General features: G+C 65.6%; 455 protein-coding genes, 3 tRNA genes and 1 riboswitch (1 of these 459 running past the window's edge). Of the genes, 223 read left to right on the forward strand and 235 right to left on the reverse strand.

All coding sequences use genetic code 11. From position 1 onward, the window contains the following. Positions 1-3: 3 nt before the first annotated feature. The 4 genes from leuD to ASC89_RS00850 all read right to left on the reverse strand — a co-directional run bounded on the left by leuD (position 4) and on the right by ASC89_RS00850 (position 2773). Positions 4-609 carry a 3-isopropylmalate dehydratase small subunit gene (leuD, locus tag ASC89_RS00835; RefSeq protein ID WP_055993893.1) on the reverse strand — a complete coding sequence of 202 codons (606 nt, stop codon included), beginning with the start codon at positions 607-609 and terminating at the stop codon, positions 4-6. 162 nt (positions 610-771) lie between these two features. Continuing rightward, entirely contained in the window at positions 772-975 is a 204-nt protein-coding gene (locus ASC89_RS00840; RefSeq protein WP_055993896.1) for a Trm112 family protein, read from the reverse strand. Between the two features lie 41 nt (positions 976-1016). Then, positions 1017-1682: an LON peptidase substrate-binding domain-containing protein gene (locus ASC89_RS00845; RefSeq protein WP_244488368.1), complete on the reverse strand. Its 666-nt coding sequence runs from the start codon at positions 1680-1682 to the stop codon at positions 1017-1019. A 143-nt stretch (positions 1683-1825) separates the two neighbouring features. Next, positions 1826-2773, reverse strand: a complete 948-nt coding sequence (locus ASC89_RS00850) for a co-chaperone YbbN (protein WP_055993902.1) — start codon at positions 2771-2773, stop codon at positions 1826-1828. 211 nt (positions 2774-2984) lie between these two features. Here ASC89_RS00850 and ASC89_RS00855 point away from each other — a divergent pair. The 8 genes from ASC89_RS00855 (at position 2985) to ASC89_RS00885 (ending at position 15020) form a co-directional block, all read left to right on the forward strand. Next, a tRNA-Gly gene (locus ASC89_RS00855) sits at positions 2985-3059 on the forward strand. 187 nt (positions 3060-3246) lie between these two features. After that, positions 3247-5922 carry an AAA family ATPase gene (locus ASC89_RS00860; RefSeq protein WP_055993904.1) on the forward strand — a complete coding sequence of 892 codons (2676 nt, stop codon included), beginning with the start codon at positions 3247-3249 and terminating at the stop codon, positions 5920-5922. A gap of 173 nt (positions 5923-6095) precedes the next feature. Further along, a complete protein-coding gene (locus tag ASC89_RS00865) occupies positions 6096-6791 on the forward strand; it encodes a hypothetical protein (protein WP_055875164.1) in 696 nt (231 codons plus the stop codon). Positions 6792-6801: 10 nt separating this feature from the next. Next, positions 6802-7008: a hypothetical protein gene (locus tag ASC89_RS28665; RefSeq protein WP_162247883.1), complete on the forward strand. Its 207-nt coding sequence runs from the start codon at positions 6802-6804 to the stop codon at positions 7006-7008. Further along, positions 6998-8173: a histidine decarboxylase gene (locus tag ASC89_RS00870; protein WP_200940395.1), complete on the forward strand. Its 1176-nt coding sequence runs from the start codon at positions 6998-7000 to the stop codon at positions 8171-8173. Before ASC89_RS28665 ends, ASC89_RS00870 begins: the two co-directional genes overlap by 11 nt. Before the next feature lie 185 nt (positions 8174-8358). Then, a complete protein-coding gene (locus tag ASC89_RS00875) occupies positions 8359-9126 on the forward strand; it encodes a helix-turn-helix transcriptional regulator (RefSeq protein ID WP_156384446.1) in 768 nt (255 codons plus the stop codon). Between the two features lie 103 nt (positions 9127-9229). Beyond that, positions 9230-11812 (forward strand): autotransporter domain-containing protein, encoded by a 2583-nt coding sequence (locus tag ASC89_RS00880; RefSeq protein ID WP_274532680.1) that lies wholly within the window; start codon positions 9230-9232, stop codon positions 11810-11812. A 103-nt stretch (positions 11813-11915) separates the two neighbouring features. After that, positions 11916-15020 carry an autotransporter domain-containing protein gene (locus ASC89_RS00885; RefSeq protein ID WP_055993908.1) on the forward strand — a complete coding sequence of 1035 codons (3105 nt, stop codon included), beginning with the start codon at positions 11916-11918 and terminating at the stop codon, positions 15018-15020. A 127-nt stretch (positions 15021-15147) separates the two neighbouring features. Here the strand turns inward: ASC89_RS00885 and ASC89_RS00890 are convergent, their stop codons facing one another. The 3 genes from ASC89_RS00890 to ASC89_RS00900 are packed head-to-tail and all read right to left on the reverse strand — an operon-like array spanning position 15148 to position 18678. Then, on the reverse strand, positions 15148-16098 hold the full coding sequence (locus tag ASC89_RS00890; protein ID WP_055993910.1) for a substrate-binding domain-containing protein: 951 nt from the start codon (positions 16096-16098) through the stop codon (positions 15148-15150). A gap of 53 nt (positions 16099-16151) precedes the next feature. Further along, a complete protein-coding gene (locus ASC89_RS00895) occupies positions 16152-17156 on the reverse strand; it encodes an ABC transporter permease (RefSeq protein WP_200940408.1) in 1005 nt (334 codons plus the stop codon). Further along, a complete protein-coding gene (locus tag ASC89_RS00900) occupies positions 17137-18678 on the reverse strand; it encodes a sugar ABC transporter ATP-binding protein (RefSeq protein WP_055993914.1) in 1542 nt (513 codons plus the stop codon). The genes ASC89_RS00895 and ASC89_RS00900 overlap by 20 nt, the downstream gene beginning before the upstream one ends. A gap of 204 nt (positions 18679-18882) precedes the next feature. Here ASC89_RS00900 and ASC89_RS00905 point away from each other — a divergent pair, with 204 nt between their 5' ends. Next, positions 18883-19914, forward strand: coding sequence for a LacI family DNA-binding transcriptional regulator (locus tag ASC89_RS00905; RefSeq protein ID WP_055993916.1), 1032 nt, complete (start codon positions 18883-18885; stop codon positions 19912-19914). A gap of 161 nt (positions 19915-20075) precedes the next feature. Here ASC89_RS00905 and ASC89_RS00910 read toward each other — a convergent pair whose 3' ends face one another. Then, positions 20076-20798: a cytochrome c biogenesis CcdA family protein gene (locus ASC89_RS00910; protein WP_055993918.1), complete on the reverse strand. Its 723-nt coding sequence runs from the start codon at positions 20796-20798 to the stop codon at positions 20076-20078. Between the two features lie 6 nt (positions 20799-20804). Further along, on the reverse strand, positions 20805-21221 hold the full coding sequence (locus ASC89_RS00915; RefSeq protein ID WP_055993920.1) for a thioredoxin family protein: 417 nt from the start codon (positions 21219-21221) through the stop codon (positions 20805-20807). 222 nt (positions 21222-21443) lie between these two features. Here ASC89_RS00915 and ASC89_RS00920 point away from each other — a divergent pair, with 222 nt between their 5' ends. The 4 genes from ASC89_RS00920 (at position 21444) to ASC89_RS00935 (ending at position 25274) form a co-directional block, all read left to right on the forward strand. Next, positions 21444-22367, forward strand: coding sequence for a sulfurtransferase (locus ASC89_RS00920; RefSeq protein ID WP_055993922.1), 924 nt, complete (start codon positions 21444-21446; stop codon positions 22365-22367). Positions 22368-22682: 315 nt separating this feature from the next. Then, positions 22683-23894 (forward strand): YeeE/YedE family protein, encoded by a 1212-nt coding sequence (locus ASC89_RS00925; protein ID WP_055993924.1) that lies wholly within the window; start codon positions 22683-22685, stop codon positions 23892-23894. A gap of 352 nt (positions 23895-24246) precedes the next feature. Beyond that, positions 24247-24855, forward strand: a complete 609-nt coding sequence (locus tag ASC89_RS00930; protein ID WP_055993926.1) for a DUF6969 family protein — start codon at positions 24247-24249, stop codon at positions 24853-24855. Beyond that, positions 24852-25274 carry a GNAT family N-acetyltransferase gene (locus ASC89_RS00935; RefSeq protein WP_055993928.1) on the forward strand — a complete coding sequence of 141 codons (423 nt, stop codon included), beginning with the start codon at positions 24852-24854 and terminating at the stop codon, positions 25272-25274. Before ASC89_RS00930 ends, ASC89_RS00935 begins: the two co-directional genes overlap by 4 nt. A 160-nt stretch (positions 25275-25434) precedes the next feature. Here the strand turns inward: ASC89_RS00935 and ASC89_RS00940 are convergent, their stop codons facing one another. The 7 genes from ASC89_RS00940 to murQ all read right to left on the reverse strand — a co-directional run bounded on the left by ASC89_RS00940 (position 25435) and on the right by murQ (position 33736). Continuing rightward, entirely contained in the window at positions 25435-26553 is a 1119-nt protein-coding gene (locus ASC89_RS00940; RefSeq protein ID WP_055993930.1) for an anhydro-N-acetylmuramic acid kinase, read from the reverse strand. A gap of 11 nt (positions 26554-26564) precedes the next feature. Beyond that, the gene (locus tag ASC89_RS00945) at positions 26565-27569 is read right to left on the reverse strand and encodes a serine hydrolase (protein ID WP_055875123.1); all 1005 of its coding nucleotides are present in this window, start codon (positions 27567-27569) and stop codon (positions 26565-26567) included. Next, the gene (locus tag ASC89_RS00950; RefSeq protein ID WP_055993932.1) at positions 27566-29293 is read right to left on the reverse strand and encodes an ABC transporter ATP-binding protein; all 1728 of its coding nucleotides are present in this window, start codon (positions 29291-29293) and stop codon (positions 27566-27568) included. The genes ASC89_RS00945 and ASC89_RS00950 overlap by 4 nt, the downstream gene beginning before the upstream one ends. Beyond that, complete coding sequence (locus tag ASC89_RS00955; RefSeq protein ID WP_055875117.1) at positions 29290-30129, reverse strand: ABC transporter permease; 840 nt, start codon at positions 30127-30129, stop codon at positions 29290-29292. The genes ASC89_RS00950 and ASC89_RS00955 overlap by 4 nt, the downstream gene beginning before the upstream one ends. Then, a complete protein-coding gene (locus ASC89_RS00960) occupies positions 30129-31088 on the reverse strand; it encodes an ABC transporter permease (protein ID WP_055875114.1) in 960 nt (319 codons plus the stop codon). Before ASC89_RS00960 ends, ASC89_RS00955 begins: the two co-directional genes overlap by 1 nt. 113 nt (positions 31089-31201) lie before the next feature. Beyond that, entirely contained in the window at positions 31202-32722 is a 1521-nt protein-coding gene (locus ASC89_RS00965) for an ABC transporter substrate-binding protein (RefSeq protein WP_055993934.1), read from the reverse strand. Positions 32723-32800: 78 nt separating this feature from the next. Next, the gene (gene murQ / locus ASC89_RS00970) at positions 32801-33736 is read right to left on the reverse strand and encodes an N-acetylmuramic acid 6-phosphate etherase (RefSeq protein WP_055993936.1); all 936 of its coding nucleotides are present in this window, start codon (positions 33734-33736) and stop codon (positions 32801-32803) included. 158 nt (positions 33737-33894) lie between these two features. Between murQ and ASC89_RS00975 the strand changes: the two genes are divergently transcribed. From ASC89_RS00975 to ASC89_RS01005, 7 genes are all read left to right on the forward strand, one after another. Next, positions 33895-34755 carry a MurR/RpiR family transcriptional regulator gene (locus ASC89_RS00975; RefSeq protein ID WP_055994873.1) on the forward strand — a complete coding sequence of 287 codons (861 nt, stop codon included), beginning with the start codon at positions 33895-33897 and terminating at the stop codon, positions 34753-34755. Next, positions 34752-35780 (forward strand): glycoside hydrolase family 3 N-terminal domain-containing protein, encoded by a 1029-nt coding sequence (locus ASC89_RS00980; protein WP_055993938.1) that lies wholly within the window; start codon positions 34752-34754, stop codon positions 35778-35780. Before ASC89_RS00975 ends, ASC89_RS00980 begins: the two co-directional genes overlap by 4 nt. Positions 35781-35855: 75 nt before the next feature. Then, positions 35856-37466, forward strand: a complete 1611-nt coding sequence (locus ASC89_RS00985; protein WP_156384490.1) for an ABC transporter substrate-binding protein — start codon at positions 35856-35858, stop codon at positions 37464-37466. 59 nt (positions 37467-37525) lie between these two features. After that, positions 37526-38503 carry an ABC transporter permease gene (locus tag ASC89_RS00990; RefSeq protein ID WP_055875101.1) on the forward strand — a complete coding sequence of 326 codons (978 nt, stop codon included), beginning with the start codon at positions 37526-37528 and terminating at the stop codon, positions 38501-38503. Between the two features lie 3 nt (positions 38504-38506). Then, positions 38507-39394, forward strand: a complete 888-nt coding sequence (locus ASC89_RS00995) for an ABC transporter permease (RefSeq protein WP_055875098.1) — start codon at positions 38507-38509, stop codon at positions 39392-39394. Continuing rightward, positions 39391-40206, forward strand: coding sequence for an ABC transporter ATP-binding protein (locus tag ASC89_RS01000; RefSeq protein ID WP_055875096.1), 816 nt, complete (start codon positions 39391-39393; stop codon positions 40204-40206). Before ASC89_RS00995 ends, ASC89_RS01000 begins: the two co-directional genes overlap by 4 nt. Then, on the forward strand, positions 40203-41114 hold the full coding sequence (locus tag ASC89_RS01005; protein WP_055993942.1) for an ABC transporter ATP-binding protein: 912 nt from the start codon (positions 40203-40205) through the stop codon (positions 41112-41114). Before ASC89_RS01000 ends, ASC89_RS01005 begins: the two co-directional genes overlap by 4 nt. A gap of 173 nt (positions 41115-41287) precedes the next feature. On the opposite strand, the gene ASC89_RS01010 is transcribed toward ASC89_RS01005, so the two are convergent. The 3 genes from ASC89_RS01010 to ASC89_RS01020 all read right to left on the reverse strand — a co-directional run bounded on the left by ASC89_RS01010 (position 41288) and on the right by ASC89_RS01020 (position 44046). Further along, on the reverse strand, positions 41288-42115 hold the full coding sequence (locus tag ASC89_RS01010; RefSeq protein WP_244488369.1) for an NlpC/P60 family protein: 828 nt from the start codon (positions 42113-42115) through the stop codon (positions 41288-41290). A 61-nt stretch (positions 42116-42176) separates the two neighbouring features. Then, positions 42177-43313: an NAD(P)/FAD-dependent oxidoreductase gene (locus tag ASC89_RS01015; protein WP_055993945.1), complete on the reverse strand. Its 1137-nt coding sequence runs from the start codon at positions 43311-43313 to the stop codon at positions 42177-42179. Positions 43314-43380: 67 nt separating this feature from the next. Beyond that, a complete protein-coding gene (locus tag ASC89_RS01020) occupies positions 43381-44046 on the reverse strand; it encodes a peroxiredoxin (RefSeq protein ID WP_055993947.1) in 666 nt (221 codons plus the stop codon). Positions 44047-44181: 135 nt separating this feature from the next. Here ASC89_RS01020 and ASC89_RS01025 point away from each other — a divergent pair, with 135 nt between their 5' ends. Then, on the forward strand, positions 44182-45885 hold the full coding sequence (locus ASC89_RS01025) for a BTAD domain-containing putative transcriptional regulator (protein WP_055993949.1): 1704 nt from the start codon (positions 44182-44184) through the stop codon (positions 45883-45885). 77 nt (positions 45886-45962) lie between these two features. Here the strand turns inward: ASC89_RS01025 and ASC89_RS28340 are convergent, their stop codons facing one another. Together ASC89_RS28340 and ASC89_RS01030 are read right to left on the reverse strand one after the other, a co-directional pair. Then, complete coding sequence (locus tag ASC89_RS28340) at positions 45963-46136, reverse strand: hypothetical protein (RefSeq protein WP_156384448.1); 174 nt, start codon at positions 46134-46136, stop codon at positions 45963-45965. Between the two features lie 194 nt (positions 46137-46330). After that, positions 46331-47317 (reverse strand): SDR family oxidoreductase, encoded by a 987-nt coding sequence (locus tag ASC89_RS01030; protein WP_055993951.1) that lies wholly within the window; start codon positions 47315-47317, stop codon positions 46331-46333. 182 nt (positions 47318-47499) lie between these two features. Here ASC89_RS01030 and ASC89_RS01035 point away from each other — a divergent pair, with 182 nt between their 5' ends. Both ASC89_RS01035 and ASC89_RS01040 read left to right on the forward strand, forming a co-directional pair. Continuing rightward, a complete protein-coding gene (locus tag ASC89_RS01035; RefSeq protein ID WP_055993953.1) occupies positions 47500-48261 on the forward strand; it encodes a sugar phosphate nucleotidyltransferase in 762 nt (253 codons plus the stop codon). A 5-nt stretch (positions 48262-48266) separates the two neighbouring features. Beyond that, positions 48267-49004, forward strand: a complete 738-nt coding sequence (locus tag ASC89_RS01040; RefSeq protein WP_055993955.1) for a LicD family protein — start codon at positions 48267-48269, stop codon at positions 49002-49004. Here the strand turns inward: ASC89_RS01040 and ASC89_RS01045 are convergent. From ASC89_RS01045 to ASC89_RS01080, 8 genes are all read right to left on the reverse strand, one after another. After that, on the reverse strand, positions 48983-49921 hold the full coding sequence (locus tag ASC89_RS01045; protein WP_055993957.1) for an ABC transporter permease: 939 nt from the start codon (positions 49919-49921) through the stop codon (positions 48983-48985). The two genes, ASC89_RS01040 and ASC89_RS01045, sit on opposite strands and share 22 nt — an antisense overlap. A gap of 3 nt (positions 49922-49924) precedes the next feature. Further along, a complete protein-coding gene (locus ASC89_RS01050) occupies positions 49925-51004 on the reverse strand; it encodes an ABC transporter permease (RefSeq protein ID WP_055993959.1) in 1080 nt (359 codons plus the stop codon). After that, positions 51001-52524 (reverse strand): ABC transporter ATP-binding protein, encoded by a 1524-nt coding sequence (locus ASC89_RS01055; RefSeq protein WP_055993961.1) that lies wholly within the window; start codon positions 52522-52524, stop codon positions 51001-51003. The genes ASC89_RS01050 and ASC89_RS01055 overlap by 4 nt, the downstream gene beginning before the upstream one ends. A gap of 7 nt (positions 52525-52531) precedes the next feature. After that, complete coding sequence (locus ASC89_RS01060) at positions 52532-53521, reverse strand: BMP family protein (RefSeq protein WP_055993963.1); 990 nt, start codon at positions 53519-53521, stop codon at positions 52532-52534. 358 nt (positions 53522-53879) lie between these two features. Beyond that, positions 53880-54692, reverse strand: coding sequence for an ABC transporter permease (locus ASC89_RS01065; protein WP_055993965.1), 813 nt, complete (start codon positions 54690-54692; stop codon positions 53880-53882). Beyond that, positions 54683-55858, reverse strand: coding sequence for a hypothetical protein (locus tag ASC89_RS01070; RefSeq protein ID WP_082533114.1), 1176 nt, complete (start codon positions 55856-55858; stop codon positions 54683-54685). Before ASC89_RS01070 ends, ASC89_RS01065 begins: the two co-directional genes overlap by 10 nt. A gap of 199 nt (positions 55859-56057) precedes the next feature. Next, positions 56058-57047, reverse strand: a complete 990-nt coding sequence (locus ASC89_RS01075) for a PQQ-dependent catabolism-associated beta-propeller protein (RefSeq protein ID WP_055993967.1) — start codon at positions 57045-57047, stop codon at positions 56058-56060. Further along, positions 57044-57457, reverse strand: a complete 414-nt coding sequence (locus ASC89_RS01080; protein WP_055875042.1) for a hypothetical protein — start codon at positions 57455-57457, stop codon at positions 57044-57046. Before ASC89_RS01080 ends, ASC89_RS01075 begins: the two co-directional genes overlap by 4 nt. 171 nt (positions 57458-57628) lie before the next feature. Here ASC89_RS01080 and ASC89_RS01085 point away from each other — a divergent pair, with 171 nt between their 5' ends. The 4 genes from ASC89_RS01085 (at position 57629) to ASC89_RS01100 (ending at position 60916) form a co-directional block, all read left to right on the forward strand. Then, the gene (locus ASC89_RS01085) at positions 57629-58624 is read left to right on the forward strand and encodes an ABC transporter substrate-binding protein (protein WP_055993968.1); all 996 of its coding nucleotides are present in this window, start codon (positions 57629-57631) and stop codon (positions 58622-58624) included. A gap of 104 nt (positions 58625-58728) precedes the next feature. Continuing rightward, a complete protein-coding gene (locus tag ASC89_RS01090) occupies positions 58729-59436 on the forward strand; it encodes an ABC transporter permease (protein ID WP_200940396.1) in 708 nt (235 codons plus the stop codon). Continuing rightward, positions 59433-60170, forward strand: coding sequence for an ABC transporter ATP-binding protein (locus tag ASC89_RS01095; RefSeq protein ID WP_156384450.1), 738 nt, complete (start codon positions 59433-59435; stop codon positions 60168-60170). The genes ASC89_RS01090 and ASC89_RS01095 overlap by 4 nt, the downstream gene beginning before the upstream one ends. Further along, entirely contained in the window at positions 60167-60916 is a 750-nt protein-coding gene (locus tag ASC89_RS01100; protein WP_055993972.1) for an ATP-binding cassette domain-containing protein, read from the forward strand. Before ASC89_RS01095 ends, ASC89_RS01100 begins: the two co-directional genes overlap by 4 nt. Before the next feature lie 155 nt (positions 60917-61071). Here the strand turns inward: ASC89_RS01100 and ASC89_RS01105 are convergent, their stop codons facing one another. From ASC89_RS01105 to ASC89_RS01140, 8 genes are all read right to left on the reverse strand, one after another. Next, entirely contained in the window at positions 61072-61575 is a 504-nt protein-coding gene (locus ASC89_RS01105) for a thermonuclease family protein (RefSeq protein WP_055993974.1), read from the reverse strand. Then, a complete protein-coding gene (locus ASC89_RS01110) occupies positions 61572-62327 on the reverse strand; it encodes a pentapeptide repeat-containing protein (RefSeq protein WP_055993976.1) in 756 nt (251 codons plus the stop codon). Before ASC89_RS01110 ends, ASC89_RS01105 begins: the two co-directional genes overlap by 4 nt. 11 nt (positions 62328-62338) lie before the next feature. Beyond that, the gene (locus ASC89_RS01115; protein WP_055993978.1) at positions 62339-63091 is read right to left on the reverse strand and encodes a hypothetical protein; all 753 of its coding nucleotides are present in this window, start codon (positions 63089-63091) and stop codon (positions 62339-62341) included. A gap of 3 nt (positions 63092-63094) precedes the next feature. Further along, the gene (locus ASC89_RS01120) at positions 63095-63703 is read right to left on the reverse strand and encodes a c-type cytochrome (protein ID WP_055993980.1); all 609 of its coding nucleotides are present in this window, start codon (positions 63701-63703) and stop codon (positions 63095-63097) included. A gap of 88 nt (positions 63704-63791) precedes the next feature. Further along, entirely contained in the window at positions 63792-65540 is a 1749-nt protein-coding gene (locus tag ASC89_RS01125; protein ID WP_055875020.1) for a PQQ-binding-like beta-propeller repeat protein, read from the reverse strand. 82 nt (positions 65541-65622) lie between these two features. Further along, complete coding sequence (locus ASC89_RS01130) at positions 65623-66672, reverse strand: LysR family transcriptional regulator (protein WP_055993982.1); 1050 nt, start codon at positions 66670-66672, stop codon at positions 65623-65625. Positions 66673-66819: 147 nt separating this feature from the next. Then, on the reverse strand, positions 66820-67251 hold the full coding sequence (locus ASC89_RS01135) for a cytochrome c family protein (RefSeq protein ID WP_055875014.1): 432 nt from the start codon (positions 67249-67251) through the stop codon (positions 66820-66822). 210 nt (positions 67252-67461) lie between these two features. Next, positions 67462-68709, reverse strand: coding sequence for a DUF3422 family protein (locus ASC89_RS01140; protein WP_055993984.1), 1248 nt, complete (start codon positions 68707-68709; stop codon positions 67462-67464). A 211-nt stretch (positions 68710-68920) separates the two neighbouring features. Here ASC89_RS01140 and ASC89_RS01145 point away from each other — a divergent pair, with 211 nt between their 5' ends. Genes ASC89_RS01145 through ASC89_RS01155 form a run of 3 tightly spaced genes read left to right on the forward strand, consistent with a single transcriptional unit; the run spans position 68921 to position 70933 of the window. Next, positions 68921-69706 carry a hypothetical protein gene (locus tag ASC89_RS01145; protein WP_055993986.1) on the forward strand — a complete coding sequence of 262 codons (786 nt, stop codon included), beginning with the start codon at positions 68921-68923 and terminating at the stop codon, positions 69704-69706. Then, the gene (locus tag ASC89_RS01150) at positions 69693-70316 is read left to right on the forward strand and encodes a hypothetical protein (protein ID WP_055875004.1); all 624 of its coding nucleotides are present in this window, start codon (positions 69693-69695) and stop codon (positions 70314-70316) included. Before ASC89_RS01145 ends, ASC89_RS01150 begins: the two co-directional genes overlap by 14 nt. Next, the gene (locus ASC89_RS01155; RefSeq protein WP_055993988.1) at positions 70313-70933 is read left to right on the forward strand and encodes a hypothetical protein; all 621 of its coding nucleotides are present in this window, start codon (positions 70313-70315) and stop codon (positions 70931-70933) included. The genes ASC89_RS01150 and ASC89_RS01155 overlap by 4 nt, the downstream gene beginning before the upstream one ends. A gap of 232 nt (positions 70934-71165) precedes the next feature. Here ASC89_RS01155 and ASC89_RS01160 read toward each other — a convergent pair whose 3' ends face one another. Both ASC89_RS01160 and ASC89_RS01165 read right to left on the reverse strand, forming a co-directional pair. Further along, the gene (locus tag ASC89_RS01160) at positions 71166-71492 is read right to left on the reverse strand and encodes a hypothetical protein (protein ID WP_055874998.1); all 327 of its coding nucleotides are present in this window, start codon (positions 71490-71492) and stop codon (positions 71166-71168) included. A 74-nt stretch (positions 71493-71566) separates the two neighbouring features. Next, positions 71567-72931: an FAD-containing oxidoreductase gene (locus tag ASC89_RS01165; RefSeq protein WP_055874995.1), complete on the reverse strand. Its 1365-nt coding sequence runs from the start codon at positions 72929-72931 to the stop codon at positions 71567-71569. Between the two features lie 219 nt (positions 72932-73150). On the opposite strand from ASC89_RS01165, the gene ASC89_RS01170 reads away from it, so the two are divergent. Beyond that, on the forward strand, positions 73151-73504 hold the full coding sequence (locus tag ASC89_RS01170; RefSeq protein WP_055874992.1) for a DUF2934 domain-containing protein: 354 nt from the start codon (positions 73151-73153) through the stop codon (positions 73502-73504). A 189-nt stretch (positions 73505-73693) separates the two neighbouring features. On the opposite strand, the gene ASC89_RS01175 is transcribed toward ASC89_RS01170, so the two are convergent. Both ASC89_RS01175 and ASC89_RS01180 read right to left on the reverse strand, forming a co-directional pair. After that, positions 73694-74044 (reverse strand): RidA family protein, encoded by a 351-nt coding sequence (locus ASC89_RS01175; RefSeq protein WP_055874989.1) that lies wholly within the window; start codon positions 74042-74044, stop codon positions 73694-73696. Between the two features lie 86 nt (positions 74045-74130). Next, positions 74131-74949, reverse strand: coding sequence for an alpha/beta fold hydrolase (locus ASC89_RS01180; RefSeq protein WP_055874986.1), 819 nt, complete (start codon positions 74947-74949; stop codon positions 74131-74133). A gap of 118 nt (positions 74950-75067) precedes the next feature. On the opposite strand from ASC89_RS01180, the gene ASC89_RS01185 reads away from it, so the two are divergent. Both ASC89_RS01185 and ASC89_RS01190 read left to right on the forward strand, forming a co-directional pair. Beyond that, positions 75068-76207 (forward strand): PAS domain-containing protein, encoded by a 1140-nt coding sequence (locus tag ASC89_RS01185; protein WP_055993992.1) that lies wholly within the window; start codon positions 75068-75070, stop codon positions 76205-76207. Positions 76208-76283: 76 nt separating this feature from the next. Next, a complete protein-coding gene (locus ASC89_RS01190; protein WP_156384452.1) occupies positions 76284-76856 on the forward strand; it encodes a hypothetical protein in 573 nt (190 codons plus the stop codon). A gap of 18 nt (positions 76857-76874) precedes the next feature. Here ASC89_RS01190 and ASC89_RS01195 read toward each other — a convergent pair whose 3' ends face one another. Further along, positions 76875-78329: an MFS transporter gene (locus ASC89_RS01195; RefSeq protein WP_055874976.1), complete on the reverse strand. Its 1455-nt coding sequence runs from the start codon at positions 78327-78329 to the stop codon at positions 76875-76877. Positions 78330-78477: 148 nt separating this feature from the next. Here ASC89_RS01195 and ASC89_RS01200 point away from each other — a divergent pair, with 148 nt between their 5' ends. Continuing rightward, positions 78478-79044: a TetR/AcrR family transcriptional regulator gene (locus ASC89_RS01200; protein ID WP_055874973.1), complete on the forward strand. Its 567-nt coding sequence runs from the start codon at positions 78478-78480 to the stop codon at positions 79042-79044. On the opposite strand, the gene ASC89_RS01205 is transcribed toward ASC89_RS01200, so the two are convergent. Next, complete coding sequence (locus tag ASC89_RS01205) at positions 79041-79904, reverse strand: sigma-70 family RNA polymerase sigma factor (RefSeq protein WP_055993996.1); 864 nt, start codon at positions 79902-79904, stop codon at positions 79041-79043. The two genes, ASC89_RS01200 and ASC89_RS01205, sit on opposite strands and share 4 nt — an antisense overlap. A 110-nt stretch (positions 79905-80014) precedes the next feature. Here ASC89_RS01205 and ASC89_RS01210 point away from each other — a divergent pair, with 110 nt between their 5' ends. Then, complete coding sequence (locus ASC89_RS01210) at positions 80015-80482, forward strand: carboxymuconolactone decarboxylase family protein (protein ID WP_055993998.1); 468 nt, start codon at positions 80015-80017, stop codon at positions 80480-80482. A gap of 165 nt (positions 80483-80647) precedes the next feature. Beyond that, on the forward strand, positions 80648-81115 hold the full coding sequence (locus ASC89_RS01215) for a carboxymuconolactone decarboxylase family protein (RefSeq protein WP_055874967.1): 468 nt from the start codon (positions 80648-80650) through the stop codon (positions 81113-81115). 559 nt (positions 81116-81674) lie between these two features. Here the strand turns inward: ASC89_RS01215 and ASC89_RS01220 are convergent. Together ASC89_RS01220 and ASC89_RS01225 are read right to left on the reverse strand one after the other, a co-directional pair. Continuing rightward, positions 81675-82706, reverse strand: a complete 1032-nt coding sequence (locus ASC89_RS01220) for a MerR family transcriptional regulator (RefSeq protein WP_055874965.1) — start codon at positions 82704-82706, stop codon at positions 81675-81677. A 71-nt stretch (positions 82707-82777) separates the two neighbouring features. After that, on the reverse strand, positions 82778-83461 hold the full coding sequence (locus ASC89_RS01225) for a type 1 glutamine amidotransferase domain-containing protein (RefSeq protein ID WP_055994000.1): 684 nt from the start codon (positions 83459-83461) through the stop codon (positions 82778-82780). A 91-nt stretch (positions 83462-83552) separates the two neighbouring features. Between ASC89_RS01225 and ASC89_RS01230 the strand changes: the two genes are divergently transcribed. Next, positions 83553-84458, forward strand: a complete 906-nt coding sequence (locus tag ASC89_RS01230; RefSeq protein WP_055994002.1) for a LysR family transcriptional regulator — start codon at positions 83553-83555, stop codon at positions 84456-84458. Here ASC89_RS01230 and ASC89_RS01235 read toward each other — a convergent pair. Beyond that, a complete protein-coding gene (locus ASC89_RS01235) occupies positions 84455-85225 on the reverse strand; it encodes a DUF4239 domain-containing protein (protein ID WP_055874956.1) in 771 nt (256 codons plus the stop codon). The genes ASC89_RS01230 and ASC89_RS01235 overlap by 4 nt on opposite strands. A 143-nt stretch (positions 85226-85368) precedes the next feature. Here ASC89_RS01235 and ASC89_RS01240 point away from each other — a divergent pair, with 143 nt between their 5' ends. The 5 genes from ASC89_RS01240 to ASC89_RS01260 are packed head-to-tail and all read left to right on the forward strand — an operon-like array spanning position 85369 to position 88967. Then, positions 85369-86703, forward strand: coding sequence for an MFS transporter (locus tag ASC89_RS01240; protein WP_055994004.1), 1335 nt, complete (start codon positions 85369-85371; stop codon positions 86701-86703). Positions 86704-86736: 33 nt separating this feature from the next. Further along, positions 86737-87522, forward strand: a complete 786-nt coding sequence (locus ASC89_RS01245) for an orotidine 5'-phosphate decarboxylase / HUMPS family protein (RefSeq protein WP_055994006.1) — start codon at positions 86737-86739, stop codon at positions 87520-87522. Next, on the forward strand, positions 87519-88289 hold the full coding sequence (locus tag ASC89_RS01250) for a dienelactone hydrolase family protein (RefSeq protein ID WP_244488370.1): 771 nt from the start codon (positions 87519-87521) through the stop codon (positions 88287-88289). The genes ASC89_RS01245 and ASC89_RS01250 overlap by 4 nt, the downstream gene beginning before the upstream one ends. Positions 88290-88312: 23 nt before the next feature. Next, the gene (locus ASC89_RS01255) at positions 88313-88519 is read left to right on the forward strand and encodes a hypothetical protein (protein WP_055994008.1); all 207 of its coding nucleotides are present in this window, start codon (positions 88313-88315) and stop codon (positions 88517-88519) included. 43 nt (positions 88520-88562) lie between these two features. After that, positions 88563-88967, forward strand: a complete 405-nt coding sequence (locus ASC89_RS01260) for a cupin domain-containing protein (RefSeq protein ID WP_055994010.1) — start codon at positions 88563-88565, stop codon at positions 88965-88967. 38 nt (positions 88968-89005) lie between these two features. Here the strand turns inward: ASC89_RS01260 and ASC89_RS01265 are convergent, their stop codons facing one another. Further along, the gene (locus ASC89_RS01265; protein ID WP_055874942.1) at positions 89006-89758 is read right to left on the reverse strand and encodes an SDR family oxidoreductase; all 753 of its coding nucleotides are present in this window, start codon (positions 89756-89758) and stop codon (positions 89006-89008) included. Positions 89759-89866: 108 nt separating this feature from the next. Here ASC89_RS01265 and ASC89_RS01270 point away from each other — a divergent pair, with 108 nt between their 5' ends. The 5 genes from ASC89_RS01270 (at position 89867) to ASC89_RS01290 (ending at position 96011) form a co-directional block, all read left to right on the forward strand. Beyond that, positions 89867-90877 carry a phosphotransferase family protein gene (locus ASC89_RS01270; RefSeq protein ID WP_082533117.1) on the forward strand — a complete coding sequence of 337 codons (1011 nt, stop codon included), beginning with the start codon at positions 89867-89869 and terminating at the stop codon, positions 90875-90877. A gap of 9 nt (positions 90878-90886) precedes the next feature. Further along, a complete protein-coding gene (eno, locus tag ASC89_RS01275) occupies positions 90887-92173 on the forward strand; it encodes a phosphopyruvate hydratase (RefSeq protein ID WP_055994013.1) in 1287 nt (428 codons plus the stop codon). Positions 92174-92203: 30 nt separating this feature from the next. Then, on the forward strand, positions 92204-93229 hold the full coding sequence (locus tag ASC89_RS01280; RefSeq protein WP_055994015.1) for a LacI family DNA-binding transcriptional regulator: 1026 nt from the start codon (positions 92204-92206) through the stop codon (positions 93227-93229). A 358-nt stretch (positions 93230-93587) separates the two neighbouring features. Next, the gene (locus ASC89_RS01285) at positions 93588-95399 is read left to right on the forward strand and encodes an IlvD/Edd family dehydratase (RefSeq protein WP_055874931.1); all 1812 of its coding nucleotides are present in this window, start codon (positions 93588-93590) and stop codon (positions 95397-95399) included. Positions 95400-95540: 141 nt separating this feature from the next. Beyond that, on the forward strand, positions 95541-96011 hold the full coding sequence (locus tag ASC89_RS01290; protein ID WP_055874928.1) for a Crp/Fnr family transcriptional regulator: 471 nt from the start codon (positions 95541-95543) through the stop codon (positions 96009-96011). Positions 96012-96365: 354 nt separating this feature from the next. On the opposite strand, the gene ASC89_RS01295 is transcribed toward ASC89_RS01290, so the two are convergent. Beyond that, complete coding sequence (locus tag ASC89_RS01295) at positions 96366-96752, reverse strand: DUF3307 domain-containing protein (RefSeq protein ID WP_055994017.1); 387 nt, start codon at positions 96750-96752, stop codon at positions 96366-96368. Between the two features lie 187 nt (positions 96753-96939). Between ASC89_RS01295 and ASC89_RS01300 the strand changes: the two genes are divergently transcribed. Beyond that, entirely contained in the window at positions 96940-97716 is a 777-nt protein-coding gene (locus ASC89_RS01300) for a FecR domain-containing protein (RefSeq protein ID WP_055994020.1), read from the forward strand. 24 nt (positions 97717-97740) lie between these two features. Continuing rightward, on the forward strand, positions 97741-99906 hold the full coding sequence (locus tag ASC89_RS01305; protein ID WP_055994021.1) for a CHASE2 domain-containing protein: 2166 nt from the start codon (positions 97741-97743) through the stop codon (positions 99904-99906). 103 nt (positions 99907-100009) lie between these two features. Here the strand turns inward: ASC89_RS01305 and ASC89_RS01310 are convergent, their stop codons facing one another. The 8 genes from ASC89_RS01310 to ASC89_RS01345 form a co-directional block, all read right to left on the reverse strand. Further along, a complete protein-coding gene (locus ASC89_RS01310; RefSeq protein ID WP_055994887.1) occupies positions 100010-101425 on the reverse strand; it encodes a protein adenylyltransferase SelO family protein in 1416 nt (471 codons plus the stop codon). Positions 101426-101573: 148 nt separating this feature from the next. Then, positions 101574-102767, reverse strand: a complete 1194-nt coding sequence (locus ASC89_RS01315) for a class I SAM-dependent RNA methyltransferase (protein WP_055994023.1) — start codon at positions 102765-102767, stop codon at positions 101574-101576. A gap of 217 nt (positions 102768-102984) precedes the next feature. Then, complete coding sequence (locus ASC89_RS01320) at positions 102985-105843, reverse strand: FAD-binding and (Fe-S)-binding domain-containing protein (protein WP_055994891.1); 2859 nt, start codon at positions 105841-105843, stop codon at positions 102985-102987. A 241-nt stretch (positions 105844-106084) separates the two neighbouring features. Beyond that, positions 106085-106930, reverse strand: coding sequence for a PadR family transcriptional regulator (locus tag ASC89_RS29200; protein WP_082533120.1), 846 nt, complete (start codon positions 106928-106930; stop codon positions 106085-106087). 185 nt (positions 106931-107115) lie between these two features. After that, positions 107116-107922, reverse strand: coding sequence for a hypothetical protein (locus tag ASC89_RS01330; protein WP_055994026.1), 807 nt, complete (start codon positions 107920-107922; stop codon positions 107116-107118). 240 nt (positions 107923-108162) lie between these two features. Beyond that, positions 108163-108777, reverse strand: coding sequence for a hypothetical protein (locus tag ASC89_RS01335; RefSeq protein WP_055994028.1), 615 nt, complete (start codon positions 108775-108777; stop codon positions 108163-108165). Positions 108778-108989: 212 nt separating this feature from the next. Further along, positions 108990-109532 (reverse strand): 50S ribosomal protein L19, encoded by a 543-nt coding sequence (gene rplS / locus ASC89_RS01340; protein ID WP_055874904.1) that lies wholly within the window; start codon positions 109530-109532, stop codon positions 108990-108992. A 293-nt stretch (positions 109533-109825) separates the two neighbouring features. Beyond that, a complete protein-coding gene (locus tag ASC89_RS01345) occupies positions 109826-110410 on the reverse strand; it encodes a HupE/UreJ family protein (RefSeq protein ID WP_244488371.1) in 585 nt (194 codons plus the stop codon). 59 nt (positions 110411-110469) lie between these two features. Beyond that, a riboswitch (cobalamin riboswitch) is annotated at positions 110470-110673 on the reverse strand. 101 nt (positions 110674-110774) lie between these two features. Between ASC89_RS01345 and ASC89_RS01350 the strand changes: the two genes are divergently transcribed. From ASC89_RS01350 to ASC89_RS01360, 3 genes are all read left to right on the forward strand, one after another. Further along, positions 110775-111122 (forward strand): hypothetical protein, encoded by a 348-nt coding sequence (locus tag ASC89_RS01350; protein ID WP_156384453.1) that lies wholly within the window; start codon positions 110775-110777, stop codon positions 111120-111122. A gap of 66 nt (positions 111123-111188) precedes the next feature. Further along, complete coding sequence (locus ASC89_RS01355) at positions 111189-112172, forward strand: DUF1775 domain-containing protein (RefSeq protein WP_055994032.1); 984 nt, start codon at positions 111189-111191, stop codon at positions 112170-112172. Positions 112173-112174: 2 nt separating this feature from the next. Beyond that, positions 112175-112774, forward strand: coding sequence for an SCO family protein (locus ASC89_RS01360; protein WP_055994034.1), 600 nt, complete (start codon positions 112175-112177; stop codon positions 112772-112774). Here ASC89_RS01360 and trmD read toward each other — a convergent pair whose 3' ends face one another. From trmD to ASC89_RS01385, 5 genes are all read right to left on the reverse strand, one after another. Continuing rightward, positions 112775-113455, reverse strand: coding sequence for a tRNA (guanosine(37)-N1)-methyltransferase TrmD (gene trmD, locus ASC89_RS01365; RefSeq protein ID WP_055994036.1), 681 nt, complete (start codon positions 113453-113455; stop codon positions 112775-112777). It abuts the gene before it with no gap. After that, positions 113452-113988, reverse strand: coding sequence for a ribosome maturation factor RimM (gene rimM, locus ASC89_RS01370; RefSeq protein WP_244488372.1), 537 nt, complete (start codon positions 113986-113988; stop codon positions 113452-113454). The genes trmD and rimM overlap by 4 nt, the downstream gene beginning before the upstream one ends. 3 nt (positions 113989-113991) lie before the next feature. Next, positions 113992-114387: a 30S ribosomal protein S16 gene (gene rpsP / locus ASC89_RS01375; protein ID WP_055874891.1), complete on the reverse strand. Its 396-nt coding sequence runs from the start codon at positions 114385-114387 to the stop codon at positions 113992-113994. A 92-nt stretch (positions 114388-114479) separates the two neighbouring features. Next, the gene (ffh, locus tag ASC89_RS01380; RefSeq protein ID WP_055994038.1) at positions 114480-116084 is read right to left on the reverse strand and encodes a signal recognition particle protein; all 1605 of its coding nucleotides are present in this window, start codon (positions 116082-116084) and stop codon (positions 114480-114482) included. Between the two features lie 236 nt (positions 116085-116320). Continuing rightward, positions 116321-116806: a class I SAM-dependent methyltransferase gene (locus ASC89_RS01385; RefSeq protein WP_162247889.1), complete on the reverse strand. Its 486-nt coding sequence runs from the start codon at positions 116804-116806 to the stop codon at positions 116321-116323. A gap of 245 nt (positions 116807-117051) precedes the next feature. Here ASC89_RS01385 and ASC89_RS01390 point away from each other — a divergent pair, with 245 nt between their 5' ends. The 6 genes from ASC89_RS01390 to ASC89_RS28345 all read left to right on the forward strand — a co-directional run bounded on the left by ASC89_RS01390 (position 117052) and on the right by ASC89_RS28345 (position 123066). Continuing rightward, positions 117052-117597: a DUF2087 domain-containing protein gene (locus tag ASC89_RS01390; protein WP_055994041.1), complete on the forward strand. Its 546-nt coding sequence runs from the start codon at positions 117052-117054 to the stop codon at positions 117595-117597. A 270-nt stretch (positions 117598-117867) separates the two neighbouring features. Beyond that, complete coding sequence (gene dapF / locus ASC89_RS01395; protein WP_055994043.1) at positions 117868-118770, forward strand: diaminopimelate epimerase; 903 nt, start codon at positions 117868-117870, stop codon at positions 118768-118770. Next, complete coding sequence (gene mtaB, locus ASC89_RS01400) at positions 118770-120035, forward strand: tRNA (N(6)-L-threonylcarbamoyladenosine(37)-C(2))-methylthiotransferase MtaB (protein ID WP_055994045.1); 1266 nt, start codon at positions 118770-118772, stop codon at positions 120033-120035. The genes dapF and mtaB overlap by 1 nt, the downstream gene beginning before the upstream one ends. Continuing rightward, a complete protein-coding gene (gene ftsY / locus ASC89_RS01405; protein WP_082533122.1) occupies positions 120035-121672 on the forward strand; it encodes a signal recognition particle-docking protein FtsY in 1638 nt (545 codons plus the stop codon). Before mtaB ends, ftsY begins: the two co-directional genes overlap by 1 nt. After that, positions 121669-122370 carry a septation protein A gene (locus tag ASC89_RS01410; protein ID WP_055874870.1) on the forward strand — a complete coding sequence of 234 codons (702 nt, stop codon included), beginning with the start codon at positions 121669-121671 and terminating at the stop codon, positions 122368-122370. Before ftsY ends, ASC89_RS01410 begins: the two co-directional genes overlap by 4 nt. 282 nt (positions 122371-122652) lie before the next feature. Then, on the forward strand, positions 122653-123066 hold the full coding sequence (locus ASC89_RS28345; RefSeq protein WP_156384454.1) for a hypothetical protein: 414 nt from the start codon (positions 122653-122655) through the stop codon (positions 123064-123066). An 8-nt stretch (positions 123067-123074) separates the two neighbouring features. On the opposite strand, the gene ASC89_RS01415 is transcribed toward ASC89_RS28345, so the two are convergent. From ASC89_RS01415 to ccmA, 5 genes are read right to left on the reverse strand one after another with little or no spacing between them, the layout of a single operon-like run. Continuing rightward, complete coding sequence (locus tag ASC89_RS01415; RefSeq protein ID WP_055994048.1) at positions 123075-123614, reverse strand: DsbE family thiol:disulfide interchange protein; 540 nt, start codon at positions 123612-123614, stop codon at positions 123075-123077. Further along, positions 123611-123784: a heme exporter protein CcmD gene (locus tag ASC89_RS28350; RefSeq protein ID WP_156384455.1), complete on the reverse strand. Its 174-nt coding sequence runs from the start codon at positions 123782-123784 to the stop codon at positions 123611-123613. The genes ASC89_RS01415 and ASC89_RS28350 overlap by 4 nt, the downstream gene beginning before the upstream one ends. Then, entirely contained in the window at positions 123781-124545 is a 765-nt protein-coding gene (locus ASC89_RS01420; protein WP_055994050.1) for a heme ABC transporter permease, read from the reverse strand. The genes ASC89_RS28350 and ASC89_RS01420 overlap by 4 nt, the downstream gene beginning before the upstream one ends. A 10-nt stretch (positions 124546-124555) precedes the next feature. Further along, on the reverse strand, positions 124556-125209 hold the full coding sequence (gene ccmB, locus ASC89_RS01425) for a heme exporter protein CcmB (protein ID WP_055994052.1): 654 nt from the start codon (positions 125207-125209) through the stop codon (positions 124556-124558). Further along, entirely contained in the window at positions 125206-125844 is a 639-nt protein-coding gene (ccmA, locus tag ASC89_RS01430) for a heme ABC exporter ATP-binding protein CcmA (RefSeq protein ID WP_244488373.1), read from the reverse strand. The genes ccmB and ccmA overlap by 4 nt, the downstream gene beginning before the upstream one ends. A gap of 172 nt (positions 125845-126016) precedes the next feature. Here ccmA and acnA point away from each other — a divergent pair, with 172 nt between their 5' ends. Together acnA and ASC89_RS01440 are read left to right on the forward strand one after the other, a co-directional pair. Next, positions 126017-128782 (forward strand): aconitate hydratase AcnA, encoded by a 2766-nt coding sequence (gene acnA, locus ASC89_RS01435; RefSeq protein WP_055994054.1) that lies wholly within the window; start codon positions 126017-126019, stop codon positions 128780-128782. Positions 128783-129100: 318 nt separating this feature from the next. After that, the gene (locus tag ASC89_RS01440) at positions 129101-129832 is read left to right on the forward strand and encodes a thioredoxin family protein (RefSeq protein ID WP_055874856.1); all 732 of its coding nucleotides are present in this window, start codon (positions 129101-129103) and stop codon (positions 129830-129832) included. On the opposite strand, the gene ASC89_RS01445 is transcribed toward ASC89_RS01440, so the two are convergent. Further along, a complete protein-coding gene (locus ASC89_RS01445) occupies positions 129833-130183 on the reverse strand; it encodes a hypothetical protein (protein ID WP_156384456.1) in 351 nt (116 codons plus the stop codon). It abuts the gene before it with no gap. A gap of 386 nt (positions 130184-130569) precedes the next feature. On the opposite strand from ASC89_RS01445, the gene ASC89_RS01450 reads away from it, so the two are divergent. Continuing rightward, complete coding sequence (locus ASC89_RS01450; protein ID WP_082527857.1) at positions 130570-130968, forward strand: DUF2794 domain-containing protein; 399 nt, start codon at positions 130570-130572, stop codon at positions 130966-130968. Continuing rightward, the gene (locus ASC89_RS01455; protein WP_156384457.1) at positions 130965-131429 is read left to right on the forward strand and encodes a GNAT family N-acetyltransferase; all 465 of its coding nucleotides are present in this window, start codon (positions 130965-130967) and stop codon (positions 131427-131429) included. The genes ASC89_RS01450 and ASC89_RS01455 overlap by 4 nt, the downstream gene beginning before the upstream one ends. Before the next feature lie 61 nt (positions 131430-131490). Here the strand turns inward: ASC89_RS01455 and ASC89_RS01460 are convergent, their stop codons facing one another. The 3 genes from ASC89_RS01460 to ASC89_RS01470 all read right to left on the reverse strand — a co-directional run bounded on the left by ASC89_RS01460 (position 131491) and on the right by ASC89_RS01470 (position 133391). Further along, positions 131491-131970 carry a hypothetical protein gene (locus ASC89_RS01460; protein ID WP_055994056.1) on the reverse strand — a complete coding sequence of 160 codons (480 nt, stop codon included), beginning with the start codon at positions 131968-131970 and terminating at the stop codon, positions 131491-131493. Positions 131971-131976: 6 nt separating this feature from the next. Beyond that, positions 131977-132474 carry a GNAT family N-acetyltransferase gene (locus ASC89_RS01465; protein WP_055994058.1) on the reverse strand — a complete coding sequence of 166 codons (498 nt, stop codon included), beginning with the start codon at positions 132472-132474 and terminating at the stop codon, positions 131977-131979. A gap of 143 nt (positions 132475-132617) precedes the next feature. Further along, the gene (locus tag ASC89_RS01470; protein ID WP_055994060.1) at positions 132618-133391 is read right to left on the reverse strand and encodes a Bax inhibitor-1/YccA family protein; all 774 of its coding nucleotides are present in this window, start codon (positions 133389-133391) and stop codon (positions 132618-132620) included. 285 nt (positions 133392-133676) lie between these two features. On the opposite strand from ASC89_RS01470, the gene thpR reads away from it, so the two are divergent. From thpR to ASC89_RS01500, 6 genes are all read left to right on the forward strand, one after another. After that, positions 133677-134216 (forward strand): RNA 2',3'-cyclic phosphodiesterase, encoded by a 540-nt coding sequence (gene thpR, locus ASC89_RS01475; RefSeq protein ID WP_055874840.1) that lies wholly within the window; start codon positions 133677-133679, stop codon positions 134214-134216. 198 nt (positions 134217-134414) lie between these two features. After that, positions 134415-134954, forward strand: coding sequence for an invasion associated locus B family protein (locus ASC89_RS01480; protein WP_156384458.1), 540 nt, complete (start codon positions 134415-134417; stop codon positions 134952-134954). Between the two features lie 107 nt (positions 134955-135061). Continuing rightward, a complete protein-coding gene (locus tag ASC89_RS01485) occupies positions 135062-135571 on the forward strand; it encodes a hypothetical protein (protein WP_055874834.1) in 510 nt (169 codons plus the stop codon). 404 nt (positions 135572-135975) lie between these two features. Then, positions 135976-137202 (forward strand): 23S rRNA (adenine(2503)-C(2))-methyltransferase RlmN, encoded by a 1227-nt coding sequence (rlmN, locus tag ASC89_RS01490; protein ID WP_055875970.1) that lies wholly within the window; start codon positions 135976-135978, stop codon positions 137200-137202. Positions 137203-137332: 130 nt separating this feature from the next. Next, positions 137333-137752 (forward strand): GNAT family N-acetyltransferase, encoded by a 420-nt coding sequence (locus tag ASC89_RS01495; RefSeq protein ID WP_055874831.1) that lies wholly within the window; start codon positions 137333-137335, stop codon positions 137750-137752. Positions 137753-137795: 43 nt separating this feature from the next. Further along, the gene (locus ASC89_RS01500; protein WP_055874828.1) at positions 137796-138086 is read left to right on the forward strand and encodes a hypothetical protein; all 291 of its coding nucleotides are present in this window, start codon (positions 137796-137798) and stop codon (positions 138084-138086) included. Here the strand turns inward: ASC89_RS01500 and ASC89_RS01505 are convergent, their stop codons facing one another. From ASC89_RS01505 to ASC89_RS01515, 3 genes are read right to left on the reverse strand one after another with little or no spacing between them, the layout of a single operon-like run. Then, the gene (locus ASC89_RS01505; RefSeq protein ID WP_055874824.1) at positions 138087-138938 is read right to left on the reverse strand and encodes a 23S rRNA (adenine(2030)-N(6))-methyltransferase RlmJ; all 852 of its coding nucleotides are present in this window, start codon (positions 138936-138938) and stop codon (positions 138087-138089) included. Between the two features lie 9 nt (positions 138939-138947). Next, positions 138948-139505, reverse strand: a complete 558-nt coding sequence (locus tag ASC89_RS01510; RefSeq protein ID WP_055874821.1) for a hypothetical protein — start codon at positions 139503-139505, stop codon at positions 138948-138950. Continuing rightward, the gene (locus ASC89_RS01515; RefSeq protein WP_055874818.1) at positions 139506-140153 is read right to left on the reverse strand and encodes a LysE family translocator; all 648 of its coding nucleotides are present in this window, start codon (positions 140151-140153) and stop codon (positions 139506-139508) included. An 83-nt stretch (positions 140154-140236) separates the two neighbouring features. Here ASC89_RS01515 and ASC89_RS01520 point away from each other — a divergent pair, with 83 nt between their 5' ends. From ASC89_RS01520 to ASC89_RS01615, 20 genes are all read left to right on the forward strand, one after another. Beyond that, positions 140237-140809, forward strand: a complete 573-nt coding sequence (locus tag ASC89_RS01520) for a demethoxyubiquinone hydroxylase family protein (protein ID WP_055874815.1) — start codon at positions 140237-140239, stop codon at positions 140807-140809. Positions 140810-140849: 40 nt separating this feature from the next. Beyond that, complete coding sequence (locus ASC89_RS01525) at positions 140850-141338, forward strand: N-acetyltransferase (RefSeq protein ID WP_055874813.1); 489 nt, start codon at positions 140850-140852, stop codon at positions 141336-141338. Positions 141339-141723: 385 nt separating this feature from the next. Further along, positions 141724-142215: a hypothetical protein gene (locus tag ASC89_RS01530; RefSeq protein WP_055874810.1), complete on the forward strand. Its 492-nt coding sequence runs from the start codon at positions 141724-141726 to the stop codon at positions 142213-142215. Continuing rightward, the gene (locus tag ASC89_RS01535) at positions 142191-142661 is read left to right on the forward strand and encodes a hypothetical protein (protein ID WP_156384459.1); all 471 of its coding nucleotides are present in this window, start codon (positions 142191-142193) and stop codon (positions 142659-142661) included. The genes ASC89_RS01530 and ASC89_RS01535 overlap by 25 nt, the downstream gene beginning before the upstream one ends. Then, entirely contained in the window at positions 142649-143065 is a 417-nt protein-coding gene (locus ASC89_RS01540) for a hypothetical protein (RefSeq protein WP_055874804.1), read from the forward strand. The genes ASC89_RS01535 and ASC89_RS01540 overlap by 13 nt, the downstream gene beginning before the upstream one ends. A gap of 7 nt (positions 143066-143072) precedes the next feature. Further along, positions 143073-143393 carry a hypothetical protein gene (locus ASC89_RS01545; protein ID WP_156384460.1) on the forward strand — a complete coding sequence of 107 codons (321 nt, stop codon included), beginning with the start codon at positions 143073-143075 and terminating at the stop codon, positions 143391-143393. An 84-nt stretch (positions 143394-143477) separates the two neighbouring features. After that, complete coding sequence (locus ASC89_RS01550) at positions 143478-145607, forward strand: EAL domain-containing protein (RefSeq protein WP_055874798.1); 2130 nt, start codon at positions 143478-143480, stop codon at positions 145605-145607. Between the two features lie 9 nt (positions 145608-145616). Further along, on the forward strand, positions 145617-146204 hold the full coding sequence (locus ASC89_RS01555; RefSeq protein ID WP_055874795.1) for an RNA polymerase sigma factor: 588 nt from the start codon (positions 145617-145619) through the stop codon (positions 146202-146204). An 85-nt stretch (positions 146205-146289) separates the two neighbouring features. Further along, positions 146290-146676, forward strand: coding sequence for a VOC family protein (locus ASC89_RS01560; RefSeq protein WP_055874791.1), 387 nt, complete (start codon positions 146290-146292; stop codon positions 146674-146676). Positions 146677-146877: 201 nt separating this feature from the next. Further along, entirely contained in the window at positions 146878-148692 is a 1815-nt protein-coding gene (typA, locus tag ASC89_RS01565) for a translational GTPase TypA (RefSeq protein ID WP_055874787.1), read from the forward strand. An 88-nt stretch (positions 148693-148780) separates the two neighbouring features. Next, positions 148781-149116, forward strand: coding sequence for a hypothetical protein (locus tag ASC89_RS01570; protein ID WP_055874784.1), 336 nt, complete (start codon positions 148781-148783; stop codon positions 149114-149116). A 23-nt stretch (positions 149117-149139) separates the two neighbouring features. Next, positions 149140-149754 carry a DedA family protein gene (locus tag ASC89_RS01575; protein ID WP_055874781.1) on the forward strand — a complete coding sequence of 205 codons (615 nt, stop codon included), beginning with the start codon at positions 149140-149142 and terminating at the stop codon, positions 149752-149754. Between the two features lie 101 nt (positions 149755-149855). Beyond that, positions 149856-150281 carry a carboxymuconolactone decarboxylase family protein gene (locus ASC89_RS01580; RefSeq protein WP_407065053.1) on the forward strand — a complete coding sequence of 142 codons (426 nt, stop codon included), beginning with the start codon at positions 149856-149858 and terminating at the stop codon, positions 150279-150281. A gap of 1 nt (position 150282) precedes the next feature. Next, entirely contained in the window at positions 150283-151158 is an 876-nt protein-coding gene (locus tag ASC89_RS01585) for a sigma-70 family RNA polymerase sigma factor (RefSeq protein ID WP_055874775.1), read from the forward strand. 96 nt (positions 151159-151254) lie between these two features. Continuing rightward, a complete protein-coding gene (locus ASC89_RS01590) occupies positions 151255-151557 on the forward strand; it encodes a YggT family protein (RefSeq protein ID WP_055874772.1) in 303 nt (100 codons plus the stop codon). 10 nt (positions 151558-151567) lie between these two features. Then, complete coding sequence (locus ASC89_RS01595; RefSeq protein ID WP_055874770.1) at positions 151568-152005, forward strand: GNAT family N-acetyltransferase; 438 nt, start codon at positions 151568-151570, stop codon at positions 152003-152005. Further along, positions 152002-152310 carry a DUF167 family protein gene (locus ASC89_RS01600; protein ID WP_055874766.1) on the forward strand — a complete coding sequence of 103 codons (309 nt, stop codon included), beginning with the start codon at positions 152002-152004 and terminating at the stop codon, positions 152308-152310. The genes ASC89_RS01595 and ASC89_RS01600 overlap by 4 nt, the downstream gene beginning before the upstream one ends. Before the next feature lie 39 nt (positions 152311-152349). Continuing rightward, entirely contained in the window at positions 152350-152910 is a 561-nt protein-coding gene (locus ASC89_RS01605) for a TetR/AcrR family transcriptional regulator (protein ID WP_055874764.1), read from the forward strand. 70 nt (positions 152911-152980) lie between these two features. After that, positions 152981-153757, forward strand: a complete 777-nt coding sequence (locus tag ASC89_RS01610; protein WP_055874761.1) for an SDR family oxidoreductase — start codon at positions 152981-152983, stop codon at positions 153755-153757. Between the two features lie 313 nt (positions 153758-154070). Next, a complete protein-coding gene (locus tag ASC89_RS01615; RefSeq protein ID WP_055994062.1) occupies positions 154071-156227 on the forward strand; it encodes a sodium-translocating pyrophosphatase in 2157 nt (718 codons plus the stop codon). A 45-nt stretch (positions 156228-156272) separates the two neighbouring features. On the opposite strand, the gene ASC89_RS01620 is transcribed toward ASC89_RS01615, so the two are convergent. Together ASC89_RS01620 and ASC89_RS01625 are read right to left on the reverse strand one after the other, a co-directional pair. Continuing rightward, positions 156273-157196 (reverse strand): DUF3445 domain-containing protein, encoded by a 924-nt coding sequence (locus tag ASC89_RS01620; RefSeq protein WP_055994064.1) that lies wholly within the window; start codon positions 157194-157196, stop codon positions 156273-156275. Positions 157197-157229: 33 nt separating this feature from the next. Next, positions 157230-157622, reverse strand: coding sequence for a metalloregulator ArsR/SmtB family transcription factor (locus tag ASC89_RS01625; RefSeq protein ID WP_082533163.1), 393 nt, complete (start codon positions 157620-157622; stop codon positions 157230-157232). A gap of 127 nt (positions 157623-157749) precedes the next feature. Here ASC89_RS01625 and ASC89_RS01630 point away from each other — a divergent pair, with 127 nt between their 5' ends. Next, positions 157750-158733: an acyl-CoA desaturase gene (locus ASC89_RS01630; RefSeq protein WP_244488374.1), complete on the forward strand. Its 984-nt coding sequence runs from the start codon at positions 157750-157752 to the stop codon at positions 158731-158733. 13 nt (positions 158734-158746) lie between these two features. On the opposite strand, the gene ASC89_RS01635 is transcribed toward ASC89_RS01630, so the two are convergent. From ASC89_RS01635 to ASC89_RS01645, 3 genes are all read right to left on the reverse strand, one after another. After that, the gene (locus ASC89_RS01635) at positions 158747-159133 is read right to left on the reverse strand and encodes a YciI family protein (protein ID WP_055994066.1); all 387 of its coding nucleotides are present in this window, start codon (positions 159131-159133) and stop codon (positions 158747-158749) included. Positions 159134-159324: 191 nt separating this feature from the next. Then, entirely contained in the window at positions 159325-160158 is an 834-nt protein-coding gene (locus ASC89_RS01640) for a polysaccharide deacetylase family protein (protein ID WP_055994068.1), read from the reverse strand. A 63-nt stretch (positions 160159-160221) separates the two neighbouring features. Further along, entirely contained in the window at positions 160222-161025 is an 804-nt protein-coding gene (locus ASC89_RS01645; RefSeq protein WP_200940398.1) for an SDR family NAD(P)-dependent oxidoreductase, read from the reverse strand. 84 nt (positions 161026-161109) lie between these two features. Here ASC89_RS01645 and ASC89_RS01650 point away from each other — a divergent pair, with 84 nt between their 5' ends. The 3 genes from ASC89_RS01650 to ASC89_RS01660 are packed head-to-tail and all read left to right on the forward strand — an operon-like array spanning position 161110 to position 162939. Further along, positions 161110-161544 (forward strand): MarR family winged helix-turn-helix transcriptional regulator, encoded by a 435-nt coding sequence (locus tag ASC89_RS01650; protein WP_055994072.1) that lies wholly within the window; start codon positions 161110-161112, stop codon positions 161542-161544. Between the two features lie 4 nt (positions 161545-161548). Further along, positions 161549-162199 (forward strand): NAD(P)-dependent oxidoreductase, encoded by a 651-nt coding sequence (locus tag ASC89_RS01655; protein WP_055994074.1) that lies wholly within the window; start codon positions 161549-161551, stop codon positions 162197-162199. After that, positions 162199-162939, forward strand: coding sequence for an aminoglycoside phosphotransferase family protein (locus ASC89_RS01660; RefSeq protein WP_055994076.1), 741 nt, complete (start codon positions 162199-162201; stop codon positions 162937-162939). Before ASC89_RS01655 ends, ASC89_RS01660 begins: the two co-directional genes overlap by 1 nt. Before the next feature lie 154 nt (positions 162940-163093). On the opposite strand, the gene ASC89_RS01665 is transcribed toward ASC89_RS01660, so the two are convergent. Next, complete coding sequence (locus tag ASC89_RS01665) at positions 163094-164059, reverse strand: NAD(P)-dependent alcohol dehydrogenase (RefSeq protein WP_055994078.1); 966 nt, start codon at positions 164057-164059, stop codon at positions 163094-163096. A gap of 105 nt (positions 164060-164164) precedes the next feature. Here ASC89_RS01665 and dinB point away from each other — a divergent pair, with 105 nt between their 5' ends. Then, entirely contained in the window at positions 164165-165412 is a 1248-nt protein-coding gene (gene dinB / locus ASC89_RS01670) for a DNA polymerase IV (protein WP_055994080.1), read from the forward strand. A 233-nt stretch (positions 165413-165645) separates the two neighbouring features. On the opposite strand, the gene ASC89_RS01675 is transcribed toward dinB, so the two are convergent. Next, positions 165646-166212, reverse strand: coding sequence for a dihydrofolate reductase family protein (locus ASC89_RS01675; protein WP_055994082.1), 567 nt, complete (start codon positions 166210-166212; stop codon positions 165646-165648). A gap of 141 nt (positions 166213-166353) precedes the next feature. On the opposite strand from ASC89_RS01675, the gene ASC89_RS01680 reads away from it, so the two are divergent. After that, a complete protein-coding gene (locus ASC89_RS01680; protein WP_055994084.1) occupies positions 166354-167505 on the forward strand; it encodes a serine hydrolase in 1152 nt (383 codons plus the stop codon). Positions 167506-167676: 171 nt separating this feature from the next. Here the strand turns inward: ASC89_RS01680 and ASC89_RS01685 are convergent, their stop codons facing one another. Genes ASC89_RS01685 through ASC89_RS01695 form a run of 3 tightly spaced genes read right to left on the reverse strand, consistent with a single transcriptional unit; the run spans position 167677 to position 169335 of the window. After that, positions 167677-168372 (reverse strand): RNA polymerase sigma factor, encoded by a 696-nt coding sequence (locus tag ASC89_RS01685; RefSeq protein ID WP_055994086.1) that lies wholly within the window; start codon positions 168370-168372, stop codon positions 167677-167679. Positions 168373-168385: 13 nt separating this feature from the next. Next, positions 168386-168916 (reverse strand): plastocyanin/azurin family copper-binding protein, encoded by a 531-nt coding sequence (locus ASC89_RS01690; protein WP_055994087.1) that lies wholly within the window; start codon positions 168914-168916, stop codon positions 168386-168388. Continuing rightward, complete coding sequence (locus ASC89_RS01695; protein WP_055994908.1) at positions 168913-169335, reverse strand: DUF5602 domain-containing protein; 423 nt, start codon at positions 169333-169335, stop codon at positions 168913-168915. The genes ASC89_RS01690 and ASC89_RS01695 overlap by 4 nt, the downstream gene beginning before the upstream one ends. Positions 169336-169842: 507 nt before the next feature. Here ASC89_RS01695 and ASC89_RS01700 point away from each other — a divergent pair. Then, positions 169843-171327 (forward strand): MDR family MFS transporter, encoded by a 1485-nt coding sequence (locus tag ASC89_RS01700; protein WP_055994089.1) that lies wholly within the window; start codon positions 169843-169845, stop codon positions 171325-171327. Positions 171328-171462: 135 nt separating this feature from the next. Continuing rightward, a complete protein-coding gene (locus ASC89_RS01705; protein WP_055994091.1) occupies positions 171463-172296 on the forward strand; it encodes an SMP-30/gluconolactonase/LRE family protein in 834 nt (277 codons plus the stop codon). A 156-nt stretch (positions 172297-172452) separates the two neighbouring features. Here ASC89_RS01705 and ASC89_RS01710 read toward each other — a convergent pair whose 3' ends face one another. The 4 genes from ASC89_RS01710 to ppa form a co-directional block, all read right to left on the reverse strand. Beyond that, the gene (locus ASC89_RS01710; RefSeq protein ID WP_055994093.1) at positions 172453-173058 is read right to left on the reverse strand and encodes a chloramphenicol phosphotransferase CPT family protein; all 606 of its coding nucleotides are present in this window, start codon (positions 173056-173058) and stop codon (positions 172453-172455) included. 153 nt (positions 173059-173211) lie between these two features. Continuing rightward, on the reverse strand, positions 173212-174324 hold the full coding sequence (locus ASC89_RS01715; RefSeq protein ID WP_055994095.1) for a serine hydrolase: 1113 nt from the start codon (positions 174322-174324) through the stop codon (positions 173212-173214). Continuing rightward, positions 174236-174586 (reverse strand): hypothetical protein, encoded by a 351-nt coding sequence (locus ASC89_RS28355; protein ID WP_156384462.1) that lies wholly within the window; start codon positions 174584-174586, stop codon positions 174236-174238. Before ASC89_RS28355 ends, ASC89_RS01715 begins: the two co-directional genes overlap by 89 nt. Positions 174587-174767: 181 nt before the next feature. After that, positions 174768-175301, reverse strand: coding sequence for an inorganic diphosphatase (gene ppa, locus ASC89_RS01725; RefSeq protein WP_055874708.1), 534 nt, complete (start codon positions 175299-175301; stop codon positions 174768-174770). A gap of 108 nt (positions 175302-175409) precedes the next feature. On the opposite strand from ppa, the gene ASC89_RS01730 reads away from it, so the two are divergent. Continuing rightward, positions 175410-175979 carry a hypothetical protein gene (locus ASC89_RS01730; protein WP_055994099.1) on the forward strand — a complete coding sequence of 190 codons (570 nt, stop codon included), beginning with the start codon at positions 175410-175412 and terminating at the stop codon, positions 175977-175979. 189 nt (positions 175980-176168) lie between these two features. On the opposite strand, the gene ASC89_RS01735 is transcribed toward ASC89_RS01730, so the two are convergent. Beyond that, positions 176169-176486 (reverse strand): heavy metal-binding domain-containing protein, encoded by a 318-nt coding sequence (locus ASC89_RS01735; protein ID WP_055994911.1) that lies wholly within the window; start codon positions 176484-176486, stop codon positions 176169-176171. A gap of 7 nt (positions 176487-176493) precedes the next feature. Then, positions 176494-176925: a TerB family tellurite resistance protein gene (locus ASC89_RS01740; RefSeq protein WP_055994915.1), complete on the reverse strand. Its 432-nt coding sequence runs from the start codon at positions 176923-176925 to the stop codon at positions 176494-176496. A 178-nt stretch (positions 176926-177103) separates the two neighbouring features. On the opposite strand from ASC89_RS01740, the gene ASC89_RS28360 reads away from it, so the two are divergent. The 3 genes from ASC89_RS28360 to ASC89_RS01750 are packed head-to-tail and all read left to right on the forward strand — an operon-like array spanning position 177104 to position 182896. Next, positions 177104-177961 carry an ImuA family protein gene (locus ASC89_RS28360; protein WP_156384463.1) on the forward strand — a complete coding sequence of 286 codons (858 nt, stop codon included), beginning with the start codon at positions 177104-177106 and terminating at the stop codon, positions 177959-177961. Further along, entirely contained in the window at positions 177846-179561 is a 1716-nt protein-coding gene (locus ASC89_RS01745; RefSeq protein WP_055994101.1) for a DNA polymerase Y family protein, read from the forward strand. The genes ASC89_RS28360 and ASC89_RS01745 overlap by 116 nt, the downstream gene beginning before the upstream one ends. Further along, positions 179558-182896: an error-prone DNA polymerase gene (locus tag ASC89_RS01750; RefSeq protein WP_055994103.1), complete on the forward strand. Its 3339-nt coding sequence runs from the start codon at positions 179558-179560 to the stop codon at positions 182894-182896. Before ASC89_RS01745 ends, ASC89_RS01750 begins: the two co-directional genes overlap by 4 nt. Positions 182897-183009: 113 nt before the next feature. Here the strand turns inward: ASC89_RS01750 and ASC89_RS01755 are convergent, their stop codons facing one another. From ASC89_RS01755 to ASC89_RS01775, 5 genes are all read right to left on the reverse strand, one after another. After that, a complete protein-coding gene (locus ASC89_RS01755; protein ID WP_055874692.1) occupies positions 183010-183495 on the reverse strand; it encodes a chemotaxis protein CheW in 486 nt (161 codons plus the stop codon). 61 nt (positions 183496-183556) lie between these two features. Beyond that, on the reverse strand, positions 183557-185833 hold the full coding sequence (locus tag ASC89_RS01760; protein WP_055994105.1) for a chemotaxis protein CheA: 2277 nt from the start codon (positions 185831-185833) through the stop codon (positions 183557-183559). A gap of 54 nt (positions 185834-185887) precedes the next feature. After that, positions 185888-186247 carry a response regulator gene (locus ASC89_RS01765; protein ID WP_055874686.1) on the reverse strand — a complete coding sequence of 120 codons (360 nt, stop codon included), beginning with the start codon at positions 186245-186247 and terminating at the stop codon, positions 185888-185890. Positions 186248-186250: 3 nt separating this feature from the next. Further along, positions 186251-186541, reverse strand: a complete 291-nt coding sequence (locus ASC89_RS01770) for an STAS domain-containing protein (protein WP_055874681.1) — start codon at positions 186539-186541, stop codon at positions 186251-186253. 88 nt (positions 186542-186629) lie between these two features. Continuing rightward, the gene (locus ASC89_RS01775; protein WP_055994107.1) at positions 186630-187646 is read right to left on the reverse strand and encodes an enoyl-CoA hydratase/isomerase family protein; all 1017 of its coding nucleotides are present in this window, start codon (positions 187644-187646) and stop codon (positions 186630-186632) included. 44 nt (positions 187647-187690) lie between these two features. Here ASC89_RS01775 and ASC89_RS01780 point away from each other — a divergent pair, with 44 nt between their 5' ends. Together ASC89_RS01780 and ASC89_RS28895 are read left to right on the forward strand one after the other, a co-directional pair. Next, positions 187691-189034: an NAD(P)H-dependent oxidoreductase gene (locus ASC89_RS01780; RefSeq protein WP_055994109.1), complete on the forward strand. Its 1344-nt coding sequence runs from the start codon at positions 187691-187693 to the stop codon at positions 189032-189034. Positions 189035-189097: 63 nt separating this feature from the next. Next, entirely contained in the window at positions 189098-190060 is a 963-nt protein-coding gene (locus tag ASC89_RS28895) for a cupin domain-containing protein (protein ID WP_244488375.1), read from the forward strand. Between the two features lie 9 nt (positions 190061-190069). Here the strand turns inward: ASC89_RS28895 and ASC89_RS01795 are convergent, their stop codons facing one another. The 6 genes from ASC89_RS01795 to ASC89_RS01820 are packed head-to-tail and all read right to left on the reverse strand — an operon-like array spanning position 190070 to position 195276. Continuing rightward, positions 190070-191047, reverse strand: a complete 978-nt coding sequence (locus ASC89_RS01795) for a zinc-binding dehydrogenase (RefSeq protein WP_055994111.1) — start codon at positions 191045-191047, stop codon at positions 190070-190072. Between the two features lie 51 nt (positions 191048-191098). Further along, on the reverse strand, positions 191099-192232 hold the full coding sequence (locus ASC89_RS01800; RefSeq protein WP_055994112.1) for an ABC transporter permease: 1134 nt from the start codon (positions 192230-192232) through the stop codon (positions 191099-191101). Continuing rightward, entirely contained in the window at positions 192229-193197 is a 969-nt protein-coding gene (locus ASC89_RS01805) for an ABC transporter ATP-binding protein (protein ID WP_055994113.1), read from the reverse strand. The genes ASC89_RS01800 and ASC89_RS01805 overlap by 4 nt, the downstream gene beginning before the upstream one ends. Further along, positions 193194-194141, reverse strand: coding sequence for an HlyD family secretion protein (locus ASC89_RS01810; RefSeq protein WP_055994115.1), 948 nt, complete (start codon positions 194139-194141; stop codon positions 193194-193196). Before ASC89_RS01810 ends, ASC89_RS01805 begins: the two co-directional genes overlap by 4 nt. Further along, positions 194141-194626: a hypothetical protein gene (locus ASC89_RS01815; protein WP_055994117.1), complete on the reverse strand. Its 486-nt coding sequence runs from the start codon at positions 194624-194626 to the stop codon at positions 194141-194143. The genes ASC89_RS01810 and ASC89_RS01815 overlap by 1 nt, the downstream gene beginning before the upstream one ends. Further along, a complete protein-coding gene (locus ASC89_RS01820) occupies positions 194611-195276 on the reverse strand; it encodes a TetR/AcrR family transcriptional regulator (protein ID WP_055994120.1) in 666 nt (221 codons plus the stop codon). Before ASC89_RS01820 ends, ASC89_RS01815 begins: the two co-directional genes overlap by 16 nt. Before the next feature lie 608 nt (positions 195277-195884). On the opposite strand from ASC89_RS01820, the gene ASC89_RS01825 reads away from it, so the two are divergent. The 6 genes from ASC89_RS01825 (at position 195885) to ASC89_RS01850 (ending at position 201859) form a co-directional block, all read left to right on the forward strand. After that, complete coding sequence (locus tag ASC89_RS01825) at positions 195885-198551, forward strand: DNA translocase FtsK (protein ID WP_082533125.1); 2667 nt, start codon at positions 195885-195887, stop codon at positions 198549-198551. Between the two features lie 243 nt (positions 198552-198794). After that, positions 198795-199442, forward strand: coding sequence for an SRPBCC family protein (locus tag ASC89_RS01830; RefSeq protein ID WP_055994122.1), 648 nt, complete (start codon positions 198795-198797; stop codon positions 199440-199442). After that, positions 199442-199786, forward strand: coding sequence for a helix-turn-helix transcriptional regulator (locus tag ASC89_RS01835; protein WP_055994124.1), 345 nt, complete (start codon positions 199442-199444; stop codon positions 199784-199786). The genes ASC89_RS01830 and ASC89_RS01835 overlap by 1 nt, the downstream gene beginning before the upstream one ends. Before the next feature lie 129 nt (positions 199787-199915). Beyond that, positions 199916-200545: an outer-membrane lipoprotein carrier protein LolA gene (locus tag ASC89_RS01840; protein WP_055874649.1), complete on the forward strand. Its 630-nt coding sequence runs from the start codon at positions 199916-199918 to the stop codon at positions 200543-200545. 82 nt (positions 200546-200627) lie between these two features. Next, a complete protein-coding gene (gene xth / locus ASC89_RS01845) occupies positions 200628-201446 on the forward strand; it encodes an exodeoxyribonuclease III (RefSeq protein ID WP_055994126.1) in 819 nt (272 codons plus the stop codon). A gap of 23 nt (positions 201447-201469) precedes the next feature. Further along, positions 201470-201859 (forward strand): RidA family protein, encoded by a 390-nt coding sequence (locus ASC89_RS01850; RefSeq protein ID WP_055994128.1) that lies wholly within the window; start codon positions 201470-201472, stop codon positions 201857-201859. 244 nt (positions 201860-202103) lie between these two features. Here ASC89_RS01850 and ASC89_RS01855 read toward each other — a convergent pair whose 3' ends face one another. Both ASC89_RS01855 and ASC89_RS01860 read right to left on the reverse strand, forming a co-directional pair. Further along, on the reverse strand, positions 202104-202559 hold the full coding sequence (locus ASC89_RS01855) for a cyclic nucleotide-binding domain-containing protein (protein ID WP_055994130.1): 456 nt from the start codon (positions 202557-202559) through the stop codon (positions 202104-202106). Positions 202560-202722: 163 nt separating this feature from the next. Then, positions 202723-203406, reverse strand: coding sequence for a response regulator transcription factor (locus ASC89_RS01860; protein WP_055047030.1), 684 nt, complete (start codon positions 203404-203406; stop codon positions 202723-202725). Positions 203407-203838: 432 nt separating this feature from the next. Between ASC89_RS01860 and ASC89_RS01865 the strand changes: the two genes are divergently transcribed. The 5 genes from ASC89_RS01865 (at position 203839) to ASC89_RS01885 (ending at position 211321) form a co-directional block, all read left to right on the forward strand. Further along, positions 203839-204861, forward strand: coding sequence for a LacI family DNA-binding transcriptional regulator (locus ASC89_RS01865; RefSeq protein WP_055994132.1), 1023 nt, complete (start codon positions 203839-203841; stop codon positions 204859-204861). Next, positions 204858-205742, forward strand: a complete 885-nt coding sequence (locus ASC89_RS01870; RefSeq protein WP_055874634.1) for a carbohydrate ABC transporter permease — start codon at positions 204858-204860, stop codon at positions 205740-205742. Before ASC89_RS01865 ends, ASC89_RS01870 begins: the two co-directional genes overlap by 4 nt. A 157-nt stretch (positions 205743-205899) precedes the next feature. Further along, positions 205900-206712, forward strand: coding sequence for a carbohydrate ABC transporter permease (locus ASC89_RS01875; protein ID WP_200940400.1), 813 nt, complete (start codon positions 205900-205902; stop codon positions 206710-206712). Positions 206713-206756: 44 nt separating this feature from the next. After that, on the forward strand, positions 206757-207989 hold the full coding sequence (locus ASC89_RS01880) for a sugar ABC transporter substrate-binding protein (RefSeq protein WP_055994136.1): 1233 nt from the start codon (positions 206757-206759) through the stop codon (positions 207987-207989). A gap of 221 nt (positions 207990-208210) precedes the next feature. Next, positions 208211-211321 (forward strand): TIM-barrel domain-containing protein, encoded by a 3111-nt coding sequence (locus tag ASC89_RS01885; protein WP_055994138.1) that lies wholly within the window; start codon positions 208211-208213, stop codon positions 211319-211321. Positions 211322-211381: 60 nt separating this feature from the next. Here the strand turns inward: ASC89_RS01885 and ASC89_RS01890 are convergent, their stop codons facing one another. Continuing rightward, positions 211382-211789, reverse strand: a complete 408-nt coding sequence (locus tag ASC89_RS01890; RefSeq protein WP_055994140.1) for a DUF2000 family protein — start codon at positions 211787-211789, stop codon at positions 211382-211384. Positions 211790-211817: 28 nt separating this feature from the next. Between ASC89_RS01890 and ASC89_RS01895 the strand changes: the two genes are divergently transcribed. Then, the gene (locus tag ASC89_RS01895) at positions 211818-212672 is read left to right on the forward strand and encodes an AraC family transcriptional regulator (RefSeq protein WP_055994142.1); all 855 of its coding nucleotides are present in this window, start codon (positions 211818-211820) and stop codon (positions 212670-212672) included. A gap of 54 nt (positions 212673-212726) precedes the next feature. Here the strand turns inward: ASC89_RS01895 and ASC89_RS01900 are convergent, their stop codons facing one another. The 3 genes from ASC89_RS01900 to ASC89_RS01910 form a co-directional block, all read right to left on the reverse strand. Continuing rightward, entirely contained in the window at positions 212727-214433 is a 1707-nt protein-coding gene (locus ASC89_RS01900) for a phospholipase D-like domain-containing protein (RefSeq protein WP_055994144.1), read from the reverse strand. A 253-nt stretch (positions 214434-214686) separates the two neighbouring features. Continuing rightward, entirely contained in the window at positions 214687-215214 is a 528-nt protein-coding gene (locus ASC89_RS01905; RefSeq protein WP_055994146.1) for an HD domain-containing protein, read from the reverse strand. Continuing rightward, positions 215211-215876 (reverse strand): YggS family pyridoxal phosphate-dependent enzyme, encoded by a 666-nt coding sequence (locus tag ASC89_RS01910; RefSeq protein ID WP_055874609.1) that lies wholly within the window; start codon positions 215874-215876, stop codon positions 215211-215213. Before ASC89_RS01910 ends, ASC89_RS01905 begins: the two co-directional genes overlap by 4 nt. A gap of 100 nt (positions 215877-215976) precedes the next feature. On the opposite strand from ASC89_RS01910, the gene leuS reads away from it, so the two are divergent. From leuS to holA, 3 genes are read left to right on the forward strand one after another with little or no spacing between them, the layout of a single operon-like run. Then, positions 215977-218610 carry a leucine--tRNA ligase gene (gene leuS / locus ASC89_RS01915; protein ID WP_055874606.1) on the forward strand — a complete coding sequence of 878 codons (2634 nt, stop codon included), beginning with the start codon at positions 215977-215979 and terminating at the stop codon, positions 218608-218610. Beyond that, positions 218597-219109 (forward strand): LPS assembly lipoprotein LptE, encoded by a 513-nt coding sequence (gene lptE / locus ASC89_RS01920; RefSeq protein ID WP_082527849.1) that lies wholly within the window; start codon positions 218597-218599, stop codon positions 219107-219109. Before leuS ends, lptE begins: the two co-directional genes overlap by 14 nt. Continuing rightward, positions 219109-220128, forward strand: coding sequence for a DNA polymerase III subunit delta (gene holA / locus ASC89_RS01925; RefSeq protein ID WP_055994148.1), 1020 nt, complete (start codon positions 219109-219111; stop codon positions 220126-220128). Before lptE ends, holA begins: the two co-directional genes overlap by 1 nt. A gap of 258 nt (positions 220129-220386) precedes the next feature. On the opposite strand, the gene ASC89_RS01930 is transcribed toward holA, so the two are convergent. From ASC89_RS01930 to hemE, 8 genes are all read right to left on the reverse strand, one after another. Beyond that, complete coding sequence (locus ASC89_RS01930) at positions 220387-221259, reverse strand: ParB/RepB/Spo0J family partition protein (protein ID WP_055874597.1); 873 nt, start codon at positions 221257-221259, stop codon at positions 220387-220389. A 10-nt stretch (positions 221260-221269) separates the two neighbouring features. Beyond that, complete coding sequence (locus tag ASC89_RS01935) at positions 221270-222070, reverse strand: ParA family protein (RefSeq protein ID WP_055994150.1); 801 nt, start codon at positions 222068-222070, stop codon at positions 221270-221272. 23 nt (positions 222071-222093) lie between these two features. Beyond that, positions 222094-222744 carry a 16S rRNA (guanine(527)-N(7))-methyltransferase RsmG gene (rsmG, locus tag ASC89_RS01940; protein WP_055994152.1) on the reverse strand — a complete coding sequence of 217 codons (651 nt, stop codon included), beginning with the start codon at positions 222742-222744 and terminating at the stop codon, positions 222094-222096. Then, positions 222744-224606, reverse strand: a complete 1863-nt coding sequence (mnmG, locus tag ASC89_RS01945) for a tRNA uridine-5-carboxymethylaminomethyl(34) synthesis enzyme MnmG (protein WP_055874588.1) — start codon at positions 224604-224606, stop codon at positions 222744-222746. Before mnmG ends, rsmG begins: the two co-directional genes overlap by 1 nt. An 85-nt stretch (positions 224607-224691) precedes the next feature. Beyond that, on the reverse strand, positions 224692-226014 hold the full coding sequence (gene mnmE, locus ASC89_RS01950; protein WP_082533128.1) for a tRNA uridine-5-carboxymethylaminomethyl(34) synthesis GTPase MnmE: 1323 nt from the start codon (positions 226012-226014) through the stop codon (positions 224692-224694). A 12-nt stretch (positions 226015-226026) separates the two neighbouring features. After that, positions 226027-227292 carry a transcription termination factor Rho gene (gene rho / locus ASC89_RS01955; RefSeq protein WP_055874583.1) on the reverse strand — a complete coding sequence of 422 codons (1266 nt, stop codon included), beginning with the start codon at positions 227290-227292 and terminating at the stop codon, positions 226027-226029. A gap of 177 nt (positions 227293-227469) precedes the next feature. Continuing rightward, positions 227470-227895, reverse strand: coding sequence for a protoporphyrinogen oxidase HemJ (hemJ, locus tag ASC89_RS01960; RefSeq protein WP_055874578.1), 426 nt, complete (start codon positions 227893-227895; stop codon positions 227470-227472). A gap of 3 nt (positions 227896-227898) precedes the next feature. After that, positions 227899-228933, reverse strand: coding sequence for a uroporphyrinogen decarboxylase (gene hemE, locus ASC89_RS01965; protein WP_197421025.1), 1035 nt, complete (start codon positions 228931-228933; stop codon positions 227899-227901). A 422-nt stretch (positions 228934-229355) separates the two neighbouring features. Between hemE and ASC89_RS01970 the strand changes: the two genes are divergently transcribed. From ASC89_RS01970 to dnaQ, 4 genes are read left to right on the forward strand one after another with little or no spacing between them, the layout of a single operon-like run. After that, positions 229356-229949, forward strand: coding sequence for a nucleoside triphosphate pyrophosphatase (locus ASC89_RS01970; protein WP_055994155.1), 594 nt, complete (start codon positions 229356-229358; stop codon positions 229947-229949). A gap of 5 nt (positions 229950-229954) precedes the next feature. Beyond that, the gene (locus ASC89_RS01975) at positions 229955-230779 is read left to right on the forward strand and encodes a shikimate dehydrogenase (protein ID WP_055994924.1); all 825 of its coding nucleotides are present in this window, start codon (positions 229955-229957) and stop codon (positions 230777-230779) included. After that, a complete protein-coding gene (gene coaE, locus ASC89_RS01980) occupies positions 230779-231375 on the forward strand; it encodes a dephospho-CoA kinase (protein WP_055994157.1) in 597 nt (198 codons plus the stop codon). The genes ASC89_RS01975 and coaE overlap by 1 nt, the downstream gene beginning before the upstream one ends. After that, positions 231372-232082, forward strand: a complete 711-nt coding sequence (dnaQ, locus tag ASC89_RS01985; protein WP_055994159.1) for a DNA polymerase III subunit epsilon — start codon at positions 231372-231374, stop codon at positions 232080-232082. Before coaE ends, dnaQ begins: the two co-directional genes overlap by 4 nt. 213 nt (positions 232083-232295) lie before the next feature. Here dnaQ and secB read toward each other — a convergent pair whose 3' ends face one another. After that, complete coding sequence (secB, locus tag ASC89_RS01990; protein ID WP_055874567.1) at positions 232296-232793, reverse strand: protein-export chaperone SecB; 498 nt, start codon at positions 232791-232793, stop codon at positions 232296-232298. 73 nt (positions 232794-232866) lie between these two features. Next, positions 232867-233316 (reverse strand): FxsA family protein, encoded by a 450-nt coding sequence (locus ASC89_RS01995; RefSeq protein WP_156384465.1) that lies wholly within the window; start codon positions 233314-233316, stop codon positions 232867-232869. A 159-nt stretch (positions 233317-233475) separates the two neighbouring features. Between ASC89_RS01995 and ASC89_RS02000 the strand changes: the two genes are divergently transcribed. The 11 genes from ASC89_RS02000 (at position 233476) to ASC89_RS02050 (ending at position 243427) form a co-directional block, all read left to right on the forward strand. Continuing rightward, on the forward strand, positions 233476-234183 hold the full coding sequence (locus ASC89_RS02000; protein WP_055874565.1) for a Tim44/TimA family putative adaptor protein: 708 nt from the start codon (positions 233476-233478) through the stop codon (positions 234181-234183). A gap of 24 nt (positions 234184-234207) precedes the next feature. After that, a complete protein-coding gene (locus tag ASC89_RS02005) occupies positions 234208-234789 on the forward strand; it encodes a Smr/MutS family protein (RefSeq protein ID WP_055994161.1) in 582 nt (193 codons plus the stop codon). Next, the gene (locus tag ASC89_RS02010; RefSeq protein ID WP_055874547.1) at positions 234786-235145 is read left to right on the forward strand and encodes a helix-turn-helix domain-containing protein; all 360 of its coding nucleotides are present in this window, start codon (positions 234786-234788) and stop codon (positions 235143-235145) included. Before ASC89_RS02005 ends, ASC89_RS02010 begins: the two co-directional genes overlap by 4 nt. Positions 235146-235381: 236 nt before the next feature. Beyond that, positions 235382-235455 (forward strand) — tRNA-OTHER (locus ASC89_RS02015). Between the two features lies 1 nt (position 235456). Then, a tRNA-Thr gene (locus ASC89_RS02020) sits at positions 235457-235524 on the forward strand. A 451-nt stretch (positions 235525-235975) separates the two neighbouring features. Beyond that, the gene (locus tag ASC89_RS02025; protein ID WP_320410452.1) at positions 235976-237124 is read left to right on the forward strand and encodes a slipin family protein; all 1149 of its coding nucleotides are present in this window, start codon (positions 235976-235978) and stop codon (positions 237122-237124) included. Between the two features lie 82 nt (positions 237125-237206). After that, entirely contained in the window at positions 237207-237908 is a 702-nt protein-coding gene (locus ASC89_RS02030; protein WP_082533129.1) for an alpha/beta fold hydrolase, read from the forward strand. Next, positions 237905-238228 (forward strand): low molecular weight protein tyrosine phosphatase family protein, encoded by a 324-nt coding sequence (locus ASC89_RS02035; RefSeq protein ID WP_055994166.1) that lies wholly within the window; start codon positions 237905-237907, stop codon positions 238226-238228. Before ASC89_RS02030 ends, ASC89_RS02035 begins: the two co-directional genes overlap by 4 nt. A 227-nt stretch (positions 238229-238455) precedes the next feature. Continuing rightward, positions 238456-239607 (forward strand): FIST signal transduction protein, encoded by a 1152-nt coding sequence (locus ASC89_RS02040; protein ID WP_055994168.1) that lies wholly within the window; start codon positions 238456-238458, stop codon positions 239605-239607. 3 nt (positions 239608-239610) lie between these two features. Further along, positions 239611-241569 (forward strand): bifunctional diguanylate cyclase/phosphodiesterase, encoded by a 1959-nt coding sequence (locus tag ASC89_RS02045; protein WP_055994170.1) that lies wholly within the window; start codon positions 239611-239613, stop codon positions 241567-241569. Positions 241570-241687: 118 nt separating this feature from the next. Then, a complete protein-coding gene (locus tag ASC89_RS02050; RefSeq protein ID WP_055994172.1) occupies positions 241688-243427 on the forward strand; it encodes an ABC transporter ATP-binding protein in 1740 nt (579 codons plus the stop codon). A 219-nt stretch (positions 243428-243646) separates the two neighbouring features. Here ASC89_RS02050 and ASC89_RS02055 read toward each other — a convergent pair whose 3' ends face one another. From ASC89_RS02055 to hslV, 5 genes are all read right to left on the reverse strand, one after another. Beyond that, the gene (locus ASC89_RS02055; protein WP_055994174.1) at positions 243647-244816 is read right to left on the reverse strand and encodes a pyridoxal phosphate-dependent aminotransferase; all 1170 of its coding nucleotides are present in this window, start codon (positions 244814-244816) and stop codon (positions 243647-243649) included. Positions 244817-245028: 212 nt separating this feature from the next. Next, positions 245029-246339, reverse strand: coding sequence for an ATP-dependent protease ATPase subunit HslU (gene hslU / locus ASC89_RS02060; RefSeq protein ID WP_055994176.1), 1311 nt, complete (start codon positions 246337-246339; stop codon positions 245029-245031). A gap of 6 nt (positions 246340-246345) precedes the next feature. Then, complete coding sequence (locus ASC89_RS02065) at positions 246346-246855, reverse strand: GNAT family N-acetyltransferase (RefSeq protein ID WP_055994178.1); 510 nt, start codon at positions 246853-246855, stop codon at positions 246346-246348. Beyond that, on the reverse strand, positions 246852-247370 hold the full coding sequence (locus ASC89_RS02070) for a GNAT family N-acetyltransferase (protein WP_055994180.1): 519 nt from the start codon (positions 247368-247370) through the stop codon (positions 246852-246854). The genes ASC89_RS02065 and ASC89_RS02070 overlap by 4 nt, the downstream gene beginning before the upstream one ends. Then, a complete protein-coding gene (hslV, locus tag ASC89_RS02075; protein ID WP_055994182.1) occupies positions 247357-247917 on the reverse strand; it encodes an ATP-dependent protease subunit HslV in 561 nt (186 codons plus the stop codon). Before hslV ends, ASC89_RS02070 begins: the two co-directional genes overlap by 14 nt. Before the next feature lie 178 nt (positions 247918-248095). On the opposite strand from hslV, the gene hisB reads away from it, so the two are divergent. Then, the gene (gene hisB, locus ASC89_RS02080) at positions 248096-248683 is read left to right on the forward strand and encodes an imidazoleglycerol-phosphate dehydratase HisB (RefSeq protein WP_055994184.1); all 588 of its coding nucleotides are present in this window, start codon (positions 248096-248098) and stop codon (positions 248681-248683) included. Here the strand turns inward: hisB and ASC89_RS02085 are convergent. Beyond that, on the reverse strand, positions 248680-249063 hold the full coding sequence (locus tag ASC89_RS02085; protein WP_055994186.1) for a hypothetical protein: 384 nt from the start codon (positions 249061-249063) through the stop codon (positions 248680-248682). The genes hisB and ASC89_RS02085 overlap by 4 nt on opposite strands. 100 nt (positions 249064-249163) lie before the next feature. Next, on the reverse strand, positions 249164-249322 hold the full coding sequence (locus ASC89_RS28365; RefSeq protein ID WP_156384466.1) for a hypothetical protein: 159 nt from the start codon (positions 249320-249322) through the stop codon (positions 249164-249166). A gap of 122 nt (positions 249323-249444) precedes the next feature. Here ASC89_RS28365 and ASC89_RS02090 point away from each other — a divergent pair, with 122 nt between their 5' ends. The 7 genes from ASC89_RS02090 to coaA all read left to right on the forward strand — a co-directional run bounded on the left by ASC89_RS02090 (position 249445) and on the right by coaA (position 253658). After that, entirely contained in the window at positions 249445-249795 is a 351-nt protein-coding gene (locus tag ASC89_RS02090) for a DUF2628 domain-containing protein (protein ID WP_055994188.1), read from the forward strand. Beyond that, complete coding sequence (gene hisH, locus ASC89_RS02095; RefSeq protein ID WP_055994190.1) at positions 249792-250442, forward strand: imidazole glycerol phosphate synthase subunit HisH; 651 nt, start codon at positions 249792-249794, stop codon at positions 250440-250442. Before ASC89_RS02090 ends, hisH begins: the two co-directional genes overlap by 4 nt. 178 nt (positions 250443-250620) lie before the next feature. Continuing rightward, positions 250621-251355, forward strand: coding sequence for a 1-(5-phosphoribosyl)-5-[(5-phosphoribosylamino)methylideneamino]imidazole-4-carboxamide isomerase (gene hisA / locus ASC89_RS02100; RefSeq protein ID WP_055994192.1), 735 nt, complete (start codon positions 250621-250623; stop codon positions 251353-251355). Continuing rightward, on the forward strand, positions 251355-251579 hold the full coding sequence (locus tag ASC89_RS02105) for a hypothetical protein (RefSeq protein ID WP_055874504.1): 225 nt from the start codon (positions 251355-251357) through the stop codon (positions 251577-251579). Before hisA ends, ASC89_RS02105 begins: the two co-directional genes overlap by 1 nt. Continuing rightward, positions 251576-252382 (forward strand): imidazole glycerol phosphate synthase subunit HisF, encoded by an 807-nt coding sequence (gene hisF, locus ASC89_RS02110; RefSeq protein ID WP_055874501.1) that lies wholly within the window; start codon positions 251576-251578, stop codon positions 252380-252382. Before ASC89_RS02105 ends, hisF begins: the two co-directional genes overlap by 4 nt. Continuing rightward, the gene (locus ASC89_RS02115; protein ID WP_055874498.1) at positions 252379-252708 is read left to right on the forward strand and encodes a phosphoribosyl-ATP diphosphatase; all 330 of its coding nucleotides are present in this window, start codon (positions 252379-252381) and stop codon (positions 252706-252708) included. The genes hisF and ASC89_RS02115 overlap by 4 nt, the downstream gene beginning before the upstream one ends. After that, positions 252708-253658: a type I pantothenate kinase gene (gene coaA, locus ASC89_RS02120; protein ID WP_055874495.1), complete on the forward strand. Its 951-nt coding sequence runs from the start codon at positions 252708-252710 to the stop codon at positions 253656-253658. The genes ASC89_RS02115 and coaA overlap by 1 nt, the downstream gene beginning before the upstream one ends. A 137-nt stretch (positions 253659-253795) precedes the next feature. On the opposite strand, the gene ASC89_RS02125 is transcribed toward coaA, so the two are convergent. Together ASC89_RS02125 and ASC89_RS02130 are read right to left on the reverse strand one after the other, a co-directional pair. Continuing rightward, the gene (locus ASC89_RS02125; RefSeq protein WP_055874493.1) at positions 253796-254797 is read right to left on the reverse strand and encodes an adenosine kinase; all 1002 of its coding nucleotides are present in this window, start codon (positions 254795-254797) and stop codon (positions 253796-253798) included. 78 nt (positions 254798-254875) lie between these two features. Continuing rightward, entirely contained in the window at positions 254876-255475 is a 600-nt protein-coding gene (locus tag ASC89_RS02130) for a TetR/AcrR family transcriptional regulator (RefSeq protein ID WP_055994194.1), read from the reverse strand. A gap of 154 nt (positions 255476-255629) precedes the next feature. On the opposite strand from ASC89_RS02130, the gene ASC89_RS02135 reads away from it, so the two are divergent. Next, positions 255630-256079 (forward strand): DUF2214 family protein, encoded by a 450-nt coding sequence (locus ASC89_RS02135; protein ID WP_055994929.1) that lies wholly within the window; start codon positions 255630-255632, stop codon positions 256077-256079. A 33-nt stretch (positions 256080-256112) separates the two neighbouring features. On the opposite strand, the gene nth is transcribed toward ASC89_RS02135, so the two are convergent. After that, on the reverse strand, positions 256113-256784 hold the full coding sequence (nth, locus tag ASC89_RS02140) for an endonuclease III (RefSeq protein WP_244488376.1): 672 nt from the start codon (positions 256782-256784) through the stop codon (positions 256113-256115). A gap of 39 nt (positions 256785-256823) precedes the next feature. Between nth and ASC89_RS02145 the strand changes: the two genes are divergently transcribed. Both ASC89_RS02145 and ASC89_RS02150 read left to right on the forward strand, forming a co-directional pair. Next, complete coding sequence (locus tag ASC89_RS02145; RefSeq protein WP_162247890.1) at positions 256824-257303, forward strand: DUF2244 domain-containing protein; 480 nt, start codon at positions 256824-256826, stop codon at positions 257301-257303. A gap of 215 nt (positions 257304-257518) precedes the next feature. After that, positions 257519-258382, forward strand: a complete 864-nt coding sequence (locus ASC89_RS02150) for a methylated-DNA--[protein]-cysteine S-methyltransferase (RefSeq protein WP_082533164.1) — start codon at positions 257519-257521, stop codon at positions 258380-258382. Between the two features lie 162 nt (positions 258383-258544). On the opposite strand, the gene ASC89_RS02155 is transcribed toward ASC89_RS02150, so the two are convergent. Genes ASC89_RS02155 through pyrF form a run of 3 tightly spaced genes read right to left on the reverse strand, consistent with a single transcriptional unit; the run spans position 258545 to position 260726 of the window. Continuing rightward, on the reverse strand, positions 258545-259159 hold the full coding sequence (locus ASC89_RS02155) for a 2,3-bisphosphoglycerate-dependent phosphoglycerate mutase (RefSeq protein ID WP_055994201.1): 615 nt from the start codon (positions 259157-259159) through the stop codon (positions 258545-258547). 13 nt (positions 259160-259172) lie between these two features. Next, positions 259173-259979 (reverse strand): 4-hydroxy-tetrahydrodipicolinate reductase, encoded by an 807-nt coding sequence (gene dapB / locus ASC89_RS02160; RefSeq protein WP_055994203.1) that lies wholly within the window; start codon positions 259977-259979, stop codon positions 259173-259175. Between the two features lie 48 nt (positions 259980-260027). Beyond that, entirely contained in the window at positions 260028-260726 is a 699-nt protein-coding gene (gene pyrF / locus ASC89_RS02165; protein WP_055994932.1) for an orotidine-5'-phosphate decarboxylase, read from the reverse strand. A 125-nt stretch (positions 260727-260851) separates the two neighbouring features. On the opposite strand from pyrF, the gene ASC89_RS02170 reads away from it, so the two are divergent. Then, the gene (locus tag ASC89_RS02170) at positions 260852-261304 is read left to right on the forward strand and encodes a MarR family transcriptional regulator (RefSeq protein ID WP_055994205.1); all 453 of its coding nucleotides are present in this window, start codon (positions 260852-260854) and stop codon (positions 261302-261304) included. Positions 261305-261505: 201 nt separating this feature from the next. Here ASC89_RS02170 and ASC89_RS02175 read toward each other — a convergent pair whose 3' ends face one another. From ASC89_RS02175 to ASC89_RS02205, 7 genes are all read right to left on the reverse strand, one after another. After that, a complete protein-coding gene (locus tag ASC89_RS02175; RefSeq protein ID WP_055994208.1) occupies positions 261506-262114 on the reverse strand; it encodes a histidine phosphatase family protein in 609 nt (202 codons plus the stop codon). A gap of 1 nt (position 262115) precedes the next feature. Next, positions 262116-262691: an NADPH-dependent FMN reductase gene (locus tag ASC89_RS02180; protein WP_055994210.1), complete on the reverse strand. Its 576-nt coding sequence runs from the start codon at positions 262689-262691 to the stop codon at positions 262116-262118. A gap of 86 nt (positions 262692-262777) precedes the next feature. Further along, positions 262778-263899 (reverse strand): molecular chaperone DnaJ, encoded by a 1122-nt coding sequence (gene dnaJ, locus ASC89_RS02185; RefSeq protein ID WP_055874461.1) that lies wholly within the window; start codon positions 263897-263899, stop codon positions 262778-262780. Between the two features lie 172 nt (positions 263900-264071). Then, complete coding sequence (locus ASC89_RS02190) at positions 264072-265097, reverse strand: alpha/beta hydrolase (protein WP_055994212.1); 1026 nt, start codon at positions 265095-265097, stop codon at positions 264072-264074. A gap of 302 nt (positions 265098-265399) precedes the next feature. Further along, on the reverse strand, positions 265400-265852 hold the full coding sequence (locus tag ASC89_RS02195; protein WP_055874456.1) for a hypothetical protein: 453 nt from the start codon (positions 265850-265852) through the stop codon (positions 265400-265402). A gap of 97 nt (positions 265853-265949) precedes the next feature. Then, entirely contained in the window at positions 265950-267857 is a 1908-nt protein-coding gene (dnaK, locus tag ASC89_RS02200; RefSeq protein ID WP_055874453.1) for a molecular chaperone DnaK, read from the reverse strand. Between the two features lie 269 nt (positions 267858-268126). Beyond that, positions 268127-268459: a hypothetical protein gene (locus tag ASC89_RS02205; protein ID WP_055994214.1), complete on the reverse strand. Its 333-nt coding sequence runs from the start codon at positions 268457-268459 to the stop codon at positions 268127-268129. Positions 268460-268753: 294 nt separating this feature from the next. On the opposite strand from ASC89_RS02205, the gene ASC89_RS02210 reads away from it, so the two are divergent. From ASC89_RS02210 to ASC89_RS02220, 3 genes are read left to right on the forward strand one after another with little or no spacing between them, the layout of a single operon-like run. Continuing rightward, a complete protein-coding gene (locus ASC89_RS02210; protein ID WP_055874448.1) occupies positions 268754-269128 on the forward strand; it encodes a hypothetical protein in 375 nt (124 codons plus the stop codon). A 16-nt stretch (positions 269129-269144) separates the two neighbouring features. Beyond that, positions 269145-269777: a bifunctional nicotinamidase/pyrazinamidase gene (gene pncA, locus ASC89_RS02215; protein WP_055874445.1), complete on the forward strand. Its 633-nt coding sequence runs from the start codon at positions 269145-269147 to the stop codon at positions 269775-269777. Between the two features lie 24 nt (positions 269778-269801). Next, positions 269802-270155 (forward strand): hypothetical protein, encoded by a 354-nt coding sequence (locus tag ASC89_RS02220; RefSeq protein WP_156384469.1) that lies wholly within the window; start codon positions 269802-269804, stop codon positions 270153-270155. A 65-nt stretch (positions 270156-270220) separates the two neighbouring features. On the opposite strand, the gene ASC89_RS02225 is transcribed toward ASC89_RS02220, so the two are convergent. The 3 genes from ASC89_RS02225 to hrcA all read right to left on the reverse strand — a co-directional run bounded on the left by ASC89_RS02225 (position 270221) and on the right by hrcA (position 272899). Beyond that, the gene (locus ASC89_RS02225) at positions 270221-270967 is read right to left on the reverse strand and encodes a class I SAM-dependent methyltransferase (protein WP_055994218.1); all 747 of its coding nucleotides are present in this window, start codon (positions 270965-270967) and stop codon (positions 270221-270223) included. Between the two features lie 116 nt (positions 270968-271083). Beyond that, positions 271084-271707 (reverse strand): nucleotide exchange factor GrpE, encoded by a 624-nt coding sequence (gene grpE / locus ASC89_RS02230; protein WP_055994220.1) that lies wholly within the window; start codon positions 271705-271707, stop codon positions 271084-271086. Between the two features lie 106 nt (positions 271708-271813). Beyond that, positions 271814-272899 (reverse strand): heat-inducible transcriptional repressor HrcA, encoded by a 1086-nt coding sequence (hrcA, locus tag ASC89_RS02235; protein WP_055875946.1) that lies wholly within the window; start codon positions 272897-272899, stop codon positions 271814-271816. A gap of 115 nt (positions 272900-273014) precedes the next feature. Here hrcA and rph point away from each other — a divergent pair, with 115 nt between their 5' ends. The 4 genes from rph to ASC89_RS02255 all read left to right on the forward strand — a co-directional run bounded on the left by rph (position 273015) and on the right by ASC89_RS02255 (position 276669). Beyond that, positions 273015-273728 (forward strand): ribonuclease PH, encoded by a 714-nt coding sequence (rph, locus tag ASC89_RS02240; protein WP_055874434.1) that lies wholly within the window; start codon positions 273015-273017, stop codon positions 273726-273728. Between the two features lie 58 nt (positions 273729-273786). Next, positions 273787-274455, forward strand: coding sequence for a non-canonical purine NTP pyrophosphatase (locus tag ASC89_RS02245; RefSeq protein ID WP_055994222.1), 669 nt, complete (start codon positions 273787-273789; stop codon positions 274453-274455). Further along, positions 274445-275635: a radical SAM family heme chaperone HemW gene (gene hemW, locus ASC89_RS02250; protein ID WP_244488377.1), complete on the forward strand. Its 1191-nt coding sequence runs from the start codon at positions 274445-274447 to the stop codon at positions 275633-275635. Before ASC89_RS02245 ends, hemW begins: the two co-directional genes overlap by 11 nt. A gap of 71 nt (positions 275636-275706) precedes the next feature. Beyond that, positions 275707-276669 carry a cobaltochelatase CobT-related protein gene (locus tag ASC89_RS02255; protein ID WP_156384470.1) on the forward strand — a complete coding sequence of 321 codons (963 nt, stop codon included), beginning with the start codon at positions 275707-275709 and terminating at the stop codon, positions 276667-276669. On the opposite strand, the gene ASC89_RS02260 is transcribed toward ASC89_RS02255, so the two are convergent. Beyond that, positions 276666-277643, reverse strand: a complete 978-nt coding sequence (locus ASC89_RS02260; protein WP_055994228.1) for a ribose-phosphate pyrophosphokinase — start codon at positions 277641-277643, stop codon at positions 276666-276668. The two genes, ASC89_RS02255 and ASC89_RS02260, sit on opposite strands and share 4 nt — an antisense overlap. A 183-nt stretch (positions 277644-277826) precedes the next feature. Here ASC89_RS02260 and ASC89_RS02265 point away from each other — a divergent pair, with 183 nt between their 5' ends. From ASC89_RS02265 to ASC89_RS02275, 3 genes are read left to right on the forward strand one after another with little or no spacing between them, the layout of a single operon-like run. Next, entirely contained in the window at positions 277827-279686 is a 1860-nt protein-coding gene (locus ASC89_RS02265) for an adenine deaminase (RefSeq protein WP_055994230.1), read from the forward strand. Next, positions 279683-281056, forward strand: a complete 1374-nt coding sequence (gene guaD, locus ASC89_RS02270) for a guanine deaminase (RefSeq protein WP_082533133.1) — start codon at positions 279683-279685, stop codon at positions 281054-281056. Before ASC89_RS02265 ends, guaD begins: the two co-directional genes overlap by 4 nt. Before the next feature lie 20 nt (positions 281057-281076). Next, a complete protein-coding gene (locus tag ASC89_RS02275; protein ID WP_055994232.1) occupies positions 281077-281646 on the forward strand; it encodes a nucleoside 2-deoxyribosyltransferase in 570 nt (189 codons plus the stop codon). 159 nt (positions 281647-281805) lie between these two features. Here the strand turns inward: ASC89_RS02275 and fabB are convergent, their stop codons facing one another. Both fabB and fabA read right to left on the reverse strand, forming a co-directional pair. Then, positions 281806-283032 (reverse strand): beta-ketoacyl-ACP synthase I, encoded by a 1227-nt coding sequence (gene fabB / locus ASC89_RS02280; protein WP_055994234.1) that lies wholly within the window; start codon positions 283030-283032, stop codon positions 281806-281808. A gap of 104 nt (positions 283033-283136) precedes the next feature. Then, on the reverse strand, positions 283137-283640 hold the full coding sequence (fabA, locus tag ASC89_RS02285) for a 3-hydroxyacyl-[acyl-carrier-protein] dehydratase FabA (protein ID WP_055874410.1): 504 nt from the start codon (positions 283638-283640) through the stop codon (positions 283137-283139). Between the two features lie 189 nt (positions 283641-283829). Here fabA and irrA point away from each other — a divergent pair, with 189 nt between their 5' ends. Then, positions 283830-284276, forward strand: a complete 447-nt coding sequence (gene irrA / locus ASC89_RS02290; RefSeq protein WP_082527844.1) for an iron response transcriptional regulator IrrA — start codon at positions 283830-283832, stop codon at positions 284274-284276. A 258-nt stretch (positions 284277-284534) separates the two neighbouring features. Here the strand turns inward: irrA and ASC89_RS02295 are convergent, their stop codons facing one another. Next, positions 284535-285107, reverse strand: a complete 573-nt coding sequence (locus tag ASC89_RS02295) for an SH3 domain-containing protein (protein ID WP_082527922.1) — start codon at positions 285105-285107, stop codon at positions 284535-284537. Positions 285108-285261: 154 nt separating this feature from the next. Between ASC89_RS02295 and ASC89_RS02300 the strand changes: the two genes are divergently transcribed. Next, the gene (locus tag ASC89_RS02300) at positions 285262-286215 is read left to right on the forward strand and encodes a D-glycerate dehydrogenase (protein WP_082527921.1); all 954 of its coding nucleotides are present in this window, start codon (positions 285262-285264) and stop codon (positions 286213-286215) included. A gap of 31 nt (positions 286216-286246) precedes the next feature. Here ASC89_RS02300 and ASC89_RS02305 read toward each other — a convergent pair whose 3' ends face one another. Then, positions 286247-287488: an RNA polymerase sigma factor gene (locus ASC89_RS02305; protein ID WP_055994236.1), complete on the reverse strand. Its 1242-nt coding sequence runs from the start codon at positions 287486-287488 to the stop codon at positions 286247-286249. 252 nt (positions 287489-287740) lie between these two features. Here ASC89_RS02305 and ASC89_RS02310 point away from each other — a divergent pair, with 252 nt between their 5' ends. From ASC89_RS02310 to ASC89_RS02320, 3 genes are all read left to right on the forward strand, one after another. Continuing rightward, complete coding sequence (locus ASC89_RS02310; protein WP_244488378.1) at positions 287741-289327, forward strand: NAD(P)/FAD-dependent oxidoreductase; 1587 nt, start codon at positions 287741-287743, stop codon at positions 289325-289327. A gap of 25 nt (positions 289328-289352) precedes the next feature. Further along, on the forward strand, positions 289353-289745 hold the full coding sequence (locus ASC89_RS02315; protein WP_055994239.1) for a cytochrome c: 393 nt from the start codon (positions 289353-289355) through the stop codon (positions 289743-289745). Between the two features lie 84 nt (positions 289746-289829). Continuing rightward, on the forward strand, positions 289830-290330 hold the full coding sequence (locus ASC89_RS02320; protein WP_055874390.1) for a RidA family protein: 501 nt from the start codon (positions 289830-289832) through the stop codon (positions 290328-290330). A gap of 29 nt (positions 290331-290359) precedes the next feature. Here the strand turns inward: ASC89_RS02320 and ASC89_RS02325 are convergent, their stop codons facing one another. Beyond that, positions 290360-290734 carry a YciI family protein gene (locus ASC89_RS02325; protein WP_055994241.1) on the reverse strand — a complete coding sequence of 125 codons (375 nt, stop codon included), beginning with the start codon at positions 290732-290734 and terminating at the stop codon, positions 290360-290362. 202 nt (positions 290735-290936) lie between these two features. On the opposite strand from ASC89_RS02325, the gene ASC89_RS02330 reads away from it, so the two are divergent. Then, positions 290937-292748, forward strand: a complete 1812-nt coding sequence (locus tag ASC89_RS02330; RefSeq protein WP_156384471.1) for a GGDEF domain-containing protein — start codon at positions 290937-290939, stop codon at positions 292746-292748. A gap of 167 nt (positions 292749-292915) precedes the next feature. Here ASC89_RS02330 and ASC89_RS02335 read toward each other — a convergent pair whose 3' ends face one another. Both ASC89_RS02335 and ASC89_RS02340 read right to left on the reverse strand, forming a co-directional pair. Then, complete coding sequence (locus tag ASC89_RS02335; RefSeq protein ID WP_055994245.1) at positions 292916-293200, reverse strand: hypothetical protein; 285 nt, start codon at positions 293198-293200, stop codon at positions 292916-292918. A gap of 36 nt (positions 293201-293236) precedes the next feature. Then, a complete protein-coding gene (locus ASC89_RS02340) occupies positions 293237-294301 on the reverse strand; it encodes a LacI family DNA-binding transcriptional regulator (protein ID WP_055994247.1) in 1065 nt (354 codons plus the stop codon). 213 nt (positions 294302-294514) lie between these two features. Between ASC89_RS02340 and ASC89_RS02345 the strand changes: the two genes are divergently transcribed. Further along, positions 294515-294772: a hypothetical protein gene (locus ASC89_RS02345; RefSeq protein WP_055994249.1), complete on the forward strand. Its 258-nt coding sequence runs from the start codon at positions 294515-294517 to the stop codon at positions 294770-294772. Between the two features lie 4 nt (positions 294773-294776). Here ASC89_RS02345 and ASC89_RS02350 read toward each other — a convergent pair whose 3' ends face one another. The 5 genes from ASC89_RS02350 to ASC89_RS02370 all read right to left on the reverse strand — a co-directional run bounded on the left by ASC89_RS02350 (position 294777) and on the right by ASC89_RS02370 (position 298958). After that, positions 294777-295205: a YciI family protein gene (locus tag ASC89_RS02350; RefSeq protein WP_055994251.1), complete on the reverse strand. Its 429-nt coding sequence runs from the start codon at positions 295203-295205 to the stop codon at positions 294777-294779. A gap of 98 nt (positions 295206-295303) precedes the next feature. Next, positions 295304-295504 carry a hypothetical protein gene (locus ASC89_RS02355; RefSeq protein ID WP_055874368.1) on the reverse strand — a complete coding sequence of 67 codons (201 nt, stop codon included), beginning with the start codon at positions 295502-295504 and terminating at the stop codon, positions 295304-295306. A 92-nt stretch (positions 295505-295596) separates the two neighbouring features. Next, complete coding sequence (locus ASC89_RS02360; RefSeq protein WP_055874365.1) at positions 295597-296268, reverse strand: response regulator transcription factor; 672 nt, start codon at positions 296266-296268, stop codon at positions 295597-295599. Continuing rightward, positions 296265-297698: a sensor histidine kinase KdpD gene (locus ASC89_RS02365; protein WP_055994253.1), complete on the reverse strand. Its 1434-nt coding sequence runs from the start codon at positions 297696-297698 to the stop codon at positions 296265-296267. The genes ASC89_RS02360 and ASC89_RS02365 overlap by 4 nt, the downstream gene beginning before the upstream one ends. Positions 297699-297968: 270 nt before the next feature. Beyond that, positions 297969-298958 (reverse strand): aldo/keto reductase, encoded by a 990-nt coding sequence (locus tag ASC89_RS02370; protein ID WP_055994255.1) that lies wholly within the window; start codon positions 298956-298958, stop codon positions 297969-297971. 425 nt (positions 298959-299383) lie between these two features. On the opposite strand from ASC89_RS02370, the gene ASC89_RS02375 reads away from it, so the two are divergent. Both ASC89_RS02375 and ASC89_RS02380 read left to right on the forward strand, forming a co-directional pair. After that, a complete protein-coding gene (locus tag ASC89_RS02375; protein WP_200940402.1) occupies positions 299384-300958 on the forward strand; it encodes an MFS transporter in 1575 nt (524 codons plus the stop codon). A 123-nt stretch (positions 300959-301081) separates the two neighbouring features. Continuing rightward, a complete protein-coding gene (locus ASC89_RS02380) occupies positions 301082-302053 on the forward strand; it encodes a ketopantoate reductase family protein (protein WP_055874357.1) in 972 nt (323 codons plus the stop codon). A gap of 207 nt (positions 302054-302260) precedes the next feature. On the opposite strand, the gene ASC89_RS02385 is transcribed toward ASC89_RS02380, so the two are convergent. Continuing rightward, entirely contained in the window at positions 302261-303388 is a 1128-nt protein-coding gene (locus tag ASC89_RS02385; protein WP_055994257.1) for an S-(hydroxymethyl)glutathione dehydrogenase/class III alcohol dehydrogenase, read from the reverse strand. 193 nt (positions 303389-303581) lie between these two features. On the opposite strand from ASC89_RS02385, the gene rimP reads away from it, so the two are divergent. From rimP to ASC89_RS02420, 7 genes are all read left to right on the forward strand, one after another. Further along, the gene (gene rimP / locus ASC89_RS02390) at positions 303582-304256 is read left to right on the forward strand and encodes a ribosome maturation factor RimP (RefSeq protein WP_055874352.1); all 675 of its coding nucleotides are present in this window, start codon (positions 303582-303584) and stop codon (positions 304254-304256) included. Further along, complete coding sequence (nusA, locus tag ASC89_RS02395) at positions 304257-305858, forward strand: transcription termination factor NusA (protein ID WP_055874349.1); 1602 nt, start codon at positions 304257-304259, stop codon at positions 305856-305858. Positions 305859-305877: 19 nt separating this feature from the next. Further along, positions 305878-306495, forward strand: a complete 618-nt coding sequence (locus ASC89_RS02400) for an RNA-binding protein (RefSeq protein ID WP_055994259.1) — start codon at positions 305878-305880, stop codon at positions 306493-306495. Positions 306496-306616: 121 nt separating this feature from the next. Next, positions 306617-309313 (forward strand): translation initiation factor IF-2, encoded by a 2697-nt coding sequence (infB, locus tag ASC89_RS02405; RefSeq protein ID WP_055874342.1) that lies wholly within the window; start codon positions 306617-306619, stop codon positions 309311-309313. A gap of 3 nt (positions 309314-309316) precedes the next feature. Then, positions 309317-309796 (forward strand): hypothetical protein, encoded by a 480-nt coding sequence (locus ASC89_RS02410; RefSeq protein ID WP_055994261.1) that lies wholly within the window; start codon positions 309317-309319, stop codon positions 309794-309796. A gap of 105 nt (positions 309797-309901) precedes the next feature. Continuing rightward, positions 309902-310420, forward strand: coding sequence for a hypothetical protein (locus tag ASC89_RS02415; protein ID WP_156384472.1), 519 nt, complete (start codon positions 309902-309904; stop codon positions 310418-310420). A gap of 153 nt (positions 310421-310573) precedes the next feature. Then, on the forward strand, positions 310574-312409 hold the full coding sequence (locus ASC89_RS02420) for an ABC transporter ATP-binding protein (protein ID WP_244488379.1): 1836 nt from the start codon (positions 310574-310576) through the stop codon (positions 312407-312409). Between the two features lie 189 nt (positions 312410-312598). Here ASC89_RS02420 and ASC89_RS02425 read toward each other — a convergent pair whose 3' ends face one another. From ASC89_RS02425 to ASC89_RS02435, 3 genes are read right to left on the reverse strand one after another with little or no spacing between them, the layout of a single operon-like run. Beyond that, a complete protein-coding gene (locus ASC89_RS02425; protein WP_055994265.1) occupies positions 312599-313234 on the reverse strand; it encodes an ATP-dependent Clp protease proteolytic subunit in 636 nt (211 codons plus the stop codon). A 43-nt stretch (positions 313235-313277) separates the two neighbouring features. Next, a complete protein-coding gene (locus ASC89_RS02430) occupies positions 313278-313619 on the reverse strand; it encodes an SRPBCC domain-containing protein (RefSeq protein WP_055994267.1) in 342 nt (113 codons plus the stop codon). Beyond that, positions 313616-313927, reverse strand: a complete 312-nt coding sequence (locus ASC89_RS02435; RefSeq protein WP_055874328.1) for a helix-turn-helix transcriptional regulator — start codon at positions 313925-313927, stop codon at positions 313616-313618. Before ASC89_RS02435 ends, ASC89_RS02430 begins: the two co-directional genes overlap by 4 nt. A 97-nt stretch (positions 313928-314024) precedes the next feature. Here ASC89_RS02435 and ASC89_RS02440 point away from each other — a divergent pair, with 97 nt between their 5' ends. Then, on the forward strand, positions 314025-314672 hold the full coding sequence (locus ASC89_RS02440) for a hypothetical protein (RefSeq protein ID WP_055994269.1): 648 nt from the start codon (positions 314025-314027) through the stop codon (positions 314670-314672). A gap of 150 nt (positions 314673-314822) precedes the next feature. Here ASC89_RS02440 and ASC89_RS02445 read toward each other — a convergent pair whose 3' ends face one another. The 4 genes from ASC89_RS02445 to ASC89_RS02460 form a co-directional block, all read right to left on the reverse strand. Continuing rightward, entirely contained in the window at positions 314823-317066 is a 2244-nt protein-coding gene (locus ASC89_RS02445; protein WP_055994271.1) for an excinuclease ABC subunit UvrA, read from the reverse strand. A 60-nt stretch (positions 317067-317126) separates the two neighbouring features. Then, positions 317127-317339 (reverse strand): hypothetical protein, encoded by a 213-nt coding sequence (locus ASC89_RS02450; protein ID WP_055994273.1) that lies wholly within the window; start codon positions 317337-317339, stop codon positions 317127-317129. A gap of 56 nt (positions 317340-317395) precedes the next feature. After that, a complete protein-coding gene (locus ASC89_RS02455) occupies positions 317396-318145 on the reverse strand; it encodes an ABC transporter permease (RefSeq protein ID WP_055994275.1) in 750 nt (249 codons plus the stop codon). 262 nt (positions 318146-318407) lie between these two features. Next, complete coding sequence (locus ASC89_RS02460) at positions 318408-319355, reverse strand: ATP-binding cassette domain-containing protein (protein WP_055994277.1); 948 nt, start codon at positions 319353-319355, stop codon at positions 318408-318410. A gap of 204 nt (positions 319356-319559) precedes the next feature. Between ASC89_RS02460 and ASC89_RS02465 the strand changes: the two genes are divergently transcribed. The 6 genes from ASC89_RS02465 (at position 319560) to pnp (ending at position 326709) form a co-directional block, all read left to right on the forward strand. Next, the gene (locus tag ASC89_RS02465) at positions 319560-320342 is read left to right on the forward strand and encodes a TetR/AcrR family transcriptional regulator (protein ID WP_055994279.1); all 783 of its coding nucleotides are present in this window, start codon (positions 319560-319562) and stop codon (positions 320340-320342) included. 194 nt (positions 320343-320536) lie between these two features. Then, complete coding sequence (gene rbfA / locus ASC89_RS02470; protein ID WP_055994281.1) at positions 320537-320944, forward strand: 30S ribosome-binding factor RbfA; 408 nt, start codon at positions 320537-320539, stop codon at positions 320942-320944. 44 nt (positions 320945-320988) lie between these two features. After that, positions 320989-322014, forward strand: coding sequence for a tRNA pseudouridine(55) synthase TruB (gene truB, locus ASC89_RS02475; protein WP_082533137.1), 1026 nt, complete (start codon positions 320989-320991; stop codon positions 322012-322014). A 90-nt stretch (positions 322015-322104) separates the two neighbouring features. Then, entirely contained in the window at positions 322105-323829 is a 1725-nt protein-coding gene (locus ASC89_RS02480; protein ID WP_055994285.1) for a sensor histidine kinase, read from the forward strand. 132 nt (positions 323830-323961) lie between these two features. Further along, the gene (gene rpsO / locus ASC89_RS02485; protein ID WP_055874294.1) at positions 323962-324231 is read left to right on the forward strand and encodes a 30S ribosomal protein S15; all 270 of its coding nucleotides are present in this window, start codon (positions 323962-323964) and stop codon (positions 324229-324231) included. 345 nt (positions 324232-324576) lie between these two features. Next, positions 324577-326709, forward strand: coding sequence for a polyribonucleotide nucleotidyltransferase (gene pnp / locus ASC89_RS02490; RefSeq protein ID WP_055874291.1), 2133 nt, complete (start codon positions 324577-324579; stop codon positions 326707-326709). Between the two features lie 202 nt (positions 326710-326911). On the opposite strand, the gene ASC89_RS02495 is transcribed toward pnp, so the two are convergent. Continuing rightward, on the reverse strand, positions 326912-328432 hold the full coding sequence (locus tag ASC89_RS02495; protein ID WP_055994288.1) for an MFS transporter: 1521 nt from the start codon (positions 328430-328432) through the stop codon (positions 326912-326914). Positions 328433-328590: 158 nt separating this feature from the next. On the opposite strand from ASC89_RS02495, the gene ASC89_RS02500 reads away from it, so the two are divergent. Further along, positions 328591-328875 carry a hypothetical protein gene (locus tag ASC89_RS02500; RefSeq protein WP_055874285.1) on the forward strand — a complete coding sequence of 95 codons (285 nt, stop codon included), beginning with the start codon at positions 328591-328593 and terminating at the stop codon, positions 328873-328875. 36 nt (positions 328876-328911) lie between these two features. Here ASC89_RS02500 and ASC89_RS02505 read toward each other — a convergent pair whose 3' ends face one another. Further along, positions 328912-329517 (reverse strand): TetR/AcrR family transcriptional regulator, encoded by a 606-nt coding sequence (locus ASC89_RS02505; protein ID WP_055994291.1) that lies wholly within the window; start codon positions 329515-329517, stop codon positions 328912-328914. 126 nt (positions 329518-329643) lie between these two features. On the opposite strand from ASC89_RS02505, the gene ASC89_RS02510 reads away from it, so the two are divergent. Next, complete coding sequence (locus ASC89_RS02510; protein WP_055874277.1) at positions 329644-330861, forward strand: MFS transporter; 1218 nt, start codon at positions 329644-329646, stop codon at positions 330859-330861. A 213-nt stretch (positions 330862-331074) separates the two neighbouring features. Here ASC89_RS02510 and ASC89_RS02515 read toward each other — a convergent pair whose 3' ends face one another. Beyond that, entirely contained in the window at positions 331075-331752 is a 678-nt protein-coding gene (locus ASC89_RS02515; RefSeq protein WP_055874274.1) for a hypothetical protein, read from the reverse strand. A gap of 293 nt (positions 331753-332045) precedes the next feature. On the opposite strand from ASC89_RS02515, the gene ASC89_RS02520 reads away from it, so the two are divergent. Continuing rightward, positions 332046-332396: a hypothetical protein gene (locus tag ASC89_RS02520; protein WP_055874271.1), complete on the forward strand. Its 351-nt coding sequence runs from the start codon at positions 332046-332048 to the stop codon at positions 332394-332396. Between the two features lie 132 nt (positions 332397-332528). On the opposite strand, the gene ASC89_RS02525 is transcribed toward ASC89_RS02520, so the two are convergent. The 4 genes from ASC89_RS02525 to lnt all read right to left on the reverse strand — a co-directional run bounded on the left by ASC89_RS02525 (position 332529) and on the right by lnt (position 337039). Further along, positions 332529-332936 (reverse strand): helix-turn-helix domain-containing protein, encoded by a 408-nt coding sequence (locus ASC89_RS02525; RefSeq protein WP_055874268.1) that lies wholly within the window; start codon positions 332934-332936, stop codon positions 332529-332531. 274 nt (positions 332937-333210) lie between these two features. Beyond that, positions 333211-333921 (reverse strand): tRNA (guanosine(46)-N(7))-methyltransferase TrmB, encoded by a 711-nt coding sequence (locus ASC89_RS02530; protein ID WP_055874265.1) that lies wholly within the window; start codon positions 333919-333921, stop codon positions 333211-333213. Between the two features lie 106 nt (positions 333922-334027). Continuing rightward, positions 334028-335293, reverse strand: coding sequence for a methionine adenosyltransferase (gene metK, locus ASC89_RS02535; RefSeq protein ID WP_055874262.1), 1266 nt, complete (start codon positions 335291-335293; stop codon positions 334028-334030). Positions 335294-335425: 132 nt separating this feature from the next. Continuing rightward, complete coding sequence (gene lnt, locus ASC89_RS02540) at positions 335426-337039, reverse strand: apolipoprotein N-acyltransferase (RefSeq protein ID WP_055994294.1); 1614 nt, start codon at positions 337037-337039, stop codon at positions 335426-335428. Positions 337040-337193: 154 nt separating this feature from the next. Between lnt and ASC89_RS02545 the strand changes: the two genes are divergently transcribed. After that, on the forward strand, positions 337194-338243 hold the full coding sequence (locus ASC89_RS02545; protein ID WP_055994297.1) for a serine hydrolase: 1050 nt from the start codon (positions 337194-337196) through the stop codon (positions 338241-338243). Positions 338244-338461: 218 nt separating this feature from the next. Here ASC89_RS02545 and ASC89_RS02550 read toward each other — a convergent pair whose 3' ends face one another. The 4 genes from ASC89_RS02550 to miaB form a co-directional block, all read right to left on the reverse strand. Further along, entirely contained in the window at positions 338462-339373 is a 912-nt protein-coding gene (locus tag ASC89_RS02550) for a hemolysin family protein (RefSeq protein ID WP_156384473.1), read from the reverse strand. A 182-nt stretch (positions 339374-339555) separates the two neighbouring features. Then, the gene (ybeY, locus tag ASC89_RS02560; RefSeq protein ID WP_055874250.1) at positions 339556-340029 is read right to left on the reverse strand and encodes an rRNA maturation RNase YbeY; all 474 of its coding nucleotides are present in this window, start codon (positions 340027-340029) and stop codon (positions 339556-339558) included. Continuing rightward, positions 340029-341051 (reverse strand): PhoH family protein, encoded by a 1023-nt coding sequence (locus ASC89_RS02565; RefSeq protein WP_244488381.1) that lies wholly within the window; start codon positions 341049-341051, stop codon positions 340029-340031. The genes ybeY and ASC89_RS02565 overlap by 1 nt, the downstream gene beginning before the upstream one ends. Before the next feature lie 39 nt (positions 341052-341090). Beyond that, the gene (gene miaB / locus ASC89_RS02570; RefSeq protein WP_055994300.1) at positions 341091-342503 is read right to left on the reverse strand and encodes a tRNA (N6-isopentenyl adenosine(37)-C2)-methylthiotransferase MiaB; all 1413 of its coding nucleotides are present in this window, start codon (positions 342501-342503) and stop codon (positions 341091-341093) included. Positions 342504-342741: 238 nt separating this feature from the next. Here miaB and ASC89_RS02575 point away from each other — a divergent pair, with 238 nt between their 5' ends. Then, complete coding sequence (locus ASC89_RS02575) at positions 342742-343929, forward strand: PLP-dependent aspartate aminotransferase family protein (protein WP_055994303.1); 1188 nt, start codon at positions 342742-342744, stop codon at positions 343927-343929. Next, positions 343926-344297 carry a VOC family protein gene (locus tag ASC89_RS02580; RefSeq protein WP_055994306.1) on the forward strand — a complete coding sequence of 124 codons (372 nt, stop codon included), beginning with the start codon at positions 343926-343928 and terminating at the stop codon, positions 344295-344297. The genes ASC89_RS02575 and ASC89_RS02580 overlap by 4 nt, the downstream gene beginning before the upstream one ends. A 14-nt stretch (positions 344298-344311) precedes the next feature. Here ASC89_RS02580 and ASC89_RS02585 read toward each other — a convergent pair whose 3' ends face one another. The 7 genes from ASC89_RS02585 to ASC89_RS02615 form a co-directional block, all read right to left on the reverse strand. After that, positions 344312-345112, reverse strand: coding sequence for a 1-acyl-sn-glycerol-3-phosphate acyltransferase (locus ASC89_RS02585; protein ID WP_055874233.1), 801 nt, complete (start codon positions 345110-345112; stop codon positions 344312-344314). Next, positions 345109-345546, reverse strand: coding sequence for a Fur family transcriptional regulator (locus ASC89_RS02590; RefSeq protein WP_055874230.1), 438 nt, complete (start codon positions 345544-345546; stop codon positions 345109-345111). Before ASC89_RS02590 ends, ASC89_RS02585 begins: the two co-directional genes overlap by 4 nt. An 87-nt stretch (positions 345547-345633) precedes the next feature. After that, the gene (gene rimI / locus ASC89_RS02595; RefSeq protein WP_055994309.1) at positions 345634-346110 is read right to left on the reverse strand and encodes a ribosomal protein S18-alanine N-acetyltransferase; all 477 of its coding nucleotides are present in this window, start codon (positions 346108-346110) and stop codon (positions 345634-345636) included. Continuing rightward, the gene (tsaB, locus tag ASC89_RS02600; protein ID WP_055994312.1) at positions 346107-346712 is read right to left on the reverse strand and encodes a tRNA (adenosine(37)-N6)-threonylcarbamoyltransferase complex dimerization subunit type 1 TsaB; all 606 of its coding nucleotides are present in this window, start codon (positions 346710-346712) and stop codon (positions 346107-346109) included. Before tsaB ends, rimI begins: the two co-directional genes overlap by 4 nt. A 245-nt stretch (positions 346713-346957) precedes the next feature. After that, complete coding sequence (locus tag ASC89_RS02605) at positions 346958-347515, reverse strand: NifU family protein (protein ID WP_055994315.1); 558 nt, start codon at positions 347513-347515, stop codon at positions 346958-346960. A 79-nt stretch (positions 347516-347594) separates the two neighbouring features. Then, positions 347595-348080, reverse strand: coding sequence for a universal stress protein (locus ASC89_RS02610; RefSeq protein ID WP_055874218.1), 486 nt, complete (start codon positions 348078-348080; stop codon positions 347595-347597). Between the two features lie 63 nt (positions 348081-348143). Then, on the reverse strand, positions 348144-349106 hold the full coding sequence (locus tag ASC89_RS02615; RefSeq protein WP_055994317.1) for a helix-turn-helix domain-containing protein: 963 nt from the start codon (positions 349104-349106) through the stop codon (positions 348144-348146). 101 nt (positions 349107-349207) lie between these two features. Here ASC89_RS02615 and ASC89_RS02620 point away from each other — a divergent pair, with 101 nt between their 5' ends. Continuing rightward, the gene (locus tag ASC89_RS02620; protein ID WP_055994320.1) at positions 349208-349855 is read left to right on the forward strand and encodes a cysteine hydrolase family protein; all 648 of its coding nucleotides are present in this window, start codon (positions 349208-349210) and stop codon (positions 349853-349855) included. 129 nt (positions 349856-349984) lie between these two features. On the opposite strand, the gene trpS is transcribed toward ASC89_RS02620, so the two are convergent. From trpS to ASC89_RS02635, 3 genes are all read right to left on the reverse strand, one after another. Next, positions 349985-351028 (reverse strand): tryptophan--tRNA ligase, encoded by a 1044-nt coding sequence (gene trpS / locus ASC89_RS02625; RefSeq protein ID WP_055994323.1) that lies wholly within the window; start codon positions 351026-351028, stop codon positions 349985-349987. A 167-nt stretch (positions 351029-351195) separates the two neighbouring features. After that, positions 351196-352218, reverse strand: a complete 1023-nt coding sequence (gene tdh / locus ASC89_RS02630) for an L-threonine 3-dehydrogenase (RefSeq protein WP_055994332.1) — start codon at positions 352216-352218, stop codon at positions 351196-351198. Next, positions 352218-353402 (reverse strand): glycine C-acetyltransferase, encoded by a 1185-nt coding sequence (locus ASC89_RS02635; protein ID WP_055994335.1) that lies wholly within the window; start codon positions 353400-353402, stop codon positions 352218-352220. Before ASC89_RS02635 ends, tdh begins: the two co-directional genes overlap by 1 nt. Before the next feature lie 105 nt (positions 353403-353507). On the opposite strand from ASC89_RS02635, the gene ASC89_RS02640 reads away from it, so the two are divergent. Next, the gene (locus ASC89_RS02640) at positions 353508-354077 is read left to right on the forward strand and encodes a helix-turn-helix domain-containing protein (protein WP_055875936.1); all 570 of its coding nucleotides are present in this window, start codon (positions 353508-353510) and stop codon (positions 354075-354077) included. 202 nt (positions 354078-354279) lie between these two features. Here the strand turns inward: ASC89_RS02640 and murJ are convergent, their stop codons facing one another. The 9 genes from murJ to ASC89_RS02680 all read right to left on the reverse strand — a co-directional run bounded on the left by murJ (position 354280) and on the right by ASC89_RS02680 (position 368010). Then, positions 354280-355842, reverse strand: coding sequence for a murein biosynthesis integral membrane protein MurJ (gene murJ / locus ASC89_RS02645; protein WP_055994338.1), 1563 nt, complete (start codon positions 355840-355842; stop codon positions 354280-354282). Next, complete coding sequence (locus ASC89_RS28035; protein ID WP_082533139.1) at positions 355839-356498, reverse strand: endonuclease domain-containing protein; 660 nt, start codon at positions 356496-356498, stop codon at positions 355839-355841. Before ASC89_RS28035 ends, murJ begins: the two co-directional genes overlap by 4 nt. Further along, positions 356491-359292, reverse strand: coding sequence for a [protein-PII] uridylyltransferase (locus tag ASC89_RS02650; protein ID WP_055994340.1), 2802 nt, complete (start codon positions 359290-359292; stop codon positions 356491-356493). The genes ASC89_RS28035 and ASC89_RS02650 overlap by 8 nt, the downstream gene beginning before the upstream one ends. Further along, a complete protein-coding gene (gene mutS / locus ASC89_RS02655) occupies positions 359273-361948 on the reverse strand; it encodes a DNA mismatch repair protein MutS (RefSeq protein ID WP_055994343.1) in 2676 nt (891 codons plus the stop codon). Before mutS ends, ASC89_RS02650 begins: the two co-directional genes overlap by 20 nt. 239 nt (positions 361949-362187) lie before the next feature. Then, positions 362188-363816, reverse strand: coding sequence for a glycoside hydrolase family 43 protein (locus ASC89_RS02660; RefSeq protein ID WP_055994347.1), 1629 nt, complete (start codon positions 363814-363816; stop codon positions 362188-362190). A gap of 13 nt (positions 363817-363829) precedes the next feature. Further along, on the reverse strand, positions 363830-364135 hold the full coding sequence (locus ASC89_RS02665) for a hypothetical protein (RefSeq protein WP_055994350.1): 306 nt from the start codon (positions 364133-364135) through the stop codon (positions 363830-363832). A gap of 4 nt (positions 364136-364139) precedes the next feature. Further along, positions 364140-365447, reverse strand: coding sequence for a xylose isomerase (gene xylA / locus ASC89_RS02670; protein ID WP_055994353.1), 1308 nt, complete (start codon positions 365445-365447; stop codon positions 364140-364142). Continuing rightward, positions 365444-366907, reverse strand: coding sequence for a xylulokinase (xylB, locus tag ASC89_RS02675; protein ID WP_055994356.1), 1464 nt, complete (start codon positions 366905-366907; stop codon positions 365444-365446). Before xylB ends, xylA begins: the two co-directional genes overlap by 4 nt. 68 nt (positions 366908-366975) lie before the next feature. Further along, positions 366976-368010 (reverse strand): LacI family DNA-binding transcriptional regulator, encoded by a 1035-nt coding sequence (locus ASC89_RS02680; RefSeq protein WP_055874185.1) that lies wholly within the window; start codon positions 368008-368010, stop codon positions 366976-366978. A gap of 100 nt (positions 368011-368110) precedes the next feature. Here ASC89_RS02680 and ASC89_RS02685 point away from each other — a divergent pair, with 100 nt between their 5' ends. Beyond that, the gene (locus ASC89_RS02685; protein ID WP_055994359.1) at positions 368111-369112 is read left to right on the forward strand and encodes an aldose epimerase family protein; all 1002 of its coding nucleotides are present in this window, start codon (positions 368111-368113) and stop codon (positions 369110-369112) included. Beyond that, complete coding sequence (locus ASC89_RS02690) at positions 369112-369645, forward strand: DUF1697 domain-containing protein (RefSeq protein ID WP_055994361.1); 534 nt, start codon at positions 369112-369114, stop codon at positions 369643-369645. The genes ASC89_RS02685 and ASC89_RS02690 overlap by 1 nt, the downstream gene beginning before the upstream one ends. 2 nt (positions 369646-369647) lie before the next feature. Here the strand turns inward: ASC89_RS02690 and plsY are convergent, their stop codons facing one another. Next, a complete protein-coding gene (gene plsY, locus ASC89_RS02695; protein ID WP_055875933.1) occupies positions 369648-370319 on the reverse strand; it encodes a glycerol-3-phosphate 1-O-acyltransferase PlsY in 672 nt (223 codons plus the stop codon). Positions 370320-370471: 152 nt separating this feature from the next. On the opposite strand from plsY, the gene ASC89_RS02700 reads away from it, so the two are divergent. Continuing rightward, positions 370472-371599 carry an epoxide hydrolase family protein gene (locus ASC89_RS02700; RefSeq protein ID WP_055994364.1) on the forward strand — a complete coding sequence of 376 codons (1128 nt, stop codon included), beginning with the start codon at positions 370472-370474 and terminating at the stop codon, positions 371597-371599. On the opposite strand, the gene ASC89_RS28670 is transcribed toward ASC89_RS02700, so the two are convergent. From ASC89_RS28670 to ASC89_RS02710, 3 genes are read right to left on the reverse strand one after another with little or no spacing between them, the layout of a single operon-like run. Next, positions 371596-371859: a helix-turn-helix transcriptional regulator gene (locus ASC89_RS28670; RefSeq protein WP_055874174.1), complete on the reverse strand. Its 264-nt coding sequence runs from the start codon at positions 371857-371859 to the stop codon at positions 371596-371598. The genes ASC89_RS02700 and ASC89_RS28670 overlap by 4 nt on opposite strands. 29 nt (positions 371860-371888) lie before the next feature. Then, a complete protein-coding gene (locus tag ASC89_RS28675; RefSeq protein ID WP_162247891.1) occupies positions 371889-372029 on the reverse strand; it encodes a VOC family protein in 141 nt (46 codons plus the stop codon). 14 nt (positions 372030-372043) lie between these two features. Next, positions 372044-372238 carry a VOC family protein gene (locus ASC89_RS02710; RefSeq protein ID WP_055994368.1) on the reverse strand — a complete coding sequence of 65 codons (195 nt, stop codon included), beginning with the start codon at positions 372236-372238 and terminating at the stop codon, positions 372044-372046. A 144-nt stretch (positions 372239-372382) separates the two neighbouring features. Between ASC89_RS02710 and ASC89_RS02715 the strand changes: the two genes are divergently transcribed. The 3 genes from ASC89_RS02715 (at position 372383) to ASC89_RS02725 (ending at position 375645) form a co-directional block, all read left to right on the forward strand. Continuing rightward, on the forward strand, positions 372383-373096 hold the full coding sequence (locus tag ASC89_RS02715; RefSeq protein ID WP_055874169.1) for a YafY family protein: 714 nt from the start codon (positions 372383-372385) through the stop codon (positions 373094-373096). 290 nt (positions 373097-373386) lie between these two features. Beyond that, positions 373387-374274 carry a S9 family peptidase gene (locus ASC89_RS02720; protein ID WP_055874167.1) on the forward strand — a complete coding sequence of 296 codons (888 nt, stop codon included), beginning with the start codon at positions 373387-373389 and terminating at the stop codon, positions 374272-374274. A gap of 141 nt (positions 374275-374415) precedes the next feature. After that, positions 374416-375645 carry an epoxide hydrolase family protein gene (locus ASC89_RS02725; protein WP_156384475.1) on the forward strand — a complete coding sequence of 410 codons (1230 nt, stop codon included), beginning with the start codon at positions 374416-374418 and terminating at the stop codon, positions 375643-375645. A gap of 30 nt (positions 375646-375675) precedes the next feature. Here the strand turns inward: ASC89_RS02725 and ASC89_RS02730 are convergent, their stop codons facing one another. From ASC89_RS02730 to ASC89_RS02745, 4 genes are read right to left on the reverse strand one after another with little or no spacing between them, the layout of a single operon-like run. Next, positions 375676-376122, reverse strand: a complete 447-nt coding sequence (locus ASC89_RS02730; RefSeq protein ID WP_055874162.1) for an SRPBCC domain-containing protein — start codon at positions 376120-376122, stop codon at positions 375676-375678. Between the two features lie 58 nt (positions 376123-376180). Further along, the gene (locus ASC89_RS02735) at positions 376181-376810 is read right to left on the reverse strand and encodes a DUF1294 domain-containing protein (protein ID WP_055874159.1); all 630 of its coding nucleotides are present in this window, start codon (positions 376808-376810) and stop codon (positions 376181-376183) included. A 2-nt stretch (positions 376811-376812) separates the two neighbouring features. Beyond that, positions 376813-377370, reverse strand: a complete 558-nt coding sequence (locus tag ASC89_RS02740) for a DinB family protein (protein WP_055874156.1) — start codon at positions 377368-377370, stop codon at positions 376813-376815. Beyond that, a complete protein-coding gene (locus ASC89_RS02745) occupies positions 377367-377807 on the reverse strand; it encodes a MarR family winged helix-turn-helix transcriptional regulator (protein ID WP_055874153.1) in 441 nt (146 codons plus the stop codon). The genes ASC89_RS02740 and ASC89_RS02745 overlap by 4 nt, the downstream gene beginning before the upstream one ends. A gap of 205 nt (positions 377808-378012) precedes the next feature. On the opposite strand from ASC89_RS02745, the gene ASC89_RS02750 reads away from it, so the two are divergent. Both ASC89_RS02750 and ASC89_RS02755 read left to right on the forward strand, forming a co-directional pair. Then, the gene (locus ASC89_RS02750) at positions 378013-378603 is read left to right on the forward strand and encodes a hypothetical protein (protein WP_055874149.1); all 591 of its coding nucleotides are present in this window, start codon (positions 378013-378015) and stop codon (positions 378601-378603) included. A gap of 140 nt (positions 378604-378743) precedes the next feature. Then, entirely contained in the window at positions 378744-379229 is a 486-nt protein-coding gene (locus ASC89_RS02755) for a hypothetical protein (protein WP_055874147.1), read from the forward strand. On the opposite strand, the gene ASC89_RS02760 is transcribed toward ASC89_RS02755, so the two are convergent. Beyond that, entirely contained in the window at positions 379226-380095 is an 870-nt protein-coding gene (locus ASC89_RS02760) for an AraC family transcriptional regulator (RefSeq protein ID WP_055994370.1), read from the reverse strand. The two genes, ASC89_RS02755 and ASC89_RS02760, sit on opposite strands and share 4 nt — an antisense overlap. A 167-nt stretch (positions 380096-380262) precedes the next feature. Here ASC89_RS02760 and ASC89_RS02765 point away from each other — a divergent pair, with 167 nt between their 5' ends. Continuing rightward, positions 380263-381213, forward strand: a complete 951-nt coding sequence (locus ASC89_RS02765) for a phytanoyl-CoA dioxygenase family protein (RefSeq protein WP_055875927.1) — start codon at positions 380263-380265, stop codon at positions 381211-381213. A 51-nt stretch (positions 381214-381264) separates the two neighbouring features. Here ASC89_RS02765 and ASC89_RS02770 read toward each other — a convergent pair whose 3' ends face one another. After that, a complete protein-coding gene (locus ASC89_RS02770; protein ID WP_055994373.1) occupies positions 381265-381648 on the reverse strand; it encodes a hypothetical protein in 384 nt (127 codons plus the stop codon). 111 nt (positions 381649-381759) lie between these two features. On the opposite strand from ASC89_RS02770, the gene ASC89_RS02775 reads away from it, so the two are divergent. The 6 genes from ASC89_RS02775 (at position 381760) to ASC89_RS02800 (ending at position 385942) form a co-directional block, all read left to right on the forward strand. After that, positions 381760-382323, forward strand: coding sequence for a hypothetical protein (locus ASC89_RS02775; protein WP_055994376.1), 564 nt, complete (start codon positions 381760-381762; stop codon positions 382321-382323). Then, on the forward strand, positions 382323-382556 hold the full coding sequence (locus ASC89_RS02780) for a helix-turn-helix transcriptional regulator (protein ID WP_055874135.1): 234 nt from the start codon (positions 382323-382325) through the stop codon (positions 382554-382556). Before ASC89_RS02775 ends, ASC89_RS02780 begins: the two co-directional genes overlap by 1 nt. A 100-nt stretch (positions 382557-382656) precedes the next feature. After that, positions 382657-383571 (forward strand): phosphotriesterase, encoded by a 915-nt coding sequence (locus ASC89_RS02785; protein ID WP_055874132.1) that lies wholly within the window; start codon positions 382657-382659, stop codon positions 383569-383571. A gap of 101 nt (positions 383572-383672) precedes the next feature. Further along, positions 383673-384788, forward strand: a complete 1116-nt coding sequence (gene cfa, locus ASC89_RS02790) for a cyclopropane fatty acyl phospholipid synthase (protein ID WP_055994379.1) — start codon at positions 383673-383675, stop codon at positions 384786-384788. A 70-nt stretch (positions 384789-384858) separates the two neighbouring features. Then, positions 384859-385359: a GNAT family N-acetyltransferase gene (locus tag ASC89_RS02795; protein WP_274532682.1), complete on the forward strand. Its 501-nt coding sequence runs from the start codon at positions 384859-384861 to the stop codon at positions 385357-385359. Positions 385360-385435: 76 nt separating this feature from the next. Then, positions 385436-385942 carry a M48 family metallopeptidase gene (locus ASC89_RS02800; protein ID WP_162247892.1) on the forward strand — a complete coding sequence of 169 codons (507 nt, stop codon included), beginning with the start codon at positions 385436-385438 and terminating at the stop codon, positions 385940-385942. A gap of 67 nt (positions 385943-386009) precedes the next feature. Here ASC89_RS02800 and ASC89_RS02805 read toward each other — a convergent pair whose 3' ends face one another. Then, positions 386010-386750 carry an alpha/beta fold hydrolase gene (locus ASC89_RS02805; protein ID WP_055994387.1) on the reverse strand — a complete coding sequence of 247 codons (741 nt, stop codon included), beginning with the start codon at positions 386748-386750 and terminating at the stop codon, positions 386010-386012. Between the two features lie 378 nt (positions 386751-387128). Here ASC89_RS02805 and ASC89_RS28680 point away from each other — a divergent pair, with 378 nt between their 5' ends. Beyond that, the gene (locus ASC89_RS28680; protein ID WP_162247893.1) at positions 387129-387386 is read left to right on the forward strand and encodes a hypothetical protein; all 258 of its coding nucleotides are present in this window, start codon (positions 387129-387131) and stop codon (positions 387384-387386) included. A gap of 77 nt (positions 387387-387463) precedes the next feature. On the opposite strand, the gene ASC89_RS02810 is transcribed toward ASC89_RS28680, so the two are convergent. The 4 genes from ASC89_RS02810 to ASC89_RS02825 all read right to left on the reverse strand — a co-directional run bounded on the left by ASC89_RS02810 (position 387464) and on the right by ASC89_RS02825 (position 393107). Continuing rightward, positions 387464-388291 carry a carbohydrate ABC transporter permease gene (locus ASC89_RS02810; RefSeq protein WP_055874113.1) on the reverse strand — a complete coding sequence of 276 codons (828 nt, stop codon included), beginning with the start codon at positions 388289-388291 and terminating at the stop codon, positions 387464-387466. Beyond that, complete coding sequence (locus ASC89_RS02815) at positions 388288-389190, reverse strand: carbohydrate ABC transporter permease (RefSeq protein WP_055875924.1); 903 nt, start codon at positions 389188-389190, stop codon at positions 388288-388290. The genes ASC89_RS02810 and ASC89_RS02815 overlap by 4 nt, the downstream gene beginning before the upstream one ends. Positions 389191-389266: 76 nt before the next feature. Beyond that, a complete protein-coding gene (locus tag ASC89_RS02820) occupies positions 389267-390556 on the reverse strand; it encodes an ABC transporter substrate-binding protein (RefSeq protein WP_055994390.1) in 1290 nt (429 codons plus the stop codon). A gap of 187 nt (positions 390557-390743) precedes the next feature. After that, positions 390744-393107, reverse strand: coding sequence for a family 78 glycoside hydrolase catalytic domain (locus ASC89_RS02825; protein ID WP_320410454.1), 2364 nt, complete (start codon positions 393105-393107; stop codon positions 390744-390746). A 204-nt stretch (positions 393108-393311) separates the two neighbouring features. Here ASC89_RS02825 and ASC89_RS02830 point away from each other — a divergent pair, with 204 nt between their 5' ends. Further along, positions 393312-394340, forward strand: a complete 1029-nt coding sequence (locus ASC89_RS02830; protein WP_055994393.1) for a LacI family DNA-binding transcriptional regulator — start codon at positions 393312-393314, stop codon at positions 394338-394340. A gap of 184 nt (positions 394341-394524) precedes the next feature. On the opposite strand, the gene ASC89_RS02835 is transcribed toward ASC89_RS02830, so the two are convergent. Next, complete coding sequence (locus ASC89_RS02835; protein WP_055994396.1) at positions 394525-395583, reverse strand: LacI family DNA-binding transcriptional regulator; 1059 nt, start codon at positions 395581-395583, stop codon at positions 394525-394527. Between the two features lie 172 nt (positions 395584-395755). Between ASC89_RS02835 and ASC89_RS02840 the strand changes: the two genes are divergently transcribed. The 5 genes from ASC89_RS02840 to ASC89_RS02860 all read left to right on the forward strand — a co-directional run bounded on the left by ASC89_RS02840 (position 395756) and on the right by ASC89_RS02860 (position 401870). After that, positions 395756-396997: an ABC transporter substrate-binding protein gene (locus ASC89_RS02840; protein WP_055994399.1), complete on the forward strand. Its 1242-nt coding sequence runs from the start codon at positions 395756-395758 to the stop codon at positions 396995-396997. A gap of 69 nt (positions 396998-397066) precedes the next feature. Continuing rightward, complete coding sequence (locus ASC89_RS02845; RefSeq protein ID WP_055994402.1) at positions 397067-397945, forward strand: carbohydrate ABC transporter permease; 879 nt, start codon at positions 397067-397069, stop codon at positions 397943-397945. Continuing rightward, a complete protein-coding gene (locus ASC89_RS02850; RefSeq protein WP_055994405.1) occupies positions 397938-398774 on the forward strand; it encodes a carbohydrate ABC transporter permease in 837 nt (278 codons plus the stop codon). The genes ASC89_RS02845 and ASC89_RS02850 overlap by 8 nt, the downstream gene beginning before the upstream one ends. Positions 398775-398778: 4 nt before the next feature. Beyond that, a complete protein-coding gene (locus ASC89_RS02855; RefSeq protein ID WP_055994408.1) occupies positions 398779-400200 on the forward strand; it encodes a NosD domain-containing protein in 1422 nt (473 codons plus the stop codon). Further along, on the forward strand, positions 400197-401870 hold the full coding sequence (locus ASC89_RS02860; RefSeq protein ID WP_055994411.1) for a glycoside hydrolase family 32 protein: 1674 nt from the start codon (positions 400197-400199) through the stop codon (positions 401868-401870). The genes ASC89_RS02855 and ASC89_RS02860 overlap by 4 nt, the downstream gene beginning before the upstream one ends. Positions 401871-402032: 162 nt before the next feature. On the opposite strand, the gene ASC89_RS02865 is transcribed toward ASC89_RS02860, so the two are convergent. The 3 genes from ASC89_RS02865 to ASC89_RS02875 form a co-directional block, all read right to left on the reverse strand. Further along, positions 402033-402875, reverse strand: coding sequence for a catalase family protein (locus ASC89_RS02865; RefSeq protein WP_055874083.1), 843 nt, complete (start codon positions 402873-402875; stop codon positions 402033-402035). A 147-nt stretch (positions 402876-403022) separates the two neighbouring features. Further along, the gene (locus ASC89_RS02870) at positions 403023-403802 is read right to left on the reverse strand and encodes an SDR family oxidoreductase (protein ID WP_055874080.1); all 780 of its coding nucleotides are present in this window, start codon (positions 403800-403802) and stop codon (positions 403023-403025) included. Continuing rightward, positions 403799-404131 carry a nuclear transport factor 2 family protein gene (locus ASC89_RS02875; protein WP_055994414.1) on the reverse strand — a complete coding sequence of 111 codons (333 nt, stop codon included), beginning with the start codon at positions 404129-404131 and terminating at the stop codon, positions 403799-403801. The genes ASC89_RS02870 and ASC89_RS02875 overlap by 4 nt, the downstream gene beginning before the upstream one ends. A gap of 141 nt (positions 404132-404272) precedes the next feature. On the opposite strand from ASC89_RS02875, the gene ASC89_RS02880 reads away from it, so the two are divergent. Next, the gene (locus ASC89_RS02880; protein WP_055994417.1) at positions 404273-405175 is read left to right on the forward strand and encodes a LysR substrate-binding domain-containing protein; all 903 of its coding nucleotides are present in this window, start codon (positions 404273-404275) and stop codon (positions 405173-405175) included. 137 nt (positions 405176-405312) lie between these two features. Here the strand turns inward: ASC89_RS02880 and ASC89_RS02885 are convergent, their stop codons facing one another. The 4 genes from ASC89_RS02885 to ASC89_RS02900 form a co-directional block, all read right to left on the reverse strand. Then, positions 405313-406833 carry a YifB family Mg chelatase-like AAA ATPase gene (locus ASC89_RS02885; RefSeq protein ID WP_055994420.1) on the reverse strand — a complete coding sequence of 507 codons (1521 nt, stop codon included), beginning with the start codon at positions 406831-406833 and terminating at the stop codon, positions 405313-405315. Between the two features lie 111 nt (positions 406834-406944). Next, positions 406945-407901, reverse strand: coding sequence for an aldo/keto reductase (locus ASC89_RS02890; protein ID WP_055994422.1), 957 nt, complete (start codon positions 407899-407901; stop codon positions 406945-406947). A 12-nt stretch (positions 407902-407913) separates the two neighbouring features. After that, a complete protein-coding gene (locus ASC89_RS02895) occupies positions 407914-408906 on the reverse strand; it encodes a LacI family DNA-binding transcriptional regulator (RefSeq protein ID WP_244488383.1) in 993 nt (330 codons plus the stop codon). A gap of 132 nt (positions 408907-409038) precedes the next feature. Continuing rightward, positions 409039-409485 (reverse strand): VOC family protein, encoded by a 447-nt coding sequence (locus ASC89_RS02900; RefSeq protein ID WP_055874056.1) that lies wholly within the window; start codon positions 409483-409485, stop codon positions 409039-409041. 413 nt (positions 409486-409898) lie between these two features. On the opposite strand from ASC89_RS02900, the gene ASC89_RS02905 reads away from it, so the two are divergent. The 6 genes from ASC89_RS02905 to ASC89_RS02930 all read left to right on the forward strand — a co-directional run bounded on the left by ASC89_RS02905 (position 409899) and on the right by ASC89_RS02930 (position 416040). Beyond that, positions 409899-410765 (forward strand): carbohydrate ABC transporter permease, encoded by an 867-nt coding sequence (locus ASC89_RS02905; RefSeq protein WP_244488384.1) that lies wholly within the window; start codon positions 409899-409901, stop codon positions 410763-410765. Then, positions 410762-411679, forward strand: coding sequence for a carbohydrate ABC transporter permease (locus tag ASC89_RS02910; RefSeq protein ID WP_055874050.1), 918 nt, complete (start codon positions 410762-410764; stop codon positions 411677-411679). The genes ASC89_RS02905 and ASC89_RS02910 overlap by 4 nt, the downstream gene beginning before the upstream one ends. A gap of 6 nt (positions 411680-411685) precedes the next feature. Further along, complete coding sequence (locus ASC89_RS02915; RefSeq protein ID WP_055874047.1) at positions 411686-412783, forward strand: ABC transporter ATP-binding protein; 1098 nt, start codon at positions 411686-411688, stop codon at positions 412781-412783. 287 nt (positions 412784-413070) lie between these two features. Beyond that, positions 413071-414318, forward strand: coding sequence for an ABC transporter substrate-binding protein (locus ASC89_RS02920; RefSeq protein ID WP_055874044.1), 1248 nt, complete (start codon positions 413071-413073; stop codon positions 414316-414318). A gap of 230 nt (positions 414319-414548) precedes the next feature. Continuing rightward, on the forward strand, positions 414549-415016 hold the full coding sequence (locus ASC89_RS02925; protein ID WP_055874041.1) for a VOC family protein: 468 nt from the start codon (positions 414549-414551) through the stop codon (positions 415014-415016). A 127-nt stretch (positions 415017-415143) separates the two neighbouring features. Then, positions 415144-416040 (forward strand): NAD(P)-dependent oxidoreductase, encoded by an 897-nt coding sequence (locus ASC89_RS02930; protein WP_055875919.1) that lies wholly within the window; start codon positions 415144-415146, stop codon positions 416038-416040. A 290-nt stretch (positions 416041-416330) separates the two neighbouring features. Here ASC89_RS02930 and ASC89_RS02935 read toward each other — a convergent pair whose 3' ends face one another. Further along, on the reverse strand, positions 416331-416993 hold the full coding sequence (locus ASC89_RS02935; RefSeq protein WP_055875916.1) for a glutathione S-transferase family protein: 663 nt from the start codon (positions 416991-416993) through the stop codon (positions 416331-416333). A gap of 147 nt (positions 416994-417140) precedes the next feature. Here ASC89_RS02935 and ASC89_RS02940 point away from each other — a divergent pair, with 147 nt between their 5' ends. From ASC89_RS02940 to ASC89_RS02950, 3 genes are all read left to right on the forward strand, one after another. Continuing rightward, positions 417141-418037, forward strand: a complete 897-nt coding sequence (locus ASC89_RS02940) for a LysR substrate-binding domain-containing protein (protein WP_200940403.1) — start codon at positions 417141-417143, stop codon at positions 418035-418037. 103 nt (positions 418038-418140) lie between these two features. After that, the gene (locus ASC89_RS02945) at positions 418141-418545 is read left to right on the forward strand and encodes a GFA family protein (protein ID WP_055994427.1); all 405 of its coding nucleotides are present in this window, start codon (positions 418141-418143) and stop codon (positions 418543-418545) included. 108 nt (positions 418546-418653) lie between these two features. Further along, entirely contained in the window at positions 418654-419055 is a 402-nt protein-coding gene (locus ASC89_RS02950; RefSeq protein WP_055994430.1) for a helix-turn-helix domain-containing protein, read from the forward strand. On the opposite strand, the gene ASC89_RS02955 is transcribed toward ASC89_RS02950, so the two are convergent. The 3 genes from ASC89_RS02955 to ASC89_RS02965 all read right to left on the reverse strand — a co-directional run bounded on the left by ASC89_RS02955 (position 419009) and on the right by ASC89_RS02965 (position 421235). Then, complete coding sequence (locus tag ASC89_RS02955; RefSeq protein WP_055994433.1) at positions 419009-419521, reverse strand: GNAT family N-acetyltransferase; 513 nt, start codon at positions 419519-419521, stop codon at positions 419009-419011. The genes ASC89_RS02950 and ASC89_RS02955 overlap by 47 nt on opposite strands. An 80-nt stretch (positions 419522-419601) precedes the next feature. Next, positions 419602-420117: a hypothetical protein gene (locus ASC89_RS02960; protein ID WP_055994435.1), complete on the reverse strand. Its 516-nt coding sequence runs from the start codon at positions 420115-420117 to the stop codon at positions 419602-419604. Between the two features lie 149 nt (positions 420118-420266). Continuing rightward, positions 420267-421235, reverse strand: coding sequence for a glycosyltransferase (locus ASC89_RS02965; protein ID WP_055994437.1), 969 nt, complete (start codon positions 421233-421235; stop codon positions 420267-420269). Positions 421236-421401: 166 nt separating this feature from the next. Between ASC89_RS02965 and ASC89_RS02970 the strand changes: the two genes are divergently transcribed. Beyond that, on the forward strand, positions 421402-422232 hold the full coding sequence (locus ASC89_RS02970; RefSeq protein WP_055874025.1) for a GH25 family lysozyme: 831 nt from the start codon (positions 421402-421404) through the stop codon (positions 422230-422232). Positions 422233-422598: 366 nt separating this feature from the next. On the opposite strand, the gene ASC89_RS02975 is transcribed toward ASC89_RS02970, so the two are convergent. After that, entirely contained in the window at positions 422599-423243 is a 645-nt protein-coding gene (locus ASC89_RS02975) for a MarC family protein (RefSeq protein WP_055994440.1), read from the reverse strand. Between the two features lie 114 nt (positions 423244-423357). Here ASC89_RS02975 and ASC89_RS02980 point away from each other — a divergent pair, with 114 nt between their 5' ends. After that, the gene (locus tag ASC89_RS02980) at positions 423358-424053 is read left to right on the forward strand and encodes a DUF930 domain-containing protein (RefSeq protein WP_055994443.1); all 696 of its coding nucleotides are present in this window, start codon (positions 423358-423360) and stop codon (positions 424051-424053) included. On the opposite strand, the gene ASC89_RS02985 is transcribed toward ASC89_RS02980, so the two are convergent. From ASC89_RS02985 to rsmI, 5 genes are all read right to left on the reverse strand, one after another. Continuing rightward, positions 424054-424983: a serine hydrolase gene (locus ASC89_RS02985; protein ID WP_055994446.1), complete on the reverse strand. Its 930-nt coding sequence runs from the start codon at positions 424981-424983 to the stop codon at positions 424054-424056. 5 nt (positions 424984-424988) lie between these two features. Beyond that, on the reverse strand, positions 424989-425933 hold the full coding sequence (gene gshB, locus ASC89_RS02990; RefSeq protein ID WP_055994448.1) for a glutathione synthase: 945 nt from the start codon (positions 425931-425933) through the stop codon (positions 424989-424991). A 142-nt stretch (positions 425934-426075) separates the two neighbouring features. Further along, complete coding sequence (locus ASC89_RS02995; protein ID WP_055994451.1) at positions 426076-426441, reverse strand: YraN family protein; 366 nt, start codon at positions 426439-426441, stop codon at positions 426076-426078. Further along, positions 426431-426790, reverse strand: a complete 360-nt coding sequence (locus ASC89_RS03000) for a hypothetical protein (RefSeq protein WP_055994454.1) — start codon at positions 426788-426790, stop codon at positions 426431-426433. The genes ASC89_RS02995 and ASC89_RS03000 overlap by 11 nt, the downstream gene beginning before the upstream one ends. Beyond that, positions 426791-427675 (reverse strand): 16S rRNA (cytidine(1402)-2'-O)-methyltransferase, encoded by an 885-nt coding sequence (gene rsmI, locus ASC89_RS03005; protein ID WP_082533143.1) that lies wholly within the window; start codon positions 427673-427675, stop codon positions 426791-426793. A 124-nt stretch (positions 427676-427799) separates the two neighbouring features. Here rsmI and ASC89_RS03010 point away from each other — a divergent pair, with 124 nt between their 5' ends. Then, positions 427800-429005, forward strand: a complete 1206-nt coding sequence (locus ASC89_RS03010) for a penicillin-binding protein activator (protein ID WP_162247894.1) — start codon at positions 427800-427802, stop codon at positions 429003-429005. Positions 429006-429156: 151 nt separating this feature from the next. Here ASC89_RS03010 and ASC89_RS03015 read toward each other — a convergent pair whose 3' ends face one another. From ASC89_RS03015 to ASC89_RS03025, 3 genes are all read right to left on the reverse strand, one after another. Continuing rightward, the gene (locus tag ASC89_RS03015; RefSeq protein WP_055994460.1) at positions 429157-429672 is read right to left on the reverse strand and encodes a hypothetical protein; all 516 of its coding nucleotides are present in this window, start codon (positions 429670-429672) and stop codon (positions 429157-429159) included. A gap of 113 nt (positions 429673-429785) precedes the next feature. Beyond that, complete coding sequence (locus ASC89_RS03020; protein ID WP_055875912.1) at positions 429786-430397, reverse strand: HD family hydrolase; 612 nt, start codon at positions 430395-430397, stop codon at positions 429786-429788. A gap of 168 nt (positions 430398-430565) precedes the next feature. Next, entirely contained in the window at positions 430566-431384 is an 819-nt protein-coding gene (locus tag ASC89_RS03025) for a folate-binding protein YgfZ (RefSeq protein ID WP_055994463.1), read from the reverse strand. A gap of 45 nt (positions 431385-431429) precedes the next feature. Here ASC89_RS03025 and ASC89_RS03030 point away from each other — a divergent pair, with 45 nt between their 5' ends. Beyond that, entirely contained in the window at positions 431430-432752 is a 1323-nt protein-coding gene (locus ASC89_RS03030; protein WP_055994466.1) for a dihydroorotase, read from the forward strand. A gap of 165 nt (positions 432753-432917) precedes the next feature. Here the strand turns inward: ASC89_RS03030 and ASC89_RS03035 are convergent, their stop codons facing one another. The 3 genes from ASC89_RS03035 to ASC89_RS03045 all read right to left on the reverse strand — a co-directional run bounded on the left by ASC89_RS03035 (position 432918) and on the right by ASC89_RS03045 (position 434165). Continuing rightward, entirely contained in the window at positions 432918-433199 is a 282-nt protein-coding gene (locus tag ASC89_RS03035) for a hypothetical protein (RefSeq protein ID WP_055873989.1), read from the reverse strand. 157 nt (positions 433200-433356) lie between these two features. Then, entirely contained in the window at positions 433357-433728 is a 372-nt protein-coding gene (locus tag ASC89_RS03040; RefSeq protein WP_055873986.1) for a TIGR02301 family protein, read from the reverse strand. Positions 433729-433760: 32 nt separating this feature from the next. Next, a complete protein-coding gene (locus ASC89_RS03045; protein ID WP_055873983.1) occupies positions 433761-434165 on the reverse strand; it encodes an NUDIX hydrolase in 405 nt (134 codons plus the stop codon). A 67-nt stretch (positions 434166-434232) separates the two neighbouring features. Between ASC89_RS03045 and ASC89_RS03050 the strand changes: the two genes are divergently transcribed. Continuing rightward, the gene (locus ASC89_RS03050; protein WP_055873979.1) at positions 434233-434988 is read left to right on the forward strand and encodes an SOS response-associated peptidase; all 756 of its coding nucleotides are present in this window, start codon (positions 434233-434235) and stop codon (positions 434986-434988) included. Here the strand turns inward: ASC89_RS03050 and ASC89_RS03055 are convergent. From ASC89_RS03055 to ASC89_RS03080, 6 genes are all read right to left on the reverse strand, one after another. After that, a complete protein-coding gene (locus ASC89_RS03055; RefSeq protein ID WP_055873976.1) occupies positions 434985-435542 on the reverse strand; it encodes a hemerythrin domain-containing protein in 558 nt (185 codons plus the stop codon). The genes ASC89_RS03050 and ASC89_RS03055 overlap by 4 nt on opposite strands. A gap of 308 nt (positions 435543-435850) precedes the next feature. Next, complete coding sequence (locus ASC89_RS03060) at positions 435851-437035, reverse strand: succinylglutamate desuccinylase/aspartoacylase family protein (RefSeq protein WP_055873974.1); 1185 nt, start codon at positions 437033-437035, stop codon at positions 435851-435853. A gap of 223 nt (positions 437036-437258) precedes the next feature. Then, positions 437259-438287, reverse strand: a complete 1029-nt coding sequence (locus tag ASC89_RS03065) for a helix-turn-helix domain-containing protein (protein ID WP_156384477.1) — start codon at positions 438285-438287, stop codon at positions 437259-437261. A 317-nt stretch (positions 438288-438604) separates the two neighbouring features. Next, positions 438605-439579 carry an AraC family transcriptional regulator gene (locus ASC89_RS03070; RefSeq protein WP_055873967.1) on the reverse strand — a complete coding sequence of 325 codons (975 nt, stop codon included), beginning with the start codon at positions 439577-439579 and terminating at the stop codon, positions 438605-438607. 215 nt (positions 439580-439794) lie between these two features. Beyond that, positions 439795-440208 carry a hypothetical protein gene (locus tag ASC89_RS03075; protein ID WP_055994472.1) on the reverse strand — a complete coding sequence of 138 codons (414 nt, stop codon included), beginning with the start codon at positions 440206-440208 and terminating at the stop codon, positions 439795-439797. A gap of 103 nt (positions 440209-440311) precedes the next feature. Further along, a complete protein-coding gene (locus tag ASC89_RS03080) occupies positions 440312-440632 on the reverse strand; it encodes a hypothetical protein (protein ID WP_055873961.1) in 321 nt (106 codons plus the stop codon). Between the two features lie 358 nt (positions 440633-440990). On the opposite strand from ASC89_RS03080, the gene ASC89_RS03085 reads away from it, so the two are divergent. Further along, positions 440991-441740 carry the 5' portion of a basic amino acid/polyamine antiporter gene (locus ASC89_RS03085; RefSeq protein WP_055994475.1) on the forward strand. Its footprint extends 678 nt past the window's final position, so 750 of the gene's 1428 nt are visible here — the first part of the coding sequence; it begins with the start codon at positions 440991-440993; its stop codon lies off the right edge, out of view.

Raw genomic sequence — 441740 nt, forward strand, 5'->3', positions numbered from 1 at the left:
GCCTCAGAGCCAGGGCCGGTCCTGACCCATCTTTTTCTCGAACCCGGAGATCGCCGGATCGGCCCTCAGCGTCGTCGCGATGTCGTCGAGCCCTTCGAGCAGCGTCTGCTTGCGCGACGGATCGATATCGAAGTGGAGCGAACCGCCATCCGGCCCTTTGATCGTCTGGCTCTCGAGGTCGACGCTGATCGTGGCGTTGGAGCCGCGCTCGGCATCGTCCATCAGCAGCGCCAGCTGCTCGGGCGTCACCACGATCGGCAGGATGCCGTTCTTGAAGCAGTTATTGTAGAAGATGTCGGCAAAGCTGGTGGAGATCACACAGCGCACGCCGAAATCCAGGAGTGCCCACGGCGCGTGCTCACGCGACGAGCCGCAGCCGAAATTGTCGCCGGCGACGATGATCTTGGCGTGCCGATAGGCCGGCTTGTTGAGCACGAAGCTCTCATTCTCGGTGCCATCTTCATTATAGCGCATCTCGGAGAACAGGGCCGTGCCGAGCCCGGTGCGCTTGATGGTCTTCAGGTACTGCTTGGGAATGATCATGTCCGTGTCGATGTTGATGATCGGCAGCGGCGCGGCGACGCCCGTCAGGCTCGTGAACTTTTCCATGGCAATACCCCTTTCGGTGCCGGCTGTAATGAAGCAAGGAGGGCCGGGAATCAAGTCGTTCGCGACTGGAGCATTTCACGGCTTGGTTGACACACCTGGCCGAGCCCCAAGCTGGATGAGCGTGATCGTGGTTCGCCCGCGTAATCTTCCCCGGTAGCCGCGCTAGCCCAGCCGCGGCAGGTTGCGGCCCATGTCGCCCTGCTCGATCTCCCGCGCCTCATCGAGGCTGAGCATCGGCACGCCATCGCGGATCGGGAAGGCCAGGTGCGCCGCCACCGAGATCAGCTCGGTACCGTCGGCCGAGAGCGTCAGCCGGGTCTTGGTCAGCGGACAGACCAGCATTTCGAGCGTCTTCACATCCACCACATGGCGGAGATTGGTCGCGGCCTCTGCTGGAGTTCCCTCGCTCAATTGAGCGGCGAGGCCCGGTCGTCGCCCTTGGCCATCTCGAACTCGGCCATGGCGATCAGCGTCTCGGCGCGGGTCTCGAGCGTATCGGCCTCGAGCAGCGCCTGCTTTTCGGCCGCCCCATAGGGCGAGACCATGGCGCAGAAATTCACCAGGTCGGCGGTGCCGGTCTTCTCGATCTCGTCCCAGTTGAGGTCGAAATTGCCGAACTCGGCATAGTCGCGCATCATCTTGAGGAAGCGCGGCCGATCCACTGCCTCCTCGCCGAACTCGCGGTCGAAATCCGAGGCGAAGGCGTCGGTCGCAATCAAGCCGCGCCGGAACGGCGTCATGGTCGGCATTTCCTTCAAAAGCTCGAACCGACACAGCCCCTCGAGGATGACGAAGTAGCGGGCTTCCTCGACTTCCTCGAAATGGCTGATCCGCCCCACCGTGCCGATGCGCTGCAGCGGCGCCCGGCCCTTCGGACTTTCCTCGGACGTGTCGCGCGGCTGGATAAGCCCGATCAGCCGGTCGCCCCTCAGCGCATGGTCGATCATTTCGACATAGCGCGGCTCGAAGATATTGAGCGGCCGCCGGGCATAGGGCAGCAGCAGGGCGCCGGTCAGCGGGAACAACGGCACGCTGGCGGGCAAATCGGCGGGAGAATTCGGTCGCTTCAACACGGGCGCCTCCGGGAGCGCAGTCAGGAAAAGTTGTAAGACTTTTCCGGTTCGACCGCGCGACAATCAAAAGCTGGAGCCGGTCCGGCTCCTCGCGCAGTCCAGATAAGCCGGAGCCGTCACGGCTCCGGCTTGGGTCAACTAGCTCAGCTGAACAGCAGCGCCGACAGCAGCCGGCGGCCCTTCAACGTGGCGGGGTCCTTGGGGCCCCAGGCTTCGAACAGTTCGAGCAGCTTCTTGCGCGCCCCGTCCTCGTTCCAGGTGCGGTCGCGGCGCATCAGCGCCACCAGCGCTTCGGCGGCTTCCAGCCGCTTGCCCTCGGCGTTGTACTTCACCGCGAGGTCGAACCGCGCCTGGTGATCGTCAGGGTTGTTTTCGAGCTGTGCCGCGAGCTCATCGGTTTCGCTGAGCTCCGCCGCCTCGCCGAGCAGCTTCAGCGCGGCCAGCGTCGAGGTGTAATCGTCGCCCTTGCGCCCCTCTTCCGGCATGGTGTCGAGCACCGCCTGCGCCTGGTCCGGCTCGCCGGCGGCGAGGAACACCTTGGCCATGCCGACGATTGCCGGAGCATTTTCCGGCTGGTGCTGCAGCACCATGCCATAAACCTGCGCCGCCTGGTTGAGGTCGCCGACCTGCAGCGCCTCGCCGGCGGCGGTCAGCGCATTGGCGATCTCTTCCTCGATCGAGCCGGCCTGCGGCTGGCCTGCGGGCGCCCCCGAGATCACCTTGTCGGCAAAGCGCCGCACTTCGCTTTCGGGGATCGCCCCGAGGAACGCGTCGACCGGCCGGCCGCCGGCAAAGGCAAACACGGCCGGAATCGACTGGATGCCGAGCTGGCCGGCGACACCGGGGTTCTCGTCGATATTGATCTTCACCAGCCGGATCTTGCCGGCCTTTTCGTTGATCACCTTCTCGAGGTTCGGCGTCAGCTGACGGCACGGGCCGCACCACGGCGCCCAGAAATCCACCAGCACCGGGGCCTCCAGCGAGGCATCGATCACATCGGCCTTGAAGGCGCGATCGGTCGAATCCTTGATCAGGGCGCCCGCGGGAGCCGCCGAATTTTGTGGGGCCGGGTTGAGGTCGTTGAAGGACATGCTGTGCTTTTCCTGCCGCGACGGGCCACTGAGAGGCCTGTCTTTCCTTGGTTTTCTTGCGCCCCGATGGGTATCGGACGCAAGCTTTTCCCGGGCGTGATGAGACCAGAATTATGGGTTGCAAACCCGCTTTCGATTGGGCATATAGGCGCGCGGTTCGGCGCTGCCAAGTTTCCCACGGGAACGAAGCATCGTAAAGAGCCGATGGAGTGCGGGTGTAGCTCAGGGGTAGAGCATAACCTTGCCAAGGTTAGGGTCGAGGGTTCGAATCCCTTCGCCCGCTCCAATATCCTCCCTGTACCTCAGGGATGTGACGATAAGGCCGGGCCAACAGCCCGGCCTTCGTTTTTCCGGGACAGCGCCCGTAGAGCCCGCCGACTTAACAGAAATTCGACGCACCCCGGTAACGGTGCCGCATTGCCAACAAAGTTATAGGTCGCACTTGTCGACTTGGGGCGGCGGCGTGGCAAGCAATGAGCAAGTTACTGGAACGGTCGGCCCCGCTTGATGTCTTGAGTGCGGCAAGAGAACGCACTGCGGCCGGGCATGGCGGCACTGTGTTGATCGAGGGCGAGGCGGGAATCGGCAAGACGACGCTGCTGCAAGAGTTCGCGGAACAGCATGCCGGAGAGTTCAAGGTGGCGTGGGGATGGTGCGAAGCGCTGTTCACGCCGCGGCCGCTGGGGCCGCTGCACGACATGGGCCGCTCGATCGGCACCGGTATCGCCGCCCTGCTGGAGCAATCGGCTCCGCCCGATCGCTTGTTCCCGGCCCTGCTCAACAAACTGCAGGATGACGGCGACCCGCTCATCCTGATCTTCGAGGACGTGCACTGGGCCGACAACGCGACCCTCGACCTCGTAAAGTATCTGGGCCGGCGGATTGGCCTGCTGCGGGCCATGGTGGTTCTCACCGCGCGTAGTGACGAGATCGGGCCCACCCATCCGCTGTCCTACGTGCTCGGCGACCTGCCTGCCGCGGCGGTTACCCGGATCAAGCTCGGTCCACTGTCGCCTGCAGCTGTGCATGAACTGGCTATCGATGCCGGGCGATCCAGCGATGACCTCTACCGGGTAACGGCCGGCAATCCTTTCTTCGTGACCGAACTGCTGGCGACCGGAGGGGGCGAGCCAGGCAGCGTCCCCGATTCCATCCGCGATGCGGTGTGGTCGCGCCTGGCGCGCCTCACTCCCGGCGAACGCGACGTGCTCGAGATGATGAGCATCGTCCCCGGGAACATGGAACTGGGCCTGATCAAGGCGCTGCTCGGCGCCGATGCCGAAGATCTGGTCGACATGGCAGTGGGACGTGGCCTGCTTCGGCGCGACCCCCAGGGCGATATCTCGTTTCGACACGAACTGGCGCGGCGAGCGACACTGGATCGCCTGTCATCGAGCCTGCAGCGTTCGCTGCATACCAAGGTGGAAGCCGCGCTGGCGGCCCTTCCCGGGCAGGACAGCATGCTGCATCTGGCGCGCCGTGTGCACCATGCGGCCGGTGCCGAGGACGGGGCCGGGGTGCTGGATCTGGCGCCGCGTGCGGCCGCGCAGGCGTCGCGGCTGGGCGCTCACCAGCAGGCGGCCTCGTTCCTTCAGACGGCTCTCGAGTATGCCGACATCGCCGAGCCGGCAGTTGCCGCGCAGTTGCACGAAAGCTGGGCCTACGAGGCGAGCCTCGGACTGTTCGACTACAATGCGATCATTGCGAGCCACCACCGCGCCATCGCCATCTGGCGCGAACTCGGCAACAGCGCCAAGATCAGTCTCAATTACCGTCTTCTGTCCCGCCTGCACTGGCGACGCGGTGAAGGGGCAGAGGCGCGCAACTTCGCTGACCTCGCGGTGGAAGAAGTCGAAGGCACCGGACCCGGGCCGGAACTGGCGATGGCTTACAGCACGCGCTCGCAGCTCAATATGCTGCACTATCGGTTTGCAGAAGCGATCGACTGGGGGCGCCGGGCCATTCGCCTCGCCGACGAACTCGCCGTTGTCGAGACGCGGGTGCACGCGCTCAACAATGTCGGCACTGCCATGCTGTTCGATACCCGTCCCGGCGGGCGCGAGGTGATGGAGGAAGGTCTGTCCCTGGCGCTGCAGCATGGATTCCATGACCACGCGGCGCGCGCCTACACCAACTTCGCCGAGCACGCAGTAGTGTCGAAAGATTTCGAGCTGGCCGAGCGCCTGCTAGCTGAGGGCATTGCCTTCGCCGCACGGCACGACCTCGATTCATCGACGCAGTATCTGCTCGGCCGGCAGGCGCAGTTGCGCATGGAACAGGGCCGATTGCGCGAGGCCGAGACCATTGCACAGGGCGTTATCGGCATGGAGCGGCTGCCGGTGGTCATGCATCTGCCGGCGCTCACCGTATTGGGCCGCGTGCGTATGCGGATGAACCTGCCCGATGGGGAGCGGGCCTTGCTGCGGGCCCTCGACGAGGGGCTGCCGACGGGCGAGCCGCAACGCATCTTTCCAGTACGCATCGCGCTGGTCGAAGCCGCGTGGCTTAGGGAAGACCTGGATGCGGCGCGCCAGCAGCTCACTGAGCTCACCGCCATCGACCTTAGTGGGCTGAGGGCATGGGACCTGGGCGAACTGGCAGCCTGGTGGCGCCGCTCATCGATGCCAGGCGACGTTCCGGCGCGGGTGGGCGAGCTGCCGGCGCCATGGGCGCTGGAGCTTGCCGGACAACCCGCTCGGGCTGCGGCGGAGTGGACCGGGCTCGGGCTGCCCTACGAAGCCGGTATCGCCTCGATGCAGGTCGCCGGAGTGGATGCGGGTGCGGCGCTTGGCCAGGCGATCGCCATGTTCGAGGCTATCGAGGCGCGTCAGGCGGCGGCTCTGGCGCGCCGGCTGGCGCAGCGGCTGGGTCTGGGTGAGGAGATGCCCAAATCGCGTCGCGGTCCTTATGCCAGTTCGCGGCAGCACCCATTGGGCCTCACGCAGAGCGAGCATCAGGTGCTGCAGCTGATTGCCGACGGCAAGTCCAACAAGGATATCGCCCGACACCTGTCGCGCTCGCCACGCACCATCGAGCACCAGGTCTCGGCAGTGCTGGGCAAGTTCAGCGCCGCCAACCGTATCGAAGTGATGCTGCGATTGCGCACCGAGCCCTGGCTGCTGACGCCGGTCGAGGCCGGGAGGTTGTAGGTAGCGCGGCGGCGGTTAGGCGGAACCACCTATGCCAGACTCGCAAAATCAGGGCGTTGCCGAGGGCAATACTGGGCGCTCGACACTCGTCTCCCTAGGCGGCGTCACCGATTTGGATGCCGGCGCGGCGACTTAGCCTTTCCCTCGCTCGATCAACGAGCAGGGAGAAGATCGTGACTGTTACCCAGGACATCTCCGCGCCCCGCCGCCTGCCGCGGCAAGCGCGCATAATCAGCGCCCTTGCCGCGCGTCTGCAGGGCCCGGGCGGCTACTACAATGTCGGCAACGTGCTCGGACTCGCCACGGCGCTCGGCCTGCAGTTCGCCAGCGCCGCCGGATCATCGAAGACCGGCACAGATCTGTTGTTCAGCTACTTCGTCGGCAGCCCGCAGGCCCTCGCTTTCACCATCGCGACGCTGATCTTCCTCGTCGGCGGAGAGGTCTACTACCGAGCTTGGAAGGATGGCGCCGGGCCGGACCAGCGACTGAACCGTCTCGGCGATCTGCTGTCGGCAGCCGGCGGGACGGCGCTCTCGGTGAGCCTGCTGCTGCTCGGCCAGCCGCTGCTGGCGCTCGCCACCGGCGCGTTCGTCGTCCTTGGCAAGCTCGGCAGTGCCGTGTTCGGGGATGACTCCGTCGCCCCGCCGCTCTGGCCGGAAAGCTGGCCCGACCCGTTCCGCCTCGCCGTGCTGGTTGGCCGTGCCCCTGCCATCAGCGCCGCCGGGCTCGATCTGACCTACCAGATCGGCGGCGGTGCGCCGGTCATCACCCTCATCCAGCCGACGGTGCTGATCGTCTGCCACGTGCTGTGGGTCAAGGCCGACCTGCTGCTGCTCGGCGGCGGCAAACGTGCCGCTGCGGCGAATTGAGGAGGCGGCGATGCGCGGCTTCACCGAGTTCGCCGGCCGCCTGACGCGGCTCGTCTATTCCCGGGAGCGCGGCAGCTTCGTCTCCGAGGTTGTGCCGCACCCCTTCGAGGCCAGCGAAGCCTCACCAGAGCCAATGTCGGAACACCATGCAGCAGCGTCCTGTCCGCAGCACGCCGCGAAGCTTTGCCCAAGCAAAGGAGGAAGCAATGATCGTTGAAGCCATTGCCCAGGATGCCGGAGTGCTGCCTCGCCCGGTCGTGGATCACCTGACGCTGGCGCGCATCGAGAGCCGGCTGAAGACTGCCCATGCCAACCATCTCGGCTACCCTTACAACCTCGCAGGCGATGTGGCCGCGACATCCCGCTTCGCCGGCTACCTGGTCAACAATCTCGGCGATCCCTACGCGGGGTCGCACTACGGCTCAGAGGTCTGCGACCTCGAACGCGAGGTGGTCGACTGGCTGATGGAGCTGTGGCAGTGCGACAATCGCGACGACTACTGGGGCTCAGTCGGCGCCAGCGGCACGGAAGGCAACTTCTGGGCCCTCTACCTGGCGCGCGAAGCCTTCCCGGATGCCATCCTAGTCTATCCGCGGGAAGCCCATTACTCGATCCCCAAGTCGGCCCGCATTCTCAGGATGAGCACGCAGACGGTCGATTGCGAACCATCCGGCGAAGTTTCGTTGCCAGATCTGCGGCGCGTGCTCTCCCGCCTGCGCAGCGCCTCCGTCATCGTGGCACTGACCTGCGGCACGACGGTGAAGGGCGCACATGACGATATCGGTGGCGCGATAGAGGTCCTTGAGGATTGCGGCTTTCCGGCGCAACGGCGTTTCGTTCATGTCGATGGGGCGCTCAACGCCATGGTGCTGCCGTTCCTCGAAGGTGTGCCGGACCGCCTGCAGCCGAGCTTCCGGCAGGGGATCAACTCGCTATCGACGTCCGGCCACAAGATGATCGGCACCACTATGCCGTGCGGCGTTCTGGTGACCCAGCGACGCCATATCGAGCGCGTCGCCTCCGCCGTGGCCTATCTGCGGTCGAATGACACGACCCTTATGGGGTCGCGCAACGGGCACGCGGTACTGGCGCTGTGGGCCCGGCTCTTCGGCCACGGCCGCCTTGGCTTCCAACGCGACGCCGAGCGTTGCGCGGCCCGTGCGACCAGGCTTGCCGAGGAGCTTGGCGACGCCGGCGTCCCGGTGTTGCTCAACCCACACTCGCTGACCGTGCTGTTTCCGCAGCCGAGCGAGGACATCATCGCACGCTACCAACTGGCCTGCACCGGCGACGACGCGCATGCGATCATCATGCCCAATGTCACCGAGCAACTGGCAGCACGGTTCACCGCGGACTACCTGGCGTGGTGGGGTGGAAGGTAACGCGCTGCAGCCCCGACCGTAGCGGCCTGGGCCATCCGTGTCTGGTGAAGGTAGCAAAGGGAAATGACGACGAGGCCGAGCCAACCGCTCGGCCCGCTTTTTTTCTGCCTGATGTCCGCTGCGCGGGTTACTGAGTGCCTCATCTGTGCTTTGTCTGTAGCCCAGCCAGGGAGGAAGCGCGCTTGGTGAACAGCACCCATGCCGAACGGATCCACGCGCTCTGGGATGAGCTGTCGGATTTCGATGTCAGCCAGTCGGAGGCTGCCGCCGCTCACCTGATGCAGAGCCTCGTCGGGCTGGCGGGGGTAGAGAACGCCGCCTGGGCCGGCGCTGTTCGCGTTGGCGGACCGGACGACCCGCTGTTCGGCTGGCGGGTGGCGCCGGTGAAGACCACCGATCCCGACCTCGACCCGGATCAGGCCCATTTCAACGTGCTGCCGGCCTGGGATGAGCGCGATATCGATCCGTGTTTCCTGCTGCCGATGCGCAATGTGGGGGCGTTCCGGACCTATTCGCTGCGCCGCGAATTGCCGGCCGCATGGTTCGAGTCATCCTTCTACCGCCGGCAATATGGCGGCGCCGGCATCTATGACGCCGTATTCGTCGGCTTCCCGCTCAACGAGGACTGCGAGTCGCATTTCGGCTTTTACGCCAGCCAGCCCGTCGCCGACGAAACCATCGAACTGCTCGCCTACGCGCTGCGCGGCATCAAGTGGTTCCACCGCCAGCTGCTGATGAGCCATGGCCTGTTGCTTGCCTCCGCGCCGCTGACCCCCACCGAGCACAAGGTGCTGCAGCTGCTGCTCACTGAAGCCACCGAGAAGCGCGTCGCCCATCAACTCGGCCTCGCCGAATCCACCACGCACCAGCACGTCGTCGCCATTTTCCGCAAGTTCGGCGTACGTAGCCGCGCCGGCTTGATGAGCCTGTGGTTCAACCGTCCTGCGGCCTGACCTCCCCACTGTTTAGTAGGGATGACGCCGTCGCGCTCCGCCTCCTAAATAATCCTGCATCCCGCATCGTGCGACCGATTTGCGGGATGAGGGAGTGGGAACATTGGCTGAATTCCATGCGGTGGCGCAACCGGCCGTTCCCATGCGCGGCAGAGGTGTCGGGCCGCTGCTGCTCTGTACGGCGTCGATTGCCCTTGTGGCGGCGATCGATGCCGCCCCCGCTCTGGCAGCGGACCACACCATCACGACCGCGGTTGCCGGTGGCAATGGCTCCACCGGCAGCGCCGATGCCGGCGGCAGCGGTGGCCTGGCCGGCATGGGCGTGGGACAGGGCGGCACTGGTGGCAACGGGGGCACCGGGCCGAGCGGCACAGCAGGCACAGCAGGCACCGCAGGCACTGGTGGCGGCTCCGGCGGGGGTCACCAAGAAGCTCCGGGAGGTGCTACTGGCGGCGGTGGCGCCGGCGCCGATTCCGGTGCATTCGGCGCCGGAATGGGCGGCGGCGGCGGCGGTGGCAGCGGCATGATCTATGCCGGCAACCAGAATATCACCGTTACCAGCACCGGCAGCGTGTCGGGCGGCGATGGCGGCCTAGGCGGCGTGGGCCATCGCCACAACGCCGGCAGCCCCGGCGGCGGCGGCGACGGCATCACGCTGATCGCCTCGAACAACTCGGTCATCACGGTGGCGGCCGGCGCCACCGTGAAAGGTGGCAAGGGTGTCGGCGGTGTTGGTAACCCTAGTCAGGGCGGCAACGGCATCTCGCTGCAGGGCAACGGGGGCACGATCATCGTCGCTGGGACGGTGGCCGCTGGCGGCCAGGAACTTCGGGGCAATGCTGCCGAGGAAGTGTTCAACAATGCCATTGTGCTGGTCGGCGACTCCAACCGCATCGAGCTTCGCGCCGGCGGTGTCATCACCGGCCACGTCATTGCCGTTGGCGCACAGAACGAACTGACCCTGGGCGGCGATGACGACGCCAGCTTCGATGCGTCGACCCTCGGCACCCAGTTTGAGGGCCTCGACCTGCATAAGGCCGGCGCCAGCACCTGGACGCTGACGGGTGACGGCGCGGCATTTGCCGGCACGACTACCGCCTCGGGCGGCAAGCTCGTGGTGAATGGCCATCTGGGTGGCGCAATCCAAATCGCCAGCGGCGGCCAGTTGGGCGGCACCGGCACGCTCGGCACCGCCGGCTCCACCGTCACCATTGCCGCCGGCGGCGTGCATGCGCCGGGCAACTCCATCGGCACCCAGATCATTGCCGGCAACTACGTCAACCACGGCACCCTCAGCGTCGAGGCCGAGCCAACTGGGGCCGACAAGCTGGTGGTCGCCGACACCGTCGACATCAGCGGCGCCACGCTCGAGCTCCTCCTCTCGCCGGCCACGGCGTCGAGCTGGGACATCTTCAACGGACCCTTCACCCTGATCGACAAGCAGAGCGCTGGCGCCGTCACCGGCATGTTCGGCTCGGTCACCCAGAACCTGTTGTTCCTCGATGCCACCCTCGACTACGCCGGCGGCGACGGCAATGACGTGACGCTGGAGCTGCAGCGCAACGACATCGCCTTTGCCGAACTCGGCAGCACCCCCAACCAGGTCGCGACAGCTGCCGCCATCGATACGCTCGGTGGTGGCAATCCGGTTTGGACCTCGATCGCACTGACCGGCGACGAGGACGTCGTCCGCGCCAGCTTCGACGCGCTGTCGGGCGAACTCCACGCCAGTCTGAAGAGCGCGCTGATCGAGGACAGCCGCTTCGTCCGCGACGCCATGAACGACCGGCTGCGCTCGGCTTTCGATACGGCCGGGGCGAGCTACATCCCTGTGCTGTCCTATGCCGCCGGCGAAACCCCGCTGCTGGTCGAGCCCGACCATTCCGGCCCCACCATCTGGGTCGACGGTTTCGGCGCCTGGGGCAATATCGATGGCGACGGCAACGCAGAGGGGCTCGAACGCTCCACTGGCGGCATGCTGGTCGGCCTCGATGCGCCGGTCGGCGATTGGCGCATCGGCCTTCTCGCCGGCTACGGCCGGTCAGCGTTCTCCACCGCTTCGAGCACCAACTATCACTTCGGCGTCTATGCCGGCGTCGAGTGGGACAAGCTCGCCGTCCGTGGCGGCTTCGCTTACGCACGTCACGACATCGACACCAGCCGTGGTGTGGCAATTCCCGGCATCACCGAAACCTTGACCGCCGGCTACGGCGCCAGCACCGTCCAGGCCTTCGGCGAACTGGCCTACGGCTTCGATGTCGGCGCGACCCGCATCTCGCCCTTCGCCAACCTTGCTTATGTCAGCCTCAATACCGATGGCTTCACCGAAGCCGGCGGCGACGCCGCACTTAACGGTGCGGCCGGCACCACCGCCAGCAGCTTCACCACGCTTGGCCTGCGCCTCGAGCACGGCTTCACCGTCGGCGCCATCGATGGCACGCTCTCCGGCATGCTCGGCTGGCGGCACGCCTTCGGCGACACCACGCCCGAGAGCATTCACGCCTTCACCGGCTCCGACAGCTTCCTCATATCAGGCGTTCCGATCGCGCCCGATACCGCGGTGATCGAAGCCGGCCTCGACCTGAACCTGGCCCCCGGCGCCACGCTTGGTCTCGCCTACGCCGGCCAGATCGCCGCTGACGCCCGCGACCACGCCATCAAAGCCAGCCTCGATGTCGCGTTCTGACCCGCCGCCAATGCAAGAGCCTCTTTGCCGTATGAGCCTCGTTCAAAGGTATGTGAGCCGATTCACTTCGACGCAGGCGTGTCAAACACCACAGGCAGTTCCGATGTCGCAAGCCGAACGCTCACTGCGGTTCCTGCTCAGATCGACCGCTCTCGTGGGGATTGCCGTTTTTCCGTCCATGGCGACGGCGGCTGACTGGACCGGCGCCGTCTCGTCCGACTGGTTCACCGCTGGGAACTGGTCGACGGGCGTTCCGACTGGCGCAGACATCGTGAACATCAACACCGCTACTCCCAACGCGGCGGTGGTCGGCGCGGCCGCGGCGCAGGCGAATAGCCTCCGCATCGGCGATGGCACGCTGACGATCCAGAGCGGCGGCGGGGTGAGCAGCGTCATCGGTTACATAGGTTACGGTTCCGGCACGACCGGCACGGTGACCGTCACCGGCGCCGGCTCGTCCTGGGCCAATTCTGGTGACCTCGACGTCGGCGAGCAAGGCACTGGCACGCTGACGATCCTGAACGGCGGTAAGGTGAGCAACTCGGACGGCTACCTGGGCCGCATCGACGGCTCGACTGGCATTGCGACGGTCGATGGCGCCGGCTCGTCATGGATCAATTCTGGTGATCTCGATATCGGCAGGGGCGGATCCGGCACGCTGACGATCCAGAATGGTGGCATGGTAAGCAACGACTACGCGACCATTGGCGGCGCCGGCACGGTGACCGTCACCGGCGCCGGCTCGTCCTGGACCAGTGCTGGTCTTCTCACTGTCGGCAGGGACCATGCCGGCACCGGCACCGGCACGTTGACGATCCAGAACGGCGGCGCGGTGAGCAGTGACACCGGCCGCATCGGCAAGGATTCCGGCACCACCGGCACGGTTACCGTTGACGGCGCCGGCTCGTCCTGGACCAATTCCGGTACTCTCGAAGTCGGCTATGACGCCACCGGCACGCTGACGATCCAGAATGGCGGCGCGGTCAGCAACGCGATCGGCCACATCGGTTACGAAGCCGACTCGACCGGCACGGTGACGGTCGATGGTGCCGGCTCGTCCTGGACCAATGGAGGTGGTCTCCATGTCGGCAATTCCGGCACCGGCGAGCTGACGATCAGGAAGGGCGGCACGGTCAGCGACTCCAGCGGCTACATCGGTTACAATTCCGGTTCGACCGGCACGGTGACGGTCACCGACGCCGGCTCGTCCTGGGCCAGTTCCAGTCATCTCTTTGCGGGTTATGCAGGCACCGGCACGCTGACGATCGAGAGCGGCGGCGTGGTACGCAATCTCGGCGGCTACATCGGTTTCCAATCCGGATCGTCGGGCACGGTAACGGTCAGCGGCGCCGGCTCGCGGTGGCACAATGCTGCTGATCTCTATATCGGCAATTCCGGCAGCGGCACGTTGACGATCCAGAACGGCGGCACCGTAAAAGTCGTCGGCGCGGTCATCGTGGCCCTCAATGCAGGCTCGACAGGCGTGCTGAATATCGGCGCGGCGTCCGGTCAGGCGGCGGTGGCGCCTGGCACGCTGGATGCCCTAGGGGTCACATTTGCATCTGGCACTGATCGCATTGTCTTCAATCACACCGCATCGGATTACACTTTTGCACCGGGCATTTCGGGCGCAGGGTCGGTGACGGTCGAGGCCGGCACTACCATTTTCACCAACGTCAAGAGCTATAGCGGTCCGACAACGATCAATGGCGGAAAACTTGTCGTCGACGGATTAATTGCGTCGAGCACGACGATCAACGGCGGCACGCTCGCCGGCACCGGCAGCGTCGGGTCGGTGACCGTCAATTCCGGCGGCGTGGTGGCCCCGGGCAACTCGATCGGCACACTGCATGTTCCCGGCAACACCACCTTCAATGTCGGCTCGAACTACGAGGTGGAACTGAATGCCGCCGGCGCCTCCGACCTGATCGATGCGGTCGGGACGGCGACCATCAGCGGCGGCACGGTCCAGGCCATCGCGGCGCCTGGCCAATATGCGGCGTCGACCCAATACACGATCCTGACGGCAGCCGGCGGCGTCAATGGCACCTTTACCGGTGTCACGGTGAACTCGGCCTTCCTCGCGGCCTCGCTCGACTACGTTGGCGACGACGTCCTCCTCTCCCTCGACCGCATCAACGCCGCGATGTTCAACAATGCCGGCGAGACGCCGAACCAGCAGGCCGCCGGCGCTGGCCTCGACAGCGTTGCCGTCGGCAACACCATCGCCGAGAAACTGGCGCTGCAGAGCGACAGCGCCAAGCGCGCCGCACTCGACCAGCTTTCGGGCGAGCTTCATGCCTCGATCAAGACCGCGGGGCTCGAGGATAGCCGCTTCGTGCGCGAGGCGATCACTGATCGCCTGCTTGCGCTGCCTGCTGCTGACGCGCCAAACTTCTGGATCCACGGCTTCGGTGCCGTGGGCACAATCGACAGCGATGGCAACGCAGCGGAGTTCGGTCGCACGACCGGCGGATTGTTCGTCGGCGCCGACGGCGTGATTGCCGACGGCTGGCGGCTTGGCCTGCTCGGCGGCTACAGTATTGGCAACCATGACGTTCCGGGACGTGTCTCGTCGGCGTCGGCCGAGAGCTATGACGCGGCGATCTACACCGGTTTTGAAGCCGGTGGCCTCGGCTTCAAGCTCGGTGCCGACTACGCCGTACACTCGATCGTGACTGACCGGACGATCGCCTTCACCGGCTTCAGCGATGAGAATGTCGCCGCCTATGCCTCCCGGACCGCGCAGGTCTTTGGCGAAATCGGCTACAAGTTCGAAGCCGGCCCGGCCTGGTTCGAACCCTACGCAGCGGCCGCCTATGTCAGCCACTCAACCGACGGCTTCAGTGAGGCAGGCGGGGCGAGTGCGCTGACGGCCGAGGCCGATACACTGGCTGCTACCTTCACCACCCTCGGGTTCCGGGCGGCGACCAGCGTCGATCTTGGCGAGGCGACTGGTACTTTGCGAGGCTCGCTCGGGTGGCGCCACGCCTTTGGCGACACGACGCCGACCTCCACCGTGGCGTTCTCCGGTGGCGAACTCTTCACCGTTGCCGGGGTGCCATGGGCAGCCGATGCGGCGGTTGTCGATCTCGGTTTCGACATCGCCCTGCCCGGCGGCGCTACCTTCGGCGCCTCCTACTCGGGCGTGATCAGCGAAGGCGGCTACGACTACGGCGCCAAGGCGGAGTTGGCCTGGCAGTTCTGAGCTCGGTGTTCTCAGCGCCGACCTCCGCTTGTTGCGTTCGGCGACGGACCATGGGCGTTGATTACTCGCCGGACTTCCAAAAAAAGGGGCGCCGAAGCGCCCCTTCCAACACATCTCAAACGTTCGATCAGAACGGGCTCTCGGCGTCGAGGAACTCGGCGGCGTTGTCCTTGGTGATCAGGGTCGAATCGAGGATGTAGCGGCCGGCGACCTGGATGCCGCCGGTGAAGTGCGAGGTGGTCAGCTCGATCGCCGTGGCGATCATCGCCGGGCTGTAGCTGACATCGACGGGGACCAGCTTGTCGCCCGCCGCCACGCGCTGCAGCATCTGCTGCATGCCGGCGCCGCCGACGATGAACATGTCGTTCTCGCGGCCGGCCTGCTTGATCGCCTCGATGGCGCCCAATGCGATGTCGTCATCCTGCGCCCACACCGCCTTGATGTCGGGGAAGCGGGTCAGGAAGTCCTGCATCACCTTGAAGCCGTCATCGCGGTTCCAGTTGGCGAACTCGTCGTCCAGCACCTTGATGTTGGTGCCTTCGATGCCGGCAACGAACGCATCGAAGCGCTGCTGGTCGATCGGGATCGGCAGGCCGCGGAGGATCACGATGTTGCCGCCTTCCGGCAGCGCCTCTTTGAAGTATGCCGCCGAGTTGGCGCCGAGCCCCGGATTGTCGCCGGCGACATAGAGGTTTTCGACGCCGTTGATCGACAGCTGCCGGTCGACGACAGTGACGAACTTGCCGGCGTCCTTGACCTGCTTGATCGCCGAGGTCATCGCGTCCGGATCACCCGGCAGGATGACCAGCGCGTCGATGTTGCGGGTCGAGACCATATCCTCGATGTCGGCGATCTGCTTGGGCGCGTCGGGCGCCGAAGCGAAGACGAAATCGACATTCGGATAGGTGGTCTTCAGCCGCTCGATCGCCTGCTGCGCGAAGTAGTTGACGCCGCCGGTCCAGCCATGGTCGGCCGCCGGCACCGAGACGCCGATGGTGACCTTGTCCTGGGCCAAAGCGCTGCCGCCGAGAGCGCCGGCGATCACCGCCGCTCCCATGAGGGATTTCAGCAATTTCATGTAGTCCTCCCGTTGCTGCCCGCTCCTTGCGGGCATTGTGAAACCTGTTGGGCCTAGCTGGCGCGGCGACCCCGCTGCAGCAGCACGGCAAGAATGATGATGACGCCCTGGAACGCCCCGTTGAGGTAGGGGCTGATGAAGCTCTGGAGGTTCAGGATGTTGCCGATGAGCCCGAGGATCACCACGCCGACCACGGTGCCCCAGATCCGGCCATAGCCGCCCTTGAGCGTCGTGCCGCCGATGATCACCGCGGCGATCGCCTCGAGCTCCCAGAGCACGCCTGTGGTGCTCGAAGCCGAGCCGAGCCGCGGCACGTAAAGCAGCACCGCGACGCCGACCAGCACGCCCTGCAGGATGTAGGTCAAGAGCCGCACGTTATCGACACTGATCGAGGAATAGCGCGCCACCTGCTCGTTCGAGCCGATCGCCGCGCAGTAGCGCCCGAAAGCGGTGCGGCGCATGACGATCTCGCCGCCGATCGCCACCAGCGCGAAGACGATGATCGGCCATGGCACGCCGAACAACCCGTCGTAATAGACCGGCCGATAGAGGTCGGCGACCTGGAAGTTGAGCGACAGCGTCCCGCCATCGGCAAGGAAGGTGACCAGTGAGCGGAAGATGCCCATGGTGCCGAGCGTCACGATGAACGCCTCGATGCGGCCGCGGGTGATCATCAACCCGTTGCCGATACCGGCCCCGCCGCCGACCACGAGGCCCGCCGCCATGCCGAAAAGGACGACGCCCCAGGTGACGCCCATCGAGGGGATCAGCGAGTTCATCACGATGATCATGATGCCGGCGATCACCGCCGCCATCGAGCCAACCGACAGGTCGAGCCCGCCCGAGGTGATGACGAAGGTCGCGCCGATGGCGATGATGCCGATGAACGACGAACGCGCCAGGACGTTGGTGAGGTTGGAGTAGCTGAGGAAATTCTCGTTGAGCGAGATGCCGAGCAGCACCAGCAGCGCCAGCGCCAGCAGCGGGCCCACGGTCTTCAGGTCGAGGCGAAAGCCGCTTGCCGGCTTTACCGTTGCGTCAGGCGCTGATGCGCTCATCATTCCCACTCTGCTTGATGCCTGCGGCGTACCGCATGATTTCCGCCTCGGTGATCTCGGCGCCTTCCAGGAGGCCGGCCATGCGGCCCTCGCGCATCACCACCACGCGGTGGCTGAGCCCGATCACTTCCTGCATTTCCGACGAGATCACGATGATCGATTTACCCTCGGCGGCCAGCGCCGCGATGATGTGATAGATCTGCTGCTTGGTGCCCACATCGATGCCGCGCGTCGGCTCATCCATGATGATGATGTCGGGCTCCGACTCCATCGTCTTGCCCAGCATCAGCTTCTGCTGGTTGCCGCCCGATAGCCGCCCCACCGCCACCGAGGGGTCGCGCGCCCGGATGTCGAAGCGGCGCACGGCGCGATCGAGCGCCTTCTGCTCGCTGGAAAAATCGAGAAAGCCGGCCTTGAGGTGCTTGCCCAGCGTCAGCAGCGTCAGGTTGGGCCTGAGGCCCATATTGAGCAGCAGGCCTTTGCCCTTCCGATCCTTGGTCATGTAGGCGAGGCCGGCGCTGACCGACTGCGCCACCCGGGTGAAATTGACCGGCTTGCCGTTGACCTGCACTTCGCCGGCGGTGCGGTGCACCAGCCCGACGATCGCCTCGGCCACCGCGGTGCGGCCCGAGCCGATCAGCCCGGCAAAGCCGAGGATTTCGCCGCGCCGCATATCGAACGAGATGTTGCGCACCCCCGGCGCTTCGAGCTTGCGCACCGACAGCACGATGGGCGCATCGACATCCGGCTCGTGCTTAGGCGGATAGAGGTTGGTGAGTTCCCGGCCGACCATCATCTGCGCTGCCGAATCCGGCGTCATCACTTCGGTGCCGACCGTGGCGATCAACTGCCCGTCGCGTAGCACGGTGACGCGCTTGGCCAGCGCCATCACCTCGTCGAGCTTGTGCGAGATGAAGATGATGGCGACGCCGCGTGCCGTGAGCCGGCGGATCTGCTCGAACAGCGTCTGCGTCTCGCCCACCGACAGCACCGCGGTCGGCTCGTCCATGATCAGCACCCGGGCATCGCGGCTGATCGCCTTGGCGATCTCGACCATCTGCTTGTCGGCCACCGACAGCGTGCTGATGCGCGTATCGGGATCGACGTGGACATGCAGCGTTTCGAGGATCGAGCGGGCCTTCGCGCGCATCTGCTCCACATCGAGGAAGCCGAAGCGGCGGATCTCGCGGCCGAGAAAGATCGACTCGGCGACGGTCAGGTGCTCGGCGAGGTTGAGCTCCTGGTGGATCAGGACGATGCCCATCGCCTCGGCTTGGCCGTTGGGCGGCAGCACCATGGGTTTGCCGTCGAACATCACCGTGCCGGAGCTCGGCTGCTCGATGCCGGAAAGGATCTTGATGAGGGTCGATTTGCCCGCGCCATTCTCGCCGATCAGCGCATGCACTTCGCCGCGCCTGACCTCGAAATCGACGCTGAACAGCACCGGGACGTCGTTGAACGACTTCGAAATCCGGCTCGCCGCAAGGATTGGCGGCGCTGACGCGTCAGCGGCGTGCGACATCGATGAGCTCTCCCCCGGGAAGCGGCCGGTTCCTCCTGGCTCTGCTTCCGTGATCGGTGATGTAAAGGTTTTCATGACCTATGTAAAGGTTTACATGACGCATCATTGGTGTAGCCTCGCGACGTGACGACTGGCGGAAGCCGCGCCTTCTGATAAGGGATTCCTGGGGACCACCTCGCCGGATGGCGGTGGACGGAGCAGCGCGTGCAGCAACAGAAACTGGCTACGATTGAAGACGTTGCGGCCATTGCCGGCGTTTCCATCGCTACCGTCAGCCGCGCCATCAACGAACCCACCAAGGTCGCCGACGAGACGCGCCGCCGCGTCAACGAAGCCATCGCCCGCACCGGCTACACCACCAACGCCATGGCCCGCTCGCTGCGCATGCGGCGCTCCAACATGATCCTGATTCTGGCGCCCGATGTCGGCGACCCGAACTTCTCCAACATCCTTGTCGGGCTCGAGACCGAAGCCAGCAAGCGCGGCTATGGCGTGTTGATCGGCAATACCCAGAACGATGCCGAGCGCGAGGCCGACTATCTGCGCTTCATCAGTTCCAACCAGGCCGACGGGATGATCCTGCTCACCGGCCACCTGCCCTACGGCCATGCCCAGCCTGGCCAGGAAACCCGGCTGCCGCCGATGGTCGCGGTCAACGAGCCGGTGCCCGACAGCGACATCCCGTTCGTCGGCGTCGACAATTTCGAGGGTTCGCGGCTCGCTGCCGAACACCTGATTTCGCAGGGCCACCGCCGCATCGCCTTCATCGGCCGCTCCAGCAGCCGGGCGGTGAACAAGCTGCGCGAGCGCGGCTATCGCGCGGCGCTCGAAGCCGCCGGCATCGCCATCGACCCGCTGCTGATCCTCGATGGCGACGGCACCACCGAGAGCGGCCGCCAGGCCACCGAGCACATGTTCGTCCGCGACGTGCTGCCGACGGCGTTTCTGTGCATCAACGACGCCACGGCGCTCGGGGTGATCATCGCCCTCAATGCCCGCCGCTACGACCTGCCGCGCCAGTTCTCGGTGATGGGCTTCGACGACATCTCGTTCGCCAGCTTCGTCACCCCCTCGCTCACCACCATGAAGCAGCCGCGTTTGCGGATCGGCGAGGCCGCCATGGACATGCTGCTCGGCCTGCTCGAAGGCAACCGCCCCGACCGCAACAGTGTGCTGCTGCGATCAGAGCTGATCGTTCGGAATTCGGTGGCGCCGCCACGGTCGTCGCTGCCTTAGGGCTCGAGTTAGGCCACCGCCTCGCCTCCCCCACCGGCTGTCATCCCAGCGAAGGCTGGGACCCAACGCGCCTCAGCACCAGCGGGTAGATGGGTCCCAGCTTTCGCTGGGATGACACCGAGTTGTTGGGACGAACTGTGCTGTCCAATGGCGGAACGGCCTCAGCTCACCGAAACCTGCGGCTCCCAGCTCGTCAGCAACCCTTCCCACCCCGGGAACCATTCGAGCAGCAGAATCTGCACGTTGCGGTCCCAACCGAGCCAGATGGCGAGCGCCGTCAGCAACAGCACGATCCCGAAGATCCGCTGGATGGTGGCGGCATGGCTCTGGAACCAGCCGAGCCGGCGCACCAGTTGCCGGCCGCCCAACAGCACCGCCGCCATCGGCAAGGCGGTGCCGAGCGAGAAGGCGAGCGTCACCGCAACCGCGCCAAAACCCACCGACTGGTTGAGCGCCAGCGTGATCACCGACGCCATGATCGGCCCGACACAGGGGCTCCAGGCGAGGCCGAGCCCCACGCCCACCACCACGCCACCGCCGAAGCCGGTGCTCTGGCTGGCGGGCGCCCGTCCGGCAAGCCCGCTCGCCAGCCGCTCGAACTGCAGCTGCAGCCCGGGGATGACCAGCACCAGGCCGAGAATGGCGAGGACCACGGCACTCAGCGTGCGGTTTATGTCGGGCGGCACACCCAAGAGCCGCACCAGTGCGCTCAGCGCCAGCGTCGCCGCGGTAAAGGCGAGGACGAAGCCGACGATCACCCCGATCGGACGCGCCTTGCCCTCCTGCGTCGCCGTCGCGAGGATCATCGGCAACAGCGGCAGCACGCAGGGGGAGAGGATGGTGATGACGCCCGCGACGAAGGCGAGCGCGATAGTTGCCAGCATCAGCGGTCAGAGCGCGCTGGTATGGGCGTTGAGGCCGTTGACCCCACCGCTGTTCCACAGCTCCACGCCCTTGCCGTCCTGGTCGAGCAGCACGAACGTATCCTGGTAGGTGACGCCGAAGCGGGCCTTCAGCGCCTGCTCTTTGTCATAGTCGGCAATCACCAGTGTCAGGCCCGGGTTGACCTCGTCCCAGCGGGCATTGAGTTCGGTCACCGTGGCCCGGCAGTTCGGGCACCAGGCGGCATAGAAGAACACCACCGTCGTGCCCTTGGCGGCGAGCTCGGCGAGCTGCGCATCCCCCTCGTAGGAGAGCACCTGGGATTGAGGCGCTGCGACAGCCGCATCCTCGGCAATGGCCGGAACGATTGTGGCAGGCAGCAGCAGGAATAGGGAGGTGAGAAGCAGGCGGAGCAATGGGCGCATGAAATGGTTTTCCGGCACGACGAGCCGTCGATTTGATCGGCATTATCGCCTGCACCTGCGCGTATGCCTATGGGTTCACAAGGAAATTGATTGCCGCGAGGCCATCGCATGGCGACGGAAATTCCTGCCTTGCCCTGCAATTTGGAAACCTGTCGGCAGCATCGCACGGGGCGATGCGATTATGATGCCAACAAGTTCATGCTCGAGAGTGAGAATACTTCAATGCGTTTCAACGTCCTCGCTACGGCGCTCGTCCTCGGCCTTGCTGCCGCCGGCAGCGCGCAGGCCGAACGGCTGACCGATCAACCGCTGGTCGATGCCGCCTGGCTCAACAGCCAGCTCGGCAAGCCCGACCTGGTGATCATCGACATCCGCGACACCCCCAAGGATGGCACTGCCCCCTATGCCGCCGGCCACGTGCCGGGCGCTGTGGAAGCGCAGTACGCCGCCTATGGCTGGCGCGCCAAGATCGACGGCGCTCCGGGCCTGCTCCCCAAGCTCGAGGATATTTCGGCCAAGATCGCGGCGCTCGGCGTCAGCGACGACACCCAGGTGGTGATCGTACCGGCCGGCAGCGATGTCGCCGAATTCGGCGGCGCCACCCGCGTCTACTGGACTTTCAAGGTACTCGGCCACGACAATGTCACCGTGCTCGACGGCGGCTACAAGGCCTGGGCCGATGCCGGCCAGGCGGTCTCGACCGACGTCGTCACCCCGGTGGCCGGCAGCTTCACCGCCAAGCCGCGGCCGGAGCTGCGCGCCGAAGTGGCTGAAGTGGAAGAGGCGATCGCCAGCGACACCAACCTGATCGATGCCCGCTCGGTGGCGCAGTTCATCGGCAAGGAAAAGACCAACACGGTGCAGTCGCTCGGCTCCATCCCGACCGCGGTGAACCTCAACTTCGACAAGTTCTGGGACAAGGACGCCGGCAAGTTCGCGTCCAAGGCCTCGATCGATGCGCTGGTGCAGCAGGCCGGCGTCACCGACACCGACGGGCTGATCACCTTCTGCAACACCGGGCACCTCGCCTCGATCGCCTGGTTCGGCCTCTCCGAGGTCGCCGGCCTCAAGGGCGTGCGCCTCTATGACGGCTCGATGTCGCAGTGGACCCTCGACCCGGCCCGCCCCGTGGTGGTGCAGAACTAAGGCGTTCGAACCACCCACGGTGTCACCCGGCCTGCTGCATCTTGTGCGGAGTCGTGCCCACCCACCGGCTGTCATCCCAGCGGAAGCTGGGACCCATCTATCAGCTGGTGCGGGCGGTGAGTTGGGTCCCAGCTTTCGCTGGGATGACACCGAGTCTGGGGTTCTGCCAGAGGCCAAGTTCACCGGTGGGTAGGTCGGAATTCACCAGACCTAACCGCCCCTTCGACCAATCACTTATGGCGCCCGAGATTGCGATCTCGGGCGCTGCGCTTTACCAGAGGTCGTAGACTTTCGACCGTTCAGGATCAGACTTCCGTGACAGACATCAGCGCGTCTCCGGCCCCTTCCTTCAGCTGGCCCAAGCTCGACCGCGGCCCGGTGATCGTGGCCCTCGCCATGTTCGTCATCGGCAGCGTGGTGATCGGCCAGGTGGTCGACCTGCGCCAGACCGTGCTGTTCCTGATCGGCGGCCTGCTCGGCGCGACGCTCTATCACGCCTCGTTCGGCTTCACCGGCGGCTGGCGGCGGCTGGTGGTCGAAAGGCGCGGCGCCGCCGTGCGCGCCCAGATGCTGATGGTCGCCATCGCCACCATCGTCTTCATTCCGCTGCTCGCCGGTGGTTCTGCCTTCGGCCGCCCGCTGGTCGGCGCTGTGGCTCCGGTCGGCGTCTCGGTCGTGATTGGTGCTGCCATTTTCGGGCTCGGCATGCAGTTGGGCGGCGGCTGCGGCTCGGGCACGCTGTTCACCGTCGGCGGCGGCAGCGCTCGCATGCTGGTGACGCTTGCCGCTTTCATCTTCGGCGCACTGCTCGGCACCGCCCACCTCCCGTGGTGGCTGGCGCAGCCATCGCTGCCCAGCATCAGTCTCGGCACCAGCCTTGGCGCGCCGCTGGCCATCATCGTGACGCTTGCCGGCCTCGCTGCCGTCGCCGGCATCACCGTGCTGATCGAACGCCGCGCCCATGGCGGGCTCGAACAGGCATCGAAGCCGAAGACCCGCGGGCTGTCGCGCCTGCTGCAGGGGCCGTGGCCATTGGTCGGCGCCGCGGTGCTCCTGGCGCTGCTCAATATCGCCACGCTGCTGATCGCCGGGCATCCCTGGTCGATCACCTATGGCTTTGGCCTCTGGGGCGCCAAACTCGCCCAGTCGGTCGGCGTGCCGGTCGAAACCTGGGCGTTCTGGACCGCCCCGGCTCAGGCCCAGGCGCTCAGCCGCAGCGTGCTGTTCGACATCACCTCGGTGATGGATTTCGGCATCCTGCTCGGCGCGGCCCTCGGCGCTGGGCTCGCCGGCAAGTTCGCCCCCAAGGCCGACCTGCCGCTCAAATCGGCGCTCGCTGCGGTGATTGGCGGCCTGCTGATGGGCTATGGCGCCCGGCTGTCGTTCGGCTGCAATATCGGCGCGCTGTTCAGCGGCATCGCCTCGGGGAGCCTGCATGGCTGGGTCTGGTTCGCCGCCGCCTTCGCCGGCAGCTTTGTCGGCATCGCGCTGCGTCCGGTGTTCGGTCTCGACGGGTTCAAGAAATGAGCGGTTCGCGTAACACCCTGCTGTTCGGCGCCGCGCTGCTCGCCGCCACTGCGGCCGTCGCCGCCGACCACATCAGCCGCGGCAGCGGCGCCGCGGCCCCCACGGCAGTCACCGCGGGCGCCGATGCGGCCCCCTGTGCCGCGGCCTCACCCTGCGCGGCTGAATCGCCCTGCGCCGCCTCGTCTCCTTGCGCCGCAGCTTCGCCTTGTGCGGCGGCCGCCCCCTGCGCTGCAGCCGCCCCATGTGCCGCAGCGGCTCCCTGCGCTGCAGCCGCTCCTTGTGCCGCAGCTGCTCCCTGCGCTGCGGCAGCTCCTTGCGCCGCGGCCGCGCCCTGTGCGGCAGGCAGCCTCTGATGACCGACGCCGCGGAGCGGCTTCGCGCGGCGCAGGAAGCGCTGTTCTGCGAGGAGGTACTGCGCAAAGGCGGTGATAACGTGCTGCACGCCACCTTGCGTGATGCGCCGGTGATCGCCTGGAGCCACTACCCGCCCGGCGACGTCTACGACCCGGCCTCGGGCGGCCAGTGGTACTATCACTGCCACATCCCGGCAGCCGAAGCCGAGCACGGCCACTTCCATTGCTTCGTCCGCCCCGACGGCAAGGATGGTCCGGTGCATCACCTGATTGCCGTCGGCGTCGATGCGCATGGCCGGCTGCAGCGGCTATTCACCGTCAACCAGTGGGTGGTCGGCGACAGCTGGCTCGATGCCGAACCGAGCATCGCCCTGCTCGATCGCTTCGACATTGAGATGCCGCAGCCCTCCTACCTCACCAACCGCTGGCTGAGCGCCATCCTCCGGCTCTACGCCGACGAGATCGCCACGCTGATCCGGCAGCGCGACGCGACCCTCGCGGCGCGCCAGGCGCCGGGTGGCGCACCGATCCGCGACGATCGCACGCTGGAGGTCACCTCGGAACTGCGCGTCGACCTCGCGTCCACGGTTCGGGCCCTGAGCCAATGAGCTACCTTGCGATCAGCGTCACCGAAACGCCGGCAGCCGAGGACCTCGCACTCATCAGCGGCCAGCTCACCGCCTTCAACGAAGCCGATGTCGGCCCGGCCGACCGCCGTCCGCTGGCCGTGGTCGTTCGCGATGACGCCGGCAGCATCGTCGCCGGCATTTCCGGCTACACCGCCTGGGGCTGGCTCTACGTGCAGTGGCTGTGGGTCGCCGAGGATCAGCGCGGCGCCGGCCTCGCCGGCCGCATGCTGGCGGCGGCGGAGGCCGACGCCAAAGCCCGCGGCTGCCACAGCGCCTATATCGACACCTTCAGCCCGGTGGCGCTGAAGACCTATCAACGGGCGGGGTATCTGCCGTTCGGCGCGCTCGAGGATTTTCCCGAGGGGCGGACACGGACGTTTCTGCAGAAGCGGCTCTAGACTAGCGCCGGTGCGGGCTGACCCCCACCCTTGATCCCTCCCCGCAAGGGGGAGGGAGACGATGGAGCTTCGATGTCAGTGTCTGGGTCTCCCTCCCCCTTGCTTGCGGGGAGGGGACAGGGGTGGGGGTCCACAGCCACCGGCGGCAGCGGCGAGCCGCTCAAGCCGCCAGCCGTCCCCCCAGCAGCGGATGCGGCGCCCCCGTCGTCGTCGGAAAGCTGATCGGCAGGCCGCGCAGCACCCGCACGGCAAGAAACGCAAAGCACTCCGCTTCGATCGCATCGCCGCGCCAGCCGACGGTTTCCGCCGGGGCGGCCTCAACGCCGGCCCGCGCCTTCAGCATCTCCATCATCAGCGGGTTATGCCGCCCGCCACCCGAAACGATGAGCTTGCTCGGCCGGGTCGGCAGGAGGTCGAGCCCCTTGCCGACGGCGGCGGCCGTGAAGGCGGTGAGTGTCGCCGCGCCGGTGGCCGGGTCGAGCCCGTCAGCCATCGCCGAAGTGAAATCGAAGCGGTCGAGCGATTTGGGCGGCGGCGCGCTGAGATAGGGATGCTGCAAGAGCTTTGCGAGCCGCACCTCATCGACCGTACCGCTCCGCGCCAGCGCCCCGTCGCGATCCATCTCGCCCAGCCCATGCGCCTTCATGAAATCGTTGAGCGGCGCGTTGGCCGGGCCGGTATCGAAGGCGACCAGCCGGTCGGCGCCATCCCAATAGGTGACGTTGGCGACGCCGCCGAGGTTGAGCACGGCCGTCTCGCCATGCGTCCCGAGCCCGCGCAGTAGCGCCTGGTGGTAGATCGCAGCGAGCGGCGCGCCCTGCCCGCCGGCCCGCACGTCGGCCGAGCGGAAATCATAGGCGACCTTCACCCCGAGCAGCTGGTGCATCAGTTCGCCATCGCCGAGCTGCCGGGTGGCCCCGATCCGCCCCGGCTGCGGCGCCCGGTGCAGCACTGATTGGCCGTGAAAGCCGACGACGCCGATATCGGCCATGCCGAGCCCGGCGCTCTCCACCAGGTTCTTGACCGCCGCCGACTGCGCCCGGGTCAGCATCTCTTCCGCCTTGGCGAAGATGGCGGGATCCGGACCGTCGAAATTCCATTTGCGCGCCTCGGCCAGCGTCGCTTCGAGCGTATCGCGGATAGCCTGCGGATAAGGTGCCAGGGTATAGGCGCCGAAGCGCTCGATGCTCTCGCCGTCAGTTTTGAGGAGCGCCACGTCGATATTGCCGTCGAGCACGGTGCCGGTCATCAGTCCCACGGCCCAGATCGGTGCTGGCATGGTTCTTCCCCTCAGTTCTCGTTGACCAGGTCGCCCACGGCGCGGCGCAGCGCGATGATGCCGCTGTCAAAATGTCGGGTCGGGTGCACGCGGTTGGTGAGCAGCGTCCAGGCCCGTCCCGTGGCGAAATCGATCCACAGGCCCGTGCCGGTGAAACCGGTATGGCCGATGGTCTCAGCCGAACAGTGATCGCCACCCGACCAGCCTTCATAGGGCCGCTCCCAGCCATGGGTGCGGCGCGGCGACAGCGCAGTGCGCATCAGCGCAATGCTGCCGGGCGCGGCGCCGGTGCCGGAGAGGAGGCCCTGCGCGTAGTCGAGCACCGAGCTGGCCGTGCCGAACAGCCCGGCATGCCCGGAGCCCTGCAGCGCGTAGCAGTTCTCGTCATGTACTTCGCCGACGATGACCCGGCCGCGCCAGGCGTCCCGCTCGGTGGCGGCGCTCAGTTGCGGGTCGGCTGACCAGCCGAAGCCAGGACCCGGGTCCTGCTGCCGGATCAGCTTGCCGCTCAGCCGCTCGAGCGCAATGCCGAGGAGGATAAAGTTGATGTCGGAATAGACCGGCGGCCCCGCCTGCCATTCGTTCTGCAGCACCCAGGCGCGCAGCAGGTTCGGGTCGTTCCCATAGGTGTAGATCGGCACCACCCCGGGGAACGGCGTCTGGTGGCCGAGGCACTGCCGGAAGCTGAGCTTCCGCTCCCAGCTGTTGTCCGGGTTGTACTGCCGGAAGTCGGGGATCACCGAAGTCAGCGGCGCATCGAGATCGATCGTGCCCGCCTCGGCCAGCGCCAGGATGCGCGGCGTGGTGAAGATCACCTTGGTGAGCGAGGCGAGATCGAACCAGGTGTTATCAGTCATCCCCCGCTCCGCCGGCACCAGCTGCGCCGAGCCGATCGAGCGGACGGCACGGTTGCCGTCGCGGTCGACGACACCCAGCACCCCGCCGGGGATCCGCTTCGCTGCTACCGCCGCCTGCAGCGGCGCGAAAGCGCGATCGAGAACAGCGGTAAGACTCATGCAGTTTCCTCCACGCGCACGCGATGATCGTCGCCCGCCTCGCGCCACTTTGCTGCCGGCGGTTCGAACCCTGCTGGACGCACCAGCGAGGGCACCTGGGTCACGTCGACGGCAAAATGCTGGCGCCGCCGTTCGATCGCCGGCACTGCCGCGATCAATCGCTTGGTATAGCTGTGCTGCGGTGCGCCGAGCACTGCCGCCGCCTTGCCGATCTCGACGATCTGGCCGGCATACATCACCGCCACCCGGTGCGCGATGCGCTCCACCACCGCCATATCGTGCGAGATGAAGAGGTAAGCGAGGCCGAACTCGCGCTGCAGGTCGATCAGCAGTTCGAGCACCCGCGCCTGCACGCTGACATCGAGCGCCGACACCGCTTCGTCCAGCACCACCACATCGGGGTTGAGCATCAGCGCCCGGGCGATGCAGAGCCGCTGCCGCTGTCCGCCCGAGAACTGGTGCGGGTAGCGGCTGAGCGCGTCCTTGGTCAGCCCGACCCGCTCGAGCAGGAACACCATGCGCTGGCGCAGCTTGGCGTCGACGCGCTGGCCCGCGGCGATCGCCGGTTCGGCCAGCAGGCCCTCGACATTGAGGCGCGGATTGAGCGAGGCGTAGGGGTCCTGGAACACCATCTGCACCGGCCGGCCGCTGCGGCCGGCCTTGGCTTCGATCCGGCCGCGCGTCGCTTTGACGAGGCCAAGAATGGCCCGCGCCGTGGTGGATTTGCCCGAGCCGCTTTCGCCGACAATGGCCAGCGTCTCACCCGGCCTGAGCTCGAAATCGACGCCGTCGACCGCATGCACCGCGCCGGTCTTGCGCCGGAACAGCCCCTTCAGCACCGGAAAGCGCACGGCGAGGTTATCGACCGTGACGATCGGCGCCGCGTGCGAGCCGCCATCGCTGCGCACCGCACTGCCGGAGGTGAAGTGCGGCACCGCTTTCAGCAAGTGCCGGGTGTAGTCGTGCTGCGGGTTATCGAGCACGCTGTCGAGCTTCCCCTGCTCCACCGCCACGCCGTGCTGCATCACCATGATGTCGTCAGCGATGCCGGCGACGAGCCCGATATCGTGGGTAATAAAGATCATCGCCATGCCAAGCTCTTCCCGGAGCTCGGCCAGCAGCGCCATGATCTGCGCCTGCACCGTCACGTCGAGCGCCGTGGTCGGCTCGTCGGCGATCAGCAGTCGCGGGTTGCTGGCCAGCACCATGGCGATCATCACCCGCTGCCGCATGCCGCCCGACAGCTGGTGCGGGTAGTATCTGAGCCGCTGCGCCGCATCAGGGATGCGCACCCGCTCCAGCGCCTCGCGGGCCGCCCGGGTTGCTGCGGCCCCGACCAGGCCACGATTGAGCCGGAAGGCTTCCTCGATCTGCGCCCCGACGGTGTGCACCGGGTTGAGCGAGGTCATCGGCTCCTGAAAGATCATGCCGATCTCGCGGCCGCGGATGCGCTGCAGCGCCGGCTCGTCCGCCGCGGTGATGTCGATCGCCGCGCCGTCGGCGCGCTGCAGCGTGATCTTGCCCTTGGTGATGCGCCCGCCGCCGAAATCGACCAGCCGGTTGACCGACAGCGCCGTCACCGATTTGCCCGAGCCGCTCTCGCCGACAATGGCGAGCGTCTTGCCGGCCTCGAGCCCGAAGCTCACGCCCTTCACCACCTCGTTGTCCCGGGGTTCACGGCCGAACCCGACATGCAGGTCCCGGACCTCGAGCAATGTGCTCATGCGGCCCTCCCCTGCGTGCGCGGATCGAGGATGTCGCGCAGCGCATCACCGAGGAGGTTAAAGCCGAGGATGGCGAGCATGATGGTGAGGCCGGGGAAAATCATCAGCCAGGGGGCACGCGTCATCATCGACTTGCTCTCGGCCAGCATCACCCCCAGCGATGGGGCCGGCGGCTGCGTGCCGAGGCCGAGGAAGCTGAGGCCGGATTCGGTCAGCAGCGCCCAGGCCAGCGCCAGGGTGATCTGCACCGTCAGCGGCGCGACGAGGTTGAGCAGCAGGTGCCGGGTCAGGATATAGCCCTGCGAACTGCCGAAGGTGCGCGCCGCTTCGACGAACTCGCGTGCCTTCAGCGCCAGCGCCGGCGCCCGCACCACGCGGGCAAAGATCGGCGTATAGACGATACCGATGGCGACAATGCTGGTCACCATGCCCGCCCCCTCGATCGCCACGATCAGCAGCGCGAGGAGGATCGCCGGAAAGGCCAGCAGCACATCCATGGTCCGCATCAGCACCCCATCCCACAGGTGTCCCCACCAGGCGGCGAATAGCCCGATCACCGCCCCGGCACTCGCCGCGACGGCGACCGAGGCGAAGGCGACGATGAACGACTCGCTGATCCCCAGCATCAGCCGGCTGAAATTGTCGCGACCAAGCAGGTCCGTGCCGAACCAGTAGGTAGCGCTCGGCGGCTTCAGCCGATCGACGACGAACTGCTTCAGCGGATCGTGCGGCGTCAGGCCCACCACGCCGAGCCCGGCGAGCACGAGGAAGATGAAAATGATCGCCGCACCGATGCGGCCGCTTGGGTGTCGCCACACCGCCTTGAGCAAGCCCATCACTTGCCCCCGAGCCGGATGCGCGGATCGAGCGCCGCATAGGCGAGATCGACCAGGAGGTTCACGACGAGGAAGTTGAGCGCGATGAACAGCACGGCGCCCTGCACCAGCGGATAGTCACGCTGGCTGATTGCGTCGAGCGTCAGCCGGCCGAGCCCCGGCAGGGCGAAGATCTGCTCGACGATCACTGCGCCACCGAGGAGGTAGCCGAACTCGACGCCCGACAGCGTCACCACCGGGATCAGCGCATTGGGCAGCGCATGCTTCCAGACCACGTCACGCTGCGAGGCACCCTTGCTGCGCGCTGTGCGCACATAATCGTCGCTCAGCACATCGAGCATGGCCGAGCGCGAAATGCGGGTCACCGCGGCTGCGAAGCTGAGGCCCAGCGTGATCGACGGCAGGATCATCTGGCTGAGATTGCCGATCGGGTCGACGAATAACGGGGTGAACGAGCCCATTGCCGGCAGCATGCGGAAGGTCACCGAGAGGAAGTAGATCAGCACCAGCCCGACGACGAAGCTCGGCGTCGATTGCCCGAGCATGGCGAAGAGCCGCACCACCAGGTCGGAGGGCCGATCGACGCGGGTCGCGGCGAACACCCCCGCCGGAATGCCGACAGCCAGCGAGATCAGCATGGAGAGAAGCGACAATTCGAGGGTGAGCGGGAAGCGGGCGAGGATCACCTCGAGCACCGGCTTGCCATAGGTCACCGAGATGCCGAGATTGCCTTCGAACAGCCCGGCGAGCCAGCGGCCATATTGCACGACGATCGGCTGATCGAGGCCGAAATAGGCCGCCAGCGAGGCGCGCTGCGCCTCGGTCAGCAACCCCGCTTCGGTCCCCAGCATGGCGATGATCGCGTCGCCGGGCACCAGCCGGATGGCAAAGAACACCAGCAGCGATACGCCCAGCAACACCAGCGGGAACGTCAGCAGCCGTTGCGTGAGATAGTTCATGTCGGCCGCACCCGCCTGTTGGTGAGGCGGGCCGTGGGGCCCGCCTCCTAGGAGCGCTTTCAGGAAAAGTTGCAGAGTTTTCCGGTTCGAAAGCGCGACAGAAATCTATGCGCTTACTGACCCACGGTCACCTTGCTCAGCGCGAACAGCAGGTTGCTCGGGTTGATCTCGTAGCCCTTCACGCTGTCGAGGTTGGCCGTGTAGGTCACCGTGCTGGAGATCCACACCCACGGGGCCTGCTCAGCCAACCGCGCCTCGAACTGCTGGAAGATCGGCTTGCGCTTCGCCACGTCGGTTTCGACCCGGCCTTCCTGCAGCAGCTTGTCGAGCTCGGGATCGGAGAAGTTCGACACCTTCACCAGGTTGCCGTCCTTGGTGAAGTAGCGGTTGTACATCGGGTACGGATCCGGACGGCCACCGTTCTGCGCCACCGCCATGTCGAAATCGCCCTTCAGCCAGGTGTCGACATAGACCTTGAGATCCATGGTCTTGATGTTGAGCTTGACGCCGATCGCGGCGAGCTGGCTCTGCAGCACCTGCGCCTCGTTGGCGGCATAGGGCGGCTCGCCGGTCGCGGCGATCACATCGACCGAGAAGCCGGCTTCCTGGCCCGCTTCCTTCATCAGCGCCTTGGCCTTGTCGACGTCCTGCGTATAGCAGAACAGCGTCGAGGGGTCGGAGGCGTAGGCTGCCATGGTCAGGGGACCGGTGACCTTGCCCTCGCCGATCAGCGCGGTATCGATGATCTCCTGCCGGTTGACGGCGCACGAGATCGCCTGCCGCACCTTGAGGTTGTCCATCGGCGGCCGCGACGGGTTCATCTGCAGCACGTTATAGGCGAGGCCCGGGATGCGGTTGAGGGTCATGCCCTGCTCGCCCGGAATGAGCGTCGCGATGGTCGGGTCGTTGAACAGCGCGAAATCGATCTGGTTGGCGCGCATCGAGTCGATGATGGCGCTCTCGCTCGGCAGCACCGAGATGGTGATGCCGTCGACGCCGACCTTGCCGCCGGCCCAGTTCGGGTTGGGGCTGAGCACTTCCTTGACGTTCGGATCCCACTGGTCGAGCTTGAACGGGCCCGAGCCGATGGCGGTGGTGCCGATGCTGCCATCGGTCACCGCGCTCGCCGGAACGATCGAGGCATTAGTGCCCGACATGGCGACGAGGATCGGCGCATCGGGCTGGCTCAGGTGGAACACCACCGTCTGCGGGTCGGGCGTGTCGATCGAGGCGATCGAGGTGAAGTTGGCCCGCGCCGCGGCGGCGGTCGCTTCGTCGAGCAGGCGCTCGAACGAGGCCTTCACGTCGGCCGAGGTCACCGCGTCGCCGGTCGAGAATTTGGCGTTCGGGTCGAGCTTGAAGGTGAGGGTCAGTCCGTCGGGCGAGAATTCCCAGCTCGTGGCGATGGCGGGCGACACATTGTAGTTCGCGTCGAGCCGCACCAGCGGCTCGTAGATCAATTCGAGCAGGCGCAGCGACGAGAACGCCGTCTGCTTGTGCGGGTCGAGCCCGGTCGCATCCTGCGACCACGCCATGCGGAGGCTTGCGGCCTGAACCGGCAGGGCGAAGGCGGTGGTCAGCGTTGCCGCGACGGCAAGGCCGGCGAGCAATCGTTTGGTCGTGGTCAAATGCATGGTGTTTCCCTCTCTGTTTTCAGTCTCGGCCGATAACGGCAGCGCCGCTTCGGCAGTCGCTAGATCGTCGTCTACTGCTCACGCACCAGCTTCGAGCGCGCGTCTCAGGAACCCGCCGGCGCCCGCCATGGCGGTGCGCGCCTCGGCCACATCGAGGCCGGTGAGGATGGTCAGGATCGCCAGCTTCACGTCGTTGCCGGTGCGCTCCAGCGCCGCTTCGGCGACCTGCTCGGGGCAGTCGGTCGCCTGCATGACGATGCGCACCGCGCGCGCCAAGAGCTTCTCGTTGCTGGTCCGCACGTCGACCATCAGGTTCTGGTAGGTCTTGCCGATGCGGATCATGCTCGCGGTGGAGAGCATGTTGAGCACCAGCTTCTGCGCCGTGCCCGACTTGAGCCGGGTCGAGCCGGTGACCACCTCGGCGCCGACCAGCGGCGCGATCGAGATGTCGGCGAGGCCGGCAATGGCGGAGTCCGGGTTGCAGGTGAGCCCCACCGTTACCGCGCCGAGCGACTTGGCGTAGTTCAACGCGCCGATCACATACGGAGTGCGGCCGCTGACCGCGATCCCTACCACCACGTCGCGGTTGGTGAGGTCGATGGCCCTGAGGTCCGCAGCGCCGCCTGTGGCGCTGTCCTCTGCCCCTTCGACGGCGCTGACCAGCGCGCCGAGGCCGCCGGCGATCACCCCCACGACCATCGTCGGTGGCACGCCGAAGGTCGGTGGACATTCCGAAGCGTCGAGCACCCCCAGCCGTCCGCTGGTGCCGGCGCCGATATAGATCAGCCGCCCGCCCTTGCCGAACGCCTCGACGATCTTGTCGACCGCCTGCGCCACCTGCGGCAGGGTCTTGCCAACCGCCTCGGGCACCAGCCGGTCCTCGGCATTGATGGTCTTGACGATCTCCGGCGTTGCCATCAGGTCGATGCCCATGGTGCGCGGATTGCGCTCCTCCGAGACGAGCTGTTCGAGCTCGCTCAGCAAGGCCCGGCGATCGCTGACGACGGCGGTCATGGGCGGCTATCCGGGCGAATATCGCTTGGGGATTCGGTGCGTGACATCGGGACTCCTGAACGTCGGTGGAAGGTAGAAACTCCGCGCTTTCGCTGTCAATTGTTTTCATTGCGGACGCACGGATTGCACTTTTGTTTCGCGTGGGTATGAATGGCGCGATGGGGATTCAGTCGAACATCGAGGCGTCCGCCGCGAGCTTCACGCCGACCATGCGGCGGCTCGCCAAGGCCATTCGCGACAACCCGGCGATCGTCCTCGAAAAGACCATCTCGCAGATCGCCGAGGCCTGCGGCACCTCGGTCGCCTCGGTGGTGCGCTTCTGCCGCGCCGTCGGGGTCAGCGGCTATGCCGAGCTGCGCATGTCGCTCGCCACCGAGCTCGGCAAGGAGGCGGCGCAGTTTGGCTCCGGCCTGACGCTGGGCGCCGAAATTGCCCGCACCGATACGCTCGAGGAGATGGCCGCCAAGGTCGCCTCGCTCGAAATGCTGGCCATCGAGGAAACCGTATCGAGCCTCGATTTCAGGACGCTCGAGCGGGTGGTCACGGCGCTCGACCAGGCCGAGCGCATCCTGCTGTTCGGCATCGGCGCCAGCCACTTCGTCGCCCAGGACCTGCACCACAAGCTGTTCCGCGTCGGCCGCAACGTCTTCCTGATGGCCGATGCGCACGAGGCCTGGACCGCGGCGTTGCTGTCGCCGGCCCGCACCGTCGCCATCGGCTTTTCGCATTCCGGCACCACTGCCGACACGGTGCAGTTCCTGAAGCTCGCCAAGGACAACGGCGCCCTCACCGTCGCCATCACCGGCTCGCCGGAATCGCCGCTGGCGCGCGCCGCCGAGGAACGCCTCTTCACCCACGCTCGTGAAAGCACGCTGCGCGCCGGCGCCATGGTCAGCCGCATCGCGCAACTGGCGCTGGTCGATTGCCTGTTCATGGGGGTGGCCCGGCTGCGCTACGAGCAGACCATCGACGCGCTGAAGCGCACCCGCGACATCACCCATCCCGAGCAGGCCGTATGACCACCAACTCCGAACCTTTGGCCCTGTTCGTCGGTGTCTCCGGCTACGAGCTCACCGCCGACGAGACCGCGTTTCTCCGAGAAGCGAACCCCTACGGGCTGTTCCTGTTCCGCCGCAACCTCGACCATCGGGAGCAGGCCAGGCGCGTGTGCGCTCAGTTCCGCGAGGTCGTCGGCCGCCCCGACGCGCCCATCTTCATCGACCAGGAAGGCGGCCGCGTGCAGCGGCTCGACAACGGCAACTGGCCGAGCTTCCGCGGCCTCGGCGCCTTCGGCGCGCTCGCCAGAAAAGATCTCGCGCTGGCCAAACGCGCTTTGCGCCTCTCGACCCAGGCCATGGGCGCCATCATGACCGACCTCACCATCGACAGCGGCACCACGCCGGTGATCGATCTCGCCCGCCCCGGCACCCACGACGTGATCGGCCAGCGCGCCCTCGGTGACGATCCGGAGCTGGTGGTGACCCTCGCCCGCGAAGTGATCGACGGCATGCTCGAGGTCGGCGCGCTGCCGATCATGAAGCACATTCCGGGCTATGGCCGGGTCACCGTCGACCCGCATTTCGATTGCCCGGTGGTCGACGCCGCGCTCGACGATCTGCGCGCCACCGACTTCCAGCCCTTCATCAAGCTCCGCGACACCCCCTGGGCCATGGTCGCCCACCTGATCTTCACCCGGATCGACGCCGAACGGGCCGCCTCGGTTTCGCCCGAGGTCTACCGTCTGATCCGCAACGACATCGGCTATGACGGCGTGCTGATCACCGATTGCCTCAGCATGGAGGCGCTGAAGGGCACGCCGCGAGAGCGCGTCGCCGCCGCCCTCGCTGCCGGATGCGATATCGCGCTGCTGACCCAGGGGGGTCTCGAGGCCAGCATTTCGGCCGCCGAAGGCGCACGCCCGCTAGCTGGGCAAACGATCGAACGAATCACGCGCGCAACGCGCAAACGCGGTAACCTTCGCGTGGATGCCACAGCGCTTCACGCTGAAGTCGAAGGGATTTTTCGGGAGAACGGCCTCGCCTGAGGCGGCGCCACGATAAAGAGGAGACTGGAAGTGTTAAAGAGCAAGCTGATTGCGGCCACCGCCCTGGCGCTCGCGATGACTGCACCTGTGAGTGCGCAGGTCGTCCTGACCGTCAGCTCCGAGCAGACCACGACCTATGTGCGCAACTTCAACCCGTTCAACCAGACGTCGGCGCGCGCCACCACCAAGGATTTCATCTACGAGCCGCTGGCGATCTTCAATCGCCTCGCCGGCGCTAAGTGGGAATACCGGCTGGCCGAGAGTTTCGAGCTGGCCGACGACCTCAAGTCGATCACCTTCGTGCTGCGCGACGGGCTGAAATGGTCGGATGGCCAGCCGCTCACCGCCGATGACGTGGTGTTTACCTACGCCAACCTGACGAAGTTCCCGGCGCTCGATTTCAACTCCGTCAGTAAGCTGATGGCGTCGGTCGAAAAGCTCGACGCGCGCACCGTGCGCTTCAACCTCGCCCAGCCCAACTCGCTGGTCGCCACCACCATCGTCGCCATGCCGATCGTCCCCCAGCACATCTGGAAGGACGTCGCCGATCCGGTGACCTTCACCAACGAGAACCCGGTCGGCTCCGGCCCGCTCACCGAGATCACCCGCTTCACCCCGCAGGTCTATGAGCAGTGCCGCAACCCCAATTACTGGGATGCCGCGAGCCTGCACGTCGATTGCATCCGTATGCCGCAGCTCGCCGACAACCCGCAGGTGCTGGCGGCTTTGGCCGATGGCACGCTCGACTGGGCGACGAGCTTCATCCCCGATATCGACAACACCTTCGTAGCCAAGGACCCCGAGCATAACCACTACTGGTTCCTGCCCTCGAGCCTCGTCGCCTTCACGCTGAACCTCGAAAGCCCCGACGCCAACAACAAGAAGGCGTTCAACGACGTCAACTTCCGCCGCGCCGTCAGCATGCTGATCGACCGCCGGTCGATCATCGATATCGCCGGCTACGGCTATCCGGTGATCAACGAAGATCCGGCCATGCTCGGCTCGTTCTACAAGGCCTTCGGCAACCCCGAGGTGGTCACCCAGTTCGGCCAGTACGGCAAGTTCGACCTCGAAGCCGGGAAGGCTTTGCTCGAGCAATCCGGTTATGTCGACAAGGACGGTGACGGCTTCCGCGACAACCCGGACGGCACGCCGATCGCCATCGACATCGAGATCCCCAACGGCTGGACCGACTGGATCGATGCCGTGCAGATCGCCATCGAGACGCTGAAGCAGGGCGGGCTCAACGTGAAGATGTCGACCCCCGAGGAATCGGTCTGGGCTTCGGATCTGATCGACGCCAAGTACTCGATGTCGCTCAACGCCATCGCTTCGGCGGCCAACCCCTACTTCCCCTATATCCGCTCGTTCAACCCGGCCGATTTCGGCAAGAGCCGTACCTCGGCACAGCGCTGGACCGACCCGGAAGTGGTCGAGATGCTGAACAAGTACACCCAGGTGAAGGACCCGGCCGAACAGAAGTCGATCATGGATGCCATCCAGCTCAAGGTGGCCGCAGCCATGCCGGTGATCCCGGTCTACAACAGCCCGTCCTTCTACCAGTACAGCACCAAGCGCTTTACCGGCTGGGCCAACGCGGAGAACCAGATCACTTCGCCGGTGGTCTCCAACGCCAACCCGGGCCGCCTGATCCAGCTCCTGGCGCTGCGTCCGGTCGCGCAATAATCCGCCACCAGCGAGGGCGCTTCAGGCGCCCTCGCTCCCCCACCTAGCGAAGAGATCCAATGGCCTTTCTGCTCCGCCGGCTGGTGTTCTACCTAGCGGCCTTCATCGCTGCGGCAACCATCAACTTCTTCCTGCCGCGCCTGATGCCGGGCGATCCGATCCAGAAGATGTTCGCCGGCGCCGGATCCGACCTGTCGCTGGAAAACCTCAACGCGCTGAAGCTCACCTTCGGCTTCATCGACGCGCCGATCGGCGAGCAGTATCTCGCTTATTTGAAGAGCGTTTTCACCGGCGATCTCGGCCGCTCCATCCGCTTCTTTCCGCTGCCGGTCACCGAGCTGCTCGGCCGCGCCCTGATCTGGACCGTCGGCCTTGTCGGCACCGCCACCATTATCGGCTTCACCATCGGCACGCTGCTCGGCGTCATGGCCGCCTGGCGCCGCGGCACCCGCTTCGACACCATCATCTCGCTGCTCTCGATCTTTTCGAGTTCGGTGCCGGCAGTGGTGGTCTCGCTGATCACCCTGTTCGCCTTCGGCTATACGCTCGGCTGGTTCCCCAACGGCTATGCCGCCGACCCGATGCTCGATCCATCCTGGGGGTGGGACTATGTCGGGAGCGTCCTCTACCACGGCACCCTGCCGATGCTGACCATGGTGATCGTGTTGACCGGCGGCTTCGCCGTGACCATGCGCAACAACATGATCAACCTGCTCGGCGAGGATTACATCGTCATGGGCCGCGCTAAGGGACTGTCCGACCGCGGCGTCATGCTCTGGTACGCGGCGCGCAACGCGCTGCTCCCCACTGTCTCGGCCCTCGCCATCTCCTTGGGCGCCGTACTCGGCGGCTCGCTGGTGACCGAGGTGGTGTTCAACTATCCCGGCATGGGCAACACGCTCTACCAGGCCATCCTCGCCCGCGATTACCCGGTGATCCAGGGCGCCCTGCTGATCATGACCGCGGCAATGCTGACCGCCAATTTTGTCGTCGATCTCAGCTACGTGCTGCTCGACCCACGCCTGAAGCGGGCCTGACCCATGACCCTCCTCACCCAATTGCTGCGCAACAAGAAGGCCCTGGTTGGGGTGACCATCCTCGCGATCGTTATCCTCGTCGCCATCTTCGCGCCGCTGCTCACCGAATACAGCCCGACCCAGCGCGTCGGCCGGCCGCATCAGGCGCCGTCGGCCGAGCATCTCCTCGGCACCACGCGGCTCGGCCATGACGTCTTCACCCGGCTGCTTTACGGCGCCCGCATCTCGCTCGCCGTCGGCTTCGGCGCCGGGCTGCTGATCACGGTGATCGGCACCGTGCTCGGCATCATTGCCGGCTACAAGGGCGGCGTGGTCGATGAGGTCATCACCTTCCTGACCAATATGGTGCTGGTCATCCCCAACCTGCCGCTGCTCTTGGTGCTCGCCGCCTTCATCGGCCAGGCGAGCCCGCTGGTCATCGCCGTCATCCTCGGCTTCACCTCCTGGGCCTGGGGCGTGCGGGTCACCCGCTCCGAGACCCTGTCGATCCGCCAGCGCGATTTCGTCAAATCCGCCGAGATGCTGGGCGAACCCAGCTGGCGCATCATGGCGTTCGAGATCTTCCCCAACCTGATCTCGATCGTCGGCATTAACTTCATCGGCAGTGTGCTGTTCGCCGTGATCACTGAGGCAACGCTCGAGTTCCTCGGGCTGGGCGACCCCAACACCGTCTCCTGGGGCATCATGCTCTACAACGCCCAGAACGCCTCGGCCCTCTCGGTCGGCGCCTGGTGGGACATTCTCACCCCCTGCTTCGCGCTGGCGGTACTCGGCCTTGGCCTCGCGCTGATCAACTTCGCCATCGACGAGATCGCCAACCCGCGGCTCAGGACCGGCGGCATGCTGGCGCGCTGGACCGGGCTGATCCGCCGTGGGGAGGGCACGCTGTGAACGACCCCGTCCTCTCGATCCGCAACCTCTCTATCGACTACATCGGCGCCACCACCGATTTCCATGCGGTGAAAAATGTCAGCTTCGACATCGGCAAGGGCGAGTTCTTCGGCCTTGCCGGCGAGTCCGGATGCGGCAAGAGCACCATCGCCTTCGCCATCAGCCGCCTGCATCGCCCACCGGCGCTGATCCGCACCGGCAGCCAGATCCTGCTCGATGGGCGCGACGTGCTCACCCTCGACGACCAGGCTTTGAAGCAGCTGCGCTGGCGCGAGGTCGCCATGGTGTTCCAGAGCGCCATGAACTCGCTGAACCCGGTGCTATCAATCGAGCGCCAGTTCTACGATGTGCTCAAAACCCATACCGGCATGTCGCGGCTATCAGCCCGGGCCCGCGCCGCCGAACTCCTCAAGCTCGTCGATATCCCGGCCGACCGGCTCTCGGCCTATCCACACCAGCTCTCGGGCGGCATGCGGCAGCGCGTCGTCATCGCCATCTGCCTCGCGCTCAACCCAAAACTCCTGATCATGGATGAGCCGACCACCGCGCTCGATGTGGTGGTGCAGCGCGAGATCCTCGAGCGCATCCACAAGCTGCGCCAGGAGCTCGGCTTCTCGGTGCTGTTCATCACCCACGACCTGGCGCTGATGGTGCAGGTCTCCGACCGCATCGGCATCATGCTGGAAGGCGAGCTGGTCGAGGTCAACGACGCCCAGGCGATCTACCGCACGCCGCAGCACGGCTATACGCGAAAGCTCTGGGCCTCGATCCCGCGCCTCACCGGCAAGCCGATCGCCGAGGTCACGCCATGACCGACACGGCCCCCATCCTCGCCCTCGACAATGTCTCGAAGGTCTTCAACCGCGGCGGCAGCACCGTGCATGCGGCGCGCGCCGTGTCGTTCGCGCTCCATCCCGGCCGCACCCTGGCGCTGGTCGGCGAATCCGGCTCGGGCAAGACCACCGCCGCCCGCCTGATCATGCGCGAATACCGCCCCGACCAGGGTCGCCTCCTGTTCCGTGGCGAGCCGATCGAGGGCAGTGCGGTGCGCGACATGAAGGCCTATCGCAGCGCCGTGCAGATGGTGTTCCAGGATCCATTCTCCTCGCTCAACCCGGTCCACACCATCCGCTACCACCTGGAGCGGCCGATGCGGCTGCACCAGCCGAGCCTGAAGGGTGCGGCGCGCGACGCCGCCATCGCCGAAGTGCTCACGCGGGTAAAGCTTGACCCGGCGCTGATCCTGCCGAAATACCCGCACGAACTGAGTGGTGGCCAGCGCCAGCGCATCAGCATCGCCCGGGCGCTGGCGGTGAACCCCGAGGTGATCATCGCCGACGAACCGACCTCGATGCTCGACGTCTCGGTGCGGCTCGGCATCCTGAACCTGCTCAACGACATGAAGCGGCAGCTCAAGCTCGCCGTGCTCTACATCACCCACGACATCGCCACCGCCCGCTATGTCGCCGAAGACATCATGGTGATGTATGCCGGCCAGATCGTCGAATGGGGCGAGACCGAAAGCGTGCTCGGCAACCCGCAGCACCCCTATACCCGCCTGCTCCTCTCTGCCGTCCCCGACCCCGACCGCCGCTTCGGCGACACCCGCTTCAGTGACGAGCTCGACCGCATCGACCTGATCCGCCGCCAATCGGCACTGGAGCAGCCGGAAGTGCGGGAGATCGGTCCCAACCACTTCATCCGGCCGATGCCGGTGTAGCTGTCGTCATTTTGCCGGTCGCGGGTTTACCCCCTACCTCGCCCCGCCCACCGGGTGTCATCCCAGCGAAAGCTGGGACCCATCTCACAGCCCGCGCTGGCGGATAGTTGGATCCCGGCTTTTGCGGGGATGACATCGAGTGGGTGGCTACGACAAGGCGGGACGGAAGCCGCTCAGATCCGCCGATACCCCGTCGGCTCGCCGCCTCCCAGGCGGCTGGTCCGTTCCACCACCTCGGCCAGCGGCTCGATCGCTACCGCCATGTGGAAGGAGTTGGCGTGGATGATCTCGCTCGGGCTGGTCAGCATCGCCACGTGCCCACGCCAGAACATCAGGTCGCCGCGCCGCAGTGCCGTGGTCGCGACCGGCTCGCCCATCGCGGCCTGCTGGTCGCTGTCGCGCGCACAGTCACGCCCGGCGGCATACAGCGCCTGCTGCACCAGCCCCGAGCAGTCGAGCCCCAGGCTTTCGCGCCCGCCCCACTGATAGGGCGTCCCGACAAACCGCTCGGCAACCGCCACATAGTCCGGCGCACGGTCGCCAACCGGCGCCAGATGCTCCGCGACGAACCAGCCGCCGGAGGTTTTCACAAACCGTCCCTCGCGTCCCTCCTCGGCCACCAGCGCGTTCAGCGAATAGAGTCCGACCGGCGGGGCCTTGATGCTGGGCGCACTGAACCCATAGGTCCGTAGTGCCCGTATTGTATGGGTCGGCGCGGCGCCGGGCGCCCCCAACGCCGCCGCTGCGACATAGCCGACATAGCCGTCCCGCCGCGCCTGCCCGAAGGCCCAGCCATCGGTCTCGTCCAGCACCTCGAACAGCTCGCCGAACAGCAGCTGATCGAGCTGCTCGGCCTCTGCCGAGGGCGTACGGCGCAGCGCCGCCGAGGGAATTCGTGCCTGCCGTACGCTGGTCTCGACATAACGGCCTGCGGGGACGATCCCCTCGAGCGACCGCGCAGCAATTCCATCACGGGCGAGGGTCAGGCGTGGATCGAGCAAGGTGGGGTGTCCCATGGAAAGTGGCGGCGCAGAGCCCGAAGCTAGCCCGCCATTTCACCCCTCACAACCCGAACCAGCGAGCCCGCCGCGATGCGCCGAAATGCTGCTTGTCGGTGCGGAGGCTCACCGAGGGCTCGTAGTAGTTGCCGGTGGGCTGCGGGCCGGAGAAGAAATCCACCTCGACCTTGCCGATACGGCCGCCGCCAAACTCGATGTAGCAGGTGCCGAACCCGTTGTACGGCACCGCCTCTCCGGTCTGCCTGAGCTTCGCCACCAGCGCGCTCGCTACGGCTTTCGCCGCGCCTTCAGCGAACACCCCAGCCTTCGGCGTGCCGGTCGCCGCCCCATCGCCCACGGCGTAGACATTGTCGTATTTCGTCTCCAGGGTCCGCGGATTGACCGGGATCCAGCCATTCTCGGACATGCCGCTCTCGAGCACCACCGGCGGCACCCGGTGCTTGGGGACGCCGAGGAACAGCTCGAACGGCATTTCCCGCCCGTCGTCCAGCACGGCGACATTGCGCGCATTGTCGACCGAAGCGACGCGCCGGCTCGGGATGAACTCGATGTCGCGTTCGGCGAAGGCGGCGAGCAGCGCCCGCGACGTTTCTGGCGACGGCGGCACCGGGCTACCGAGCGGCAGCACCAGCGAGATCCTGCAGTTCTGCCGCACGCCGCGCTCGACCAGGTAGTCATGCAGCATCAGCGCGCATTCGCTCGGCGCCGGTGGGCATTTGTAGGGCGCGCCGCATACCCCGATGATGGCGTTGCCGCTGCTGAAGTTCGGCAGCAGCTCGCGCAGCCGCTCCGCCCCCGGGATCGAATAGAATTCCGTGGTCCCGGCGAGCCCCGGCGTCGCCTCGAAATCGTACTCCGCTCCCAGCGCCACCACGAGATGGTCCGCTTCGAACACGCCGTTATCGGTGCTGACCCGCCGCGCCACCGGGTCGATCGCCGTGATGGTGCGCTTGAGCAGCTTCACCCCCGGCTTGGCATAGGCGCTGTATGGCATCCGCACCGCCTCGGCTTCGGCATGGCCGAACATCACGTCGAGCTTGGAAAAGCCGAACATGAAGGAATCCGATTTGTCGATCAGCGTCACGTCGATGCTGTCGCCCAGTTGCTCGGACAATAATGTCGTCAGTTCGAGGCCGCCAAAGCCGGCGCCAAGCACCAGGATGCGGGGTTTGCTGCTCATATCAGTCTCGCCGGTTGGTATTGCTGGATGGTGACGGAGGCGCCGGAAGCGCCTCCGCATTGTTGGCTCAGGTGAGCACCGGCTGCGGCACGATCCGGATGTAAGGCTTAGGCTCCTTCCACCCCTGCGGATAGAGCGTCTTGGCCTCGTCGTTCGACACCGAGCCGGCGATGATCACGTCGTCGCCTGGCTTCCAGTTCACCGGCGTCGCCAGGCGATGCTTGGCGGTGAGCTGCAGCGAGTCGATCACCCGCAGCACCTCGTCGAAGTTCCGGCCAGTGGTCATCGGATAGGAGATCACCAGTTTGATCTTCTTGTCCGGCCCGATGATGTAGACGTTGCGCACCGTCTGGTTATCCGCCGCGGTACGCCCATCCGAACTCGAGCCCGCCGAAGCCGGCAGCATGTCGTAGAGCTGGCTGATGGCCAGCGTCGGGTCGCCGATCATCGGGAAGTTCGGTGCCGTGCCCTGCGTCTCCTGGATGTCCATGGCCCAGCCGGCGTGCTTGTCCACCGGGTCGACCGACAGCCCGATCACCTTGACGCCGCGCTTGTCGAATTCCGGCTTCAGCCGCGCCATGTAGCCGAGCTCGGTGGTGCAGACCGGCGTGAAATCCTTGGGGTGAGAGAACATGATCCCCCAGTCATTGCCCAGCCACTGGTGGAACGAGATCCGCCCCATCGTCGTATCGGCGCTGAAGTCGGGAGCCATCACATTGATATTGAGAGTCATTTCGGTGTCCTTTGTCTCTGGAATTCGATTGCCGGGACACCTTAGGAAATCTATGTTCCGCCAGCGTTCCCCGACGGGGAACGCTTGGTGACGGCCCGTCAACTGGGCGCGGCAACAGCTCGGGGCGGTGCTGTCTTGCGTGTTTCGATCACTTTGCTCGGCCGCTTCGGCGTCAGCGTCGATGGCCGTCCGATCCCGACCGCTGACTGGCGGCGCGACCGGGCCGCCGCACTGGTGAAGTTTCTCGCCATCACCCCGGCGCATCGCCTGCATCGCGAACAGCTGATGGAAGCGTTCTGGCCCGAGCTCGATACCGAGGCCGCCGGCGCCAACCTGCGCAAGGCCATCCACTTCGCCCGCCGCACCCTTGGCGCGCACGAACTCATCACCCTTGGCAACGACGTCGTTGCGCTGGCGCCGGAAGCCGAGCTCAGCGTCGACACCGAACAGTTCGAGGCGGCGACCAGGGAGGCGCTGAGATCCCGCGATGCCGCCGAGTTCGAGCGGGCCGCCGACCTCTATCCTGGCCAGCTGCTGCCCGACGACATCTATGTCGATTGGCTCGACGCCCCGCGCACCCAGCTGCAGCAGCGCTACACCGAGCTGCTGCGCGCCGGCGCGCTGTGGCAACGACTTATTGCCCACGACCCCACCGACGAACAGGCGCAATGCGCCCTGATGCAGCGGGCCCTCGATGCCGGTAACCGGGTCGAGGCGATCCGCCAGTTCAACCAGCTGCGCGACAACCTCCACGCCGAGCTCGGCGTCGGCCCCAGCGCCGCGGCGATCGCGCTCTACGAGCAGGCCCTGGCGCTGTCCAGCGCCGAGCAGCCCGACCCATCCGACCGCATCCGCGCCTCGCTCGCCTGGGGCCTGGTGCACCTGCAGAGCGGCGAATTCGACCGGGCCAGCGAGATCGCCCGCGACACCCGCAACCAGGCGCTCGCCGCCAACCTCGCCCGCGAGGTCGGCCAGGCCAGTGCATTGCTCGGCCTCTCGGCCAATATGCAGCAGCGCTGGCCCGAGCTGTTCCGCTCCGAGTTCATCGAATGGGTGCGGGCCCGCCCCACCTTTGTCCGGCACGTCTTCGACGGCCACCTTTGCCTCTCGGAATTCTGCCTCTGCAGCGCGCACGGCCATGCCGGGATCGCCGCGCAGTCGCGCGAGCTGCTGGCTGTCGCCACCGAAGCCGAGTCCGTCGCCGGTCGCGGCCTCGCCAACCTGCTGCTGGGCGAAGTGGCGCTGTTCTCGGGTGAACTCGATGCGGCCGAAGCGCTGCTCGAGGATGCCGAAGACCAGTTGCTGGAAGCCGGCGCCGTCGCCGGCCGCGTCCTGGCGCTGGAACGGTTGGCCGAGATCGCCCTTGAACGCGGCCAGAAATGGCGCGCCAATCGGCTGATCCAGCGCGGGCTCGGCGAGGCCGAAGCCACCTGGCTGTCGCCGCACCTCAACATGCGCATGCAGGCGCTGGCGGTGCGCGCCGCGCCGACCCGCGAGAAGGCTGCGGAAGCCATCCTTGCCGGCGACCGGCTGCTGACCAATGGCGCCTGCCAGCCCTGCTCGATGGCGCTCCGCACTGCCTCAGTCATCGCACTGGTCGAGGCCGGACAGCTGCACGAGGTCGATCGCCGCCTCGCCGATGCCGAACGCATCGCCGGTATGTGGCATGGCGGCCCGTGGGCCGCGGCTTTATGGGAAGCCCGGGGCGTGCAGCGCCGCGCCCAGGGGCACGAGGTCCGGGCGCTCGCTGCCTTCGACGAAGCCGCCTCGCGCTACGCCGAACTCGGCCGCCCCCGCGACGCGGCGCGCTGCCTCGCCCGCATGAAAGACGCCGCCTAAATCACTTCAGCAACGAGCGACCCACATTCCCGCTTTCGCGGGAATGACCCGGTGGCGGCCGCTCGATCGCGAACGTCCTAGTCGTAGGTATCCTCGTCCGCCCTGGCGCTGATGAACCCCGCGGCGCCTGGCATGTCGGGTGCTTCGTCCTTGGCCGCCGGCTTCACCGGCTTGTCCTTGGCCTTCTGCGCCTCTTCATGCCTGCCGTGTCCGGCCGCGTCTTTCTTGTGAGCCTTGTGCTTGTCGCTCATGGCATCCTCCTGTTGCTGTGAAGGAGAACGCGCCAGCCCAGTTTTAGTGCCCCCCCTGCTCCCTCCCCCTTGAGGGTGGGTGGGGGTCCATCGGCGATCACCGCACCACCCCCTCCCTCAATCCCTCCCCTCCTAGCGGACGCGGCAGCGCCGCGGGGAGAGGGAAGCGAGGACTGGAGGATCGCTGCAGCCGCTCACCGCCCTAGCGCTGCCTGCTCCGAGGTGATCCTGTCCATCAGCGGGTCGAGTTCCGTGTTGACCGGCGCGTTCGCTGCCAGCCGCTGCTTCAGGAAGCCGATCGACTCCTCCAGCACTTCGTCGAGGTTCTCCGAGCAGTTAAAGTCGCCCGCGACCCGCTTCACCTTGGAATTGTCGAACAGCGCCGACCAGGTCTTGTCGCCGATCAGCGGCCCTTCCCAGGCCTTGTTGTAGGCGACCAGCGTGTCGGACGGCACATGCACGATATCAGGCGTCAGCCCGACGCCGCGGCCGATGGCATGATAGATGTCGTCCCAGCTATAGCCGCGGTCCGAGGTGATGTGGAAAATCTCGCTCAGCGCCCCGTCCTTGCCGAACAGGTTGACGAACGGCACGGCGAAATCCTTCGAGCGCGTCAGTGTCCAGGGCGAAGTGCCGTCGCCGGCAACGATCACGGGTTTGCCCTGCTGCATGCGGCGGATGACGATATCGCCCTCGCCCATCATTGTCGGCAGCCCGGTGCGCACCGTGTGGCTCGGCCGGACGATGGTCCATGGCAGGTTCTTCGCCTCGGCCAGCAGCTTTTCGCAGGCGATCTTGGCCTGGCTGTAGCCCCAGTAGGGGTTCACCGCCGGGGTCTGTTCGGTGATGATGTAGTGCCGCGCCGGCTTCTCGTAGACCGAAGCCGACGAGATGAAGATGTACTGCTTGGTGTTGCCGGCAAAGGTGGCGATATCCTCGGCCATCTGCTCGGGGGTGAACACCATGAACTGCGCCACCACGTCGAACTTGTGCCCGCCCAGCGCACGGTAGGCCGCCTGGTCCTTCATGTCGCCGACGATCGAGGTCACCCCCTTCGGCAGCGCCGCATCGCGCTGCCCGCGGTTGAACACACTGACCTTGTGCCCTTGGCTGACCGCATATTCGACGCATGGCAGCGAAATCTGCCCGGTACCACCGATGAAAAGTACGCTGAGACTCATGAAATCCTCCTCGAGTATGAGGAGCGTACCTCATAACCGGTCCGCCGCGACTGCAACCTTCGACGCAGCCCGGGGCGCCAAGCCATTCAGCGATTGTGCGCACGCGAACAACCGCCTACCACTTCTTGTCGACGCGCCGGATCTGGGCACGGCAAGTCACCTGATCACCTCGGGACCGTAGCTTGATCAACATCGTCATCCCGATGGCCGGCCGCGGCTCGCGTTTCGAGGGCACCGCCGAACGCGTGCCCAAGCCGCTGATCGAGGTGCAGCCCGGCCGCCGGATGATCGAGTACGTGGTCGATTACCTGCGCCTCGCCGAACCGCACCGCTTTATCTTCGTCTGCCAGGCCGAGCACGCCCGCCGGCACCGGCTGGCCGAACTGTTCGCCACCCTGGCCCCCAGCCATGAACTGGTGCTCACCGACGCGGTGACCCGCGGCCCCGCAGCGACAGCGCTTCTTGCGGCGCCCCTGCTCGGGCCGGATGATGAGTTGCTCGTCGCCTATTGCGATTGCTTTTTCACCATCGATGTCTCGGCCTTTCTCGGCCGCCTGCGCGGTGCATCGGCCGATGGCGGCGTGCTGATCTTCCCCTCGACCCAGCCGAGCGATGCCTATGCCCTTGTCGATCCGCAGGGACGCATCTCGCAGATCGTCGAGAAAGAGGTGATCAGCGGCGACGCCGTGGCCGGGCTGTTCTATTTTCGCCGTGGCGAGGCGTTCGTCGGCGCGGCCGAGGCCGCCATCGCCGCCACCCCGGCTGACCGGGAGGCGTTCGTTTCAAACGTCTGCGACCGCCTGATCGCCGATGGCGGCACCGTTCTCGGCCAACGCATCGATCGCCGCCAGTGGATCGAAATGGGCACCCCGGCTGACCTCGCGCTCTCCCGCCAGTGGCTCGCGACGCATCGGCCGACGGCAATGCCAGGCCGCCGAGGGTGAGGGCGATGAAGCCGCTCAAGCCGCGCTATCGGCGCACCTGGTCGCGCCCCATCGCGACGCTGACCCGGGGGTTCGCCCGCAATCCCAAGCTGGCCTGGCAGCTGGTGCGCAGCGGCATGAACCTTCGCAACACCCAGAACCTGCGCCGCTTCAGCCTCGCCATCCATGGCCGCGACTTCCTGGCCGACATCTACGCGGTGGCGCGCGAGGTCGGCATTCGGCCCTATCTGATGTGGGGCACCCTGCTGGGGGCGGTGCGCGATGGCCGTCCGATCCCGCACGATACCGATATCGACCTCGGCCTCAGCGCCGCCGACTATGCCCATAAGGTCGCCTTCGTTTCCGGCATGGTCGAGCGCGGCTACTTCTTCGTCCTCGACGAGCGCTACAAGTTCCGCCTGCTGCGCCGCGATTACGTGCTGCACGCCGATTTCGACGTCTTCTATCCGGCCGGCGGCGAGATGATCTGCCTGAACCCCCTCGATGGCGTTTACCAGGGCGCCCGTTTTCCACTCCAGAGCTTCGATCGCCTGCGCGAAATCGAAATCCTCGACGGCCTCAAGGTGCTGATCCCGGATCCGCCGGAGCGCCTGCTCGAAATCATCTACGGAGCGGACTGGCGAACCCCCAACCCCGGCTATGTCGGCACCACCGACCTCGCCAACCCACTCCGCATCGCCAAGGGCGAGCCCATTCCGCCGCTGCCGGAGGGGCCCCCAGGTCAGCCGCCGCCCTTCTCATAGGGCTGACCCAAAGCCGCCGGAGCGCCGCTGCGGGTCGCCGACACCGCCAGCACTACGATGGTCAGCACATAGGGCAGCATGATCAGGAACTGCAGCGGCACGCCGCTTGGCAGCAATTGCGCCCTGAGCTGCAGCGCTTCCGCCGCCCCGAACAGCAGCGCCGCGACCAGCACCCCGAACGGGTGCCGGCGTCCGAGGATCAGGATGGCGAGGGCGATATAGCCCCGCCCCGCCGTCATATTGTCGAGGAACACGCCCGTCGCACTGATCGACAGGAACGCGCCGCCGAGCCCGGCCAGCGCCCCGCTCACCGCCACCGCCGCATAGCGGATGGCGATCGGATCGAGCCCCAGCGTCTCCGCCGCCTCCGGATGCTCGCCTACCGCCTTGATCGACAGCCCGATGGTCGAGCGCTGCATCACCAGCCAGCCACCGAGCACCAGCGCCAGTGACAGATAGGTCAGCGGGTCATGCTGGAACAGCAGCGGCCCGAGGATCGGGATCTGCCCCAGCGGCCCGAAATCGATCGGCGCAAACGGCGTGATCCGCGGCGAGGCGGTGCCCGAGCCGAAGGCCAGGCGGAAGAAATACGCCGAAACCCCGAGCATCAGCAGGTTGAAGGCGATCCCCACCACCACCTGGTTGGATCGAAGCGTCACTGCATAGAACGCCAGCCCCAACCCCGCGATGGCGCCGATCAGCACCGCGACGCCCGCGCCGAGCCATAGGTTGCCGCTGAAGTGCACGGTGATGAAGCCGGTAAAGCAGCCGATCAGCATCATGCCCTCGAGCCCGATATTCAGCACTCCGGACTTTTCCGCGAACATCCCGCCCAAAGCCGCGAGGAGGATCGGGATCGACAGCCGGACGCTCGCGGCGATGAACCCGGCGAGGACCGGATCAGCAAGCCACTCCATGGTTCAGCTCCCTGTCACGGCGCGGCGGCGGAACAGCCGCGGCAGGGCGTTCTGGCCGATCAGCAGCAGCACCACCAGGGCCTGGATCACCGTGGTCAGCGCGCTCGGCACTCCGGCCGCCGATTCCATGGTGGTCGAGCCGATCTGCAGCGCCGCGAACAGCACTGCTGCCGCCAGCACCCCGAGCGGATTGGTCTGGCCGAGCAGCGCCACGATGATTGCCGTATAGCCAAAGCCCGGCGACAGGTTCTCGATCATCCGCCGCTGCACCCCGGCGACCTCGGAGAAGCCGGCGAGCCCCGACAGCGCCCCGCAGATCAGGAAGCCGGTCCACAGCGCCGCCTTGACGTTCATTCCGGTATTCTCGGCTGCGCGTGCATTGTGCCCGACGGCCCGCAGGCGAAACCCCGCCACCGAACGCCACAGGAACACCTGCGCGACGATCGCCACGACGACGACGAGCAGCAATCCGGCATGGAGCCGCGTGCCCTCGAGCAGCATCGGCAGCCGCGCCTCGGCCGCGAGCCGCGCCGTGCGCGCCAAGGGCGAGCCCGGATCCTGCAGCGGCCCATGCAGCAGGTAGCCGACGAAGTAGATGGCGATGTAGTTGAGCATGATGGTGGTGATCAGCTCGTCCGCCCGGAACTTCAGCTTCAGTACCCCGGCGATCGCCGACCAGCCCGCCCCGGCGACCGCCGCCGCGAGAGCCATGGCCGGCAGCACCAGCCATTGCGGCTGACCGCCGAGCTGCAGCCCCATCCAGGCCGCCGCGACACCGCCGATGAACAGCTGCCCCTCGGCCCCGACATTGAACACCCCGGCGCGGAAGGCCAGTGCGATGCCGATGCCGCAGAACGCCAGCGGCACCGTGCGGATCGCTGTCTCGGCGAGCCCATTGGTGCTGCCCAGCGAGGCCTCGAACAGGCTGAGATAGGCGAGCACCGGGTCGCGCCCGATCGCCGCGATCAGCAGCGCCCCGATGGCGAAGGCGGCAAGCACGCAGAGCATGCCCGACAGCACCGAGCGTGGCAGCAGCCAGCGTCGGGCGAAACCGATAGCGGCCGCCGATGCACTCTCGCTCATGCCGTTCTCCCGGCCATCAGCAGCCCCAGTTTCTCGACGCTGAAATCGGCTCGCGCCACCACGCCCGTCACCTGTCCCTTGAACAGCACGACGATCCGGTCGGCCAGCGCCAGCACCTCGTCGAGCTCGGTCGAAATCAGCAGCACCGCCGCCCCGGCGGCGCGCCGCTTGAGCAACTGGCTCTGCAGGAACGCCGTCGCCCCGATATCCAGTCCGCGCGTCGGCTGCACCGCAACCACCAGCCGCGGGTCACGGCTCAGCGCCCGCCCCAGCACCACCTTCTGCTGGTTGCCGCCCGAGAGCGAACCGATGGCCTGTTCAACGCTGCCCAGCCGCACATCGTAATCGGCCACCAGTTGCGCCGCAAAAGCCCGCGTCTCGCCCTGCCGCCGCAGGCCCCAGCGGGCAAAGCGCGGCCGCCCGGCTTCTTCAGCCACGGCATTGTCGGTGACTGACAGCTTTTCGAAGATCGCCGTGCGGTGCCGATCTTCCGGGATATGCGCCAGCCCCGCCGCGATCCGCTCGGCTACCGGCCGGTGCGTCATCTCGACCCCGTCGATCAGCACCCGCCCGGTATCGGGCCGCTGCAGTCCGACGATCGCCTCGGCCAGCTCCTGCTGGCCATTGCCGTCGACCCCCGCCACCGCGACGATCTCGCCGGCGCCGACCGAGAGGCTCACCCCCTCGAGCCGCCGCACCCCGCGCGCGTCGGTCAGCCCCAGCCGATCGACCTCCAGCAGCGGCCGTCCGGCAACGGGCATGCCCTCGAGCTGCGGCAGCGTCACCTCGCCGCCCACCATCATGCGGGCAATCTCGCGCGGTTCGGTTTCGGCCGTCCGCAGCGATCCCGCCACCTTGCCGCGCCTGAGCACGGTGATCCGGTCGGTGACCGCCATCACTTCATTGAGCTTGTGCGAGATGAAAACGATCGCCGTCCCGGCGGCTGCCAGCGCGCGCAGCACGGGAAACAACGCCGCCGCCTCCTGCGGCGTCAGCACCGCGGTCGGCTCGTCCAGCACCAGGATTTTTGCGCCGCGATAGAGCGCCTTGACGATCTCCACCCGCTGCTGGCTCGCCACCGACAGCTCGCCGGCCAACGCCCGCGCATCGACCGCTAGGCCGTAGCGAGCGCCCAGCGCGTCGATCTCGTCGGCCAGTTGGTCGAGGCGCGGAAACCAGGTCCGCACCTCCTTGAGCCCCAAGGCGATGTTCTCGGCGACCGTCAGCGTCGGCACCAGCATGAAGTGCTGGTGCACCATGCCGATACCGAGCCGCCGCGCCTCCAGAGGGCCGTCGATCGTGACCGGCTGCCCGCCGATCTCGATCGACCCGGCCTGCGGCTGGATCAGCCCGGCCAGCGCCCGCATCAGCGTGGTCTTGCCGGCGCCGTTCTCGCCGAGCAGCGCGTGAATCTCTCCCGGCTCTACGGCGAAGCTCACATCGTCATTGGCCACCACCGGGCCGAAGGCGACGCGGATGTTCCGCATCGCCACCGCCGCGGCTGCGATCAGTTGTGACACTGCCCGCTTACTGCACTTCGCTGGTATCGAGCGGCACCTCGAACGTGCCGGCCTTGATCGCCGCGATCTTGTCTTCGACCGCCTTCAGCACCGCCGGATCGACATTCTTGTCGAGCCCGTGGAAATCGGCGAGCCCGACCGAGTTGGCGGCAACGCCATACGACCAGTTCTCGCTCTTCCAGGTACCGTCGATCACTGCCTGGCCGACTGCCGTCACCAGCGGCCCGAGGTCCCAGGTGACGCTGGTCAGCACCGCCTCGGGGCCGAGATGGTTCTGGTCGGTCATGGCGCCGAGCGCGAACACCTTCTTGGTGATCGCCGCATCGATCACCCCGACGCCTTGTGCGGAAAGCACGTCGGCGCCCTGCTCGACCTGGGCAATGGCGGCTTCCTTGGCCTTGGGCGGATCGAACCACGAGCCGATGAAGGTATGGAGTACCTTGATCTCGGGTTTCACCTCCTTGGCGCCCGCCTCATAGGCGTGCAGGTTCGCCAGCATATTGGGCGCCGGCATGCCGCCGACCCAGCCGACCGAGCCGGTCTTCGAAGTCCCGGCCGCCAGCATCCCGGCGAGGTAGGCGCCCTGGTAGTCGGGGTTGGAATAGGTGCCGAGGTTCGGCGCCAGTTCCGCTGCCGTGCCGGCCATGAAGGTGGTGTCGGGGAAATCCTCGGCGGCATTGAGCGCCGCATCGCCGAACGAGAAGCTGTGCGCGAAGATCAGCTTGTAGCCGCGCTCGGCGAAATCACGCAGCAGCCGTTCGGCATCGGCGTCGGTGACGTTCTCGACATAGGCGACTTCCGCCCCCAGCGCCTTGCCGGCGGCTTCGAGGCCGTTATAGCCCACCGAGTTCCAGTCATTGTCGGTGATCGGACCGGGCAGGATCATCGCGATCTTGAGATCGGCGGCCAGCACCGGGGTGCTCAGCGCGGTGGTCGCGACGAGCAGCAGCGCCGCCTGCGCAAAGCGCCGGCGTGAGAGTGTCATGAAGGATGTCATCTGTTCTTCTCCTGTATCGCGCACTGCGCGGGAACGATGGGCCCCGCCAGCCCTTCGTCCCGCATTCGGGGTCGCAGTGCGAGACCCGGATGGTAATGCTGCTAACGTTGTCGTCAATTGTCACAAAGACGTGTGGATGACAGGCAGCCCCTGCGTTGGGCGCATGGCGCCTTCGTCCCGCGATCGCTAGTTCGGTGCCGAAAGAGCACCCCCCACCCTGTCCCTCCCCCGCAAGGGGGGAGGAGACCAAAACACTGACGCTGGTGGGAGCGTCTCCCTCCCCCTTGCGGGGAGGGGACAGGGGAGGGGGTGCTCTGTGCGCACCGGCCTGTCCGCCGCGTGTCGCAAGCAGCTAGCCTCAGTCCCGCTTCACCTTGCGGATCGCCCCGGCCTGCGGATCGTAGCCGCGGGCCGCGAGCAAAAACGCCACCGCCGCACACCCCGCCACCACGCCGAACGAGGTGAGATTGAGCTGGCCGTACATGGCGAAGCGGATCAGCTCCACCGCATGGGTGAACGGGTTCACCACGCTCAGCCAGTAAACGATCTCAGCGCCGGACTCCCTGAGTTTCCACAGCGGGTAGAGCGCCGAGCTCAGGAAAAACATCGGGAACACCACGAAGTTCATCATCCCGGCAAAGTTCTCGATCTGCGGCGTGTAGACCGACACCAGCAACCCGATCGAGCCCAGCATCAGCCCGGCAAGGATGATCGCCGGAATGGCGGTCAGGTAGCCCAAATCCGGCACCCCATAGCCGACCAGTTTCGCAACGATGAGGAACGCATAGGCCTGCAGCAGCGCCAGGATCGTGGCGCCGGTGATCTTGGCGAAGAGGAGGAAGCCGCGCGGCAGCGGCGTCACCAGCATCACCCGCATCACCCCGGCCTCGCGGTCATAGACCATCGACAGCGCCGACTGCATGCACTGGAACAGGATGACGATGCCCACCAGCCCCGGCAGGATATATTCCTGGTAGGGCGTATAGGTCTGGTACGGCGGCACGATCGAGACGCCGAGCAGGTCGTGCAGGCCGGTGGCGAAGACGATGAGCCACAAGGCCGGGCGCACCAGCGCCGAGAGCAGCCGCTCGGTCTGGCGCAGGAATTTGGCGATCTCCCGCCAGGTGATGGCGTAGACCCCAAGCCACAGGTGCTGCACGCTTACTGACACTTGTGCTCCGGCTCATCGGTGCCCAGCGTATCGAGCACGTTGGTCTGGTGCAGAAAACCTTCGAGCGGCGCTTCGGCGATGACGGCGTTATGCGTTGCGAGCACGATCGGGAACCGCATCTGCCCGTCCCACGGCCGGAAGTTGAGCTGCACCCCCTTGGCCCCATCGATCTTCAGCCGGTTGCCGCGGATATAGTCGGCGATCTTCTGGTATTCGCCGGTCCGCGCCTTGGCGTAGGCCGTGACGATGGCCTTGGCGGCGATCCAGCTCGACCAGTCCTGCCCGGTCATCCGCCGCCCCTTGGTCAGCGTCTCGAAGCGCGAGGTCACCTGGGTCGAGCCATCGCGGTCCCAGCTCCACTGCCACTCGGCGGCGACCAGCCCGGTCGAGCCCACCACCAGCCGTGGCAGCTGTGTGTCGTAGGGCAGGTAGCGCGAGAACTCGCCCTGGTGGTCGGCGACGAACACCACGTCGTAGTCGGCATTGCCGGTGATCAGCAGCGAGTTGTTCCGCTCGCGATTGGCCGGGTCGGTGGCGAGGGTGAACTCGCGCTCGTCGACGATATTGAAGCGCTGCCGCTCGGCCGAAGCGCGGAACGCCGCCGCCATCGCCTTGTCGCGCGGCTCGGCCCCCACCAGCATCAGCACCTTGGTCCAGTTGCGGGTACGGAGCAGTTGCACCATGGCGTCGGACAGCATGCGGTCCGAGGCGGCAGTGTGGAGGAGGTTCGGATAGCAGCGCTGGCGCAGGTAATCCTCCGGCGCCGTGGCATTGAGCAGCGTCACCGGCCACTCGCGGGTTTGCCCGGCCACCTGGTCCACCAGCTCGGCCGGCAGGTCGAGAATGACGAACTGCTCCCCCGCCTTCACCATCTCGTCGAGCTTGGCCACCAGCGAGGCCGCATCGGTCGCTTCCTGGTGATCCAGCACCACCTGCTGGTCCACCGCGTCCGACACCACCTTCATCTCCTCGACCCCCATCGTCGCCCCGTCGATCGGGTTGCCGCCGGGCGCGATTTCGATGCGCGTATAGACGAGGTCTGGGTGATAGCGCGGATCGTCCTGCAGCCCCAGATAGCCGATCTTCACCTCTGCAGAAAATGCGGCGCCGCTGAAAAGCAGCGACGCCGCCAGGGGGAGGAGGCGGAGAAGCAGTCTTGATTTCACCCGGCTGCGCCCCAGCGTCCCCTCTCCCCGCGGCGCTACCGCGTCCGCTAGGGGGGAGAGGGTCAGGGTGAGGGGGCCTTGCCCCAAGCGCGGTGCGAAGGAAGGCCCCCTCACCCGGCGCTTCGCGCCGACCTCTCCCCCTCGGGGCGCTACCGCGTCCCCAAAGGGAGAGGTGATCCGCGACACCATCCGCGAGACATCAATCATCGATCACCACCGAATGCGGGACGCGTCCCACCGGCACCGACTTGATCGGCTTCATCGAAGCCATGTCGATCACTGTGATGTCGTCCGACAGCCCGTTCGCCACATAGGCCCGGGACTCGTCGCTACTGAGATCCACCGACCAGGCGCGCTTGCCCACCAGCACATATTGCAGCACGTCGTGCGTCTTGCCGTCGATGATGACGATATGGTTGGCGCGCCCCAGGCTGAGCAGGATCTTGCTGCCATCCTTGGTCACCGCCATCCCCACCGGGGTCACGTCTTCCTCGCGGAAGCCGGGCGGCACGAAGATCAGGCTGTCGCCCTTGATCTCGTTGCTGGCCGTATCGATGATGTAGATCTCCGATGACAGCTCGCAGCTGACCCACAGTTCCGTTCCATCCGGTGTCAGGATGAAGCGGCGCGGCCGGGTGCCGACGAGGATGTTCTTGGTCACCGCACCGGTGGTAGTGTCGACCACATGCACCATGTCGGCAACTTCCGAGGTCACGTAGGCGGTCTTGCCATCCGGCATCACCAGCACGCCCTCCGGCTCGGCCCCGGTCGGGATGTCCTGGATGGAGACCCGTGTCTCCATGTCGATCGCCTCGAGCCGCGAGTCCTCTTCATTCGAGACGTAGATCACCTTCTCGTCCGGCGAGAAGGCGAACACTTCCGGCGACGGCCCGGTGGGGATCGAGTCCACCACCTCGAGGCTCGCCACGTCGATCACGTCGATTGCGTCATCGTCACCACAGGCGACGTAGAGCAGCTCCTTGGCCGCATTGAAGTGCATGTCGCGCGGCCGCCGCGAGGTGGCGATGCGTTTCACCACCGCCAGCGACTGGTCGAGCACCACCACTTCGTTGCCCTTCTCGGTGGAGACGAAAATCATCCCCGTACCCTTGGCGACGGCACGCCGCACCGCGCTTGCAGCAAGCAGTGCCGTCGCCGTCGCGACGAATGTGCGTCGGGTGAACCTCATTTGACGATGAACTTCCCCTTGAGGCCGCGGTTCTCGTAGCCCGGCACGTAGATTTCATACTCGCCCGGCCGGATCGGCACGAACGAGATGTTGAAGGTACCGGCATCGTCGAACTCGATAGAGTAGAGGCCCCACACCTTGGTCTCGAGGTCGTTGACGACGATCTGGTTGATCCACGAGTTGCGGAACAGCTCGGGCGCCACTACGGCGATCTCCTCATTGCCATCCGAGGTGATATCGAGCTGGTAGTATTTGCCGGTCTCGAGCTCCCACACCTCCTGCGAAAACTTCAGATCCACCGTGTTGATTTCGAGCGTCAGGTCGGTGCCATTGGCGGCCAGATTACCCTCCGCCTGCGCCCCACCGGTGAACAGCAGAGCAGCAGTCGCGGCGACGAGAAGTTTGTGCATTTGGTGGCCCCCCATAGGCAGTTTCGATCAGCGTTATCGCAATTTACAATCTGCTGTCCCGACACGCACCAGCAACCCGCCAGCCGCAATACATGATATAGCCAAGCCCAATGATCCCGGGTGCTAGCGCTGCACCCACCACTGCTATTCTCGCGTTACCAGGGAGGAACCATGCGCAAAATTCTACAGGCCGCTCTGCTGGGGATGACCCTCGCGATCGGCTTCACCTCCGGTGCCTTCGCCCAGCATGGCGAGCCGGAAAAACTGTCGCTCGGCGTGCAGGCCACCGGCACGGTGAAATGGGAGCTGGCCGCCATGCAGGCGCTCGAGCTCGACAAGAAGCATCACCTGAAACTCGACATCCGCGACGTCGCTGACAGCAAGGCCGGCCAGATCGCCCTGCAGGCCAAAGAGGTCGACGTTATCCTGTCCGATTTCGTCTGGGTCTCGATCCAGCGCCACCAGGGTAACATGGTCACCATGGTGCCGCACTCGCTGACCGTCGGCGGGCTGATGGTCGATCCCGCCGCCGGCATCGCCAGCGTCGCCGATCTCAAGGGCAAGACCCTCGCCGTCTCCGGCAGCCCGGTCGACAAGAGCTATGTCATCCTCGCCGCCTATTACAACAAGCTGACCGGCGGCAACCTCACCGAGGATGCCGATGCCAAGTTCGGCGCTCCGCCGCTGGTCAACGAGCTGATCACCGGCGGCCAGGCCCAGGCGGCGCTCAACCTCTGGAACTGGAACTCGCGCGCCAAGCTGGCGGGGAAGACCGAGCTGATCTCGGTCGCCACGATGCTCGCCGATCTCGGCGTCTCCGAAACCCCGCCGCTGCTCGGCTGGGCCTTCTTCGACGAGACCGGTCGCGACAAGAAGGCCGCCATCAAGGGCTTCCTCGATGCCAGCTTCGAGACCAAGAACGCGCTGCTCACCGACGATGCACTGTGGGACAAGATCCGCGACGTGATGAATGTCGGCGATGACGACAAGCTGTTCGCCCAGCTGCGCGATGACTACCGCGCCGGCATCGTCACCAAATACGCCGCCTCCAGCATGCAGCCGGCCGAAGAATCCTTCGCCGTCATGGCCAAGTTCGGCGGCCCCGACGTCGTCGGTGACTCGACCGAACTGGCCGACGGCACCTTCTGGAAAGGCTATCGCAAATAGCCGTTGAACTGCGCGACGGCAGGACCGCAGCCGTAATCCCTGACAAGCAGCAGCAGCGCGCGGCGAGACGAGGCATCCCCCTCGAGCTCGTCAGCCTGCTACTGTTGCTGGCTGCCTGGCAGATCCTCGCCATGCTGTTCCCGTCGCGCCTGTTCCCCACCCCGATCGACGTCGGCGCCCATGTCTGGACGCTGGCAACGACGGGAAAGCTCCTGCCCGATCTCGGCAAGACCCTGACCCGCGCCGTCATCGCCTTCGTCATCGCGATGGCGCTCGGCACCGCCATCGGCATCGGGCTCGGCCGCTCGCGCGTCGCCGACCGGCTGTTCTCCGCCTGGGTGGTGGTCGGCCTCAACGTCCCGGCGATCGTCATCGCCATCGTGCTCTATATCTGGCTCGGCCTCACCGAGTTCGCGCTGATCCTTGCCGTGGTGCTCAACAAGCTGCCGCTGGTCATTGCCACCATCCGCGAGGGGGTGCGCAGCTTCGATCCCGCCTATGACGATCTCGGCCGCGCCTTCCGCATGCCGTTCCTGCGCCAGTTGCGGTTGATCGCCGTGCCGCAGCTGATGCCGTTCGTCCTCGCCGCGGCGCGCACCGGGCTCAGCCTGATCTGGAAGATCGTCCTCGTCTTCGAGGTGCTGGGCTCCGATGGCGGCGTCGGCTTCCGCATCTCGGTGTTCTTCCAGTTCTTCGACATCAAGGGGATCTTTGCCTACACCACCGCCTTCATCCTGGTGGTCTTCGTCTTCGAGTACCTGATCCTCCGGCCGCTCGAGCGCCGGGTGCTGAAATGGCGGCAGCCGCGATGAGTGGTCCCCGTCTCGATATCGCCATCGCCGGCAAGCGCTTCGATTTCCTGCCCGAGCCGCTGCTCGAGCGCTTCGAGCTCATGGTCGAGCCCTCCTCGGTGGTGGCGCTGGTCGGCCCCTCGGGCGTCGGCAAATCCACCCTGTTGCGCATGGTCGGCGGCATCGACAGGCTGTTCTCGGGCAACATCAGTGTCGACGGGACGCCAGCTGCCGCTGCCCCTCCCGCAGGGTTCGTATTCCAGGATGCCCGTCTCCTCCCCTGGCTCACGGCCAACGACAACATCCGCGCCGTCCGCCCCCAAACCACCGAGGCCGAGGCCATCGAGATGCTCGGCCGGGTCGGCCTCAGCGGTTTCGAGCACTACTTCCCGCACGAGCTGTCGGGCGGCATGCAGCGGCGTGTCGCGCTGGCTCGCGCCTTCTCGGTCAATCCGCGTCTCCTGCTGCTCGACGAGCCCTTCGTCTCGCTCGACCGCACGCTGGTGCGCGAGATGGAGGAGGTGCTGTTCGGGCTGATCGCGGCGAGCCGCCCCACCGTGCTGCTGGTCACCCACCTGCCCGAGGACGCGGCGATGCTCGCCGACCGCGCCATTGTGCTGAGCGGCCGCCCCGCCCGCATCGCCGCCGATTACCGCTTCGATATCCCGCGTGGCCAACGCAGCCGCGAGCAGCGCGAGGCCATCGCCAACCAGATCGCCGCCTCGGTCGGCACCGGGGAGCATCAGCTGCCATGACCGATCCCGTCCTCACCCTGACCGATGTGAGAAAGTCCTATGGCAGCCACGAAGCCCTGAAGGGCGTCTCACTCGACATCGCCCCGGGCGAGATCGTCGGCCTGCTCGGCCCCAACGGCGCCGGCAAATCCACCCTGTTCCAGATCTGCTCGGGCCTGTTCTCCCCCGATGGCGGCGCGGTCAGGCTGTTCGGCATGGGCTACAAGGACAACGCCTCCGAGATCCTCAAGCAGCTGGGCGTGGTGTTCCAGTCGCGTTCGCTCGATCTCGATATGAGCGTTCGCGCCAACCTCAAATTCCACGGCAACCTGTTCGGCCTCTCCGGCAAGCTGCTCAACGAGCGCATCGACAGCGCCGCGGCGTTCTTCGCCGTCACCGAACTGATCGACAAACCGGTCCGCACCCTTTCGGGCGGCAACCAGCGCCGCATCGAGATCGTCCGCGCTACCCTCAACATGCCCTCGCTGCTGCTGATGGACGAGCCCTCGGTCGGCCTCGACCCCAGCACCCGCAAACTGCTCGGCCAGCACATCCGCGGGCTGCGCGATACACACCAGACCTCGATCCTGTGGGCCACCCACCTGGTCGAGGAAGTCGAACACGCCGACCGCATCGCCCTGATCGTTGCCGGCAAGATCATCCGGGTGGGCACACCGGCGGAGATCATCGCCCCGGCAGGGACGGAGACACTGGCGGATGCCTATATCGCGCTGACCGGGGTGAAGCCGGTGGCTGTGGTGGAGTAACTGCTACCGCTGGTGGCTGTGGACCCCCACCCTTAATCCCTCCCCGCAAGGGGGAGGGAGACGCGTGCTGCAATGTCGGTGTGAGGGTCTCCCTCCCCTTGCGGGGAGGGGACAGGGGTGGGGGTCAGCGCGCGCCGGCCCATCATGCGGCAGCCCTACCTATAATTCCGCGGATCGGTCTTCCTGAACTCCCACGGCGCATCGATCTTCGCCCCCGGCTGGAACACCCCAATCGCCGCCGCCTTGGCTTCCGCCTCCTCAGCCAAGTAATCGTCGCCCTGCTCGACGAAGGCTCGCGCCATACCGAGCCGTACCAGCTCGGCGCCGATATCCTTGCCCGCCGATATGCACACTCCGTAACGCCGGTTGAACTTGTCCGGCTCGCCTGGCGTCAGCGTGCAGCTGGCTTCGCCCGAGGCAATCAGCTCGCCCAGCGCCTGCCGCGCCGCGCCATAGCAATCCCACAGGAGGTCTCCGACAAAGCATTTCTGCGGCCGCTCCGGGGCGTCCACCGCCCAGAGGATCACCCGCTGCTTTTCCACCATGACGATATCGGCATCGACCACCTTGGCCGCCCCGCTCACCACTTCCTGCGCCGTAGCACCCGACACCGCCGAGATCAGCGCCAACGCGGCAAGGCTCAGTTTCCCATGCATCATTCCGCCCCCTGCACCCGCCCGTCCGGCAGGATATTGCGTGTGTACGTCGCGTCGGCAAACTGCTCGAGCTTCAGCCTGGCCCGAGTGAAGCGGTTGTCGCTCAGCACCGCGCCGGCAAAATCGGCATTATCGAGCGCCGCGCCGTAAAAGTCGGTCTGCGACACCTTGGCGTCCGCGAAACTGGCTCCCGCCGCCGTCGCCTGCAGGAACCCGGCGCTGGTAATGGTGGCGCCGTCGAATTTCGTCCGGCCGAGACTCGCTTTCTCGAAATTAGTGCGCTCCAGCGAGGCGCCGGTGAGGTCGGCATTGTTGAGCCGCACCTCCTTCATCACCGCCCAGTCGAGATCGGCGCCGCGGAGGTCAGCGCCGGTCAGCCGCGCATGCTGCATGCGCGTGGCGGTGAGGTCGGCCCTCCCAAGCTTGGCGCCGGACAGTTGCGCCTCGTAGAACATCGCGTCCTTGAAATGCCCGCCGCTCAAGTCGGCGCGGCTCAGATCGGCGAGGTTGAAGTTGGCCCCCTCCGCCATTGCCCCGCTGAGCTTGGCGCCCTTGAGGGTGGCGCGGTGAAAGCTGGCATTGCTGAGGTTGGCCCCGCTTAGATCAACGCCGCTGAGGTCGAGCTTCTTGAAGCTTTCATTGCTCAGATCGCACCCGCGACACTCGGTGCGGGCGCCGCTCCGCAGCTCGTCCGCCGGGCTGGCCAAGGCTGCACCCGGCACCAGCACCAGCAACGCCAACAGCCCCATGCGCATCGGGTCTCTCCTCATCGTACTGGCCTCGTATCCGGCTCGTACGGCTTCTGCACCACCTCGAGCCGCGTTGCTGACTGGAAGTAGTTCTTGTTGACCTGCTGGGTCTCGAGGTTGATCGAGGTCTGCCCCTTCTTGCGGAAATAGGTGGCCTCGAGCCGCATCCGTGCGTCTCCCTCCGGGCTGTCCGCCGTGCAGATCTCATGCACGAAGATCTTGCCCACCGGCAGTTGCCCGTCGGCCGGGGGCAGGTCCTCGCAGCTCTGCGCCCAGCGCCCATAACGCGACTTGAGGTTGCGCGACAGCGTCATCGCCACCCGCCGCTCGCGGTCCGCCGCCCGCTCGTCGGTGACGACGCGGATGCCGCGCGCTATCCCCTCGGCGTCGATCAGCACCGAGAACACCACCGGATGGGCATAGATCGAGTTGCCGCCCTGCATGACGCGATACTCGGTCTCCAGCGCCTTGGCGATGTAGTCGGCCTCGTCGTCATTGGTGAAATACACCTCGTGCAGCCCGCTCTGTTCCGCCGGGCACTTCTCGAACTCGGAGAAATCCTTGAGCGGCGTCGAGGGCGGCCCGCCATTGGTGCCGCAGGCGATCTCGGCGATTTCAGCCGGCGGGATCTGGCTGACGGGCAACCCGAACTTGATGTCCCAGATGGTGTATTTCGGCACGAGGTTGGCGTCGAACTGCGCCAGCGCCGGCGGGGTCACCGCCAGCGCGCCGAGCACACCAAGGCAAAGTCGCAGCAGGCCGAGCCGCATCGCTTACTTCTTCAAAAAGGCGCAGGCCTTCTCGGCCGAGGCGCCGAAATAGAAGGCGCAATCCTCGTAGGTCGCCTTGGGCTTTCCCTGGATGTGGGTCTGGATGTAGGCGACGAGGCTGATGATATCTTCCTTCTTCAGCGACTTGCCCTTGTGAGGCATCTGGCCTTCCTCGAAGTCGGCCTTGGTCATGCCGTAGCAGCGGTCGTCCTTATAGGCCGAGGCATCGTGATAGGGCATCGGCGTGCCCGGTATGCCGCAGCTGATGATCTCGATGAAACCCTGCGCATCGAGGCCAGAGTCGCGCAGCAGCGCCGCGGCGCCTTCCGAGCGCGGGTTCTTGCCCAGGCCATTACCGTCCCAGCCATGGCAGGAGACGCAGTTGCCGCCCTTGCTGCCATAAACTACGACGCCGCGGTTGATGTCGGCGCCGGCCAGCAGCGGATCGAGTTCGACCGCCGCGGCATCGGCCGCCGGCGCCTCGGCGGGAGCGGCAGTCTCTGCTGCCGGGGCGTTGGCCGGCGGCTGCGCGGCATGGAGCGCCAACGGGGTGACCGCGATGAGGCCGGCCGCGACGAGCAGCGCCAGGGATTTGCGGTTGAGGAGCGACATCTGAGGAACTCTTCTTTCTTCAATGAGCTGTGCCGGGCGGTAGGAAACCGCCCGGCATCGTTAGCTTGGGGATGGTCGCGGGCCGCTGTCAGAGCGCGAACACGTAGAGCACGTTGGCCGCGGGACGGTTGGCGAGCTCGGGGTAACCGAAGGTGGTCACGGCGCTGCCGCCGGCCGCGATCGCGATATACTCCTTGTCGCCGACCTTGAAGGCGATCGGCGGAGCGCTGAACGTGCCGCCCATGTTGATCGACCACTTCTGCTCGAGCGTCTTGGCGTCATAGGCGCCGAAGGTGCCATCCATCTCGCCGGTCCACACCAGGCCCGGCGTGGTCATCACGCCGGCATAGTTCGGATACGGACGCTCGATCCTGGCGACCTGCTTGCCGGTGGTGACGTCGAAGGCGAAGATCGAACCGGTCTGGGCGCCGGAAGCCGCCGCCGCGCCACCCGCGAAAGTCGTCGCGCCGGGCACCACGTCTTCGGGAGCGCGCACTTCGATGGTCAGGTCGGAACAGCCTTCAATGCCGGCGCCGTAGGCGATGTTGGAGGTCGAGTCGACCGCCGGGGGCCAGAAGTTCATGCCGCCCTGGATGTTCGGGCAGGTATTCACCGTCTCGCCGCCACGACGCATCGTGCCATTGGCATAGACCTGGAGCGGCTTAGACGCATCATACTCAACCGGCTTGCCAGTCTTGGGGTCGATGCCCTTGGTCCAGTTCAGCTTCGACACATAGGGGTTGGCCGCGATGAACGATCCATTGGTGCGATCCAGCGTGTAGAAGATGCCGTTACGGCCGAAATGCGCCAGGACCTTGCGGTCTTCGCCGTCGACTTTGGCGTCGACGAGCAGCTGGGCGCCGACTTCGTCATAGTCCATGTAGTCGCCGGGGGTATACTGGAAGTGCCACTTCAGCTCGCCGGTATCGGCGTCGAGCGCCACGGTCGAGTTGGAATAGAGGTTGTCGCCCGGACGATATTCCGGATCGTACATCGGCACCGGGTTGCCCGTGCCCCAATAGGTCACGTTGCTGGCTTCATCATACGAACCCGTCACCCAGGCCGCCGCGCCGCCGGTCTTCCAGCAGTCCGGGTTGCCCGACTGGTCGCACAACCAGGTTTCGGAGCCGGGCTGGCCGGGCTCGGGAACCGTGTAGAAGCGCCAGACTTCTTCGCCGGTCTTGGCGTCGAGCGCCGCCACCCAGCCGCGGGTCGCCCAGTCGCCATAGGACTGGCCGACGAGGATCTTGTCCTTCACCACCAGCGGCGCATTGGTGAAACCTTCGCCCGGCTCCTTGCCGACCTGCTGGTCCCACACCACGTCGCCGGTCTCGTCGTCGAACGCCATGACGCGACCGTCATTGAGCGCGGTGATCACCAGGTTGTCGACCAGCGCCAGGCCGCGCGAGGCGAGCAGGATGCCGCGGCTCGGGTCCTTGTCGACGCCGGTATCGCCGACCCACACGGTCTTGCCCTGCTTGCCGTCCGAAGCGTCGATCTTGTAGGGCGTGCCCCAGGGGTCGGAGATGTAGAGGAAGCCGTCCTTGGCGAGCGGCGTTGCTTCCATCGAGCCGGCGCCGAACCCGGCCGGCTCCGAGCCGCCGAGCGGCACCGCGAAGGCGAGCTTCAGGCCCGAGACGTTCTCGGGAGTGATTTCGCTGAGCGGTGAATAGCGGTGCGCGTCATAGGTGCGATGCACCATCAGCCAGTTGCCGGCTTCCGCTTCGCTGCCCGCGGCGGAAAGCCGCGCGGCGGTCACATCCGCAGCGAGGGCCAGCCCCGGCAGGACCAGCATACTGCCAGCCAACATGGCGGACATCAGGTGTTTCAGGTGCATTGGTCTCCCCCTTCAGGATCGTTCTTGTTTGGCACACTGGCGCCACATAAGACCGATGCGCGGGGGAGTTTGCCTATGTCATCTATTGGAAATTCTGCTGCACCCCGGCGGTTACCCGCCCGCCCACCAGTTCCTTTTCCAGCCGAGCCCGCTCCGGCGTCGGCAGCTCCAATACGCTGTCCGCAGGGACGTTCTGGGCGTACTCGTGCCGGCAGAAGTCGGTCAGCCGCTTGAAGATATTGGCATAGCCCGGCAGCGTCATCAGGTGCTTGGGCATGGCGAGGACGATCGAGCGGTCCATGCCGCTGAGCGTATAGACCCTGAGCCGCGCCCGCACCGAGTTGGGGAGGCTCGGCAACAGCGACAGCGGCACATGCGTCGTCGCGAGGCCCTCCGCCACGATATCGGTCGCCGCCACATAGGTCATCGCCGAGAAGGCCGGCGTCGCATAGGGCAGGTTCGAGCGATACCAGGCGTCCGACACCGGACGCATCGGCACATTGGCGCTGATCTCGACATAGCGGGTGAGCGAGGCATCGAGCTGCGACGCCTTCACCCCCTTGGTCAGCGCCTTTTCCAGCATGCCGCCCGGCAGGTCCGCCGGCACCAGCAGCACCATCGGATCGCGGAACAGCAAGGCCGTGGCAAAGCTCGAGCGGTCCTCGGCCAGCGCTTCGTCGTTGACGATCACGCAGTTGAGCTGGTGCAGCCGCAACTGCTCCACCAGCTCGCTGCTGGTGGTGGCATAGCTCACCTCGAACTTGGCAAAGCCCTGCTCGTCGCTGGCGATGCGCGCCGCCGCCGACAGGAACCGCCCGCGCAGCGTGGGCGACAGCCCGATCCTGAGGAACACCCGGTTATCGACATAGCGCTTCTCGTGTTCGTCGATCGCCTGGTCGAACTTCCTGAGCACCTCGTCGGAGAACTTGAACCAATACTCGCCCGACGGCGTCAGGCTGACCGTTCCGGTGCGGTTGCGATTGATCAGCTGCGTGCCCAGCCGCTCCTCGAGCTTGGCCAGCTGCTGGCTGATCGAAGGCTGGCTCAGCCCGACGCGCCGCGACGCTTTGGTGATCGATCCTGCGATCACCACGGCGCGGAAGATCTGCATCTGCTTGAGGGTGATATCCATTGTGGCCCTGAATGGTGGGCGCTTATGTCATCACAATACGACACATTCGATAAGGCAATATAAGGTCGCATACCCCCCATTTGCGGGGTGCGCAGAAACGCCCTCCCCGTTTCCGGAGAGGGCGTTGATAACGCTGTCAGATTCGACTTACTGCGCCGCGGGAGCAGCCGGCTCGGCGGGCGCCGCAGCATCGGCCGGAGCGGTCGAGAAGGTCTGCAGGTAGGCCACGATATTATCGAGGTCGGCCTGCTCCTTGAGCCCAGGGAAGCTCATCTTGGTGCCCTTCACGAAGTCCTTGGGCTTGGTGAGGAACTGGTGCAGCGTCTCGGACGACCACACCAAACCACCGGCGCCCGCATCGGTCATCGCCTGGGAATACTTGAAATCAGGGGCGGTGCCGGCGACGCGGCCGAACAGCTCGTTGAGCTCCGGCCCCACCTTGTTCTTGGCGCCTTCGCCCACCGCGTGGCAGGACGCGCACTTCTTGAACACATTGGCGCCGGCCGCCGCATCGCCTTGGGCAAAGGCCGAACCTGTCAGCAGGGCCGATACCACCAAACCAAGAGCCAGGACTTTCATAACGTTCCTCCAAACAGCCGCCGTACGACACGCGGGCTTAGTCACATGGGCAATCTCTGGCGGCCCGTAAGGTTGCAAGTCAAGCGACCGCACGTCGCAGGGGCGGAGTGTACCAGCCGCCGCGACCTCGGTCAGTCCCAGTGGCATGCTGCTTGCTTACCGTGAGGGACCGCAACCATCCCCGCCCACCGGTGGTTTGCCAACCTGGCCTCACGAATGCCGGCTCCGCAACCTCCGGATGCCCAGAAACACCAGCAGCACCACCACCGGCGCCGACACCGCCAGCATCTCGCCCTTGGTGAATGGCAGCACCTCGTGCAGCCCCTCGAAGATATAGCCCAGGATCCCCAGCGCGTAATACGAGATGGCGATGATCGACAGCCCTTCGACCGTCAGCTGCAGCCGGTACTGGCTGCGGCCGGTCTGGCTGATTGCATCGAGCACCGAGCGGTTCTGCGTCTGGATCGACAAGGTGATCCGCGCGTCGAGCAGCGAGATCGAGCGCCGCACCTTCTCGGTCAGGCCGCTCAGCCGCTTCTCCATCGCCTTGCAGGTGGCGAGCGCCGGCTGCACCCGGTTGTTGAGGAACCGCTCGATGGTAGTGAACTCGCCGATGGCGTGTTCACGCAGCCGCGTCAGCCGCTCCGCCAGCACCTCGCCATAGGCCTGCGTCGCGGCGAAGCGAAAGCTCGTCTCCTCGACCGTGCGGCTGATATCGACGCTGAGCTTATGCAGCGCCTCGAGCGACAGCTGGTGGTCCTCGGCGGTATCCCCGCCCTGCCCGACCTGCTGCATGATCGCCGCCAGCTGGTTCTCGTAAGTCGCAACCCGACCGCCCATTTCGCGCGCCAGCGGCAACCCGATCAGCGCCATCGTCCGATAGGTTTCGATCTCCAAAAGCCGCCTGACGATCACCCCGATCCGCAACTCGCCGCTGCGCCCCGCCGCCACCTCGAAGCGGGTGAAGCCGTCCGCGTCGAGATGGAAGTCGGTCGCCGCCTGCGCCCCATCATCGAAGATCGACGAGTAGCAGAGGCTGAGCGGATTGAACCCGGCGAGCGCTGCCGCTTCGATCGTGTCGGTCGGCATCACGTCGATGCGGGTGGCGAACACCAGCAGCAGCTTCTCGTGCAGCTCCAGCCCGATTCCCGTCGGCTTGGCGTCCCAGTCGTCCGCCGCGCCGCTCCAGGTCATGGTGGCGAACTCGTTGTGCAGTTCCCACGTCACCTGCCGCCCATCGCGGCTGAAGGCCAGCTGCCGCGCCCAGGCCGGCCCTTCCGGCGCCACCCCGGCTACCACCGCCATCTGGCCGTGCAGCGCCCTCAGGTCGCTGCCGCCATCGGCGCTCATAAACGCCAGCCGCCGGATGCGGATCGGCGGGGTCATCCCCAGCACCGGCCGCGCATGCGTCTCCGCATCGATCAGCCGCCGATAGCTATGCTCACGCCACTCCGTCACTGCCCGCCACCTCATAGCTTTCGGCCACAGCCTGAACGCAGCCGCGTCGCGCAGCAATCGTCACTTTGTCGCGGCTTCAGCGTCGTTGGCATTTCCAATGCGATGCATAGGCAGAGGCGATTGGCCGGCCATGCTAGCGGTGGCAGCAACCTGAAGCATCGCGCTCCCCGTCCCGAACGAGGCGAGCCGACCGGGTGTGGAGGAACGGGTCTTGGACGACGTAAAGGCGGCGGTCATCGGACCGCCCATCGAGAGGCGTGACTACAACCCGGTGCTGCGCTGGCTGATTGTCAACGTGCTGGTGGCGATTGGCCTCGTGACGCTGTGGCAGCTCGGCTTCCTCGGCTCGGTGCTCGCCTCCGACCACACCCGCATTTCGCTGCTGATCTTCGCCATCTTCCTCATCACCAGCCTCCATTGCCTGGTGCAGGCGATCGACATCAGCCGCGAGCTGATCGCCGCCCGCCGGGCCCGCGCCGTGATCGAAGCCGAGGGCGCCTCGGGCTTCCGCCTCGCCGGCAACAACGTCCTGACCGGCGCCGGCACCCTGCTCGAGCCGGGCGTCCTCACCACCCATGTCGGCAACCTGGTGAAAAAGGCCGAGATCCGCGGCAAGGGCCAGCTCGACCAGACGCTGCTGCTGCGCTCGGTCGCCGATAAACTGCGGGCCCGGGAAAAGCTCGGGCTGTTCGTCTCCGAAGGGTTGCTGCGCCTGGCGCTGCTCGGCACCGCCATCGGCTTCATCCTGATGCTGATCCCGATCGCCGGCCTCACCTCGTTCGAGGCCGACACGCTGCGCGGCGCACTCAGTGGGATGACCGGCGGCATGGCCGTGGCGCTCAACGTCACCGTCGCCGGTATCGCCACCGCGCTGATCCTGAAGTTCCAGTATTTCCAGCTCGATGCCGCCATCGGCGAGCTGTTCTCCGGGATCGCCGAAGTCTCCGAGATCTATGTCGTCCCGGCGATCGAGCGGAGCCACGATGGACGGGCCTAGCCTCTTCACCGGCGCCGAGGGCGACGACGGCACCTTCGTCCCGTTCACCGACATCCTGTTCAACGTGCTGCTCGGCTTCACCATGATGGTGTTCGTCGCCTTCGCGCTGATCCGGCCGGATGCCAAATCGGGCATCATCGACACCAATGCCGAGTTCATCATCACCACCACCTGGCCCGATGATAACGACGACGACATCGACACCTATGTCGAGGACCCGACCGGCAACGTCGTCTGGTACCACTCGATGCAGAAGGGTTTCGTCACTCTCGATCGCGACGATCGCGGCAATTATCTCGACGAAGTCACCGTCAATGGCGTCACCCACCACATCGCGCTGAACCAGGAGACGGTGACCATCCGCGGCATCCTGCCGGGCGATTACACCATCAACGTCTACCACTTCACCAACCCCAGCGCTGCCGCGGTGCCGGTGACGGTGAAGGTCGAAAAGATCAATCCCAAGCTGTCGGTGGTCTACTACGACACGCTGGTCCTCGATCACAAAGGCGACGAGAAGACCGTGGTGCGCTTCAGCCTCGACAAGGACGGCACCGTCAGCGGCATCAACACCGTGCCGGTCTCACTGATCCAGGCGGTCCGCAAATGAGCCCGCTGGTCATTGCCGGTGCAGTCGCGCTGTTCCTCGTCCTGGCACTGCTGCTCCTGAGCCTCAACCTCACCTCGCTGTGGAAATGGTGGATCAAGGCCGGCGCCATCGTCGTGACGCTCGCGGGGGTGATCGTGCTCTACTTCACCATGACCGGGCTCGTCGGCTGGGCCAGCTCGGACGACCTGCCCAAGCGCTTCGGCCTCCTCGCCACCCGCATCGTCGAGCCCGACAAGCTCGGCAACCTGCCCGGCGCCATCTACCTCTGGGTCGAGGAAGTCGACGACCGCCAGATCGTCATCGGCCCGCCCCGCGCTTTTGAGGTGCCCTACAAGGTGGAAATCGCCACCGAGGTCGCCTCCGCGCAGCAGCAGATCGAAGGCGGTGGCAAGGTGCTCGGCCAGTTCGCCGCCACGGGTAATGCCGAGGCCAATGCGGCCCAGACCGCCCAGCAGCAGGGCCAGGGCGCCATCAACACCGACGGCAACGCCAACCGCCAGGCCAGCGGCGGCGGCGAAGGCGCCGAAACCATCGGCGACCCCGGCGCCCTCAGCTTCTCCGAAATGCCCCCGGTCGACCTCCCAGACAAGGCCGCTGTAATTCAGATGGGGCAATGAGACTGCTCCCCCACCCGCGTGGCGGGAGGCGACTGACCGCCGGCAGACGGCCCCCTCCCATCCTCCCCCATGAAGGGGGAGGTGCCCCGCCGGTGTGTTTTGCATGATCGAAGACAGAGCCTCGACTCTTCACCTCCCCCTTCATGGGGGAGGCCGGGAGGGGCCGTCTCTATCAGTCGGGCCTAAGCGCCGACCCGGAGTTGCTGGCTGGGCAGTGGAGCCGCAGCGTGGCCTACTTGCTCAGCGCATCCGCCGCATAGCTCAGCGCGTGCTCGACCGCCCGGATTTCCACCACCAGCGGCGCCACTTTGGGGTCCGACTCCCACGCTGAAAACCCGCGCTGCTTGGCGAGTTCGGTGAGATCGGTGGCCCGCTGCCCGACGATCCCCGCCGCCGTTCGCGCTTCGCCCAGCGCGTCGGCCCGCACCGAGTCCGGCGTCTGCGGGTTGTTGGCGAGGCTCTGCAGCCGCTTGGCGTTGATTTTCCACTGCCGCGCGAACTCTTCCGCCCGCTTGAGGCGGAACGAGATCACCGTATCGCTGAGTGCTGCCTCTCCCATGCCCCCACCATTGATTCGGGTCGTTGAAGAGTCAATTTGGCGCGCCGATTTTGATCGCCAGATGGCAGCCGTCACTAAAGCAGTGGCTTGAGGTCCGCCAGCAGCGTCGGCACCAGCTCGCTCACCGTCGGATGGACGTGCATAGTGCGGATGATGGTGTCGACATCGACGCCGGCCGCCATCGCCTCGAGCAGCGACTGCATTACCTCGTCGCCCTCGATCCCGAGCAGCGCCACGCCGAGGATCTGCCGCGTCTCGGCATCGGCGAACACCTTCATGAACCCCAGGTTCTCCGCCCGTTCATTGGCCCGGCTCACCCGGGTCATCGGCCGCACCGCCACCAGCGCCTTCTTGCCCGAGGCCCGGACCTCGGCCTCGCTCATCCCGGCCCGTCCGAGCGGCGGATCGATATAGAGTGCGTAAGCCGGCACCCGCTCGCTCACCTTGCGGTCGGCGCCATCGAGCAGGTTCTGCGAGACGATCTCGAAGTCGTTGTACGAGGTATGGGTGAAGGCGCCGCGCCCGTTCACATCGCCCAGCGCATAAATATGCGGCTGGTTGGTGCGGAGCTTGTCGTCGACCGCGATATAGCCGTCATCGTCAAGCGCCACACCCGCCTTTTCCAGTTGGAGATCCTCGACATTGGGTACTCGGCCCAGCGCCAGCAGCAGGTGGCTGCCTTCCACCGCCTCGCTGCCGCGGCGGTAGCTGACCGCCACCCCGTCGCCGCGCCGCTCCGCCGCCATGCAGCTGGCACCGGTGATCACCCGGATCCCCTCGGCTTCGAGAATATCGCGGATGGTCGCCGAGACGTCCTCGTCCTCTTTGGCGGTGAGCCGCGAACTGCGGGCCAGCACCGTCACCTCGGCCCCGAACCGCCGATACATCTGGGCGAACTCCAGCGCGATATAGGAGCCGCCGGCAACCAGCAGGTGCTTTGGCAGCGTGTCGAGCTCGAGGATCGAGCTGTTGGTGAGATAGGGCACATCAGCCGCCCAATCAGGCACGACCGGCCGCGCCCCGGTATTGAGGAAGAACTGCTTGCCCGTGAGCACTTCGCCGTTCACCTCGACCGCGTCAGGCGAAACGAACGCCGCAGAACCGCGAAACACTTCCAGCCCCTCGGTCGCGCCCATCCAGTCGTCGAGCCCCTGGCGCGAGGCGAGCACCACCTTGTCCTTGCGCGCTTTCACCGCCGCCATATCGACGCTCACCGGCCCGGTCACCACGCCGAAATCCCTCGCCCGCCGGGCCAGCCACGCCACCCGCGCGCTCGCCACCAGCGTCTTGGTCGGCTGGCAGCCGTCATTGACGCAGGTGCCGCCCATATGCCGCCGCTCGATCAGCGCCACCTGCTGCCCGGCGCCGGCCAGTCGCGCCGCAAGGAACGGCCCCGCCTGCCCACCCCCAATGACGATGGCGTCGAACGATCGGCTCATGGCTGAACTCCGCAAATTTCAGGCCGGACCTTAGCCGCCCGCTCGCGATCTCGGAAGCGGCCCAGCTGGGCCACGTATTGGCAAGTGCGGCGCCAATGTCGTTCATAGCTCACTTGCATCGAGGCCCCTTCGCCTCGTCATGTGTCGCTGCTAGGCTCATCTGGTCTGCATTAGGGTTGGCGCGCCATCCCGGTCGCGCCCCTGGCTCGGGGAATGACAATGCCCGCCAAATCGAAACCAGCCGACTCCGCCGCGATGGTCAGCGAAGACGCCGTCCGCCAGCGCGCCTATTACCTGTGGGAAGCCGACGGGCGCCCCGACGGCAAGCACGACCACTACTGGACGCTGGCCCACCAGGAGGCCACCAAGGCCTTCGCCGAAGCGACCGCCAACGGTGTCGCCAAGGCCGGCAAGGGCAAAAGCCCCGGCGCCATCCCGGCCGCGGTGAAATCGAAACCGCCGAAAGAGGCCAAGCCGGTGAAGGTGAAAGCGGCGAAAGCCGCCGAGGCCAAACCCGCCAAGAAGGCTGCCACCAAGCCGCGCGCCGCGGTGCCTGCCAAGAAGGCGAAGTAGTTTCAGTCGTCTCCCTCCCCCTTGTGGGGAGGGATCAAGGGTGGGGGTGGCCGCACGCTCCGCGCGTGGAATTCCCCCACCAGCTACGCAACGGACTTGGCCGCGCCAAGTCCTGCTTCGCTACCCCGCGGCGAGGGCGGCCCGCCCTCGTCCGGCTCCCCACAAGGGGGAGGGACAAGGCCGCAGCACTCAGTCCTTCGCCGCCACGGCGATGATCTCGACCTTCAGCGACGGGTGCGCCAGGCGCGCTTCGATGGCGGCGCGGGCCGGCGGGTTGGCCGGGTCGATCCAGGCGTCATAGACGGTGTTCATCGCGGCGAAGTCGCCGATATTGTTGAGGATCACCTGGCAGAACAGCACCTTGGACTTGCTGCTGCCGGCTTCGGCCAGGAGCTTATCGATCGCCGCCAGCACTTCGCCGGTCTGCTTCTCGATCGAACCGTTATAGTCGGTCGCCACCTGCCCGGCGAGATAGACGGTGTTGCCGTGGACCACGGCCTGGCTCATGCGCTTGCCGGGCTGGTAACGGGTGATGCTCATCGGATGCTCCTCAAATGAAATACGGAGCCTCTGTAGCGGCTCCGCCATCAGGGAGAAAGCAGAACTTCCGCCCTATTGCGCCCGCCTCAACCGGCGCAGTCGCGAACGAATGCCGCCAACAGATCGTTGAACGCGCCGGGGTGGCTGGCCTGCGGCATGTGTCCTGCGCCGGCGATGCGGAACGCCCGGCCGCGCCACAGCCGGCGATAGGGCGCCGCCTCGACGAACTCCAGGTTGACGGCGCTGTCATCGCCGCCGTTCACCACCGCAATCGGCACGGCAGCGCTCCGCACCAGCTCGCGCTGATCGGCCGCCTGCTCCCCCAGCAGCGCCCCCACCACGGTGGTGCGGCTGCGCCCATCGGCGCGCCGGATCGCCCCGCGCAACCCTTCGGCGAGTTCGGGGCTGTCGATCGCATGGGCCGCAATGAACCTCTCGACGTCAGCCTCACCAAACTCCGCCTTGCCCGACAGTTCGATGGCGGGGCCGGGTAGCCACGCCCCGGTCAGGCTTGCCGTGTCCTTGGCAAAGGGTGGAGCGCCAACCAGCATCAGGCCGCGAGCATCAGGGAGTTGCGCCGCCAGCTCCAGCGCAATGTGACCACCCAGCGAGGTGCCGACCACCACGACCGGTCCGATCCCCATGGCCGCCACCAGTTCGGCCAGGTACTGGGCATGCCCGCCAAGCGTGTAGTCGCGTCCCGGCTCGCTGGCGTCTTCCGATCCACCGTGTCCGATCAGATCCGGCACCACTACGCGATAGTGTGGTGACAGCGCCTCGACCTGTCGCGAGAACACCTCCTTGTGCCCCGAATTTCCGTGCAGCAACAGCACCGCGGGCGCACCCGAACCCGCATCGATAGTCTCCACGACGCCGGCCCGTGTCTTGACCCGTGCAACATTCATGCATCAACTCCGCAGAATCTGTTCGCTCGCAGCAGCTGGATTTGAATACTGCACTTGACCGCCAAATCAAATGGTCGATTGTCAGCAAAGACAGTCACCAGAGGGACAGGATATCCCGTTGCTCGACATTGCCGAAGAAAGTTATGGCGTTCTGGTTCGCCGTGTCTATTCCGCCGGCCTCGATCGCGCCAGATGGTCGGAGTTTCTCGCCGATCTTTCGACCCTGATCGGTCGATCATGGATCGCCTTGCATGGGCACGACACGGCCCGCAACGTCAATCTTGGCTTCCTGACCCACAATTACAGCCCCGATCATCACTCGTCGTATCTGCAGCATTTCGCCGCTCGCAACCCATGGAACGCACAGGCGGCACGCGTCCCGGTCGGGGCGGTGATCCATTCGCAGATCCTCCTGGAGCCGGGCGTGCTGAAGCGCACCGAGTTCTACAATGACTGGATCCGGCCGCAGGACGACATCGGCACCGGCGCCGGCGTTACGCTGTTCCGCGATCGCGAACGCTTCCTGCGCCTCTCATGCAATGTCCGCTTCCGCGATCTCGAGAGCCTGGAGGCCCGGTTGCTCGGCCTGCTCGAAGCCATCGGCCCGCACGTCCAGGCCTCATTCCAGCTGTCGCGCCGCCTCGCCGGCGCCCGCGTCGGCCAGCATTATCAGGATGCCCTGCAACTGGTGCCGGAGGCGGCCCTGCTCCTCGATCCCACCGGTCGCATCACCTTTGCCAACGCCGCGGCAGAGCGGCTGCTGGAGGGCACCAGGGCCATCGCAACCGCCGATGGTCGCATCACCCTGCCCGACCAGTCGGCGCAACAAGCACTCGAGGCCGCGCTGGCCGCCATCACCCACGGAACAACCAGCCCCGGCGCGCCGATCACCATCCGAACCGATACCGCGCCGCTCGTCGCCGAACTCTTCCCGTTCGTTTCCGGCGAGGCGCCGGTCAAGCCGCCTTTGCTTGTTCTGCTCGAAGGCCTGCCGACGGCGATCCTGATGCTGCGCCGCTCCACCTCGCCGCTGGGGGACGCACTGGAAAGCGCCGCGGAGCGCTATGGCTGGTCTCCAGCGGAGACGGCGCTCTGCCGGCACCTGCTCGAGGGCGGCTCGGTGCGCAGCTTCTCCGAGCGGCGCGGTGTCAGCTTTCACACTGCCCGCAACCAGATGCGCGGCGTGCTCGAGAAGGCCGGCGTACAGCGGCAATCGGCGCTGGTCGCCTTAGTGGCAAGCCTCGCCCCGCGCCACTGAAGTAGCGCATCTGCGTCATGCGGACCGCCGCCCCTTCTGCTGCTATGGCGCGGTCCACTTCGGGCACGACGAAACCATGCAACCCCTGCCGGCCCTCGTTCTCTCCCTTCTTACGGCGCTGTCGATCCCCATGGGAGCCGCGCTCCCCGCGCAACTCTCGATCATCGATGTCGACAGGCCCGAGGGCCGGCAGTCCTACCTGGAGCTCTCCGGCGACATCGCGGTCGGCGACTGGTGGAAGTTCGTCAAACTGCTCAAGCAGCACCCGTCGACGACGGGCGTGTGGCTGCGCTCCGCCGGCGGCTCGGCCGACGATGGCCTCGCCATCGCCAAGCACGTCTATGAGCACCGCCTCGACACCATGATCACCGACGCCTGCCACTCGGTCTGCGCCATCATTTTCCTCGCCGGCAGCGAGCGCTACCTCACCGTCGATGCGCGTCTCACCGTGCACAGCGCCGATAAGCAGCTCGCCGACTGGGTCGTCGAGGATCACCTCGCCAACGGTACCGTCGCCTGGTTCATCGGCCACATGGGCTATCCACTGCCGATCGCCAAACTCTGGGTCTCGACCGCCAGCGACGAGATGGCCCCGATCACCCTCGAAATGAACGACAAGCTGAAGCTCGGCTTCACCGTCATCAAGTAGCGCCGGGGCCTCGCCGCCTTATTCCGCCGGCGCCAGCACGGCAGTCGCCTGCTGCCGCTGCGCCCCGGGGATCAGCAGCGACACCACCATGGCGAGCGCCGCGACGCCGGCGAACAGCAGGAAGCCGGTAACGAACCCGGCCTCCTCCGGCACGCCATCGGCCGTATGGTGCGCCGTCACCACGGCCGTCATCACCGCCGTGCCGATCGCCCCGCCAATAGTGCGGATATTGGCGTTCATGCCGATCGCCGTACCGGTCTGGCTGGCCGGCACGTTCTGCACGATCACGCTGGTCAGCGCCGCATAGGCGAGCCCCAGCCCGATGCCGTAGACGCCACTGATCACCGCCACCTCCCAGATGCTGGCATGCAGCATTGCCAGCGCCACGCAGGAGAGCGCGATCACCGCCGAGGCGCCGGCGAGCTGCAGCTTGAACGGCACCACCCGGGCCAGCCGGCCGCTGAACACGCCGGCGACCGCCATCGAAACCAGCATCGGCAGCATCACCCAGCCGGCCTCGCTCACCGTCGCACCAAAGCCGTAGCCGGCCGAACTCGGCACCTGGATCAGCTGCGGCAGGAACACCCATACCGCGAACATCGCCGCGCCGAATAAGAGCGCCACGAGGTTGCTGGTCCACACTGCCGGCAGCCGCATCATCTTCATGTCGATCACCGGGTTGGACGAGCGTACCTCGACCGTCACCCAGGCCGCCGCCAGCACCACTGCCAGTGCGAACAACCCGATCACCGCCGGCGAACCCCATCCCCAGCGTGTCCCAAGGCTCAAAGGCAGCAGCAGTGCGATCAGCCAGGCGGCGAGCAGCGCGGCCGCCAACCAGTTGATCGTGCCGCCGGCCTTGACCGGCGATTCGGGCACGAAGAACTGCGCCAGCGTCGCCGTTATCGCCACCACGGCAAGCGGCACCCAGAACAGCCCGTGCCAGCCGAACAGGTCGACGATCGGCCCGGCGAGAATGGTGCCCACGCCGCTCCCCACCGCGATCACCGCCGAGAGGATCCCCACTGCCGAAGGCACCCGCGCCGGTGGAAACTCGTCGCGGATAATGCCGAACGACAGCGGCACGATGGCGCCACCCAGCCCCTGCACGATGCGTCCGGCGATCACCAACTCGATGCTGGGCGCCAGCGCCGCGATCAGGCTGCCGAGCCCGATGGCGGCCAGCGCCAGCACCAGCGTCTTTGCCTTGCCGATCATGTCGCCGACCTTGCCGAGGATCGGCGTCGCCACCGCCGCCGACAGCAGCCAGGCGATCAGCACCCAGGAAACGGCGCTCTGGCTGGTATTGAGTTCGCTCTGCAGCGTCGGCAGCACCGGCGCCAGCAGCGATTGCAGCATTGCGAACGATGCGGCGCCGACCGCCAGCACCAGGAAGGTGAGGCTCGGCGACGCGGATTTGGGTGACGCAGATCTGCTTGTGGCAGATCTGCTTGTGGATTGGACGTTGGACATAATGATCCTGTCTCGCAAAACGGCAGTTCCGGCTTGGATTGTCCGTTGCGATTGGCTATGTACTGGAGGAAGCCTCCATATAAGTGGAGGGTTCCTCCGTTTAGCGGAATCAGTTTGTGCTGGCAATAGCCCGCCGAAAGAAAGTGCTATGACGACAACCCTCGCGGAACTGGTGCAGCGGCGTCCGAGCCGCGCCGATGCCCGGCGCAACTATGACAGCCTGATCGCCGCGGCGCGTCAGAGCTTTGCCGAAATGGGCACCGAGGCGCCGCTCGAGGAGATCGCGCGTCGCGCCGATGTCGGCATCGCCACGCTCTACCGCAACTTCCCCACCCGCGAGGCGCTGGTCGAAAGCGTCTACCTCGAGGAAGTACAGGCGGTGTGCAATGCCGCCGGCGAAGTCGATCACCTCGAGCCCTGGGAGGCGCTGCTCGCCTGGCTCCGCCGCTTCGTCACCTATGTCGGCACCAAGCGCGTGCTGGTCGAGGGGCTCAACCGCGACAGCAACACTTTTAAGGCCTGCCGCCTCGGGCTCTACGAGGCCGGCGCGCCGCTGCTCAGCCGCGCCCAGGCCGCCGGGCTGGTTCGCCCCGATGTCGCCATCGACGATGTCGTCCGGCTGGTTGCCGGCATTGCCGGCATCGGCTCCACCACCGAAGAGCAGCGCGACCGCATCCTCGGCATCGCCCTCGATGGCCTGAAGCGGGCTGCCTAAGCCGGCACGACCGCGAGCCCGGCCAGCCGGTCGGTATCGGCCAGCACCTCGATCTCGGTCACCCGCTCGCCGCTGACGGTGAAGCGCAGCACGCGGAACGGCGCGCCATCGCGCAGCACCACCACGGCCATCGCGCCATTGACCAGCGCCAGCTGCGCCTCCGGCATGAAGCCGGTGAGCGCGCGGCGCGCCACCACCTCGGCGCCCCGCGCCACCAGCGCCACCCCTGCCGGTACCGCACTGGCATCGGCGCGCAGCACCACCTCGGGGTCGAGCACCGCCAGCAGGGCCGCGAGATCGCCGCTCCGCGAGGCCCTCAGATACGCCTCCACTACCGTGCGATGCCGCTCCCGGCTCGGCTCGATAGTGTCGCTGCCGCCCTTCACCCGTCGCCGCGCCCGGCTGGCCAGCTGCCGCGCCGCATCGGTGGAGCGCCCGACGATCGGCGCAATCTCCTCGAACGGCAGGTCGAACATGTCATGCAGCACGAACGCCACCCGCTCCGGCGGCGGCAGCGTCTCCAGCACCACCAGCAGCGCCACCCCCAGCGAGTCGGCCATCTCAAGCGTACGCTCCGGGTCGTCCGCATCGGCCAGCGCCTCAGCCGCCGGCTGCTCCAGCGGCTCCTCGCGCCGCGCTTTGCGCGCCCGCAGCATGTCGAGGCACACCCGCGCCACCACCGTGGTCAACCAGCCCGAGAGATTGCCGACTGTGCCGGTATCCGACCGGCTGAGCCGCAGCCAGGCTTCCTGCACCGCATCCTCGGCTTCCGTCATCGAGCCGAGCATCCGGTAGGCCACTCGCTTCAGGTGCCTGCGATCCGTCTCGAATCGGCTGGCCAGAATTTTCTCGTCGTCCATCGTCACATTCCCTGATCGCGCTCCGTCATAGCACTGACGAACGACGTCGGCCCGGTGTGACAGCCCGGGCCGGAAATCCTCCGTCAGCACGAAAACCGGAGCACAACAAAATGCAATCGCGTATGACCAACCCCGCCTTCGCCGTCCCCGGCGCCATGTCGGCGCTGCAGGCCATCAGCCAGGCCGCCCAGGCCAACCCTGCCGTCTCGCACCAGTTGCACGCCCTCGTTTACCTGCGCGCCAGCCAGATCAACGGCTGCAGCGTCTGCGTCGATATGCACGCGGCCGACCTGAAAAAGCTCGGCGATACCGACCGCCGCATCATCGCCGTCTCGGCCTGGCGTGAAACCTCGTGGTTCACCGCCCCTGAGCGCGCCGCACTGGCCCTGACCGAAGCCGTCACCCGGCTCAGCGACCGCGCCGATCCGGTGCCCGACGCCATCTGGGACGAAGCCCGCGCCCATTTCGACGACGCGGCTTTGGCCTCGCTCGTCCTCTCGATCGGCATGATCAACATCTGGAACCGCCTCAACGCCGCCACCCGCCAGATCGCCGGCGCCTGGAAAGCCGCTGCCTAGCCAGGCAGCCCTCTTTCTTCACCTCCCCCATTGTGGGGGACTTCGAGCCGTCCCGTAGGGCAAATCGCTCCGGTGGAGCGATTTGAGGTGAGAAGGCCATGAGAGCTACGCTCGAATGGCGAGGGAGGGGCCGTCCGCTTCAGTCATCACCCAAGGAAACCCGAAATGCCCCGCATCGCCCACCCCGCCTTCGCCGTTCCCGGCGCCATGGACAGCCTCGTCGCCCTCAGCAAGGCCAGCAAAGCCGTCCCCGGCCTGCCGCTGGCCCTGCTCGAGCTGATGCATCTGCGCGCCAGCCAGATCAACGGCGACGGCAACAACGTCAACCTCCACCCGCGCCTCGCCCGTGCCGCCGGCGAGACCTCGGAGGATCGCATCATCTCGGTTGCCTCATGGCGCAACACGCCGTGGTTCAGCGAACCCGAGCGGGCCGCCCTGGCGCTGACCGAGGCCGTCACCCGCCTCGACGACCGCGCCGATCCGGTGCCCGACGAGGTCTGGAACGAAGCCCGCCGCCACTATGACGAGCCGGTGCTGGCCGCCATGGTGCTGTCACTCGGCCTCGTCAACCTCTGGAACCGGCTCCACGTCGCCACTGGCCAGGTGGCCGAGCCGGTGAAGCCGGCTGCCTGAACCGCGCCACTCGGCAGTCCTACAGACGGCGCCCCAAACTCGGTGTCATCCCTGCGAAAGCAGGGACCCAAACCCCCGGCGAGGGCTCTGCCCTCGTCCGACATCGCAGCGCAAGTGGGTAGATGGGTCCCTGAGCTTTCGCTGGGATGACAGCCGGTGGATGGGGCACGACCATAACTTAGCGCATACAGGCTGGCGCCCAGGCCAGGCTGTATCTGGCCCGTGATGATCGTTGCGCCCGGCCCCACTTCGCCGTTTGCTGTTGTGCCCTACATCCGGAAATCCGGCGGCAGCCCGATATCGCTTAGCACCCGGGACGACAGCGGGGCGACTCCGCTGCGGCGGTACGGTCGGAGCGTGCGCCGAAGCAGCGCGTCGGCGCGACGCCGCGCGATGAACCAGCGCAACACGCTGAGGAGCCCGCCTTTCTCCTCACCAGGATCGGCGGCCGGCGCGCGGCCCGGGTCTCCGACCAGGCTCGTCTCTAGGACCGGAAATGTCCCGCCCCCCCGATGAGGCCCCCGGAGATAACGGCGTGACCGTCCCATCCTGCCGCATCTCACGCCACCTGCGGCCGCGTGGCGATGATGCCTTCGGTGCGCGCCCGCACTTCGGGCGTCGCAAGGCATGTCGCCACCGCCTCATAGCCGGTCGCCCCGGGATAGGGCGCCACCAGCGTCGGCGGGCTGTGGTTCGCCGGGCAGAGGATGATCGCCTCGTCCGGTCCCACCGCCGCGAGATCGAGGACGGCGTTTGACCGCGTCATCGCAAACACCGGTCGCGCCCCCGGCCCGCGATGTCTCAAATGCGCGACCACCGCCTCCTGCGACGACTGTTCGAGCCCCTGCTCGAGCATGTCGATCACCAGCACCGTCGGCCACGCGGCCTCGAGCCCGGCGACCAGCGCCGTCAGCGCGTCGGACGCCGATGCGCCATCCTCGATCAGCCAGCCGAGCGTCCGCTCGACCCGCTCGCGCAGCGCTGCATCGGCGTCCATCCGCGCCTCCGCCGCCACGCCATCCACCAGCCGGTCGAGACCCAGGAACAGCGCACCCGGCAGTGCTTCGGTGAGCTTCTGCGCCAGCCGCGTCTTGCCGCTGCCCAGCGGTCCGATGATGTAGCTGAGCGGCTTGATCTGCCGCAGTTCGAACGTCTCGCCGCCCCACGGCCACGGCAGTTCGAACGACAGGCTGATCGGCGCCTCGGCCCCGAGCAACTCCGCCAGCGCGCCCGTCCCCGGCACCTCGCCACGCGACAGACTCTCGCGCAGTTGCCGCACCCGGTCGAGCATTCCCGCCAACTGCTGCAGCCGCCCCTCCAGCACGCCCTGATGCGCCGCGAGCGACGCCTCGAGCCCGCGCGGATCGCCCGCCAGCACCCGCTGCACCTGCGCGAGGCTCAGTCCCAGCGCCCGCATCGCCACGATCTCGCCGGCCCGAGCCATTTGCTCGGGCCCGTATGTTCGCCATCCCGCCGCCGTGCGCACCGGCACGATCAGCCCGCGCTGCTCATAGAGCCGCAGCGCCTTGGCGGAAACGCCGAGCCGGCTCGCGGCATCGGATGCGTTCAGAAACTCAGTCGAGGAACCCATGAATCACCCCGTCATTGCTTGACCGCATCCCTTATCGGGGCGGCCCCATGGGCCGAGTCAACAGGGCATGCTCATCCCAGCGCTTCCAGCACCAGCCTGGCCACCAGCGCCGTCGAGGCCGGGTTCTGCCCGGTCACCAGCCGCCCGTCGGCCACTGCGAAGGGCTGGAAATCGGCGCCCTTCTCGTAGCGCCCGCCAAGTTGCTTGAGCCGGCTCTCGAGCAGGAACGGCACCGTCTTGTCGAGCCCGGCCGCCACTTCCTCGCTGTCAGTGAACCCCGCGACGCGCTTGCCTTGAACCAGCGGCGCACCTGAGGGATCGGTGACCGCCACCAGCCCCGCCGGCCCGTGGCACACCGCCGACACCACCTTGCCCGCGGCATAGGCGGCGCTCAGCCCCGTTGCCAGCGCCGCGCTGCCCGGCAGGTCCCACACCGTACCGTGCCCGCCCGGCAGGAACACCGCGTCGTAGCTCGCGACATCGACCGCATCGATCGCCGGGGTCACTGCCACCGCGCGCTGCGCCTCGGGATCGGCGAGGAAGCGCTGCACACTCTGAGGCAACTCGCCGCCTAGGCTCGACGGATCGACCGGCACCTTGCCGCCTTTGATCGAGGCAATGGTCACCTCGGCCCCCGCATCGCGGAACGCATAATAGGGCGTCGCCAGTTCTTCGAGCCACACGCCGGTCGGCTTGCCGGTGCTGCCGATACGGTCGTGCGAGGTGGTGACGATCAGGATGGAACGATTGGGCATCTGAGCCTCCGCTGTTTCAACTGCCAGCTATCTGGGGCTCCATCCGTGCATTGGGAAATTGCATGTTCTTGCCTGAGTGATAAGATTTTTTATGAGTTACCTCGATCACCTGCGCAGCTTCGTGGCTGTCCACCGGCTGGCCTCGGTCACGGCAGCCGCCCGCAGCCTCGGGCTGACCCAGCCGGCGGTCAGCGGCCATCTCAAGGCACTTGAAGCCCGGCTCGGCCGTCCGCTGTTCGAGCGCGCCGGCCGCGGCATCGTGCCGACCGCCAGTGCCGATGCGCTGGCCGCCCGCATCGGCAACCACATCGATGCGCTGGAGACAGTGCTTGATGGCGTCGCCACCCGCGGCAGCGAGCTCACCGGCACCGTCACCATCGGCGGCCCGGCCGAGTTCATGACCGAGCGCGGCCTCCCCGCCCTCGCCCCGCTCGCCAGCCGGCACATCGCCGTGCACGCCCGCTTCGGCCTCGCCCGCGACCTTATCGGCCAGCTCGAGCGCGGTGATTTCGAGCTGGTGGTGGCGGCACAGCGCATCCCCCGCCCCGCCATCGCCTACCAGCAGCTCTTCACCGAACGTTTCCTGCTGGTCGGCGCGCCATCCTTCGGCGACCTGATCCCGGCCACTGCATCGGCCGAAACCATTGCTGCCACCCTGGAAGTCGCGCCCTGGGTCGCCTACGCGGCCGACCTGCCGATGATCCGCCGCTTCTTCCGGGCTGGCCTCGAGCGCGACCTCGCGCCGCCGGAAACCTCGATCGCCCCCGACCTCCGCGCCGTCCGCGCCATGGTCGCGGCAGGTGCCGGCATCAGCGTGCTGCCCGATTATCTGTGCGCCCGCGCCATCGCCATGGGCGAACTCGTCGAGCTGTGGCGTCCCGCCGTCCCGGTCACCAATACCGTCTGGCTCGCGACCGGCAAATCGGGCCGGCACCCGCGCGTCTCGCTGGCCATCGACCTGTTGCGCCAGGCCGCCACCAGCTGGGGCGACGCCTAGCTCTCCGCCAGGAGCTTTGCCGCCAGCGTCTGCAACGGCCCCGGTTGCAGCTCGGCCGGCGGGCTGTAGGGGTTGGAGAAGCCGAAGATCAGGAACAGGATGGCGCCGGTATAGGCGCTGAACAGCCCCAGCAGCACCAGGTTGTGCCGCTCCGGGGTGTAGATGTAGTGCCCGAAGGCGATCAGCACGACGCCGGACAGCGCCGCGATCCAGAAGAAATGCGCCACCGAGGTGATCGCCTCGCTCTGCCGCATGTCGCGCGAGGCGGAGATCGCGTGCAGACTCGCCAGCATGTGGTCGCGCAGGCTGACCTGCCGCGGCGTCTGCGGTATCAGGTCGAGCACCCGGTCGTAGGCCGTCGACCAGATCGCCCAGGCCGCGTCGCTGAGCCCGTTCCCGGCCCCGAGCTGCTCCCACTCGGTGTCGATCACTGCCCGCAGGTACCCGCGCATGTCCTGCTGCAACGGCCCGAGCAGCGTGGCGTCGTAGCGCGCCGCATCGTTGAACACGTCGGCGATGGCGCTCGCCTCGGCCGCGGTCTGGGTTTCGAGCCGCTGGTACGAGGTCATTTCCTGGGCGAACACCAGCGCGATGATCAGCCCGTGCAGCGCGGCGATGCGCGTCACCATCGCCCCGGCCATTTCCTTGTGCCGCTCATACGGCCCGCGCCCGGCGAACCAGCGGGCCAGCATGTAGCTGCCCAGCGACAGCGTGACCGTAGCGATCACGAAAAGCAGCCCGAACGCTATGTCGGTTACGATCCCCACCGGCCGCCCACCCTCGTCGCTGCACCCAGTTCTTCTGCTAGCAAACTTGCGCACGCCCGTCCAAGCAACCACCTCCATCCGACGGCGGTTTCCGTTCGGCGCCGATATGCGTTACCCATTCGCCCCCAACCTCGGATTCCCCCATGAGTCCCTTCCACCAGATCCTCGGCAACACCCTCGTTGCCAACGTCACCAACTTCACCGTCTGGTTCGCGCTCACCTTCTGGGTCTATCTCGAGACCCATTCGGTGTTCGCGACGGGCATGATCGCCGGCGTCTATCTGGTGTTCACCGCCGCCTTCGGCATCTGGTTCGGCTCGATCGTCGATCACAACTCAAAGAAGCTGGCGATGCTCGGCTCGAGCGTCGTCTCCGCCGTCTTCTATGCCCTGGCGCTGGCGGTGCTGCTGCTCTCGCCACCGGAGAGTTTCACCAACCCCTACAATGCCTTCCTCTGGATCTTCGTCTTCCTCGTCATGCTCGGCGTCATCGCCGGCAATATCCGCTCGATCGCGCTGCCCACCCTCGTCACCGTGCTGATCCCCGAGGATCGCCGCGACAAGGCCAACGGCCTCGTCGGCATGGTCAGCGGCATCGGCTTTCTCACCACCTCGGTGATCTCAGGCTTCCTCGTCGCCTGGGGCGGCATGCTGGCGGTGATGGTACTGGCGCTGCTGACGACCGCCCTGGCCTTTGCCCACCTCAGTTTCGTGCAGATCGACGAGGGCCGGGCCGCGCCTGACCCGGAAACCCCGGCCGAGCCTAAGCGCGTCGATCTCAAGGGCACCATCAAGGTGGTCGGCGCCGTCCCGGGCCTGTTCGCGTTGATCCTGTTTGCGGCGCTCAACAACTTCCTCGGCGGCATCTTCATGGCGCTGCTCGATGCCTACGGCCTGTCGCTGGTCTCGGTGGAAGTCTGGGGCCTGTTGTTCGGCGTGCTCTCCACCGCCTTCATCATCTCGGGTCTCGTTATCGCCAAGACCGGGCTGGGCAAGAAGCCGCTCCGCACCCTCTTGCTGGTCAACCTGATCACCTGGGCGGTGTGCTGCATCTTCACCATCCAGTCCTCGATCTGGCTGCTGGCTGCTGGCATGTTCGTCTGGATGCTGCTCGGCCCCTATGCCGAGGCCGCCGAACACACCACGCTGCAGAAGGTGGTGCCGCCGGAGCGGCAGGGCCGCGTCTTCGGCTTCGCCCAGTCGGTCGAGCAGTCCGCCTCGCCGCTTACCGCCTTCCTCATCGGCCCGCTCGCCGAGTTCGTCTTCATCCCGTTCATGACCGCCGGGCTGGGCGCCGAGCTGATCGGCAGCTGGTTCGGCACCGGTCCGGCCCGCGGTATCGCCCTGGTCTTTACCCTCGCCGGCCTGTTCGGCGTGGCGATCACCATCATCGCCTTCCGCTCAAAGTACTATCGCCAGCTTTCCGCCGCCTATGCCCGCCCCAGCGAGGGCCAACCCGAACCCGCGCCAGCCCAGTAGCCCGGCGTCCCCACCACAGGAACCGACAGCGTCATGTCCACGCCCGCCTCCACTCGCGTCATCGACCGCCTGAAGACTGAGTTCAGTTTCCAGATCTCGGTCGATACCGACAGCCTGCCGCTCGGGCTCACGGTCGCCGAGGCCGCCCTCGCCGCCGGCGTCGATCTCGTCGAAATGGGCACCCCGCTGCTGAAGACCGAGGGGGTGAAGCACGTCGTTCCCGCCTTCCGCGCCCGCTTCCCCGATGCGCTGCTGCTCGCCGACATGAAGACCATGGATGGCGGCAGCTTCGAAGCCCGCTCGGTGTTCGAAGGCGGCGGCAACATCATCGATTTCCTCGCCATTGCCGGCGTGCCGAGCGCCAAGGGCATCTGCGGCGTGCGCGACGAATACCGCCGCGCCAACCCGGAACTGCCGCGCCTGGTGTTCGCCGATATCCTGCTGCCGCATCAGGGCCCGGCCGACACCGCCATCGAGGTGGCGCTGCGCATGCTCGACGCCGGCGTCGACGGCATCGGCGCCCACCTGCAGCTCGATGCTCGCCGCGCCGACCCCAGCCTCTTCCACTCGAGCTACCTCGCCGACGTGGTCGGCGCCGTGCACCACCGCGTCGGCGCACTCGCCTCGGTGCAGGTGGTCGGCGGCCTCTATCTCGAGCAGGCCGTCGCGCTCGCCAAGACGGGGCTCCGCGCCTTCGTCATCAGCGGCAATCTCGGCCTCCCCGACGCCCAGGCCCGCTACGGCAACCCGCCCGGCGAAATCCGCGAGCACATCGCCGCCTTCATTGCCGGGGTGTCGCAGACCAGCACCGCGCCGTGAGCAAGCGCAAGGAGCTGCTTCTACCGGTCCTCATCGGATGCTTCCTCGCCTGGCTTGGCTATGCCTCTGCAGCCGAGCGACAGCAGTTCGTCATTCACGCATCAGGCGAGGACATCCTGGTCGAGACCTTCCTGAGCAGGTCCGGCGAGTCGCCTCCGGCAGTCATCGTCCTGAGCGGCAGCAGGGGATTTGCGGCGACGGCCTACGATGAGATCGGAGCGAGCTTTGCCGCGGCGGGCCTCGACACCTTCCTGGTTCACGTCCTCTCCCCGGCTGACCTGAACGCCATCGCCGGCGCCGGAAGCGCCGAGGCTCGCATCCGCTACCACGAACGCCGCCTGACCCAGTGGACGGCGAGCGTTCTGACTGTCGCTGCCCACCTCAACGCCAAGCCCGGCTACAGCGGCCGGATCGGTATCATGGGGATCTCTCTCGGTGCCCAGATCGCCTCGGCCGCCACTGCGAACCGGCAGGACGTGGCCGCGCTGGTGCTCGTCGATGGCGGGCTCCCCAACGGCTACGAGGAACCGCTCGCTTCGCTGCCACCGCTACGCCTGATCTGGGGCGGCGCGGATCGAACCTTTCCTCCGGCCATCGCGCAGGCGCTGCAGAAGACGGTACAAGGCCTGGGCGGATCGGCCGAGCTTGATATCTACCCGGGCGGCGCGCACGACTTCTTCCTGAAGCCAGGATCGCAGCAAGCGACCGAAGCCCGTCGGAGCGCCGCCGATTTCCTTACCGGGCAGTTGCAGTCAACTCACCCCTGATCCGCCCGACTCGGAGCCACCTCTTGTCCAAACGCCTGTCGAAAACCCTCGCCGCTGAGATCGCCACGCGCACCCTCGAAGTCATCAACCCCGCCAACCGCGCCGTGGCGCTGGCCGCGACGCTCCGCCGCCACGGCTTCGACCCGGCTGCCGCCGAACTGCCCGCGGCGCCGGCCGATCGGGCCGATCTGGTGGCGTGGCTGCTCGCTACCTACGCGCCGCGGGAGTAAGCTGCCGGGGTCCGGCCGCTGGGCCGTTGCGAGGAGGATCGCCATGCAGACCCGGCCGTTTCCGCCCGTTCCGCATGGCCGCTCTCCCGCCGGCGCCGAGGTCCGCCTGCTGGTCGACGGGATGACGGGCGGCATGATCCATTCCACCGTTCCGCCCGGTCAGGTGAACCGGGCGACCATCCACGCCACGGTGAGCGAGTTCTGGTTCGTGCTCTCGGGCGAGGGACAGATCTGGCGCCGCGACGACACCGGCGAGCAAACCACCGCGCTGACGCGCGGCGTCTCCATCGACATCCCGGTCGGCACCGCCTTCCAGTATCGCTGCAATGGCGCCGCGCCGCTCGAGTTCATCTGCATCTCCATGCCGCCCTGGCCCGGCAGCCACGAGGCGACGATCATTGCCGGCCCCTGGGAGCCCAACGCCCCCGAGGGTTGGCCGCCGGCGTAGCGAGGCTGGAGGCAGGATGTCGCGTCGGGTTTGCGCCCCTACATGGTGATGCCGCCATCCACCACGAAGTTCGACCCGGTCGCATAGGCGCTCTCGTCGCTCGCGAGATAGACCAGGAGGTGCGCCATTTCTTCGGGCTGCGCCATGCGGCCCATCGGCTGGCGGGCGACGAAGGTCTTCCACACCTCGTCGTGGTCGCCCAGCGCGTGCGCCCGTTCGTGCAATGACGGCGAGTCGACGCTGCCGGGGCAGATGGTGTTGGCCCGGATGCCGTTCTTCATGTAGTCGAACGCCACCGACTTGGTGAAGCCGATCACCGCCGCCTTCGACGACATGTAGCCGACACGGTTCGGCACGCCCTTCATCGACGAAGCGACCGACGCCACGTTGATGATATTGGCGCCGCCCTGCGCAATGAAGGCCGGCAGGAAGGCCTGCGTCAGCACGAACATCGGCGTCACGTTGATATCGAAGCTGAGCTGCCATTCTTCGAGCGTGGTGGTGCCCAGCATGCCCTGATGCACCCAGCCGGCGCCATTGTAGAGCACGTTCACCCCATGATGCCGCGCCGCCGCCTCGCGCAGCGCCAGATGGTCGGTGACATCGAGCGCATAGGTCTCGTGCCCGGGCGAGATCGCCCTGAGCTCCTCGCCCTTGCGCGCAATCCCCTGGGCATCGCGGTCGGTGGCGATCACCCGTGCTCCCTCGCGTGCGAATGCCGTGGCTGCCGCCCCGCCGATCCCCGCCGCTGCCGCGGTCATGAAGATGGTTTTCCCCTCGAGCCGTCCCATTTTCTCCCTTTCCGTCCAGTTCGGTGTTTGACCAAAGGCCAACCCTCTGGTCGTTGTCCCATTTCGCCTGTGTGGTACCATACCAGCCTTGCAAGGGGGACCAGCACTATGGATGAATTGACCTGGGAAGCGCTGCTTCCCCCGATCTTTGCGACTGCCGGCATCGACGCCGGTGGAGCGCTGGAAATCGCCCCGCTCACTGGCGGCGTTTCATCCGATATTGTGCGCATCCGCCTGCCCGATGGCCGCCAATACTGCGCCAAGCGCGCCCTCGGTAAGCTCAAGGTCGCCACCGACTGGCAGGCGCCGCTCGAGCGCAACCAGTATGAGGTGGCCTGGCTGCGCCGCGCCAACGCCATCGTCCCCGGCGCCGCGCCCGAAGTGATCGGCGAGGACCGCGCGCACGGCATCGCGCTGCTCGAATACCTGCCGGCCGAAGACTATTTGCTGTGGAAGGCCGAGCTGCTGGCCGGCCGCGCCGATCCGTCGGTTGCCACCGCCGTCGCCGAGGCGCTCGGGCGCATCCACGCCGCGACGCTCAACGATCCCTCGGCCGCCGCCGAGTTCCCCACCGACCACCTGATCGATGCCCTGCGGCTCGACCCCTATCTGCGCTTCACCGCCGGACGCCACCCGGAGCTTGCCGATCGGATCCTCGCCGTGCTGACGACCACCGCGAACACCAAACTGGCGCTGGTGCACGGCGATGTCAGCCCCAAGAACATCCTCATTGCGAAGCGCGACGGCCACCCGGTGCTGCTCGATGCCGAGTGCGCCTGGTACGGCGATCCGGCCTTCGACGCTGCCTTCTGCCTCAACCACCTGGTGCTGAAGTCCATCCACCTGCCGGCACTGCGCGATGCCCTGCTGGCTCAGGCGTCTGCCTTCGCCGCCACCTGGCTCGGACATTTCCCCGCGCAACTGCGTGCCAGCACCGAGGCACGCGCCGCCGCCCTCCTGCCCTGCCTGATGCTGGCGCGGGTCGATGGCAAATCGCCGGTCGAGTACCTCAGCGAGGCCAGTCGCCAGCTGGTGCGCGATCGGGCCATTCCACATATCCAACACCCGCCAGTAGCCATCGCCGAGCTGCTCGACAGCCTTAGTTCACCTCAGGATTGATAACGCGTTATGTCAGCCATCAAGACCATTCTCGGCCGCCAGGTGTGGGACTCGCGCGGCCGCCCCACCGTCGAAGTCGAGGTCACGCTGGAGAGCGGCGCCAGCGGTCGCGCCATCGCCCCGTCCGGCGCCTCCACCGGCAGCCGCGAGGCGCTCGATAAGCGCGATGGCGGCAAGCGGCTGGGGGGTTTCGGCGTCAACGCCGCGCTGGCCGCGGTGAACGGCGAAATCCAGAACCGGCTCGTTGGCCTCGATGCCCTCGACCAGGTCGCCGCCGATCGCGCCATGATCGAACTCGACGGCACCCCGCAGAAGACCCGGCTGGGCGGCAACGCCATCGTCGCCACGTCCTCCGCCATCGCCTGGGCGGCTGCGACAGAGCAGCGGATCCCGCTCTGGCAACATTTGCGGCGCCTCAGCAACCTCGATCCCGAGGCCCAGCACATCCCCGCCCCGATGATCCAGATTTTCGGCGGCGGCCGCCATGCCGGCAATCGCATCGACATCCAGGATTTTCTCATTCTCGCCGTCGGCGCCCAGAGCTTCGCCGAGGCCACCGAGCAGATCGCCGAAGTCTACATGGCCGCCAGCAAGGCCATGGTCCAAAAGGGCAAGCTCAACGGCGTCGCCGACGAGGGCGGCGTCTGGCCCGATTTCACCGCCAATGAGGACGGGCTCGAACTGCTCACCCGCGCCATCGAGGCGGCCGGGCTTCGCCCCGGCGCCGATATCGGTATCGCGCTCGACGTCGCGGCCACCTCGTTCTACGCCGATGGCGCCTATCGCCTGGCGCTCGAAGGCAGGGCGCTCTCGACGCTCGAGATGATCGAGCAGCTGCAATCCTGGGTCAGCGCCTACCCGATCGTCTCGCTCGAGGACCCCCTTGCGGAGGACGATGACGAAGGCTTTGCCGAGATCACTCGGCGGCTCGGCAAGTCCATTCAGATCGTTGGTGACGATTATCTGACCAGCTCAGAGTCCCGTGTTGCCCTCGCCGCAGCACAGGGATGCTGCAATTCGGTGTTGCTCAAATCGAACCAGTGCGGCACCCTGACCGAACTGATTGCAGCAAGCACGCGCGCCCGCGCCGTCGGCTGGAATACCATCCAGTCCGGCCGCTCCGGCGAAAGTGAAGATGTGACGCTCAGTCATCTGGCGGTCGGCTTGATGTCAGACCAGATCAAAGTCGGCTCGATGACGCGCTCAGAACGGACTGCGAAGTGGAATGAAGTGATCCGCATAGAGGGTTACTACGTAGCGCCGCGCTACTGGCGTTTTACCATTCCGCGGCTGTAGTCGAATGAAGGGCAGTTTGGGGGATTCAGTTTGGGGGACGCAGACAGACGCAGTGGCGCGGGCCGGCCGGTTCGCGTTGAAGATGTAGCACGCGTCGCCGGTGTCTCGCCGATTACCGTCTCGCGCGCCCTGTCCTACCCCGACAAGGTCAAGGATGAGACCCGGGCCCGCATTCTCGAGGCCGTCGCCCAGACCGGCTACGTCGTCAACCGCTTCGCCTCCTCGCTGCGTTCCGGCCGCTCCAACGTTATCACCGTCTTCGTCTCGAGCCTGCTCAATCCGCACTTTGCCACCTCGGTGCAGGGCATCGTCGATTCGGTCGAGGGCAGCGGTTACCATCTGATGTTCGCCCAGACCGGCTATTCCGAGATGCTGGAGATCGACGTCGTCGAATCAGTGCTGCCGTTCCGTCCCGCCGGCGTCGTCTTCACCGGCGTGGTTCGCGCTGACAAGACCCGCCAGGCGCTGCAGAAGCTCGGCATCCCGGTGATGGAAATGTGGGGCAACCGCCCCGATCCGATCGACATGCTGGTCGGCTCGTCGAGCTACGATGCCGGCCGCCTGATGGGCGAGCATTTCGGCGAACGGGGCTTCCGCAAAATCGCCTATAGCGGCCACACCATCGAGCGCACCGCGCAGCGCATCGAGGGCTTCCGCCACGGCCTCGCCAAGCACCGCCTGACGCTGGAGCTGATCCACCCGATGGATGGCACCCGCACCTTCGCCGACGGCATGCATGCCTTCGACGCTATTCTCGAGCAACTGCCCGGCTGCGACGCCATTTTCTTCGGTACCGACGTGCTCGCCGCCGGCGCCATGACCCGGGCGCTCGACCGCGGCATCGCGGTGCCCGGCCAGGTCGCCATCGCCGGCTATGGCGACCTCGAGTTCACCCAGCACGTCCGCCCCTCGCTCACCTCGCTGCAGGTTTCGAGCTACGAGATGGGCCGCGAGGCCGGCCGCATGCTGATCAAGCGGCTCAGTGGCGAAGCCATCGCCAATCCCATCGTACTGCAGCCGATCAGCCTCGAAGCCCGCTCCAGCACTCTGGGTTGAGGCCCCCGGGCCGCTGGTTGGATATCGTGGCAACGCCGCTGACAGGCCGGTGCAGGAAGATACCCCTCCCCTGTCCCCTCCCCGCAAGGGGGAGGGAGACGCTCTCACCAGCGCCAGCGTTTTGGTCTCCTCCCCCCTTGCGGGGGAGGGACAGGGTGGGGGGTACTCTTCCCACACCGGCGGCGGAGGCCACAGTGACTCCGTCGGTGACCTACCCATCCCGCCCATTGCAACCCGACATCCCGATCTCTATCATCGCCTCCGGTACGATCCTCCCTCAATCGAAGGAATGCCTGCCCAGTCCGTCGGGATTGGGCTATGGATCGTCGGGACAGCCTGTTGATTTGAGGAGATCACTATGAGTTCGGGTAAAGGCGAGACCGCGCAGGGCAAGAAGCTCCGGTCGCGCGCCTGGTTCGATAATCCGGAAAACCCGGACATGACTGCGCTCTACCTCGAGCGCTATTTGAACTACGGCATTTCGCGTGAAGAGCTGCAATCCGGTAAGCCGATCATCGGCATCGCTCAGACCGGCTCCGACATCTCGCCCTGTAACCGCCACCACCTCGAGCTGGCCAAGCGCGTGCGCGACGGCATCCGCGATGCCGGCGGCATCGCCATGGAGTTCCCGGTCCACCCGATCCAGGAAACCGGCAAGCGTCCGACTGCCGGCCTCGACCGCAACCTCGCCTATCTCAGCCTTGTCGAAGTGCTGTACGGCTACCCGCTCGATGGCGTGGTGCTGACCATCGGCTGCGACAAGACCACCCCGGCCATGCTGATGGGCGCCGCCACCGTCAATATCCCGGCGATCGCCCTGTCGGTCGGCCCGATGCTCAACGGCTGGTTCCGCGGCGAGCGCACCGGTTCGGGCACCATCGTGTGGAAGGCGCGCCAGATGATGGCCGCCGGCGAAATCGGCTACGAGCAGTTCATCGAGCTGGTGGCGTCCTCCGCCCCCTCGACCGGTTACTGCAACACCATGGGCACCGCCTCGACCATGAACTCGCTGGCCGAGTCGCTCGGCATGCAACTGCCCGGTTCGGCCGCCATCCCGGCGCCCTATCGCGATCGGCAGGAAATGGCCTGGCGCACCGGCATGCGCATCGTCGAGATGGTGCATGAGGACCTGAAGCCCTCCGACATCCTGACCAAGGACAATTTCATCAACACCATCGTCGTGAACTCGGCGATCGGCGGCTCGACCAACGCCCCCATCCACATCAACGCCATCGCCCGCCACATCGGCGTCGAGCTGAACATCGACGATTGGCAGACGCACGGCCACAAGGTGCCGCTGCTGGTCAACATGCAGCCGGCCGGCGAATACCTGGGTGAGGATTATTACCATGCCGGCGGCGTGCCGGCGGTGGTCAACGAGCTGATGAAGCAGGGCCTCATCCGCGAGAATGCCCCGACCGTCAACGGCAAGACCATCGGCGAGAACTGCCGCACCACCACCATCCAGGACGACAAGGTGATCCGGCCGTTCACCAACCCGATGAAGGCCGAAGCCGGCTTCCTGGTGCTGCGCGGCAACCTGTTCGACAACGCCATCATGAAGACCTCGGTGATCTCCGAGGAGTTCCGCCTGCGCTACCTGAACAACCCCAACGACCTGGGCGCCTTCGAGGGCAAGGCCGTGGTGTTCGACGGCCCGGAGGATTACCACCACCGCATCGACGACCCGTCGCTCAATATCGACGAGCACACGCTGCTGTTCATGCGCGGCGCCGGCCCGATCGGCTATCCGGGTGCGGCGGAAGTGGTGAACATGCGGCCGCCTGATTACCTGATCAAGAAGGGCATCACCTCGCTCGCCTGCATCGGCGATGGCCGCCAGTCCGGCACATCCGGCTCGCCGTCCATCCTCAATGCCTCGCCGGAAGCGGCGGCGGGCGGCAACCTCGCCATCCTGAAGACCGGCGACCGCGTCCGCATCGACCTCAACAAGGGCGAGGCCGACATTCTCATCTCCGCCGAGGAGATCGAGCAGCGTCGCGCCGAACTGCATGCCGCCGGCGGCTACAAGTATCCGGCGCATCAGACGCCATGGCAGGAAATCCAGCGCGGTATCGTCGACCAGCTCGGCGCCGGCGGCGTGTTGAAGAACGCCGTCAACTACCAGCGCCTGGCACAGACAGCCGGTCTGCCACGCGACAACCATTGATCAAATCCAAAGGGGCCGGTGTTCACTGGCCCCTTTCTTCTTGCGCCGGTCGCGCCGATGGGCCAACAAGCCGCCGCAATGTTTGACGAACAAGTTAGGCTCAGCGCACTATCGAGGGCGCTTAAGGCGGGTGAGGGCTCGATGTCTGATATTCTGGACTATTGCAAAGGGCGGGAGGCGCAGACCTTCAAGCCCGGCCAGGTGCTGATCCGTGAGGGCGGCCAGGAAGGCCAGTTGTTCGTCCTGATCGACGGCCAGGTCGAAGTGCTCCGCAAGGACACCCAGGTCAGCTACATCGACGAGCCCGGCTCGATATTCGGCGAGATGGCGGTGCTGCTCGACATGCCCTCGAGCGCCACGGTCAAGGCGCTCTCGACGGTCAAGGCCTACGCCATCGCCGACGCCATCAGCTTTCTCGGCGGCAACCCGGAAATCGCGCTCTATGTCGCAACGCTGCTGGCGCGCCGGCTCTACTACACCACCTCTTACCTGGTCGACCTGCAGCAGCAATCCGAAGGCAAGCGCGAAGACCTCGACCTGGTCGACAAGATCCTCGCCCAGCTGATCGAAAAGCCCGACGAAGCCAAGCACGCCAAGCGCACGCGGAAGTAGTTCAAGCCCTCGAGCGTGTGGCACCCTCACCGTGTGGCGGTGCAGTGGCAGCCGAGCCATCGTGCCCTCAAGGACCCCCTCTCTTGCAAAATCTAAGGCTTAGCCAAACGGCTAAACCTAAGATTTTGCTTTCTCCCCCGCCGAGGGGGAGATGATCCGTGCCTTCCACTTGCGCCTGAGTTTCAGTCGGGACTCTCCCCCTTGGCGGGGGAGAAAGCGAAAACTTGGGCTTAGCGCAGCTAAGTCCTTAGTTTTCGCCAGAGAGGGGGTCTTGGGAGCCACCGGCAAGGCGAGGATCAAGGTGGGCGAGCCCACGCTCCAGCGGCTAGTAAGCCAGCTGGCTCACGACAGCCCCTACACCAGCCCCTTGCTCAGCAGCACGGCGTAGATAATCGCGGCATAGGTCAGCTGGTGGGTAATCTGATCGAGCCCGTGCAGGCTCCAGAACCGCCGTGGCTGCGTGTCGACATGGACGCCGCGCGAATAGTGGATCTTCGAATAGTCGAGCAGGTAGTGCACCACGAACTCGGCCACCACGATACCCGCGAGCCATGGGAGCGGCGTGCCCGCCAGCAGCAGCAGCAGCGCCGTCAGCCCGGCATGCACGCCGGCATGCGCATAACCGCCTGGCTGGCGGAAATCGCCCTTACCGCCCAGCATCCATCCCGGCTGCAGAAAGTAATCCGCGATGTAGTGCTTGAGCTCCAGTCCGATGAACAGCAGAAAGAATAGTCCGACCATTCGGTCTTGTCCTTGCGGGGGTGACGCCCCCACGGCCCATCCCCGGGAGCTGATGCTTGCAAGCTCCCGTTGTCTGAGGCAAGCGCAGAGTTTACTCCTGTGTTAGGTTCCCGTCAGCGCCGTTCAGCCGGCGTTCATGGGCGGCGTGGCAGGTGGTCCGCGCCGGACGTCTGTCCTGGAGGTTCCGATGCTGCGGCTGCTTGCCTCGTTCATTCTGCTGCTGTTGGTAGCGCAACCCGCCCTCGCCGCGTCCGGCAAGGCGATGGGCGTTGATCCTGCTGCCCGGCTCGAGGACAAATCCGGGACCAAGACACTGGTGGTCGGCACCGACGTCTTCATCGGTGATCGCGTCGTCACCGATGCCAAGGGCCTCGTCCAGATCCTGTTTTCCGACAGGACCAAGCTGGTGGTCGGCCCGCGATCGGCGCTGGTGATCGAGGATTACCTGCTGCGTGAGGATGGTTCGGGCGGCAAGTTCGCCATCAACGCACTGTCGGGGACGTTCCGCTTCGTCACCGGCGGCGCCCCCAAGGACCGCTACCTGATCACTACCCCCACCGGCACCGTCGGGGTGCGCGGCACCGCCTTCGACCTCAACGTCCATTCCGATCACTATTCCCTGCTGCTGTTCCACGGCGCCGTGGTGATGTGCAACAAGGCCAATAAATGCATCACCGTCGATGATTTCTGCGATGTCGGCATGGCCGACCTGACCGACGCTAAGCTGCTCGGCAACACCGAGGATTTCGTCGGCGCCGAGCGCACCTCGATGCGCGGCATGTTCCCCTGGGCCGTGTCGGAGAGCGACCTGCTCACGCCATTCTGGGTGGCGCAGGCCCGCGAGTGCCTCAACCGGTCCGTGCAGCCCAACGACACCGACGCCGGCGGCGCCAGCCCTGACGGCGAGCCGCCGCGGTCACAACGGTCGCCCGGCAACGGCCTGCAGACGGGCCCCAACGGCTAACCACACCAGGACTCGATCCCGCCGATGCTCCGACGCCTGCTGCCGATCCTCGCTGGCCTCGTCATCGTGATCCTGTTGACGTTCCTGCGCATCGCCGACCCCTTCCCGGTGCAGGTGCTGCGTGAAATCGCCTTCGATTTCTACCAGCGCCTGCATCCCCGCCCGCAGGGGGAGTTCCCGGTCCGCGTCATCGATATCGACGAAGCCGCGCTTGCCGAATTCGGCCAATGGCCGTGGCCGCGCGATCGCCTCGCCGCACTCACCGATCGGCTGACCGAGCTCGGCGCTGCCGCCATCGGCTTCGACGTGCTGTTCCCCGAGGCCGACCGTATGTCGCCGAGCCGCATCGCGGCAGGCCTGCCCGGCGTCGATGCCGCGACGCTCCCCGACTACGACGCCATCTTCGCGGCCTCGCTGTCGCGCGCCCCCTCGATCCTCGGCTTCTCGCGCACCCCCTCCGGCAAGCCGCTGACCGGCAACCCCAAGGGCGGCTACGCCATTTCCGGGCCCGACCCTACCGAGCGCATCCCGTTCCTCACCGGCACCGCCGCGCCGATCCCGATCCTGCGCGATGCAGCACCCGGCCTCGCCGCCCTCAGCCTCAATTCCGAGCTCTCGGCCGGCGCCGTCCGCCGCATCCCCATGCTGTGGACCAATGGCAGCCAGCTGTTCCCCACCCTCTCGGTTGAGGCCCTGCGCCTCGCCATGGGCATCAGCACCGTGGTGGTGTTCGGCGATACCGCCGCCGAGGGCTATGTCGACAGCATCCGGCTCGGCGATTTCACCGTGCCGCTGACCTCCGAGGGCGACCTCTGGCTCTATTACAGCCGCCCCAGCCCGGATCTGCTGGTCTCGGCCGCGGACCTGCTCGGGCCGAATTACCAGCAGCTGAGCGATCGGATCGCCGGCAATATCGTGCTGGTCGGCACGTCTGCGTCGGGCCTGCTCGACCTCCACAACACCACGCTGGGCGACAACGTCGCCGGCGTCACCATCCACGCCCAAGCCATCGAGCAGATCCTCTCGGGCACCTATCTCAGCCGCCCCGACTGGGTGGCGGGGCTCGAGATCGTCGGCTTCCTGGCGCTCGGCGCTTTCATGGTGGTGGTGGTGCTGCTGCTCGGCCCGCTTGTCGGTATTGCTGCCGGTGCGCTCTCGCTCACCGCCGCCATCGGCTTTTCGTGGTGGATGTTCACCACCAGCGGCATCATGCTCGATCCGAGCTACCCGCTGATCGGTCTGACCCTGCTCTACCTGGCGCTGGTGTTCTTCCGCTTCGTGACCACCGAGCGCGCCAAAAAGCAGATCCGCCGTGCCTTCGGCTACTACGTCGCCCCCTCATTGCTGAGCGAGATCGAAAAGAACGGCGACCGGCTGAAGCTCGGTGGCGAAGTGCGCCGCATCACCGTGCTGTTCTCCGATATGCGCGGCTTCACCTCGCTGAGCGAGAAGCTCGAGCCCAGGCGTATTCTCGCCATTCTCAACACCCTGTTCGGCGCCCTGGGCCACGAGATCATCGGCCGCATGGGCACCATCGACAAGTTCATCGGCGACGCCATCATGGCGTTCTGGAACGCGCCCGTCGACGTCCCCGACCATGAACGCAAAGCCCTGCGCTCGGCACTGGGCATGCGCCAGAAGCTCGCCGAACTGAACCATACCGATGCCTTCCACCTCAGGGCGGACAAGGCCGCGGTAGGGGAACTCGGTATCGGCATCGGCATCTCCACCGGCGAAGCGCTGGTGGGCAATATGGGTCTCGAAACCCGCTTCGATTATTCCGCCCTCGGCGACACCGTGAACGTCGCGAGCCGGGTCGAAAGCGCCTGCAAGGAGGTCGGCTACGATATCCTCGTCGCCGATCCGGTCCGCGTCATCGTCTCCGATTTCGCCTTCCTCGAAGCCGGCGCGCTGGCGCTGAAGGGCAAGGCCGAGCGCGTCGTCATCTACCTCCTGGTCGGCGATGCCGAGCTCGCCAAATCCGGCGCGTTCCACCTGCTGCGCGTTACCCACGCCGAAGCGCTCGAAGCGCTCCGCACCGGCCGCGACACCCGCGGCGCCATCGCCGAGTGTATCGCCCTATCGGCCAAGCTCGAGCCCGGCCTCAAGAAATTCTACGAACTGCTCCCCGGCCGCCGCATGGATTTTGTGTCGACCGAGACCGTCGTGCCGATCACCCCGGCGGCGTGATTGGTGCGAAGGGCACACACCCTCCATACCCACCGGCCGTCATCCCTGCGAAAGCAGGGACCCAACTATCCCCTTGGGCGCCTTCGGCTCAAATGAACGCCCCTCACTCCCCCGCATAGGCCTCGCGCATTTCCTCGATCTCGCCCATTGCCTCGTAGAGCGGGCGCCAGTCGTCGCGCTCGGCAATCGGCGCCCACAGCGCCTCCATCTCGTCGATCAGCATGGTCCGCGGCACATCGCGCTTGAAATACGGGTGGTCGAGATTGGCATCCGGCGACGCCGGGTGCGCAGTCAACAGGCCGGCCAGCGTCTCGAAAGCCGAACCGCGATAGTGGTCGGCCGCCGGGCTCCGCATCGCCCGCGCTCCATCGCCACCGCGCCAATCGAAGAAGAACTGCTCGAACGGCATCTGCGTTTCGCGCAGGAAGTTGAACACCTCCTGCACCAGCAGCGCATCCGCTTCCACCCCGAGCGACGCGAGCCCCAGACGCTCCAGCACCGCCGACCACACCGAACGCTGGAACGCCGGCCAGAACTGGTTCAGCGCCGCTTCCATCTCGGCATGCTCACCCAGCGGCAGCAGCACTTCGGCGAGCCGCGTCAGGTTCCAGGCCAGCGTGTCCGGTTGCTTGCCGAAGGCATAAAGCCCCCACTCGTCGAAATAGGCCGCGGTGAAACTCGGATCATAGGTCGGCAGGAACCGCCACGGTCCGTAGTCGAAACTCTCGCCGGTGATGTTGATATTGTCGGTATTGAGCACCCCGTGCACGAACCCCGCCGCGATCCACCGCGCCCCGGTTTCGGCGACATGTTCGCTCACCGCGCCAAGGAACTTTGCTGCCCGGCCGTTATCGCCCTCGACCCACAGCTCGGGGTAATAGGCGCGCACCGAGTGGTCGAGCAGCGCCCGCAGCCGCTCGTCTTCCTTCAAATAGCTCAGCCGCTGGAACGAACCGATCCGCGTGTGCCCGTGCGATAGCCGCACCAGCACCGACGAGCGCGTCGGCGACGGCTCGTCGCCGCGCTGCAGCTCCTCGCCGGTTTCGATCAGCGACAGCGATTTGGAGGTGTTCACCTGAAGCGCCTCGAGCATGGCCGTCGCCAGCACCTCGCGCACTCCACCCTTCAGCGTCAGCCGTCCATCCCCGGCCCGCGACCACGGCGTCCGCCCCGATCCCTTGGTGCCCAGGTCCATCAGCCGGCCGTCATTGAGATCCTCGAGTTGCGCATAGAGAAAGCCGCGCCCGTCGCCGAGATCGGGGTTGTAGGTCTGGAACTGATGCCCGTGATAGCGCAGCGCCAAAGGCTCCGGGAACGACCCCGGCAGCGGCTCGAACTTGCCGAAGTAATTCACCCAGTCGTCGTCGCTGAGCCCATCGAGCCCCACCGACGCCGCCGCCCGCTGGTTGCGATAGCGCAGGGTATGCTCAGGAAACTGTGCCGCCCGAACCTTGTCGAAATAGCCCTCGCCAAGCTCGGCATGGGTGGTGCGGGGTTTGAAGGGATGGGTCATAGCCAGCCGCATCCCCCTCCCCAACCCTCCCCGCAAGGGGGAGGGTGCCGCATCCAGTCCGAGGCGCTATCAAGCCACAGCCACCGGCCGGCACCTCCCCCTAGACGGGGGAGGTTGGGAGGGGGGGCGCCCCATGCGCCAAGGCCAGTAACCCTCACCGCCGAAACACCCCGACCACCTCGACATGCGTCGACCATGCGAACTGATCCACCGGCACCACGCTCTCGAGCCGATATCCGCCGGCGATCAGGATCGCCGCGTCGCGTGCAAAGGTCTTGGGCTCGCAGGATACCGCCACCACAGTCTTCACGGTGCTGCGCGCCAGCTCCTTCGCCTGCGCTTCGGCGCCGGCGCGTGGCGGGTCGAACACCACCGCATCGAACGGGTTGAGCTCGATCGGGGCCAGCGGGTCGCGGAACAGGTCGCGCACTTTCGCCTCGACCGGCTTCAGCCCCTGCACGTGGTTGACTGCCTTGACCAGCGCCGCGATGCCCGCCCGGTCGCTGTCGGCCGCGAACACTCGCGCGCCCTCGGCCAGCCGCAGCGCGAACGGCCCGACGCCCGAGAACAGGTCGGCCACCGACTTCACCTTGCCAACACCTTCGCTGACCAGCCGGGCCAGCGTTTCTTCCGCCGCCGCCGTCGCCTGCAGGAAGCTCGCCGGTGGAATCTCCACCAAGGCCTTACCCATCTTCACCGCCGGCGGGCGCGCCATATAGACCGCATCGCCGTTGAAGGTCAGCCGCGCCAGTTTTTGCGCCCGCGCGAACTCCGCCAACGCCACCGACTTCAGCTTCCGTTCCGACTTGATGCTGAGGTCGATGCCGGTATCGGTGAGGGTAAACGAGACGTCGCAATCGCCGGCCAGCGGCTGCAGCGCCCGGGCGATCCGCGGCGCGTGCTTCGACAGCGTCGGCATCAGGATCGGGCAGGCGTCGATATCGAGCACTTCGTGGCTTTTCGCCCGCATGTAGCCCGCGCCGGTCTTGCGCACATGCAGGGTGGCCCGCCGTCGCCCGGCGCCGGTCGCATCGATCAGCGGCTGCACCACGGTCTCGACCTCGGCATGCTGCAAGGCGATCTCGACCAGGCCGCGCTTGAAGCTCGCGTAGGTCTCACGATTGAGGTGCTGCAGCGAACAGCCGCCGCAGGTACCGAAATACGGGCTGATCGGCTCGGCCCGCTCGGCGCTCGGCGCGATGATGCTGATGAGCGTGCCGCGCTCACCGTCCCGCGCGATCTCCACCCGCTCGCCCGGCAGCGTGAACGGCACAAACACCCGCTCGCCGCCGATCTCGCCGATGCCGTCGCCGTGCTGCCCGATACTGTCGATGGTAACTTCTGTCATGGGGAACGCACTAACAGGCGAGCGGGGCTTTGGCACGCGTTTCCCGACTGATAGAGACGGCCCCCTCCCATCCTCCCCCATAAAGGGGGAGGTGCTCCGCCGGTGTGCTTGGCACGATCGAAGACAGGGCCTCGACTCTTCACCTCCCCCTTTATGGGGGAGGCCGGGAGGGGGCCGTCTGCTTCGGTTCTTGCACCCAGAGACATGGCCCAGTGCCTCAATGCACCGGCTGGCTCACCAATTCCAGCAGGCTGGCAATCGACACGAACGGGATTCCCATCCGCTCGCTGAGCCCGGTGGCGCAGGTCGAGACCGTCGACAGCCCGATCTCACATCCCTCGGGGATCTGGGCCTTGGCAAAGCGCGTCGCATGGGCGTTGAGCTCGGGCACATAGAGCCCCTTGTCGCCGGCATAGCCGCAGCAGGTGATGGCATCGAGCACCACTACCTTCTCGGCAATCACCGCCGCCAGCGCCTCGATGGCGCCCTGCTCCTTCAGCCGCTGCGCCGAGCAGTTGTGATGCACCGCCACGGCCGGCAGCGGCTTGGTAATGGTCAACCGCGGCAGGATTTCCTTGAGCAGGAACTCCGCCGAATCCATCACCGCGGCCTCGCCCGGATGTTCGCGCATGTGCTTGGCACAGGTCGAGGCATCGGTCACCACCGGCAGCGCCCCGGCTCGGCTCAGCCCATCGAGTTCGCGCCGCGTCGACCCGCCGACGCGCTCGGCCTCCTCGGGAAAGCCTTTCGACAGGAACGGCTGGCCGCAGCATTGTCCGTCGAGCTTTTCCGGCACCACCGGGTCGAACCCCGCCCGCCGCATCAGTGCGATCATCGCATCGGTGGTCGGCAGCAACCCGTTCTCGCGCGTCGGCGCCCCGAACATCCGCGTCGCGCAGGATGGGAAATACACCACCTGGCCGTTCGGCGCGTTGCGCGCCGGCACCGGCTTCGGCGCCCCCGGCCCCGGCCGCAGCGCCGGCGATACCCGCGGCACGGCCTTGGGCGCCAGCGCATGCATGGCGCCCGCCACGGCATCCACTACGCCATTGCCGACGATCCGGCGGCCCAGCGCCTGCGCCCCGACTCCCAGCTTCATGCCGGTCTCGAGCGCCGCGGTATGCCCGCTGACCCAATGCGCCACGTTGCGATCGCCATCCGACCGCCGCCTGCCACGTTCGCCGATCACCATGGTGCCGGTTTCGATCCCCACCGGGCAGCGCAGCGAACAGAGATTGCACGCCGCACAGGTATCGAGCCCCACATATTGGAAGCCCTCGTCCATGGCCTTGAGCCGCTCCGGATCTTCGCCGGTTTGCCTGAGCCGCGCCCGCTCGCGCGTCACCGCGATGCGCTGGCGCGGGCTGAGCGTCATGTGATGGCTCGGACAGGCCGGCTCGCAGAAGCCGCACTCGATGCAGAGGTCGACGATCTCGTCGGCCAGCGGCATCAGCTTCAGGTTCTTGATGTGGATGTCGGGATCGGGGTTGAGCAGCACGCCCGGATTGAGCAGCCCCTCCGGGTCGAACAGGTGCTTGATCTCATGCATGATGAGATAGGCCTTGGTGCCCCACTCGGCCTCGACGAACGGCGCGATGGCGCGCCCGGTGCCGTGCTCGGCCTTCAGCGAGCCGCCATAGCGGACCGACACCAGCTCCGACAGTTCCTTCGAAAAGTGATCGAACTTCACCGCCGCATCCGGGTCCATGAAGTTGTCGCTCATCTGGAAATGCAGGTTGCCGGCCAGCGCGTGCCCGAAAATGATCGCATCCTCATAGCCGCAATCGTCGAGCAGCTTCCGCATATCGATGACGAAATCGGCCAGCCGGTCGATCGGCGCCGCCACGTCCTCGGTCAGCATCGAGGTGCCCTTCGGCCGCGCCGCGCCGCCGGTAGCGAAAAAGCCTTTCCGCACGTCCCACAGCCCATGCGAAATGTGCTCGTCGGCCGAGAACGTGATGTCCGTCGCCCCCTCGGAGGCAAGGATCGCCGAGGCCTTCGCGGTCTCCGCCTCGAGCGTCGCCTGGTCGGGCGCCGTCACGTCGATCAGGATCACCGGCGAAGTCTCGGTGAAGAACTTCACATAAGGCTGGATGGCCGGCAGGTGCTCTACCGTCGCCAGGGCTCGCCGCTCGATATACTCGGCGGCGGTAACGCCGGTCGTCACCTGCACCCCGCCATTGGCCAGCTTCGAGATGGCGCGGGCGCAGGAATAGGGATCGGGGAACGGGATCAGCCCAGTCACCTTGTAGGGGTGCTCGGGAATGGTGTTGTAGGTCACCTCGGAGACGAAGCCGAGCGTCCCCTCCGAACCGACGATCAGGTGGATCAGGATGTCGATCGGATCGTGGAAATCGAGCAGCGCATTGATCGAGTAGCCGACGGTGTTCTTGATCCGGTATTTTTTGCGGATCAGCTCGACCAGCGCCGGATCGGCCTTGACCTTCTGGTGCAACGCCTTGAGCTCATCGAGCAGGTGCGCATGCGACGCCCGGAACGCCGCGACCGACGCCGGATCGCCCGAATCGAGCACCGTGCCGTCGACCAGCATCACCCGCAGCCGGTGCATGGTGTGATAGGTGTTGTAGGCGACGCCACAGCACATGCCCGACGAGTTGTTGTTCACCACCCCGCCGATCTTGCAGGTGGCCTGGCTCGCCGGATCCGGCCCCAGCTTGGCCCCGAACGGCTTCAGCGCCTTGTTGGCATTGGCGACGATCACCGCCGGCCCCAGCGTCACCCGCTGCCCGGCCTCGTGGATCTCGAGCTTCTTCCAGCCGTCGCCGAGCACCGCGAGCACCCCGTCGGTGATCGCCTGGCCGGAGAGCGACGTCCCCGCCGCGCGGAAGGTCAACGGCAGCTTTTCGGCGCGGGCGGCTTCGATCACCGCGCGCACTTCGTCCTCGGTATTGACGATCACCACCACTGCCGGGATCAGCCGGTAGGAGCTGGCATCGCCCGAATAGGCATAGGTCATCACCGGGTCGGTCATGATCCGGTCCTTGCGGATCAGATCCTTGAGCCGCGCCACAATCCCTTGCGTCGCCGCAGCCCGGTCCACCCCGATCGGGGCCATCTCGTTCACGTCACTATCCGCCCTTTAGGCCCGGAACGAGAAATCTCGCAGCCGGGCAAGATGTTTGGCAGGCATGTTAGAGACATTCGCAGCTGGGCGGTAGTGAGGCATTGGTCGTGGGCAATCGCCCGACTGATCGCCGGGCCGCCGGTCCCACCGAGACCAGTTTGCCATAATGAAAACTCCCGCCTGCCGGAAAGCAGCCGGCCAGACGGGAGCGCTTGTCACTCAGGCGGGACAATTAGCCGAGATCGACTTCGGTCGTGTCTTCGTCATACCCCTCGCGGATCTCCTGTGCCGCGCGGCGCAGGATTTCCGCCACCCGGCGATCCTCTTCGGGGTCGCGCCGGATCGCTTCCTTGATCGCCTTCTTCAGCGCCTTGCGCGCGTCGTTCACTTCCGGCGCCACGTCGTCGAGATCACGGTCGGGCCGGCCCGAGTAGCGTTCCTGGGGCCGTTCGGGCCGCTCCGGTCGCTCGGGGTGTTCGGGATGATCCGGGTGCGGCGGAGCACCGCCGCGATCACCGAACCAGCCATGCCGGCCAAATTCCCGCCCCATGCCGCGAAATCGCTCGCGGAACTGCTCCGCCTCCCCCGGCGTGAAGGGGAAATCCTGGCTCGCCATCCGCTCCCGCAAATGCTCCATCCCGGAGCCTGCCTTGGCGAGGAAGTCGAGCGTCGACTGGATCGCCTCGCGATTATCGTTGAGGTGCGTCCGGCCTTCCTCGGTGATGGTGTAGAGCTTCTTGTTGCCCTCGGCGGCCGAGGTCACGTAGCCCGCCTCCTCGAGATAGGTCAGCGCCGGATAGACGATGCCCGGGCTCGGCGAATAAAAGCCCTTCGAATGCTCCTCGATCGCCTTGATCAGGTCGTAGCCATGCCGCGGCTGCTGTTCGATCAAGAACAGCGCGACGAGCCGGAGGTCACCCGAGGCCAGCATCCGCCCGATGCGGAAATTGCCCCCGAAACCGCCCCAGTCACCAGGGTTGATGTTGGCTTCGAAGTTGCCGAATTTGCGGAACCCGCGTCGCGCCATGGCTTCCATGCGCCGCCAGTTCCGGTCCCACCTGTGGTCGTGATCGTGCATCTTTCACTCCAAGATATATCTTACGATAGCCGGAAGATATGCCTCGACCATCGAGGCTTCAAGATAGCTCTCAAGATATATCTTAAGTCAGCGATACTGCCTGTTTTTGCGCTCGGAGCTTATGAGGACCCTCGTCGCTGCCCCAAACGCGATGTCATCCCAGCGTAGGGAGAGCTTGGTGGAGACTACCCCGCGATCGCCTTCACATACCGCTCCGCCGAAGCCTCTACCCGCGCCTTGGCGTCATGCGTCATCACCCGGTCCCACCAGCCGGCATAGATCCGGTCGTAGGCGAACGGCGCCACCGCCCCGACGATGCGGTTCACCTCGCGCGCCGGCAGCGGGATCAGGTTGGGATAGGAGTACATGAAGCTCACCCAGCGCGTATCCGGCACCACCATGATGGTATCGCCGGTCATCAGCACGCCCTTATTGTCCTCGCCGGCCCAATGCAGCGCGGTGGAGCCGACAAAATGTCCGCCGCAACGCACCAGCGTTACCCCCTGCCCGAGCTCGAGCGTCTCGCCGCTCCAGTAGTTCACGCGGTCCGACGGCCGCATCACGTACTGCCGGTTGGCCTCGTGGATATGGATCGGCACGCCGCCCAGCGCCTCCGACCAGTCGACCATGGAGGAATAGAAATGCGGATGCGAGATCGCCATCGCCCGCACCCCGCCCAGTTCCTTGATCCGCCTGACCGCCTCGTCGGTAACCAGCGGCGTGCAATCCCACAGCACCCCGCCACCTGCCTGCTGGATCAGCAGCATACGCTGTCCGATGGCGATCGACGGCGCCGACCCGATCCCCACCAGCCCCGGCTCCTGCTCCTTGAACTCGATCGTATGCTTCTGCTGGAGCTCCGCCAGTGTCGTCCAGCGCTGCCCGGCGGCCGTCACATACTGCCGCTCGTCATCACAGATGACGCAGCGCTCGGGCGGCGCCTCGGACGGTGCATGGCCCACGCCACAGGTGACGCAGATAAAGGATTGCATCGAAAGTCTCCGGTCGTTGTGGTGCTGCCGGACGGTAATCTGGCGAATGCGCTGGGAAATGCAACCATGGCACCTGCTGCACACCCCTCCCCAACCCTCCCCGTCGAGGCCGGTGTCTCAGGCACAATCGCGCCACAGCGCAACCTCCCCCTTGACAGGGGAGGCAAGCGCAGCTTGGGAGCAAAGCGACCTAGCGCAGCTCGGAGGGGGTGCGCCACTCGCACAGACCGTCGGGCTTGGCTACTGCGCCACCAGCCCCTTCCACACCTCGAGCTCGTCCAACGTCTCGCCGGCCCCGGCCAGGGCGAACTGGTAGATGTCGAAGCTGCCCACCATCACGCCGTAATAGCCCGGCCGCTCGCGCGCCTCGTGCTTGAGCCTGAGGATCAGGTCGCGGTCGCAGGCCGAGAGATCGGCCCGAAGGTTCGCATCGCGCGCCTGGCGCACCGCGAAATCGAACGGCTCCCAGCCCCAGATGTCGCATTTCCACGGGTTGCCGGCGTAATCCTTGAACTCGATGCCCCAGTAGAGCCCGGCGCCGAGCGGGTGCGGCTCGACATAATCGTTGAGGAAGCTCGCCTTGTGCAGCTGCAGCCCGGCCCGGTCGAACTGGATGGCGATATCGGCGGCGAGCCCGGCCCATTCGGCCCAACGCTCTGCCTCGCACGGCATGTGGATGTCGATATCGCGCCACACCATCAGGTCATAGCCAGCGCTGCCGGTCACCACAGCCTCGCCGAAGCGGGCATTGAGCAGTTCGAGCAGGCCCGTTTCCACCAGCACGGTGCGGGCTTCCTCTCGGAGTTCCGCGGCGACGTGCCGCCTCTCTTCCGCGTCCTGAAGAGCTGCGTCCATTCCAATTTCCCCATAACGAGATCTCCGATCTCGCGTGCATAAAGACCGGAATACGGGGCATCCCAACCCCGGAATCAAAAGCCCGGCTCGTGAGCCGGGCTGAACTCTAGTCGCGCTCGTGCCGAAACTGTGGCACGGCCGGAGCGGGCGCAGGAAAAGTTGTGAGACTTTTCCGTTCGACGCCCGCGACCACTTAACAGCGCTTCAACTGATTACTCGGCCTTGGGCTCGGTCGCGGCGGCTGCCTCGGCAGCAGCAGCGGCGGCCTCAGCGGCGTCCTTCTCGGCGAGCTCCTTGGCCAGCGCCTCGGCGGCGGCGATCTTCTCGGCCTCGCGGGCGTTCTTGGCGTCAAGCGCTGCAACGCGCTCGCCGGCCTCGATCTTCTTGGTGCGGGCGCCGACGTTCTCGAAAATACGGGCGGCCTTACCGCGACGGTCGCGCAGGTAATAGAGCTTGGCGCGGCGGACCTTACCGCGCTTGATCACTTCGACGCGGTCGATATTGGGGGAGAGCACCGGGAACACGCGTTCCACGCCTTCGCCGTACGAAATCTTGCGCACAGTGAAGCTTTCCATGATGCCGGTGCCGGAGCGGGCGATAACCACGCCCTCATAGGCCTGCAGGCGTTCCTTGTCGCCTTCGCGGATCTTCACCCACACCTTGACGGTATCGCCGTGGGTAAATTCCGGATGGGCGCCCTTGGCGAGCAGCTTATCGTGCTGCTCCTGATTGAGCTGTTCGATGATCTTGGACATCTGATGTTCCGTTCGTCTTTTTCAAAGGAGCGTTTCGCCGGCTTCACGCCGACCGCCCGGTCTTGGTTGCACGGATTTTTATGCATTATTGGCCGAGCCGAAGCTCAAGCGAGCGGGGCTATAAATCAAGAATGCCCGGGAGTCTAGGGCTCGGGTCTAGGGTTTGCTCGACATCGCCTAAGCCACCGGGTCATTCCCGCGAAAGCGGGAACCTCCGTTTGCGATGCCGGCCCCAGAAACGGCGATCCCCGCTTTCGCGGGGATGACCAGTTTCCACTCATGCTGCGAGAGGCTTACAGCCAGCCGGCCAGCACCCCGATGCCGCCCAGCGCGAACACGCCACCGGCCACCTGCGCAGCGGTCTTGCCATACTTGCCGACCAGCTTGGTCACGCCCATTGCCGCGCCGATGCCGGCCGCATGCAGCAACGCGGTCGCAACGATGAAGCCCGCCGCATATTCGAAGCCCGAGGCATCGACCGGCATTTCGGCGCCGTGCGCGTGGCCGTGGAAGATCGCGAACACCCCGACCAATGCCGAGGCTGCCACCACCGGCATCGGCCGACCCAGCGCCGCGGCGCCGCCGATCACCACGCTCGAGAGCGCAATGCCCAGTTCAACGAACGGCACGTCGATCTGCCCGACGCCCAGCAGGAACCCGACCGCCATCATGGCGACGAAGCTCAGCGGCACCAGCCACAGTGCCTTGCCGCCCAGCACATAGGCGAACACGCCCACCGCCACCATGGCGAGGATATGGTCGATCCCGCCGACCGGATGCATGAAGCCGTGCAGGAACCCCGAAGTGTCGCCGTGCCCGGTATGGGCAAAGGCCGCCGTCGGAACGGCGATGAGCAGAAGGGCCAGAAGCGCGCGCATAAATATCTCCATCTCGGGACCCGCCGTCCCGTAGCGTTTTTCATGTTCGATGGTCCCGGTTTGGGTCACCACCGGACGGCCGGTCTCCTGGCTCCGGGCACCTCTCACTCCACCTTCCCAGTCGCAAACCAGTGGCACGCTGAGTGAAAAGTCAGGCCCGTTACAGTCGCGGGGGCGGCGCCGGCATCGGCCAATGGCCTACCGGCTTCCCGTTTCACGCGGCCCCGAAAAGCGGGTCGCGCACCGTCGCGCTATCTCTGTCAGGTTCCACCGGTGAGTTCAATCGCCCGCCCGCGCATTTGCCGCATGACGCGGCAGCCCCGGCTGCGCTAAAGGGTCTTGTCGTCCAACGGGGTCGTTGCCGGTGCTCAACGCGCGAAACATGGGAAGAGAGCTGCTGCACGCGCTTGTCGTGCTCGCCCTGGTTTTCCTCAGTTTCGCTCACGCCCCGGTGGCTACCGCATCCGCCGGCCCCGACACCCTCACCGCCGCGCTCGACATGAGCTATTGCGGGGACACCCCGGATGACCCCAAGGCGCACGCCCCCTGCCACGCCTGCCGCATCGGCGGGGCTGACCTGCCGCCGCCCTGCGACATCGCTATCCCGGTGGCGATGCTGGCAGATGTCGCCTATGGCGCGCTTCCCATCCTGCATCTGCCGGCCGAGCCGCTGGGCACTGCCACCGCCCGCGGACCACCCGCCTCCGTCTGATCGATCGTAGCCCATTATCGATTTGCTGCGCGCCCGCTACGGCCGCAGCCAACAGACGAGAGTCAGATGCACACCACATCCCGCATCGCCGCATTGGCGGCTTCTACCCTCATGCTCGCGAGCCCGGCCTTCGCCCATGCCACGCTCACCCCGGCCAGCGCCGCCAACGGCGCGACCGTCAAGGTCGCCATTGCCATCCCGCATGGCTGCGATGGCGCCCCCACCGACACGGTCAGCATCGTGCTGCCCGAAGGTTTCGTATCGGCCAAGCCGATGGTGAAAGCCGGCTGGACCGTCGAGATCACCAAGGGCGACTACCAGAACAGCTACCAGGTGCATGGCCAGCCGGTGACCTCCGGCGCCCTCGCCGTCAGCTGGGCCGGTGGCTCGATCCCCGACGACCAGTTCGACGAATTCGTCGTCCAGGGCTCGCTACAAGGCTTTGACGCCGAAACCAGCCTGCCGTTCGTCGTGACGCAGAAATGCGGCGCCGCCTCGGTGGTCTGGGACCAGATCGCTGCCCCCGGCGAGAACGCCCACGCCCTCGAGCATCCGGCTCCCACCCTCGCCGTCACCACTGCGGCTGCCGGCGAGCATGACCACGGCGCCATGAGCATGGCCGCTCCGGCCGCGGTGAGCATCGGCAATCTCGAGATCAGCGGCGGCTTCTCTCGCGCCACCCTCCCCAATGCGCCGGTTGGCGGCGGCTATCTCACCATCACCAACAAGGGCGGCGAAGCCGATCGCCTGGTCAGCGCTGCCTCGCCGGTCACCGGCGTGGTCCAGATCCATCAGATGAAGATGGAGGGCGACCTGATGAAGATGAACGAGTTGCCCGAGGGCGTCGAAATCCCGGCCGGCGAAACCGTCACCCTGGCGCCGGGCGGCCTCCACATCATGTTCATGCAGCTCGCCCAGCCGCTGGTGGAGGGGACAAAGATCCCGTTGACCCTCAACTTCGAGAAGGCCGGCAGCGTCGAGGTGGAACTCAGCGTCGAGAGCCCGGCCGCCAAGGGTCCGGCTGAAGACCACTCGATGCACGGTGGCTGACCATGAGCGCCATAACCTCGCGCCTCCGCCTCGCGCTCTGGGCTCTGGTCGCGCTGGCGGCAGTGGCGGCAACGCTGCTGTTCTTCGTCACGCGGCCCGCCCCGGAAAGCGGCGGCATCGGCGGCGGCAGCTATGCCCTCGTCGATCAACGCGGCAACCCGGTCGATCAGTCCATGCTGGTCGGCCAGCCCTCGCTGCTGTTCTTCGGCTATACCCATTGCCCCGACGTCTGCCCCACCACCATGGGCGAGATGGCGGGCTGGTTCGCCGACCTCGGCGACGAGGCCGAGAACCTCAAGGCCTTCTTCGTCACGGTCGATCCCGAGCGCGACACCCCCGAAATCCTCAATGGCTATGTCAGCTGGGTGTCCGACCGGGTGACCGGCGTCACCGGCAAGCCCGAGGAGATCGCCAGGATGGTCAAGGCCTGGAAGGTGCTGGGCCAGAAGGTGCCGGGAGAAGGCTCCGATTACACCATGAACCACACCGCTTCGGTGTTCCTCGTCAACGCCCAGGGCGGCTTCGAAGGCACCATCGCCTACCAGGAGGACGCGACCACCGCCCTCGCCAAGATCAGGAAGCTGCTCGGCAAGTCGGCCTGATCAGGTGAGCAAATCCGGCCGGCGCGCCCGTGTGAGCCTCTCGCTCTCGGCGCGCCGCCACTTCTCTACCTTGCCGTGGTCGCCCGAGGTCAGCACCTCAGGGATCTCGCGCCCCTCAAACAGCTGCGGCCGGGTGTATTGCGGGTATTCCAGCAGCCCATTCTCAAAACTCTCGTCGGCATGGCTTTCCGCCGCTCCCAGCACCCCGGGAAGCAGCCGCACCACCGCTTCGAGCAGCACCATGGCGGCGACTTCGCCGCCGGCCAGCACATAGTCGCCGATCGAGATTTCCTCGAGTTGCCTCGCCTCGATCACCCGCTGGTCGATCCCCTCGAACCGCCCGCAGACGATCACCGCCCCCGGTCCCGCCGCCAGCTCGCGTACCTTGGCCTGCGTCAGCGGTGTGCCGCGCGGCGACATCAGCAGCCGCGGCCGCGCGTCGCCTTCCGGCGACACCGCATCGATCGCCTTGGCGAGGATATCCGGTTTCAGCACCATGCCGGCGCCGCCGCCCGATGGGGTATCGTCCACCGTCCGGTGCCGGTCGGTGGCGAAATCCCTGAGCTGGGTGGTCTCGAGGCTCCACCGCCCATCCGCCATGCCACGGCCGATCACCGAGGCGCCGAGCGGGCCTGGGAACAGTTCCGGAAACAGCGTGATGATCGAAGCCGAAAAGCTCAATCGGGTTCTTCTTCGCCCGGCTCCGCCTCGATCGGCGGATCGATCAAGAGGTACCCATCGGCGACCCGCACCTCCGGCACCACGGCCTTCGAGAACGGATAGAGATAGGTATCGCCCGAGCGGGGGTCGCGGATTTCGAGCAGGTCACCGGCGCCGAAATTCGGCACCGCCATCACCTCGCCGATCTCCGAGCCGTCGGCCAGCCGGGCTTTCAGCCCGATCAGGTCGGCATGGTAGAAATCGTCGTCGTCGGTGTCGGGCAGCAGCGCGCGGTCGACATAGAGTTCGACCCCGTTCAGCTTTTCCGCCGCGTTGCGGTCGTTGACCCCCTCGAGCCGCGCCACGAGCACATTGGTCGTGGTGCGAGCCGCGAGGATCTTGATGGTGAGGCCCGGCTTGTTGGTCGAAAGCGGGCCATAGGACGCCAGCGCCAGCGGGTCCTCGGTAAAGGACTGGATGCGCACTTCGCCCTTGATCCCATGGGCCGCGCCGATGCGGCCCATGAGGAGCTTGTTGTCGCCCGCTTGCGCCACGGCTTACTCGGACGCGGCTGCTTCGGCGGCGGCCGGCGCCGGCGCAGCGTCGGCAGCGGCCTTGTCGGCGACAGCCTTGGCCTTGGCTTCGGCGCGCTCGGTCGCCTTCTTGCCCGGCACGGCCTTCTCGGGGTTGTTGCGCGCTTCGCGCTTCAACAGGCCGGCGGCGTCGAAGAAGCGCGCCACGCGGTCGGTCGGCTGGGCGCCGACGCTCAGCCAATGCTGCACGCGCTCGGTCACCAGAGTGACGCGCTTGTCCTTGTCGGCGAGCTTGGGATCGTAGTTGCCGATCTTCTCGATGAAGCGGCCGTCACGCGGCGAACGGGCGTCGGCGACGACGACGTGGTAGTAGGGGCGCTTCTTGGTGCCGGCGCGGGCAAGGCGGAGTTTCAGCGACATTCTTCAGTCCTTCGTATGATCAGTCGTTTCGTTTGGTCGCGCTCTCGAACCGCAAAAGTCTGCAACTTTTGCTGATCACGCTTCCGGTGGGGTTATTTCTTTTTCGGCACGAAGCCGCCGCCGAGGCCGGGAAGGCCAGGGAAGCGCGCCGCGCCGCCAAGCCCGGGAAGTCCCGAGCCGGATTTCAGCAGCTGGCCGACATCGGTCGGCAGCTTGTTCTGGGTGAGCTGTTTCGGCACCTCGGCCTGCTGCGGCATCGATGCGGGGTCGATCCCCATGCGCCGCGCCAGCTGCTCGAGTTCCTTGGGGTCCATGGTCGAGGGGTCGGGCATGTTGCCGAGCCCCGGCATCATGCCGCCCATCTTGCCGCCGAACATGCCGGCGAGCGAGCCCATGCCGCCCTTCGACACCTTCTTCATCATGTCCGCCATCTGGCGGTGCTGCTTCATCAGCTTGTTGACGTCTTCGACCTTGGTGCCCGAGCCATTGGCGATGCGGATGCGCCGCTTGGCGTTCAACAGTTCCGGGTTCGCCCGCTCCGCCTTGGTCATCGAGTTGATGACGGCGATCTGCCGGTCGAACACCTTCTCATCGACATTGGCGCCCGCCATCGCCTTCTTCATCTGGTTCATGCCGGGCATCATGTTCATGAGCGAGCCCATGCCGCCCATCTTCTTCATCTGCAGCAGCTGATTGCGCAGGTCCTCGAGGTCGAAGACGCCCTTCTTGAGCTTCTTGGCCATCTTGGCCGCATCTTCGGCCGTGACGTTCTGCGCCGCCTTCTCGACCAGGCTGACGATGTCGCCCATGCCGAGGATGCGGTCGGCGATACGCGAGGGATGGAAATCCTCGAGCGCATCGAGCTTTTCACCGGTACCGATCAGCTTGATCGGCTTGCCGGTGGCGGCCCGCATCGACAGCGCCGCGCCGCCACGGCCATCGCCGTCGACACGGGTGAGCACGATTCCGGTGATATCGACGCGCGCATCGAACGAGCGCGCCAGGTTCACCGCGTCCTGGCCGGTCAGCGCATCGGCGACGAGCAGGATTTCATGCGGATCGGTCGCGGCCTTCACCGCTGCCGTCTCTTCCATCAGCTCTTCGTCGATATGGGTGCGACCCGCCGTATCGAGGATCAGCACGTCGTAGCCGCCGAGCTTGCCCTCGCGCTGCGCGCGTTTGGCAATATCGACCGGCTTTTCGTTCAACTGGATCGGCAGGGTATCGACGCCGATCTGCTCGCCGAGCACGCGCAGCTGCTCTTTCGCCGCCGGACGGCGATCGTCGAGCGAGGCCATCAGGACCTTCTTGCCCTGCCGCTCCTTCATGCGCTTGGCGAGCTTGGCCGAAAGCGTCGTCTTGCCGGCGCCCTGCAGGCCCACCATCAGCATGGTCATCGGCGGAGTGGTCGAGAAGTCGATCGGCACCTGCGTCTCGCCGAGCACCTTGACCAGCTCGTCGTGGACGATCTTGACCACCTGCTGGCCCGGCGTCACCGAACGGGTGACCTCGGCGCCGACGGCGCGCTCGCGCACCTGCTCGACAAAGGCCTTCACCACCTCGAGCGAAACGTCGGCCTCGAGCAGCGCCCGGCGCACTTCGCGCAGCGCCGCATCCACGTCGCTCTCGTTAAGTGCGCCGCGGCCCCGAAGACCCTCGAAGATTTTCCCAAGCCGGTCGCTAAGGCTTTCGAACATTTTGGTTCCTTTGGTTCCGCAGCATCCCTGCCCCGGACCCGGAGATAGGTAGTCTTGGCCGTTCCTGCCATCCGAAGGTGGCAGCATCCGCGCAAACGCCAAACCCACCCGAGGGCGCATCGCGCTGTCGGGTGTTAGCCTCCGGGATCTCTTTATACCTTTGCGGGTCCCGGTCGGCAGTCAGGCGTTTGAACCTGATGAAGTGCGGCGGTCGATAGAGCGGAAATGCGGCCGAGTCAAGGAACGCGCTCGGCGCGCACCGCCACCATGCCCTGTCCCAGTTCGGTGTCGACGCGGAAGCCGACGCCCGCGAGAGCCGCAGCGGCCGCCATGGCGAAACGGTCTGCCGTGCGGATCGCCGGCGCTTCCAGCACCAGCACCACCCGGCCACCCGGCTTGATCACGTCGCCGAGCTTTCTGGCCCAGCCGCGATCCGCATGGCGCGGAAAATCGACGTTCACTGCGAAGGCCGCATCCAGCGTGCCAAGATCGAGCGTCTCGAAATCGCTCTCGAACGCGGTCAGCCGCCCAACCCCCTCGTTCCGCTTGATGCAGGCCGCCACCATCTTGCCCGACCGGTCGACGGCCACGACATCGGCGCCCGCCGCCAGCACCAGCCCGGTGGCGATGCCGTGCCCGCAGCCGATCTCCAGCACGGCTTCGCCGGCCTTCGGGGCCAGCAGTTCCACCGCCCAGCGATGACGTCTCGCGATTTCCGCCAAGCGACTCCCCCTTCGTACCCGCCCAGAACTAGCCCGCCCGAAGGTGACCTGAACATGGCCGTTGCCGGCTTTCCCCAGCAGCGCTACATCTTGGCCGGGTCCGCAGTTCACCCAGGCGTCGCCGCCCCATCCGGGGAGCTAAACCTGCCTCATAGCCGAGATCAGCACTTATCCCCGTGCCGCCTCGCAAGCCGGCGACCGCGAACCTTCCTCCGGGGAGTTCGGCACGACGAGGATGAGTTGTGATGACCAGAACTGCTGTCCCCCTGCGGGTGGATGACCTCTCCCCCTTCGCCAAGACGCTCCGCCACGCGCTGACCCAGCACGAGGGCGTACCGAGCCATGTCGAACTCCTGAACCTCATCGCCAAGGCGGCGGGGTTCGCCAACTACCAGCACCTGCGCGCCGATGCCGGCACCGCCGGCCGCCTCGCCGCCGCCGCCGAGCCCACGCCGCCGGCCGACCTCAGCCAGGTCGAAAAGGCGGCGCGCCATTTCGATGCCGAGGGCGTGCTGATGAGCTGGCCGGCGCGGCTCAACCTCCAGACCCTCAGCCAATGGGTGTTCTGGTCGCGTATCCCGCCCGAGACGGTGTTTTCCGAGCGCGAGATCAGCGAACTGATCCGCCACTGGCACGATTTCGGCGACCACGCCCTGATCCGCCGCGCCATGGTCGATGCGAAAATGCTCGAACGCACCGTCGATGGCCGCGAATACCGCCGCATCGAACGCGCCCCGCCCCCGGAACTGAAACCGCTGCTGGCGCATCTGGCGGCACGGGTAGGCGCCTGACGCAACCACCGGCGCACGTGGCCCCACCCCACCCTTGATCCCTCCCCATCGAGGGGAGGGAGACGCGCTGGATGGTTTAGTGAACCGGCCCCCTCCCTCCCCTCTGATGGGGAGGGTAGTGCAGCTTGGCGCTCGCAATCGCGAGGGCCTAGCGGAACTGGGTGGGGTGGGGCTGCTTGCACCATATATCCGGGACTCACCCCCGCCACTGGCAATTTCGTGTCAGTTCCGCCATATACAGCCTCAACTGAGACCCAGCAGGTCAGGCCCATGTCCACCGCCCCATTCCTCAAGATGAACGGGCTCGGCAACGAGATCATCGTCGCCGACATGCGCGGCCGTGCCGATCGCATCACCCCGGCGGCTGCCGTCGCCCTCAATGCCGACCCGGCTACCAAGTACGATCAGATCATGGCCATCCATGATCCACGCACCCCCGGCACCGCCCACTATATCGAGATCATCAACTCCGATGGCTCGCTGGCCCAGGCCTGCGGCAACGGCATGCGCTGCGTCGTCCAGGCGCTGAGCGCCGAGACGGGAGAAAAGCACTTCGTCTTCGAGACCCTCGCCGGCATCCTCACCGGTGACGAGCATCCGGATGGCTCAATCACCGTCGATATGGGCAAGCCCCGCTTCGGCTGGGAAGAGATCCCGCTGGCCGAGGAATTCTACGATACCACCGGCATCGAGCTGCAGATCGGACCGATCGATGCGCCGATCCTCCACACCCCGTCGGTCGCCTCGATGGGCAACCCGCACGCCACCTTCTGGGTCGAGGACGATGTCGGCAACTACGCGCTCGATCGCTTCGGCCCGCTGCTCGAGAACCATCCGATCTTCCCCGAGCGCGCCAATATCTCGATCGCCCAGGTGGTGGCGCCCGATCACATTATCCTCAGGACCTGGGAGCGCGGCGCCGGCCTGACCCGGGCCTGCGGCACCGCCGCCTGCGCCGCGCTGGTCAACGGCGCCCGTACCCATCGCACCGGCCGCAAGGCCACGGTGACCCTGCCCGGCGGCGATCTCGTCATCGAATGGCGCGCCGACGACCACGTGCTGCTCACCGGCCCGGCCGAGTTCGAATTCTCCGGCAGCTTCGAGCCGTTCACCGGTAGCTGGCGGCGCGATCAGGACTCCAGCCAGATTTCGACCGCTCAGGTCTCGGCCTGATGTCCATCGAAACCCTGACCTTCGGCTGCCGCCTCAACGCCTATGAAGGCGAAGTGATGAAGGCCGAGGCGGAAAAGGCCGGACTCGACAACACCATCATCATCAACACCTGCGCCGTAACCTCCGAAGCGGTCAGGCAGGCCAAGCAAGCCATCCGCAAGGCCAAGCGCGACAATCCCGAGCGCCGCATCATCGTCACCGGCTGCGCCGCGCAGACCGAGGCCCGCAGCTTCGGCGATATGGCCGAGGTCGACCTGGTCATCGGCAATGCCGACAAGCTGAAGGCGGAAAGCTATGCTCCCATAGCATTCGGCTTGCCGCTCAACGACAAGGTGCAGGTCAACGACATCATGAGCGTGCGCGAAACCGCCGCGCACCTGATCGAGGGCATGGATGGCCGGGCCCGCGCCTTCGTCCAGGTGCAGAACGGCTGCGACCATCGCTGCACCTTCTGCATCATCCCGTTTGGCCGCGGGCCGTCGCGCTCGGTGCCGATGGGTCTCGTGGTCGAGCAGATCAAGAAGCTGGTCGGCAACGGTTATCGCGAGGTCGTGCTCACCGGCGTCGATATCACCTCTTACGGCCCCGACCTGCCGGGCACCCCGACGCTGGGCAAGCTCACCCAGCAGATCCTCCGCCACGTCCCCGACCTGCCGCGGCTGCGCATTTCGTCGATCGATTCGATCGAGGCCGACCCGGCCTTCTATGACGCCATAGCGTCCGACCGCCGACTGATGCCGCATCTGCATCTCAGCCTGCAGTCCGGCGACGACATGATTTTGAAGCGCATGAAGCGCCGCCACTCGCGCAGCGAGGCGCTGGAGGTGGTGGCAAAGCTCCGCTCGCTCCGCCCCGATATCGTCTTCGGCGCCGACATCATCGCCGGCTTCCCCACCGAGACCGACGAGATGTTCGAGAACTCGCTGAGCTTCGTCACCGAGGCCGAACTCACTTACCTGCACGTCTTCCCCTATAGCCCGCGTCCCGGCACGCCTGCGGCGCGCATGCCGCAGGTCGATGGACGGACCGCCAGGGCGCGCGCCGCGCAGCTCCGCGCCGTCGGTGAAACCCAGTACGAGAAGCTGGCGCTGTCCCGCATCGGCATGGTCGAGAACGTGCTGATCGAAAAGGACGGCATCGGCCGGCAGGAGCAGTTCGTCACCTGTTCATTGCCGGGTCATCTGCCGGGAGAAATCGTACCCGCCCGTATTACCCATTTCGCCAATGGCAACCTCGTCGGCGAAGCACTGAGGTCCGCAGCCTGATGGCCGAGCAAAAGAAAAAAGGCTTCTTCCAGCGCCTGTTCGGCGGCGGCGACAAGCCAGCTCCGACCCCGCCGCCGGAGCACAGCGTCGCCGAGGAACTTGAAGCCGACATCGTCCTCGACGAAGTGGTCGAAGCCGCTCCGCTGGTGCTGCCGCCCGATCAGGAGATCGCTCTCGAAGAGGCGATGCACGAGGCCGGCCTGCTGATCACGCCGGACGCGCCGCCGGCGCCGCCGGAGCCGCCTGCCGAGCCCGAGCCCACCGTCGAGGACGAGCTGGTCGCCGACATCATCCTCGACGACATCGTCGAGGCCGCGCCGCTGGTCCTGCCACCCGACCAAGAGATCGCTCTCGAGGAGGCGATGCACGAGGCCGGCGAGCTGGTCACGCCCGAGGCGCCGCCGGCCCCGCCCGAGCCGCCGGCTGAGCCCGAGCCGTCCGTCGAAGACGAACTCGTCGCCGACATCATCCTCGATGACATCGTCGAGGCCGCGCCACTCGTCCTGCCGCCCGATCAGGAGATCGCCCTCGAGGAGGCGCTGCACGAAGCCGGCCAGACCATTGAAGGTCCACCGACCGATACCGGCTCCGAGCCGCCGGCCGGCCCACCTGAGGCCACCCCCGCTTATATCGAAGAGGTCGAGGAGCAGCAGGCGCCCGAACCGGCGCCGGTTCTGCCGGTCCCGGTCCCCGCCGCTCCCGCCGAACCGCCGAAAAAGCAGAATTGGCTGCAGCGCCTCGCCTCCGGGCTGAAGCGTTCCTCCGATCAGCTCACCGGTTCGATCGCCGCGGTCTTCACCAAGAAGAAGCTCGATCAGGCGATGCTCGATGACCTCGAGGACATCCTGATCCAGTCCGATTTCGGCGTCGACATGGCGACCGACGTCACCGAGGCGCTGCGCCGCGACCGCTTCGATCGCGACATCAGTTCCGACGAAGTGCGCGACGTGCTGGCGACTGAGATCGTCAAGGTGCTGGAGCCGGTGGCCCAGCCGCTGCTCATCGATGCCGGCACCAAACCCTACGTCATCCTGATGGTCGGAGTGAACGGCACCGGCAAGACCACCACCATCGGCAAGCTCGCGAGCCTCTATGGCGCGCAAGGCAAGAGGGTGATGCTCGCCGCCGGCGATACCTTCCGCGCCGCGGCCATCGAGCAGCTGCAGGTCTGGGGCGAGCGCACCGGCGCTCCGGTCGTCACCAAGCCCGCCGGCTCCGACGCCTCCGGCCTCGCCTACGAGGCAGTGGAGCGCGCTAAGGCCGAGGGCGCCGACATCCTGATCATCGATACCGCCGGCCGGCTGCAGAACCGCGACGAGCTGATGAGCGAGCTCGAAAAGATCATCCGCGTCATCAAGAAGGTCGAACCGTCGGCGCCGCATGCGACGCTTCTCACCCTCGACGCTACTACCGGCCAGAACGCCCTTAATCAGGTCGAAATCTTCGGCAAACGTGCCGGCGTCACCGGCCTGGTGATGACCAAGCTCGATGGCACGGCGCGCGGCGGCATTCTCGTCGCCATTGCTCGCAAGTTCGCCCTGCCCGTGCACTTCATCGGTGTCGGTGAAGGCGTCGACAATCTAGAGGCGTTCGCAGCGCGCGACTTCGCCGCCGCGATCGCAAGGACCGCAGAATGACCGAAGAGACCAAAGACGCCGAAGTGAACTGGGCGGAGCTGCGTCCGCAGCTGATCCGCATCGGGCTGGAGATCGGCCCGCTGCTGATCTTCTTTATCTGCACCACGTTCGGTGAGAGCTGGCTCGATGCCAGCCCGGCGCTGCGCTCGATGTTTGCGAGCCCGATCATCTTCGCCACCGCGCCGTTCATGGTCGCCATGGTGATCTCGCTGGGGATTTCCTGGCTGGTGTTCAAGCGCGTCGCGGTGATGCCGCTGGTGACGCTGATCGTCGTCCTGATCTTCGGCACGCTGACCCTGCTGCTGCAGGATTCGATGTTCATCAAGATCAAGCCGACCATCGTCAACTCGCTGTTCGGCGCCACCCTGCTCGGCGGGCTGGTGTTCGGCCAGTCGCTGCTGAAATACGTGTTCGGCGAGGTCTACCACCTGCAGCCCAAGGGCTGGCAGGTGATGACCATGCGCTGGGGGCTGTTCTTCTTCCTCCTCGCTGCGCTGAACGAGTTCGCCTGGCGCGGCTCGAGCCTGTTCTTCACCGACCCTGACGCGGCCGACAAGTTCTATGCCGGCTTCAAGCTCTGGGCGGTGATGCCGATCACCATCGTCTTCTCGATGATGCAGCTGCCGCTCCTCACCAAGTATGCCGCCGACCCCAAGCAGCCCATCGAGGTCATCCCCCCGATGGACCCGCTGCCTTGATTTCTCAGACGCCGGTGGCTGTGGCCCCCCACCCTTGATCCCTCCCCGCAAGGGGGAGGGAGGAGTACGATGCATTGCTGAAAGTCGACCCGACCGCTTGCTTCCACTATGCATCAGGCACGCGCTCCTGCTGCGGCTCGGAATCCGCGTCATAGATCGGATCGCCCGACAGCGTGGTGATGCGGGTGATGCCATAGGCCGGGGTCTTGTAGCCGTCTGCTCCGGCATGACGTAGCGATCCGCGGCGAACAGCCCGTCGGCATCGATCCTGACGAAGCCCTGGTGCACCAGGCGGTCGCGGACCTCCTCGGGCACATTGTCGTCGGTGAAGGCTCGAGCGATCACGTCGAACAGCGTATCGTCGGTCCGCCGGCCGGAGGTCCCGCTCGCCTCGACTTCCGGGGTATCGGGATCATCGTCACCGAACTGCACCCAATCGACCTTGCCGATCTCATGGTGCTCGCGGTCGAACACGCGCATGCCCTGCTCGACGAAACGCAGGCTGGAACTGGTTTGCATGGTGTCTCTCCTCAGTTGAGCGCTTTCAGGAAAAGTTGCAGACTTTTCCGGTTCGAAAGCGCGATGAATCAAAGACGTGGAGCGTTTCGTCGTTCACCAGAACGTCGAAATGCTCCTGCGCCGCTTGAGGCGGTAGAGGAAGAATGTGCGTTGGTCGGCGGAAGTTCCCGACCTTAGCCGTTGGTTCAGCCCGCTTTGGCCTTCTCGATCGCCGGGATCACTTCCCTTTCCAGCGAATCCGGCGAGATCGGCCCGACGTGCTTGAAGGTGATCACCCCCGCCGCATTGACGACGAAGGTCTCCGGCACGCCATAGACGCCCCAGTCGATCGACACCCGGTTGTCGGCGTCACCGCCGATCCGCTGGTACGGGTTGCCCAGTTCGGTGAGGAACGCCACCGCGTTTTCCGGCGCATCCTTCTGGTTGATGCCGAAGATGCGCACTCCGGTCTCGGCCTTGAGCCGCTCGAGCAGCGGATGTTCCTCGCGGCACGGAATACACCAGCTGGCGAACACGTTGACCACTGTCACCTCGCCCTCGAGCGTGGCGGTATCGAACCCCTCGACCCCGGTGCCGGCCACCGCCGGCAAGGCAAAGGCCGGCGCTGGCTTGTTGATCAGCACCGAGCGCACCAGGCTGGGGTCGCGATCCATGTTCAGCGCGAACACCGCAACCAATCCCACCAGCAGCAGCAGCGGCAAGACCGCGAGGAGAATACGCTTCAACGCTTGCTCTCGTCCGAACGGCGGCGGATGCCCGCCTTGTCGAGCGCCTTGAGCCGGGCATCGACCCTGACCGAGTCCCAGACCACATAGGCGACCAGCGCCACTGTCAGCACTGCCACCCCGACATAGGCCCAGGCGATGAATTCGATATGCGCGCCATCTCCGATCACTTGGCAACCCCTTGCAAGGCAGCCTGCCGGCTCAACGTCTCGGCCCGGCGGCGCAATATCTCGGTCCGCATCCGCACCACCTGCAAGAGGGCGAACAGCAGCGTGAAGGCCAGCATCATCACCAAGAGCGGCGTCAGGATCGAGCCCGGCATCTTCGGGCCATCCTTGGTGAAGACGCTCGCCGGCTGGTGCAGGGTGTTCCACCAATCGACCGAGAACTTGATCACCGGGATGTTCAGCGCCCCCACCAGCGTCACGATGGCGATGATCCGCCCGGCCTTCAGCTGGTCGTCGAACGCCCGCCACAGCGCGATGATGCCGAGATAGATCAACAGCAGCACCAAGGTCGAGGTCATCCGCCCGTCCCATTCCCAGAACGTGCCCCAGGTCGGCCGGCCCCAGAGCGAGCCGGTGTAGAGCGCCAGTGCGGTAAACACGGCACCAAGCGGCGCCGCCGCCTTGTTGGCGACATCGGCCAGCGGGTGCCGCCACACCAGGGTGCCGAGCGCCGAAACCGCCATCACCCCATAGACCAGCTGGCTCAGCCAGGCGTTCGGCACGTGCACGTACATGACGCGCACCATGTCGCCCATCTGGTAGTCCTCGGGCGAGTTGAAGAAGGCGAACCAGAGGCCGATGGCAAAGCTGAGCCCGGTGGCGATGGCCAACGGCCAGATCAGGTAACGCGACCAGGCGAGAAACTGCCCCGGATGCGCCAGGCGGCTGAACCAGTTGGGTTGTTTGACGGTATCGACAGACATGGCGTTCGCTCTATTCCCCGGCCACGCGCAAGGCAAGCGCAGCCGCGAAAGGTGAGAAGGCCGTCACCACGAGGCTCAAGGCAATGAGGAACAATGTCGCGCCACTGCCGGCGAGCGGATCCATCATCCCCACCCCGAAGATCATGATCGGGATCGACAGCGGCAGGATCAGCACCGGCGCGATCAGCCCGCCGCGCCTCAGCCCCACCGTTACCGCGGCGCCCAGCGCCCCAAAGCTCACCAGCGCCGGCGTGCCGATCAGCAAAGCCAGCACCGTCTGCCCCCATTGCGCCCATGACATCGACAGCAGCAGCGCCAGCACCGGCGTCGCCAAGAGCAGCGGCAGCGCCGTCATCAGCCAATGCGCAATCACTTTTGCGGCAACCACCGCTTCGAGCGGCAGGCCGGCGTGCCGCAGCAGGGTGAGCGAACCATCCTCGTCATCGTTGCGGAACAACCGGTCGAGCCCCAGCAGCATCGAGAGGAACGCCGCGATCCACACGATCCCCGGCGCCAGCCGGGTCAGCTGCGGCCGGTCCGGCCCGATGGCGAACGGCACGATCACCGCCACCATGACGAAGAACAGCACCAGCGTCAGCGCCTCGCCGCCAGCCCGGAACGCCAGCTTGAGGTCGCGCCCGATCAGGGCCCGGAAGGCGCTCATGCCGCGCCTCCGAGGATCAGCGTCTCGACCCCGGCCTGGTCGGTGAGCGGCAGGTCATGGTGGGTTGCGACCACCGCGATGCCGCCACGCCCCCGATGCGCATCGATCAGCCGGCCGAGCAGCGCCTCGCCCTCGGCGTCGAGCGCCGCGCTCGGCTCATCCAGCAACCAGATCGGCCGCGCGCTGACCAAGAGCCGCGCCAGCGCCAGGCGCCTCAGCTGCCCCGATGAGAGGTACCCCGCCTCCAGCACGCCGAGCCCGCCGATGCCGACGGCGTCCAGCGCCGCTGCGACCGTCAGGCCGTTCGCCCCGTTCATCGCCTGCCAGAATTTGAGGTTCTCGCTGACCGTCAGGCGCCCCTTGAGCCCGCTCTGGTAGTTGAGGAGGTGCAACTCGGTGCGCTCCGCCCCGGCGATCGTCCCCGCGTCCGGCCGCACGATTCCGGCCAGCGCCAGCAGCAGTGTCGACTTGCCCACCCCGTTCGGGCCGCGCAGCAGCAGCACCCCGCCGGGCCGAAGCTCGAACTGCAGATCGGCGAACAGCAGCCGCTCGCCACGCCGCACGGTGAGGCCGCTGACGCTCAGCTGCGGGTGAAAGGCCTCGGAAACGGGCAGCGGCTGGTTCATGGCCGCCATGCCTAATGAACCCAAGTGACCACTGGCAAGCGTCATGTAGTTTCTCTATAAGCCAGCGCTAGATTGGAATGCTTCCAGTCAGACGACCTCTGCCCCCGGTCTCCCGGGCCTTTACGGTCCGGCGTCAGGACCGGGCGGCGCCTTGCAACACCAGCGCGTGAAGGCGACACCCGTGACCTCGAAATCCCTCGACAGCTTCAAGTCCAGAACCACGATCACCGTCGGGGACAAGACCTACAGCTACTTCTCCATTCCGCTGGCGGAACAGAACGGTCTGAAGGGTGTCTCGCAGCTGCCGCACTCGATGAAGGTGGTGCTGGAGAACCTGCTCCGCTTCGAGGACGGCGTCACCGTCACCCGCGCCGATATCGAGGCCGTCGCCGACTGGCTGCGCACCCGCATCTCCGAGCACGAAATCTCCTATCGCCCGGCCCGCGTGCTGATGCAGGATTTTACCGGCGTCCCCGCCGTGGTCGATCTCGCCGCCATGCGTGACGCCACCGCCAAGCTCGGCGCCGATCCGCAGAAGATCAACCCGCTGGTGCCGGTCGACCTGGTCATCGACCACTCGGTGATGGTCGACTCGTTCGGCACCCCGCTGAGCTTCCTGCAGAACGTCGACCTCGAATACGAGCGCAACGGCGAGCGCTACGAGTTCCTGCGCTGGGGCCAGAAAGCCTTCGACAACTTCCGCGTCGTGCCGCCCGGCACCGGCATCTGCCACCAGGTGAACCTCGAATACCTGGCCCAGACCGTCTGGACCCGCCAGGACGAGACCTCGGGCGAACTCTACGCCTACCCCGATACGCTCGTCGGCACCGACAGCCACACCACCATGGTCAACGGCCTCGCCGTGCTCGGCTGGGGTGTTGGCGGCATCGAGGCAGAGGCCGCCATGCTCGGCCAGCCCATCACCATGCTGATCCCCGAAGTCATCGGCTTCAAGCTGACCGGCAAGATCAACGAGGGCATCACCGCCACCGACCTGGTGCTCACCGTCACCGAGATGCTGCGCAAGAAAGGCGTGGTCGGCAAGTTCGTCGAGTTCTACGGCCCGGGCCTCGATTACCTCAGCCTCGAAGACCAGGCGACCATCGCCAACATGGCCCCCGAATACGGCGCCACCTGCGGCTTCTTCCCGGTCGACTCGGACACCCTGACCTACCTCGAGACCTCCGGCCGCGATGCCGACCGCGTCGCGCTGGTGAAGGCCTATTCCGAGGCCCAGGGCATGTACCGCACCACCGACAGCGCCGATCCGCTGTTCACCGACACGCTGTCGCTCGACCTCACCACTGTCGTTCCTTCGCTCTCCGGCCCGAAGCGCCCGCAGGACCGCGTCTCGCTGGTCGATGCCGCGCCGAAATTCGCCGAAGCGATGAAAGACCTCGCCGGCGGCCGCAAGGAGCGTACCGCTTTGCCCGAGTCGAAGGGCGAGAGCCGCTTCGTCGATGAAGGCGCTACCGGCGTCGACGACATTCCCGAGGAAGCCGCCTTCCCGGTGCGCGGCGAGAAGTTCAGCATCGACGACGGTCACGTGGTGATCGCCGCCATCACCTCGTGCACCAACACCTCGAACCCCAACGTGCTGATCGCCGCGGGCCTCGTCGCCCGCAAGGCGCGCGCCAGGGGCCTGACGTCGAAGCCGTGGGTCAAGACCTCGCTGGCGCCGGGCTCGCAGGTGGTGACCGACTACCTGAACGCCGCCGGCCTCTCGGCCGATCTCGACGCGCTCGGCTTCAACCTTGTCGGCTATGGCTGCACCACCTGTATCGGCAATTCCGGCCCGCTGCCGGAAGCCATCTCGGAATGCATCAACGCCAACGACCTCGTCGCCGCCTCGGTGCTCTCGGGCAACCGCAACTTCGAAGGCCGGGTGAACCCCGACGTGCGCGCCAACTACCTGGCCTCGCCGCCGCTGGTCGTTGCCTATGCCATCGCCGGTTCGATGAACATCAACGTTGCGACCGAGCCGCTCGGCACCGGTTCGGACGGTCAGCCCGTCTATCTCAAGGACATCTGGCCGACCAACCAGGAGATCTCGGACATCGTTCGCACGGTGATCACCCCAAAGATGTTCCTCGGCCGCTACTCCGACGTGTTCAAGGGCGACGAGAACTGGCAGGGTATCGCCGTCGACGGCGGCGAGACCTATCGCTGGAATTCCAGCTCCACCTATGTGCAGAACCCGCCGTATTTCGAGGGTCTGACCATGGAGCCGGCGCCGGTCACCGACATTCACGAGGCCCGCGTCCTGAGCCTCTTCCTCGACTCGATCACCACCGACCACATCTCGCCCGCCGGTTCGTTCAAGGCCGGCACCCCGGCCGGCAAGTACCTGGTCGAGCGCCAGGTGGCGCCCAAGGACTTCAACTCCTACGGCGCCCGTCGCGGCAACCACGAAGTGATGATGCGCGGCACCTTCGCCAATATCCGCATCAAGAACCAGATGGTGCCGGGCGTCGAAGGCGGCTTCACCAAGGGCCCGACCGGCGAAGTCATGGCGATGTATGACGCCGCCATGGCCTACCAGAAGTCGAACACCCCGCTGGTGATCTTCGCCGGCAAGGAATACGGCACCGGTTCGTCGCGTGACTGGGCCGCCAAGGGCACCCGCCTGCTCGGCGTCCGCGCCGTCATCGCCCAGAGCTTTGAGCGCATCCACCGCTCCAACCTCATCGGCATGGGCGTGTTGCCGCTGCAGTTCGCCGAGGGCGAGAGCTGGCAGACGCTGCACCTCGACGGCACCGAGTCCGTCTCGATCGAGGGCCTCACCACCCTGACCCCGCGCTCCACCGTCAAGGTGAAGATCGTCCGCGCCGACGGCCGTATCGAGGAAATCTCGACCCGCTGCCGCATCGATACGGTCAACGAGCTCGAATACTACCAGCACGGCGGCATCCTGCACTACGTGCTCCGCAACCTCGTCGCGGCGTAAGCAGCGGCGACCACGAACGGCGCCCCATCGTCCCCTCTCCCCTCTGGGGAGAGGGTCAGGGTGAGGGGTAGCCAAGCACACCGGCCTATCCGCTGCTACACCCATCCCAGCGCTTGGCGCCCCTCACCCCGCGGATGAGGCCTTCAGCCTCATCCGCCGCCCTCTCCCCAGAGGGGCGAGGGGGCGATTGGGGCGCGGCCGGTGCATCCACACGCTCGATACGTCCAATCCGCAGCTTATCGCCCCCCTTTTCCCTATCACGGCAAGTCGCGCCGATTTGACTCGCGCGGGACAACCCGCCTGCCTACAAACGTCGCCATGCTTTTTCGTTCGATCCTTTGCGGCGTCTCCCTTTCGTTTGCCCTGATCTCCGCAGCCCTCGCCGGGGAGATCAAGCTTGCGCCCAAAGCCGTGCTCGAGCTGTTCACCTCGCAGGGCTGCAAGTCCTGCCCGAAGGCCGATGCCATGCTCGATGAGATGGGCAAGCGCCCCGATGTCGTCGCGCTCGCCTACCACGTCGACTACTGGGACTATATCGGCTGGGAGGACACTTTCGGCACCAAGGAGAACTCCGACCGGCAGCGCGATTACGCCGAGAGCTGGGGTTCCTCACGCATCTTCACCCCGCAGCTGGTGATCAACGGCAAGGGCGGCCTCGTCGGCTCGAAGCGCGACGCGGTCAACACCGCTCTCGGTGGCGCCAGCCTGCCGCTCGACGTCAAGCTCACCGAGGCGTCCGACGACATGCTGCAGGTGTCGGTGCCGCCAAAGGCCGGCGAGGCCGACGCGATGATCTGGCTCATCACCTTCCTCGATCGGGCCGATGTCACCATCGAGCGCGGCGAGAACGAGGGCAAACAGGTGGCCTACACGCAGATCGTCACCGGTCGCCAGGTGCTGGGGATGTGGAAAGCCGATGCCGGAGCCGAACTCACCCTGCCGCTCGCCGAAGTGCTGACCGGCCGCTCCAACGGCGCCGTCATCCTCATCCAGCAGGATCACGCCGGCCTGCCCGGCCCGATCGTCGGCGCCGCCAGCTTCACCCGCTGATCAGCCCTCGACCTCTTCGGGGTCGAGCAGCGGCGTGAACAGCGCCAGGTCTCTTTCTCGGCTGTCGTCAACCAGCGGACGGAAACGCTCGATGCGGTAGGGCACGACCATGCCGGTCATTCCGCCGGGCTCACGGTTGATTTCCATCAGGTGCACACCGAGGAAATCTCCCACCCATGGCAGGCCCGACACATGCCAGACGACTGACTCGATAGTGTAGATCTGCCCGGTAACGGGGAACGTGCCGCCGACCTCTATTGGCGGCTTGCCGGGAAACACCGACGCCATCGGTCGTGAACCGTCGACGCAGACACACTTCACCCCCGGCCGCGCCCAGACGCTGTCGATCACCAGAGCCTCCCTTGCTGTCCGGCAGCGTAGTTGGGGGGCTTTGCAGCTCCGTTTGCACAATCGATCAAATTGCTCGCCGCCATAACAAAACTCCCGCCAGCTTGCGCAGGCGGGAGGAGAATGACTGTGCATGTAAGAGGCGGCCGGCAAACGAGCATCGTGGTTTGGGGGCTCGGTCAGCCCGCTTGCCGGCCACTGGAGGCAATGGAGCTAAGGTGCCGGGTCAATCTGGCGTCAACTGGGAGGGATTGTGACCGAAATAGGGATTTTGCGTTAATCTCTGCGGCGGATGCCTGGGCCCCCGGTCCGTCGTTGCAATGTATCCGACTGGCTTGCCAAGCGTTGCGAATGACGCGATCATGACAACGAGGTGACGAGGCCGATCAATGGTGGATGAACCCGAGCAGTCTGGATCAGGGCTACTCATCGATTTCGCGGCAGCCGCGAGCCCTGGTCCCGCCGATCTTCAGCCGGCCAATCATAACCGCTTCGTGCCTGCGGTCACCTTCGACCGCAAGGAACTCCAGACCATCCTCAACCTCTATGGCCGCAAGGTCGTCGATGGTGAGTGGCGCGACTATGCGATCGACTTCCTGCGCGACCGCGCGCTGTTCTCGATCTACAAGCGCGCCTCCGAGCGCCCGCTCTACGTGGTCGAGAAGAACCCCAGGCTGCGCCTCAAGCAGGGCCAGTACATGGTATTGAGCCAGGATGGCCGCATCCTGAAGCGCGGCCACGACCTCACGACCGTACTCCGCGTCCTGGAGCTCGCGCTGGTCAAATGATCACCATCCGCCCGGCCGTGCCGGCGGACGCCGCGGCGATGAGCGCCGTGCTCACCGCCTCGATCCGCGACCTCTGCACTGCCGACCACCGCGACGATGCCGAAATCCTCGCCGGGTGGCTCCGCAACAAGACGCCCGAGATGGTGCTGAAAATGCTCGAACGCCCCGGCGCCCGGTTCCTTGTCGCAGAGCGCGATGGCGAGATCGCCGCGGTCGGCTGCTTAACCGGCCCTGATGAGATCGGCCTCAACTACGTCGCCCCGGCCCACCGCTTCCGCGGCGTCAGCAAGGCCCTGCTCGCCGCTCTCGAGGAGCACATCCGCCAATCCGGCGCCAACGTCGCGAGGCTCACCAGCACAGGCACCGCCCACCGCTTCTACCTCGCCAATGGCTGGCAGGATGCCGCCCCGGCGGAAGCCGACCGCGGCATGCTGTGCTACCCGATGGAGAAGCGGCTCTAACCCAGCCGTTATCCGACTAGCCCCGAGCTTCCCCCACCGTGGGTGGGCGGGTGTGGTGCCCTCAAAAAGACCCAGCGGCCCGCGCGGCTACGTCGTAAGAGGCGCTGCCGTAGCGCAAAACATGCAGGTAGCGGCTCAGGCTGCGCAGATGCCCCATCCAGTGGAAGGCGAGCAAATGCAAATGGTAGAGCGCGTCATCCGCCCCCAGCTCGTCGCGGATCCAAAGCAGGTCCTGCATCTGGCCGGCAATATCGACCAGATCGTCGATGCCATCGCCGACCAGTTCGGTGAAGTCGAAATCCATGGGATCTGCGTCGACGTACAGCCCAAGCGAAAATCTCGCAGCGATCGGTTCTCTCAGCTCTTGCGAGGGTCGTTCCGTAGCGTTGTCGGTGAACTCACCCGCCGGCGCGTCTGCGTATGCGACGGCCAGCCGATCCAGCACTTCGGCCAGGTCCTTGAGCGTCGGCGAGGGCTGCTCGAGGATCACCCACAGCACGTCGCGCGCACACTGGAAGATCCGTTCCTCGCCGGTCGTCACGAAGCCTCACAGCGCCTTCTGCAGGTGCACGATATCCAGCCAGCGGTCGAACTTGTAGCCCACCGCCTCGTAGCGCCCGACATGACGGAAGCCGGCTTTCTCGTGCAGGCGCACCGAATTGGCGCGCTCGGCGGTGATCACCGCGATCATCTGCTTGAACCCGGCGGCCCGGCTCTGCGCCATTAGCTCATCCAGCAGCCGCCCACCGATCCCCTGCCCGACCGCATCCTGCCGCAGGTAGATCGAATCCTCGCAGGTGAAGCGGTAAGCCGCCCGCGGCCGGTAGAACGAGGCATAGGCATAGCCCAGCACCTCGCCGGCCCGCTCGGCGACGATCAGCGGGTGACCCAGCGCCTTGAGCTTGCCGAAGCGCTCGGCCATATCGGTCTCTGAGGGCACCTCGGTCTCGAAGGTGATCACTGTCTCCTCGACATAGGGCCGGTAGATGGCGGTGATCTCAGGTACGTCGGACCACGCAAAGGGGCGGAAAACCACGTCGGACATCAGAAGCTCGCTACAAACGAAAGGGCCGCGATCTCTAGTAGATCGCGGCCCCTCAAACTTCCAATCAGACTTGCTGATTCCTTCTATCAGTCACGCTTTCGAACCAGAAAAGTCTCACAACTTTTCCCGAAAGCGCTCGGCGATTACTCCCGGTTACCGAACAGGCGCAGCAGCATCAGGAACAGGTTGATGAAGTCGAGGTAGAGGCTAAGCGCGCCCATCACCGCGGTCTTCTGCAGCACCTCGGCGCCCATACCCTGGTCGTAGCTTTCCTTGACCTTCTGCGTGTCGTAGGCGGTGAGGCCCACGAAGATCAGCACACCGATCGCCGAGATGGCGAAGTCGAGCATGCTGGATGCCAGGAAGATGTTGACGATCGAGGCGATGATCAGGCCGATCAGGCCCATGATCAGGAAGTTGCCGATACCCGTCAGGTCACGCTTGGTGGTGTAGCCGTAAAGGCTCATCGCACCGAACGTGGCTGCCGAGATGAAGAACACCTTGGCGATCGAGGCGTCGGTATAGACCATGAAGATCGACGAGAGGCTGAGGCCCATGACGGCCGCAAACACCCAGAACAGCAGCTGCGCGGTGGCGCCGGAGAGCCGGTTGATGCCGAAGCTCAGCACCAGGACGAAGGCCAGCGGCGCAAACATGATGACCCACTGCAGCGGCGAGTCATAGATCAGGGCGCCCCACTGGGTGACCAGCGTGCCATTGGCCAGCTGACCCACCGCCTGCGAGGCGTCGGTCGTTGTGGACCATGCATTGGCGAAGTAGGCGACGACACCCGTCACCACCAGGCCAATGCCCATGTAGTTGTAGACCTTCAGCATATAGCTGCGCAGGCCCTCATCGATGGCCGCGGCGGTTCCGGCCCGCTGAGCGGCGATAGTCGGACGGTCGAATTCAGCCATGACGAATAAATCCCTTTCCTGGCGACGTGACGGGCGCTCCTCCGAGCCTCTGCCGTCGATCACACAATATGAGGGCACACCTCGGACAATACAAGACTTCGGGATCTCACCTTAACGTTCCCTAATGTCGCAGTTCTTCAACGGTTTATCCAAAGCTCTTCGCCTCACGAGGCAGGCGCAGCGGCGATGCGCGTCCGCCGTCTTGCAGCAGCCATCCGGCGTCGCTACGTTTCAGACGGAGATGAGCGCGAATCACGTAGCTCACCGCGGCAAAGGGAGGGTCGGATGCCCAGGCTCTTTACCGGAATCGAGGTCCCGCCAGAGGTGGGGCTCGCCCTCTCGCTCAAGCGGGGCGGCCTGTTCGGTGCCCGCTGGATCGACACCGAGAATTATCACATTACCTTGCGCTTCATCGGCGACGTCGATCACCATGTGGCGAGCGAAGTCACCGACATGCTGGACCGGCTGGCCGACAGCGAGGCCTTCACCATCAAGCTCGATCACCTCGGCTCGTTCGGCGGCAACACCCCGCGCGCCCTGTTCGCCGGTTGCTCATCCAATGCCGCGCTGCTGCGCCTGCAGGCAGCGCAGGAGCGCGTGCTGCAGCGTTGCGGCCTCGCCCCGGAAGGCCGGAAATTCGTGCCGCACGTGGCGCTGGCGCGGCTGCGCGGCGTCTCCGCCGAAGAGGTGGCGCGCTTTATCGCCTTCTCCGGCCGGTTCGAGCCGCTCGAGTTCAAGGTCGGCCGCTTCGTCTTGTTCTCGTCGCGCGATTCCGTGGGCGGCGGCCCCTACCTGGTGGAACAGAGCTATCCGCTGGCAGCCTGACGCACGGGTCGGCGTTAACGCTTCCTTCACCATGCGGGCCCAAACAGGATTTTCGGCGATTTGGCACGTCAAATTGCCGACACGATTGCCGCTAAGGTCGCCACTAAGTCAAAATGCGCGGCCGGTTTGAGACCTTGGTAACCATGCCGTGGCACCATGCTCGGGTGCTGGTTGCGCAACTTCAAGGATGTTAGGGCGATGACATCATCTCGTTTGGCACTGGCTGCTCTGGTTGCCGGAAGTGTCTTTGTCGCACTGGCGGCTGCGCCTGCCGGCGCACAGGAAATCAAACAGCTGGGCACCTTCAAGGCGTGGACCGCCTGGACCGGCGCCGATGCCAATGGCGCCATGTGCTACATCTCGGCCCAGCCGGATGACTGGAGCCCCAAGGAAGTGAACGGCAGCCCGGTGCGGCGCAGCCCGATCCACTTCCTGGTGATCAACCGCAAGGGCCTCGGCACCAAGAACGAAGTGCAGACGCAGGTCGGTTACCCGTTCCACCCCAGCAATGCCAACGTCACCGCCACCGTCGACGGCAAGACCTTCCCGATGGTCACCGAGGGTGAGGCTGCCTGGCTCGCCGTCGAGGCCGACGAGGCGACCTTCGTCGAAGCGCTGAAGGCGGGCACCAAGCTCACCGTCAACGGCACCTCGCAGAAGGGCAACAAGATGTCGGACAGCTACAGCCTGTCGGGCGTCACCGCCGCCCTCGGCGAGATCAGCAAGGCCTGTACCTGATACCAGGCTCGACACGAGGGCGCGAACTTACCGCCCTTCCGAACGTTCGGCGATTGATGCCATCAGGCTTTGCCTGCTACCAACCGCCGAACCTCTGAGGCCCGCCTATGAAATTCCGCGCTCTTGCTGTCATCGCCACGGTGCTAGTCCCCACCTTGTCGGGCGCGGCCATGGCGCAGTCGGTGAAGCTGCTCGGCGAGTTTCGCGATTGGACCGCCTACACCGCCACCGAGTCGACCGGCCCGGTCTGTTTCGCGCTGAGTAAGCCCACCGAGGTCTCGCCCAGCCCCGACGAATTCACCGAAGCCTGGCTCTACCTGACCAACCGCCCGTCCGAGAGCGTGCGCAACGAGCTGAACCTCGTCGCCGGCTTCATCTTTGCGCCCGACACCCCGGCGACCGCCACGGTCAGCGGCCAGACCTTCGAGCTGTTCACCGACAAGGACGCCGCCTGGCTGCTGGATCCCAACCAGAACGACAACCTGGCGGGCGCCCTGCGCGCCGGCTCCTCGGTGGTCATCGAGGGCACCAGCGACAAGGGCATCCGCATCGTCGAGACCTTCTCGCTCTCAGGCGCCACCGCCGCCAGCCGCGCCATCGAAGGCTGCACCGGCTGATCCAGGACCGCGTCGGGGTTGGGCTCATTGCGGGCATGATCTAGTACCCCCACAGGTCGTCATCCCGGCGAAGGCCGGGACCCACTGCTTGGAGGGTTGGTGGTCCACGACCCTGTCCGGTCCATCACAGCAAGCTCCGCGAGATATGAACGGGTGGCACGGCCAAAGCACTGGGTCCCGACTTTCGTCGGGATGACGGCCGGTGTGGAAGGCAAGAAAGTACCGCCCACCACGCCGCCGCCCACCCCACGCAAGCCAGCCTCCCGCCCCCGTGTTTTGCGCAAACTCTGCGACTATGTTACAGGCCGCGCCCTAAGGAGCGTGGTCAGGAAAAAGTTGTGAGACTTTTCGGGTTCGACCGCGCGACCACCAAACATGCGCACGCTGAGAGAGCCGCCCGCACCATGAGTATTGCCCTCGACCTCGATCATCACGCCCATGCCGAGCGCCCGAAATCCGGGCGGACGTCGCTGGTCGGCCTGATGAAGCCCGAGCTGCGCGATACCTTGATGGGCATCGGCCTCGACGAGCGCGAAGCGAAAATGCGCGCCAGCCAACTGTGGAACTGGATCTACCACAACGGCGTCACCGACTTCGACCGGATGACCAACATCCAGAAGGGGTTCCGGCAGAAGCTCGCCGACACCTTCCTGCTCGACCGCCCCGAGATCGTCACCGAACAGATCTCGATCGATGGCACCCGCAAGTGGCTGTTCCGCTTCCGCGATCCCAAGAACCCGCTGCTGCCGCCCGTCGAGGTCGAGACCGTCTACATCCCCGAGGAAGATCGCGGGACACTGTGCGTCTCTTCCCAGGTGGGCTGCACCCTCACTTGCTCGTTCTGCCACACCGGCACGCAGAAGCTGGTGCGCAACCTCACCGCCGGCGAGATCCTCGGCCAGATCCTGATGGCGCGTGAGCGGCTGGGCGATTTCCCCGGCGGCGTGCGCCCCAATGACGGCGGCCTGGTGCCGGCGCCGCGCGGCTCGGGTGGTTCGGAAGGCGACAGCCGCGCCATCACCAATGTGGTGATGATGGGCATGGGCGAGCCGCTCTACAATTACGACAACGTCAAGCAGGCGCTGCTGATCGCTTCCGACGAAGCCGGCATTTCGCTGTCGAAGCGCCGCATCACCCTCTCGACCTCGGGCGTCGTGCCGTTCATCGAGCCGACCGGCCGCGAGATCGGCGTCATGCTGGCGATCTCGCTGCACGCGGTGCGCGACGAACTGCGCGACATGCTGGTGCCGATCAACAAGAAGTATCCGCTGAAAGAGCTGATCCAGGCCTGCCGCGACTACCCCGGCCTTTCCAATGCTCGCCGCATCACCTTCGAATATGTGATGCTCAAGGACATCAACGATTCCGACGCCGATGCGCGCGAGTTGGTGCGGCTGCTCGCCGGCATTCCGGCCAAGATCAACCTGATCCCGTTCAACCCGTGGCCCGGCACCAACTACGATTGCTCGAGCTCGTCGCGCATCGAGCGCTTCGCCGACATCGTCAACAATGCCGGCTATGCCAGCCCCGTCCGCACCCCGCGCGGCCGCGATATCTTCGCCGCCTGCGGGCAGCTGAAGAGCGAAACCGAGCGGCTGACCAAGAAAGAGCGCGACGCGCTCACGGCTTGACGGCTTGGCGGGGTGCCAAACCCCGTCTAGGATCGGTCTGCCGCGGACAATACGCGGCAATCCCGGCGCGGTGCCCCATGGCACGTCTGATCCGATCCCCAATCGGTGACGCCTCCCAGGAGTCCAGCCGATGGCTATCCAATTGAAGCGCATGCAACCCGGCGACGAGCTCGATTTTGCCGAGATCGCGCCGGACGTGTTCGACGAACCCATCCATCCCGAGCGGCTCGAAGCCTACCTGCTCGAGCCCGGCCACCTGATGCTGCTCGCCCTCGACAATGGCGTGGTGGTCGGCCAGTGCGCCGCGGTCATCCACCGCCACCCCGACAAGCTCACCGAGCTCTATATCGACGAGGTCGGCACTGCCTCGACCCATCTGCGCCAGGGCATTGCCACCCGGATGGTCGAAGCGATGTTCGCCTGGGGCCGCGAGCTCGGCTGCCGCGAAGCCTGGCTCGGCACCGAGCTCGACAACCTCGAGGCCAACGGGCTCTACATCAAGGTCGGCGGCAAGGGTGAGAAGATGATCTATTATGAGTTCGAGCTCTGAGAGCTGCACCTTTTCCTGAGGCGCTCCAGCTGAGGAGAACGCGATGTACCTTCTGCGTATCGAGCATTCGGTTCCCGACTACGAGGCGTGGCGCCGTAACGGCTTCGACAGCGACCCGCTTGGCCGCCGCCAGATGGGCGTGGTGCGGCACCGGGTCGGCCGGCGGGCGGACGACCCCAACCACGTGATGATCGATCTCGAGTTCGCAACGGAAGAGGCGGCCCAGCGGATGGCGGCGGCGCTCAAACAGATGTGGGTCGGCGCACAGGCGCGCGGCCTGATCAATGCGCCGCAGCTGACGAGCTTCGAGCTGGTCGACAGCGTCGACTACTGATCAGTCCTCGCCGCGCAGCCATTCGAGCTTGTGCCGGCCCTGGCCAGGGTCGCCGAGCAGTTGCGCCAGCGCCGGCAGCAGGATGCGCAACTCGCCCTCGAGCGTGAAGGGCGGGTTGACGAGGATCATCCCCGAGCCATGCAGCCGCGGCGGGTTGGAGGCCGGGCGGATGCTGAGTTCGGCCCTCAGCATCCTCTGGATGCCGGTATCGCGCAGCGCCGAGATGAAATCGTGCACGGCGCGGGTATCCTTCAGCGGATACCACAGCGCGTAAACGCCGGTGGCGAACTTGCCATGCGCCTTGACCAGCCCATCGACCAGCCGCTCGAACTCGCCCCGCTCCTCGAACGGCGGATCGACCAGCACCAGGCCGCGCTTCTCCTTGGGCGGCACATGGGCATTGAGCGACAGCCAGCCATCGAGGTGGATCACCCGCACCTGCACGTCGCCCTCGAACAGCTTGCCGAGCCGCTCGGCATATTCGGGGTGCAGCTCCAGCGCCGACAGCCGGTCCTGCGGCCGGAACAGTTTTCGAACCAGCAAAGGCGAACCCGGATAGGTCTCGAGCTTATCGTTGGGGTTCAGCTCGGCGATCACCTTGAGATAGGGCTCGGCCAACACCTGCGCCTTCTGCGGCAGGCCGCCCTGCAGCAGCTTGCCGATGCCATCAGCCCATTCCGGCGAGCGCTTGGCGATCGCGCCGGTCAGGTCGTATCTGCCGATCCCGGCATGCGTATCGATCACCCGGAACGCCGCGTCCTTCTTTTTCAGGTACTCGACCAGCCGGGTGACGATGAGATGTTTCATCACATCGGCAAAATTTCCGGCATGGAAGGCGTGGGAATAGTTCATTGGACCGTCTCAGCGCTGGATGCGCAGCTTCAGGATGGAATAGCCGGGACAGTCGAGGAAAGCGATGTCCGGCGATGGATCATCGAAGAAGCCGGAATGCATGCCCCGCACCTGCGGATAGGCTGACAAGCGTTCAGTATAGGTCATGCTGTGCGCGGTGCGGAGCCTGTCGGCCATCTCTTGCCCGGTCCCCGAACCGCTCGCGTATAGAAGAGCATCCAGCGTCGGGTTTGTGAACGGCAAGTCGCGATGGACGTAGACCTCGCTATGGACGGGTTCGCACATAGATGCCACGGCGCCCTGTACCGGCATCTCAACACCATCGGCGACCTTGCCGTGCGCGCAGCTGAAATACTCTGCGATGTTGTCGTCATAGCGCCGACCAGGGACGGGGATGCAGCTTGCCCGTATGCCGTCGACAGGACCATAGGCTGCGGTGAGGATCGCTTCGGGCGCCATACCATCATAAATGACAGCGTTCATGGTGACACCGCCCAATAGCCAGTCCAACCCCAGAACGATCAGCAACAGCGCTCCGGCACCGACCCCGAGCGCGATCTTGCTCATTCAATGCCGCGCCTGGGCGGTGAGGATGGTCGCGGCGAAGGCGGTGAAGATCGCGGCAAAGCTCCAGTTGAGCGCCCGCTCGACCCATTTGCTGCGCTTGAAGGCGTCGGCCAGCTTTTCGGCGGCAAACACGATCAGGAAACCCAGCGGGATCGACAGCACCACGAACTGCGCCCCGAGGAACAACAGCTTCCCTGCGGCGGCCGGGTCATGCGCCTCGACGAATTGCGGCAGGAAGGTCACGAAGAACAGCACCACCTTGGGGTTGAGCAGGTTGATGCCGAGCCCGGTGGCAAAGCTCTGCCACAGCGTCGGGACTTTCTTCGCCGCTTCGGTGAGCCGCAACCCACCGCCATGCGCGATCGCCTGCCAGGCCAGCCAGATCAGGTAGACGGCGCCGGCGATCTTCAGCGCCATGAACAGCGGCGGCGCCGCGAGGATCAGCACCGAAATGCCGAAGGCCACCAGCGTCGTATGCACCATGATGCCGGTCATCGCCCCGAACATCGCGGCCAGCCCATGCGCCCGGCCATAGTTGATGGCGCGGCTCATCTGCAGCGCCATGTCGGGCCCAGGCGTGATCATCAGCACGAAGGTGGCGACGGCAAAGCCGAGCAGCACCGGCAGGTCGGGGACGAAACTTGGCATGGCGCTTTCCAACGAGGTTGGCTGTTGCCTATCATCTCCCGAGGTTGCGGCCAACGGGGGCGGCAAAGGAGACGGACTTCGGCATGGCGTTTTGGGAACCGCGATCGGCTGCGCTGACCGTCAGGCGCATCCTGAAGGTCAATCATGCCGGCGAGTTCGGCGCCATCCGCATCTACGATGCTCAGCTCGCCCTGGCCCGGCAGCTCTATCCCGACATCGTGCCGGCGCTGACCGAAATGCGGGATGACGAGATCGAACACTGCCGGCTGTTCCTCGAGGCCATGCCGGCGCGCGGGGCAAGGCCCTCCCGGGTCATGGCGTTCTGGAGTCTTGGCGGCTACGTCCTCGGCTTCGTCACTGCCCTCATGGGACGCAACATGATCTGGGTCTGCACCGAAGCCGTCGAGGCGACCGTGCATCGGCACCTCGAAGACCAGATCGCCTTTCTGCGCGGCCGCGACCGGCCGCTGCACCACCAGATCGGCTCGATCCAGGCGCAGGAGCTGGCGCATCTGCAGCACGCGGTCGACCACCAGCCGCGGCGCGGTCTGGTGCGCGCCGTGACCCTGCCGCTCATCGGCCTCGCTACGGAATCGCTGATCTGGCTCTCCACCTGGGGCGACTCCACCAGCATGCGCAGCGAGATCGCCAGCTAGCCCGCTTGCCAGCCGCAGCGTCGGCGCGCCACAACGAGGCATGTCCACGTCGCTGATTTTCCCGATCGCCGCCGATGCCCTGCCGCGGGTCGCGGCGCTCGCTTATCGCATCTGGCCCGAGGCCTTTGCCGGCATCCTGCCGGCCGACCGCATCCCCGGCATGCTCGCCGAGATCTATGCGCTCGAGACGCTCGAGGCCGATATCGCCGAGCGCGGCCACCAGTACTGGCTCGTCACCCATGACGGCCGCGACGTCGGTTTCGCCTCGGCCTATCGCGCCGATGGCCTGGTCTGGATCAAGAAGCTCTATTTGCTCGCCGAAACCCGCGGGCTGGGGCTCGGCAAGGCGCTGATCGCTACCGCCCGCGCGCATTTCGGTGCCGAATTGCCCGTCGCGCTTTACGTCAACGACGGCAACGCCGCCGCCATCGCCTTCTACCGCGCACAGGGCTTTGCGGTCGAACAGCACGTGCCGGTGCAGATGGGGCCGTATCAGTTCAGCGACTACCTGATGGTGAAGCGGGCCTGAGCCGCTGAGCCGCAGACCCGGTGCGAGCTGACCCCCGCCCCTGTCCCCTCCCCCTAAACATGGGGAGGGAGACCAAAACGCTGGCTTTCCTGTGAGCGTCTCCCGCCCCCTTCTTAGGGGGAGGGATCGAGGGTGGGGGTCAGCCCGCGCCGGCGCCTGAGTGTTACCCCAACGGCAGTTCGCCTCCAGGCGTCCGGCCTCTCACCCGCCACGTATGCGCATGCGCGTTTGTGCGCGGTATCGGCACAAGCATTCCTTCGCCTTGCGCGCGTCGCGACTGTACTGATTTGCGCACTAACGCCTAATCAGTTCGGAATTTAGTACTCGTTAACCATAAGATACTGACACTGATCCGCATGTACCAATGCGTATCAGGAGTATTTCCATGCGTGTACTTGTGTTGAGCGTCCTGGCGATCCTGCCCTTCGCCGTACCGGCCGTCGCTGAGGACGTGTTCTTCGATGGCGACGTGCTCACCAGTTGCTCGATCGAGGGGCACACCAATGGCGCCCTTGGCATCGATCTCACCAGCGGCGGCACCATCCTGACCTCGTCGACGCCCTACGGCACCGCCGGTACGGTCACCATTCGCGCCACCGGCAGCAATTTCATCAATGTCAGCGCGCCAACCCGGACCGCCCAGGCTGGCGGCTACAATGCGGCAAGCGAGGTGCTTCAGGTCTCCTACCAGGGCGTCGGCACGCTCAGCGGCGTCACCCAGGCCTTCACCAATGTCGGCACCAGCAAGCCCGCCACGACACTGCTGGCGGCCATCCTCAACGTCAACAACCGGATCACCAACACCGCCAACGGCTTCCCGCTCGGGACTTACCAAACCAAGACCACCGTCACATGCACGCCCACGGCAGAGTTCTGAGGCTGCTCGCATCGCTTGCGGCGGCGCTGGCGCCATTGCCGGCGCTGGCCTGCACCTTGTCGATCACCAATAACGGCGCGCTCGGCATGGCCGTCGGCAACAATACGCAACTGGGCTCGCAACTGGGCACCGGCAGCGCCGCGACGCTCACGACGATTCTGCCGCTGCTCAGCGGCGTCACCATCGATATCGGCGCCCCGACTTTGGTGCAGCAGCCCGCCGGCTATAGCTTCGGCACCAGCACGCCCGAAGTTGCCTACACCGCTGGCGTGCTCAATCTGGTCCCGATTAAGACCCAGCCGTACACCGCCAGTGCCAGCAGCTTCCCCACCGGCCTGCTCGGCATCGTCACCGTCACCATCGTGATGCAGAACCGCGTCACCAACACCGCCGGTTTTCCGGCCGGCCACTACCGCACGAGGACCGTCGTCACATGTCATCCCTGAAGGTCGCCCACCTCGTCCCGCTGCTCGCCCTGCTGCTCGGGCTGGGGCTCGCGGCTCCGGCCGCCGCGCAATCGCTCAGCCCGCTGGAAAAGACCGGCGTCACCCCATCCGACCGCAAGGCCTTCCGGCTGGTGGTCGGCAATCCCTACAAACAGAAGATGACCTTCGACGTCATTCCGATGCAACCCGACTACCAGACCCCGGCCACTGGCGCGAAGGTCAACTACCCCAGGATCACCATGGGCCCGGGCATCTCGCGCCAGATCATCTTCACCTTCGATATCGACCCCAAAGTAAAGGAGAGGAAGATTGCTCTCTGCATCCAGCCTGCCTCGCTCGATGGCCCGATTCTGCCGCGTGTGTGCGGTCTCTATGTTGGCCGTATGGCCGGCCGCGGCAGCTGACGGGCTGATGCTGCCGCCCCCGCCTGTCGGTCCCGGCGGCGAGGACTCGATCACCACCGCCGAAGGGGTGCGCTGCAGCCAGTCGATCAACTCCTCGGGCGGCTATCTCGACCTCGGCGTGGCCGGTGGCGACCTCTCCAGCGCCTACGACAACGATTCCAACTACGGCATCGATAACGGTGACACGCGCCAGAGCGCCGTCGCCTATGCCCGCGTCATCATTCCGCTCGGCGAGGCGCCGACCCGGCTCAACTGCGCCAGGCTCTACGAACTCGAGATCCAGAAGCTGAAGGCCGAGATCGAGATGCTGAAGGTCGGGCTCGAATAGCTGCGGTCGGGCTTAAAACCATCTTAACTGCCCTTCGCTAGCGTTCCGCGCTGGATTGTGGGGATTTGAGGGGCCTGATCAGAAGTGAAGGCGCTAGCTGCCGATTCCGATCGTAAGGCCGCCGACGCGTTGCTGCTCGACGCGGCGCTGCAGTCGGTCCCCTACGGCTTCTGCGTCTGGTCGGCGCAGTTCAAGCTGGTGATGTTCAACCAGCATTATCTCGACATTTACGGCTTCTCGGCCCGCCGCGTCCGCAAGGGCATGACGCTCGAAGCGGTGGTGAAGCTGTCGTCCGAGATGGGCAACCACCCGGACCAGTCGCCCGAAGAGTTCCTCAGGACCTACAAAGCCGAACTCCTCGCCAATCGCGGCGGCGCCCGCTCCAAGGTGCGCGAACGCGTTGCCGGCGATCGCTGGCTGGAGACGGCGCATGCCTATTCTCCCGGCCTCGGCTGGGTCGTCACCCACGAGGATGTCACCGAGGAGATCGCCTCCTCCGAGATCATCCAGAAGCGCAAGCGCGAACTCGAGCGCCAGAACATCCGGCTCGACGCAGCGGTCAACAACATCAGCCAGGGCCTCTGCATGTACGACCCCAAGGGTCGCCTGGTGATCTGCAACCAGCCCTACCAGCGCATCTACAACCTGCCCGAGCACCTGTTGAAGCCAGGCACGCAGCTCGACGACATTCTCGGCCACCTGTTCGACGAGGGCATGCAGGCCGGCGCCAACCGCGAGGACTATATCCGCTGGCGCCGCGAGGTGATCTCGCGCGGCGAGTACGGCAAGAACATCCACGAGCTCAACGGCCGCACCATCATGATGCAGCACCATCCGATGAAGGATGGCGGCTGGGTCACTACGCACGAGGACATCACTGAGCAGCGCCAGCAGGAAGAGCGGATCCGCCATCTTGCCCGCCACGACGCGCTGACCCAGTTGCCCAACCGCGTACAGTTCCTCGAGGAAATGGCAGCGGCCGAGCCGGGCCTCGCCCGCGGCGAGCATATCGCGGTGCTCTGCATCGACCTCGACCACTTCAAGGCAGTCAACGATACGCTCGGCCACTCGCTCGGCGACAAGCTGCTGCAGCAGGTTTCGGCACGCCTGTGGGGCGCCACGCGCGAGAACGACCTGCTCGCTCGCCTCGGCGGCGACGAGTTCGCGCTCCTCTTGCGCGGCGTCGACAATCCAGCGGAAGCCGCCGCGATCGCCGAGCGCATCGTCAAGGCGATGGCCAACCCGTTCACCATCGATGGCCACCAGCTGGTGATCGGCACCTCGGTCGGCATCGCCATGGCGCCGCAGGATGGCGAAACTTCCGAAATCCTGATGAAGAACGCCGACCTGGCGCTCTACAAGGCCAAGAACGAAGGGCGCTCGACCTACCACTTCTTCGAATCCGGCATGGATGCGGCGATCCAGAAGCGCCGCACCATCGAAGCCGGTCTCCGCCTGGCGCTCGCCAAGGGCGAGTTGCGCCTGGTGTTCCAGCCGCTGGTCGGGCTGAAAGAGAACCGCATCACCTGCCTCGAGGCGCTGCTGCGCTGGGATACGGCCGATCGCGGTACCATCTCGCCCACCGAGTTCATCCCTATCGCCGAGGAAACCGGACTCATCGTCCAGATCGGCGAGTGGGTGCTGCGGGAGGCCTGCCGCACCGCTGCGACCTGGCCGCTGGGGGTCCGCGTCGCGGTCAACCTCTCGCCGGTGCAGTTCAAGAACAAGCGGCTCTACGAGACGGTCGAGGCGGCTTTGCGCGACACCGGCCTGCCGCCGACCCGGCTCGAGCTCGAGATCACCGAGTCGCTGCTGCTCTCGGACAACGAGCCCACCCTCAAGACGCTGCACAAGCTCAGGGCACTGGGCGTCCGCATCTCGATGGATGATTTCGGCACCGGCTATTCCTCGCTGAGCTACCTGCGCAGCTTCCCCTTCGACAAGATCAAGATCGACCGCTCATTCATGCGCGACCTGAAGTCGAAGGGTGACAGCCTCGCCATCATCAAGGCGGTGATCGGGCTCGGCCAGTCGCTGGGCATGTCGACCACGGCCGAAGGCATCGAGACCGAGGAACAGCTCGCCGCCGTGCGCGACCAGGGCTGCAACGAAGTGCAGGGCTTCCTGTTCTCGCCGCCGATCGGCGCCCAGGCCGTCGCCGAAATGCTGGCCGAGGAAAGCCAGCAGCGGCCCAAGCTCCGCCGCGTCTCCTGACGCCAGCCGATGCGACAAGCGGCCTATGACCAGCTTCTCGCTCTCGCCCGCCGCTGCAGCCGCGTGCCCGCCGACGCCGATGATCTGCTGCAGGATGCGCTGATCGAGGCGATCCGCGTCGACCGCGCCGATTTCACCCGACCCGAGCATCGGCGCTGGCTGGTCGGGGTGATGCGCAACAAGGTCAGGATGGCAGCGCGTGGGGCGACACGCAGTCGGCTCCGCGACAGCGCCTGGCAGGCGGCGCGCCACCCGCAGCCGGTCGCCGACGAGACCCCGATCAGCGCCCTGCTGGCGAGCTTGCCGCCGGCGCTGAAATCGGTCGCCGCCCTGGCGCTCAGCGGCCACGACCGTCGCGAGATCGCCTACCTGCTGCGGCTCGACGACGTGACGCTGCGCCAACGCATCTCCACCCTCGGCAAGCGGCTGCGCGCCGCCGGTCTGGCGCTGCCCGAGGGCACGCCCGGCCTTGGCCTCAACCTCGCCTATGGCCGCATCCGCGACGCGCTGCTGCCGGCGCTGCTGCGCGAGGGCGGCGTCTTCGCCTCGCACGATCCGGATGGGCACCTGTTCATCGTGCGGCGGGCGCCGCGCTAAGCTGCCAGGAATATTTTGGCGCCTTGCTCACATTCCGCCTGATGGCGGCAACCATTGATGTAACCACTCATCAGGAGCTGAACCCATGATCCCCAAACCGCACCGCGCCAGCATCGTCTACTATGTCGCCGACATCGCCCGCACCGAGCGCTTCTACAACGAGACGCTCGGCATCGAACTCACTCGCATGGAGGGCGCCGAGCCCTATTGGCTGCAGGGTTCGCTCGATCAGGGCCTCGACATCATCTTCTTTCAAATGGAAGGCTCGCGCGGCAGCTCGCCGGCGCTGATCTTCGATCTCGCCGAAGGCGGCATCGACGATGTGGTGGCCGCACTGGTCGCCCACGGCGTCACCATCGTCACTCCGGTCAGCGAGGCGCCCGGCGGCTGGAGCGCCGACTTTCTGGATCCGGATGGCTTTGGCCTCGGCCTCTACCAGTCGGGCGACAAGCCGCGATCGCTGAAAAAATAGCAACTGCGTCGATCTGACGGCAGTCCGTTCGTCGTGCATGCGAGGGTGCTTTCCGGGCGCAACAGCGCTGGGTAACCGGGGAGTGCCCTCACCCCGGCCACTGGGTCGCAAACCAGCTATTCGGCGAATTGTCTTGAGAATGTGACCCTTGTCCGATATGGGGCGCGACTAATCTCCTGAACATCCGATCGGCCGCCCCTCATGTCTTTGCGTAACATCGCAATCATTGCTCACGTTGACCATGGCAAGACCACCATGATCGACGTCCTGCTCAAGCAGTCCGGTTCGTTCCGCGAGAACCAGCGCGTCGAAGAACGCGCCATGGACAGCAATGACCTCGAGCGCGAGCGCGGCATCACCATTCTGGCGAAGGTGACTTCGCTGGTCTGGAAGGACACCCGCATCAACATCGTCGACACCCCCGGCCACGCCGACTTCGGCGGCGAAGTCGAGCGCATCCTGTCGATGGTCGATGGCGTGGTGATCCTGGTCGACGCCGCCGAAGGCCCGATGCCGCAGACCAAGTTCGTGCTCGGCAAGGCGCTTGCCCAGGGCCTCCGCCCGATCGTTGCGATCAACAAGATCGACCGCCCCGACGAACGCCACCTCGAGGTGCTCGAAGAGATTTTCGATCTGTTCATCGCGCTTGACGCGACCCCGGAGCAGCTCGATTTCCCGGTGCTCTACGGCGCCGCCAAGCTCGGCTGGATGTCCGAAAAGCCGGAAGGCCCCAAGGACTCGCTGGCCCCGCTGCTCGACAAAGTGCTCGAATACGTGCCCGCGCCGAAGGTGGAAGAGGGCCCGTTCCGCATGCTGGTCACCACCATCGAGCGCAACCCGTTCCTCGGCCGCATCCTCACCGGGCGCATCACCTCCGGTACGGTCAAGGCCGGTGACCCGATCCACTCGCTCGGCCGCGACGGCAAGATCGTCGAGAAGGGCCGCGTTTCGAAGGTGCTGGCCTTCCGCGGCCTCGAACGCACCCCGATCGATATCGCCGAAGCCGGCGACATCGTCGCCATTGCCGGGCTCGAAACCTCGACCGTCGCCGATACGCTGGTTAACCCGGCGGTGACCGTGCCGCTGCCGTCCAAACCGATCGATCCGCCGACCCTGTCGGTCACCTTCCGCATCAATGACGGCCCGCTGGCCGGCCGCGAAGGCGACAAGGTGCAGTCGCGCGTCATCCGCGAGCGCCTCCTGCGTGAAGCCGAAGGCAACGTCGCGATCAAGATCACCGAAGGCGATGACAACGACTCGTTCGAAGTCGCCGGACGCGGTGAATTGCAGCTCGCCGTGCTGATCGAAAACATGCGCCGCGAGGGTTTTGAGCTCACCATCGGCCGCCCGCGCGTCGTCATCCGCGAGGAGAACGGTCAGAAGCTCGAGCCGATCGAAGAAGTGATCATCGACGTCGATGACGAGCATAGCGGCGTCGTGGTGCAGAAGCTGACCGAGCGCAAGGGCGACCTGGTCGACATGCGCCCCTCGGGCGTCGGCCGCCAGCGCCTCCGCTTCTACGTGCCGACCCGCTCGCTGATCGGCTACCAGCCCGAGCTCTTGTCCGATACCCGCGGCACCGCCATCTTCAACCGGCTGTTCCACGAGTATCAGCCGTTCAAGGGCGCCCTGCCGGGCCGTCGCACCGGTGTGCTGATCTCCAACGGCACCGGCCAGGCTGTGACCTATGCGCTGTGGAACCTCGAGGAGCGCGGCCCGATCATGATCGATGCCGGCGTCGACATCTACGAGGGCATGATCATCGGCGAGCACGCCCGCGAGAACGACCTCGAGGTGAATGCGCTGAAGGGCAAGCAGCTGACCAACATCCGCACGACTTCGAAGGATGAAGCGGTTCGCCTCACGCCGCCCAAGAAGCTCACCCTCGAGCAGTCGCTCGGCTATATCGCCGACGACGAGTATGTCGAAGTGACGCCCAAATCCATCCGCCTGCGCAAGATCTGGCTCGACCCCAACGATCGCAAGCGCATGATGCGCGCCGCCAAGGCCAGCTGATCCAATAGGGCGGCCGCACCCCGGCCGTCCGTATTGTTCCGTCATTACAACATGCTACAGGTTTCCCGAGGATTTTGGGGGACCCGACATGTTGAAGCGGACGGCATTACTCGCGTCGATTGCCCTTGTTGCAGCACTGGCCTCGGCTTCGTCGGCTGAGGCCAAGGTTCGGCTGAAGCCGATCAACTGCCCGGTTGCCAAGGCCGCCGAAAGCTTCCGCATCACCGGCGCCAAGGGCGAACTCGAGGGCGTCCGCTCCGAGTACCAGTGGCTAGCGGCCAACCGCCCCGGCTGGAAGCGCACCGACCAGGCGCTCATCACCAAAGGCAACAAGGCCTATGACCTGCTGACCATCGTCAAAGGGCGCAAGAAGCAGGTGATCTGCTTCGACATTACCGCTTTCTTTGGTAAGCGGGATTTCTGACCGAACACTGCGACTGGAGCACCATGGCCACCTGGATCACCCAGATCATCACCGACCTCGGCTATGTCGGGATCGCCCTGCTGATGCTGCTCGAGGCGGTGTTCCCGCCGATCCCCTCCGAACTGATCGTGCCGTTCGCCGGCTTTGCCGCGGGCCAGGGCCAGCTCAATGTCTTCGGCGTGATCCTCGCCGCCACCCTCGGCTCGCTGATCGGCATGCTGCCCTGGTACTTCGTTGGCCGGTTGTTCGGTCTCGAACGGGTGAAATGGCTGGCCGACCACATCGGCCGCTGGTTCGCCTTCAATGCCGACGAGATCGATTATGCCGCCCGCATCTTCGATCGCTGGGGCAAGCCGATCGTCCTCGTCGGCCGGCTGTTCCCGATCCTTCGCACCCTGATCTCGGTCCCCGCCGGGCTGGCGAAGATGAACTTTCCGACCTTCGCGCTGTTCTCGGCCATCGGCATGCTGATCTGGAACAGCGTGCTGGTCGGCGCCGGGTACCTCTTGCACGAGCACTACCACCTGGTCGAAAGCTGGCTCGACCCGCTGACCTGGGTGGTGCTGATCGCCGTCGTCGGCGTCTACGTGTTCCGCCTCTTCACCTGGCGTCCAAGCCGCGCCAGCCAAAAAATCTGAGGTCGATGTCACACCGGCCGGGGGCTGGGTCGTCTTGTTGTCGTGAGCATCACAATGACATGGAGACAATGATGACCAAGCGCATCAACCCCTACGCCCGGATGGACCTGATTCAGCCGCTGATCGACTACAGCCAGGCCGTGCCCGATGTCGGCCTCGAGCCGACCCTGGCGCATCTGGTGAAGATCCGCGCCAGCCAGATCAACGGCTGCGCCGTGTGCCTCGTCATGCACAGCCAGGAAGCCCGCCAGGACGGTGAAACCGAAATGCGCATCTACCTGCTCGATGCCTGGCGCGAGGCGCTGCATTTCACCCCGCGCGAGCGCGCCGCTCTGGCCTGGACCGAGGCGCTGACCCGGCTCGATCATACCGCCGATGCGGCCTATGAGCTGGTGGCGGCCGAATTCAGCGAGGCCGAGCAGGTCGTCCTCACCCTGTTGATCGGCAACATCAATACCTGGAACCGTATCAATGCCGGTTTCCGGGTGAACCCGCCGCGTTCGGCGATCATCAAGGTGGCGGCATAACATGGATGCCGGGCGGGCCGATGCGGCCATCAGTTTCGAACCCCATCGGCCCCGCCTCACCCGGGTGGCCTACCGCATGCTCGGCTCGGTCGCCGATGCCGAGGATGTGGTGCAGGACGCGTTCCTGCGCTGGCACACCACCGACCGCTCCGAGGTCGACAACGCCGAGGCCTTCCTCGTGCGCGTCGTCACCCGGCTCTGCCTCGACGTGCTGAAATCCTCCCGCCGCAAGCGCGAGACCTATATCGGCCCCTGGCTCCCCGACCCGGTGGTCGACAGCGAGGCCGATCTCGCCGAGGACGTCACCCTGCCCCTCCTCCTGGCGCTGGAGCGGCTCTCGCCGCTCGAGCGCGCTGCCTTCCTGCTGCATGATGTGTTCGGCATGGAGTTCGAGGAGGTGGCGACCGCCATCGATCGCGAGCCGGCGGCCTGCCGGCAGCTGGCGGCGCGGGCCCGCCAGCATGTGCACGAGGCGCGGCCGCGCTTCGCCGTCGACCAGCGCCGCGGCCTCGAATTCGCCGAAGCCTTCTTTGCCGCCTCGCAGACCGGCGATATGGCAATGCTCAAATCGATGCTCGCCGCCGATATCACCGTCACCGCCGATGGCGGCGGCAAGCGTCCGGCCGGCCCGGTGCCGATCGTCGGCTTCGATGCCGTAATGAAGTTGATGGAACGGATGGCGCGGATGTTTGCCAGTGCGCCGTCGCAACTCGTCCGTTTCGCCACCATCAACGGGCTGCCCGGCTTCGTCACGCTCGAGGCGGATGGCGAGCTGCAGACCACCGCGCTCGAGATCGTCGACGGCAAGATTGCCGGCATCTATGTCGTGCGCAACCCGGACAAGCTCGGGCACCTCGATGGCATGGCGCTCAACTGAGCGCCAACCCACCGCGCTGAAAGGCAAAATCGTCGCGCCCGCTTGCCGCCTGGCGTTCCGCCCCCTAAATAGGGCGGCGAACCCGAGGGCCACCCGATGATCTTTGCCATTCTGCAGACGCTGAGCTTCATTCTGAACATCGTCTGGTGGATCTTCCTGATCATGATCATCATGAGCTGGCTGATCAGCTTCAACGTGATCAACACCCGCAACCAGTTCGTCGCTTCGATCTGGCGCGTGCTGAACCAGATCACCGAGCCGATCCTGAAGCCGATCCGCCGCGTCATCCCGGCAATGGGCGGGCTCGACCTGTCGCCGCTGATCGTCTTCGTCATCATCTTCTTCCTGCAGAACCTCATCGGCTTCTACGCCGCCCGGGCCGCTGTCGGCGCGCTCTGAACGGCGCGCCATGCTGCCTCAGGGCTATGAGATCTCGACCGATCCCAAGCGGATCGACCTTGACTATGTGCATCGCTACCTGAGCCAACAGAGCTATTGGGCCGGCGCCGTCCCGCGTGACGTCGTCGCCCGTTCGGTGGCCAACGCCCTGAGTTTCGGGCTCTATGCCCCCGATGGCGCGCAGGTCGGCTTCGCCCGCGTCGTCACCGACCGCGCCACCTTTGCCTGGCTGGCCGACGTCTTCATCGATCCCGGCCAGCAGGGTCTCGGGCTCGGCAAGGGCCTGATGGACGCCATCATCGCCCATCCCGACCTGCAGGGCCTGCGCCGCTTCATGCTGGCAACTGCCGACGCACATGGCCTCTACGAGCGCTATGGTTTCACCGCGGTCGAGCATCCCGAGCGGCTGATGGTCAAGCTCCGCACCGACCTCTATCCGCGCTCGTGAAGCCCGCTTTCGAGCTGCTGCCGGACGGCATCCGGCTCCATCTTCGCGTCACCCCCAATGCCGGCCTCGACCGCATCGACGGTTTCGAGACCCGCGACGACGGCGCCACCGTGCTCCGGATGCGGGTGAAAGCGGTGCCGGACAAGGGCAAGGCCAATGCCGCCGTGCTGGTGCTGCTGGCCAAGGCGCTCGGCGTGCCGAAGTCGGCGGTCACTCTGATCGCGGGCGACACGGCGCGGCTCAAGACCCTGTACATCGCCGGCAACCCTGACGCTCTCGCCGCTGCCCTCGCCAAACTGGGCTAGAACTCTTACATTCCGGTCAGCATCAAACCGGAGCGTGCGATGAAAGTCTCCCGCGAGCAGGCGACGAAGAACCGTGCCCATGTCGTCGAGGTTGCCGGGGCCCAGTTCCGCAAGCACGGCTTTGACGGTATCGGCGTTGCCGACCTGATGCAGGCCGCCGGGCTGACGCATGGCGGTTTCTACAATAATTTTACCAGTAAGGATGCGCTCGCCGCCGAGGCGGTGACCCAGGTGTTTGCCGAGACCACCCAGCGCCTGCGCCAATACGCGCTGGCCGCCGCCGATCCCTATGCCGCGATGGTCCGCTTCTACCTCTCGCCGGAACATCGCGACTCGATCGAGGCAGGCTGCGCCATCGCCGCATTGTCGCAGGACGCGGCGCGCGGCAGCCCGGAGCTGCGCGCCGCCTTCGAGGTGGGCATCGCCGCCTATCTCGACCTGATCGTCGAGGTCGCCGGCGTCACCCGGCCCCGCGCCATGGCCATCTACGCCACCATGGTCGGCGCCCTCACTCTCTCCCGCACCGTCACCAACCCCGCATTGAGCGCCGACCTGCTGAGCGCCGCGGCCGACGGCCTGCTCGCCGGCAAAGATTCTTAGCCTGCGCCCTTGCGACGATAAATTATGATCATCATGTAACTGGCGTCACGCCATTTGCAGGAGATCGATCATGGCCGCACAAACCGCCCTCATCACCGGAGCCTCATCGGGCATCGGCGAGATCTACGCCGACCGCCTCGCCAAGCGCGGCTACGACCTGGTGCTGGTCGGCCGCAATGCCGAAAAGCTGCAGCAGCTCGCCGCCAGCCTCGCCAGCACGCACGGCATCAAGGTCGAGCGCATCGTCGCCGACCTCGGCGAACCCGCGGGCCTCGCCCGCGTCGAGCGACGCCTCGAAGCCGATCCGGCCATCACGCTGCTGATCAATTCCGCCGGGCTGATCGGTGGTGGTCCGCTGAGCGCCGGCAATCTCGACGAGCTCAGCAGCATGCTGAACATCAACGTCGTCGCCCTCACCCGCCTCGCCGCCGTCGCCGCCAAGGTGTTCGCCGCCCGCGGCAGCGGCGCCATCGTCAACCTCGCCTCGGCCATGGCCTTCATCGACACGCCCGCCGCCGCGGCCTATGCCGCCTCGAAAGCCTATGTGCTGAACCTCAGTCTGTCGCTCGATCTCGATGTGAAGCCACAGGGCGTCCAGGTGCAGGCGGTGCTCCCCGGCTATACCCGCACCCCGATGATCTCCGGCGGCGCTGGCCTGCCCGCTGAAGCGGTGATGGATGCCGACGCCATGGTCGATGCGGCGCTGGCAGGCTTCGACGCCGGCGAACTGGTCACCATCCCCTCGCTCGAAGCCGTCTCTGCCTATGACGACTGGGCGGCACGACGGGTGGCCCTCCGCCCGCATCTGTCGCTGTCGAAGCCTGCGGCCCGCTATACTGCTGCCTGACTGCTGAGCCGGTGCGGGCTGACCCCCACCCTTGATCCCTCCCCCTAAACATGGGGAGGGAGACGGCAGCCTCGATGTCCGTGTGAGGGTCTCCCTCCCCATTCTTCTTAGGGGGAGGGGACAGGGGTGGGGGTCAGCCCGCGCCGGGTTCTCGATTAATTCCGCCGCCCACCCCATCACCCCTACCCCATTGCGCCCCCTGCGGCGATTTGGCACAAGTTTCGCACGCGATCGTCGGGGGGCGAGGAGGAGCGGTTCGCCGCTGCAACTACGGAGCGTTCCCCGGTGACGTCACATCGAGGGAACATTCGTTATGACTCTATTGCTATGGGCGATCGTCGTGTGCGGTCTGCTCTCCATCGTATACGGCGTCGTCACGACGCAGGGCCTGCTCAAGGCCGATGCGGGTTCGGCCCGCATGCAGGAGATTTCCGCCGCAGTGCGTGAAGGCGCCTCCGCCTATCTCCGCCGCCAGTACACCACTATCGCGATTGTCGGCGTGGTCATCCTGATCCTCGCCTTCTTCCTGCTCGGCATTTATGCCGCGATTGGCTTCGCCATCGGCGCCATCCTCAGTGGTGCCGCGGGCTTTATCGGCATGAACGTCTCGGTCCGCGCCAACGTCCGCGTCGCCCAGGCGGCGACCAAGTCGCTGGCCGGCGGCCTCGACCTTGCCTTCAAGTCAGGTGCTGTCACCGGGCTGCTGGTTGCGGGTCTCGGCCTCCTCGGCGTCACCCTCTACTTCATCGTGCTCACCCAGTTCCTCGGCATCGCGCCGACCAGCCGCATCGTCATCGACTCGCTGGTGGCGCTCGGCTTCGGCGCCTCGCTGATCTCGATCTTCGCCCGTCTCGGCGGCGGTATCTTCACCAAGGGTGCGGATGTCGGCGGCGACATGGTGGGCAAGGTCGAAGCCGGCATCCCCGAGGATGATCCGCGCAACCCGGCCACCATTGCCGACAACGTCGGCGACAATGTCGGCGATTGCGCCGGCATGGCCGCCGACCTGTTCGAAACCTATGTGGTGACCGCGGTCGCCACCATGGTACTGGCGGCGATCGTCCTCCCCGACGCGTTCAAGCTCGCCGGCATGGTGCTTCCGCTGGCCATTGGTGGCGCCTGCGTCGTCACCTCGATTATCGGCACCTATTTCGTCAAGCTCGGCGCCTCCAACAACATCATGAACGCCCTCTATAAGGGCCTCATCGCCACCGGCGTGCTCTCGCTCATCGTGCTGCTGCCGACCCTGATGTGGGTGTTCGGCGGGCTCGACGTGCAGCTCGGCCTCGAAGGCGGCAAACAGTTCACCCCGTGGAACCTGTTCTGGTGCGGCGTTGCCGGCCTCGTCATCACTGGCCTGATCATCGTCATCACCGAATATTACACCGGCACCGGCAAGCGCCCGGTCAACTCGATCGCCGAAGCATCGGTGACCGGCCATGGCACCAACGTCATCCAGGGCCTCGCGGTCTCCTTGGAATCGACCGCCCTGCCGGCGCTGGTGATCATCATCGGCATCATCGTCACTTATAACCTCGCGGGCCTGTTCGGCATCGCCTTCGCCGTTACCACCATGCTGGCGCTGGCCGGCATGATCGTCGCGCTCGATGCCTTCGGCCCGGTCACCGACAATGCCGGCGGCATTGCCGAAATGGCCGGCCTCGACAAGGAAGTGCGCCACAATACCGACGCGCTCGACGCCGTCGGCAACACCACCAAGGCCGTCACCAAGGGCTATGCCATCGGTTCGGCCGGCCTCGGCGCCCTGGTGCTGTTCGCCGCCTATACCCAGGACCTGCAGTTCTTCTCGGCCAATGCCGCGGAAGGCTCGTTCTTCTATGGCCTGGGGCCACTCACCTTCTCGCTCGCCGACCCCTATGTCGTTGTCGGCCTGCTGTTCGGTGGCCTCTTGCCCTTCCTCTTCGGCGGCATGTCGATGACCGCCGTGGGCCGCGCCGCCCAGTCGGTGGTGGTGGAAGTCCGCCGCCAGTTCAAGGAGCGGCCGGGCATCATGGCCGGCACCGAGAAGCCTGACTACGGCAGGGCGGTCGATATGCTGACCAAGGCCGCGATCAAGGAAATGATCGTCCCCTCGCTGCTGCCGGTGCTGTCACCGATCATCGTGTTCGTCGCCATCTACTGGATCGCCGGCACCGCCGCCGCCTTCTCGGCGCTCGGCGCCATGCTGATGGGCGTCATCGTCACCGGGTTGTTTGTCGCGATCAGCATGACTGCTGGCGGCGGCGCCTGGGACAACGCCAAGAAGAGCTTTGAAGACGGCTTTACCGACAGCCACGGCGTCAAGCACTACAAGGGCTCCGACGCCCACAAGGCCTCGGTCACCGGCGACACCGTCGGCGACCCCTACAAGGACACCGCCGGCCCGGCGGTGAACCCGATGATCAAGATCACCAACATCGTGGCCCTGCTGCTGCTGGCGGTCTTGGCGCACATGACGGGCGTGGCGTAAGCGCTCGCTCCAACCCGCTATGCGGTTATCTGAGGGCCCGGGGGATCACTCCGGGCCCTTCGGCTTCAAGGCGCCGGTGATCTCGCCCAGCCGTGCCACCAGCCGGTCGCGCTCCAGGGTCAGCCCCTTGTAATCGAGCTCGGCAGCCCCGAGCGCCATGAGTTGAGCGACCAGCGAGCTGGCGATCCCTGCCGCCTCCGGGTGCTGCTCCAGCCGCGCCAGCGGATCGACATGGATGCGGATGGCGAACAGGATATCGCCGCTCACCGGCAGCTTCCGCAAAGTCTGCCGTTCTACCCGCAGGAATACGCTTGCCGCCCGTTCGCCTGTCCCGAAACGCCGTGTGCCGGGATCTGCCGTCTCGGGGTGATGCAGCCGGTCGTCCCCATAGAGCGACCAGTTCCAGCGGATCATTGGCACTTCGGGCCGCGCGTTGTCGAACATGCGCTGGATCAGCTGTGCATTCCGTGTCCCGGCACCGAATCCGGGGACGGGCCCGTGCACCTCATGCAACGGCCGCCCGAACTTCTCCCTGAGCGACCATGACGAGGGGAAGCAGAGCGAGGCGGCCGCGAGCCGCCAGCCCGCCTCGCCGCGCCGCATCAGCACCAGGTCTTCCTGCACCAGGCTTGCCGCCATCCGCAGCGGCGCCTCGCCTGGCACGCCAAGCGCCACGCGCTTCCCGGTGGGCATGATCTCGACCCCGTCACCAATCCGCCGATAGTGCTGGGGGAATTGCGTCGCAAGGTGCTCCGCCAGCAATGCCAGCACCTCGGCCTGCGCTTGCTCCGTTCCTGGCTCGGCAACAAACACCGAGTCCGGGTGCGCCGCGCTCACCCGCTCCTTCTCGGCGAGATCTGCCGCCAGACGGTCGTCGACCTCGATCCAATCGGCAAGCGGAAGCGGCTTCACGCCGATCTGGAAGAGTTTTGAGGATCCGTCATAGGGCGTGTGGAGAGATACCGTCATGTCCGCGACATTGGCCTGGACCCGGCCTCCCCTTTAGCGGTCGGTCCCGTCGGCAACTTTGCGCTCTGCCAGCGCCTTGCTTTCGCGCTTCAGCGGCCGGCCCACCGGGCAGACTTCCTGGGCGAAGCCGGTCAGCGTGTTGGTCAGGTTGTTGGGGATCAGCGAGTAATGGATGAACTGGCCGCGACGCTCCTTCGCGATCAGCCCGGCCACCTCCAGGACGCTCAGGTGCTGCGAAATCGAGGGTTTTGACATGTTGAAACGCGCCGCGATCTCACCCGCCGTCAGCGAGGTATGCGCCAGATAGGCGAGGATCCGCCGGCGCGGCGCCGAAGCCAGCGCCTCGAACACCCGCTGAAACGCCCCGTCCGGACTGACCACTTCTTCGACGGCGCTGGACAGCTCCGCGTCGACCTTACCTGGCATCGTCTCGTCCATCCGCCTCGTCCATCATTTAGGTAATTAGCCTATTGCCTAATCAAATAGGCACTGCTAAGCATTTCGGCAATTAGTTCATCGCCTAAATACATCAACCGCGCAAGGCTGAAACGCCATGACGATGACCAATTCGACGCCAGCCCTGTCGACCGGCCGGATGTACGCCGAGCCATTGAGCGACCCTGTGGCGGGAACCGTCCGCTGGGCTCCCGGAAAATCCCTCTGGACCCTGTCGTTGACCGGCATCGCGCTGGTGTTCGCGCCGCTGACCTTCAGCCTCGACGCGCTGCTGCTGTTCCTCGCCACCACCGCGATCACCATCTGCGCCGGCCATTCCGTCGGCATGCACCGGCTGCTGATCCACCGTTCGTTCAAGACCCACATCGTCATCGAGCATGTGCTGGTCTATCTCGGGACGCTGGTTGGCATGGCCGGCCCGTTCGGGATGATCTACGCCCATGACATTCGCGACTGGGCGCAGCGGCAGACCGACTGCCACCCGCTCTATGCCCATCGCCGCTGGTTCCTCATCGATGCCTGGTGGCAGATGCACTGCGTCGTGGCGCTGGACCACCCGCCCCGCTTCACCATCGAGCCGCGCACGGCCAATGACCGCTTCTACCGGTTTCTCGAGCGGACCTGGATGCTGCAGCAACTGCCCTGGGCGCTGCTGTTCCTCGCCCTCGGCGGCTGGGGCTGGGTGGTGTGGGGGATCGCGGCGCGGGTCGCGGTCTCGCTTACCGGTCACTGGCTGGTCGGCCATTTCGCGCATCGGCGCGGCCACCAGGGCTGGGCTGTCGATGGCGTCGCCGTGCAGGGCTACAACCTGCCGGCCGTCGGCCTCATCACCTTCGGCGAGGCCTTCCACGGCAACCATCATGCCTTTCCGGAATCGGCACGGCTTGGGCTCGAGCGCGGGCAGATCGACCTCGGCTGGTGGCTCATCCGGACGCTGATGGCGTTGCGACTGGCCAGCGAGATCCGACTGCCGGAGAACCTCACCCCGCGCGACGGGCTGCGGCGTCTAGCCGGAGCCGATTGCGGCAAGCGGTGCGCTGGTTGCCCGTTTGGCGCAGCAAGCGTGGCGGCGGGCCAGTAGCGCCGGGTTTCCCCTACGCCACCTCCGGCCGCCCGCGCCCGGTCACGCTATCCACCTGCTCCAGCGCCGGCCGCACTTCGATGCTCGCGACCCGCATGATCGGGCTGGTCTTGGCCAGGGCAATCGCCTCGTCGATATCTTTGGCCTCGATCAGGAAGAAACCGCCCAGGTGCTCCTTGGCCTCGACGAACGGCCCGTCGGTGCTGGAGAATTTGCCCGCCCGCTGCCGCACTGTCACCGCCGCCTGCGGCGCTTCGAGCGGCTGCGCCAGGATCAGCTTGCCGCTATCGCGCAAGCCCCAGTCGAAGGCGATCGAGTCGTCGGCCAGCTGCCGGCCTTCGGCCTCGCTTAGTGCGCCGATGGCGACGCTGTCGATGTAGACGAGACACACGAACTTCATTTGAGGCACCTCCTGTTGCGAGGCTAGTCGAACTGCGGTGGGGCGATTCGACATGCCATAAGCACCGGGCCAGCGCTCCCCTCCCCCCTGAGGGGAGGGGTGGGGGTGGGGGTCCATCGGTGATCACCGCACCACCCCCTCCCTCAATCCCTCCCCTCAAGGGGGAGGGAGGCGACCGTGCAAACCGATCGCTACGCGTTCTTGCTCCGCAGCTGCTCGCGGAACCCGCGCATCCCCACCAGCTCGAGCCCGAGCTCGGCATACATCTGCTCCACCGCGCCCGAGCGGAACAGCTCGTACTCCGCGAGCCGCAGCGGTGCGTCGTCCGAGATCATTGCGATGTCGCCCGGCTTGGTGAAGTGGAAGGCCCCCCAGTTCAGCCCCGGTTTGGCGCTGTCGAGGATGCCGCGATAGTCCGCCGCCGTCGGGCTGAGATTGCCGAACGGCGTCGACACCACGCCGTCGAACAGCGGATTGCCGCGCGCCGCCGCCTGCGCCCAGGCGCGGTCGAGCGCCACTGACGGTTCGACCCAGGCATCCTGCGGCCCCGGCAAAAAGATCGGCAGCGAGTAGTCGGCGCCAAGCTGTTGATACAACTCAACGAACTCGGGCAGCCAGACCGTCCCCATATGCGCGTCGAGATGGGTCACGTCGATGCCGGCCGCGAGCGCCGCATCGATCTGCGCCCTAAGCTCGGCCTCCACCGCCGCGAGGTCGGCGCCCTGCGTATCCGCCACCCGGCGCGGCATGAAGCCCTCAGCGTCGCACATGCCGTTATCGGCGGTGCCGGTCATCGGCCGCCAGCGGAAGCGGTCGAACTCTGATGTCAGCGTCAGGTGCACGCCGATATCGAGCTCGGGGTTGTCGCGCGCCAGCTGCGCCATATGCGGAAACCACGGGCACGGCACCATCACCGAGCCGCAGGTCACCACGCCCTGCTCGCAGAGCTCGAGGAACGCCATATTGGCGCTCCAGCTCGCCCCCAGATCATCGTGGTGCACCACCACCTGCCGCAGCGCCTGCATCGAATCGTCTCCCTCGTTCTCCGCCAGCTGTTTAGCAGCCGACGCGGCGCTCCGGGGAGTCTCTCAGCCAGCCGCCTGCATCGGCTCGCCCTGCCGATAGTTGTTCTGGATCTTGTTGCCGGCGCTTTGCCCACCATCGATCGGCAGCACCACGCCGGTGACGAAACTCGCCGCATCCGAGCAGAGCCAGCTCACCACGCTCGCCACCTCCTCGGCCCGCCCGATCCGCCGCATCGGCGTCGCCAGCCCGGCCTGCCGTTGCGCCTCGGGCCCTGCTGCCTCGAGATGGTGGGTGAGGATCGGCCCCGGCGCCACCACGTTCACCCGGATGCCGCGATCGGCATAGTCGAGCGCTGCCGCCTTGGTCAGCCCGATGATCCCGGCCTTCCCGGACACATAGGCGGCAAGCCCCGACACCCCGATCACCCCGGCCAATGACGCCATGTTGACGATCGCCCCGCCGCCAGTTTGCAGCATCGCGGTGATCTCGTGCCGCATGCCGACAAACGTGCCGCGCACATTGGTGCGGATACCACGATCAAAGCCGTCGAGATCGAGCTCGGCCAGCGGCGCCGGCCGCGGCCCATCGGTCGCATTGTTGAAGGCGATATCGAGCCGCCCGAACGCTGCGAGCCCCGCCTCCACCGCCCGCTGCATCGCCGCGTCGTCGGCGACATCCGCTTTGACGGCCAGCGCCCGGCCACCCGCCTGGCGAATGCGTTCGGCCAGCGCTTCGGTCGGCTCTGCCGACCGCGCCACCAGCACCACCGCCGCGCCCTCACGCGCCAGCAGCTCGGCCGTCGCGGCGCCAATGCCCTTGCTGGCCCCGGCGATCAGCGCCACCTTACCTTCATGCCGTCCACTCATCGTCATGCTCCTTTATTTGTTGGATACCAAATATGGTACCACTCAAAATATATGCAAGGGACCAGCTCGTGCTAGGCTGCGATCATGAAACCCGCACCCGCTGAGCTCGCCGACGACACCTGGCGGCTGATGTTCGATTTCTTCGTCAGCTCCAACCCGCAGCGCAGCGAGAGCCTGCAGCGGCGCGGCCTGACGCCCAACGATTCGCGCATCCTCAACAGCCTCGATACGGCAGGCCGCCCGATCGGCGAGCTGGCGCGGCAGTTCAACAGCGACCCCTCGAACACCACCTGGGTGGTCGATCGGCTGGAGCAGGCTGGCTATGTTGAACGCCGCCCCTCGCCCACCGATCGCCGGGTCAAGCTCGTCGCCCTCACGCCGCTGGGCCTCGAAACCCAGACTGCGCTGCTGGCCGAGTTCCGCGTGCCACCGCCCGGCCTCGCCGCCCTGAGCAGCGCCGAGCTGGAAACGCTGCATCGCCTGTTCTCAAAGCTCAACCCATCAACCACCGACAGGTGACCTCATGCGCATCATCGTCATTGGCGGCAGTGGCCGCACCGGCATCCTGATTGTCGAAAAGCTGGTCGCCGCCGGCCACTCGGTGGTCGCCACCATCCGCAACCCCAAACACATGGCCGAGACGGTGAAGCGTGGCGCCGAGACGATCGTGCTCGATCTCGACAAATCGCCGCTGAGCGATTTCACCACCACCATGAAAGGCGCCGACGCCGTGGTGTTCGCCGCGGGCTCGGCCGCCGGCGAAAGCAGCGCGCTCGATCGCATCGGCACCCGCCGCACCGTGCATGCCGCCGAGAATGCCGGGGTGAGGCGTTACCTCTCGATCTCCGCCATCGGCGCCAGCACCGGGCTGTCGATCCGCTCGATGGATGACGAGATGAAGGACTATTACAAGCAGAAGCGCGCCGCGGCGAAGTTCATCACCGGCTCCAGCCTCGATTGGACCATCCTCGAGCCGGGCGAACTCACCGATGGCGGCGGCACCGGCAAGGTGCTGCTGAGCCAGCAGGCGATCAACGAGGAGTCGGTGCCGCGCGAGGATGTCGCCGCCGTCACTGTGGCACTGCTCGAAGAGCCCAAGTCGGCCGGCAAGGTGGTGCAACTTACCCGCGGCACGCAAACCATCGCCACCGCCCTCAAAGCGGCGCTCAGCTGATGGATCAGAAGATCGGCCCACTGCTCGGCTCCGGCAAGATGGCGGAAGCCTTCCATTACGGCGACCACGTGCTGAAGCTCTATCGCGACCCCACCAATCGCTCGGTGGCCTTCGGCGAAGCCGCCATCCTCGCCATTGTCGGCGAGCATGGCCTGCCGACCCCGGCGGTGCACGCAGCCGGTCCCTATGCCGGCCGCTGGGGCCTGGTCATGGACCGCGCCCCGGGCCAGCCGCTGGCCAGCCTCGCCGCCGCCGACCCGGCGCTGCTGCCAGCGGCGCTCGAGGCCATGGTGCAGCTCCACCTCGCTATCCATGCCCGCACCGAAGTTCGCCTTTCGCCGCTGAAGCCGCGCCTCGCCGACCGCCTCGGCCGCGTCGACCTCGATGCCGCACTGCGTAGCCGCCTGCTGGCGCGGCTGGCCGAACTGCCCGAAGGCAACCGCCTCTGCCACGGCGATTTCCACCCCTTCAACATCATCGGGCCGCCCGGCGCCGCGATGATCGTCGATTGGCCCGACGCCACCTCCGGTCCGCCGGCCGCCGATGTCGCCCGCTCCTACCTCCTGATGCGCCACGGCGCCGGCCACGAGTTGGCCGACGCGTATCTGGCGGGCTATCTGGCGGCGAGCGAGCTGACTGACGCCGACATCCGTGCCTGGCTGCCGATCATTGCCGCGGCGCGGTTGGCCGAGAACGTGCCGGAGGAGAACGAACGGCTGCTGGCGCTGGCGCGGGGGTAGCTACGGTGCCGCCGACCGGTGCGCGCAATCGCGATGCTAGCGGCGATCGCCTCCCTCCCCCTTGAGGGGAGGGAATGAGGGTGGGGGTGGTTCTGTGATCACCGATGGACCCCCACCCCCAACCCCTGCCCTCAAGGGGGAGGGGAGCAGAGCCTCACGGCACCACCACCAGCTTCCCCAGCGCCTGCCCGGCGCCGATCCGTTGAAACGCCGCGGCCGTCTCTGCCAGCGGATAGACCCGGTCGATCGCCGGCGTCACCGCGCCGGCCGCGATCAGCGCCCCGAGCTCCGTCAACTGCCCGACATCGGGCTGGTGCAGCACCAGCCCGAGCTGCTGCCCGCCAGGCTTCGAGCTCATCGCCCCGAGCGTTGCCACGGCAAGGATGGTCGGTGTCGTGCCACCCACCACCGCCAGCCGCCCGGTGGGCGTGAGCGTGCGGCGGAACTGCGTCAGCGGCCGCGATGCCACCATGTCGATGATCAGGTCGTAGCGCTCGCTGCCCGCGGCAAAGTCCTCGGCGCGATAGTCGATCACCCGCTCCGCCCCCATTGCGCGCATCAGCTGGAGCTTCTCTGCCCGGTCGACGCCGGTCACGTCAGCGCCGGCGCGCTTTGCCAGCTGGATCGCAAACGTTCCGGCGCCGCCACCCCCGCCATTGATCAGCACCCGGTCCCCGGCCCGCACCTCGCCCTTCCAGCGCAAGCCCTGCCAGGCCAGCAGCCCTGCCTGCGGCATCGCCGCGGCGGCTTCGAAGCTCACTGGGTCGGGGATCCTGGCCAGCACCGCTTCCGGCGCCGCGACATACTCGGCAAACCCGCCCCAGTTCGACCCGCTGAGATCACCGAACACCCTGTCGCCAATGGCGAGGCGACTCACCCCCTCGCCCAGCGCCTCGACGATGCCGGCAACATCGGCGCCGAGGATCGCGTGCTGCGGCCGCCACAACCCGCCCAGCCGCGCGAGGAACGGCTGGCCGCGTAGGAGGTCCCAATCCCACGAATTGAGCGACGCCGCCTTGACCCGGATCAGCACCTCGCCCGGCCTCGGAACCGGCTGCGCCACCTCGGCGAGCCGCAGCTGCTCCACCCCGCCATATGCCGAATAGACCACTGCCCGCATCGCGCCCTCCCGATCCCCCGCAGCACCATCCGCCGCCGGCGAGCCGCTTGACAAGCCCAACACTTCGTTCGCTTTATGTTCTCATTGCGCCACGGAGAATCCCGGATGGAGCCCGCCGCCACGATCCTCCACGCCGATCTCGATGCCTTCTACGCTTCGGTCGAGCAGCTGCTGAACCCGGAGTTGCGCGGCAAGCCGATCGCCGTCGGCGGCGGCGTGGTGCTGGCCGCCTCCTACGAGGCCAAGGCCTTCGGCGTGCACGGCGGCATGTCCGGCTGGGCGGCCAAGGAACTCTGCCCCGAGCTGATCTTCACCGGCGGCCATTTCGAGGAGTACCAGCGGCTGGGCGACGCGGCGATCGGCATCCTCGACGACTACACCCCACTGGTCGAGCGCATCTCGATCGACGAAGCCTTTGCCGATGTCGCCGGCTGCGAGCACCTGTTCGGCAGCCCCGAAACCATTGCCCGCACGGTTCGCGCCCGCGTCCGGGCCGAGCTCGGCCTCCCCATCTCGGTCGGCGTGGCGCGCACCAAGCATCTGGCCAAGATCGCCTCGCAGGTGGCCAAGCCCGATGGTCTCGTGGTGGTCGATCCGGTGCGCGAGCTCGAGTTCCTGCACCCGCTGCCGGTGAGCCTGATGTGGGGCGTCGGCCCGGTCACCGAGGGCAAGCTCGAGGACGAGGGCATCCTCACCATCGGCCAGCTGGCCGAACAGCGCACCGAGTGGGTGCAGCATATCCTCGGCCATGCCGCCGGCGAAAAGCTCAGCGCGCTGGCTTGGAACCGCGACCCGCGCGGCATCGTCACCAACCAGCGCGCCCGCTCCGCCGGGGCCCAGTCGGCGCTCGGCAAAAAGCCGTTCATCGAACGGATCTACCGGCCGACCCTGCATCACCTCGCCGATCGCATCGCCTCGCGGCTCAGGGTGAAATCCTGGCACGGCCACACCATCACGGCGCGTGTCCGCTTCCGCGACCTGCGCGCCGTCACCCGCTCGATCACCATCGACCAGCCGATTTCGGCCACTGTGAGCCTCGCCGAGATCGCCGAGGACCTGGTGCGGGTCGTCCAGGCCGATCACCCCGACGAGCGCACCATCACCCTGCTCGCCATCTCGGTGGCCCAGCTCGAGCGCGATCCGGTGGTGCAGCTCGAACTGCCGCTCGACCTCGCCGACGACGCCCGCCGCCCCGGCACCCGGCGCGGCGCCTCGCGCCTTAGCGCCGATCGGGCCATGGACGCCGTCCGCATCCGCTTCGGCCGCGAAGCCATCGGCTATGCCTCGGCGACGCTCGAGCTCGATCGCTCCGTCCCCGACGCCTTCCGCGGCTTGGCGGAAAAGCCGCTGTAGAGAGCCTCCTGGGTGGTCCCCGATCTTCCCCCACCCACCGTGTCACCCCGGCGAAGGCCGGGGCCCATCCTGAGATGTTGCAGTGGGCTGAGGCACTTGCCCCAGCTTGAGCGCTCTCGAGGAGTCGTATCGAACGAGCAGTGATCCACCCGAAAGCCCTCAGGATGGGCCCCGGCCTTCGCCGGGGTGACCCTGAGGATGGGGCAAGCTTGGGTGCCCTCAACCGACGAACTCTACACCCTGCGATAGATCAGCTTCATCACCCCGCTGTCGAAGCGTTCGCTGTCGATCAGCTCGATATCGAAGCGCCGCTCCAGGTTGTCGAGCAACCGCCGGCCCTTGCCGAGGACGATCGGGTGGATCAGCCAGTGATACTCATCGACGAGGCCGAGATTGGTCAGCTGCTGCACGATGGTGGCGCTGCCATAGGTGAGGATATCACCGCCCGCCCGCGCCTTGAACGCGTTGACCTTGGCCGCATCGAGCTCCCGCCACAGCTCCGAGGTCGGCCACTTCGCCGCCTGCAGGTTGTGCGAGATCACCACCTTGTGCAGCGCATTGATCCGCTCGGCATAGGTCTTCTCCCACGTCGCGGCATTGGGGTTAGCGGGAACAGCCGGCCAGTACTGCGCGAAATCCTGATAGGTGCCCTTGCCGAGCAGCAGGCTGCTGGCGCCGTTGACCAGCCCGATCTCGTAACTCGACAGCTGGTCGTCGCCGCGGATCCAGTCCATCTCACCCATCGGGCCGGCGATGAAACCGTCGAGGCTGATCCAGTGTGTGCTGATGAGCTTGTTCATTCACCTTCTCCGTAATCAACAAGATTGTTAATCAACATAATTGTTGAGTACGCCGTGAGGCCGGCCCTGTCAAGCGAGGCAGCCGCATTTCCGCCATCCATGCCTGCGAGCCATTTGCGCCAGGGGTTTTGGGGGATTTCGTTGCGCAAACTGCTGATCGCGCTGGTGCTGGTGCTAGGTGGTGCGGTGACGGCCACCTTGGCCTATGCCCCTTACCTTCCGCAGCTGGTCGCCGAGGGCGTGCCGCCGCTCATCTGGCCGGCGCCCGGGCACTTCGCCAGCATCGAGGGCGCCGCAACGCCGCGTGATCTGCACGTCGCCGAAGCAGCCAGCACCCGTCCATTGCAACCCGACCTCGAGGCCGCCTTCACCGAGAAGCGCGGCAAGGCCCTGCTCGTCGCCCGCGCCAGCCGGCTCGAACTCGAGCACTACGCGCCAGGTCTCACTGCCGAAACCCGCTTCAACTCGTTCTCGATGGCCAAAAGCCTCGTCGGTGCGCTGATCTACAAGGCGCTGGCCGAAGGTCGGCTGCAGAGCCTCGACCAGACCTTGGGCGAGCTCCTGCCCGATGATCGTGGCCTTGCCGGCGTCACGCTACGCGCCCTGCTGGCGATGCGCAGCGGCATCGCCTTCGACCATGGCGAGGGCAAAGCCGGCGCCGTCAGCGGCGACAAGACCGTCGATACTTCAGCCAACCCGTTCGGCCCGCTGGCGCGGCTGCATTTCCTCGGGCTCGGCGCCATCGAGGGCGGCCTCGTCACCGACGCCAAAACTGCGTCCGAGTTCAACTACCAGAACGTCAACACCGCGCTGCTCGGCGAGGTGCTCGAAACTGTCTACGGACAGGGCCTCGAACACCTGCTGGCCGAAAAGCTCTGGCGCCCGGCCGGCGCGGCGTCCGCCGCCTGGCGCCAGCCGGCTGCGGGCGCCCCGGTTTCCGCCTATTGCTGCATCTACGCCGCGGCGCGCGACTGGATCCGCATCGGCCAGTACCTGGTGGAGAACGGCACGCCGGAAGCGCCCTTCCTCCCCGCCCCGCTGTGGCGCGAGTTCCTCGGGCTCGATGTCGGCACTGCCGAGCGGCTCAAAGACCATTATGGCCAGCACCTGCGCCAGAACGTCCTCGATCGCGCCGGCCAGGCGCTGCAGGGCCCGTTCACCTACCTGATGGGCCAGGGCGGCCAGGTGCTCTACCTGCTCCCCGAACAGCAACTGGTGGTCTATCGGGCCGGCGAAACCGTGCAACTGCTGCACTCGACGCTGTACGGCGCCTGGAACAGCATTTCGCGGTAGGCTGGCCACCTCTCCGTTGGGTGCACGATACGCTCCACACACTCGGTGTCATCCCCGACAAAGCAGGGGACCCAACTCACCGTCCCCACCAGCCGATAGATGGGTCCCAGCTTTCGCTGGGATGACACCCGGGGAGGAGGCGAGGTTGTGGGCCACCGCATTCGAAAGCGATCAAGCCCCGCGCAGCACCGCGATCACCCGGTCCGCCATGTTGGCGCAACGTGCCCCATCGAACGGATAGAGCTCGGCGAACGAGCCGCGCAGTTGCTCTTCCAGCACCACGCGCAGCATGCGCCGCGCCCGGTGCAGCCGGGTCTTCACCGTCTCGGGCTTGATACTGAGGTGCTCCGCAGTTTCCTCGGTGCTGAGCCCTTCGACGTCGCGCAGGACGAACACCGTGCGGAATCCCTCGGGCAGGCCGTCGATGGCGGTCTCGAGCAGTTGGCGCATCTCGGATCGGGCAGCCTCCATATCGGCGGGGAGCGGGGCGAGCGACAGCGGGAACAGCGACACCAGGCCCGCATCAGCGCTCACCGCCTGGTCGAGCGCGTCGAGCGCGCTGCTGGGCTTCCGCCGCCTTACCCGCGACACCGCCTCGTTGAGCGCGATGCGTGTCAGCCAGGTGGAAAAGCTGGCCTCGCCGCGAAAGCTCGCGAGCGCGGTGAAGGCCTTCACATAGGTCTCCTGCACCACGTCTTCGGCTTCGCCGTCATTGCGCAAAACGCTCCGCGCCGCGCGGAACAGCCGCTGGTTGTTGCGCTCGATCAAGAGGCGTATGGCGTTCTCGCCACCCTGCCGCGCCAGCTCCACCAGCTCGGCCTCGCTCAGCGCCCGCACTTCGCTCCGTTGTTTCAGCACCGTCAGCATGTGCGCTTCTCCCCTATTCGCGGTGCACCACAGCGGCGGCGATGATCGCCGCGACGTCCGGGAACCCGGCCAGCGCGACCTGTGGCAACTCGGTCAGCGCGGCCCCGGCATTGGCATAGTCGGCGGCGCTAGCGCTCGGCGTGCCGACGACGACGCGGCCGACCATCCCGGCATGCTCGTGCGGCACGCAGTAGTAATCATAGACCCCGGGGACGCTCAGCGTCAGCGAGAACGATTCGTCCGGCAGCAGGTAGTCCGAGTCCCAGGGCGTCGCCGCCTCGGGGATGCGCCGCGGCCGATCGAACAGGCTCGGGTGATAGCTCGTCACCGTGTGCGAATTGCCGGGGTCACGGTTGGTCCAGCGAATCGTCTGGCCTGGCTGCACCAGGATCCCGACCGGATCGAACCACACCTGCGAGCCGTCCGGCGTCCCCTGCATGACGATCTCCACCGCCCCTGCCGCCAGCACCGGCGATGGTCGCAGCAGCACGGCGGCGAGGAGACCCCCGCCGGCTTGCAGCGCCTGTCTGCGCGTCGCGATCATTGCGCCACCCGCGCCTCGCCGGCCACCGGCACATGCCACAGCACGACGTGCACATGCGGCTCCTCGACGCCGGGATGCCCGGCATTGAAATAGACATCGACGTGATCGACATTGCCGCCTGGCGCTGCCAGGTCGTCGAAGCGCTTGTCCGGATTGAGGTCCTTGATCGGCAGCATGTAGATGGTGCTGACCAGCTTGCCATCATGGTCGTAGGCGAGGAACGGGCCGGCCGGCAGCGACGCCGGATCGACATAGAGCTGCCCCATGCCGGGCAGGAAGTCGGGCAGCTTGACCAGCGAACTGACGGCCTTGAAGGCGCCTGATGGCGGCGACTTGGCGATCTCGGTGGGCACATCATGCGCCAGCACCGGCAGCGTGCCGGCGAGCGTCAGGGCGAGAACGAGCGGCAGGATCTTCATGGTGAACTCCATCATCGGCGCGCCTCGGTGGCGCGTCGAACATTGGAGTGGAGCGGCAGGAAAAGGTTCCCGCGCGGCTCGAGCCGAGGGAAAAGCGAAGGGCCGGAGCGATGCTCCAGCCCTTCGAAATTGTCCGGCGGTGCATAGGTAGTGCAACGCCTCAGTTTCTACATATGGGTCACAAGGGGCTTGCTTCAAGCCCCCCACCTTGCGCTACCACCACCGCCACGCGTGCTGACGACCTGGTCCCTCGTCGCGCCCCGACATTGACTCTTGCCTCATCAACGCTTAATCCGCCGCTTAACTATTTTTGCGGCGCACGCTGTCGATTTCGCCACCGGTCGCTCGTCGTACTGGTGAAAGCCAAGGAGATTTCCCTATGACCCCGTCGGTAATTGCCGCGCCCCTGCACGGGCGCTATGCGCCCTGCGGGCTGGCCGCCGCCACCCCATCTGTGCCATTCAGCCTCCCCGATTTTGAACCTCTCCACCGCAAGGCAGGCCACAAATGACCTCCGAAACGATGACCGATATTCCGTCGACTGCCGCCGCTGCGCCGGTCGATTCGTCCACCGCCGCCCGCAACCGGCTGGTGATCGCGCTGCTGCTTGTCTCCACCTTCGTGGTGTTTCTCAACGAAACCATCATGAGCGTGGCGATCCAGCCGCTGATGACCGATCTGGGCGTCACTGCCAGCGCGGCGCAGTGGCTGACCACGGCGTTCCTGCTCACCATGGCGGTGGTGATTCCGATCACCGGGTTCCTCTTGCAGCGCATCAACACCCGGCCGATCTACATGCTCGCCATGGCGATCTTCTCTGTGGGAACGCTGATCTGCGCCGTCTCGCCGGGCCTTGAGCTCCTGGTGTTCGGCCGCGTCATCCAGGCGGTCGGCACTGCGATCATGATGCCGCTGCTGATGACCACCGTGATGACGCTGGTGCCGCCCGAATCGCGCGGCAAGACCATGGGCAACATCTCGATCGTCATGTCGGTGGCGCCCGCCATCGGCCCGACAATTGGCGGCTTCATCCTCACTCATTTCGAGTGGCGCTTCATGTTCATCCTGGTGCTGCCGATTGCGCTCGCCGCGCTGGCGCTGGGCGCCTGGCGGATGAAGAACGTCTCGACCCCGCGCTCCACCCCGCTCGACCTGATCTCGGTGGTGCTGTCGGTCCTCGCCTTCGGCGGCATCGTCTATGGCCTCTCCGGCTTCGGCGAAGCTGCAGCGGCCGGGGAGCACGGCATGTCGCCGTGGATTCCGCTCGGCATCGGGCTCGTTGCCATGGTGCTGTTCGTGTTCCGTCAGCTCAGCCTCAAGGATAAGGCGCTGCTTGACCTCCGCGCCTTCGCCATCACCAACTACACCCTGTCGGTGGTGATGATGGCGATCGCCATGATGTCGCTGTTCGGCGTCATCATCCTCTTGCCGCTGTTCCTGCAGAACGTCATCAAGCTCGATCCGCTGCAGATCGGCATGATGCTGCTCCCGGGCAGCCTGATGATGGGTCTGCTCGGCCCGATCGTCGGCCGGCTCTACGACAAGTGGGGCGCCACCCGCCTGCTGGTGCCTGGCTCGATCATCGTCAGCGCCGTGCTCTGGGGCCTGACCCTGGTCGATCAGTCGACCTCGATCTGGGTGATCCTCGCCGGCCATATCGCGCTCTGCATCGGCCTCGCCATCATGTTCACGCCGCTGTTCACCGCGTCGCTGAGTTCGCTCCCCATGCAGCTCTACTCGCATGGTTCGGCCATTCTCGGCTCGGTCCAGCAGGTGGCGGGTGCGGCAGGCGTGGCGTTGTTCATCGCGCTGATGACCATCCAGTCGGCGGCGCTGACGGCGGCCGGCACCGAGCCGGTGACGGCGCTCGCCGCCGGTATCCGCACCGGCTTCATGACCGGCGCCATCATCTCGCTGTTCGCCATTGTCGCGGCCTTCTTCGTCAAGAAGCCGCCGGCGAACCCCGAAATGGCCGGCATGGGCGGGCACTAAACATTTAGTGCTTCACGTGAATCACTCATCGCCTCGGGCGCCGGATCCCCTCCGGCGCCCGATTTCTTTTGCGGACCTGTCGAAATGACCATCGGTCGCCCGACATTGTTTTGAGAGCAATCAGGGAGTTTAGCGATGACCGAGATCACCCAGCTGATGGACGGAATTCTGCTCGGGGAATGCCCGCGCTGGCATGATAACAAGCTCTGGTTCGCCGACTGGGTCGGCCAGAAGCTCTACACCATCGACGCCGAAGGCCGCTCGATGGTCGAGGCGGAGGTGGCCTCGCTCCCCTTCTCGTTCGACTGGTTGCCCGATGGCCGGATGCTGCTGGTGCACGCCGCCGACAACGAATTGAAGCTCCGCCAGCCCGACGGCAGTTTTGCCCGCTTCGCCGATCTTTCCGCCCTGTCGGAGCGCGGCTGCAACGAGATCACCGTGCACCCGGCCGGCCACATCTACGTCAACAATGTCGACTTCGAGTTTCCCGGCGGCGAGTTCCGGCCTGGCTTCATCGCCCTGGTCGGACCCGACGGCACCAGCCGCAAGGTCGCCGAGGGCCTCGCCTTCCCCAACGGCATGGCGATTCTCGCCGGTGGCCGGACCCTGGTCTGCGCCGAATCGTTCAACGGCAACCTCACCGCCTTCGACATTGCCGAGGACGGGAGCCTCGGCAATCGCCGGCTCTGGGGCAATGTCGGGCAGTACGGCAATGACGGGATCTGCGCCGATGCCGAAGGCGCCATCTGGACCTCCACCGGCCCTACTGTGCTGCGCATCCGCGATGGCGGCGAGATCGTCGAGAAGTTCGAGCTCGACCGCATGTGCTTTGCCGTGATGCTCGGCGGCGCCGATGGCAAGACGCTCTACATGGTCGCCAACGAGTGGACCGGCAGCGTCGATGTCAGCAAACCCACCGGCCGGGTGTTCAGCACCAGGGTTGCGGTGCCTCATGCGGGGTATCCGTAGGGACCTATAGCTAACGCCGGTGCGGGCTGACCCCCACCCTTGATCCCTCCCCCTAAACAAGGGGAGGGAGACGCTTACTGGGAAGCTGGTGTTTTGGTCTCCCTCCCCATTCTCAGGGGGAGGGGACAGGGGGTGGGGGGCCGCCCGCGCCGGCGTCTAGAATGCCCCGAGCCGCTCAAACGCACTCGGCCTCGCCGGCTCAGCCAGCGCCGCCGCAATCGCCGCAACGCACTGCTCCGGCGTCATCACTGAGCTGTCCACCTCGAGATCATAGATCCCCGGCTGGTGTACCGCCTCCTGCCAGCGCCGCACCGGCTCCGGCACCCCGTCGCCACCGACATAGAACCCACCCTGTGGGTCGGCATTGCGTCGCGCCATGATGGTTTCGATCGGGCAGCGCACCCCGACGAACAGCACCGGCAAGCCGCTGAGCCGCCGCGCCGACGCCGGGAGAATGCCGAGTGGCCGCGAGTAGCTGTCGTGGTGGCCGACATCGACCACCAGGTCCTCGCCGGCGCCTGCCCGTTCGGCGATCTCGTCGTAAAGCTCGGCATAAAGCCGCACCACGGTCGGCTCGAGGTCCGGCCGCTCACCGCCGGGCCGAAGCCCGATCCCCGGCAGCATGTCCTTGGGCAACGCCGCGTTCATTCGGTCGACGCCGAGGTTCACCCAGGGCCCCGGCAGCTGAGCCATGAGCGCCCGCGCGATCGAAGATTTCCCGGCCCGCGGCGTACCGTTGAGGATGACGATCCGTCCGCCCATTGCTGCCCTCCTATGCGCTGAAAAAGAGAAAGGCGCTCAACCCGTTAGGGGAGCGCCTTTCATTGGCTGGGATCGCGTCGCCGGGAGGGACAGCGCCCCGATCCAACCGTTGACCGATATATGTGAACCCGGTTTCACAGTTTCAAGGGGTCACTATTCAATCCGCTGACCGGCCTGATTGTAACCGCCCTGGTGCAGCGTCACCCTCGCCGCCTTGCCGTCTGGCGCGAGCTCAAAGCTCAGCTGCGCATCGACCACTTTGTAGAAGAACGTCGTCTCGTTCTCGGCGAATACCGGGAGCTTTTCCTGCCCTGTCGCCTGCACGAACAGCCCGTCGCTCTCGCGCGTCACCTCGAGCACGAAGGCCGGGGTCAGCGCATATTTGCCGACATAGCGGTCGAGCAGCGCCGGATCGATCTCGGCCGCCTGGCGCAGTTTCGGCATCGGCGCCAGCGGCAGGTTTTCGGCGAGGATGTGGAAGCCGATATCCTCGATCCCCACCGTGCTCGCCATGTTGGAGAGCACCACCACGCCCTTGCGGCTCTGCCGATCATAGCCGGCAAAGGCGTTGTAGCCGCCGGTCATGCCGTTGTGCCAGGCAATCTCGCCCTCGGGGTGGGTGAGCGTGAACCAGCCCAGCCCGACCTTGCCGCCGCTCGCATCGGACGGCCGGGCCCGCTCCAGCATGATGGCAAAGGCCGGGTCGAGCGGCGACGGCACCGCCCCGCTTGCCGCGGCAATGAACTTGCTGACATCGGCAACGGTCGAACGCAGCGCCCCGGCGCCGGCAAATACCTCGAGGTCCCAGTTGCTCACCGGGTTGCGCGCCGCGTCGTGGCCATGCGCCAGCCGTTGCTCGAGCTCGGGTGTGGTGGTCAGCGCCGTCTCGGTCATCCCGAGCGGGGTAAAGATCCGCTCCTCGAGCAGGCTCGCATAGCTTTTGCCGGTGACCTGCTCGACCGCCTGCGCCACCAGCGCCAGGCCGATATTGGAGTACTCGAACTCCGCGCCGATATCGCGCGGCAGCTGGTAGCTCTGAAGGAACTGATAGAGCGGGGCAGCCCCATAGCCGGCATAGGGGTTTGCCGGATTGGCCGCGCCGAGCCCCGGCGGCACCGAGGGCAGACCCGATGAATGCGTTACCAGGTCGAACGTGGTGATCTGCTTGCCGCCGCGTTCAGGCAGCACGATGCCCTGAGGCAGGTAGTTCACGATCGGCGCATCGAGATCGATTTTGCCGGCCAGCACCTGCTCGGCGAGCAGCACATTGGTGAACAGCTTGGTGACCGAGCCGATCGAACACCGTGTGTTCGTCGACCGTCCGGGCGTCGCCGAGCGCCGGATGACCGTAGGAGACGAAGCGCGGCGCGCCGTTCTCGATCACCGCGACGACGATGCCGACATTCTGCTCGGCCGTATCGATCCGCTCGACCAGAATCTGTTCGATCGCCGCACCGGTCGGGCTTTGCGCCAGCGCACCGGCAGTCGACAACAGGGCGGCAGCGAGTGCGGTCAGTACGGCTTTCATCCGGTCCTCCAAGGTGAGCCCCCGATATGGGACTCACAATTGGAGAGACAAGCATTGCGCCAGGATTACCGGAGCGCTTTCAGGAAAAGTTGCAGACTTTTCCGGTTCGAAAGCGCGACAAAATCAAAAGCTTAGAGCATTTCACCGGTCCGGTGAAATGCTCACCAAGCCTTGGCCGGGCTTACTTCTCGGCCTTGGCGCGCTCGATCGATTCGAGGATCACCTGGCGGGCGTCGTCGACACCGCCGAGCTTTTCGATCTTGGCCCACTTGCCCGGCTCGAGATCCTTGTAGTGGGTGAAAAAGTGCTTCACCCGCTCGAGCTGGATCGGCTGCATGTCGGTGATGTCGTTGATCCCGTCATACATCTTGGTGAGCTTGGATACCGGCACGGCGAGGATCTTCTCGTCCTTGCCGCCATCGTCTTCCATGAACAAGACGCCGAACGGCCGGCAGCGCACCACCGCGCCCGGCACCAGCGGCCGCGAGTTCATCACGATCACATCGAGCGGGTCGCCGTCACCGCACAGGGTATGCGGCACGAAGCCGTAATTGCCCGGATAGCGCATCGGCGTATAGAGGAAACGGTCGACGAACAGGGCGCCCGAGGCCTTGTCGATCTCGTACTTGATCGGCTCGCCGCCCAGCGGCACCTCGATGATGACGTTGAGGTCGTCGGGGGGATTCTTGCCGATCGGGATCGCGTCGATATTCATTGGGGCTGCCTTAAGGTCGATTTCGCCGGGTTGTGGCCTATCCGGGGCCATGATTGCAAGGCATACGAATGCGCGGGTGGCATGCAGCCTTAAGGAGGATTTGCCGTGATGGGACGGTTTTTCGCCAGTGCGCTTTATGTCGCCGTCGGGCTTTTGCTCGCCGCACCCGCCGTCGCGCAGCAGATCGAATCGAGCGAGACCAACCTCGATCTCAACATCGATTGCACGGTGATGCAGTCTGACGATTTCGGTTCCACCTGGGCCTGCACCGGGCTGAAGGGCATGCCGGTGATGGTTTCCGAGAGTGACCTCCGGATGGCCGTCTCCTACGGCCTCAACTCGACCACCGAGAAAGCGGCCAAGCAGCGGCTGCAGCCGCCCAACCGGCTGGGCGACAAGATCGAGTGGCGCGTTTCCAACGCCGACGGTTACTGGAAGCCGTTTGCCTCGATCCTCCGCTTCTTCACCAAGGGCGAGGAGGGCAAGCCCGACGGCGAGGTGCTGGTGGTGACCAGGATCAGCCCCGGCGCCACCTGCCACATCGCCTATGTCGATGCGCTGGCCAACTCAGACGCGGAAGCACTGGCGCGCCAGGCCGCCGACAGCAAGGCGAAGGATTTCGACTGCGAGACGGATGAGCCGGAATATGTGGGGAAGTTCGAGGCCTGGAAGCGCTGAGCGGGCTCTATTGCTCCGCTGGTACGGGCTGACCCCCACCCTTGATCCCTCCCCCCAAACATGGGGAGGGAGACGCTTACTGAGAAGCCAGTGTTTTGGTCTCCCTCCCCTTGTTTAGGGGGAGGGGACAGGGGTGGGGGTCAGCCCGCACCGGATGTTCTGAAGCAGCAGAAACCGTCTGAGCAGCCCCTACAGCCGCACCGCCGTGCCGGACACCGAGACCATCAGCATCGAGCCGGCCTGCCCGACCACTTCGTAATCGATATCGACCCCCACCACCGCGTCGGCCCCGAGCCGTTGCGCCTCGGCCCTGAGTTCGTCGAACGCGGCGTTGCGGGCGTCGCGCAGCGCCCCTTCATAGGCCCCGGCCCGGCCACCGACGATGTCGCGAATCCCGGCGAACAGATCCTTGAAGATATTGGCGCCGACGATCACCTCGCCGGTGACGATGCCGAGGTAATCGCGTATCGGCCGGCCCTCGAGCGTCGGCGTGGTCGAGATGATGATCATCGCTTCAGGCCCGCGCCATCTGGTTGCGCAGCACCGTGCGGTCGCGCGACGATACCCCGATCAGCTCGGCGATACGCCACACCATATTGTCCTCGAGCTCGTGGTTGCGCTTGTCGGCGAACACCACCTGCCACATCATCCGGATGATCTCGACCTTCTCGCTCTCGTCGAGCGAGCTCAGCGCCGAGGTGAAACGGTAAAAATCCACCGACTCCTGGTCGCGCTTGGTCGCCTCGACGATCAGCTTGCTGACCTCGGTCTCGTTGAGCCCGTAATAATCCATCAGCGTCCCCTCGAGCGCCTGGCGCTCGGGATCGCTGATCTGCCCGTCGATGGCAGCGAGGTGCACCAGCAAGGCGGCGACCGCCAGTTTGGGCTCCATGCTGAGCACAGTGGCATCGGGTCTCTGGAAGATGGAGCGCAACGCATCGAACATGGGGAGGAGTCCTTCGGATAGCAGGAGGAACATAGGCAGTCCCGCCCGATCGCGAAAGTGCCCGCTTGCCGCAGCGCAAGGATGTGACCCGCAGCGTGTGCCGGACTCTTCTGCTTGACTCCTCACCGGACTCTGGTGTTCCCTGTTTGTTCTAATTACTGACAACAGGGAGGCTCAGATGCCGGGCCTCGCACGCCACGATCTCGATGCCTTACGACTGAAAATTGCCGCCCTTGAAAAGCGCCCGCTGCTGGCCGAAGGCGCGGCAATGCTGGCTGAACGGCTGGGACAGGTTGCCAATGATAGAGGCGAGAATGCCGATCCGCTCGAACTGCTCGCTGCCCCCCATGGGCTGCTGCACGAGGTGTTTGCCGATGAGCAGCGCCAGAGCGGCGCGGCGCTCGGCTTCACCTTCGGGCTCGCCCGGCAGCTGCTGACCTCGCAGCGGCAGGCGGTGCTCTATCTGCAGCTGGTGGGGGAAGGCCAGGAGCTGGGGCTGCCCTACGGCGCCGGGCTCACGCAGTTTGGCATCGATCCGGCACGGCTGGTGATCGGCCGGATCGACAGCATGACCGAGCTGCTCTGGGCCATGGAGGAAGCCATTGCCTGCCGGGCGGTGGCCGGGGTTATCGCCGATCTCGCCAGCCACCCCAAGGCGCTGGATTTCACCGTATCGCGCCGGCTGAGCCTCCGCGCCGCCGCCGCCGGAACCTCGGCTTTCCTCGTGCGCTATGGCCGGGGCCGCGAGGCGAGCGCCGCCAAGCTCCGCTGGCGCATCTCCCCGGCAATGAGCGGGGAGCTGCCGTTCGACCCGCGCGCTCCCGGAATTCCCCGCTTCCAGGTCGAAATCGAAAAAGGCCGGCTCGGCGACAAGACGCAGCGCGCCGAAGGCAAGACCATGCTTGTGGACTGGACAGAAAATGGCTTCGTTTCAGTCGAACCCAAACGCCGCACCGGAGCTGCTGTTCACCGAACGGCGCCGCCATCTCGCCCTGTCGCTGCCACGCTGGGCCACCGACTGTCTCAAGCGGGCTGACCCGGCGCTCGCCGGCTCGTCGCGCCCGCTGGCCCTGTGGGAAAAGCAGAAGGGCGCGATGCGGCTCGCCGCGGTGGATGCGGCAGCGACCAAGGCCAACCTGATCTCCGGGCAGAACCTTTCGGATGCACGGGCGCTGGTGCCGGAACTCGACGTGCGCGAGATCGACCGGGCTTACCTCGAGCAGGTGTTCGCCGATTTTGCCGATTGGCATTCCAACGCCAGCCCGATCGTCGCCGTGCACACGGCAGCGGCGCCCTATGGCGACCTGGTGCTCGACATCACCGGGGTGGCCCACCTGTTCGGCGGCGAACGGAAAATGCTCGAGGTGCTGGTCAACCGACTGCGCATTCTGGGTTTTACCGTCTCCGGCGCTATCGCCGATACGGTTGGGGCGGCCTGGGCCCTGGCGCATTTCTCCGCCGGCAGCATCGTCCCCAAAGGCGAGACCGAAGCGGCGCTCGCCAGCCTGCCGATCGTCGGCTTGCGGCTCGAGGAGGCGCAGGTTGCCGGGCTTAACCAGATGGGGCTCAAGAGCATCGGCCAGCTCTATGGCCGGGATCGGCGGGCGCTGCAGGCCCGCTTCGGCGAAACGCTGATTTTGCGGCTCGACCAGGCGCTGGGCCGGATCGAAGAGCGGATCACCCCACGCCTGCCGATCGCCGAATATTATGCCGAGCGCCGTTTCGCCGAACCCATCGGCTACATGGACGACGTGCTGATGACGGCGCGCGACCTCGCCATCCAGCTCGGCCTGCGGCTCGAAGCCGAGGGCCTTGGGGCCCAGACCTTCCACCTCTTGCTCTATCGGGTCGACCACAAGGTGATGAACCTCACCATCAATGCCGGCCGGGCAACCCGCGACCCCAACCATATCGCCCAGCTGTTCGTGCACCGCTCCGAACGGCTCGAAGGCGAATATGATGCCGGCTTCGGTATCGACATGATCCGGCTGGSGGCCAGCTCGCTGTCCGAAGTGCAGAGCACGCAGCTTGGGGCGTTCGAGGTAGAGGACGGGGCACAGGATCTCGACCGGCTCTACGATCGGATGACCAGCCGGCTCGGCCCGCTTGCGCTCACCCGCTCGAAATTCGTCAACACCCACATCCCCGAGCGGGCCACCAAGCTCGAGCCGGTGATCGCCCAGACTGAGGATGATCCGGAAGCGCTGCCCGATCCGGAACTTCGGCGGCCGCTCCGCTTATTGCCCAATCCGGAACCGATCAACGTGATGGCGGAGGTGCCGCATGGCCCGCCGATGCGGATCATCTGGCGGCGGATCGCTTACCGTATCCTCAAGGCCTCGGGGCCGGAGCGGATCGAAGCCGAGTGGTGGCGCTCGGGCAAAAACCTCGAGGTGCTGGAGCGGCCAGAGCGTGGCAGCAAGCGGCGCGACCCGCGCGACGACCCCAAGACCGAAACTCAGAAACCCAAGGAGCCGGAGCATGTTTCCGCACTCGCGGCGTTCGATCCGCTGACCACCGTGCGCGACTATTACATCATCGAGGATGATGGCGGCCGGCGCTTGTGGATTTTTCGCATCGGGCTCTATGGCGCCGCCGAAGCGCCGCGCTGGTTCCTGCACGGGTTCTTCGCATGAGCCGGCCCAGCTATGCCGAACTGATGGTGACGTCGAACTTCTCGTTTCTGCGAAGCGGCTCGCATCCGGAGGAACTGGTCTCGGCAGCGATCGCGCTGGGGATGAGCGGCGTCGGCATCTGCGATCGCAACAGCTTTGCCGGCGTGGTGCGCGGCTACGTCGCGCATCGCGACCTTAAGCATAAGGCGCCGGACTTCCGCTATGTCGTCGGGGTCCGGCTCTGCTTTGCCGACGATACCCCCGACATCATCGCCTACCCCTCGGACCGTGAGGCCTATGGCCGGCTCTGCCGCATGCTGAGCCGCGGCAACCTTCGCGAGGAGAGCGAGAAGGGCAAATGCGTGCTGAGCTTCGCCGACCTCGAGGACTTTATCGAAGGCCAGCTGCTGATCCTCCACTGCGACGAGACGCGCTGGGAGCATTCCGGCGCCGTGCTCGAACGCCTCGCCAAGCTCAGCCCGGGCAATGTCTGGCTGGCTGCTGCAACGACCTTCAAGGGCACCGACCGGGCGCGGCTCAACCGGCTGGCTGCGATGGCGGCGGCAGCCAAGGTGCCGCTGCTGGCGGTCAATGACGTGCTCTACCACGAGCCCAACCGCAAGATCGTCCAGGACGTGGTGACCTGCATCCGCGAGCACCTGACGCTGGAAACCGCCGGCCGGCGCTTGCAGCAGAACGCCGAGCGGCACCTGAAGCCGGCGAGCGAGATGACCCGGCTGTTCGCCGAACATCCTGATGCAATCGCTGAGACGCAGGTGCTGCTGGGTCGTATCGGCTTCAGCCTCGACCAGCTGAAATACAACTATCCGACCGAAACCATCGGCAATGGCGAGACGGCGCAGGAGACGCTGGAGCGGCTGACCTGGGAAGGGGCGCATTGGCGCTATCCCGACGGCATCCCTGACAGCATCAAACAGAGCCTGTGGAGCGAGCTCTGCCTCATCGCCTACAAGGGCTACGCTTCCTACTTCCTCACCGTCGAGGATGTGGTGCGCTATGCCCGCCATGAGCTGAAAATCCTCTGCCAGGGGCGCGGCTCGGCCGCCAATTCGGCGGTCTGCTATTGCCTGGGCGTGACCGAGGTCGACCCCACCAAGGTCACCCTGGTGTTCGGCCGCTTCCTCAGCACCGAGCGCGACGAGCCGCCCGATATCGACGTCGATTTCGAGCATGAGCGGCGCGAAGAGGTGATGCAGTATGTCTACGCCAAATACGGTGGTGAGCGGACCGGGCTGACCGCCACGGTCATCTCCTATCGCTCGAAGAGCGCCATCCGTGAAACCGCCAAGGTGTTCGGGATTTCCGATGACACCATCGGGGCGCTCAACCAGCTGCATTGGGGCTGGGGCAATGCCGCCGACCTCAAGGGCATCAAGATGCTGGGGCTCGATCCTGACGATCCGACCCTGACGCAGATGTTCAACGTGGTGCCGGTGTTAAAATCCTTCCCCCGCCACCTCAGCCAGCATGTCGGTGGCTTCGTCATCACCCGCGATTCGCTCGAGAGCCTGGTGCCGATTTCGAAGACGGCGATGGAGAGCCGCACCATCGTCGAGTGGGACAAGGACGATATCGACGCGCTCGGCATCCTCAAGGTCGATATCCTGGCGCTCGGCATGCTCACCTGCCTGCGCCGCTCGTTCGAGCTGCTGCACCAGCACTATGATCGCGATGTGACGCTGCCGCAGCTGATGGCCGAGGAAACCCAGCCTCAGGTGAAAGCCCCGGTCTACCGGATGACGCATCGCGCCGACACTATTGGGGTGTTCCAGATCGAGAGCCGGGCGCAGATGTCGATGCTGCCGCGGCTGAAGCCGGTGGAGTTTTACGACCTCGTTATCGAGGTTGCCATCGTCCGCCCTGGCCCGATCCAGGGCGGCATGGTGCATCCCTATCTGAAGCGCCGGCAGGGACTCGAGAAGATCGAACCCATGCCTCCCGACCTCTATGCGGTGATGAAGCGCACCTATGGCGTGCCGCTGTTCCAGGAACAGGCGATGCAGATCGCCATCGTTGCCGCCGGCTTCACTCCGGGCGAAGCCGACAAGCTGCGCCGCGCCATGGCGACCTTCCGGCGCAACGGCACCATCCATACGCTGAAGGACCGCTTCCTCAGCGGCATGAAGACCAACGGTTATGCCGAGGACTTTGCCCGGCGCTGCTTCGCCCAGATCGAGGGTTTTGGCGATTACGGTTTTCCGGAAAGCCACGCCGCCTCGTTCGCGCTCCTGGTCTATGCCTCGTGCTGGATGAAGTGCCACTACCCCGATGTGTTCGCCTGCGCCCTGCTCAACAGCCAGCCGATGGGCTTTTACTCGCCCGCGCAGATCGTCCGCGACGCCGTCGAGCACGGGGTCGAGATGCGGGTCGCCGACGTCAACCGCTCGGACTGGCTGCATGTGCTGGAAACTGGGGTTCCGGCGCGCGAACGGATTGCCAAACAACATGCCGAAATGCGCGACGATATCCTGTCGACCAAGGCGATCCGGCTGGGGCTCAGGCAGGTCATCGGGCTGAAGCAGGATCATGCCAACCTGATCGTCGCCCGCCGCGGTGATGGCTACGCCTCGATCCGCGACCTTTGGGTGCGGACCGGCATTCCGGTGGCGACGCTGGAAAAGCTGGCCGAGGCCGATGCCTTCGGCTCGCTGGGGCTCAACCGGCGCGAGGCGCTCTGGGTGGTGCGCGGGCTCAACGGCGTGGCTGGAGCTGAGCAGCTGCCACTGTTTGCGATCTCCAAGAAAGTGTCGAAACCCGATGATGCCGAGAGCGACCTGCCGGTGATGGCCCCGGGAGAATCGGTGGTGCACGACTACCGGACGCTATCGCTGTCGCTGAAGGGGCACCCGGTGGGGTTCCTCCGCCCCGAACTCGAGCGGCGCGGCATCCTGCGCTGCGCCGACCTGATCGACAAACCCAACGGCGCCATCGTCGAAACCGCCGGCCTGGTGCTGGTGCGCCAGCAACCGGGGACGGCGAGCGGAGTGATCTTCATGACGCTGGAGGATGAAACCGGCATCGCCAACATCATCGTGTGGAACAAGACCTTCGACAAAAATCGCCGCGTCGTGCTCGGTTCACGCCTCCTGGCGGTGCGGGGCCAGCTGCAGCGCGAGGGGCTCGTTACCCATCTGGTTTCCCGCAGCTTCACCGATTTCACCCCCAGCCTGCTCGACCTGGCGCAAGGCCTCGACATCGGCAACGGGGTTCTGGCGCACGGCGACGAGGGGCGGACCGGCCCGCAACCCGGCCGCGACGAGGGCGAGCGCCGCCGCCGCGAACAGCTCGACCGCGAGGCGTACGCTGCGCTGCCGTCTGGGCGGAATTTTCATTAGGCGCTCTCCACAAGGGGAGAAGGCGCTCGCTCCACCGCCGGCGTCTCATCACATCCAAAAGCAAAAGGGCCGCCCTCGCGGACGGCCCTGCAGCTTTCAGCGATGGCTCCGCTTCAGCTGTCCATCTTGGCGCCGGAGACCACCGCGTGCAGGTCGATCAGCCCGACCATGCGGCTTTCGTGCGTCACGATGCCGTTCAGCAGTTCGGTGTCGATCGAGTTGCCCTCGGGCACGTTGTGGATGTCGGTCTTGGCGACGGTCAGGATGTCGGACACCGCGTCCACCAGGATCCCCACCCACTTCTCGCCGACGCTCATCACCACCACGACGTGGTTCTTGGTCGGCGAGGTCTGGCCTTCCCCGAAGCGGGCGCGCAGGTCGAAGATCGGCACGATCGTACCGCGCAGGTTAATCACCCCACGCACGAATTCGCGGGTGTTGGGCAGCGGCGTCGCGCCGTTCCAGGCGCGGATCTCGCGCACCGTGGTGATTTCCACGCCGTAGGTCTGCTCGCCGATCGAGAACGCGATCAGCTGCAGCGAGTTGGCGGCAGCCGCGACGCTGCCGGAGATGTCGTCCTTGAATGCGAGGGATTCCATTTGGTCTTCTGCCTTTCCTGCCGGCCTCCTGGCCGGCGTCAGATCTGTCGTTCAGCGCCTGCTACGCGGCGCTCTTGTGAGCCGCGGTGGCGGATTTCAGCCCCTGCACGTCGACGATCAGCGCTACGTTGCCGTCGCCGAGAATGGTGCCACCGGCGATGCCTTCGATCGACTGGAAGTTCTCTTCCAGCGATTTGATCACCACCTGCTGCTGGCCGATGATGTCGTCGACAATCACTGCCACCTTCACCCCGCCTTCGGCCTCGCACAGCACCACGAAGCGGTTGTCGCGCTCGACCTCGGTGGTCATCTCGAAGCGCGACGCCAGGTCCACCACCTGCACATATTCGCCGCGTACCTGCAGCACCTGCCCACCCGTGGGCATGCGCGAGAAATTGGCCCGGGCGCACTGGATGGTTTCGACGATCGACGACAGCGGGATCACGTAGGGCGAACCCGCCACCTTCACCAGCATCACGTCAAGCACCGCGAGGGTCAGCGGCAGGCGCAGCGTCATCCGCGTGCCCTTGCCGGTCCAGCTCTTCACGTGCACCGAGCCGCCGATCTTCTTGATGTTCGAAAGCACCACGTCCATGCCGACGCCGCGGCCCGAAATGTCGGAGACTTCAGAGGCAGTCGAAAAGCCCGGCGCGAAGATCAACTGGTCGATCTGCTCGTCGCTCAGCGCCTGCTCCGGCCCCACCACGCCGCGGTCGCGCGCCACCTGCAGCACGCGCTCGCGGTTGATGCCGCCGCCATCGTCTTCCACCGCGATCAGGATGTTGCCGCCCGCCTGCTCGGCCGAGAGCCGGATCGCCCCGGACTCGTTCTTGCCCGCGGCCAACCGCTTTTCTGGACTCTCGATGCCGTGGTCGGCCGAGTTGCGGATCATGTGGGTCAGTGGGTCGGAAAGCTGCTCGATGATCGTCTTGTCGATCTCGGTATTCTCGCCAATGGTTTCGAGCCGGATCTTCTTGCCGGTCTTCGTCGCCAGTTCGCGCACCAGCCGTGGCATGCGCGAGAACACCGTCTTCACCGGCTGGGCGCGGATCGCCATCACCGAGTCCTGCAGGCCGCGCGTCGTCTGCGCCAGCACTTCGAGACCGCGCACCAGTTCCTGGTAGCGGGCGCGCAGCGTCTCATCCATCTGCTGGGTGAGCATTGACTGGGTGATCACCAGTTCGCCCACCATGTTGACCACACGGTCGATCTTGTCGAGATCGACGCGGATCGACTGCACGCCGTTGCGCCGATCCTCGGCGCCCGAACGGCGGTCGTTCTCGCCTTCGAATTCCTCGGCGGGAGCCGCCTGCTTAAGCGGCGGCGGCATCAGCGGCGGCGCCGCCTTCAGCGCCGGCTTCAGGCTTTCGGCGAGATCGGCAAAGCTCAACAGCTCGGCCGTCGGGGCGGCTTCGACTTCGGCAATGGCAGCCACCGGCTCCGTCACATCGGCCATCAACTCGGCAAACGATGGCATCGCCTCGATCTGCGCATCAAGCGCTGCTTCGGCCACCGGCGCTTCGCGGCGGGTGATCTCGAGATCGCAATTGCCCTCGACGAACTCGAACACCTCGGCGATCGCCGCCTCGGTCACGGTGTCGGAGCTGAGCGTGATCTCCCAGCTGCAATAGACCCCGAACGGCTCGAAATCGGCCAGCGCCGGAATCTCGTCGAGCACCGCCCGCACCTTGATATCACCCAGCGTTCCGAGCTCGCGCAGCAACAGCAGCGGGTCGTTGGCCCGGGCGTAAAGCTCGGAATGCGGGGTGAAACGGATGATCCAGTGCCCGGCTTCCAGCGCCAGCGGCGGCGCCTCGAAGGCATCGTCGAGCACCGCAAGGCTCAGCGGCTCCTCGGCCACCACATCGTCGTCCTCGGCGCCGGCGATGGTCACCATGACCGGCACAAAGTCGATGTCGAACTCTTCCATCGGCTCGCCGGCCATATCCGGGTCGCCCGAGGTCAGCGCGTCGAACTGGTGCTTTTCCTCGGCGCCGTAGCCGGCCTCGAGCTCGGTGCCATCCTTGGCCGCCGCGACGAAATCGGCGACGATGTCGTTGGCGCGGATGCAGAGCGCCGCCACCGGTTCGCTGAGCTCCACCCGTCCGTCACGGACATGGTCGAGCAGCGTCTCATAGGCATGCGCGAACCCCACCAGCCCCTGGAAACCAAACGCTCCACCGCCACCCTTGATCGAGTGGATGGCGCGGAACACCGCGTTCAGCCGGTCGCTCGAGCGGTCGCCCTCTTCGATGGCGGCGAACTGCTCTTCAAGTTCGAGCAGCAGCTCCGAGCACTCGTCGAAATAGGTGGCCTTGAAGTCGTCGAGGTCGCTCATGGACTAGTCACGAACCCTTCTGGGTTGCCGGGAAGGCGAGAGGCGCGGAAGAACTCAGTGCACCACGCGGTGGATCACCGAGATCAGTTTCTCCGGGTCGAACGGCTTGACGATCCAGCCGGTGCCGCCGGCAGCGCGGCCCTGGTCGCGCTTGTCCTGGCTGGTTTCGGTGGTGAGGATGAGGATCGGCAGCGAATTGTGCATGCCCGAGGCGCGGACGTTCTTGATGAACTCGATCCCGTCCATCACCGGCATGTTGATGTCGGTGATCACCACATCGACGCTCTCGTTCTTGAGCACGTCGAGGCCCTTCTGGCCGTCCTCGGCCTGCAGCACCTCGAAGCCCGCATTGCTGAGCGTATGGTGCAACATGGCGAGAATGGTTCGGGAGTCGTCAACCGTCAGTACACGCATGAATTACCCTTCCATGATCGCGGCGAACGGGGCCTGAAGCCCCAGCCGCGAAACAGCCAGCCGGAACGCCTCGCTGGGCGCGCTGACCGAAAATGCGAAATTGTTGCGACGGGCGGTCTCGGCGGCACTCAGCAGCATGAACAGCGCGTTGGTCGCCACCCGTTCGATCGCTGCCCCCGAGACCGTAACCGGTCCGGATTCGATAGCGTCGACCAGCTCGTCACGAATAGGATCGAGCGCGTCGAGATCGACGATCGCCGGCAAGGCGATAGTTTTGCTGCGTGCCTGAGCCATCTACTTGGCTGCCCCCGTGGACTTCTGCCCGGCGCCAGCATCCGATGGAACGGTTTAGGAAGTGCTAAATTCAGGCGCTTTCGGCGCGTCAGGCCGCGCCCACCACTGCCCGGATCGATGACCGGTCGACGCCCGCCAGCGAGTTGGGCCGCCACGCGGGCTTCTGGTCCTTGTCGACCAGCACGGCCCGCACCCCCTCGGCGAAATCCGGCAGCCGGCACAACAGACGTGCCAGCCGCAGGTCTGCGGCCAGTACTGCGCCGATATGGCTGAGCCGCCGCGCCGCGTGGTGGCTTTCGGCAATGGCGATGAGGCTGGTCGGCGAGCGCAGCGCCAGTTGCGCCAATTGCGGTTCGAGCCCGGCAGTGCCGATGATCGCCGCTTCATCCGTCCAGTCGAGGCCCGCGTGCCGGTCGGCCGCGGCGCACAACGCCGCTTCGCCCACCGGCGCCATCTCGGCCTGCATCAGCGCGCCGAGCGCTGCGTCGATCCGCGCCGCGCCGGCCGCCGCCGCGATCCCGGCGCGCACCGCATCGCGCCGCGCCGGGTCGATGGCGCAATCGGTCAGCCCCAGCGCCAGCGCATCGGCAGCGCCCACCGGCACCCCGGTCATCGCGAAAGTCAGCGCCCGGTGCACCGGCGCCTTACTGAGGATGAAGTTCACCCCCACATCGCAGGTAAAGCCGATCGCCGCCTCCGGCATGGCGAAACGCGCCTCGCTGGTGGTGAAGCGGAAGGCGCAGTGCCCGGCAATGCCGATGCCGCCGCCCATCACGATGCCATGCGTCAGCGCCACCAAAGGCTTGGGATAACGCGCGATGATGCCGTTCATCCGGTACTCGGCGGCAAAGAAGGTGTCGGCCTCCTCAGCGTTGCCGTCGAGCACCGCCTGGCGCACCGCCCGGACGTCGCCGCCCGAGCAGAAGCCGCGCGGGCCGCGGCCCTCGAACAGCACCAGCCGGATCTCCTCGTCATCGGCCCATTGCTCGAGCGCCCGGGTGATGCCGTCGATCATCTCGAGGTTCAGCGCGTTGATCGCCTCGGGCCGGTTGAGGGCGATGATCCCCAGGTTTGCCTCGCGAATCACATCGAGCTGGCCGGTCATCTCTCAGGTTCCCATGTGGCGACGCCAGTGGTAGAGCACCGCGCATGAAGGCCATCAACCCCCCGACCCCGCTCACCAATGTGCATCTGACCGGCATCGCGCGCGACCTCAAGGCGCGGGCCGATTCCGGCAGGCCGATCCGTATCGGCGTCATCGGTTCGGGCGAGATGGGCACGGACCTGGTGACCCAGGGCGGGCTGATGCGCGGCATCGAAGTGGCAGCCATCGCTACCCGCCGCCCGCACACTGCCCGCGCTGCCATGGCCATTGCCTATGGCGACGACGCGCACGCCGTCGAGGCCGATACCGAGAGCAAGGTCACTGCCGCCATCGAGGCTGGCAAGATGGCCGTCACCTCGGCCGAAACGCTGGTCAAGAACCCGCTGATCGACGTGGTGATCGATGCCACCGGCAAACCCGGCGTCGCGGCGGACTATTGTCTGACCGCGATGGAGCACGGCAAGCACCTCGTGATGATGAACGTCGAAGCCGACGTCACCATCGGCCCCTACCTGAAGCACGAGGCCGACCGCCTCGGCGTCATCTATTCGGTCGGCGCGGGCGACGAGCCCAGTAGCTGTATGGAGCTGATCGAGTTCGCCTCGGCGCTCGGCTACCGGATCGTCTCGGCCGGCAAGGGCAAGAACAACCCGCTCAATCACGACGCGGTTCCCGACGACTATCGCGAGGAAGCGATCCGCCGGAACATGAACCCGCGCATGCTGGTCGAGTTCGTCGATGGCAGTAAGACCATGGTCGAGATGGCCTGCATCGCCAATGCCACCGGGCTGGTCCCCGATGTGCCGGGCATGCATGGGCCGAAGGCCGACCGCGACGAGATGGTCAAGGTGCTGATCCCCAAGGCGGATGGCGGCATCCTCAACAAGAAAGGCGTCGTCGATTTCACCATCGGCAAGGGTGTGGCGCCTGGCGTGTTCGTGATCGTCGAAGCCGAGCATCCGCGCATCATCGAGCGCATGGACGACCTGCATGTCGGCAAGGGTCCGTACTACGCCTTCTTCCGCCCCTACCACCTGACTTCGCTGGAAGTGCCGCTGACCGCGGCCCGCATCATGCTCTACGGCAAGCCCGACATGGTGCCGATGCCCAATCCGGTCGCCGAAGTCTGCGCCGTCGCCAAGCGCGATCTGGCGGTCGGCGAGAGCTTCGATGCCATCGGCGAGACCTGCTACCGCAGCTTCATTCTGACCGTCGAAGACGCCCGCCGCCAGCATGCCGTGCCGGTCGGCCTGCTCGAAGGCGGCAGGGTCACTGCCCCGCTGAAGAAGGGCCAGCTGCTCACCACCGCCAACGCGCTGCCCGACCAGACCACCCGGCTCTACGCCCTGCGCCAGCGCCAGGACCAGATGCTCGGGCTCACCGCCTAGCCTCCGTCGCTTCTCGGACTTCCATCTCCGTGCTAGCGTCCCGGTCCGGCAGGAGGGCGCATCATGCCGGTAGTCGATCGTGCAGTCGTTTCGATTCCCGGCAGCCAGCGTTACGGGCAGACGCCGTTCGGCGCGCCGGTGGTGATACATGCTTCAGCGGCTGACACCGACGGCAGCCTCGGCGCCTGGGACACCATTACCCCGCCGGGCCGCGGGCCCGCCGGCCACATGCACACCCGCGAAGTCGAGCTCTTCCTGGTCCTGGAGAGCAGCTACCACTTCATCTGCGGCAGCGACGAATTCGATGCCCCCACCGGCACCGTCGTCGCCTTGCCGCCGCATGTCCCGCACAAATGGTGGAACATCGGCGAGCAAACCGGCCGCATGCTCGGGATCGTCACGCCCGGCGGCTGCGAACAACTGTTTCTTGCGATCGCAGCAGAAAAGCCGGGCACGCAGTCCGACATCGCCCGCATCGAACACCGCCTCGGCATCGCCAACGAAGACACGGCAGCGCTCGGCTTCACGCTGAGCAGCGAGCCTTCGATGGCGCCGTTCCCGCGCGCCATCGTCTCGTTCCCGACCACCCCACCGAACGGCAAGACGGCCCGCGGCGACGACGTGCGGGTGCAGGTCCGCTCCGCCGAGACAGCCGGCCGGATGGGCGCATGGACCGCGGTGATCGCGCCGGGAACCGGTCCGAGCTGGCACACCCATAGTCGTGAGACGGAACTGTTCTCCGTCATCTCAGGCAGCTTCCGCTTCTGGTGCGGAACCGACAGCTGGACCGCCGGGCCTGGCTCGGTCATCGTCCTGCCGCCGCATATCCTGCATCAATGGGTCAATATCGGCACCGAACCGGGCGAGCTGTTCGCCATGGTGACGCCGGGCGGTTTTGAGCAGATGTTCATCGACTTCCGCACCATCGGCGAGGTCTCCGACGCGGATGTCCTCGCCATCGAAAGTGGCCTCGGCGTCACCGACGGCCCGGCGCCGGCAGGCGCTCCGTCTGACCCGACCGGCTAGCTGGGCGCTTCAGCTGCCGCGGATCGCGATCTTTCCCTGCCGGCCTTTCTCGTTGCTCGCTTCGGCGGCTTCCGCGGCCTGCTCGAGCGGAAACACCTCGGCGATCGGCAGCTTCAGCTCTCCGCGCGCTGCCTTGCCGACGAACTCGACGATAGCGCCGCGGATCTGCTCGGGCGTATGGAAGCTCGAGGGCTTGGCGGCCCAGAACCCCTGCACCACCGCCCGCTTGAACAAGAGGTTATCGGCGCTGATCTGCATCGGCCGGCCGCTCAGCGCCCCGAACGAGATCAGCCAGCCTTCTTCGGCGACGAGATCCAGCAGCTCGTCCGACGCCCGGCCCGCTACCGAATCCAGCGCCCGCCGGATCGGCGCGCCGCCGGTGATCGCCCTGGCCCGATCCTGCCAATCTTCGTGCTCGCTCGAGACCGCATCGCCGATCCCCTCGGCGGCCAGTTCAGCTACCGCTGCCTCGCGCCGCACGATATTGAGCACCTTGACGCCGCGTTCTGCTGCCAGCTTGGCGATGATCTTGCCCACCGCGCCGTTGGCCGCGTTCTGCACGATCCACTCGCCCGTCTCGACCTGCAGCTCGCCCAGCAGCCGCCAGGCGCTCAGCGGCATCGACACCAGCTGGCACGCCGTCGCATCGTCGATCCCATCGGGCAGTGGCACCAGCGATTGCGCGCCGGCGAGATAGTATTCAGCCCAGGCCGCACTCGCCCCGCCGGTCACCCGTTGCCCCAGCTTGAGGTTGGTCACCCCTTCGCCCAGCTTGTCGACCACCCCCAGCGCCTCGGTGCCCGGCACATGCGGCAGCGGCGGCTTGTAGCCATAGTGCCCGGTGACGATCATCAGGTCGTGGTTGTGGATCGGCGACAGGATGAGCTTTACCCGCACCTGCCCCGGCCCGGGTTCCGGCAGCGGCCGCTCCTCGAGCTTCAGCACTTTACGGGGGCTGCCGAATTCCTCGAACACCACGGCTTTCATCGCATCACTCCATCTGACTGCCACGGAGATAAGCAACCTGGCGCCGCGCGGCTAGTCCAGCGTCTGGCGATACCTCAGCATGGCGATCCCCGAGATCACCAACAGGATCGCCACCAGCGCCCAGAGCTCGCCGGTCACATCCGCCACCTCGCCGCCCTTCAGCATGACCTTGCGAACCACCCGCAGGAAATGCGTCGCCGGCACGGCCTGGCCGATGAACTGCGCCCAGCCCGGCATGCCAGCGAACGGGAACATGAAGCCGGAGAGGAGGATCGAGGGCAGAATGGTGAAAAAGCTCAGCTGCATCGCCTGCATCTGGCTCTTGGCCGCCGTCGAGATCAAAAAGCCCAGCGCCAGGTTCACCACGATGAACAGGTTGAAGCCGAGAAAGAACGCCCAGACGCTGCCCTCGAACGGCACCCCGAAGACGAGGCTAGCCGCGGCAAGGAACACCGCGGTCTGCACATAACCGACGAACACATAGGGCAGGATCTTGCCCAGCATCACCTCGAGCGGCTTCACCGGCGTCGCGATCAGCATCTCCATGGTGCCGCGCTCGGTCTCCTTGACGATCGCCACCGCGGTGATCATCACCATGGTCATCGACAGGATGATGGCCAGCAGCCCCGGCACGATATTGGTCGAGGTCTTGCCTTCCGGGTTGTATTCCCGGTGCACCACCATCGAAAACGGCGCCGACCCCGCCTGCTGCGCCAGGGGTCCGGTCAGCGTCTCGCCGATCGCCACGTTGACGATCCCCGACAGCGCCGCCACTGCCCCGCCGGTCGCCGAGGGGTCCGACGCGTCGGCTGCCACCAGAATCTCCGGCTTGTTGCCGCGCACCACGTCGCGCTCGAAATCCTCGGGGATCACCACGACGAAGTTGGCTTCACCCCGGCGCAGCGCCTCTTCGCCCTCGCCGATCCCGGAGACCGCGCCTTTGAAGGCGAAGTAGGACGAGTTCTGCATCCCCGCGATCACCGCCCGGCTCAGCGGCCCGTTATCGCCCATCTCCACCAGCGTCGGCAGGTTGCGCGGGTCGGCGTTGATGGCAAAGCCGAACAGGAACAGCTGGATGATCGGCAACCCGATCATCATGCCGAAGGTGATGCGGTCGCGCCGCATCTGGATGAATTCCTTGTAGAGCACCGCGCCGAAGCGCTTGAGTGAGAAGCCGAGGTTCATGCCGCGACCTGTCCCGGCTTGCCGGCATCGTCGCTGTCGCCGGCGAAATTGTCCCGCGCCCCGGTCATCAGGTAGATGAACGCCTCCTCGAGACCCGCCACCTGCAGGCTCCAGCGATGCGTACCCTCGGCCTTCAAGCGCTCGACCGTCGCCTCCAGCGCGGCCTTGTCGGTCCCCGAGACATGCAGCACCGTGCCGAACCGCGCCACCTGCACCACGCCGGGCTCCTTGAGCAGCCGGTCCTCGAGCCTGGCCAGGTCAGGCCCTTCCACCCGCCACGTCTCGAGCCCCACCATTTCGGGAATCTTGCTCGAGGGCCCGTCGATCAGCTTCTTGCCGTAGGCGATATAGGTGATGAAATCGCACTGCACCGCCTCGTCCATGTAGTGGGTCGAGACCAGTACGGTGACGCCCATGGCGGAAAGCCGGCGGATCTCGTCCCAGAAGTCGCGCCGTGCCTTGGGGTCGACGCCGGCGGTGGGTTCATCGAGCAGCAGCAGTTTCGGCTCATGCAGCAGGCACGCCGCCAGCGCCAGCCGCTGCTTCCAGCCGCCCGACAGTGAGCCGGCCAATTGCTTCTGCCGGTCGGCGAGCCCGAGATCGGCCAGCGCATGGTCGACCCGTTGTTTCCGCCGGTCGAGCCGGTACATCCGCGCCACGAAGTCGAGGTTCTCGCGGATGCTGAGGTCCTCGTAATACGAGAACTTCTGCGTCATGTAGCCGACCTGCTCCTTGATCTGCTCGGCTTGTTTCCGCACATCGAAACCGAGGCAGGTGCCCTCACCCTCATCCGGCGTCAGCAGCCCGCAGAGCATGCGAATGGTGGTGGTCTTGCCCGAGCCGTTCGGCCCCAGAAACCCGTAGATCGCGCCCTTCGGCACCTGGATGTCGAAATGGTCGACCACCCGCTTCGGCCCGAAATTCTTGGTCAGCCCATGCACATCGATGACCAGCGGCTCGCTCATGGCCGCCGCTCCACCGTCACCGGCTGCCCCGGATGGAGGCTCGCGCCCTCCAGCGTTGCTTCGACCAGGTAGCTCAGCCGCTGCCGCTCATCGCGCGAATAGATCACCGGCGGGGTGAATTGCGGGTCCGAGGCAAAGTAGCTGACCTTCGCGGTCAGCCCATCAGGGCAGCCGTCGCAGCTCACCGCCAGCTGGTCGCCCAGCGCCAACCCGGCCCGCGCCGTCTCCGGCACGTAGAACTTCACCTTCAGCGCCCCCTCCGGCAGGATCGAGATCACCGGTGTCCCCGCCGCGACGATCTCACCGGCATCGAAGAACACCCGCTCGATCCGCCCTGCTGCCGGCGCGGTGATAGTGCGGTCGGCGAGATCGGCATTGGCCTTTTCGGCATCGGCATGCGCTGCCGCCAGGTTGGCTTCCGCCTGCACCTGCTGCTCGCTGCGCGCCGGCAGCTCGGCCACCTTCAGCTGCGCCTCGAGCTGGCGCACCGCCGCTTCGGCGCTGGCGAGGCTCGCCCGGTCCTGGTCGAGCTTCGATTGCGGCACCAGGCCTTCCTTGAACAGCTTTTCGCTGCGCGTGGCGCTGTCCTTGGCGAGATTCATGTCGGCTTGCGCCTTTTGCAGGCTCGCCTGGATGACATCGAGTTCGTCGGCCCGGCTGCCGGTGGTGAGGTTCTTCAGCCCCGCGTCGGCCGCCGCCACCCGCGCCTCGGCGGCCGAGAGCAGCGCGATCTGCTGCTCCGAGCGCAGCCGGAACAGCAGGTCGCCTTCCAGCACCACATCGCCCTCGCGCACCGAAATCGTCTCGATCGGTCCGGCGGTGCTCGACGAGGCATAGACGTAGCGCGCTTCGACGTAGCCGTTATAGCCCGGCGCTTCGGTTGCGCCGAACCCGGGGATCACCAGTGCAATGAGGCCGAACAACCAGGCCAGAAAACCGTCCATCATCGTCTCCGCTTGTCCGGCGCCGAGCGGGCCCCGGCTGCTACCAGTTCGAGCCCAAGAAACAGCGCATGTCCTGATGTTGCGACGATCCCCATCGGCACCAGGTCGTAGGCAACGAAGGTTGGCCAGAACAGCAGGTTGGCGCCGCCCAGCAGCAGGTGAATGGCCGCGGCGGCCCAGTTCCAACCCGCCCCAGCGGTCCGGTGGTTGGCGATCAGCAGCACCGCCGCCAGCATTGCCAGCGCGTGCGCCTCGAAATAGGCGAGGGCGTCGGGGTTGCCGTGGAGCGCTGCCGCCAGAGGGCCCAGATTGAGGAAGTATCCGGCAAGATCGAAGCTTGCCTGTGCCAGTCCCGTCGCCCCGAGCACCAGGCCGTTGCCGAGCAGCAGCACCTGGGCCCAATGCCGACGGGCCGGCACCGGATAGGCTTCGATATAGGTCGTCCACACCGCGTTCATCGCTTCCTCGCTCAGCTCGTTGACCATTGCTTGGCGCTCGGCGGAGCGCTCAGCCCGTCGAACAGGATGGTGAGGTGGTTCTCGACCAGCTTCTCCATGTGCAGCCCGCCTTCCGGCGTGATGCCGAAGATCTCGGCCATCGCCACGTGCAGCATCAGCGGTCCGATGATCGAGCGGATGGTGAGGCTGGGGTCGACCTGCCGCAGGTAGCCCTGCTCGATGCCGCGCCGCAGCAGCCCCTCGACCGCCGGCAGCACCCGGTCCAGCACCTCGCGCCGGTACATTTCGGCAAGGCCCGGAAAGCCCATCGCCTCGCGGAAGATCAGCTTGGGCATCGCCATCACCTTGGGGTCGCCGAACCGGCCGGCCAGCATGGTCAGCACCATGCTGAGCACGACGCGCGGATCGCCCTCGTAATCATGCAGTGTCATCAGCGCCGAATCGGCGATCGGCAGGATGGCCCGCCGCACCAGCCCTTCGAGCAGCGCCTCCTTGGATGGGAAGTAGAGATAGACCGTGCCCTTGCTCAGCCCGGCGCGCTTGGCGATGTCCTCGACCCGGGTCGAGGCGAAGCCCGTCTCGATGAACAGCTCCAGCGCCGCATCCAGCACCTCGTCCGGTCGCGCTTCGGCACGCCGGCGGAACTTCGGTCCGCGCTCTTGATCATTGGTATTCATCGGTCGTGTAACCTTACTGACTGTCCGGTCAGTAAACTAATAACTGACTGGTCAGTCATTTGCAAGGGACCTGATCGACCCCTCCGGCGACGTTGGATCGATGCAACTTTCGACTAACCGGTGATGCTCACGTTGACATCACGCAGGCCAAACGACGCCTGCTCTAAGGTGTATCTGTCCCCGTGCGGCGGACCCCCCAAGCGCGGCCGGTAGCTGAAACCTCCTCAGCCACCGGCCGCGGCTGGTCCGCCAAACCGACGGCCCTCTCCGAACGCCCCCGAAAACGGGGAGGGCCCCTTCGGACCTTTCTGTCTTTGATAGATACGTCCCCACCGGCCCTCATCCCGGCGAATGCCGGGACCCACTGCTCGGACGGTTGGTCGGGCCCGAACCGTGCCGGTCCATCACCGGTGCTTGAGGTTAGATCCGGCCACTAACCCGAGAGGGCGAACGGCGACCGGAGCCTCAGCGCCAAACCGCGCGCCGTCAGCCCTCGCACCACCCCCATCCAGTTAGTTCCGGGTTAACCCTAACCGCCTAGGATCAGCCTTCGATCGGCGCGCCGTCTGCCGCCGGTTCAGCGTTCCGTTTGTAGAGTGTACCAGACGATGCCGGCACAGCACCTGCTCGAAGACGCCCGTCGAGAGACCGCCCCCGCCATAGCGATCCGCATCCCCGTCCGCCTGATGGGGGCCATCATCCTGGGGCTGGTGGCGATCGTGCTGCTGTCCCTCGCCACCTGGCAGGTGGATGATCCGAGCCTTTCCTACGCCTCGGGTGAACCCGCGAGGAACTGGCTCGGCTTCCCGGGCGCCGTCATTGCCGACATGGCGTTCCAGGTCTTCGGCCTCGGCATTCTCACCCTGCTGGTGCCGCCTGCGCTCTGGGGTTGGGGCCTGATTCGCCACCGCGTCCCCTCGCGCATGGGCCTGCGCCTTCTCGCCTGGGTCGCCGCGAGCGTCCTGAGCTGCGGTCTGTTTGCTTTCATTGCCGCGCCGGAGAGCTGGCCGCTGCCCACCGGGCTCGGCGGCCTCATCGGCCAGAGTTTTACCAACCTCGCCGTTCTCGCCACCGGCGCCACGCCGCAGCCGGTGACCGCGATCCTCTTCGCCATCATCATTGCGGCCCCGACCCTGGCGCTGTTCTGGATCGGCATGGGCCTCGGTAGGGTCACCCTGCCCGAGCTGCCCAAGGGCAAGGGCAAGGCCAAGCCGGCCGGCACGAGGGGCGCTGCCGCCGCTGCGCCTGTCGATGACGACGAGCCCGAGCGCGATTCGATCTTTGACGTGATCCTCGGCTACGCCGTGCATCTGGGCTTCTCGGCCCGCACCGCCGTCCGCCGGGCCCGCGCCGGCATCGCCCAGCGCCGGGCTGCCGAGGCGGAAGCCGAAGCCTGGCGCGGCGAAGCGGTCGAGCCGAGCCTCCATGGCCATGCGCCGTCGGCCCCTGCCGGTCGCGCCGAACCCGCTCTCACCGTCGAGCGCCGCTCGATCGTTGCCGCGCATGACGAGCCGCCATTCGACGACTACCCGCCCGAGCCGGATGAAGAAGCCGACATGCCGCGCTGGGAGATGCAGACTCCGCTGCGCGGCCCGATGGCCGCGTCGCGCAGCCCGGCTCCCATGCCGCACGTCCCGGCGGCCCACCAGGCAGCGCCGGTGGTGTCGCCACGCGTCGCCGCGCCGGCGCCCCGGCCGCAGCCCGGCATGCGCGCCGCCCGCGAAGCCCAGGGCTCGTTCCTCGACGAGCCGCATGGCTTCGAGCTGCCCGAGCTGAACCTCCTCACGCCGCCCAAGCACAAGGGCGCCAGCCCCGAGCATGCGCCCGAGCGGCTCGAGGCGATGGCGAGGAAGCTTGAATCCGTGCTCGCCGATTTCGGCGTCAAGGGCGACATCATCAATGTCCGCCCCGGCCCGGTCGTCACCCTCTATGAGCTCGAGCCCGCTCCCGGCATCAAGTCGTCGCGCGTCATCTCGCTGGCCGACGATATCGCCCGCTCGATGAGCGCCATCTCGGTGCGCGTCGCCGTGGTCCCCGGCCGCAACGCCATCGGTATCGAGCTGCCCAACGAGGTGCGCGAGACCGTCTACCTGCGCGAAATGCTGGCCTCGTCCGATTTCGAGAAGATGAAGGGCAAGCTCCCGATCTGCCTGGGCAAGACCATCGGCGGCGAGCCGATCATCGCCGACCTCGCCCGCATGCCGCATCTGCTGATCGCCGGCACCACCGGCTCGGGCAAGTCGGTGGGCATCAACACCTTCATTCTCAGCCTGCTCTACCAGATGACCCCGGAGCAGTGCCGCCTGATCATGATCGACCCCAAGATGCTGGAACTCAGTATCTATGACGGTATCCCGCACCTCCTCACCCCGGTGGTGACGGATCCTTCCAAGGCCGTGGTCGCCCTCAAGTGGGCGGTGCGCGAAATGGAAGACCGCTACCGCAAGATGAGTAAGATCGGCGTGCGCAACATCGATGGCTTCAACCAGCGTGTTGGCGAATCGAAGGCCAAGGGCGAGGTGATCACTCGCACCGTGCAGACCGGCTTTGACCGTGAAACCGGCGAGGCGATCTTCGAGAGCGAAGAGTTCAACCTCGAGCCGCTGCCGTTCATCGTCATCATCATCGACGAAATGGCCGACCTGATGATGGTCGCCGGCAAGGAAATCGAAGGCTCGGTGCAGCGCCTCGCACAGATGGCCCGCGCCGCCGGCATCCATGTCATCACTGCCACGCAGCGCCCGTCGGTCGACGTCATCACCGGCACCATCAAGGCCAACTTCCCCACCCGTATCTCGTTCATGGTGACCTCGAAGATCGACAGCCGCACCATCCTGGGCGAGCAGGGCGCCGAGCAGCTGCTCGGCAACGGCGACATGCTCTACATGGCCGGCGGCGGCCGCATCCGGCGCCTGCATGGCCCGTTCGTCGCCGACAGCGAAGTCGAGGCAGTGGTCAACCACTTGAAGTCGCAGGGCGCCCCGGATTATCTCGATGCCATCGTCGCCGATGAGGACGAGATGGATGAAGGCGGCGCGTCGGGTGGTGACGGTGACGAGTATGGCGGCTCGGGTGACGAGCTCTACGACAAGGCCGTCAACGTCGTGCTGACCGACAAGAAGGTCTCGACCTCCTACATCCAGCGCCGCCTGGCGGTGGGCTACAACAAGGCCGCCACCCTGATCGAACGCATGGAAAAGGAAGGCGTCATCTCCGCCCCCAACCACGCCGGCAAACGCGAAATCCTCGTCGGCAACAATTCCGACGGGTATTGAGCGGGGCCTCTGTTCGAGGCCCCTCTCCGCCGCCAGGCAACGCCCTAAGCTCGGTGTCATCCCTGCGAAAGCAGGGACCCAACTCACAGCCCGCGAAGGTGGATAGATGGGTCCCTGCTTTCGCAGGGATGACACCCGGTGGGTGGGGCACGATCGCTGCGCGCGGGTCGGCCGCCTCGCCCCCCTAGACATAATATTAGTTGCACCTTATATAAGCGTCACCTGATACTGGAGGACGCGACGATGCCTTTCGATCTTACCGCCCACGTCAACGCCATGTCCCGCTCGGTGCGCAACCTCGAGCGCGACGGCAAACCCGCCAAGGCGGTGGTCGCCAGCTGCGTCTACGACACCGACGTCGCCGACCTCTGGGATGCCGTCAGCAACCCCGACCGGCTGCGCCGCTGGTTCTCGCCGGTCAGCGGCGAGCTGAAGCTCGGCGGCCGCTTCCAGGTCGAGAACAATGCCGGCGGCACCATCACCGAATGCGAACCGCAGCGCCGGATCGCCGCCACCTGGGAATTCGCCGGCGCCATCAGCTGGATCACCATCACGCTCGCGCCCGCCGCCGACGGCGCCCGGCTCGAACTCGAGCACGTCGCCTTCATCGATCCGCACTGGGACAGGTTCGGGCCCGGCGCCGTCGGGGTCGGCTGGGACCTCGGCTTCATGGGCCTCGCCCGTCACCTGGCCGAGCCCACCGCCAACCTGCCGCAGGAAGCGGTGGAAGGCTGGCACCTCCTGCCCGAAGCCAAGGCGTTCATACGCAGCGCCAGCGACGGCTGGGGCACCGCGGCGATCACCGCCGGTGAGAACCGCGAGCAGGCATTGACGGCAGCCGAGGCGACGCGGCAGTTCTACACCGGCGAGGCCCCGCCCCCGGAGATGTGATGCACGCGTTCGACGTTCTCGGCGACCCGGTCCGCCGCCGCATCCTCGAGCTGCTCGCCGAACGCGAGCATGCCTCGGGCGAGGTGGTCGAGGTCATTGCCGCCGAGTTCGGCATCAGCCAAGCCGGGGTCAGCCAGCATTTGAAGGTGCTCCGCGAGTCGGGCTTCGCCACCGTACGTCCCGAAGGCACCCGCCGCGTCTACAGGCTCGATGCCGCGCCGCTGCGCGACATCGACGACTGGCTCGACCGCTTCCGTGGCTTCTGGACTCACAAGCTCGCCTCGCTCGCCACCGAGATCGCCCGCGGCAAAAAGGATCGCCAAGGGGGCAACAAGGAGCCGTGATCCGGAACCTTCCCGCTGTTGCCGCAATTGCTGTCTAGAGGCATGCTCCACAAATCAAAGACTTGGAGACGGTCAGCGTTTCGACGAAACGGGTGATCGGCTCCAGACCACAAAGGGAACGTCATCAAGATGATCCGCCGCAGCTTTCTCGCCTTCGCCGCCCTGCTCGCCGCCTTCCCCGCCCTGGCGCAGGAAGCTCGGACACTGACCGACGCTGAACGCGACCTGATCACCCGGATCAACGAGCACAACTCGCTGATCAAGACCATGGTCGGCCGCTTTCTGCAGATCGATACCCGCGGCCAGCGCATCGAGGGCACCTTCTTCCTCGAGCGGCCGGGCAAGATCCTGTTCCGCTACAATCCCCCCTCCTACGAGCAGATCGTGTCGGTCGGCCGCGGCTTCTACGTCGTCGATCGCAAGGAGAAGACCCAGTACGCCTATCCGCAGGACAAGGTACCGCTGCGCCAGTTCCTTGATTCGCAGATCGACCTGTTCAAGGCCAACATCGTCGCCGTCGCCCAATCCGACGACTATTTCTCGATCACCCTGCAGGACGATACCCCCAAAGGCGTGGTGCGGGTCGCACTGGTGTTCGACACCGAGAGCCTCGACATGAAGCAGTGGACGCTCACCGAACCGTCGGGCGCCGAGCTGACCTTTTCGCTTTATGATGTCGAAAAGGACGTCGCCATTCCAAAATCCTACTTCTATATCGACCCGACCTTCCGCTCGAAGGCGGCCCCTCCCGACGCCTGAGCAATCACGCGGCGTTTCCGGCTTTACGCCCCCTGCCCCGCTCTGCATAAGAGGCGCCTCACATTCCTGAGGCGCCTTTTTCATGCCGACGAGCTTTGCCACCTGGAACATCAATTCGGTCCGCCTGCGGCTGCCGATCGTCCTCGATTTCCTGCGCCAGTACGACCCCGACGTGCTGTGCCTGCAGGAGATCAAATGCCTCAACGACCAGTTCCCGCGTAACGAGTTCACCGCCGCCGGCTACCCGCACCATGCCGTACATGGCCAGAAGGGCTATCACGGTGTCGCCATCGTCTCGAAGCACCCGCTGACCGACATTTCCTCGCGCGTCTTCTGCGAGATCGAGGAAAGCCGTCACGTCTCGGCGCTGGTCGATTTCGGCCAGGGCTCTGAGTTCGGCCCGCTCACCGTCCACAATTTCTACATCCCAGCCGGCGGCGATCTCGCCGATCCCGAACTCAACCCCAAGTTCAAGCACAAGCTCGGCTTCCTCTCGGAGCTCAAGAGCTGGTTCGGCGAGGACCACTTCAAGCAGCGCCAGCTGATCTGCGGCGACTTCAACATCGCCCCGCTGGAACACGACGTGTGGAGCCACAAGCAGCTGCTCGACGTCGTCAGCCACACGCCGATCGAGACCGAAGCGCTCAACGCGCTGCTGAGCGGCGGTCACGGCTGGGTCGACGTGGTGCGCAAGTACTTCCCGGCCGAGGAGAAGCTCTATTCCTGGTGGAGCTACCGCGCCAAGGATTGGCAGGCCGCCAACAAGGGCCGCCGCCTCGACCACATCTGGACCACCGCCGACGTCGCCGCCCACACGGCCGGCGCCGAGATCATCAAGCCGGCGCGCGGCTGGAGCGACAAACCCTCCGACCACGTCCCGGTGATCGCCCGCTTCGCGTGAAGCCTGAGCAGAGGAAACCCACCATGTCGCGAAAACTCGTCAGCTCCGGCTCCTACCTCGAACCGGTGATCGGCTTTTCCCGCGCTGTCCGCGTCGGCAAAATTGTGGCCGTCGGCGGCACCGCTCCGATCAGGCCCGAAGGCGGCACCGCCGCCATCGGCGACGTCTACGGCCAGACCAGGCGCTGCCTCGAGATCATCGCCAAGGCACTGACCGATGCCGGCTCGAGCCTCGAGCATGTCACCAGGACCCGCATCATCCTCACCGACATCGCGCTGTGGAAAGACGCTGCCCGCGCCCACGCCGAGGCCTTTGCCACCATCCGTCCGGTGACCACGCTGATGCAGGTCACCGCCTTCGTCGATCCCGACTGGCTGGTCGAAATCGAAGTCGACGCGGTGATTCCCGACTGATTCACGTGGAACAGCCACCGGTTGTGTGCTCGGGGCACCGACCATGGCGAGTTTGCCACGAGGCAGCACCCCTAAACTCGGTGTCATCCCTGCGAAAGCAGGGACCCAACTCGCCGCGGCGCAGGTGGATGGATGGGTCCCTGCTTTCGCAGGGATGACAGCCGGTGGGTGGGCACGAACATAGCGCCCATGGGCCTTCGCCGGGTGACACCGTGGGTGAGGCAGGTGGCCCAAGCCTATCCACCTACCCCTTGCCGAAGCGCTCCCGGGAGCCTTCGATCGCGCCGAGATAGCTGGTCAGTTCCCGCCGGATCCGGTCGGCGGCCCGGCCGGCCAGGTCCGGATACTGGTTCGCCAGCTTCATGAACGCTGTGCGCGGCACGAACAGCGTCTCCACCGCGTCCACCGCCCGGATCGTCACCGGCCGCGGCTTGGGGATGACCAGCGCCATGGCGCCGAGTACCGCACCGACATCGTGGATCAGGTAGGGGTTGTTCTCGGCGCCATCCTGCGTGCTCGACACCGTGCCCGAGACCAGCACATGCGCGCCTTCCGGCTGGTCGCCGGAGGCATAGATGACGCTGCCGGGGCGGAACTTCTTCCGTTCCGAGGCGAACGCGAGCAATCGCCGCTGCTCGGCGTCGCAGATTTCGAAGAAATCCGCACGTCCCAGTATCGTCGCCGCGTCGTCGAGTTGCATCCCGCCCTATTCCCGGACCGCCGGCAACATACCCGGCGCTTCAGCGCCCGGTTGTGCCGCGGCCCTCGATATAGAGCATTTCTTGCCGCTGTCAGGAATCCCTTTTGCCGCGTCGGCCCACGCGGCAAAAGTTATGCACTGGCTGGCGCGCAGCCTCGACGCCTTACGGCACCAGCCGATAGCCGCCGTCTTCCGTTACCAGGAGGCGCGCATTGGATGGGTCCCGCTCGATCTTCTGGCGCAGCCGATAGATGTGCGTTTCCAGCGTATGCGTGGTGACCCGGTTATTGTAGCCCCACACTTCCTTGAGCAGGATCTCGCGGGTGATGGTCTTGGGACCCTGCCGGTAGAGATACTTGAGGATCGAGGTTTCCTTGTCGGTCAGCCGCACCTTGGCCCCGTCAGGCGCCTCGAGCAGCTTGGCCGCCGGCTGGAAGCTGTAGGGCCCGATGGTGAACACCACGTCCTCGCTCTGGTCGTGCTGGCGCAGCGAGGCGCGGATGCGCGCCAGGAGCACCGAGAAGCGGAACGGCTTGGTCACATAGTCATTGGCGCCCGACTCGAGCCCGAGGATCTCGTCGGAATCGCTGTCCTGCGCGGTCAGCATGATGATCGGGCTCTTAAAACCCTCGCGCCTGAGGATCTTCACTGCCTCGCGGCCGTCCATATCGGGCAGCCCGACATCGAGCAGCATCAGGTCGACATGGGCGCCGCGGACCTTGCCCAGCGCATCCGACGCCGATTCCGCCTCCACCAGATCGAACTCGCGATAATGCGTCAGCTGATCGATCAAAGTCTTACGCAGGTCGGCATCGTCGTCGACAATCAGGATGCGCCGTCTGTTCATGTGAGGTACCCCAAGCCATTGGCTTCGAATTGCTGAGTTATTGCCGGACCTTGCGGCCCGCCAATCAAAATGGCGTGAGACCGCCGCGAGATGAGAAACGTGATTTGACACAGATTGGTTTCACCCTCGATCGCCAGTCTTAGCCACGCGATGCTGACGGGAAGCTGACAATTGGCTGACAGCCAACAAGTCGGCGCCGAACCCCCTGACATGCTGGCCCGGCGAGCGTGATCGCCCCGCTCTGCGGTCGTGACCACCGGGGTGCGGTTGACAGGCAAACGATCGGGGCATATCACTACGTCGGTTTAACGTAAAACTACGCCGCTCCCACGCAGATCGATCGAAGCAAGAATCGTCGCGCGGAACCACGGGCCGGCCGGTTTAACGCAAAACCGATGAGCTGCACCCGGCTCTCAGAGGAGGATCTGCGACTTGGCACGGGCCACGATCAAGGACATTGCGCTCGCCGCGAACGTCTCGCCGATGACCGTTTCCAACGTCATCAACGGCCGCCGCGCCAAGGCCTCGGAGGAGACCATCGAGCGCATCATGGGGGCGGTGAAGACGCTGGGCTACCGCCCCAACATGAGCGCCCGCAGCCTCGTCTCCAACGCCTCGCGCATGGTTGGGGTGATCATCCCGTTCACCGAAAACCAGAACCAGCTGCTGCTCGACAACCCGTTTTATGCCGAGATGATCTCCGGCATCGAAAGCGCTCTGCGCGCCAACGGCTATTACATGATGCTGTCGGGAGTGGGTGAGAGCAACGCCCAGCTCGACACCCTCTCGCACTGGAACATGGACGCGCTGATCGTGCTCGGCGTCTATCGTGAAGCGCTATACGATCGGCTGCGCGAACTCGCCCTGCCGACGCTGTTGATCGACAGCTATATCGACGACCCCAGCTTCTACCGCCTCGGCGTCGACGACGAGGCCGCTGCCTACCGCGCCACCAAGTACCTGATCGGCAAGGGCCACTCGGGGGTGGCGCTGGTGACCGGTGTGATCCGCACCGACGGCGTCATCGAGCACCGCGTCGACGGCTACAAGCGGGCATTGGCCGAAGCCGGCATCGGCTTTGATCCGGCCCGCATCCTCTCCGGCTCAGTCACCTTCGACTGGGGCGCCGAGGCCGCTGCAGGGCTGGTGGCGCTCCGCGACACCACCGCCGCCTTCTGCACCGCCGACCTGATCGCGGCCGGCCTCCTCGCCGGCCTGCATCGGCTCGGCAAGCGCATCCCCGAGGACTACTCGGTGATGGGTTTCGATAACCTCTCGATCTCGCGCATGGTCTACCCGGCGCTCACCACCGTCGATCAATCGATCCTCGGCAAGGGCCAACTCGCCGGCCGGCTGATCAGCGCCATCCTCAACAAGACCGACGCCCCGCGCGACAGTTTTGTCGATGTCGCCATCGTCGAGCGTGACAGCGTCAGCCAGCGAGGGGCGAGATGAGCCCTGCCGCCGATCGCTCGAAGTATCTCGCGCTGGCCGTGCTGCTGCTACCCAGCCTTGCCGGCATGGTGGTGTTCCTGATGGCGCCGGTACTGTCCTCGCTGGTGCTCAGCTTTTCCGAATGGGACCTGATCGGCGAGATCAGCTGGGTCGGCATCGACAACTACGTCACCGCGCTCGCCGACCCGGCCGTGCTCGGGGCGCTGCGCAACACCCTCACCTTCATCCTCGGCTACCTGCCCTCGGTGGTGATCATCGCGCTCGGGCTCGCCTTGCTGCTCAACCGCCGCATCCGTGGCCGCGTCGTCTTCCGCGCCATTTACTTCGTGCCGGTGGTCACCTCCTGGGTTGCCGTGTCGCTGATCTGGAAGTGGCTGCTCAACCCGCAATACGGGCTGGTCAATTTCGCGCTCGGCGCCGTCGGCATCAAAGGGCCGGGCTGGCTGTTCGACCCGGCCTGGGCAATGACCGGCGTCATCCTCACCTCGGTGTGGAAGGATATCGGCTTCGTCACGGTGATCTATCTGGCCGGCCTGCAGGATATTCCCGAGCCGCTCTACGAAGCCGCCGCGCTCGATGGCGCGACGCCCTGGCAGCGGTTCTGGTCGATCACCTTCCCGATGCTGGCGCCGACCACGTTCTTCGTCACCACCATCTCGCTGATCTCGTCGTTCCAGGTGTTCGACCAGGTCTGGATCATGACCCAGGGCGGCCCGGCCGGCGCCACCTCGGTGATGGTCGAGCTGATCTACAAGAACGCCTTCAGCTACTACAAGATGGGCTACGCCTCCGCCATCTCCTGGGTGCTGTTCGCTCTGATCTTCGCGGTGACCATCGCGCAGAACCTGTTGCAGAAGAAGCTGGATCGGTCCGATGGCTGAGCCGGCGAACCCCACGGTGACGACTGATCTCACCACACCCACCGGGTCATTCCCGCGGAAGCGGGAACCTCTGTTGGCTGAGCGTGCGGCAGACACCGCAAACGGAGGTTCCCGCTTTCGCGGGAATGACTCCGTGCTCGAGAGGAAGCGCCGAGGCGTGACCCTCCCCGACCTCGCCACCTACGCCATCCTCATCGCCGGCGCGGTGGTCATGCTGCTGCCCTTCGCCTGGATGGTCTCTACCTCGCTGAAGACCGCCGGCGCCACCTTCGTCACCCCGCCTAACTGGCTGCCCGACCCGGCGACATCAGACAACTACGCAAAAGTGTTCGACAGCGCCCCGGTCGGCCAGTTCCTCTTCAACTCGATCTTCGTCTCGGTCACCTCGACCGTGCTGATGGTGCTGTTCTGCGCCATGTCGGGCTACGCCTTCGCGCGCATCGAATTCCGCGGCCGCACCGTGCTGTTCTACGCCTATCTGGCGACGCTGATGATCCCGCAGCAGGTGACCCTCACCCCGCTCTTCATCATCATGAACTGGCTCGGCTGGACCAATTCCTACCAGGCGCTGATCCTGCCCTCGAGCTTCGGCGCCTTCGGCACGTTCCTGCTCCGGCAGTTCTTCCTGCGGCTGCCCAAGGAGATCGAGGAAGCCGCTTTCATCGATGGCGCCGGCTATATCCGGATCTTCTTCACCATCGCCATCCACCTGGCGCGCCCGGCGCTCGCCACCCTCGCGGTGTTCGCCTTCATGGCCAGCTGGAACAGCTTTTTGTGGCCGCTGATCATCACCACCGACCAATCCATGATGACCCTGCCGCTGGGCCTTAGCGCCCTGCAGGGCCGCTGGACCACTGACTGGAACGTGCTGATGGCCGGCGCAGTAATCGCCACGCTGCCGATCATCGCCGTCTACGTCTTCGCCCAGCGCTTCATCATCAAGGGCCTGTCCCACACCGGGCTCAAGTAACGAACCCAAAGAAACGACCAAGGTCTCAAGGAGGAGAAAAGACCATGCTGCGTAGAACGTTCACCGGGCTGCTGCTCGCCAGCGCCCTCATCACCCCGGCTCTCGCCGAGGACGTGACCATCAAATACATGACCTTCTCGGCGGCGCCGAATTATCTGAAGGAACTCGACGCCACCATCGCCGCGTTCGAGGCCGAGCATCCGGGCATCAAGGTCACCTATGAGACCGCCGCCTGGGACGCCTATTTCACCAAGCTGCAGACCGTCGTTGCTGCAAAGCAAGCGCCCGACGCCTTCGAACTCAACTTCGAGAATTTCGTCACCTATGCGGAAAAGGGCGCGCTCGCCGACCTCACCCCGCTGATTGCAGCTGATACCGGCTTTTCGACCTCGGTCTACAACCCGACCGCGCTCGCCGCCTTCGCTGAGGATGGCAAGCAATATGGCCTCGTCGAAAGCTTCTCCAACGTCGTCCTGTTCTACAACAAGGACCTGTTCGACGCCGCTGGCGTTGCCTACCCGACTGCCGACTGGACTTGGACCGAAGAGCTCGCCGCGGCGCAGAAGCTGACCAATGCCGGCGCCGGCGTCTGGGGCGATTTCGCCCCGATCCAGTTCTGGGAATTCTACAAGACCATCGCCCAGAATGGTGGTTCGATCCTCTCGCCCGACAAGAAGACCGTCACCATCGACTCGCCGCAGAATATCGAGACGCTCACCTGGATGATCGACAAGGTGTCGACTTACAAGGTCACCCCGTCCGACGTCGAAATGGCCGGCCAGTCCTCGGAGGATCTGTTCAAGGCCGGCAAGATCGCCATGCTCCGCACCGGCATCTGGCTGCTCGGCGATTTCACCGAGAATGCCAAGTTCAACTGGGATATCGCGCTCGAGCCGGGCAAGACCAGCAAGGCGCACCACTTCTTCGCCAATGGCGTCGCGGTTTCGGCCAATAGCGCCCACCCGGCCGAAGCCTACCAGTGGATCAAGTTCCTGACCTCGTCGAAGGCCGCCGTCGACCTCCGCATCGCCGCCGGCTGGGAACTCCCTGCCGTCTCCGATGCCGCCGCGGTGCAGGGCTATCTCGACCAGCCGGTCCCCGAAAGCCGCGAAGTGGTGTTTCAGGCGCTCGACACCGCGGTGGTGCCGCCGGTGATCGGCAACTGGAACCAGCTGACCGACGCGGTGGGCAAGGAACTCGAAGCCGCCAAACTCGGCCAGAAGACGCCGGAGCAGGCGCTGAAGGACGCCAAGGCGGCGATCGAGGGGTTGCTCTAAGCGCATGGAGTTCCGGGCCACCCCCACCCTCATTCCCTCCCCACAAGGGGGAGGGAGGCGATAGCTGGACGGCCTCGGTTCTTACGTCTCCCTCCCCCTTGTGGGGAGGGATCAAGGGTGGGGGTGGCCGCAGACACCGGCACCCGCCCCATCACAGTTTGCCTCCCAAAGGGCAAGGCCGGGAGTCCCCGGGCTCTCGGCCACTCACACCGGAACCAGCCATGACCACCGACGCTCGCGAACCCGCCCTTGCCACCCGCCACCCCTGGTTCTTCGCGCTCTATGCCGAGCTGCTGCGTGACCCGGCCCCGGTCGCCCCGCAGATCGCCGCGCGCCTCACCGACGCCGATCCCACCGATCCGGTCGAAGCCGCGCTCGCCCTCTACCTCGCCGCCCTCACCGGCAACCTGACGCTGCTTCGCTCCGCCAAGGCCACGGCACTGCGCACCTCCATCACTGCGCGCCTCGAGCGCGAACTCTCGCCCAACCAGAACCATTTCACCGACACCTGGGTCGTGGCGCTGTGGGCCGCCGCCCTGCGCGAGACCAACCACCTGTCGCGTGACGAGAGCACCACGCGCCTCGTCGGCCGGGTGAAGAACCACGTCTATGCCAACCATGTGCGCCTCGGCGCGCTGATGTCGTCCTCCGACAAGACAACGCTCGAGTTCGACGTCCTCCTCGCCGCCGTGCCCTTCGGCCTGTTCGACTGCGAGGACCTGGTGCTGGTCGACGCGGTCCGCGCCCTCACGGCACCCGATCGCCTGGCGAGCGCCACACCGGCCGACCGCCAGCTCCTCGCCTGGTACTATGCCGAGCAGGGCAGCTACGCCAAAAGCCGAAAGCTGCTCGCCGCGACGCCGGCGCCCATCGTCGCCCAGCGCCTCAAGACCCTCGGCCAGCTCGAGGCCCGCTTCATCCGCCACGCCCCGGACGGCAATGGCAACCGCTACGAGCCGCTGCTCGAAGAGCGTTTCCCCAAACTGATCACCGATACCGACGAGGTGATCGTCCGCGCCCAGGCCTCGCCGCTATCGGCGGACGAGCCGCTCGAGCTCGTTGTCGGCGCAACTGCTATTGCCGGCAGCTTCAAGGGCGATTGCTGGGAGTTCATCCTCCCTCGCACACCTCAGGGATCGCTGGTCGAATACCGTATCCGCTTCACCGAGCATCCGGAGGTCATCCAGGGACCGTTCGTCTACGAGACGCTTCGGCGCCGGCAGCAGGGCAGCGCCCCGGTGCGCGTCACCGTCATTGACGGCCGCATCGACATCACCCCAAGTGCCGGCGACACGACGCTCCCGCTGCAACTGGGCGCCGTCGCCCTCACCGATATCTCCTGGCTCGAGGCCCGCGACGGCACCATCCGTGAGATTTCCGCCACCCTCACCCACCCGCCCTGCGGCTGGTACGGTTTCGGTGAGCGCTACAACGCGCTGAACCAGGCGGGCAACCGCGTCGACCAGTTCGTCTACAACCAGTACAAGGAACAGGGCTTACGGACCTATATGCCGATGCCGGTCGGCTATACCGACGCCGGCTTCGGCCTCCATCTCGCCACCGATTCCTATTCCTGGTTCGACCTCGGCATAGCAGGGGAAACCCGCTTCGGGGTCGAAGCCGCCCACCTCGCCATCGACCTCCTGACCGGCTCCGTCACCGCGCAGGTCAGCCAGTTCATGGCGCTCACCGGCGACCCCGCACCTGTTCCCGTCTGGGCGCTCGGCCCCTGGATGTCCTCGAACAACTGGGACAGCGAGGCCGAGGTACGAAAGCAGGTGGCGCTCACCCTCGAGCACGAGATCCCGGCCACGGTCCTCGTCATCGAAGCCTGGTCGGACGAAGCGACCTTCTACATCTTCAACGACGCCCAATACGCCGAAAAGCCAGGCGCCGAGGCCTTCACCTATGGTGATTTCAGCTTCCCCGAATGGGGTCGCTGGCCCGACCCCAAAGGCCTCGCCGCGCATCTCCACGATAACGACCTGCGGCTGATCCTGTGGCAAATCCCGATCATCAAGCAGTCCCCGGCGCTGAAGCACCTGCAGAAGCGCAATGACGAAAGCCATTTCTTCGCCGAAGGGTTTGGCGTGAAACATCCCGACGCCACGCCGCTGCGGTTGCCCGAAGGCTGGTTCAAGGACAGCCTGCTGATGGATTTCACCAACCCCGCCGGCCGCGATTGGTGGTTCTCGAAGCGCCAGTATCTGATCGACGAGCTCGGCGTCGATGGTTTCAAGACCGACGGCGGCGAGATGGTCTGGGGCAAGGACCTCGCCTTCGCCGACGGCCGTACCGGGCTCGAGCACCGCAACGCTTACCCGCGCGACTACATCTCGGCCTATTACCGCTTCGCCCAGCAGAATGGCGGGATCTGCTTTTCGCGCGCCGGCTATACGGGAGCGCAGACCTTCCCGGCCCATTGGGCCGGCGATGAACGCTCGACCTGGGATGCGTTCAAACGCTCGATCCTCGCCGGCCTCTCAGCCGGCATGTCGGGGGTGATCTTCTGGGGCTGGGACCTTGGCGGCTTCTCCGGCGAAGTGCCGAGCGCCGAGCTTTACGTGCGCTCGGCCGCCATGGCGTGTTTCTCCCCCATCATGCAGTACCACGCCGAGAGCAAGGCCGAATTCAACCAGGACCGTACCCCCTGGAACATCGCCGAACGCTCCGGCGACGCGCGGGCGCTCAGCGGCTACCGCTTTTTCGCCAACCTCCGCATGTCGCTGCTGCCTTATCTCCAGCGCGAGACCGCCTGGTGCGTCGCCGAAAAGCAGCCGCTGCTGCGCGCCATGCTGCTGGATTTCGAGGGCGATCGCCGTGCGGCCGGGCTGTGGGACCAGTACATGTTTGGCCGCGACCTGCTGGTCGCCCCGATCATTGGGGAGGGCGATACCGCCCGCGAAGTCTACCTGCCCGAGGGCCGCTGGTGGCACCTGTTCCAGAACCGCTGGTATGACGGCGGGCAAACCCACCAGGTCGCGGCTCCGCTCGAAGAGATCCCGGTCTTCCTCCGTGAAGGCGCCGCCCTCCCCCTGGCCTTCCAGCACGAAGCCCGCCTCGGCGCCAGGATGCCCTCCGACCTCGATGCCGCCGGGACCTCGGTCCTCCTCGTCGCCGGCCTCGAGCACAGAACCACGCTCCAGCACCACGGCTTCCAAATCGCGGTATCCGATGACGCCGTGCGCGTCATCTCCAAGGGCTCTCGCCCGATCAAGCTGGCCTTCACCGACCCGCCGGCCCGGCTCGAACTGAACGGCATCGCCCAGCCCCCGGCGACCCTCGCGTTGTCCGGTGCTGAGCTGACGATGTTCGAGCTGCAGGCAGTTTGATCGACACAGCAGCCGCAACCTGAGGGTCTTATGACGCCATAGGAGTGCGGCCGGGCCGCGTCAGGGGTGCATCCTTGCTCCCTTGGCCACCTTGTCGACGATCTTCCGCTCGGCCCGCAGCCCGATGCCGACGACCCTTGCATCCTCCGGTGCGAACCGCGCGAACACTTCGCGGTTGGCCGCATCATGGCCGGTCGAGAACATTTCCTCGATATAGGCCGAGGTCACGATGCCGCGCTCCAGGGCGCGCCGATGGATGCTTCGCATCGCTTCGGCATCCGCCGCGAGGACGATCACCGGCTGCACCGACAGCGAACTGAAGCGGTTGCCGGCGCCATCGATATAGGGCTCGCCGATAATTTCGGGGTGCTGAGCCGTAATTCCGGCGGCAAGAAATGCGGTAACATTGAGCGCTTGCCACGGTGCGAGATCCTCGCGCAGAACGATGGCGATCTTGGTGTCGAACATGGTGGAAACCCGGAACAGAGGTGCTGACGTGCCGCCGGTCCTAGGCGCAGAGACCGGTATCGGTCTTGAACGTTTGTGCAGCGCGGCCGCCGACGTCGTGCGCTCCGCGCCCGGCTATCCGGGCATGGAGCGGATCGAGGCGCGGTTCCTCGGCAATGCCTATGCCCGACACCGGCACGATACCTATGCGCTCGGCGTGACCCTGCGCGGGGTGCAGAGCTTCTGGTACCGCGGCGAAGTCCGGGCCTCGCTGCCCGGCCAGGTCATCATCCTCCACCCCGACGAGATCCACGACGGCGGCGCCGGCACCGAACAGGGCCTCACCTACCGCATGCTCTACCTCGACCCGGCGCTGGTGCAGGCCGGATTGCAGAATGCCGGCCTGCCCTTCGTTGCCGCCCCTGTGGTCGACGACATGGCGCTCCGTTCGGCGCTGCTCGAAGCTTTTGGCGACATGGACAACACCCTCGAGCCCCTGCTGGCCGACCAGGTGGTGGCCGAGCTCGCCGAAGGCCTCTTGCGTCGTGCCGACGCGCCGGCGAAGCGAGCATCGCTGCTCGACCTGGTGGCGCTGGCGCGGGTGGCGGAGCTCCTCAACCATGCCGGACTGCAGTCGATCCGCTCCGATGAGCTCGAAGCGGTCTCCGGCCTCGATCGCTTCACGCTCTCGCGCCAGTTCCGGGCCCGCTTCGGCACCAGTCCGCACCGCTACCTGACCATGCGTCGGGTCACCGAAGGCCGACGCCTGCTTGCGGCAGGCCAGTCCATAGCCGCTGTCGCCGCCGAGACTGGCTTCGCCGACCAGAGCCACTTCCACCGCCACTTCCTCAAGGCTTTCGGCATGACCCCCGGCCGCTGGCAGCGCCTGGTCATTGCGGCCTGAAGCCGGTTCGGCATGCCGGACGGACGCTATGACGCCATAGCATCCGCCTCACGCCTAGGAGAACATCAGGCGATCCTTGATCCGGCGCACGTCGGTATAGTCACGCAGCCACCAGGGGTCCTGTCCCGCGGCGGCGGGCGGAAACTTCAGCTGCAGCTTGGTGCCGGCGGCCTTGGCCTCCTGCTGGGCGATGCGGAAGTGATAGTGGTCGAACATCCGCAACGCCTCGACCATGTAGGACACCGCGATCCGCCGATCGCGCGCCAGGATCAGGTTCTCGCCATTGGTGTCGTCTGCAGCTTTCGAGAAATTGTAGGAGCCGAGATAGACCCGGGCCGTCGGCTTGTCGAAATCGATCACCACGAACTTGTGGTGCATGCGGTTGCCACTGCCGCCCACCGGCTCTGCCTTGAACGGCGCCGGGGTCCTGCCCTTCAGCAGCGCGGTGGGAAACACCGCGGGCGGGTTGCCGTCCGGCTTCTGCACATCGAGCCCACCGACTTTCTTGTCGGAAATGCCGTAGACGAACCGCTGGTTGTTGTCGCGCACCCGCCCTACGGCGTCCCGAATGACCCCGGGCGTCTGCCAGAGGAAAGCCAGCGAGAACAGCAGGCTCGACTTGGCGCTGTCGATATCGGCGGCGATCTTCTTGAGCTGCGCATTGGCTGGCGCATGCGGCGAGAACGTCGCCTTGACGTCGACCCCGGCGATCCCCAGGTCCCGCCACAGGGCCGAGCGGCTGGTGGCAAAACCGGCCTCGGTCCAGAAATCCTCGAACGCCTCGCGAAACACCGTGACCGGCGCCGCGCCGGTGAAGATCATGGCGTTGTTCGACTGCACATAGAAGCCGCGCCAGCTGAAATTGGTGGAGCCGCCGATGGCCTTCTTCACCTGGGCGCCGTCGACCACGATCATCTTGTTGTGCTGCAGCCTGCCCATATTCTGGCGCTTGACGTTGGCCGCCCCCGCCGAAGCGATGAGCAGGTCAGCCGACTGGGTTTCCCCCGAATGCGCGTCGCCGTGGTCGCCCTCATCGTCGATGATGATCCGCAGTCGCGGCCCCAATTGCCGCAGCTTATCGACAAAGCCCTTCTCGCTGAGGTCGTAGGCGACGACGAATACCTTGGCGCCCGGGTCGGCGATCGCTTCGTCGAGGGTCTCGTAGATCGCGTGGCGCCCTTCGAACCCCATCCAGGTGAGCGCCTCCTCGGTCTTGGGATGGGTCGGCGTGAAGGTCAGCCCGTCATCGGCACTCGCGGGCAGCAGCGTCGAGATCGACCCATGCTTCTCGTACCGATCGACGAAGGCCTGCGAGGAGACGAAGCCGCGTGTATAGGCAATGTTGATCGCCCCCGGATAGGTCTCTCGCCTGAGCTCGATATCGGCCAGCTGCGGCTCGCCGTAGCTGAGTTGCCCATCGTCGGCCATGAACACCGGCGTCACCATGTAGGTGTACTCGCCCGGAATCTCGGCATTGAAGGGGAAGTGCACCCAACGAAACTTCTGGATCGGCGAGAGCCGTGACGACAGCTTGTTGGGATTGACCGCACCGCCCGGCCCCGGGAAGGCGATCCGGTTATGCACGGCGAGGAAGCGCGTGCCGCCGGGCACCCGGTACTCGATGGCAAAGCCGACAAAATCCTCAGGTGGCTTGCCGTTGCGCCAATTCATGGCCAGCAGCGCCATGCCGTCACCGCGGTGCACCTTCAACGTAAACAGTGCCGCGGCATTCTTCCCCGTAACCTGAAACTCGCCAGCCATTCCGCTGCTCCCGAAAGCACAAGCGGCGCCTTGCCACCATGGCAGGCACTCACCTCGGACAGAGACATGTGGATCGTAAGTATCGGCAGAGACGCGGACGCTATCACGACCCGACGACAACGAAAAGCAGTGTCATGTAAGCTTCACACTCCGAATATCGACGCCGACATACGAAGTAACCCTGCGTGAAGTATTGCTTTCCAGAAGGGTCGCAGTGCGGTTCTATGGCGTCATAGCAGCTCGGGGACCGCGGCTAGCCCTGCCTTGGCAACCCCGTCAGCAGCCGCCCGAGCCTGGCCAGTTCCACGCCGCGCCTCGCCGCGTTGCCGGCGATGATCTCGATCAGAAACCGGCGGTGGCCGACGATATCGGCGATGGATCCGCCAGCCAGCGCGGCAAGCGTGCGATCCCGGCCGGCATCCTCATCCAGCACGGCAAGACCGTCCGCCAACCTGAGGCACTCGGCGATCGGTGCTGCGCTCTCCAGCCCGGTGCGATGGTCGTGCGCCGCGATCGCCATCAGCGCCTCATCCGGCAGCCGCCCCTTCAGCCACTCCGCCGCCAGCACGCCATGCCGGCGCCAGTCGCCGTCGACGGCAAAATAGTCGAGATCGTGCGCCAGCCCGACGATCCGCCACAGCCCGGCATCGGCGCCGAGTTCGGTTGCCAGACACTGCATCAGGAGGCCAACGAAGCGCGAATGTGCAGCTCTTGGGCTCGCGCCCAGCCGCTCGGCCACCAGTTGCTCCGCCTCGGCGAGGCCGAGCCGGCCGGCACTCATCCCCGATGCCCGAACAGCGCGCTGCCGACCCGCACATGCGTCGCGCCCATGGCGATCGCCGTCTCGAAATCGCTGCTCATCCCCATCGACAGCTTCTCGACCCCAGCGTCGCGCGCCAGCGACGCCAGGTGCGCGAAATACGGCCCGGCCGGATCGGCCTCGGGCGGAATGCACATCAGCCCGATCACATCGAGGCCATGCAGATCCTTGCAACGGCCGACGAACGCCGCGGCGTCGGAAGGCGCGATCCCGGCCTTCTGCTCCTCGAGCCCGATATTGACCTGCACGAAAACCGGCAGGCGCCGGCTCGCCCGCTTCATCTCCTCCGCCAGCACACCCGCCAGCTTGTCGCGGTCGACGGTCTGGATCACGTCGAACAGCGCCACCGCTTCGCGCGCCTTGTTGGTCTGCAGCGGGCCGATCAGATGCAATTCTATGCCGTCATAGGAAGCCCGCAGCTCCGGCCACTTTTCCTTGGCCTCCTGCACGCGGTTCTCCCCGAACACCCGCTGCCCAGCGTCAAGAAACGGCCGGATTGCTGCGGCATCGAAGGTTTTGGAGACAGCGACCAGCTCCACCCGATCCGGCGGCGGGCCGAAGCGCTGGTGCGCCCGCTCGATCCGGGCGCGGATGATTTCGAGACTTTCCGGGGCGTTCTGCATGGCCCTCTCTGTTGACCGGTTAACGGAATTCTGATGAAGGTCCGGTAGCCAAAAACCCCCAATAACGCAACGTAATCTGCGGCTTTAAGGACTTCCCGAAGTGACTGGTAGAACGACCGAGCGCTACAATCCGCGTGTCGAAGAGCCACGCTGGCAGAAGGCCTGGGAGGACGGCAAGTCCTTCGAGGTCAAACACGATGATAGCCGCAAGCCCTACTACGTGCTCGAGATGTTCCCCTACCCCTCGGGGCGCATCCACATGGGGCACGTGCGCAACTATACCATGGGCGACGTTTTAGCGCGCTATATGCGCGCCATGGGCCGCAATGTGCTGCACCCGATGGGCTGGGACGCCTTCGGCCTGCCGGCCGAGAACGCCGCCATGCAGAACAAGGTCCACCCCAAGAGCTGGACCTATGCCAACATCGCCGCGATGCGCAAACAGCTGAAGTCGATTGGTCTCGGCATCGACTGGAGCCGCGAGTTCGCCACCTGCGACGTCGAGTACTATTCCAAGCAGCAGAAACTGTTCCTCGATTTCCTGCGCGAGGGGCTCGTCACCCGCAAGAAATCCAAGGTCAATTGGGACCCGGTCGATATGACCGTGCTCGCCAACGAGCAGGTCGTCGATGGCCGCGGCTGGCGCTCCGGTGCGGTTGTGGAACAGCGCGAACTCAACCAGTGGGCCTTCAAGGTCTCCGATTTCGCCGAAGATCTGCTGGAAGCGCTCGATACCCTCGACCACTGGCCCGAAAAGGTGCGCGTCATGCAGCGCAACTGGATCGGCAAATCCGAGGGCCTGCGCCTGCTGTTCGAGCTGACCGAGCAATGGCAGAAATTCAGCTCGATCGAGGTGTTCACCACTCGCCCCGACACTATCTTCGGCGCCTCCTTCATCGCCATCTCGGCTGATCATCCGCTGGCCCAGAGCCTCGCGGGCAACCCTGAGGTCGCGGCCTTCATCGCCGAGACCCGCCGCCACGGCACGGCCACCGAGACCATCGACAAGGCGGAAAAGCTCGGCATCTTCACCGGGTTGCACGTGAAGCACCCGGTCAAGCCCGGCGCTACGCTGCCGGTCTACATCGCCAACTTCGTGCTGATGGATTACGGCACCGGCGCCATTTTCGGCTGCCCGGCGCATGACCAGCGCGACCTCGATTTCGCCCGTCGCTACGACCTGCCGGTGCTCCCGGTGGTGCTGCCAGAGGGCGCTGACCCAGCAACTTTCGAAGTCGATTCAGAGGCTTACAACGGCCCAGGCCGCATCTACCACTCCGAGTTCCTTGACGGGCTCGAGATCGATGCCGCCAAGAAAGCCATTGCCGCGCACTTCGCCGAGCGCACCGTCGACAACCTGCCGCAGGGCAAGGTCGAGGTGAACTATCGCCTGCGCGACTGGGGCGTCTCGCGCCAGCGCTACTGGGGCTGTCCGATCCCGGTGATCCACTGCGAGAATTGCGGCGCCGTGCCGGTGCCCGACAAGGACCTGCCGGTGGTCCTGCCTGAGGACGTGAGCTTCGACCGCCCCGGCAACCCGCTCGACCACCACCCGAGCTGGAAGCATGTCGCCTGCCCGAAATGCGCGGGACCGGCGACGCGCGAAACCGACACCATGGACACCTTCGTCGACAGTTCCTGGTACTTTGCCCGCTTCACCGCGCCGCATGCCGACACGCCGACGATTCCGGGGATCGCCAACACCTGGCTGCCGGTCGACCAGTATATTGGCGGCGTCGAGCACGCGATCCTGCACCTGCTCTATTCGCGCTTCTTCACCCGCGCCATGAAGCAGACCGGCCACCTCAATCTGGATGAGCCGTTCAAGGGGCTGTTCACCCAGGGCATGGTGGTGCATGAGACCTACCAGCTCGGCACCGGTCCGAATGGCGAATGGGTTTCGCCGGCCGACATCCGGATCGAACAGGTCGATGGCGAACGCCGCGCCAGCATGCGGCAAACCGGCGAAGCCGTTGCCATCGGCTCCATCGAAAAGATGAGCAAATCCAAGAAGAACGTCGTCGACCCCGACGAGATCGTTTCGACTTACGGCGCCGATACCGCCCGCTGGTTCATGCTCTCCGACTCGCCGCCGGAGCGCGACGTGCAGTGGACCGAGGCCGGCATCGAAGGCGCCAGCCGCTTCCTGCAGCGCGTCTGGAAGCTGGTCGGCGATTTCCTCGACCTCGAGGACGACATCGCGGCCCGCCTCAAGGGCGATAGCGACGCCGGCGTGCTTGAGCTCCGCAAGGTGGTACACCGCGCCGTTGCCAATGTCGGCGGCGAGATCGAAGGCCTGCGCTTCAACCGCGCCGTCGCCCAGATCTACGAGCTGTCCAATGCCATCGCCAAGTTCTCGCAGTCGGTCGCCTCAAGCGTCTCCCCGGCGCAGCGTGACGCCTTCCGCGAAGCGGTGGAGCGCCTGGTGCAACTCGTCGCCCCGATGATGCCGCACCTCGCCGAAACCTGCTGGGCGGCGCTCGGCAAGACTGGTCTCGTGGTCGACGCCCCCTGGCCGGTCGCCGACCAGTCGCTGCTGGTCGACAGCACTGTCGTGCTGCCGGTGCAGGTCAACGGCAAGCGCCGCGGCGAGATCACCGTGCCGGTCGGCGCCGCCAAGGAGCTGGTCGAGAAAGAGGTCTTGTCACTCGAAGCGGTTGCCCGCATGCTGGAAGGCAAGCCGCCCAAGAAGCTGGTGATCGTCCCCGACAGGATCGTCAATGTGGTCATCTAAGCTGTTGCTTCGTAATGCGGTTTTCGCGCTGAGCCTGCTTGGCGCGACGGCCCTTGCCGGTTGCACCGGGCTGACTCCGGTCTATGGTGAACGCGGCATCGGCACCGAGCGGCATCCGCTCAACTACGCCAAGCCCAACAGCCGGGCCGAGCAGATCATCTATCAGGAGCTGGCGCTCCGCTTCGGCAAAGCCGCTGACGCCGCAAGCCCGACGGTTCGCATCACCACCTCGAACGCCGGCCGCAAGCTCACCCGCTCCAGCGTGGTTCGTCCGTCCGAACAGCGGGAAATGGTGGTCACCGCGCAGATCGAGCTGATCGGCACGGACGGCTCGGTCATCCTCTCGACCAGCCGCTCGGCCGCCGCGCTCTACACCACGGACAGTCAGGCCCTCGCCGCCAGCGAGGCCGAGCGCGAGGCCACCGAACGTGCAGCGCGCGAGCTGGCCGAGACGGTGCGACTGACCCTGCTCGGCGCCCTCGCCCAATCGGCCAGCTGATGGGGGCGCTGAAGGCGCACGAGGTTTCCCGCTTCGTCGATCGCCCCGATCTCGAAGCCGGCATTATTCTCGCTTACGGCCCCGATACCGGCCTCGTCCGCGAAACCGCCCAGCGCCTCGCCCGTCGCTACGCCGGCAACGATGCCGACAGCATGAACCTGGTCGTGCTCGACGGCGCCGAACTCGATGCCGATCCGTCGCGTCTCGCCGTGGAGGCCAAGACCACCTCGCTGTTCGGCGATCGCCGGGTGATTCGGGTGCGTGGCGCCGGCAAGTCCCTGGTGATGCCGCTGACCGAACTGCGAGACGATCCAGGTTCCATCATCATCCTCGAGGCCGGCAACCTTACCCCGAAGGACCCGCTGCGCGCCCTGGTGGAAGCGGCAAAGCTCGGCCGGGCCCTGCCCTGCTACCCGGATAACGACGAATCGCTGGGGCGCCTGATCTCGGAAACCTTCTCCAAAGCCGGCATCCGCGCCGACCAGGACACCGTCGCAGCGATCCGCGACAGCCTGGGCAACGACCGCGAAATCACCCGCCGTGAGCTGGAAAAGCTGGTGCTGTTTGCCGCCGATACCAAGCTCCTCACCCGCGAGGACGTGCTGACGCTCTGCGCCGACAACGCCGCCCTGGTGCTCGATGAAGTTGTCGACGCCACCGGGACGGGTCACGCTGCCAACCTCGATACCGCGCTCGAGCGGGCAATCGCCCAGAGCGTCAACGCCCAGCAGATTCTCGCCAGCGCCATGGGTCATTTCACCACCCTGCGCCGCTGGCGCGTCGAGGTCGACGGCGGCGAGTCGCCCGGGGCCGTGCTCGACAATGCCCGACCAAAGCCGCACTTCTCGCGCCGCTCCGCCATCGAGCGCCAGCTGAGGCTGTGGAGTGACGACGCGCTGAGCGCCGCACTCGATCGCCTGCAACTCGCCGTCGCCGACAGCCGCAAGCGCTATGGCCTTGCCGACACCATCAGCCGCCGCGCGCTGTTGGCGATTTGTACAATGGCTGCAGAACGTTAGCCCCAGCGTTCCACGTGAAACACTCCGAACCGGCCGCGCCAGCGGCGAAATCGCTCCAGTGGAGCGATTTCAGGTGAGGAGGCCATGAGAGCTACGCTCGAATGGCAACGATGCTGGAAGTGGGCACCCCATTTCCTGGCGCCAGCAGTGTGGCTCCGCCCGTTTGTCTCGCGTCCCCTCGCCCCTCTGGGGAGAGAGGGCGGTGTGGCGCGCTCCCCAGCCTATCGCCCATGCTCCACGTGAAACACGCGGCGGCGTCTACACCCCGTACCCGGTGAGCTTCATGCAGATGCCGTCGAGCTGCTCCAGCGTCCGGTAGCGGATCTCGAGCCGGCCACCCTGGTCTTTGTGATCGATCGCCACATGCAGCCCCAGCACGTCCGAGAGCCGCTTCTCGAGCGCTGCCGTATCGGCATCCTTCTGCTCGGGCGCTGCCGGCTTCTTCTTGGGCGCGTTGATCTCGCGCTGCGTCAGCACCTCGGCTTCGCGCACCGACAGGCCACCGCCAACGATGCGCTTCGCCAACGCCACCGGATCGTCCGCCGTGATCAGCGTGCGCGCGTGGCCAGCCGTCAGTTCGCCGCTCGCCAGCATGCCGCGCACGTCGTCGGGCAGCTTTAGGAGCCGCAGCGTATTGGCGACATGCGAGCGGGATTTGCCGATCACCTGCGCCAGGTCGTTCTGGGTGTACTCAAACTGCTCGATTAGCTGACCGTAACCCATTGCTTCTTCGAGCGGATTGAGGTCGACACGCTGCACGTTCTCGATGATCGCGAGCTCAAGCGCTTCCTTGTCGTCGACATCGCGGATGATCACCGGAACATCGTTCAGCCCGGCGCGCTGCGAAGCGCGCCAGCGGCGCTCGCCGGCAATGATCTCGAACTGGTTCGGATCATTGGTCGGCCGCACCAGCAGCGGCTGCATCACGCCCTTCTCGCGGATCGAGCTGGTCAGCTCTTCCAGCTGAGCCGGGTCGAAGTCGCGCCGCGGGTTGGCGCGGTTGGCGATCAGGAAGTCGACCGGCAGGCGCTTGGAGCTGCTGCCGTCGGCCAGCCGCGCTCCCTCCATCGTCGCCATGTCGCCGATCAGCGCCGCGAGGCCACGCCCGAGCCGTGATGGTTTCTCGTTCATTCCAACTTCCTTATGCGGCCATGAGCTGGCGCTCACGCCGGATCACTTCGGTAGCCAGACGCAGATAGGCCTGGCTGCCGGCACATTTGAGGTCATAGAGCAGCGCCGGCTTGCCGTAGGACGGGGCCTCCGACAGCCGAACATTGCGAGGTATCACCGTATCATAGACCAGCGACCCCATCTCCGAGCGCACATCGGCCAGCACCTGTTCGCTGAGGTTGTTGCGGCGATCGAACATGGTCATCACAACACCCTGTATCGACAGGCGCGGGTTCAGGGTCGTGCGAATTTGCTCAATAGTTTGAAGCAGTTGGCTCATACCCTCGAGCGCGAAGAATTCGCACTGCAGCGGCACCAGCACGGCATCGGCGGCGACCAGCGCATTTATGGTGAGGAGGTTGAGCGACGGCGGGCAGTCGATCAGCACATAGCTGACCGCCTGGCCATTGATGGTCAGGTCGCTCATCGCCCGGAAGGCATCGCGCAGCCGGAAAGCGCGGTCCGCCTGCTGGGCAATAGTGAGCTCGACGCCGAGCAGATCGAGGGTCGACGGCACGATAGCCACGTTCGGCACGCTGGTCATCACCGCGGCCGCCGCCACTTTGGCGTCGCCCATCAGCAGATCATAGCTCGAGACGTCACGGTCGACGCGCGAGATGCCGAGGCCCGTCGAGGCGTTGCCCTGCGGGTCGAGATCGACGATCAGCACACGCTCGCCAATCGCCGCGAGCGCCGTGGCCAGGTTGATTGCGGTAGTGGTCTTGCCGACCCCACCCTTCTGATTGGCGAGGGTCAGGATTCGAGGAGCCAAGGCACGGCCTCCGAGCGTTTCCGCTAACTATTTGATTTCCGTCGCAAATTGCTGATCTCCAGCAACACGCCGGCCTCGTCGGTGGCGCTCTTGATTACTACCACGTCGAACTCCCACGCCAAACGACTTTCCTCAACCTCCACAGCATGATCCTTGCCCTTATGCAGGATCGCGCGGGTTTCCGGCCCAAAGAAGGGGTGGATAAGTTCCAGCAACAGCGGGAGCGCCGCCAGCGCTCGTGAAGTGATCACATCGAAGCCGGAGCGGTCGCCGAGTGTTTCACGTGAATCAAAGCTGTCGGTCCGTCCGGCATGCACCGCTGCGGCCAGACCAAGCTCCCGGATCACCTGCCTGAGGAAGGCGACCTTCTTGCCGATCGGCTCGACCAGCGTGAAGCTTGCCGGGCCGCCCTTGAGGGCGATTGCCAGGGGCAGCGCCGGCAGGCCACCACCTGAGCCAACGTCCAGGAAGAGCTGATCTCCGGGTCGAAGCAATGGCAGAACCTGCAGCGAATCGACGACGTGTCGCGTCCACAGGGCATTCTCTGTTTCACGTGAAACAAGATTCTGCACGGCGTTCCATTTCTTCAGCAGCGCAGCAAACGATTCCAGATCCCGACGCACCGCGGCTTGGGGGCGAGCAAGCGCACCGGAATAGGGCGTAAGATCGTCCATCAACTCGCCTGGCGCAGACTGCCGCGCCGGACCACTGACAGAATCAGGGTGATCGCCGCAGGGGTGACACCATCAATCGCCTGCGCCTGGGCAATCGTTGCGGGCCGTTGCTGCCCGAGCTTCTGCCGCATCTCCATCGAGAGCCCCGGCAGCGCCGCGTAGTCCAGCCAATCCGGGATCTCGCGGCTTTCATCGCGCTTCACTGCAGCGATATCGGCCTCCTGGCGCTGCAGGTAGACGGCGTACTGAGCGTCGACCGTCAGCTGATCGAGGATCCCAGGCGCGATCTCGGCGATCTCAGGCCACAGCGGCACCAGGTTGGACGCCTCAACATTGGGATAGGACAGCAACTCGAACGCGCTGCGTTCGTGCCCATCGGCGTTCACCGCCAGGCCGACCTTGCGCGCCGCCGTTGGCGTGGTCCGCAGCCGATCGAGCGTCGCCCGTCCCTCAGTCAGGGCCGCCGAACGAGCCTCGAAATGCTGCTGCCGCGCCCCGCCGACGAGACCGACGGAAGCAGCGATCCGGGTCAACCGCTGGTCGGCATTATCGCTACGCAGATGCAGGCGGAACTCGGCCCGCGAGGTGAACATCCGATAAGGTTCGCTGACCCCCCGCGTCACCAGGTCGTCGACCATCACCCCCAGATAGCTCTCGGTCCGCGATAGCTGCAAGGTCCCAGCGCCCTTCGCGGCAAGGCCGGCATTGGCGCCGGCATAAAGGCCCTGCGCTGCCGCCTCTTCATAGCCGGTAGTGCCGTTGATCTGGCCGGCCAGATAGAGACCCGGCAGTCGCCGCAGTTCCAGCGTCGGGCGGAGTTCGCGAGGATCGACATAGTCATACTCGATCGCGTAGCCCGGGCGGATGATCCGGACATTCTCCAGCCCAGGCATGGACTTGAGGAAAGCCTCCTGCACCTCAGCCGGCAGGGAGGTCGACAATCCGTTCGGATAGATCGTGTTGTCATCAAGCCCTTCGGGCTCGAGGAAGATCTGGTGGCTGTCCCGGTCGGCGAAGCGGACCACCTTGTCCTCGATCGAGGGACAATAGCGCGGGCCGCGGCTCTTGATCCGGCCGGAATACATCGCCGAACGATGCAGGTTGTCCGAGATGATGCGGTGCGTGTCGGCCGTGGTTCGAGTGATATAGCAACTGATCTGCGGCGTGGTGATCGCCGTGGTGAGGGCAGAGAAGGGCTCCGGCGGGTCGTCGCCGCGCTGCTCCTCAAGCCCAGAGAAGTCGATGGAGGTGGCATCCAGCCGGGCCGGCGTGCCGGTCTTCAGCCGCCCGAGCGTCAGCCCCAGCGCCTCGAGCCGCGTCGACAGCCCAAGCACCGGCTTCTCGCCGACGCGACCGGCCGGGACCGTCTCCTCGCCGCGGTGGATCAGGCCACGGAGGAAGGTTCCGGTGGTCAGCACCACCGCCTTTGCCGCGAAGCGACGCCCATCGAGCAGCACCGCGCCGGCGATCCGACCATTGGTGACGATCAGGTCATCGACCTCGCCTTCGATCACGGTGAGGTTGGGCTGCGCGAGGATCGCCGCCTGCATCGCCTGCCGGTAAAGCTTGCGATCAGCCTGGGCGCGGGGACCACGCACCGCAGCGCCCTTCCGCCGGTTCAGCACCCGGAACTGAATGCCGGCCGCGTCGGCCACCCGGCCCATCAGGCCATCCATGGCGTCGATCTCGCGGACCAGATGGCCTTTACCCAGGCCGCCGATGGCCGGGTTGCAGCTCATCTCGCCGATGGTCGCGAACCTGTGGGTAATCAGCGCCGTCGGCACGCCAAGCCGCGCCGCGGCCGCAGCTGCCTCGCTGCCTGCATGCCCGCCACCAACAACAATGACGCCGAAGTCGCTCATTTCAGGAAATCCTTTGGAGCGCGGGTCTAGTCCAATGTTTCACGTGAATCAACGTCCGGCCGCCGCCGGCAATGTTCCACGTGAATCATTTCCCGATGCAGAAGGCACTGAACAGCCGATCCAGCACCGATTCGGCATCCATCCGACCGAGTAGCCGCTCCAGGGCGAACGACGCCTGGCGCAAGTCTTCCGCCGCAAGCTCCGAACTCTCGAGGTGACCTGCCACCTGGTGCAGACTGATCACCGCCGCCAGCAGGGCTTCACGGTCTCGTTCATGGCTGACCAGCAACTCCGATGCCTGCACGGACCCAGCACCCGAGGCCTCGTAGAGCCGGTCGAGCAGGGAGGCGATGCCAACGCCGGTGTTGACGGACACGGCAAGGTCGGCGCCGGGCACCGAACCAAGATCGCTCTTGGTGCCGATTATGGCGACCGGCGGCTTGGGGCCTGGCTCCCCGGCGAACTCAGGTTCCTGAACGTCATCAGCGGCCACGTCCGGCGCTCGCAACCACAGCACCTGATCGGCGCTGAGCATGGCTTGCCTCGCCCGTTCAACGCCGATCGCCTCGGCCTTCGATGTGGTGTCGCGGATCCCTGCGCTATCAATCAGGATGATCAACTGCCCCCTGACGTCCAGCGGCACTTCCTTCAGATCGCGCGTGGTGCCGGCTTCGTCCGAAACGATCGCGACGTCGGAGCGCGACAGCGCGTTCAGCAGGCTCGATTTGCCGGCGTTGGGCGGTCCGGCCAGCACGACGCGGAAGCCGCTGCGGAGAATCCGGCCCTGACCGCGAGTTGCCAGCACGTCGCCGATGGCGTCACGCAAGGCCTCGACCTCGGCGCCAAAACTTTCCGGCAGCGCACCGACGTCGCCTTCGTCGGAAAAGTCGATCTGCGCTTCGATCTCGGCTCGGAGGTCCAGCAGCTGTTCGCGCCAGCCTTCGACCTGTCGGGTCAGCCCGCCTTCCAGCCGCGCATAGGCAAGGGCCCGCTGGTTCTCGGTTTCGGCTTCGATCAGATCGCCGAGCCCCTGAGCCTCCACCAGGTCGAGCTTGCCGTTCTCGAAAGCGCGACGAGTAAACTCGCCAGCCTCGGCGAGCCGGATACCCGGTTGTGAACTGAGCTTGCGGAGCAGGGCCCGCACCACGGCCGGCGAGCCATGCACCTGCAGCTCGGCACAATCCTCGCCGGTAAAACTCTGCGGCCCCGGCATCCAGGCGACGAGACCGCGATCCAGCGTTTCCTCGCCGATCCGGATATCCGCCAGCTTCAGCTGCCGGGGTGCCGGCAGGGCGCCGAGCATGTCGCTCAGCACACCTCCCGCCCGCGGGCCGGACAGCCGAATGACTGCCACTCCAGAGGGAACGGCGCCGGAGGAGAGGGCGACGATAGTATCGTCGTCGCGCATCGACGCCCTGGCTTAGGTGTTCATCGAGTCGAAGAAGTCGGAGTTCGTCTTGGTCTGGCGGATCTTGTCCATCAGGAACTCCATCGCGTCGACCGTGCCCATCGGGTTGAGGATGCGGCGCAGCACGTACATCTTCCTGAGGATATCCGGCTCGACCAGCAGCTCTTCCTTGCGGGTGCCGGACTTGGTGACATCCATCGCGGGGAATACGCGCTTGTCCGAGACCTTGCGGTCGAGGACGATTTCCGAGTTACCGGTGCCCTTGAACTCTTCGAAGATCACTTCGTCCATGCGCGAGCCGGTATCGATCAGCGCCGTCGAAATGATGGTCAGCGAGCCGCCATCTTCGATGTTGCGGGCAGCACCGAAGAAGCGCTTGGGGCGCTGCAGCGCATTGGCGTCCACACCGCCAGTCAGCACCTTGCCCGAGCTCGGCACCACGGTGTTGTACGCGCGGCCGAGACGGGTGATCGAATCGAGCAGGATCACCACGTCGCGCTTGTGTTCGACGAGGCGCTTGGCCTTCTCGATCACCATTTCAGCGACCTGGACGTGACGCGACGCCGGCTCGTCGAAGGTCGAGGAGATGACCTCGCCGCGCACCGAGCGCTGCATGTCGGTGACTTCCTCAGGCCGCTCGTCGATGAGCAGCACGATGAGGTAGCACTCGGGGTGATTGATGGCGATCGACTGTGCAATATTCTGCAACAATACGGTCTTACCAGTCCGCGGCGGCGCTACAATCAGCGCGCGCTGGCCTTTGCCGAGCGGCGCCACCAGATCCATGATCCGGGCGCTCTTGTCCTTGACCGTCGGGTCCGGCAGCTCGAGGCGGAGCCGTTCATCAGGGTAGAGCGGCGTCAGGTTGTCGAAGTTGATCTTATGACGGACCTTTTCCGGGTCCTCGAAATTGATGGTGTTGACCTTGAGCAGCGCGAAGTAGCGCTCGCCTTCCTTGGGAGACCGGATCTGGCCTTCGACCGTGTCGCCGGTCCGGAGCGAAAAGCGGCGGATCTGCGAAGGGGAGACGTAGATATCGTCGGGGCCGGGCAGGTAGTTCGCGTCCGGCGAGCGCAGGAACCCGAAACCGTCGGGCAAGACTTCCACCACGCCTTCGCCGGTGATGTCGACTTCACGCGCCGCCAGTTCCTTGAGGATGGCGAACATCAGTTCCTGCTTACGCATCGTCGAGGCGTTCTCGACCTCGTAAGTCTCGGCGAATTCAAGCAATTCAGCAGGCGTCTTGGCCTTGAGCTCGCTGAGCTTCATATTTTCCATTGCGCGGAAGACCCTTGGGCAATCGTGAGTGGCGGGAATGTACGGAGAGGGGGGTTCGCCCGGAAAGCGCCGGGGAGGCGCCCATCGATCAGGCAGTGCGCTTCAGATAGCTAAAAGCTTCGCCACATTCAAGCGGAATGCGGATTCACGTGGAACAACGGCTGCTCACGGCGCGCTTCAGAACGGCTTCACCACCACCGAGATCACGATGACGATGGCGATGACGAACGGCACCTCGTTGATCATGCGGAAGAACTTCGCCGGCCTGGTGTTCCGGTCGTTGGCGAAGTCGCGCAGCACCCGGCCATAAAAGCCGTGAATACCGCTCAACAGGATCACCATCAGGGCCTTGAGCCACATCCAGCCCTGGCTGAAATCGACGATGCCGAAGCCGAAGGCCAGCCACAGCCCGAACACCCAGGTAGCGATCATCGCCGGGGTGGTAATTCCCCGATAGAGCCGACGCTCCATCACCTTGAACGTCTCCGATTGCACCGACCCCTTCTCGGCATCGGCGTGATAGACGAACAGCCGGGGCAGGTAGAGCATCCCGGCCATCCAGGCGATGACCGACAGGATATGCAGCGCCTTGACCCATTCCATCCCTCAAGCTCCTCGCGCCACTGCAATCAGCCGCTCGACATGGCCGATCGGCGTTTCCGGCACGATGCCGTGCCCCAGGTTGAAGATATGCGGACGGCCGCGGAATGCCGCAACGATCTGGCGCACGCGATCATCCATCTGCTCGCCGCCGGCCAATAGCCGCAACGGATCGAGATTGCCTTGCACCCCGAGCCCTGCCGGCAACTCGGCGGCAAAGCCAAGCGGCGTCGCATAGTCGAGCCCGAGCACGTTCACGCCGGTCGCCTTGGCATAGGCCGGCAGATTGCCCGCGGCACCACGCGGAAAGCCGATCACCGGCGCCCCCGGAACAAGCTTCCTAAGCCCTTCGACGATCCTCCGGTTCGGTTCGATCACCCAGTTGCGGAACGCCACCTCATCCAGGTTCAGCGCCCAGCTCTCGAACAGCTGCACCACATCGGCGCCGGCGCCGAGCTGCGCCGCCAGGTAGTCGATGCTGGTTTCGACCAGAATATCGATCAGCTTCGCAAAAGCCTCAGGCTGCGTCAGGGCGAACACTCGCGCCGCCGTCTGATCCGACGAGCCACGTCCGCCGATCATGTAAGTCGCAACCGTCCAGGGCGAGCCACAGAAGCCAATCAGGGTCTTATCGGCACTGAGGCCAGCTCGAACCCGTCGAACGGTCTCGATGATGGGGCTGAGCTTCTCCAAAGCCCCTTTGGGATCGAGCCGCGGGATCGACTCTGTCGTCAAGGGCTCGAGCAGTGGTCCCTCGCCGGCTTCGAAACGGACATACTGGCCGAGTGCATCGGGGATCACCAGGATGTCGGAAAAGAGGATCGCCGCATCGAGATCAAAGCGCCGCAATGGCTGCAGCGTCACTTCGGCAGCCAGTTCCGGGTTGTAGCAGAGATCGAGGAAGCTGCCGGCCTTGGCCCTGAGCTCCCGATACTCCGGCAAGTAGCGTCCAGCCTGGCGCATGATCCAGATCGGCAACCGCTCCTGGCGCTGCCCGAGCACTGTCTCAAGCAGCGGTTTCAGCACCGGCGTCGCGGTCATCGCCCAACCAACCCAAAAGACTCTAGATTCTTAATCATCATTATCATGGCGGTGTTTTGCAGGAATTCCGCTTTGCCCACAACGCGCATGGCGGCGACAGAAGCGCGCGGCGCGGGGGCTAAGCCGAGGCTGTGAATCGTCGTCTGTAGACAAAGCCGGGCGTCCCCGGAGTCGTCCGGCTTACTAAGTCTTAACCATGTCACAATCGCTAACGAACCGTTAACGAGCCTGTGGATGATGGCGTGCCAGACGCAAGCGGTTATCCCCGTAGCTCACATTAAGCCTTCGTTAACTCTCCCCGGGGGCCGGGCTGTTGAAGGATTTCGTCCCAGCGGGGAGAACTCGGCCGGTCACCGGCCTCGCCGGCTTTTCCACCGCCGGTGGACTTGAGCGAACAAGGACAGTGTGGAAAACCCCTGACCATGCTGATCCTCGCTTCGAAGAGCCCAACGCGAAAAGCCCTGCTGGCGGGAGCCGGCTTGCGATTCGAGACGAGTCCAGCGCCAATCGACGAACGAGCGCTCGAAGCCGATGTGCTGGGGAAAGGCGGAGCTGCGCCGCAGGTGGCGCGCCGCCTCGCCGAAGCCAAGGCACTTGCCGTTTCCGGCTCCCGTCCGGGCATCGTCATCGGTGCCGATCAGGTGCTGGCGCTGGACGGCGAGCTGCTGCACAAGCCGGAAAGCCTCGCCGCGGCGGCAGCGCAGCTCGATCGGCTGGCTGGTCGAACGCACCATCTGCACGCCGGTGTGGCGCTCGCCGCCAATGGCAGTCTGCTGTGGTCGAGCACGGAAACCGCCGCGCTGACCATGCGCCGCTTCGATGCGGCGGAGCGCGACCTGGTGCTTGCGCTGGAGGGGGTCGATGTTCTCGGCTCGGTCGGCGCCTACCGGCTCGAAGGTCCCTCGATCCGGTTGTTCGAGCGGATCGAGGGCGACTATTTCACCATTCTGGGGCTGCCGCTGTTGCCTCTTCTCCAGGCCTTGCGTCAGCATGCGCCGGAAACCCTGAGCCAGTGATTCACGTGAAAAAAGCCTTCGTCATCGGCCATCCGATCAAGCACTCCCGCTCGCCGCTGATCCACGGTACGTGGCTGGCCGAGTATGGCATCGATGGCAGCTACGAGGCGATCGACGTCGCGCCGGAGGATCTGCCGGCCTTTGTCGAGCGGCTGCGCCAAGGCGAGTTTGTCGGCGGCAACGTCACCATCCCGCACAAGGAAGCGGTGTTCGCGCTCTGCGACAGCGTCGATCCGCTGGCCAGGACCATCGGCGCGGCCAACACTCTGGTGCGTCAGCCCGATGGCCGGATCCACGGGTTCAATACCGACTATATGGGCTTTCTCGGCAATCTCGATCAGAACGCCGCCGGCTGGGCTCAGGGGCTCGAGCGCGCCATCGTGTTCGGCGCCGGCGGAGCAGCCCGCGCCATCCTCGTGGCGCTGCGGGAGCAGGGCGTGCCCGAAATCGTGCTGCTCAACCGCACGCCGGAAAAGGCCGCGGCATTGGCGACGGAAATCTCTGGGCCATTCGTTCCGGGCGCGCTCGCCGACTATGCCCGTTACGCTCCCGGCGCCGGCCTCGTGGTCAACACCACCTCGATCGGCATGCACGACACCCGCTTCGAGGATCTCGACTTAACGCTGCTGCCACGGACCGCGCTCGTCACCGATATCGTCTACGTGCCGTTGGTGACCCCGCTGCTCGCCGATGCCAAAGCCCTGGGGCTCCGCACCGTCGATGGCCTCGGCATGCTGCTGCATCAGGCGGTTCCGGGCTTTGCCGCTTGGTTCGGCGTGCGCCCGGTGGTGACGCCGGCGCTGCGGGCAAGGATCGAGGCGACGCTCTGATGCTGAAGCTCGGCCTTACCGGTTCGATCGCCACGGGCAAGTCCACTGCTCTCAAGGCTTTCGCCGATCTGGGGGTGCCGACCTTTTCGTCCGACGAGGCGGTGCACGAGCTCTATCGTGGGGCGGCAGTGGCCCCGGTCGAAGCGGCCTTCCCCGGGGTCAGCGTCGATGGCGTCATCGATCGTGAAAGACTCAGCCGGCAGCTGATCGGTCATCCCCAGCGGTTGCAGGAGCTCGAGGCCATCGTTCATCCGCTGGTGCGGGCGCGGATCAGGTCGTTTCTTTCCGATGCCGCGGCACGCGGCGAAGCAATTGCGGTGGTCGATATCCCGCTGCTGTTCGAGAACGGCGTCGACTGGGGCCTCGATGCGGTGATCGTCACGGTAGTCGACGAAGCCGAGCAGCGCCGGCGGGCTCTGGCCCGGCCGGGGATGACGGTGGAAAAGCTCGAGGCCATCCTTGCCCGACAGCTGCCGCAGGCTGAAAAGGTGAAACGCGCCACCTACATAATCGACACCTCCGATACCATCGATGCGACCCGAGAGAGGGTTGCCGAACTGGTGCAGAGGCTGCGTCAAGAAGCTCAGGCCAGATGACCCGCGAGATCGTCCTCGATACCGAAACCACCGGCCTGTCTCCGGTGACCGGCGACCGCATCGTCGAGATCGGCTGCGTCGAGCTGATCAACCACATCCCGACCGGGCGGCACTTCCACATCTACCTCAATCCCGAGCGCGACGTGCCGGACGAGGCGTTCCGGGTGCACGGGCTGTCGACCGAGTTCCTGCGCGACAAGCCGCTGTTCCGGGCCGAGGTGGACCGCTTCCTCGAGTTCATCACCGATGCGACGCTGGTCATCCACAACGCGCCGTTCGATATGGGGTTTCTCAACTACGAGCTCGAAAAGCTCGGCCGCCCCAGTCTCACCAACGAGGTGATCGATACCGTGATGGTGGCGCGCGAGCGTCATCCGGGTGCCCGGGTCAGCCTCGATGCGCTCTGCAAGCACTATGGCATCGACAATTCGAAGCGCGTGCTGCACGGCGCGCTGCTCGACAGCGAGATCCTCGCCGATGTCTATCTGGAGCTGATCGGTGGCCGGCAGGTGGCGCTGGCGCTGGTGGCCGAAACGCATGTCGAGCCCGGCATTGCTGTCACCATCGTGCCGGCGCGGCAGCGACCGGTGCCGCTGCCGTCCCGTCTCAGCGATAGCGAGTTCGCCGCGCATCTGAAACTTCTGGGCACGCTGGGCGCCGACGCGTTGTGGAGCAATTATCCCACCGAGCAGGTGGCAGCCGAATAGGCTTGGGCCCAGGCAAACGCCCATACGTCCTAAGCTATGGCCGTGCCCCAGCCACCGGGTCATTCCCGCGAAAGCGGTAAGCTCTGTCTTCTTGCTTGCGGCACCATCTCAAATGGAGGTCCCCGCTTTCGCGGGGATGACACCGTGGGTGGGGCAAGAACTGTGCGTACCGCGCAGCGCCACCAACCCACTGGCTGCTGGCCTCCAGCCAGACTAGTTCGGCTGCGTGTTGGCGGCCTGCTGGGCCTGCAGGTTGCGGACGTTCTGGATGTAGAGCGCCTGAAAATCCACCGGCTCCATCATCAGCGGCGGGAAGCCGCCGAGCTGGACGATGGTGGCCAGCACATGGCGGGCGAACGGGAAGATCATCCGCGGGCATTCGACCATCAACAGGGCCGGCAGCTGCTGCTCGGGCACGTTCTTGACCCGGAACACCCCGCCATAGACCAGCTCGACATTGAACAGCACGGTCTTGTCGCGCTCGGCCTTGGCGTTGAGGCTGATTTCGACCGCATAGAGGTCGTCGGCCTGCTTCTTGACGCCGACATTGATGCCGACGGTGAAGTTGGGGTTGGTGCCGCCGAGCATCACCGAGCCGGGTGCGCCCGGGTTCTCGAAACTCAGGTCGCGGGTGTACTGCCCAACGAGGCTGTAGCTGGGCGCCGTGCCGGCGTTCGCGGGTGCGGCTTCGGGCGGGGTCTGGTCAGCCATAGTCGAAAATTCCTCGAGCTTTCGGTGGCCGGCTGGCTAGCACCTTTGGCCCCGAGCCACAAGCATTCCGGCCTCAGCGCGGCCGCCACTCATCGGAATCGAGGTCGATCGTGCCGTCGTCGACACGCCGCTGGGTAAAGCCAGGGCCGGCCCCGGTGGTCGTCGTTACCACGGTGACCCGCGACTTGAGGAACGCGTAGATTGCCGAACGCACCGGCGGGATCAGCAAGAGGATGCCGACGAGGTCGGAAAAGTAGCCGGGCAACAGCAGCAAGAGGCCCGCGAAGCCGATCATCATCGCATCGGCCAGGGCGCGGGCCGGCAACTGGCCGCGCCCGACGGTCGAGCGCATCTCGTTGAGCAGCGACAGCCCCTGCATGCGGATCACCAGCGAGCCGATCAGCGCCGTCAGCACCACGCCGGCCAGCGTCGGCCATAGCCCGATGGCATTGCCGATCACCACGAAGAACGCGATCTCGATCAACGGCACCACGAGGAAGAACAGGAACAACAGGCGGCCCAATGGGGTAACCCTTTCGAAAGCGCTGCGTCATAAAGGCCTCAGCGGGCCCCTCAGCCAAACGTGAACTGGTTTCCGGCTGAGCGTTTCCCTATATATAGGGCACATTCCTGGCTCCGCGAGCCGGGCGCCCCCCTTTCTCTGGCGCGAGTAGCACGTCCGATGGATGAATTCTTCGATATCCCCACGCTCATCGTCATTGGTCTGGCGATCGTCGTGCTGTTCCGCCTGCGTCAGGTGCTTGGCACCCGCACGGGCCGCGAGCGGACGCCGCAGCGCGAGGCCGCGCCGGCAAAAGCCGGGGAAGAGAACGTCGTGCAGATGCGGCCGCGCCCGGCGCCCGAGACCGATGAGGATCAGGCGCGTGCTGCCCGCAAGCTCGAGGCCGAGGTTACTCAGTTCGCGCATGGCGACGAGAAGGTAGCGGCCGGGCTCAAGGCGGTTGCCGACGCCGACCCGAGCTTTTCGCCCAAGAGCTTCATGGAAGGCGCCAAATCCGCTTACGAGATGATCGTTACGGCCTTCGCCGCCGGTGACCGCCAGACGCTGAAGAACCTGCTCGAAAAGGACGTTTATGACGGCTTCGAGCGGGTGATCAAGGACCGTGAGACCGCTGGCCATAAGGTCGACTTCACTTTCGTCGGCCTGCCCAAGGTCGAGATCTCGGACGCCGAGCTCGACAAGCGCGCCGCCAATGTCACCATCCGCTTCCACGCCGAGGTGGTTTCCGCCACCCGCGACAAGGACGGCAACCTGCTCGAGGGCAATGCCGACCAGGTCACCAACATCGCCGACGAATGGACCTTTGCGCGCAACCCCAAGTCGCGCGATCCGAACTGGAAGCTCGTCGCCACCAGCCAGCTCGAATAGCAGGCCGCGCTCGGGGGCGATGCGATGGCCAAGCGCCGGTCGGATGGAAAGGGCCAGCTCCCCGACTGGCACCTTTGGCTCGAAGTGTCGCAGACGGTGTCGCCGCTGCGCCCACCACGCCCCATAGTCAATCTCGAATCCGAGCCGCTGCCGATTCCGGCGCCGCCGGTGCCCAAACGGCACCGGTTGTTGCCTGCTATGGCGCCATATCAATCCGATGGCCGGCCGGGCAAGAAGGCCCCGCGGCCGGGGATCGAGCCCAATCTGAAGCAGCGCCTGCAGCGCGGCCGCGAGGAGATCGATGGCACGATTGACCTGCACGGCATGCGCCAGGTCGAAGCCCATGCGGCGCTGACCCGCTTCATCCATGCCCGCTCGGCGCGCGGCGATCGCACCCTCCTGGTGATCACCGGCAAGGGGCTGAAAAAGCTCGGCGACGATGCGGCGGTGATTGTCGAGCGCGGTGTGCTGCGCGCCATGCTGCCGGTCTGGCTGTCCGAGCCCAACCTCGCCCCGCTGGTTGCCGGCTGGGATACCGCGGCCCAGGGGCATGGCGGTGATGGCGCCTTCTATGTTCGCTTGCGGCGAGAGCGGGATTACCGATGACACCACTGGGCCTCAAACTGCGCGCCATGCGCGAAGAACGTGGGCTGACCCTCAAGGACATGGCCAAGGCGCTGCGGGTCTCGAGCGCCTATCTTAGTGCGCTCGAGCATGGCCGCCGCGGCAAGCCGACCTTTGCGCTGCTGCAGAAGATCATCGCCTATTTCAACGTCATCTGGGACGACGCCGAGGAATTGCAGCGCCTCGCCGAAATGAGCGATCCGAAAATCACCATCGACACCGCCGGCATGTCGCCGGAAGCCACCGAGCTCGCCAACCGCCTCGCCCGCGATATCGGCCGGCTCGCGCCCGATGACTTGAGCTTTCTCAGCAATGAAGTGGCCCGCCGGCTGAAATAGTTGCCGCCATTGCGTACCGCCAAGTACGCATCGTTAGCTGTTGTTGCATAAATGTCTCGCAACTGCCGTACCGCAAGTTACGTAAGAAATTGCTGCTTGCCCCCCTCCAGCAACAGGCCTAAACGCCCGCTCCCGGCGACGTGCCGGTGACTGGCAAAGGGTCGAGCTCGTGAGCTCTCGCCTGGCGCGGATGGCCTTGCCTCCCCGTGTACCGCCGGCCACCGGAAACCGGGATTGCGCATGTAGCTCAGCCTGGCAGAGCGCCGGAGCGATCCGGAGGTCGCGGGTTCGATTCCCGTCATGTGCTCCAAGATGTAGCTCATTTGGGTAGAGCATCAGACTTGTAATCTGACGGTAGAGGGTTCGATTCCCTCCATCACGGTCCTTCAAAAGGGCCGCCAGCTTAGGGTGCTGGTTATTGAGACTAAGGGTTCTGGGGCCGGTCCTGCGGGGGCGGTCGCGGCAGCAGAGGCGAAAGCCCGCGCTGCCAAAAGCCGGAACCGCCCTTCGAGGGGTGCTCCGGCGCCGGCTGAAGGATGAACATGGTTCTGGCCCGGCCCGCGCACTCGTTTGCGCCATGGCTTCGCCGTTCCCATCGACATCCCGCTCGCCGGCCTGCCCGCACCCCTGGTCGGTCGGCCGCCCCGGAACCTGAATTTGAGTGGTCGCGCTTTCGAACCGGAAAAGTCTCTCAACTTTTCCTGAAAACGCTCCGCTGCCATTCGACCGGTCCCGCAGGGTGCGAGCCGGCGAACCACCGGGCCAGCTGGCCCAAACCAGTGAGGGACGAGCTCAGGGCATGACCTAGAGACGTTACAAGGAGGACGACCATGGTGATCGAAATTCTGGATCGGGTGCGCGGTGTGCAGCGTCTGATCGTCAAGGAAAACCAGCGCGTCATTACGCTGTACAAGGGCAAGTTCCGTGGGGTCCTCACCCCGGGCGAGCACGTGCTGCGGGCTGACCGCGGCCGGTTGGAGATCGAATGGCACGATCTCGCACGTCCGGAGTTCGTCTCGATCTTCGACAAGGCGCTGTTCCGCGACCACGCTGAGGTGGCGGAAGAGTACCTGACTGAGATCCGCGCCGGCGCCGACGAGGTGGTCGTGGTGTCTCGCGACCAGCGCCTCCATGCCGTGCTGAAGCCGGAGGAGCGTGCGGTCTACTGGACCGAAGCTGGTCCCTGGACCACCGAGCGCTTCGATGTCGCGGGTGATCTCGCCGTGCCGGACAAGGTGCAGAAGCGCCTGACCGCTGTGGCGAGGCTCACCCTGGTCACTTCGGTCGATGTCGCCGAGGGCCATGTCGGCCTGCTGTTCGTCGACGGCAAGTTCGTCCGCGAGCTCGAGGCGGGCGCGCACATGTTCTGGGCGGTGACCCGCAAGGTTGCGGTGAAGGTCATCGATCTGCGCCGCCAGTCGCTCGACGTGACCGGCCAGGAAATCCTGACGCGTGACCGTGTCACGCTCCGGGTGAACCTCGCCGCCGAGTACCAGGTGGTGGATGCGGTGAAGGCCGCGACCACCGTCAAGGATTTTGCCGACGCGCTCTACCGCGCCCTGCAGTTTGCGTTCCGCAAGTCGCTGGGTTTGAAGAGCCTCGACGAGATCCTTGCCGACAAGGTGACGGCCGAGGCCGAGGCGATTGCCGAGGTGCGGACGCAGATGGCGGCGATTGGTCTCTCGGTCGGTGAGATCGCGGTCAAGGACGTGATCCTGCCCGGTGAGATGCGCGACATCCTCAACAAGGTTGTCGCGGCCGAGAAGGAAGCCGAGGCGAACATCATCCGCCGGCGCGAGGAGACGAACGCCACCCGTTCGCTGCTCAACACCGCGCGGGTGATGGCCGAGAACCCGGTAATGCTGCGGCTCAAGGAGCTCGAGGCGCTGTCGGAAATCGCCGGCAAGGTCGAGCGCCTGACCATCCACAACGGTACGGCAGGCCTGATGAACGACCTCGTCAAGCTCCGCGACGAGTAACACTGAGGCCGCCGGGGGTAACTCCGGCGGCCAAACCGATGCATTCCACGCCGGCCCGGGTTGACCTTTTGCTGGTGGTTCGATGCTCGTCGTGCTGCTGCACGGCATCGCCCGGACCAGCCGCAGCATGCGGCCGATCAAGGCCGCTATCCGCGGCGCCGGCTATTGCACGCTGAACCTCGACTACCCGTCCCGACGTCATGACCTTGCCGGGCTGGCCGACATCGTTGGGCAGCAGCTTGCCGCCGCGGGCGCCTGGGATGCGCCGAAACTGCATTTCGTCACTCATTCGATGGGCGGACTGGTTGCGAGACAGCTGCTGCTTGGTGATCGCCCGACCCACGCCAGGATCGGCCGGGTGGTGATGCTGGCGCCGCCCAGTGCCGGCAGCGAGGTCGCGGACTTTCTCGCGCCATTGCCGCCCTACCGCTGGCTCTATGGTCCGGCCGGCCAACAGTTGACCACCAGCCACCGCAGCGGCATCTGGCGAACGAGCCCCGACTTCGAGCTGGGCATCATCGCCGGTGCGACAGGTTGGCCGTACCTGCTCGGCAACCTGCTGCTGCCGCGGCCGCACGACGGCCGCGTTTCGGTCGAACGCACGCGAGTCGACGGCATGCGAGACCATCTTGTCGTCCCGGCAACCCACAGCTTCATCATGCGCGTGCCCGAGGTCCAGCGGCAGGTGCTGCATTTCATTCGGCACGGTGGCTTCGCCCACCGGGTGGACGGTCCGGCTGAACCGAGGGCGGCCACCGGGCCGGCGACGGATATTCAGCAGTGAAGAACGCCCTTTTCATCTGCAGCGGCAATCGCCTGCGCAGCCCGACCGCAGAGGCGGTCTTCGCGATCTGGCCGAACGTAGAAACCGACTCCGCGGGTCTCGACAACGATGCAATCGTTCGGCTGTCGCCCGAACAGATCGAATGGGCCGACCTCATCTTTGTGATGGAGGCGTCGCATCGCAACAAGCTCGGCAAGCAGTTTCGCCAACATTTGAAAGGCAAACGCGTCATCGTCCTCGGTATTCCCGACGACTACGCCTTCATGGCGCCCGAGCTGGTGGCGCTGCTCAACAGCAAGGTCGGTCGCTATCTCCGCTGAACCGCTTGGCTTGCGTCGTAAACTCGGGCTTACCCAGCAACGAGGCGATAAGCGGCCTAAGAGACCCGTGCGCCATCCACGTCCAGCGCAATGGTACATGGCAGGTTTGCGCCCTCGGTAGTTGTTGGTAGTTGCGCCATACAAGCAAAGCAAGTTCGACAAGTCGTCGAAGTGTTAAGGTTTACTGCGGACAATCGGTCGCCTCGCTGCTGTTGGGAGAAAGCGATATGCGGGCCTCGCAACTGTTTTGGCATGATGCTTCGCGCTGGTCGGAGAGCCCGGGCGGCCTCGAGCGGGCGGGGCTGGTGTTTTACTTCGGCACCCGGCAGATGCTCGCCGATGGCGCGCTCTACGACAGCCTGCGCCAGCGCTTCCCCGAGGCACATGTCCTGGGGTGCTCGACCGGCGGCCAGCTTGCCGGCACCGATGTCAGCGACGATATGGCCTGTGCCCTGGCGCTCGATTTCGACGCCACCACGCTGCGCGTCATGCGCGCCGATATCGCCGGAGCCGCCGACTCGCGCGCCACCGGCCAGGCAATCGGCGCCGGCCTCAAGGGCGACGGTCTTGCCGGGGTGTTCGTCCTGTCCGATGGGCTGCACGTCAATGGCAGCGCGCTGGTCGAGGGTATCGTCGATGCGGTAGGCCGTGGCGTACCGGTGAGCGGCGGCCTCGCCGGCGACGGCGCCGACTTTGTCGAGACCCTCGTCGGCTGCGATGGCCCGCCGATGCCCAATGCGATCGCCGCGGTCGGCTTCTATGGCGATGCGATCCGCATCGGCCATGGCAGTGCCGGCGGCTGGGATGTGTTCGGGCCGATGCGGCGGATCACCCGCGCCGACGGCAATGTGCTGCACGAGGTCGACGGCAAGCCGGCGCTCGACCTCTACAAGCTGTATCTCGGTCCCGAGGAGAGCCAGAACCTGCCGGGCTCGGCGCTGCTCTTCCCGCTGCGCATCTTCGACCCGCGGCATCCCGAGCGTAGTGTGGTCCGGACCATTCTTTCGGTCGATCAGGAGGCCGGGTCCATGACCTTTGCCGGCGATATGCCGACCGGCTGGTCAGCCCAGCTGATGCGCGGCAATTTCCATCGGCTTTGCGCCGGGGCGGCCGAAGCCACCCAGCGGGCGGTGCTGGACGCCGGGTCGGCCCCCGATACCCAGAGCGCCGCGATCTTCGTGAGCTGCATCGGGCGACGCCTGCTGATGGGCCAGCGGATCGACGAGGAGATCGAGGCAGCGACAGCCGAGTTGTCGGAACACTGTCTGCCGGTCGGATTCTATTCCTACGGCGAGATTTCCCCCGACGAAGAGTCCGGCTTCTGTCAGCTGCACAACCAGACCATGACGGTGACCGTGTTGAGCGAAGAGGCGGCCTGACCATTGCGCAAGCTGTTTGACCGGCAGCTCGAGAAAGCGACGGACGCCGCCGGTCAGCTCGACCTGGTGGCGCTCGAAAGGCTGGTCACGGCAGCCTACGAGGAAGCCGAGCTGGACCGCAGCCGCACCGACCGCTCGATGGAGCTGATGATCGGCGAGCTGACGGCGTTCCAGGTCGGGCTCGAAGCCGAGATCGAGACGCGTACCGCGCAGCTGACGCGGAGCCGGCAGAAGCTCAGGACCCAGAACTTGCGCTTTCTCACCGCGCTCGAGAACATGTCGCAGGGCCTTGCCATGTTCGATGCGCGCCAGCGGCTGGTGGTCTGCAACCATCAGTATCTCGAGATGTACAACCTGCCGCGCCACCTGGGACGGGTCGGCACGCATCTGGTCACCATCCTCAAGGCGCGCATCGCCGCCGGCACCTCCGGCGGTGACGATCCGGTGGCCTATGTGCGCGAGCGGCTGCTCGTGGCGACGGAAGGGGTGAGTTCGTCGGCGGTCCACCAGCTCGCCAACGGCCGGGTGATGTCTGTCGCCCACAAGGCGATGGCCGATGGCGGCTGGGTGACCATGCACAAGGACATCACCGAGCTGCACAGCATGCAGGCCGAGCTCGCTCACCAAGCCTACCACGATGCGCTCACCGGACTGCCGAACCGCAACTTCTTCTACCAGCGGCTGGGGCAGGCGTTCGAGACGCTCGGCTCTGGCGCTGGCTTTGCGGTGCTTTGCCTCGATCTCGACGGGTTCAAGGCGATCAACGATTCGATGGGTCATGCCAGCGGTGACAAGCTGCTGCGGCAGGTTGCGGCGCGCCTTTCCGATTGCACCGCCGGGGCAGGTGTCGTTGGGCGCATGGGCGGCGACGAATTCGCCGTGCTGCTTCCCGGTGGAACGCGGGACAGCGCACTCGTTTTGGCCCGCACCATCCTCGATGCGATCCGGCGGCCTTTCGATATCGACGACCACGCCGTGCTGGTGGGCGTGAGTATCGGCATCGCTCTGGCGCCCGAGGACGGTGCAGGGGCCGACGCGCTGCTCAAGAGCGGCGACCTGGCGCTGTACTCGATCAAGCGGGGACGCCGCGGCGGCTACAGTTTCTTCGAGCCTGGCCTGGCGCAGACGCTGAGTGCCCGCTCCAGCATGGAGCACGACCTGCGGCGCGCCCTCGCCAACGGGGAGTTAGAGCTGTTCTACCAGCCGGTGCTCAACCTCGCGGCCCAGAAGATCGTCGGCTTCGAGGCTCTGCTGCGTTGGCGCCATCCGACCGAGGGTCTGATTCTGCCAGGCGATTTCGTACCCCTGGCCGAGGAGCTCGGCCTGATCATGCCGATCGGCGAGTGGGTGATCCGCGAGGCCTTTACCGAAGCTGCCAGATGGCCGGCATCGATGCGGATCGCGGTGAACGTCTCGACGGTGCAGTTCGAACGGGGCAGCCTCATCGACGTGCTGAGCAATGCACTGGCCGCAAGCGGCCTGGCGGCGAATCGGGTCGAGGTCGAGATCACCGAGACGCTGTTCCTCGAGCAGAGCGAGACGAACCTCGATATCCTGCACCAACTGCACGCGCTCGGGCTCAAGGTGGCGCTCGACGATTTCGGCACTGGCTTCTCGGCGCTCAACTACCTGCTGGCGTTTCCCTTCGACAAGATCAAGATCGATGGTTCGTTCGTTCGCGCTCTGGACAACACGGCGGGGGCTCACATCATCCTGGGGGCGGTCGCGAGCATCGGGCGGCGCATGGGAATTGTGACCACCGCCGAGGGCATCGAGACAGCGGAGCAGCTGAGAAACGTGCGCGCGCTGGATTACACCGAGGCCCAGGGCTTCCTGATCGCGAGGCCGATGAGCCGGGATGCGGTCCGCCAGCTGCTCGATCTGGCGAGCGATCCCAGGCTCGTGGGACCCATGGCGGTGGAACCGAAGACCGTCACCGCCACCGGTACTGGCGGGGCGTAGTCTCCCCCGGCTGCCAGGCATCCCGTGGATTCACGTGGAACATCCCGCCCGAGTGGACAGCCCGGCTGAACCGGCCTATGCGCTACCCCCTATATTCTGAGTTCTGCGGACAAGTTTCATGCTGCGCCGGTTCTTTGCCTATTACGCCCCCTACAAGCACCTGTTCTTTCTCGATTTCGGCTGTGCCGTGCTCGCCGGTGTCCTCGAGCTCGGCTTTCCGCTGGCGGTAAAACTGTTCGTCGACGACCTGCTGCCGGGGCAGAACTGGGGGCTGATCGCCGCAACGGCAGCGCTGCTGCTCGGGGTGTTCGCGCTCAACACCGTGCTCTCGGCCATCGTCAACTACTGGGGGCACGCGCTCGGCATCTCGATCGAGACCGATATGCGCCGGCAGGCTTTCGACCACATCCAGAAGCTGAGCTTTCGCTATTTCGACAACAACAAGACCGGCCAGCTGATCACCCACGTCACCAAGGATCTCGAAGAGGTGGGGGAGGTGGCCCATCACGGCCCCGAGGACCTGTTCATTGCGGTGATGACTTTCATCGGCGCGTTCCTTCTGATGTTCACCGTGCACTGGCAACTGGCGCTGCTCACCACCATCATCGTGCCGCTGATGACCTGGCTGGTGAGCCGCTACGGGGCGCGGATGACCACCACCTGGCAGCAGCTGTTCCGCCAGGTCGGCGATTTCAACACCCGCGTCCAGGAGAGCGTCGGTGGCATCCGCGTGGTGAAGGCGTTCGCCAATGAGGATTATGAGCGCGGGCTGTTCGCCAAGAACAACGAAGGCTATCGCGCCACCAAGCTCAGCGCCTATGCCATCATGACGGCGTCGATTGCGCTGAGCTATTTCAGCACCCGCTTCGTGCAGCTGGTGGTGATGGTCGCCGGGACCTGGTTCGTCATCGCCGGCGAGCTCAGCTATGGCGGCTTCGTCAGCTTCCTTCTCCTGGTCAACGTGTTCTTCCGGCCAATCGACAAGATCACCTCGGTGCTCGAGAGCTACCCCAAGGGTATTGCCGGCTTCCGCCGCTTCACCACGCTGATCGATACCGAGCCCGACACTGCCGACCGGCCGGGCGCCAGGGCGGTCGAGGGCCTCAAGGGCGATATCGTCTACAAGGATGTGAGCTTTGCCTATTCGGGCGATCCGGCTTCGAAGGACAAGGTGCTCGATGGGCTGACCCTCACTATCGCGGCCGGTGAGACCGTCGCCTTCGTGGGCCCGTCCGGCGCCGGCAAGACCACCATCTGCTCGCTGTTGCCGCGCTTCTATGACGTCACGGCTGGTGGCATCACCGTCGACGGCGTCGATATCCGCGACATGACGCAGGCCTCGCTGCGCAGCCAGATCGGCATCGTTCAGCAGGACGTCTTCCTGTTCGGCTCGACCATCCGCGAGAACGTCGCCTATGGCCGCCTCGGCGCCAGCGACGACGAAGTAATGGATGCGCTCAGTCGCGCCTCGCTCGACGAGTTCGTGCTGTCACTCCCCGATGGGCTCGATACCCCGACCGGCGAACGCGGCGTAAAACTGTCGGGCGGCCAGAAGCAGCGTCTCGCCATTGCCCGCATCTTTTTGAAAAACCCGCCGATCCTCATCCTTGATGAAGCGACCTCCGCCCTCGATACCGCCACCGAATATGCCATCCAGCAGGCGCTGGCCGCGCTGTCGGAGGGCCGTACCACCCTGGTGGTGGCGCATCGGCTGGCCACCATCCGCAATGCCGACCGTATCGTGGTGGTAAGCAGCGAAGGGATCGTCGAACAGGGAACCCATGCCGAGCTGCTCGGCAAGGAGGGTGCCTACGCCCGGCTGCACGGCGCGCAGTTCGGGCAATTGGCCAATCCGTAATGGCTACGGTTCATCTCGAAGGTGAGACGGCAACGGGTGGAATCTCTGGCGCCGGTTCGGGCTAACCCCCCTTGATCCCTCCCCCTAAACAAGGAGGGAGACGACGACCTCGATGCCAGCGCTTTGGTCTCCCTCCCCATGTTTAGGGGGAGGGGACAGGGGTGGGGGTCAGCAGTCACCGTGGCCGGTGGCAATACGCCGACTCGTTGAGCCTCGAGCTCAGCGCCCCAGAAAACTCCTCAGCCGGCCAACCCCGTCGCGGAGCTTGTCCGGCTCAACGGCGTGGCACCAGCGGAGCCACCCGTCACCTTCCACCCCGAACGCGCCGCCCGGCGCGAGGCCGAGCCCCGCTGCCTCGACCAGGCGCTTCGCCAGCCCCAGCGTGTCGGGATAGCCTTCGATGCGGAAGAACACATGCATCGCGCCGCCGGCATCGGGGATGACGACGCCGGGGATGCGGTTCAGCTCGGCGACCAGGAGGGTTCGCGTGGCAGTGAGCTCGGCCCGAAGCTTCGTGACCGTCGGCTCGCCATCGGTCAGCGCAGCCGTCGCGGCGCGCTGCACCGGCTCGAGGATGCACGAGGTGTTGTACTCGATGACCTTGGTGAGATCGTTCGACAGCGTCTCTGGCGTTGCCAGCCAACCGACGCGCCAGCCGGTCATCGACCAGGCTTTCGAGAAGCTGTTGACCGAGATGATCCGGTCGCCGGTCTGATAGCGGCGGAGGAACGACGGAGCCGAGCGGCGCCGCGGGTCATGCACCAGCCGCTCGTAGACATCGTCGCTCAGCACCCAGATACCGTGCCTGCGGCAATGCGCCAGCACCGCGTCGACTTCATCTTCCTCGATGGTCCAGCCGGTCGGGTTGTTCGGCGAGTTGATGATGGCGAGCCGGGTGTCCGGGGTCAGCGCTGCGAGCAGCCGGTCGAGATCGAGCGACCACTTGCCGTTCCTGATTGTCAGCGGTACCCGCACCACCTCGGCACCGAGAATCTTGGGGATCTCGACGATATTGGGCCAGAGCGGTGTTACGGCCACCACCCGGTCGCCGGGTGACAGCACCATCTGCGCCGCGATCATCAGCCCCGAGACGCCTGACCCCACCGCCGCGATGCGGCCCGGCGCGACGGTCGTGTCGTGCAGCTCGCTGAGGTAGCCGGCGATCGCCTGCCTGAGATATGGCCGGCCGAGATTCTGTGAGTAGAACGTCTCGCCCTCGGCCAATGACGCCATCGCCGCCTCACGAATGAAGCGCGGCGTCGGCTGGTCGGACTCGCCGAACCAGAACGGCAGCACGTCGGTCCGGCCCATCCCGGCATTGGCGACATCGCGGATCAGCGAGGATTGCAGCGACTGGACGTCGGGGCGGGCGGAGACGGAGCTGGTCATGCGGCGAGATATGGCGGATGCGCGGCTGGCCCGCAAGCGTGAGACCGCCCCCACCCAGCGCCGCTAGTTCGCTTCGCTCACAAGCTTTGCTGCCCTCCCCACAAGGGGGAGGGAGGCGATAGCTGCAGGTTTTGGTTCTTGCGTCTCCCTCCCCCTCGGGGCGACATCTTGTCGTCCCCTTGTGGGGGTGGCCCCACGCCCGGGCGGTGGTGCTACAGCACGAACCTGCTGAGGTCGGTGTCGGCTGCCATCTTGCCGATGCGCTCGTCGACATACCCCTTGTCGATGCGGATCGTCTCGCCCGCCTTGTCAGGCGCATCGAACGAAATGTCTTCGACCAGCCGCTCGAGGATGGTGGCGAGCCGGCGGGCGCCGATATTCTCGACCGTCGAGTTGACCTGCACCGCCGCGTCGGCGATCGCCTCGATCGCATCGGGGGTGAAGTCGAGCGTCAGCCCCTCGGTCTTCATCAGCGCCACATACTGCTTGATCAGGCTCGCGTCGGTATCGTTGAGGATGCCGATCAGGTCCTGCCGGGTCAGCGCCTTGAGCTCGACACGGATCGGCAGGCGGCCCTGCAGTTCGGGCAACAGGTCCGAGGGCTTGGCCACATGGAAGGCGCCCGAGGCGATGAACAGGATGTGGTCGGTCTTCACCGGGCCGTACTTGGTCGAAACCGTGGTGCCTTCGATCAGCGGCAGCAGGTCGCGCTGCACGCCTTCGCGGGAAACGCCGCCACCGTAGCCGCCTTCGCGGTTCACGATCTTGTCGATCTCGTCGATGAAGGCGATGCCATGGTTCTCGACCAGATCCACCGCTTCCTTGTTCAGCTGGTCCTGGTCGAGCAGCTTGTCGGCCTCCTCGGCCAAGAGCGGCTGGTGCGCGTCCTTCACCTTGACCTTGCGCTTGACGCCGCGGCCGCCAAAGGCCTTGCCCAGCATGTCCTGGATGTTGATCACGCCGATATTGGCGCCCGGCATGCCGGGGATATCGAAGCCGCCGGAATTGCCGGTCGGCTGCATCTCGATCTCGATTTCCTTGTCGTCGAGCTCGTTGGTGCGAAGCTTCTGGCGGAAGCTGTCGCGGGTCGATGGCGAGGCGGACGAGCCGACCAGCGCGTCGAGCACCCGCTCCTCGGCATTGTGATGCGCCTGCGCCTGGACCTCGGCGCGCTTCTTGTCGCGCAGCAGCGAAATGCCTGCTTCGACCAGGTCGCGGATGATCTGCTCGACGTCGCGGCCGACATAGCCGACTTCGGTGAACTTGGTGGCCTCGACCTTGATGAACGGCGCCTGGGCGAGCTTCGCCAGCCGCCGGCTGATCTCGGTCTTGCCGACGCCGGTAGGTCCGATCATCAGGATGTTCTTCGGCGTCACCTCGGCGCGCAGGTCATCCGGCAGCTGTTGCCGGCGCCAGCGGTTGCGCAGCGCCACGGCCACGGCGCGCTTGGCGTCATGCTGGCCGACAATGTAGCGATCGAGCTCGGAGACGATCTCGCGCGGGGAGAAATTGCTGTCACTCATAATCCGTCACTTTCCGCTGCCCTCATCGAGGCGCAGCACCATGAGATAGTCATCGTAGAAGACGCCATCGACCTTGAGGCCACGCGGGTCTTCGCCATACGTCACAAAGCCGTGCCGCTCGTAGAGCCGGCGGGCCGTGGGGTTGTCCTGCGTCACCGCCAGGTGCAGCTGCAGCACGTGGTTGCGCGCTTCGGCGATCACCGCCGCGATCACCAGGTCCGCGCCGCCGCGGCCGCGCGAGCCTGGGCTGAGATAGACGCCGATGAGATGTCCGCGGTGCGCCGAATTGCTATTGGCTTCGCGGTAAAAGCCAGCCGTGCCGACCAGCGCGGCGCCGTCGAACAGCCCGAAGATGAAGCTGCGCTCCAGCCGCCCGGCAAAGACCTCGATTGGCTGCGTCCCCTCTTCGGCAAGGCTCGAGCCGAACGACGCCGGCGACAGCGTCAGCCCCTCGATGCGGAGCGTCCGATAGGCTTCGGCATCCGCTGCTGTCAGCCGGCGAGTGGTCCAGCTCACGCGACGTCTCCCTCGGCGTTCCGCGCCAGCATCAGCGCCGGGCCATATTCCGAGTGCCGGGTGTCGAAGCGTTCGAACCCGGCTTTCTCATAGGCCCGGATCGCCGCCGCGTTGGCCGGATCGGGATCGATGATCACCCGGATGGCGCCTTCCTCGAACAGCAGCTCGACAAATGCCTCGATCAGCCGCGGGCCGTGGCCCTTGCCGATCAGTTCGGCCGGTCCGATGAACTGGTCGATCCCCAAGGTGCCGGTTGGCTGGTCCTGGTATGGGTGTCCGTCTTCGAGGTGCGGATCGTAGCTCTGGATGTAGCCGATCGGCTTGCCGTTGAGTTCGACGATGAAGGGCTCGACCGAAATGCTGTCGATATGGCCTTCGATCGACTTCAGGCCTTTGACCGGATCGTCCCACCATCGCGCTACGTGCGGCTCCGTCAGCCAGCCGGCCAGAAGCGGCAAGTCAGCTCGCGTCACCGGCCGGAAGCCGTAGCGGAAGTGGGCGTCAGACGGTTTCAATCGTTTCGACCGTCACGTTCTCGTTGGTGTAGATGCACACCTCGGCGGCGATCTTCATCGCCTTGCGGGCGATTTCCTCAGCGTCCATGTCGGTGTTCTCGCTCAGCGCCAGCGCCGCCGAATAGGCGTAGTTGCCGCCCGAGCCGATGGCGATGGTCGCGTGGTCTGGGGTGAGCACGTCACCGGTGCCGGTGAGCACCAGGGTGACGTCCTTGTCGGCGACGATCATCATGGCCTCGAGCCGGCGCAGGTACCGGTCGGTGCGCCAATCCTTGGCCAGCTCGACCGATGCGCGCATCAGCTGGTCGGGATACTGGATCAGCTTGGCCTCGAGCCGCTCGAACAGCGTGAACGCGTCGGCGGTGGCGCCGGCGAAGCCGCCGATCACCTTGCCGTCGGCGAGGCGCCGCACCTTCTTGGCGGTATGCTTCATCACGGTGTTGCCGACCGAGACCTGTCCGTCACCGGCCACCACCACCTTGTTGCCCTTGCGGACGGCGACGATCGTCGTGCCGTGCCAGCCGGGAAACTCGTTGTCCTTCGACATCTTGGGAAAAACTCCAGAACTGTTGGTCCCTATTTAGGCACGGGGCGGGCGAATGCAAACCGGCCTAGCCGGTCGGGTAGTTTCCGCGATGTTACCGAGGTCCGTCGCGCCTTCACCGCATCTTCACCGCTCCGGCGCTATCTGCTACAGCCGCCGCGCCACGATAGGGACTGCCGAGATGCGCACCGCCGAGATCGCCCGCAAGACCAACGAGACCGATATCAAAGTGTCGGTGAACCTCGATGGGTCGGGCAAGCATGACATGCAGACCGGCATCGGCTTTCTCGATCACATGCTGGATCAGTTGTCGAAGCACTCGCTGATCGACATGACCGTCGTCGCCAAGGGCGACCTGCACATCGATTTTCACCACACCGCCGAGGATGTCGGCATTGCACTGGGTGAGGCGATCAAGCAAGCGCTCGGCAACAAGCGAGGCATCCGCCGCTACGCCTCGTCCGATCTGCCGATGGATGGCACGCTCACCCGCGTCGCCCTCGACGTCTCGGGTCGGCCGTTCCTCGTCTGGAATGTCGAGTTCACGCGCGACAAGGTGGGCGAGATGGATACCGAACTGTTCCGCGAGTGGTTCCAGGCCTTCGCCATGAATGCCGGCATTACGCTGCACGTCGAAACCTTCTACGGCGACAACAACCACCATATCGCAGAAAGCGCCTTCAAGGCGCTGGCCCGGGCGCTGCGCGCGGCGGTGGAGATCGATCCACGTGCCGCCGATGCCATCCCCTCGACCAAGGGCACGCTCTAGCTGTTCGGCCGGCCTTCGTCGTCCATTCCCATCCCGAGCATCGGCATCACATCCACGGCATGGCACGGGAAGATGCTCATATGCGGGTGCCCCTCGAACATCTGCGCGGCGGCCTCCAGCGACGGCGCCCGAACCACGACGAAGGCCGTCAGGTGGTTGACTGATTTGGCGATGCCTTGGTCGGTCACCTGCAGGGTTTTGCCCAGCGGGCTGCCCACATAAACGATCGCATGCTTGTGCTTTTCGTCCCAGGCCTCGAGTGCCGGCAGGCCGATGGCGTCCCTTTCCCGCCGCTCCTGCTCGGAGAGCGCGTTCCAGGCCTGCCACTTCGGCCCAGCCTTGTCGCTGTAGAACACCGCGAGATATTTGCCGTCTGCCATCGTCGACCTCCTGCAGCGTCGCCAGTACAGAAAACCAGTCGCTCTGCAGCAACTGGTCCCGGTGCCACTACAACTTGCAAAGTGCAAGCGGTTGGCAGGCTCAACTGAAGCCGTAATTGGCGCCGGCGCTGATGACCGTCAGGGTGAAGATCGCCATGACGACGAGCAGCCCGATGGCGAGCCAGCCGATGAAAATGCCCTGGGTCGGTTCGGAACCCATCGTTCCATCGCCATGCGGGTCGTGGGAATCATGCGTCATAAAGCTCTCCTCAAAGCCGGTTGAACCAACGGCATGGCAGGCGGTCGGTTCCCTCATCTTCCAACCGTGCGGGTTTTGCTCTAAGGCGAACCCGCAACCACGCCGATCCAGTGAGGATAACCGTGACCCTCTATTCCGTCTACGAGCGCCCGAGCGACGGGCCCACTGCGGTGGCCGATCGCTTCTCCTGGTCCGCGGCCCTGCTGCCGCCGGTGCATGCGCTCGTCCACGGGCTCTGGCTGCTGCTCGGGATCTGGGTTGCCGGCACGGTCGCGATCACTGGCTTGAGCCTCGTAATCGGCGGTGAGGCGGCGTTCTGGCTCTATGTGCTGTTCGCCACCCTGATCGGCTTTGAGGCCGGGAGCTTCCGCCGGGTGAAGACGGCGAAGCGCGGCGGCCGCTATCGCACCGAGATCGTCGCCGCCGATGAAGACCTGGCATTGGTCGACTACCTGAAGCGGCAGACCCGATGAGCACGGTTACCATTATCGATTACGGCTCGGGCAATCTCCGCTCGGCCGCCAAAGCCTTCGAGCGCGCTGCGCGGGAAGCGGGGACCGGTGACGACATCCTCGTCACCGACGACGTCGAGACGGTGCGCCGCGCCGACCGCATCGTCCTGCCGGGCGTCGGCGCCTTTGCCGATTGCCGCGCCGGGCTCGACGCCGTGACCGGCATGGTCGAGGTGCTGGAGGAGCGGGTGATCAAGGGCGGCGTGCCGTTCCTCGGCATCTGCGTCGGCATGCAGCTGATGGCCACCGAAGGCCGTGAAAAGACCATCACCAAAGGGCTCGGCTGGATCCCCGGAGCGGTGGTCAGGCTCGAGCCGAAGCGCGACCTCAAGGTCCCGCACATGGGCTGGAACACGCTGACGATCAGGCAGACCCACCCGCTGCTGGCGGGCATCCCCGATGGGCCCAATGGGCTGCACGCCTATTTCGTCCACTCCTATCACCTGGCGGTGGACCGTCCGGAGACCCTGGTCGCCAGCGCCGACTACGGCCAGGAGGTCACCGCCATCGTCGGCCGCGACAATCTGCTGGGCACCCAGTTCCACCCGGAAAAGAGCCAGACCCTCGGGCTGACGCTGATCCGCAATTTTTTGGGGTGGAAGCCGTGAGCCCGAGCGCTTGGCTACCCCTCACCCTAACCCTCTCCCCAAGGGGGAGAGGGGACGATTGGACCGCAGGCCGTGCAGCTATCGCCCCCTCGCCCCTCCAAGGGTGCGCAATAGCGCACCTGGGGGGAGAGGGCCGGGGTGAGGGGCACCCAAGCGCCGAAGAGTCGGAGTTCTCCGCATGATCCTGTTCCCCGCCATCGACCTCAAGGATGGCCAGTGTGTCCGGCTGAAGCTGGGCGACATGCAGCAGGCCACCGTCTTCAATGACGATCCGGCCGCCCAGGCCAAATCGTTCGAGGACCAGGGGTTCGAGTACCTGCACGTTGTCGATCTCAACGGCGCCTTCGCCGGCCGCAGCGTCAACGGCGATGCCGTGCAGGCGATCCTCGACCGGGTGAGCTTTCCGGTGCAGCTGGGTGGCGGCATCCGCACCATCGCCCATATCGAGGAGTGGCTCGGCCGGGGGCTGGCCCGTGTGATCCTCGGCACCGTCGCGGTGCGTGATCCGGCGCTGGTGCGCGAGGCGGCGCGGCTGTTTCCGGGTCGGGTGGCGGTCGGCATCGATGCGCGCGGCGGCAAGGTGGCGGTGGAGGGCTGGGCGGAAACCTCCGAGCTGACTGCCATCGAACTCGGGAAGCGCTTCGAGGGGGCAGGGGTGGCGGCGATCATCTACACCGATATCGACCGCGACGGTGTGCTGAAGGGCATCAACTGGCCCTCGACGCTGGAGCTGGCGGAAGCCGTGTCGATCCCGGTGATCGCCTCGGGTGGGCTCGCCTCAATGGACGACATCCGCACCATGACCGAGCCGCGCTACCAGCTGCTCGAAGGCGCCATCTCCGGCCGCGCGCTCTATGACGGGCGCATTGATTCACGTGAAGCAATAGCGCTGCTGAAACAGCGAGCTGCCTGATGGCTGAGCTCAAGAACAAGCCGATCCTGGTCGAGCGGGTCCGCCTCTGGTGGTATCCGCTGGCGCTGGTGCCGATCCTGGCGCTGTTCTATGCCGGCTTTACCGGCATCCTGCCCACGCTGTTCGGCCTCGCCGGGCTGTTCGCCTTCATTTTCTGGGTGTTCTCCTTCGGTTTCGCCATCTATGCGAGGGTGAAGCGCCCACCCTCGGAACCGCGCCAATGAGCCTGAAAACCCGCATCATCCCCTGCCTCGACGTCAAAGACGGCCGCGTTGTCAAAGGCGTGCAGTTCGTCGACCTGATCGATGCCGGCGATCCCGTCGAAGCCGCCATCGCCTATAACGCCGCCGGCGCCGACGAGCTGACCTTCCTCGACATTGCCGCGAGCCACGAGAACCGCGACACCATTTTCGATGTGGTGGCGCGCACGGCCGAGCACTGCTTCATGCCGGTGACGGTAGGCGGCGGCATCAGGAAGCTCGAGGATATCCGAAAACTCCTGCTCGCCGGCGCGGACAAGGTGTCGATCAACTCGGCCGCGGTGAACGACCCGGATTTCATCGCCCGCGCCGCCGACAAGTTCGGCGACCAGTGCATCGTCGTTTCGGTCGATGCGCGGCGGCGGCAGATCCAGGCGCCGGGGCAGCAGAACATGGATGAGTGGGAAATCTACACCCATGGCGGCCGTAATCCGACCGGGCTCGACGCCGTCGAGTTCGCCGCGAAAATGGTCGAGCGGGGCGCCGGCGAACTGCTGGTCACCTCGATGGATCGCGACGGCACCAAGTCGGGCTTCGACCTGAAGCTCACCCGCGCCGTTGCCGATGCGGTGCATGTGCCGGTGATTGCTTCCGGCGGCGTCGGCTCGCTCGGTGATCTGGTCGACGGGGTCAAGGAGGGGCACGCTTCGGCAGTGCTCGCCGCCTCGATCTTCCACTTCGGTACCTACACGGTGGGCGAAGCCAAGGACTACATGGAGCGTCACGGCATTCCGATGCGGCGCGACAGCAATGCGGGAGAAATTTGATGAGCTTCAGCCTCGAAGACCTGGATAAGCGCATCGCCGCCCGCGCCGGCGCTTCGCCCGATGAGAGCTACACGGCAAAGCTGCTGGCCGGCGGGGTCGAGCGTTGCGCCAAGAAGTTCGGCGAGGAAGCCGCCGAGATCATCATTGCCTCGGTGACCAAGGACAGGAAGGGCACCGAAGGCGAAGCCTCCGACGTGATCTACCACCTCCTGGTGCTGCTCCGCGCCGCCGGCGTGCCGCTCGCCGACGTGATGGCGCAGCTCGAGCGCCGCACCGCGCAATCGGGCCTCGAAGAGAAGGCGTCGCGCGGGAAGGTACAGGGCTGATGGGGGTCAAAAAGCTCGAGCTCGCGCCCTACCACTATTTCAGCAAGGCCGAGTGGAGCGGTTTTCGCGCCGACGAGCCGATGACGCTCGACGCCGATGACGTCAAACGCCTGCGCGCCCTCACCGATCCGATCTCGTTCACCGAGGCGGAAGAAATCTACCTGCCGCTGAGCCGGCTGATCTCGCTCTATGTCGAGGCGACGCAGGAGCTGCACCGCGCCTCGACGAAATTCCTCGGCGCCGATGGCCGCAAGGTGCCGTACATCATCGGCGTCGCCGGCTCGGTGGCGGTGGGGAAATCCACCACCTCGCGCATTCTGAAGGCGTTGCTCAGTCGCTGGCCGAGCTCGCCCAAGGTCGACCTCGTCACCACTGACGGTTTCCTCTATTCGAACCAGCGGCTCGATGCGCTGCAGCTCGCCGACCGCAAGGGGTTTCCCGAAAGCTACGATCGCGGCGCGCTGATCCGCTTTCTTTCCGACATCAAGTCGGGCAAGCCCGACGTCAAGGTGCCGGTCTACTCGCACCTCGTCTACGACGTCATCGATGGCGAGTTCATCACCATCGATCGGCCCGACATCCTGATCGTCGAGGGGCTCAACATCCTGCAGCCGGGCGAGTTGCCGAAATCCGGAAAGCCGATCCTGTTCGCCTCCGACTTCCTCGATTTCTCCATCTTCATCGATGCCGACGAGAACGACCTGACCACCTGGTTCATGGAACGCTTCCGGCGGCTGCGCGAAACCGCCTTCGCCGACCCCAAGAGCTTCTTTCACCGCTTCACCAAGATGAGCGCGGAGGAAGCCGAGGCTTTCGGCATGTGGGCGTGGAAGGAAATCAACCTTCCGAACCTGCGCGACAACATCCAGCCAACCCGCAGCCGCGCCGACCTGGTGCTGACCAAGGGCCCCAGCCACGCGATTGAACGGGTAGCGCTGCGGAAGGTTTAGTGCGCTTGGCTGCCCCTCACCCCGACCCTCTCCCCAAAGGGGCGAGGGGGCGGTGTGGCACAGTCGGTGCAAAGTGCGTCCCCTCGCCCCTCTGGGGAGAGGGCTAGGGTGAGGGGCGCCAAACGCACCTGCCGGGCCTAAATCCCGATGCTCTTCTCAGCCGCCAGCGCCTGCAAATCCGCCACCGGCCGGGCGCCGATATGCGAGATCACTTCGCTGGCCGCGAGGCACCCCGCCTGCAATGCGGTTCGGAAGTCGCGCTCCCGTGCGATCGCCAGCAGGAACCCCGAGGCGAACAGGTCGCCGGCGCCGGTAACGTCGACCACTTCTTTCACCGCATAGGCGGGGACGGTGATGATCTCGCCCTCGTGCACCACCATGGCGCCGTCGGCGCCCATGGTGATCGCCGCGAGTTCCGCGTCTTTGGCGATCGCCTGCACCGCGCCATGCAGGTCGGTCTGGTACAGCGACTTCAGCTCTTCGACATTGCCGAACACGATATCCATGGTCTTGGAGCGGATCAGGTCGAGGAACTCGTCGCGGTAGCGGTTGACGCAGAACGGGTCCGACAGCGTGAACGAGGCGGCGCGCTCGTGCTTGTGGGCGTAATGCGCCGCCATCACGAAGGCCTTCTTGGCCTCGGTCGGATCCCACAGGAACCCTTCCATATAGGTGACGGTGGCGCCGCCGATCTCGTCTTCCTTGATATCGGCGGTGGTCAGCTGGTGGCAGGCGCCGAGATAGGTGTTCATCGTCCGCTCGCCATCCGACGAGAGGAGGATCATCGAGCGGGCGGTGGCCGGGCCATCGCTCAGCCGCGAGACGCCGTAATGCACGCCAATGCGCTTGAGGTCGTCGGCGAACACGTCGCCGAGCTCGTCGTCCGCCACCTTGCCGACGAACGAGGCCTTGCCGCCGAGCGAGGCGACGCCGGCCGCGGTGTTAGCCGAGCTGCCGCCGGAGATCTGGCGCTTGTCGGCTGGCATGCGCTCGTAGAGGTAAGCGGAACGCTCGGCATCGACCAGGTGCATGATGCCTTCCGACAATCCCTCGCGTTCGAGGAAGCCGGGATCGATGGGAGCTATGACGTCGACGATGGCGTTGCCGATGGTGAGAACGTCAAACCGGGCCTCGGCCATCGGCGATCCTTCGATGAAAATGGGGTAATTGAGCCGCGCCGGAAATAGAGGAGATTGCGCTCGCGCGCAACGCCAACCTCAGCCCGGGTGCGGCTTGCCGAAGCGCTGCGCATGCCGGCGGGTCAGCTTGCGCACCAGCGGCTCGGCATTGGCGGCGGAAACCCCGAGCAACTGCTCGTCGAGCAGCAGCATGGAGAGACCATGCACGAACGCCCAGGCGCTGATCGCCGCCTCGCCCGGCGCCTCCGGATCTTGCTTCGCCGCCGCCACCGCGAGGCTGGCGTAAGCGGCATCTGCAGCGCGGCGCAGGTCCTTGTCCTCGAACTTGCCGAGCTCCGAGGAGAACATCAGCTTATAGAGCCGCGGGTAGCGCAGCGCGAATTGCACATAGGCCTCGGCCATGGCGCCGAACTGCTCATCGACCGCGACACCCGCTTTGGCCGCCTCGACCGCTTCGAGGAACAGTGCGAACCCGGCGGCCGCGACCGCCTGGATCAGCGCCTGCTTATCGCGGAAATGCCGGTATGGCGCCGCTGAGGAGACCCCGACCCGCCGCGCCAGCTCGCGCATGCCCAGTGCCTCGGTGCCGCCTTCGAGCAGCAGTTCCAGCGCCGCTTCGACCAGCGCACGGCGCAGGTCGCCATGGTGATAGCGGTCGGATGGTTCAGATGTTGACATTGCTCACATTGAAGATTATCTCGATGCGAACAGTGTTAACATGCTGCCTCGCACCGGTCGAGGCAGCAAAGCGAGATCAGGAAAGGTTGTGAGACTTTTCCGGTTAGATCTCGCGTCCAAACAAGACCCTATCATCCTTCACGGGAGCGACATGATGACCGACCTGATCCTTGCCATCGCCCACCACCTTGCGGTGTTCACCCTCGTCGCGATCTTCGCTGCCGAGTTCGCCTTGCTGCGGCCGGGACTCGAGGGCAAGCGGCTCCGCCAGCTCGCTTCGCTTGATCGCGCCTATGGCGCCACGGCCATGCTGGTCATCGTCGTCGGCATTGTCCGGGTGATCTTCGGTTCGGCCGGCTGGGAGTATTATGTCGGCAACTGGGTGTTCTGGGCCAAGATGATCGCCTTCCTCGGCGTCGGCCTCGCCTCGATCCAGCCGACGGTCTCGATCATGCGCTGGCTGAAGGCGGCGATGGCAGATGCTGGGTTCAGCCCGTCGCCGGCCGAGGTCTCGGGGTCACGTCGCTTCCTCTACCTGCAGGCCGCGCTGCTGGTGTTCATCCCGAGCTTTGCCGCCGCCATGGCGCGGGGCTACGGGGTCTAACCTGAGCTTTGCACTGTCGGATCGGGCTTGCCTCTAACTCCCCTTCGGAGCCGGTGTCTTCGGTTCGAACCGGCACCACTCGCGAATGATGCAGCGCCAGCAATCGGGTTTGCGCGCCTTGCAGATGTAGCGGCCATGCAGGATCAGCCAGTGGTGCGCGTGCAGCAGGTACTCATCCGGCACGATCTTCAGGAGCCCCAGCTCCACCTTGAGCGGGTTGTCGCCCGGGGCCAGCCCGGTACGGTTGGCAACGCGGAACAGGTGGGTGTCGACCGCGATGGTCGGTTGCCGGAACGCAATGTTCAGCACCACGTTCGCCGTCTTCCGGCCGACACCGGGGAGGCTCTCCAGCGCTTCGCGATCCTCAGGCACCTTCGAATCGAACTTTTCGATCAGCTGCTGGCTCAGCGCAAAGACGTTCTTGGCCTTGTTGCGGAACAGCCCGATAGTCTTGATCTTGTCTTCGATCTCGGCCGGACCCAGCGCCACCATCTTCTCCGGCGTATCCGCCAGCTGGAACAACAGCTTGGTCGCCTTGTTGACGCCGGCATCGGTCGCCTGTGCCGAAAGCACCACTGCGACCAGGAGCGTGAAGGGGTTCACGTAGTCGAGCTCGCCCTTCGGTTCGGGCTCGGCTGCCGCAAAAGCGCCGAAAATGGCTTCGACATCTGCTTTTGGCAGTCGCTTCACTTTTTGCTGCGCCATTTCCGTCATCCTGATTCTGAGCCTATACTGATGCCCAAGATGACGACCCAAACGCAAGCGAGGCCGCTATTCGCGGCAAAGCTGACGCCCCATCGATCGCTGGGACGCAAGGGTTTTCGCGTCGTTATCGTCCTTCTGGCGGTGCTTGCCACCATTCCCGGCATTATCTTCTTTTCGATGGGCGCCTGGCCGATCGTCGGTTTCCTCGGCCTCGATATCGCGTTGATCTGGTGGGCGATGCGCTCGAGCCAGCGCGACGGCAAGCGCTACGAGGAAGTGACGTTGTGGCCGGACCAGCTCGAAATCAAGCAGGTCGATGGCACGGGCAAGGAAACCCTGAGCCGCTTCAACCCCTATTTCGTCAAGCTGGTGGTCGACCGCGACTACAACGAGCGGACCGTCGGGCTGCACCTCAGAACCCGTGACCGCGACGTCGTGCTCGGCCAGTTCCTCAACCAGGACGAAAAGTCGAGCTTCGCCAAGGCTTTCGGCACCGCGCTGAAACGGGCACGGGTTTAGGTATCCGTCGCATCGGGCCATAAGCCCTTCCCGCGCACCGGCGTCATCCCAGCGAAAGCTGGGACCCAACTGGCAGCCCGCGCAGATGGAGAGTTGGGTCCCTGCTTTCGCAGGGATGACATCGAGTGTGTGGAACTTCTGGTGGCTCAAGATGTCGAGCAACGAGCGTCAAAACCGGGTCGCAACGGCGGCTCGGCGCGCCTATGTTCCGCCTCATGAGCAAGCACGAAACCATCATCGCCAACTCGGATTACGAGACCGTCCAGGCCGCCATCGCTTACCTCAGCGAGACGCTGCCCGACGAAACCGATCTGCCGCGTTTTGCCCGTGCCATCGGGCTGACCGAGCGGCAGCTCACCGACCTGTTCCGCCGCTGGTGCGGGCTGAGCCCGAAAAGCTTCGCACAGGCCGTGGCGCTCAATCACGCCAAAAAACTCCTCGCCGACCAGCAGAGCGTGCTCGACACCACCTATGAGGTCGGTCTCTCCTCGACCTCGCGGCTGCACGACCTGTTCGTCACCCATGAGGCCATGCCGCCCGGCGCCTTCCGCGCTCGCGGCGAAGGCCTCGAGATGGTCTGGGGCGCCGCCCCCTCGCCGTTTGGCACCGCGGTGCTGACCATGACCGAATACGGGCTGAGCGGCATCGGCTTCGCCGACGAGAACATGTCGGTCGAGGAAGCCTTCGAGGATCTCGCCAACCGCTGGCCCAATGCCAGCTATCGGCGCGACGACAAGGCCGTGGCGCCGGTCGCAGCCCGGGTGTTCGATCCCAACCGCTGGGATCCCGAACAGCCGGTGCGGGTCGTCCTGATCGGCACCGATTTCGAGGTGCAGGTCTGGGAGACGCTGCTGAAGATCCCGGTGGGCAAGGCCACCACCTACCAGAAGGTCGCCAACCATATCGGCCGCCCGACCGCGGCTCGCGCCGTCGGCGGCGCCGTGGGCAAGAACCCGATCAGCTTCGTCGTGCCCTGCCACCGCGTCGTGGGCACCAGCGGCGCGCTCACCGGCTACCACTGGGGCGTGCCGCGCAAGCGGGCGATTCTGGGTTGGGAAAGCGGAGTAGTGGGGGCGTAAGGCCGGCTGAAACAGCCCCGACTCTTCACCTCCCCCTTTATGGGGGACTTCGAACCGTCCCGCGGGGCAAATCGCTCCAGTGGAGCGATTTGAGGCGAGAAGGCCATGAGAGCTACGCTCGAATGGCGAGGGAGGGGGCCGTCTCTCTCAGTCAGGCGACCTTCAGATCGCCACCTTCTCCGCCAGCTTCCCGTCCGCGCCGATCTTGTAAATCACCGGCTCGCCCGTTCCGAGCTCGCGCTTCAGAATCTGTTCCGGCGTCAGGTTTTCGATCGCCATGACGATTGAGCGCAGCGAGTTGCCGTGCGCGGCGACCAAAACGGTCTTCCCGGCCTTCAGCAGCGGCACGATCTCGGCGTCGTAATAGGGCAGGGTGCGGGCCGCGGTGTCCTTGAGGCTTTCGCCGCCCGGCGGCGGCACGTCGAACGAGCGCCGCCAGATCAGCACCTGCTCCTCGCCCCATTTGGCCCGCGCGTCATCCTTGTTGAGGCCGCTGAGATCGCCATAGTCGCGCTCGTTCAAGAGTTTTGAGCGGGTGATCGTCACCTCGGTGATCTCGAGCTCCTCGAGGATCAGGTCGAGCGTGTGCTGGGCCCGGCGCAGTGCCGAGGTGAAGTAGACGTCGGGCACGTAGCCGGCCGCCTTCAGCTGCTTGCCGGTGTGGCGCGCTTCGCCGATGCCTTGCTCGGTGAGGTCGGGGTTGCGCCAGCCGGTGAACAGGTTCTTGAGGTTCCAGTCGCTCTGGCCGTGGCGAACGAGGATCAGCGTCCCGGTCATCGAATAATCCTTGTCAGTTGAAGCCGAGCACGTCGGCCATGGAATAGAGGCCGGGCCGCTGGTCGCGCACCCAGAGGGCGGCGCGCACCGCGCCGTCGGCGAACAGCGCCCGGTTGTCGGCGATGTGGTTGAGCTCGATGCGCTCCGATGGGCCGGCAAGGATCACCTTGTGCTCGCCGATGACATTGCCGCCGCGCAGCGCGGCAAAGCCGATGCTGCCCTCTTCGCGCGGCCCGGTGTGGCCGTCGCGGACGCGGACCGAGTGGGTCTTCAAATCGAGATTGCGGCCGCGGGCGGCGGCTTCACCCAGCATCAGCGCCGTGCCGGAGGGGGCATCGACCTTCTTGTTGTGGTGCATCTCGAGGATCTCGATGTCGAAACCCGGCAGCGCCGCGGCCGCCTGCTTCACGAGGCCCAGCAGCAGGTTCACGCCGAGCGAGAAATTGCCCGCCTTGACGATCCGGGCCCGGGCAGCCGCCTCGCGGATCGCTGCGTCATCAGCCTCGCTGCACCCGGTGGTGCCGATGATGTGGACCAGCCCGCGCTTTGCGGCCTCCTGCGCCAGCGCCACCGAATTGGCGGGCGCGGTGAAATCGAGGATCGCCTCGGCGGCGCCGAGGGCAGCCGCGACGTCGTCGGTGATCGAAACACCGAGCGGCTCGAGGCCCACGAGTTCGCCTGCGTCCTTGCCGATCACCGGCGCCCCAGCGCGGTCGAAGGCGGAGACGACCGTAATCCCTGCCGTCGCGGCGATGGCGCGGATGTTCGCCGCGCCCATCTTGCCGCCTGCGCCGGCGATGGCGACCTTGAGGTCAAACATGCTTGCTCCTACCGAACCCGTGCGACGCCTATAGCCCAGCCGGCGCGGTCATGCCAGCCGGGTGCCGCCGGCCATCTCGGCGAGGATCGCCTGCGCCGCGCTTGCCGGATCTGCTGCCGCAGTGATCGGCCGCCCGACCACCAGATGGCTGGCGCCGGCGGCCAGCGCCTCGGCCGGGCCCGTCACCCGCTTCTGGTCGCCATGTGCGCTGCCAGCCGGGCGGATCCCCGGGGTCACGATGGCGAGCTTGGGCCCCACGATGGCGCGCACCATCTGCGCCTCATTGGGCGAGCAGACGATGCCACCGATCCCTGCGTCTTTCGCCTGTTCCGCACGCAGCGCCACCAGCCCGGCCGCATCCCGGGCATAGCCGGCATCCGTTAAGTCGGCATCGTCCATCGAGGTCAGCACGGTGACGCCGAGCACGGTAAGCCCGGAGCCCGCGGCGGCTTTTGCCGCGGCGCGCATCGTCTTGGGGTAGGCGTGCACCGTGACCATGGTGGCGCCGGTCCTGGCGATCGCGGCGACGCCCTTTTCGACGGTGTTGTCGATATCGAGCATTTTGAGATCGAAGAACACCCGCTTGCCGGCGTTGAGCAGCGCCTTGCCGAGGTTGAGGCCGTCGCCACCATAAAACAGCTGGTAGCCGATCTTGTAGAAGTCGACCGCATCGCCCAGTTGCGCGATCAAGCGTTCCGCCTCGTCTCGCGTATCGAGATCGAGTGCGACGATCAGGGTGCCTGCCATCAGATGTCTCCGGATTTTCCGGTCAGTGCCATAGCGGAACGAATCGGGCAAGCAGAAATGCCCGCTTGCGCGCGATGCTATGGCGCCATAGCGTCCGCGCAACACGATGGAATCATAGATCAATCATGCAGCAGCAGGCGCTTTCCGCCATTGTCGCCTGGGTGCGGCTCGAGCGTGCCACCGAGGCCTTCCACGCCGACCTGAAGAAGCGCTTCGGCATTACCGGGCTGCAGCTTGCCGTGTTGCGCATCTGCGCCGAACGCCCGCAGCTGCCGCTCGCTGCCTTGCGCAAGGCGCTGGTTATGCACCCGGCAACGCTCGGCCAATCGATCGACGAACTGCGCCGCATGGATCTGGTGACGGTGAAGACCGACCCGCGCGATCGCCGCGCCCGGCTGGTCGGGCTGACCGAGGCGGGGATCGAGCTCCTGGCCAAGGCGCCGCTCGCCGGCCCGACCCGGTTGCGCGAGATCGACCACGAGGTGGCGCGGCTCGATCGGCTGAAGCTGGCGCTCGAGGACGCGGTGGAACTGTTCGGGTTGGGCGAGTGGGCGCCGGGTCGGAAGGATGGGGCGTGACACTGCCGGTGCAAAGTGCGTCCCCTCGCCCCTTTGGGGAGAGGGCCAGGGTGAGGGGCAGCCAAGCACACCGGAACCAACTGCTTCGCGCGGGGTGCTGTTCCGGACATCTGAGCGCTTGGCGCCCCTCACTCAACCCTCTCCCCAGAGGGGCGAGGGGGCGGTGTGGGACGGCCGGCGCCCTTGCCCCCATTAGGGGAGCTAAAGCCCGTCAATCCTCGCCGGCAGATCCTCCATCGCAATCCAGTCGGTCAACAGCTTCCGGTCGCTGAGCCGTACCACGAAGACATTGCCGCCGCCCGGGTTGCCGATGCGGCGCTGGTCCTCGGAACGGGCGATCGTCAGCCCGCCCAGCTGACACTTCAGCAGCGTCCCCACCGCGCCGTGCCCGGCAAAGCCGATCGGCTTGGTCGCATCGTGGCCGGCCAGCACCTCGTCGAAGCCGGCGACCACCCGGCGCTGCGCGTCGCGGGCCGTCTCCCAGCCCTCGGCCGACTCATCGGGGTGGGCGAACAACGCGTCCGCCAGCGCCTCGAAGCGTGCCGAAGGAACAAAGCCGGTACTGCGACGGTCGTTCTCGTCGAACTTATCCCCGCTGTCCACAGGCGCGCCGCAGACTGTCGCGAGAATCGCCGCCAGCTCGAGAGCCTTGGTTTCCGTGCTCGAAACGAGGCGGGTCAGGTTCTCGACCAGTGGGTGGTTCGCAAAACGTTCTGCTCGTGACCTGCCAAGGCTGGACAGCCCCCAGCGTGGCGTTGCGACGTTGGGGTCGATCACCACTTCGGGGTGGGTGACGTAGAGCGCGTACACCTCAGATACCGCCGCGCGAGAAGTGGGTCAGTTCGCGCACCATCTGGCCGACCTTCCACTTGATGTTGCCCTCGTTCGGCGCGCCGTCCTCGTCCAGCACATCGGGGTAGGGGCCGAGCCCGAGCAGCGTCGGCACCACCAGGGCGCCGATCTTGCTGAGCGAGTCGCGTAGATGCGACAGCGCGAAGATGGTGGCATATTTGCCGTCGCTCATCCCACCGATGCCGAACACCGCGTGCTTGAACGGGTTGGGCTTCTCGCGGCTGACCCAGGAGATCATGTTGGCGATCAGCGGCGTGATGCCACCGTTGTATTCCGGGCTGATGATCAGCACGATGTCGCGGCTACGGAACATCTCCGCCAGGCGCTTGGCTGCCTCGGGCGTCTCGCCGGCATCCTCGATGTCCTGGTTGAAGATCGGCATCTCGAACTCGCGCAGGTCGAGATCGGTGACAACAACGCCAGCTTCTCGCAGCTTAGCCGACATGTGCCGGCGCAACGGCTCGTTGATCGAGTCCTTGCGCAGCGAGCCACAGATGGTGATGGCAGTCTTGGGGGGAGGGGTGTCGATGGTCATGCGCTAGAGCTAGCGCATTCCATTTGCAGTCGAAAGACACCCTGAGGTGAGGCGCGCACGACGGCATGGCCGCGGCGCCTCGCCGCCTAGTTCTCAAACAGGCTCTTCAGCTTGGCGAAGAAACCTTCGGAGGTGGGAGAATTTTCCCGCGTTGATTCGCGTTCGAACTCCTCGAGCAGCTCACGCTGGCGCTTACTGAGGCTCTGCGGCGTCTCGACGTCGAGCTGCACGTAGAGATCGCCAAAGTCCTTGGAGCGGAGCACCGGCATGCCCTTGCCCTTGAGCCGGACGCGCTGGCCGGGCTGGGTACCGGACGAAACCTTCACCCGGGCTCGCGCCGCATCGAGCGTCGGCACCTCGAACTCGCCGCCGAGCGCCGCGGTGGTCATGGCGATCGGCACGCGGGCGTAAAGGTCGGCGCCGTCGCGCTGGAACAGATCGTGCGGCTTGATCGAAATGAAGATGTAGAGGTCGCCCGGCGGTCCACCGCGGAGGCCCGCTTCACCCTCATTGGCGAGCCGGATGCGGGTGCCGTCCTCGATCCCCTTGGGGATGTCGACGCTGAGCGTCCGGTTCTGCTGCCGGCGGCCCTGGCCACCGCAATCGGTGCAGGGCTGCTCGAGGATCTGGCCGCGGCCGTTGCAGATCGGGCAGGTCCGCTCGATGGTGAAAAAGCCCTGCGCCGCACGCACCTTGCCCTGGCCATTGCAGTGGCGGCAGGTCGACATGCCGGTGCCCGGCTTGGCGCCCGAGCCTTCGCAAGTGTCGCAGGTGGCGAGCGTCGGCACGTCGATATCGACGGTGCGGCCGGCAAACGCCTCTTCGAGGCTGATTTCGAGATTGTAGCGCAGGTCCGAGCCGCGCAGGCGGGATTGGCCGCCGCGGCCGCGGCCGCCCATGAAGTCGCCGAAAATGTCCTCGAAGATATCGGACATCGACGAGGTGAACTCGGGGCCGAACCCAGCCGGCCCACGCCCGCCATTCTCGAACGCGGCATGGCCGAAGCGGTCATAGGCGGCGCGCTTCTGCGGGTCCTTCAGCGTGTCGTAGGCCTCGCTGATCTCCTTGAACTTGTGTTCGGCCTCGGCATTGCCCGGGTTGCGGTCCGGGTGGAACTGCATCGCAAGCTTGCGGTAGGCGCCTTTCAGCACCGCTTCGTCGGCGCCCTTGGGCACCCCCAGCACTTCATAAAAATCGCGTTTCGCCAATCGGCCTTGTCCTTGGTTGCCTGCGCCCCGCATCAGGCATCCGGCCTAGATAAGTACTCTGGTGCCCGACGGCAACACTATCGAGGGTTGCGGGCCGACGTACGTGCCCGGTGTGACTTTTCCACCAGTCGCCGGGCGCCGACCTCGCGAGGGCGAGCTGTAACGAGAATAGCTAGGCGCCGAAGGCCGCTGCGAGGTTCCGGCCGAGCTGGCCCTGCGCGAACATCGCCTTGTTGACGATGCGGTAGAGCCCGAAGAAACCGTGCGTGACGCCCTCGTAGGTCGTCATGTCGACCCAGACGCCGGAACGCCGCAGCGCATCGGCCAAGGCTTCGCCTTCCGAGCGCAGCGGGTCGGCATCGGCGAGAATGATGGTCGCCGGCGGCAGCCCGGCAAGGTCGACCCGGCCGGCAATGTTCATCCGCGCATCGTGCGCATCGTCCTTCTTGCGGAACAGTTTGCGCGCCGCCCATTCGAGCGTCGCGGTCGAATAGGGGAAGGTATCGGCGTTTTGGAGGTGCGAGGGCAGGTCGAACAGCATGGCCGCCATCGGGGTCACGAGGCCCAGGTGGATCGGCAGCGGCTTGTCTTCGGCCCGCGCCCGCAGCGCCACGTTGACGGCGAGGTTGCCACCCGAGCCTTCGCCGACAATGGCGGCGCGCTTCGCATCGCCACCCAGTGATTCGGCATGCTCGAGCAGCCAGATCCACGCCGCATAGGCATCTTCGTGCGCCGCCGGGAAGCGGTGCTCCGGCGCCTGCCGGTAGTGCGCCGAAACCACCACCGCGCCGGTGCGGGCCGCCAGCGCGCGCGGCGTTGCGTCGTAGTTATCGACGTCGCCGAGCACGAACCCGCCGCCATGCAGGAACAGGACCATCGGCCTCAGGCCGGTGACGATGTCGTTCTGCGGGATGTAGATGCGGGCGCGGATCTCGTCCGTCGGCCCCTGGATCAGTCGCATCTCCATGCCCACGCCCATGTCGTCGACCTGATCGCGCAGGATCCGGCGCAACGCCATGTCGAGCGTGGGCAGCGCCCGCGCCTCGGGCGAACGGCACGCGTCGATGCGCTTGCCGCCCATCGATTGCAGCACGTTGAGGACGTGGCGCATGTCGGCGTCGAGCCGCTCGACAGGCGCGGAATCTGCTGCATGGAGATCGCCGTTTTCGGCGAACCTCCGCACCTCAACCGATGACATCAATAGTCCTTTCGAAGTCCGCCCTCAGCATCCGTTCCCCGGCCCTGGGTTTCGGCTGCTCCCTCAAGGCGTCCCGCTGCTGACGGTTGGAGCGCTTTCAGGAAAAGTTGTGAGACTTTTCCACCTCGAAAGCGCGACCAGGTCAGAGACGCCCACTTCAACCCATCCAACATCATTGGCGGATGTGAAGACATTTGGGCGGGGGTGCGGCAGCAATGCGGAAAAACACCGGGCTCCGGAACAATTCCGGAGCCCTTTGATTTCTCGGGTGATTCACGTGAAACGGCAGCGGTGGCCGTGGCTTATACGACCTGCTCGCGGCTGACCCCGAGCGCCGCCAGCTTCGCCGCGGCGCTGGCCACGGCCTCCGCCGGGAATTTGTCGGCGTGGCGCAACACGATCGCTTCGCCGCTGAGCTCGGCCCGCTTGTGCTCCACCAGGCTGCCGAGGCCTTCGCTGGGGTTGGGATCCATCGCCCAGTCGCCGAGGCAGCGGATCGTGCCGTACTTCTTGTGCTTGGTGCGGGTACCGGACAGCCGGGTGGTCTTGCCGGTCGCCTCGGTCTTGACCTCTTCGGCGTAACTGACCGCCGTCCAGAACTCGCGCTCCAGCGCGTCGCTGAAGGGCAAACCGGCGAGTTCGGCGATCCGCATCTGGATCTGAAACGCATAGTCGTGATGCCCGAGCCGGCGGGCGTTGAACAGGAGTTTCCGGAGTTTTTCCGGTTCGGAGAATTTGCTGAGATCTGGGAACATCCGTCACTCTAGCACATCGGCAAACAAAAAGGCCCGGCATTTGCCGGGCCTTTCCAATTCTGTTGCGCGAAGCAATCAGGGCGACGTCTTGTCGGCGTTAGGCCGACCGCTTGTCATCCTTGACCTCTTCGAACTCGGCGTCGACCACATCATCATCGGCCGGCTGTTCGCCGCCTTCCGCCTTGGCCTCGGCTTCCGCCTGGCTCTGCTTGTACATCGCCTCGCCCAGCTTCATCGAAGCTTCGGCCAGCGTCGCGGATTTCTCCTTGATCGCCTCGGCATCGTCGCCTTCCAGCACGCCCTTGAGCTCGGCGATCGCCGTCTCGATGGCGGCCTTCTCCTCGGCGGTGACCTTGTCGCCATAGTCCTTCAGCGACTTCTCGGTCGAGTGGATCAGCGACTCGCCCTGGTTCTTGGCTTCGACCGCTTCACGCTTCTTCTTGTCGGCGTCGGCGTTCTGCTCGGCTTCCTTGACCATGCGCTCGATGTCGGCGTCCGAAAGACCACCCGAGGCCTGGATGCGGATCTGCTGCTCCTTGCCGGTGCCCTTGTCCTTGGCCGATACGTTGACGATGCCGTTGGCGTCGATGTCGAAGGTGACTTCGATCTGCGGCACGCCGCGCGGCGCCGGAGGAATGCCGGCGAGGTCGAAATTGCCGAGCAGCTTGTTGTTGGCGGCCATCTCGCGTTCGCCCTGGAACACGCGGATGGTCACCGCGTTCTGGTTGTCCTCGGCGGTCGAGAAGGTCTGGCTCTTCTTGGTCGGGATCGTGGTGTTGCGGTCGATCAGGCGGGTGAACACGCCACCCAGCGTTTCGATGCCGAGCGACAGCGGGGTCACGTCGAGCAGCAGCACGTCCTTGACGTCGCCCTGCAGCACGCCGGCCTGGATGGCGGCGCCCATGGCAACCACTTCATCCGGGTTGACGCCCTTGTGCGGCTCCTTGCCGAACAGCTGCTTGACGACTTCCTGCACCTTGGGCATGCGGCTCATGCCGCCGACCAGCACGACTTCGTCGATCTGCGCGGCCGAAACGCCCGCATCCTTGAGCGCCTGCCGGCACGGATCAACCGTCTTCTGGATCAGGTCCTCGACCAGGCTCTCGAGCTTGGAACGGGTGAGCTTCAGCGTCAGGTGCTTCGGGCCGGAAGCGTCGGCGGTGATGAACGGCAGGTTGATTTCGGTCTGGGTCGAGCTCGAGAGCTCGATCTTGGCCTTCTCAGCCGCTTCCTTCAGGCGCTGCAGCGCCAGCTTGTCGCTCCTGAGGTCAATGCCCTGGTCCTTCTTGAACTCGGCCGCCAGGTAGTCGACCAGGCGCATGTCGAAATCTTCGCCGCCGAGGAAGGTGTCGCCATTGGTCGACTTCACCTCGAACACGCCGTCGCCGATCTCGAGCACGGAAATATCGAAGGTACCGCCGCCCAGGTCATAGACCGCGATGGTGCCGGTGTTCTTCTTGTCGAGCCCGTAGGCGAGCGCTGCCGCGGTCGGCTCGTTGATGATGCGGAGCACTTCCAGCCCGGCGATCTTGCCGGCGTCCTTGGTGGCCTGCCGCTGCGAATCGTTGAAATACGCCGGAACGGTGATCACCGCCTGCGTGACGTTCTCGCCGAGATACGATTCGGCGGTTTCCTTCATCTTGGTCAGGATCATCGCCGAGACTTCCGAGGGAGAGTACTTCTTGCTCTCGACCTCGACCCAGGCATCGCCATTGTCGGCGTTGACGATCTTGAAGGGCACCAGGCCCTTGTCCTTTTCGACCATCGGGTCGTTGTAGCGCCGACCGATCAGACGCTTGACCGCGAACAGCGTGCCTTCCGGGTTGGTGACCGCCTGGCGCTTGGCCGGCTGGCCGACGAGGCGCTCGCCGTCCTTGGTGAATGCGACCATGGACGGCGTGGTGCGCGCGCCTTCCGCGTTCTCGATGACCTTCGGCGTCGCACCGTCCATGACGGCGACGCAGCTGTTGGTCGTACCGAGGTCGATTCCGATGACTTTACCCATTACCTACTGCCTCTTTCCTGGCGAACCCGGATGAAACCCCATCCGGCAGTTCCTGATCCCTCGCGGGTGTCCGGGTTCCCGTGTTGAAATTGACCCGTCACCGGGCCTTGAGCGCTATATAGGAGGGGGCTTTTGGGGGTGCAAGCGTAGTCCGGGCACAAAGTCCCGGCTTTTGGCGGGAACTCACCCTCGCCAGTTCGCTTTGTCGTCCCGGATCTACAGAAACGTCTGGTGGCGGGCGCAGCACCACTGCGCCCGGCCGAATGCCGTCAGGTCGCGTCGCTGAGGGTGTATTCACCCAGCTCGCAGAGGTCGACCGCCGGTTCGATGAACTCGGAATCGTCCTCCAGCATGAACTTCATGTCGTAGACGCATTGCTCGCGGCCATCGCCGATGGTGACATCGACGAAGTTGCCGGCCGGCAGGTACTTGTCGGCGAACACGTCCTCCTCCCAGGTTTCGACATCGGCCGGCGAGGTGAACAGGCTCTTGACCGCATAGGACGAATTGTTGGTCAAGGTGAAGGTCAGGTCTTCGGCCAGTGCGGCGCCCGGCAGCACCAGCAGCAGGGCAGCAGCGCCACCCAGGATCGACAATTTCAATAGAACCCCCAGAAAATGCGGGGCCGGCATGCTCGGGGGAACTTCCGGTTCGACCCCGCGATCACCGAAACCCAGGCGCACGGGAAGCGGCGCCTGAGCCTCATTTAGCAATTTAGTCTATTATGTCTCAAAGGCTGGCTATCGCCATGGTTAGAGAAATCTCACCAGCCGCCGCCGGGTGCGGCGGGAGCGCCGACGCGGCTTGTCGTTGCAGCCCCGGTTATGGTCTAAGAAGCGCTCGTTGCCGCCTCTCGTTGCCGCCCAACTCTCGTTACCGCCCAAGGGAACACGACTGTGCTGAGGTTCCTTGTCATCGCCCCGCTGCTCGCGGTCCCGCTGCTCCCCGTCGCCGCGCTGGCGCAGGAAGTGCCGGCCGAGGCGCAGATGGACATGTGGTGCGGCACCGCCTTCGAACTGATGACCCGCGACGCGCCGGCTGATGCCACGCCGGAAAAGCTCGCCTCCGCCAAGGTCTATGCCGATGGCGGGGCCTTGCTGCTGCAGCGCGCTATCCCGATCTACCTCGAGGCCGGCTACACCGACGACGCGCTGGCCGACTACCGGGGCGACCTCGAAGACTCCATCGGTCGCGTCGTCAACGGCACTGGCAGGGCCAGCGATGGCGCCGCCTATTCATTTCAGGATTGTTCGGCCCTCATCGGCCAATGAGATAGATAAGACCCGCATGGCCCTCACGCCCCGTTCCGACGACCTCTTCCTCGTGGTCGACCTGCAATATGATTTTCTCCCCGGCGGCAAGCTTGCCGTTGCCGGCGGCGACGAGATCATCATCCCGATCAACCGGCTCGGCCGGCGTTTCGAAAACGTCGCCATGACCCAGGACTGGCATCCGCGCGGCCACATCTCGTTCGCCTCGAGTCATGCCGGCGCCACCCCGTTCGAGATCATGGAATTGCCCTATGGCCCGCAGGTGCTGTGGCCCGACCACTGCGTCTGGGATACGCATGGCGCGGAATTCTCGACCGATATCGAGCTGCCGCACACCCAGCTGGTGATCCGCAAGGGCTACCACGAAGTGGTCGATTCCTATTCCGGCTTCCAGGAGGCCGACCGCAGGACCAAGACCGGGCTCGAAGGCTACTTGCGCGAGCGAAAATTCAAGCGGTTGTTCATCGCTGGCCTCGCCACCGATTTCTGCGTCAACTGGACGGCAGTCGATTCGGCCAATGCGGGCTTTGAGACCTACGTGATCGAGGACGCCTGCCGCGCCATCGATACCTCGGGGTCGCTGGCCCAGGCCTGGGCCGATATGAACGCCGCCGGGGTCAAGCGGATCGTCGCCGGCGATATCGCCTGAGGAAGAGATTGGCCTGAGGACAACATGCTGCGGGCTGCGCTTGGGGGATTGCTGATCGGGCTGCTGGCCGTGCCGGCCGCGGCGGGCGAGCCCTCGGCCGCCGCCGACCGGCTGCTCTGGTGCGGCAGCGCCTTCTACTGGCTCTCCACCGACGCCTATGATTCGGGCAACGACGCCGAAGGCGACGAGTACGGCGCCTGGTCCGACGACCTAGCCGCCCGCGCCGACATGATGCTGGAAGCCGAAGGCAACGACGACGTGGCGATCACCGCGCTGCGCGACGCCTATGACAGCCGCGTCGTCGATGAGATGGGCAAGCCCGGCGCCAAATACGACGTCACGACCTGCCCTGACCTGGTGGTTTCGGCGGCGAACTAGCTCTGGATCACCCCTTGGGGGGAGAGGTCGGCGCGCAGCGCCGGGTGATGGGGCGCCGCCAGCGTTCACACCATTGCCGAACAGATACAAACCTGCCGATGGCTCGCCGCCGTCAGCGGGGTACGGTCGAAATCGCCGAACCGCTCCACCAGCCGCAATCCACCTGCTTCCAGCAGCAGTGGCAGTTCCTGCGGAAAGATCTGCCGCAGCTCCAGCGGGGTGTGGCGAAAATCCCGTCGCTCGGCGGTGGACCAGTACCAGTCGGCCCGGCTCACCTGGGTGATTGGATCGTAGCTGATGGTTTCCTCGATGCTGACCTCGCCCAGCTGCGGATGCTGGAACACCCCGAGCAGCTCGCGCTGGCCGGCCGGCAGGCTGAGCAGCCGCGCACTCGGCACAAACACGTCGAACAGCAGCCGGCCGCCGGGCGCCAGGTGCTGGCGGATGGTCGAGCAGGCGCGCGCGAAGTCGGCGCGGCTGTGCAAATGCATCAGTGAGTTGGCGGCGATGACGATGGCGTCAAAGTGCCGGCCGAGCACGAAGTCCCGCATGTCGAGTTGCACGAGATCGGCCGACGCGCCGCGTTCCGCCACGGCGGCCCGCGCTCGTGCCAGCATGGGTTCGGCGAGATCGCCGCCGATCACCAGCGCCCCGCTCGCCGCCAGCGGCGCGGTGAAGCGGCCAGAGCCGCAGGCGAGCTCCAGCACACGCCGTCCCGGCCCACCCGCCGCCTCGACGTAGAAGCGCTCCATCGCAGCGTCCGGTGGCGCCACGAGGTCGTAGAGCTCGGCATCGTCGTAGAGGCTGTCCATCGCGGTCCTCCGTCGTCGGGCAAGAAGGTCATCGGGCAAGAAGTCGGGGGGCAGAAGTCGTGGGCAAAGAAAAAGGGCGCCGGAGCGCCCTTTTCGACATCACCGGCAAGGTGAAATCAGACGCTCTTGTCGATCGTGCCCTCGGCCGGGGCGCCATTGGCGCCGCCGCCCTTGGCCACACCGACCATGGCCGGACGCAGCACGCGGTCGCCGATGGCGAAGCCGGCCTGCACCACCTGCACCACGGTGCCTTCCGGGCGCGACGGGTCAGGGACCTCGAACATCGCCTGGTGCTTGTGCGGGTCGAACTTCTGGCCTTCCGCCTCGATTGGCTTGACGCCGTGCTTGGCGAGCAGCCGCTGCATCTCGCGCTCGGTCATCTCGATGCCCTCGATCAGCGACCGGGTGGTCGCATCGGAGCTGTCGCGCGCCTCGGCTGGCAGCACCATCAAGGCGCGGGAAAGCGAATCGGTAGCGGTCAGCATGTCGCGGGCAAAGCCGGCGATGGCATAGGACCGGGTGTCGGAGATCTCGCGCTCGGTGCGTTTGCGCAGGTTTTCCATCTCGGCGATGGTGCGCAGCAACTTGTCGCGCATGTCCTGGTTCTCGGCCTTGAGGGCCTCGATCGGATCGGGCGTCGTTGCCGCGTCGGCAGTCTTCTCGTCTGGCTTGGTGGCCTGGTTCTCGGTCGCGGTGGGAGCGGCCTTGTCGTCCTCGGGCTTGTTCGTATCGTCGTTCATTGGGACCTTGGATTTTGTCGCTGATCGCGTTTGCCCCGCATATCGGCCAATGAGCGATAAGATTCAAGCCTAGGAAAGGTTCCGTGTCCGGCCTCAGCCCCTGCGCTCAGCTCTTTCTGGCCATCATCGCCGAAACAACATTGGCGGTGTAATCGACCACCGGCACGATGCGGGCGTAGTTGAGCCGGGTCGGCCCGATGACGCCGAGCACCCCCACCACCTTCTGGTTGGCGTCCTTGTAAGGCGAGAGGATCACCGACGAACCCGAGAGCGAGAACAGCTTGTTCTCCGAGCCGATGAAGATCTTCACCCCTTGCGCCGTCTCGGTATCGCCGAGCAGCTCGATCAGCCCGTCGCGGCTCTCGAGCTCGTCAAACAGTTGCCGCACCCGGCTCAGCTCTTCCGACGCCATGGTGTCGTTGATGAGGTTGGCCCGGCCGCGCACGATCACCGTCGGCGGCGAGGCGCTGCCTGAGCCGGAAAGCGTCGCGAGCCCCGCATCCACCAGCTTGTGCGTCAGTTCGTCGAGCTCATGCACGGTGGCTTCGCGCTGCGTCTGCAGGGCCTTCCGCGTCTCGTTCAAGGTCTTCCCCACCGCAAAATGCGCCAGGTAGTTCGAGGCCTGCGTCAAGGCGCTCGCCGTCAGTCCCGGCGGCAGCGGCAGCACGCGGTTCTCGACCGAGCCATCCTCGCCCACCAGCACCACCATGGCGCGCTCGGCATCGAGCCGGATGAACTCGATATGCTTCAGCACCAGGTCGGATTTCTGCGCGATCACCACCCCTGCGCCATGGCTGAGCCCGCTGAGCAGCTGGCTCGCCTCGGTCAGCAGGTCCTCGATCTGGCCGTGCACCGCCGGCCCCTGGATCTGCTTGGCGATTGCCGCCTTTTCGTCCTCATTCACCGCGCCCACTTCCAGCATGGCGTCGACGAAGAAGCGCAGCCCCTGCTGCGTCGGCAGCCGGCCGGCCGAGGTATGAGGCGAGGCGATCAGCCCCAGATCCTCGAGATCGGCCATCACATTACGCACCGACGCGGGGCTTAAGCCCACGCTCAGCATGCGCGCCAGGTCGCGCGACGCCACCGGCGTGCCGGTGTCGAGATAGCGCTCCACCAGCTTGCGAAAGATGTCCTGGCTGCGGGCGTTGAGCACCGCGAGCACGTCTTCGGGGGCTTTTGTGCGATCGGCCATGTTCACCATTTAGGCGGAAAGGCTTGTGCCGCCAAGCTAGCGCTGCTTGTTCGAGGGGGCGGTCAGGGTTAAGAGGCGGTTAACAGCTTTTTCCAAGAACGAGTGATTTGACCATATGCGGCCCTCCGGACGCCAGCCAGACCAGATGCGGGCCGTAACGCTCGAACGCAATGTCGCTCCCAAGGCCGAAGGCAGCTGCCTCGTCAGCTTCGGTTCGACCAAGGTGTTCGTCACCGCTTCGGTCGAAACCACGCTCCCCTCCTGGCGCCGCAGCTCCGGCATGGGCTGGGTCACCGCCGAGTACGGCATGCTGCCGCGCGCCACCGGCTCGCGCACCAAGCGCGAAGCCGCGCAGGGCAAGCAATCCGGCCGCACCCAGGAAATCCAGCGCCTGATCGGCCGCTCGCTCCGCGCTGTGGTCGACATGCAGGCGCTGGGCGAGAACCAGATCACTCTCGATTGCGACGTGCTGGAGGCCGATGGCGGCACCCGCACCGCCTCGATCACCGGCGCCTATGTGGCGCTGGCCGATGCCATCAAGTGGCTCGAAGCCCGTGGCCTCACCAAGGGCCCGGTGCTGCGCGACTCGGTCGCTGCCATTTCCTGCGGCATCTACCGCGGCACCCCGGTGCTCGATCTCGATTATCTCGAGGATGTCGAGGCGCACACCGATGCCAATTTCGTCATGACCGGCACCGGCAAGTTCGTCGAAATCCAGGGCACCGCCGAACAGGTACCGTTCAGCCGCGATGAGCTCGACAGCCTGATGCGGCTGGCCGAGCAGGGGATCGGCGAGCTCACCACCATGCAGCAGGCGGCATTGGCATGACCCCGAAAAGCGGCAACGGTTTTCGGACAAAGGTCATGCCACAAGGAAAGACCGCATAATGGCAGACAAGCTCACATTGCGGCGCGGCGACCGGCTGGTGCTGGCGACCCACAATGCGGGCAAGCTCGCCGAGTTCAAGGAACTCCTGGCGCCGTTCGGGCTCGACCTGGTTTCGGCCGGTGAGCTCGGCCTGCCCGAGCCGGAAGAGACCGGCACCACCTTCATCGAGAACGCCCGGATCAAGGCGCATGCCGCCGCGGCCGCTGCCAACACTATCGCGCTGGCCGACGATTCCGGCCTGTCGGTCGATGCCATTGGCGGCCAGCCCGGCGTCTACACCGCCAACTGGGCCGGCTCCTCGGCGCATGGCGGGCGCGACTACATGGTCGGCATGCGCCGCGTCGAAGATGCGCTGCAGGCCGTCGGCGCCACCACGCCAGGTGAGCGCCGCGGCGCTTTCAACGCTACGCTCTGCCTCGCCCACCCCGATGGGCGTGAGGTGATCTACGTCGGCAAGGCCGAGGGCACGCTGGTCTGGCCGCCGCGCGGCGACAAGGGCTTTGGCTTCGATCCGGTGTTCATGCCCGACGGCTACGACATCACCTTCGGCGAGATGCCGTCCGAGGCCAAGCACTCCTGGGCCCCGGGCAAGGTCGGTCTGTCGCATCGGGCCCGCGCCTTCGCCAGCTTCGTCGACGATGCACTGGGAGGTGGCGTTGAGCACTGAAACGTTCGGCCACAACTCCGTCGATCCGCGCTCCAACGGCCTGTTCGGGGTCTATGTCCATTGGCCGTTCTGCGCCGCCAAGTGCCCCTACTGCGATTTCAACTCGCATGTGCACCGTGGCGAGTTCGATGAGCAGACCTATGTCGAATCCTACGCTGCCGAGCTGGCGCACTTCGCCAAGCAGACGCCGGGCCGCACCGTGCAGTCGATCTTTTTCGGCGGCGGCACGCCCTCACTGATGGATCCGCGCTCGGTCGAGGGCATCATCGATGCCATCGCCCGGCACTGGGTGATAGATCCGCGGGCGGAAATCACCCTCGAGGCCAATCCGACCTCGGTCGAGGCCGAGCGCTTCCGCGGCTACCGGTCAGCCGGCGTCAACCGCGTCTCGCTCGGCGTGCAGTCGCTGCGCGAGGGCCCGCTGGCCGAACTCGGCCGCCGGCACTCGGTCGATGAAGCCATCGCCGCGGTGCGCCTGGCGCAGTCGATCTTCCCGCGCTCGAGCTTTGATCTGATCTATTCCCGCCCGCGCCAGACGCTGGACGAATGGCAGGACGAGCTGACCGAGGCGCTGTGGCTGGCCGAAGCCGGGCACGTCTCGCTCTACCAGCTCACCATCGAGATGGGCACGCGCTACTACGACCTGTTCCGCGCCGGCAAGCTGAAGATGCCGGATGAGGACCTGAGCGCCGACTTCTACGAGATGACGCAGGAGCTGACCCAGCAGGCGGGTCTGCCGGCCTATGAAATCTCCAACCACGCCCGCCCTGGCCAGGAGAGCCGCCACAACCTGATCTACTGGCGCTACGGCGAATATGTCGGCGTCGGCCCCGGTGCGCATGGGCGGCTGCTGATCAACAACCAGCGCCACGCCACGGCGACCGAGAAGATGCCGTTCGACTGGCAGAAGCGCGTGCAGGCGCGCGGCCACGGCATGGTCACCGACGACATCCTGACCTGGGAAGAAGAAGGCGACGAACTGCTGGTCATGGGGCTGCGGCTGCGCGAAGGCATCGACCCGCGCCGCTTCCACAAGATCTCCGGTCGCGCCATTTCCGAACGCCAGATCAACGAGCTGCGCTCGATCGGCTTCGTCGAGACCCTGCCCAACGGTTTTATCCGGGTCACCGACAAGGGCTGGCCAGTGCTCGATGCGGTGGTCGCGGATCTCGCGGCCTGAGGCAGCTTGGGCACTACTTGCCCGCCCCCCCCGCTCTGATAGCCTGCCGGCCTAACTGAGGCGGGGGTAACGTGTCGTCCTGGTTCGACAGACTAGCAGAGCGGATACTGGCTTTGGCTGGTGTGCCGAGTGCGGAAATACCGGATCGGATAGCACCGCCACCGGAATATTCACCTCCCACGCCTCGCCCCACCGATTTTGCCTACAAGATCTTTACCACAGGGTTCGACGAGACGGTCTCGAGCGGCGAGCTCGCCGCCAGGCTTGGCCCCCTTTCGCCAGCAGACATTGACGTGATGCGGACGCGTCTCGTTGAGTTTCGCGGCGATCCGGAGGCGTGGTGGGCCGCGGCCCAGTCACAGGTCAGTTCCATCGCGGCGAAGCTTGACGCCGCCAATGAGCAATCAGACACGGTCGTCACCGTACTTGTCGATCATTCGGGGTCGATGCGTCACGATGGTATCCTCTCTGCCGTTTCCATCCTGGAGCTCACCGAGCTCCTGCTTGGCAAGTTGGGCATTCATTTGGAGGTGCTTGGCTTCACCACAACCTCCTGGAAGGGCGGTCGTTCTCGGGAGCTGTGGCTTGAGCGGGGCCGGCCACCGTCGCCGGGGCGGCTGTGCGATCTGTTGCACATTGTCTATCGGCCGGCTTCTAGCGTGGAGCCCGGCCCGGCTTCGGACCGTTATTTAGCGATGTTGCGGCAACGGCTGCTGCGCGAGAATGTCGACGGGGAGGCTCTGCTGTGGGCGGCGGCGCGCCTGCGCACCGTGCCGGCCCGGCGGCGGATTCTGCTGGTGTTGTCCGACGGCGCGCCCGGTGACGATTCGACCATCTCTCAGAATGGCGTCCAGTTTCTGGACCTTCAGGAGGTGGTTGAAGCGCTCCAGCACGCCGGCGACATCCACCTTTGCGCCATCGGCATCGGCCACGACGTGGCGCCCTATTATCCCAATGCGGTGCTGGCTGCGACGCGTGCCGACATCGGCCGTGCTGTCAGTGCGACGTTCGAGCAGGCGTTGCGACCCGCCTAAGCCCGAAGCCGCGTCACTGTCGGCGCCGGCTGTTCGGCATGGAACAGCGTACTGACCGATTCGCCGCTGTTGATCCGGCGCATCGCTTCGGCCAGCGCGGGGGCGATCGACAGCACGGTCAGCTTGGGGTGGCGGCGCACCGCGGCGATTGCCAGGGTGTCGGTGCAGACGATCTCCAGCACATCGGGCTCTGCCGCCAGCCGCCCGATCGCATCGTTGGCGAAGATGCCGTGCGTGCAGGCGATGCGCACCGATCGTGCGCCATGCTGCCGCAAATGCCGCAGCAGTTCGACCATCGAGCCGCCGCTGGCGATCTCGTCGTCGAGGACAATCACGTCGCGCCCCTCGACCTCGCCGATGATCGCGGTGATCCGCACTTCGCTGTCGCTGATCCGCTCCTTGGCGCCCGCCGCCACCGGCACGCCGAGCCGCTTGGCGAAGGCCGCGGCGTTCTTGGCGTTGCCGAGGTCCGGCGACACCACCACCGCATTGCCCATATCGTAGCGCTGGAAATATTCGGCCAGCTCGCCCAGCGCGTGCAGGTGATCGACCGGCACGCTGAAAAACCCGTGCACTTGCGGCGAGTGCAGCGTCATGGTCAGCACCCGGTTGGCCCCGGCGGTCTGCAAGAGGTCGGCGACCATGCGGCCGCCGATCGAGATGCGCGGCGCATCCTTCTTGTCGGAGCGCGCATAGGCATAATGCGGGATTACCGCGGTGATGCGGGCCGCCGAGGCGCCACGCGCCGCGTCGAGCATCAGCAGCAGTTCGACCAGGTGATCCTGTACCGGCGCGCTCAGCGTCTGGATCAGGAACACGTCCTGCTCACGGCAATTGGCTTGCAGCTGCACTTCGATGCAGTCATTGGAGAAGCGCTTCACCCGCGTCGGCAGCAGCGGCACACCGAGCTCGGCGCAGATCTGTGCCGCGAGGTCGGGATGAGAGCTACCACTGAAAATGGCAATCTGGCTCATCGCGGCTTGTCCTCGCTGGATGGGGTCGAGGCCGGCAGCTTATGGCAAAATGTACTGCCGCGAGCAAGCGTCGACGCTGGACAGAGATTGCTCACCGCTTTGCTGCACGTCCCTCATTGCGGCGCATTGCGCTCGCTCTCGTAAACCGCTTTACTAACGCGGTTGCGCCACCGGAATCCGCCTATGCACCTGCCCGACGACCTGATCCTCAACGCCGAGGACGAAGTTTCCATTCGCCAGCATCTGACGCTGGTGGCGCTGGCCAAACGCCCGGCGGATCTGGTGATCGAGGTCGGCAGGCTGCTCTCGGTGCATTCGCGGCACTGGCTCGAGGACCAGGAGATTGTCGTCTCCGGTCGCCGTATCGCCTTTGTCGGCCCGCGCGGCAGCTACAAGGGCGAGGTGCAGGCGCGGGTGAGCTACCCCGAGCTCAGCGCCGTACCGGGCTTCGGCGAGGTGCATAAGCACATCGAATCGACCCACATCACCCCGGAGTTCGAGGCGGCCCTGGTGCTGCCGCGCGGCAATACCTGGACCTGCGAGGCGAGCCATGAGTTCGCCAATGTCAACGGCGGCAAGAACCAGGAGTTCTGGCAGAAATCCCGCCTTGCCGGCTCGCCGCTGAAGATCTTCATCCAGCCCGGCTCGGCCGTGCCGCCCAGCGCCTGGGAGGAGTCGGGCGGCTATTATGGCTACGAGGAGCAGCGCGAGTTCCTCGCCCATGACATGGGCACCGTCAGCCTCGACGAGGTGATGGATTGGCCCTCGGTGTGGAACCCCGAAAACCCCGGCTATATCCGCATGTGGGGGATGATCGGCGCCACCATGGAGATGCGCGGCGTGGTCGAGGGGCACGGCTCCGGACTGATCGATCCGCACGATCTCTCGGCTTTCGCCGCCGCCGGCATCTCGTCGGACCATGAGGTGTGGGCGCTGGAGGAAGCCTGGGAGCGGCTGAGCCACGGCATCTTCACCGAGCTCCGTCCGTTCTCCTATGACGTCATACTTCCAGGGCTGATCGAACGGCTCACCGATTGGTCGAACATCGCTTTCACCACCGACGACCGCTCGGCCTCCGAAACGCTGGAGAAAGGCGCCGCCGACTACAACGTGCGGCACGCCATCGAGTATGGCCTCGCCCCCGAGATCGCCATCCAGTGCGCCACCATCAACCCGGCGCGGCACATGCGCATCGACCAGTGGGTCGGCTCGATCTCGCCGGGACGTTATGCCGACATAGTATTGCTCGACGACGTCAAGACACTGTCGATCCGCCACGTTTACGCCGACGGCCAGCTGGTCTCCGAGGGCAAACAGTTCCTCGGCCCGCTGGCCGCGATCGACTGGCCGGACTGGGCGAGGAAGACCATGAACATCGGGCGCGTCCTCGACGCCGAGGATTTCGCCATCCAGGCCGAGCCGGGCCGCCACACCATGCAGGCGGCTATCCTCAGGCCATTCCACTGGAACGAGGATTTCCTGGTCGAGGCGCTGCCGGTGGTCGATGGGCTGGTGCAGCGCGACACCGAGCGGCTGATCACCAAATGGGCGCTGGTCGACCGCTATCGCGGCGATGGCGCGGTGGCGAAGATGTTCTGGACCGGCTGCGGTCCGGCCGATCCCGACACCGCGCTTGCCTCCTCGGTGGCGCATGACAGCCACAATGTCTGGTGCATCGGCTCCTCCGACGCGGCGATGGCCAAGGCGGTGAACCGGCTGCAGGAGATCGATGGCGGCTGGGTGCTGGTGCACAAGGGCGAGGTGGTCGCCGAGATGCGCTTCGAAATCGGCGGGCTGATGACGGCGCGTTCGGCCGAAGCCTTCGACATCGATATGCAGGCCTTTTACCGCGCGGCAGAGCAGGTCGAGTGGATGTACAAGCCTTCGGCGCTCAACCTCTGGAAGCCCGGTTTCCCGGAGTTCCTGAAATTCGCGACGCTCACCTGCTCGCCCTGGCGCTGGGTGCTGGTGGCGCCGAGCGAACTGGCGCCCGAGGGCTTCGTCAACGTGCAGACCGGCGAGCAGCACAAGGTGGTCTGGTGAGCGGGCTGCGTGGGCGCAGCGTCCGCGGCAGCTTCGTCCATGCACCGGTGCGCGGCGAGCTCGAGGTGCTGCGCGATGCGGTGATTGCGGTTGCCGGCGACGGCACCATCACCAGCATCGGTCGGGCCGCCGACGGTGTGCCGGAGGGAACCATCGAACTGCCGGCCGGACAGCTGGTGCTGCCGGGTTTTGTCGATCTCCACATCCACGCGCCGCAATATCCGCAGCTCGGCATGGCGCTCGACGTGCCGCTGGAAGTCTGGCTGGGCAAATACACCTTCCCGCTCGAGGCGCAATACGCCGACCTCGAGTTCGCTCGCGAGCGGTACGAAACGCTGGTCGCCGATCTCCTCGCCTCGGGCACGACCACAGCGCTCTATTTCGCCACCGTGCACCGCGAGGCCACGGAGCTGTTGGCGCAGATCTGTCTCGAGCAGGGGCAGCGGGCGCTGGTCGGCAAGGTGGTGATGGATGATCCGGCGAGTTGCCCGGACTATGACCGCGATGCCTCGGCCGAGGCCGCGGTCGCCGATACCCGTGCGGTCATCGACCATATCCGGGCGCTGCCGGACAATGACCGGGTGCTGCCGGTGATCACGCCGCGCTTCATTCCGTCCTGCACCGACGCAGCCCTCTCCGGCCTCGGCAAGCTGGCGGCGGAGTGCGATTGCCACGTGCAGACCCATTGTTCGGAGAGCGACTGGGCGCATGGCTATGCGCTCGATCGCTACGGCAAGACCGACACCGCAGCGCTCGACGGCTTCGGGCTGCTGGGCCGCAAGACTGTGCTGGCCCATTCGGTGTTTCTGACCGACGACGATATGGCGACGGTCCGCGCCGCTGGGGCCGGCGTGGCGCATTGCGCCCTCTCCAACATGTATTTCGGCAACGCCGTCTTCCCGCTGCGTCGGGCGCTGGAAAAGGGCCTCCATGTCGGGCTCGGCACCGATATTTCCGGTGGGCCCTCCGGCTCGATGCTGGAGGCCTGTCGCGCCACCGCCCAGGCTTCCCGCCTGCTCGAGGACGGGGTCGACGCGAGGGATTCACGTGAAACGCGCGGCGTCCCCAACTCGCGCATCGACATGCTCACCGCCTTCCACCTCGCCACAGCGGGCGGTGGTGAAGCGCTCGACCTGCCCGTCGGACTGTTCCGCCCTGGCTATCACTTCGATGCTCTGCTGGTGGCCCCCGCGGCAGAGGCCGGCACCATCCGGCTGTTCGGGGCGGACCCGGCTGAACGGCTTGAGCAAATCCTCTACACTGCGAGCCGACCGAACATCGCCGCGACTTTTGTCGGCGGCGACCTGGTCAGCGGAGTTGACCTCGGGGTCAGCGGGGCTGCCCCGCAAGCCGGCCATTCCAGTCACTGACGCCATCTGAACGAGCCATCATGCCCAAATCCGTCTATCTCGCCGGCCCGGAAGTCTTTCTGCCCAACGCCCGCGAAATCCTCGACCTGAAGATCGCGCTGACCCGCGAGGCGGGGCTGGTGCCGGTGTCGCCGGGCGACCTGGAATTCCCGCCCACCAACAGCAAGTGGGAGCTGGGCCTCGCGATCAGCGCCATCGACGAAAAGCTGATGCACTCGGCCGATGCGATCATCGCCAACCTGACGCCGTTCCGCGGCATCGCGGCGGACACCGGGACCTGCTTCGAGCTCGGCTTCATGTGCGCCCAGGGTAAGCCCGCCTTCGCCTATACCAACGTCAAGGCCGACCATGGCATCCGCACCCGCGACCACTTCAACGGCGAGTGGTACGCCGATGCCGAGGGCAAGCCGCGCGGCCCCGATCACATCCTGATCGAGGATCTCGGCTTCATCGACAACCTGATGCTGCATGGCGGCGTGGTGAACCGCGGCGGCGCCGTGGTGGTGGGCGACGCGCCGGTCGGGCAGGAACTGACCGATATGACGGCGTTCAAGCGCGTGCTGGCGCTGGCGGTGGAGATGCTGGGGTAACACAACGCGCTGAGCGTGTGGCCACCCCCACCCTTGATCCCTCCCCACAAGGGGGAGGGAGACGTCTGAACCGTGAGCATGCAGCTACCGCCTCCCTCCCCCTTGTGGGGAGGGACTGAGGGTGGGGGTGCCACAGCCGCGATGTTGGCAGGTTAGAGCTTACGCCGCGTCCGGATGCTGGAACACCAGCGTGGCGTTCGTCCCGCCGAAGCCAAAGCTGTTGCTGAGCGCGATGCCGATATCGACGTTGTCGCGGCGCTGCCTCAGGATCGGCATGTCCGAGAATACCGGGTCGAGTTCCTCGATATTGGCGCTTTCGCACAGGAACTTCTCGCGCATCATCAGGATGCAGTAGATCGATTCCTGCACGCCCGTGGCGCCGAGCGAGTGGCCGGTGAGCGATTTGGTGGCCGAGATTGGCGGGCAGCTCTCGCCATTGCCGAACACCGTGCGGATCGCTTCCATTTCCTTCAGATCGCCAACCGGCGTCGAGGTGGCGTGCGGGTTGATGTAGTCGACCTTGCCCTTCACCGTCGACAGCGCCTGCCGCATGCAGCGGATGGCGCCTTCGCCCGACGGGGCAACCATGTCGTAGCCATCCGAGGTCGCGCCATAGCCGACCAGTTCGGCGAGGATGGTGGCGCCGCGCGCCTTGGCGTGCTCGTATTCTTCGAGCACCAGCACGCCCGCGCCGCCGGCGATGACGAAGCCGTCGCGCTTTGCATCATAGGCGCGCGACGCCTTCTCGGGCGTGGCGTTGAAGTCGGTGGACATGGCGCCCATGGCGTCGAACAGGTTGCTGAGCGACCAGTCGAGATCCTCGTGGCCACCGGCGAACACGATGTCCTGCTTGCCCCACTGGATCTGTTCGTAGCCGGCGCCGATGCAGTGCTTCGAGGTCGCGCAGGCCGAGGTGATCGAGTAGTTGACGCCCTGGATCCCGAACGGCGTCGCCAGCGTCGCCGAAGCGGTCGAGCTCATCGCCTTGGGCACGGCCAGCGGCCCGATGCGCTTGGGGCCGCGTTCGCGGGTGATGTCTGCCGCTTCGATCAGCGTGGGGGTGGAGGGGCCGCCCGAGCCCATGATGATGCCGGTGCGCGGGTTCTTGATGTCTTTTTCCTCGAGCCCGGAATTGGCGATCGCCTCTTGCATGGCGATGTAATTCCACGCCGCGCCCTTGCCCATGAAGCGGGTGGTGCGGCGGTCGAGCACCGCGAACGGATCGAGCTTGGGCGCGCCATGCACCTGGCAGCGGAAGTTGTACTTGGCGTAGTCCTCGGCGAAAACAATGCCGGACTTGGCCTCCTTGAGGCTCACGATCACTTCATCGAGATTGTTTCCGATAGAGGAGACGATCCCCATGCCGGTGACGACAACGCGCCTCATATTGCCTCCTCTATGGCCGCGGCTCAGGTCCGGCGGCGGGCGTCGCGCTTTCAGGAAAAGTTGTGCGACTTTTCCGCTTCGAAAGCGCGCAAATCAAGAAACCATTAGGTGAACAGGCCTACGCGCAGGCCGGACATCTCGTAGATGATCTGGCCGTCGGCCTTCACCCAGCCGTCGGCGATGCCGAGCACGAGCTTGGACTTCATCACCCGCTTCAGGTCGATGCCATACTCGACGATTTTGACGTCATTAGTGATCTGGCCGGAAAATTTCACCTCGCCGCAGCCGAGTGCCCGACCCTTGCCGGGCGAGCCGTCCCAGCACAGGTAAAAGCCCAGCATCTGCCAGACGGCGTCGACGCCGAGGCAGCCGGGCATCACCGGGTCACCGATGAAGTGGCACTGGAAGAACCACAGGCTGGGGTCCACGTCGAGTTCGGCGCGCACCAGGCCCTTGCCATACGCGCCACCTTCGCGGCTGATCTCGGTGATGCGGTTGAACATCAGCATCGGCGGGGCGGGCAACTGGGCATAGCCCTTGCCAAACAGCTCCCCCGTTCCGCTGCGGATCAGGTCGTCATACCCGTAGGCGTTCTTCCGATCCGTCATCGGCCGGCTTTCTCCGTCGGTCAGTTGAGACCGTTACTAGAGAGCGGGGGGCGGGGGGTCAAGCGCGCCCAAGGAAGTGCGCGCCGCGACCCACCGTCGCGAGCGCCGGCCGCGACCGACCGCCGCTTGTGCAGAAGAGGCGCGAAAGTTATAAGCTCCAGGCTGATACGCCTCGTTGCCAAGGACCAGATGACCGACCGCAGCCTCACCGCAAGGACCGTTCCGTCTCGCCGACCGTGCTTGACGGCAGTGTTGCGCATGGCGGGCCTGCGGCCGACACGTCAGCGTGTGGCCCTCGCCGAGCTGCTGTTCGCCGGCGCGCATCGCCATGTCAGCGCCGAGCAGCTGCATGCCGAAGCCGCCTCGGCACGGGTCAACGTCTCGCTCGCCACCATCTACAACAGCCTGCACCAGTTCCGCGAAGCGGGCCTGCTGCGCGAAGTGGCGGTGGATGCGTCGCGCTCCTACTTCGACACCGACACCTCGGACCATCACCACTTCTACCTCGAGGACGAGCAGCGGGTGATCGATATCCCGGCCTCGTCCATCGTCATCCAGAACCTGCCCGAGCCGCCCCGCGGCATGGACATCACCCATGTCGACGTGGTGGTCCGGGTGCGGAAGGTTCGGAGCTAACGCTCTATTCTGACTGACAGAGACGGCCCCCTCCCTCGCCATTCGAGCATAGCTCTCATGGCCTTCTCGCCTCAAATCGCTCCACTGGAGCGATTTGCCCTACGGGACGGCTCGAAGTCCCCCATGAAGGGGGAGGTGAAGAGTTGAGCTTGCGTCCTCGATTGTGCCAAGTGAACCGGCGGGGCACCTCCCCCCTTGTGGGTGAGGATGGGAGGGGGCCGTCTGCTTCAGTCAGCCTGTACCCGGCCCCGGTGCCCCTCAGTCGAAGGCTTCGTCCTTGTAGACCCCCCACAGGTCGCCCTGGTGTACCCAGCCGTCAAAGCTTTGCGGGCTGCCGTTTACCGGATGCGCGGTGGCGATCACCTTGCACCACTTGCCGTCGCATTCCTTGATGTCGACGCGGAAGCTCGGGGTCAGCCAGGCGCGGACGCCGGCCTGGTCATTGGGGTCGCGGCGCAGCGCCACCGGCTCGGCGGCGGCGGGGGCGACGAGGCCGGCGCGTTTGCCCTGCAAGAGGTTCTGGTGCAGCCAGCCTTCGGAACCGTCGGCATCGCGGATTTTGCGCCAGGTGTCGAACTCCTGGATGATCTCGACCGGCGTGCCGGCTTTCACATAGACCCAGGCGACGCCGTATTTGGTGCCCGGTCCGACCCGCACGTTGATCGGGTTGGAGCGGGTGGTGACGAAGCGCGGCAGCGGCAAGCCGCTCGGCCCTTCGGCGGCCGTCGCCAGCGCCGGCATAACGGGGCCGGCCGCGGTGATCGCGGTGAGGAGTGCGGCGCGCAGAATCGTCTTGATCTGCCGCCCGTGGGAGCGCCTCGTGAGGAGCATGGAGCTGACTTTGCCGAACATGACTTTGCAGGGGTGTGCTTTTTTTCTACACTTATGCAAAAGACCTTAATGGTCGCTGAAAGCGCTTCATTTGACCCTCAGCCGACCCAAGATTTTCGTGACGCGACGCCTGCCCGAACAGATCGAGGCGCGCATGGCGACGCTGTTCGAGGTGACTTCGAAACCGGTCGATGGCGTGTTGAGCGCCGATGCCATTATCGAGGGCGTTCAGGGCAAGGATGTGCTGGTCTCTTCGATCAACGATCCGATCGATGCGGCGCTGATCGCCCGGCTGCCACCGGAGTTGAAGCTGATCGCCCAGTTCGGCAACGGTTTCGACAATATCGACATCGAAGCGGCCTATGCGGCCGGGCTCACCGTCACCAACACTCCGTCGGTGTTGACCGAGGATACCGCCGACATGGCGGTGATGCTGATGCTGGCGTTGCCGCGCCGGCTGGTCGAAGGCGCCCAGGTGCTGCCCGCCACCGGCGAGTGGCCGGGCTGGTCGCCGACCTGGATGCTCGGCCGCCGGCTGCGCGGCAAGGCGCTCGGCATTGTCGGCATGGGGCGGATCGGCACCGCCGTCGCCAACCGGGCCCGCAGCTTTGGCCTCAACATCCATTATTTCTCCCGCCACCGCCGACCGCCACAGGTCGAGGAAGCGCTGGGCGCCACCTATTGGGCTGAGCTCGACGAGATGGTCGGCGAGGTCGATATCGTCTCCCTGCACACCCCGCTCAGCCGGTCGACCCACCACATCCTCAGCGCCGAACGGCTGAGGCGGATGCGGCAGGATGCCTTCGTGGTCAACGTGTCGCGGCCCGAACTGGTCGACGAGGCGGCGCTGATCGCCGAGATCGAGAGCGGGCACCTCTCGGGTGCCGCGCTCGACGTGTTCGAGAGCCGCAACGGCATCGATCCGCGGCTGCTGCAGCTGGCGCGCGACAACCGCGTCGTGCTCACCGCCCACATGGCCTCGGCCACGCTCGAAGCGCGGCTCGAGATGGGCGAGACGGTGATCGTCAACATCCGCGCCTTCATCGACGGCGCCCAGCCCCCGCACCGGGTGCTGCCGGAGGGGCGGGGCAAGCTGGCGCGGGGGTGATGGTAAGTCGGGCCGCGAGAAGGCACCCAAACTACTGCTGTTGCGCTTGGCCCAGCTCCCGCAACCGCCCCTCGAGAAATCGCTGCTCCGCCGCCTGGTGCGTCAGTTCCAGTGCTGCCACATACGCTGCCCGGGCCTCCTCCGTCCGGCCCAACCGGCGCAGCAGGTCGGCGCGGGCGGCGTGCAGGTAGCGGAACTCGGTGAGCGCGCCAGCCTGGCGAATGGTCTCGATTTCGCTCAACCCCGCTTCCGGCCCGTCCCGCATGGCGATAGCGACGGCGCGGTTGAGCATGACGATCGGCGAGGCATCGGCGCGCAGCAGCAGGTCGTAGAGCTTGACGATCTCGCCCCAGTTGGTCGCTTCGGGCGAGGCGGCGATGGCATGCTGGGCGGCAATTGCCGCCTCGATGCCGTAGGCGGTGAGCTCGGGGCGCGCCATCAGCCGGTTGACCAGGGCAATGCCCTCGGCGATCTCGGCCCGGTCCCAGAGCCGCCGGTCCTGGTCGGCGATCAGCACCAGGTCGCCGGCTGCATCGGTGCGGGCGTCGCGCCGCGAGTGCTGCAGGAGCATCAGCGCCAGCAACCCCTCGACCTCGGCGTCCGGGTTGGGCAGGAGCGCAATCAGCAGCCGCCCGAGCCGGATCGCCTCGGCGCAGAGGTCGGCCCGCAGCAGGTTGTCGCCATGGCTGGCGGCGTAGCCTTCGTTGAAGATCAGGTAGACGGTGCGCAACACCGCATCGAGCCGCTCGGCCAGATCCTGAGGTTCGGGCACCTCATAGGGCAGCTCGAGTTCGCGGATGCGGTTCTTGGCCCTGACGATGCGCTGGGCGATGGCGGTCGGCTTGGCGAGGAACGCCGCAGCGATCTCCTCGGTCATGAGCCCGCAGGTCTCGCGCAGCGTCATGGCGATGCGCGCGTCGGCGGGCACCTGCGGGTGGCAACAGACGAAGATCAGCCGCAGCTGATCATCGGCGATGGATTCGGCTTCGGGCGGCATTTGCGCCTCCTCTTCGAGCGCCAGTTCGGCGGCGACCACGTCGAACCGGGCCTTGCGGCGCAGCCGGTCGATCGCCTTGAAGCGGCCGGCCGAAACCAGCCAGGCGCGCGGGTTGGCCGGCATGCCGTCGCGCGGCCATTGCTCGGCGGCAGCGAGGAAGGCGTCGTTGAGCGCTTCCTCGGCGCGGTCGAAATCCCTGAGCAGCCGGATCAGCGTCGCCAGCACCCGGCGCGATTCGGTGCGCCATACCGCCTCGATGTCGATTGGCCGGGTCATGAGGTACGCACCCACACGCTGACTAGACGAAAGTCTGATGCAGCTGCGCCGCCAGCCGGCGTCGGCTTTAGCGTGGCTAAAACCCTTGGCAACCCGGGCCTTTCAGCAAATTCGTGCCAAAGCTTAGGCGATCTATAGATTGAATTGTCGCGAGTAATCACGTTGCCAGCCTCATATGCTCAAGCTTAGCCTCGAAGTGACGGCCTGACCGAATGGGAAGCGGAAGGAAACGTCGTCCTTCGGAGGAATATCATGACTGAATTCAAGTCTGGAATGAGCCGGCGCGACCTGCTGGCGATGATCGGTACTGTGGCCGGCAGTGTCGCGATGTACAACGCCATGACGACGCTCGGCTTCGCCCAGGCCTCGACGTATGACGGCCCGGTGAAGCTGGAAGGCGACCCCAAGGGCGCTTCGGTGCTGATCCTGGGCGCCGGTCTTGCCGGCATGACCGCGGCGCTCGAGCTGCGTGCCGTCGGCTACAAGGTTCAGGTGCTGGAGTATCGCGAGAAGGCCGGCGGCCGCTGCTGGACGCTGCGCGGCGGCGACAAATATGTCGAGCTGGGTGGCTTCGAGCAGGAGGTGAAGTTCGCCGAAGGCAACTACATCAACCCAGGCCCGTGGCGCATCCCGCACCACCACTATGGCGTGCTCGACTATTGCAAGCGCTTCGGCGTCAAGCTCGAGCCCTTCATCCAGACCAATTTCAACGCCTACCTGCACCGCACCGACGCCTTCGAGGGCAAGCCCGTCCGCTTCCGCGAGGCGCTGACCGACTATCGCGGCCATGTCTCGGAACTGCTCGCCAAGGTGGTCAACCAGAACGCCCTCGACGAAACGGTCAGCGCCGATGATGCCAAGCTGCTGCTCGAGTCGCTGAAGACCTGGGGCGTGCTCGATGAGAACTATGCCTACGTGAAGAGCAACGACACCTCGGAGTTCCGCGGCTGGGCCAAGGAGCCGGGCGGCGGCGTCGATGGCGCGCCGGTGCCATCCGAGCCGATGACGCTTTCCGACGTGCTGCAGTCGCGTGTCTGGCAGCACCTTGTCGACGGCGACAGCATCGAGCACCAGTCGACCATCTTCCAGCCGGTCGGCGGCATGGACATGATCGCCAAGGGCTTCGAGAAGGAAGTCGGCGATCTCATCACCTACAACGCCAAGGTCACCAAGATCGACCAGTCGGACACCGGCGTGACGGTGACCTATGTCGACAGCCAGAGCGGCGAAGGCACCGAGACGGCGAGCGCCGACTACTGCATCTGCACCATCCCGTTCTCCATCCTCGGCCAGATCGAGCATAACCTGTCGGGCGAGATGACCGCGGTCATCGACTCGATGTCCTATGCCGGTTCGGTGAAGTTCGGCCTCGAGTTCAAGCGCCGCTTCTGGGAGCAGGACGAGCGCATCTATGGCGGTATCACCTACACCAACCTGCCGATCTCGCTGATCTCCTACCCCTCGACCAACTATTTCAGCGATGGTCCGGGCGTGCTGCTGGGCGGCTATTCGTGGGGCGCCACGGCCTACCAGTTCAACGCCATGTCGCCCGAGGATCGGGTGAAGAAGGCCGTCGAATATGGGGCGCAGATCCATCCGCAATACACCGCGGAGTTTTCCAACGGCGTGGCCGTCACCTGGCACCGGGTGCCGTGGGTGCTGGGCTGCTTCGGCATCTGGGCCGACAAAGAGAACCAGTATGCCACCGCCGCGGCAATGGATGGCCGCACCCTGATGGCGGGCGAGCACATCTCCTACCTGCCGGCCTGGCAGGAAGGCGCCATCCTCTCCGCCATCGATGCGATCAAGCGCCTGCATGCGCATGTGACCGCCGCCTGACCGCCGTTTCAGAAAGGACTTTGACATGACAAAGCTCACGATTGCCGCGGCGGCGGCCCTCTCCCTGTTCTTGACGGCACCGGCCATGGCGCAGGACGCGGCCATGTTCGCCTCGCCCAGCAAGCTGACCCAGACCGGCGGCGAGAACATCTACAAGGCAATCTGCGCCGGCTGCCACATGCCTGAGGGGCAGGGCGCGGTGGGCGCCGGCAAGTACCCGGCGCTCGCCAATAACGCCAACCTCGAATCTGCCGGCTACCCGATCTACCTGATCATCCACGGCCAGAAGGCGATGCCGGCGCTCGGCTCCGTGCTCGACGACCAGCAGATCGCCGATGTCGTCGCCTATATCCGCACCAGTTTCGGCAATGACTTCGCCGAGCCGGTGACGGTCGAGGAAGTGACCGACGCGCGCTAAGCGCGCGGTGACCCCGCCGTCCGGGCTCTGTCCGGACGGTGCGTCCCTTTGGGACCTGTATCTCCATCTATTGGGAAGACCAGCATGACCAGACTCCTCAGCACCAAGACATTTGCCCTGGCCCTCGGCCTCGCCATCCTCGTAGCCGGCCCGGTGCTGGCGGAGGATGTGATCCGCCACACCAACCCCAACTCCAATTTCCCGATCGCCCGCGCCGTCGAAATTCCGGCTGGCAAGACCACCATCTATCTGAGCGGCGCCGTTCCGAGCGTCGTTGACGAGAGCGCCGATCGGGCCACCCCTGCCGCCTATGGCGACATGGAGACCCAGACCACCAGCGTGCTGCAATCGATCGAGAAGACCCTGGCCGATCTCGGTCTCGGGCTCGGCGATGTGGTCAAGATGCAGGCCTATCTCGTGGCTCCGGACGGCAAGCTCGATTTCGAGGGTTTCATGAAGGGCTACACCAAGTTCTTCGGCACCGAGGCGCAGCCCAACCTGCCGGCCCGCTCGGTGATGACCGTCGCCGGCCTTGTCAGCCCTGGCTGGCTGGTCGAGATCGAAGTCACTGCCGTCCGGCCGTAACGCCGATTCGAACTGCAGGGCGCGGCTGCTCATCTGGCCGCGTCCTGGTGTTTCGGCACCTGGTAGATCGGTCGTACCTCGATGGTGCCGTGCTGGGCCAGCGGAACGCCGCCGGCAATGCGGATCGCGTCGTTGAGGTCGCGCGCCTCGATCAGGATGAAGCCACCCAGCTGTTCCTTGGTCTCGAGAAACGGCCCGTCGGTCGCCGAGATCCTGCCGTCCCGCACCCGCACCAGCACTGCGCTCTCGGGCGCCTGCAGCGCCTGCGCCCGGATCAGGTTGCCGCTGGCTTCGAGCTCGCGGTCATAGCCGGTCGAGGCGATGTCGAGCTCGCGCTTTTCGGCTTCGCTCATCCGGCGGAACACTTCCTTGTCGTCGAAATGGACGAGGCAGACATAAAGCATGGTGGTTCTCCGCTTGCGATGGTGCGCTGGCTTGGGGGTCGTGAGCTAATCGAACGCCGCCGCCGGGTTTCGACATGGATTCATGCGAATCGAGCCAGATTCCTGCGGGACTGTCGAACGGGTGGGGCGCGGACGCATTTTAGCGATTTGCTTGCCTCCGTCTTCACCACACCGTTTCATCGCCCGCTAAGCGCTTCTCCCGATGGCCGAACGCAGCAATGCCGATCTTTGCCATTATGCCCCCAATCGAGGAGCCTGGGGGCTTTCCAATCCGATGTTCGCCGGCCTCACCGCTGTGACTGAGCCCAAGCCGCTGCCGGTGCGGGCTCGTTCGCGCCTGCTGTCGCTCGCCACCGTTGCGCTGGTGGTCACGCTGGTGGTGACGGCGATCGCTGGGTTCATGCATGTCGGTGGCCAGCAGCGCGCCATGACCGAGCTCAGGGGCGAGGCCGACCAGTTGCGCGCCATGTCCCAGGCCGTGGCCGACGCCGATGCCGACATCATGCATTTCCTCACCGGGGAAGCGGGTGCGCTGCGCACCTACCTGTCCCAGGTCGAGCGCTTGAGCAGCGCCGATGCTGCGATCTTCGATGTGGTAAGCCCGATCGCGGCCTCGCCATCGGCCGAACCACAGCGCCTGCGCGAACTTGTCGCCGGGCTGGTCAACAACTGGAACGAAGCGATCGACCTCGCGACTTCCGGCAACCGGCAAGCCGGGCTCGACCTGCTGGCGAGCCGCCGTACCGGCGAGACCGTAACGGCCATCGGTGCTGGCGTCGGCCGGGTGCTCGGCGATACTGACCTCAGGGTACGCACGCACGATATCCGTATCCAGGCCGGTACCATGCTGGTGCTGGTGATGCAGCTGGGAGCGGGCCTGCTCGCCATCCTCGGCCTGCTCTATGCTTTCCGGTCTTCGGCCACCGAGGCCGATGGCCGCGCCGCGGCGGTGGAGGCGGCCGACAGGGCGCGCCAGCAGGTGGGGCGGTTGTTCGAGATGGCGGACGTGCTGCAGAGCGCTTCGGACCATGCCGACGCCAATGCCGTGCTGAAGGCGACGGCGATGGAGCTGGTGCCCGGCTTCTCGGGGGCGCTCTATGTGTTCAACAATTCCCGCGACCGGTTGGTGCTCTCGACCACCTGGGCGCGTTCGGAGAACGACGCGCTGCCCGAAACCATCAACCCCACCGCCTGCTGGGCGGTGAAGCGCGGCAAGCCGCACCTCAACCGCGCCGATTCCGCCAAGCTGTGCTGCAGCCACCATGTCGGCAACGAGACCTCGCTCGAAATCCCGATGATCGCGCGGGGCGAAATCGTCGGGCTGCTGCAGCTGTTCGCTTCCGGCGTCAGCGCCGAGCAGCGGCTGGAACACATCACCGCGCTGGGTTCGGCCCTGGCCGATGGCATGAGTCTGGCGCTCGCCAACATGGCATTGCGCGAAAAGCTCCGGAACCAGGCGCTGCGCGACCCGCTGACCGGGCTCTACAACCGCCGCTACATGGAAGATTGCCTGCAGCGCTTCGTCCGGCTGGCCGAGCGCGAGAACCGTGAGATTTCGCTGATCATGGTCGATCTCGATCACTTCAAGCGGCTCAACGACGAGCATGGCCACAGCTTTGGCGACCAGGTGCTGCGCGATGCCGCGCTGACGCTGACCGGCTCGCTGCGCGAGACCGATATCGTTTGCCGTTTCGGCGGCGAGGAACTGGTGGTGATCCTGCCCGATTGCCCGCTGGAGCGGGCCGCCGACAAGGCGGAACTGCTGCGGCTCAGGATCGAGGAGCTGAGCAACACGCACGGCACCGATATCTCGGCCTCGTTCGGCGTCGCCTCGGTGCCGCATACCTCGCAGAGCGTCACCGACCTGCTGCAGGCCGCCGACCAGGCGCTCTACAAGGCCAAGCAGAGTGGACGCAATCAGGTGGCCAAAGCGCCGCTGCGCCCGTACCGGCCGGACCGCATGGGCGACGAGTTGGCCGCGCTGGAGGAATTTTCGCGGGCGGCGGCGGAGTAGCTCGGGCTCGTGCCGCTACCGCCGGTGGCTGTGGACCTCCACCCTTAATCCCTCCCCGCAAGGGGGAGGGAGACGCAGACTGCGAGGCCAGTGTTTTGGTCACCCTCCCCCTTGCGGGGAGGGGACAGGGGTGGGGGGCAGCCGGCAGCGGCTAGGTCCGCCGCGCTCTAAGGCAAATAGCTCGGCTTGGTCCGCATCAGCTCGGTTTGCAGCTGCTGCTGCAGCATTTTCTGCTGCTGCAGGTCGCGCTGCAGTTTGGAGAGCGTTGCATCAATCTCGCTCCGGATGGCGCGATCCCGGGCCGATTGCGCCAGCTCGTTCTGCAGGCACAGCGTGCGTTGCAAGTCGTTGCCCTGGTAGCCGTCCTTGGCGACGTCGGGCACCGGAGGGCAATAGGCTAGCGCCCCCGAGCTGAGGGCAATAACCGCGACGGTGGCGAGCAAAATCCGCATAGCCGGAATCTGGGCATTCACGTCCCCCGGATCAAGTCACGATCGCGCGCTTGGGCCTGCGGTACTGTTTCGCACCAGCAGCTCGAGCGGCAGGCTTTCGCGGTGCACCCCGCCATCGTGCTCGAGGATGGTCTTGACCGCCCGGCGGCCGATTTCGGCGATCGGCTGCACCACGGTGGTGAGCGGCGGGTTGACGGTGGCGGCTTCCGGCACGCCGTCGAAACCGACGATCGAGATGTCCTCGGGGACGCTGAGGCCGCGCTCGGCGAGGATCTCGAGCGCGAACATGGCGACACGATCCGACATCGCCAGAATGGCGGTGGGGCGCTCGCCGGCCGTGAGGATGTAGTCGAGCCCGCGCCTGACGCTCTCGGCGGTGCTGCGGGTTTCGTAGATCGGGATGGTCTCGCGGTCGATGCCGTAGAGCGCCAACTCCTCGAAATAGCCATAGGCGCGGTCGCGCGAGGTGGAGTAGGTGGCGGCGGCGATTGCGGCGCTGCCGACCGGCCCCTCGTGCGCGTCGTCGAGCTCGAGCCCGAGAATGCCGAAGCGGCGGTGGCCGAGCTGCGCCAGATGCCGGGCGGCCATCTGCGCCCCGGCATAGTCATCGACGCCGATGGCCGAGATGGTGTCATCGGGTTTGCCGAGCGCCAGCGCCACGAAGGGCAGCTGCCGCTCACGCGTCAGCTCCACCAGCTTTTCGCCATTCTCGATGCAGAGCAGCACGAATCCGTCGACCAGCGCGCTCTGGATATTCCAGGCCAGCCGCTCGCTGTTGCGGGCCGACACCAGCGCCAGGCCGGCGCCGCGCGCATCGCAGGCCTCCGAGATGCCTTGCATCAGGACGCGGGCAAACGGATCTTCGAAGAAGTAGGAAAGCGGCTCCGCGGTGGCGACGCCGATGGCGTTGGATTTGCCGGCGCGCAGCAGCCGGCCGCGCGGATCGGGTCCGGCATAGCCGAGGTCGCGGGCCGTCTGGTGCACCCGCTCGCGCACCTCCGGTCGCACCAGGTCCGGCCGGCTGAACACGTTCGACGCTGTGCCCTGCGACACCCCCGCCGCCTTTGCCACATCGCTCAAGCGCACCAGATCGCGTGCCATCCGAACCTTTCCAGTTTTTGCGGCTCGTCTGCCGCCCCGAGGACAATCGTCCCGATTGCCTGAGGGCATCCTAGCCAACTCCCAGTCATATAGCACGCTTTTGTATCGGTTCAAATTCCGCTTGACTCTCAGGCATCGAAGCGTATGCTTGAACCGATTCAAGCGGTCATGCGTTGATCAATTGAATCGGTTCAAGTCGAAAGGAGACTTGTGATGATCCCCGCTAGCTATCTCTACAAGGACGCCTACAAGCAGCACTGGGGCGAAGATTTCGCCCGCCGGACCGGCGAAGCGCCATGGGAGGCGCATCCGGACGCCGGGCTGTGGGAAAAGCCTTCTCTATGGCGCGCGATAGGCGGCTTCATCGGCCGCCTGTTCGCCTCGAGCCGCGCGGCAGCCGCGGATGAAACTGAAGCTCCGGGGCGTCATTGCCCCGAAGCCACCGATCGCCGTCTGGCCCTGTCGCGGTGACGCTCTAGCGCTGCTCCGGCCACTGGCCGCTGTCGCGCAGCGCCTTCTCGCGATCCAGCGCTTCGGCCGAGACCTCGTCATAGGCATAGGCGAAGTCTTCGACCTCGGAAACGCGGCGGACTTCCACCTCCTCGCCTTCGTTCCACATCGGGATCTTCTTCACCCAGCCGATCGCCTCGTCGAGCGAGTCTGCCTTGACGATCCAGAAGCCGCCGACCAGCTCCTTGGCCTCGGTGAACGGGCCGTCCTTCACCACCAGCTTGCCGCCCTGCATCGCCACTTTCGCGCCGGTCTTGGATGGCTGCAGGCCCTCGCCTCCCAGCAAGACGCCGGCCTCGATCATTTCCTGGTTGAGCTTGCCCATCGCGGCCAGCATTTCCGAGCTTGGCGGCGGCGCCGGTTCAGTGGTCTTGACGATGATCATGTAGCGCATGGCGGGTCTCCTCGTTTGGTGGCCTTTCGAGCAGAGCTTGGCCCAAAACAAAAGGCCCGGTCAAACCGGGCCTTCTCCTCGACGGTGGCAAAATCGGGTCAGGCGACAGCGGGAACCACCATGCCATCCTGCAGCGCCATCAGGCGCTGTTCCATCCGCTCGGCGACGGCGCCTTCGTAGCGGCCGTTGCGGAAGCCGGTGATGATGCTGACGATCTCGCGGCGACGGGCTTCGTAATGCGCCAGCGGCTCGTCGTAGAAGCGCTCGACCTTGATGGCGGGCCAGATTTCGTCGGACATCGAACGTTCCTCGTCGCTTCGAAAAGCAGCGAGGAGGCTAAGCCCGTGAAATTAGACAGGGTTGAGCGCTTGGTTAGAATTTGGAGAGATAGCTAACTTGGCATCATGTAGCCGACGCCACGCACCGTCTGGATCAGCGACGGTGTGCCCTCGGTATCGATCTTGGCCCTGAGATAGCGGACATAGACGTCGACGATCTTGGTGCCCGGATCGTAGCCATATTCCCAGACGCTGTTCAGCAGCCGTTGCCGGCTGACCACCTTGTCCGGGTTGCTCATCAGGTAGCGCAGCAGGTCGAACTCGCGCACCGTAAGGCTGATCGGCTCGCCGTCGCGGCTGACGCGGCGCGACTGCGGGTCGAGCGTCAGCGGCCCGATGGCGAGCTGGCTCTCATGGTCGATCTCGCTGCGGCGACGGCGCAGGGCGACGAGACGGGCCAGCAGTTCGTCGAAGGCGAAGGGCTTGGTCAGATAGTCGTCGGCCCCGCCCTTCAGCCCTTCGATCTTGTCCTGGAGGCTGTCCTTGGCGGTGAGCATCAGGATCATTGCCGGCCGGCGCTCTTCGCGCAGCAATCGGGTGATCTCCAGCCCATCGACATAGGGCAGCATGCGATCGAGGATGATCAGCTCGAAATCGTCCTGCCGGGCCCGCTCCAGCCCGTCGCGGCCATCATTCTCAACGCTGACCTGATAGCCCTCGGCCGCCAGCCCGCGCTCGAGGAACGAGGCGATGCGCCGATCGTCCTCGACCACCAGAACCTTCATCGTGCCCCTCCTTTCGCCAGCGGCAATTCGACTGTGAGCACCGCGCCGCCATCAGCGCCATTGTCGAGCCGGATGCTGCCGCCGTGACGCTCGACGATATCCTTGGCGATGGCGAGGCCGATCCCCAGCCCCTGGGTCTCGAGGTCGCCCTCGCCGCGTCCGCGATAGAACCGCTCGAACACCCGCGGCCGGTCCTCATCGCTGACGCCTGGCCCCTGGTCGGCAATCGCAACCGTTGCCGTCGCAGCACCGCGGCTGCTGCTGATGGCAATACGGCTGCCCGGCGGCGAGTGCTTGACTGCATTGTCGAGCCCGATCATCAGCGCCTGCTTCAGCCGGCGGAAATCCGCATCGACATGTGCGCCGTTGTCGCTGAGCTCAGTGATGACGCTGACCTCGCGCGGCTCGGCCAGCACCTGCGCCTCTTCGGCGGCCGCGCCGACGATCTCGTCGAGCCGGATATCGGTGGGCAGGTGCTGCTGGCTTTCGGCATCGGTGCGGGCGAAGGCGATGAGATCGTCGAGCAGCCCCGACATATCGACCGACTGGCTGCGGATGCGCTCGAGCGACTGGCGGAGGTCATTGGTCTCCGGCTGGCCGCGCAGCGCCACGTCGGCCTCGCCGCGCAGCACCGTGAGCGGGGTGCGCAGCTCATGGCTGACATCGGCAAGAAACTGCGTGCGCCTGACATCGACGGCACGCAGCCGCGCATTGGCGTCGCGCAGCTCGCTGGTCCGCGTCTCGATCTCAGCCTCGAGCCGCTCGCCGGAGCGACGGACTGCGCGGTAGAGCAGCACGCCCAGGAGACTCAGCACCGCCAGTGACAGCAGCGCCAGGATCCCGGCGACGACGAGGATGGTGCCCTGTGTCTGCTGCACCTGCTTCAGTTCTGCCGCCACTTCGTTGCGCTCTTCGGCCAGCGCCCGGTCGATCAGCGGCTGCAGCTCGTTGGCGAGGCGGAAGGCGACGTCGCGACCATAGAGCTGGGTGGCCTCGTCCGCCTTGCCGTCGCGCGCCGCCGCCAGCGCCCGCGTCGCCGAGGCATCGATGGCGTGGTAAAGCTCGATCATCCGCCTGACGTCCTCGAGCTGCTCGAGCTCGGGTACCACTTCGGCGATGCCGCCCAGCGTCGTCAGCTCGTCGCGGGTGGCGCGGCTGAGCCGGGCGAAGGTGCGTTCCATATCGATGCGCGCCGTCTGTACCGCCGGCATCTCGGCGCGGCCGAGCAGCAGCACGCTCGCCACCTGCCTGGCATAGGCATTGGCGCGACCGTCGAGCTCGGCGATCACCTCGAAGCGCCGGTGCACCGCATCGATCCGCTGCACGAAATGATCGGCGAGCCACAGCCCATAGGCCATCACCCCGGTCATCGCGACGATCGACACGAGGCTTGCCAGCGCCAGTCCCACAATGCGCCAGCGCACCGTCACCCGATCATGCCTCCAATAGCAGTGCGCTATGTCTAGTGTGCGGGGGGCGCTGATGAAAGGGCGCGGCCGCAATGCTGCGCATTGGTCGCGGGGGGATGGGCGATGTGCCGGCAGTGCTCCCCTCCCCCTTGAGGGGAGGGGTTGGGGGTGGGGGTCCATCGGTGATCACCGCACCACCCCCTCCCTCATTACCTCCCCTCAAGGGGGAGGGAGGCGATCGCTTCATCGCCCCGGGTAGAGGGGCGGAGCCTTGGCCCCGCCCGTCAGATCTCAGAACCGCCGCGGTGCTTCCGGCGCGTTGCCCATGATCGCTTCGATCCTGGCCAGCACGTCCGGCGTCATCTTCGACTTCGAGTCGAGCGCCTTCAGGTTGTCCTTGAGCTGGCTGAGTTTCGAGGCGCCGAGGATCACCGTCGAGACGTTCGGGTTGGCGTTGCACCAGAGCAGCGCCAGGTGGTGGATGGGAAGGCCCACCTCGTCGGCGAGCTTGGCCAGCTGTTTCACCTTCGCCAGTTCGTCGCGGCCCTTGTCGCTGTCGAGCCGCGCCTTCAGCCACTCGTAGCCGGGGAGGTTCATGCGGCTGTCGGCGGGGATGCCGTCATTATACTTGCCGGTCAAAATGCCCGAGGCGAGCGGCGACCAGATCGTCGTCCCGAGCCCGAACAGGCTGTAGAGCGGCAGGAACTCGGCTTCGACCTTTTCGCGGCGGAACAGGTTGTATTCCGGCTGTTCCATCGTCGGCGGCGTCAGGTGCTCCTGGCGGGCCACGGCGTAGGCTTCGGTGAGCTGCTGCGCCGACCATTCCGAGGTGCCCCAGTACAGCACCTTGCCCTGGGTGATGAGGTTGTGCATCGCCCGCACCGTCTCTTCGATCGGCGTATCGATATCCGGGCGATGGCAGAAATAGAGGTCGAGATAGTCGACCTGCAGGCGCTTCAGCGCGGCATGGGCGGCGTCAGTGACGTGCTTGGCCGAAAGCCCTTTCTGCGTCGGCTTCGCGCCGCCCCAGAACACTTTCGACGACACCGCATAGCTGTCGCGGCTCCAGTTCAGCGCTTTCAGCGCCTCGCCCATGACGATCTCGGCATTGCCCTGCTCGTAGCCTTCGGCATTATCGAAAAAGTTGATGCCGTTGTCGTAGGCGTAACCCATGATCGAAGCTGCGGCGTCTTCGCCGACCTGCTTGCCAAAGGTCACCCAGGCGCCAAAAGAAAATTCACTGACCCGCAGGCCAGCCTTGCCGAGGCGGCGGTATTCCATGTGTCGATGTCCGTGGTTGGGGAGTCGGGGAAGGAGGCCGGCAAACTATCGTCGGTTGGCGATGGATACAACCGGGGCATGACAGTTTATTGATAATCGGCGTCGCGCCACAACCAACCCCTGCCGTTCCCACCTGGGTCATCCCCGCGAACGCGGGGACCTCCGTTTGCGATCGTGCAACGGCCAAGAAAACAGAGGTTCCCGCTTTCGCGGGAATGACCCGGTGGGTGGGGCACGACCCCAACTTAGCGCGTATGCGCGAAGGCGGGGACCCAGCGCGATCCCTCAACCTCCACCTGCATCCCACCAGGTTCCCGCCTTCGCAGGAATGACACCCAGTTGGGATCTGCGATGCCATCACTAAAGCGTTGACTTAAGCATTGTGCTCGATTACTTAAGTCATACCTTAAGTGAAAGGAGCCGCCATGTCAGCCCCGAACTCCCGCGCCACGGCCCGCGAATGGACCGGTCTTGCCGTCCTCGCCCTGCCGACGCTGCTGATTTCCATCGACGTCTCGGTCATTCTGCTCGCCCTCCCCAGGATCAGCGAAACGCTCGGCGCCGACAGCGCCCAGCAGCTCTGGATCATGGATATCTACGGCTTCCTGCTCGCCGGCTTCCTCATCACCATGGGCACCATCGGCGATCGCATCGGGCGGCGGAAGCTCTTGATGATCGGCGGCGCCGCCTTCGCCGCCGCTTCGGTGCTGGCCGCCTTCTCCACCTCGGCGACGATGCTGATTGCGGCGCGCGGCCTGCTCGGTATTGCCGGCGCGACGCTCTCGCCCTCGATCCTGGCGCTCATCACCAACATGTTCCACGACGAACGGCAGCGCGGCTTCGCCATCTCGATCTGGCTCACCTGCTTCATGGGCGGCATGCTGCTCGGCCCGCTGGTCGGCGGCGTCATGCTCGAGCATTTCTGGTGGGGCGCTCCGTTCCTGCTCGGCGTGCCGGTGATGCTGCTGCTGCTCGTCACCGCCCCGGCGCTCTTGCCCGAATACAAGGCGCCGCAGGCCGGCCGGCTCGACCTGGTGAGCGTGGTGCTGTCGCTCGGCGCCATCCTGCCCATGGTCTATGGGTTGAAGGAACTGGCCAAGGGCGATGTGTCGCTTGCCCCGTTCGGCGCCATGGCTTTCGGGCTGCTGCTGGCCATCGTCTTTATCCGTCGCCAGGTGACGCTGGCCCATCCGCTGGTCGATCTGAAGCTGTTCAGGAACGGCGCCTTCACTGCGGTGATCGGGGCGATGTTCCTGATCACCGTCACCGGCGCCATCATGGTGCTGACGGCGCAGTATTTTCAGCTCGTTGCCGGTCTTACCCCGCTTTGGGCCGGGCTCTGCGGCCTGCCGGCGATCCTGTTGATGATCGTCGCCTTCATGCTGGCGCCCAGGCTGGCGCAGACCATTCGCCCCGGCCTGCTCATCGCCTCCGGCATGGGCGTCGCCATTATCGGCCTGCTGATCGTGGTGTTCCTCATCCAGAGTTACGGCGTGCCCGCGGTGATCGTCGGCTTCGCCCTGTTCAATTTGGGCTGCGCGCCGATGGTGACGCTCGGCACCGGCATCATGATGGGCTTTGTCGCGCCGGAACGGGCCGGTGCGGCCGCCGCCCTGCAGGAGACCTCGTCCGAGTTCGGCTTCTCGCTCGGCATCGCCGCGCTCGGCAGCCTCGGCACCCTGGTCTATCGCAGCCTGCTGAGCGGCAACCTGCCGGCCGGGCTGACCGAGGCGCAGACGCATCTCGCCACCGAAACGCTGGCCGGCGCGGCTGGTGTCGCTGCCAGCCTCCCCGACGGCGCGCCGTTGCTCGCCGCCGCCAGTGCTGCCTTCACCGCGGCGCTGCAGCTGGTGGCGACGGTGGAGGCCGGCGTGCTGCTGCTGATCGCCATTGTCGCCCTTACCGCTTTGCGCGGTGTCAAACCCCTGGGCGCCGGAGCCGGCGCCCACCCCACTCCGCCTGAGGCGGATAGCAAAGACCGTCTGGCTGCTGCCCAGTGACGGTCCGGCCGGCGGTGGGACAAGCGCTGGGTACGTGAACCCCGCCGCCGGCTATCTCACGCTACGATGGGCTGCCTTGTTCGGGCCGCCCATTACCGCCAAGCTGGGCCAAAGGAGTTCAGCATGCGGTTCATCATCTACGGCGTCGGCGCCATCGGCGGCACCTTCGCGGCGTCCCTCGCCAGCGCCGGCCACGATGTGGTCGGCATCGCCCGCGGCGATATGCTGGCGGCAATCCGGAACAATGGCGGGCTGCTGTTCCGCACCACCACGACTGCGCAGCTGGTGAACTTCCCGGTGGTCGGCGCGCCTGGCGAGCTCGAATTCCGGCCTGACGACGTCATCTTCCTCACCATGAAGGGGCAGCACACCGCTCCTGCGCTCGAGGAATTGCGGGCCGCCGGCGTCAGTACCCAGGCGGTGGTCTGCGCCCAGAACGGCGTCAACAACGAACGGCTGGCGCTGCGGTTGTTTCCCAATGTCTACGCCATGACGGTGATGCTGCCGGCCGATTACGTGACGCCGGGCGAAGTGATCTGCTACGGCACGCCCAAGCGTGGGCTCATCGACCTCGGCCGCTATCCTCATGGGCTCGACGACAACGTCGCGGCGATCGCCACTGCCTTCGACAGCGCCGGCTTTGCTGCCTTTCCGCTCGAGCAGGTGATGCGCTCCAAATACGGCAAGCTGCGCGACAATCTCGGCAATGTGGTCGAGGCGGCGCTCGGCCACGGGAGCCGCTCCGGCCCGCTGCTGGATGCGATCCAGGCCGAGGCCGAAGCGGTCTATGCCGCCGCCGGCATCGACTGGGTGGCGGTCGGCAATGCCGATCCGCGCCGCAAGGGCCTGATGGAAATGGGCGCCGTCGCCGGCGTCACCCGCACCGGCGGCTCCTCGATCCAGAGCCTCAAACGCGGCGCCGGCACCATCGAAACCGATTACCTCAATGGCGAGATCGTGTTGCTCGGCCGGTTGTACGGGGTGCCGACCCCGCTCAACGCCGGGCTGGTCACGATCGGCCACGAGCTGGTGGCGAAGGGGGCCAAGCCGGGCAGCATGAGCGAGGCGGAGCTGCGGGCGCGGTTGGGGCTTTAGTCACGATTGGAGCTTTGGGCGCCTCAAACTCGATCTATCGCTTCCCTCCCCTCAAGGGGCAGGGCTATCGCATATGGGGCACTGACAGTAGTTGGGTGGCCTTCTCCCACAAGGGGAGAAGGCACTCACACAACGGCCGGTGGCTTTCCATATGCGATAGCCATGCCTCAAGGGCGAGGGGAGGGCGCGGCCGGTGGTCGAGTCCCCCTAGAACAACACCACGCTGCGGATGCTTTCGCCGTGGTGCATCAGCTCGAACCCCTGGTTGATGTCCTCGAGCCTGAGCGTGTGGGTGATCATCGGGTCGATCTCGAGCTTGCCGCTCATGTACCAGTCGACGATTTTCGGCACGTCGGTACGCCCCCTCGCCCCGCCGAAGGCGGTACCCATCCAGGTGCGGCCGGTGACCAGCTGGAACGGACGGGTGGAGATCTCCTGGCCGGCGCCGGCCACCCCGATCACCACCGATTTGCCCCAGCCGCGGTGGCTCGCTTCCAGCGCCTGCCGCATCACCGTGGTGTTGCCGGTGCAATCGAAGGTGTAGTCGGCGCCGCCGATCTGGTCGGCTCCGCGCTTGGTGAGGTTGACCAGGTGCGGGACGATGTCGCCCTCGATTTCCTTGGGGTTGACGAAGTGCGTCATGCCGAAGCGCTCGCCCCAGGCGCGCTTGTCGTTATTGATGTCGACGCCGATGATCATGTCGGCGCCGGCAAGCTTCAGCCCCTGCACCACGTTGAGCCCGATACCGCCCAGCCCGAACACCACGGCGGTGGCGCCGGCCTCGACCTTGGCGGTATTGAGCACCGCGCCGACCCCGGTGGTGACGCCGCAGCCGATATAGAACACCTTGTCGAACGGTGCCCTGGGATCGATCTTCGCCAGCGCGATCTCGGGCAGCACGGTGTGGTTCGAAAAAGTCGAGCAGCCCATATAGTGGTAGATGGTCTCGCCCTTGTAGGAAAAGCGCGAGGTGCCGTCCGGCATCAGCCCCTTGCCCTGGGTGGCGCGGATCGCCGTGCAGAGGTTGGTCTTGCGGCTCAGACAGCTCGGGCACTCCCGGCATTCGGGCGTATAGAGCGGGATCACGTGGTCGCCCGGCTTGAGGCTGGTGACCCCGGCGCCGACCTCCAGCACCACGCCGGCCCCCTCATGGCCGAGGATCGAGGGGAACAACCCCTCGGGATCGGCGCCCGACAACGTGAACGCATCGGTGTGGCAGATGCCGGTGGCCTTGATCTCGACCAGCACTTCGCCGGCCTTGGGGCCCTCGAGATCGAGCTCGACGATTTCGAGCGGCTTGCCTGCCGCGAATGCCACTGCCGCCCGTGTCTTCATCAGTCCTGCTCCAGCTCGAATCCTGTTGCGCACCATAGCCGCTCGAGGCGGCAAGCACAGTCCGGACGCATCACCTTGCGTCGGAGGGCCATCGGCGCTATATGAGCGCCAACAACATCTCTGGCTCTAAGCGAGAGTGGGGTGCCGACCGGGCCCCCGCTCTTTTTGTTTTCTTGGGACCCATCGCAACAGCATGACCTTCGATCTCACCGAAAAGCGCTACATCAAGGAGACCGGCCTCGAGCAGCGGATCGCCCGCATCGTCGAGCCGGTCGCCAATGATCTCGGCTACAGCCTCGTGCGTGTGAAGATGACGCAGGAGAACGGCCTGACGCTGCAGATCATGGCCGAAGACGGTAATGGCCGCTTTGCCATCACCGACTGCGAGCGGCTGAGCAAGGACGTCTCGCCGGTGCTCGACGTCGAGGATCCGATCGACCGCGAGTATCACCTCGAAGTGTCGTCGCCCGGCATCGACCGGCCGCTGGTCCGCGCCCGCGATTTTGCCGCCTATATCGGCCACGAGGCCAAGGTCGAACTATCCGACCTGCTCGATGGCCGCCGCCGCTTCCGCGGGCTGATCAAGGCGGTCGATGGCGACCATGTCGTCATCACCCTGCCGGACGTCCCCAAGGGCACCGATCCGGATTTTCGGCTGCCGCTGACCATGCTGGCTGAAGCCAAGCTGGTGATGACCGACAAGCTGATGAACATGGCGCAGGTCGACCAGGCAGAATTCCCCATCGACGACGATGAAGACATCGAGACCGTCGAACTCTCGGACGATCCGGAGGCCGATACGGCCGAGGACGCCGACCAGTCAAAATCTGTATCTGAAAAAGACGCTTCCACTGAGGAGACAAACTAAATGGCCGTTAGCGCGAACCGCCTGGAGCTGCTCCAGATCGCTGATGCCGTCGCCCGCGAGAAGTCGATCGATCGCATGATCGTCATCGAGTCGATGCAGGACGCGATCGAAAAGGCGGCCAAGACCCGCTACGGCGCCGAGACCAATGTCCGCGCCGAGATCAACCCCAAGACCGGCGAGCTGCGCCTGTGGCGGCTGCTCGAAGTGGTCGAGGCGGTGGAAGAGCCCGGGCGTCAGGTCGAGCTCAAATACGCCAAGACCAAGAACGATGCCGCCAAGCTCGGCGACTTCCTCACCGAGCCGCTGCCGCCGATCGAGTTCGGCCGCATCGCCGCCCAGTCGGCCAAGCAAGTGATCGTGCAGAAGGTGCGCGATGCCGAGCGTGACCGCATGTACGAAGAGTACATCAACCGCGTCGGCGAGATCGTCAACGGCACGGTCAAGCGCGTCGAGTACGGCAATGTCATCGTCGATCTCGGCCGTGGCGAAGCCATCATCCGCCGCGACGAACTGATCCCGCGCGAGCTCTATCGCTACGGCGACCGCGTCCGCGCCTATATCTATGATGTGCGCCGCGAGCAGCGTGGCCCGCAGATTTTCCTCTCCCGCACCCATCCGCAGTTCATGGCGAAGCTGTTCATGCAGGAAGTGCCGGAGATCTACGATGGCATCATCGCCATCCGCTCGATCGCCCGCGATCCGGGCAGCCGTGCCAAGATCGCCGTGACCTCGTCGGATTCCTCGATCGACCCGGTCGGCGCCTGCGTCGGTATGCGCGGCTCGCGCGTCCAGGCGGTGGTCGCCGAACTGCAGGGCGAAAAGATCGACATCATCCCGTGGACCGAATCGATCGCCGACCTCGTCGTGTCGGCGCTGCAGCCGGCTGATGTGGCGAAGGTCGTGCTCGACGAGCAGGCCGAGCGCATCGAAGTCGTGGTGCCCGATGAGCAGCTCAGCCTCGCCATCGGCCGCCGTGGCCAGAACGTGCGCCTCGCCTCGCAGCTGATCGGCTGGGATATCGACATCCTCACCGAAGCCGAAGAGTCCGAGCGTCGCCAGAAGGAATTCACCGAGCGCTCTGCTTTGTTCATGCAGGCCCTTGATGTTGACGAGATGGTTGCCCAACTACTGGCTTCCGAAGGCTTCTCCTCGGTCGAGGAGCTCGCCTATATCGACGCTTCGGAAATCGCCTCGATCCAGGGTTTTGACGAAGAGACCGCGGCGGAAATCCAGCAGCGCGCTTCCGACTACCTGGCGGCGATCGAGAAGGCCAATGACGACGAGCGCATCAAGCTCGGCGTCGAGGACGAGCTCTATGAGATCCCGGGCCTGAATGCGGCGATGCTCGTCGCGCTGGGCAAGGAAGAGATCAAGAACGTCGAGGACTTTGCCGGTTGCGCCGCCGACGACCTGGTGGGCTGGACCGAACGCAAGGACGGCGAGACCAAGCGGTTCGAGGGCACCTTCAAGGATTTCCCGGTGAGCCGTGAGGAAGCCGAGGAAATGATCCTGCAGGCCCGTCTCAAGGCCGGCTGGATCACTGAAGCCGATCTCGCGGTGGCCGACGAGGCCACCGAGCTGGAAGAAGGGGCGCCCGCGTAATCGGGAGGTCTCGAACCCGGTGCCGCGTCGCGAAGAAACCGAAAGGCAATGCGCCCTCACCCGTGAGGTGAAGCCGATTGTCGAACTGATCCGCTTCGCCGTCTCACCCGACGGCGAGGTGGTGCCCGATACCGACGGCAAGGCCGAAGGGCGCGGCGTCTGGATTACCCTTGGCCTGAAGACCGTGGCCGAGGCGCAAAAGAAGAAGGCCTTCGCCAAAAGCCTCAAGGCCGAGGTGAAGGTGCCCGACGATCTCGCCGGTCTGACCCGGCGCCGGCTGGAGGAGCGACTGCTCAGTTCGCTCTCCCTGGCGCGCAAGGCGGGGCAGCTGGTGACCGGCTCGACCAAGGTCAAGGCGGCGATCGAGGCGGGTGAAGTGCAGGCTCTCCTCACCGCGACCGACGCGGCCGAGGACGGCAGGAACAAGCTCCTGGGTTCGCTCAAGGGCTACACGATGGCGGCGGAAGAGGCGGGTTTTGAGCCCGTCTTAACTCCGCATTTCGAATTGCTCGATTCGGGTCAAATGGGTTTGGCACTCGGGATCGAAAATGTGATACATGCTGCGCTCATCAAGGGGGGCGCGGCCCAGGCGGCGGTGCAACGAGCTGAAAGGCTGGCTCGTTACATCGCCAACTAGACGGGTTGTTTGAGCGGCGCAGCAGCGCTATGCCGCCCCCTGAGCCCTACAATCGGACTTGGTCAGAGAGCGCGAAGCCGCGCTTTCGTGGACAGGTTTCGTGAAGGAAGACGCGAGTTACATGGCTGATAACGACGACAAGCGCGAAGATTCTGGTGCCGGCGGCAAGAAGACGCTGTCATTGAAGGGAGGCCCCTCGATGGGGGCACGCCCCAATGTGGCACGTTCGTCGCGGAACACTGTGGTCGTCGAGAAGCGCACCCGTTTCGTGCCGCCCGGCGCGCCGGTGCACACGCCGCACACCCCACACACGCCGCGCCCGCCGCAGGGTGGTGGTGGCGGTGCCCCGTCCCAGGGTTCGGGTCGCCCCGCTTCGTCGGGTGCGCCGTCGGGCAATCGCCCGTACCAGTCCAACCAGGGCCGGCCGCCGCTCCGTTCGGGCGCCGCACCGCGTCCGGGTGGTGGGCTGAGCGCCACCGAGGCCGATGCCCGGGCCCGCGCCCTGCGTGAAGCCGCCGGCCGCCAGGCCGAGGACGAGGCCCGCGCCCGCGCCGAAGAGGCTCGCCGCATCGAGGAAGATGCGCGTCGCCGCGCCCTCCGCGAGGAAGCGCAGAAGGCCGAAGAGGCAAAGCAGCTGGCCGCCGAAGGCGAGCGTGCTCTCGAGGCCGTGTCGGAAATCTCGACCGTGTCGCGTGAGCCGCGCGTTTCTCCGGCACGTCGCGCCGCGGCAACGCCGGGCGCCCGTCCGGCCGCTCCCGCAGCTGACCTGCCGCCGACGCCGCCCTCCGAAGCCGATGGCCGCAAGACTCGTACGGCTCCCGCGGCGCGCCCGCTGGTCAATGCCGCCGAACTCGAGAACGCCCGTCGTGGCGGCGCTGCCCGCGTTGCAGCAACGCCCGAGCGTCCGACCCGGCGTGCCGGCGAGGAAGCCTTCGCCCGGGCCCGCCTGACCGTCACCAATGCCGGCTCGGAATCCGATCGCGACAAGGGACCGTCGCTGGCCGCCATGCGTCGCCGTCGCGACAAGAAGATGGGCCGCAACCAGCAGCAGGCGCCTAAGCTCAGCCGTGAAGTGACCATTCCTGAGGCGATCACCGTCCAGGAACTGGCCAACCGCATGGCCGAACGTGCCGTCGATATTATCAAGATCCTGATGGCCCAGGGCCAGATGGTGAAGATCACCGACGTCATCGACAGCGATACCGCCGAACTGATCGCCACCGAACTCGGCCATACCGTCAAGCGCGTCTCCGACGCCGACGTGGAAGAGGGTCTCTATGACATCCCGGCCGACGACAAGGCCGAGGACCTGACCAACCGCGCGCCGGTGGTGACCATCATGGGTCACGTCGACCACGGCAAGACCTCGCTGCTCGACGCCATCCGCGAGACCAACGTGGTTTCCGGTGAAGCCGGCGGCATCACCCAGCACATCGGTGCCTATCAGGTCGAAAAGAACGGCCAGAAGATCACCTTCCTCGACACCCCGGGCCACGAGGCGTTCACCGCCATGCGCGCCCGCGGCGCCCAGGCCACCGATATCGCGGTGCTGGTGGTGGCGGCCGATGACGGCGTCATGCCGCAGACCATCGAATCCATCAAGCACGCCAAGGCGGCCGGGGTTCCGATCATTGTCGCCATCAACAAGATGGACAAGCCGAGTGCCAATCCGCAGCGCGTTCGCACCGAACTGCTGCAACACGAAGTGTTCGTCGAATCGATGGGCGGCGATGTGCTCGACGTGGAAGTCTCGGCGGTCACCAAGGCCGGCCTCGACAAACTGCTCGAAACCATCCTGCTGCAGGCCGAAGTGCTGGAGCTCAAGGTGGCCCGCGATGGGCGCGCCGAGGGCCTCGTTATCGAAGCCAAGCTCGATCGCGGCCGCGGTGCGGTGGCGACGGTCCTCGTGCAGCGCGGCACGCTGTCGATCGGCGACATCGTCGTCGCCGGCACCGAGTTTGCCCGCGTTCGCGCGCTGATCAACGACAAGGGCGAGCAGGTGAAGGAAGCCGGCCCGTCCATTCCGGTGGAAGTGCTGGGCTTTACCGGCGTGCCGTCGGCCGGCGACCGCTTCTCGGTGGTCGAGACCGAAGCACGGGCTCGTGAAGTCACCGAGTATCGTCAGCGCCTGATCCGTGAGAAGACCGCAGGCGGCGGCGCCACCAGCCTCGAGCAGATGATGAATCAGCTCAAGGCCTCGGGCATCGCCAAGTTCCCGCTGATCATCAAGGGTGACGTGCAGGGCTCGGTCGAAGCGATCAACGCCTCGCTCAACAAGCTCTCGACCGATGAAGTGTCGGCGCAGATCCTGATGAGTGGCGTCGGCGCCATCACCGAATCCGACGTGACGCTGGCCTCGGCTTCGAACGCCATCATCATCGGCTTCAACGTCCGCGCCAACAAGCAGGCCAGCGATCTCGCCACCCGCGAGGGCATCGAAATCCGCTACTACAACATCATCTACGACCTCGTGGATGACGTGAAGGCAGCGATGTCGGGTCTGCTCAAGCCGGAGCGTCGCGAGACCTTCATCGGCTACGCTTCGATCAAGGAAGTGTTCCAGATCACCAAGGTCGGCAAGGTCGCCGGCTGCCAGGTCACCGAGGGCATCGTCGAACGCGGCGCCGGCGTGCGCCTGCTGCGCGACAACGTGGTGATCCACGAAGGCAAGCTGAAGACGCTCAAGCGCTTCAAGGATGAAGTCAAGGAAGTCCCGGTCGGCCAGGAATGCGGCATGGCCTTCGAGAACTACGAAGACATCCGCGCCGGCGACGTCATCGAATGCTTCCGCGTCGAGAGCGTGGTCCGTTCGCTCTAGGCGATGGTCGACAAGCAATCAAAGAGAGCGCCTGGTGGAAGCCCGGCGCTCTCTTTTCTTTTGGCGGGTGCGAAGGCATTGGTCGTCATCGCCGTTATCGTGACGTTGCCGATCGCTGGCTGGCTCGGGTGGCGGTGGTATCGGCCCGATCATTTCTTCAATCCTGTCGGCCGGCAAGTTCACCTGAGTTTCCTCGACTGCCGCGACAGGGGCCGCTGCCCCGGAGAGGCAGAGCTATGGCAAACCTTGATGCCGGAGGTGTTCGTTACGGGCGAACCTCGCGACGAGGTGATGAAGCGCATCAGCGATGCGGGCTTCGAGAGGTGGGTGGTGGAGAACAACAGTGAGTACTATTCGTCATCCGGTACCGCATTCGATCCGTTTCCCTGCTCCCAACCGTACTACGTCCGGGTCACCTTCGATGGGCAGGGCAAACTCGTCGACGCGGCCACGTCTTTCAGCGGCACTCCAAGCTGCTTGTGAGAGGCGGCTGCTCCGCAGCATGCAGTCGCAAGCCCGAGCTGATGCGGAAGAGCAGTGGGCCTTTGTTGGGCTGGTCAATCGCCACGCCGACCGGACCTCGCTCCAGTGACCGAACCCCTCCTCATGCTCACCTACACCCTGACCGCCGCCGACGCGCTGGCCTACGAGTCCCTGCCGCGCGAGCTGGTCGGTTGGCGCAAGTGGCTGTTGCTGGTCTGGCTCGCGGCCGCGGGCGGGCTGGTGGCGTTCCTGCCGGCCGACTGGGTCGGGCCGGAATGGGGCTGGCGCTTCTGGCTGGCGGCGCTCGTGCTGGTCGGCATCGCCTATGCGCTGGCCACCACCCTGATGACGCTGGCCACGCATCGTCGGGCCCGTCGCCGCATTCCCGCGCCCACGGTCGTAACGCTCGAGCAATGGGGTGACCATCTCGCAGTGACAACGGCCGAGCGGCAGCTGTTCATCGCCTACGAGACCATCGCCGATGTCGCCATCGGCAAATCCCACGTCTTCATCACCGCGCCACCCGAGGCGCTGATCGTGCCGCTTACGGCGTTTGCCGACCGGGACGAGATGACGGCGTTCGGCGAGGACATCGACCGGCTGTCGCATCAAGCCGTCCCCTGACCGGCTCGCCTACCTGCCCGAATTGCTGGTTTCGCCGCGACGCGCTCCACCCTAGAGTTGTTCTCGATTTCAGGATGATTTTCGATGCGTGGCGTTGGCGGTAGAGTCGGGGGCGGGGGACGTGGGGCGAACGGCCCGGACATCCCTGATGCCTTGCCCTTCGATAAGGGCGAGCGGCTCAAAACCTTCCGCCATCTCGGTCGGCTGTTCGCCCAGATGTGGCGCACCAGCCCCTGGCTGATGGGCATCAGCATCGTGCTCCGGCTGATCGTCGCCATCCAGCCGCCGCTGGTGCTGCTGCTGACCAAGCTGATCATCGACGAGGTGGTGCATCAAACCAGCCTCGGCGTGCCCGGCCCGGAACTGAGCGACTGGCTGCAGAGCGGCCGGCTCAGCTTCCTGATGGCGCTGCTGGCCGGCGAGTTCGTACTGGTCTTCGCCCGCGACGCCTTCAACCGCGCCATCAACGTGGTCGACAATATCCTCGGCGAAAGCCACTCCAACGCCGTCAGCCTCGAGCTGATGGAGCATGCGGCCAAGCTCGATCTGAAGCACTTCGAGCAGTCGGAATACCAGGATCGGCTGGAGCGAGCCCGCCGGCAGGCCTCGAGCCGCTCGACCGTCATCTCGCAGGTGTTCGGCCAGGCGCAGGCGATGATCACTGCCGCGGCGCTGGCCGCCGGCCTCTTCCTCTACGCCCCACTGCTGATCGGGCTGCTGGCGCTGGCGCTGATCCCGGCGGTGTGGGGCGAGTTCCGCTTCAACCGCCTCGCCTACTGGATCTCGCATAACCGCTCGCCCGAACGGCGGCAGCTCGAATACCTGCGCCAGATCGGCGCCAGCGCCGACAGCGCCAAGGAGATCAAGCTGTTCGGGCTCGGCGAGTTCCTTTCCGGCCGCTTCAAGGGGCTGAGTGACCAGATCCTGATCGAGAACCGCAACCTCTCGATCAAGCGCGCCCTGCAGACCGGGCTGCTCGCCTCGATCTCGACCCTCACCTACTACGCCGCCTACGCCTATATCGTCTGGCGCACCCTGCACGGCGAGTTCTCCATCGGCACGCTGGTGTTCCTGTCGGGCAGTTTCTCGCAGCTCAACGGCTACCTGCAGCAGATTTTGATCGGCTTCACCCAGATCGCCGGGCAGTCGCTTTATCTCGACGACCTGTTCAGCTTCTTCGAGATCAAGCCGACCATCCTCGACCCCAAACACCCAAAACCCTTCCCGCTGCCGGTCAAGCAGGGGCTGGTGTTCGAAAATGTCGGTTTCCGCTATCCGGGCTCGGAAAACTGGGCGGTGCGCAACCTGAGTTTTGCCGTACCGGCCGGCGAGACGCTGGCGCTGGTGGGCGAGAACGGCGCCGGTAAGACCACCATCGTCAAGCTGATGACCCGGCTCTACGACCCCGACGAGGGCCGCATCACCCTCGATGGCATTGATCTGAAGGAGTTCGCCACGGCGGACCTCCGCACCCATATCGGCGTGATCTTTCAGGATTTCCTGCGCTACAGTTTTACTGCCTCGGACAATATAGGGGTCGGCCGCATCGAGGTGGCGGGCGACCGCGAGCGCATCGTCTCCGCCGCCGAGCAGAGCCTTGCCGACCCGGTGATCCGCAAACTCCCCGAGGGTTATGACCAGATGCTCGGCCGCACTTTTCTGAAGGGTCAGGATCTGTCAGGCGGCGAGTGGCAGAAGATCGCCATCGCCCGCGCTTATATGCGCAACGCCGAGATCATCATCCTCGATGAGCCGACCGCGGCTCTCGATGCGCGCGCCGAGGCCGAAGTGTTCACCCGCTTCAAGAACCTCGCCGAGGGCACCACGGCAGTGCTCATCTCGCACCGCTTCTCCACCGTCCGCATGGCCGACCGCATCGTCGTTCTGGCCGACGGCAAGGTGGAAGAGCAGGGCACCCACAGCGAGCTGATGGCGAATGGCGGGCGCTACGCCGAACTGTTCGAGCTGCAGGCGCAGGGGTATCGGTGAAGTGCACCGTCGGTGGTCTCGCGTCCCCTCGCCCCTTTGGGGAGAGGGTCAGGGTGAGGGGCAGCCAAGCACACCGACCTCTGCTGCCTTGCTAAGCCAAATGCTCGATGTCAGCGTGCTTGGCGCCCCTCACCCCAGCCCTCTCCCCAGAGGGGCGAGGGAGCGGTGTGGCGCCGCCAGGCGCAATTTCTACCGACCCATCGGCAGCTCCGGCACCGGCATCGCCAGTTCCGCCCGCTCGGTGAAGATCGAGTCGATCAGCCCCCAGTCGCGGGCCTCTTCCGGCGACATGTAGCGGTCGCGGTCGAGGGTGCGTTCGACTTCCTCGATGGTGCGGCCGCAGTGTTTGGCATAGATGCGGTTGATCCGCGCCTTCACCTTCTGGCTCTCCTCGGCATGGATCAAGACGTCGGTGACCTTGCCCTGGGCACCGCCCGAGGGTTGATGCACGAGGATCGAGGCATTGGGCAGCGCCATGCGCCGGCCCGGAGCGCCGCCGGCGAGGAGGAACGAGCCCATCGAATAGGCGGTGCCCATGCAGAGCGTCGACACCGGCGATTTGATGAACTGCATGGTGTCGTAGATGGCGAGTCCCGCCGTCACCACCCCGCCGGGCGAGTTGATATAGAGCGAGATCTCCTTGCCCGGGTTCTCCGATTCAAGAAACAGCAGCTGGGCGCAGATCAGCGCCGCCATCTGATCCTCGACCTCGCCATTGACGAAAATGATCCGCTCGCGCAGCAGCCGCGAGAAGATATCGAACGACCGCTCCCCGCGGCTCGACTGTTCGATGACCATAGGGACGAGTTGCATCATGTCGCGCATCGGCAACCTCCTTCAGAATAGCTTTGAGTGTGGAATGAACGGGCTAAGCGGCCCGCAGCATCGCGGTGTTGGTATTGGCGGGGATCGGCACCCGCAGCGGCGTCGCCACCCGGTCGTGCACCAGCCGCAGCCAGGTGCCGCCATCGGGTGTCGCCTCGAGCGTGAAGGTCACGAGCTCTCCTTCGGCATCGCCCTCGCGCCAGCTGAGCCGCAGCCGATGGGGCGGCACCGCCTCTACGACTTCGGCAGTGAAGCGTTCGCCATCACCGTCGGGCAGCAGCCAGGCATCGCGATAGGCCGGGATCGACAGCGCCCGCCAGACCTTTTCCGGCGCGGCGTCGAGCCCACATTCGACCGTCACGCGCTCGGCTTCGGATTCGCTCATTGATCCATCTCCTTGAGGAAGTCCTTGAGGCGGCCGAGCCGCTCAGGCCAGAACGCCTGGTAGCGGCTCAGCCAGTCATGCAGCGGCGCCATGCCGTCGGGGTTCACTGCGTAGTGGACGCTGCGTCCCTCGCGCCGTTCGCGGATCAGCCCGGCGCCGCGCAGCACCGCGATGTGCTGCGACATCGCCGGCTGTGAAATGGCAAAGCCCTCGCCCAGCGCCGAGCCGGTCAGCTCGCCGGAGGCCAGCCGCTCCAGCATGGCGCGGCGATTCGGGTCGGCCAGCGCCTTGAAGATATCTGCTTCCATGCACAACACATAAGCCAATACTTATGAGTCGCGCAAGCCCGCTCGACTCCCGCGCTGCGCGCGCATAGGTTCCGCCCGCTTCGTCGGGAGGATGTCGATGCGCAGCCTGTTGCTTATCCTGGCCCTCATGGCCGCCTCGCCCACCCTGGCCGAGGAGGCGCCGACGCTCGGCCGCGCTGGCGTGAACCTCAGTTTCGAGGCTTTGGGCCATCGCTTCGTGCTGCCGACGCCGGATTGGCTGACCCCGGCCGAGCGGCTCTCACCCGATCTGCTGCCGCTGGTGCAATCGAACACCTATGGCGATGCCACCCAGGCCTTCGTCGAGTTCTTCCCAAAGGGCGAGTCGGTCGACAACTGGACCACTACCTATGCGGCGCGGCTGACCCTGCAGCCCGGCCGCAGCCTCGACGATTACCGCCGCGCCACCATGTATGGCTACTCGCAGATCTGTAAGGACGAGGCCCTGGGCTTCTTCAATTTCGGCGAGGAGACGGAGAGCTTCTTTCCCGCCCTCGGCATGGCCTGCGGCGCCTACAAGGACAATGGCAAGCTGCGCGGGCTGGGCGAGGTGATGGTGGCGGTGTTCCGCAAAACCGATACCGGCATCGCCATGGTCTACCAGGAATGGAAGGGCCGGGCGTTCGATCCGTCCAACCCCGAAACCTGGCCGGTGGATGCGAAGGCGTTCCAGGCGCGGGCGAAGGAATTGCAGGACGTGGTGCAACTGGAAAAGCTCCCCGACTGATAGAGACGGCCCCCTCCCGACCTCCCCCATAAAGGGGGAGGTGAAGAGTCGAGGCTCTGTCTTCGATCGTGCCAAGCAACCGGCGGAGCACCTCCCCCTTCATGGGGGAGGATGGGAGGGGGCCGTCTGCTTCAGTCGGCGCCTTCGAGCCTACCCCCGCGCCGCCAGCGCCACGCCCGTCAAGCTGCCCTTCGCCCCCCGCAAGCCCGTCGGTGTGCCCTCGAACACCACGCTGCCGCCGTCGTTGCCGGCGCCAGGCCCGAGGTCGATCACCCAGTCGGCCCGGCTGATCACGTCGAGATTGTGCTCGATGACGATCACCGTCGAGCCGGCATCGACCAGCCGGTCGAACAGTCCGATCAGCGTGTCGACGTCGTTCATGTGGAGCCCGGTGGTGGGTTCGTCCAGCACGTAGATATTGCCGGATTTGCCCAGCTCTGCCGCGAGCTTCAAGCGCTGGCGTTCACCGCCCGAGAGACTTGAGAGCGGCTGCCCCAGCGTCAGATAGCCGAGCCCGACATCGTCGAGCCCCCTCAAAATCTTGGCGATGGCAGGTTCGGTGAAGAACTCGGTCGCCTCGCCGACGCTCATCTCGTAGACGTCGCTGATCGCCTTGCCGCGCAGCTTGTGCTGCAGCACTTCCTCGGTGAAACGCTTGCCCTCGCAGGTCTCGCAGACGCTCGCCACCGGGTCCATGTGCGCGAGGTCGGTATAGGTGACCCCGAGGCCTTTGCAGTCGGGGCAGGCGCCCTTCGAGTTGGCCGAGAACAAAGCCGCGTCGACGCCGTTGGCCTTGGCGAAGGTCTTCCTGACCGTGTCGAGGATGCCGGTATAGGTGGCGGTGTTGGAGCGCGACGAGCCGCGGTTGAGGTTCTGGTCGATGATCACCGTGTCGGGGTAGGCGGCCGGCAGCGAGCCCTGGATCAGCGAACTCTTGCCGGCGCCGGCAACGCCGGTGACCACGGTGAGCACGCCCTCGGGGATCGACACTGATACGTCGCGCAGGTTGTTGGTCTTGGCGTGGGCGATCTTCAGCTGACCCTTGGCCTTGCGCCCATCGGCCTTGATCGCCTGGTACTTTTTCATGTGGTTGCCGGTGAGCGTGCCGGATTTGAGCAGCCCTTCGAAATCGCCCTCGTAGACGATCTCGCCACCCTTTGAGCCGGCGAATGGGCCCATATCGACCACATGATCGGCAATGGCGATCATGTCGGGCTTGTGCTCGACGATCAGCACCGTGTTGCCCTTGTCGCGCAGCTGCTGCATCAGCCCGGCCAGCGGAGCGACATCGTGCGGATGGAGCCCAACGCTCGGCTCATCGAACACATAGGTGATGTCGGTCAAGGACGAGCCGAGATGGCGCACCATCTTCACCCGCTGGCTTTCGCCGCCCGACAGCGTCGAGCTCTCGCGGTCGAGGCTCAGATAGCCAAGTCCGATGGTGACGAGGTTCTCGAGCCGCGCTGCTAGCGCCGCGATCATCGGCTTGATCGAGGGCGCCTCGATCGAGCGGACGAACGGCGCGAGGTCTGAGACCTGCATCGCCGAACACTCGGCGATCGACTTGCCGTTGACCTTGCTCGCCAGTGCCGCGGCATTGAGCCGGGCGCCGCCGCAGGCCGGGCAGGTCGCGCGGGTGAAGATCTTGTCGTACTCGGCCCGGACATGCGGCTGCAGGTTCTCGGGATCCTTGCTCCCCAGCCCCTTCTTCAGCTTGGCGACCACGCCCTCGTAGGTGAGTCCGATCTTGCCGACCTTGATCTTGCGGCCATCGTCGAGGTTGAACAGGTTCTCCCGCTCCTCGGCGCTGTACTTGCTGATCGGCTTATCCATGTCGAACAGCCCGGAATTGTTGAAGATCTCCCACCACCAGCTGTCGACGGCAAAATCCTTGGGCAACAGGGCGCCCTGGTTGAGCGATTTGCTCTCATCGACCACCGCGCTCATGTCCATCGCCGCGACCTGGCCGATGCCTTCGCAGTCGGGGCACATGCCGCGCGGGTCGTTGTAGGAGTAGAGCCCGGGCGCGCCGAGTTTCGGTTCGGCAGCGCGCGAAAAGATCACCCGCAGCATCTGCGCCGCGTCGGTGACGGTGGCGACAGTGGAGCGGGAGTTGCCGCCCAGCCGCTGCTGGTCGACGATGATGGCGGCCGAGATATTCTCCAGCTCGTCGGCATCGGGCTGGCCGTAATGCGGCATGAACTGCTGCACGAACGCCGGGTAGGTTTCGTTGATCAGCCGCTGGCTTTCCGCCGCGATGGTGCCGAACACCAGCGAGGATTTGCCTGAGCCCGACACCCCGGTGAACACCGTGATCTTCCGCTTCGGGATATCGAGCGACACGTTCTTGAGATTGTTCTCCCGCGCCCCGCGGATCTTGATCGAACCGTACATGCGAACCCTCTTTCGTACTTTACCAGTTAGTTAAATAGACTTTCGAACGTTGGCAACCCCTCACGGCAGCCGGTCGAGCACCGCGAACTCCTGGTGCACCCGGCGGCGCTCGCTGTCGGAGAGCGGCAGCGCCTGGAAGCGGCGATAGAGGTCCGTCGCGACCTGATGCTGACCCATGGCGATTGCCAGTTCGATCCGCGATGCGAGCGCGCGGGCGTCGCCGCCGCTGGGGATCGCACCGGTGAGGACGGGGATGGTGATTTCCTGGTTCATCACTATGGCCTCGGTTCTGGAAAGGAGGACCGGACGCCCGCAGGCGCCCGGAGATGTCAGAGGCTCGCCTTGCGGATCGCCCGCGCGCCGATGCTGAGCCCGACCACCGCGGTGCCGAGCGCCACCAGCACGCCCCAGAGCACGGTGCTGGTGAACAGCTCGCCGGCGAACAGCGCCCGTTCCGCCTCGATCAGGTAGGTCAACGGGTTGAAACGGCTGGCGATGTAGAGCCAGCCCGGGCCGTTCTCGATCGGCAGCAGCACCCCGCCCAATAGCATCAGCGGCAGCGCCACCGACTGGCTCACCATGTAGAACAGCGACGTGTTGTGCCGCGCCGCGATCGCCAGCGCGTAGGAGAGCGCCGCCACCCCGGCGCCGAACAGGGCCAGCAGGGTGAGCCCGAACAGCATCTGGATCGGATGGAGCGCCAGCCCGAACGGCCAGGCGAGGAGAATCAGCGCTAATGCCTGCAGCGCCAAGGGGAACATCTCCTTGAGCGAGCGGCCGAAGATCAGCGCCGGCCGGCTCATCGGGGTGGAGAGGAAGCGCTCCAGCACCCCGCTCATCAGCTCCTCGGTGAGGCTCCAGCCGACCATCGCGGTGCCGAACAGCGTCAGCATCACGATCATCCCCGGCACGAACCATTGCAGCGCCTCGGCGGTCGAGCCGCCGACATTGAGCAGTGGCACGAAGAACGCCAGGTAGAGGATGGGCTGCACCAGCCCGAACGCCATCCAGGACGGGTCGGCGAGGGTGGGCTTCATCTCGCGGGTAAACGAGGTGGCGACGTCACGAAAGAAGGTCATGGGTTTGCTCCAAGCCACAGGTGCTGGGTCTGCGTCCCTTCTCCCCTGAGGGGAGAAGGTGCCCCGTAGCGGACGACGGCAAAGGCCGTCGCCGCGGGGGCGGATGAGGGGTTCAGCGGTTCAGCGAGCGCGCGATGAAAGGCTGCACCCCTCACCCCGCGAATGAGGCCGTTGGCCTCATTCGCCGCCCTCTCCCCTGAGGGGAGAGGGGACACCTCGGCTGGTGCCCAGCGCCGCCCTCTTATCGGTGCAAATGGCCCTTTCATGCCGCGGTCTCCCTGAGCGAGCGGCCGGTCAATCCGAGGAACACATCGTCCAGCGTCGGTCGGCGCACATTGGCGGCAAGCACGCGTGCGCCGCGCTGATCCAGCGCCCGGATGAACTCCGGCAGCACAGCTTCGCCGCCCTTCACCGTCACCCCGACCCGGGCTCCGTCGCGGCTGATTTCGCGCGCCTCGGGCAGGTTTGCGGCGAGTTCGGCGGCAAGCACGGCATTGTCCGCGTCGATGGTGATGCGGTCGCCGGCGAGGTTGGCCTTCAGCCGCTCCGGCGTGTCGTTGGCGATGACCAGGCCATTGTCCATGATCATCACCCGCTCGGCCATCTGATCGGCCTCGTCGAGATAGTGGGTGGTGAGGAAGATCGTCATGCCGGTCGACTTCCTCAGTTTGAGGATGTGTTCCCAGAGGTTGGCGCGGCTATGCGGGTCGAGCCCGGTGGAGGGCTCATCCAGGAACAGCACCTTCGGGCTGTGCATCAGCCCGAGCGCGATATCGACGCGCCGCTTCTGCCCGCCCGAGAGGCTCATCCCGGTCCGCTTTTCGAGCCCGGTGAGCTCCAGCATGCTGATCAGTTCGTCGGCGCGCCGTGCCGAGTCGGCCTTGCTCATGCGCTGCGCTGCGCCCTGCGTCAGCAACTCGTCGCGCAGCTTGTTGTAGCCGCCGGCGCCGGCGCCCTGGCCGACATAGCCGATGCGGCGGCGCACCGCGTTGGCGTCGCGCAGCACGTCGTGGCCGGCGACGCTCGCCGCGCCCTCGGTCGGCGGCAACAGCGTCGTCAGCATGCGCACGCTGGTGGATTTGCCGGCGCCATTGGGGCCGAGGAACGCCACCAGCTCACCCTCCGCCACGTCGAGGTCGAGGCCGCGCACCGCCTCCACCACACCTTCCTTGGTCTTGAAGCTGCGCTTCAGTCCGCTGGCATGGATCATTGCTTCACTCCTCAGTGCTTACATTGGACAAGCCTAACCAGCCCTGCTGACATGACGTGTCAGCAGACTGGTTTTCGACACGCGCGGCGGATGTCCGAATGGATATCTCGACTTTCGCGGGGCGCGGATATAACGTTGTGCAGTGTACGGGGTTTGGATAGACCTAATCCCGTACACTGTAAAGAGTTATTTTGTGGAGGCCGGATGGCCGAGGAAATTGTCGGTCGGGGCGATCCGATCCGGACGCTGGAACTGATGTGGGGCAGGGCCCCGGCGCCCAGGCGCGGGCCCAAATCGCGCGTCAGCGTCGCCGAGCTGGTGGCTGCCGCCGTTGCCATCGCCGACGCCGAGGGCATCGATGCCGTCTCGACCCGCCGGGTTGCCGAAGCGGTCGGGATCTCGCCGATGAGCTTTTACACTCACATCCCGGATAAGGCGGTGCTGCTCGACCTGATGCTCGATGCCGTCGCCACCGGACAGGCCGGCGAGGTGACGCCGGAATTTCACCCGGCCAACTGGCGGGCCAACGTGACCCTGGTGGCGCGCAGCTTTCGCCGCTTTTACCTCGCCCATCCCTGGGCGCTGCAGATCGGCACGCACCGGCCGGTGCTCGGCCCCAACACCATCCGCGCCTATGACAACTTCCTCAGCGTCTTCGACGGGCTCGGCCTCGGCGAAGTCGAGATGGATCTCTGTGTCATCCTCGTCGCCAACTATGTGCATGGCGCGGTCCGCGACGTGGTGCGCGCCAATATGGTCAAGGCGCAGACCGGCATGAGCGACGATGAGTGGTGGTACACCATCGAGCCGTTCCTCTCGACCATGGATTTCTCGCCCTATCCGGTGGCGAGCCGGGTCGGCGCGGTAGTCGGCGAACTCTATGGCCTCGGCGACCCCGATCTGGCCTTCGACTTCGGGCTGGAACGCATCCTCGACGGACTCGAGCGGCTGGTCGAGAGCAAGCGGGATAGTCCACCATTGCCATAGCGTGGCAGAAGTCTCCCAACCCACCGGCCGTCATCCCAGCGAAAGCTGGGATCCAATCATCCGCTTGTGCAGGCTGTGAGTTGAGTCCCAGCTTTCGCTGGGATGACACCGAGTGTGTGGCGAATGGCGTTCCTCAGCACCCCGGATAGGCCCCTACCGTTGACGGAAAGCCGCCAAGCGCCTAACTCAGCCCGATGAAACGCGACACCCACAAGCCCACCGGTCCCAGCCAGCGCATGCTGCGCGTCGGCGAACTGGTGCGCCACGCCCTTTCCGGCGTCTTCGCCCGCGGCGAGATCGAGGATCCGCTGCTTGAAGGCAAGGTCATCACTGTGCCCGAAGTCCGCATGACCCCGGATTTGAAGCTCGCCAGCGCCTATATCATGCCGCTCGGCGGCGCGGGGGCGGAGGAGATCGTCGAGGCGCTCAACCGCCACCACCGCTTCATCCGCGGCCGCGTGGCGCCCGAGCTCGACCTGAAATTCGCGCCGGATCTGCGCTTTTTCGTCGACAACACCTTTGACGAGTTCGGCAAGATCGACGCCCTGCTGCGTTCCGACCGCGTACAGCGCGATATCCTGAAGGATGAGGACGAAGAGTAGCGTCCTGCCGGAACAAGCCTGCGCTCGCAGTCGTCTCCCTCCCCATGATGGGGAGGGATAAAGGGTGGGGTGGAGCCCCACGCTCCGGCGCGAGTGGCCACCCCCACCCTCATTCCCTCCCCAGGGGACGCGGTAGCGCCCCGGGGGGAGGGAGGCGAAAGAGGCCACGTCCAGTGTCCCAAACAAAATCCCTAAAGCGCGACGTCTCCGGTTGGTTGGTTCTCGACAAGCCCTATGACATGACCTCCACCCAGGCGGTGGGCAAGCTCCGCTGGCTGTTCGGCGCCAAGAAAGCCGGTCATGCCGGAACGCTCGACCCGCTGGCGACCGGTATCCTGCCGATCGCCCTGGGTGAGGCGACCAAGACCGTGCCCGCCGTGCAGGACGGCACCAAGGTCTACCGCTTCGCCATCAAATGGGGCGAGGAGACCACCACCGACGACACCGAGGGCGAGGTCAGCGCCCGCTCAGAGGTGCGGCCATCGGAGGCCGAAATCCTCGCTGCGCTCCCCGCTTTCACCGGCGAGATCATGCAGACCCCACCGGCCTTTTCGGCGATCAAGGTCGACGGCGAACGCGCCTATGACCTGGCGCGCGCCGGCGAGGTGGTCGAGCTGGCGGCCCGCCCGGTCTACGTCGAAGCCCTCCGGCTCATTGAACATGCCGGCGAAATCAGCCGGCTGGAAATGACCTGCGAGAAGGGCACCTATGTGCGGGCCCTGGCCCGCGACCTGGCCCGCCAGCTTGGCACGTGCGGCCACGTGGTCGAGCTTCGTCGCACCGCCGTCGGTCCGTTCTCCGAGGCGCGGGCGGTGACGCTCGAAGCGCTGGAAGCCGCCGCGGATCGCGATGCGCTGCTGCTGCCGGTTTCCGCCGGGCTGTCGCTGCTGCCCGAAATCCGCCTCACCCCGGACCAGGTGAGCGCCGTCCGGCACGGCAACCCCGTGCTGCTCGGCGGCGCATCGGCGCCGATCGCGCTGGACAGCGCCTGGGCCAGCAGCGCCGGCGTCGCCGTGGCGCTGGGGCGGGTTGAAGCCGGCATGTTCAAGCCCCAGCGCGTTATCATCTAGCGCTGGCTGCCATTGGAACCAATAGCCCAACCGGGCGTTCTCGTGCTCTAAGACAGCAGGGGTTTGGGTTGATTTTCGCCGGGGTGCGTTATGGCTGACGGGCCGGGCCCGGCTGAGAGCAGTGCTATTGCGCGTCGGCGTGGCCCGACGGCGCGGCCTATTGCTGTCTACCTCTTCGTCCTGGCGCTGGTGGCCCTGGTCCCTGCATTCGTCTTCTCCGCCATCCTGCTGCAACGCAACAACGAGGCGCAGGAGCGCGTCGTCGAGACGCTGATCACCGGCAATGCCCGCTCGATCGTCCAGGCGGTGGATCGTGAGATCAACGCCAACATCACCACGTTGCGCGTCCTCGCCACCACGCCGCCGCTCAGCCCGGCCGCCTATCCTGAGTTTCACGCCCGGGTCAGCGTGGCGCTCGAGAACACTGCGTCCTACGTCTACCTCGTCCACCCCGACATGACCTCGGACTTGTCCACCCGGGTCCCGATATCCGAGCAGGTGGCCAATCCGATCGGCGATGTCGAAACCGCGCAACGGGCTTTCGACAGTCGCGATGTGGCGATCTCGGATGCGGTGTTCGGACGTGTCTCGCAGCAATGGGTGGTCAACATCCTGCAGCCGATCTTTCCGGCCAACCAGCAGCCGCTGATCCTCGGCTTCAGCCGCGCCGCCAGCCAGCTGTCGAACACATTGCTGGCGAGCCGCATGCCCGAGGGCTGGCATGTGGCGCTGGTCGACAGGAAAGGCGTGATCATCGCCGCCGCCGACCAGGGCGGCAACACCGGCGACGCCTTCAACCTGGCGCCGATCGACGAACTCGGCTCGACGGCCGGCTGGCGCAGCCTTGTCTCCGAGGGCAAGGACTACCTCGTTGTCGCGCAGCGCTCGACCCTCACCGGCTGGACCCTGGTGGCCTGGGCTGATCGCGGCGTCGTAGCCAAGCCCTTGGCCGATGCGTTCTGGTCACTTCTCGCTGGCGGTGTGCTGCTGGCGGCGCTGGTGGTGCTGGTGGTCTATGGCGTGAGCCTGCAGATCGGCCGCTCGGTGCATGGCCTCGAGGCCGATGCCAAGCGGCTCGGCGCCGGCCAGCCGGTCGAGGCGCGGCCTTTCCCGATCGAAGAGATCGAAACCGTATCGAGCGCCTTGGGCGATGCCTCGCGCCGACGCCAGGCCGCTGAGACCGAGGTCCGCTTCCTGATGCGCGAGCTGGCGCACCGTTCGAAGAACCAGATGACGGTGATCGCGGCCATGGCCAAGCAGACGGCGCGCGGTGCCGATACGGTGCCCGAGTTCGTTTCGAACTTCGAGCGCCGCATCTTCGGGCTCGCCCGTTCCACCGATCTGCTGCTGGCGCATGGCGTCGCCGGCGTCGATCTCAAGGAGCTGCTGGTCAGCCAGATCGATCCGTTCTGCCCGGTCGATGGCGAACGGGTGATCGTTGACGGCCCCGCGCTGCGGCTCAACGCCCAGGCGGCGCAGATCCTCGGCATGGCGGCGCACGAACTGGCGACCAACGCGGTGAAATACGGCGCCTTCGCCAAGGATGGCGGCCGGCTCGAGCTGACCTGGAAACGGCTTGGCGATGCGGTGAGCTTCATCTGGCACGAAAGCGGCAGCACCCCCGCCGAAACCTCCCCGCGCCGTGGCTTCGGCACCACCGTGCTCGAGAACATGGTCGGCCGTTCGCTCAATGGCGAGGTCGAGCGCGAGGTGCATGAGCTCGGCATCGAGTGGCGCTTCACTATTCCGCTGAGCTCGCTCGACCCCTCCGACAGTCTCAACGGCGCGGCCGAAACCCCGGCGACCGACAAATAACTGGCGTTCTCAGCCCCTTTCCCCTATAGAGCGCGCGAGTTCCGGCCCGGCCGGCGCTTATTCATGGCTCCACCTGGACGACATCCCGGGCGGCAGCGTCCCGATGATCCTCTGTTTGAAAGGACCTTTCCGATGTCGATTACCGCAGAGCGGAAGACTGCGCTCATCAAGGATTACGCCACCAAGAAGGACGATACCGGTTCGCCGGAAGTCCAGGTCGCGATCCTCTCCGAACGCATCGCCAATCTCACCGAACACTTCAAGCTGCATGGCAAGGACAACCATTCCCGCCGTGGCCTCTTGAAGATGGTTTCGACGCGCCGTCGTCTCCTCGACTACGTCAAGAAGTCGGACGAAGCGCGCTACAAGGCGCTCATCGAGCGTCTGGGCCTGCGCCGTTAAGGCTGGGTCGGTTACGACGACTACCCGGACCCACGAGGCACGCCTCGCGGGTCCACTCCGGCAGCTATGCCGGATACCAGCGTAGGCTGACGAACTACGCGGAGCATGGCGAGATCATCGGCCGCTCACGGCACCAGCGGGTGCCCTCTCCCGGAGACATGAGCGGCTCATCGTCTTGTCCATGTTCCGCCCCTCCTCGACCGGAGGGTGTCAGCGCGGAACCGTGCCGATTTTGGGCCGTAGTCGCACATGGGGTGCGGCGGGCGGCTGGCACACCGGAAGAGTTCGCGGGGTGGCTACGCCCCCGCGTTCCCGCTCTTTCCGGCAGAATGGAAAGACAATGCTATGCCCATCAACTTCGACTACCACAAAGTTGAGCTGAACTGGGGCGGCCAGCCCCTCACCCTCGAGACCGGCAAGATCGCCCGCCAGGCCGACGGCGCCGTGCTCGCCACGCTCGGCGAGACCGTGCTGCTCGCCACCGTCGTTTCGGCGAAATCCGCCAAGCCCGGTCAGGACTTCTTCCCGCTGACGGTCAACTATCAGGAAAAGTACTTCGCCGCCGGCAAGATCCCGGGCGGCTACTTCAAGCGCGAAGGCCGTCCGACTGAAAACGAGACGCTGACCTCGCGCCTGATCGACCGTCCGATCCGCCCGCTCTTCCCCGATGGCTATAAGAACGAGACCCAGGTGGTCGTCACCGTTCTGCAGCACGACATGGAAAACAATCCGGACGTGCTCGCCATGGTCGCCGCCTCCGCGGCCCTGACCATCTCGGGCGTGCCCTTCATGGGCCCGATTGGCGCCGCCCGCGTCGGCTATATTGATGGCGAATACGTCCTCAACCTCGCCGTCGATCGTCGCGCCGAGTCCAAGCTCGATCTGGTCATGGCCGGCACCCAGGACGCCGTGCTGATGGTGGAATCGGAAGCCCAGGAGCTTTCCGAGGAGATCATGCTCGGCGCCGTGATGTTCGGTCACGAAGCCTCGCGCAAGGTCATCGACGCCATCATCAAGCTGGCCGAACTGGCCGCCAAAGAGCCGCGTGATTTCACTGCTCCGGATTACTCGGCGCTCGAAGCCGACGTGCTGAAGGTGGCCGAGGCCGACCTCCGCGCCGCCTACAAGATCACCGACAAGGCGCAGCGCTACGCTGCGGTCGATGCCGCCAACGCCAAGGTCAAGGCGCACTACGCGTCGCAGATCGAAGCCGGCACCGTCTCGGCCGAGGACCTGGGCGAAGTCGTCCATAACCTCCAGGCCAAGATCGTCCGCTGGAACATCCTCGACACCAAGTCGCGCATCGACGGCCGTGACCTGACCACCGTCCGCCCGATCGTCGCCGAAGTCGGCGTGCTGCCCCGCACCCATGGTTCGGCGCTGTTCACCCGCGGTGAGACCCAGGCTCTCGTCGTTGCCACGCTCGGTACCGGCGACGACGAGCAGTTCGTCGATAGCCTCGAAGGCACCGGCAAGGTGAACTTCATGCTGCACTACAACTTCCCGCCCTACTCGGTCGGTGAAGCTGGCCGCATGGGCTCGCCCGGCCGTCGCGAGATCGGCCACGGCAAGCTCGCCTGGCGCGCCATCAACCCGATGCGTCCCAAGGCGGAAGAGTTCCCCTACACCATCCGCGTCGTCTCCGAGATCACCGAGTCGAACGGCTCCTCCTCGATGGCGACCGTCTGCGGCACTTCGCTGGCGCTGATGGATGCGGGCGTGCCGCTGAAGAAGCCGGTGGCCGGTATCGCCATGGGCCTGATCCTCGAAGGCGACCGCTTTGCGGTGCTCTCCGACATCCTGGGTGACGAAGATCACCTCGGCGACATGGACTTCAAGGTTGCGGGCACTGCCGATGGCATCACCTCGCTGCAGATGGACATCAAGATCGCCGGCATCACCGAGGAGATCATGAAGGTCGCCCTCGGTCAGGCCAAGGGCGGTCGCGAGCACATCCTGGGCGAGATGGCCAAGGCGCTCGACACCTCGCGTGCCACCGTGGGCGAGTTCGCTCCGCGCATCGAGACCATCACTATCCCGACCGACAAGATCCGCGAAGTGATCGGTACCGGCGGCAAGGTGATCCGCGAGATCGTCGAGAAGACCGGCGCCAAGATCGACATCAACGATGACGGCACGGTGAAGGTCTCGTCCTCGGACGGCGCCTCGATCGATGCGGCCATCAAGTGGATCAAGTCGATCACCGATGAAGCCGAAGTCGGCGCCATCTACCAGGGCACCGTGGTCAAGACCGCCGATTTCGGCGCGTTCGTGAACTTCTTCGGCGCCAAGGATGGCCTCGTGCACATCTCCCAGCTCGCCGCCCAGCGCGTCGGCAAGACCACCGACGTCGTCAAGGAAGGCGACAAGGTGTGGGTCAAGCTGCTCGGCTTCGACGAGCGCGGCAAGGTCCGCCTTTCGATGAAGGTCGTCGACCAGGCGACCGGCAAGGAAATCGCCGAGGAAGCCGCCGAGTAATCGGCAGCACTCTTCCAATGCAAAGAGGCCCGGGAGCGATCCCGGGCCTTCTTTGTTTGCCCCCCTGGCACGGTCGCCTCCCTCCCCCACGGGCGCTACGCGTCCCCCAGGAGGGGAGGGGTTGGGGTGGGGGTCCATCGGTGATCACCGGACCACCCCCTCCCTCAATCCCAGGCGACGGGGCGAGCGCGCTGGTCCTATTCTACGCCGTCGCCGGTCGCATGCCGCGGAACATCGCGATGGTGGTCACCGCCGCGATGAAGACGATCGCAGCGCCCAAGAGCGAGGTCACCAGCATGGCGTCGGCATAGGCGACGCGGGCCGCTTCCAAGAGCGCCGCGCCGCCCTCCGGCAGAGTCTCCGCGGCGCTGTGGGCGCCACCGATGCCACGCAGCGCCATCGCCACCGCTTCACCCGACAGGCCATGCGGCAGGGTCTCACCGAGCCCGCCGCGATACAGCACCGTGAGGATGCTGCCGAGCAGCGCAATGCCAAACGCCCCGCCGAACTCCGAGCTCGTTTCGTTGAGCCCGGACGCAGCGCCGGCCCGCTCCGGCGGCGCCGAGCTCATCACCAGGTCCGCCGCGATCGTCGCCACCGGGGCGAGCCCGAGCGACAGCAAGGTGTCGGCTGATATCAGCGTGATCAGGTCGCGCGACGGGGCGGTGAGCCCGATGACCAGCAGCGCTAGGGCCGCGACGGTCAGCCCCAGCGCCAGCACATAGGCCGGGCGCATCCGGCTCAGCAGCAGCGGGGTGAGCAACGAGCCGGCAACGAAGCCGAGGCCGACCGGCAGGCTCCAGATGCCCGCTTCGAACGGAGTCAGCCCCAGCACCAGCTGCATGTACTGCGCCACCACGAGGAACATGCCGAACAGCGCAAAGAAGCCGAAGACGTTGATGCTGAGCGCCGCACTGAACGCCGGGCGGGCGAACAGGCTCAAGTCGAGCAGCGGGTGGGTGAGGCGCAATTGCCGCCAGGCAAAAACGATGCCGACCGCCAGCCCCAGCGCGATGGCGCCGAGGCTGATCGCCAGCTCGCCGCCTTCGGCCAGCGACTTGATGCCGTAGATGATCGACAGCACCGCGGCCATCGACAGGGCGGCGCTGAGGATATCCAGCCGGCCGGCCCGCGGGTCCTTGTACTCGGGCAACAGCCGCGGTGCGACGAGCAGCAGCACCACCATGATCGGCACCGCGATCAGGAACACCGAGCCCCACCAGAAATAGTTGAGCAGTATGCCGCCCACTACCGGTCCGATCGCCCCGCCGGTCGAAAAACTCGCGACCCAGACGCTGATGGCGATGGTCCGCTCGCGGTCGTCGCGGAACATGTTGGTGATCAGCGACAGCGTCGAGGGCGCCAGCGTCGCGCCGGCAATGCCGAGCAGCGCCCGGGCAAAGATCAGCGTCTCCGCCGTCGGGGCGAAGGCGGCGAGGATCGAGGCTGCGCCGAAGGCGACGGCGCCGATCAGCAACAGCTTCCGCCGCCCGATCCGGTCGCCCAGCGTCCCCATGGTCAGCAGCGAGCCGGCGACGAAGAAGCCGTAGATATCGACGATCCATAACAGCTGCGCCGCCGTGGGATTAAGCGAAGCCGTCAGCGACGGCACCGCCAGGTTGAGGACCGTCAGGTCCATGGCATAGAGGATGCAGGGCAGGGCAATGACCGCGAGACCAATCCACTCGCGGCGTGTTGCGCGCATTGGCGTCGTGCCTGACATGCGGCGTTCCTTTCAACTCGTCCATCGTTGGGCAGGATGGTACGACGGTAAGGCTGCCAGCTGCTGTCAGGCTATACCGCCATGGCCTGGTCACCAATACTGGCACCTCGTGGCCTATGGGAATTGGCGAGTGCGCCGGGCGACCCCATATCAGGGGCATGACGATTTCCCTGGATGTTTCGCCGGTCGCGGTCTGGACGATCCTGACATCGTGGCCGCGCGGCTACTTCACGGCCCGTTATCAGGGCCGGCGCTACGGCGTGACCAACACGGCGCACGCCAATGGCAAGAGCTTCAAGCTCTATGCCGAGGAGCTGGGTGGCAGCGACCGCATCAGCCTGAATATCTACCGCCCGCCCAGCAGCATGGAGCCGGCACTGAAACCCTGCGAGATGCCGGTCGACAAGGTGACGGCGTTCGTTGCCGGAGCCGCGGTCGAGTAGTTCGCCCGCAACGAAATCAAAGACCGGCGGCCGCCGTCAGTGGCGGAGCGGCGCGTTGCGCAGCAACCCTTCGACGAGGCGCCGGTAGCCAGCGGTGGCGCGGTGGGAAATGGCCACCGGGTCGTCGGCATTGGCGATCCACTGCGCCGCATAACAGGAGGCGCCGCTAATCATCCGGGCGGTGGCCTCGGGATCGACATCGGCGATCACCCCGGCCTCGAGCAGACCCTCGAGGCTATGCCGCATCGCGGTGATGCAGCCATTGGCGCTGGGCCATGAGGAAGGGTCGCCGAGCACCGCCGGACCGTCGCGCAGCATGATGCGCTGGATCTCGGGCTCGAGCGCCATCTCGATATAGCCGATGCCCTCCTCGACAAAACTCTCCCAGGCGTTCGGCGCCTTGGCAGCACGCGCCTTGAGCCGCACCGTCATCTCGCTGTCGATCTCGGTGACCACGGCTTCGAACAGCCCGCGCTTGTCGCCGAAATGGTGGTACAGCGCGCCGCGCGTCAGCCCCACATCGGAGGTGAAGTGATCCATCGAGGCTTCGGCATAGCCGACTTCGGCAAAGGCCTTGCGACCCGCCGCCATCAGCTTGGCGCGGGTTTCGACGATCATTTCACTGCGGGTTCTCTGGGCCATGCTCTGCCTATCTTACATACGTCACGTATGCTAATTGACATACGCTACGTATGTAACTGGATGTCTCACATACGCCGCGTATGTCAATCATGTAATCCGCGGCTTCCGAAATGTCGAGGGATCGTCATGCCGAATCCATATCTGGAGATCTTCCGGGCGCCCGGCGCCAAGGGCTTTGCCGCCGCCGGTTTCGTCGCCCGCATGCCCATGGCGATGGCGCCGATCGGCATCGTCGCCATGCTGTCGCAGACGCATGGCGAGTTCTGGCTCGCCGGTGCGGTGTCCGCCACCTACGCGCTTGCCAATGCACTATTCGCCCCGCAGATCTCACGGGTCGTCGACCGGCTGGGCCAGTCACGCGTGCTGATCCCGACGACGCTCATCGCTCTGGCCGCCTTCATCGTCCTGATGCTGGCGGCCTATCAGGATTGGCCGATCTGGACGCTGTTCGCCGCGGCGCTTGCCGCCGCGCTGATGCCGAGCTTTCCGGCGATGATTCGGGCGCGCTGGAGCGAACTGTTCCGCGATCGGCCCGAACTCAACACCGCCTTCGCCTTTGAATCCTCGGCCGATGAGCTGGTCTATATTGCCGGCGCATCACTGTCGGTGGGTCTCGCGGTGGCGCTGTTCCCCGAGGCGGGCCTGCTCGCCAGCACGCTGTTCCTGGGGCTGGGCGGGCTGGCCTTCATCGCCCAGCGTCGCACCGAGCCCAAGCCCAGCGGCGCCATGGCGGGCGGCGGGCAGTCCGCCATCCGGCAGCGGCCGGTGCAGATCATCACCCTTGCCTTGATCTTCGTCGGCGCGATCTTCGCCACGGCCGAAGTGAGCGCGGTGGCGATCACCGAAAAGCTGGGCGAGCCCGGCGCGGCCAGCCTCGTCATCGGCGTCTATGCCGTCGGCTCGTTCGTCGTCGGCCTGATCGTCGGGGCGCTCAACCTCAGGCTGGCGCTCGAAAAGCAACTGGCGATCGCACTGGCCGTCATCGCCGTCACCGCCTGGCCGCTGCTGTTCGTCGACAGTGTGCCGATGCTGGCGCTCGCCGTGTTCGCGAGCGGCGTCGCCATCTCGCCCACCTTCATCACGGCTTTCGGCCTGATCGAGCGCCGGGTGCCGGCGGCGATGCTGACTGAAGGCATCACCTGGGTGATGACCGGCATCGGCATCGGTATGGCGCTGGGCTCGTTCGTCACCGGCTGGGTGGTGGATAGCTATGGCGCCAGCAACGGCTTCGTCGTCTCGGTGGTGTCGGGCGCCCTGGCGCTGCTCACCGTGCTGCTGGGGCAACGCACCCTCGCCGGTCGCAGTCGCCTCCCGGCAGAGGCAGAACCGCAGCCGGCCGAATAAGCCGCAGGGCTGAGCCCCTAACCGAAACGCCGGTGCGGGCGGACCCCCACCCCTGTCCCCTCCCCGCAAGGGGGAGGGAGACGCTCACACCAGTATCTCAGTTTGCGTCTCCCTCCCCTCGGGGCGCTACCGCGTCCCCCTTGCGGGGAGGGATCAAGGGTGGGGCGGCCCGCGCCAGCCTATGGGGCTTGCTCAACAACATACCCGGGTGGCCTAGGGCTTCTCCCAGGTCAGCGCTTCCGCCGCCGCCCCGAGCCCGCCCAGCGCCGCCTTGAGGTCGGCAACCATCGGATCCGGACCGCAGAGGTAAAAGTTCTGGCTGATGTCGTGCACGTGGCGCTTGAGGAAGGCCTCGTCGATCCGCGCGTGCAGGACCCCCGTAGCATTTGGCTCGTCGGTGACCGTCCAGGTGACCTCGAGCCCCGCCATCGCTTCGAACTCGTCGCGCAGGATAATATCTTCGGCCTTGCGGTTGGACGCGATCAGCCGATGGCCGGCGAGCTTACCGTCCTGGTGGAGCTGACGCAGGATGGCGATGAATGGCGTCACCCCGGCGCCGCCGGCAATAAAGGTGCCCGGCCCCTTGTAGGTGATGGTGCCCCACGGGTCGCGCAGCACCAGCTTCTGGCCGGGGCCGTAACCGAACAGCCGCTCGGTCATGCCGTCGCCGCCGGTGTTGAAGTAGCTCTTGATGGTGAACTCGAGATCGTCCCAGTCGTTGAGCGCGGTGAAGGTGAAGGGGTGCTTCTTGTCGCGCCAACCCTCCTCATCGAGCGACAGCTCGGTGGCCTGACCCGGTTCGAACCGGTAGCCGGCGGGCTTTTCCAGCACGTAGCGGCGCACATTATGCGTCACCTGCTGAATATTTAGGATTCTCACGGTGTGGTGCACGACACGTCTCCTTGTCGCTCTGAGACGCTGAAAATGCGCCGCCGGTTCCCATCAAACCATGGTCAATCGGCGCGCAAAATCATCCTCAAAGCCAGCTTCCACCAATGGTTTCCTTTAGGCAACCAACCCCCCTCGAGGGAGGTGGGTTTCTCACAAGATGGTGGCATTCCCTGGTGTAACCCTCTGCACGCATTATCGAATTTCAAGGGCCATGAGTGCAGATTTAGTGCCTTGCGAGTTGGCCGGTGGAGTCCGATCTCCCTGTTGTCCAGAAAACGAAAGGGACATGAAAAATGAAGACTTCTGCTCTTGGCCTTGCCGCTCTGCTCGTCGTCGGCGGTCTCTCGGTTCCCGCCTTTGCGGCGTCTGAGGATTCCAGCTTCGACAGCGACTTCCTGGTGACCCAGCTCAACCAGAAGGGCATTGCAGCCACCGACGTGTACGAGAACACCGACAACGTCATCCGCGCCGTGGTCAAGCAGGCCGACGGTTCCTCGACCTTCGAGTACTTCTACAAGGATACGCTGACCCCGGTGAAGGCTTCGGTGGGCGGTAACACCCGCGTGCTGAGCAAGGTTGACACTGGCGCCCGCAAGGCTCCGGTCAACGAGGGCTCGCTCCTCGTCGATAACTTCTTCGACTGATGACGACCCCCCGAGCCGGCGGGCTACGTGCCTGCCGGCTCGCTGATCCCGGGCAAACTGCCGTCGAGCGCTTTCAGGAAAAGTTGTGAGACTTTCTACCTTGAAAGCGTGACAGAGGCTAAGACCCGGGGATCAACGGCCGGTGCTGATCCGCAGCACCGGAGGCTCGAGCTGATCGGCGTCACGGGCGTCGAACAGCTGCCGCGCCTCCAGCACCCGATGCCAGTGGCGCGCCGCAAAAGCCTCGAAGGCCTCGAAAGCTTTCAGCGCCTCGGCACCGAGCTCGGTGAGCGCATAATCGACCCGCGGCGGTATCGTCGCATAGCTGGTGCGGCTGACGAAGCCATCGCGTTCCAGCGCCCTGAGACTTGATGTCAGGGCTTTCTGCGAAATGCTGCCGATCTCACGCTGCAGCTCGGAAAACCGCAGTGTGTCATGCCTGAGATGCAGCACAACGGTCAGCGTCCACTTGCTGTTTCGAGTGGTCAAGAGTTCCTCGATCACGGCTTGGTTGACGGGCGAACGGTTCTGCTGACGCATACGCCAACTCCACGCACAATGGTGGCCAGCCGTTACCGGATGGCGCGAGATCCCCATCGTCGCATATCGTTCACGAGGCGCCGTTTACCAGAGGCAGCGGCCAGATTTCAGTGCTCGGTTGCCTGAACGTTCTATTAACGCTCGGCAGGTGAGGGCGGGCCTGCAGCGTTCTAGAGCATGTCTCCCGAAAGCGGGCGCCGGTTTCGGGACAAAGACATGCGTGAAAACAAAGAGCTAAAGCGCACAGAGCGAATCCTGGAGATCGCGACGCGCTTTAGCGGCGTCGGAAGCTCAGATAGAAGCTGGTGGTCCGGCCGGCAGCGCGGGCCTTTTCTTCGTATCGCGTCGGCTCCCAGCCAGCATAAGGCTCGTGCCAGACTCGCGGTCGCTCCGGCGCGAAAATGAAGTCGGGCGCGCGCAAAATATGCGCCAGCGTCCAGTTCGCGTAGTCCTCGATATCGGTGGCGAAGCGAAACGGTGCGCCGGGCTTCAGGGTCCGCCCGAGTTGCGCGAGCGTCAGAGGCGAGATGAAGCGCCGCTTGTGGTGGCGGGTCTTCGGCCACGGATCGGGATAGAGCAAAAAGGCGCCATCGAGGCTGGCGTCGGGCAGCTTCTGCAACAGCTTCAGCGCGTCGTCGGTGTAGAGCCGGATATTGCCGAGCTCCTCCTCGTCGATCTGCTGCAGCAGTTTGGCGATGCCGCCGGAGAACACCTCGCAGCCGATATAGCCGGTATCCCGATGGCGGCTGGCTTCGAGCGACAGGTGTTCGCCTCCGCCATAGCCGATCTCGATCTCGCGCCGTCTCGCCTCGGGGAACAGCGCCGTGGGATCGAGCACCTCATCGCCGAGCGCGATCTCCAGTTCAGGCAGCAACTCCTTGAACAGCTGGTCCTGCCCCTTGTGCAGGCGCTTGCCCGAGCGCCGGCCGAAAAAGGCTCGCGGCTCGCCATCGACGTTGAGGGGATGGTGGGGTTTGGAGGTCATGGGGTCCACTAGCACGGCGTTCCGGCCCCGGCTGCCAAAAACAGCAATCCCCGCTTTCGCGGGGATGGCCTGGTTGATTGGAGGAGTCTGCGTAGCGCCGAAGTCGTCAGGCAGCCGCCTTCACTGCGGCCTTCAGCGCCGGGACCAGGTCGGTCTTTTCCCAGCTGAACGAGCCGTCGCGACCGGGCTTCCGGCCGAAATGGCCATAGGCCGAGGTTTTGGCGTAGATCGGCTTGTTGAGGTCGAGGTGGGTGCGGATGCCGCGGGGCGACAGGTCGAACACCTCGCCCAGCACGATCTCCAGCTTGTCCTCGGCGACTTTGCCGGTGCCGTGCAGGTCGACATAGATCGACAACGGCTTGGCGACGCCGATGGCGTAGCTCAGCTGGATGGTGGCGCGGTCGGCGAGGCCGGCGGCGACGACGTTCTTGGCGAGATAGCGCGCCGCATAGGCCGCCGAGCGGTCGACCTTGGTCGGGTCCTTGCCCGAGAAGGCGCCGCCGCCATGCGGGGCCGCGCCACCATAGGTGTCGACGATGATCTTGCGGCCGGTCAGGCCGGCATCGCCATCCGGGCCGCCGACCACGAACTTGCCGGTCGGGTTGACGTGCCAGACGGTGTCCTTGGAGATCCAGCCTTCGGGCAGCGAGGCGCGGACATAGGGCTCGACGATCTTGCGCACGTCCTCGGACGAGAGGCTCGCATCGACATGCTGGGTCGAGACCACGATCTGCGTCACGGCGACCGGCTTGCCGTTCTCGTAACGGATGGTGACCTGGCTCTTGGCGTCGGGGCCGAGCTTGATCGCCGCGCCTTCGCCGGCCTTGCGCGCGATGGTCAGTGCCTCGAGGATCTTGTGGGCGTAGTAGATCGGAGCAGGGAGCAGTTCCGGGGTCTCGCGGCTGGCATAGCCGAACATGATGCCCTGGTCGCCGGCGCCGACATCCTTGTTGCCCGATTCGTCCACGCCCTGCGCGATATCGGCCGACTGGCCATGCAGCAGCACGTCGATCTTGGCGGTCTTCCAGTGGAAGCCCGACTGCTCGTAGCCGATCGCCTTGATCGCCTTGCGGGCAGTCGACTTGAACTTGGCCGGATTGACCACCGGGTGGCCGGCCGCGTCGAGCAGCACCTTGCCGTCCTTGCCACGCTTCAGCAGCGTCTCGGGGACGCGCACTTCACCGGCGATCACCACACGGTTGGTGGTCGCCAGCGTTTCGCAGGCGATGCGCACCTTGGCCGGATCCATGCCGGCCTTCTTGGCCTCACGGAACACCAGATCGACGATCTCGTCGGAAATCCGGTCACAAACTTTGTCCGGATGACCCTCCGAAACCGACTCCGAGGTGAACAGATAAGAAGACCGAGCCAAGGCGAAACCCCCGAAAATTGGTCAAAAAGTGCGAAATTCGCACAGTTGAGCGGTGTTTTGCCACTCGGGCATCGCGCGGTCAAGTCATATAAAGGAAGCTTTATGTCCCCCAGGGGCGCTGTTGCAGAAAATTCATGCGATGCGACGCGGGCGCCGCGCCGCAACCAGCGAGCCGAGGATGCCGAGAACCACCGCTACCCAGAACGGCAAGTCGCCGATCCGGTTGAACAGCGTGCCGCCGGGCAGCGGCTCGGACGGCACCACGTCGAGCACCCCGACCTGCTCCTCGGCCAGTTGCGCGACGACGCGGCCGAGTGGATCGACGCTCAGCGTCACCCCGGTATTGGCGGCGCGCAGCATCGGCAGCCCGGTCTCGACGGCCCGCATCCGGGCATGGTGGGCGTGCTGGGCCGGGCCGATCGAACCCATGAACCAGGCATCGTTGGTGACGTTGAGGATGAATTGCGCCTGCGCGGGGTCGCCGATATCGCCGGGGAACACCGCCTCGTAGCAGACCAGCGCCAGGAATGGCGGCGTGCCAGGCGGCGTCATCAGCCGGCGGCCGTCGCCGGCGGCCCAGCCATTGGTGCCCGGCACGAACTGGTTGATGCCGAACAGCCGCCAGAAACTCTGGAACGGCAGATATTCGCCGAACGGCACCAGGTGCGATTTGTCGTAGCTCGCCACCACCTCGCCACTGCTGTCGATGGCGAGGATGGAGTTGTAGCCCGGGTTGTCGGGGATCGGCAGGCCGTCGTCGCCGATCGGTTCGCGCGGCGCGCCGGTGAGCAGCAGCGTGGTGTCGGGCAGCATGCGGGCGATGCGGGCGATGCCATCGGGGTAGTTGGTAAGGAAGAACGGAAACACCGATTCCGGCCACACCAGGTGGGTGATGCCGCTGAGACCCGGATCGGCGGGGGTCAGCTTGCTTTCGGAGAGGCCGATCAGCTGGTTGATGATCGCATCGGGATCGGCCACCGACCAGTCGGCGTGCTCGAGCACCATCGGCTGCACCATGCGCACCTTCATATCGGTGCGCGCCGTGAGGGTGGTGCTGGTGAGCCGCCAGTTGCCATAGGCGACCTGCGCCGCGATCAGCGCGATGGCGAGAAAGATCGGGATCAGCCGGCGCACCAGCCCGCGCTGGTCGGCCGGCCAGATCAGCGCCGGCGTCATGGCGATCAGTGCGGCGATGAAGGTGAGCCCATAGCTGCCGACCACCGAAGCGAGCTGCAGCATCTCGTCATTGGCGGTCAGCGCGTAGCCGATGAGATCGAACGGAAAGCCCGAGAACAGGTGCCCGCGCCCCCATTCGGCCAGCGCCAGGAAGCTGGCCAGGGTGACGATACGAAAGGCGCCGCCCGACCAGACGAGGTGCGCCAGTGCGCTGCCCAACCCCCAGAAGATGGCGAGAATTGCTGCCAGCCCGACGATGGCGAACGGCATCAGGATGAGGAAGACGCCGCCTTCCTGGAGGAACGCCGCGCCCAGCCAGTGCAGCGCCACCGTGAAATAGCCGAGCCCGAAGCCAAAGCCGATCTGGAATGCCGGGCCGACCAGCCGGCGCCATTGCCGCCGATGTTCCGCGCCATCGAGCGCCCAGACCCAGACGGGAAGGGCAAGGAACAGCGCCGGCAGGAGGAAGAACGGAGGCACCGAAGCCGCCGCGATCGCCCCGGCCACGACGACGATGAGGAAGCGTCGCCAGCCATGGCTCAGCATCACGGTCTCGGCCAGCCAGGTCATGCGGCGCTCGAATCACAGGGCATGTGGCAAGGTCGCGAGGTGGGCGCGCCGGGTCAAGTCGGCAGCGCCCCAGTGGCCAGCGCTAGCGCAACCGTGATCAAGCGACGAGCCCGGCCGTGCCCCAGCATCGGTTGACAGAACAAGGGAGACGACGGTGACGAACTGGGAACGGGCAACGCCCGAAGCGGCGGGCTTTGCCGCCAACCTCGAGCGGAAGCTGGCGGCGGGCTTCGAATCGGGGCTCCTGCTGCCCATTCACGCCCTGCTGGTGAGCCGCGCCGGCAAGCTGGTGCTCGAGCAGTATTTCGAAGGCGAAGACGAAAGCTGGGGTGATTCGTTGGGCCGCGTGCAGTTCGGGCCGGAGGTGCTGCACGACCTCCGCTCGGTGACCAAGAGCATTGTCGGGCTGCTCTATGGCATCGCGCTCGAGCGCGGCCTCGTGCCGGCGCTCGATGCGCCGGTGATCGACGGCTTCCCCGAATATCCCGATCTCGTCGCCGATCCCGAGCGGCGCAAGGTGACGGTGGCGCATACCCTCAACATGACCATGGGCATGGAGTGGGACGAGAACAAACCCTATACCGACCCGACCAATTCCGAGATCGCCATGGAAATGGCGCCGGATCGCTACCGCTTCATTCTCGATCGGCCGATCACCGGCGCACCGGGTGAGAAATGGGTCTATTCCGGCGGCGCCGTGGCGCTGATCGGTGCGCTGATCGAACGCGGCTCCGGCCAGAAGCTCCCCGACTTCGCGCGTGAAGCGCTGTTCGCGCCGCTCGGCATCACCGGTTTCTACTGGATGGCGGGAAGCGACGGCGTGGTGTCGCCGGCCTCCGGCCTCCGCCTCACCGCACCGGACCTGTTGCGGATCGGCGCCATGCTGATCGATGGCGGGCGCCACGAAGGCCGGCAGGTGGTGCCGGCGGCGTGGATCGAAGCCTCATGGACGCCCGCCATCCAGACCTGGGACGGGCTGGGCTATGGCCGGCTCTGGTACATCCACGAAGCGCCGGCGCCCGGCTACGACAAGCCGCTGCGCTGGGTCGGCGCCTTCGGCAATGGCGGCCAGCGGCTCTGGCTGGCCCCCGAAGCCGGCATCGCCTGCGTCATCAATGCGGGCGACTACAACAAGTTCGATCGCTGGGTAACGCCGGTGCGGATCTGGCGCGAGATCGTGGTGGGGAATCTGGAGCGGGCCTGAGGGGTAGGACGGCCGGATCGCTTCACGAGGGTGGGGGGCTCGGCCGTTGACCCACCCACCGGATGTCATCCCAGCGAAAGCTGGGACCCATTTTACAGCCCGCGCCAGAGGAGAGTTGGGTCCCAGCTTTCGCTGGGATGACAACCGTGGTTGGGGATAGCACTGTGGTCTCTAATCCACCGTCGCTAGCCGTCAGCCCCGCGGCCTCCGGGTGACGCCTACTCCGCCGCCGGCGCCGGCGTATCCTCCGGCGCCTTCGCCACCGGCGGCTTGGGCGGCCGCGGTTTCGGTTGCTTCAGCCGCTTGATCTTGACGCGTTTGACCTGCCGGCTGTCGGCCTGCAGGATTTCGAACTCGAACCCCTTGATGCCGTTGACGTGCTCGCCCTTGGCCGGGACGTGGCCGGCCAGTTCGAACACCAGGCCGCCCAGCGTATCGACTTCGTCGGCATGGCTGCCGGGGTCGAAATCCGGGCCGATCACCTCCCGCACTTCCTCGAGTTCGGCGCGGGCCGAAGCGATGAAGACGTTGGAGTTGACCTTGCGCACCAGCGCCACGTCGTCGTCGTGCTCGTCCTCGATCTCGCCGACCACCGCTTCGAGCAGGTCCTCGATGGTGACGAGGCCGTCGGTGCCGCCATACTCGTCGATGACCACGGCCATGTGCACGCGTTTGAGCTGCATCTGCTGCAACAGGTCGCCCACCGGCATCAGCGGCGGCACGAACAGCACCTGGCGCACCAGGTCGAGCTTTTCGAGCCTACTGCGCAGCGGCGTCGAAACCAGCTTTACCGGCACCGTCGCTTCGGGGTCGGTCGCCGGCTCGGTGATCCGGCGCAACGCGTCCTTGACGTGGATGAAGCCGGTAATGTTGTCGAGGCTGTCGGAATAGACCGGCATGCGCGAGTGGCCGACCTGCCGGAAGCGGGTGACCAGCACGCCGAGCGTCTCGGAAGTCTCGATCGCCTCGATATCGGCGCGCGGGATCATCACGTCCTCGACCCGCTTCTCGGCGAGATCGAGCACGTTCTTCAAAATCGTGCGTTCGGACTGGGTGAAATCGGCGGTGCCGCCATTGTTCTCGCTCTCGAGCGCCACCTCGAGGTCATCGCGCAGCGACACGGTGCGCATGGCGATGAGGCCGCGCAGGCGATTCCAGATCTTTTGCCCCCACGTGACCGCGGGGGCGGGACTAGAAGGAGGCTCGTTGTTGGACTTGGTTTGCGCCGGCTTTTTGGGCGGCGCGGACGGACTGTCGGAGTCGTTCATCGGGTATGGCCGCGTGCGGCCTTCAATTCATCGGAGGGTGTAATTTAGCTATCGGCGTAGGGATCGGCAATGCCGAGGCTCGCGAGGATCTCGGTTTCGAGCCCCTCCATCTCCTCGGCGTCCTCTTCCTCGATATGGTCGTAGCCCAACAGGTGCAGGAAACCGTGCACCACCAAGTGGGTGAAATGCGCTTCAAAGGAAATGCCCATCTCCTCGGCCTCCTTCTCCACCGTCTCGCGCGCCAGCGTGATGTCGCCGAGCAGCCCTGAAACCGGCGCGAACGGCTCGATCTGCGGGAAGCTCAAGACGTTGGTGGATTTGTCGAAGCCGCGCCACTGCCGGTTGAGCTCGCGCTGCTCGGCATCGTCGGTCAAGACCACCGAGACCTCGGTAACGCCGATGACCTCGGCTTCCGATTGCTTCAGCGCGGCGCGAATGGCGGTTTCGGCCACGGCCTCAAGGCTCTCGGGCCAGCCCTCCGCGTTGACCGCGAAGGCGATTGATAATGGGGCTTGCATCAGGCCTTCGTGTTGTTCTCGGCCAGCCGGCGCGCCGTATCGGCTTCGTAGGCGCGGACGATCCGGCCCACCAGCGCGTGACGGACCACGTCCTTATCGTTGAAGCGCGAGATATGCACGCCCTCGACGCCATCGAGCAGGTGCACCGCCTCGATCAGCCCGGATTTCTCGCCGCGCGGCAGGTCGACCTGGGTCGGATCGCCGGTGACGATCATCTTACTGTTCTCGCCCAGGCGGGTCAGGAACATCTTCATCTGCATCGAGGTGGTGTTCTGCGCTTCGTCGAGGATCACCACGGCATTGGCGAGGGTGCGGCCGCGCATGAAGGCCAGCGGCGCCACTTCGATGATGCCCGAGGTGATGCAGCGCTCCACATGTTCGGGGCGCATCATGTCATAGAGCGCGTCATAGAGCGGGCGGAGGTACGGATCGACCTTGTCCTTCATGTCGCCGGGCAGGAACCCGAGACGCTCGCCGGCTTCGACAGCCGGACGGGAAAGGATGATCCGGTTGATATCGCCGCGCTCCAGCAGCGTCGCGGCGTGGGCGACGGCGAGATAGGTCTTGCCGGTACCGGCCGGGCCGACGCCGAACACCAGTTCGCTCCGGTCCATGGCGCGCATATAGGCGTCCTGCGCCGGAGTGCGCGCGACGATGGTGGCCTTGCGGGTCGCGATCTGCGCCATGCGCACCCTGCCCTTCTTCTCGAGCGTGGGCAGGCTCAGCTGGCTGTCCTCGGTCTCGATCATGCGGATGACGCCGTCGACGGTCGACACCTCGATCTGCTGGCCCTCTTCGAGCTGCTCATAGAGCGACTCGAGGACGCGCCGCGCCTGGTCGACGGAAGTGGCGCCGCCTTTCAGCATCACGTGGTTGCCGCGCGGCGTCGCCTGTACGGACAATCGCTGTTCGATCAAAGCCAGGTGCTGGTCGAAATCGCCGTAGAGTTGCGCGGCGAGCTTGTTGTCTTCGAAGGCGAGTTCAAGCTGGGAGGACGGGCCGTGGTCGGTAGACGGGGGCAAATGCCTGCTCAAATCTCTGGGGCTCCTAAGGGCGGCCTCTCAGATATGGGCCGCGATGGCTTGAGACTCAATAACGCTAGCAGGATTCGGTTCCGCGACTGTGACAATCTTGCCGATGAGGGAATTATTCCGGGCTTCAACGATCTCGACCGGAATGATCTGGCCGATCAACCGGGTCGGGCCATCCATATGCACGGCCTGCAGATAGGGCGAGCGGCCACCGATCTGGCCGGGCTGCCGGCCGGCCTTCTCGATCAGCACCGGCAGGGTGCGGCCGACCACCGAGCGATGGAAGGCATGCATCTGGTCGTTGATCTGGTCGTTGAGCCGCTGCAGGCGCTCGGTCTTTTTCGCTTCGGCAACCTGGTCGTCCATCGAAGCACCGGGCGTGCCGGGGCGGATCGAGTACTTGAAGGTATAGGCCGAGGCATAGCCGACATCCTTGACCACCTGCATTGTCTCCTCGAAATCGGCATCGGTTTCGCCGGGGAAGCCGACGATGAAATCGCCTGACAGCGCCATGTCCGGCCGGGCCGCCATGATGCGCTCGATCACCCGCATGTAGTCGGCGCGGGTGTGGCGGCGGTTCATCGCCTTGAGGATGCGGTCGGAGCCAGCCTGAACAGGCAGATGCAGATAGGGCATCAGCGCCTCGAGATCGCGATGCGCCTCAAGCAACTCGTCGGTCATGTCGAGCGGGTGCGAGGTGGTGTAGCGGATGCGGGCAATGCCGGGGATCTCGGCCAGCCGATGGCAGAGTTCGCCGAGCCCGACGCTACGGCCGCGCGCATCAAGGCCGTGATAGGCGTTGACGTTCTGGCCCAGCAGGGTGAGCTCGCGCACCCCGGCTTCGGCAAGGTTCTGCGCCTCGCGCAGCACCTGCTCGAGGGGGCGCGACACTTCGCTGCCACGGGTATAGGGCACGACGCAGAACGAACAGAACTTGTCGCAGCCTTCCTGCACGGTGAGGAAGGCGGTAAGGCCGCGGGCGAGGGTGACTTCCTTTTTCGCCGCCGGCAGGTGTTCGAACTTGTCTTCCTCGGGGAAGTCGGTGTCGACGACCTTGGCGCCATTATGGGCGCGGGCGATCAGCTCGGGCAGGCGGTGGTAGGATTGCGGGCCGAACACCAGGTCCACGGCCGGCGCCCGGCGGACGATCTCGTCGCCTTCGGCCTGCGCCACGCAGCCGGCGACGCCGATCATCAGGTCCTGGCCATTGGCCCGGCGCTCTTCGCGCAGGTCACGCAGCCGCCCGAGCTCGGAGAACACCTTCTCGGAGGCCTTTTCGCGGATGTGGCAGGTGTTGAGCACGACCAGATCGGCATCTTCCATCACCTGCACCGGCTCATAGCCGTGCGGCGCCAGGGCATCCGCCATGCGGTCGGAATCGTAGACGTTCATCTGGCACCCGTAGGTCTTGATGAACAGCTTCTTGGGCGTGTGCTCGGTCATGGGCGGGTGAATACACCGAAGTGGGGTGGAGTGCAAAAGCACTGGGCTGGTGCGCCTGGCCACCCCCACCCTTGATCCCTCCCCACAAGGGGGAGGGAGACGACTGAAGCTTCGGTTCTCGCATCCTCCCTCCCCCTTGTGGGGAGGGTAGCGCAGCTCGGCGAAGCCATAGCGAAGCTGGGTGGGGGTGGCCCCACGCGCCGGATTGAGGCACGTTCCCTGCTCGGAGAAAACCACCATGACCAACCACCTCAATACTCTGGCCCTGCATGGCGGCGATGGCGCCCGCGTCGTCGGCGAACCACTGGCGCCGGCGCCGGTGCTGTCGACCACCTATTTCACCCACCCCGATGCGGTGGGCTTTTCTGCTTCGGACCTCGAGGCCGATGCGCCGCATTTTTACACCCGCTGGAGCAACCCGACGCTCGAGCTCCTGGAAAAGCGCCTGGCGCTGCTCGAGGGTGGCGAGGCGGCATTGAGCTTCGGCTCGGGCATGGCGGCAATCACCGGACTGTTTGCTGGCCTGCTCAAGGCCGGCGATCACCTGGTGCTCTCCGACGTCTGCTATGCCGGCGTCGCAGAATATGCCCGGCATGCCCTGCCGCGGCAGGGGATCGAAGTGTCGTTCGCCGACAGCTCCAACCCCGACAATGTCGCGGCCGCGCTGCGCCCCAACACCCGGCTGGTGCATATCGAGACCCCGGCCAACCCGATCCTCAAGCTCACCGACATCGCCGCGGTCGCCGCCATCGCTCATGCCGGCGGGGCCGAATTGTCGGTGGATTCGACCATCGCCACGCCGGTCGGTACCAACCCGATCGCGCTGGGCGCCGACTATGTCTGCCACTCGCTGACCAAATATCTTTGCGGCCACGGCGACGCACTGGGCGGGGCGGTGATCGGCCGCGCCGTGCCGATCGCCGCGCTGCGCAAGGAGGTGCTGATCCACCACGGCGCGGTGCTGTCGCCATTTTCCGCCTACCTGATCCTCCGCGGTATCGAGACGCTGGGCCTTAGGATGGATAAGCATCAAGCCAATGCCCTGATGGTGGCGGAATGGCTGGAGCGGCACCCGAAAGTGCGGCGCGTGCTGTGGCCAGGGCTCGCCAGCCACGAGCAGGCGGAGCTGGCGCGGCGGCAGATGCGCAATTTCTCCGGGCTGCTGAGCTTTTCGGTCAACTCCGACAGCGCCGGCATGGCGCGGCAGCTGGCCGAACGGCTGAAGCTCGTGAGCTACGCCGTGTCGCTGGGCAAGACCAAGTCGCTCTGCTTTTACATCCCGACCGAGGATATCCTGCGCTCCTCCTTCGCCCTTGCCGACGAGCGGAACTATCGCGACTGGGCCGGCGAGGGAGTGTTCCGCGTTTCGGTCGGTATCGAAGACGCCGACGCGATCATCGCCGATTTCGATGAGGCGCTGAAATGAGCGGTACGCTGAAGGAGATCGTCTTCGATTGCACCCGGGCCGCGCCGCTGGCCCGATTCTGGACAGAGGTGATCCAGGGCTATGCGGTGCGCCCCTATGACGACGAGGAGATCGCCCGGCTCGCCGCGCTCGGCCTCACCCCCGAAACCGATCCGGTGGTAATGGTCGATGGCCCCGGTCCGACGCTCTGCTTCCACGAGATCGAACGCGGCCGGGTGCAGGGCCGCATCCATCTCGATGTGCAAGTGGCGGATCGGCCGGCCGAGCGCACCCGGCTGATCGGCCTCGGCGCCGCCGTGCTGCGCGAAGCCGACGGCTACACCGTCATGGCTGACCCCGAAGGCAACCACTTCTGCCTCGTCGACTAGCCTTGGGCTGAAGCCTATTCCGCCGCGACCGGCAGCGGCGTGCCGCGGTTGAGCGCCACCAGCATGCGGCGGACCTCGTTCTCGGTCTGCTTGGCCAGTTCCTTGCGGTTGGTGCCGGAACTGAGCGGGCGCGGCGTGCCGAAGGCGAGAGTCACCTCGCGGGTGCCGCCGGTGAGGATTTCCTTGATGTTCTGCTTCACCGACTTGGATTTGATCCAGGCGATGAACGAACGGTCGGTGCGGCCGACCGGCAGGCCCTGCAGCTTGGTATAGGCGATGGTCAGCGGCTGGATCATCACCTCGCCGGCGCCGGCTTCCTCCATCGCGTGCTGGGCGGCGCCGATCAGCGCCGAGCGGAACGGCAGCACGTGCGTGCCGAGGTCGGACTGGCCCTCGGCGAACAGCAGCACCGCGCCGCCTGAGGCCATGCGCTTGCCCATCTCCTCGCTGACCCGCTTGGCGTCGCTGCGCTTCTTGCGATCGACATAGAGCGTGCGCTGCAACGAGGCCATGAAGCCGACGAAGAACCATTTCTGGATCTCCGATTTGGCGACGAAGGTGACGTCGGCCTTGGAGCCGATGGCGATGATGTCGGTCCACGAGATGTGGTTGGAAACGATCAGCGTCGCCCGGTCGGTGGAGGGCGTGCCGATGACGTTCACCTTCATGCCGAGGAAGGTGCAGCCGAACCAGTGAAACCAGCGCGGGATCTGGTTGTTGAACCATGGGCTGCGCGAAACGAGGAACTGCAGCGGCACGAACACGATGAGGAACGGCACGTAGCAGAAGACGAAGAACAGCACGCGCAGGATCATTTTTTGTTCTCGTCCGACTTGAGCGGCACAGCATAGAGCTCCAGCCGATGGTCGACCAGCCGGTAACCCAGGCGCTTGGCGATCACCTCCTGGATGGCTTCGATCTCTTCGTTGCGGAACTCGATCACCTTGCCCGAGCGGATATCGATCAGGTGATCGTGGTGCTCATCCGGGATCAGCTCGAAGCGCGCCCGGCCATCCTTGAAGTCGTGCTTGGTGACGAGCCCCGCTTCCTCGAACAGGTTGAGCGTGCGGTAGACGGTGGAGAGCGAAATGCGCGCGTCGATGGCCGAGGCGCGGCGATACAGCTCCTCGACGTCGGGGTGGTCGACCGCCTGCTCGATCACCTGCGCGATGACCCGACGCTGGTCGGTCATCCGCATGCCCTTCTGGGCGCACTGCTCTTCGAGAGTTTGAATGCCGGGTTTGCTCATCGGGCGTCCCCCGTTACGAAATTTGCCTGGTCGCGCTCTGGAGGTGGAAAAGTCTGCCACTCTTCCTGATCACGCTCCACATCCCGGTTAGCCAAGATCGCTCGCCATGACAATAGCGGTGGCCGGCGTGCCGTCAGGACGCGGATAATAGCCCTTGCGCTCGCCGACGGTGGTAAAGCCGAACTTGCCGTAGAGCTTCAGCGCCCCGGTATTGTCGGCGGCCACTTCGAGCAGCATGCGCTTGGCCGGGCTCATCCGCGCCGCCTCGAACAGCGCCCGCATCAGCAGCGCGCCGACGCCCTTGTTCCGCCATTTGCGATCGACCGCGATGCTGATCAGCTCGACCTCTTCGCCCAGGTGCCGCAGCATGGCGAAGCCGGCAATGCGCCGGCGGCTGTCGCAGGCGACGTAGACCGGCGTATCTATGCCGGCGACATAGGCGGCGAACTCTTCACGCGTCCAGCCGCGATAGAACCCCTCGGCGTGGAGCCGCGCGATGGTCTCGGTGTCGGCGCCGCGCGCCGGCTCGACATGCAGCGTATTCGGCGACAGCCAGAAGTTCATTGTCCGACCCTCGCGACGCGGAACTTTTCCTGCGGCTTGGCATCGGCATCGCGGATATAGGCCGCCTCGGGCGGGTAGCCCTTGGGGTCTGCTGTGGCCGCAAACCGCGCCAGCGCCGCGATATCGACCAGCGGCGAGGTGATCAGCCCGGCGCCGGCGGGCACACGGCGGCGCGCCTCGTCCATCGGCAGCACCTGCGGTTCGCCGATCGGAAGCGCCGGGCCGCTGAACAGCTGGAAATACGCCTCCTCGCGCCGCGCATCGAGCAGCACCGCGGTGGCCTCGCATCGGGTCGCGAGCGACAGCGCCAGCAGCGACGGCACGCCGACCACCGGGATACCGAGCGCCAGGCCGAGCCCGCGCGCCGCGCTCAGCCCGATGCGGAGCCCGGTGAACGAGCCGGGGCCGGTGGTGACAGCGATGCGGGTCAGGTCCTTGTAGGCGACGCCGTTGCGCCCCAGCAGCTCGTCGATCGCGGGAAAGATCCGTTCGGCCTGGCCCTGCGCCATCTCCTCGACCAGCGTGTCGGCATGATCGTCCACCAGCAGCGCCAGTTGCAGGCGCGGCGCGGCGGTATCGATGGCGAGAAGGACGCTGGACATGTGGGAGAGATAGGGGTTCGGCGGTGGGTTGTCACGGGGGATGACTGAAGCAGACGGCCCCCTCCCGGCCTCCCCCATTATGGGGGAGGTGAAGAGTCGAGGCTCTTTCTTCGATCGTGCCAAACGCACCGGCGGGGCACCTCCCCCTTCATGGGGGAGGATGGGAGGGGCCGTCTCTCTCAGTGAGTCCCAAAAACAAATCGCCCGGCACAGGGCCGGGCGATTCGAAACTCAATTCGCAGCGTTCAGACCTGCTGCACGGCCTCGACGCCCGGCACGAAATGCCGGAGCAGGTTCTCGATGCCGCTCTTCAGCGTCGCGGTCGAGGACGGGCAGCCTGAGCAGGCGCCCTGCATGTGAAGGAACACCGTGCCCTCCTTGAAACCCTTGAAGGTGATGTCGCCGCCATCCATGGCGACGGCCGGACGCACGCGGGTGGCGAGCAGTTCCTTGATCACTTCGACGGTCTCGGCGTCGGACTCTTCGAAGAACTCTTCGCCGGTCACCACTTCCGCGGTGCCGTCAGCGAGCACCGGCTTGCCGGAGAGGAAGTGCTCCATGATCACGCCGAGGATCGCCGGCTTGATGTGGCTCCACTCGGCCGTGTCCTTGGTGACCGAAATGAAATCCGAGCCGAGGAACACGCCTTCGACGCCGGGAACGTCGAACAGCGCCGCGGCCAGCGGCGAGATGGCGGCCGATTCGGCCTGCCGGAAATCGCGCGGTTCACCCACCAGCACATCGCGGCCGGGCAGGAATTTCAGGGTCGCCGGGTTCGGCGTCGCTTCGGTCTGGATGAACATCTGAAGGTTCGGACTCGTGTTAGAACAATTCCAAACTAGTGTTTTGGAGCCCGAAATGCAAGGGTCCGGCCACGTGCCATCAGGTCACGGCGACGATCTGCTCGTCGGTCATGGTGCCCGGGATGATGGTGACGATCACCGGCAGCGCCGCCTGGCCGGCGCGGGTGGCGAAGCTGCTGACCAGCGGGCCCGGGCCTTCCTTGCCGCCGGCGGCGGCGATCACCAGGATAGCGATGCCGGCGTCCTCGGCCACCAGCCGCTCGATCTCGCTCACCAGGTCACCCTCGCGGATCACTGTCTCGGTGCGGATGCCCTCGCCGATCTGGCCGATGCGGGCGCGCTTGGTATCGAGTAGCCGCTCGGCTTCCTCGCGCGCCTCGGCGCGCATCACTTCCTCGACGCCGAGAAACTGCGTGAAATCCTGGCTGTCGATCACCGAGAGCAGGACCACCGTGCCGCCGGTCCGCTTCACCCGGTTGGCGGCGAAGGTGATGGCGCGATCGGCTTCCTTGCTCTCGTCGATGACAACGAGAAACTTGCGTTTGTATTCGTCGGTAGAAATCACGGGCCGCCGCGCCAGAGTTTGAACAAGGCCATATTCTCCCATTGGGCAGCGGGGCTGGCAAGCTCAGCCGCGCCGGGCGAACTCGCGGCGGTATTGTGCCGGTGTCGTCGCCAGTTGGCTGGTGAAATGCTGCCGCAGCGAGGTGGCCGTACCGAAGCCGGCCAGCATCGAAACCTCTTCGATCGAGGCGGTGGTGGTTTCGAGCAGTTCCTGGGCCCGCGCCACGCGCTGGGCGGCGAGCCAATGGGAGAAGCTGAGACCGGTGCGCTTCGAGAAATGCCGGGTGAAAGTCCGGCGCGTAAGGTTGGCCGCGGCGGCAACCGAATCGAGATCGTGGTTCGCCGCAAGATCGGCGAGCACGCCGTCGAGCGCACGGGATAGTCCGTCGACGCGCGGGGCGGGAGGCTCGGGGTGCTCGATGAACTGGGCCTGGCTGCCCTGCCGGTGGGGCGACAGGACGATCCGCCGGGCCAGCCGCTGCGCGACGTCGGCGCCGTAGCGGCGGCGCACGACATAGAGGCAGCAATCGAGCGCCGCGGCGACGCCGGCGGAGGTGATGACGTCGCCGGTATCGACATAGAGCACATCGGGCCGGAGGCGGATGGCGGGATAGAGTTCGGCGAGCCGCCCGGCCGAGGCCCAATGGGTGGTCGCCTCGCGACCATCGAGAAGCCCTGCGGCGGCGAGGACGAAGGCCCCGAGGCAGAGGCCGACGACCAGCGCGCCGCTGGCGTGGGCGGTGCGCATGGCAGCGCTCAGGGCCGTGGGCACCGGCTCGTCGATGTCGCGCCAGCTGGGCACGATGACGATGTCGGCGCCGTCGAGCCCCTCGAGGCCGTGGGGGGCGACAAGGCCGAGGCCGGATTGCGTCGCCAGCGTCGTGCCCCGCTCGAGGGCGCAGACGCGGAACTCGAACGCCGGCAGCCCCTGCGCCGTGCGGTCTTCACCGAACACCAGGCAGGGCACCGACAGGTGAAATGGACTGATGCCATCGAAAGCGATGGCGGCGACGACCGGCTTGTGCATGCCGGTTTGTCCCAATTGTTTCGACCAATGTCAATCGGGCCACTGGTTGCGAAACCGATCGCGGCGCAGAACTGCCGCCTGAAGCCAGCAAGGAGAGTGACATGGCCAGCACAGACAATGCCCGGCGGGCGCTGATCGTTATCGACGTGCAGAACGACTACGACCACCGCGGCAATCTCGAGATCGAGTACCCGCCGTTCGCCGAGACGCTGCCGAATGTCGCCCGCGCGATGGACGAGGCGCAGGCGAACGGCGTCAAGGTGATCGTCATCAGGATGCTGGGAATGGCGACCGGGAACGTGTTCCGGCCGGGCACGCACGGGGCGGAACTGCATCCCGAGGTCGCGCGCCGCCACCGCGACCACCTGATCGAAAAGACCCTGCCCAGCGCCTTTACCGGCACCGATCTCGAATACTGGCTGCGCAGCCGCGGCATCGAGACCGTGACCATCGCCGGCTACATGAGCCACAACTGCGACATGTCAACGGTGGTGCACGCGCTGCACATGGGGTTCGGTGTCGAGTTCCTCGCCGATGCGTCCGGATCGCTCGCCTATGCCAACCGGGCCGGTGCAGTGACCGCCGAGGAGATCCATCGCGTGATGAGCGTGGTGTTCCAGTCGCGCTTCGCGGCGGTGCTGAGCACGGCAGAATGGGCCGGCCACCTCAGGGCCGGAACGGCGCCCGAGCGCGACACGCCCTATGCCTCGTGGCAGCGGGCGGTCGCAGATCGGCAAGCGGCTGCCTAGCGTGCCTTCACGGGCATCTCACCGTTTCAACGGAACGGTGAGATGTTCTGGAGCGCTTTCAGGAAAAGTTGCAGACTTTTCCTCCTCGGACTTGATCCGGGGATCGAAAGCGCGACCAAATCAAAGACTCTAGCGGACGAAGCCGACGATCTTGCGCACGTCGTCCATCACCGGCACGGCGATGGCGCGGGCCCGGTCGGCGTTGCGGCGGAGGATCTGGTCCATTTCGCCCGTGTCGGCGACGAGCCGCTTCATCTCGGTGGCGATCGGCGACAGCACGGTCACGGCGAGCTCCGCCAGCGCCGGCTTGAACTTGCCCCAGCCGCTCCCGCCGAACTCGGCCAGCACGCCATCGACCGAGGTGTCGGAGAGCGCCGCGTAGATGGCGACGAGGTTTTCCGCCTCGGCCCGCCCGGCGAGACCCGCGGCCTCGGTCGGCAGCGCATCGGCGTCCGTGGTGGCGCGCTTGATCTTCTTGGCGATCGTATCGGCGTCATCCATCATGTAGATGGTCGACATGTCGGAAGCGTCGGATTTCGACATCTTCTTCTTGCCGTCCTTCAGCGACATCACCCGCATTGCCGGGCCGGTCGACAGCGTCTCGGTCAGCGGGAAGAAGTCGTCCTTCACCCCCAGGCCTTTGATCTGCTTCTTGAAATCGTGGTTGAACTTCTTGGCGATATCGCGCGTCAGCTCGAGATGCTGGCGCTGGTCGTCTCCGACCGGCACGCCCGTCGCCTTGTAGAGCAGGATGTCGGCCGCCATCAGCGAGGGGTAGGCGAACAGCCCCAGCGACACCGCCTCGGAGTTTTCGCCACCTTCGGCCCCGGCCTTGTCCTTGAACTGGGTCATGCGCGTCATCCAGCCGACGCGCGCCACGCAGTTGAAGATCCAGGCGAGCTCGGCGTGCTCGACCACCTGGCTCTGGTTGAAGATGATCGACTTGTTGGGGTCGAGCCCGGCGGCGATGTAGGCCGCAGCGATCTCGTAGGTCCAGCGCCGTAGATCCTCGGGGTCCTGCCACACCGTGATCGCGTGCATATCGACGACGCAGTAGATCGTCTCGTGCGTTTGCTGCAGCGGCACAAAGCGCCGGATGGCGCCCAGGTAGTTGCCGAGATGCAGGTCGCCGGACGGCTTGATGCCGGAAAAGACGCGCGGGGTGAAAGCCATGAGGGGAGTCCCTATAGATCAGGGGTTTGCCTCTACCCCCCTCCCAACCTCCCCCGCAAGGGGGGAGGTGCCGTTTCGTGCCTGTGGCTTGATCGTGCCAGGCACACCGGCGGACACCCTCCCCCTCGCGCGGAGGGTTGGGGAGGGGGGTGCCAAGCGCACAGATCTCACCACTCCAAAACGATCTTGCCCTTCTCGCCCCCGGCCGCCAGCTTGAACGCCTCGGCATAGTCGTCGGCCGACATGCGGCGGGTGATGACCTTCCTGACGTCGAGCCCCGACTCCAGCATTGCCAGCATCTTGTGCCAGGTCTCGAACATCTCGCGCCCATAGATGCCGCGCAGCGTGATCATCCGGAACACGATCTTGCCGAGGTCGAAGATGAACGGCCGGGCCGGCACGCCGAGCAGCGCAATGCGGCCGCCCATCACCATGTGGTCGATCATCTGGTCGAGCGCCGCCGGCGCGCCGCTCATCTCGAGGCCGACATCAAAACCTTCCTTCATGCCGAGCTTGTTCATCACGGCGCGGAGGTCCTCGGTCGCGACATTGACCGGCACCACGTCGGCGACTTCGGTGGCGAGCCGGAGCCGCTCGGGGTTCACGTCGGTGATCACCACATGGCGCGCCCCGACATGCCGGGCGACCGCCGCGCCCATGATGCCGATCGGCCCGGCGCCGGTGACCAGCACGTCCTCGCCGACAATGTCGAAGGCGAGCGCCGTGTGCACGGCATTGCCGAGCGGATCGAGGATAGCGCCCAGTTCGTCGTCGATCGCGTCGGGCAGCGGGATGATGTTGAAGGCAGGGATTTTGACGAACTCGGCGAAGGCGCCAGGGAGGTTTACCCCGATCCCCTTGGTGTCGGGGTCGAGGTGGAACTTGCCGGCCCGCGAGGCCCGGCTCCTCATGCCGACGACATGGCCTTCGCCCGAGACGCGCTGGCCGACCTTGAGGTTCCGGACCTCGGCGCCGACGGCGGCGATCTCGCCCGAATACTCGTGGCCGGTGACCAGCGGCACCGGCACGGTTTTCTTGGCCCAGTCGTCCCAGTTGTAGATGTGGATATCGGTGCCGCAGATGCCGGTCTTGTGCACCTTGACCAGTACGTCCTCGGGGCCGATCTCGGGGATCGGTCGCTCTTCCATCCAGATGCCGGGCTCGGATTTGGCTTTGACCAGGGCGCGCATCAGATCACTCCTACTTCCTTGCCGGCCTCGGCAAAGGCGCCGATGGCGAAGTCGATATCAGCGGCCGACAGGGCGGCCGACATCTGCGTGCGGATGCGGGCCTTGCCCTTGGGCACCACCGGAAAAAAGAACCCGGCGACATAGACACCGCGCCTGTCGAGGGCAGCAGCGAGGTCCTGCGCCAGCGTTGCTTCGCCCAGCATCACCGGAATGATCGGGGTCTCGCCGGGGAGGAGATCGAAGCCGAGTTCACCCATGCGCTGGCGGAAGCTCCGGGTATTGTCCCTGAGCTTCTGCCGCAGGTCGTCCGCCCCTCGGGCGATTTCGATCGCCTTGAGCGAGCCGGCCGTCACCGCCGGGGCGAGGGCGTTGGAAAACAGGTAGGGCCGCGCCCGCTGGCGCAGCAGGTCGATCACCGCCTGCGGGCCGGTGATGAAGCCGCCCATCGCGCCGCCAAGCGTCTTGCCGAAAGTGCCGGTGATGATGTCGGGCTCGGCGCCCGTAAGCGCGCCGGTGCCGCGCCCCTCGGGGCCGAGATGCCCGGTGGCGTGGCAATCGTCGACCGCAATTATGGCGCCATACTTCTCCGCCAGCGCGCGGATCTCCGGTAGTTTGGCGATATAGCCATCCATCGAGAACACCCCGTCGGTGACGATCAGCCGGAAGCGGGCCTTGTCGGTGATCGCCTGCTTGAGCTGGGTCTCGAGATCGTCCATGTCCGAGGTCTGGAAGCGATAGCGCTTGGCTTTGCTCAGCCGCACCCCGTCGATGATCGAGGCGTGGTTGAGGCTGTCGGAGATGATCGCGTCGTCTTCGGTCAGCAGCGTCTCGAACAGCGCGCCATTGGCGTCGAAACAGGCGGCAAAGAGGATCGCGTCGTCCTTTTGGAGATAACGCGCTATGGCGGTCTCGAGCTCGCGGTGCAGGTCGAGCGTGCCGCAGATGAAACGGACCGAAGCCATGCCGAAGCCATACTGCTCGAGCGCCGCGGCGGCGGCGTCGGCGATCGCCGGATGGTCGGCGAGGCCGAGATAATTGTTGGCGCAGAGGTTGACCATCTGTCGCCCTGCCACGGTCACCTGGCCGCCCTGCGGCGAGGTGATCTGGCGCTCGCGCTTCATCAGGCCCTGCGCCTCGATGTCATCAAGCACGGTCCTGAGGTGATCGAGATATCCGGTCTGCATGGTCATTCCTCCGATATGGAGGAAATTCCGCTATAACGGACAGATAGTCAAGTGATCGCGGAATTTCCGCTTGGCAGCCAGAGCCTACTTGGCGATAAAGGCAGCATGGCAAGCACCGAAGCCCCCGATATCGGCCCGATCATCCAGCGTGAGCGCAAGGCCCGGCACCTGACGCTGGAGCGGCTGGCAGCGCTCTCGGGTGTGTCGCGCTCGATGCTGAGCCAGATCGAGCGCGGCGAATCCAACCCGACCTTTGCGGTGCTCTGGGGGCTGACCCAGGCGCTGAAGATCGACCTCGCCGACCTGATCGCCGGCGGCGTGGCGCATCGGCGCGCGGCGCCGGTCGATGTGGTGACGGTGCCGCTGACGCCCGAGATCAACAGCCCCGAGGGGCACTGGCGGCTGCGCATCCTGAGCCCCACCTCGATGGCGGGCCGCGTCGAGTGGTACGAGGTCGAGATTGCCCCGGGCAGCCGGTTGCACAGCGCCCCGCATGCCGTCGGCACCTACGAGCACCTGACGGCGCAGACCGACGGGCTGCGGGTCAAGACGGCTTTGGGCGAACAACTGCTGGGCGCCGGCGAAACAGCCCGCTACCGGGCTGATGTCGAGCATGAGATCGCCAATGACGGTAAGCTGCCGGCCCGGGCGCTGATGGTCGTGGTGTACGAGTAGCCGCACACCTTGAGCGTGTGCCCACCCCCACCCTTGATCCCTCCCCACAAGGGGGAGGGAGACGCCTGAACCGAGATCGTGCAGCCATCGCCCTCCCTCCCCCCGGGGCGACCTCTTGTCGTCCACTTGTGGGAGGGCAGCAAAGCTTGCGAGCGAGGCGAGCTAGCGTCGCTGGGTGGGGGTGGCCAGATGCAACGGCCGTTCAGCCCTTCCGCCGCCGCAACCGGCGCAGCAGTCCACCCAGCCGCTGCACCCCGGTGAGGTGCGCCAGCGCGAAGTAGAGCCCCGCCCCGAACACGCAGAGCGCCAAGAGCGCCAGTGCCTGTACCGGGAAGAAGTACCCTGGGTCGAACACCGGCCCGAGCAGTAGCACGAGGCCGTAGAGCGCGCCGGACATCACCAGCGTCAGCAGCACGATCATGCCCTCCTGCCGCCACTCCGCACCGCTGATGGTGAAATGGCCGCGACGGGCGAGGAAAATGGCCAGAAGCACGACGTTGGCCCAGGCGGCGATCGAGGTGGCGAGCGCGATGCCGACATGCTTCAGGGTCGGGAACAGCGCCAGTGACAACACGATATTGATGATCAGCGAGACGAAGGCGAACCAGGTCGGCGTCTTGGTGTCCTTGCGCGAGAAGAACCCCGGCTGCAGCACGCGGATCAACACGAAGGCAGGGAGGCCCACCGCGAAGGCGATCAGCGCATGCGAGACGTTGACGCTGTCGGTCGGCCCGAAGGCGCCGCGTTCGAACAGCACCCGCACCACCGGCAGGGAGAGCGCGATCAGCGCTCCGGCGGCCGGCATCGACAGCAGCATCGAGAGGAACAGCGACTGGCTCTGGCTCTGCCGCGCCTCGAGCTCGCGCCCGGCGCTGAGGTGGCGGCTCAGTTCGGGCAGCAGCACCGTGCCGATGGCGATGCCGATAATGCCGAGCGGCAGCTGGTACAGCCGGTCGGCATTGTAGATGATCGACATGACCTCGTCGGCGCCCGAGGCGATGATGGTGCCGACGAAGATGTTGATCTGCGTGATACCGCCCGCGATGATCGCCGGCACTGCGAGGATCCAGAACCGCCTGACCTCGCTATCGAAGCGCGGCCACCGCAGTTTCGGCACGAAGCCGGCGCGGCGGATCGCCCAGTAAACCAGCGCCAGCTGCGCGATGCCGCCGAGCATGGTGGCGATCGCCACCCAGAACGCCGTGTCCGGCGCCTCGAGCGTCAGGATCGCCAGGGGGATCAGCGCCCCGATATTGACGATGTTGAGCACGATCGGCGCGAAGGCAGCAGCAAAGAACCGCCCGAGGCTGTTGAGGATCGCCGCATAGGCCGCCATCAGCGACATGCAGGCGAGATAGGGGAACATGATCCGGGTGAGAAACACCGTCAGGTCGAACTTCGCCTGATCGCCGACAAAGCCGGGAACGAACAGCACCATGATCTGCGGCGTGAAAATCTCGACGAGGATGGTAACGACGAGGATCGCCGCCACCAGCCAGCTCATGATCCGGCCGGCCAGCTCCTTCGCCCCCTCATTGCCCTCGGTTTCGAGCGCAGTCGAGAACATCGGCACGAAGGCGGTGTTGAAGGCGCCTTCGGCGAACAGCCGCCGGAACAGGTTGGGAAAGCGGAACGCCGCGTTGAAGGCGTCGGACACCGGCGAGATGCCAAGCACCGCCGCCATCAGCGCATCGCGGGCAAAGCCGAAGATGCGCGAAACGAGAGTGAGCCCGCCGACCGAGAGGAAGTTGCGGTAGAGGCTCAACGGCTTTCCCCGTCGGGAGGGATCTGTGCGGGAAGAGTACCCCCTCCCCTGTCCCCTCCCCGCAAGGGGGAGGGAGACGCCAACACTTCGCTCGGTGGTGCGGAGGCGCTCGCAGGTAGGGAGGGTCTCCTCCCCCCTTGCGGGGGAGGGACAGGGTGGGGGGTATTTGAGACCTTGGATATTGCCCCGAGCACCCCGGCGACCACCTCGTACACACCGCTCTCGTTTGTCAGTACGTCATCGTTGGTAAAGCGGAGGACGTGGATGCCTCTACCGCGCATATACTCGTCGCGAGCAGCATCGCGTTCGGGGCTTACATGGGTCTCGCCATCGACCGCGATGACGAGTTTGGCATGCATGCAGGCGAAGTCGGCGTAGTAGGGCCCGATCGGCTGCTGCCGGCGAAAGTGCCAACCATCTTCACGAAACTGCCATAGCAGGCGCCACAGGGCGCGCTCCGGACCGGTCTGGTTGTGGCGAAGGGATTTGGCCCGGGCGATGCTCAAAGAGACCCCCTGGGGGGGGGAGGGGACCAGGGCACGCAAGTCTTCGTTAGCCACTGACGGCAGTGTTGGCGTCTCCCTCCCCCTTGCGGGGAGGGGACAGGGGAGGGGGTATCTGCCTGCGCGGATCTCTCCGCGCGAAAGGCTACCCATTCGCCACCTTGGCCGCCTTTTCGTCCCCGCCCTGGAACACCGCCAGCAGCGCGTCGTGGATCTTTTTCTGGCGCGATTTCGACTCGATCTTATGGCCGGTGAGGTCGGTGACGTAAAAGACGTCGACGGCCTTTTCGCCATAGGTGCCGATATGGGCCGAGCCGATGGTGAGGTTGAGGTCGGAGATCTGCCGCGTCAGCTGATGCAAGAGGCCGGTGCGGTCGAGCCCCATCACCTCGATGACGGTGAACTTCTCCGAGATGGTGTTCGACACCGCCACCTGTGCCGGCAGGGTGAAGGGTTTGAGCCGCTTGTTGTGGCGGCTTTCCTTGCCGAGGTCGATCAGCACCTGGCGCTTGCCCTGCAGCAGCTGTTTCACCGTATCGATGATGCGGGTGGCGCGGACCTTTTCGTCCTCGTCCGAAGTGAAGGAGCGGCGCAGCCGGAAGGTGTCGACGGCGCGGCCGTCGCGAGTGCCGAAAATCTGCGCCCCGATGATCGAGGCGTCGGCCATGGTGCAGGCGCCGGCGATCAGCGACAAGAGCCGTGGGTGGTCCGGGGTGTAGAAGCTGACCTCGGTGATCGACTCGAAGGATTTGACCCGGATCGAGCCGGCGAACATCTGCCCGGCCTGGTCGGCGGCGCGGATCATCCGGGCATGCTCGACCTGCAGTTCCGGCTCGGCGCGCAGCCAGTAATGGTCGTAGTGGCGGCCGACATAGGTATCGACTTCCGGCGCCGGCCAGGCGGCGAGCGCACGGCGCAATACGGTCTTTGCCGCCTCGATGCGGTCACGTTGCGTCACCTGGCTGTGGCCGCCCGAGAGCAGCGGCTCAGTGGCGTAGTAGAGGGCGCGCAGCAGTGAGCCTTTCCAGCCGGTCCATACTCCGGGGCCGACCGCCCGGATATCGCAGGCGGTGAGGATCATCAGCAGCGCCAGCCGCTGCGGCGATTGCACCACATCGGCGAAGGAGCGTGCGGTTTCCGGATCCTGGATATCGCGGCTCTGGGCGATCTCGCTCATCAACAGGTGATGTTCGACCAGCCATGAGACGGTGTCGGTCTCGGCCGGATCGAGCCCGAGGCGCGGGCAGAAGCGGCGGGCGACGCGCGCCCCGGCGATCGAGTGATCCTCGGGCCGGCCCTTGGCGATATCGTGGAGGAACAGCGCCACGTAGAGCAGCCGCGTATCGTTGAGATGCGGCAGCAGTTCATGCGTCAGCGGCAGCTGTTCACGCAGGCCCCCATTGGCGATGTCGGCCATCACCCCGACAGCGCGGATCAGGTGCTCGTCCACCGTATAGTGGTGGTACATGTTGAACTGCATCAGCGCGACGATCTTGCCGAATTCCGGCACGAAGCGGCCGAGCACGCCGGCTTCATTCATCTGGCGCAGGATGCGCTCGACATAGGTCGGCGCCGTCAGGATCTCGAGGAACCAGGCATTGGCCTGCTTGTCGTTCCTCAGGTCATGGCCGATCAACTTGAACGAGCGGCGGATCAGCTTGATGGCGTCGGGGTGGAGGTGCGCATCGTGCCGCCCCGCCAGCATAAAACCCTTGATCAGGTTGCGCGGGTCCTTCTGGAACACCTCTGGCCCGGCGACATTCAGCCGACCGCCTTCGATGACGAAATCGGTCTCGCCCTTGATCGGCACCTTGCCGCGCTTGAACGGCGCCAGTACCCGCCCGACCATGTCGAGGGGCTTGGCGTGGTCGAATTCGAGCGAAGTGCAGAAGATGCGGGTCAGGTCGCCGACATCCTTGGCGACGAGGAAATAGCGCTTCATGAAGCGCTCGACCCCGAGCATGCCGGCACGGTCATTGTAACCGAGGCGTTGGGCAAGGTCGGGCTGCACGTCGAAGGTCAGCTTTTCGTCGGCCCGGCCGGTCAGGAAGTGGAGGTTACAGCGGATCGCCCAGAGGAAATCCTCGGCCCGCTGGAACAGCCGGTATTCCTCGGCGCTCAAGACGCCCTTGCCCACCAGTTCGGCGCTGGATTTGACCCGGTAGAAATACTTGCCGATCCAGAACAGCGCGTGGAGGTCGCGCAGGCCCCCCTTGCCGTCCTTGATATTGGGCTCGACCACATAGCGGGTGTTGCCCATCTGCCGGTGCCGTTCGTCGCGCTCTGCCATCTTGGCGGCGATGAACTCGGGGCCCGTCTTGGGCATGATTTCGCTTTCGAACCGGCGCACCAGCTCGTCGAACAGCTTCCGGTCGCCGGTGAGGTAGCGTGCCTCGAGCGTCGCCGTGCGCACCGTCATGTCGGAGCGGGCCATGCGGATGCAGTCGTCGACCGAGCGCACGGCGTGCCCGACCTTCTGGCCGAGGTCCCACAGCATGTAGAGGATGTATTCGGTGATCTGCTCGCCCCAGGGCGTCTGCTTGTAGGGCAGGATGAATAAGAGATCGATGTCGGAGCCCGGGGCCAGCGTGCCGCGGCCATAGCCGCCGACCGCGGCAATCGAGATCATCTCGGCGCCGGAGGGGTTGTCGACCGGATAGACGTCGCGCACCGCGAAATGGTGCACTGCGCGAATGATCTCGTCTTCGGCGGCGCTGAGGTTCATCGCGCAGCGCGTGCCCTTGCCGGTCGCCATCAGCTCGGCCTCGGCGCCCGTGCGGGCGTCGGCGAGCACCGAGCGGACATGCTGGAGCACGATGCCGCGGCTGGCAGCGGACTTGGGGTCCTGACCAGCGACGAGCCGCCGGATGTCGCCGAGAATGGTCTCGGCCGAAGTCAACTGGAAGGCCGGTTTTCGCGGTCGGGCGTCAATTTCGGCGAGCTGCATCGCGGATTTTCTTAAGCTCGTAGATCAGGTCGATGGCCGCGCGGGGCGTAAGGTCGTCGGGGCGCACCTGATCGAGCATGTCATGGATGGGATTAACGGCCGCCTTCGGGGTGGGCGGTTGATGCGCAAAGAGCGGCAGATCGTCTAGCACGACGGCTTTTCCGCCGGAAGAGCGCTGTTCGAGCACGCCCAGCACCTGGCGGGCCCGGGCAAGCACGGATTCGGGCAGGCCGGCGAGCTTGGCCACCTGGATGCCGTAGCTGCGATCGGCGGCGCCGTCGGCCACTTCGTGCAGGAACACCACTTCCCCCTCCCACTCGCGCACCTTCATGGTGTGGTTGGAAACGCGCTTGAGGGTCTTCGAAAGCGCCGTCATCTCATGGAAGTGCGTCGCGAACAGGGCGCGACAGCCGGTCTGGTCGTGCAGCGCTTCGACCGCCGCCCAGGCGATGGAGAGTCCATCGAAGGTGGCGGTGCCGCGGCCGATCTCGTCGAGGATCACCAGCGAGCGCTGCGTGGCGCGGTTGAGGATGGCGGCGGTTTCGACCATTTCGACCATGAAGGTCGAGCGCCCGCCGCCGATATCGTCGGAGGCGCCGACGCGCGAGAACACCCGATCGACCACGCCGATATGTGCCGCCGAGGCCGGCACATAGCTGCCCATCTGCGCGAGGATGGCGATCAGCGCGTTCTGGCGCAGGAAGGTGGATTTACCGCCCATGTTCGGGCCGGTGACCAGCCACAGCGCCCCACCGGTCAGATCGCAGCCATTCTCGACGAATACCTCGTGCTGCGCCCGCACATTGGTTTCGACCACCGGATGCCGGCCGCCTTCGATGTAGAAGGCGAGGCTGTCGTCGATGGTGGGGCGGCAGAAATTGCGGGTCATCGCCAGCTGCGCCAATGCGGCGGCGACATCGAGCTCGGCGAGCGCATCGGCGATGGCCCGGAGCCGGGTGTTCTCGCCGGCGACGGCGTCGGCGAGGCGGGTGAAGATCGTTGCTTCGATGGCGAGCGAGGCATCGTGCGCCTTGGCGATGCGGCCCTCGAGCTCGGCCAGTTCCGCCGTAGTGAAGCGCATGGCATTGGCCATGGTCTGGCGGTGGATGAACGTCTCGCGGTGCGGAGTTTCGAGGAGCTTGCCGCCATGCCCGGCCGGCACTTCGACGAAATAGCCGAGCACGCCGTTATGGCGGATCTTCAGCGACCGGACGTCGGTCTCCTCGATCAGCCGGGCCTGCAGCGCCGCCACTACGCCGCGGGTTTCAGTGGCCAGCGCCCGTTCGGCATCGAGCCCCGCATCATAGCCGCGTTGGACGAAGCCACCGTCGCGCGCCAGCAGCGGCGGCTCGTCATCGATGGCCCCGCCCAGTTCGGCGGCGAGTGCCGCCGGCGCATCGGCGAGGCGGGCAGCGATGGCTTTGAGCTCGGCCGGCGGCCGGTCGAGGGTGGCGAGGCGCTCGGCCAGCGCGATGGCGGCGGCAATGGCGCCGCCAGTGGCGCGGAGGTCACGCGGACCGCCACGGCCCAGCGCCAGCCGGGTCAGCGCCCGGGTGAGATCGGGCACCGACTTGAGATCGCTGCGCAGCCGCTGGTTGAGGAGGCCATCGCCGACCAGGCACTCGACCGCATCGAGCCGGGCGTTAATCTGGTTGGCGTCGCAGAGCGGTGCCGCCAGCCGCCGGGCGAGGAGGCGCGAGCCGGGCGGGGTGACCGCCAGGTCGATCTCGTGGCGGAGCGAGCCCTTCTCCTGGCCACGCTGCGTTTCCAGCAGTTCGAGCGAGACGCGGGTCGCGGCATCGATCGCCATATGGGCGCTCAGACGCTCGGCAGCCGGCGGGCGGAGCGCAACGGGCACGCCCTTCTGGCTGTCGCTGATGTAGTCGAGCAGCGCGCCAAGCGCGGCGCGGCCGGCGCGGGAATAGGCGGTGGGGTCGACCTCGCCGCCAGGAAAGGCGGCGGCAATGCGCTTGCTCGCCAGCTCGCTGTCGAACTGGGCCCCCTCGAGACTGACCAGCGCTGCGTCGGGCAGCGGGATTTTCGACTCGGCGAGGGCAATGCGGGTCGCATCCGTGAGCAACAGTTCGGCCGGAGCAATACGGGCCAGCTCGTCGGCGAGCGCCAGCGCCGAGACGTCCAGCACCGCGGTCTCGCCGGTCGACACGTCCGCCCAGGCGAGGGCGAAATCGGTCTCGCCGTGCCGCACCATGCTGAGCGAGGCGAGGTACGCCGAGCCGCGGGTCGGCAGCAGGTCGTCTTCGGTGATGGTGCCGCGGGTCACCAGGCGCACCACGTCGCGCTTCACCGGCGATTTCGAGCCACGCTTCTTGGCTTCGGCCGGATCTTCCACCTGCTCGCAGATGGCGACGCGATGGCCGAGGCCAATGAGCTTTTTGAGGTAATCCTGCGCCGCGTGGATCGGCACCCCGCACATCGGGATATCCGCCCCCTGGTGCTTGCCGCGCTTGGTGAGGACGATGCCGAGTGCCTGGCTGGCGATCTCGGCGTCCTCGAAGAACATCTCGTAGAAATCGCCCATCCGGTAGAACAGCAGGTACCCCGGATTGACCGCCTTGATTTCGAGGAACTGCGACATCATCGGCGTGATGGGCGCGCTCTCTAGGGCATTAGGGGCAGAATAGGGCGCTTGGTCCATCGGCTCGGCAGCAAAGACAGGGAGGCCGGGACGTTAGGGGGTTTGGGGAGAGCGGGCAACTGAGTCGGGGTCGCGCTCCACAATGACACAATAGGAGCCGGTGCGAGCTGACCCCCACCCCTGTCCCCTCCCCCTAAGAATGGGGAGGGAGACCAAAACACTGGCGTTCGTGGGGAGCGTCTCCCTCCCCATGTTTAGGGGGAGGGATCAAGGGTGGGGGTCAGCCCCGCACCAGCCCCTCAATACCGATCGCTCGGATCCCGCACCGGCCGGTAGACGAAGTCCGAAAACACCGCCGGCTTCGCCGTCCCGTTCAGGTCGCTTGCCGCCATGCCGACAAAGGCGCCGGTAAAGCTGCCGTGCTCGGCATGCCCGCCGCATTCATCCGAGAGGATCGAAGCGTCGAGCGTGCCGCCGACCGGCTGCCAGTTGCCGGCCGCCCTGGCGTCGCCCGCGGCGTAGAAGAACTGCAGCTTCGGGCCACGGATCTCAATCTTCAGACGCACCGGCCCATCCTGCGGCAGCGGCACCGGGGCCGCTGGGTAGCTGAGCTTGCCGTCCGGGTGGCTGGCGAGCGAGCTCATGATCAAGAGCTCGCGCTTGCCGTCCGAATGGGCGGTGACGGTGAGATAGTGGAAATTGTAGCGGCCGTAATAACCCGTTATGCCCGCAAACTGGCGCTCATCCACCGGCGCGAAATCGAGCGTCACTTCGGCATCGTAGGAGAAATGCGTCTGCCGCCGGGCGACCAGCGCCTGCTCGAACCAGCTGCCGATCGACTCGCGACCGAACAAGGTCAGCTGGTTATCGCCCACCGAGAAAATGCGCTCGGTTTCCGGCGTCCGGAGCCACTGGAAATCCGGGTGCAAACTATCGAACTGGTAGCGCTGCTCGGCCCAGTAGCTGCTGTCGTCGCGGGCTCCCGGGATTTCCACCTCGAGCGAGGGGACCGGGCCGTTCTTCACCCACAGCCAGTCATCGGCGCCCCAATAGGCTTCCTGGATGCCGGTCTCGCGGCCGAGCACGCAGCGGCGCTTCTGGGTGGTCGGGCGACCCATCAGGTGGACGAGAAAGGTCTTGCCGTCAGCCGTCTCGACGATATCGCCATGGCCGGCCCGCTGCACCGGGTTGAGCGGCGCATCCTTGGCGGTGAGGATGTGCTTCTGCGGATGGGTCTCGTACGGCCCGTCGATCTGGCGCGAACGGGCAAGGGTGACGGCGTGCTCGTAGCCCGTGCCGCCCTCGGCAGTGAGCAGGTAATACCAGGGCCGCCCGTCCTTGCCGTTGCGCTTATAGAGATGTGGGCCTTCGACCAGCTTCAGGTCGGTGCCCTGGTAGATATTCTTGATCGGCCCGACGAGCTTGCGCTGCCCATGGTCATATTCCTGCAGCGCAATGCCGGCGAACAGCAGCGGCCGGGTCCTATGGTCCCATAGCATGTTGACGAACCACTTCTTGCCGTCGTCGTCATGGAACAGCGACGGGTCGAACCCCGAGGAGTTCATATAGACCGGGTCGGACCATGGCCCCTCGATGGTGGGCGCGGTGACGAGGTAATTATGCGCGTCCTTGAACGAGCCGTCCTTGCGCTTCACGTCGGTGTAGATGAGGAAGAACTGTTCGCCGTCATGGCTGAGACAGGGCGCCCACACCCCGCACGAATCTGGATCGCCCCGCATGTCGAGCTGCGATTTGCGGCTCAGCGGCCGGGTCACCAGCTCCCAGTTGGCGAGATCCTTCGAGTGATGGATCTGCACGCCCGGGTACCACTCGAAGGTGGAGGTGGCGATGTAATAGTCGTCGCCGACCCTGAGGATCGAGGGATCGGGATTGAAGCCGGGGAGGATGGGATTGCGGATGGTGGGCATGCTGAATGGAACTCTAGAAGGTGGATAGTTCGCCCGCACCCGGGCAGTACGTTTCGCAAAGGGCATCGAAGTCTGACGCGGCCATCTGGTCCTCGGTGCCAGCCCCACCCGGCGCGGCCATGAAACGCACCGATCGGTGCGTTCCATCCTTGCCTGCGATTGCCACGATGCCGCTGAAGCCATAGCCACTGCCGAGGCCAGGTATGGTCCAGCTATGCATCCGGACCGCTGAGAACTGCAACTCGGCTTGCTTGCCAAGAGACTTCAGCAAGGCTTGCCTTGCGAGCTTGCGACTAAACTCCTCAGCTGACTCGGCCATCGGCTCACACGAACCGGTTGACCAGGTTCTCGAGATATTCCTGCTGGCCGGAGCGGGGTTCGGGGTTGATGTTGTCGGCTTCGACCCACTGGGCGATCTCAGCGAGCGTGCGTTCGCCTTTCAGCATCGCGGCGGCCCCCTTCTCGTTCCAGCCGGCGTAGCGGACGTCCTGTGCCTTGTCGAACGTGCCGTCCTCGATCATCGCGGCGGCGGCCTTGAGGCCGCGGGCCAGCACGTCGAGGGCGCCGACATGGCCATAGAGCAGGTCGGCCGGTTCGATCGACTGGCGCCGCACCTTGGCGTCGAAGTTGAAGCCGCCCTTGCCGAGGCCGCCGGCCTTGAGGATCTGGTAGAAGGCGAGCGCCATCTCGCCGGGGTTGTTGGGGAACTGGTCGGTGTCCCAGCCCGACTGCAGGTCGTTGCGGTTGGCATCGACCGAGCCGAGGATGCCGAGCCCGCCGGCAACCGCCAGCTCGTGCTCGAAGCTGTGGCCGGCGAGGAAGGCGTGGCCGACTTCGATGTTGACCTTGACCTCTTTCTCGAGGCCGTAGGTTTTGAGGAAGCCGTAGACCGTCGCGACGTCGTAGTCATACTGGTGCTTGGTCGGCTCCTGCGGCTTGGGCTCGATCAGCAGCTGCCCCTTGAAGCCGATCTTCTTGGCGTGGTCGATGACCAGCGACAGGAAGCGGGCGGCCTGGTCCTGCTCCTGCTTGATGCGGGTGTTGAGCAGCGTCTCGTAGCCCTCGCGACCGCCCCACAGCACATAATTGGAGCCACCCAGTTCATGGGTGATCTCCAGCATCTCCTTCACCTGTCCGGCCGCATAGGCGAAGACGTAGGGGTCGGGGTTGGTGGCGGCGCCCGCCATGTAGCGGCGGTTGGAGAACAGGTTCGCCGTGCCCCAGAGCAGCCTGGTGCGCGAGCTCTGCATCTTCTTGGCGAAGATGTCGGTGATGGTCCTGAGGTTCTTGTTGCTCTCCTTGAGCGTCGCGCCCTCGGGGGCGACGTCGGCGTCGTGGAAGCAGAAGAACGGTGCATCGAGCAGGTCGAACAACTCGAAGGCGACGTCGGCCTTGATCTTGGCGCCCTCGAGGCCCTTGTCATACCACGGACGGTCAAAGGTGCGGCCGCCGAACGGGTCGCCGCCTTCCCAGGCGAAGGTGTGCCAGTAGGCGATGGCCGGCCGGATGTGATCTTCCATCCGCTTGCCCATCACCAGTTCGTCCTTGTTGTAGAACCGGTAGGCGAGCGGGTTTGCGGATGTGGGTCCTTCGAACTTTACGGGCTTCAGTCCCTTGAAGAAATCAGTCACTTACGGGCCTCCTCGATGGCGGGGTAGAGAGCGCGGTAGCGCGCATATTGATCGGCATAGGCAGTCTTCAAGCCGGCGTCGGGTGTGATCACCCGTTTGATCGCCGGCATGGTCATGATCTCCGTGGGGTCGGCGCCTTCGGCGGCGCAGAGGCCGAGCCGCGCGACGCCCAGCGCCCCGCCGAAATCGCCGTCCTCGGGCAGCGCGATCTCGGCATCGAGGTTGGTGGCGATGAGCTTCAGCCACAGTTCGGATTTCGAACCGCCGCCGACGGCGAGCAGCCGGCCCATCTCGGTGCCGGCGTCCTTGAGCACGCGCTGGCAATCGCGGAAGGCAAAGGCGACGCCTTCCATCACCGCCTGGGCCAGCAAGGCCGGATCGGTGGAATGGCTGAGGCCGGTAAAGCTGCCGCGCGCCGCGGCATTGTTGTGCGGCGTCCGTTCGCCCGAGAGATAAGGCAGGAAGATTTCCTCGCCCGGGCCCTTGAACCCGGCCTCGGCGGCGCCGGCAAGCTTCGCCGGATCCTGGCCGGTGATCTTGGCCAGCCAGTTGAGGCTGTCGGTGGCCGAGAGGATCACCCCCATCTGGTGCCAGGTGTCGGGGATGGCGTGACAGAAGGCGTGCACCGCGCCCTTGGTGTTGGGGCGGAAGCGATCGTTCGAGACGAACAGCACGCCCGAAGTGCCGAGCGACACGAAGCCTTCGCCCGGCTGGATGGCGCCGATACCGCAGGCCGCTGCCGCATTGTCACCGGCGCCGCCGGCGACCACGACGTCATCAGCCATGCCCCAGCGGCTGGCGAATTCGCGCTTCAGCCTGGCGGAGGGCGCAGACCCTTCGACCAGCCGCGGCATGTGCGAGCGGTTGAGCCCGGTGAGCGCCAGCAGTTCGTCCGACCAGTCGCGCTTGCCCACATCGAGCCACAGTGTGCCCGAGGCATCCGACATTTCCTCGATATGCTCGCCGGTCAACAGCAGCCGGATATAAGCCTTAGGCAGCAGCACCTTGGCGATCTTGGCGTAAATCTCCGGTTCGTGCTTCCTGACCCAGGCAATCTTCGGTGCGGTGAAGCCGGGCATGGCGATGTTGCCGGCGATGTCGCGCAGCGCCGGCAGCGCCGCTTCCATCTCGGCGCATTCGGCAGCCGAGCGGCCATCGTTCCACAGGATGCAAGGGCGGAGCACCTGGTCATTCTTGTCGATGAGCGTGGCGCCATGCATGTGGCCCGAAAGCCCGATGCCCCGGACCTTGGCCAGTTCCGATGGATGCGCCTTCGACAGCTTGTCGATCGCTTCGAACGTGGCGTTCCACCAGTCGGCCGGGTTCTGTTCGGACCAGCCGGGGTGCGGCCGGGTGGGTTCGACCGCCTTTGCCGTGGCCTCGCCGAGCGGCTGGCCGGCCCGGTCGATGAGCAGCGCCTTGACGCCGGAAGTGCCGATATCAATGCCGAGATAGGTCATGAGGCACGTACCTCAAGACCGCGCAGACAGAACATGCCGTAGTCCTCCCGGGGCGTCGTTATGATGGATTACCCTCTGGGGAGATTGTCGCGCAGATAGAGACCGATTTCAATGGGGGCGGGGCGCCGCTCGACATCCTGCCCCAGCGCCAGGGCGCGGGCGACGGCGAGCGCCGCGGCGATTTCGCCATCCGGGTTCTGGTCGATCACCACGTCGATGGCGCCGCTGGCGAGCCCGATGCGGGTAGCCTCTGTGAGTTCGTGCGCCACGACGCGCACCTTGCCGGTCTTGCCGGTGCGCTCCAGCGCCCTGAGCAGCCCGGCATAGCCGCCGCCCATATTGTAGATGCCGGTGAGCGGCTGCTTCAGCAGCTCGATCGCCGCTGCTTCGGTCTTGATATCATCGTCAAACCCCTCGAACGGACCGACGATCTCGTGCCCGGGGAACTCGGCGCGCAGCACAGCTTCAAACCCCTCGCGCCGCTGGTGGTGGTCGGCGAGGCTGAGCGAGCCCGCAATGAGACCGATCCCGCCTGCCGGGCAGAAGCGGCCGATCAGCGAGCCGGCGGTCCGTCCTGCCGCCACATTGTCGATGCCGACGAAATGCCGGCGGGCCGAACCGGGCAGGTCGGAGACCAGCGTCACCACGGCGATGCCGCGGCGCGACGCCTGGTCGATGGCGCGGCGCACCTTATCGTCCTCGGTGGCGACGACCACGGCGCAGTCGCAGCTCTTGGGGTCGAGGCTGCCGAGCGCGCCGGCCAGCGCCGAAGCGTCGAAGGCGTGCACCAGTTTGGTGGTGATCGACAGGCGCTCGCCCTTGGTGGTGCGGGCCCGCCGGGCGATGGCGTCGACCAGCCCCAGCATGAATTCGTTGCGGCCATCGGGGATCAGGAAGGTGACGCCGAGATCGCGGGCTCGGGCCAGCAGCGAGGCCGAGAGGTCGCGGCGGAAGTCGAGCGCCTTGATCGCCTCGGCCACCTTGTCGGCGGTTTCGGTGCGCACGCCGGGGCGGCCATTGAGCACGCGATCGACCGTCGCCAGCGACACGCCGGCCTCGCGCGCCACATCGTGCACGGTGGCCCGCCGCTTCACTTCGTCCATCGCCTCCCCCTCTCCGGCTTCCGCTCGTAGTTCCGCTCAGTCTTCCGCTTCTTGCGGATTGCGGTTATCAACCCGTCGCACGAAAGAGGAGATAACGGCAATGAGCGTCGCGGTGGAAGAGTTCGGCAGCTTCGATGGCAAGCGGGTCGAGCAGTTCAAGCTTCGGAGCGACACCGGGGTCGAAGTCGACATCATTTCGTGGGGTGTTCTGGTCCGCGACTGGCGCGTGCCGGTGGCCGGCGGTCTTCGTTCGGTGGTGCTCGGCTACGACAAATTCGACAGCTATCCTGCCCATTCGCCGTATTTCGGCTCGCTCGCCGGCCGAGTCGCCAACCGCATCAAGGATGCGAAATTCACCCTCGACGGCGCGACCTACCAGCTGAAGACCAACTTCGTCGGCCATACCCTGCATGGCGGGCCGGAGGGTATCGGCCGGCTGGTGTGGGATGGCGAGGCGGACAGCGCCAACAACGCCGTGCGTTTCACCCTTGATTCGCCCGACGGCGCCATGGGCTTTCCCGGCAACGTCAAATTCACCGCCACCTATACGCTCACCGGCAACCGGCTGCGCCTCGATCTTGCCGCCAAGGCCGACCGCCGCACCCCGATCAACGTGGTGCAGCACCAGTATTTCAACCTCGGCACCGGCCCCGACGTGCTCGACCACAGCTACAAGATCGACGCTGCGGCCTATACCGAGCTCGGCGGCCCGCTGATCCCGACCGGCGCCATCTTGCCGGTCGATGGCACCATCTGGGATTTCCGTCAGGGGCGCAGCATGCGCGACGCCGCCGGCAAGCCGATCGACTATGACGGCAACGTGGTACTCAACACCGACCGCCGCTTCGAGGATCCGGTGGCGGTGGTGACCGGGCCGGATAAGCTCCTGACCCTGAAGCTCTATACCGATCGGCCGGGGCTGCAGGTCTACAACTCGGTGACCACTGACGTCTCGGCCGAGGGCAAGCACTATGGCAACCATTGCGGCTTCTGCCTCGAAGACCAGGACCTGCCCGATGCGGTGAACCACCCGCACTTCCCCTCGACCATCTACGGGCCGGACCGCGACTACAGCCACCGCGTCGATATCGAGATCGCCTGATGGCGGCCTACGTCGCCCTGATCCGTGCGATCGGTCCGGTGACGCACGCCAAAATGAAGATGGCGGCGCTGCGCGATGCCTGCGCCGCCGCCGGCCTGGATGACGTCTCGACCATCGGCAATACCGGCAACATCATCCTGCGTTCCGGCCTGACCCTGGCTGCCGTGCGGAAGCTCGTTCAGGGCGCCGTCGATGGTTTCGGTCTCGGCCCGGCCAACGAAGTGTTCGTCGTCAAGCCGAAGGATATGGCCGTTGTGGTCACGGCCAACCCGTTCCCCGAGGTCGCGGCACAGCGTCCGCACGAGCTTGGCGTCTGCTCCTTCCACAAAGCGCCCGACTGGACGCCGCTTGAGGGTTGGGACGGGCCGGAGCTCCTGGCGATGGTCGGCGCACAGCTGATCGTTGCCTATCCCAAGGGCATCAGCACGACGAAACTCAATATCGAAAAGCGCCTCGGCGCCCGCATGACGCAGCGCAACTGGACGGTGTTCGCCGGCCTTGCCGGCAAGGGCGCGGCGCTGGCGAAGGCCTGAGCCTACAGCTCCGCCCTCGGCATCGGACTGGCCTGCCCCAGGCGGGGCTCGGTACCGGCGAGGAGCCGCCGGATGTTGGCCCGATGCCGCACGATCACATAGAGGCCGCCGGCGATCACCAGCAGCCGATAGGGCAGCGGTTGCTCCAGCACCAGGACCAGGACGATCGCGGCAGATGCCGCCAGCACCGAGCTGAGCGAGACGATTCGCGAGGCGGCCAGCGCCACGCCGAACACTGCCAGCGCGCCGAGGCCGACCGGCCACGACAGCGCCAGCACCACGCCCAGCCCCGTTGCGACGGATTTGCCACCGCTGAAACCGAGCCACACCGATCGGCTGTGTCCCAGCAACGCGGCGAGGCCGGCAAGGCAGATTGCCCAGGGCAGCAGGTTTTTGAGATCGAGATCGGCAGGTGCCACGGCCGATGACAGCCATTGGGTGAACCAGCCGGCAAAGGCGACTGCCGCCGCACCCTTCAGCACGTCGACCACAAGCACCGCGAGCGCCGGCCATTTCCCCAGTATGCGCAGGACATTGGTTGCGCCGGTCGATCCCGAGCCGTGCTGCCGGATGTCGATGCCCTTGAGCAGCTTCCCGGCGAGGTAACCGGTGGGCGTTGCGCCCAGCAGATAGGCGACCGCCAGCCCAGCGGCGCTCGCCATCCAGAAAACCATCTGATCCACTGTGACGCTCCGGTTCGGCCCATCATCGCCGCTTGCCCGCCTCCGGCGCAACAGTTCCGCGCCGGCATTCACCGCACTGCTGACAGCATCTGGCAGCAGGCTTCAGGCATCGATCTCCGCATACCCAATGTGGAGACGAGTGCATGACCCCTTTCACCATCGCCATTGCCGACGCCGACATCGCTGACCTCAAGAGCCGGCTGCAACACGCCCGCTTTCCCGATGAAGTTGCGGATGCCGGCTGGGATTACGGCACCAGCCTCGCCTTTCTCCGCCGCTTCGTCGCTTACTGGGGCAGTGAGTTCGACTGGCGCGCCGCCGAGGCGCGACTCAATCGCTATTCGCAGTTCACCGAACTGGTCGACGGCGAGACAGTGCATTTCGTCCACGGGCGCGGCAAGGGCGCTGACCCCGTGCCGCTGCTGCTGACCAATGGCTGGCCGAGCAATTTCGTCGAGCTGCTGCCATTGGTCGACCGGCTGACCGCCGAGATCGACGGTGTGTCGTTCGACGTGATCATCCCTTCGCTGCCCGGCTACGGCTTTTCCGGCCGACCCAGCCACAAGGGCATGAACATGACCCGGACGGCAGAGCTCTGGGCCAGGCTGATGCAGCGGCTCGGCTACCCGCGCTTTCTCACCTCGGGCTCGGATCTCGGTACCGGCGCGATGCTGGGCCTGGTGCGGCACCATCCTGACCGGCTGCTCGGCGCGCACTACTGCAATGTCTTTTCGGGCTATCCAAAGCCGGACGATCCGACGCCGGAGGAGGCCCGGTATTTTCAGCAGGTCGCCTATACCGGCTTCGTTGAAGGCGCCTACGCCCTGGTGCACGGCACCAAGCCGACGTCGCTGGCGATGGGGCTGAACGATTCGCCCGCCGGGCTTGCCGCGTGGATCCTCGAGAAATTCCATCGCTGGGGCGATACGGGCGGCGACATCGAACGCGTCTTCCCGTTCGAAACGCTGGCGACGCTGCTCTCGGTCTACTGGTTCACCCAGACCATCGGCTCCTCGGTGCGGCTCTACAAGGAAGCCTTCGCCGATCAGGAGATCATGACGCCGATGCCCCGGCACGACGTGCCGCAGGGCGTGCTGGTGCCGGCCGACTGCGACCTGCCGGCGCCGCGCGCCTGGGGCGAGCGGAACCTCCAGAACCTCCTCCACTGGAACGAAGCGCGGCAGGGCGGGCACTTTCCGGCGCTGGAAGTGCCCGACGTGCTGGCCGATGACATCCGGGCGTTCCATCGCGAAATCACACGGCGCAGCTAGCGCTTTTCGTCTGGGGTGGTCGTCAGCGCGGCCACCTCTTTCGCCGCCCGCTCCACCACCGCCGCATCGGTGCGGTAGAACCAGAAGCGGCCACGTTTTTCGAGCACCAGCAGGCCGGATTTCCTCAGCACCTTGAGGTGCTCCGAGACGGTCGCGAGGGAAAGCGCGGAGAGCGCTGCGAGCTCGCCGGCCGCCTTCGCCTCGCCCTTGCAGGCCGCAACGAATTCGCGCCGGTCGGGATGCGACAGGGCGCGCAGCACTTCGTCGAGGTCGAAATCGTCGATCTCAGTCAGCCCTGGATCAGGGTGAGGAGGTTCCCCGCGGGGTCGCGCACCTGCGCCTTTTTCACCCAGCCGTTGTCGACCACCGGCATGGCAATGGCGCCGCCCTCGGCTTGGGCGGCTTCGAGCGCCTTGCCGAGATCGGGCACCACGATGCCGAGGGTCAGCGAAGCGGTTTCCGCCTCGACAGCGCGCCATCCGGTCCGCCCGCGGGCGTTGCGATCATGCCGTAGCCCGGGCCGCGTGGCGTCACCTGCCAGCCGAGCACGCCGGAATAAAAGCTCTGCAACGCCCCGAAATCCGGACCGGCAATATCGAAATGGCCGATGCCGTTGAGGCTGTGCGGTTTGCCGCTCATCGGGATCTCCTGTCGTTGGCATCAACATATTTCGTGATATCCCGAAATGTCAATCGCCGCTGCTGACAGGCTCTGGCAGCAGCACCGTCGCATGGTGCAGCGCGCCGAATATCGGTAGAACCGAAGGACCTGGGAGATGATTGCTTGGACAAGACCGAACGCCTGTTTTCCGTCATGGACGCGCTGCGCCGTCACCGCCGCCCGGTCACCGCGGCAGCGCTGGCCGAGGAGCAGGGCGTCTCCGTACGGACGCTCTATCGCGACGTGCAGACGCTTATCGGGCTGGGCGCGCCGATCGATGGCGAGGCCGGGGTGGGCTACATGCTGAGGCCCGGCTTCTTCCTGCCGCCGCTGATGTTCACGCCAGAGGAGCTCGAGGCTTTGGTGCTGGGCGGCCGCTGGGTGCAGTCGCAGCCCGATGCGGGCCTTGCCGGCGCCGCAAAGAACGCCCTGGCCAAAATCGCCACCGCCTCGCCGGACGACCTGCGCGACCGCATCAAGGATACCGGGCTCTGGCCGGTGCTGATGCGCGGGCCACAGGAGCCGACCCCGGTGCTCGGGCTGGTGCGCGCCGCGATGCGCAACGAGAAGGCGCTGCATATCGGCTATGCCGACGAGAGCGGCAGGCAGTCCGAGCGCGACATCTGGCCGGTGCAGCTCGCCTATTACGAAGGCAAGCAGATCGTCGCCGGCTGGTGCTGCATGCGCGAAGCCTTCCGCAATTTCCGCACCGACCGCATCGTCTCGGCCGCCGAGACCGAGCAGCGCTACGGCCGCCGCCGCCTGCAACTGGCCAAGGAATGGCGCGAGGAATGGGCTCGGCAGCACCCGGACTGGGCGAGCCAGCCGGGACCGTAGGCCGTCTTCTGCCGCCGGGTGACAACCCGCCGAGGGTGGACAGATCGGTGCGGGAAGAGCACCCCCACCCCTGTCCCCTCCCCGCAAGGGGGAGGGAGACGCCACCACCAGCGTCAGTGTTTTGGTCTCCTCCCCCCTTGCGGGGGAGGGACAGGGTGGGGGGTGCCTTCTGCGCCGTGGTGTTCGCCCCGATCAAGTTCTCTCGGCTCCTGCCGCACTCTGTCAGCAGGGTTGGCCGACAACCTCCCTCAACGGCGGGACTGGCCCGCCAGAACTGAGGGACTTTCAAAATGACGAAGATGAAACAGACGCTGGCAGCCGCGCTTGCCGCGACCCTGATTGCCGCCGCCCTGCCGGCAGCAGCTGCATCGCGCGAGGAAGTGGTGCGGTTCGAGGTCGACGGGCAGACGGTGGTCGGAACGCTCACCTTGCCCGAGACCGACGAGCCCGCCCCGGTGGTGCTGATGCTGTTCGGCTTTCTCGGGCATCGCGGCGAGTGGGCGATCACCGGGACCGAGGAAGGGCCCTATGCGCGCGCTGCCAGGCTCTGGGCCGACCGCGGCATCGCCAGCCTCAGGATCGACTATCGCGGCTCGGGCGACAGCGCCGGCAGCTTCGCCGAGGCGACCGTCAGTTCGGAAGCCGCCGACGGCATCGGCGCCATCGCCTTTCTCAAGGCCGATCCGCGTCTCGACGGCGAGCGCCTCGCCGTCCTCGGCTGGAGCCTCGGCGGTCCTGTGGCATCGGCAGTGGCGAGGACAAGCCAGCCCGACGCGCTGGTGCTGTGGAACGGCGTCAACGATCCTATGGCAACTTTCACCGGCTTCTTCGGCAACGAGGTGATGGCTGCGGAGCCGGAAGGCGCCCCGCTCGATGTGACCATGCCCTGGGGTCAGCCGATCCAGCTGGGCCGGCCGATGATCGCCGAGCTCCGGGCGCTGGATCCGGCGACCGAACTCAGTGGTTATGCCGGCCCGCTGCTGGTCGCCCAGGGCAGCAACGACGTGCTGGTCAGCGCCGACGGCGTCGAGCGGCTGATCGATGCGCATGCGGGCGACGAGCTGGTGTGGACGGCGGCGATGGACCACGTCTTCAACATCGAGGCGGGGCCGGAAACCCTCGATGCCCTGATCGTCGCCACCGGCGATTTTCTCGAGGCGCGCCTGCTGCGCCGATGACTCTCGAAATCCCCGCCTCGTGCGGGGATTTTTGTTTCATCACAACGAGATAACGCTGCTGCCACGCCCTGTCAGCAGGATGGGCGCAAGGTCTCCTCAGACGCCGGGCCATGGTGGTTCGGCGCGAAACGGGAGCCGACAATGACCGATCTGGATCGCAGGAGCTTCTTGAAGGCCGCAGCTGCGGCGGCAGTCGTCCCGGCGCTCGGCGCCTTTGTTTCCCATGCAACCGGAGCAGACGAAATGACCATCACCCCGTTCAAGGTTCAGCTGTCCGACGACGAGATCGCGGACCTGAAGGAACGCCTGACCATGGCGCGCTGGCCGCATGCCACGACCACCGACTGGAGCCGCGGCCAGCCGGTGGCCTTCATCAAGGAATTGGCCGACCAGTGGCTGAACCAGTTCGACTGGCGCACCTGGGAGGCCAAGCTCAATGCCTACCCGCAATTCCTCACCGAGATCGACGGGCAGACCATCCATTTCCTCCACATCAAGTCGAAGGAACCCAACGCCTTCCCGCTGATCCTCACCCATGGCTGGCCCTCGAGCGTCATCGAGTTCTTCGAGGTGATCGGTCCGCTGAGCGATCCGCGCGCCCATGGGCTCGATCCGGCTTTGGCCTTCGATCTCGTCATCCCCTCGCTCCCCGGCTATGGCTGGTCGACGCCGCTGGCGGCGCCCGGCTGGGATACCGCCAGGGTGGCCAAGACCTGGGATACGCTGATGCAGCGGCTCGGCTACAGCCGCTATGGCGCGCAGGGCGGCGATGTCGGCTCGCTCGTCGGCAAGGAGCTCGGCATCCTCGCGCCGGAAGGGTTGGTCGGCACCCACCTGCAGCAGATCTTCGCCTTCCCGACCGGCGCGCCGGGCGAGATGGAGAAGCTCACGCCCTTCGAGAAGGAGGGCTTCGCCAATCTCGACGGCTTCCTCAAATACAACGGCTACCAGGACATCCAGTCCAAGCGCCCCGGCACGCTCGGCTATGGCCTCGTCGATTCCCCGATCGGCCAGCTGGCCTGGAACACCGAGCTGTTCTTCGGCTTCGAGGGCGAAGGGGTGCAGTATGTCGATCGCGACCGCTACCTCGCGCATGTCTCGGTCTACTGGTTCACCGCCTCGGGCGGCTCCGCCGGCAACATCTATCTCGAGGATGCGCGCTCCGGCTCGGGCTATCGCGAGGAACGCAACGACACGCCGACCGGCGTCGCAGTGTTCCCGTGGGATTTCCGCTCGGTCCGCAGTTTTGCCGAGCGGGCCAACAACATCGTGCACTGGACCGAGATGCCCTCGGGTGGCCACTTCGCCGCGACAGACGCGCCGGACCTCCTGGTCGAGGACATCAGGACGTTCTTCGGCAAGCTGATCTAGAGCTGGCGGGGCAGGCCTTCGGGTCTGCCCCTACTGTCTGAGGACCGCTGCCAGCCGGTCGATATTCTCGTCATTGGAGCGGCTGACCAGCTCCCGCGCCGCGCGCTGCGCCTCGGCGCTCTCGAACGTCATACCGAGTGAGAACAGCGTCTTGCCGCCCGGTGCCGGCCTGAAGCTCAAGGTGAAATGCTTGCCCGAGTTGTGGTCGAATTCGACGCGCGCATCGGGCTCGATCGCGGTGAAACGCGCTTCGTTCTCATGCTCGCGTCCATCGGGATTGTGCAGCGTATGCCGCCAGATGCCGCCGACGCGAAAATCGAAGGCATGGATGGTGTCGCGAAACCCCTTGGGTCCCCACCAGGTGGACAGTACGGCCGGATCGGCGAAGGCCGCAAACACCGCCGCAGGCGAGGCGTTCAGCACCCGGCTGGTGACGATGTCGAAGCGGTGGTCGTGCACGGATGCCAGATCGTCCATCACGAGTCTCACTTAAGTCACGGCTTTAGTAAGTGCGGGCGCCGCCACGGTCAATGGGCTAAGCCAGGACTTTGGCGAATGTCCACCACCCGAGGCCGAGGCTCGCCAGAACCGCGACGTGCACGACGGCGATCAGCACGGTGACCGCGATGAAGCTCTGCTTGCTGGTCTTGTGGCGGAGCAGCTGCTGCGCGACGAGCCCGCCAGCGATGCCACCGATCGCATCGATGATGTGAAGACTTTGCTCTGTGACCCGCCAGCGGTCCGTTCTGGCCGCCCGCTTGTCGAACCAGTAGACGGTGATGCCGACCACCCCGAGCACCAGGTAGGCGATGGGCAGCCAGGCGGGCGCCCGACCAAGCAGATAATCGGCGAAGGCGAGCAAAACGATGATGCCGGCTGTCACCCCGCGCACGCCGATGCTCGGTGTGGCGGGCGTTGGGGCGCTACGGCGTCTCGCCTCCGCGTTGAGAGGGTTGGCGCCGGCGATCTTCACCTCCCTGGCAGCCAGCCGTCCATCGCTGCCACGGCCCAGTGCGAACGACACCCGATCGCCGGCGCGCGGTCGCGTGGCGATCCGGCCGATATCGCTGATATGCACGAAGCGCCGCTCGCCATCGTCTGCCGCGATGAAGCCGAAGCCGCGCTCGTCGTTCCACTGCACCAGTTCGCCATGCTGCCGAGCCATCGTTACGCGCCGAGCTCCGCTTCGCTCCACCCGAGCGCCGCCATGTCGTCGACCCGGTCGCGGAAATCGCTGGCGGTGAGGAACTCGTCGAGCTGCGGCGGTTTCACCGAACTACCCGCCAGCATGGCATGCACCTGGCCGCGGTGGTGGGTCTGGTGCATGAACAGATGCAGCAGCAGGTCGTCGGTGCGTTCCACCTGGATGCGTCCGGTGCGATGCACCCGCGTTTCGGCGGCGAGACGCGCATCGGTGAGGCCGGTGCAGAAGGCGAGCAGGCGCTGGTCGACCGCGAACTGCGCTGCCGCCAGCGGACCAATGGCGTCGAACGGCTCCTCCGGATCCCAGGCTTTGGGACCGAGCGTGCCGCCTTCCAGCGCATCGACGTAGAACCAATCGATGGTGAGGATGTGGTTGAGCGTCATCTTCAGGGTGGGAAAGAAGCTCGTCCGCATCGCCTCGAACTCGCCCGGCTGCAGCTTGAGGCACGCGGTAAGCAGCCGGTGGTTGGCGAGCCGGTTGTTCTGCGCCAGCTTGCGCATGATGCGGGTGGCGGTGCTCATCGCCTGTCTCCGGGTTCGGCGGGCTTCGTCGGCGCCGCCATGCCGTCTGCGACCATGCTGCCGAACAGCTGCGCCAACCGGTTACTGACCGGCGTGTTGGCGGTGGCGAGGACGCGCGACACTTCGCCCACGAGGTTCCCACTCAGGGTGTTGAGCAGCCCGGTGCCCTCGGCGGTGAGGGTCAGCACCTTGGCGCGGCGGTCATCCGGGTCCTCGGCGCGCGCGACGAAGCCGCGCTCCACCAGGGTGCTGGCGACCCGGCTCGCCGCCGGCAGCGACAGCGCCAGGGCGGTAGCGAGGCTGTTGATCCTCAGGGCCTTGTCGCGATCGAGCAGGTAGAGCGAGGCAACTTCTGCCAGCGACATATTCTCGTGCCGCAGGTCACGGGCGGTGCTCGACAGCAGTTGCGCCGACATCAGCCGCAGGAACTGCGCCATCGGGCTTTGCGGGTCGGCGGCAGCTATTACTTGCACATTTGGAACCATTGCAAATCCACAACTATTATGAATGCGCAATAAACACTGCACTCAAAGGCGGTTCAGTGGAAGCCCGTCATAAGGCCGCCGTCCAGTCATCCACCGGGAATACTGGACCGGCGACCGAATGACCGGCGCCGTCCCCTCCCGGCACCAGGAGACTGAAATGAACGTGACCAGATCGGCAAGCCTTGCCCTCGCGGCGATCCTTCTCAGCACCAGCCTCGCTTCGGCGGGTGGTATTCACATCCCGGGCCTCGGCGACTCGGGTTCGAGCGACGACTCGCACTCCATCGACATCTTCGACGATGCGAGGCCGGATAGTGATCCGCCAGATTTCGGCAGCATCTTCAACCCGCAGCCTGAGCTTGAGGTCACCGTCAATGAAGACCTCTTCGAGGTGCTCAATCCGCCGCTCGACGTCGTCGATCTGGGCATCGACATGGGCAACGGCGCGCCCGGCAAAGCTGGCAAGGCAAAGGGCAGCCAGCTCAGCGCCAACGTGAAGCTCGGCGCGGCGCTCAACTGCGTCGTCTCGGGGACGCCGAGCGAGTTCCCGGACGACCTGCGTATTGCCAATGCCGGCGTGGTGGCGCTGCCGGCTGGCACCCAGTTCAAGTGGAAGGCGGCGGGGATCAGCGGCGTCGCCAGCCTCGGCAAGACGTTGCAGCCGGGCAAGGCGCTCAAGCTCAGCAACGTGCTGCCGGGCGGCGTCGAAGCCGGCACCGTCTGCTCGGCCAAGGCAATCGGGCTTTGACCGACGGCGAGGTCCCGGTCGTCGCCGGGACCTCAGCCTGTGAACTTCGCCTGAACATGCTGCTCAATCCGGGTTCAAGCCGCGGCAGCGATACGGCGCCCAACGAGGCGGCAACCCCTGCCGCTCTAAGGGAAATCCCAATGCATAAGATGAACTGTATCGCCCTCGCGGCGATCACCACGCTGTTGCTCGGCACCGGCGTTGCTTCGGCCTACGATCCGATCGGTGGCCTCAATAGCGAAATCAGTCCCTCGCCGCAGGACAGCCTCAACGAAGCGGTGATGCCGACGACCGAAGATCATATCAACCGGGCGGTCCTCACCAACCCCGAGGCCGGCCTCAACGACGCCGTGCTTCGCGGCGCAAAGCTGCGGTTGGCGGTACGGAACGGCAGTCTCGCCCTCGATTGTCGCGTCGGTGGCGCCGATCTGCTGGTCGCCAATGTCGGCACCATCGATGTTCCGGCCGGCACCAAGCTGCGCTGGAGCGTCAAGCAACATGGCGCCCAGGGCTATGTTCAGCTCAAGCGCGGCCTTCAGGCCGGTGCGGATGTGCGCGTTGCTGACGTGCTCAACGCGGCGGCCAAGGCTGGCGCGCCCTGCTCGGTCAAGCCGACCGGGCTCTAGCGGCGGCCGGCCGCGAATCTCTGCCGGTACTGGCGCGGCGTCATCTGCTTCATCGCCTTGAACTGGCGGTTGAAATTGGCAAGCGAGTCATAGCCCACGTCGGAAGCGACGTGGGCTATCGGCCGTGTCGTAGCCGAGAGCAAAGCACAGGCTTCCCCGAGCCTGAGGCGGGTGATGTAGACCGATACGGGGCTGCGCACATGGCGCACGAACATCCGATGGAGGCCCGAGGCTGAGAGCGCCGCGACGTCAGCCAGTTCGCCGATCGCCAGTGGTTCCATGTAGCGCTGATGGATGACATCGAGAACGCGATCAATCCGGGTGCGATCGGCGGAGTGCTGTGGCACCGCAGCGATCGGGCTGGCCAGCGGCGTGGCGTCGCCGTCATCGGCCAGCCGGCGCAGGATATCGATTAGCACCGAGAGCCGGTCGGCGGCAGGACGGGCGAACAGCTCGTCGATCAGTGGCCGCACCGCCGCCGCCGCTCCATCCGAAAAGCGAAGGCCGCGTTGCGCCCGCGCCAGCAACTCGGCGACCCCACGCAATTCGGCCAGCAACGCGGTGAGCCCGGCGGCCCAATTCGGATGGAACCACATCACTCGCGCCACGTGCGGTGCGGCGGGGTTGCGCTTGTCGCGGCTGGCCCAGGTGTGCGGCAGGTTGGGGCCGATCAGCACCAGGTCGCCGTCGTCATAGTCGCCGATGTGATCGCCGATAAAGCGCTGGCCCACCGAGTTGAGCGTCAGCGTCAGCTCGAATTCCGGGTGGTGGTGCCACTGGAACGGGATGGCATCCTCGAGCCGACGATCGAGCCAGGCCCAGGAGGCGTCATCCGGCGGCATCACCTTCTCAAGAAGCGGCTTCATCGCGCCATCGTGGTTCCATCAACGCCAGAATAGTATCAGAATTCGCCGAAGCGCGGCAACATCGGCCGCCTCTACCGGCTTAGCCTCCTCGCATCGAAGCAATCCCCGAGGGGAGCATCAGATGGAGGATTATGATGTCGATGGCTCAGGGCATGGCACCGCAAGGCATGGCGGCTGGGATCAAGCGGGATTCGCATCCCACCACGCAGAAGGTCACGACGCAGCTCAAGGACATCAACAAGACCCTGCCGCTTAGGGTGCTGAGCGAAGCGGATTTCAAGCACTGGCAGGAACGCGGCTACGTGATTGTTCGCAACGCAGTCGACGCGGCGCATGTCGAGCGGCTCAAGGCCTTGCTCTGGGAATTTGAGGAGAAGGACCCCAACGATCCCGCGACCTGGTACACGCCGCAACGGCGCGACCACATCATGACCGAGCTCAACGGCACCGGCATGGTGGAGATCTACAACCACCAGTACCTGTGGGATAACCGCCAGCAGCAGCGGGTCTACGATGCCTTCGTCGATATCTGGGATATCGAGGAGCTGTGGGTGTCGATCGACCGCGCCAACCTCAACCCGCCCAAACAGGTGCCGGGTCCCAACCAGAACGGCTTCATCCACTGGGACAGCGATACCTCGCTCGACCCGCTGCCGATCGGCGTGCAGGGCGTGCTGAGCCTCGTCAAGCAGGACGGCGACATCGGCGGTTTTCAGTGCATTCCGGAGCTGTTCTACGATTTCGACACCTGGGTGAAGACCCAGCCGGCCGACCGCGATCCGATGCATCCCGATACTACCGGCCTCACGATCACCAATATCGAGATGGAGCCGGGCGACCTGATGATCTTCAATACCCTCTTGGCGCACGGCGTCAGGCCCAACCACTCGATCAACTCGGGCAACCGCGTGCGCATGGCGCAGTACATCTCGATGTTCCCGGCCAACGAGGACGACGTACTCGAGCGGGCCGAGCGGGTACGGCTGTGGCGCGAACTGGACCACCCCCAGCGTGACGCCTTCCCCGGCGACCCGCGCGAGTGGGAGAAAAAGCACGCCGAAACCGCCACGCTCACCGAACTGGGCGAGAAGCTGCTCGGGCTGCGCAGCTGGGGCTGAGCCGGTCGAGTGACAGAACGGCGAGGCGGCAGGCGACTGCCGCCTCGTGCTTCAGCGGCAGTCGGCCATGCTAACCAAGGCGTTGACCAGCAGCGGCGTCGCCGCGGTTTCGCCCCAGCTCTCGGCGTTGGGCGCGCCATTGGCCAGCACGTCGCGCACCAGCCCGGCATTGAGCGCCATCGGCTTCGAACAGCTGACATAGGGCTTGCCCTTGGCATCGGTGGCGTTGAGCAGCACGCCGGCCGACTCGCCGACTCCGCCCAGATAGGCCTGCAGCAGCTGCCCGGCATGCTGGTCGCTACCGGCGCGATCAAGCATCTGCATCACCTGCGCGACGGAGATTTGCCCTTTCGAGGTGCTCGATGTGGCGGCGATTGCCGGTGCGGTGACGGCGACCAGCAGCAGGGCGAGGAGGGACAAACGGATACGAGGCATGGGAAGCTCCTGTTGAAAAAGCGAACGGCGAGCTTGTTACACAGCGATTTCTTATTGTGCAACAATAACATATTGCTGTATGGCTTGCATGCCGATCCCGAGGAGCCATCAATGACGACCGCCCGACCAGCCGTTCCCGACGACGTCCGCCGCAAGCGGATTGCCACCCTGAGCCAGATGACGCGCGTCGCTGCGCTGGTCATCGCGGTGGCGCTGCCGCTTGCTGGCCTCGCCTATTGGGGCTTTGCGCCGGCCGAAGAACTGGCCGGCGCCGCGCTGGTGCCTCCCGCCTGGCTCACCGAGTTCGGACTGGGTCAGCGCCTGCTCGCCACCGCATTGGCGCTGCTGCCGGTGCTGCCGCTCAGCTGGGGGTTGCTGCGCCTGGCTTCGGCGCTCGAAGCCTTCCGGCAGGGCCGGCCGTTCGGGCTGGTCGCTGCGACCGGGATGCGCGATTTCGCCATCGGGGTGTTCGCCTGCACCGTATTGAAGCTGGTGTCGGGCGCGCTGCTGAGCGTGGTCTTGAGCTGGAAGGCGCCAGCGGGGCAGAAGCAGCTGGCCATTTCGGTGAGCTCCGACATGCTGCTGATGCTGCTGGTCGGCGCCGTGCTGACGCTGGTCGGCTGGGCGCTGGCCGAAGCCGCCGCCATCGCCGAAGAAAACGCGCAGTTCATCTGATGCCGATCAAGGTCAATCTCGCCGTGCTGCTGGCCGAACGCGGCATCAAGTCCAAGGATCTGGCGGAGTTCGTCGGCATCACCGAGGCCAACCTGTCGCTGCTGCGCCAGGGCAAGGTGAAGGGCATGCGCTTCGATACGCTGGAAGCGATCTGCATCTACCTCAAATGCGAGCCGGGTGACCTCTTGAAGTTCGTGCCGGGCGAGGCGGACGAGCCGAAGTCCTTAACTTGACGCGCTTTCGAACCGGAAAAGTCTGCAACTTTTCCTGAAGCGCTTTGGGAGGTTTGCCTTTGGCGCCGAACTCGGGGATGTTCGGCCCGAGGAGACATCCATGAAACTGCTGCACACCACGCTCGGGCCGAAGCGGGCCGACGAGCTCGGCATGATCCTGCCGCACGAGCACGTCTTCGTCGATCTGCGCACCCCCGATCAGCCCGGCTATGCCGAGGCCGACCCTCAGGACGTGGTGCGGGTGATGAGCCCCGAGATCGAGGCGATCAAGGCGCGCGGCATCACCGCGCTGGTCGAATGCTCGACCGGCGGCGTCGGCCTCCGCGTCGATATCGATCTCGCCGTCAGCCGCGCCACCGGCTTGCCGATCGTCGTCCCCACCGGCAATTACCGCGAACCGTGGATCCCCGACTGGGTGCGCGATGCCAGCGAGGCCGAACTCGAGGCGCAGATGTATCGCGATCTCGCCGAGGGGGTCGGCGATACCGGGGTCAAAGCCGCCTGGATCAAGATCTCGGCCGGCGATGACGGCATCACGCCCCTCGAGGCCAAGATCCTCCGGGCCGCGGCGCGGGCGGCGCAACGCGCCGGCGCGGTGATCGGCAGCCATACCATCAAGGGCCGGGTGGTGATGGACCAGCTCGATATCATCGAGGCCGAGGGCTATCGCGCCGACCGCTTCATCTCGATCCATACCCAGGAGGAGAAGGATTTCGGCCTCAACATCGCCGTGGCGCAGCGCGGCGCCTGGATCGAATACGACCATGTCGGCCGGGCCCCCGATGCCGCGGTGAGCGAACTGATCCTCCGCGCCCTCGATGCCGACCTCGGCTCGCAGCTGCTGCTCAGCCACGACCGCGGCTGGTACGATCCGGCGATCCCCGGCGGCGGCACCCCGACCCCCTACACCCATTTGAGCGACGTTATGCTGCCGCTGCTGCGCACCGGGGGGATCGATGAGGCGGTGATCCGGCAACTCACCGTCAGCAATCCGTTCGAGGCGTTTTCACGCTGACAACCCAGAATAGCGAATGGCAGCATGGCGTTGCCGGGGCTTGCCCGGCAGCTGGAGTGGCGTTAGAATTTCGTTAGGATCATAACTATCGAGGTTCCGCGATGAGCGCCGGGCCAAAGTCCTATTTCACCTCCATCCTCAAAGACGCAGGTATCGAACTCGGCGGCAGCCGGCCCTTCGATGTCACCGTGCATGACGACCGATTGTGGGGCCGCGCCATCAGCCACGGCACCCTCGGCTTCGGCGAAGCCTATATGGATGGCTGGTTCGATACCGATGCGCTCGACCAGTTCATCCACAAGCTGCTCGAGTACGACATCTATGCGCATCTGAAGCCCGATATCGGGCTGGCGCTGAGCTTCGTGCGCGGCAAGCTGCTCAACCTGCAGCGCGCCCACGTCACCGAGGTGGGTGAGCGGCACTACGACATCGGCAACGACCTCTATGCCGCCATGCTCGACAAGCGGATGATCTATTCGTGCGGTTACTGGGCCGAGGCGGCGACGCTCGACGCGGCGCAGGAGGCCAAGCTCGATCTGATCTGCAGGAAGGTCGGGCTCGAGCCGGGGATGAAGATCCTCGATATCGGTTCTGGCTGGGGTGGGTTTTTGAAGTTCGCCGCCGAGCGCTACGGCGTCGAAGGCGTCGGCATCACCATTTCGAAGGAGCAGGCAGCCTTCGCCGAGGCGAGCAAGGGCAATCTGCCGATCGAGACGCGGCTGATGGATTACATGGCGCTCGAGGGCCAGTTCGATCGGGTGATCTCGATCGGCATGTTCGAGCATGTCGGCTACAAGAACTACGAGGCCTATTTCAGCAAGGTCCGCGCGCTGCTGAAGCCCGACGGGCTGTTCCTGCTGCACACCATCGGCAACAACTTCACCTCCACCCACGGCGATCCGTGGACCGAAAAGTACATCTTCCCCAACGGCATGCTGCCTTCGATCAAGCAGATCGCCGCCGCCAGCGAGCGGCTGTTCGTGATGGAGGACTGGCACAATTTCGGCGCCGACTACGACAGGACGCTGATGGCCTGGTGGGCCAATTTCGACGCTGCCTGGCCCAGTCTGCGTGACAAGTACGGCGACCGCTTCTGGCGCATGTGGCGCTTCTACCTGCAGGTGTTTGCCGCCATGTTCCGGGCCCGCAACATCCACCTCTGGCAACTGGTGCTGAGCCCCGACGGCGTACGCGGCGGCTATCGCCGCATCTCCTGAGAACGGTTAAACAGGGCGGCATTGCCTGGGGAGCCAGATGCCGCCCATACTCGTTTCGCAGAACCTGACAATGCGGCCTGCGACCGCCGCAGACGTTGAGGCACGCTTGGCCCTCGGCGCCGAGCCCGACGAGAACCTGAGGCTCTATGGTGTGGAGCCGAACGGCGCGGCCTTCGGCCGTAAGGAAGCTGAGCGTTGGGTTGGCGCTCTCATCGAGCATCCCCATGCCTGGATCATCGAGGCCGCGTCGCTGCTCGGCTCGGTTCGGCTCGACCGGGTGGACCTGGTCGACAAGCGCGCCTCGCTCGCCATCGGCCTGCTGCGGCAACAGGATCAGGGGCGCGGCCTCGGCACCGAGGCGGCACGCCGGGTGCTCGAATATGGCTTTGACGAGCTCGGCCTGCACCGCGTTTCGCTGCGCGTTCTCGCCGGCAACATCCGGGCCATCCGCTGCTACGAGAAATGCGGCTTTCAGGTCGAGGGCAGGGAACGCGAGACGGTGTTCCTCGATGGCGCCTGGCGCGATGACCTGATCATGGGGCTGCTCAGCCACGAGCTCCCAAGGGAATAAACTCGGGTCCCGGGTGTTGTTCCCATCAGCCACCCAATGCGGTGGCTAGGGGGAGCATGGCCGAATGGAGACCCAGATGCCATTGAAATTGCTCACGAAGACTCTGACTGTGCTGGCTGGCGCGACGCTCGTCGTCGGCATGCTGGCCACCGCGCCGGTGCGCGCTGTCGATGGTGGCGGCGGCGGGGGGGGTGGCTACGAATCGAACTCCACCTCGCAGAGCGTGAGCGGGCCATCGCTCAACGATGCACGAGCGCTGATCCGTGCCCAGAAGTGGAAATCGGCGGCGACCATGCTGAAGCAGATCGTCCGCGCCGACCCGCGCAGCGCCGAGGCCAACAACCTGCTCGGCTACTCGCTGCGCAAAACCGGCGACTACAAGAACGCCCAGGGCTTCTACCTCAAGGCGCTCAAGCTCGACCCGCGCCACAAGGGCGCCACCGAATACCTGGGCGAGCTCTATGTCGAGATCGGCCAGCTGGCCAAGGCCAACAAGCAGCTGGCAACCCTCGAAAAGCTCTGCGGCAATACGAGCTGCAAGGAATACCAGACGCTGGCGAAGTTCATCGCCACCAAGAGCTGAGGCAGCTCAGCGGTTGCCGGCGTCGAGGACCGATGCCGGCAACCCTTCAGACCTGCGCCCGCGCTCTTCAGTGAGCCGAGCCCTGCGCGGCAGCCTGGATGGCGTCCGCGACCACGCTCGCCTGGGAAATGTAGAGCGCGTGACTGGCCGAAACCCTGGTGATCTGCGCGCCGGCGCGCTCAGCCATGTGAACGAGCATCGCCTGATCGAAGGACTGGTCTTCGGTCGCGATTACGGCCCAGCTTGGCTTGATCCGCCAGGCGGCGTTGGTCAGGGCGGTTCCGAACACCGACATGTTGATGGGCACCTGCGAGTCGCGCAGGAAGGCGGCTTCCTCATCGCTGAGGTCATGTGCGAAGCCGGCCTTGAACTTCTCGGGGTTGAGATAGCCGAAGCCGTCACTCTGCACATCGATCACGAAGTTGGGGGTTCCGGCGAAACCGACATACTGGTCACTGGTTGTCTGGCCCTTGTCCGGGGCAAGGGCCGAGACGTAGACGAGGCCCACCACGCGCGGGTGGACGCCCGCTTCCGTGATGACTGTTCCACCCCAGGAATGGCCGACCAGGATCACCGGACCATCCTGTCGGTCGAGTGCCCGTGTGGTTGCGGCGACGTCGTCTGCAAGCGAGGTCAGCGGGTTCTGCACGATGGTCACAGAAAACCCGCGCTGCGTCAGGTCATCGTGGACCCTGCGCCAGCCCGAACCATCGGCGAATGCGCCATGCACAAGAACCACATTCTTCACGGAGTTGGCATGCGACGTGTCAACCATTGGAGACTCCTCTCGTACCCATGACTGTTTCATTCGATCCGCAGTTTCGGCAGGCACCCGCAACTGCAAAATCGATGCTGAATCATAGCCACAGCGGCGAGAAAGGTGCTTCCGAACTTTGGTCCGGGGTGCGTCGTATCTTTCCACTATTCCATCGGTCCGGGGCGTCTTCGACACGAAAAGCCAAAAGACTGAAAGATTCTTCCGTCCTAGATCGCTGGAGGCTGTTGTTCCCGGAGCCATGCCGCAGCTCAGTGCGGAGCGGTGGCCTCGGAAGAGTAAGCATCCCCTACCACCGGCGGTTGATCAGGTTGTGCCCGAGCGGCAGCGCGAACATGAGCGTGCCTGCCACCTCGTGTACCAATGCCTCGCCACCAGTAGGCCAGCGCCAGCAACAACAGGACGGCAGCCGTGCCGGTGAGCGAGAGCCTGAAGAGAAGTTTTGCGGTTCATGTCGGTCTGGCCACCAAAGGCCAGGAGATCGCCGAACATGTACTGGAATTCCGTGCTCTCCCTGGGACGGCGGCAAGCCTGGCAGCCGCTCTTGCGAGCGACGCGGCGGGCGAGGTGGCGAGCTATCACCATGAAACGTCAGAAGTTCAACCGCGCTGCTCTCTGCGCCAGAAGCAGTCGCTCCCGATTGTCCGCCACGAGCCCCATCGTGCCTAACGACGAGCCCACGCGCAATGCAAGCAGTCGCCGCTGATCTCGACCGATCCGCGATAGATTTCGCCTCGTTCGCAACCCTACCCTTTCACGGCGCCTGCGGTCATGCCTGCGATGATCTGCCGATTAAAGAAGAGGAAGACGACGAGCGGCGGGATGGTGATCAACAGGATGTTTGTGAACAGCAGGTTGTACGACGTCTCGAACTGGCTCTGGAAGTTGTAGAGCGTCAGCTGCACGGTCGCGAACTGGTTGCCCGGCAGGTAGTACAGCGGGTTGGTGAAGTCGTTGAAGATCGTGACGGTCTGCACGACGATGATCGTCACCGTCACCGGCCAGAGCAGCGGCAGGATCACCCGGAAGAAGACATCGAGCGGCCGCGCGCCGTCGATGATCGCGGCCTCGTCGAGCTCGCGTGGGATCGTGGCGATAAAGGCCTTGTAGAGCAGCACGCAGAACGAGAGGTGATAGGCAACCTCGATCAGGATGAGGCCGTGCAGCTTGCCGAAGAGGCCGAGCCCCTGCAGGACCCAGATGGTCGGCACGACCGCCGGCGGGATCATCAGCCCGGCGAGGATTAGGAACTCGACGAGGCGGTTGAAGCGGCTCCGGCGGCGCGACAGGACGAAGCCGACCATTGCCGAGAAGATCACGAGTAGTGTCACACCTGAGACGGTGAGGATTGTCGAGTTGACGAAGGCGGTGATCAGCATCCAGTTGCGGGTCGAAGCGACCTCGACAATGTTCGCCCACAGGTTGTTCACCTGCGGCCACGAGAAATCGAGAAGGGCCGATTGCTGCTGGTCCTTGAACGCCATCAGCACGATGAAGGCGAAGGGCACGAGGAACACCACTGCCGTAACGATGATGGCGAGCACGCCCAGCCAGTAGTCCTTGATCAGCTTCATTCGTGGCCCTCCCGCCGGTTGAAGTAGGCCGTCAACGGGACGACGAGCAGCACGATGAACAGGAACAGCACCACGTTTCCGGCGGTCGAGAGACCGTAGAAGCCCGACTGGTACTGCTTGTAGATCACCGAGGCGATGACGTCGGATGAAAAGCCGGGGCCGCCACGCGTCATGGTCCACACGAGCTCGAAGGTCCTGAGACCTCCGATCAGACTGAGCGTGACGATCGTCACAGTGGCGGGACGGCAGAGCGGCAGCGTCACGTAGAGGAAGTTCTGCAGCTTGGAGGCACCGTCGATGCGGGCGGCCTCGAAATAGTCCTTGGGAATCGACACGATCCCCGCGATGTAGATCACTGTCGCCATGCCGACACCCTTCCACACATCGACCAACGCGACGGAGATGAGGGCAAGGCGCGGGTTGGTCAGCCAATCGGGGCCCACGATGCCGATAGCCGCAAGGGCCTGGTTGATGGCGCCCTCAGTGGGATGCATGAGCACCGTGAAGGTGATGCCGACGCCGACGGTGGAGACGACCACTGGAAAGAAGATCACCGCCCTGAGGTAGCCGCGAGCGATGATCTGCGAGGTCAGCAGCACCGCGCAGCCGAGCCCGAGCACTACCTTGAGGCTAGCACTGATCGCAGCGAAGGTCAGCGTGTTGACAAGGCCCTGCAGCAGGAACGGCTCGCGCAGGAACTGCGCGAAATTGTCGAGGCCGATGAAGGTGGCGTCGAACAGCGACCACCGCATCAGGCTGAAATAGAAGGACGACGCGGTCGGCAACAGGAACAGCACCACGTAGATGGCCGCCGCCGGGGCATAGAACCAATAGGGGTACAGCCCACCGGATTTGAACCGCGGCCTGGGCGTCGAACGCTGCGTCGCAAGCCCCGTCATCGACAAATCACTCATCGTCACCAACTGCTTCACGAGGAGCAACTCCGGACTGCTCCGGAGCTGCAATTGGGCGAGATTACCAGCCGGCGAGGCCGAGCTGCTGGGCCTGCTTGCGGACGTCTTCGTCATAAAGCTTGGCACCCTCTTCGGCCGTCATGATGCCGGAACCGACCGAGACGGTGATCTGCTCGAGCGCCGGGCCCTTGATGGGCGAGAGGAACTCCAGGGCCGGAGAGTTGTTACCGCTGTCCCAGAAGGGAAGCATGTCGGAGACGGCGGGCGCCGCACCCTCGAGCACGCAACCCTTGACCAGGAAGGGACCCGTGCCGCCGCCGGTGCTCTTGAGAATCTCGCAGCCTTCGGGACTTACAACGAAAGCCAGGAACTTCTTGGCAGCATCGAGATTGGGCGTGTTCTTCGACACATAGAGCGCCTGCGGCATCCAGGCCGTGAGGCCATTCTTGGACGCGTCATCGCTCGGCACCGGGAAGTAGCCGATATCCTTCAGCTGATCCGGATAGGTTGCTCCCATCGCCCGCAGCGCACCGCTGATGATTGGGTAGTGCGCGCCCTCTCCAGTTGCCAGCATGCGAATGCCGTCCTGGTAGCCGGCCGAGGCGAAATCCTTGTTGAACAGGCCGGCCTCATACACCTGCTGCAGCTTCTGGAAGCTGCGAAGCGCTGCCGCGTCGGTCGCGAATTTCGCCTTGCCCTCGGTGTAGAGCGTCGCGAAATCGGGCTCGGCCGCCTGGACATTGTAGAAGTCGGCGAGGATCAGTATCTGGCTCGTCCAACTGTCCTTGTAGGTCTGGATAATCGGGGCGATCTTGCCGTCTTTGAGAATTGCCTCATTGTTCGCGAGGAACTCGTCCCAGGTTTTGGGAATGGAGAGACCAAGCCGCTCATAGACGGGCTTGTTGTAAAGGATGCCGCCGGCAGAAGCGGTGCTGAATGGCGCCCCTACGATGGCGCCCTCCGGTGTCGAGACTACGCGCTTGAACGTCTCCTGCACATCTGCCTGCCATGGCTCGTTGCTGAGATCGGCCATGAATTGCCCGGGATTGAGTGCCCTGAGCAGCGAACCCGAGTTGTAGGTAAAAAGGTCCGTGATCGTACCCGTTGCAAGACGGGTCTTTACGAGGTTGCCCCCTTCCTCGCCGCCGGGCCTCGTTTCGATCTCGATGTTGACATCGGGGTTCGCAGCTTCAAAACCCGCCACGAGAGCCTCGAACCGCGTCAGCACTTCAGGCGAGTTGTCGACGAGCAGCGATAGGGTCACCTGCTGCGCATTAGCGCCCCCTGCAATCAGCGCCATCGCAAACAGACTGGCGCCCGCCAGCACGTTGCGGATCGATAGTTTAGCCATTCAAATCCTCCGTTATCTCCTCGTGCCCTCGTTCGCCGGGTTGGTCGCAGTCACTGTCTGCTGGAGGCGCACCGCCGCACCTTTCCCTGCTCCACCCCGCGCTTCTTAACGAGCGCATACCTGTCTGACTTAACCCACAAACTGTCTGTGTGCAAGGTTGCACATTCAACGTTGCACGTGCGCAATCTCAGGGCATGTTCGCCGCAAGCGGGGAGTCATGAACCAATTGCTTGGCCGGTGTAGCGTATTTGAACACGGCGACGTGCCGACCCGGCCCGACGATCGGGTGAGCGCCAACCATGATCGGCGCCCCGTCGAGCTCGGCGTCCCGATAGTCCGGAGAGAGGCGCAGCGTGCCCCGCGCTCCTGCGGGCACGACGAACTCGTAGCGAACCTTGTCACCCGTCAGCGTCCAGGACGCCGAAATCCGGCCCCGTATCGAGTCGTAGTGGGCCGCGACCGGGGACAATCCATCCACGACAGTTGGCGAGAAGATGACGCTTTCAAAGCCCGGCGCATGCTCGTCAGGCCGGAAGCCTGCGACGCCTTCCAACAGCCACTCGCACACGGCCCCAAACGCGTAGTGGTTGAACGAGTTCATCTGCGGATTGTAGATCGTGCCGTCGGCTTGGATGGCATCCCAGCGCTCCCACACGGTCGTTGCCCCCATCCGCACCTGATAGAGCCAGCCGGGGACATCCTCCTGCAGGAACACCTCACCGGCCAGGGCCCCCTCACCGACCTTTACCAAGGCCGGAAGCAAAGCCGGTGTCCCGATGAAGCCGGTTCCGAGCCTGCCTCCCGTCCGCATGATGGCGCTCCTGAAGTATCTCGTCGCCGCGGCCAGCTTGTCGCTCGGGACCAGGCCATGGAGCAGCGCCAGCGCGTAGGACGTCTGGTCGTCGTAGGCGAGTCGGCCGGAGGGGGTGACAAACTCGTTGCGGAAAGCAGTCTCGACTTCCGAACGCAGCTTCGACAGCCGCCGGGCGATCTCTGGTTCTCCGACGAGCTCGGCGGCTCGGACTGCGATTCCGAGGCTGATAAAGAGGTAGAGCGTTGCGGCCGCATCGTCGCCAATCGTCGGCAGCGGCTTGGAACTAGGGCCTTTGGGCTGAAGCCAGTCGCCAAGGCAGAAGCCGCGCGCTCCAGGCGTCGCAGGCGGACGCACGATCCCGTCCTTGGTCAACGACCAGACGAAATCGATCCACTTGAGCATCGCCGGCAGCGCTTCGGCCAGGATGTCTTTGTCGCCATATTGCAGGTAGAGCCGCCACGGAATGACAGTGATAGCGTCGCCCCACCCGGTCGAGCCGTACTGCATGCGCTTGCCCGGCTTCACGCGCACAATATGCGGGGACGTATGCGAGATGGCCCCGTCCGGCGCCTGGTCGACCATCAGCTCGCGGACATACTTGACCAGGAAGTCGTGGCTGTCCGCGAGATAGCAGGCGGTGCCGGCGAACACCTGTGCGTCGCCACTGAAGCCAAGCCGCTCGTCGCGCTGCGGGCAGTCGGTCGGCACATCGATGAAATTCGAGCGGTGCGACCAGATAGCGTTCTCAAAAAAGCGGTTCACCAGCTGGTTGCCGCTCGAGAACGAGGCAGTCGCCTCGGGGACGGACGAGATCGGCACGGACTGGATGCGCCTGACACGCGCGCTCCCGCTGATGGTGACGCGGGCGTAGCGGAAGCCCTGATAGGTGAAGTGCGGGCTATAGTCTGCGAGCCCCCGCTCGTCGAGGTGCAGCCTGATGATTGCTTCGGCGCTGCGGTAGTTGCCGTTGTAGAACTGCCCGTGCTTGTCGAGCACTTCGGCGTGCTCGATGAGAACCTGCGACGGCCCCTCGGCCGCGAGGCTGAGCCGAACGTATCCTGCGGTGTTCTGTCCGAAATCGTAAAGGGTGCGGCCCTCGCTGTCTTGCCACTGCTTCACCGGATCGAGCGGCCGAAGCTCGCGCACCGGATCGCATTCATGGGCAATGAGCTTGCGAGGATCGAAATCGACAACCTCGACGCCCTCTTGCGTTTCCGGGGCCAGGGTCGCGTCGAAGATCTCGCCGAAATAGATCTGCGACTTGCGGACGGGTGTTTCGCCGCTCCCCCACTGCTCATCGGTGCACACCACGATATCGGCCAGATCTGCCCCGCCTCTGATCTCGGCGATTGCGGAAACCCTGGTGCCCCAGATGTTCTTCCGCCGCTCCTCGATCCACATCAGCGGCGATCGGTACCAACCATCGCCGATCCAAATCGTAATGGTATTGGCGCCCTGCTTGAGCAGGCCGGCCACGTCGTAGACCTGATAGGAGAGCCTTGCGTCATAGTTCGTCCAGCCGGGCGTCAGTACGTCCTCGCCGACCCGCCGGCCGTTGATGAATGCCCAATAGAGCCCGAGGGCCGATATCCGGAGTACCTCGTTCCCGTTGAGCCGGGCGACATGGAACTCTCGGGTGATCTGGCTGGCCGGGGCGCCTTCGCCACCATCGGCCAGGGGGCGGATCATCTTGGCTGCCCAACCGATGGCCTCAACGCCTTTAGCCCCTTTGATCAATTCCGACCTCCCAACGCTCAAATGAAAAAACGTGCAAGGTTGCACACCGAGGTCGTGTAACGTCGTTCGAACGACAATACAACGGGCTGTTTCTACGGAAGGGAGTGGACTTGCGGGTGAAGGATAAGGCGGCATCGGCAGCGGAACCTCGCCGTTTGCCGAGAATCCAACAGTTCTGCTATCGACAGCTGAAGGGAGCGTGACATGAACAAAATCGAGCGAAATCGGCCTGGCCAAACCAACGGAAAGCCGAAGCGCGTCACTATCCTGCAGGTAGCCGCAGATGCCGGCGTTTCGTTCGCAGCCGTCTCGAAGGTGTTGCGCAACGCCTATGGGGTGAGCGAGTCACTTCGCGAGCGGGTGAACGCGTCGATAAAGAAGCTCGGCTACACCCCCAACACCGCCGCCCGCGGGTTGCGCGGACGCTCATTCGTCGTCGGCGTGGTCTTTCCCGATATGCGCAATCCCTTCCTCGCCGACATCTTTGCCGGCATCAGTGCGGGATTCGAGCGCACCCCCTACCAGGCGGTGCAAGGCATCGCCTCCCAATCAAACGAGCGCGACCTCACCCAGGCGATGATCGACATGCAGATGGATGGGCTCATACTCGTTTCGAGCAGCCTGTCCCCCGAACAGCTCACCGATCTCGGCAGCCGTATTCCAGCTGTCGCCATCGGCAATCGGCCTCTCGTCGAGACCACCTTCGACACCGTAAACAACAATGACGAGCAAAGCGGACGATTGGTCGTGCAGCATCTGGCAAAGCAGGGCGCCGAGCGCATCGCCATGCTGAGCCTTGAACATCCCACAGCGATGCGGATGCGTGAAAGTGGCTACCGGCACGAGATGGAGGCTCAGGGGCTCTCCGCCTACATCAATATCGCCCGCACCGAACAGACCCCAAGAGGGATATATGGCGGCATGGAGAAGCTGCTCGAGAGCCGGCCACAGGCCCTCTTCTGCTGGTGCGATGCCGTGGCCTTCGAATCGATCAGCCACGCGCGGTCAAATGGGCTTCGCGTTCCGGAGGACCTGGCCATCGTCGGCCACGACAACACCGTCTACTGCGCACTCGATCAAAACAGCCTGACGAGTGTCGATCAGTCGGGCGAGCAGATCGGCACGCATGCTGCGAGGTTGCTCGTCGAAAGGTTCGAGGGGCGGATCGAAACCGAACAGATTCTACTGCAGCCTCGGTTGGTTGTACGTCGCAGCAGCACCCTTGACGGATGAACGGGCACATTGGCTCAAACCGACGTAACTCGCGGCTCCTTGGCTGGACGAGGAGGTCCGCTCTGGGCCAAATTGCAACTGACGCAACCTCAGCAGGTTATGTGAATGCCGCCATCGGCGCTTTGCAGAAGACCGGGGGAGGCACGGGTTCGAGAAGGCCAGACGCGGTCAGCCGATGCTGTGCTCAACCACCAGTGCCTGCCGCGTCAGCGATCTGCATCTCTCTGGCCTGGGCACTGGATCGCCGCGCCACCACCGGGCATTTGAGGACCCGCCGCTCCGTTTCGCTGCCCTTGCCGTGCACCAGCTGGTCCAGCATGTCGGCGCCCTGCCAGCCCAGGTCGTAATAGGGTAGGGCCACCGTGGTCAGCTCGGGTTTGAGGCCGAGCGACACTGTGCGGAAATCGTCGAAGCCGACAATGGTGATGTCATCGGGCACGCGCAGGCCGAGGGATAGCGCGGCCAGGTAGGCCTGCAGCGCCATCTCATCATTGCCGCAGACCAGCGCCGTCGGGCGATCGGGCATCGACAGGATATCGAGGGTCTCCCGATAGACGTAGTTGGTCTCGCGGCCGACCGGCCCCTCCATGCCCAGCCGGATGACCAGGTCGCTTTCAGCGATGCCAGCTGCCTGTGCCGCAGCAAGGAAGGCATCGAGTCGCTGATTGGCGCCCAGCAGCAGGGGGTTCAGCCGGATGTAGCCGATGCGGCGATGTCCAAGCGCGATCAGGTGCTCCGTAAGGGCATAGGATCCACCGAAATCATCCGGCTCGATCGACGGATAGACATAGCCGTCTTCGGGATGCGAGTTGACCAGCACCGTCGGGATCGAGACCTCGCCTGCCGCCGGCACCACCACCCGGTGGTACATCGCGACATAGAGCACGCCGTCGATGCGGTGCGCCTTGAAGGTGCGCCAGACATTGGCCTCCCGCGTCGGGTCGCCATCGGTGTTGGCCAGCAGCACGGTGCGGCCATTGGCGCCGGCCCAATCCTGAACGCCCCGGACGATATCGCCCGAGTACGGCGTCGTCGAAATGAAGTCGGTGATGATGCCGATGATGTTGGTGCGGTTCGAGCGGATGCTGCGCGCCGCGAGGTTCGGGATGTAGCCGAGATCGGCAATCGCCAGCTGTACCTTTTCGATTGTGTCAGCGGTGACGTTGGGCTCGCCGTTGACCACGCGGGACACGGTTTTGTCCGAGACGCCGGCGACCCGAGCGACATCCTTGATGCTGACCATTCGTTCTCCCCCACAAGCGCCGGCAACTCTAGCGGCGCGGCAAGTGAGCCGCAACCGACAACGTCGACATTCGCGATGTCGACGATGTCATTTCAATTGACGACGTCGACATTGCTGCCTATGGTCCGGCTGCTCCGGGTCGTTCTCCGTGAGCCGAAATTGAGGAGGGGACATGAACAAGACGCTATTTGGCGCGGTGGCCGCGCTTTGCCTCGCAACGTCCGCGGCGCAGGCCGAAGCCATCACCGTACTGGTTGAAGGTGGTGGCCATTCGCTGCAGCAGGCCGCTGCCGATGCCTTCACCAAGGAGACCGGCATTGAGGTCAACTTCGTCGAGGTGCCCTATCAGGGCGTGTTCGACAAGCTGACCGCCGAGATCGCTTCGGGGACCTCGAACTACGATGTCGCGACCATCGACGTGGTCTGGAACGCCGCCTTCGCCTCGCATGTCGAGGATCTGAGCGACCTGTTTACCGATGCCGTGAAGGCCGACATTCCGCCGGCCCTTCTCGCCGACGCCACTGTCGGCGGCAAGCTGATCGCCATGCCCGCCTGGGCCAACGCCGAGATCGTCTTCTATAGGAAGGACCTGTGGGAAGACCCAGCCAACCAGGCGGCGTTCAAAGCGCAATATGGCTATGACCTCGCCCCGCCGGCCGACTGGCAGCAGTGGCGCGACATGGCCAAGTTCTTCACCAAGGATGGCATGTTCGGCACCGACGTGATCGGCGCGACCTCCGAAGAATGGATGGCCGAGGTGCTGCAGGCCGGCTCGCCCGGGGTGATCCTCGATGACGCAGGTCAGGTCATCCTCGACAACCAGGCCCATATCGACGCGCTGGTGAACTACCGGGCGCCGCTCTGCGAAGATAAATCAGCGCCCGACAATGCGCTCGAAATCAACTGGGGCGAGGCCCAGAACCTGTTCTACCAGGGCCAGACCGCCATGATGAAGTTCTGGGCCCACGCCTACAAGATGACGCCGGAAGACAGCAAGATCGCCGGCAAGGTCGGCGTCGCGCCGATGATCGGCGGCCCGGCCGGCATCGCCGGTATCCCCGGCCCTTGGTACAACGTCATTCCATCGACGTCTGAGCATAAGGACGCAGCGCGGCAGTTCATCGCTTTTGCCATTGCCCACAACGGGCTGGGCATCGAGGCGCCGCTCGGGCTCGCTGCCACCAACTCGGCCTATGCCAGCTACACCGACAAGCCCGGCTACGAGCATTTCGGGCCGCTGCTGGCGACGCTGTCGGCGCCGGCAACCAAGGGCCGGCCGATCAATGAACACTACCAGGAACTGGTCGATGAAGCCGTGATGCCCGCCTTCCAGGGCGCCCTCGAATGCCAGGACAACGTCGCGGAACTGCTGCACGATGCGGCGGCCACCGCCCGAGATATCCTCGGCCAATAAGCATCCAGGAACTCTCGGGGCCGGGGCGGCGATCTGCCTCGGTCCCAACTGATCAACGGGGGAGGGAGCATGACCGAACGCAGGTTCGTGCTGCTTATGCTGATGCCGGCCATGCTGTTCCTGGGGCTCCTTGTGGTCTACCCGGTGGCGCTGCTGGTCTACAATTCGTTCTTCGACGTCAAACTGATCGATCCGGCGAGCCGCGTCTTTGTGGGGCTGGCGAACTATATCGAGGCCCTGACGTCGAGACGGATCCTCGAGTCCGCCGTCAGGACCCTCAAATACTCCGTCTTCGCGCTGTTCTTCGAGCTGCTGTTCGGTCTCGGCGCGGCGCTGCTGTTTGCGGCGATCGCCCGGCATTCGCATTGGCACCGCACCATTTTCGCCCTGCCGCTGATGATCTCGCCGATCGTCGCCGGCCTGCTGTGGCGATTTCTCCTCGTCGGCAATATCGGCATCCTCAATTACGGGCTCGCCGCACTCGGCATCATTCCTGACCCGGGCGCCATCAAGTGGCTGTCCGACACCGACATCGTGATCTACTCGGTGGCGGCCGCCGATATCTGGCTGACCACCTCGTTCGTTGCGCTGGTCAGCTATGCCGGCCTGATGAACATCCCGCGCGATGTGCTCGAGGCGGCGCGGATCGACGGCACCAATGCCATCAACCGGTTCTGGTACATCACCCTGCCGATGCTGCGCCCGGTGCTGGCGGTGGTTGTGGTGGTCCGTGGCATCGATGCCCTCAAGACCTTCGATCTGATCTGGATCCAGACCCAGGGCGGGCCGCGCCAGCAGAGCGAAGTGCTGTCGATGAACATCTACCAGCGCATGGTGCGCTATGGCGATCTCGGCCAGGCCTCGGCCACCGCAACGCTGTTTCTGCTGGTGATGATCGGTATCGCCGGCCTCGCCTACTGGAAGATCTGGAGAGCCGACCGTGGCTGATCGCGCCCCCATCGATCTCACGAAGCTCATCATCCATGCGGTGGCGCTGCTGCTGGTGCTGTCCTATGCGCTGCCCTACCTCTACCTCGTCTCGACGGCGCTGAAGCCGGCGGTCGACGTCCAGCAGATCCCGCCATCCTTCCTCCCGCAGCGGCTGTCCCTCGAGAATTTCACCAGCGTCATCGGGACCGTCGGGCTGCCGGAAGCGTTCCTGAACTCCGCCATCGTCGCGGTGCTGACGACGCTGCTGTCGTTGCTCATCGCGGTTCCCGCCGCCTATGTCTCGGCGCTCTACCGCCGGCGGCTCACCATGCTCTTCATGCTGTTTGCGCTGATCACCCGCATGGTGCCGGCGGTGTCGCTGGGGGTGCCGCTGTTCCAGATCATGAAGACGCTGGGCTTGCTGGACACCACCATCGGTCTCGTCCTCGCTCACACCTCCACCGCTGTTCCCCTTGCCATGCTGCTGATGGCGGCCTTCTTCGAAGGCGTGCCGAAGGAGCTGGAGGAAGCGGCCCGGGTGGATGGCTGCACCCGTTTTGGCGCCTTCTGGCACATCGTCCTGCCGGTGATGCCGAGCGGCCTCGCCATCACCGCGCTGTTCAGCTTCATCGCCAGCTGGAACGAGTTTCTCTACGCCCTGCTGCTCACCTCCGAGAGCAGCAAGACGGCGCCGATCGTCATCGCGGAGTTCAACTCCGTCTATGGCCTCGCCTGGGGGCCGATGACCGCCGCCGCCGTCCTCTATTCCCTCCCCGTCATCCTCGTCACCCTCGTCCTGCAAAAGCAGATTGTCGGCGGGCTGACCTTCGGCGCCGTGAAAGGCTAGTCCCATGGCAAGTATCGAACTCGACAAAATCAGCCAGGGCCAGGGCAGGCCCAGCGCCAATGTCTACAACGTGACCGAGTGGCCAGCCGGCAATCCGCACGACGATATCGGAGCGGTGATCAACAGCATCATCGCCGATATCAAGCGGCGGCAAGCGGCGCCCGATGTCAACGACGGTGGCAAGCCCGGTGCCGTGATCTACATCCCGCCCGGCGACTTCCGGCTGCGCACGCAAGTCCGCATCGACATCAGCTTTCTGCGCATCGTCGGATCGGGGCATGGCTTCACCTCGTCGAGCATCCGTTTCAACACGCCTAGGCCTGAGCTCGAGCAGTGGCACGAAGTCTGGCCGGGGGGTAGCCGCGTCCTCGTCGATCTCGTCGGGCCAGCCGGCGACGGAGCTGCCGGTGCGGCATTCCTGGTGCAGCGCGCCGGCAATCCTCGCATCAGTTCGGTCGAGTTCGCCGACTTCTGCATCGATGGCCTGCATTTCACCGATGCCTCGAACGGCGACGCGGAGAATTCCTACCGCAACGGCAAGACCGGCATTCACATCGCCAGCGCCAATGACTCGTTTCGCATCACCGGCATGGGGCTGGTCTACCTGGAGCATGGCGTCGTCTCCCATCAAGCTGACGCCTCGACCATCGACAACAACTTCATCGCCGAATGCGGCAACTGCATCGAGCTACGCGGCATGGGGCAGGCCTCGAAAATCTCCAACAACCTGATCGGCGCCGGCTATGCCGGGCACTCGATCTATGCCGAGAATTTCGGTGGCCTGCTGGTCTCCGGCAACAACGTTTTCCCGCGCGGGCGGAGCAGCATCGAATTCTCGGGCGTGGTCAGATCGTCCATTACCGGCAACCGGCTGCATTCGTTCTATCCGGGAATGCTGGTCTTCTCCGGCAATTGCTCGGAGAACCTCGTCGCCTCCAATCACTTCCTGCGCGACCACGAGCCTTGGGCCCCGATGACCAGGTACGATAATGGGCTGGATGATCAGTTCGGCCTGCTGCATCTGAGCGGCGACAACAATTCGGTCATCGCCAACCATATCTCGGCCTCGATCGACACCCGGTTCCTGAAGCCCGCCAACGAGAAACCGGTGATTATCCGGATCGTCTCGGGCACCGGCAACTATGTCGCCAACAACCACATCGTGGCGACGACCGAGCGGGCCACGGCCAACGACGCGCCCAACAGCGACTGCTTTGCGACGCAGGTCGAGGCCATTCTCTCAACCAGGAACCTGACGGCCCTCGAGGTGGTCGCCGTGCAGGTCGAACCGGCCTCCACCGGGAACACCATCCTCGATTCCGGCAGCGACATTGAGGTGCTGATCGATAAGTCGGTGAACGCCTTTCGCGGCACGCCCGTGCCCGGGCAGGCCCGAGCGCAAGACAGCTCTCGGATCGACAGTTGAAATCCTCCGTCAGCCTCCCCGCCGGCTACCGGCTCGAATTCTGGGCGCGCGGGCCGGGGTCGATCCGCATTTCCGAGGCCGATGCCGTGCTGTGGCAGGTCCCGGCATTCTCCGGCCACGTGGATTTCTTCGGTTACCAGCACCGCGAGGCCGGCAGCGTCACCGTCGAATGGCAGAGGCCCGAGGCGATCCTCTGGGCTTATGGCTACGATCCGGCTGATGTCGCCGAGGCCGGCATCACCCTCTGGGAATTCGATGAGGCCGGGCTGACGCTCAGCACCAAGCCTGAGATCGATGCCTCGATGCGCTCCGATCCGGCGCGGCCGATCATGCATTTCTCGCCACCCCGCCAATGGATGAACGACCCGAACGGCCTCTGCAAGATCGGCGAGACCTGGCACCTGTTCTATCAGTTTCACCCTGCCGGCACCGAGTGGGGCCCGATGCACTGGGGACACGCGGTCAGCACCGACCTGTTCAACTGGACCCACCTGCCGGTGTTCCTCCACCCCGAGCAGAACCTCTGGCGGCTCGGAGCCAGCGGCGGCGCTTTCTCCGGCTCGGCATTTACCGACCGCGACGGCAGCCGCATGTTCTTTTACACCGAACGCCTGCCGGCCTATGACCTGTTCCAGGGCTATCGCGAGGTGCAGAAGCTGGCCCGGCCGGGGCGGGACGCGCTGCACGCCACCGGCTCGGAGACGGTGCTTACACTGCGTCCCGACGGCGTCGAGCACGATTTCCGCGACCCCAAGGTCTGGTGGGACGAGGCGGCAGGCGCCTACCGCATGGTGCTGGGTGCGGCGCTCTATGGCGATCCCGCCGTGCTGCTCTATGGTTCGGACAACCTCAGCGACTGGGCCTATCTGGGCCCGCTCTATCGGGGGCCGGCGCACTACCGGGAAAACGGCGCCCGGGCGGTCGAGTGCCCCGACTTCTTCCCGCTAGATGGCAAGTGGGTGATGGTCATGGGCTTTGTCGGCTATACCGAACCGGCGACTGGCCGCCACAACCTGCTGTTCGCCCGGGTTGGTGAGTTCAAGGGCGACCGCTTCGTCCCTGATACCGACGATTTGCAGGTCCTCGACTTCGGCACCGACTTTTACGCCATGCAGAGTTTTGAGGCCGAGGGCCGACAGATCGCCTTGGCCTGGCTGTTCAACTGGGAATCCCGCAAGCCTGCCGGCTCGCCCTATTCGGGCGAGATGTCGCTGCCGCGCGAACTCAGCCTCGATGGCTCCGGGCGGCTGCGCATGCACCCGGTGACCGAGCTGGATAGCGCCTGGCAGGCTCATCCCCTGGCCCAGGAGCCGGATGGGAGCGTCCTGCTGCGGGACGCGCCGGTCGAGCTCCGCCTGTCTGGCAACCTCGACGGCACAAAGATCGTCGCGACTGAGAGCGGCGCCCTCTGCTTCGAGCTATCGGTATCGGGCGGTCGCCTTGCGGTTCGACTGGCTGGGGATGACGGGAAGATCCGCTACGAGGCCACGTGTGGGTCGGCCACCGATCTTCGCATCGTCTACGACCGCGGCATCGTTGAGATCTTCGCCGACTACGGGGCCGTCTGCGGCACGCGGCGCGGCTACACCAACATCGCCCCGGACAGGCTTGAAGTCACATCGCTCGCCCAATTCACCGTGTCCGAGCGGCGAGCGGTTCAACTACCCTGAGCCATGGGCAGCTGTGGCCTACCGCCCTCATCCCGCACGAACGCGCCAGACGACCCCGGACGGCCCGTCTAGACTGCTTGGCTGCGCTCTCCGGGACTCCAATCGTCCTTTCGACCGAGCTCGCCCACTGGCAGAGCCAGGCTCCCGGCTAGAACCCTCATTTCAGGCCGGCAGGTCGCTGAGCGAGCGCGGTTCAGCCGCCTCGACATTGTTCACGCTATGGCGGAAGTCGCTCGAGGCTGGATATGCCGGTCTGCGGGACCGCATGATCGCTCCGAGTGGCCGATGCGCCTCCAGGGCGTGCCAGGGCGCATAGGACATCACATCATCGGCGTAGATGCGGCGCGCGTCACTCGCGGCGTTCTGCGGTGCAAGGTGAAGGGTCGCCACCGTCTGATGAGGCGAGAGGTCCTCGCGCCATAGCACCGAGGCATCCTCGATCGGCATCCGGCCGATGTCCGCGCACAACTGCACGCGCAGGGCGAAGTCAGCCGAGTTGTGCGCGAAGAACTCCTCCAGCAAGTCGCGGACCGGCGAACTGGGCCGGCCAGCGTGATCGACTTCATGGCCCGTCAAAGCACGCACATTGTCGGAAAGCGGTGTCACGCTAAACTTGCCGACATAGTCCCCGAATCGCAGAGCGGCCATCGAGTGGAAGGTCTCGCCGAGCGGATGGGCATTCTCCGGTGAAAGGATCTCGACCGGCGCCGGCAATGGGCGGCCCAGCGCCTTGAGCACCCTGGCGGCCAGACGCGCCTTCCTGCCGATCGAGGCAAGCTCATCGTCCGTCTTGGTCGGTTGCTGCTCGAGCGCCTTCTGCAGCTTGAAGTACTCGCTGACGGTTCCGAACGGCAGGGTTGGTGAGTTGACGAGGAGGAAATCCTGCGTGTCCAGACCATCCCCGATCGCGCGCTGGCCTTCCACGCCGAGTACCTTGATGGCCATGCCGAAGTGAGCGAGCAGCCAGTCGGGCCGGATGTCCCCGGGACCGAGATTGGTAGCCACTCGGGTTCAATGACATTGATGCGCATCGTTCTCGGCTTCCCGTGGAAGCGCTCTTAGGCGCGGGGCTCGGGAAGGGCGACCGTGAGGCTTCACCTCACGGCGTAGTGGTAACGGTAGTTGATAATTCAGAGTCTGCGTATCGGCTGACTACGTTGTCGGAACAGTCCCGCCGTCGATCACATGCTCGGTCCCGGTTATGGACGTTGCGCGATCCGACGCCAGAAATGCGATCAGGTCGGCAACCTCTTTCGGCTCGGCCGGTCGTCCCAGCGGGATACCGCCGAGCGAGTTCATAATCACCTGCACTGCCTCGTCGTAGCCGATGCCGGCTTCTTCGGCGATTCGGAGTGCGAGACCACTGGCATTCGGGCTGGAGATCCAGCCGGGCGAAACCCGTACCACTCGCACGCCCTTGGGCGAGACTTCCTTGGAAAGGCTCTTGCTATAGGTATTGAGCGCAGCCTTGGCCGACGCGTAGGCCGTCGTCGCCTCCGGTAGCGGCAGACGGTTCTGGATCGAGGTCACATGGATGACGACGCCACTGCCCTGGGCGATCATGCCGGGGATCAGAGCGCGATCGAGCCTGACAGCGGGAAAGAAGTTGAGGTCGAACTCCTTGTTCCATTCAACATCGTCCAGCGCGACGAAACCACCCGATGGCGCGGACGAGCCACCCAGAACGTTGACGAGGATGTCGAGCCCACCAAGCTCACCATCCACCGCATCGATGACAGCCTTTACCCCGGCTTGGGTGGTCAGATCGGCGGCGACGAACGCTTCACCGTCAAGATCCGCCGGCTCGTGTCGCGCTGTTGTCAGAACGTGCGCGCCTAGCTCCCGGAAGAGCGCCACCGTTGCGGCGCCGGCGCCCAAAGTACCCCCGGTGATAAGCGCCCGTCGCCCCTGCAATGTGAGGAACGGGGTCATACCGTGATTTCCAGCTCTGCAACCTTGTCGCCGGCGAGGACGAAGAAGTACTTCAGATCGACCGGGCTGCCGGGGAAGTCACCGGCGACATGAGCCATCACCTGGATCTTGTCGTTCTGAGTAGTGATGAAGAACGGCTCGATGGTGGTGGGACCGAACTTTCCGCTGTAGTCGATCTTCCACTGCCGGATGGCTTCGTGGCCGACGATGGTTTCGCCGACATCCTTGACCTTGGCGTTTTCGGTGAAGGAAGCGGCGAGTTCGTCAGGGCCGCCGTCACGGTCGGCAGCAAAATAGGCCTCAATGGCCTTCGGCAGCTTAACAGTCATTTTCAGCTCTCCAGCTCGGTCTGTGCAGCCTTGCCGGCTGCGAGGCCGATCCCTTTTGGGCCCGGCGGGGATAATCTAGGGCTGGACGAATGCCCCGATAACAGGGACAAATAGGGATGAGGAATTTCGAAAATCGGGACAATGACGCGATCTGTGCTTGCCGACCTCGACGCCGTTCTCAGCATTGCCCGCCAAGGCTCCTTTAGAGCCGCAGCGCTTGAGCTCGGCATGTCCACGACGGCCCTGAGCAATGCCATCGCCAAGCTTGAACAGCGCCTCGGCATTCGCCTGTTCAACCGAACGACGCGCAGCGTTTCGCTCACCGACGCGGGGAAGACTTTTGTCGAGCGGGTTGGGCCCGCGATGACAGATATCCACGACGCCATGCTGGCCGCTCAGTCGCTCCAGGAGACGCCGACCGGTACCTTGCGCATCAATGCATTCGCGTCGGCCGCCAGAGAAGTGATGGCACCCCTCATCCTATTGTTCCTGCGGCAATACCCTCGGGTGCATATCGATCTGGTTACCGAAGGACGACTGGTAGATATAGTTGCTGCCGGCTTCGACCTGGGCCTGAGGCCAGCAGATTTGGTGCCCAGCGACATGATAGCCTTGCCGCTCGGCCGAGAGCGCAGCAACGCTGTCGTCGCGTCACCAGATTTTCTCCGGACACATGGCAGGCCATTGGTCCCGGCGGACCTCTATCGGTTCAGGTGCATCCGTTCGCGTCTTCCCAATAACGCCCTGTTTCGGTGGCGATTTGAAAAGGATGGGAGCGCGGTTCAGATCGACGTGCAGGGCGCAATTACCCTCGACGAGTCGAGCCTTGTTAAGATAGCCGCGCAGAACGGTATTGGGCTGGGCTATGTGATGGAAGCGGACGTGCGCGATGACATTGGGGCCGGGCGCTTGGTGCGCGTCCTCGAGGATTGGACCCCTCCGTTGGCTCCGCTGGCGCTGTATTATCCGGGCCGAAAGAATCCTCCCGCCGCCTTCAGCGCCTTCATGCGTGCCGCGAGAGAGTTCGCATCCGCGAATAGTTAGCCGCTCCTGGAGCAATGGCCGCTTCGGGCCAGAAGCGGCCGTCCCGCCAGCGAAACAGCACTCGCGCGATCGCCGGGTCGTAGCGGCTGCTGGCTAGGGCAGGTCCGACAGCGCCAGGCTACCGTGATGCGCTCAACCTACCCCAAGGCCAGGTTCAGCCGATAGCTCAACGCCTCGGCCAGATGCGGGCGGGTAACCTTGTCGGCGCCGGCGAGGTCGGCGAGGGTGCGCGCCACTTTCAGCACCCGGTGGTAGGCGCGGGCCGAGAGGTTGAAGCGCTCCGAGGCCTGCAGCAGCAAGGTCTGGCTGTCCTTGTCGGGATTGACCAGCTTTTCGATCAGCGACGGGCCGGCGGCGGCGTTGGTGAAGACATCGGGGTGGCCGGCTTCGATGTAGCGCTGGCGCTGCCGCTCGCGCGCCGTTTCGACGCGGGCGGCGACGGCGGCGGAGGGTTCGGCCGTCGCCGGGCCGATCATCTCGGCGGCCGAGACAGCGGGCACGTCGATGCGCAGATCGATGCGATCGAGGAACGGCCCGGAGACCCGACCCTGGTAGTCGAGCGCACATTGGTCGCCGCGCTTGCAGACATGGCCGGGTGTGCCGGCGAGCCCGCATTTGCAGGGGTTCATCGCCGCAATCAGCTGGAAGCGGGCAGGAAAGCTGACATGCGCGTTGGCGCGGGCGATCACCGTCTCGCCCGCTTCGAGCGGCTGGCGCAGGCTGTCGAGCACCGAGGGCGAGAACTCCGGCAACTCGTCGAGGAACAGCACGCCGTTATGGGCGAGGCTGGCTTCCCCCGGCCGGACCTTCAGGCCGCCGCCGACCAGCGCCGCCATCGAGGCCGAATGATGCGGGGCGCGGAACGGCCGGCGATCGCTGAGCGCGCCGCCTGCCAGTTCGCCGGCAATCGACTGGATCATCGACACATCGAGCAGTTCGCGCGGGTTGAGCGGCGGCAGGATCGAGGGCAGTCGCGCCGCCAGCATGGATTTGCCGGCGCCGGGCGGGCCGATCATCAAGAGGTTATGGCCGCCCGCCGCCGCGACTTCGAGCGCTCGGCGCGCCACCTGCTGGCCGCGCACTTCGCTGAGATCGGGCAGCCCGGCCGGCTCGGCCCGCCGCCGCGCCACAGGGCGGCTGCAGAGCTGAAAGCCACCGAGATGGTTGACCAGCGCCAACAGCGTTGGTGGCGCGACGATCTCGAGGTCCTCACCGGCCCATGCCGCCTCCGGCCCCGAGGCCTCGGCGCAGATGATGCCCATGTCGCGCGACAGTGCGGCGATCGCTGCCGGCAGCACTCCGGCGGTCGGGGCGAGCTGGCCGTCGAGCCCGAGTTCCCCGAGCGCCAGGTAGCCTTCGAGCGCATCGGACGGGATGGCGCCGATCGCCGCCATCAGCCCGAGCGCAATCGGCAGGTCGTAATGGCTGCCCTCCTTGGGCAGGTCCGCCGGGGCGAGGTTCACGGTGATGCGCTTGGGCGGCAGGCTGAGGCCCGAGGCATAGAGCGCCGCCCGCACCCGCTCGCCCGATTCCTTCACCGCCTTGTCCGGCAGCCCGACGAGGAAGAATTTTGGCAGGCCAGGCGCAATCTGCACCTGCACATCCACCGGCACCGCCTCGATCCCCTGAAACGCCACGGTGGCGACCCGCGTGACCATCGTTATGCCCCCAACATCCGCGCGGCACGCTAGCAGGAGGTCTGCGGGCGAAGCAAGAACATTTAGGGAACAGATCGGCGATGACGGGGGTCCCGCTGGCCGCCACAGTGCCTACGGATAGTGGTTGAAGAGATTTCCGGCGTCCGGGATGTGCGCCATGATCGCATCGCTGATATCGGCAAGCTCTTCGAACGCCGTGGCCGGGATTGCCGCCTCGAGTGCCGCCGCGTTGCTTGCCACCTGCTCCCTCGTCCGGCCTCCGGCGACGACCGAATTGACGCCGACCTGGCCGAGGATCCAGCGGATCGAGAGGGTCGAAAGCGGCAGGTCGAGCTCGGCGGCGAGCCGCTTCATTTGCTCCACGCCGGCATGCACATGCGGCCAGATGTCAGCCCTGAATGGCAGGATCGAGTGACGCTGGTCACCGGCAATCAGACCCGGATCGCGGCCGAACTTGCCGGTAAGGATCCCATGACCCAGCGGGCTGTAGGCCACCACGGCGATATCGTGGGCGAGGCAGTACGGAATTGCTTCAGCTTCAGCATACCGCCACAGCAGGTTGTAGCCCAGTTGATGGACTTCGATGCTGCCGACCTCAGAAACCTGCTCCATTTGCGCAACGCTGAAGTTGCTCACCCCGACAGCACCGATCTTGCCCTGAGCGCGTGCGGTTTCGAGACCTTCCATGACCGGGCGCATGTCCCTGCCGGCACGGGGCCAGTGAATGTAGTAGAGGTCGATGAAGTCCACACTGAGCCTGTTGAGGCTGCCTTCGACTTCGGCAATTGCGGCGGCTGCCGTCAGGTCATCTGTGTGCGACTTGGATGCGAGAAAGACACTCTCCCGCTTGCCCTCAAGGAACTGGCCGAGCAGAGTTTCCGACCTGCCGTTGCCGTAGCCCGCGGCGGTATCAAAGTGCCGTATTCCCGCCAGATAGGCGGCATGCAGTGCGCCGAGCAGATCGGTGTCCGTCGCGTCTTTAGCGTACCACGAGCCGCCTTGCGCAATCGGCAGCAGGGGCAACGGATTATTGGCGAGCGGGGCAGGGCGGAGGGCGGGCGAGAGCATCGTCACGATCGGTCAGGTACTTTCGCGAATGATGAGCTCGGGATCGATCAAGGTAACCCGCGGCGGCGGTAGTTTCTCGCCAGCGGCGATCAGGTGCATCAGGCGATCGACGGCCATTTGCGAGACGGCCTGGGCGTCGTAGTTCACCGTCGACAGCGGCGGCTCTCCGAATTCGGTGAAGGCGATGTTGTCATAACCCATGATGGCGAGGTCGTCGGGAATGCGCACGCCCTGCTTGTGGCACCAGCGCAGCGCCCCCAACGCCAGCGAGTCGTTGTCGGTCAGCACCGCGGTCGGCCGCTTCGGCCCGTTCATGAGCATGTCGAGCGCGAAATAGCCGTGCCGCGCATAGTGGCCATTGGTCGGCGCGATCAGCTCCGCATCGACGCCGATGCCGGCCTCCAGCAGGGCCTGCTGATAGCCTTCGAGCTTTTCGTCATTGCCATTGGCATGCGAGGCGTCGAGAAAGCCGATCCGCTTGTGGCCCCGGCCGATCAGGTAGCGCGTCGCCTGGTAGCCGCCGCTGCGATCGTTGACGCTTACCCCGTCAATGCCAGCGTCAGGATCGGCAATCAGCAGGACGAGCGGAAAATTGGCGCTGCGTAACGGCCTGAGGTGTTCGAGGTCGCGATGCCGCGCCGGGTAGATCAGGATGCCATCCACCTGGCGGGAGCGGAACATGTCGACGACCCGGATTTCCTCCTCGAGCGTGTTGTTCGAGGTGGCGAACAGCGTGCCGTAACCCCTCTCCGCCAGCGCGATCTCGACCGACTGGGCGGTCTGCGTCAGCGTCGGGTTGAGAATGTCGGTCAGCACCAGGCCAATGGTGCGGGTCGCTCGGCTCACCAGCGACTGCGCCACGTGGTTGGGAACGTAGCGCAGCTCAAGCGCCGCCGACTGGATCTTGTTCCGGGTTTCGACGGGAATTCGCTCGCTGTTGCGCAGCGCCAGAGACACGGTGTTAAGTGAAAACCCGGTGCGCGCAGCAATGTCACGTAACCGCACGATCCCCTTACCCAAGTTCGGCACCCGATTCTTGCACCGGCGATACTTCGCCCGTCGCTATGCAACACCGATAGCATGCCGGTGTCGCGCTGGTCACCGTGGCTCGATCGTCCATAGGAACGGACATCGCGATCAGGCGATCGCTCCCGTTTCCTGCAGCCGGCGGATCGCCTGAAGCTGCAGGCTGTCCTCGGCCATCTCCATCAGTTCGATCCGGTTGCCGTCCGGGTCTTCCAGCCACGCCTGGCGGTTGCCGTCGATCGCTGTCTTGAGCGGCAACAGCAGCTCGAGCCCAGCCGCCGCCACTTGCGCCAGCGTATCGTCGATGTTCTCAACGGTAAGGCACATATGGTTCATGCCGTTGGCGTTCCAGCCTGGTGCACGATCGTTTTCGGCTCCCGGGAAAACTTCGAGATACTGTGCGTCGGTGATCCGCAGATAGACCAGCCAGACGCTTCCGTCGTCCTTGTGGAGCCGCAGCATCTCGGGAAAGCCGAGCTTGTTGATGTAGTAGTCGAGCGAGCGATCGAGGTCGGTGACCTTGATCGCCACATGGCCGACACCATTGATTCCGTGCATGATTTTTCTCCCCCTCAAGCGACTTTGTCGATCCGGCTGAAACCGATCGTCCGCGCAATTTGTATGAACGCTAATACGAATGGATCATCCAAACCATGGGGGCCTGTCAATCAGCATTTCTTCGCCGCCAGACCGCTCTCGTGTCGGCCCTCCAGAGGAACGTACGGATAAGATATTGATATTACTTAATATTCAAGGTGACTATTCCGGCGCATATCGCCAAGTTTCGTCGTACGGCGCGATCGTTCCCACCCGAGGGGACCTGCTCTCCTCAGATTATTGACCATTGACGAGATCGGCAGCGCGTATCTAGATTAGCGATAATACGACCTCAACGGTCAGGGAGGCGCCACCACGGTCCAGAGGCCGGGTGGCGCTGCAGGGAGGGAAGCATGGCCTTTCGGTGGAGCCGAATGTCGCCGCAGCTCGCGCTGACACCGGCGGTGGCGATAACGGTCGTCGCCTTCATCGGTTCGATCCTGTGGACGATCTACGTCTCGTTCACCTCATCAAAGGCCTTTGCGACCTACGGCATCGATTTTTCCGACTGGGCCCGCCAGTACGAACGGCTGTTCAAGGACAAAGGCTGGACCATTGCGCTCAAGAACATGCTGGTGCTCGGCATCGGCAGTTTTCTGGCCATTGTCTTCGGATTCATTCTTGCTGCCCTGATCGATCGCGAGAAGCGCGGCGAGGGCTTTTTCCGGACGGTGTTCCTCTATCCGCTGGCGGTCTCGCTGATCGTCACCGGCGTGGCGTGGCGCTGGATGTTCAACCCCAGCTTCGGCCTGCAGGGTGCGCTGCATTCCATCGGCCTCACCTTCATCAGCTTCGATTGGCTCTCCAAGCCCGAGACCGCCATGTATGGCATCATCCTCGCCTCGGTCTGGCAGGGGGCCGGCTTCTACATGGCGCTGATGCTCTCGGGCCTCAAATCCATCAACACCGAGATCTGGAGCGCTGCCCGTCTCGATGGGGTCAGCTTCTGGCGGCTCTACGCCGAGATCATCATCCCGATGATGAAGTTTACCTTCCTCACCTGCGCAATTCTGCTCTCGCTGGGCGTGGTCAAGGCCTACGACATTGTCGTGGCCATGACCAATGGCGGGCCGGGGCAGGCCACCTGGGTGCCGGGCTACTTCACCATCAACGCCTACTGGGTGAAGTCCAACCTCGCCTATGCCTCCGCCGCCGCCGCTCTGATGCTGGGCATCACGGCGCTGATCTTCCTGCCGCTGGTGCTGCTCACCGCCTGGCGCGAACGGGCGAGGACGTCATGAGCACCGCTCTCCTATCGGGCGACGCCCGCGTCGAGGCCGCGCCGCGGTTCCCCCGCAAGCGTAAGTCAATCTCGGGGCGCTCAATCGCCATCCTGGTTTTCCTGAGCATCTGCGCTGCCTTCTTCTGCGTGCCGCTCTATGTCATCGTCACCACCTCCTTCAAGACGATGGAACAGATCCGCGAAGGCGCGATCTTCTCGCTGCCCTCACCCATCACCTTCGAGCCCTGGGTCAACGCCTGGGATCATGCCTGCTCCGGCATCCGCTGCGAGGGTCTCAAGGTCGGCTTCTGGAACTCGGTGGCGATCCTTTTCCCCAGCCTGGTGCTGTCGCTGACGCTGTCGTCGATCACCGGCTACGCGCTGGCGCTGTGGAAGGTGCGCTGGGCCGGCACCTTCCTTTTCATCCTCTTCATCTGCGCTTTCGTGCCGTTCCAGATCATCATGATCCCGCTCATCATTCTGAGTTCGGGCCTCAAGGTCTACGGCACCATCTGGGGCATCGCCATCATCCACGCGGTGCTCTCCATGCCCTTCCTGACGCTGGTCTTCCGCAACTACTACAAGGGCATTCCGCAGGAGATCATGAGCGCCGCGATGATGGACTCCGGCTCCTTCTGGCGCGTCTTCGGCGAGATCATAGTGCCCATGAGCGGCAACATCTTCATCGTCGTTTTGATCCTGCAGGTCACTTCGATCTGGAACGACTTCCTGCTCGGCCTGACCTTTGGCGGCCTCGGTACCCAGCCGATGAGTGTCGTACTCGCCAATGTGGTCATCACCACCACCGGCGAGGCGGCCTACAACGAGAACATGGCGGCAGCGCTGCTCACCGCCATCCCGCCACTCGTCATCTACTTCATTCTCGGCAAGTTCTTCGTCCAAGGCATCACTGCCGGCGCAATCAAGGGGTAAGCGGGCATGCCACGGGTCATCTTCGAAGACATCATCAAGAGCTACGGAAAGCTGACGGTTCTCAAGAACCTTGATCTGGCCATCGACGACGGCGAGTTCCTCGTGCTGCTCGGCCCCTCGGGTTGCGGCAAGACCACCCTGCTCAATCTGCTGGCTGGGCTGCTCGACGTCACTGCGGGCCGGATTACCATCGGCGACCGCGACGTCACCGACCTCGACCCCAAGGACCGTGGTCTCGCCATGGTCTTCCAGTCCTACGCGCTCTATCCCACCAAGACCGTGCGCGGAAACTTGAAGTTTGGTTTGGCTGCTCACAAGCTGCCGGCTGCCGAGATCGAGCAACGCATCGCCTGGGCCGCCCGCTTGTTACAGATCGAGCCGCTGCTCGATCGCAAGCCGGCCCAACTCTCGGGCGGCCAGCGCCAGCGCGTCGCCATCGGCCGGGCGCTGGTCAAGAAGGTCGGCGTGTTCCTCTTCGACGAACCGCTCTCCAATCTTGATGCCAAGCTGCGCACCGAGATGCGGCTCGAGATCAAAAAGCTCCATGACGAGCTCAGGTCGACCATCGTCTACGTGACGCACGACCAGATCGAGGCCATGACCATGGCGACGCGCATCGCCGTCATGGATGCCGGCGTCATCCAGCAGTTCGGAACGCCCGACGAGATCTACGGCAGCCCGGCAAATCTGTTCGTCGCCGGCTTCATCGGCTCCCCCGCCATGAATCTGCGCCCCGCCACCCTTTCGGTGGCCGGCGGCAAGGTTGCCGCGCGTGCCGCCGGCGTCGACCTCGACGTCAGCCACTATGGTTTTCTCACCTCGCCGCGCGATGGCCAGAGCGTCGTCATCGGCTTGCGCCCGGAACATTTCGGCGAGCCCGACGCGGCCGTGACCGATCCTGCTGGAAATTTCTCGCTCCCCGTCCAGCACAGCGAAAAAACCGGCAGCGACGCCACCGCCTATCTCAAATTCGGCGATGGCCTGATCGCCACCCGTGTCGACCCCGAACAGATCGGCCGCTTCAAGCAGGGCGATACGGTCAACATTTCCTTCCCGCAGGGGAAGCTGCACGTCTTCGACGCCCAGAGCGGGCGCCGACTCTAGGTCGAGCATCGCACCCCGATCTTGCTGAGGGTGGCGGTGATCGATGCGGCGACCCCGCCGAAGGTAATGGGACGCCAATGCCCGGGCTCACCGGCCCGGCCTACCCAGGTTCTCCCGGGTAACGGGCGGACCGCACGCGAGCCTTGGAGGAAGGGGAGCCGTGTCAGCGGCCGTTCTGATGAAGGGCTTGGGCGTGACCGATGGCCGGATCTTCCGGCAGGCCCTGCCGCAAGACAGGGACGTGAAACGTCGACTCGCCGAAGGCGAGCCAAAAGGGAGAGACACGAATGCATATGAAATCATTGGCGACCATGGCGGCCACACTGCTGCTCAGCGCCGCGCCGCTCGCTGCGACCGCCGAAGAATTGATCGTCTATCACGGCTGGTCGTCCAAGGCCGAAGTCGCGGCCCTCAACATCCTCCAGGCTGCCCTTAACGAAAAGGGTCACACCTGGAAGGATCTGGCGATTCCGCACAACTCCGGCGTCAACGTCTCCATCGTCAACATGGTGACTGGTGGCGATCCGCCGAACGCCTTCGTCACCTCCGATCCGCATATCTTCCGCGACCTTGCCGGTCTCGGCCTCGAGCGTGACCTGACCGACTACTACAAGGAAATCGGCGCGGCCGACAATTTCTTCCCGATCGTGCAGGAACTCTCCACGGTCGACGGCAAGATGGTGAAGGTGCCGCTCTTCCTCCACATCGACGGCATGGTCTACTGGAACATGGACGTCGCCAAAAAAGCCGGTGTCGATCCGACAGCCTGGAAGAGCGTCGACGACATGATCGCCGACTTCCCCAAAGTCAAAGCCGCTGGCTTCGTGCCTGCCGCCGTCGGTGGGCAAGCCTTCCAGGTCGGATATCTGTTCCATGCCATGGTCGCTGCCATAGCCGGGCCGGACATCTACGACCGCATCTACTCGGAAACCCCCGACCCGACCGCCTTCGATACGCCCGAAGTGCGCAAGGCCATCGAAGTCGTACGGGCCTTCTCCAACGAAGCCACCCCCGAAAGCGAGAATCGTCCCTGGAACGAGACCACCAATACGGTGATCGCCGGCCAAGCCCTGTTCCACATCATGGGCGACTGGATGAAGGGCGAATGGCTCGCCGCCGGCAAGGTCCCGGGGGTCGACTTCGGCTGTGAAGTCATTCCCGGCGCGCTCGCCGTTCCGGTGACCTCCGACGCCATGGGCATCCTCGGCGGCCAGCCGCCGGAAAAGGACAAGGCCGAACTCGACCTCGTCGCTGCCTTCGTCGACCCGATCGTCTCGGCCAAGGCCAATCAGCAGAAGGGTTCGACCAGCCCGCGTGCCGACGCTCCGACCGAGTTCCGCGATGCTTGCAACCAGGTGGCCATGGACGCCATGAACAAGCCAGACGGCGCAGTGAAGAACCCCTTCAACGTCATCACCGGCGACTGGAACAACGGCATCTGGACGGCAATGTACAACTTCTGGAGTGACAAGAATCAGACGACGGACGATGCCGTCGCTGCCCTCAAGGACGCCTACGACCTGACGTTCAACTGACCGTGGGGGCCGGCGGGGAGAACTCCCAACTCCCTGCCGGTCCTCCCTGTTTCGACCGGCGCTCCGGCGCCCCAAGGTCCGCCGGGCAGCGCGACATCGTCGCGTTCCTCGGCGGATAGGGCACCATCAACGTCAACAGCTGGGCCCCCGGCAGCCGGCGCTTCGCCTATGTGGCCTACCCGATGCGTAAGGCGGCCTGAGCCTCGCGCCCCCAAGATTTGGAGAACAACGTGCAGCCTTTCACCAGCCTCGGTCACTTCAACCTCAAGACCAACGATCTTCAGGCCTCGATCGACTTCTATGCCAAACTCGGCTTTCCCGAATTCCTGCGCCTGACCCAAGCCGACGGCCGCACCTGGATCGTCTACCTGCGCATCACCGATGAGCTCTATATCGAGCTGCTGCCGGGGGGCACCGGCCGCGCCGGTGACCAGCAGGCCGCCGGCCTCAATCACCTCTGCCTGACCACGACGAACATCGAGGACACCGCCGCGCACCTGGCGAGCGTCGGCATTGCTCTCGTTTCGCCGCTTGATCCCACCAGACGCGGTGTGGACGGCAATCGCGGCATGTGGATTGTCGATCCCGACGGCAATCGGATCGAAATCATGGAGATGGCTCCCAGCTGCGATCAGTATGCTGCGATCAACACCTTCCGCGACACGGGCCGGGCCACCACGCTGTCCCGTCCCATCTAGGGCATTTCACCGCTGAAAGCGCTCTAGCAACAGGTTTGGCCGCGGCGTTGCTGGAAGACTACATCATCGTCCGAGTGGGAAGGCCGATCAGCCGATGACCCGCGGGCTGCAGCTGCAAGGAAACCAAGTGAGCAAACGCATAGTATTCACCGGCGGCAGTGGGAAGGCCGGGCGGCATGCCGTTGCCTATCTTCTTGCCCAGGGTCACAGCGTCTTCAACCTGGACCTCAAGCCGCTCGACATCGAGGGCGTCAACACGCTCAACGCCGATCTCACGGACAGCGGCCAGGTGTTCAACGCGCTTTCGATGCATTTCGACTTCGATGGCTTCAGGACCGGAAGGGGGCCAGCCCCGGTCGATGCCGTCGTACACTTCGGTGCCGTTCCCCGTGTGCTCCTGCAGCCCGACAACGAGACGTTCAAGACCAATGTCGTTTCGACGTACAATGTGATCGAGGCTGCGACCAAGCTCGGGATCAGGAAGATCGTCATCGCTTCAAGCGAGACCACCTATGGCGTATGCTTTGCAGAAGGCGACCGGGACTACCACTCGTTCCCGCTCGAGGAAGACTACGACATCGACCCGATGGACAGCTATGGCCTTTCCAAGCTGGTCAACGAGAAGACCGCGCGCGCCTTTGCCGCGCGCACCGGCGCCGACATCTACGCCCTGCGCATCGGCAACGTGATGTCGCCAGAGGACTACGCGAACTTCCCCGGTTATCTCGCCAATCCACCATCGCGCAAACGCAATGCCTGGAGCTATATCGACGCGCGCGACCTCGGCCAGATCGTCGATCTCTGCATTGGCAAGGATGGGCTGGGGTTTCAGGTCTTCAACGCGGTCAATGACGAGATCGTCGCCAACGAGCCGACCGAGACCATATTGCGCAAATACGCGCCGAACACGCCGATCACACGCCCGATGGGCGAGCGCGAAGCCCCCCTCTCGAACCGCAAAATCCGCACCATTCTCGGGTTCAAGGAACAGCACAACTGGCGCAAGTATCTCCCAAGTGCCTGAACCGCCCAGGTGCCAGATCACCAGGCGGTCCTGCCCTCATGGGAGACGCCAGCGGCTGGGCGGGCTAGCGGCGCCCTGACGCACACTCAAGCCAGTATTGTAATCTGCCTAGAGTGGCGTCGACCGACTATCAGTACGCAGCGCTTGCCATGGACGTCTGTCTGCGGTCGGCGGGCTACTAGGAGGCGCTCCATTTCAGCCGGCTGTGCAGACTGGCCGCAGCAGGTTACGCTTGACCATTCCCTCCCTCGCGACCTGCTCAGCAGGAGGTCTGCTATCGCTGGAAGGTTTCACACCTCGGCCGGCAGCGAGAGACCTTCGCGCGCCATGGCTCGCTGCACCGCGGGCCGCTGCAGCGTCAGCTGTGCATGCCTGGTCCAGGCCGGATAGCGAGCTCGCATCGAAAGGCCGATCGAGCTGCCCCACCGATACAGCACCAGCAAAAACGGATCGACGATCGAGAAGCGCTCCCCGACACTCCACGTGGGGGTGTCGGCAAGGGCCCGTTCGATGTCCTGATTGGCAGCCTCGACGATCCGGTTTCCCTGCGCCCCCAGCGCTGCGGCATGCCGGGGATCCGGGTCGAACCGCTCCGGCCGCCAGATCAGCCCATAGCCAACGCTGTGCACCCAGCCGCTGAGCCAGGCCAGCCACTCGGTGATGCGCGCCTCGAGCAGTGGATCCCCCGCCTGGCCAAGTGCGTGCTCCGGGTAGCGGCTCGCCAGGTAGCGAAGGATCGCCGGGAGCTCGGTGAGGATCCTCGCTTCGCCGGGGATGCGCAGCGCCGGGACGCGGCCCTTGGGATTGATCGAGAGGTATGGCTCGCGCTGCGTGTCGCGGTCGGCGACCGATACCGCGAACAGTTCGAACTCGGCTCCCACCTGTTCGAGAATGATATGGACGGCCATCGAGCAGGCGCCCGGGGAGTAGAACAGCTGGTACATTGTTTGCATGCCTTCGCGCCCCTGGGGCCGCTTGCGTTCGATCTCCAGCCAAGGGTCGATGAACCCGCCTCCAAGCTCAAACCATTGTTTTGCCACCGCAGCCATTAGTGATACTAATGGCCGATGGTCGGAAAGCGGCTTCCCAGCATTCAGACGATGCGTGCCCTCGAAGCCGCGGTGCGGCTCCGCTGTTTCACCACGGCCGCTACCGAACTCGCCTTGTCCCAGGGGGCGGTGAGCCAGCATATCCGGGCACTGGAACAGCGCCTGGGGCACCCACTGTTCGTCCGCACGGCAACAGGTGTTGAACCAAACGCCATATCGCAGGCGCTGGCGTTGCAGATACGACAGGGCCTGACCCTGCTCGACCGGGCTTTCGACCAGATGCCGCGGCGAACCGACCATGGCAGCGCGGCAGAGAGGCGCGAGCGGCTGGTCATCAGCACCCTCCCGGCTTTCGCCGCAAGGTGGCTCATGCCGCGGCTCGACGCCTTCGCGCGCCTCCACCCCGAAATTGAGCTCGAGATCGAGACATCCGCCACGCTCGCCCGGCTGGACGCCAGTGACGGGATCGATGCCGCCATCCGCTATGGTGGCGGCGCCTGGCCGGGCATGGCTGCCGAGTATCTGATGGACGAGGTGGTGTTTCCTGTAGCGAGCCCCGACTATTGCGGCGGCAACCTGCCGGCACTGCCCGCGGATCTGGCGGACTGCGTGCTGCTGCGGCAGTCGGTCCAACCGTGGACCCCCTGGTTCCAGGCCGCCGGGCTCGATCTCGTCGAGCCGCAGGCAGGCGTGTTGTTTTCGGACACTTTGTTGGCGGCAGAGGCCGCCCTCGCCGGACGGGGGATACTCCTGGCGCGGCGCTCCATCGTCGAGGATGAACTCCGCTCAGGCCGGTTGCGCCGCCTCTGGACGCACGAGATCGTCGACGTACATGCTCACTATCTGGTCTGGCCGACCTCAAGCCGCCGCCTCGCCGCGATCGGCAAGTTGCGCACCTGGCTGCTCGATGAGGTCACCCGGTGGCTGGCTGACATTGCGTCCCGTTGAGGGGCGGGCCCAGATAGCCCCTCAGGCACGCACCTCAAGGTGCGTAATTTACAGCGCTCTCCTCCGCCAACTAGCGTGCCGCCAAGTCTTGAGGAGATGCACCATGGCGGACAAGTCGGCCACCCGAACGGCCCGCTGCGCTTGCGGGCAGTTGCGGATCGAGCTGCGCGGCGAACCGATCAGAACCTATGCCTGCGCCTGTCGGGAGTGCCAGAGGATCACCGGCTCGGCCTTCGCCTATCGCGCCATGTTTGAAGCAAGCGCCGTGGTCGCGCGGAACGGAAGCACCCTCAGCTGGCACCGCAGCGAAGGTCCAGGTCGCTGGATCGAGCATGTGAGGTGTCCCGATTGCGGTACCCTCGTCTACCAGCAGGGCGAGGCACTGGGCGACCGCATCTCGGTTTCGGCCGGCTGCTTCGGCGATCAGGCTTTCCCTGCCCCGGTCATGCTGTATTTCGCCTCGCGCAAGCACCATTGGCTGAACCTGTCCGTGCCGGTCACCGGCTGAGCGGTTCGCGCCCCTCGCCGTCGGACCGGTGCCGGGCGGTTGACTTCGGTCGACCGCCCTACCACGTCCCCCGCCACGCTTCGCACCCTACCCAGTCTGGAGTTCGCCATGCAGCGACATCCCGCCGATTCCTGCGGCTTCGGCACCGCCCTCAACGCGATCGGCGGTAAATGGAAAACTGCCATTCTGTGGGAAATCAACGAGCAGCCCCGGCGTTTCGGCGAGTTGCGCCGCGGCATAGCCGGCATCAGCGAAAAGGTTCTCAACGCCCAGCTGACCGAAATGGTCGCCGACGGGCTGATCCTCCGCACGGAACACCACGGTAGCGCGGTCAAGCACGTCGAGTATGTGGTGACACCCTGGGGCAGGAGCCTCAACGAAGCCGTGGGCGTCATGTCCCGCTGGGGCAAGGCCCAGGAACACCGCATGCTTGCCCTCGGCGAGATCGGGCAAGGCGACGACCTCAGCCGGCGTTTGGCCGGTCCAGCACATAGCGCCGCTGCTGGATAAGCTCACCACGCGAGTGCGACATCAGTTCGACTGCATCCAGCGGTTCGAAGCCCAGTTTGAGCAGCACCCTGGCCGATGCGGGGTTGTCGGCTGCGTGCCCGGCCCGCAGCTGCCTGAGCCCGACCTCGGCAAAGGCGAAGCGAACCACTGCTGATGCCGCCTCGCTTGCAAACCCGCGGCCCCAGACGCGTCGGTCGAACCAGTAGCCGAGTTTGCCCTCTGCGTCGCTGATGCCGTCGATATCGACGAGGCCGACGAACCGCGCCTCGTGTTCGACGACAAAGCGATAGGCCTCCCCGGCTGCCCATTGGCGCGGGTGATCGGCGAACCAGTCGCTGAGCGCCCGCGAATCCGGCGGGTAGGTCGCCTTGCTCAGCATGCGCGCCACCTCCCATTCGGAGCGGATCTCGAAGGCCCGCTCGGCATCGCCGGCGCTGCTCGGCCTCAGAACCAGACGCGGGGTCATTTCGGCTGAAGTGCTCCCCCGTTACCGGCGAATCTCACCTCGGCAACGACGTTACCGTTCGAGACGCGGCAGGCAATTCACTACCGCTGGAAAGGCACGGTCGTCGTCAGCGTTTGTCCGGATCGATTGAGTTCGACCGAGAAGTCGACGGTAATCTGCTTGCCGCTGAGTTCGAGGACCGAGTTGATCTGGATGGGCGTGCCGACCCGGTCGCTCTGCTTCTCACTCAGTTTGAAGGTGATGCTGTTGCCTTGCTTGGCCCCCACCGCGGCGGCCGAGAGGCCAACGTTGGAGCGCATCGTCGCTTCGTAGCGGTTCGCCTTGTCGTTGAAAAAGATCGTACCCGATACGGACAGGTTCATGTTCACCAGGCTGCAGCGCCCGGCGTAGTTGATCTTGATCAGTCTGCCCTGGGTCACTTTCAGGCGGCAAGTAAAGGCCTCGGGCTGGTCTCCGCCACGCAGAACGCTGCTGCCGCTCCAGTTTCCGATATACGAGCGTAGCAGGGCAGTTTCGGCCTCTCCGGCGTGGCTTGGAGCCGCGAACAGCACGGACATGGCGACCGCCGCCAGAAGCAGTTTCAAAATAAAGCGCATCGCGACCCCCTCACAATGTCGAATATCTAGCGCTGGCGGGCGCCGTAATACAACAACTATGCCGGAGCGGAAACGGGTGGCCCGGATACGCGAAAGCCCACCACCCCGCAACCGAGGTGCCGCTTGCCAGTCAGCCAAGGGCCATCAGCCTACATTCGAACGTGGTTTCTGATCAGCCCCGGGGCGACGTAAGCGACGATCTCCGAGCCGTAGATCACCAACGCAAAACCGGCGCCAAAAGCGAACGAGCCGATCGCCGTCAGTGGGTCGAGCCCCAGCGGACGAGCCCGCGACAGCACCGTCGTTCCCGTCTTGCCGATGCTGCGCAGTAGCCGGACGGCGCCGCCGAGCGGGCTGGCGTGCAGCCAGCCCAGAGGGCGCCGGCGTCGCCAGTAGACATTGTCGTGGCCCTGGCAGACAGCGCGGAAGAAGGCGTGTCGCAGGCCGTCGGGCGCCGGATGACTGACCGCGGCCTCGGCGGCTCGCCAGATCGGTACTCCGTCAGCCCTGAGGCGCCGCGCCAGTTCGACGCATTGCCCGCGATAGCTGTCGGCGCGATCGAAGCCGTAGCGCTCGAGCAGCCCGCGCTTGAAGGCGACGTTGTTGGCGTAGAAATGGCCAGCCGGATTGACGCCGCTGCGCTTGGGGTTGGGCTCGAAAAACCAGAAGCCCGAGAACAGGCGATCGAGCAGGTGTTCCGCGGCGAGGTAGGTGTGGCCGCCGACCACCTGCACCTCTGCCCGGTCCATCGCGTCGAGCAGGTGGCCGAGCCAGCCGGCATCCGGGATCACGTCGCTGTCGAGGAAGATGACCGTTTCAGCGTCGCTCGATGCGGCGCCAAGAGTCTTCTGCTCATAATAATGCAGCCCGCGAGCGGCGATGTACCGGATCTCTCCCGGCCAGTTGGTCGGATCGAGCTCGTCATCGACGCACGAGCGGGGCACGGCGACGTCGATTTCATCCGGGTCATAGGCGATCAGCAGGTCGAAGCGCGTGTTGTGCGAGCGGGCATAGGCCTGCGCCTGCTTACCGAGCGTCGACAGCATCCGGCGCGCCCGCGCGGCGTCGGCCAGCAGCGCGTTCTCCCACTCGACCACGATGGCGACACTTGCCGGCAATTCTGGCCCCCGACCGATTGCTGCGCGAAGCTATCCAATCGGCCGGCTCGAATCCAGCCCCCGCGTTAACCATGCTGGAATAACAAAGGGTTAGCGCAAGGTTTCGTTAAGCGCGCCATGTTGATTCAAAGGCTTCAGAACTCCGTCCGAAAGCCAGACGTCCAGCATGTTTGCCGCGCCCGCCTTCCCGTTTGCCAAAACCCTGCTGCTGGTCGGGCTGACCCTGCTGCTTGCCGCTTGCGGGCGCTCGCCCACGCATGACTATCGCGGCATCCCCGGCGACAATGACCCGCATGACGGGGTGCGCCGGGCCTGGGGTCTGCCGATCCAGGGGCTCGACGTGGCGCGCTACCAGGGCCGTATCGATTTCAACGCGGCGCGCGGTGGCGGCGTGCACTTCGTCTACATCAAATCGACCGAGGGCAAGGACTACATCGACCCCAATTTCTATGATAACTGGCGTGGCGCGCAGGCGGCCGGCATGGCGCGTGGCGCCTACCATTTCATGACCTGGTGCAGCCTCGCCTCGCAGCAGGCCGCCTGGTTCAAGCGCATGGTGCCCAACGATCCCGACGCGCTGCCGCCGGTGCTCGATCTCGAATGGAACAACCAGTCGAGCTGCAAGAACAAGTTCAACCGCACCGATGTGCTGGAAAAGGTGCGGGTCATGCTGGCCGAGATGGAGCGGCACACCGGCAAGGTGCCGATCATCTATACCGACATGAATTTCTACAACGACATCCTCGCCGGTGAGCACTTCGACTCCTCGTTCTGGCTGCGCTCGACCGCCGCCGAGCCGCACACCAAGTATGGCGATCGGCCGTGGATCTTCTGGCAGTGGACGCAGACCGGCACCATGTCGGGTATTCGCACCGAGGTCGACCGCAACGCCTTTTACGGCAGCGAGGGCGATTGGGTGACGTTCCTGCTCACCGGTTGCGATCCGCGCGCCGTCGACCGGCTGGGGCCGCAAGGCCGCTGTCAGAGCCACAAGTAGTGGTGCGCCGGAGCGCTTTCAGGACAAGTTGCAGACTTTTCCGGTTCGAAAGCGCGACAAATCAAAGACTCGACCAGGGCAGTGATCTTGTCAGGATTCTGCCTTGGTTCTAGCCTCACGTAGTGATTTGCCGGAGTTGCTGCCGGCCAACAATGGAAGGGGATGCCGATGGCCAAAGGTCAGATCAGATCCAACAAGGAAGCCAAGAAGCCCAAGAAGGAAAAGCCGAAAGTGCTGGCAACGGCCGGGATGACCCCCGCCACCGCCGCACCGGCCAAGAAGAAGTAACCGGGCGACTAGCGTGAATTTGGTGAAGGCCGTGGCATCCGCCGCGGCCTTTGCTTTTCCTCGGAGAGCACGACGGCGCTAGCCGGCGAGACCCGGGATCAGACCGCTGGATTTCAGCCCGTCGAGCAGGAACTGCACCGCCAGCGCCGCGAGCAGTACGCCGACGACGCGGCTGACCACCGCAAGGCCGGTAATGCCGAGCAGCCGCTGGATCGGGATGGCGACCAGCATCACCACGTAGCAGAGCAAGAGGATTGCCAGCAGCGCCAGCACCACCACGACCCATTCGAGGTTGAAGCCGCCCGAGCCGGTGGTGAGCAGGATCACCGCGCTGATGGCGCCGGGGCCGGCGAGCAGCGGCGTCGCCAGCGGGAATACCGAAATGTCGGCGCGGCTTTGCGCTTCGTTCTCTTCCTCGGGCGTCGTGCCGGTGCCGCCGGAATGCCGGGCGAACACCATGTCGATCGAGATCAGCAGCAACAGGATGCCGCCGGCGATACGCAGCGCCGGCAGCGTGATGCCGAACAGCCGCAGCAGCACCTCGCCGAACACCGCAAAGAATAACAGGATCACTGCCGCGATGACGGTGCCGCGCAGTGCCATGGCGCGTCGCTCAGCCTGGGTGTTCTTCTGTGTCAGCGCCGCATAGACGACCAGCAGGTCCGCCGGCCCGAGGGTGGCAAAGAAGGTGGTCAGCGCAAGGAGAAACGTGTCGATCGGCATGGCCGGACAATGGCTGAGCCGGCGCCGAAAGGCGAGAGGGGTTGAGGATTTCACCCAACCGGCAACATGCTCCGCAAATCAGCCGCAAAGCCGCCCGACTGACAGGGCGCTGCCATGTCCATCACCCTAGACGATAACCCGATCGATATGCCGCCGATGCAGCGATCGGCGTGGGGCACGGCCATATCCCTTGGTTTTCACGCTGCACTGTTTGGCCTGCTGCTGCTCGGACCGAACAAGGACAAGCCAGAACCGCTGCCACCCCCGGCCATCGCCGTGGAGCTGATGACCGCGGCGCAGTTCGCCGCGCTCACCGCACCACCGCAGACGCCCCCGGCTGCCGCGCCTGCCGCACCGACGACGGCCTCGCCCGGTTCCAGCACCACGACGCCCGCGGCCAAAGCGGCCCCCGGTGGCACCATCCGCGCCACCGAGTTCTTTGCCGGCAGCCTGCTGGCCGAACCTGAAAGCGCCAAGCTGCGGGCGGCGATGACGACGCTCGATGGCAGCGAGCGGCTGGTGCAGCTGTGCAGCATCGAGGCGATCGAGCAGATCCGCCGCGCCCGACCGGAGTTCGATCCCGACACCGCCGTCGCCTATGCAATGGCCGACCTGGCGACGCGCGATGGCGCGCTGATCGCCGACGGTGGCGCCTTCCGCAGCCGGCGCGAGTGGTACGAAGTGAAGTTCAGCTGCGTCGCCACGGCGGACTACTCGGCGGTGGAGCGCTTCGAGTTCTCGGTCGGCGGCTTCATCCCGCACGACCAGTGGGAGGAACACTACCTCACTGCGGCCGAGAGCGACGAGTGATCAGGCGATATCCTCGAGCACTGCGCTGACCAGCCGGTTCAGCGTCTCGAACGGTGCGCCTGCCGCCATGCCGACCACTGCAATCCCCAGTGCCGGGCTGCGCACCGCTTTCGCCGCAGCGCCCGTCCATTCGCCGCCATGGATCAGCAGCGCCTTGCCGCTCTGCTGGCGCAGGCCGACGCCCCAGCCATAGTCGACAGAGGTGCCGTCATTGAGCTGGCCGGCGGTGGTGACGAGGTCGGCAATGCCCAGGGTGTCGCGGTTCTGCTGCTGCAGCCACTGCACAAAGCTGCCGGCGGTGGACCACAGACCCCCATCGCCGTGCGTGAGCGGCAGGCTCGCGCCAAGCAGCGGGAGTTGCGGTTGCCCGACGGGGTGGTCGGGAAAGCCGATGCCGTCGAGGCCGAGCGGCTCGAACAGCCGCGTCGCGGCGAACTGGGTGAACGGCATCTCGCCGGCGTTTGCGATGACGCGGGCGAGCAGCACATAGCCGAGGTTGGAGTAGCGATAAGCGGCGCCCGGCGATGCGGGCAGCTCGGCGAGATCGTTCAGCGCCTCGAACGCCAGCGCCTCGGTCCAGTCGCCGGCCATTCGCGCTTCCAGGTCGCCGGCAGGAGGCAGGCCGCCGATGTGATGGGCAAGCTGGCGTGGCGTGATGGTTGCTGACCACGATGGCAGGCCGCCGACATAGTCGGAGACTGGCCGGTCCGGATCGATGCGGCCATCGCGCACCAGCAGCGCCAGCGCCGCGCCGGTGACCTGCTTGGCGAGGCTGGCGCCATAGAAGCGGTCGGTCGGCGTCACCGGCTGTCCGTTAGGCCAGACGCCCGCAACGCAATCCTCGACGGCGTCGCCCGCCACCCGGGCCACCGCCACCGGCGTGCCGGGAGCAAAACCCGCTCGCTCGACCAGCGTCGCGAGCGGGGTCATCGGCGTTAGGCCCGCCGCTTCTCGATGGCGTCCCAGATCAGCACCGCGATATCGGGGCCGCCGAAGCGCTTGATCTCGCGGATGCCGGTGGGCGAGGTGACGTTAATCTCGGTGAGGTAGTCGCCGATCACATCTATGCCGACAAAGATCATGTCGCGCTCTTTCAGCGCCGGCCCGATGGTGGCGCAGATTTCACGCTCGCGTTCGGTGAGCGGCGACAGTTCCGGACGGCCGCCGACATGCATGTTGGAGCGCGCTTCGCCCTCGGCCGGAATGCGGTTGAGCCCGGCCACCGGTTCGCCATCGACGAGGATGATGCGCTTGTCGCCCTTGCGCACCGCGGGGACGTATTTCTGCACCATGAACGGCTCGCGAAAACTCTGCTCGAACAGTTCGATCAGCGAGTTGAGGTTCTGGTCGGCCTCCTGGATCAGGAACACCCCGGCGCCGCCATTGCCGTAAAGCGGCTTGACGATGATGTTGCCGTGCTCCTTGCGGAAGGCATGGATCAGCCCGCGGTCGCGCGTCACCAGCGTCGGCGGCATCAGCTCGGGGAATTCGGTGACGAGGATCTTTTCCGGCGCGTTGCGCACTGCCGCCGGCGGGTTCACCACGAAGGTTTTGGGGTGGATGCGCTCCAAGAGGTGGCTGAGCGTGATGTAGTTCATGTCGAACGGCGGATCCTGCCGCATCAGCACCACGTCGTAGCTCTGGAGGTCGACGCGGGCGAATTCACCCAGCGCGTAATGCTCGCCCTTCGGCTTGTCGAACAGGGTGATCGGCGCGACCTCGGCCGAGACCTGGTTGTCGCGCAGCGCCAGGGTCTGCGGCACGTAATAGTCGACCTTGTGCTGTCGCGCCTGCGCCTCGAGCATCAGCGCGAAGGTCGAATCCCCCTTGGGATTGATCGAAGCGATGGGGTCCATCTGCACGGCGATTTTCAAAGTCACGGTTACGCTCCGACGCTCAAACACCCACCGGGGTCATTCCCGCGAAAGCGGGAATCTCTGTTCTCCGGGCGTGTCGCACACTCCGCAAACGGGAGTTCCCGCTGCCGCGGGAATGACCTGGTGGAGAAGGAGACGGAGTGCCTCACTCGCCCTGAAAAGCGTTCTTCACATGGCGCGGCCAGGTGCCCGGCGCAAGGAAAATCACGTCGAAGCGGAGCGGCGTTTCGGCGAGGGCGGGGTGGTGCGCAACATAGTACTGCGCGGCGCGCCAAATGCGGCTGGTGTTGACCGCCTCCAGCGCCACCGACTCCTCGCTGCGGTGCTGCCGGGCCTTCACTTCGACGAAGGCGGTGGTGCCGAAGCGGCGGGCGATCAGGTCGATCTCACCCACCGGCGTCTTCACCCGCGTCGCAACGATGCGATAGCCCTTGAACCGCAGATACCACGCCGCGAGGTCTTCGCCCCGTCGACCGAACAGCTCGGCGGCAAGGCGACGCTCACTCCTCACCGAAGTCGCTCTCCGGAACGAACTCGGTCAGTATCAGTCGCTCAAAATCCTCACTCGCATCAAGCATTGGGGTGATCGCGAGGGTGATCGTATACGGAGGAAAGCCGGGTTCCGTGTCGAACTCGAATACCTCCATGGTCGTTTCGACCGCGATCTCACTGCCGTCGCCGTAAACCAACGTGGCCCGGCATCGGTATCGGCCGCCGACTTTCAGCCCTAGGCGGTCCGTGTCGATCGCTGTCAAATGGGCGCGGGGCGGGTCCCGGCGGCGGTTGAAATGTACCACCCTTCGATCGAGGTCGACGCTTGGTGCGTCCGTATATCCGACGAAGTACCTGCGTGAGGCCATTCAATCTGCTGCCTTCTTGGCAAGCGCCGCATCGTACACCTCCTTGCGCTTCAGGCCGAAGCGGGCGGTGATCTCGTCCACGGCGGCGCGCAGTGGTCCGGCGGCCAGCGCTTCGTCGAGGGCCGCCTGCCAGTCGGCGGCTTCGACCACCACCCCTTCGGCACCGCCGACGAGGATCACTGCCTCGCCCTTGGTATCGCCGGCGCCGAAATGCATCGCGAGTTCGCTGAGCGTGCCGCGCTCGACCCGCTCGAAGCGCTTGGTGAGTTCGAGCGCCACCGCGGCGGGCCGATCGCCCAACGCTTCCGCCATCGCCGCGAGGCTGTCGCCGAGGCGGCGCGGCGATTCGTAGAACACCAATGTATCGGCGCGCGCCTTCAGCGCCGCGAGCGCATTGGCCCGGGCGCCGGATTTGGCCGGCAGGAACCCGACAAAGCCGAAGGCATCGGTGGGGAGGCCCGCGCTGGCGAGCGCCGCGAGCAGCGCCGAGGCGCCGGGATTGGCGAATACCGGCAGGTTGGCCTCGCGCACCGCGCGGACCAGCGGAAAGCCGGGATCGGAGAGCAGGGGGGTGCCGGCATCGGAAATTTGCGCGATGGCGCGGCCGGCCTCGATCGAAGCGATCACCTCGCCGATGCGGGCCCGCTCATTGTGTTCGTGCAGCGATTTGCGTGGGGTGCGGATGCCGTAGTGGTCGAGCAGGGTGGCCGAGTGACGGGTATCCTCGCACAGCACCAGGTCGGCAGCCGCCAGCGTCTCGAGGGCGCGCAGCGTGATGTCCTTGAGGTTGCCGATCGGGGTGGCGACCACATAGAGCCCCGCCGCCAGCGGCGGCGCCGGAAACTCAGTCCCGGCAATGAAATAGCTCTTCTGGCGATCGTCCACGCCACCTCCAATTGTTAAGCCGAAGTTAAGCGCGGTCTTTATGAGCCGGGCCCGATTCGGTATAGACCACCCATGGAGTGGCGCCTCGCGCGCCACAGTGCGGGACTCGATAAAGGTTGGGCAAGTGAGAATTGCTGGTAGCGCGGGCGTGCTGACTGGGCTCAGGTATGTTGGGCTCGGCCTTGCCGCGGCGGCGTTGCTGTCGGCCTGCTCGGCCGGCAACTTCAACTTCGGGCCGGGTGGCGGCACCAGCGGCGGCGCGTCGCAGCCGCTCGCCACCGGCAAGACCTTCGGCAAAGGGCCGGTGCGGGTGGCGCTGTTGCTGCCGCTGTCGGGCGATCCCAACCTCGCCGGCGTCGGCACCTCGATGGCCAATGCCTCGGAACTGGCGATCAGCTTCGTCGAGACCAACCCCAATATCGGTGAGAACATCACCGTGGTGCTGAAGGATACCGGCGCCACCGCGAGCGGCGCCACGCAGGCGGCGCAGCAGGCGCTGAGCGAAGGTGCGAGCCTGATTCTCGGGCCGCTGCGCGCCGACCAGGTGACGGCGGCGGGCCAGGTGGCCAAGGCCGCCGGCGTGCCGGTGATCGGCTTCTCCAACAATTCCGGCGCCGCCTCGCCCGGTGTCTACCTGCTCAACATTCTGCCCGAGAGCGAAGTGAAGCGCTCCATGGGCTATGCCAAGAAGCTCGGCAAGAAGGCTTTTGCCGGCGTGTTCCCGACCACCGATTTCGGCCGCATCCAGGAAGGCGCCTTCCGCCAGGCGACTGCCGATCTGGGCCTCAATGCCCGCGCCGTCTACAATTTCTCCTCGGAAGAGGAAGCCCGCAACGTCGTTACCCAACTGGTGCCGATGCTGCAGGCGGGGCAGATCGATGCGTTGTTCATCCCCGACCGGGCGACGGCGCCGAGCTTTGCCAACCTCCTCAACGAGGCCGGCATCGCGCCGGGTAAGGTGCAGCTCATCGGCTCGGCCGACTGGGATGGCGACCCGTCGATCCTCAACACCACGACGCTGGCCGGGGCGATCTTCCCGGCGATCGACGACACTGGCTATAACGCGTTATTGCCCGAGTACCAGGCCAAGTTCGGCTCGGCGCCGCACAAGTTCGCCACCATCGCCTATACCGCGACCATCCTCGCCAATGCCGGCTCGCTCGCCAATGGCACGCCGAAATACGATCGGGCGCAGCTGACCCTGCCGGCCGGCTTCAACGGCCGCGACGGCGTGTTCCGCTTCCTGCCCGATGGGCGAAGCGAATACGCGCTGGTGATCAAGCAGGTGTCGATCGGCGCTGCCAGCGTCGCCGAGGGCGCCAAGCTTTAGTTCGTTCGATCCTGTCGTGCTTGCAAACAGCAGAGGCTGCAGGGCGCCTGGGCTTGGGTCGTTCACGGATGACGTGAACCACACGCTGGGATGACAGCCGGTGGGTAGGTCCAGGATCGGGCCAAACACCCCGCTCGCGACGCTCGAGCGCCTAACAGTAGACGCTGTTCTTGAGCGTCACGCAGTTGCCGTCCTCGCTGGTCGGCAGGCCATCGAGCGGGATGATCGAGATGAACGAGTCGGCTCCATCAGGCGCGCTCGCCACCCACTGGCGGCCGCTCCAGTACCACAGGAGCGCCGTTGGCGACGGCCTGGGTTCCTTGATGATCCCGGGATACTGGATGTGCGGACTGGCAAGCCCGTCGGTGGAATAGACGCCGGTCGCCGTTTCCATGACATTGACGAAGGTGCTGTGCCCGTAACCGATTTTGCGGACCACGGTTTCCCGGATCGGCTCGACGGAAACGCCCGGCTGAACATAGTAGCTCCAGCGCATCAGCCGGTCGGGGTCGAAGGCTGGCGGCCATACCTCGTTGGGCGTGCTGAGCAGCGTCTTCATCGGCTCTTCTTCCGCCACTGCCCGCGGCAGGACGTTCGGCAGCAACAGCAGCAATGCCGCCCCCAGTCCGATTGCTCCCCCAAGCATGATCGTCTTGGTCGCATCCATGGCCGTTCTCCGGTCGGTTTGTTAACCAACCATCAACCATGACGCCGGAAGGCGTGTCAAAATGGAACAGTGATTAAGGTAAATTTAACCAGGGCAATCCGCTGGACCGGCCCTCAGGGCAGCTCGGCGGCCAGCTTTTCGACGACCTCGACAAAGCGGTCATAGGCCTCGCGGGTGGGCCATGGGCGGATCAGCTTTTCGAACGGCTCGAACTCGAACACCGGGAATGTCGGCTCGCCGAAATAGCGGCGGGCCTCCTCCGCCTCGAACCCGGCAAGGTGCGTCGCCTCGAGGAAAGCCGCCTCGCGGTCGGCGCGCTTGATCTGCTTCTGCAGCGCCGCCGGTGGCGTCGCCGGCAGGGAGAAGCGCAGATAGACCGCGCCAAGCAGCCGGTTTTCCACCTCCTTGTAATTGCCGCCCATCGCCGCCTTGAACGGCGAGATGATGTCGCCCATCACATATTCGGGCGCATCATGCAGCACCGCGTAGAGCAGGGCGCGCGGCTCGGCATCGCGGTTCAGCGCGCGATAGAGCTCCAGCACCAGCACCGAATGCTGCGCCACCGAGAACGGATAGTCGCCGATGGTCTGGCCGTTCCAGCGAGCGACGCGGGCGAGGCCATGCGCGATGTCGCTCAGTTCGACATCAAGCGGCGACGGATCGAGGATATCGAGTCGCCTGCCCGACAGCATACGCTGCCACGCCCGCTCCTTGCCACGCGCCATCATCGTTCCCCGTGTTCCGAAGCAAGGGAACGTAGTGGGAACGGGGCTGATTCGCGAGTTGGATGGCTAGAGCGAGATCAGGAAAGGTTGCAGACCTTTCCGGTTCGATCTCGCGGCAAAACAAACAACTTGGAGCAGGAGTGCGATTCAACGAAACGCAATCCTGCTCTAGTCCTTGGCCGAGGTTTCGCCGAACTGATAGTTGGCCCAGGGCGGCAGGGTTACCGTCACCGGCTTGCCGTCGACGGTCACGGCAGCGGGATCGGTGATGCGGTCGAGCCGCAGAATGGCGACGGCGCGACCATCGACCACCTCGCCGATCGGGCCGGCATCACGGCCGCCTGCAACCACCGGCGTGCCGGCCGGGGCATCGATGCCAGTAACGATCACCGGACGACGCCGGGCGGTGCCGCGGTGCTTCATCCGACTCACCACTTCCTGGCCGATATAGCAGCCCTTGATGAAGTCGATGCCGTCGAGCAGGTCGAGCCCGATATCGTGGGCAAAATTCTGGTCGATGCCGAAATCCGGGCCCTCTTCCGGAATGCCGGCGCTGATCCGATGCGCCGCGAACCTGTCGTCGGCCGGCAGCCAGCCGGTCGTGGCGGTAGTCTCGGCGATGACCCGTTCGCCGAGCCCGCGCGGGTCGGCATGGACGATCCCCTCGGCCCAGCCGTCAAAGCTCCAGCCCACCGCGTGTGTTTGCCTGAGGTCGTCGATCTCTACCTGGGCGCGCAGCCGGTAGAGCTTCATCTTCTTCAAAAACGCATCGGCCACCGAGGCATCGACATCGAGCCAGAAGGCGTCCTCGGCCCAGCCGCTCAGCCCCTCGGCCTGCACCTTGCCCTGCGGCGACAGCAGCGCCCACCACACGGCGGGACCCGGTTCCGCCAGCAATCGCCCGGTCACCACGTCGAACAGCAGTTTCTGCGCCTCGGGACCGGAAAACCGGAAGGCGGCACGGGACGGACGGAGGATTGTGGGCATGGGATGGTTCCGCTACACCCGCCGAAAGGCAGGCGGACTAGAGACATGGCGCAGTACGAGACGATCTTCAAGAACGGCACGGTGGTGAACCATGACGGGGTGCACCAGACCGACATCGCGGTCAGCGACGGGCGCATCGTCGCATTGGGTGATCTGGGCGCGACGTCGGCCGGCGAAGTGGTCGACTGTACGGGCCTCCATGTCCTCCCCGGCGTCATCGATACCCAGGTGCATTTTCGCGAGCCGGGGCTGACCCATAAGGAAGATCTCGAATCCGGCTCGCTCTCGGCGGTGATGGGCGGCGTCACCGGGGTGTTCGAGATGCCCAACACCAACCCGCTGACCACCACGCGCGAAACCTTTGAGGAAAAGATCCGCCTCGGCACTCGCCGCATGCATTGCGATTTCGCCTTCTATATCGGCGGCACGCACGACAACGTGGCGCAGCTGCCCGAACTCGAGCGCCTGCCCGGCTGCGCCGGGGTGAAGGTGTTCATGGGGTCGTCCACCGGCTCGCTGCTGGTGCCCGACGATGATGGAGTCGAGGCGATCCTGAACGCGATTTCCCGCCGCGCGGCCTTCCACTCCGAGGACGAATACCGGCTGGAAGAGCGCAAACCCCTGCGCGTGCCCGGCGATCCCAGCTCGCACCCGGTGTGGCGCGATCCCGAGGCGGCGCTGCTCTCAACCCGCCGGCTGGTGGCCCTGGCGCGGAAGACCGGCAAGCGCGTCCACATCCTCCACATCTCCACGGCCGAGGAGATGGTGTTTCTGGCCGCGCACAAGGATGTGGCGAGCGTCGAAGTGACGCCGCACCACCTGACGCTGGATGAAACCGCCTACACCCGCCTCGGCACCTACGCGCAGATGAACCCACCGGTGCGCGACAAGGCGCATCGCGAGGGCATCTGGGCCGGGGTGAAGAACGGCGTCGCCGACGTGCTCGGCTCCGACCACGCGCCGCACACCCGCGAGGAAAAGGACCATCCCTACCCGCAGTCGCACTCCGGGATGACCGGCGTGCAGACGCTGGTGCCGATCATGCTCGACCATATCAATGCCGGGCGGATGAGCCTCGAACGCTTCGTCGATATGTCGAGCCACGGGCCGAACCGGCTGTTCGGCATCGCCAATAAGGGCCGGATCGCCGTGGGTTATGATGCCGACCTGACGGTGGTCGACCTGAAGCGGCGCGAAACCATCACCAACGCTTGGGTGAAAAGCCGCGCCGGCTGGACGCCTTATGATGGCGTGACCGTCACCGGCTGGCCGGTGGGGACGATCGTGCGCGGCAACAAAGTGATGTGGCAGGGCGAGCTGGTGACCCCGAGCATCGGCCAGCCGATGCGGTTTCTGGAAGCGCTTTAGGCGGACGCTCCTGCCGTCGTCATCTCGGCGCGGAGCCCACAGATGCATACGGGCGAGCCCACCCACCGAGTTTGAGGAACTTGCGGAGCGTCGTCCGTGCGCCGGCGCGACCCCGTCGGGGCGTTGGCACCATCCCCGCACCGTGGTGCCGGGCCCTCGCGAACGTCACTGCAGCGAGCGGCTGAGGCTGTATTCGCCGGCCTGGATACGGTCGGGCAGGGTGGCGATCAGCTCGGCGATCGCCGTCTCTCCATGGTGCTCGACCAGCGAGGTGATCGCGGCGAACAGCGAAGCATGCGCCAGCGCCTGCGTGGCGATGCCGTCATCCTCGGCAGTGTTCCAGGCCTCGGCGATGTACTCGAGCGCCACCTGGCGCTCTTCGCGCTCCGCCTCGGCGAGACGCTCGATGCTGCCATTGTCGCCCTTGAGGGTCTTCGAGAGTTTCATAGTCTCGGCCCTAGCACGACCCGACCGACGGCGCGCCCCATCCGTCTCCAAAAGGTTAATATGCACTCTGCAATTATTGTTAACCGGCAGCGCGCTTCAGGAAAAGTTGTGAGACTTTTCTCCCTCGAACGCGCGACAAAAACTAGGGCGCCAGGCGCTATTCGGCGTAGCGCGAATGGATATCGCGGGCGGTTTTCTCGGCTTCGACCAGCAGGCGCGACATCGCCTGCTCCGCCGACACCGTGCACACCCGGTAGAGCCGCGCATAGGCCTCGTAGCCGGAGTTGAAGGCGCCGGTCAGCCGTTGCTTGCGGTCGTCGTCCGGCTCGTCGAGCGCGATCAGGTCGGCCATTTCGCCGCGCCAGTCGGAGCTGGCGCTGGGCTTGCACAGCGGATTGAGGAAATAGAGGCTGCCGAGGATCTCGGAGAGCCGCTCCATCTCGGCCTGGTAGGGCGGATCGATGGCGCGCGCCGGCGCCGCCGCCAGCAGCAGGGCAATCAGAGCAAAGCAAAGCGGGCGGAGGCGCATGGCTTGACCTTTATGTGAAACGCCGGGCTGCCTCAACTGCGATCGAAGACCCGGAACGCGCCGGCCACCACCTCGCCGAGGTCGGGCGTCGTGTGCATGCCGCCGATCTCGTCGAGCCGCACCCAGCGCCAGGCGCTGACTTCGTCGGAGGCGACGATCTCGCCCTCGAACGCCTCGGTGGCATAGACCTGCAGCACGAAGCGTCCCTCGCTGAGCAACATCCGCTTGATCGGGTGCAGCCGCCAGACGCTGAGACCTACCTCTTCCAAGATCTCGCGCTCGGCCGCCTGCTCGGGTGTTTCGCCCGCCTCGAGCCGTCCGCCCGGCAGGCTCCACATGCCGAAATACGGCTTTCTGGCGCGCTGGATCAGCAGCACCTTGTCGCGATCGATCAGGGCGACGCTGGCGGCATTGGGAGGCTGTCGGGACTCGGGCATAACCCGATGATTGTGGTTTGTCCTCGCCGCGGCAAGTAACTAACTAAGCGGTGAAGGAGAGCCCTCAATGTGCGGTCGTTACGCCACCACCCTGCCGCCAGAGATGCTGGTCGAGCTGTTCAACCTGCTCAACCAGATCGATTTTCCGCCGCGCTACAACATCACCCCGACCCAGCCGATCGCCGTAGTCTGGGAGCAGTCGGGGCGCCGTACCATCCAGCTGGTGCGCTGGGGGTTCGTGCCGAACTGGGTGAAGGATCCGCGCGAGTTCTCGCTGTTGATCAACGCCCGGGCCGAAACCATGGCGGAAAAGCCGTCCTTCCGCGACGCGGTGCGCCACTCGCGCTGCATCGTGCCGGCCTCGGGCTACTATGAATGGATGAAGGGGCCGGATGGCAAGCGTCAGCCCTACTACATCACCATGGAGGACGATTCCCCCATGATCTTCGCCGGGCTCTATTCGAACTGGGCGGGCCCGAACGGCGAGGAGATCGATACCGCCTGCATCGTCACCGTCGAGCCCAATCTCGAGATCAGCTCGGTCTATGACCGGATGCCGGCGATGCTGACCGGCGACGCCGTCGACATGTGGCTCAATACCCGCGATTTCGATATCGCCGCCGCCCGCCAGCTGGCTTTGCCGTTGCCGCCGGGATCGCTGAAATACCATCCGGTGGGCAAGGCGGTCGGCCGCGCCGACGCCGACGGCCCCGAGCTGATCCGCCCGATCAGCCCCGAAGAGGCGGAGGCCGAAGCGGCAGCGGCAGCAAAGCCCAAGAAGAAAGTCGCCGCCGGCGGCAGCGGGCAGCTCGACCTGTTCTAGAACAGCTCGAAATAGCCCAGTGCGTCGCCGATCGCCTCTTCCTCGTAGCCGAGATGGCTGAGCAGCACCCGCTCGAGGGCCCGGTAGATCTCGAGCGTATCGGCGAAGCGGCCTGGACCGGGGGCGGCAGCGAGTTCGCCAAGCGTATCGATCAGCCGCACCAGCAACTGGTGCACCACCACGTGCTCGGCCCGTAGCCGGTCGGCGATCGCCTTGAAGCCGGCGCCCTGCGCGGCAATGGCCGGGAACACCGCCTCGTCCTCGATCGAGTGGTGAACATTGACGATGTTGCAGTGCTGACCGCAGAGGTTGCCGAAGCGGCGGTAGTTGGCGACCATGGCGAGGTCGGCCGCCTCGTCGGTCGCGGTTTTGGCGCCAACCTCGCCCGCCGCGGCACGCTCGATCAGCACCGCCAGCGTCTTCATGTTGTCGCGCAGGTGATCGTGCACCTCCTTGAGGTGCAGTCCGGGCGCGCGCTGCGCCTCGGTCAGGCCTTTGAGCCTGATGGGCGCGGGCCGGGTGGCGTCGTCGAGAAATCCGATATCGAGCAGCATGGCCGTCAGATGGGACGCCTGGCATGAGCCGTCAACAAGGCACCCAAAAGTGCCTCAGGAAACAGCCCGTCATAAGGTGTCACCCCGGCGCGGGCCCATATCCGCTAAGTTAGAGGATACCTACTGCCCTCATGCAGCGCCTATCGGCGAACTTGCCGCCCGGCAGTGCCCCAAACTCGGTGTCATCCCTGCTTTCGCAGGGATGACAGCCGGTGGGTGGGCACGATCGTAACTTACCGCGTATGAGCGCAGGCCGGGCCCAGCCCGAGTCTCTCTGCCTGTCGAGGCGTTGAAGACGGGGCGGACGGTTACTCGACGATGGCATCGCCGCCGACCGGGGTGGCGCTGTCGAACACAATGAAGACGATCGGGGTGCCTTCTTCCGCCGTCGCGTCGGTGCGGCGTGCTCCGACTTCGCCGCCACGCGGCGTGGTGTACTCGGCAACGACCTCCCCGAAAGTGTTGCGCTGGATCGCGACTTTCTGCCCTTCGACCACCACCTCGTTGAGTTCCACCAGCAGTTCGACAAAGCCGCCATGTGTGGTCAGGATCGGCAGCATGCCGTCGGCGATGAAAACGCCGGAATCCGCCCCGGTCCGCCCCATTGGCCCGGTGATGATGCCGTGGTGCTTGAGCACGTTCAGCGTGCCTTCGACGAACAGCTCGATCATCGCATGGTCGAATATCCTGGGCTTGCCGATCTCCGGGGTGAGGGCCGGAATGCCGGCGTCGATCAGCGCATTGGCGAGCAGGCCGACCTCACCGAAATTGTCGAAGATCTGGTCGATCGGGAACAGTTCCGCCATCGCTCGGACATCGGGCTGATCCATCCGCGCCAGGTGGAAGGCCGTGGCGTCCATCGCGGTCGCGGCAGTGTGGAAATCCAGTCCATAGTCGAGGTTCGGCCGCAACAGCCGGTTGAACACCAGGCCCGCGTGCCGGGTCGAGGCCTCCGGAGCATTCTCGTTGCCCGGAAACGCCCGGTTGATGTCGATAAGGTCCATGCCACGGCCCGAACTGTGCCAGCGCCGCGACATTGCCTCCACCGCCGGACGCGACAGGTCGAACACGGCGATCACCGAGCCGGACATCTGTGCCGGGTCGAGCTGGTTCATCACCGTCTGCAGGGTGTGTATCGGGCTCATTTCATCGCCGTGGACACCACTGATCAAACCAAGCCGCTTCCCTGGTGCCGCACCCTTGGCCACCATCACCGAGACGTACCAGTGCTGCCCCGTGGGCATCTGCGCGCCGCGGAAATAGAAGCTGTGCTTGCCGGGCTCGAGATCGGAAATATCGAGCGCCGTGATCACCTGCTTGCCATCGATGATATCGCCGGTGAACGCGGTGCCAGCTGCGCCGGAGGTCTCCGGCTTGGCGCCTGCGTCCTGCGCCTGGGCCGTTCCCGCGATCAGCGCCGCCGCGCCAAGTGCGCCCACCGATGCGAGCATGAAGTCGCGCCGATCAATCTCGTCATTGCGCCTGTTGGTCATAGTTCCGATCCTTCTCTTACAAAGATCACGCAAAGTCCGACGCATTTAGAGCGAAGCACCGAAGCTCCGAAAGCCCTTCGACCTGCCCGTCTGCATTTGGAGACGGACGGACAACTTCTTGGACTCTCGGCACATCCGCCGGCACCCGGCAGCGACTATGCGGGCTGGCTTGGCACCGCTCGTGAGTCTCGGCCTCATCCGACCTCAGGCTTGCCCTGGACAACTAGTAGTTGCTGAATAGAAGCTCGCGCAGGGTCGACGCGTCAGTCGGTCGCGCCGACACGACACCGCGCAAGCCACCAGCACGCGCCTCGCTGGGCGAAACGCCGAACTCTTTCTTGAACATGCGGCTGTACGCGGAAGCGTCCCAAAAGCCCCACTGCTCGGCAATGATGGAGATCGGTCGTCGATCGGAACTATTCTCCAACGCATCGCGCGTCTTTCGCAGACGCTCGCGCCGGATATGCGTCGAAACGCCCCCGATTGGTTCGAAAATCCGGTACAACCTGGAGCGGGAAACACCGATCTCGCGGCAGATCAAGCTTGGCGTCAACGCCGGATTTGCCAGGTGCTCCTTGATGATCCGACAAGCTCGACTCATTATTGCGGCCTCGATCGGGCGCTGCGCCTCGGCGGCATGATCCCGTGTAGGCGCCAGGCATGCGGCGAGCAGGCTGGTGCTCGCTTCGCCGATATGCGCCACGTCGGGACTCCTCAGACCGGGAAGCGAACGAAACAGCAGAGTCAAATATTCCATCAGAAAACGTTTGGCCTGATCTCGAAGCACGACGCGAGAGGATTGGATGGTTTGCAGGTTGCGCGGCACGAACAGGGCAAGGTGGTCGCTCGTTTCTGATCGTCCCGCGAACGGGTCTGCGAGCGAGTGCAAGCTCAAAGCATCAATGCTCGAGCCGCTCCGGTGCCGGGTGCGTGGCAGCGTCAGGTGCAGGCACCAACTGTCTATCGTTGGGCGCCGCAAGTTCTGCCAGGCAAACGAGACCTCGGGCGTGCTTAGGTAAATCAAGGTCGATCGCCCAAAGCTCCACGCCCTTTGGCGCGCCAGAAATGGCCGGGGAGCGAGTTGGGCTGGCTTGACCTCGGCTAAGCCGGCGTACCAGCTGCGGAAGAGCTCGAACTGCTCGGCGGGGGGCGCGGCAGCTGTGTCCATCTCGATGGAGCACGGTAGCCGATCGCTCTCGAGCGGTCTGTTGGTTGAAGGCAGCGCAGCAACTGGAGCGAGATCGAACAACAAGGCCGTCCTCTGTTGGCAGGCCGAGCGATAGTTCACCACCGCCTGGTCGCCTGCCGCTTGCTTACAGATCTCATGGACGCCTGGGGGCTGGGTTGCCTCGCAACGAGCGGCGTCAATGAGGTCGCGTCGCCAGAGTCCTCCACGCGCCGACCAATCTCTATCCGCTTTCCGACACGTGGAATGACCACCATCCGCGCCATCGAGGCGCAGGACGAGTTTGGGTTGGCAGTCCCGAAGGAGCCGACGCGCGGCACGTTGTTGCTGATCAGGGCGCGCACCGCCGCGTCGTGCCTGAGCCGCTCATGGGTCGGGGTCGATCAATCAGGCATTCTCGCCCAGAAGCGTCGCCGTGTTTCACTGGGCGAGCATCCGAACAGTGCGGCGTAAGCTCCGGCAAAACGGCCAAGGTGCCAGAAACCGAAACTCATGGCGATTTCGGTGATCGAGAGGCGATCGCCGTCGGTCAGGATGAGGCCGTGCGCGGCCCGCAACCGCCTCTGCCGCTCGTAGGCGCGAGGGCTGAGCCCCAGGTGATCCTGAAATGCGCGCTCGAGCATTCGTTCGCCAACGCCCAGCACTGTGCACACCGTACTGATCGAAACCGGAAGGTGCGGCCTGGCCTCCAGGATGGCGAGGGTTGCGTCAACGACAGCGCGCCGTTCGTTTGAGTTGAGCGGGCGCGTGAGCGGGTGCTCCGCGTGGGAGAGCATGAGCGCGAGCGCGGCACCTGCCTCGCTGGCCGCGACCGCCAAGCCGGCGCTGAGGTCATAGCCGCGCTGCGCGGCAACTTCCGCGTATCCTGCCGTTCGCAGCAACTTGTGCTGAAGCTCAAGTTCGGCGGCCGGAGCGAAAGGTTGCTCACGCACCCCGGGCATCAACCAGCCTGGACGATGCCGTTCGGGCGACCCGGCGCACAGCGCATCGAGCGTCGCGCCGCGCAGACCGATCCGCATGAGGCGATAGCTGCCGGGCATCTCGAGCTTGAATTCTGTGCCCGGACCCAGGATCCGCAGTTGGGGGATTTGGCTTGGCTGCCCGTTGAAGGTCGTGCCTTCCCCCCAGATGAACACCGCCGTCAGCGCGTCGTCACCGATCGCTCCTGACATTGCAATGCCGCCCTTGTCTCGCAGGTCGAGTACGAAGGCATCGGCATAGTCGATTGTCGCCATGCGCGATGCATGCGTTCGCGCTCCGATCTGCTGAATATGGAACTCGGCATCGGGGTCGGTTTCGCGGGAGCGCGCCACGACGGAGTTGTACTTGCGCGCGTACCAGTTCGGCGCCTCCAACATTCGTGGCCCCACAAGTGTCACCCCGCGTGGGAGAAACCCGACAGGACAGGCTGCTCAGCGCAAGCTGCCTTTTCGGCATCCCAACTCGCCCAGCATATCGCCACCCGCAACCGGGGAGAAGCGCCTCAGTCCTGGCGATTCGGGTGGCCTTGGCACGTCCGCTGTGCTGCGGCCAGGCTCGACGCGACGAGGGATCGCTTGGTCAACCGGCCGGATCAAGGTCTCCGAGCGGCGCCGGGCTGCTGCTCGGCAGCCTTCAGGACCGTCAGGACCGACGCCATCAGCGCGGCGAACAGGCCCGAGAAGAACCCGAGCACGGGGCCATTCAGCACGTTCCAGATCAGCCCCAGGTCGTGCGTCGCCAGCCCACCGGCGAGGGCGATCACCACCGATATGAAGATCAGTGAGGGCGAACCGGCGGGCACCGCCACCTGCGGGAACACCTTGGCAACGTAGCGGCGCGCCCACAGTTCGACCGCGATGGCAGCCAGTGCCGCGAGCACGGCGAGGCTGCGCCGCTCGGCAATAACCGTGTCGAACAGCGCACCGAAGAGCAGGCCGACCAGTACCCCGATCACGACTGCACAGATAATGTAGATCGAGGCGTAACCGCCTTGTCGTGCTGCCATTTGTTCACCCGATAGCTAGAGATGGTTGTGGTCGATCCTGACGGTGTCACGCCGTCGGCGAGCAACGCGCGGCGCGATAGGACGCTGGGCGTTGGTGCGATGCTCAGCCACCCGTGCACGCCGACGGCGCGGCCCTGCCGACGCCCCACATCAGCCGCCCCTGGATGATGGTCAGCGTCAGCCTGCCGTTCGAATAGGTCGTGCCGTCCAGCCCCATGGCGGGCAGTTCCACCTCGGCCGCATCGTCTACCGATACCGAGGCGCGATCACCCAGGAGGCGGACCGCCAGGCGCGTCCCGTCCTCGCAGGTGTAGGTGCTGACAGGGTAAGGGTTGCCCACGCCGATCGACGCGCCCGACGCCGACTGCTCGAGACTTGCAATCATCAGGATACTGATCGCCGCGATGGCTGGATTTCTCAACATGATGGCCTCCGAACAGGGCGATCGCAGGGATGGCGCGACTAGCCTGCTCCAGCGTCGGGGTTCCAAAATCGACAGCAGAACATCCCTAGCGCCAACGGTGTCGCCGAGTAATTGGGGTGGCGTCCCATTCCTTGCGATGGCGTCTCGAACTTCGCTCGGCTTGCACCGCTCGATGTGAACTCGAGGAGACCCCGGGCCGGGCGGTCAGCTGGCGCGACGCGAACCGACGATCTTGGGACGAAACGATCAGCGTTGGGACGCGGGCCCATTCTCGCGCTGCTGCGCGGCGGTATTGTCCAAGCCTCGATAGGTCGAGCGCAACTCCGTTTGCGCCGCACCGCGGCTCCAGGGGGTACCATTGGCCGACGTCAACAAGGGCAAGCTGTCGCTCGCGGCACTCACGGCGATGGTCGTCGGGTCGATGGTGGGGGCGGGGATATTCAACCTGCCTGGACGATTTGCCACCGCCACGGGGCCCTTCGGCGCCATCATCGCCTGGCTTATCGCCGGCACCGGCATGTACATGCTCGCCCGGGTTTTCCAGGCGCTTGCCGAGAAGCGCCCCGACATCGATTCCGGCGTATTCGCCTACGCCAAGGCCGGCTTCGGCGACTATATGGGGTTCCTCTCGGCCTTCGGTTACTGGCTCGGCAGCTGCCTCGGCAACGTCTTCTACTGGGTGCTGATGCTTGGCCGCTTCTTTCCCGAGATCTTTGGTGACGGCAGCAGCGTCATTGCGATCGTCGTCTCGTTGATCGGCATCTGGTCGTTCCACTTCATGATCCTGCGCGGTGTCGAGCAGGCGACCTTCATCAACACCATCGTCACCATCGCCAAGATCGTGCCGATCATCGTGGCGATCCTGCTGTTCATCGTCTTCTTCAACTTCGACCAGTTCGCCGAGAATTTCTTCGGCGGTGTCGGTATGCCTGAAAAGAGCCTTGTCGCGCAGGTGCGTGACACCATGCTCATCACCATCTTCGTGTTTCTCGGAATCGAAGGCGCAAGCGTCTACTCGCGCTTCGCCAAAAAGCGCGCCGACGTCGGAACGGCAACCATCCTGGGCTTTGTGGCGGTGACCGGGCTGATGGTCGCCGTGACGTTGTTT

The organism is Devosia sp. Root413D1 (genome assembly GCF_001425235.1).
GTDB lineage: Bacteria > Pseudomonadota > Alphaproteobacteria > Rhizobiales > Devosiaceae > Devosia_A.

What these genes read in the sequence shown, in the direction of transcription:
- leuD (WP_055993893.1), bottom strand. Translation starts at nt 609, where the DNA reads ATGGAAAAGTTCACGAGCCTGACGGGCGTCGCCGCGCCGCTGCCGATC.
- ASC89_RS00850 (WP_055993902.1), bottom strand. Translation starts at nt 2,773, where the DNA reads ATGTCCTTCAACGACCTCAACCCGGCCCCACAAAATTCGGCGGCTCCC.
- ASC89_RS00860 (WP_055993904.1), top strand. Translation starts at nt 3,247, where the DNA reads ATGAGCAAGTTACTGGAACGGTCGGCCCCGCTTGATGTCTTGAGTGCG.
- ASC89_RS28665 (WP_162247883.1), top strand. Translation starts at nt 6,802, where the DNA reads ATGCGCGGCTTCACCGAGTTCGCCGGCCGCCTGACGCGGCTCGTCTAT.
- ASC89_RS00870 (WP_200940395.1), top strand. Translation starts at nt 6,998, where the DNA reads ATGATCGTTGAAGCCATTGCCCAGGATGCCGGAGTGCTGCCTCGCCCG.
- ASC89_RS00885 (WP_055993908.1), top strand. Translation starts at nt 11,916, where the DNA reads ATGTCGCAAGCCGAACGCTCACTGCGGTTCCTGCTCAGATCGACCGCT.
- ASC89_RS00890 (WP_055993910.1), bottom strand. Translation starts at nt 16,098, where the DNA reads ATGAAATTGCTGAAATCCCTCATGGGAGCGGCGGTGATCGCCGGCGCT.
- ASC89_RS00895 (WP_200940408.1), bottom strand. Translation starts at nt 17,156, where the DNA reads ATGAGCGCATCAGCGCCTGACGCAACGGTAAAGCCGGCAAGCGGCTTT.
- ASC89_RS00900 (WP_055993914.1), bottom strand. Translation starts at nt 18,678, where the DNA reads ATGTCGCACGCCGCTGACGCGTCAGCGCCGCCAATCCTTGCGGCGAGC.
- ASC89_RS00910 (WP_055993918.1), bottom strand. Translation starts at nt 20,798, where the DNA reads ATGCTGGCAACTATCGCGCTCGCCTTCGTCGCGGGCGTCATCACCATC.
- ASC89_RS00915 (WP_055993920.1), bottom strand. Translation starts at nt 21,221, where the DNA reads ATGCGCCCATTGCTCCGCCTGCTTCTCACCTCCCTATTCCTGCTGCTG.
- ASC89_RS00920 (WP_055993922.1), top strand. Translation starts at nt 21,444, where the DNA reads ATGCGTTTCAACGTCCTCGCTACGGCGCTCGTCCTCGGCCTTGCTGCC.
- ASC89_RS00930 (WP_055993926.1), top strand. Translation starts at nt 24,247, where the DNA reads ATGACCGACGCCGCGGAGCGGCTTCGCGCGGCGCAGGAAGCGCTGTTC.
- ASC89_RS00935 (WP_055993928.1), top strand. Translation starts at nt 24,852, where the DNA reads ATGAGCTACCTTGCGATCAGCGTCACCGAAACGCCGGCAGCCGAGGAC.
- ASC89_RS00940 (WP_055993930.1), bottom strand. Translation starts at nt 26,553, where the DNA reads ATGCCAGCACCGATCTGGGCCGTGGGACTGATGACCGGCACCGTGCTC.
- ASC89_RS00945 (WP_055875123.1), bottom strand. Translation starts at nt 27,569, where the DNA reads ATGAGTCTTACCGCTGTTCTCGATCGCGCTTTCGCGCCGCTGCAGGCG.
- ASC89_RS00950 (WP_055993932.1), bottom strand. Translation starts at nt 29,293, where the DNA reads ATGAGCACATTGCTCGAGGTCCGGGACCTGCATGTCGGGTTCGGCCGT.
- ASC89_RS00955 (WP_055875117.1), bottom strand. Translation starts at nt 30,129, where the DNA reads ATGGGCTTGCTCAAGGCGGTGTGGCGACACCCAAGCGGCCGCATCGGT.
- ASC89_RS00960 (WP_055875114.1), bottom strand. Translation starts at nt 31,088, where the DNA reads ATGAACTATCTCACGCAACGGCTGCTGACGTTCCCGCTGGTGTTGCTG.
- ASC89_RS00965 (WP_055993934.1), bottom strand. Translation starts at nt 32,722, where the DNA reads ATGCATTTGACCACGACCAAACGATTGCTCGCCGGCCTTGCCGTCGCG.
- murQ (WP_055993936.1), bottom strand. Translation starts at nt 33,736, where the DNA reads ATGACCGCCGTCGTCAGCGATCGCCGGGCCTTGCTGAGCGAGCTCGAA.
- ASC89_RS00975 (WP_055994873.1), top strand. Translation starts at nt 33,895, where the DNA reads ATGGGGATTCAGTCGAACATCGAGGCGTCCGCCGCGAGCTTCACGCCG.
- ASC89_RS00980 (WP_055993938.1), top strand. Translation starts at nt 34,752, where the DNA reads ATGACCACCAACTCCGAACCTTTGGCCCTGTTCGTCGGTGTCTCCGGC.
- ASC89_RS00985 (WP_156384490.1), top strand. Translation starts at nt 35,856, where the DNA reads ATGACTGCACCTGTGAGTGCGCAGGTCGTCCTGACCGTCAGCTCCGAG.
- ASC89_RS00990 (WP_055875101.1), top strand. Translation starts at nt 37,526, where the DNA reads ATGGCCTTTCTGCTCCGCCGGCTGGTGTTCTACCTAGCGGCCTTCATC.
- ASC89_RS00995 (WP_055875098.1), top strand. Translation starts at nt 38,507, where the DNA reads ATGACCCTCCTCACCCAATTGCTGCGCAACAAGAAGGCCCTGGTTGGG.
- ASC89_RS01005 (WP_055993942.1), top strand. Translation starts at nt 40,203, where the DNA reads ATGACCGACACGGCCCCCATCCTCGCCCTCGACAATGTCTCGAAGGTC.
- ASC89_RS01015 (WP_055993945.1), bottom strand. Translation starts at nt 43,313, where the DNA reads ATGAGCAGCAAACCCCGCATCCTGGTGCTTGGCGCCGGCTTTGGCGGC.
- ASC89_RS01020 (WP_055993947.1), bottom strand. Translation starts at nt 44,046, where the DNA reads ATGACTCTCAATATCAATGTGATGGCTCCCGACTTCAGCGCCGATACG.
- ASC89_RS28340 (WP_156384448.1), bottom strand. Translation starts at nt 46,136, where the DNA reads ATGAGCGACAAGCACAAGGCTCACAAGAAAGACGCGGCCGGACACGGC.
- ASC89_RS01030 (WP_055993951.1), bottom strand. Translation starts at nt 47,317, where the DNA reads ATGAGTCTCAGCGTACTTTTCATCGGTGGTACCGGGCAGATTTCGCTG.
- ASC89_RS01040 (WP_055993955.1), top strand. Translation starts at nt 48,267, where the DNA reads ATGAAGCCGCTCAAGCCGCGCTATCGGCGCACCTGGTCGCGCCCCATC.
- ASC89_RS01045 (WP_055993957.1), bottom strand. Translation starts at nt 49,921, where the DNA reads ATGGAGTGGCTTGCTGATCCGGTCCTCGCCGGGTTCATCGCCGCGAGC.
- ASC89_RS01050 (WP_055993959.1), bottom strand. Translation starts at nt 51,004, where the DNA reads ATGAGCGAGAGTGCATCGGCGGCCGCTATCGGTTTCGCCCGACGCTGG.
- ASC89_RS01060 (WP_055993963.1), bottom strand. Translation starts at nt 53,521, where the DNA reads ATGACATCCTTCATGACACTCTCACGCCGGCGCTTTGCGCAGGCGGCG.
- ASC89_RS01075 (WP_055993967.1), bottom strand. Translation starts at nt 57,047, where the DNA reads ATGAGGTTCACCCGACGCACATTCGTCGCGACGGCGACGGCACTGCTT.
- ASC89_RS01080 (WP_055875042.1), bottom strand. Translation starts at nt 57,457, where the DNA reads ATGCACAAACTTCTCGTCGCCGCGACTGCTGCTCTGCTGTTCACCGGT.
- ASC89_RS01085 (WP_055993968.1), top strand. Translation starts at nt 57,629, where the DNA reads ATGCGCAAAATTCTACAGGCCGCTCTGCTGGGGATGACCCTCGCGATC.
- ASC89_RS01095 (WP_156384450.1), top strand. Translation starts at nt 59,433, where the DNA reads ATGAGTGGTCCCCGTCTCGATATCGCCATCGCCGGCAAGCGCTTCGAT.
- ASC89_RS01100 (WP_055993972.1), top strand. Translation starts at nt 60,167, where the DNA reads ATGACCGATCCCGTCCTCACCCTGACCGATGTGAGAAAGTCCTATGGC.
- ASC89_RS01105 (WP_055993974.1), bottom strand. Translation starts at nt 61,575, where the DNA reads ATGATGCATGGGAAACTGAGCCTTGCCGCGTTGGCGCTGATCTCGGCG.
- ASC89_RS01110 (WP_055993976.1), bottom strand. Translation starts at nt 62,327, where the DNA reads ATGCGCATGGGGCTGTTGGCGTTGCTGGTGCTGGTGCCGGGTGCAGCC.
- ASC89_RS01115 (WP_055993978.1), bottom strand. Translation starts at nt 63,091, where the DNA reads ATGCGGCTCGGCCTGCTGCGACTTTGCCTTGGTGTGCTCGGCGCGCTG.
- ASC89_RS01120 (WP_055993980.1), bottom strand. Translation starts at nt 63,703, where the DNA reads ATGTCGCTCCTCAACCGCAAATCCCTGGCGCTGCTCGTCGCGGCCGGC.
- ASC89_RS01125 (WP_055875020.1), bottom strand. Translation starts at nt 65,540, where the DNA reads ATGCACCTGAAACACCTGATGTCCGCCATGTTGGCTGGCAGTATGCTG.
- ASC89_RS01130 (WP_055993982.1), bottom strand. Translation starts at nt 66,672, where the DNA reads ATGGATATCACCCTCAAGCAGATGCAGATCTTCCGCGCCGTGGTGATC.
- ASC89_RS01135 (WP_055875014.1), bottom strand. Translation starts at nt 67,251, where the DNA reads ATGAAAGTCCTGGCTCTTGGTTTGGTGGTATCGGCCCTGCTGACAGGT.
- ASC89_RS01150 (WP_055875004.1), top strand. Translation starts at nt 69,693, where the DNA reads ATGGACGGGCCTAGCCTCTTCACCGGCGCCGAGGGCGACGACGGCACC.
- ASC89_RS01155 (WP_055993988.1), top strand. Translation starts at nt 70,313, where the DNA reads ATGAGCCCGCTGGTCATTGCCGGTGCAGTCGCGCTGTTCCTCGTCCTG.
- ASC89_RS01160 (WP_055874998.1), bottom strand. Translation starts at nt 71,492, where the DNA reads ATGGGAGAGGCAGCACTCAGCGATACGGTGATCTCGTTCCGCCTCAAG.
- ASC89_RS01165 (WP_055874995.1), bottom strand. Translation starts at nt 72,931, where the DNA reads ATGAGCCGATCGTTCGACGCCATCGTCATTGGGGGTGGGCAGGCGGGG.
- ASC89_RS01170 (WP_055874992.1), top strand. Translation starts at nt 73,151, where the DNA reads ATGCCCGCCAAATCGAAACCAGCCGACTCCGCCGCGATGGTCAGCGAA.
- ASC89_RS01175 (WP_055874989.1), bottom strand. Translation starts at nt 74,044, where the DNA reads ATGAGCATCACCCGTTACCAGCCCGGCAAGCGCATGAGCCAGGCCGTG.
- ASC89_RS01180 (WP_055874986.1), bottom strand. Translation starts at nt 74,949, where the DNA reads ATGAATGTTGCACGGGTCAAGACACGGGCCGGCGTCGTGGAGACTATC.
- ASC89_RS01190 (WP_156384452.1), top strand. Translation starts at nt 76,284, where the DNA reads ATGCAACCCCTGCCGGCCCTCGTTCTCTCCCTTCTTACGGCGCTGTCG.
- ASC89_RS01195 (WP_055874976.1), bottom strand. Translation starts at nt 78,329, where the DNA reads ATGTCCAACGTCCAATCCACAAGCAGATCTGCCACAAGCAGATCTGCG.
- ASC89_RS01200 (WP_055874973.1), top strand. Translation starts at nt 78,478, where the DNA reads ATGACGACAACCCTCGCGGAACTGGTGCAGCGGCGTCCGAGCCGCGCC.
- ASC89_RS01205 (WP_055993996.1), bottom strand. Translation starts at nt 79,904, where the DNA reads ATGGACGACGAGAAAATTCTGGCCAGCCGATTCGAGACGGATCGCAGG.
- ASC89_RS01210 (WP_055993998.1), top strand. Translation starts at nt 80,015, where the DNA reads ATGCAATCGCGTATGACCAACCCCGCCTTCGCCGTCCCCGGCGCCATG.
- ASC89_RS01215 (WP_055874967.1), top strand. Translation starts at nt 80,648, where the DNA reads ATGCCCCGCATCGCCCACCCCGCCTTCGCCGTTCCCGGCGCCATGGAC.
- ASC89_RS01220 (WP_055874965.1), bottom strand. Translation starts at nt 82,706, where the DNA reads ATGGGTTCCTCGACTGAGTTTCTGAACGCATCCGATGCCGCGAGCCGG.
- ASC89_RS01225 (WP_055994000.1), bottom strand. Translation starts at nt 83,461, where the DNA reads ATGCCCAATCGTTCCATCCTGATCGTCACCACCTCGCACGACCGTATC.
- ASC89_RS01230 (WP_055994002.1), top strand. Translation starts at nt 83,553, where the DNA reads ATGAGTTACCTCGATCACCTGCGCAGCTTCGTGGCTGTCCACCGGCTG.
- ASC89_RS01240 (WP_055994004.1), top strand. Translation starts at nt 85,369, where the DNA reads ATGAGTCCCTTCCACCAGATCCTCGGCAACACCCTCGTTGCCAACGTC.
- ASC89_RS01245 (WP_055994006.1), top strand. Translation starts at nt 86,737, where the DNA reads ATGTCCACGCCCGCCTCCACTCGCGTCATCGACCGCCTGAAGACTGAG.
- ASC89_RS01260 (WP_055994010.1), top strand. Translation starts at nt 88,563, where the DNA reads ATGCAGACCCGGCCGTTTCCGCCCGTTCCGCATGGCCGCTCTCCCGCC.
- ASC89_RS01265 (WP_055874942.1), bottom strand. Translation starts at nt 89,758, where the DNA reads ATGGGACGGCTCGAGGGGAAAACCATCTTCATGACCGCGGCAGCGGCG.
- ASC89_RS01270 (WP_082533117.1), top strand. Translation starts at nt 89,867, where the DNA reads ATGGATGAATTGACCTGGGAAGCGCTGCTTCCCCCGATCTTTGCGACT.
- eno (WP_055994013.1), top strand. Translation starts at nt 90,887, where the DNA reads ATGTCAGCCATCAAGACCATTCTCGGCCGCCAGGTGTGGGACTCGCGC.
- ASC89_RS01285 (WP_055874931.1), top strand. Translation starts at nt 93,588, where the DNA reads ATGAGTTCGGGTAAAGGCGAGACCGCGCAGGGCAAGAAGCTCCGGTCG.
- ASC89_RS01290 (WP_055874928.1), top strand. Translation starts at nt 95,541, where the DNA reads ATGTCTGATATTCTGGACTATTGCAAAGGGCGGGAGGCGCAGACCTTC.
- ASC89_RS01295 (WP_055994017.1), bottom strand. Translation starts at nt 96,752, where the DNA reads ATGGTCGGACTATTCTTTCTGCTGTTCATCGGACTGGAGCTCAAGCAC.
- ASC89_RS01300 (WP_055994020.1), top strand. Translation starts at nt 96,940, where the DNA reads ATGCTGCGGCTGCTTGCCTCGTTCATTCTGCTGCTGTTGGTAGCGCAA.
- ASC89_RS01305 (WP_055994021.1), top strand. Translation starts at nt 97,741, where the DNA reads ATGCTCCGACGCCTGCTGCCGATCCTCGCTGGCCTCGTCATCGTGATC.
- ASC89_RS01315 (WP_055994023.1), bottom strand. Translation starts at nt 102,767, where the DNA reads ATGACAGAAGTTACCATCGACAGTATCGGGCAGCACGGCGACGGCATC.
- ASC89_RS01320 (WP_055994891.1), bottom strand. Translation starts at nt 105,843, where the DNA reads ATGGCCCCGATCGGGGTGGACCGGGCTGCGGCGACGCAAGGGATTGTG.
- ASC89_RS29200 (WP_082533120.1), bottom strand. Translation starts at nt 106,930, where the DNA reads ATGCACGATCACGACCACAGGTGGGACCGGAACTGGCGGCGCATGGAA.
- ASC89_RS01330 (WP_055994026.1), bottom strand. Translation starts at nt 107,922, where the DNA reads ATGCAATCCTTTATCTGCGTCACCTGTGGCGTGGGCCATGCACCGTCC.
- ASC89_RS01335 (WP_055994028.1), bottom strand. Translation starts at nt 108,777, where the DNA reads ATGGACGCAGCTCTTCAGGACGCGGAAGAGAGGCGGCACGTCGCCGCG.
- rplS (WP_055874904.1), bottom strand. Translation starts at nt 109,532, where the DNA reads ATGTCCAAGATCATCGAACAGCTCAATCAGGAGCAGCACGATAAGCTG.
- ASC89_RS01345 (WP_244488371.1), bottom strand. Translation starts at nt 110,410, where the DNA reads ATGCGCGCGCTTCTGGCCCTTCTGCTCATCGCCGTTCCGACGGCGGCC.
- ASC89_RS01355 (WP_055994032.1), top strand. Translation starts at nt 111,189, where the DNA reads ATGCACACCACATCCCGCATCGCCGCATTGGCGGCTTCTACCCTCATG.
- ASC89_RS01360 (WP_055994034.1), top strand. Translation starts at nt 112,175, where the DNA reads ATGAGCGCCATAACCTCGCGCCTCCGCCTCGCGCTCTGGGCTCTGGTC.
- rpsP (WP_055874891.1), bottom strand. Translation starts at nt 114,387, where the DNA reads ATGTCGCTGAAACTCCGCCTTGCCCGCGCCGGCACCAAGAAGCGCCCC.
- ffh (WP_055994038.1), bottom strand. Translation starts at nt 116,084, where the DNA reads ATGTTCGAAAGCCTTAGCGACCGGCTTGGGAAAATCTTCGAGGGTCTT.
- ASC89_RS01390 (WP_055994041.1), top strand. Translation starts at nt 117,052, where the DNA reads ATGACCAGAACTGCTGTCCCCCTGCGGGTGGATGACCTCTCCCCCTTC.
- dapF (WP_055994043.1), top strand. Translation starts at nt 117,868, where the DNA reads ATGTCCACCGCCCCATTCCTCAAGATGAACGGGCTCGGCAACGAGATC.
- mtaB (WP_055994045.1), top strand. Translation starts at nt 118,770, where the DNA reads ATGTCCATCGAAACCCTGACCTTCGGCTGCCGCCTCAACGCCTATGAA.
- ftsY (WP_082533122.1), top strand. Translation starts at nt 120,035, where the DNA reads ATGGCCGAGCAAAAGAAAAAAGGCTTCTTCCAGCGCCTGTTCGGCGGC.
- ASC89_RS01410 (WP_055874870.1), top strand. Translation starts at nt 121,669, where the DNA reads ATGACCGAAGAGACCAAAGACGCCGAAGTGAACTGGGCGGAGCTGCGT.
- ASC89_RS01420 (WP_055994050.1), bottom strand. Translation starts at nt 124,545, where the DNA reads ATGTCTGTCGATACCGTCAAACAACCCAACTGGTTCAGCCGCCTGGCG.
- ccmB (WP_055994052.1), bottom strand. Translation starts at nt 125,209, where the DNA reads ATGAGCGCCTTCCGGGCCCTGATCGGGCGCGACCTCAAGCTGGCGTTC.
- ccmA (WP_244488373.1), bottom strand. Translation starts at nt 125,844, where the DNA reads ATGGCGGCCATGAACCAGCCGCTGCCCGTTTCCGAGGCCTTTCACCCG.
- ASC89_RS01440 (WP_055874856.1), top strand. Translation starts at nt 129,101, where the DNA reads ATGCTTTTTCGTTCGATCCTTTGCGGCGTCTCCCTTTCGTTTGCCCTG.
- ASC89_RS01450 (WP_082527857.1), top strand. Translation starts at nt 130,570, where the DNA reads ATGGTGGATGAACCCGAGCAGTCTGGATCAGGGCTACTCATCGATTTC.
- ASC89_RS01455 (WP_156384457.1), top strand. Translation starts at nt 130,965, where the DNA reads ATGATCACCATCCGCCCGGCCGTGCCGGCGGACGCCGCGGCGATGAGC.
- ASC89_RS01465 (WP_055994058.1), bottom strand. Translation starts at nt 132,474, where the DNA reads ATGTCCGACGTGGTTTTCCGCCCCTTTGCGTGGTCCGACGTACCTGAG.
- ASC89_RS01470 (WP_055994060.1), bottom strand. Translation starts at nt 133,391, where the DNA reads ATGGCTGAATTCGACCGTCCGACTATCGCCGCTCAGCGGGCCGGAACC.
- thpR (WP_055874840.1), top strand. Translation starts at nt 133,677, where the DNA reads ATGCCCAGGCTCTTTACCGGAATCGAGGTCCCGCCAGAGGTGGGGCTC.
- ASC89_RS01480 (WP_156384458.1), top strand. Translation starts at nt 134,415, where the DNA reads ATGACATCATCTCGTTTGGCACTGGCTGCTCTGGTTGCCGGAAGTGTC.
- ASC89_RS01485 (WP_055874834.1), top strand. Translation starts at nt 135,062, where the DNA reads ATGAAATTCCGCGCTCTTGCTGTCATCGCCACGGTGCTAGTCCCCACC.
- rlmN (WP_055875970.1), top strand. Translation starts at nt 135,976, where the DNA reads ATGAGTATTGCCCTCGACCTCGATCATCACGCCCATGCCGAGCGCCCG.
- ASC89_RS01495 (WP_055874831.1), top strand. Translation starts at nt 137,333, where the DNA reads ATGGCTATCCAATTGAAGCGCATGCAACCCGGCGACGAGCTCGATTTT.
- ASC89_RS01500 (WP_055874828.1), top strand. Translation starts at nt 137,796, where the DNA reads ATGTACCTTCTGCGTATCGAGCATTCGGTTCCCGACTACGAGGCGTGG.
- ASC89_RS01505 (WP_055874824.1), bottom strand. Translation starts at nt 138,938, where the DNA reads ATGAACTATTCCCACGCCTTCCATGCCGGAAATTTTGCCGATGTGATG.
- ASC89_RS01510 (WP_055874821.1), bottom strand. Translation starts at nt 139,505, where the DNA reads ATGAGCAAGATCGCGCTCGGGGTCGGTGCCGGAGCGCTGTTGCTGATC.
- ASC89_RS01515 (WP_055874818.1), bottom strand. Translation starts at nt 140,153, where the DNA reads ATGCCAAGTTTCGTCCCCGACCTGCCGGTGCTGCTCGGCTTTGCCGTC.
- ASC89_RS01520 (WP_055874815.1), top strand. Translation starts at nt 140,237, where the DNA reads ATGGCGTTTTGGGAACCGCGATCGGCTGCGCTGACCGTCAGGCGCATC.
- ASC89_RS01525 (WP_055874813.1), top strand. Translation starts at nt 140,850, where the DNA reads ATGTCCACGTCGCTGATTTTCCCGATCGCCGCCGATGCCCTGCCGCGG.
- ASC89_RS01530 (WP_055874810.1), top strand. Translation starts at nt 141,724, where the DNA reads ATGCGTGTACTTGTGTTGAGCGTCCTGGCGATCCTGCCCTTCGCCGTA.
- ASC89_RS01535 (WP_156384459.1), top strand. Translation starts at nt 142,191, where the DNA reads ATGCACGCCCACGGCAGAGTTCTGAGGCTGCTCGCATCGCTTGCGGCG.
- ASC89_RS01540 (WP_055874804.1), top strand. Translation starts at nt 142,649, where the DNA reads ATGTCATCCCTGAAGGTCGCCCACCTCGTCCCGCTGCTCGCCCTGCTG.
- ASC89_RS01545 (WP_156384460.1), top strand. Translation starts at nt 143,073, where the DNA reads ATGCTGCCGCCCCCGCCTGTCGGTCCCGGCGGCGAGGACTCGATCACC.
- ASC89_RS01555 (WP_055874795.1), top strand. Translation starts at nt 145,617, where the DNA reads ATGCGACAAGCGGCCTATGACCAGCTTCTCGCTCTCGCCCGCCGCTGC.
- ASC89_RS01560 (WP_055874791.1), top strand. Translation starts at nt 146,290, where the DNA reads ATGATCCCCAAACCGCACCGCGCCAGCATCGTCTACTATGTCGCCGAC.
- typA (WP_055874787.1), top strand. Translation starts at nt 146,878, where the DNA reads ATGTCTTTGCGTAACATCGCAATCATTGCTCACGTTGACCATGGCAAG.
- ASC89_RS01570 (WP_055874784.1), top strand. Translation starts at nt 148,781, where the DNA reads ATGTTGAAGCGGACGGCATTACTCGCGTCGATTGCCCTTGTTGCAGCA.
- ASC89_RS01575 (WP_055874781.1), top strand. Translation starts at nt 149,140, where the DNA reads ATGGCCACCTGGATCACCCAGATCATCACCGACCTCGGCTATGTCGGG.
- ASC89_RS01580 (WP_407065053.1), top strand. Translation starts at nt 149,856, where the DNA reads ATGGACCTGATTCAGCCGCTGATCGACTACAGCCAGGCCGTGCCCGAT.
- ASC89_RS01585 (WP_055874775.1), top strand. Translation starts at nt 150,283, where the DNA reads ATGGATGCCGGGCGGGCCGATGCGGCCATCAGTTTCGAACCCCATCGG.
- ASC89_RS01590 (WP_055874772.1), top strand. Translation starts at nt 151,255, where the DNA reads ATGATCTTTGCCATTCTGCAGACGCTGAGCTTCATTCTGAACATCGTC.
- ASC89_RS01595 (WP_055874770.1), top strand. Translation starts at nt 151,568, where the DNA reads ATGCTGCCTCAGGGCTATGAGATCTCGACCGATCCCAAGCGGATCGAC.
- ASC89_RS01605 (WP_055874764.1), top strand. Translation starts at nt 152,350, where the DNA reads ATGAAAGTCTCCCGCGAGCAGGCGACGAAGAACCGTGCCCATGTCGTC.
- ASC89_RS01610 (WP_055874761.1), top strand. Translation starts at nt 152,981, where the DNA reads ATGGCCGCACAAACCGCCCTCATCACCGGAGCCTCATCGGGCATCGGC.
- ASC89_RS01615 (WP_055994062.1), top strand. Translation starts at nt 154,071, where the DNA reads ATGACTCTATTGCTATGGGCGATCGTCGTGTGCGGTCTGCTCTCCATC.
- ASC89_RS01620 (WP_055994064.1), bottom strand. Translation starts at nt 157,196, where the DNA reads ATGACGGTATCTCTCCACACGCCCTATGACGGATCCTCAAAACTCTTC.
- ASC89_RS01625 (WP_082533163.1), bottom strand. Translation starts at nt 157,622, where the DNA reads ATGCCAGGTAAGGTCGACGCGGAGCTGTCCAGCGCCGTCGAAGAAGTG.
- ASC89_RS01630 (WP_244488374.1), top strand. Translation starts at nt 157,750, where the DNA reads ATGACGATGACCAATTCGACGCCAGCCCTGTCGACCGGCCGGATGTAC.
- ASC89_RS01635 (WP_055994066.1), bottom strand. Translation starts at nt 159,133, where the DNA reads ATGAAGTTCGTGTGTCTCGTCTACATCGACAGCGTCGCCATCGGCGCA.
- ASC89_RS01640 (WP_055994068.1), bottom strand. Translation starts at nt 160,158, where the DNA reads ATGCAGGCGCTGCGGCAGGTGGTGGTGCACCACGATGATCTGGGGGCG.
- ASC89_RS01645 (WP_200940398.1), bottom strand. Translation starts at nt 161,025, where the DNA reads ATGAGTGGACGGCATGAAGGTAAGGTGGCGCTGATCGCCGGGGCCAGC.
- ASC89_RS01650 (WP_055994072.1), top strand. Translation starts at nt 161,110, where the DNA reads ATGAAACCCGCACCCGCTGAGCTCGCCGACGACACCTGGCGGCTGATG.
- ASC89_RS01655 (WP_055994074.1), top strand. Translation starts at nt 161,549, where the DNA reads ATGCGCATCATCGTCATTGGCGGCAGTGGCCGCACCGGCATCCTGATT.
- ASC89_RS01660 (WP_055994076.1), top strand. Translation starts at nt 162,199, where the DNA reads ATGGATCAGAAGATCGGCCCACTGCTCGGCTCCGGCAAGATGGCGGAA.
- ASC89_RS01665 (WP_055994078.1), bottom strand. Translation starts at nt 164,059, where the DNA reads ATGCGGGCAGTGGTCTATTCGGCATATGGCGGGGTGGAGCAGCTGCGG.
- dinB (WP_055994080.1), top strand. Translation starts at nt 164,165, where the DNA reads ATGGAGCCCGCCGCCACGATCCTCCACGCCGATCTCGATGCCTTCTAC.
- ASC89_RS01675 (WP_055994082.1), bottom strand. Translation starts at nt 166,212, where the DNA reads ATGAACAAGCTCATCAGCACACACTGGATCAGCCTCGACGGTTTCATC.
- ASC89_RS01685 (WP_055994086.1), bottom strand. Translation starts at nt 168,372, where the DNA reads ATGCTGACGGTGCTGAAACAACGGAGCGAAGTGCGGGCGCTGAGCGAG.
- ASC89_RS01690 (WP_055994087.1), bottom strand. Translation starts at nt 168,916, where the DNA reads ATGATCGCGACGCGCAGACAGGCGCTGCAAGCCGGCGGGGGTCTCCTC.
- ASC89_RS01695 (WP_055994908.1), bottom strand. Translation starts at nt 169,335, where the DNA reads ATGAAGATCCTGCCGCTCGTTCTCGCCCTGACGCTCGCCGGCACGCTG.
- ASC89_RS01700 (WP_055994089.1), top strand. Translation starts at nt 169,843, where the DNA reads ATGACCTCCGAAACGATGACCGATATTCCGTCGACTGCCGCCGCTGCG.
- ASC89_RS01705 (WP_055994091.1), top strand. Translation starts at nt 171,463, where the DNA reads ATGACCGAGATCACCCAGCTGATGGACGGAATTCTGCTCGGGGAATGC.
- ASC89_RS01710 (WP_055994093.1), bottom strand. Translation starts at nt 173,058, where the DNA reads ATGGGCGGACGGATCGTCATCCTCAACGGTACGCCGCGGGCCGGGAAA.
- ASC89_RS28355 (WP_156384462.1), bottom strand. Translation starts at nt 174,586, where the DNA reads ATGAAAGCCGTACTGACCGCACTCGCTGCCGCCCTGTTGTCGACTGCC.
- ppa (WP_055874708.1), bottom strand. Translation starts at nt 175,301, where the DNA reads ATGAATATCGACGCGATCCCGATCGGCAAGAATCCCCCCGACGACCTC.
- ASC89_RS01730 (WP_055994099.1), top strand. Translation starts at nt 175,410, where the DNA reads ATGGGACGGTTTTTCGCCAGTGCGCTTTATGTCGCCGTCGGGCTTTTG.
- ASC89_RS01740 (WP_055994915.1), bottom strand. Translation starts at nt 176,925, where the DNA reads ATGTTCGATGCGTTGCGCTCCATCTTCCAGAGACCCGATGCCACTGTG.
- ASC89_RS28360 (WP_156384463.1), top strand. Translation starts at nt 177,104, where the DNA reads ATGCCGGGCCTCGCACGCCACGATCTCGATGCCTTACGACTGAAAATT.
- ASC89_RS01750 (WP_055994103.1), top strand. Translation starts at nt 179,558, where the DNA reads ATGAGCCGGCCCAGCTATGCCGAACTGATGGTGACGTCGAACTTCTCG.
- ASC89_RS01755 (WP_055874692.1), bottom strand. Translation starts at nt 183,495, where the DNA reads ATGGAATCCCTCGCATTCAAGGACGACATCTCCGGCAGCGTCGCGGCT.
- ASC89_RS01760 (WP_055994105.1), bottom strand. Translation starts at nt 185,833, where the DNA reads ATGAGCGACCTCGACGACTTCAAGGCCACCTATTTCGACGAGTGCTCG.
- ASC89_RS01765 (WP_055874686.1), bottom strand. Translation starts at nt 186,247, where the DNA reads ATGCGTGTACTGACGGTTGACGACTCCCGAACCATTCTCGCCATGTTG.
- ASC89_RS01770 (WP_055874681.1), bottom strand. Translation starts at nt 186,541, where the DNA reads ATGGCTCAGGCACGCAGCAAAACTATCGCCTTGCCGGCGATCGTCGAT.
- ASC89_RS01775 (WP_055994107.1), bottom strand. Translation starts at nt 187,646, where the DNA reads ATGACCGGCCAGCTCGATGTGATTCGCGAGGCAAACCTGGGGATCATC.
- ASC89_RS01780 (WP_055994109.1), top strand. Translation starts at nt 187,691, where the DNA reads ATGAAGGCCATCAACCCCCCGACCCCGCTCACCAATGTGCATCTGACC.
- ASC89_RS28895 (WP_244488375.1), top strand. Translation starts at nt 189,098, where the DNA reads ATGCCGGTAGTCGATCGTGCAGTCGTTTCGATTCCCGGCAGCCAGCGT.
- ASC89_RS01795 (WP_055994111.1), bottom strand. Translation starts at nt 191,047, where the DNA reads ATGAAAGCCGTGGTGTTCGAGGAATTCGGCAGCCCCCGTAAAGTGCTG.
- ASC89_RS01800 (WP_055994112.1), bottom strand. Translation starts at nt 192,232, where the DNA reads ATGAACCTCGGCTTCTCACTCAAGCGCTTCGGCGCGGTGCTCTACAAG.
- ASC89_RS01805 (WP_055994113.1), bottom strand. Translation starts at nt 193,197, where the DNA reads ATGAGCGAGCCGCTGGTCATCGATGTGCATGGGCTGACCAAGAATTTC.
- ASC89_RS01810 (WP_055994115.1), bottom strand. Translation starts at nt 194,141, where the DNA reads ATGGACGGTTTTCTGGCCTGGTTGTTCGGCCTCATTGCACTGGTGATC.
- ASC89_RS01815 (WP_055994117.1), bottom strand. Translation starts at nt 194,626, where the DNA reads ATGGTCAACGAGCTGAGCGAGGAAGCGATGAACGCGGTGTGGACGACC.
- ASC89_RS01820 (WP_055994120.1), bottom strand. Translation starts at nt 195,276, where the DNA reads ATGAATACCAATGATCAAGAGCGCGGACCGAAGTTCCGCCGGCGTGCC.
- ASC89_RS01825 (WP_082533125.1), top strand. Translation starts at nt 195,885, where the DNA reads ATGCCGGCACAGCACCTGCTCGAAGACGCCCGTCGAGAGACCGCCCCC.
- ASC89_RS01830 (WP_055994122.1), top strand. Translation starts at nt 198,795, where the DNA reads ATGCCTTTCGATCTTACCGCCCACGTCAACGCCATGTCCCGCTCGGTG.
- ASC89_RS01835 (WP_055994124.1), top strand. Translation starts at nt 199,442, where the DNA reads ATGCACGCGTTCGACGTTCTCGGCGACCCGGTCCGCCGCCGCATCCTC.
- ASC89_RS01840 (WP_055874649.1), top strand. Translation starts at nt 199,916, where the DNA reads ATGATCCGCCGCAGCTTTCTCGCCTTCGCCGCCCTGCTCGCCGCCTTC.
- xth (WP_055994126.1), top strand. Translation starts at nt 200,628, where the DNA reads ATGCCGACGAGCTTTGCCACCTGGAACATCAATTCGGTCCGCCTGCGG.
- ASC89_RS01850 (WP_055994128.1), top strand. Translation starts at nt 201,470, where the DNA reads ATGTCGCGAAAACTCGTCAGCTCCGGCTCCTACCTCGAACCGGTGATC.
- ASC89_RS01855 (WP_055994130.1), bottom strand. Translation starts at nt 202,559, where the DNA reads ATGCAACTCGACGACGCGGCGACGATACTGGGACGTGCGGATTTCTTC.
- ASC89_RS01860 (WP_055047030.1), bottom strand. Translation starts at nt 203,406, where the DNA reads ATGAACAGACGGCGCATCCTGATTGTCGACGACGATGCCGACCTGCGT.
- ASC89_RS01870 (WP_055874634.1), top strand. Translation starts at nt 204,858, where the DNA reads ATGAGCCCTGCCGCCGATCGCTCGAAGTATCTCGCGCTGGCCGTGCTG.
- ASC89_RS01880 (WP_055994136.1), top strand. Translation starts at nt 206,757, where the DNA reads ATGCTGCGTAGAACGTTCACCGGGCTGCTGCTCGCCAGCGCCCTCATC.
- ASC89_RS01885 (WP_055994138.1), top strand. Translation starts at nt 208,211, where the DNA reads ATGACCACCGACGCTCGCGAACCCGCCCTTGCCACCCGCCACCCCTGG.
- ASC89_RS01890 (WP_055994140.1), bottom strand. Translation starts at nt 211,789, where the DNA reads ATGTTCGACACCAAGATCGCCATCGTTCTGCGCGAGGATCTCGCACCG.
- ASC89_RS01900 (WP_055994144.1), bottom strand. Translation starts at nt 214,433, where the DNA reads ATGGCTGGCGAGTTTCAGGTTACGGGGAAGAATGCCGCGGCACTGTTT.
- ASC89_RS01905 (WP_055994146.1), bottom strand. Translation starts at nt 215,214, where the DNA reads ATGAGTGCCGGCCGGCTCGGCCTCGCCGAGGCGGAGCAACTGGTGGCC.
- ASC89_RS01910 (WP_055874609.1), bottom strand. Translation starts at nt 215,876, where the DNA reads ATGCAGAACGCCCCGGAAAGTCTCGAAATCATCCGCGCCCGGATCGAG.
- lptE (WP_082527849.1), top strand. Translation starts at nt 218,597, where the DNA reads ATGTGGTCATCTAAGCTGTTGCTTCGTAATGCGGTTTTCGCGCTGAGC.
- holA (WP_055994148.1), top strand. Translation starts at nt 219,109, where the DNA reads ATGGGGGCGCTGAAGGCGCACGAGGTTTCCCGCTTCGTCGATCGCCCC.
- ASC89_RS01930 (WP_055874597.1), bottom strand. Translation starts at nt 221,259, where the DNA reads ATGAACGAGAAACCATCACGGCTCGGGCGTGGCCTCGCGGCGCTGATC.
- rsmG (WP_055994152.1), bottom strand. Translation starts at nt 222,744, where the DNA reads ATGGACGATCTTACGCCCTATTCCGGTGCGCTTGCTCGCCCCCAAGCC.
- mnmG (WP_055874588.1), bottom strand. Translation starts at nt 224,606, where the DNA reads ATGAGCGACTTCGGCGTCATTGTTGTTGGTGGCGGGCATGCAGGCAGC.
- mnmE (WP_082533128.1), bottom strand. Translation starts at nt 226,014, where the DNA reads ATGCGCGACGACGATACTATCGTCGCCCTCTCCTCCGGCGCCGTTCCC.
- rho (WP_055874583.1), bottom strand. Translation starts at nt 227,292, where the DNA reads ATGGAAAATATGAAGCTCAGCGAGCTCAAGGCCAAGACGCCTGCTGAA.
- hemJ (WP_055874578.1), bottom strand. Translation starts at nt 227,895, where the DNA reads ATGGAATGGGTCAAGGCGCTGCATATCCTGTCGGTCATCGCCTGGATG.
- hemE (WP_197421025.1), bottom strand. Translation starts at nt 228,933, where the DNA reads ATGACCGCGACGCCGGTGCTGAAACCGCTGCTTGAGACAGTGCTCGGG.
- ASC89_RS01970 (WP_055994155.1), top strand. Translation starts at nt 229,356, where the DNA reads ATGCTGATCCTCGCTTCGAAGAGCCCAACGCGAAAAGCCCTGCTGGCG.
- coaE (WP_055994157.1), top strand. Translation starts at nt 230,779, where the DNA reads ATGCTGAAGCTCGGCCTTACCGGTTCGATCGCCACGGGCAAGTCCACT.
- dnaQ (WP_055994159.1), top strand. Translation starts at nt 231,372, where the DNA reads ATGACCCGCGAGATCGTCCTCGATACCGAAACCACCGGCCTGTCTCCG.
- secB (WP_055874567.1), bottom strand. Translation starts at nt 232,793, where the DNA reads ATGGCTGACCAGACCCCGCCCGAAGCCGCACCCGCGAACGCCGGCACG.
- ASC89_RS02000 (WP_055874565.1), top strand. Translation starts at nt 233,476, where the DNA reads ATGGATGAATTCTTCGATATCCCCACGCTCATCGTCATTGGTCTGGCG.
- ASC89_RS02005 (WP_055994161.1), top strand. Translation starts at nt 234,208, where the DNA reads ATGGCCAAGCGCCGGTCGGATGGAAAGGGCCAGCTCCCCGACTGGCAC.
- ASC89_RS02010 (WP_055874547.1), top strand. Translation starts at nt 234,786, where the DNA reads ATGACACCACTGGGCCTCAAACTGCGCGCCATGCGCGAAGAACGTGGG.
- ASC89_RS02025 (WP_320410452.1), top strand. Translation starts at nt 235,976, where the DNA reads ATGGTGATCGAAATTCTGGATCGGGTGCGCGGTGTGCAGCGTCTGATC.
- ASC89_RS02030 (WP_082533129.1), top strand. Translation starts at nt 237,207, where the DNA reads ATGCTCGTCGTGCTGCTGCACGGCATCGCCCGGACCAGCCGCAGCATG.
- ASC89_RS02040 (WP_055994168.1), top strand. Translation starts at nt 238,456, where the DNA reads ATGCGGGCCTCGCAACTGTTTTGGCATGATGCTTCGCGCTGGTCGGAG.
- ASC89_RS02050 (WP_055994172.1), top strand. Translation starts at nt 241,688, where the DNA reads ATGCTGCGCCGGTTCTTTGCCTATTACGCCCCCTACAAGCACCTGTTC.
- ASC89_RS02055 (WP_055994174.1), bottom strand. Translation starts at nt 244,816, where the DNA reads ATGACCAGCTCCGTCTCCGCCCGCCCCGACGTCCAGTCGCTGCAATCC.
- hslU (WP_055994176.1), bottom strand. Translation starts at nt 246,339, where the DNA reads ATGAGTGACAGCAATTTCTCCCCGCGCGAGATCGTCTCCGAGCTCGAT.
- hslV (WP_055994182.1), bottom strand. Translation starts at nt 247,917, where the DNA reads ATGTCGAAGGACAACGAGTTTCCCGGCTGGCACGGCACGACGATCGTC.
- hisB (WP_055994184.1), top strand. Translation starts at nt 248,096, where the DNA reads ATGCGCACCGCCGAGATCGCCCGCAAGACCAACGAGACCGATATCAAA.
- ASC89_RS02085 (WP_055994186.1), bottom strand. Translation starts at nt 249,063, where the DNA reads ATGGCAGACGGCAAATATCTCGCGGTGTTCTACAGCGACAAGGCTGGG.
- ASC89_RS28365 (WP_156384466.1), bottom strand. Translation starts at nt 249,322, where the DNA reads ATGACGCATGATTCCCACGACCCGCATGGCGATGGAACGATGGGTTCC.
- hisH (WP_055994190.1), top strand. Translation starts at nt 249,792, where the DNA reads ATGAGCACGGTTACCATTATCGATTACGGCTCGGGCAATCTCCGCTCG.
- hisA (WP_055994192.1), top strand. Translation starts at nt 250,621, where the DNA reads ATGATCCTGTTCCCCGCCATCGACCTCAAGGATGGCCAGTGTGTCCGG.
- ASC89_RS02105 (WP_055874504.1), top strand. Translation starts at nt 251,355, where the DNA reads ATGGCTGAGCTCAAGAACAAGCCGATCCTGGTCGAGCGGGTCCGCCTC.
- hisF (WP_055874501.1), top strand. Translation starts at nt 251,576, where the DNA reads ATGAGCCTGAAAACCCGCATCATCCCCTGCCTCGACGTCAAAGACGGC.
- coaA (WP_055874495.1), top strand. Translation starts at nt 252,708, where the DNA reads ATGGGGGTCAAAAAGCTCGAGCTCGCGCCCTACCACTATTTCAGCAAG.
- ASC89_RS02125 (WP_055874493.1), bottom strand. Translation starts at nt 254,797, where the DNA reads ATGGCCGAGGCCCGGTTTGACGTTCTCACCATCGGCAACGCCATCGTC.
- ASC89_RS02130 (WP_055994194.1), bottom strand. Translation starts at nt 255,475, where the DNA reads ATGTCAACATCTGAACCATCCGACCGCTATCACCATGGCGACCTGCGC.
- ASC89_RS02135 (WP_055994929.1), top strand. Translation starts at nt 255,630, where the DNA reads ATGACCGACCTGATCCTTGCCATCGCCCACCACCTTGCGGTGTTCACC.
- nth (WP_244488376.1), bottom strand. Translation starts at nt 256,784, where the DNA reads ATGGCGCAGCAAAAAGTGAAGCGACTGCCAAAAGCAGATGTCGAAGCC.
- ASC89_RS02145 (WP_162247890.1), top strand. Translation starts at nt 256,824, where the DNA reads ATGACGACCCAAACGCAAGCGAGGCCGCTATTCGCGGCAAAGCTGACG.
- ASC89_RS02150 (WP_082533164.1), top strand. Translation starts at nt 257,519, where the DNA reads ATGAGCAAGCACGAAACCATCATCGCCAACTCGGATTACGAGACCGTC.
- ASC89_RS02155 (WP_055994201.1), bottom strand. Translation starts at nt 259,159, where the DNA reads ATGACCGGGACGCTGATCCTCGTTCGCCACGGCCAGAGCGACTGGAAC.
- dapB (WP_055994203.1), bottom strand. Translation starts at nt 259,979, where the DNA reads ATGTTTGACCTCAAGGTCGCCATCGCCGGCGCAGGCGGCAAGATGGGC.
- pyrF (WP_055994932.1), bottom strand. Translation starts at nt 260,726, where the DNA reads ATGGCAGGCACCCTGATCGTCGCACTCGATCTCGATACGCGAGACGAG.
- ASC89_RS02170 (WP_055994205.1), top strand. Translation starts at nt 260,852, where the DNA reads ATGCAGCAGCAGGCGCTTTCCGCCATTGTCGCCTGGGTGCGGCTCGAG.
- ASC89_RS02180 (WP_055994210.1), bottom strand. Translation starts at nt 262,691, where the DNA reads ATGACCATCGACACCCCTCCCCCCAAGACTGCCATCACCATCTGTGGC.
- ASC89_RS02190 (WP_055994212.1), bottom strand. Translation starts at nt 265,097, where the DNA reads ATGTCATCGGTTGAGGTGCGGAGGTTCGCCGAAAACGGCGATCTCCAT.
- ASC89_RS02195 (WP_055874456.1), bottom strand. Translation starts at nt 265,852, where the DNA reads ATGTTCCCAGATCTCAGCAAATTCTCCGAACCGGAAAAACTCCGGAAA.
- dnaK (WP_055874453.1), bottom strand. Translation starts at nt 267,857, where the DNA reads ATGGGTAAAGTCATCGGAATCGACCTCGGTACGACCAACAGCTGCGTC.
- pncA (WP_055874445.1), top strand. Translation starts at nt 269,145, where the DNA reads ATGGCCCTCACGCCCCGTTCCGACGACCTCTTCCTCGTGGTCGACCTG.
- ASC89_RS02220 (WP_156384469.1), top strand. Translation starts at nt 269,802, where the DNA reads ATGCTGCGGGCTGCGCTTGGGGGATTGCTGATCGGGCTGCTGGCCGTG.
- ASC89_RS02225 (WP_055994218.1), bottom strand. Translation starts at nt 270,967, where the DNA reads ATGGACAGCCTCTACGACGATGCCGAGCTCTACGACCTCGTGGCGCCA.
- grpE (WP_055994220.1), bottom strand. Translation starts at nt 271,707, where the DNA reads ATGAACGACGATACGAACAAGCCCGAGGACGACAAGGCCGCTCCCACC.
- hrcA (WP_055875946.1), bottom strand. Translation starts at nt 272,899, where the DNA reads ATGGCCGATCGCACAAAAGCCCCCGAAGACGTGCTCGCGGTGCTCAAC.
- rph (WP_055874434.1), top strand. Translation starts at nt 273,015, where the DNA reads ATGCGGCCCTCCGGACGCCAGCCAGACCAGATGCGGGCCGTAACGCTC.
- ASC89_RS02245 (WP_055994222.1), top strand. Translation starts at nt 273,787, where the DNA reads ATGGCAGACAAGCTCACATTGCGGCGCGGCGACCGGCTGGTGCTGGCG.
- ASC89_RS02260 (WP_055994228.1), bottom strand. Translation starts at nt 277,643, where the DNA reads ATGAGCCAGATTGCCATTTTCAGTGGTAGCTCTCATCCCGACCTCGCG.
- ASC89_RS02265 (WP_055994230.1), top strand. Translation starts at nt 277,827, where the DNA reads ATGCACCTGCCCGACGACCTGATCCTCAACGCCGAGGACGAAGTTTCC.
- ASC89_RS02275 (WP_055994232.1), top strand. Translation starts at nt 281,077, where the DNA reads ATGCCCAAATCCGTCTATCTCGCCGGCCCGGAAGTCTTTCTGCCCAAC.
- fabB (WP_055994234.1), bottom strand. Translation starts at nt 283,032, where the DNA reads ATGAGGCGCGTTGTCGTCACCGGCATGGGGATCGTCTCCTCTATCGGA.
- fabA (WP_055874410.1), bottom strand. Translation starts at nt 283,640, where the DNA reads ATGACGGATCGGAAGAACGCCTACGGGTATGACGACCTGATCCGCAGC.
- irrA (WP_082527844.1), top strand. Translation starts at nt 283,830, where the DNA reads ATGACCGACCGCAGCCTCACCGCAAGGACCGTTCCGTCTCGCCGACCG.
- ASC89_RS02295 (WP_082527922.1), bottom strand. Translation starts at nt 285,107, where the DNA reads ATGCTCCTCACGAGGCGCTCCCACGGGCGGCAGATCAAGACGATTCTG.
- ASC89_RS02300 (WP_082527921.1), top strand. Translation starts at nt 285,262, where the DNA reads ATGGCGACGCTGTTCGAGGTGACTTCGAAACCGGTCGATGGCGTGTTG.
- ASC89_RS02305 (WP_055994236.1), bottom strand. Translation starts at nt 287,488, where the DNA reads ATGACCCGGCCAATCGACATCGAGGCGGTATGGCGCACCGAATCGCGC.
- ASC89_RS02310 (WP_244488378.1), top strand. Translation starts at nt 287,741, where the DNA reads ATGACTGAATTCAAGTCTGGAATGAGCCGGCGCGACCTGCTGGCGATG.
- ASC89_RS02315 (WP_055994239.1), top strand. Translation starts at nt 289,353, where the DNA reads ATGACAAAGCTCACGATTGCCGCGGCGGCGGCCCTCTCCCTGTTCTTG.
- ASC89_RS02320 (WP_055874390.1), top strand. Translation starts at nt 289,830, where the DNA reads ATGACCAGACTCCTCAGCACCAAGACATTTGCCCTGGCCCTCGGCCTC.
- ASC89_RS02325 (WP_055994241.1), bottom strand. Translation starts at nt 290,734, where the DNA reads ATGCTTTATGTCTGCCTCGTCCATTTCGACGACAAGGAAGTGTTCCGC.
- ASC89_RS02330 (WP_156384471.1), top strand. Translation starts at nt 290,937, where the DNA reads ATGGCCGAACGCAGCAATGCCGATCTTTGCCATTATGCCCCCAATCGA.
- ASC89_RS02335 (WP_055994245.1), bottom strand. Translation starts at nt 293,200, where the DNA reads ATGCGGATTTTGCTCGCCACCGTCGCGGTTATTGCCCTCAGCTCGGGG.
- ASC89_RS02340 (WP_055994247.1), bottom strand. Translation starts at nt 294,301, where the DNA reads ATGGCACGCGATCTGGTGCGCTTGAGCGATGTGGCAAAGGCGGCGGGG.
- ASC89_RS02345 (WP_055994249.1), top strand. Translation starts at nt 294,515, where the DNA reads ATGATCCCCGCTAGCTATCTCTACAAGGACGCCTACAAGCAGCACTGG.
- ASC89_RS02350 (WP_055994251.1), bottom strand. Translation starts at nt 295,205, where the DNA reads ATGCGCTACATGATCATCGTCAAGACCACTGAACCGGCGCCGCCGCCA.
- ASC89_RS02355 (WP_055874368.1), bottom strand. Translation starts at nt 295,504, where the DNA reads ATGTCCGACGAAATCTGGCCCGCCATCAAGGTCGAGCGCTTCTACGAC.
- ASC89_RS02360 (WP_055874365.1), bottom strand. Translation starts at nt 296,268, where the DNA reads ATGAAGGTTCTGGTGGTCGAGGACGATCGGCGCATCGCCTCGTTCCTC.
- ASC89_RS02370 (WP_055994255.1), bottom strand. Translation starts at nt 298,958, where the DNA reads ATGGAATACCGCCGCCTCGGCAAGGCTGGCCTGCGGGTCAGTGAATTT.
- ASC89_RS02375 (WP_200940402.1), top strand. Translation starts at nt 299,384, where the DNA reads ATGTCAGCCCCGAACTCCCGCGCCACGGCCCGCGAATGGACCGGTCTT.
- ASC89_RS02380 (WP_055874357.1), top strand. Translation starts at nt 301,082, where the DNA reads ATGCGGTTCATCATCTACGGCGTCGGCGCCATCGGCGGCACCTTCGCG.
- ASC89_RS02385 (WP_055994257.1), bottom strand. Translation starts at nt 303,388, where the DNA reads ATGAAGACACGGGCGGCAGTGGCATTCGCGGCAGGCAAGCCGCTCGAA.
- rimP (WP_055874352.1), top strand. Translation starts at nt 303,582, where the DNA reads ATGACCTTCGATCTCACCGAAAAGCGCTACATCAAGGAGACCGGCCTC.
- nusA (WP_055874349.1), top strand. Translation starts at nt 304,257, where the DNA reads ATGGCCGTTAGCGCGAACCGCCTGGAGCTGCTCCAGATCGCTGATGCC.
- infB (WP_055874342.1), top strand. Translation starts at nt 306,617, where the DNA reads ATGGCTGATAACGACGACAAGCGCGAAGATTCTGGTGCCGGCGGCAAG.
- ASC89_RS02410 (WP_055994261.1), top strand. Translation starts at nt 309,317, where the DNA reads ATGGTCGACAAGCAATCAAAGAGAGCGCCTGGTGGAAGCCCGGCGCTC.
- ASC89_RS02425 (WP_055994265.1), bottom strand. Translation starts at nt 313,234, where the DNA reads ATGCGCGACATGATGCAACTCGTCCCTATGGTCATCGAACAGTCGAGC.
- ASC89_RS02430 (WP_055994267.1), bottom strand. Translation starts at nt 313,619, where the DNA reads ATGAGCGAATCCGAAGCCGAGCGCGTGACGGTCGAATGTGGGCTCGAC.
- ASC89_RS02435 (WP_055874328.1), bottom strand. Translation starts at nt 313,927, where the DNA reads ATGGAAGCAGATATCTTCAAGGCGCTGGCCGACCCGAATCGCCGCGCC.
- ASC89_RS02440 (WP_055994269.1), top strand. Translation starts at nt 314,025, where the DNA reads ATGCGCAGCCTGTTGCTTATCCTGGCCCTCATGGCCGCCTCGCCCACC.
- ASC89_RS02445 (WP_055994271.1), bottom strand. Translation starts at nt 317,066, where the DNA reads ATGTACGGTTCGATCAAGATCCGCGGGGCGCGGGAGAACAATCTCAAG.
- ASC89_RS02450 (WP_055994273.1), bottom strand. Translation starts at nt 317,339, where the DNA reads ATGAACCAGGAAATCACCATCCCCGTCCTCACCGGTGCGATCCCCAGC.
- ASC89_RS02455 (WP_055994275.1), bottom strand. Translation starts at nt 318,145, where the DNA reads ATGACCTTCTTTCGTGACGTCGCCACCTCGTTTACCCGCGAGATGAAG.
- ASC89_RS02460 (WP_055994277.1), bottom strand. Translation starts at nt 319,355, where the DNA reads ATGATCCATGCCAGCGGACTGAAGCGCAGCTTCAAGACCAAGGAAGGT.
- ASC89_RS02465 (WP_055994279.1), top strand. Translation starts at nt 319,560, where the DNA reads ATGGCCGAGGAAATTGTCGGTCGGGGCGATCCGATCCGGACGCTGGAA.
- rbfA (WP_055994281.1), top strand. Translation starts at nt 320,537, where the DNA reads ATGAAACGCGACACCCACAAGCCCACCGGTCCCAGCCAGCGCATGCTG.
- truB (WP_082533137.1), top strand. Translation starts at nt 320,989, where the DNA reads ATGATGGGGAGGGATAAAGGGTGGGGTGGAGCCCCACGCTCCGGCGCG.
- ASC89_RS02480 (WP_055994285.1), top strand. Translation starts at nt 322,105, where the DNA reads ATGGCTGACGGGCCGGGCCCGGCTGAGAGCAGTGCTATTGCGCGTCGG.
- rpsO (WP_055874294.1), top strand. Translation starts at nt 323,962, where the DNA reads ATGTCGATTACCGCAGAGCGGAAGACTGCGCTCATCAAGGATTACGCC.
- pnp (WP_055874291.1), top strand. Translation starts at nt 324,577, where the DNA reads ATGCCCATCAACTTCGACTACCACAAAGTTGAGCTGAACTGGGGCGGC.
- ASC89_RS02495 (WP_055994288.1), bottom strand. Translation starts at nt 328,432, where the DNA reads ATGTCAGGCACGACGCCAATGCGCGCAACACGCCGCGAGTGGATTGGT.
- ASC89_RS02500 (WP_055874285.1), top strand. Translation starts at nt 328,591, where the DNA reads ATGACGATTTCCCTGGATGTTTCGCCGGTCGCGGTCTGGACGATCCTG.
- ASC89_RS02505 (WP_055994291.1), bottom strand. Translation starts at nt 329,517, where the DNA reads ATGGCCCAGAGAACCCGCAGTGAAATGATCGTCGAAACCCGCGCCAAG.
- ASC89_RS02510 (WP_055874277.1), top strand. Translation starts at nt 329,644, where the DNA reads ATGCCGAATCCATATCTGGAGATCTTCCGGGCGCCCGGCGCCAAGGGC.
- ASC89_RS02520 (WP_055874271.1), top strand. Translation starts at nt 332,046, where the DNA reads ATGAAGACTTCTGCTCTTGGCCTTGCCGCTCTGCTCGTCGTCGGCGGT.
- ASC89_RS02525 (WP_055874268.1), bottom strand. Translation starts at nt 332,936, where the DNA reads ATGCGTCAGCAGAACCGTTCGCCCGTCAACCAAGCCGTGATCGAGGAA.
- ASC89_RS02530 (WP_055874265.1), bottom strand. Translation starts at nt 333,921, where the DNA reads ATGACCTCCAAACCCCACCATCCCCTCAACGTCGATGGCGAGCCGCGA.
- lnt (WP_055994294.1), bottom strand. Translation starts at nt 337,039, where the DNA reads ATGACCTGGCTGGCCGAGACCGTGATGCTGAGCCATGGCTGGCGACGC.
- ASC89_RS02550 (WP_156384473.1), bottom strand. Translation starts at nt 339,373, where the DNA reads ATGCGCACCGTGTCGCTGCGCGATGACCTCGAGGTGGCGCTCGAGAGC.
- ybeY (WP_055874250.1), bottom strand. Translation starts at nt 340,029, where the DNA reads ATGCAAGCCCCATTATCAATCGCCTTCGCGGTCAACGCGGAGGGCTGG.
- miaB (WP_055994300.1), bottom strand. Translation starts at nt 342,503, where the DNA reads ATGACCGAGCACACGCCCAAGAAGCTGTTCATCAAGACCTACGGGTGC.
- ASC89_RS02575 (WP_055994303.1), top strand. Translation starts at nt 342,742, where the DNA reads ATGACCAACCACCTCAATACTCTGGCCCTGCATGGCGGCGATGGCGCC.
- ASC89_RS02580 (WP_055994306.1), top strand. Translation starts at nt 343,926, where the DNA reads ATGAGCGGTACGCTGAAGGAGATCGTCTTCGATTGCACCCGGGCCGCG.
- ASC89_RS02585 (WP_055874233.1), bottom strand. Translation starts at nt 345,112, where the DNA reads ATGATCCTGCGCGTGCTGTTCTTCGTCTTCTGCTACGTGCCGTTCCTC.
- ASC89_RS02590 (WP_055874230.1), bottom strand. Translation starts at nt 345,546, where the DNA reads ATGAGCAAACCCGGCATTCAAACTCTCGAAGAGCAGTGCGCCCAGAAG.
- rimI (WP_055994309.1), bottom strand. Translation starts at nt 346,110, where the DNA reads ATGAACTTCTGGCTGTCGCCGAATACGCTGCATGTCGAGCCGGCGCGC.
- tsaB (WP_055994312.1), bottom strand. Translation starts at nt 346,712, where the DNA reads ATGTCCAGCGTCCTTCTCGCCATCGATACCGCCGCGCCGCGCCTGCAA.
- ASC89_RS02605 (WP_055994315.1), bottom strand. Translation starts at nt 347,515, where the DNA reads ATGTTCATCCAGACCGAAGCGACGCCGAACCCGGCGACCCTGAAATTC.
- ASC89_RS02615 (WP_055994317.1), bottom strand. Translation starts at nt 349,106, where the DNA reads ATGCACAAGCCGGTCGTCGCCGCCATCGCTTTCGATGGCATCAGTCCA.
- ASC89_RS02620 (WP_055994320.1), top strand. Translation starts at nt 349,208, where the DNA reads ATGGCCAGCACAGACAATGCCCGGCGGGCGCTGATCGTTATCGACGTG.
- trpS (WP_055994323.1), bottom strand. Translation starts at nt 351,028, where the DNA reads ATGGCTTTCACCCCGCGCGTCTTTTCCGGCATCAAGCCGTCCGGCGAC.
- tdh (WP_055994332.1), bottom strand. Translation starts at nt 352,218, where the DNA reads ATGCGCGCCCTGGTCAAAGCCAAATCCGAGCCCGGCATCTGGATGGAA.
- ASC89_RS02635 (WP_055994335.1), bottom strand. Translation starts at nt 353,402, where the DNA reads ATGCAGACCGGATATCTCGATCACCTCAGGACCGTGCTTGATGACATC.
- ASC89_RS02640 (WP_055875936.1), top strand. Translation starts at nt 353,508, where the DNA reads ATGGCAAGCACCGAAGCCCCCGATATCGGCCCGATCATCCAGCGTGAG.
- ASC89_RS28035 (WP_082533139.1), bottom strand. Translation starts at nt 356,498, where the DNA reads ATGGGTAGCCTTTCGCGCGGAGAGATCCGCGCAGGCAGATACCCCCTC.
- ASC89_RS02650 (WP_055994340.1), bottom strand. Translation starts at nt 359,292, where the DNA reads ATGCAGCTCGCCGAAATTGACGCCCGACCGCGAAAACCGGCCTTCCAG.
- mutS (WP_055994343.1), bottom strand. Translation starts at nt 361,948, where the DNA reads ATGGACCAAGCGCCCTATTCTGCCCCTAATGCCCTAGAGAGCGCGCCC.
- ASC89_RS02660 (WP_055994347.1), bottom strand. Translation starts at nt 363,816, where the DNA reads ATGCCCACCATCCGCAATCCCATCCTCCCCGGCTTCAATCCCGATCCC.
- ASC89_RS02665 (WP_055994350.1), bottom strand. Translation starts at nt 364,135, where the DNA reads ATGGCCGAGTCAGCTGAGGAGTTTAGTCGCAAGCTCGCAAGGCAAGCC.
- xylB (WP_055994356.1), bottom strand. Translation starts at nt 366,907, where the DNA reads ATGACCTATCTCGGCATTGATATCGGCACTTCCGGCGTCAAGGCGCTG.
- ASC89_RS02680 (WP_055874185.1), bottom strand. Translation starts at nt 368,010, where the DNA reads ATGGACGAAGTGAAGCGGCGGGCCACCGTGCACGATGTGGCGCGCGAG.
- ASC89_RS02685 (WP_055994359.1), top strand. Translation starts at nt 368,111, where the DNA reads ATGAGCGTCGCGGTGGAAGAGTTCGGCAGCTTCGATGGCAAGCGGGTC.
- ASC89_RS02690 (WP_055994361.1), top strand. Translation starts at nt 369,112, where the DNA reads ATGGCGGCCTACGTCGCCCTGATCCGTGCGATCGGTCCGGTGACGCAC.
- plsY (WP_055875933.1), bottom strand. Translation starts at nt 370,319, where the DNA reads ATGGTTTTCTGGATGGCGAGCGCCGCTGGGCTGGCGGTCGCCTATCTG.
- ASC89_RS02700 (WP_055994364.1), top strand. Translation starts at nt 370,472, where the DNA reads ATGACCCCTTTCACCATCGCCATTGCCGACGCCGACATCGCTGACCTC.
- ASC89_RS02710 (WP_055994368.1), bottom strand. Translation starts at nt 372,238, where the DNA reads ATGAGCGGCAAACCGCACAGCCTCAACGGCATCGGCCATTTCGATATT.
- ASC89_RS02720 (WP_055874167.1), top strand. Translation starts at nt 373,387, where the DNA reads ATGACGAAGATGAAACAGACGCTGGCAGCCGCGCTTGCCGCGACCCTG.
- ASC89_RS02725 (WP_156384475.1), top strand. Translation starts at nt 374,416, where the DNA reads ATGACCGATCTGGATCGCAGGAGCTTCTTGAAGGCCGCAGCTGCGGCG.
- ASC89_RS02730 (WP_055874162.1), bottom strand. Translation starts at nt 376,122, where the DNA reads ATGGACGATCTGGCATCCGTGCACGACCACCGCTTCGACATCGTCACC.
- ASC89_RS02735 (WP_055874159.1), bottom strand. Translation starts at nt 376,810, where the DNA reads ATGGCTCGGCAGCATGGCGAACTGGTGCAGTGGAACGACGAGCGCGGC.
- ASC89_RS02740 (WP_055874156.1), bottom strand. Translation starts at nt 377,370, where the DNA reads ATGAGCACCGCCACCCGCATCATGCGCAAGCTGGCGCAGAACAACCGG.
- ASC89_RS02745 (WP_055874153.1), bottom strand. Translation starts at nt 377,807, where the DNA reads ATGGCGCAGTTCCTGCGGCTGATGTCGGCGCAACTGCTGTCGAGCACC.
- ASC89_RS02750 (WP_055874149.1), top strand. Translation starts at nt 378,013, where the DNA reads ATGAACGTGACCAGATCGGCAAGCCTTGCCCTCGCGGCGATCCTTCTC.
- ASC89_RS02755 (WP_055874147.1), top strand. Translation starts at nt 378,744, where the DNA reads ATGCATAAGATGAACTGTATCGCCCTCGCGGCGATCACCACGCTGTTG.
- ASC89_RS02760 (WP_055994370.1), bottom strand. Translation starts at nt 380,095, where the DNA reads ATGAAGCCGCTTCTTGAGAAGGTGATGCCGCCGGATGACGCCTCCTGG.
- ASC89_RS02765 (WP_055875927.1), top strand. Translation starts at nt 380,263, where the DNA reads ATGGCGGCTGGGATCAAGCGGGATTCGCATCCCACCACGCAGAAGGTC.
- ASC89_RS02770 (WP_055994373.1), bottom strand. Translation starts at nt 381,648, where the DNA reads ATGCCTCGTATCCGTTTGTCCCTCCTCGCCCTGCTGCTGGTCGCCGTC.
- ASC89_RS02775 (WP_055994376.1), top strand. Translation starts at nt 381,760, where the DNA reads ATGACGACCGCCCGACCAGCCGTTCCCGACGACGTCCGCCGCAAGCGG.
- ASC89_RS02780 (WP_055874135.1), top strand. Translation starts at nt 382,323, where the DNA reads ATGCCGATCAAGGTCAATCTCGCCGTGCTGCTGGCCGAACGCGGCATC.
- ASC89_RS02785 (WP_055874132.1), top strand. Translation starts at nt 382,657, where the DNA reads ATGAAACTGCTGCACACCACGCTCGGGCCGAAGCGGGCCGACGAGCTC.
- cfa (WP_055994379.1), top strand. Translation starts at nt 383,673, where the DNA reads ATGAGCGCCGGGCCAAAGTCCTATTTCACCTCCATCCTCAAAGACGCA.
- ASC89_RS02795 (WP_274532682.1), top strand. Translation starts at nt 384,859, where the DNA reads ATGCGGCCTGCGACCGCCGCAGACGTTGAGGCACGCTTGGCCCTCGGC.
- ASC89_RS02800 (WP_162247892.1), top strand. Translation starts at nt 385,436, where the DNA reads ATGCCATTGAAATTGCTCACGAAGACTCTGACTGTGCTGGCTGGCGCG.
- ASC89_RS02805 (WP_055994387.1), bottom strand. Translation starts at nt 386,750, where the DNA reads ATGAAACAGTCATGGGTACGAGAGGAGTCTCCAATGGTTGACACGTCG.
- ASC89_RS02810 (WP_055874113.1), bottom strand. Translation starts at nt 388,291, where the DNA reads ATGAAGCTGATCAAGGACTACTGGCTGGGCGTGCTCGCCATCATCGTT.
- ASC89_RS02815 (WP_055875924.1), bottom strand. Translation starts at nt 389,190, where the DNA reads ATGACGGGGCTTGCGACGCAGCGTTCGACGCCCAGGCCGCGGTTCAAA.
- ASC89_RS02820 (WP_055994390.1), bottom strand. Translation starts at nt 390,556, where the DNA reads ATGGCTAAACTATCGATCCGCAACGTGCTGGCGGGCGCCAGTCTGTTT.
- ASC89_RS02830 (WP_055994393.1), top strand. Translation starts at nt 393,312, where the DNA reads ATGAACAAAATCGAGCGAAATCGGCCTGGCCAAACCAACGGAAAGCCG.
- ASC89_RS02835 (WP_055994396.1), bottom strand. Translation starts at nt 395,583, where the DNA reads ATGGTCAGCATCAAGGATGTCGCTCGGGTCGCCGGCGTCTCGGACAAA.
- ASC89_RS02840 (WP_055994399.1), top strand. Translation starts at nt 395,756, where the DNA reads ATGAACAAGACGCTATTTGGCGCGGTGGCCGCGCTTTGCCTCGCAACG.
- ASC89_RS02845 (WP_055994402.1), top strand. Translation starts at nt 397,067, where the DNA reads ATGACCGAACGCAGGTTCGTGCTGCTTATGCTGATGCCGGCCATGCTG.
- ASC89_RS02855 (WP_055994408.1), top strand. Translation starts at nt 398,779, where the DNA reads ATGGCAAGTATCGAACTCGACAAAATCAGCCAGGGCCAGGGCAGGCCC.
- ASC89_RS02870 (WP_055874080.1), bottom strand. Translation starts at nt 403,802, where the DNA reads ATGACCCCGTTCCTCACATTGCAGGGGCGACGGGCGCTTATCACCGGG.
- ASC89_RS02875 (WP_055994414.1), bottom strand. Translation starts at nt 404,131, where the DNA reads ATGACTGTTAAGCTGCCGAAGGCCATTGAGGCCTATTTTGCTGCCGAC.
- ASC89_RS02880 (WP_055994417.1), top strand. Translation starts at nt 404,273, where the DNA reads ATGACGCGATCTGTGCTTGCCGACCTCGACGCCGTTCTCAGCATTGCC.
- ASC89_RS02885 (WP_055994420.1), bottom strand. Translation starts at nt 406,833, where the DNA reads ATGGTCACGCGGGTCGCCACCGTGGCGTTTCAGGGGATCGAGGCGGTG.
- ASC89_RS02890 (WP_055994422.1), bottom strand. Translation starts at nt 407,901, where the DNA reads ATGCTCTCGCCCGCCCTCCGCCCTGCCCCGCTCGCCAATAATCCGTTG.
- ASC89_RS02900 (WP_055874056.1), bottom strand. Translation starts at nt 409,485, where the DNA reads ATGCACGGAATCAATGGTGTCGGCCATGTGGCGATCAAGGTCACCGAC.
- ASC89_RS02905 (WP_244488384.1), top strand. Translation starts at nt 409,899, where the DNA reads ATGTCGCCGCAGCTCGCGCTGACACCGGCGGTGGCGATAACGGTCGTC.
- ASC89_RS02910 (WP_055874050.1), top strand. Translation starts at nt 410,762, where the DNA reads ATGAGCACCGCTCTCCTATCGGGCGACGCCCGCGTCGAGGCCGCGCCG.
- ASC89_RS02915 (WP_055874047.1), top strand. Translation starts at nt 411,686, where the DNA reads ATGCCACGGGTCATCTTCGAAGACATCATCAAGAGCTACGGAAAGCTG.
- ASC89_RS02920 (WP_055874044.1), top strand. Translation starts at nt 413,071, where the DNA reads ATGCATATGAAATCATTGGCGACCATGGCGGCCACACTGCTGCTCAGC.
- ASC89_RS02935 (WP_055875916.1), bottom strand. Translation starts at nt 416,993, where the DNA reads ATGCAAACAATGTACCAGCTGTTCTACTCCCCGGGCGCCTGCTCGATG.
- ASC89_RS02940 (WP_200940403.1), top strand. Translation starts at nt 417,141, where the DNA reads ATGCGTGCCCTCGAAGCCGCGGTGCGGCTCCGCTGTTTCACCACGGCC.
- ASC89_RS02945 (WP_055994427.1), top strand. Translation starts at nt 418,141, where the DNA reads ATGGCGGACAAGTCGGCCACCCGAACGGCCCGCTGCGCTTGCGGGCAG.
- ASC89_RS02950 (WP_055994430.1), top strand. Translation starts at nt 418,654, where the DNA reads ATGCAGCGACATCCCGCCGATTCCTGCGGCTTCGGCACCGCCCTCAAC.
- ASC89_RS02955 (WP_055994433.1), bottom strand. Translation starts at nt 419,521, where the DNA reads ATGACCCCGCGTCTGGTTCTGAGGCCGAGCAGCGCCGGCGATGCCGAG.
- ASC89_RS02960 (WP_055994435.1), bottom strand. Translation starts at nt 420,117, where the DNA reads ATGCGCTTTATTTTGAAACTGCTTCTGGCGGCGGTCGCCATGTCCGTG.
- ASC89_RS02970 (WP_055874025.1), top strand. Translation starts at nt 421,402, where the DNA reads ATGTTTGCCGCGCCCGCCTTCCCGTTTGCCAAAACCCTGCTGCTGGTC.
- ASC89_RS02975 (WP_055994440.1), bottom strand. Translation starts at nt 423,243, where the DNA reads ATGCCGATCGACACGTTTCTCCTTGCGCTGACCACCTTCTTTGCCACC.
- ASC89_RS02980 (WP_055994443.1), top strand. Translation starts at nt 423,358, where the DNA reads ATGTCCATCACCCTAGACGATAACCCGATCGATATGCCGCCGATGCAG.
- ASC89_RS02985 (WP_055994446.1), bottom strand. Translation starts at nt 424,983, where the DNA reads ATGACCCCGCTCGCGACGCTGGTCGAGCGAGCGGGTTTTGCTCCCGGC.
- ASC89_RS03000 (WP_055994454.1), bottom strand. Translation starts at nt 426,790, where the DNA reads ATGGCCTCACGCAGGTACTTCGTCGGATATACGGACGCACCAAGCGTC.
- ASC89_RS03015 (WP_055994460.1), bottom strand. Translation starts at nt 429,672, where the DNA reads ATGGATGCGACCAAGACGATCATGCTTGGGGGAGCAATCGGACTGGGG.
- ASC89_RS03020 (WP_055875912.1), bottom strand. Translation starts at nt 430,397, where the DNA reads ATGGCGCGTGGCAAGGAGCGGGCGTGGCAGCGTATGCTGTCGGGCAGG.
- ASC89_RS03025 (WP_055994463.1), bottom strand. Translation starts at nt 431,384, where the DNA reads ATGCCCACAATCCTCCGTCCGTCCCGTGCCGCCTTCCGGTTTTCCGGT.
- ASC89_RS03030 (WP_055994466.1), top strand. Translation starts at nt 431,430, where the DNA reads ATGGCGCAGTACGAGACGATCTTCAAGAACGGCACGGTGGTGAACCAT.
- ASC89_RS03035 (WP_055873989.1), bottom strand. Translation starts at nt 433,199, where the DNA reads ATGAAACTCTCGAAGACCCTCAAGGGCGACAATGGCAGCATCGAGCGT.
- ASC89_RS03040 (WP_055873986.1), bottom strand. Translation starts at nt 433,728, where the DNA reads ATGCGCCTCCGCCCGCTTTGCTTTGCTCTGATTGCCCTGCTGCTGGCG.
- ASC89_RS03045 (WP_055873983.1), bottom strand. Translation starts at nt 434,165, where the DNA reads ATGCCCGAGTCCCGACAGCCTCCCAATGCCGCCAGCGTCGCCCTGATC.
- ASC89_RS03050 (WP_055873979.1), top strand. Translation starts at nt 434,233, where the DNA reads ATGTGCGGTCGTTACGCCACCACCCTGCCGCCAGAGATGCTGGTCGAG.
- ASC89_RS03055 (WP_055873976.1), bottom strand. Translation starts at nt 435,542, where the DNA reads ATGCTGCTCGATATCGGATTTCTCGACGACGCCACCCGGCCCGCGCCC.
- ASC89_RS03060 (WP_055873974.1), bottom strand. Translation starts at nt 437,035, where the DNA reads ATGACCAACAGGCGCAATGACGAGATTGATCGGCGCGACTTCATGCTC.
- ASC89_RS03070 (WP_055873967.1), bottom strand. Translation starts at nt 439,579, where the DNA reads ATGTTGGAGGCGCCGAACTGGTACGCGCGCAAGTACAACTCCGTCGTG.
- ASC89_RS03075 (WP_055994472.1), bottom strand. Translation starts at nt 440,208, where the DNA reads ATGGCAGCACGACAAGGCGGTTACGCCTCGATCTACATTATCTGTGCA.
- ASC89_RS03080 (WP_055873961.1), bottom strand. Translation starts at nt 440,632, where the DNA reads ATGTTGAGAAATCCAGCCATCGCGGCGATCAGTATCCTGATGATTGCA.